The organism is Flavobacterium flavigenum (assembly GCF_027111255.2).
GTDB lineage: Bacteria > Bacteroidota > Bacteroidia > Flavobacteriales > Flavobacteriaceae > Flavobacterium > Flavobacterium flavigenum.
Window position 1 is genome coordinate 4,671,386 of record NZ_CP114285.2, and the last position, 461,373, is coordinate 5,132,758.

Annotated in this window: 387 protein-coding genes and 4 pseudogenes (2 of these 391 only partly in view); 179 read left to right on the forward strand and 212 right to left on the reverse strand. The window is 34.7% G+C overall.

Annotation, left to right across the window (positions count from 1 at the left end; genetic code table 11):
• The 6 genes from OZP09_RS19385 to OZP09_RS19410 form a co-directional block, all read right to left on the reverse strand.
• Positions 1-2,659, reverse strand: partial view of a T9SS type A sorting domain-containing protein gene (locus OZP09_RS19385; RefSeq protein WP_269235282.1) — the 5' portion only. It extends 92 nt beyond the left edge of the window; the window shows 2,659 of its 2,751 coding nt (coding positions 1-2,659); its start codon is at positions 2,657-2,659; its stop codon lies off the left edge, out of view.
• Positions 2,660-2,974: 315 nt separating this feature from the next.
• On the reverse strand, positions 2,975-3,277 hold the full coding sequence (locus OZP09_RS19390) for a DUF6787 family protein (RefSeq protein ID WP_269235283.1): 303 nt from the start codon (positions 3,275-3,277) through the stop codon (positions 2,975-2,977).
• Between the two features lie 34 nt (positions 3,278-3,311).
• Positions 3,312-3,749 carry a DUF6146 family protein gene (locus OZP09_RS19395; protein ID WP_269235284.1) on the reverse strand — a complete coding sequence of 146 codons (438 nt, stop codon included), beginning with the start codon at positions 3,747-3,749 and terminating at the stop codon, positions 3,312-3,314.
• 174 nt (positions 3,750-3,923) lie between these two features.
• Entirely contained in the window at positions 3,924-4,874 is a 951-nt protein-coding gene (locus tag OZP09_RS19400; protein ID WP_163399159.1) for a D-2-hydroxyacid dehydrogenase, read from the reverse strand.
• Positions 4,875-5,113: 239 nt separating this feature from the next.
• The gene (gene serC, locus OZP09_RS19405) at positions 5,114-6,184 is read right to left on the reverse strand and encodes a 3-phosphoserine/phosphohydroxythreonine transaminase (RefSeq protein WP_269235285.1); all 1,071 of its coding nucleotides are present in this window, start codon (positions 6,182-6,184) and stop codon (positions 5,114-5,116) included.
• Between the two features lie 79 nt (positions 6,185-6,263).
• Positions 6,264-7,349, reverse strand: coding sequence for an acyl-CoA reductase (locus OZP09_RS19410; protein WP_269235286.1), 1,086 nt, complete (start codon positions 7,347-7,349; stop codon positions 6,264-6,266).
• Between the two features lie 137 nt (positions 7,350-7,486).
• On the opposite strand from OZP09_RS19410, the gene OZP09_RS19415 reads away from it, so the two are divergent.
• Entirely contained in the window at positions 7,487-7,837 is a 351-nt protein-coding gene (locus tag OZP09_RS19415) for a 4Fe-4S dicluster domain-containing protein (RefSeq protein WP_223681550.1), read from the forward strand.
• A gap of 150 nt (positions 7,838-7,987) precedes the next feature.
• Entirely contained in the window at positions 7,988-9,151 is a 1,164-nt protein-coding gene (locus OZP09_RS19420) for a peptidase associated/transthyretin-like domain-containing protein (protein ID WP_281309850.1), read from the forward strand.
• A 57-nt stretch (positions 9,152-9,208) separates the two neighbouring features.
• Here the strand turns inward: OZP09_RS19420 and OZP09_RS19425 are convergent, their stop codons facing one another.
• Positions 9,209-11,953 carry a TonB-dependent receptor gene (locus OZP09_RS19425; protein WP_281309851.1) on the reverse strand — a complete coding sequence of 915 codons (2,745 nt, stop codon included), beginning with the start codon at positions 11,951-11,953 and terminating at the stop codon, positions 9,209-9,211.
• 292 nt (positions 11,954-12,245) lie between these two features.
• Here OZP09_RS19425 and ychF point away from each other — a divergent pair, with 292 nt between their 5' ends.
• The 4 genes from ychF to OZP09_RS19445 all read left to right on the forward strand — a co-directional run bounded on the left by ychF (position 12,246) and on the right by OZP09_RS19445 (position 16,131).
• A complete protein-coding gene (gene ychF, locus OZP09_RS19430; RefSeq protein WP_269235289.1) occupies positions 12,246-13,340 on the forward strand; it encodes a redox-regulated ATPase YchF in 1,095 nt (364 codons plus the stop codon).
• 424 nt (positions 13,341-13,764) lie between these two features.
• Positions 13,765-14,442, forward strand: coding sequence for a TIGR02117 family protein (locus OZP09_RS19435; protein ID WP_269235290.1), 678 nt, complete (start codon positions 13,765-13,767; stop codon positions 14,440-14,442).
• Between the two features lie 7 nt (positions 14,443-14,449).
• Positions 14,450-15,121 carry a hypothetical protein gene (locus tag OZP09_RS19440; RefSeq protein WP_269235291.1) on the forward strand — a complete coding sequence of 224 codons (672 nt, stop codon included), beginning with the start codon at positions 14,450-14,452 and terminating at the stop codon, positions 15,119-15,121.
• Between the two features lie 95 nt (positions 15,122-15,216).
• A complete protein-coding gene (locus tag OZP09_RS19445) occupies positions 15,217-16,131 on the forward strand; it encodes a YihY/virulence factor BrkB family protein (protein ID WP_269235292.1) in 915 nt (304 codons plus the stop codon).
• Positions 16,132-16,173: 42 nt separating this feature from the next.
• Here the strand turns inward: OZP09_RS19445 and OZP09_RS19450 are convergent, their stop codons facing one another.
• The 13 genes from OZP09_RS19450 to murQ form a co-directional block, all read right to left on the reverse strand.
• The gene (locus OZP09_RS19450) at positions 16,174-17,985 is read right to left on the reverse strand and encodes a cytochrome-c peroxidase (protein ID WP_281309852.1); all 1,812 of its coding nucleotides are present in this window, start codon (positions 17,983-17,985) and stop codon (positions 16,174-16,176) included.
• A 73-nt stretch (positions 17,986-18,058) separates the two neighbouring features.
• Entirely contained in the window at positions 18,059-19,561 is a 1,503-nt protein-coding gene (locus OZP09_RS19455) for a PhoX family protein (RefSeq protein WP_269235295.1), read from the reverse strand.
• Between the two features lie 103 nt (positions 19,562-19,664).
• On the reverse strand, positions 19,665-20,771 hold the full coding sequence (locus tag OZP09_RS19460; protein ID WP_269235296.1) for a M57 family metalloprotease: 1,107 nt from the start codon (positions 20,769-20,771) through the stop codon (positions 19,665-19,667).
• A 159-nt stretch (positions 20,772-20,930) separates the two neighbouring features.
• Positions 20,931-21,560 carry a 3'-5' exonuclease gene (locus tag OZP09_RS19465; protein WP_269235297.1) on the reverse strand — a complete coding sequence of 210 codons (630 nt, stop codon included), beginning with the start codon at positions 21,558-21,560 and terminating at the stop codon, positions 20,931-20,933.
• Position 21,561: 1 nt separating this feature from the next.
• Positions 21,562-23,475, reverse strand: a complete 1,914-nt coding sequence (locus OZP09_RS19470; RefSeq protein ID WP_269235298.1) for a DUF294 nucleotidyltransferase-like domain-containing protein — start codon at positions 23,473-23,475, stop codon at positions 21,562-21,564.
• A 144-nt stretch (positions 23,476-23,619) separates the two neighbouring features.
• Entirely contained in the window at positions 23,620-24,393 is a 774-nt protein-coding gene (locus OZP09_RS19475; protein WP_269235299.1) for a TerC family protein, read from the reverse strand.
• A 33-nt stretch (positions 24,394-24,426) separates the two neighbouring features.
• Positions 24,427-24,798 (reverse strand): DNA topoisomerase IV, encoded by a 372-nt coding sequence (locus OZP09_RS19480; RefSeq protein WP_269235300.1) that lies wholly within the window; start codon positions 24,796-24,798, stop codon positions 24,427-24,429.
• A 139-nt stretch (positions 24,799-24,937) separates the two neighbouring features.
• Complete coding sequence (locus tag OZP09_RS19485; protein WP_269235301.1) at positions 24,938-25,513, reverse strand: DUF1572 family protein; 576 nt, start codon at positions 25,511-25,513, stop codon at positions 24,938-24,940.
• A 2-nt stretch (positions 25,514-25,515) separates the two neighbouring features.
• A complete protein-coding gene (locus OZP09_RS19490; RefSeq protein WP_269235302.1) occupies positions 25,516-26,088 on the reverse strand; it encodes a pentapeptide repeat-containing protein in 573 nt (190 codons plus the stop codon).
• Positions 26,076-26,390 carry a type II toxin-antitoxin system RelE/ParE family toxin gene (locus OZP09_RS19495; RefSeq protein WP_269235303.1) on the reverse strand — a complete coding sequence of 105 codons (315 nt, stop codon included), beginning with the start codon at positions 26,388-26,390 and terminating at the stop codon, positions 26,076-26,078. The genes OZP09_RS19490 and OZP09_RS19495 overlap by 13 nt, the downstream gene beginning before the upstream one ends.
• Entirely contained in the window at positions 26,375-26,605 is a 231-nt protein-coding gene (locus OZP09_RS19500) for a hypothetical protein (RefSeq protein WP_269235304.1), read from the reverse strand. The genes OZP09_RS19495 and OZP09_RS19500 overlap by 16 nt, the downstream gene beginning before the upstream one ends.
• Before the next feature lie 28 nt (positions 26,606-26,633).
• On the reverse strand, positions 26,634-26,855 hold the full coding sequence (locus OZP09_RS19505; protein WP_269235305.1) for a DUF6095 family protein: 222 nt from the start codon (positions 26,853-26,855) through the stop codon (positions 26,634-26,636).
• A gap of 116 nt (positions 26,856-26,971) precedes the next feature.
• The gene (murQ, locus tag OZP09_RS19510; protein WP_269235306.1) at positions 26,972-27,784 is read right to left on the reverse strand and encodes an N-acetylmuramic acid 6-phosphate etherase; all 813 of its coding nucleotides are present in this window, start codon (positions 27,782-27,784) and stop codon (positions 26,972-26,974) included.
• Positions 27,785-27,962: 178 nt separating this feature from the next.
• Between murQ and OZP09_RS19515 the strand changes: the two genes are divergently transcribed.
• Together OZP09_RS19515 and OZP09_RS19520 are read left to right on the forward strand one after the other, a co-directional pair.
• Positions 27,963-29,099, forward strand: a complete 1,137-nt coding sequence (locus OZP09_RS19515) for a helix-turn-helix domain-containing protein (RefSeq protein ID WP_281309853.1) — start codon at positions 27,963-27,965, stop codon at positions 29,097-29,099.
• A gap of 151 nt (positions 29,100-29,250) precedes the next feature.
• A complete protein-coding gene (locus OZP09_RS19520) occupies positions 29,251-31,638 on the forward strand; it encodes a TonB-dependent receptor domain-containing protein (protein ID WP_269235309.1) in 2,388 nt (795 codons plus the stop codon).
• Positions 31,639-31,913: 275 nt separating this feature from the next.
• Here OZP09_RS19520 and OZP09_RS19525 read toward each other — a convergent pair whose 3' ends face one another.
• Both OZP09_RS19525 and OZP09_RS19530 read right to left on the reverse strand, forming a co-directional pair.
• The gene (locus tag OZP09_RS19525) at positions 31,914-32,582 is read right to left on the reverse strand and encodes a ZIP family metal transporter (RefSeq protein WP_269235310.1); all 669 of its coding nucleotides are present in this window, start codon (positions 32,580-32,582) and stop codon (positions 31,914-31,916) included.
• A gap of 16 nt (positions 32,583-32,598) precedes the next feature.
• Entirely contained in the window at positions 32,599-33,363 is a 765-nt protein-coding gene (locus tag OZP09_RS19530) for a class I SAM-dependent methyltransferase (RefSeq protein ID WP_269235311.1), read from the reverse strand.
• Positions 33,364-33,494: 131 nt separating this feature from the next.
• On the opposite strand from OZP09_RS19530, the gene OZP09_RS19535 reads away from it, so the two are divergent.
• On the forward strand, positions 33,495-34,658 hold the full coding sequence (locus OZP09_RS19535; RefSeq protein WP_269235312.1) for a THUMP domain-containing class I SAM-dependent RNA methyltransferase: 1,164 nt from the start codon (positions 33,495-33,497) through the stop codon (positions 34,656-34,658).
• Positions 34,659-34,745: 87 nt separating this feature from the next.
• Entirely contained in the window at positions 34,746-34,982 is a 237-nt protein-coding gene (locus tag OZP09_RS19540) for a hypothetical protein (RefSeq protein WP_269235313.1), read from the forward strand.
• Between the two features lie 91 nt (positions 34,983-35,073).
• On the opposite strand, the gene OZP09_RS19545 is transcribed toward OZP09_RS19540, so the two are convergent.
• The 3 genes from OZP09_RS19545 to rlmD are packed head-to-tail and all read right to left on the reverse strand — an operon-like array spanning position 35,074 to position 37,821.
• A complete protein-coding gene (locus OZP09_RS19545; protein ID WP_281309854.1) occupies positions 35,074-35,892 on the reverse strand; it encodes a DUF6048 family protein in 819 nt (272 codons plus the stop codon).
• The gene (locus OZP09_RS19550; protein WP_223681516.1) at positions 35,864-36,397 is read right to left on the reverse strand and encodes a DUF6452 family protein; all 534 of its coding nucleotides are present in this window, start codon (positions 36,395-36,397) and stop codon (positions 35,864-35,866) included. The genes OZP09_RS19545 and OZP09_RS19550 overlap by 29 nt, the downstream gene beginning before the upstream one ends.
• Before the next feature lie 11 nt (positions 36,398-36,408).
• Complete coding sequence (gene rlmD / locus OZP09_RS19555; protein ID WP_269235314.1) at positions 36,409-37,821, reverse strand: 23S rRNA (uracil(1939)-C(5))-methyltransferase RlmD; 1,413 nt, start codon at positions 37,819-37,821, stop codon at positions 36,409-36,411.
• 158 nt (positions 37,822-37,979) lie between these two features.
• On the opposite strand from rlmD, the gene OZP09_RS19560 reads away from it, so the two are divergent.
• On the forward strand, positions 37,980-39,032 hold the full coding sequence (locus OZP09_RS19560) for a sensor histidine kinase (protein ID WP_281309855.1): 1,053 nt from the start codon (positions 37,980-37,982) through the stop codon (positions 39,030-39,032).
• Position 39,033: 1 nt separating this feature from the next.
• Here OZP09_RS19560 and OZP09_RS19565 read toward each other — a convergent pair whose 3' ends face one another.
• The 5 genes from OZP09_RS19565 to epsC all read right to left on the reverse strand — a co-directional run bounded on the left by OZP09_RS19565 (position 39,034) and on the right by epsC (position 42,881).
• The gene (locus tag OZP09_RS19565) at positions 39,034-39,474 is read right to left on the reverse strand and encodes a hypothetical protein (RefSeq protein ID WP_269235316.1); all 441 of its coding nucleotides are present in this window, start codon (positions 39,472-39,474) and stop codon (positions 39,034-39,036) included.
• A 69-nt stretch (positions 39,475-39,543) separates the two neighbouring features.
• Positions 39,544-39,960, reverse strand: a complete 417-nt coding sequence (locus OZP09_RS19570) for a hypothetical protein (protein WP_269235317.1) — start codon at positions 39,958-39,960, stop codon at positions 39,544-39,546.
• A 143-nt stretch (positions 39,961-40,103) separates the two neighbouring features.
• Complete coding sequence (locus tag OZP09_RS19575; RefSeq protein ID WP_269235318.1) at positions 40,104-41,090, reverse strand: aldo/keto reductase; 987 nt, start codon at positions 41,088-41,090, stop codon at positions 40,104-40,106.
• A gap of 110 nt (positions 41,091-41,200) precedes the next feature.
• Entirely contained in the window at positions 41,201-42,088 is an 888-nt protein-coding gene (gene cysM / locus OZP09_RS19580; protein WP_269237919.1) for a cysteine synthase CysM, read from the reverse strand.
• Position 42,089: 1 nt separating this feature from the next.
• A complete protein-coding gene (gene epsC, locus OZP09_RS19585; protein WP_281309856.1) occupies positions 42,090-42,881 on the reverse strand; it encodes a serine O-acetyltransferase EpsC in 792 nt (263 codons plus the stop codon).
• A 191-nt stretch (positions 42,882-43,072) separates the two neighbouring features.
• Here epsC and OZP09_RS19590 point away from each other — a divergent pair, with 191 nt between their 5' ends.
• Positions 43,073-43,774 (forward strand): DUF1003 domain-containing protein, encoded by a 702-nt coding sequence (locus OZP09_RS19590; protein WP_269235319.1) that lies wholly within the window; start codon positions 43,073-43,075, stop codon positions 43,772-43,774.
• A gap of 9 nt (positions 43,775-43,783) precedes the next feature.
• Here the strand turns inward: OZP09_RS19590 and OZP09_RS19595 are convergent, their stop codons facing one another.
• On the reverse strand, positions 43,784-44,068 hold the full coding sequence (locus OZP09_RS19595; protein WP_269235320.1) for a DUF2752 domain-containing protein: 285 nt from the start codon (positions 44,066-44,068) through the stop codon (positions 43,784-43,786).
• Positions 44,069-44,168: 100 nt separating this feature from the next.
• Here OZP09_RS19595 and OZP09_RS19600 point away from each other — a divergent pair, with 100 nt between their 5' ends.
• The gene (locus OZP09_RS19600; RefSeq protein ID WP_269235321.1) at positions 44,169-44,354 is read left to right on the forward strand and encodes a hypothetical protein; all 186 of its coding nucleotides are present in this window, start codon (positions 44,169-44,171) and stop codon (positions 44,352-44,354) included.
• Positions 44,344-44,895, forward strand: a complete 552-nt coding sequence (locus tag OZP09_RS19605) for a DUF8465 domain-containing protein (RefSeq protein ID WP_269235322.1) — start codon at positions 44,344-44,346, stop codon at positions 44,893-44,895. Before OZP09_RS19600 ends, OZP09_RS19605 begins: the two co-directional genes overlap by 11 nt.
• A gap of 146 nt (positions 44,896-45,041) precedes the next feature.
• Here OZP09_RS19605 and OZP09_RS19610 read toward each other — a convergent pair whose 3' ends face one another.
• Positions 45,042-45,986 carry a hypothetical protein gene (locus OZP09_RS19610; protein WP_269235323.1) on the reverse strand — a complete coding sequence of 315 codons (945 nt, stop codon included), beginning with the start codon at positions 45,984-45,986 and terminating at the stop codon, positions 45,042-45,044.
• Between the two features lie 87 nt (positions 45,987-46,073).
• Here OZP09_RS19610 and OZP09_RS19615 point away from each other — a divergent pair, with 87 nt between their 5' ends.
• Positions 46,074-47,198: a cysteine desulfurase family protein gene (locus OZP09_RS19615; protein WP_269235324.1), complete on the forward strand. Its 1,125-nt coding sequence runs from the start codon at positions 46,074-46,076 to the stop codon at positions 47,196-47,198.
• 7 nt (positions 47,199-47,205) lie between these two features.
• Here the strand turns inward: OZP09_RS19615 and OZP09_RS19620 are convergent, their stop codons facing one another.
• Entirely contained in the window at positions 47,206-47,775 is a 570-nt protein-coding gene (locus OZP09_RS19620) for an L-threonylcarbamoyladenylate synthase (protein ID WP_269235325.1), read from the reverse strand.
• A 272-nt stretch (positions 47,776-48,047) separates the two neighbouring features.
• Between OZP09_RS19620 and OZP09_RS19625 the strand changes: the two genes are divergently transcribed.
• Positions 48,048-49,880, forward strand: a complete 1,833-nt coding sequence (locus OZP09_RS19625) for an ABC transporter ATP-binding protein (RefSeq protein WP_281309857.1) — start codon at positions 48,048-48,050, stop codon at positions 49,878-49,880.
• Positions 49,881-50,363: 483 nt separating this feature from the next.
• Here the strand turns inward: OZP09_RS19625 and OZP09_RS19630 are convergent, their stop codons facing one another.
• The 3 genes from OZP09_RS19630 to OZP09_RS19640 form a co-directional block, all read right to left on the reverse strand.
• Positions 50,364-52,226, reverse strand: a complete 1,863-nt coding sequence (locus OZP09_RS19630) for an acyltransferase family protein (RefSeq protein ID WP_281309858.1) — start codon at positions 52,224-52,226, stop codon at positions 50,364-50,366.
• Positions 52,227-52,245: 19 nt separating this feature from the next.
• Complete coding sequence (locus OZP09_RS19635; protein WP_281309859.1) at positions 52,246-54,267, reverse strand: glycosyltransferase; 2,022 nt, start codon at positions 54,265-54,267, stop codon at positions 52,246-52,248.
• A 115-nt stretch (positions 54,268-54,382) separates the two neighbouring features.
• Positions 54,383-55,570 carry a glycosyltransferase gene (locus OZP09_RS19640; RefSeq protein ID WP_269235329.1) on the reverse strand — a complete coding sequence of 396 codons (1,188 nt, stop codon included), beginning with the start codon at positions 55,568-55,570 and terminating at the stop codon, positions 54,383-54,385.
• A gap of 537 nt (positions 55,571-56,107) precedes the next feature.
• Here OZP09_RS19640 and OZP09_RS19645 point away from each other — a divergent pair.
• From OZP09_RS19645 to OZP09_RS19655, 3 genes are all read left to right on the forward strand, one after another.
• The gene (locus tag OZP09_RS19645; protein WP_269235330.1) at positions 56,108-56,962 is read left to right on the forward strand and encodes a glycosyltransferase family 17 protein; all 855 of its coding nucleotides are present in this window, start codon (positions 56,108-56,110) and stop codon (positions 56,960-56,962) included.
• A 145-nt stretch (positions 56,963-57,107) separates the two neighbouring features.
• Positions 57,108-57,878, forward strand: a complete 771-nt coding sequence (locus tag OZP09_RS19650) for a DUF5672 family protein (RefSeq protein WP_269235331.1) — start codon at positions 57,108-57,110, stop codon at positions 57,876-57,878.
• Positions 57,879-57,979: 101 nt separating this feature from the next.
• Positions 57,980-58,747, forward strand: a complete 768-nt coding sequence (locus OZP09_RS19655; RefSeq protein WP_269235332.1) for a Kdo domain containing protein — start codon at positions 57,980-57,982, stop codon at positions 58,745-58,747.
• A 2-nt stretch (positions 58,748-58,749) separates the two neighbouring features.
• Here OZP09_RS19655 and OZP09_RS19660 read toward each other — a convergent pair whose 3' ends face one another.
• Positions 58,750-59,814 (reverse strand): glycosyltransferase family 9 protein, encoded by a 1,065-nt coding sequence (locus OZP09_RS19660; protein WP_281309860.1) that lies wholly within the window; start codon positions 59,812-59,814, stop codon positions 58,750-58,752.
• A 92-nt stretch (positions 59,815-59,906) separates the two neighbouring features.
• Between OZP09_RS19660 and OZP09_RS19665 the strand changes: the two genes are divergently transcribed.
• Positions 59,907-60,659, forward strand: coding sequence for a glycosyltransferase family 2 protein (locus OZP09_RS19665; RefSeq protein WP_281309861.1), 753 nt, complete (start codon positions 59,907-59,909; stop codon positions 60,657-60,659).
• Here OZP09_RS19665 and OZP09_RS19670 read toward each other — a convergent pair.
• Positions 60,656-62,527 (reverse strand): LTA synthase family protein, encoded by a 1,872-nt coding sequence (locus OZP09_RS19670; RefSeq protein ID WP_269235334.1) that lies wholly within the window; start codon positions 62,525-62,527, stop codon positions 60,656-60,658. The two genes, OZP09_RS19665 and OZP09_RS19670, sit on opposite strands and share 4 nt — an antisense overlap.
• Positions 62,528-62,651: 124 nt before the next feature.
• Positions 62,652-63,467, reverse strand: a complete 816-nt coding sequence (locus OZP09_RS19675; RefSeq protein WP_223681478.1) for a 2,3,4,5-tetrahydropyridine-2,6-dicarboxylate N-succinyltransferase — start codon at positions 63,465-63,467, stop codon at positions 62,652-62,654.
• Between the two features lie 259 nt (positions 63,468-63,726).
• On the opposite strand from OZP09_RS19675, the gene OZP09_RS19680 reads away from it, so the two are divergent.
• The 5 genes from OZP09_RS19680 (at position 63,727) to OZP09_RS19700 (ending at position 67,806) form a co-directional block, all read left to right on the forward strand.
• Positions 63,727-64,356 carry a PAS domain-containing protein gene (locus OZP09_RS19680; RefSeq protein WP_281309862.1) on the forward strand — a complete coding sequence of 210 codons (630 nt, stop codon included), beginning with the start codon at positions 63,727-63,729 and terminating at the stop codon, positions 64,354-64,356.
• 148 nt (positions 64,357-64,504) lie between these two features.
• On the forward strand, positions 64,505-65,251 hold the full coding sequence (locus OZP09_RS19685) for a class I SAM-dependent methyltransferase (RefSeq protein ID WP_269235335.1): 747 nt from the start codon (positions 64,505-64,507) through the stop codon (positions 65,249-65,251).
• 71 nt (positions 65,252-65,322) lie between these two features.
• Positions 65,323-65,763: a hypothetical protein gene (locus tag OZP09_RS19690; protein WP_269235336.1), complete on the forward strand. Its 441-nt coding sequence runs from the start codon at positions 65,323-65,325 to the stop codon at positions 65,761-65,763.
• 1 nt (position 65,764) lies between these two features.
• Complete coding sequence (ruvX, locus tag OZP09_RS19695; RefSeq protein WP_269235337.1) at positions 65,765-66,181, forward strand: Holliday junction resolvase RuvX; 417 nt, start codon at positions 65,765-65,767, stop codon at positions 66,179-66,181.
• A gap of 125 nt (positions 66,182-66,306) precedes the next feature.
• Positions 66,307-67,806: a malate:quinone oxidoreductase gene (locus OZP09_RS19700; RefSeq protein WP_281309863.1), complete on the forward strand. Its 1,500-nt coding sequence runs from the start codon at positions 66,307-66,309 to the stop codon at positions 67,804-67,806.
• Positions 67,807-67,856: 50 nt separating this feature from the next.
• On the opposite strand, the gene OZP09_RS19705 is transcribed toward OZP09_RS19700, so the two are convergent.
• Entirely contained in the window at positions 67,857-70,076 is a 2,220-nt protein-coding gene (locus OZP09_RS19705) for an FUSC family protein (RefSeq protein WP_269235338.1), read from the reverse strand.
• Between the two features lie 188 nt (positions 70,077-70,264).
• Between OZP09_RS19705 and def the strand changes: the two genes are divergently transcribed.
• The 3 genes from def (at position 70,265) to mazG (ending at position 72,241) form a co-directional block, all read left to right on the forward strand.
• Positions 70,265-70,855, forward strand: coding sequence for a peptide deformylase (gene def / locus OZP09_RS19710; protein ID WP_269235339.1), 591 nt, complete (start codon positions 70,265-70,267; stop codon positions 70,853-70,855).
• A gap of 39 nt (positions 70,856-70,894) precedes the next feature.
• Complete coding sequence (locus OZP09_RS19715; protein WP_281309864.1) at positions 70,895-71,374, forward strand: DUF5606 family protein; 480 nt, start codon at positions 70,895-70,897, stop codon at positions 71,372-71,374.
• Positions 71,375-71,470: 96 nt separating this feature from the next.
• Positions 71,471-72,241: a nucleoside triphosphate pyrophosphohydrolase gene (mazG, locus tag OZP09_RS19720; protein WP_269235340.1), complete on the forward strand. Its 771-nt coding sequence runs from the start codon at positions 71,471-71,473 to the stop codon at positions 72,239-72,241.
• Here the strand turns inward: mazG and OZP09_RS19725 are convergent.
• On the reverse strand, positions 72,236-72,922 hold the full coding sequence (locus OZP09_RS19725; RefSeq protein WP_223681472.1) for a Crp/Fnr family transcriptional regulator: 687 nt from the start codon (positions 72,920-72,922) through the stop codon (positions 72,236-72,238). The two genes, mazG and OZP09_RS19725, sit on opposite strands and share 6 nt — an antisense overlap.
• A 202-nt stretch (positions 72,923-73,124) precedes the next feature.
• Between OZP09_RS19725 and OZP09_RS19730 the strand changes: the two genes are divergently transcribed.
• From OZP09_RS19730 to OZP09_RS19765, 8 genes are all read left to right on the forward strand, one after another.
• Positions 73,125-75,509 carry a heavy metal translocating P-type ATPase gene (locus tag OZP09_RS19730; RefSeq protein WP_281309865.1) on the forward strand — a complete coding sequence of 795 codons (2,385 nt, stop codon included), beginning with the start codon at positions 73,125-73,127 and terminating at the stop codon, positions 75,507-75,509.
• Between the two features lie 117 nt (positions 75,510-75,626).
• Complete coding sequence (gene ccoS, locus OZP09_RS19735) at positions 75,627-75,818, forward strand: cbb3-type cytochrome oxidase assembly protein CcoS (RefSeq protein ID WP_089052370.1); 192 nt, start codon at positions 75,627-75,629, stop codon at positions 75,816-75,818.
• Positions 75,819-75,820: 2 nt separating this feature from the next.
• Positions 75,821-78,007 (forward strand): cytochrome-c oxidase, cbb3-type subunit I, encoded by a 2,187-nt coding sequence (gene ccoN, locus OZP09_RS19740; protein ID WP_269235341.1) that lies wholly within the window; start codon positions 75,821-75,823, stop codon positions 78,005-78,007.
• A 7-nt stretch (positions 78,008-78,014) separates the two neighbouring features.
• The gene (locus tag OZP09_RS19745) at positions 78,015-78,209 is read left to right on the forward strand and encodes a CcoQ/FixQ family Cbb3-type cytochrome c oxidase assembly chaperone (RefSeq protein WP_269235342.1); all 195 of its coding nucleotides are present in this window, start codon (positions 78,015-78,017) and stop codon (positions 78,207-78,209) included.
• Position 78,210: 1 nt separating this feature from the next.
• Positions 78,211-79,122 (forward strand): cbb3-type cytochrome c oxidase N-terminal domain-containing protein, encoded by a 912-nt coding sequence (locus OZP09_RS19750; RefSeq protein WP_269235343.1) that lies wholly within the window; start codon positions 78,211-78,213, stop codon positions 79,120-79,122.
• Between the two features lie 36 nt (positions 79,123-79,158).
• On the forward strand, positions 79,159-80,577 hold the full coding sequence (gene ccoG / locus OZP09_RS19755; RefSeq protein WP_269235344.1) for a cytochrome c oxidase accessory protein CcoG: 1,419 nt from the start codon (positions 79,159-79,161) through the stop codon (positions 80,575-80,577).
• A 204-nt stretch (positions 80,578-80,781) separates the two neighbouring features.
• Complete coding sequence (locus OZP09_RS19760; RefSeq protein WP_281309866.1) at positions 80,782-81,231, forward strand: FixH family protein; 450 nt, start codon at positions 80,782-80,784, stop codon at positions 81,229-81,231.
• A 144-nt stretch (positions 81,232-81,375) separates the two neighbouring features.
• Positions 81,376-82,077 carry a sulfite exporter TauE/SafE family protein gene (locus OZP09_RS19765; RefSeq protein ID WP_269235345.1) on the forward strand — a complete coding sequence of 234 codons (702 nt, stop codon included), beginning with the start codon at positions 81,376-81,378 and terminating at the stop codon, positions 82,075-82,077.
• 84 nt (positions 82,078-82,161) lie between these two features.
• Here OZP09_RS19765 and OZP09_RS19770 read toward each other — a convergent pair whose 3' ends face one another.
• Entirely contained in the window at positions 82,162-82,854 is a 693-nt protein-coding gene (locus tag OZP09_RS19770; RefSeq protein WP_269235346.1) for a leucine-rich repeat domain-containing protein, read from the reverse strand.
• A gap of 1,091 nt (positions 82,855-83,945) precedes the next feature.
• Between OZP09_RS19770 and OZP09_RS19775 the strand changes: the two genes are divergently transcribed.
• Positions 83,946-84,233, forward strand: a complete 288-nt coding sequence (locus OZP09_RS19775; protein ID WP_269235347.1) for a hypothetical protein — start codon at positions 83,946-83,948, stop codon at positions 84,231-84,233.
• Positions 84,234-84,566: 333 nt separating this feature from the next.
• On the opposite strand, the gene hemN is transcribed toward OZP09_RS19775, so the two are convergent.
• The 8 genes from hemN to prfB form a co-directional block, all read right to left on the reverse strand.
• Complete coding sequence (gene hemN / locus OZP09_RS19780) at positions 84,567-85,931, reverse strand: oxygen-independent coproporphyrinogen III oxidase (RefSeq protein WP_281309867.1); 1,365 nt, start codon at positions 85,929-85,931, stop codon at positions 84,567-84,569.
• Between the two features lie 118 nt (positions 85,932-86,049).
• Positions 86,050-86,526 (reverse strand): hypothetical protein, encoded by a 477-nt coding sequence (locus OZP09_RS19785; protein ID WP_269235348.1) that lies wholly within the window; start codon positions 86,524-86,526, stop codon positions 86,050-86,052.
• Between the two features lie 104 nt (positions 86,527-86,630).
• Complete coding sequence (locus tag OZP09_RS19790) at positions 86,631-86,978, reverse strand: hypothetical protein (RefSeq protein WP_269235349.1); 348 nt, start codon at positions 86,976-86,978, stop codon at positions 86,631-86,633.
• 101 nt (positions 86,979-87,079) lie between these two features.
• The gene (locus tag OZP09_RS19795) at positions 87,080-87,502 is read right to left on the reverse strand and encodes a DoxX family protein (RefSeq protein ID WP_269235350.1); all 423 of its coding nucleotides are present in this window, start codon (positions 87,500-87,502) and stop codon (positions 87,080-87,082) included.
• 119 nt (positions 87,503-87,621) lie between these two features.
• Positions 87,622-89,250 carry an acyl-CoA carboxylase subunit beta gene (locus OZP09_RS19800; RefSeq protein WP_269235351.1) on the reverse strand — a complete coding sequence of 543 codons (1,629 nt, stop codon included), beginning with the start codon at positions 89,248-89,250 and terminating at the stop codon, positions 87,622-87,624.
• 135 nt (positions 89,251-89,385) lie between these two features.
• Complete coding sequence (gene lpxD / locus OZP09_RS19805; RefSeq protein WP_281309868.1) at positions 89,386-90,384, reverse strand: UDP-3-O-(3-hydroxymyristoyl)glucosamine N-acyltransferase; 999 nt, start codon at positions 90,382-90,384, stop codon at positions 89,386-89,388.
• 579 nt (positions 90,385-90,963) lie between these two features.
• Complete coding sequence (msrB, locus tag OZP09_RS19810) at positions 90,964-91,410, reverse strand: peptide-methionine (R)-S-oxide reductase MsrB (protein WP_269235352.1); 447 nt, start codon at positions 91,408-91,410, stop codon at positions 90,964-90,966.
• Between the two features lie 100 nt (positions 91,411-91,510).
• Positions 91,511-92,609, reverse strand: a protein-coding gene (gene prfB, locus OZP09_RS19815) for a peptide chain release factor 2 (RefSeq protein ID WP_269235353.1) whose coding sequence is annotated in 2 segments (ribosomal slippage) — positions 91,511-92,545 and positions 92,547-92,609 — 1,098 coding nt in all. Because the reading frame shifts where the segments join, the coding sequence is not laid out codon by codon here.
• A 151-nt stretch (positions 92,610-92,760) separates the two neighbouring features.
• On the opposite strand from prfB, the gene OZP09_RS19820 reads away from it, so the two are divergent.
• Complete coding sequence (locus tag OZP09_RS19820; protein WP_281309869.1) at positions 92,761-93,780, forward strand: threonine aldolase family protein; 1,020 nt, start codon at positions 92,761-92,763, stop codon at positions 93,778-93,780.
• Positions 93,781-93,852: 72 nt separating this feature from the next.
• Here the strand turns inward: OZP09_RS19820 and OZP09_RS19825 are convergent, their stop codons facing one another.
• Entirely contained in the window at positions 93,853-94,173 is a 321-nt protein-coding gene (locus OZP09_RS19825; protein WP_269235354.1) for a YbaB/EbfC family nucleoid-associated protein, read from the reverse strand.
• 146 nt (positions 94,174-94,319) lie between these two features.
• Between OZP09_RS19825 and OZP09_RS19830 the strand changes: the two genes are divergently transcribed.
• Both OZP09_RS19830 and capA read left to right on the forward strand, forming a co-directional pair.
• Positions 94,320-96,380, forward strand: coding sequence for a S9 family peptidase (locus OZP09_RS19830; RefSeq protein WP_281309870.1), 2,061 nt, complete (start codon positions 94,320-94,322; stop codon positions 96,378-96,380).
• Between the two features lie 72 nt (positions 96,381-96,452).
• Entirely contained in the window at positions 96,453-97,493 is a 1,041-nt protein-coding gene (capA, locus tag OZP09_RS19835; protein ID WP_281309871.1) for a cysteate synthase, read from the forward strand.
• Between the two features lie 85 nt (positions 97,494-97,578).
• On the opposite strand, the pseudogene OZP09_RS19840 reads toward capA, so the two are convergent.
• The 4 genes and pseudogenes from OZP09_RS19840 to OZP09_RS19855 all read right to left on the reverse strand — a co-directional run.
• Positions 97,579-97,965, reverse strand: a pseudogene (locus OZP09_RS19840) (peroxiredoxin family protein); the annotation flags it as partial.
• 18 nt (positions 97,966-97,983) lie between these two features.
• Positions 97,984-98,745, reverse strand: coding sequence for a DUF4369 domain-containing protein (locus tag OZP09_RS19845; RefSeq protein ID WP_281309872.1), 762 nt, complete (start codon positions 98,743-98,745; stop codon positions 97,984-97,986).
• A gap of 260 nt (positions 98,746-99,005) precedes the next feature.
• Positions 99,006-99,446 (reverse strand): KTSC domain-containing protein, encoded by a 441-nt coding sequence (locus OZP09_RS19850; RefSeq protein ID WP_025572025.1) that lies wholly within the window; start codon positions 99,444-99,446, stop codon positions 99,006-99,008.
• A gap of 330 nt (positions 99,447-99,776) precedes the next feature.
• On the reverse strand, positions 99,777-100,022 hold the full coding sequence (locus tag OZP09_RS19855) for a hypothetical protein (RefSeq protein ID WP_269235357.1): 246 nt from the start codon (positions 100,020-100,022) through the stop codon (positions 99,777-99,779).
• Between the two features lie 82 nt (positions 100,023-100,104).
• Between OZP09_RS19855 and OZP09_RS19860 the strand changes: the two genes are divergently transcribed.
• From OZP09_RS19860 to OZP09_RS19905, 11 genes are all read left to right on the forward strand, one after another.
• Complete coding sequence (locus OZP09_RS19860; protein ID WP_281309873.1) at positions 100,105-100,647, forward strand: hypothetical protein; 543 nt, start codon at positions 100,105-100,107, stop codon at positions 100,645-100,647.
• The gene (locus tag OZP09_RS19865; RefSeq protein WP_269235358.1) at positions 100,647-100,793 is read left to right on the forward strand and encodes a hypothetical protein; all 147 of its coding nucleotides are present in this window, start codon (positions 100,647-100,649) and stop codon (positions 100,791-100,793) included. Before OZP09_RS19860 ends, OZP09_RS19865 begins: the two co-directional genes overlap by 1 nt.
• A gap of 95 nt (positions 100,794-100,888) precedes the next feature.
• Entirely contained in the window at positions 100,889-101,122 is a 234-nt protein-coding gene (locus OZP09_RS19870) for a hypothetical protein (protein ID WP_269235359.1), read from the forward strand.
• The gene (locus OZP09_RS22625; protein ID WP_349293631.1) at positions 101,112-101,174 is read left to right on the forward strand and encodes an SEC-C metal-binding domain-containing protein; all 63 of its coding nucleotides are present in this window, start codon (positions 101,112-101,114) and stop codon (positions 101,172-101,174) included. The genes OZP09_RS19870 and OZP09_RS22625 overlap by 11 nt, the downstream gene beginning before the upstream one ends.
• A 36-nt stretch (positions 101,175-101,210) precedes the next feature.
• A complete protein-coding gene (locus tag OZP09_RS19875) occupies positions 101,211-101,486 on the forward strand; it encodes a YchJ family protein (RefSeq protein WP_349293610.1) in 276 nt (91 codons plus the stop codon).
• Between the two features lie 110 nt (positions 101,487-101,596).
• On the forward strand, positions 101,597-102,715 hold the full coding sequence (locus tag OZP09_RS19880) for a vWA domain-containing protein (protein ID WP_269235360.1): 1,119 nt from the start codon (positions 101,597-101,599) through the stop codon (positions 102,713-102,715).
• A gap of 96 nt (positions 102,716-102,811) precedes the next feature.
• Complete coding sequence (locus tag OZP09_RS19885; RefSeq protein WP_269235361.1) at positions 102,812-104,275, forward strand: AAA family ATPase; 1,464 nt, start codon at positions 102,812-102,814, stop codon at positions 104,273-104,275.
• 113 nt (positions 104,276-104,388) lie between these two features.
• On the forward strand, positions 104,389-105,063 hold the full coding sequence (locus OZP09_RS19890) for a response regulator transcription factor (protein ID WP_281309874.1): 675 nt from the start codon (positions 104,389-104,391) through the stop codon (positions 105,061-105,063).
• Positions 105,064-106,467 carry a sensor histidine kinase gene (locus OZP09_RS19895; RefSeq protein WP_269235363.1) on the forward strand — a complete coding sequence of 468 codons (1,404 nt, stop codon included), beginning with the start codon at positions 105,064-105,066 and terminating at the stop codon, positions 106,465-106,467.
• A gap of 77 nt (positions 106,468-106,544) precedes the next feature.
• Positions 106,545-107,258, forward strand: coding sequence for an adenine nucleotide alpha hydrolase family protein (locus OZP09_RS19900; RefSeq protein ID WP_269235364.1), 714 nt, complete (start codon positions 106,545-106,547; stop codon positions 107,256-107,258).
• A 204-nt stretch (positions 107,259-107,462) separates the two neighbouring features.
• A complete protein-coding gene (locus OZP09_RS19905) occupies positions 107,463-108,410 on the forward strand; it encodes a bestrophin family protein (protein ID WP_349293611.1) in 948 nt (315 codons plus the stop codon).
• Between the two features lie 77 nt (positions 108,411-108,487).
• Here OZP09_RS19905 and OZP09_RS19910 read toward each other — a convergent pair whose 3' ends face one another.
• Positions 108,488-109,912, reverse strand: coding sequence for an aminotransferase-like domain-containing protein (locus OZP09_RS19910; RefSeq protein WP_281309875.1), 1,425 nt, complete (start codon positions 109,910-109,912; stop codon positions 108,488-108,490).
• 98 nt (positions 109,913-110,010) lie between these two features.
• On the opposite strand from OZP09_RS19910, the gene OZP09_RS19915 reads away from it, so the two are divergent.
• From OZP09_RS19915 to OZP09_RS19930, 4 genes are all read left to right on the forward strand, one after another.
• A complete protein-coding gene (locus OZP09_RS19915; RefSeq protein WP_281309876.1) occupies positions 110,011-110,922 on the forward strand; it encodes an EamA family transporter in 912 nt (303 codons plus the stop codon).
• 98 nt (positions 110,923-111,020) lie between these two features.
• Entirely contained in the window at positions 111,021-111,875 is an 855-nt protein-coding gene (locus OZP09_RS19920) for a DMT family transporter (RefSeq protein ID WP_269235368.1), read from the forward strand.
• A 469-nt stretch (positions 111,876-112,344) separates the two neighbouring features.
• Positions 112,345-113,631, forward strand: coding sequence for a Glu/Leu/Phe/Val family dehydrogenase (locus tag OZP09_RS19925; RefSeq protein WP_269235369.1), 1,287 nt, complete (start codon positions 112,345-112,347; stop codon positions 113,629-113,631).
• A 133-nt stretch (positions 113,632-113,764) separates the two neighbouring features.
• Complete coding sequence (locus OZP09_RS19930) at positions 113,765-114,988, forward strand: sterol desaturase family protein (RefSeq protein ID WP_269235370.1); 1,224 nt, start codon at positions 113,765-113,767, stop codon at positions 114,986-114,988.
• 222 nt (positions 114,989-115,210) lie between these two features.
• On the opposite strand, the gene OZP09_RS19935 is transcribed toward OZP09_RS19930, so the two are convergent.
• The 3 genes from OZP09_RS19935 to OZP09_RS19945 all read right to left on the reverse strand — a co-directional run bounded on the left by OZP09_RS19935 (position 115,211) and on the right by OZP09_RS19945 (position 116,914).
• A complete protein-coding gene (locus OZP09_RS19935; protein ID WP_269235371.1) occupies positions 115,211-115,645 on the reverse strand; it encodes a DUF6526 family protein in 435 nt (144 codons plus the stop codon).
• A 101-nt stretch (positions 115,646-115,746) separates the two neighbouring features.
• Entirely contained in the window at positions 115,747-116,334 is a 588-nt protein-coding gene (locus tag OZP09_RS19940; RefSeq protein WP_269235372.1) for a DUF4142 domain-containing protein, read from the reverse strand.
• 88 nt (positions 116,335-116,422) lie between these two features.
• The gene (locus OZP09_RS19945; RefSeq protein WP_269235373.1) at positions 116,423-116,914 is read right to left on the reverse strand and encodes a DNA-deoxyinosine glycosylase; all 492 of its coding nucleotides are present in this window, start codon (positions 116,912-116,914) and stop codon (positions 116,423-116,425) included.
• A gap of 171 nt (positions 116,915-117,085) precedes the next feature.
• Between OZP09_RS19945 and OZP09_RS19950 the strand changes: the two genes are divergently transcribed.
• Positions 117,086-118,111 (forward strand): helix-turn-helix domain-containing protein, encoded by a 1,026-nt coding sequence (locus OZP09_RS19950; protein ID WP_281309877.1) that lies wholly within the window; start codon positions 117,086-117,088, stop codon positions 118,109-118,111.
• 207 nt (positions 118,112-118,318) lie between these two features.
• Here OZP09_RS19950 and OZP09_RS22705 read toward each other — a convergent pair.
• The 10 genes and pseudogenes from OZP09_RS22705 to OZP09_RS20000 all read right to left on the reverse strand — a co-directional run.
• A pseudogene (locus tag OZP09_RS22705) lies at positions 118,319-118,837 on the reverse strand (glycoside hydrolase family 15 protein); the annotation flags it as partial.
• 118 nt (positions 118,838-118,955) lie between these two features.
• Positions 118,956-119,609: a hypothetical protein gene (locus OZP09_RS19960; protein WP_281309878.1), complete on the reverse strand. Its 654-nt coding sequence runs from the start codon at positions 119,607-119,609 to the stop codon at positions 118,956-118,958.
• Positions 119,610-119,614: 5 nt separating this feature from the next.
• Positions 119,615-120,151: a hypothetical protein gene (locus OZP09_RS19965; RefSeq protein ID WP_281309879.1), complete on the reverse strand. Its 537-nt coding sequence runs from the start codon at positions 120,149-120,151 to the stop codon at positions 119,615-119,617.
• Between the two features lie 64 nt (positions 120,152-120,215).
• On the reverse strand, positions 120,216-121,808 hold the full coding sequence (locus OZP09_RS19970) for a hypothetical protein (RefSeq protein WP_269235379.1): 1,593 nt from the start codon (positions 121,806-121,808) through the stop codon (positions 120,216-120,218).
• Between the two features lie 474 nt (positions 121,809-122,282).
• Positions 122,283-123,482, reverse strand: coding sequence for an NAD(P)/FAD-dependent oxidoreductase (locus tag OZP09_RS19975; protein ID WP_269235380.1), 1,200 nt, complete (start codon positions 123,480-123,482; stop codon positions 122,283-122,285).
• A gap of 80 nt (positions 123,483-123,562) precedes the next feature.
• Entirely contained in the window at positions 123,563-126,361 is a 2,799-nt protein-coding gene (locus OZP09_RS19980) for an AsmA family protein (protein ID WP_281309880.1), read from the reverse strand.
• 11 nt (positions 126,362-126,372) lie between these two features.
• Positions 126,373-127,191 carry an MlaD family protein gene (locus OZP09_RS19985; RefSeq protein ID WP_281309881.1) on the reverse strand — a complete coding sequence of 273 codons (819 nt, stop codon included), beginning with the start codon at positions 127,189-127,191 and terminating at the stop codon, positions 126,373-126,375.
• Between the two features lie 25 nt (positions 127,192-127,216).
• Entirely contained in the window at positions 127,217-127,996 is a 780-nt protein-coding gene (locus OZP09_RS19990) for an ABC transporter ATP-binding protein (RefSeq protein WP_281309882.1), read from the reverse strand.
• A gap of 1 nt (position 127,997) precedes the next feature.
• Entirely contained in the window at positions 127,998-128,756 is a 759-nt protein-coding gene (locus tag OZP09_RS19995; protein WP_281309883.1) for an MlaE family ABC transporter permease, read from the reverse strand.
• A gap of 239 nt (positions 128,757-128,995) precedes the next feature.
• Positions 128,996-131,269: a glycosyltransferase gene (locus OZP09_RS20000; protein WP_269235384.1), complete on the reverse strand. Its 2,274-nt coding sequence runs from the start codon at positions 131,267-131,269 to the stop codon at positions 128,996-128,998.
• Between the two features lie 348 nt (positions 131,270-131,617).
• Here OZP09_RS20000 and OZP09_RS20005 point away from each other — a divergent pair, with 348 nt between their 5' ends.
• Positions 131,618-132,706, forward strand: coding sequence for a DNA topoisomerase IB (locus tag OZP09_RS20005; RefSeq protein WP_281309884.1), 1,089 nt, complete (start codon positions 131,618-131,620; stop codon positions 132,704-132,706).
• On the opposite strand, the gene OZP09_RS20010 is transcribed toward OZP09_RS20005, so the two are convergent.
• The 14 genes from OZP09_RS20010 to OZP09_RS20075 all read right to left on the reverse strand — a co-directional run bounded on the left by OZP09_RS20010 (position 132,703) and on the right by OZP09_RS20075 (position 146,097).
• Positions 132,703-133,215, reverse strand: a complete 513-nt coding sequence (locus tag OZP09_RS20010) for a DinB family protein (RefSeq protein ID WP_269235386.1) — start codon at positions 133,213-133,215, stop codon at positions 132,703-132,705. The two genes, OZP09_RS20005 and OZP09_RS20010, sit on opposite strands and share 4 nt — an antisense overlap.
• Before the next feature lie 11 nt (positions 133,216-133,226).
• Positions 133,227-133,619, reverse strand: coding sequence for a VOC family protein (locus tag OZP09_RS20015; protein ID WP_281309885.1), 393 nt, complete (start codon positions 133,617-133,619; stop codon positions 133,227-133,229).
• A gap of 72 nt (positions 133,620-133,691) precedes the next feature.
• Positions 133,692-133,901: a hypothetical protein gene (locus OZP09_RS20020; protein WP_269235388.1), complete on the reverse strand. Its 210-nt coding sequence runs from the start codon at positions 133,899-133,901 to the stop codon at positions 133,692-133,694.
• Between the two features lie 11 nt (positions 133,902-133,912).
• Positions 133,913-134,293 (reverse strand): DoxX family protein, encoded by a 381-nt coding sequence (locus tag OZP09_RS20025; protein WP_269235389.1) that lies wholly within the window; start codon positions 134,291-134,293, stop codon positions 133,913-133,915.
• Positions 134,294-134,651: 358 nt separating this feature from the next.
• The gene (locus OZP09_RS20030) at positions 134,652-135,389 is read right to left on the reverse strand and encodes a GNAT family N-acetyltransferase (RefSeq protein ID WP_281309886.1); all 738 of its coding nucleotides are present in this window, start codon (positions 135,387-135,389) and stop codon (positions 134,652-134,654) included.
• Between the two features lie 72 nt (positions 135,390-135,461).
• Positions 135,462-136,067, reverse strand: a complete 606-nt coding sequence (locus tag OZP09_RS20035; protein ID WP_269235391.1) for a Crp/Fnr family transcriptional regulator — start codon at positions 136,065-136,067, stop codon at positions 135,462-135,464.
• Positions 136,068-136,187: 120 nt separating this feature from the next.
• A complete protein-coding gene (locus tag OZP09_RS20040; RefSeq protein WP_269235392.1) occupies positions 136,188-136,595 on the reverse strand; it encodes a hypothetical protein in 408 nt (135 codons plus the stop codon).
• Between the two features lie 339 nt (positions 136,596-136,934).
• On the reverse strand, positions 136,935-138,293 hold the full coding sequence (locus tag OZP09_RS20045; protein ID WP_281309887.1) for a hypothetical protein: 1,359 nt from the start codon (positions 138,291-138,293) through the stop codon (positions 136,935-136,937).
• 175 nt (positions 138,294-138,468) lie between these two features.
• Positions 138,469-139,887, reverse strand: coding sequence for a TolC family protein (locus OZP09_RS20050; protein WP_269235394.1), 1,419 nt, complete (start codon positions 139,885-139,887; stop codon positions 138,469-138,471).
• Between the two features lie 129 nt (positions 139,888-140,016).
• On the reverse strand, positions 140,017-143,181 hold the full coding sequence (locus OZP09_RS20055) for an efflux RND transporter permease subunit (protein WP_269235395.1): 3,165 nt from the start codon (positions 143,179-143,181) through the stop codon (positions 140,017-140,019).
• 11 nt (positions 143,182-143,192) lie between these two features.
• Positions 143,193-144,338, reverse strand: a complete 1,146-nt coding sequence (locus OZP09_RS20060; RefSeq protein ID WP_269235396.1) for an efflux RND transporter periplasmic adaptor subunit — start codon at positions 144,336-144,338, stop codon at positions 143,193-143,195.
• A gap of 316 nt (positions 144,339-144,654) precedes the next feature.
• Positions 144,655-145,248 carry a TetR/AcrR family transcriptional regulator gene (locus OZP09_RS20065; RefSeq protein ID WP_269235397.1) on the reverse strand — a complete coding sequence of 198 codons (594 nt, stop codon included), beginning with the start codon at positions 145,246-145,248 and terminating at the stop codon, positions 144,655-144,657.
• Between the two features lie 332 nt (positions 145,249-145,580).
• Complete coding sequence (locus tag OZP09_RS20070) at positions 145,581-145,880, reverse strand: type II toxin-antitoxin system RelE/ParE family toxin (RefSeq protein WP_269235398.1); 300 nt, start codon at positions 145,878-145,880, stop codon at positions 145,581-145,583.
• On the reverse strand, positions 145,870-146,097 hold the full coding sequence (locus OZP09_RS20075; RefSeq protein ID WP_269235399.1) for a DUF2683 family protein: 228 nt from the start codon (positions 146,095-146,097) through the stop codon (positions 145,870-145,872). Before OZP09_RS20075 ends, OZP09_RS20070 begins: the two co-directional genes overlap by 11 nt.
• Before the next feature lie 118 nt (positions 146,098-146,215).
• Between OZP09_RS20075 and OZP09_RS20080 the strand changes: the two genes are divergently transcribed.
• Complete coding sequence (locus tag OZP09_RS20080) at positions 146,216-146,656, forward strand: cupin domain-containing protein (RefSeq protein WP_269235400.1); 441 nt, start codon at positions 146,216-146,218, stop codon at positions 146,654-146,656.
• On the opposite strand, the gene OZP09_RS20085 is transcribed toward OZP09_RS20080, so the two are convergent.
• From OZP09_RS20085 to OZP09_RS20110, 6 genes are all read right to left on the reverse strand, one after another.
• Entirely contained in the window at positions 146,637-147,221 is a 585-nt protein-coding gene (locus OZP09_RS20085; protein ID WP_269235401.1) for a hypothetical protein, read from the reverse strand. The genes OZP09_RS20080 and OZP09_RS20085 overlap by 20 nt on opposite strands.
• Before the next feature lie 15 nt (positions 147,222-147,236).
• A complete protein-coding gene (locus OZP09_RS20090; protein WP_269235402.1) occupies positions 147,237-147,389 on the reverse strand; it encodes a hypothetical protein in 153 nt (50 codons plus the stop codon).
• Between the two features lie 30 nt (positions 147,390-147,419).
• The gene (locus tag OZP09_RS20095; RefSeq protein WP_269235403.1) at positions 147,420-147,650 is read right to left on the reverse strand and encodes a hypothetical protein; all 231 of its coding nucleotides are present in this window, start codon (positions 147,648-147,650) and stop codon (positions 147,420-147,422) included.
• A 76-nt stretch (positions 147,651-147,726) separates the two neighbouring features.
• Positions 147,727-148,650: an SMP-30/gluconolactonase/LRE family protein gene (locus OZP09_RS20100; protein ID WP_281309888.1), complete on the reverse strand. Its 924-nt coding sequence runs from the start codon at positions 148,648-148,650 to the stop codon at positions 147,727-147,729.
• Between the two features lie 19 nt (positions 148,651-148,669).
• The gene (locus tag OZP09_RS20105) at positions 148,670-148,969 is read right to left on the reverse strand and encodes a hypothetical protein (RefSeq protein WP_269235405.1); all 300 of its coding nucleotides are present in this window, start codon (positions 148,967-148,969) and stop codon (positions 148,670-148,672) included.
• Positions 148,970-149,174: 205 nt separating this feature from the next.
• The gene (locus OZP09_RS20110; RefSeq protein WP_269235406.1) at positions 149,175-149,999 is read right to left on the reverse strand and encodes a DUF4261 domain-containing protein; all 825 of its coding nucleotides are present in this window, start codon (positions 149,997-149,999) and stop codon (positions 149,175-149,177) included.
• A 340-nt stretch (positions 150,000-150,339) separates the two neighbouring features.
• Here OZP09_RS20110 and gnd point away from each other — a divergent pair, with 340 nt between their 5' ends.
• The 4 genes from gnd to OZP09_RS20130 all read left to right on the forward strand — a co-directional run bounded on the left by gnd (position 150,340) and on the right by OZP09_RS20130 (position 154,848).
• Positions 150,340-151,239, forward strand: coding sequence for a phosphogluconate dehydrogenase (NAD(+)-dependent, decarboxylating) (gene gnd, locus OZP09_RS20115; RefSeq protein WP_269235407.1), 900 nt, complete (start codon positions 150,340-150,342; stop codon positions 151,237-151,239).
• Between the two features lie 293 nt (positions 151,240-151,532).
• On the forward strand, positions 151,533-152,852 hold the full coding sequence (locus OZP09_RS20120) for a gluconate:H+ symporter (RefSeq protein ID WP_269235408.1): 1,320 nt from the start codon (positions 151,533-151,535) through the stop codon (positions 152,850-152,852).
• Complete coding sequence (locus OZP09_RS20125; protein ID WP_269235409.1) at positions 152,852-154,270, forward strand: gluconokinase; 1,419 nt, start codon at positions 152,852-152,854, stop codon at positions 154,268-154,270. Before OZP09_RS20120 ends, OZP09_RS20125 begins: the two co-directional genes overlap by 1 nt.
• A 71-nt stretch (positions 154,271-154,341) precedes the next feature.
• A complete protein-coding gene (locus OZP09_RS20130) occupies positions 154,342-154,848 on the forward strand; it encodes a hypothetical protein (RefSeq protein ID WP_269235410.1) in 507 nt (168 codons plus the stop codon).
• A gap of 81 nt (positions 154,849-154,929) precedes the next feature.
• Here OZP09_RS20130 and OZP09_RS20135 read toward each other — a convergent pair whose 3' ends face one another.
• Positions 154,930-155,613: a YiiX family permuted papain-like enzyme gene (locus OZP09_RS20135; protein ID WP_269235411.1), complete on the reverse strand. Its 684-nt coding sequence runs from the start codon at positions 155,611-155,613 to the stop codon at positions 154,930-154,932.
• A gap of 199 nt (positions 155,614-155,812) precedes the next feature.
• On the opposite strand from OZP09_RS20135, the gene OZP09_RS20140 reads away from it, so the two are divergent.
• The 3 genes from OZP09_RS20140 to OZP09_RS20150 are packed head-to-tail and all read left to right on the forward strand — an operon-like array spanning position 155,813 to position 159,835.
• Complete coding sequence (locus OZP09_RS20140) at positions 155,813-157,231, forward strand: Gfo/Idh/MocA family protein (RefSeq protein ID WP_281309889.1); 1,419 nt, start codon at positions 155,813-155,815, stop codon at positions 157,229-157,231.
• A 9-nt stretch (positions 157,232-157,240) separates the two neighbouring features.
• Positions 157,241-158,449 carry a Gfo/Idh/MocA family protein gene (locus OZP09_RS20145; protein WP_269235414.1) on the forward strand — a complete coding sequence of 403 codons (1,209 nt, stop codon included), beginning with the start codon at positions 157,241-157,243 and terminating at the stop codon, positions 158,447-158,449.
• 18 nt (positions 158,450-158,467) lie between these two features.
• Positions 158,468-159,835 carry a 3-keto-disaccharide hydrolase gene (locus OZP09_RS20150; protein ID WP_269235415.1) on the forward strand — a complete coding sequence of 456 codons (1,368 nt, stop codon included), beginning with the start codon at positions 158,468-158,470 and terminating at the stop codon, positions 159,833-159,835.
• Between the two features lie 324 nt (positions 159,836-160,159).
• On the opposite strand, the gene OZP09_RS20155 is transcribed toward OZP09_RS20150, so the two are convergent.
• From OZP09_RS20155 to OZP09_RS20175, 5 genes are all read right to left on the reverse strand, one after another.
• The gene (locus OZP09_RS20155; RefSeq protein ID WP_269235416.1) at positions 160,160-160,519 is read right to left on the reverse strand and encodes a bleomycin resistance protein; all 360 of its coding nucleotides are present in this window, start codon (positions 160,517-160,519) and stop codon (positions 160,160-160,162) included.
• A gap of 119 nt (positions 160,520-160,638) precedes the next feature.
• The gene (locus OZP09_RS20160; RefSeq protein WP_269235417.1) at positions 160,639-161,688 is read right to left on the reverse strand and encodes an alpha/beta hydrolase; all 1,050 of its coding nucleotides are present in this window, start codon (positions 161,686-161,688) and stop codon (positions 160,639-160,641) included.
• Positions 161,689-162,202: 514 nt separating this feature from the next.
• Positions 162,203-162,763 carry a DinB family protein gene (locus OZP09_RS20165; RefSeq protein ID WP_269235419.1) on the reverse strand — a complete coding sequence of 187 codons (561 nt, stop codon included), beginning with the start codon at positions 162,761-162,763 and terminating at the stop codon, positions 162,203-162,205.
• Positions 162,764-162,821: 58 nt separating this feature from the next.
• The gene (locus OZP09_RS20170) at positions 162,822-163,328 is read right to left on the reverse strand and encodes a Crp/Fnr family transcriptional regulator (protein ID WP_281309890.1); all 507 of its coding nucleotides are present in this window, start codon (positions 163,326-163,328) and stop codon (positions 162,822-162,824) included.
• Between the two features lie 206 nt (positions 163,329-163,534).
• Positions 163,535-164,005 (reverse strand): group II truncated hemoglobin, encoded by a 471-nt coding sequence (locus OZP09_RS20175; RefSeq protein WP_269235421.1) that lies wholly within the window; start codon positions 164,003-164,005, stop codon positions 163,535-163,537.
• A 392-nt stretch (positions 164,006-164,397) separates the two neighbouring features.
• Here OZP09_RS20175 and OZP09_RS20180 point away from each other — a divergent pair, with 392 nt between their 5' ends.
• Complete coding sequence (locus OZP09_RS20180; protein WP_269235422.1) at positions 164,398-164,946, forward strand: type 1 glutamine amidotransferase domain-containing protein; 549 nt, start codon at positions 164,398-164,400, stop codon at positions 164,944-164,946.
• A gap of 90 nt (positions 164,947-165,036) precedes the next feature.
• Here OZP09_RS20180 and OZP09_RS20185 read toward each other — a convergent pair whose 3' ends face one another.
• From OZP09_RS20185 to OZP09_RS20195, 3 genes are all read right to left on the reverse strand, one after another.
• Entirely contained in the window at positions 165,037-165,909 is an 873-nt protein-coding gene (locus tag OZP09_RS20185; protein ID WP_269235423.1) for a class I SAM-dependent methyltransferase, read from the reverse strand.
• Between the two features lie 417 nt (positions 165,910-166,326).
• Entirely contained in the window at positions 166,327-167,067 is a 741-nt protein-coding gene (locus tag OZP09_RS20190; RefSeq protein WP_281309891.1) for a YoaK family protein, read from the reverse strand.
• Positions 167,068-167,632: 565 nt separating this feature from the next.
• Positions 167,633-169,723, reverse strand: a complete 2,091-nt coding sequence (locus OZP09_RS20195) for an LTA synthase family protein (RefSeq protein ID WP_269235424.1) — start codon at positions 169,721-169,723, stop codon at positions 167,633-167,635.
• A 208-nt stretch (positions 169,724-169,931) separates the two neighbouring features.
• On the opposite strand from OZP09_RS20195, the gene OZP09_RS20200 reads away from it, so the two are divergent.
• The 11 genes from OZP09_RS20200 to hisIE all read left to right on the forward strand — a co-directional run bounded on the left by OZP09_RS20200 (position 169,932) and on the right by hisIE (position 180,463).
• Positions 169,932-170,594: a response regulator transcription factor gene (locus tag OZP09_RS20200; protein WP_281309892.1), complete on the forward strand. Its 663-nt coding sequence runs from the start codon at positions 169,932-169,934 to the stop codon at positions 170,592-170,594.
• A gap of 3 nt (positions 170,595-170,597) precedes the next feature.
• Positions 170,598-171,995 (forward strand): sensor histidine kinase, encoded by a 1,398-nt coding sequence (locus tag OZP09_RS20205; protein WP_281309893.1) that lies wholly within the window; start codon positions 170,598-170,600, stop codon positions 171,993-171,995.
• A gap of 368 nt (positions 171,996-172,363) precedes the next feature.
• Positions 172,364-173,221 carry an ATP phosphoribosyltransferase gene (gene hisG / locus OZP09_RS20210; protein ID WP_269235426.1) on the forward strand — a complete coding sequence of 286 codons (858 nt, stop codon included), beginning with the start codon at positions 172,364-172,366 and terminating at the stop codon, positions 173,219-173,221.
• 113 nt (positions 173,222-173,334) lie between these two features.
• Entirely contained in the window at positions 173,335-174,633 is a 1,299-nt protein-coding gene (gene hisD / locus OZP09_RS20215; protein ID WP_269235427.1) for a histidinol dehydrogenase, read from the forward strand.
• A 79-nt stretch (positions 174,634-174,712) separates the two neighbouring features.
• Positions 174,713-175,762, forward strand: coding sequence for a histidinol-phosphate transaminase (gene hisC / locus OZP09_RS20220; protein ID WP_269235428.1), 1,050 nt, complete (start codon positions 174,713-174,715; stop codon positions 175,760-175,762).
• A gap of 131 nt (positions 175,763-175,893) precedes the next feature.
• Positions 175,894-177,030 carry a bifunctional histidinol-phosphatase/imidazoleglycerol-phosphate dehydratase HisB gene (gene hisB / locus OZP09_RS20225; protein WP_269235429.1) on the forward strand — a complete coding sequence of 379 codons (1,137 nt, stop codon included), beginning with the start codon at positions 175,894-175,896 and terminating at the stop codon, positions 177,028-177,030.
• An 81-nt stretch (positions 177,031-177,111) separates the two neighbouring features.
• Positions 177,112-177,462 carry a nuclear transport factor 2 family protein gene (locus OZP09_RS20230; RefSeq protein ID WP_269235430.1) on the forward strand — a complete coding sequence of 117 codons (351 nt, stop codon included), beginning with the start codon at positions 177,112-177,114 and terminating at the stop codon, positions 177,460-177,462.
• A gap of 82 nt (positions 177,463-177,544) precedes the next feature.
• Positions 177,545-178,138: an imidazole glycerol phosphate synthase subunit HisH gene (hisH, locus tag OZP09_RS20235; protein ID WP_269235431.1), complete on the forward strand. Its 594-nt coding sequence runs from the start codon at positions 177,545-177,547 to the stop codon at positions 178,136-178,138.
• 124 nt (positions 178,139-178,262) lie between these two features.
• Positions 178,263-178,985: a 1-(5-phosphoribosyl)-5-[(5-phosphoribosylamino)methylideneamino]imidazole-4-carboxamide isomerase gene (gene hisA, locus OZP09_RS20240; RefSeq protein ID WP_269235432.1), complete on the forward strand. Its 723-nt coding sequence runs from the start codon at positions 178,263-178,265 to the stop codon at positions 178,983-178,985.
• 86 nt (positions 178,986-179,071) lie between these two features.
• A complete protein-coding gene (gene hisF, locus OZP09_RS20245; RefSeq protein ID WP_269235433.1) occupies positions 179,072-179,827 on the forward strand; it encodes an imidazole glycerol phosphate synthase subunit HisF in 756 nt (251 codons plus the stop codon).
• 39 nt (positions 179,828-179,866) lie between these two features.
• Positions 179,867-180,463 carry a bifunctional phosphoribosyl-AMP cyclohydrolase/phosphoribosyl-ATP diphosphatase HisIE gene (hisIE, locus tag OZP09_RS20250; protein WP_269235434.1) on the forward strand — a complete coding sequence of 199 codons (597 nt, stop codon included), beginning with the start codon at positions 179,867-179,869 and terminating at the stop codon, positions 180,461-180,463.
• Positions 180,464-180,595: 132 nt separating this feature from the next.
• Here hisIE and OZP09_RS20255 read toward each other — a convergent pair whose 3' ends face one another.
• From OZP09_RS20255 to OZP09_RS20295, 9 genes are all read right to left on the reverse strand, one after another.
• Positions 180,596-181,414: a helix-turn-helix domain-containing protein gene (locus OZP09_RS20255; RefSeq protein WP_281309894.1), complete on the reverse strand. Its 819-nt coding sequence runs from the start codon at positions 181,412-181,414 to the stop codon at positions 180,596-180,598.
• A gap of 59 nt (positions 181,415-181,473) precedes the next feature.
• Positions 181,474-182,511 (reverse strand): SDR family NAD(P)-dependent oxidoreductase, encoded by a 1,038-nt coding sequence (locus tag OZP09_RS20260; protein WP_269235436.1) that lies wholly within the window; start codon positions 182,509-182,511, stop codon positions 181,474-181,476.
• 128 nt (positions 182,512-182,639) lie between these two features.
• Entirely contained in the window at positions 182,640-183,572 is a 933-nt protein-coding gene (locus OZP09_RS20265; RefSeq protein WP_281309895.1) for a transglutaminase-like domain-containing protein, read from the reverse strand.
• A gap of 21 nt (positions 183,573-183,593) precedes the next feature.
• The gene (locus tag OZP09_RS20270; protein WP_281309896.1) at positions 183,594-184,445 is read right to left on the reverse strand and encodes a substrate-binding domain-containing protein; all 852 of its coding nucleotides are present in this window, start codon (positions 184,443-184,445) and stop codon (positions 183,594-183,596) included.
• Between the two features lie 125 nt (positions 184,446-184,570).
• Complete coding sequence (locus OZP09_RS20275; RefSeq protein ID WP_269235438.1) at positions 184,571-185,047, reverse strand: DUF4265 domain-containing protein; 477 nt, start codon at positions 185,045-185,047, stop codon at positions 184,571-184,573.
• Positions 185,048-185,057: 10 nt separating this feature from the next.
• On the reverse strand, positions 185,058-185,438 hold the full coding sequence (locus tag OZP09_RS20280; RefSeq protein ID WP_269235439.1) for a VOC family protein: 381 nt from the start codon (positions 185,436-185,438) through the stop codon (positions 185,058-185,060).
• Between the two features lie 49 nt (positions 185,439-185,487).
• Complete coding sequence (locus OZP09_RS20285; RefSeq protein WP_269235440.1) at positions 185,488-186,357, reverse strand: nucleoside phosphorylase; 870 nt, start codon at positions 186,355-186,357, stop codon at positions 185,488-185,490.
• A 90-nt stretch (positions 186,358-186,447) separates the two neighbouring features.
• The gene (locus OZP09_RS20290; protein ID WP_223680674.1) at positions 186,448-186,780 is read right to left on the reverse strand and encodes a translation initiation factor; all 333 of its coding nucleotides are present in this window, start codon (positions 186,778-186,780) and stop codon (positions 186,448-186,450) included.
• Between the two features lie 112 nt (positions 186,781-186,892).
• Complete coding sequence (locus OZP09_RS20295) at positions 186,893-187,843, reverse strand: isopenicillin N synthase family dioxygenase (RefSeq protein WP_281309897.1); 951 nt, start codon at positions 187,841-187,843, stop codon at positions 186,893-186,895.
• Between the two features lie 247 nt (positions 187,844-188,090).
• Here OZP09_RS20295 and OZP09_RS20300 point away from each other — a divergent pair, with 247 nt between their 5' ends.
• The 3 genes from OZP09_RS20300 to OZP09_RS20310 all read left to right on the forward strand — a co-directional run bounded on the left by OZP09_RS20300 (position 188,091) and on the right by OZP09_RS20310 (position 192,751).
• Entirely contained in the window at positions 188,091-188,840 is a 750-nt protein-coding gene (locus OZP09_RS20300) for a 4-hydroxy-tetrahydrodipicolinate reductase (protein ID WP_269235442.1), read from the forward strand.
• 129 nt (positions 188,841-188,969) lie between these two features.
• Positions 188,970-190,946: an alpha-ketoacid dehydrogenase subunit alpha/beta gene (locus tag OZP09_RS20305; protein WP_269235443.1), complete on the forward strand. Its 1,977-nt coding sequence runs from the start codon at positions 188,970-188,972 to the stop codon at positions 190,944-190,946.
• 62 nt (positions 190,947-191,008) lie between these two features.
• Positions 191,009-192,751, forward strand: coding sequence for a DUF885 domain-containing protein (locus OZP09_RS20310; protein WP_281309898.1), 1,743 nt, complete (start codon positions 191,009-191,011; stop codon positions 192,749-192,751).
• Positions 192,752-192,851: 100 nt separating this feature from the next.
• On the opposite strand, the gene OZP09_RS20315 is transcribed toward OZP09_RS20310, so the two are convergent.
• Complete coding sequence (locus OZP09_RS20315; protein ID WP_269235445.1) at positions 192,852-193,259, reverse strand: glyoxalase; 408 nt, start codon at positions 193,257-193,259, stop codon at positions 192,852-192,854.
• A gap of 250 nt (positions 193,260-193,509) precedes the next feature.
• On the opposite strand from OZP09_RS20315, the gene OZP09_RS20320 reads away from it, so the two are divergent.
• The gene (locus OZP09_RS20320; protein WP_269235446.1) at positions 193,510-193,893 is read left to right on the forward strand and encodes an acyl-CoA thioesterase; all 384 of its coding nucleotides are present in this window, start codon (positions 193,510-193,512) and stop codon (positions 193,891-193,893) included.
• Between the two features lie 100 nt (positions 193,894-193,993).
• Positions 193,994-194,419 (forward strand): hypothetical protein, encoded by a 426-nt coding sequence (locus tag OZP09_RS20325; RefSeq protein ID WP_281309899.1) that lies wholly within the window; start codon positions 193,994-193,996, stop codon positions 194,417-194,419.
• A gap of 40 nt (positions 194,420-194,459) precedes the next feature.
• Here OZP09_RS20325 and OZP09_RS20330 read toward each other — a convergent pair whose 3' ends face one another.
• On the reverse strand, positions 194,460-195,719 hold the full coding sequence (locus tag OZP09_RS20330; RefSeq protein ID WP_269235448.1) for a mechanosensitive ion channel family protein: 1,260 nt from the start codon (positions 195,717-195,719) through the stop codon (positions 194,460-194,462).
• On the reverse strand, positions 195,712-195,999 hold the full coding sequence (locus OZP09_RS20335; RefSeq protein WP_269235449.1) for a DUF3817 domain-containing protein: 288 nt from the start codon (positions 195,997-195,999) through the stop codon (positions 195,712-195,714). Before OZP09_RS20335 ends, OZP09_RS20330 begins: the two co-directional genes overlap by 8 nt.
• A 102-nt stretch (positions 196,000-196,101) precedes the next feature.
• On the opposite strand from OZP09_RS20335, the gene OZP09_RS20340 reads away from it, so the two are divergent.
• From OZP09_RS20340 to OZP09_RS20365, 6 genes are all read left to right on the forward strand, one after another.
• The gene (locus OZP09_RS20340; protein WP_269235450.1) at positions 196,102-196,635 is read left to right on the forward strand and encodes a DUF6155 family protein; all 534 of its coding nucleotides are present in this window, start codon (positions 196,102-196,104) and stop codon (positions 196,633-196,635) included.
• Positions 196,636-196,743: 108 nt separating this feature from the next.
• Positions 196,744-198,282, forward strand: coding sequence for a DEAD/DEAH box helicase (locus tag OZP09_RS20345; RefSeq protein ID WP_281309900.1), 1,539 nt, complete (start codon positions 196,744-196,746; stop codon positions 198,280-198,282).
• 257 nt (positions 198,283-198,539) lie between these two features.
• On the forward strand, positions 198,540-199,742 hold the full coding sequence (locus OZP09_RS20350) for a tetratricopeptide repeat protein (RefSeq protein ID WP_269235451.1): 1,203 nt from the start codon (positions 198,540-198,542) through the stop codon (positions 199,740-199,742).
• A 103-nt stretch (positions 199,743-199,845) separates the two neighbouring features.
• Positions 199,846-200,892 (forward strand): o-succinylbenzoate synthase, encoded by a 1,047-nt coding sequence (locus OZP09_RS20355; protein ID WP_269235452.1) that lies wholly within the window; start codon positions 199,846-199,848, stop codon positions 200,890-200,892.
• Between the two features lie 93 nt (positions 200,893-200,985).
• Positions 200,986-201,459 (forward strand): CYTH domain-containing protein, encoded by a 474-nt coding sequence (locus OZP09_RS20360; protein WP_269235453.1) that lies wholly within the window; start codon positions 200,986-200,988, stop codon positions 201,457-201,459.
• 6 nt (positions 201,460-201,465) lie between these two features.
• Complete coding sequence (locus OZP09_RS20365) at positions 201,466-202,440, forward strand: YpdA family putative bacillithiol disulfide reductase (protein ID WP_281309901.1); 975 nt, start codon at positions 201,466-201,468, stop codon at positions 202,438-202,440.
• An 869-nt stretch (positions 202,441-203,309) separates the two neighbouring features.
• On the opposite strand, the gene OZP09_RS20370 is transcribed toward OZP09_RS20365, so the two are convergent.
• The gene (locus tag OZP09_RS20370) at positions 203,310-204,878 is read right to left on the reverse strand and encodes a protein adenylyltransferase SelO (protein WP_269235455.1); all 1,569 of its coding nucleotides are present in this window, start codon (positions 204,876-204,878) and stop codon (positions 203,310-203,312) included.
• Positions 204,879-204,887: 9 nt separating this feature from the next.
• Positions 204,888-205,421, reverse strand: a complete 534-nt coding sequence (gene msrA / locus OZP09_RS20375; RefSeq protein ID WP_269235456.1) for a peptide-methionine (S)-S-oxide reductase MsrA — start codon at positions 205,419-205,421, stop codon at positions 204,888-204,890.
• Positions 205,422-205,603: 182 nt separating this feature from the next.
• Between msrA and OZP09_RS20380 the strand changes: the two genes are divergently transcribed.
• The 4 genes from OZP09_RS20380 to OZP09_RS20395 all read left to right on the forward strand — a co-directional run bounded on the left by OZP09_RS20380 (position 205,604) and on the right by OZP09_RS20395 (position 213,517).
• Complete coding sequence (locus OZP09_RS20380; protein WP_281309902.1) at positions 205,604-207,097, forward strand: aminotransferase class V-fold PLP-dependent enzyme; 1,494 nt, start codon at positions 205,604-205,606, stop codon at positions 207,095-207,097.
• 154 nt (positions 207,098-207,251) lie between these two features.
• Positions 207,252-208,754, forward strand: a complete 1,503-nt coding sequence (locus OZP09_RS20385) for a P-loop NTPase fold protein (RefSeq protein ID WP_281309903.1) — start codon at positions 207,252-207,254, stop codon at positions 208,752-208,754.
• 366 nt (positions 208,755-209,120) lie between these two features.
• On the forward strand, positions 209,121-210,896 hold the full coding sequence (gene rpsA, locus OZP09_RS20390) for a 30S ribosomal protein S1 (protein ID WP_269235458.1): 1,776 nt from the start codon (positions 209,121-209,123) through the stop codon (positions 210,894-210,896).
• A gap of 128 nt (positions 210,897-211,024) precedes the next feature.
• Entirely contained in the window at positions 211,025-213,517 is a 2,493-nt protein-coding gene (locus OZP09_RS20395) for a DUF7619 domain-containing protein (RefSeq protein ID WP_269235459.1), read from the forward strand.
• A gap of 72 nt (positions 213,518-213,589) precedes the next feature.
• Here OZP09_RS20395 and OZP09_RS20400 read toward each other — a convergent pair whose 3' ends face one another.
• The 3 genes from OZP09_RS20400 to OZP09_RS20410 all read right to left on the reverse strand — a co-directional run bounded on the left by OZP09_RS20400 (position 213,590) and on the right by OZP09_RS20410 (position 218,673).
• The gene (locus tag OZP09_RS20400) at positions 213,590-214,114 is read right to left on the reverse strand and encodes an ExbD/TolR family protein (protein WP_269235460.1); all 525 of its coding nucleotides are present in this window, start codon (positions 214,112-214,114) and stop codon (positions 213,590-213,592) included.
• Between the two features lie 13 nt (positions 214,115-214,127).
• Positions 214,128-214,646, reverse strand: a complete 519-nt coding sequence (locus OZP09_RS20405; protein WP_281309904.1) for an ExbD/TolR family protein — start codon at positions 214,644-214,646, stop codon at positions 214,128-214,130.
• A gap of 79 nt (positions 214,647-214,725) precedes the next feature.
• A complete protein-coding gene (locus OZP09_RS20410; RefSeq protein WP_281309905.1) occupies positions 214,726-218,673 on the reverse strand; it encodes a hybrid sensor histidine kinase/response regulator transcription factor in 3,948 nt (1,315 codons plus the stop codon).
• Positions 218,674-219,044: 371 nt separating this feature from the next.
• Here OZP09_RS20410 and OZP09_RS20415 point away from each other — a divergent pair, with 371 nt between their 5' ends.
• From OZP09_RS20415 to OZP09_RS20485, 15 genes are all read left to right on the forward strand, one after another.
• Complete coding sequence (locus OZP09_RS20415; protein ID WP_269235463.1) at positions 219,045-220,217, forward strand: cellulase family glycosylhydrolase; 1,173 nt, start codon at positions 219,045-219,047, stop codon at positions 220,215-220,217.
• Positions 220,218-220,393: 176 nt separating this feature from the next.
• The gene (locus OZP09_RS20420) at positions 220,394-221,446 is read left to right on the forward strand and encodes a glycoside hydrolase family 43 protein (RefSeq protein ID WP_281309906.1); all 1,053 of its coding nucleotides are present in this window, start codon (positions 220,394-220,396) and stop codon (positions 221,444-221,446) included.
• A 12-nt stretch (positions 221,447-221,458) separates the two neighbouring features.
• Positions 221,459-222,646, forward strand: a complete 1,188-nt coding sequence (locus OZP09_RS20425) for an aldose epimerase family protein (protein WP_432419442.1) — start codon at positions 221,459-221,461, stop codon at positions 222,644-222,646.
• Positions 222,647-222,823: 177 nt separating this feature from the next.
• Positions 222,824-224,989 (forward strand): TIM-barrel domain-containing protein, encoded by a 2,166-nt coding sequence (locus tag OZP09_RS20430; RefSeq protein ID WP_269235466.1) that lies wholly within the window; start codon positions 222,824-222,826, stop codon positions 224,987-224,989.
• A gap of 43 nt (positions 224,990-225,032) precedes the next feature.
• A complete protein-coding gene (locus OZP09_RS20435) occupies positions 225,033-227,390 on the forward strand; it encodes a GH92 family glycosyl hydrolase (protein ID WP_281309907.1) in 2,358 nt (785 codons plus the stop codon).
• 13 nt (positions 227,391-227,403) lie between these two features.
• Positions 227,404-228,363, forward strand: a complete 960-nt coding sequence (locus OZP09_RS20440; protein ID WP_269235468.1) for a glycoside hydrolase family 43 protein — start codon at positions 227,404-227,406, stop codon at positions 228,361-228,363.
• Positions 228,364-229,244: 881 nt separating this feature from the next.
• On the forward strand, positions 229,245-232,388 hold the full coding sequence (locus OZP09_RS20445; RefSeq protein ID WP_281309908.1) for a SusC/RagA family TonB-linked outer membrane protein: 3,144 nt from the start codon (positions 229,245-229,247) through the stop codon (positions 232,386-232,388).
• 17 nt (positions 232,389-232,405) lie between these two features.
• A complete protein-coding gene (locus OZP09_RS20450; RefSeq protein ID WP_269235470.1) occupies positions 232,406-234,301 on the forward strand; it encodes a RagB/SusD family nutrient uptake outer membrane protein in 1,896 nt (631 codons plus the stop codon).
• A 16-nt stretch (positions 234,302-234,317) separates the two neighbouring features.
• Positions 234,318-235,484: a SusE domain-containing protein gene (locus OZP09_RS20455; protein ID WP_269235471.1), complete on the forward strand. Its 1,167-nt coding sequence runs from the start codon at positions 234,318-234,320 to the stop codon at positions 235,482-235,484.
• A gap of 236 nt (positions 235,485-235,720) precedes the next feature.
• The gene (locus OZP09_RS20460; RefSeq protein WP_281309909.1) at positions 235,721-239,830 is read left to right on the forward strand and encodes a TIM-barrel domain-containing protein; all 4,110 of its coding nucleotides are present in this window, start codon (positions 235,721-235,723) and stop codon (positions 239,828-239,830) included.
• 99 nt (positions 239,831-239,929) lie between these two features.
• A complete protein-coding gene (locus tag OZP09_RS20465; RefSeq protein ID WP_281309910.1) occupies positions 239,930-242,251 on the forward strand; it encodes an RICIN domain-containing protein in 2,322 nt (773 codons plus the stop codon).
• 18 nt (positions 242,252-242,269) lie between these two features.
• On the forward strand, positions 242,270-244,390 hold the full coding sequence (locus OZP09_RS20470) for an RICIN domain-containing protein (RefSeq protein ID WP_281309911.1): 2,121 nt from the start codon (positions 242,270-242,272) through the stop codon (positions 244,388-244,390).
• Positions 244,391-244,506: 116 nt separating this feature from the next.
• Positions 244,507-247,059: a family 43 glycosylhydrolase gene (locus OZP09_RS20475; RefSeq protein ID WP_269235476.1), complete on the forward strand. Its 2,553-nt coding sequence runs from the start codon at positions 244,507-244,509 to the stop codon at positions 247,057-247,059.
• A 107-nt stretch (positions 247,060-247,166) separates the two neighbouring features.
• A complete protein-coding gene (locus OZP09_RS20480) occupies positions 247,167-250,415 on the forward strand; it encodes a TIM-barrel domain-containing protein (protein WP_281309912.1) in 3,249 nt (1,082 codons plus the stop codon).
• Positions 250,416-250,606: 191 nt separating this feature from the next.
• Positions 250,607-251,161, forward strand: a complete 555-nt coding sequence (locus OZP09_RS20485) for a fasciclin domain-containing protein (protein WP_269235480.1) — start codon at positions 250,607-250,609, stop codon at positions 251,159-251,161.
• 82 nt (positions 251,162-251,243) lie between these two features.
• On the opposite strand, the gene OZP09_RS20490 is transcribed toward OZP09_RS20485, so the two are convergent.
• The 5 genes from OZP09_RS20490 to OZP09_RS20510 form a co-directional block, all read right to left on the reverse strand.
• Positions 251,244-251,822 (reverse strand): PhnA domain-containing protein, encoded by a 579-nt coding sequence (locus tag OZP09_RS20490; protein ID WP_269235481.1) that lies wholly within the window; start codon positions 251,820-251,822, stop codon positions 251,244-251,246.
• A gap of 248 nt (positions 251,823-252,070) precedes the next feature.
• Complete coding sequence (coaD, locus tag OZP09_RS20495; protein WP_281309913.1) at positions 252,071-252,535, reverse strand: pantetheine-phosphate adenylyltransferase; 465 nt, start codon at positions 252,533-252,535, stop codon at positions 252,071-252,073.
• A gap of 87 nt (positions 252,536-252,622) precedes the next feature.
• Complete coding sequence (locus OZP09_RS20500; protein WP_281309914.1) at positions 252,623-253,315, reverse strand: DUF421 domain-containing protein; 693 nt, start codon at positions 253,313-253,315, stop codon at positions 252,623-252,625.
• 64 nt (positions 253,316-253,379) lie between these two features.
• Entirely contained in the window at positions 253,380-253,982 is a 603-nt protein-coding gene (locus tag OZP09_RS20505; protein WP_269235483.1) for a zinc ribbon domain-containing protein, read from the reverse strand.
• A 76-nt stretch (positions 253,983-254,058) separates the two neighbouring features.
• The gene (locus OZP09_RS20510; protein WP_281309915.1) at positions 254,059-255,030 is read right to left on the reverse strand and encodes a D-alanine--D-alanine ligase; all 972 of its coding nucleotides are present in this window, start codon (positions 255,028-255,030) and stop codon (positions 254,059-254,061) included.
• Positions 255,031-255,485: 455 nt separating this feature from the next.
• On the opposite strand from OZP09_RS20510, the gene OZP09_RS20515 reads away from it, so the two are divergent.
• From OZP09_RS20515 to OZP09_RS20535, 5 genes are all read left to right on the forward strand, one after another.
• Positions 255,486-256,109 (forward strand): PASTA domain-containing protein, encoded by a 624-nt coding sequence (locus OZP09_RS20515; protein WP_281309916.1) that lies wholly within the window; start codon positions 255,486-255,488, stop codon positions 256,107-256,109.
• Entirely contained in the window at positions 256,099-257,142 is a 1,044-nt protein-coding gene (locus tag OZP09_RS20520; protein WP_269237927.1) for an RluA family pseudouridine synthase, read from the forward strand. The genes OZP09_RS20515 and OZP09_RS20520 overlap by 11 nt, the downstream gene beginning before the upstream one ends.
• A gap of 184 nt (positions 257,143-257,326) precedes the next feature.
• Positions 257,327-258,109, forward strand: a complete 783-nt coding sequence (locus OZP09_RS20525) for a HipA family kinase (protein ID WP_269235484.1) — start codon at positions 257,327-257,329, stop codon at positions 258,107-258,109.
• Complete coding sequence (locus tag OZP09_RS20530; protein WP_281309917.1) at positions 258,099-258,482, forward strand: DUF3037 domain-containing protein; 384 nt, start codon at positions 258,099-258,101, stop codon at positions 258,480-258,482. The genes OZP09_RS20525 and OZP09_RS20530 overlap by 11 nt, the downstream gene beginning before the upstream one ends.
• 392 nt (positions 258,483-258,874) lie before the next feature.
• The gene (locus OZP09_RS20535; RefSeq protein WP_281309918.1) at positions 258,875-259,744 is read left to right on the forward strand and encodes a phospholipase A; all 870 of its coding nucleotides are present in this window, start codon (positions 258,875-258,877) and stop codon (positions 259,742-259,744) included.
• 102 nt (positions 259,745-259,846) lie between these two features.
• On the opposite strand, the gene OZP09_RS20540 is transcribed toward OZP09_RS20535, so the two are convergent.
• A complete protein-coding gene (locus tag OZP09_RS20540) occupies positions 259,847-260,353 on the reverse strand; it encodes a GNAT family N-acetyltransferase (protein ID WP_269235486.1) in 507 nt (168 codons plus the stop codon).
• A gap of 298 nt (positions 260,354-260,651) precedes the next feature.
• Positions 260,652-261,269: a hypothetical protein gene (locus OZP09_RS20545; protein ID WP_281309919.1), complete on the reverse strand. Its 618-nt coding sequence runs from the start codon at positions 261,267-261,269 to the stop codon at positions 260,652-260,654.
• A gap of 474 nt (positions 261,270-261,743) precedes the next feature.
• Between OZP09_RS20545 and OZP09_RS20550 the strand changes: the two genes are divergently transcribed.
• Positions 261,744-263,126, forward strand: coding sequence for an MFS transporter (locus OZP09_RS20550; RefSeq protein WP_281309920.1), 1,383 nt, complete (start codon positions 261,744-261,746; stop codon positions 263,124-263,126).
• 508 nt (positions 263,127-263,634) lie between these two features.
• Positions 263,635-264,027, forward strand: coding sequence for a helix-turn-helix domain-containing protein (locus OZP09_RS20555; protein WP_269235488.1), 393 nt, complete (start codon positions 263,635-263,637; stop codon positions 264,025-264,027).
• A 152-nt stretch (positions 264,028-264,179) separates the two neighbouring features.
• Here the strand turns inward: OZP09_RS20555 and OZP09_RS20560 are convergent, their stop codons facing one another.
• From OZP09_RS20560 to thrA, 5 genes are all read right to left on the reverse strand, one after another.
• Positions 264,180-265,388 (reverse strand): AAA family ATPase, encoded by a 1,209-nt coding sequence (locus OZP09_RS20560; RefSeq protein WP_281309921.1) that lies wholly within the window; start codon positions 265,386-265,388, stop codon positions 264,180-264,182.
• Positions 265,388-266,242 carry a hypothetical protein gene (locus tag OZP09_RS20565; protein WP_281309922.1) on the reverse strand — a complete coding sequence of 285 codons (855 nt, stop codon included), beginning with the start codon at positions 266,240-266,242 and terminating at the stop codon, positions 265,388-265,390. Before OZP09_RS20565 ends, OZP09_RS20560 begins: the two co-directional genes overlap by 1 nt.
• Before the next feature lie 155 nt (positions 266,243-266,397).
• The gene (gene thrC, locus OZP09_RS20570) at positions 266,398-267,687 is read right to left on the reverse strand and encodes a threonine synthase (protein WP_269235492.1); all 1,290 of its coding nucleotides are present in this window, start codon (positions 267,685-267,687) and stop codon (positions 266,398-266,400) included.
• 365 nt (positions 267,688-268,052) lie between these two features.
• Complete coding sequence (locus OZP09_RS20575; RefSeq protein ID WP_269235493.1) at positions 268,053-268,976, reverse strand: homoserine kinase; 924 nt, start codon at positions 268,974-268,976, stop codon at positions 268,053-268,055.
• Between the two features lie 95 nt (positions 268,977-269,071).
• Entirely contained in the window at positions 269,072-271,519 is a 2,448-nt protein-coding gene (gene thrA, locus OZP09_RS20580; RefSeq protein WP_269235494.1) for a bifunctional aspartate kinase/homoserine dehydrogenase I, read from the reverse strand.
• Between the two features lie 549 nt (positions 271,520-272,068).
• Between thrA and hutH the strand changes: the two genes are divergently transcribed.
• Genes hutH through OZP09_RS20595 form a run of 3 tightly spaced genes read left to right on the forward strand, consistent with a single transcriptional unit; the run spans position 272,069 to position 275,641 of the window.
• Positions 272,069-273,583: a histidine ammonia-lyase gene (gene hutH / locus OZP09_RS20585; protein WP_281309923.1), complete on the forward strand. Its 1,515-nt coding sequence runs from the start codon at positions 272,069-272,071 to the stop codon at positions 273,581-273,583.
• A gap of 48 nt (positions 273,584-273,631) precedes the next feature.
• Positions 273,632-274,276 carry a DUF47 domain-containing protein gene (locus OZP09_RS20590; protein WP_095954688.1) on the forward strand — a complete coding sequence of 215 codons (645 nt, stop codon included), beginning with the start codon at positions 273,632-273,634 and terminating at the stop codon, positions 274,274-274,276.
• Positions 274,277-274,309: 33 nt separating this feature from the next.
• A complete protein-coding gene (locus tag OZP09_RS20595; RefSeq protein ID WP_269235495.1) occupies positions 274,310-275,641 on the forward strand; it encodes an inorganic phosphate transporter in 1,332 nt (443 codons plus the stop codon).
• Between the two features lie 97 nt (positions 275,642-275,738).
• On the opposite strand, the gene OZP09_RS20600 is transcribed toward OZP09_RS20595, so the two are convergent.
• From OZP09_RS20600 to OZP09_RS20635, 8 genes are all read right to left on the reverse strand, one after another.
• Complete coding sequence (locus OZP09_RS20600; protein WP_269235496.1) at positions 275,739-276,482, reverse strand: acyl-[acyl-carrier-protein] thioesterase; 744 nt, start codon at positions 276,480-276,482, stop codon at positions 275,739-275,741.
• An 83-nt stretch (positions 276,483-276,565) separates the two neighbouring features.
• A complete protein-coding gene (gene miaA, locus OZP09_RS20605; RefSeq protein WP_269235497.1) occupies positions 276,566-277,486 on the reverse strand; it encodes a tRNA (adenosine(37)-N6)-dimethylallyltransferase MiaA in 921 nt (306 codons plus the stop codon).
• A 155-nt stretch (positions 277,487-277,641) separates the two neighbouring features.
• The gene (locus OZP09_RS20610; protein WP_269235498.1) at positions 277,642-278,478 is read right to left on the reverse strand and encodes an ion transporter; all 837 of its coding nucleotides are present in this window, start codon (positions 278,476-278,478) and stop codon (positions 277,642-277,644) included.
• Between the two features lie 30 nt (positions 278,479-278,508).
• Entirely contained in the window at positions 278,509-279,870 is a 1,362-nt protein-coding gene (locus tag OZP09_RS20615; RefSeq protein WP_269235499.1) for an exonuclease domain-containing protein, read from the reverse strand.
• 125 nt (positions 279,871-279,995) lie between these two features.
• Positions 279,996-280,343 (reverse strand): four helix bundle protein, encoded by a 348-nt coding sequence (locus OZP09_RS20620; RefSeq protein WP_223680961.1) that lies wholly within the window; start codon positions 280,341-280,343, stop codon positions 279,996-279,998.
• Between the two features lie 108 nt (positions 280,344-280,451).
• Positions 280,452-281,141, reverse strand: a complete 690-nt coding sequence (locus OZP09_RS20625; protein WP_269235500.1) for a YggS family pyridoxal phosphate-dependent enzyme — start codon at positions 281,139-281,141, stop codon at positions 280,452-280,454.
• A gap of 11 nt (positions 281,142-281,152) precedes the next feature.
• Positions 281,153-282,046: a 3-hydroxyacyl-CoA dehydrogenase family protein gene (locus tag OZP09_RS20630; RefSeq protein ID WP_269235501.1), complete on the reverse strand. Its 894-nt coding sequence runs from the start codon at positions 282,044-282,046 to the stop codon at positions 281,153-281,155.
• A gap of 88 nt (positions 282,047-282,134) precedes the next feature.
• The gene (locus tag OZP09_RS20635) at positions 282,135-283,100 is read right to left on the reverse strand and encodes a Gfo/Idh/MocA family protein (protein ID WP_269235502.1); all 966 of its coding nucleotides are present in this window, start codon (positions 283,098-283,100) and stop codon (positions 282,135-282,137) included.
• A 204-nt stretch (positions 283,101-283,304) separates the two neighbouring features.
• Here OZP09_RS20635 and OZP09_RS20640 point away from each other — a divergent pair, with 204 nt between their 5' ends.
• A complete protein-coding gene (locus OZP09_RS20640) occupies positions 283,305-283,946 on the forward strand; it encodes a protein-L-isoaspartate(D-aspartate) O-methyltransferase (protein ID WP_278009546.1) in 642 nt (213 codons plus the stop codon).
• 121 nt (positions 283,947-284,067) lie between these two features.
• On the opposite strand, the gene OZP09_RS20645 is transcribed toward OZP09_RS20640, so the two are convergent.
• Positions 284,068-285,300 (reverse strand): ATP-binding cassette domain-containing protein, encoded by a 1,233-nt coding sequence (locus tag OZP09_RS20645; protein WP_269235503.1) that lies wholly within the window; start codon positions 285,298-285,300, stop codon positions 284,068-284,070.
• A gap of 385 nt (positions 285,301-285,685) precedes the next feature.
• Between OZP09_RS20645 and OZP09_RS20650 the strand changes: the two genes are divergently transcribed.
• Both OZP09_RS20650 and OZP09_RS20655 read left to right on the forward strand, forming a co-directional pair.
• Positions 285,686-286,420: a hypothetical protein gene (locus OZP09_RS20650; protein ID WP_269235504.1), complete on the forward strand. Its 735-nt coding sequence runs from the start codon at positions 285,686-285,688 to the stop codon at positions 286,418-286,420.
• A 34-nt stretch (positions 286,421-286,454) separates the two neighbouring features.
• Positions 286,455-287,906, forward strand: a complete 1,452-nt coding sequence (locus OZP09_RS20655; RefSeq protein ID WP_269235505.1) for a family 43 glycosylhydrolase — start codon at positions 286,455-286,457, stop codon at positions 287,904-287,906.
• A gap of 79 nt (positions 287,907-287,985) precedes the next feature.
• Here OZP09_RS20655 and OZP09_RS20660 read toward each other — a convergent pair whose 3' ends face one another.
• From OZP09_RS20660 to OZP09_RS20670, 3 genes are read right to left on the reverse strand one after another with little or no spacing between them, the layout of a single operon-like run.
• The gene (locus OZP09_RS20660; RefSeq protein WP_269235506.1) at positions 287,986-288,834 is read right to left on the reverse strand and encodes a sulfurtransferase; all 849 of its coding nucleotides are present in this window, start codon (positions 288,832-288,834) and stop codon (positions 287,986-287,988) included.
• A 19-nt stretch (positions 288,835-288,853) separates the two neighbouring features.
• Positions 288,854-289,243 carry a DUF1398 domain-containing protein gene (locus OZP09_RS20665; protein ID WP_269235507.1) on the reverse strand — a complete coding sequence of 130 codons (390 nt, stop codon included), beginning with the start codon at positions 289,241-289,243 and terminating at the stop codon, positions 288,854-288,856.
• Between the two features lie 23 nt (positions 289,244-289,266).
• Positions 289,267-290,259, reverse strand: a complete 993-nt coding sequence (locus tag OZP09_RS20670; RefSeq protein WP_269235508.1) for an alpha/beta fold hydrolase — start codon at positions 290,257-290,259, stop codon at positions 289,267-289,269.
• A gap of 224 nt (positions 290,260-290,483) precedes the next feature.
• On the opposite strand from OZP09_RS20670, the gene OZP09_RS20675 reads away from it, so the two are divergent.
• Complete coding sequence (locus OZP09_RS20675) at positions 290,484-293,492, forward strand: LamG-like jellyroll fold domain-containing protein (protein WP_281309924.1); 3,009 nt, start codon at positions 290,484-290,486, stop codon at positions 293,490-293,492.
• Between the two features lie 78 nt (positions 293,493-293,570).
• Here the strand turns inward: OZP09_RS20675 and OZP09_RS20680 are convergent, their stop codons facing one another.
• Together OZP09_RS20680 and OZP09_RS20685 are read right to left on the reverse strand one after the other, a co-directional pair.
• Positions 293,571-294,008, reverse strand: coding sequence for an acyl-CoA thioesterase (locus tag OZP09_RS20680; protein ID WP_269235510.1), 438 nt, complete (start codon positions 294,006-294,008; stop codon positions 293,571-293,573).
• A 167-nt stretch (positions 294,009-294,175) separates the two neighbouring features.
• Positions 294,176-294,856, reverse strand: coding sequence for a hypothetical protein (locus tag OZP09_RS20685; protein WP_269235511.1), 681 nt, complete (start codon positions 294,854-294,856; stop codon positions 294,176-294,178).
• 448 nt (positions 294,857-295,304) lie between these two features.
• On the opposite strand from OZP09_RS20685, the gene dnaK reads away from it, so the two are divergent.
• The 6 genes and pseudogenes from dnaK to OZP09_RS20715 form a co-directional block, all read left to right on the forward strand.
• On the forward strand, positions 295,305-297,188 hold the full coding sequence (gene dnaK, locus OZP09_RS20690) for a molecular chaperone DnaK (protein WP_269235512.1): 1,884 nt from the start codon (positions 295,305-295,307) through the stop codon (positions 297,186-297,188).
• Positions 297,189-297,392: 204 nt separating this feature from the next.
• Complete coding sequence (locus OZP09_RS20695; RefSeq protein WP_269235513.1) at positions 297,393-297,947, forward strand: helix-turn-helix domain-containing protein; 555 nt, start codon at positions 297,393-297,395, stop codon at positions 297,945-297,947.
• Positions 297,944-299,203 (forward strand): site-specific integrase, encoded by a 1,260-nt coding sequence (locus OZP09_RS20700; RefSeq protein WP_281309925.1) that lies wholly within the window; start codon positions 297,944-297,946, stop codon positions 299,201-299,203. Before OZP09_RS20695 ends, OZP09_RS20700 begins: the two co-directional genes overlap by 4 nt.
• Positions 299,200-299,949: a hypothetical protein gene (locus OZP09_RS20705; RefSeq protein ID WP_269235514.1), complete on the forward strand. Its 750-nt coding sequence runs from the start codon at positions 299,200-299,202 to the stop codon at positions 299,947-299,949. Before OZP09_RS20700 ends, OZP09_RS20705 begins: the two co-directional genes overlap by 4 nt.
• 107 nt (positions 299,950-300,056) lie before the next feature.
• Complete coding sequence (locus tag OZP09_RS20710) at positions 300,057-300,398, forward strand: helix-turn-helix domain-containing protein (protein WP_269235515.1); 342 nt, start codon at positions 300,057-300,059, stop codon at positions 300,396-300,398.
• A 62-nt stretch (positions 300,399-300,460) separates the two neighbouring features.
• A pseudogene (locus tag OZP09_RS20715) lies at positions 300,461-300,643 on the forward strand (DUF2867 domain-containing protein); the annotation flags it as partial.
• Positions 300,644-300,784: 141 nt separating this feature from the next.
• On the opposite strand, the gene OZP09_RS20720 reads toward OZP09_RS20715, so the two are convergent.
• Positions 300,785-300,976: a cold-shock protein gene (locus OZP09_RS20720; RefSeq protein WP_269237928.1), complete on the reverse strand. Its 192-nt coding sequence runs from the start codon at positions 300,974-300,976 to the stop codon at positions 300,785-300,787.
• A 671-nt stretch (positions 300,977-301,647) separates the two neighbouring features.
• Positions 301,648-303,153 (reverse strand): PAS domain-containing sensor histidine kinase, encoded by a 1,506-nt coding sequence (locus OZP09_RS20725; RefSeq protein ID WP_269235516.1) that lies wholly within the window; start codon positions 303,151-303,153, stop codon positions 301,648-301,650.
• 405 nt (positions 303,154-303,558) lie between these two features.
• Between OZP09_RS20725 and OZP09_RS20730 the strand changes: the two genes are divergently transcribed.
• The gene (locus OZP09_RS20730) at positions 303,559-303,903 is read left to right on the forward strand and encodes an aldo/keto reductase (protein ID WP_269235517.1); all 345 of its coding nucleotides are present in this window, start codon (positions 303,559-303,561) and stop codon (positions 303,901-303,903) included.
• 191 nt (positions 303,904-304,094) lie between these two features.
• Here OZP09_RS20730 and OZP09_RS20735 read toward each other — a convergent pair whose 3' ends face one another.
• A complete protein-coding gene (locus tag OZP09_RS20735; protein ID WP_269235518.1) occupies positions 304,095-304,553 on the reverse strand; it encodes a hypothetical protein in 459 nt (152 codons plus the stop codon).
• 414 nt (positions 304,554-304,967) lie between these two features.
• Between OZP09_RS20735 and OZP09_RS20740 the strand changes: the two genes are divergently transcribed.
• The 3 genes from OZP09_RS20740 to OZP09_RS20750 all read left to right on the forward strand — a co-directional run bounded on the left by OZP09_RS20740 (position 304,968) and on the right by OZP09_RS20750 (position 310,862).
• Positions 304,968-305,261: a hypothetical protein gene (locus OZP09_RS20740; RefSeq protein WP_269235519.1), complete on the forward strand. Its 294-nt coding sequence runs from the start codon at positions 304,968-304,970 to the stop codon at positions 305,259-305,261.
• An 86-nt stretch (positions 305,262-305,347) separates the two neighbouring features.
• Complete coding sequence (locus tag OZP09_RS20745) at positions 305,348-309,727, forward strand: CusA/CzcA family heavy metal efflux RND transporter (RefSeq protein ID WP_281309926.1); 4,380 nt, start codon at positions 305,348-305,350, stop codon at positions 309,725-309,727.
• A gap of 4 nt (positions 309,728-309,731) precedes the next feature.
• Positions 309,732-310,862, forward strand: a complete 1,131-nt coding sequence (locus OZP09_RS20750) for an efflux RND transporter periplasmic adaptor subunit (RefSeq protein WP_269235520.1) — start codon at positions 309,732-309,734, stop codon at positions 310,860-310,862.
• A 949-nt stretch (positions 310,863-311,811) separates the two neighbouring features.
• Here OZP09_RS20750 and OZP09_RS20755 read toward each other — a convergent pair.
• The 3 genes from OZP09_RS20755 to OZP09_RS20765 all read right to left on the reverse strand — a co-directional run bounded on the left by OZP09_RS20755 (position 311,812) and on the right by OZP09_RS20765 (position 314,580).
• Positions 311,812-312,426, reverse strand: a complete 615-nt coding sequence (locus tag OZP09_RS20755) for a hypothetical protein (RefSeq protein ID WP_269235521.1) — start codon at positions 312,424-312,426, stop codon at positions 311,812-311,814.
• Complete coding sequence (locus tag OZP09_RS20760; protein ID WP_269235522.1) at positions 312,417-313,646, reverse strand: ATP-binding protein; 1,230 nt, start codon at positions 313,644-313,646, stop codon at positions 312,417-312,419. The genes OZP09_RS20755 and OZP09_RS20760 overlap by 10 nt, the downstream gene beginning before the upstream one ends.
• A gap of 775 nt (positions 313,647-314,421) precedes the next feature.
• Positions 314,422-314,580 (reverse strand): hypothetical protein, encoded by a 159-nt coding sequence (locus OZP09_RS20765; RefSeq protein WP_269235523.1) that lies wholly within the window; start codon positions 314,578-314,580, stop codon positions 314,422-314,424.
• 66 nt (positions 314,581-314,646) lie between these two features.
• Here OZP09_RS20765 and OZP09_RS20770 point away from each other — a divergent pair, with 66 nt between their 5' ends.
• The 9 genes from OZP09_RS20770 to OZP09_RS20810 all read left to right on the forward strand — a co-directional run bounded on the left by OZP09_RS20770 (position 314,647) and on the right by OZP09_RS20810 (position 332,367).
• Positions 314,647-315,237 carry a TetR/AcrR family transcriptional regulator gene (locus OZP09_RS20770; protein WP_269235524.1) on the forward strand — a complete coding sequence of 197 codons (591 nt, stop codon included), beginning with the start codon at positions 314,647-314,649 and terminating at the stop codon, positions 315,235-315,237.
• A gap of 737 nt (positions 315,238-315,974) precedes the next feature.
• Positions 315,975-316,874 carry an AraC family transcriptional regulator gene (locus tag OZP09_RS20775; RefSeq protein ID WP_281310774.1) on the forward strand — a complete coding sequence of 300 codons (900 nt, stop codon included), beginning with the start codon at positions 315,975-315,977 and terminating at the stop codon, positions 316,872-316,874.
• 1,124 nt (positions 316,875-317,998) lie between these two features.
• On the forward strand, positions 317,999-318,541 hold the full coding sequence (locus tag OZP09_RS20780; protein ID WP_269235527.1) for an RNA polymerase sigma factor: 543 nt from the start codon (positions 317,999-318,001) through the stop codon (positions 318,539-318,541).
• A gap of 89 nt (positions 318,542-318,630) precedes the next feature.
• A complete protein-coding gene (locus OZP09_RS20785; protein ID WP_269235528.1) occupies positions 318,631-319,686 on the forward strand; it encodes a FecR family protein in 1,056 nt (351 codons plus the stop codon).
• A gap of 163 nt (positions 319,687-319,849) precedes the next feature.
• The gene (locus OZP09_RS20790; RefSeq protein WP_281309927.1) at positions 319,850-323,416 is read left to right on the forward strand and encodes a SusC/RagA family TonB-linked outer membrane protein; all 3,567 of its coding nucleotides are present in this window, start codon (positions 319,850-319,852) and stop codon (positions 323,414-323,416) included.
• 17 nt (positions 323,417-323,433) lie between these two features.
• Complete coding sequence (locus tag OZP09_RS20795; RefSeq protein WP_281309928.1) at positions 323,434-324,789, forward strand: RagB/SusD family nutrient uptake outer membrane protein; 1,356 nt, start codon at positions 323,434-323,436, stop codon at positions 324,787-324,789.
• Positions 324,790-324,800: 11 nt separating this feature from the next.
• Positions 324,801-326,780 carry a TlpA family protein disulfide reductase gene (locus tag OZP09_RS20800; protein WP_281309929.1) on the forward strand — a complete coding sequence of 660 codons (1,980 nt, stop codon included), beginning with the start codon at positions 324,801-324,803 and terminating at the stop codon, positions 326,778-326,780.
• Positions 326,781-326,804: 24 nt separating this feature from the next.
• Positions 326,805-329,402, forward strand: coding sequence for an alpha/beta hydrolase family protein (locus OZP09_RS20805; RefSeq protein WP_269235534.1), 2,598 nt, complete (start codon positions 326,805-326,807; stop codon positions 329,400-329,402).
• Positions 329,403-329,550: 148 nt separating this feature from the next.
• Positions 329,551-332,367: a M16 family metallopeptidase gene (locus OZP09_RS20810; RefSeq protein ID WP_281309930.1), complete on the forward strand. Its 2,817-nt coding sequence runs from the start codon at positions 329,551-329,553 to the stop codon at positions 332,365-332,367.
• Between the two features lie 444 nt (positions 332,368-332,811).
• Here the strand turns inward: OZP09_RS20810 and OZP09_RS20815 are convergent, their stop codons facing one another.
• Positions 332,812-333,222, reverse strand: a complete 411-nt coding sequence (locus tag OZP09_RS20815; protein WP_269235537.1) for a winged helix-turn-helix transcriptional regulator — start codon at positions 333,220-333,222, stop codon at positions 332,812-332,814.
• A gap of 111 nt (positions 333,223-333,333) precedes the next feature.
• Between OZP09_RS20815 and OZP09_RS20820 the strand changes: the two genes are divergently transcribed.
• From OZP09_RS20820 to OZP09_RS20840, 5 genes are read left to right on the forward strand one after another with little or no spacing between them, the layout of a single operon-like run.
• The gene (locus tag OZP09_RS20820) at positions 333,334-334,131 is read left to right on the forward strand and encodes an SDR family oxidoreductase (protein WP_269235538.1); all 798 of its coding nucleotides are present in this window, start codon (positions 333,334-333,336) and stop codon (positions 334,129-334,131) included.
• A gap of 32 nt (positions 334,132-334,163) precedes the next feature.
• The gene (locus tag OZP09_RS20825) at positions 334,164-335,012 is read left to right on the forward strand and encodes an alpha/beta fold hydrolase (RefSeq protein WP_269235539.1); all 849 of its coding nucleotides are present in this window, start codon (positions 334,164-334,166) and stop codon (positions 335,010-335,012) included.
• Positions 334,936-335,973, forward strand: a complete 1,038-nt coding sequence (locus OZP09_RS20830) for an alpha/beta fold hydrolase (RefSeq protein WP_281309931.1) — start codon at positions 334,936-334,938, stop codon at positions 335,971-335,973. Before OZP09_RS20825 ends, OZP09_RS20830 begins: the two co-directional genes overlap by 77 nt.
• 1 nt (position 335,974) lies before the next feature.
• Positions 335,975-336,832, forward strand: a complete 858-nt coding sequence (locus tag OZP09_RS20835; RefSeq protein ID WP_281309932.1) for a hypothetical protein — start codon at positions 335,975-335,977, stop codon at positions 336,830-336,832.
• 18 nt (positions 336,833-336,850) lie between these two features.
• Entirely contained in the window at positions 336,851-337,855 is a 1,005-nt protein-coding gene (locus OZP09_RS20840; protein ID WP_281309933.1) for an NADP-dependent oxidoreductase, read from the forward strand.
• A gap of 300 nt (positions 337,856-338,155) precedes the next feature.
• On the opposite strand, the gene OZP09_RS20845 is transcribed toward OZP09_RS20840, so the two are convergent.
• The 3 genes from OZP09_RS20845 to OZP09_RS20855 form a co-directional block, all read right to left on the reverse strand.
• Complete coding sequence (locus OZP09_RS20845) at positions 338,156-338,539, reverse strand: DUF4345 family protein (protein ID WP_269235544.1); 384 nt, start codon at positions 338,537-338,539, stop codon at positions 338,156-338,158.
• A 112-nt stretch (positions 338,540-338,651) separates the two neighbouring features.
• Positions 338,652-339,599: an NADP-dependent oxidoreductase gene (locus tag OZP09_RS20850; RefSeq protein ID WP_269235545.1), complete on the reverse strand. Its 948-nt coding sequence runs from the start codon at positions 339,597-339,599 to the stop codon at positions 338,652-338,654.
• A gap of 61 nt (positions 339,600-339,660) precedes the next feature.
• A complete protein-coding gene (locus tag OZP09_RS20855; protein WP_269235546.1) occupies positions 339,661-340,461 on the reverse strand; it encodes an SDR family NAD(P)-dependent oxidoreductase in 801 nt (266 codons plus the stop codon).
• 118 nt (positions 340,462-340,579) lie between these two features.
• Between OZP09_RS20855 and OZP09_RS20860 the strand changes: the two genes are divergently transcribed.
• Positions 340,580-341,164 (forward strand): TetR/AcrR family transcriptional regulator, encoded by a 585-nt coding sequence (locus tag OZP09_RS20860; RefSeq protein ID WP_281309934.1) that lies wholly within the window; start codon positions 340,580-340,582, stop codon positions 341,162-341,164.
• A 349-nt stretch (positions 341,165-341,513) separates the two neighbouring features.
• On the opposite strand, the gene OZP09_RS20865 is transcribed toward OZP09_RS20860, so the two are convergent.
• Positions 341,514-343,373, reverse strand: coding sequence for a sensor histidine kinase (locus OZP09_RS20865; protein ID WP_281309935.1), 1,860 nt, complete (start codon positions 343,371-343,373; stop codon positions 341,514-341,516).
• Positions 343,374-343,654: 281 nt separating this feature from the next.
• Positions 343,655-344,548, reverse strand: coding sequence for a helix-turn-helix domain-containing protein (locus OZP09_RS20870; protein WP_281309936.1), 894 nt, complete (start codon positions 344,546-344,548; stop codon positions 343,655-343,657).
• Positions 344,549-344,680: 132 nt separating this feature from the next.
• On the opposite strand from OZP09_RS20870, the gene OZP09_RS20875 reads away from it, so the two are divergent.
• From OZP09_RS20875 to OZP09_RS20910, 8 genes are all read left to right on the forward strand, one after another.
• Positions 344,681-345,724: an efflux RND transporter periplasmic adaptor subunit gene (locus tag OZP09_RS20875; protein ID WP_269235551.1), complete on the forward strand. Its 1,044-nt coding sequence runs from the start codon at positions 344,681-344,683 to the stop codon at positions 345,722-345,724.
• Between the two features lie 12 nt (positions 345,725-345,736).
• A complete protein-coding gene (locus tag OZP09_RS20880; RefSeq protein WP_281309937.1) occupies positions 345,737-348,814 on the forward strand; it encodes an efflux RND transporter permease subunit in 3,078 nt (1,025 codons plus the stop codon).
• Positions 348,815-348,844: 30 nt separating this feature from the next.
• Positions 348,845-350,191, forward strand: coding sequence for a TolC family protein (locus OZP09_RS20885; RefSeq protein WP_269235552.1), 1,347 nt, complete (start codon positions 348,845-348,847; stop codon positions 350,189-350,191).
• Between the two features lie 4 nt (positions 350,192-350,195).
• The gene (locus OZP09_RS20890) at positions 350,196-350,450 is read left to right on the forward strand and encodes a hypothetical protein (protein ID WP_269235553.1); all 255 of its coding nucleotides are present in this window, start codon (positions 350,196-350,198) and stop codon (positions 350,448-350,450) included.
• Positions 350,451-350,573: 123 nt separating this feature from the next.
• The gene (locus OZP09_RS20895; protein WP_281309938.1) at positions 350,574-351,656 is read left to right on the forward strand and encodes an adenylate/guanylate cyclase domain-containing protein; all 1,083 of its coding nucleotides are present in this window, start codon (positions 350,574-350,576) and stop codon (positions 351,654-351,656) included.
• Between the two features lie 122 nt (positions 351,657-351,778).
• On the forward strand, positions 351,779-352,411 hold the full coding sequence (locus OZP09_RS20900; protein WP_269235555.1) for a nitroreductase family protein: 633 nt from the start codon (positions 351,779-351,781) through the stop codon (positions 352,409-352,411).
• Positions 352,412-352,440: 29 nt separating this feature from the next.
• Entirely contained in the window at positions 352,441-352,875 is a 435-nt protein-coding gene (locus OZP09_RS20905; protein WP_281309939.1) for a MarR family winged helix-turn-helix transcriptional regulator, read from the forward strand.
• 1 nt (position 352,876) lies between these two features.
• Complete coding sequence (locus OZP09_RS20910) at positions 352,877-353,299, forward strand: organic hydroperoxide resistance protein (protein WP_269235556.1); 423 nt, start codon at positions 352,877-352,879, stop codon at positions 353,297-353,299.
• Positions 353,300-353,544: 245 nt separating this feature from the next.
• Here the strand turns inward: OZP09_RS20910 and OZP09_RS20915 are convergent, their stop codons facing one another.
• From OZP09_RS20915 to OZP09_RS20955, 9 genes are all read right to left on the reverse strand, one after another.
• A complete protein-coding gene (locus OZP09_RS20915) occupies positions 353,545-356,355 on the reverse strand; it encodes a M16 family metallopeptidase (RefSeq protein ID WP_269235557.1) in 2,811 nt (936 codons plus the stop codon).
• 109 nt (positions 356,356-356,464) lie between these two features.
• Positions 356,465-358,732 (reverse strand): Gldg family protein, encoded by a 2,268-nt coding sequence (locus OZP09_RS20920; RefSeq protein ID WP_281309940.1) that lies wholly within the window; start codon positions 358,730-358,732, stop codon positions 356,465-356,467.
• Positions 358,733-358,742: 10 nt separating this feature from the next.
• On the reverse strand, positions 358,743-359,744 hold the full coding sequence (locus tag OZP09_RS20925) for an ABC transporter ATP-binding protein (RefSeq protein ID WP_269235559.1): 1,002 nt from the start codon (positions 359,742-359,744) through the stop codon (positions 358,743-358,745).
• A gap of 8 nt (positions 359,745-359,752) precedes the next feature.
• On the reverse strand, positions 359,753-361,123 hold the full coding sequence (locus OZP09_RS20930; RefSeq protein WP_281309941.1) for a RagB/SusD family nutrient uptake outer membrane protein: 1,371 nt from the start codon (positions 361,121-361,123) through the stop codon (positions 359,753-359,755).
• An 11-nt stretch (positions 361,124-361,134) separates the two neighbouring features.
• Positions 361,135-364,398 (reverse strand): SusC/RagA family TonB-linked outer membrane protein, encoded by a 3,264-nt coding sequence (locus OZP09_RS20935; protein WP_281309942.1) that lies wholly within the window; start codon positions 364,396-364,398, stop codon positions 361,135-361,137.
• 155 nt (positions 364,399-364,553) lie between these two features.
• A complete protein-coding gene (locus OZP09_RS20940) occupies positions 364,554-365,717 on the reverse strand; it encodes a FecR family protein (RefSeq protein WP_269235561.1) in 1,164 nt (387 codons plus the stop codon).
• A 111-nt stretch (positions 365,718-365,828) separates the two neighbouring features.
• Complete coding sequence (locus OZP09_RS20945; RefSeq protein WP_269235562.1) at positions 365,829-366,371, reverse strand: RNA polymerase sigma-70 factor; 543 nt, start codon at positions 366,369-366,371, stop codon at positions 365,829-365,831.
• 917 nt (positions 366,372-367,288) lie between these two features.
• Positions 367,289-368,026 carry an SDR family oxidoreductase gene (locus tag OZP09_RS20950; protein ID WP_281309943.1) on the reverse strand — a complete coding sequence of 246 codons (738 nt, stop codon included), beginning with the start codon at positions 368,024-368,026 and terminating at the stop codon, positions 367,289-367,291.
• Between the two features lie 82 nt (positions 368,027-368,108).
• On the reverse strand, positions 368,109-368,675 hold the full coding sequence (locus OZP09_RS20955) for a Crp/Fnr family transcriptional regulator (protein ID WP_269235564.1): 567 nt from the start codon (positions 368,673-368,675) through the stop codon (positions 368,109-368,111).
• A 537-nt stretch (positions 368,676-369,212) separates the two neighbouring features.
• Between OZP09_RS20955 and OZP09_RS20960 the strand changes: the two genes are divergently transcribed.
• Positions 369,213-371,444 carry a DUF6055 domain-containing protein gene (locus OZP09_RS20960; protein ID WP_281309944.1) on the forward strand — a complete coding sequence of 744 codons (2,232 nt, stop codon included), beginning with the start codon at positions 369,213-369,215 and terminating at the stop codon, positions 371,442-371,444.
• 481 nt (positions 371,445-371,925) lie between these two features.
• On the opposite strand, the gene OZP09_RS20965 is transcribed toward OZP09_RS20960, so the two are convergent.
• The 3 genes from OZP09_RS20965 to OZP09_RS20975 all read right to left on the reverse strand — a co-directional run bounded on the left by OZP09_RS20965 (position 371,926) and on the right by OZP09_RS20975 (position 373,706).
• The gene (locus OZP09_RS20965; RefSeq protein WP_281309945.1) at positions 371,926-372,411 is read right to left on the reverse strand and encodes a cupin domain-containing protein; all 486 of its coding nucleotides are present in this window, start codon (positions 372,409-372,411) and stop codon (positions 371,926-371,928) included.
• Positions 372,377-372,871, reverse strand: coding sequence for a DUF1398 domain-containing protein (locus OZP09_RS20970; protein WP_269235567.1), 495 nt, complete (start codon positions 372,869-372,871; stop codon positions 372,377-372,379). Before OZP09_RS20970 ends, OZP09_RS20965 begins: the two co-directional genes overlap by 35 nt.
• Positions 372,872-372,941: 70 nt before the next feature.
• Positions 372,942-373,706 carry a helix-turn-helix domain-containing protein gene (locus OZP09_RS20975; RefSeq protein WP_269235568.1) on the reverse strand — a complete coding sequence of 255 codons (765 nt, stop codon included), beginning with the start codon at positions 373,704-373,706 and terminating at the stop codon, positions 372,942-372,944.
• A gap of 673 nt (positions 373,707-374,379) precedes the next feature.
• Here OZP09_RS20975 and OZP09_RS20980 point away from each other — a divergent pair.
• Positions 374,380-376,782, forward strand: a complete 2,403-nt coding sequence (locus OZP09_RS20980) for a glycoside hydrolase family 2 TIM barrel-domain containing protein (protein ID WP_269235569.1) — start codon at positions 374,380-374,382, stop codon at positions 376,780-376,782.
• Between the two features lie 1,014 nt (positions 376,783-377,796).
• Here the strand turns inward: OZP09_RS20980 and OZP09_RS20985 are convergent.
• Together OZP09_RS20985 and OZP09_RS20990 are read right to left on the reverse strand one after the other, a co-directional pair.
• Positions 377,797-380,961 (reverse strand): ABC transporter permease/M1 family aminopeptidase, encoded by a 3,165-nt coding sequence (locus tag OZP09_RS20985; RefSeq protein WP_269235570.1) that lies wholly within the window; start codon positions 380,959-380,961, stop codon positions 377,797-377,799.
• 190 nt (positions 380,962-381,151) lie between these two features.
• Entirely contained in the window at positions 381,152-382,039 is an 888-nt protein-coding gene (locus OZP09_RS20990) for an ABC transporter ATP-binding protein (protein WP_269235571.1), read from the reverse strand.
• 204 nt (positions 382,040-382,243) lie between these two features.
• Here OZP09_RS20990 and OZP09_RS20995 point away from each other — a divergent pair, with 204 nt between their 5' ends.
• Positions 382,244-383,074, forward strand: a complete 831-nt coding sequence (locus OZP09_RS20995; RefSeq protein WP_281309946.1) for a sensor histidine kinase — start codon at positions 382,244-382,246, stop codon at positions 383,072-383,074.
• Entirely contained in the window at positions 383,074-383,778 is a 705-nt protein-coding gene (locus tag OZP09_RS21000; protein ID WP_269235572.1) for a LytR/AlgR family response regulator transcription factor, read from the forward strand. Before OZP09_RS20995 ends, OZP09_RS21000 begins: the two co-directional genes overlap by 1 nt.
• On the opposite strand, the gene OZP09_RS22710 is transcribed toward OZP09_RS21000, so the two are convergent.
• Entirely contained in the window at positions 383,773-383,994 is a 222-nt protein-coding gene (locus OZP09_RS22710) for a LytTR family transcriptional regulator DNA-binding domain-containing protein (RefSeq protein WP_432419443.1), read from the reverse strand. The two genes, OZP09_RS21000 and OZP09_RS22710, sit on opposite strands and share 6 nt — an antisense overlap.
• Before the next feature lie 693 nt (positions 383,995-384,687).
• On the opposite strand from OZP09_RS22710, the gene OZP09_RS21005 reads away from it, so the two are divergent.
• Positions 384,688-385,128, forward strand: a complete 441-nt coding sequence (locus OZP09_RS21005; protein WP_269235573.1) for a DUF1810 domain-containing protein — start codon at positions 384,688-384,690, stop codon at positions 385,126-385,128.
• A gap of 53 nt (positions 385,129-385,181) precedes the next feature.
• On the opposite strand, the gene OZP09_RS21010 is transcribed toward OZP09_RS21005, so the two are convergent.
• The 5 genes from OZP09_RS21010 to OZP09_RS21030 all read right to left on the reverse strand — a co-directional run bounded on the left by OZP09_RS21010 (position 385,182) and on the right by OZP09_RS21030 (position 391,398).
• A complete protein-coding gene (locus OZP09_RS21010) occupies positions 385,182-385,619 on the reverse strand; it encodes a hypothetical protein (RefSeq protein ID WP_269235574.1) in 438 nt (145 codons plus the stop codon).
• An 11-nt stretch (positions 385,620-385,630) separates the two neighbouring features.
• Complete coding sequence (locus tag OZP09_RS21015; protein ID WP_269235575.1) at positions 385,631-386,254, reverse strand: SOS response-associated peptidase; 624 nt, start codon at positions 386,252-386,254, stop codon at positions 385,631-385,633.
• Positions 386,255-386,546: 292 nt separating this feature from the next.
• A complete protein-coding gene (locus tag OZP09_RS21020; RefSeq protein WP_269235576.1) occupies positions 386,547-389,600 on the reverse strand; it encodes a DNA polymerase III subunit alpha in 3,054 nt (1,017 codons plus the stop codon).
• Positions 389,601-389,603: 3 nt separating this feature from the next.
• Entirely contained in the window at positions 389,604-390,785 is a 1,182-nt protein-coding gene (gene dinB / locus OZP09_RS21025) for a DNA polymerase IV (RefSeq protein ID WP_269235577.1), read from the reverse strand.
• A 292-nt stretch (positions 390,786-391,077) separates the two neighbouring features.
• A complete protein-coding gene (locus tag OZP09_RS21030; protein ID WP_281309947.1) occupies positions 391,078-391,398 on the reverse strand; it encodes a DUF6965 family protein in 321 nt (106 codons plus the stop codon).
• Between the two features lie 373 nt (positions 391,399-391,771).
• Here OZP09_RS21030 and OZP09_RS21035 point away from each other — a divergent pair, with 373 nt between their 5' ends.
• On the forward strand, positions 391,772-392,239 hold the full coding sequence (locus tag OZP09_RS21035) for a JAB domain-containing protein (protein WP_269235580.1): 468 nt from the start codon (positions 391,772-391,774) through the stop codon (positions 392,237-392,239).
• A gap of 686 nt (positions 392,240-392,925) precedes the next feature.
• Here OZP09_RS21035 and OZP09_RS21040 read toward each other — a convergent pair.
• The 16 genes from OZP09_RS21040 to OZP09_RS21115 form a co-directional block, all read right to left on the reverse strand.
• Complete coding sequence (locus OZP09_RS21040; protein ID WP_281309948.1) at positions 392,926-393,210, reverse strand: hypothetical protein; 285 nt, start codon at positions 393,208-393,210, stop codon at positions 392,926-392,928.
• A 158-nt stretch (positions 393,211-393,368) separates the two neighbouring features.
• Complete coding sequence (locus tag OZP09_RS21045) at positions 393,369-394,199, reverse strand: hypothetical protein (protein WP_281309949.1); 831 nt, start codon at positions 394,197-394,199, stop codon at positions 393,369-393,371.
• Positions 394,200-394,260: 61 nt separating this feature from the next.
• Positions 394,261-395,424, reverse strand: coding sequence for a hypothetical protein (locus OZP09_RS21050; RefSeq protein ID WP_281309950.1), 1,164 nt, complete (start codon positions 395,422-395,424; stop codon positions 394,261-394,263).
• A gap of 36 nt (positions 395,425-395,460) precedes the next feature.
• Positions 395,461-396,303 carry a conjugative transposon protein TraN gene (gene traN / locus OZP09_RS21055; RefSeq protein ID WP_281309951.1) on the reverse strand — a complete coding sequence of 281 codons (843 nt, stop codon included), beginning with the start codon at positions 396,301-396,303 and terminating at the stop codon, positions 395,461-395,463.
• Positions 396,304-396,314: 11 nt separating this feature from the next.
• Positions 396,315-397,604 carry a conjugative transposon protein TraM gene (gene traM, locus OZP09_RS21060; RefSeq protein WP_281309952.1) on the reverse strand — a complete coding sequence of 430 codons (1,290 nt, stop codon included), beginning with the start codon at positions 397,602-397,604 and terminating at the stop codon, positions 396,315-396,317.
• Between the two features lie 11 nt (positions 397,605-397,615).
• Positions 397,616-397,873, reverse strand: a complete 258-nt coding sequence (locus OZP09_RS21065; RefSeq protein ID WP_269235586.1) for a hypothetical protein — start codon at positions 397,871-397,873, stop codon at positions 397,616-397,618.
• Positions 397,874-397,879: 6 nt separating this feature from the next.
• On the reverse strand, positions 397,880-398,488 hold the full coding sequence (traK, locus tag OZP09_RS21070) for a conjugative transposon protein TraK (RefSeq protein ID WP_281309953.1): 609 nt from the start codon (positions 398,486-398,488) through the stop codon (positions 397,880-397,882).
• A 29-nt stretch (positions 398,489-398,517) separates the two neighbouring features.
• The gene (traJ, locus tag OZP09_RS21075) at positions 398,518-399,723 is read right to left on the reverse strand and encodes a conjugative transposon protein TraJ (RefSeq protein WP_269235588.1); all 1,206 of its coding nucleotides are present in this window, start codon (positions 399,721-399,723) and stop codon (positions 398,518-398,520) included.
• Positions 399,724-399,727: 4 nt separating this feature from the next.
• On the reverse strand, positions 399,728-400,363 hold the full coding sequence (locus OZP09_RS21080) for a TerB family tellurite resistance protein (protein ID WP_269235589.1): 636 nt from the start codon (positions 400,361-400,363) through the stop codon (positions 399,728-399,730).
• Between the two features lie 10 nt (positions 400,364-400,373).
• Positions 400,374-400,988, reverse strand: coding sequence for a hypothetical protein (locus OZP09_RS21085; protein ID WP_269235590.1), 615 nt, complete (start codon positions 400,986-400,988; stop codon positions 400,374-400,376).
• Positions 400,989-401,004: 16 nt separating this feature from the next.
• Positions 401,005-401,688, reverse strand: a complete 684-nt coding sequence (locus OZP09_RS21090) for a conjugal transfer protein TraI (protein WP_269235591.1) — start codon at positions 401,686-401,688, stop codon at positions 401,005-401,007.
• A gap of 12 nt (positions 401,689-401,700) precedes the next feature.
• Entirely contained in the window at positions 401,701-404,169 is a 2,469-nt protein-coding gene (locus OZP09_RS21095; protein WP_281309954.1) for a TraG family conjugative transposon ATPase, read from the reverse strand.
• A gap of 16 nt (positions 404,170-404,185) precedes the next feature.
• The gene (locus OZP09_RS21100) at positions 404,186-404,818 is read right to left on the reverse strand and encodes a DNA cytosine methyltransferase (RefSeq protein WP_269235592.1); all 633 of its coding nucleotides are present in this window, start codon (positions 404,816-404,818) and stop codon (positions 404,186-404,188) included.
• A 30-nt stretch (positions 404,819-404,848) separates the two neighbouring features.
• Positions 404,849-405,163, reverse strand: coding sequence for a DUF4133 domain-containing protein (locus OZP09_RS21105; RefSeq protein ID WP_269235593.1), 315 nt, complete (start codon positions 405,161-405,163; stop codon positions 404,849-404,851).
• A 13-nt stretch (positions 405,164-405,176) separates the two neighbouring features.
• On the reverse strand, positions 405,177-405,515 hold the full coding sequence (locus OZP09_RS21110; protein WP_269237934.1) for a DUF4134 domain-containing protein: 339 nt from the start codon (positions 405,513-405,515) through the stop codon (positions 405,177-405,179).
• Positions 405,516-405,641: 126 nt separating this feature from the next.
• The gene (locus OZP09_RS21115; RefSeq protein WP_269235594.1) at positions 405,642-406,103 is read right to left on the reverse strand and encodes a hypothetical protein; all 462 of its coding nucleotides are present in this window, start codon (positions 406,101-406,103) and stop codon (positions 405,642-405,644) included.
• Between the two features lie 302 nt (positions 406,104-406,405).
• Between OZP09_RS21115 and OZP09_RS21120 the strand changes: the two genes are divergently transcribed.
• Positions 406,406-408,274 carry a P-loop NTPase fold protein gene (locus tag OZP09_RS21120; protein WP_281309955.1) on the forward strand — a complete coding sequence of 623 codons (1,869 nt, stop codon included), beginning with the start codon at positions 406,406-406,408 and terminating at the stop codon, positions 408,272-408,274.
• Between the two features lie 12 nt (positions 408,275-408,286).
• Here OZP09_RS21120 and OZP09_RS21125 read toward each other — a convergent pair whose 3' ends face one another.
• From OZP09_RS21125 to OZP09_RS21135, 3 genes are all read right to left on the reverse strand, one after another.
• On the reverse strand, positions 408,287-409,495 hold the full coding sequence (locus tag OZP09_RS21125) for a hypothetical protein (RefSeq protein ID WP_281309956.1): 1,209 nt from the start codon (positions 409,493-409,495) through the stop codon (positions 408,287-408,289).
• Positions 409,496-409,588: 93 nt separating this feature from the next.
• Positions 409,589-410,452 (reverse strand): helix-turn-helix domain-containing protein, encoded by an 864-nt coding sequence (locus OZP09_RS21130; RefSeq protein WP_269235599.1) that lies wholly within the window; start codon positions 410,450-410,452, stop codon positions 409,589-409,591.
• A gap of 283 nt (positions 410,453-410,735) precedes the next feature.
• On the reverse strand, positions 410,736-411,446 hold the full coding sequence (locus tag OZP09_RS21135) for a hypothetical protein (protein ID WP_281309957.1): 711 nt from the start codon (positions 411,444-411,446) through the stop codon (positions 410,736-410,738).
• Positions 411,447-411,800: 354 nt separating this feature from the next.
• On the opposite strand from OZP09_RS21135, the gene OZP09_RS21140 reads away from it, so the two are divergent.
• Together OZP09_RS21140 and OZP09_RS21145 are read left to right on the forward strand one after the other, a co-directional pair.
• Positions 411,801-413,477 carry an AraC family transcriptional regulator gene (locus OZP09_RS21140; protein ID WP_281309958.1) on the forward strand — a complete coding sequence of 559 codons (1,677 nt, stop codon included), beginning with the start codon at positions 411,801-411,803 and terminating at the stop codon, positions 413,475-413,477.
• 106 nt (positions 413,478-413,583) lie between these two features.
• A complete protein-coding gene (locus tag OZP09_RS21145) occupies positions 413,584-413,760 on the forward strand; it encodes a histone H1 (RefSeq protein WP_281309959.1) in 177 nt (58 codons plus the stop codon).
• A gap of 710 nt (positions 413,761-414,470) precedes the next feature.
• Here OZP09_RS21145 and OZP09_RS21150 read toward each other — a convergent pair.
• The 8 genes from OZP09_RS21150 to OZP09_RS21185 all read right to left on the reverse strand — a co-directional run bounded on the left by OZP09_RS21150 (position 414,471) and on the right by OZP09_RS21185 (position 421,371).
• Positions 414,471-414,938: a hypothetical protein gene (locus tag OZP09_RS21150; RefSeq protein ID WP_269235603.1), complete on the reverse strand. Its 468-nt coding sequence runs from the start codon at positions 414,936-414,938 to the stop codon at positions 414,471-414,473.
• A gap of 17 nt (positions 414,939-414,955) precedes the next feature.
• Positions 414,956-415,363, reverse strand: coding sequence for a hypothetical protein (locus OZP09_RS21155; protein WP_269235604.1), 408 nt, complete (start codon positions 415,361-415,363; stop codon positions 414,956-414,958).
• Between the two features lie 164 nt (positions 415,364-415,527).
• Positions 415,528-416,565: a DUF3800 domain-containing protein gene (locus OZP09_RS21160; protein WP_269235605.1), complete on the reverse strand. Its 1,038-nt coding sequence runs from the start codon at positions 416,563-416,565 to the stop codon at positions 415,528-415,530.
• A 150-nt stretch (positions 416,566-416,715) separates the two neighbouring features.
• On the reverse strand, positions 416,716-417,297 hold the full coding sequence (locus OZP09_RS21165) for a hypothetical protein (RefSeq protein WP_269235606.1): 582 nt from the start codon (positions 417,295-417,297) through the stop codon (positions 416,716-416,718).
• A 41-nt stretch (positions 417,298-417,338) separates the two neighbouring features.
• A complete protein-coding gene (locus OZP09_RS21170) occupies positions 417,339-418,778 on the reverse strand; it encodes a hypothetical protein (protein WP_281309960.1) in 1,440 nt (479 codons plus the stop codon).
• A 166-nt stretch (positions 418,779-418,944) separates the two neighbouring features.
• Positions 418,945-419,967, reverse strand: coding sequence for a lysozyme inhibitor LprI family protein (locus tag OZP09_RS21175; protein WP_281309961.1), 1,023 nt, complete (start codon positions 419,965-419,967; stop codon positions 418,945-418,947).
• A 94-nt stretch (positions 419,968-420,061) separates the two neighbouring features.
• Positions 420,062-420,742 carry a hypothetical protein gene (locus OZP09_RS21180; RefSeq protein WP_281309962.1) on the reverse strand — a complete coding sequence of 227 codons (681 nt, stop codon included), beginning with the start codon at positions 420,740-420,742 and terminating at the stop codon, positions 420,062-420,064.
• 377 nt (positions 420,743-421,119) lie between these two features.
• Positions 421,120-421,371 carry a helix-turn-helix domain-containing protein gene (locus OZP09_RS21185; protein WP_281309963.1) on the reverse strand — a complete coding sequence of 84 codons (252 nt, stop codon included), beginning with the start codon at positions 421,369-421,371 and terminating at the stop codon, positions 421,120-421,122.
• Between the two features lie 522 nt (positions 421,372-421,893).
• Here OZP09_RS21185 and OZP09_RS21190 point away from each other — a divergent pair.
• The 3 genes from OZP09_RS21190 to OZP09_RS21200 are packed head-to-tail and all read left to right on the forward strand — an operon-like array spanning position 421,894 to position 429,007.
• Positions 421,894-424,929, forward strand: coding sequence for a SusC/RagA family TonB-linked outer membrane protein (locus OZP09_RS21190; RefSeq protein WP_281309964.1), 3,036 nt, complete (start codon positions 421,894-421,896; stop codon positions 424,927-424,929).
• Between the two features lie 15 nt (positions 424,930-424,944).
• Entirely contained in the window at positions 424,945-426,354 is a 1,410-nt protein-coding gene (locus tag OZP09_RS21195; RefSeq protein ID WP_281309965.1) for a RagB/SusD family nutrient uptake outer membrane protein, read from the forward strand.
• 13 nt (positions 426,355-426,367) lie between these two features.
• Positions 426,368-429,007 (forward strand): S9 family peptidase, encoded by a 2,640-nt coding sequence (locus tag OZP09_RS21200; RefSeq protein WP_269235614.1) that lies wholly within the window; start codon positions 426,368-426,370, stop codon positions 429,005-429,007.
• A 96-nt stretch (positions 429,008-429,103) separates the two neighbouring features.
• Here OZP09_RS21200 and OZP09_RS21205 read toward each other — a convergent pair whose 3' ends face one another.
• The 4 genes and pseudogenes from OZP09_RS21205 to OZP09_RS21215 all read right to left on the reverse strand — a co-directional run bounded on the left by OZP09_RS21205 (position 429,104) and on the right by OZP09_RS21215 (position 431,569).
• Positions 429,104-429,373 (reverse strand): DUF6520 family protein, encoded by a 270-nt coding sequence (locus OZP09_RS21205; RefSeq protein WP_269235615.1) that lies wholly within the window; start codon positions 429,371-429,373, stop codon positions 429,104-429,106.
• Positions 429,374-429,463: 90 nt separating this feature from the next.
• Entirely contained in the window at positions 429,464-430,279 is an 816-nt protein-coding gene (locus tag OZP09_RS21210; protein ID WP_269235616.1) for a hypothetical protein, read from the reverse strand.
• A 336-nt stretch (positions 430,280-430,615) separates the two neighbouring features.
• Positions 430,616-431,008, reverse strand: a pseudogene (locus OZP09_RS22715) (MauE/DoxX family redox-associated membrane protein); the annotation flags it as partial.
• Between the two features lie 267 nt (positions 431,009-431,275).
• Positions 431,276-431,569 carry a hypothetical protein gene (locus tag OZP09_RS21215; protein WP_269235617.1) on the reverse strand — a complete coding sequence of 98 codons (294 nt, stop codon included), beginning with the start codon at positions 431,567-431,569 and terminating at the stop codon, positions 431,276-431,278.
• Between the two features lie 359 nt (positions 431,570-431,928).
• Here OZP09_RS21215 and OZP09_RS21220 point away from each other — a divergent pair, with 359 nt between their 5' ends.
• The 3 genes from OZP09_RS21220 to mobC are packed head-to-tail and all read left to right on the forward strand — an operon-like array spanning position 431,929 to position 435,626.
• On the forward strand, positions 431,929-432,318 hold the full coding sequence (locus OZP09_RS21220; RefSeq protein WP_269235618.1) for a plasmid mobilization protein: 390 nt from the start codon (positions 431,929-431,931) through the stop codon (positions 432,316-432,318).
• The gene (locus tag OZP09_RS21225; protein ID WP_281309966.1) at positions 432,306-433,622 is read left to right on the forward strand and encodes a relaxase/mobilization nuclease domain-containing protein; all 1,317 of its coding nucleotides are present in this window, start codon (positions 432,306-432,308) and stop codon (positions 433,620-433,622) included. The genes OZP09_RS21220 and OZP09_RS21225 overlap by 13 nt, the downstream gene beginning before the upstream one ends.
• Before the next feature lie 18 nt (positions 433,623-433,640).
• Complete coding sequence (mobC, locus tag OZP09_RS21230; protein ID WP_269237935.1) at positions 433,641-435,626, forward strand: conjugal transfer protein MobC; 1,986 nt, start codon at positions 433,641-433,643, stop codon at positions 435,624-435,626.
• Between the two features lie 87 nt (positions 435,627-435,713).
• Here the strand turns inward: mobC and OZP09_RS21235 are convergent, their stop codons facing one another.
• Both OZP09_RS21235 and OZP09_RS21240 read right to left on the reverse strand, forming a co-directional pair.
• Positions 435,714-437,225, reverse strand: a complete 1,512-nt coding sequence (locus OZP09_RS21235) for a hypothetical protein (protein ID WP_281309967.1) — start codon at positions 437,223-437,225, stop codon at positions 435,714-435,716.
• A 160-nt stretch (positions 437,226-437,385) separates the two neighbouring features.
• Entirely contained in the window at positions 437,386-438,675 is a 1,290-nt protein-coding gene (locus tag OZP09_RS21240; RefSeq protein ID WP_269235621.1) for a hypothetical protein, read from the reverse strand.
• Positions 438,676-438,940: 265 nt separating this feature from the next.
• Between OZP09_RS21240 and OZP09_RS21245 the strand changes: the two genes are divergently transcribed.
• The 5 genes from OZP09_RS21245 (at position 438,941) to OZP09_RS21265 (ending at position 442,143) form a co-directional block, all read left to right on the forward strand.
• The gene (locus tag OZP09_RS21245) at positions 438,941-439,330 is read left to right on the forward strand and encodes a single-stranded DNA-binding protein (protein ID WP_269235622.1); all 390 of its coding nucleotides are present in this window, start codon (positions 438,941-438,943) and stop codon (positions 439,328-439,330) included.
• 110 nt (positions 439,331-439,440) lie between these two features.
• Entirely contained in the window at positions 439,441-439,725 is a 285-nt protein-coding gene (locus tag OZP09_RS21250; protein WP_269237936.1) for a DUF7222 domain-containing protein, read from the forward strand.
• A 5-nt stretch (positions 439,726-439,730) separates the two neighbouring features.
• The gene (locus OZP09_RS21255; RefSeq protein ID WP_281309968.1) at positions 439,731-440,135 is read left to right on the forward strand and encodes a PcfK-like family protein; all 405 of its coding nucleotides are present in this window, start codon (positions 439,731-439,733) and stop codon (positions 440,133-440,135) included.
• The gene (locus OZP09_RS21260) at positions 440,132-441,448 is read left to right on the forward strand and encodes a PcfJ domain-containing protein (protein WP_269235624.1); all 1,317 of its coding nucleotides are present in this window, start codon (positions 440,132-440,134) and stop codon (positions 441,446-441,448) included. The genes OZP09_RS21255 and OZP09_RS21260 overlap by 4 nt, the downstream gene beginning before the upstream one ends.
• Positions 441,449-441,672: 224 nt before the next feature.
• Positions 441,673-442,143, forward strand: a complete 471-nt coding sequence (locus OZP09_RS21265; protein ID WP_269235625.1) for a JAB domain-containing protein — start codon at positions 441,673-441,675, stop codon at positions 442,141-442,143.
• 236 nt (positions 442,144-442,379) lie between these two features.
• Here the strand turns inward: OZP09_RS21265 and OZP09_RS21270 are convergent, their stop codons facing one another.
• On the reverse strand, positions 442,380-446,936 hold the full coding sequence (locus OZP09_RS21270; protein ID WP_269235626.1) for an AAA family ATPase: 4,557 nt from the start codon (positions 446,934-446,936) through the stop codon (positions 442,380-442,382).
• Positions 446,937-447,326: 390 nt separating this feature from the next.
• Here OZP09_RS21270 and OZP09_RS21275 point away from each other — a divergent pair, with 390 nt between their 5' ends.
• Entirely contained in the window at positions 447,327-447,464 is a 138-nt protein-coding gene (locus OZP09_RS21275) for a hypothetical protein (RefSeq protein WP_269235627.1), read from the forward strand.
• Positions 447,465-447,476: 12 nt separating this feature from the next.
• On the opposite strand, the gene OZP09_RS21280 is transcribed toward OZP09_RS21275, so the two are convergent.
• From OZP09_RS21280 to OZP09_RS21300, 5 genes are all read right to left on the reverse strand, one after another.
• Positions 447,477-449,810: an AAA family ATPase gene (locus OZP09_RS21280; protein ID WP_281309969.1), complete on the reverse strand. Its 2,334-nt coding sequence runs from the start codon at positions 449,808-449,810 to the stop codon at positions 447,477-447,479.
• A 3-nt stretch (positions 449,811-449,813) separates the two neighbouring features.
• Positions 449,814-450,506: a hypothetical protein gene (locus tag OZP09_RS21285; RefSeq protein WP_269235630.1), complete on the reverse strand. Its 693-nt coding sequence runs from the start codon at positions 450,504-450,506 to the stop codon at positions 449,814-449,816.
• Complete coding sequence (locus OZP09_RS21290) at positions 450,503-451,780, reverse strand: hypothetical protein (protein ID WP_269235631.1); 1,278 nt, start codon at positions 451,778-451,780, stop codon at positions 450,503-450,505. The genes OZP09_RS21285 and OZP09_RS21290 overlap by 4 nt, the downstream gene beginning before the upstream one ends.
• A 134-nt stretch (positions 451,781-451,914) precedes the next feature.
• Positions 451,915-454,419, reverse strand: a complete 2,505-nt coding sequence (locus tag OZP09_RS21295) for an HD domain-containing protein (RefSeq protein ID WP_269235632.1) — start codon at positions 454,417-454,419, stop codon at positions 451,915-451,917.
• A 715-nt stretch (positions 454,420-455,134) separates the two neighbouring features.
• Complete coding sequence (locus OZP09_RS21300; RefSeq protein ID WP_269235633.1) at positions 455,135-455,776, reverse strand: carbonic anhydrase family protein; 642 nt, start codon at positions 455,774-455,776, stop codon at positions 455,135-455,137.
• 338 nt (positions 455,777-456,114) lie between these two features.
• Here OZP09_RS21300 and OZP09_RS21305 point away from each other — a divergent pair, with 338 nt between their 5' ends.
• From OZP09_RS21305 to OZP09_RS21320, 4 genes are all read left to right on the forward strand, one after another.
• Positions 456,115-456,786, forward strand: a complete 672-nt coding sequence (locus OZP09_RS21305; RefSeq protein ID WP_269235634.1) for a TetR/AcrR family transcriptional regulator — start codon at positions 456,115-456,117, stop codon at positions 456,784-456,786.
• A gap of 227 nt (positions 456,787-457,013) precedes the next feature.
• Complete coding sequence (gene corA / locus OZP09_RS21310) at positions 457,014-458,087, forward strand: magnesium/cobalt transporter CorA (protein WP_281309970.1); 1,074 nt, start codon at positions 457,014-457,016, stop codon at positions 458,085-458,087.
• Between the two features lie 49 nt (positions 458,088-458,136).
• A complete protein-coding gene (gene pta / locus OZP09_RS21315) occupies positions 458,137-460,230 on the forward strand; it encodes a phosphate acetyltransferase (RefSeq protein ID WP_281309971.1) in 2,094 nt (697 codons plus the stop codon).
• A gap of 75 nt (positions 460,231-460,305) precedes the next feature.
• A protein-coding gene (locus tag OZP09_RS21320) for an acetate/propionate family kinase (RefSeq protein WP_269235637.1) crosses the window boundary here: on the forward strand, positions 460,306-461,373 show its 5' portion. It continues 117 nt past the right edge of the window; 1,068 of the gene's 1,185 nt are visible here — the first part of the coding sequence; its start codon is at positions 460,306-460,308; its stop codon lies off the right edge, out of view.

Genomic DNA, 461,373 nt, shown 5'->3' on the forward strand with positions numbered 1-461,373 from the left:
TGTTTTCCTGATTTTTTCCGTTAATGTTTTTTGTCATCACTTCTTTACCCAAAATATCGAAGATCTTAAGTTCTGCATTGCTGTCATTTTCCATTAAAATAGAAAACGAACCGTTATTTGGTACAGGCCAAACTTTAAAAGTGCTATTTTCTTTAATCGGTTTTTCTATTGATAAAGTAGAGCTGTATCCGCTGACAATATTGACTTTACGCGTCATACTTGCTCCTTCATTATCTGTAACAGTAAAATCAAAAGAACATAAGCCAGTTGCACTTGGTGTGAATGCTACAATATCTGCATTCAGTGAAGCATTTCCATTTACAACATTCGAAACAGAATAATTAACACCAGTTGTAAAACCTCTTGAAAGTTTCTGAATGTTAATATCGATTTTATTTCCAGTTGGAGAATCGTAATGAGGCATGGACATCCATTGTAAGTATTTGTCTAAATTGGTATATCCGTCTAGGTCTACGTCAGCATTAGAATCAGAGAAATCCCCTGTTCCTGAATTTATATTTGTTCCGTGAATGGTTTCCCACCAATTTGGTAAACCATCCTGATCGGTATCCCAGTTTGCATCCCTGATAATTTCAGGGTATATTTCGTAGCCTCCAACATCAGATTCATTGTCAGGAAAACCAGCTTTATTAGTAACGCTTCCTCTGTAAGTGTAATTCCCGCTTAACGTTTCTGTAATCATTCTTTGGTCATGTGTGTCCAATTCTGGCTGTACACAACCTACATCAGAAAGTACAATTTTATAAGCATTAGCTGCAGATTGTGTTGTTACAAAGGATGGAAAAAATGGGGTGTCAACAAATGTTTCATAATTTATTGTAACGCCGTTTGATAATCTGGATCTTCTGCCAAGTGATTGGTTTGCTTCATCAAAATATCCTGGCATAACATTTCCACTGAAATAAGCTCTTTGCATCCCTGCAAAATTATTTTCATGATCCATAGTTAATGCATATTGCTTCAATTCAGTGCCTGCACCTGGTTTATAGTAGTTATTAACGAAGTTGACTTCACTCGCCCCTCCATCTGTCGTTCTGGAACCCCAATTATAAACTACATTATTGGTAATATCTAATTTTCCACTAAAAACATTATTTGCATCTAATCCTCCGCCTAAACTCCAATTGCGGCCATAATTATGTGCTAACAAATTATGATGAAAACTTCCCACATCTCCACCAATAGTTGCAGCATAACCGTGCTGTGTTCCTGCAGGATAATTTGCATGTCCTGCTGCATTGAGGGCTTCTGATATTAAAGTTCTCTGTAGGGTAATATTTTTTCCTGAACGGGAACTAAAAGATTCATCAATTGTCCAGCTGATCGAACAATGATCAATTATACTATTATCAGCACCAGTTAATCCCATTCCGTCAAAAGTAGTACCTCCGCCCAATCGCACTCTTATATTCTGGACAACAGCATCATTTCCTGTAATTCCAAAAGGTGCAGTACGAATACAAATACCTTTTCCGGGAGCAGTTTGGCCTGCAACTGTAACATATGGCTGACTCAAAACCAGTCTGGAATTAAGTTGTATAATTCCAGAGGTATTGAAAACAATTGTTCTGGGACCAATATCATTTGTAACAGCTTCACGTAAACTTCCAGGCCCACTATCATTAAGATTAGTAACTGCTATTACTTTTCCGCCCCTTCCACCACGGGCAAAGCGGCCATAACCTTCAGCCCCTGGAAAAGCAAGCTGTGCTGGACGAAAGCGCCAGATGTTTCCTTTTACTATTTCATTATTAACTAGAACTTCATCCACTCTCCAATAGTAAGTTGCTCCTGTATATAAACCGCTTAACTGATAAGAAGTATTGGTTTTAACCTGATTTCCTTTGTATTCTGATGATGATGTTCCCGCAGCTTCCAAAGCAGCTAAGTCAGTGCCAAAATAAACATTATGAGATACTGCATTGATAGCTGAAGTCCAGCTCAATGTAGTATTTCCGGAATTTAATTCTACATGTTCGTTATTATTTTTAGGAACAGGATTTGTCGACTGATTAAAAATATTAGGTGTGTTTAATTCAAATCCATTGAACATTATGTTTTTAATGTTTTCTGTACCTGAGGTTTCGGCTTCAAATAAAATAACAACATCAGTATTTTCGGTTGCCTGAAATTTCAAATAAGCTGATTTTGCAGACGCTGGTGTTAATGCTCTGACACTTGGAATTAAATTGTCTACTACTTTATTGCCGTCAATCGAAATATCAATCGGACTAAAGTTATTCCCACTAGGACTGTCCACAGCGTTTAAAAAAGCCATTAAAGTATGTTCTCCTGTTGCTAACCCCTTTATTTTAAGTTCTATTTTTGCTCCCAGATTGGCATTTGTGCCTTTTACAGTAAGGCCATCACCAGTTAATTTTGCAAAATTAGGGGATTGTATTCCGGCTTTATACCAATTAGTACCTAATTCCGTACCATTATCTCCCATTCTTGTTACAGTAAAAGTTATTCCATTTGTTGTAAAAGTACTAGTGTTAAGTGACCCTACAAGCCATGGAATATAACCTGGTTCACTTACCTGAGCTGTTGGTTGATTAATAATATCAAAATCAATTTTTACTACCGGACTTTGGGCAAAAATCTTTGTAGTTAACATTGTAAGGCAAATAGTCGTCATTACAAACGATAGTTTTAAGGTGTTGTTGAACATGTAGTTTGGTTGGTTTTGTTAGTAAAGAAATTTTTATCTTAAACGTAAAGTTTTAAAATATCAAAAACAAAACTGTCCTGCCCCATCCTGTCCAATATTTTTTTAGTGATTATTGATGATAATTTTACCTAATAACACATGTTTTATAATAAATAGATGTTAAATTGTTAAGATTTCTCAAAATAGTAAAAATTACTGTTGTGATAAAACGACAATGTGTTATGTATTTAAGTAGTGCAGAAAGAAAATCTTGTTTGTAAAAATGTTTAAAAGAAGTAAGAATTAATCTCTAAATAAAAAACCCAATCCCATACTTTTAAGCATTTTTTTTTCAAAGTTCCAAAAAAAACGAAACTGACCAAATAGGGTTCCTATTCCAACGAGCAGAACCTGATAAATTGGAAAAATAACCAGTAGCCTGATTAAGGTAAACCAACCGCCAAAATCTTCTTTTGTTATGTTTAATAATTCGCAAAAGGGTCTGGATAGCCACGCAGATGCCGATCCAGTGATGGCAAATACGATAAATATAATGACAAGCTGAAAATTTGAGGTGATGCCCCAACGTTGTTTTAATCTGTTCATTATTTGTTTGTAGTGATTACAAATATACTAACAATTATCTGGAAGGAACATGCCTTGCCAGTTTTTGTTTGTAAGTATTTTGGAAGTAAATCATGTAATTGTATATCAGGTAGTTAACTTCGTATCCGTATCGGATATGTGGCTGATAATCAATGGTCATCTCATATAAATTTGGATTATAGCGCTGAGGCTGTAACACACGATTGTTCCATTCTGTTACATAAATTTGATTTTTATTTTCCAGATAGCTGAGTGAATAATAATTTCTTGGTAATGCCATTGAGGCGAGCCAAAAACTAAATCCATTATCTATAATTATAACTTCATATTCTAAGGAATCATTTGCAATTCGTACTGTATCATTTACAGCTGCTTTTACTGGAGTATTAGTTGTCGCAATTTTGTTCTTAGAAGATGTTGAACATGCAATGATTGTAAATAAAACCCCTATTATGTAAACGAAATTCTTCATGGCTTAAATTTTGAACATTAAATTTACAGAAAAAGTGATAAACGTTTTTATTATTTAACATTTGGAGTAAAACATACTGTTATCTAATAAAAAAAGAAAACTTTCTATCTAAAAAAGAAAGGGGATTTATTAATCAGTGTTAATAAATCCCCTCAAATTATTAGTTATAATGAATTAACTCAATAAAGTAATGATTTGTGAAGCTAATTCAGTACCAATTCTGTCCTGAGCTTCTCCTGTTGCAGCCCCAATGTGAGGAGTCAGTGAAATTTTAGAGTGCATTAAGATTGCCATTTCCGGTTTTGGTTCGTTTTCAAAAACGTCTAATCCTGCAAATGCTACTTTTCCTGAATCTAATGCTTTTACAAGTGCTACTTCATCAATAACACCTCCACGTGCACAGTTTACGATTCCAACACCATTTTTCATGATTTCAAATTCTTTCTCACCAATGATGTAGCCATCCTGAGCAGGAACGTGTAGGGTAATGAAATCTGATTCTTTTAATAATGATTCCAACGATTGAGGCACAATAGTAGTCGTAATAGACTGGCCATCGAAAAACTCCACTTTTACATCTACAGAGGGAATAAATCCATCTGCAGCAATAACTTTCATACCTAAACCAAGAGCCATTTTTGCAGTTGCCTGACCAATACGGCCAATACCAACAATACCTAATGTTTTTCCTCTTAACTCAGTTCCATTTGCGTAAGCTTTTTTCAGACCGTCAAAGTTTGAATCTCCTTCAAGAGGCATATTTCTGTTTGAATCATGTAAAAAACGAACACCGGATAGTAAGTGCCCAAATACTAACTCAGCAACTGATTCAGATGAAGAAGCAGGAGTGTTGATTACGTGGATTCCTTTACTTTTAGCATAATCAACATCAATATTGTCCATACCAACACCACCACGTCCGATGATTTTGATACCAGGACAAGCATCGATAATATCTTTACGAACTTTAGTTGCACTACGCACTAAAATCACGTCAACATTGTTTTCATTAATAAAGTTAGCAACTTGTTCCTGAGCTACTTTTGTAGTGATAACTTCAAATCCACCTTTTTCTAAAGCTAGAATTCCGCTTTTAGAAATTCCGTCATTGGCTAATACTTTCATTTTGGTCTATTTGTTTTGATTATTATTAATCGTTTAAAATAAATAATAATATGAATGATATAATTTTTTCTTTTTTTATTTAGAAGCTATTCCCGCTATTCGTTGCAAACGAAGTTCACTGAACTCCAATTTAATAAATATTTTAGTGAAGTAATCTTTTTTGTTTTAAAGAAAAACAAAAAAGGATTTTCACTGCTATCGGGGCTAAGGCTCTGGTATTCGATTGATAATTTTGGTAATTAAATTTTAGTTTCCAAAGCTTTCATTACATCCACTAAAACCTGTACGCTTTCGATAGGCATTGCGTTGTAAATAGAGGCTCTGTAACCACCAACAGAACGGTGTCCTGGCAATCCTGAGATTCCGGCTTCTTTCCACAATTTATCAAACGTTTCTGTATGATCAGCATTTGTAAGAAGGAAAGTAACGTTCATGTTAGAACGGTCTTCAACAGCTGCAGCACCTTTGAATAATGGATTTCTGTCGATTTCGTTATAAAGTAACTCAGCTTTAGCGTTGTTTAATTTTTCGACAGCAGCTATACCACCTTTTTCTTTAATCCATTGTAATGTTAATAATGAAACATAAACAGCAAATACAGAAGGTGTATTGTACATACTTTCTGCTTTGATATGTTTGGTGTAATCCAGCATACTCGGAATTGCTCTTCCGTTTTTCCCTAAGATTTCTTCCTTAACTACAACTAAAGTAGTTCCTGCAGGTCCCATGTTTTTTTGAGCTCCGGCATAGATTAAGTCAAATTTAGAGAAATCTAATTCGCGTGAAAAAATATCAGAACTCATGTCACATACAACCGGGATGTTGGTTGATGGGAATTCTTTCATCTGGGTTCCAAAAATGGTGTTGTTGCTTGTACAGTGAAAATAATCTGCATCGGCAGGTATTTCATAACCTTTTGGGACATAAGTATAATTGTCGTCTTTTGAAGAACCTACGATAACAGTGTCTCCAAAAAGTTTAGCTTCTTTGATGGCTGCTGTCGCCCATGTTCCAGAATCTAAATAAGCTGCTTTTCCATTTTCTTTCATTAGGTTGTAAGGAGCCATTACAAATGCTGTGCTTGCTCCACCCTGTAAAAATAAAGCCTGATACCCTTTGCCTGTAAGACCTAATAGGTCTAAAGCCAATGCACGTGCTTCGTCCATAACTGCAACGAAATCTTTGCTTCGGTGTGAAATTTCAAGAATTGATAATCCTGAATTATTAAAATCTAAAACTGCTTTTGATGCTTTTTCAAAAACTTCCTGAGGTAAAATACTTGGTCCTGCGCTGTAGTTGTGTTTTTTCATGGTATAGTTAAAAGTCCAAATTTTAAAAACGCAAATTTCGGGAATACAAGCCGAAAAACCGTTAAATTATTCGCAATAATTATAATTTTTTATCCGATGTTATTAACAAAAACGATATAGTATCTACATTGTCTGCATAATCCCATAATTGCGGAGTCTGAGTTTTTCCGAATGAAATGCTGTCCTTAATCAGATTATTGCTTACAACACACTGAATTTGCTCAGATTCAGCTTCGAGACGATTTTTAAGATCTTCGATATTTTCATAAAATTCATAAAAAACGCTGGAAATAGGAGAAGCATAACTGGAATCTTCTTTTATCGTCAAAAAGCCATTGTCCAGTAATTTGAAATTACTCATTAAAAAAACAGCCTTATTGTAGTCATAATTATTAGCATATTTTTCATAATGGATAACATCCTGATATTTGAAAATAGCTTCAAAAAAAGTATCGAATTTGTAATCTTTCGGAACAAAAAGTTTAGATACATTTCGGCATCCCAAACCAAAATAGCGAAAAATATCTTCTCCTAAAGCTTCTAAATCTTCTTTTGTTTCCTGACCGTTTAAAACAGCAACAGAATTTCTGTTCTTGCGGATTATTGAAGGTTTATCTTTAAAATAATATTCAAAATAACGGGCAGTATTATTACTTCCGGTTGCAATGACGGCATCAAAATTTTCTAATTTTCCTTCCACAAAAGTAATCTTGTCTTTTAGACTCTGATCAATAAAAATTAAATATTTGGCTAAAAACGGTAGTAAGTGCTGATCATTAGAAGACGTTTTTATTAAAGCTTTATTTCCGGTAATTAATACACATAAAAAATCATGAAACCCTACTAACGGAATATTACCGGCTAAAATTAAGGCTACTGTTTTTTCTTTTTTATTATCCTGAGAGAACTCAGTAGAATAGCCCGAAAGCCATTTGTCAATATTTTCTTCAGTCAAAGCATCTGCCCATGATTTTATGGCGAAATATACTTGCTCAGGTGTATACCACCCATTGTGTGATTGCGAAAGTTCAATGAGTTTTATAAAATCATCAAAAAACAAATCATTACCTAAAACAGATTCATTTCGAGTATTTTTTTCTTCTGAAAACTGACTCAAAAACTGACCAAGTGCTATAAAAGATTGTTTTTTTTCGTTTTGTAACATAAGTAATTTGTTTATGAAAGGTTTTGATTGTAATTTTGCACAAAAATAAGCTATATTAAGTTATAAGGCAAAGCAGAATAAAATGTTTGGCATTTTTAGTAAAGTCTTGTAATTTTTAACCCGTAACCAAGAATAAAATGGCAATAATTATAACCGACGAATGCATCAATTGTGGGGCTTGTGAACCAGAATGCCCTAATACAGCAATTTATGAAGGAGCTGATGACTGGAGATATAAAGACGGAACAAGTCTTTCCGGAAAAGTAATTTTACCTGACGGAACAGAAGTTGACGCAGATGATGCTCAAACACCAATTTCTGATGAAGTGTATTATATAGTACCCGGAAAATGTACAGAATGTAAAGGTTTCCATGATGAGCCTCAATGTGCAGCTGTATGTCCTGTTGATTGTTGCGTGCCAGACGAAAACCACGTTGAAGACGAGGAAACACTATTAAACAGACAAGCGTTTCTACACGCTGAATAATATTCAAAATTATACTATATCAAAATCCTGAGTGTTAAGCTTAGGATTTTTTTTATTTGTAATAAATATTCAATTATTTCGTATTTATCTGGTTTTTAATGTTTTATTTTTGTTAAATTTGGCAATAATTTTTGTATTTTTATAATAACCATGAGAAGACTAATACTTATATTTATTCTGTTACTTAGTGTTGATTTTTTTGCACAAAGCACTGAATATTCTATTGTTATAAAAGATATAGAAACGCTGATGCCTATTGAAAATGCTACGGTTTTTATTATGAAAACCAAACAGACTTTAATAAGTAATAAAGATGGAAAAGTAACTTTTGAATTGAATGGGGCTTCAAATGTTCAGGTTTCTGAAACAAATTATGAAAAACTAACGCTTCGCTGGGCAACTTTAAAGGAAGATCAGTTTGTGGTTTATCTTAAAAACAGCCATAATAAATTAGATGAGGTAGTTGTTTCAACTGAAAATCCTCAAAAAACACTTCAAAAAATCGTTTCTAATTCAAGGCACAAATTAGCTGATTCTTACCGTTTAAAGGTGTATGTGAGAGAGTTTTTTTTGTTAGATAACAAATATTCTTATTATAATGACGGACTTGTAAATTTTCAGTTTTCAGTTAGTCAGAAAAAAGCAACAACAACATTACTTGTTGAGCAAAACAGGTCTTATGGTTTATTGGAGGCCGATATAAGTGCAGATTTACGAGGTTATAATTTGAATAATATTATGGAAAATTATTGCAATTTAAATTATTTCGATCCTCTTTTAGATTCAAAAGCAAAAAAAGAATACAGTTTTACAACCAAAGGACATCCAAACAATAGCAGTTATTATATAATGTCTATAGCGCCTTTGGATAATTCAAAAACAGCTCTTGATACTTACGAAATAGTCTATGACCCCGAAAAAAAGTTGATTATAGAATTTAGTGTTATTATTGAGCCAAAAAATTTATCGGAAATAGTAGAAAATGAACAAATTGGTGCTAAAAATGTTACCAGGTCAATTGTAAAAGTGAGTTATAGAGCTGAAGGTCAGGATTATTATCTTTTGACTGCCAATGAAGAGATAGGATATGATTTAGTTTTAAAAGAGGAAATTAAAAATATTCAGGTCCGTAATAATTTTGTAACAACCAGCTTCAATAGACAGAATTTTACTTATAAGGAAAGCGATGTTTTTAAAGAAAAATCGCTTTTCAACAAAAAAAATAAAGTGCTGACTAAATATTGGGACATTTCCGGATTTACAGCAACAGATGAAGAAAAGGCAATTATAGATGCCTTAGAGTTTAAATTATAACTTTATAAAAAAATCCTGAGTTTATAGCTCAGGATTTTTTTGTTTAGATAATATGAATTAAAAATTAAATCCAAGCCTTGCATAGTAATATGCTCCACTGAATCCCATTTGCACAGCATCCCAGTAACCTCCCGCTTCCACCCAGTCATCTTGCTGGTCAGGATAAATATTTAGTAAGTTGTTGGCACCAATACTTAATTTAGTGGATTTGCAAAGTTTAAAACCTAAAGTCAGATCGGTTACTATTTTGGCACCGTAAGTATCTGTTGCTGCTTTTTTTCTGTTAGCAAATAATTGAGCAGGAGTTTCTGATGGATCCGTTCTGAAATCTTCATCGGTTAAACTAGAATCAGTCATTTGATAATCTAATAGTTTTACTTCGCTGAATCGGGTTAATGCCAGTCCTGCATCAAACCATTTTCTGCCGTAATTTAAGTTTAAACCAAATTTATTTGGCGGTGCTGAGGCTAATAAAAAGGCTTTGTCACGTTCCCCAAAAAATGTTTGTTCATCTAAATTGCCATTTTTAACCTTATCGATTTTCATGTCATTGATGTTTCCGACTAAAGTGGCTCCAAATCTGTTTTCGTTAATTGTTTTTTTCCAGCCTAAAACAATATCTACACCTTTAGTTTTGGTATCTACTCCATTTACGAAAAACTGTGCTGCATCGACACCAAGGTTATATTGAGTTGCATCAAAATAGCCTGTTAGTACAATTCGGTCTTTTACATTAATGAGGTAACCATCAACAGTCGCTGTAAAATCGCCAAAATTTGCTGTGAATCCTAATGAGGCATTAATAGCCTTTTCTTCATTTAAACTACCAATTCCAAATGCTTTAGTTACAGGACTATTGTTTGATGATAATAATACTTCTGTTGCACCCGCAGAACTAAAGTTGGTAAAACGTAAGTTGTAATAAATCTGTGCTAAAGATGGAGCACGGAACCCGGTACTTACTGAACCTCTTAAATTAATTTTATCTGTAATTTTAAGGCGTGATGCTAATTTACCATTAATAGTGCTTCCAAAATCACTGTAATTTTCAAAACGTACTGCACCACTAACCATGAAAGCCTTGGAAATATCTAATTCGGCATCACTATAAAGGGAGAAGTTATTGCGGCTTTTATCAACCTGATTAGCAGGACTATATCCAGGAAAGCCCTGGGAGCCTCCCGGTCTTGCAATAGTTGGGGATGAATCAGGATCTGTAGGATCGTAATCAGGATTTGGAACTGTTGGAGGACTTTGAGTTGTTGGATCAGTAATTGGATTTCCATTTGTATCGTAGGTTGCGTAGGAGCCTATTTCTCCAGCGAAAATTTCAAATTGCTCCACTCTGAATTCGGTTCCAAAAGCAATGTTCAGGCCTTCAAGTATGCTTCCATAGTTTTTCGAAACATCTAAATTGGTCGTGTTTTGAAGTAAACTGTGACCTCCGGCATCAAATTCTGTTGGCGAATTTTCTTCAAGTGAAGCATTTAATGTTCCTTTTATATCATAATGAAATTTGTTTTTTCCAAGAGTATTGCTGAAATCCCATTTCCAGCCTCCGGAAGTTTCGGTCCTGATTCCGGCAGCGATGGAGTTGTCGTTAATTTTTGAGGTAATTCTTGGTGTGTATCCTCCGGGATAAATTTCTTCTACAACTCTTTCACCATCATTTCGGGTAAAGGCATAAGCATCGGTATTTCTAAAGTTACTTCCTCCAAAAGCATAAAATTGAGTTTTATCAGAAATTGGAACAGCCAGATTTACAAATAAGTTCACTCCCTGAATTTCAGCTTCACCAAACCCTTTTCTGAAATCAAAGCCAGGGCGTAATGTTTTATTTTTATTTAGAAACTCTCCTGTTACATTTACATAACCGCCTTTGGTACCAATTGGAACTCCATAATTAGCAGATACTTTTACAGAACCACCGTCAAAATCCTGATCTTTTCCAAAAGAATTTCCATTTCCGTTTTGGTCTAATCTATATCCTTTTGTATTTGCAGTACCTTCTGGAAAATCTCCTTTTGCATGTGTATTAAATGCCCCGTAAGTTATGGCCCCGGTAAATTCTTTTACATTATCATTAGTGACAATATTGATAACCCCTGCAATGGCATCAGAACCATATTGCGCAGCGGCTCCATCTCTCAGGATTTCAATTCTTTTAATCGAAGCGGCCGGAATTGCATTTAAATCTGTTCCTGTATTTCCACGTCCCCGTGTTCCAAATAAATTGATTAAAGAAGATTGGTGTCTTCTTTTTCCGTTAATCAGAACCAAAGTCTGATCAGGTCCCATTCCTCTTAAAGAAGCCGGATCAACGTGGTCAGCTCCATCAGAACCAGATTGCTTATTCGCATTGAATGAAGGAGCGACATATTGCAGTAATTCGTTAATTTCAAGTTTTCCACTTTGTGTAGTAACCTCTTTCACATTGATTACATCAATAGGAACAGCCGAATCTACAACGGTTCTTTTGGTGCTTCTTGAACCAACTACTACAACATCGCTTAAGATCTGGCCACCGTTTTCGTCAAGGGTAACCTCTATTTTACTGCCAGATGCCGGTTTTTCTACGGAAGCATAGCCAACATAAGTAAAAATTAATACAGCGCCTTCCTTCACTTTAATAGTAAAGCCGCCTTCATAATCGGTAGAAACACCGTTTGTTGTTCCTTTTTCGACAACATTTACACCGGGAAGAGGTGCGCCTGACTTATCCTTAACGACACCCGAGACTTCTTTTTGTGCAAAAAGAAAAGCTGAATTTATCAGAAATAGAAATAATACAATCTTTTTCATGGTTGATTTAATTTTTTGGTTTGTTTTTGTTTGTTGTTTGTATAAAATTAATGTTTTTTAACAAAATAGTAACAAAAAGTTTAAAAATTTCAATGTAAGGTATAATAAATACATTAATACACATTTTTGATTCAATCAAGAGTTATTAAATCTTATATTTGCAAAATTTTTATGCTAAAAAATATCAGTTTGGCAAAAAGTACACAAACAGATAATTCATAAAGAATTAAATTACAAGCAGTAAAGAATACCCTGAATAAAAAGGGCTAATAAAATAAATAGAAACAAACAGATGAAAGCAGGAATTGTAGGATTGCCAAATGTTGGAAAATCAACATTATTTAATTGTTTATCTAATGCAAAAGCGCAAAGTGCCAATTTTCCGTTTTGTACAATCGAACCAAATATCGGAGTGGTAAACGTTCCGGATCCGAGAATTAATAAATTGGAAGAATTGGTAAAGCCAGAGCGTGTACAAATGGCAACTGTAGATATCGTAGATATTGCAGGTTTGGTAAAAGGTGCAAGTAAAGGAGAAGGTCTTGGAAACCAGTTTTTAGGAAACATTAGAGAGTGTAACGCTATCATTCATGTACTGCGTTGTTTCGACAATGATAATATCGTACACGTAGATGGAAACGTAAACCCAATTCGTGACAAAGAAACGATCGATATCGAATTACAGTTAAAAGATTTAGAAACAATCGAAAAACGTCTGGAAAAGGTAAAACGTGCGGCAAAAACAGGAAATAAAGAAGCGCAGACTGAAGAAGCTTTATTGAACAGAATCAGAGAAGCTTTATTACAGGCAAAATCGGCGAGAACTATTATTCCTCAAAGTAATGACGAAGAAGTTTTGATGGAAAGCTTTCAGTTAATTACAGCAAAACCGGTTTTATATGTTTGTAATGTTGACGAAAGTTCTGCAGTAAACGGAAACAAATATGTAGATCAGGTTCGTGAATTGGTAAAAGATGAAGATGCTGAGGTTATTATCCTTTCAGTAGGAGCAGAGGCTGATATTACAGAATTAGAAAGCTACGAAGAGCGTCAGGTTTTCCTTGAAGACATGGGATTGACGGAGCCAGGAGCCTCTGTTTTAATTCGTGCAGCTTACAAACTTTTAAAACAACAAACGTATTTTACAGCGGGTGTAAAAGAAGTTCGTGCTTGGACCATCAATATTGGAGCAACTGCACCTCAGGCAGCGGGAGTTATCCATACCGATTTCGAAAAAGGATTTATCCGTGCCGAAGTTATTTCTTATGACGATTACGTTCAATATGGTTCTGAGGCAAAAGCTAAAGAAGCAGGAAAGTTCAAAGTAGAAGGAAAAGAATATGTGGTAAAAGATGGAGATGTTATGCACTTCCGTTTTAACGTTTAATCTTTTTTAGAGAAAATTAGAACATAAAAAACGAAAATAGATTTAACCGCTGAAGAGATTCAGCGGTTTTTTTATGTTTTAGTTTGTCATCATTGAAAAAATGAGAAATCAGCTTAATCTGCACAATCTGCGAGAAAGAACTTTTAAAATAATAAGTACCGATTTCCAGCTTTCCATTTCAAGATTTTTTCCAAATTTATTTTTTTGACAGGCAATAAAAAGAGCTTCTTCCAGTCGCTTTTTTATCACCGCAAAAAATATAAATTCAAAAAAAATGCTTTCCATTTCAATCTGGGGTAGTCAGTAAAATGGACAAGTTTTTGTTTTAAAAGATAAAAAAGAAAACAAAAATTGAAACTAAAAAAATTTGGCTCAAAAATTGGTTACAGAAAATCAACCAATAACTAAATCTAAACCAGTCAAAATGCTAAAAAAAACTTTTAAATTTATCGGATGGACACTTTTCGGAATTTTCACTTTTCTTGCATTGTACGTTTCATCAGTTCTTCTAATTTCAAAAATTACAGTGAATTCTGATATCGCTCAGGCTGAAGAACAAAATGCTATTCCAATTTACATTCTCTCTAACGGTGTTCACACAGATATTGTAGTTCCGGTTAAGAACGAAATCAAAGACTGGCGAAACGAGATCCAGTTTAGTCAGACACAATCAAAGGATTCTTTGATGAATTATATCGCTTTCGGATGGGGGGACAAAGGTTTTTATCTCGATACTCCTGAATGGTCAGATTTAAAGGCAAGTACAGCTTTAAAAGCAGCATTTGGTGTGAGTTCATCCGCAATGCATACCACGTTTTTCAAACAGTTAAAAGAAGGAGATGACTGTAAACGCATTCTGATCTCAAAAGAAAATTATAAAAATCTGGTAACTTACATTTCAGAGAGCTTCAGCGATTCTGTCCATCCACAATGGATTGAAGGGCACAGTTACGGAAAAAAAGATGCTTTTTACGAAGCAAAAGGAAGTTACAGTCTTTTTTATACCTGCAATACTTGGGCAAATAATGCTTTAAAAGCTGCCAATCAAAAAGCGAGTTTGTGGACGGTTTATGATAAAGGGATTTTTTATCATTATAAATGATTAAGCGATGAAAAAGTTTGTTTTAATCATTGTTTTTATTTTGGTAGTAAGTGCTTGCAAAAAAGCAGATGCTGCATGTGCAGATTGTTTTAGTATTTATTTTGAAAATCTACAACCTGATAAAGATTTAGTATTAGATCGTTTTCCAAATAAATTTAGAGCATTATACATGAATAATGATTCGACTTTTATTAGAATTGACGAAAGCAGAATTTTAAAAGAATACTATTATAAATTCAAAGTTCATAAACTCACATTAGACTCGACAAAATCGGAGTATGATATTGTTAATGGAAAATTTATAACAAAGGATACGAAAGATAAATTTGATATGTTTTCAAAAGGTGATTCAATAGAATTAGTTCAAAAACATATTGATACTTTGTTTCGGTTTTCACTTTATCAAAAAGCAAAAAAAATCAATGGTCAAGTGATCTTAAGCAGAAAAGATTCTATATTTTGGGTAATTCAGTTTCTTTCAATTGAAAAAAACATATTGAAGATTAAAAATCTTTGTGAAAAACAAGATTTAGAAAAACTTGATTCCGTCACCAAGGTAAAAAGTAAAATGTTGGACTCTGTTTCTTATTTCATTAAACCAACAAGAAGTGAATTTAAAAGTATTTTAAAAATTAAGAATTTAGGATTCGATCAGAAGTATAAAAAGATTTCTAAATAAAAACACATGGCAAAAATGTAACATTCGATTAAAAATCAGAAATCGAATATTTTTGATTATTGTTTAAATTTGAGAGAATATCAAAAAATCAGCTAATGAAAAATCATAATATTCTCTCTAAAACATGGTATCTTTTAAAAAGAACTTTTTTAGAATTTATAGAGGATGATGCTATAAAATTGAGTGCTGCATTATCCTATTACACCATTTTCGCATTACCGCCATTATTGATTATTATTATTACAATTTGTGGTTTCTTTTTTGGTGAAGAAGCAGTAACGGGTCAGTTGTATGGTCAGATTAATGAACTGGTTGGAAACGATGCGGCTAAACAAATTCAGGAAGCAATCAAAAATGTGCAGCTTTCAGACAGTAATGTTTTTGTAACTGTTTTTGGCGTGATTATGCTGCTTATAGGGGCTTCAGGAGTTTTTGCTGAGATTCAGAGCTCTATTAATTATATCTGGGGACTGCGCGCAAAACCAAATAAAGGTTTACGAAAATTTATTCAAAACCGATTGATGTCGTTTTCGATGATAGTGTCAGTAGGTTTTTTAATGCTGGTTAGTTTAATACTTAATGCCACTTTGGATGTTTTGAATGCCAGGTTAAAGATTTATTTCCCTGAAAGTACGGTTTATATGTTTTATGTTATCAATATTTTAATTGTTTTAGGAAGTATCGCACTTCTTTTTGCTATTATTTTCAGAACATTGCCTGACGGAAATATAAAATGGAAAGATGCCTTTATTGGTGCCGGATTTACATCAATTCTATTTATGATTGGTAAATTTGCTATCGGGTTTTACTTAGGTAGTTCTACCATTGCAAACGTTTATGGCGCTGCTGGATCAGTAGTTATCATATTGGTCTGGGTATATTATTCGGCTATTATTTTATATTTTGGTGCAGAGTTTACCAAAGTTTATGCAAAAACTTTAGGCGGAAATATTTCTCCTAACGATTATTCGGTAGAAATTAAGAAAGAAATTTTAGAAGTATCTCAATAAAAAAACTGGGTGCATATTTGACACCCAGTGTATTCTTATAAGTTATTGATATTTTTTATCAGTCAGGGTTTTCATAAACGCCACCAAAGCAGATTCCTCTTTTTTGCTTAGTTTAAGCTGGTCAAAAGGAAGAGTTTGATTCTCGACTGGGTAACCTAAACCTTTTCCGCCTCCTTTATTATAAAAATCGACAACTTCTTCTAATGTGGTAAATACGCCGTTGTGCATATAAGGCGCAGTTTTGGCTACATTTCGAATAGAAGGCGTTTTAAAGGCATTCTTAAGCTGATCCATTTCAAACTGATTGTATTTCCCTAAATCCGGACTTATTTCTTTTGCAGTTTTATCTTTTGGTGTTCCAATTACTTCCTGTTCGGTTTTACTGTAATTTGGAGGGACTGTTCCGTTAAACAGAGGAATAAAATGACAGGTTGCACACTTTGCTTTACCTGTAAAAAGATTAAATCCGAGTTTTTCTTCTTCACTAAAATCATTTGATTCACCTCTCATATATAAATCAAATCTGGAATCAAAATCATTCAATGAACGGATATAAGAAGCTATAGCATTTTGCAATTGCCATTCTTCGATTTTATTGTTTTTAGGAAAAGCCTTTTCAAATAAGTCTTTGTACTTTTTATCTTTATTGATTAAAGGAATAATCTGACTAAACGAACCATGCATTTCCTTTTCGTTTTGCACAACGTCTACGCTTTGCTTTTCTAAATCGATCTGTCTTAAATCCCAAAACAATGCATTTTGTAAACCTGCATAAGTTAGGGTTGGGGTATTTCTCGGCAAATCGAATCCGTCTAAAGAAAGATTTGTTTTGCGTCCGTCTGTAAACGCTTTTTCAGGAACATGGCAGGTTGCACAGCTTCTTTTTTGATCTTTGGAAATGGTAGTATCATAAAATAACTGATTTCCTAAAGCAACTTTATCCTCTGAATAAGCATATTCTGAAGAAGGAATAAAAGCATTAACATTAAATGCACTTTTTTCAAAAAGAATAGCAACATTTTGGTTGACTGCGCTGTTTTTATTTACATTCCCAATATTATTTTGTTTTTGTAAATCGAAAATGATTTTTGATATTGTGTTTAAATATTCTTTAATAAATGCAGCTCTGTCAAAGTCGTTAAAAACTTTGTTTTTAGTACAATACAAAATGCTGTTTGAAATTGTTTTTTTAAGTTGTGACTTTAACTCTAAGGATTCCTTAGAGTTGTTTTTGCAGGTTTTTAAAACGATTGTTTGAATCGAAGCAAGGGCAGGGGCAACTTCATTTATTGATTCCTGTGCAACAGGCGAATCAAAACCTGTAATTCCTAATGCTAAAATTCGGTAGACCTCAAAGCGGGCAGCATCGATGATATGTTTTTCTTCAATGCTTATCGCATCTAAGTGTTGTTTTACCTGAGCAATATTTGCCCGCATAATTGCTATTTCACGAACCAGATCGGTTTTGTTTTTTATTTCATATACAGGAAAAATAAGTTCTTCAATGACCTGAAAACCATTTGGTGGCAGAAACTTGTTTTCTTCGACTTCAAGTTCATCCAAAGCGGGACCATTAATAAATCTGGCTGTTTCAGGTACAAAATACTCAACTACCCATTCTGTTTTTTTGTATAAAACTCTTGTTTCCTTAAAATAATCCTGAATTTTTTTGGAATCTTTTTCGTTTTCAGCAAGCTTTTTGAAAACCACTATTTTGTTTTCAAGTTTTTCCAGATCAATCAAAAGATCCTGTTTAACAGAAGTTTCAGTTTTTTCTTTTGTACAGCTTGTAAAAAAAGTCAGAAAAGAGAAAAGAATAGGAAAAAATATGTTTTTGATAAAATCAATTTTCATTGTAGGATACTTTAATAAATAGCAAAAACAACCCAATAAAAATTGGATTGCTTTTGTTGTATTTGTGGTAAAATTATCTTTGTACGTTACGAATAATTACGGTTTGGCCTCCTTCTAACTGGCTTTGTGCAGAACTAGTAGCTCCCATATTAATTCCGCTTCCATCAGCGTCTTTAAATGCATCTTTTCTCCATGTGTGAGGGTGTATATTCAATGTAAAAGTATTTGGAACACCAATAACATCAGATATATCTTCCATTGCGCCATATTCCCAGCTTCCAAATCTCATTTCACCAGATTGGTTGTATAATGAATTCCATGCAGCGTCTGTACGTTTATGGTTCATGGTTAACCACGGTTTATTTGTTTTGGAAGCAATATTATATTGCCAAATATATGAGTCATGTTTGGCAGCAGGATAAAAACTGTCACCATCTTCCTGGATGTAAACATAATTTTCAGTTACACAAAGGTTATCAGGATTGATAACGCCTGTACCTGGTGTAGAATCACCTTCAACTACTAATTCAAGTTTTCCTTTTAACGGATCTTTTTCATCCAAAACTAATTTATAAACTCTTCCCCACATGGTATATCCTTCAACAGGGTTTAGTTTATCTGTAGATTGCCCTGTAGCAGTAAAATAAACTTCTCTGTTGTTTTTTGCTGATCCTTTTCTGTAATCAATATCTTCTACTCTTGAAAAACGGATTGCTTTTAAATCGTTTACAGTAGTGTTGATTTCAGCTCCAGTTATATTTTTGGCATTCGGAATTTCAACAAATGATACATCGAAAGAGTTTCCAACAGTCATTGTTGTTTCTACCTGAATGTTATCATTTCTTTTTAAAGCGTATAATTTTCCGTTATTTAAATCACCAACTGTAGAAACATACATAATGACCTGACCGGCACTTGCATGCGAAGTTTCGTAAGATTGATCTTCACCCATAATAATGACACTTTTGCCTGGATAAGCTTGTTTTGTCAACGGAACAGCATTTTCCATACTTGCTTTTCCTAAAGCAGGTAAAACCCTGTCTTTTCTGTTTTTATCAGTTGTTGGTGCAAGTGGGTTGATACCATGTACCATACTTTCCTGGCCGCTTTCTCCAGCAGTTAAAAATATAGGGCCAAAACCATGAATTTCAGGTGTAGCCAAAGTTGCGGAACAAAGTCTCGTTTGTCCTCCTGCAGCATCCACAATATAGTCACCTTTTACAGGTTTTAAAGTTTTGTCAAGGTAAACTCTCGAAACAGATTGTATAATTTCGTGATTGGTAATCATGATATAACCATCACCGTTCGGATTTTTCATGAATCCTGCACCATCAGGCTGACCAGCATAAATAAAAGAAGGACTTTCTGGTAATACATCAGTGGTAGAGATTAAAGTTGAAATTTGCAGATTTTCGAAGCCAGGCTGAGCTACTACAAATGCAGGAACTTTTGATTTTGTTGTAAAATCAATGTTTTTGTTTGTTTTGTCACCTTCATCGTCATTTTGGCAGCTGATTACAGAAATGCCTGCGATTCCAAGCAATGTGATGGATTTTAAAAAATTAAATTTTTTCATGTTTTTGATTTTGTTTATTATTCCGGATAATGATTATAATTATCTTGATTAATTTCTTAATGATTTTAAAATGTCATTTTATATAATCTATTTTTGAAAGTGATTAGTCATTTACAAAATAAAAACTTGACTCATCATATAAATTTGAATTGGATTGTGAAGATATTTTTATCTTGTAATTTCCACTACCATAAGCACTGATAATAGTATGACCATCATTTTTTTCAATAGATGTTTTAACTAATAATCCTTCAACAAATATTTCTATTTTTACATTCGCTTCTGGAATAAATGAAGGTCTCCAAGTTGTTTCAAAACTTCCAGAGTTATAGATAGTGGTGTTTTCTAAAGGGAAAGAAATTAGTTCATTAATAAAATATGAATCAGGATACAAATACTTTGCAGAAAATATATCATAACTTGACAAAATAAATGAATAAGGCCAACCTGCATTCATGACAGAATTTGGATCTTGATTAGTGCCATAACCACTTGGAGTATATTGTATCCAGTTGAATGATGTGGTTTGTTCCCCTTTTGATGGACCATCAGTATGGTAAAAACCAATTGTATGACCAAGTTCGTGTTTAATAATGTGTTCTTTTTCTTTTTCTGAAAAGACTGTATTATTTGCAGCATCCAAATTTATAGCAATTTGAGAACCTGGCTTTCCATTTGAGGGAAGGAATGCAGCAGCAGGATTATTGTTTGGTAGTATATTGCCGTCAGATCCAATTAATATATCTGCAGTTGAATTTGTTGTAATTGTAAAGTTTATTCGACAATCTATTATATTATTCCAATCACTTATTGCTGTTGCAATTGCTGTTCTCCAATTATCGTTTCCAGAAGCAGGAATAGAACTGTCGATTCTTACAGTAATATTATTTACATTTTCCATGAAGACTAATGAATTAGCATGTACTTGGGCAGTTTTACTTACTGTTTCGGATTTTTTTTCATTTTTATTAAATAATATATCATTTTCAACTAGGAAAAAATCTTCATACTCTTCAATATTTTTTAAATTAAACCCTAAGTCTAGTAATTTGATGACAACTGGATCCTTATCATTTAAAATTAGACTATTATTTTTATCTGTAGAATTATTGTTAATTCCTTCTACATTTGAGTCATCATCCTGACAACCCATTACACATAAACTTGCCAAACTTAGAAAAAGTGACGATTTTAAAAATTTAAATTTCATAACTGTTTTTTTGTTTTTTGATTAGGCAAATCTATCTCCGAAAAACAAAATGTATGTTATGTTAATTTTTTCTTATTGCTAATAAATAACAAGGAATATATTACCAAATGGTAAAATTATCTTCGAAATGTAAATTTAAGCTTCATAATAAATTCTTAATTATTTGAAAAGCTGGTTTAAAGAAACCTCTTTTTTCTCACGCAGCTTTTTTATGATTTTCAAAAAAGCAATAGCGGTAATATAAGCATCGCCTAAAGCTGTATGACGGTCTTTTTTTGAAATATCAAATTTGTCGGCCAGATCATCAAGTGAGTAATGGTCTTTTCGTTCAAAGAGATGAGATTTTATCAAAGTTCTCTTGTACAAAACTCCGGTATCAAGTGCTTTATTTTTTAATTCAGGTAAGCCATTTCTTTCGAGGGCACGGTTAATCATGGTGATATCAAAATAAGCATGATGTGCAATAATAACGGCATCACCCAAATAGTCTAAAAACTGCTTTAAAGCTTCGGATTCAGAAGGACGCTTTACAACAAAATCTTTTAAAATGCCATGAATCTGGGCAGTTGATTCATCGTAATGATCCTGTTCGATATAAACTTCAAAACTGTCCTGAACCGAAATAGTTCCATTTTGCAAAACAAGTGCACCAATACATAAAATGCGGTCGTTTGTAAAATCAAAACCAGTTGTTTCTGTGTCCAGTACTACAAAACGCGTTTCTTCAATGGTAATGCTTTCATCGAAAAATTTTTCTTCTTCTTTTTGCCAAAAATTAAATAAACTCATTTTACACGATATTAGAAACATTAAAACGTACCGAAATCAATTCCTGAAGTTCTTTGATGGTTTTAAAAGTTCTTTTCAGTTTTATTTTTTCCATTTTCGAAAGGGATTCCAAAGCAATAAACTGACCCGAATCATGGTGCAAAAGACCTTGCTTGGTTCTGAATTTCAATAAGGCTTTAAATGAATAAGAACATGATAAGTAAAGTTCACTGTTTTGAGGTTCCAGTTCGGCTAACTTTTCAAAACGTTCGGCCGTATTACTGATTGACTTAACTGAATGTGACAATATTAAAACCCTTGCAGCATCTGTAAGTGGCATTAGAGCTCTGCGTTTAATGTCAAACTGGTCTTTATTAGCACCATCCTGTTCCACTAAAAACTGTCTGAAGAAACCTGTTGGAGAAGGACTTTGCAAAGCGCCGCTCACCAAATGAACATAAAAAATAGGATTGGCTTTCACATTTTCAAATATTGAATCTGATAACTGGTCTACAAGCTCACGATTACCATATTTTACACTGTAATCAAAAAAGATGAACGATAACAAAACTTCATTTTTACCCGGATTTTTAATCCAGTAAGCCACCTGATCCTTCCATTCATTGAGGCTCATGCACCATTTTGGGTTGGATGCCATCATTTCAGCAGGACAATATTCATAACCAATAGTAAAAAGTCCTTTGTTAATGTAGGTGGATAATTTTAGGAAATAAGCTTTGGTTTCATCCTTAAAAACTTCCGAAACATTCTCATATACAATCGCATTATCCTGATCAGTATGCAACATTTGTTCGTCGCGTCCCTGACTGCCCAATGCCAGCCATGTAAATTTTACAGGAGGCGGTATATTCATTTTTTCCAGTGAAATGTCAATAACACGGGTTACACAGGCATCATTTAACTCAGTAATGATTTTTGTAATCAGTGTCATCGGGATATTTTGGTCCAGATATCCCTGCAATAACTGCATGATTCGGGCTCTGATAGGTTTGATCTCCTTAACTTTTGTCGTCCTTTTTAAAGCTTTGATCAAAACTGCCGGATTGTTTCCCAGCGAAACCATAAGGTCGTGTTTGGATAAAATACCTACAGCTTTTGTATTGACTGTTCCGTCTTTCGTAAGACACAAATAACTGATATTACTTTTGATCATCGCCATCTGCGCTTCAGTAACTGTCAATTTTTTAGAATACGTAATAACCGGCGATGTCATAATCGTTTCAGCAGTCGTAGTAATTGGGTAATCACCTGAAACGATTTTGTTGCGTAAATCCTTATCGGTAATAATTCCAATTGGGAGCATTTCATCCACAATTAATATTGCCCCGACTTTTTTCTTGGTCAGTATTTTAGCGATTTCTTTTGCTGTGGTTGAAGGCCCGCACGTCACAATCTTTTTTGAAAATTTTATCGGTTGTAAATCAAATACTTCCTTTTCATTATTCTGTTCATGCTGCGCAATGACTTCGCCGTATAAATTGTTTTTATGGACTTCTGAATAGGGGTTTTTAGTATTCGAAGCATAACTTTCGATCAGGAAATTCCCAATGGCTTTGTTTTCTAATGCGTAGGGTTTGAAAACTGCAATCGGAATCGCATATAAAATACTCTCTTCATAAGTACTTGCCTCCATAACATAATTTTCCTGCGCCAGGAGCGGTCTTAATCCAAAAATGTCACCTTCATCACACATATCCAGTGTTTTCTGATTCTTTTTAAGGGCAACCGCTCCTTTGTGCACCACATAAAAAGAGTCATGTGTCTTTTCATTTTCAGAAAAAATAACCGAATCTTTTTCTTTATATATGATAGAAATCTGTCCAGATAATTTTTCAAGGTCTTTTTGATTCAAAAGATTAAAAGGAGGGAAGTGCTGCAAAAAATCGGCTACTCTATGTGAAATGGTATTTTTCATGTTGGATTACGTTCTGAATTTAGAATTAGAAAACAGTATTGTAAAAGAAACAAATTTCAGTATCTATTCAAACTATATTTTTTGAAAAATCAGGTTTATTTGTGAAACAAAAAAGTTCCGCAATGGGAACTTTTAAATTTAGGTTTATGATTTTTTCTTTCGGATTCGCATATTGATGAATTCTACAGCAAGAGAAAAGGTAATGGCAAAATACAAATAGCCTTTCGGGATGGCTCCAATATGTTCGCCAATCAGCTCGGCATTAGATAAATGCATACTTTCGGTGATCAGCATAAACCCAATCAGGATTAGAAACGAAAGTCCCAATATTTGAATAGAAGGATTTTTATTAACGAAATTTCCAACCGGAACGGCAAAAAGCATCATAACAATTACAGAAATAATAACTGCTGTAATCATGATAGTCAGCGCACCTTCAACACCATTAGTCATACCGACAGCCGTCAAAATAGAGTCAACAGAGAAAATTAAATCGATTAACAGGATTTGTAAAATAACATTCGAAAAAGATTTCTTTGCGGCGGTTTCAATACTTTTTTCCTCTTCTCCTTTATGATCCACTTTTTCACTGATTTCTTTGGTGCTTTTGTAAATCAGGAACAAGCCTCCTAAAAATAAAATAATCGCCTGTCCGGTAAAATCAGCTTCGAGCCAGCCCCAGTGGATACTGAAAACAGTTGCTTTCATGGCAATCAAATACGAAATCCCTAACAAAAGTGCAATTCGCATAAACATAGCCAAAAACAAACCAATCCGGGTGGCTTTTTTGCGGTCCTGTTCTGGTAGTTTGCCCGTAACGATCGAGATGAAAATAATGTTGTCAATTCCCAGAACAATTTCCAGAAATGTCAGGGTCAGTAATGCAATCCAGGCATCAGGGTTTAAAAATACTTCCATGTAAATCTTAATTTACATTCAAATTACTATTTTTTATTCGATTTTAAAAACTTTTCCGTGCTGTTTTTCCTCAGAACCGACCATGCCAAATTCAAAAGTATACGAATCTTTCGAAGTCGTTAATATTTTCATGTCAATAGCTTTTTCTTCCGCCATATTTTTCGGATGTTTTTTCTGCAGAATATACTCGCAGTCACTTACCCAGCGTATGGTTGAGGTATCGGTTTTTCCTTCAAAAGTTTCAATTTCAATACTGTCCTTACGCTCAAAAATCGTTGTTTTTTTTACACCGTTTACTTCAAACTCAAATTTGAATTTTCCGTTTTTGAAATCTTTGCAGTTGTGCTCTGCATTGTAACACGATACTAAAGCAAGTATTGGAAATAATAATATAATTTTTTTCATTTTAAATAAGTTTTTTTTAGGAGCTGATTCCTGCTTTCCACTGCAATCTTTTTATTTTTGAAGGAAAAATAAAAAGGATTTTCGTTGCAATCAGGGCTAGGGCAGTCGTTTTCATCAGAAAATTTAAACAGAGAATTAATTATTTAAGTCTGCTTAATTCATCATCTGTAAAATTCTTTATTTCTTTTTCTTTGGCAAACTTTTCGGCATTGTAATTCCCGGATTTATTTTTCGGAATCGATAAACTGTCCCAGGAACTATTTTTCAGTTGTTTCGCATAAAAAACAATCTGCCCGATATGATACGGATAATGTGCCAATTGCCTGTTAATCGCTTCAATAACCGTGTGACCTTCATTTCGAATATAAATGATATGCGATAGCTGTTCCGGTTTCAAATTGTTTAAAGCGTCAAAAAACACATCCCATCCTTTATTCCAGACGTTAATGACTTCTTCTTTTGAATCTAAATCATTTTCGAATTCTGAATCGCGGTTGCGCCATTCCTTTTCGCCATCAGAGGTTAGAAAATCTGTCCATCGTGAGAGCATATTTCCCGAAATATGTTTGATTATAGTCGCAATACTATTGGTATCTTCGTTGACGGCAATAAAAAGCTGTTCGGGCTCTAATTGATCGATTGACTTTTCGCCCAGCATTTTATAATACAAAAATTGCTTTTTAACACTTTCCAGATAAGATTCGTTTATTTCCATGCTTATACAATTTTAATGTCATATTTATCTAAAAGTCCCACGATTCCCTGAGTCGAAAATTGAGCTTTTTTCATCGGGTTAAATTCGGGATCGATTTTGTAATGGTAAGCTGTTCTAAAATCAACCGCGGCTAGTTGTGTTTCATTAAAGATAGCACCATCCAAATCACAATTATCAAAAACCGAACTCGTTAAATTGGTTCCTATAAAAGTAACTTCCCTTACAGAACAATTGATAAACTTTGTTTTCGGCATTTTTTTATTCGAAAAAATGGCATAATCCAAAGTGCTTTCTTCAAAATAAACCTGAAATAAAAAGTCATCACATTCGTTAAAGGCAATTCCTAAAAGCTTGCAGTTTTTAAAAGTCACGTTCTTTAAACTCGTTCCGGCAAGACTCGTCATTGACAAATTACAGTCAATAAACTCGCAATCTAAAAAAGTATTGTAGGCAAAATTGCTATTCGAAAAATCACAGTTTTTAAAGACACAATCTTCAAACTCACGGTTATTTATTTTTTTGTCAATATAAATGACTTTCTCGAATGTTTTTTGAATGTGGATTAGGTTTTCCATGAATGTTTTTTGGATTTTCGGGCATTGTGACGTACCCTTAAAATGTAGATGTTTTTTTCGGTTATTTGATAAGAAACTGCAAAATCATAAATTGCATAAACTCTAAAACTACCATCATTGTTAGTTTTTTGTTTGTCGAGTTTATAAATTTCAGGTTGCGTTTTTAATATCTCAGTGCTGTCAAAAATGGTGTTGACTACTTTATCAGCAATTGTAATCGATTTGCTTTCAAAGAAAATATAAAAATGAATGTCTTCTAATTGGTCTAGCGCATTGCTTGACCAAATTATTTTCTTCCCCATTTTTTTGCAATTTCTCTTGCCTGATCTTCTGTATAAAAGTTGCCTTTTTTGATGCTTTCTAAAGCATTATCGATATCAACATTATATGAACTATCTGAATCAATGTCAGAATTGTTGACTGATTGTAAAAGGTTTTTTAGTTTTTGTACAAAAGAAGGATCCTTAACTTTGTCAATTTCCTGATGAATCCAGTTTATTTCTGCCTTAATATCCATAAATATTTAATTTTAGTAAAGATATAAATTAGTCATTAAATAAACCTTTCATAATAGTTTTCAATCCGTAGAAGATTAAAAACATGGAGCTTAAACAAGCCACGATTCCAATTCCCAAAACCAGATAATGCCAGTTGGTATGCTGATTCATAAATGCATTATAAATCAACGATGGACCAATAAACATCAACGGAAGTGCGCCAGTTAAATATTTAATACCTTTTCCTAATAACTGTTTATTTGTTGCCATTTGTTTTTTTAGTTTACTTCGTTTGTTCGGCTTTCAGCCTCGTGTCAGGTTTAAGGTTTCAGGTTTCGCTCTTTGCGTTAACAAATCCCACGCATCTTGCATCTCACACAAAACTTTTACTTATTATAATTGTCAACAGCATTCCTCACGCTGCCATATTTTTTTAATAATTCAGAGGCTTCTTCATACGAAACGGGAATTTCTCCCATAATCATTTTTACTCCGCGGTCAACCAGTTTGCTATTGCTCAACTGCATATCGACCATTTTGTTGCCCTTTACTTTTCCAAGCTGAATCATCGATGCAGTCGAAATCATGTTTAAAACCAATTTTTGTGCAGTTCCGGCTTTCATTCTTGAACTTCCGGTTACAAATTCAGGTCCTACAACAACTACTACAGGAAATTTTGCTGTTAGTGCTAATGGACTTCCTTCATTACAGGTAATACAGCCTGTAGCAATATTATTTTCGTTACAGGTTTCCAACCCGCCAATAACATACGGGGTTGTTCCCGAAGCGGCAATTCCAATTACAATATCATTCTTATTGATATCGTGTGCCTGCAAATCAATCCAGGCTTGTGTGGCATTGTCTTCTGCATTTTCTACGGCACGACGAATGGCTGTGTCGCCGCCGGCAATGATCCCGTTTACCAAATCAAACGGAACACCAAAAGTAGGAGGACATTCGGAAGCATCTACAACTCCCAAACGTCCGGATGTTCCGGCTCCAATGTAAAAAATACGTCCTCCCAATTTTAAATTGGCGACAGTCTGCGCTACCAAAGCTTCGATTTGTGGTAAAGCCTTTTCAACAGCATTGGGTACAGTTTTGTCCTCGTTATTAATATTGGTCAACAGTTCGTGAACTGACATTTTTTCTAAATGTTCATATTTTGAAGATTGTTCGGTAGTTTTTGTAAACGTCATTTTTTGTAGAAATAGTTATCCTCCAAAATTAAACTTTTTTATCGCAAATAGGGAAAAATTAAAAGACAAAGTCATTAAGATTTTAATCTTTTTGGGAATGATTTTGTTTTTGGTTAAACCACTTATAAACCTTGATTAAAAAACTAAAATGGTATATTTGTTACATAATAGAAGATAAATGGATCAATTAGTTTTATTGGAAGGCATCGCCAAAATTTCAGTTTTTGTTTCTTTATTAATGGCATTTTTTCTGCTGACCGTTAAAACGGAAAACAAATTGGCTAACCGTTTATTTGCTTTCTTTTTTATTTTTTCTGCCATCGATCTCAGCGGATTTTTTACGTACATATACAATGAAAATCATAGGAACTTAGAGATTTTCAGGTCAACTTTCTGTTTGTTAGGGATGCCGTCGTTTTATCTTTATGTACTTGCTGCCTGTTATTCTGATTTTAAATTGCAGTGGAAACATTTAGTCCATTTGGTTCCTTTTGTAATTGTCAATTTACTTTTTATTCCCAGAATCTATATTAGTATTCAGGAAGGAACTTTTACCGGTATTCTAAATCAAATGTCAGAGATTTACTTTATTCAGATTTTGATTGAATTTCAGTATGTGTATTATATCGTGAGTGTATTTTTGATTTTGAAGAAATACAAAGAAATTTATTTAGAAAATTACACCAATCCAGGAACTTCGACTTATAAATGGCTTTTTCAGATGACCTGCGTTTTTCTAGCGGCACATTCGGTTGTACTATCAAAAAATATAATACGCTACAGCGGTGTAAGGGAAGTTTTTCTTTGGGCAAACGTGCTTGTCGGAACGATAGCATTATTTATAACCTGTTGGTTTATAATGAAAGCCTTAAAACATCCGGAACTTTTTAGAGGAATTAATTCTAAATTACAACTAACGAAAGATATTATTCCTGAAATAGAAGAAAAATCAGAATCTGTAAATACACAAAACGACGTAATTAGTGGTCAGATTTCAAGTTTAAGAAAATATATGACGGAAAAAGAACCTTTTCTTGATCCGTCGCTTACGATTCAGGAACTGAGTAATCAGATTAACATTCCGGTTCGGGATTTATCGATTTTGATTAATCACCATATGGATCAGCATTTTTTTGATTTTGTGAATGAATATCGCATTCAAAAAGCCATGCATATTTTAAAAGATCAATCGAAAAGTCAGCTTACTGTGTTGGAAATTTTATACGAAGTCGGTTTTAATTCAAAATCTTCGTTTAATACGTCTTTCAAAAAATATACAAATTTAACGCCGACAGCTTATAGAAATGCTTCATAATTAAGGTTTTGTAAAAAGTCGTACTTCATAACAAATAAAGTCGAACCAATTTCATGATTAGAAAATGGTTCGACTTTTTTTATCGGTCGTGTAAGGAAATTTTCTAAGGCAACTTTGCTTCAAATTAATCGAACAAGTAAAATTAGAAACCATGAAAAAATTACAAATCCTTATCTTTTTAGTATTGCCTTTATTTTGTTTCGCACAATCAACATTAAAATTAAAAGGAAAAATAGCAAGTGAAAAAACCCCGTTAGAATGGGCAGATGTTTTGATCTTGAACCAGGAAGGGAAAATTGTTGATGGAACGACAACCAGACAAGATGGTTCTTTTGAAATCAATCTTAAAAGCGGTTCATATAAAATCGGCATCACTCTTTTGGGTTTTGCCGATTATGAAAAAGAAATTTTATTAGAAAAAGACACTGATTTAGGCATCATTATCCTTAAAGCAAATGAGACAAAATTAAACGAAGTTGTCATTCAGTCTAAAAAGAAAACTATCGAACAAAAAACAGATCGTCTCGTTTACAATCTCGAGAATAATGTTACAACGGTCGGGGGTGATGCTTTGAGTGCTATTAATACTGCCCCCGGAGTTGTGGTAAAAAATGATTTGATTACTATATTAGGAAAAGGAACTTCCCGCATGATGATCGATGGACGTTTGATTGAATTAACAGGTGAAGAACTCAATAACTTTTTAAAATCAATTTCGGCAGCAGATATTAAAAATATTGAGATTATCAGCAATCCACCGGCAAAATATGAAGCAGACGGTTTTGGCGGACTGATTAATATTATCATGAAAAAAGGAGTTCGTGATTCATGGAAAAACACAACGACAGCTTCTTATGATCAGAATAAATACGGAATTTATACTTTAAGAAATAATTTCTTCTATAACAAAAATAAGTTTCGATTTTCTGCAAGTGTGAATGGAAAAACGGGTTATAAAAATGCTGATGAAAACTTGGAAATGTATTTTCCTGACGGACTTTCTAAAATGACAAGTGTCACTAAAGTGAAAAACGAAAACCTTTCCGGAAAAATGGCTTTAGATTATGATTTATCTGATCGCACAACAATTGGTTTTCAGTTTATGAATGACAGAAATAATCCTGATTTTGGTTCAGATATCAGAATTGAAAAGTATAATCTTCAGAATGAATTACAGAATGTAACGCTGAATAAAAGCGCTACGGATAAAGGATCAAAAAATCAAACTTATAATACGCATTTTATTACCAAATTAGATTCTTTGAACAGAAAACTATCTTTTGATACAGACTACTTTAATTACAGCTCAAAATTTGACAGAGATTTTATCGCCAATAATTATACTCCTGATATGCAATTTGTTGATGTAAATCAGGCAGGAAGAAATATCTCGAATCAGGATATTGATAACTGGAGTTTTAAAGCCGATATGGAACATCCTTTTCATACATTTAATTTGTATTATGGTGCAAAAGTGAGTTTTACAAATAGTGTGAGTGATGTGCTTTTTTATGACAATATTTCAGGAACACCGGAATTAGATCCGAATCAGTCAAACCGTTTTAAATACACGGAGAATAATCAGGCGATTTACATTAACGGAGATAAAAAGATAAATGAAAAATGGAATCTGCAAATGGGATTACGACTTGAAAACACGCAAACAACTGGATTTTCAGAAACGCTGAATCAGGAAAATGTAAATAATTATTTGAAGCTGTTTCCAACGTTTTATGCTTCATACAAGAAAAACGAAAACAATACTTTTAGTTTAAATTATGGAAAAAGAATCAACAGACCGCGTTTTGATTTACTGAATCCGTTTAAGGTTTATATCAACAGTAATAGTTATTCTGAAGGAAATCCGTTTTTAAAACCTTCATTTTCTGATAATTTTGAATTGTCATATTCCTATAAAGAAATATTGAGAACGAGTGTTTTTATGAATGTAATTACAAATGGTTACGGCGTTATTTTTACCTCGATTCCGGAAACAAATACACAGATTGTAACGCGTGAGAACTATTTTAAAGGTTTAAATTATGGTTTAGGTGAAACCTATTCGGCTAGTTTTACAGATTGGTGGGAAAGTGAAAATTCATTATACTTTTTAGGCTCAAAGACAGAATTTACAAAGGATTTTAATGCAATGCCATCAAATAGCCTGCAAATTGATTTTACTACAAACAACACGTTTGTTTTAGGTAAAACAACAAAGCTTCAAATTGATTTTAATTACAGTACACCTTTTAAAAATGGTTTGTATAAAGTCGGATATGTTTCTAGTTTTGATATTGGCTTCAAACAGGATTTGTTTCATAAAACGCTCCAGGTTGCATTTCTGGCAAATGATATTTTTAATACTTCTTATTTAAAAGATTTTACTTCGGTTGTAAATGGCGTAAAACAAGTTTACAGTCAAAATGAAAGTAATCGATTTGTTCGTTTGTCTGTGGTTTATAATTTTGGAAACAAAAAGATAAATGTGAAAGAACGCAATTTTGGAAATCAGGAAGAGAGAAAGAGAACGGGGAGTTAAATTAGATAATTTGTCAATTTGATACTTAGATAACTTTTGGGTGTGACCGCATTTACAAAAGGCGCTATTTAACAAACCGTTTATGTGCACCTTTTGTAAATGCGGTCGGGCTATCCGCACTACTTCGGTAGTTTGCTGCTATCCCTCACACAAACAATAAGATATGATTACATAATGAGTTAATTAGGTAATTATATAATGTTTTGGAGGCTTAAAAAAAATGAATTCAGATATTTAATCAATGTAAATAATCATCTAATTGACAAATTTTCTAATTATAAAAAGAATGCCAAAAGGATTCCGAGAACAATCATCGAAACTTTGGCAACATTGAATTTATGTCCTTCGCTGCTTTCGAAAATGATAGTTGATGAAATGTGGAATAAAATTCCGATTACAATGGCTGTGATTTCGGTGTAATATTCGTTTAATAAAGGTAAAAACTCAGAAGCTACAGTTCCCAGCGGAGTCATGACAGCAAAGGTTAGCATGAAAGCAAAAATGGCCTTTTTATTTAAATCGGCATTGATGAAAAAGGTCGTTAAAATAACTGCAATTGGCAAATGATGAATCGCAATTCCGATAGCTAAACCATGATGATGGCTTACAGGAAAACCTTCTAAAAAAGCATGAATACAAAGACTTATAAAAAGCAGCCAAGGAATCTGAGACATTTTTGCATGCCCGTGAACGTGTCCGTGTTCTGCGCCTTTTGAGAAAAACTCAAGAATGATCTGGAATAAAATTCCGACCATAATGAATAAACCAATATTATGATTATGTGCTTCGTAAACTTCAGGTAAAAGATGCATCACGGTTAGCGATAGTAGAAATGATCCGCTAAAAGCAAGTAATAATTTAAGATTGGTTTTGTTTTTTGGTTTTATAAACAAAGCCACTGCATAACCTAAAAGTACAGAAAATAAGGGTAATAAATAGTTCATTTGCTGATTTACCAAATTATTTAAAAATCATGATTAATCGTTCGCTTTCAGTTTTATGGAATTTTTTGAGTTTGTAATCGCCAAAAATATCTAAAAGATAAATACCGGCTTCCTCCATCAAATCCTGAAAATTCTGCAAGGTGAGTGCTTTTACTTTTTCTGTAAAATGGTATTTTTTGCCCTGATCTTCAAAATCAATTTCCTTAAAAATATGTCCGTCTTCTACATATCTTTTGATGTTGAAATCAATTCCGTCAACTGTTTTTACTTCTTCGGGAACCAAAGTTTCAATAACCTGATTTACGTTCATAAAATCAATTACGGCAAAACCATATTCGGATAAACTTTCTTTAATTGCTTTTAAAGTGGTTAGATTATCATCGTCATTTTCGAAATAACCAAAACTAGTGAACAGATTGAAAATGGCATCAAATTTTTCCTCAAATGGTTCACGCATATCGTGAACTTTAAAATGCAGGGTTTCATTACTGTTTTTACTGGCTTCGGCAATGCTGTTTTCAGATAAATCAGCGCCTAAAACAGTAAAACCTAGTTGGTTTAAATAAATAGAATGACGTCCTTTTCCACAGGCTAAATCCAATACTTTTGCTTTTTCGGGCAAGTTTAGATAATGGGTAAGGTTATCCATAAAAATCTGAGCTTCTCTATAATTTCTGTCTTTATACAAAATATGATAATACGGAGTATCAAACCATGATGTAAACCAATTTTCGGTGTTACGGTCCTGATTCGGTGTTGATGGGTTAGGTGCTTCAGACATTTATTCTATTTCAATTAATTCAAAGTCCGGCAAATTTAGTGTATTTTTGCCGAAAAATAACTATTTCGTGACTATACCTGAATAATCAGAGATGTGTATGCGATCGGAGTTTTTTTTAAACAAAAATAAAGATGGAAGAAAATTTTAGAATGATTGCCAAATGTTTTTTTGGTTTTGAAGAAATATTAGAAAAAGAATTGCGTGATCTTGGTGCCCAGGAAATTGAAAAAGGGGTAAGAATGGTAAGTTTTAAGGGCGATAAAGGCTTTATGTACAAAGCCAATTTGTCACTTAGAACAGCGCTTAAAGTTTTAAAGCCAATTTATTCATTCAGAGCCAATAATGAGCAGGCATTATACAAAGGAATTTCGGGTATAAACTGGTCGAAATTACTGAATGCCGATCAGACTTTTGTAATTGATGCTACGGTTCATTCTACTTATTTTAACCATTCTGAGTTTGTTTCTCAAAAGTGTAAAGACGCAATTGTAGATCAGTTTAGAGAGAGAACTGGGCAGCGCCCGAGTATTGACAAAGCTTTTCCGGATTTAAGAATCAATGTTCATATTGATAAAGATCAGGTTTCAGTAGCTTTGGATACTTCAGGAAATTCACTTCATCAGCGTGGCTACAGAACAGCTACTAATATTGCGCCTATTAATGAAGTTTTGGCTGCAGGAATTCTTTTGTTGTCAGGATGGGATGGGCAAACTCATTTTTTAGATCCAATGTGCGGTTCTGGAACCTTTTTGGCTGAAGCCGCTATGATTGCCTGCAATATTCCGGCTAACATCAACAGAAAAGAATTTGCTTTTGAAAAATGGAAAGACTGGGACAATGATTTATTTGATAAAATTGTCGATAGTCTGATGAAAAAAACAAGAGAGTTTCATTACACAATTAAAGGTTTTGATAAAGCACCAAGTGCAGTGAACAAGGCCAAAGACAATATTAGAAATGCAAATCTTGAAGATTATGTAACGATTTCTGAAGACAACTTTTTTGATACTGAAAAAGCAGTTGATGGAAAACTGCATATTGTATTCAATCCGCCTTATGATGAGCGTCTGGATATTCAAATGGAAAGATTTTATGCTAATATCGGCGATACTTTAAAGAAAAATTATCCGGGTACAAATGCCTGGTTTATTACAGCAAATCTTGAAGCCTTGAAATTTGTTGGACTAAAACCTTCCAGGAAAATCAAGCTCTTTAATGGAAGTCTCGAAGCCCGTCTGGTTAAATACGAAATGTACGAAGGAAGTAAAAGAACAAAGTTTCAGGTTAACGAATAGTAACAAAGAGACAAAGGTTCAACGATGTACAGGTAAAAAACTTTGTAACTTTGAGACTTTGTAACTCTGAACCTTAAAAAGAAAAAAATGACAAAATTACAAGTAAGAGCTTTTTTGTATCAATTAGGATGCTTCGCAATTTTATTTATTCTTGGAAGATTTATAATTTCAGAATACACAGCATTAACCGGAATATGGATTCCGATGACTGCTTTTATTGTTGCTACTTTGATAGCTCCTCAGTTTAAAGCATTAAAGACAAAAGATGGTGAAAAGCTTTTCATGAAATGGATTTTCATAAAAGGAATTAGAGAAATTGGATAGATAATTATCGAATTCTAAATAAATTAAGCCATTGATTCTGAATATTATTTGATTCAGAATCAATGGCTTTTTTAAAAAATGGCATAAAAAATTATTTCTTAGGCACTTTTTTTTCTGCTCCCGGAATTGTTACTTGCTTTTTATAAAGAGGAATAAAATAGGAAACGGTATAATTAAATCCAACTCCGAAACTTCCATCATAAGTTCTGTTAAATCCAGGAATATAAAGGTTTTCAAAATCCTCAGGTTCTTTGTTGGCTAAGAGCAATTTTAACTGGACCCCGAATCCCACAAAAACGTTATTAAAAACCTTAGCTTTCATTCCAACAGCAACTTCGGCCCATGCAGCTGTTAAACCAGTATATTTTTTAGCATCAGTAATCACTGGTGTTTCTCCCCAATATTTATCAGGACTATAAATTTTGTAGCTGTTGAGCTCCTGGCTAAATGTACTAAAACCACCTCGTAAACCTACTGATATAAGATTTTCCATATCCAGCCAGTTATTATACAAGTTGTAGTCAAAACCTCCTTTTATGTAAGTTCCTGTTGCTGTTGAATTTAATCGGTCATCATCAGTGGTTTTATCTTCTATACCGAGTTCGGCGGCTATGTAATATTTTTTAGTAAGGCGAAAATCACCCACAAACTCGACTCCTTTATAGTCTTTGTCGTAAAAACCTCTGGTAAGTTTATACAAATCAACACCAACACGTAAACCGTAGCGGTCTTTTTTTACAGGAACACTGTCTGTTGTGGTTTTAGCAGCAACCTGAACTTTATTAGGCTTTGGTTTTGTCCCGCTTATTTCTTTTTTAATCGTATCATTAGCTATTTCCTGAGCCTGACCAGGAAATACTACTGTAAAGAATAAGCAAATACTAAAAAAATATTTTGACATGTGTTTCATTTTCTAATTCGACATTAGGATTAAATAAACTAATGTTACTTATCCAGTAGTTACTTGCATCTTCATTTCCTGCACGCTGAATTGAAGTTAAAGTGTATATGGTTTTAAAACCGCAGGCTCTTGAGACATATACATTTTTTCGTGAATAGTTAAATGTCAGCATGTCTGTATTGCTTAAGCCAGGATTTGCGGTGCTGAAATTAGATATAAAACTATAAGTGACAGCATCTTTTGTAGGGTCTAATGGAATTAAAACCTGATTCGCACTAGTGGTGTATTTTATATCATCAGTTGTAGCGGTTTCGTTAAAAACAATTCCATTTTCTACATTTTCTCCCTGTACTTTCAGGCGGGTTACATTTTTTACAACTGCTGGTCGGTCGGCATAGAAAAAAGAAATCAACATTCTTGGTGTTGTGGGGGTATTTGCATCGCAAATATCATCTTTTTCACAACTGGATAATCCAAATGTTAAGACCAATAAAAAATACAGTATTTTTTTCATTTATAATTGTGTTATCGAAGTTCTAAAAGTACAACATTTTCGACATGATGTGTCTGCGGAAACATGTCTACCGGACGAACGCGTGTTACTTTGTATTTTTCATCCATTAAAGCCAGATCCCTTGCCTGAGTGGCTGAGTTACAGCTTACATAAACTACTTTCTTAGGAGCAATCTTTAAAATTTGTTCAATCACATCCTTGTGCATTCCGTCTCTAGGCGGATCGGTAATGATAACATCCGGCTTGCCATGCTGGGTGATAAAGACTTCATTAAATACAACTTTCATGTCTCCAACAAAAAACTCACAATTCGTAATATTATTGCGCTCAGCATTTGCCTTAGCATCTAAAATTGCTTCAGGAACACTTTCTACACCAATTACTTTTTTTGCTTTTCTGGATACAAATTGTGCAATAGTCCCAGTTCCGGTATACAAATCATAAACAGTTTCGTTACCTGAAAGTCCTGCAAAATCCCTGGTTATTTTGTACAGTTCGTACGCCTGATCTGAATTGGTCTGGTAAAATGATTTAGCATTAATACTAAACTTTAATCCTTCCATTTCTTCCAGAATATAATCTCTTCCTTTGTGAAGCTTTATGTCCTGATCGTAAATAGTATCATTTTGTTTTGAATTGACTACGTATTGCAAAGAAGTAATTTGTGGAAATTTTTCGTATAGGTGATCCAGAATTAATTCACGACCGGCTTCGTCATTTTCGAAAAACTGTATTAAAACCATGATTTCACCTGTCGAAGCAGTACGAATCATAAAAGTTCTTAATAAACCTGAATGTTCTCTTGGATTAAAGAATGTTAAATCATTTTCGTTTGCAAATGCCCTGATTTCGTTGCGGATTGCATTGGAAGGATCTTCCTGTAAATGACATTTTGTAATATCCAGAATTTTATCCCACATTTTCGGAATATGAAAACCTAAAGCATTTCTATTTCCTAAATCTTCAGTACTTCCTATCTCTTTTTCGGTTAGCCAGCGGCTGTTCGAAAAAGAAAATTCCATTTTGTTTCTGTAAAAAAACTGTTTCTCAGAACCTAAAATATCTTCAAATTCAGGTAAGTCAATTTTTCCTATCCTTTGGAGATGGTTTTTTACTTCATTTTGTTTATAATACAGCTGTTGGCTGTATTTCATATTTTGCCACTTACATCCACCGCAAACACCAAAATGTTCGCAAACCGGATCTACACGGTGTTCTGATAGTTCATGAAATTTAACAGCTTTTCCCTCGTAATAAGCTTTTCGTTTTTTAAAAGTCTGCACATCAACCACATCCTCCGGAACTACATTCGGTATGAAGATTACTTTTCCGTCTGGTGCTTTTGCAACTGATACGCCTTTTGCGCCTGCATCAAGAACTTGTATTTGATGAAAGACGACTTTATCTGTATTTTTTCTTCCCATAGCGCAAAAATAAGGGTTTGTAAACTTTTATAAATTTAATTTTTAAAATATTTTATCAAATTCTATAATTTGCATCTCTAAATCAGCTTTTAAAGCTAACTTTGTTGCATCAAATGCTTCGATAGCCCCAATTTAAATCTAAGTAATTGTTATTTCGTATGAAGTTGTACCATAGTCTTTCTAAAATTGGCTTTTTAAAAAAAAGTTATGCATTCAAATTCCTGTTTGTTGCTTTTATAGGTATTCACATTCCTCTAATTGGTATTTTGTTTTTTGTATTATATTTTGATGCTTCTGTTTCGCCTGCATCAGTTTTGATTTTTTCATTAATTATGACCTTGCTTGCAACGGTAATAACGTTATTGATTTTAAATCAGCTTATTAAACCAATTGCTGTAGCCTCGAAAGCATTAGATGACTACAGGAATGAACGAAAAATATCTGTTTTGCCAACTGCATATAATGATGAGGCAGGTTTGTTAATGAGTAATATTCAGGAATCTATTTTTGAAGCTGAGACTTTTATTAATGAAAAGCAGGATTTAATCTATATGCTTTCTCACGATTTAAAAAACTTTGCCGGAAATCCACAAGGTCTGGCAAAACTTATTATAGATGAAAAGCCATCCGATTCGATTAAGGATTTAGCTAATTTAATATGTGAATCAACAAATTTGCAATTTCGATACATTGAAAATTTTATTAAATTATTGAAAGAGCAGGATCAGGTTGTAAAAACCAATCACGAAACAAGAATAATTTTCTTTTCAAACATATTGCCTTTTATTAATGAACAGATTGAGCAGCGCCTTATTGATAAAAATATTACACTTAATGTAAGTATAGAAACAGAAGAGGCACGTCTTAAAATCGATGAGGGATTGTTGATTCAGGTGCTGGTAAATCTTATTACGAATGCAGTTAAGTTTTCTTATTTTGAGAGCACAATAAACCTTAGAATATTTACTGAAAGTAATGATTTGATTATAAAAGTCTCGGATAATGGAATTGGTTTTAATGAGCACCAGATTGGAGAACTGTTTAAGAAATTTACCAAAATGAGCCGACTAGGAACAGCTAATGAATCTTCAACCGGAATTGGTTTGTATCTGTGTAAAAAAATTATCGAAAGAAGTAATGGTAAATTAACTGCTTCAAGTGAAGGAAAGAATAAAGGTGCCGAGTTTAAAATTATATTTGAAAACGCCTAAATTATTTTCTTTTAATTAATTCATAATTGATAATTGTGAAACAATAGAAACACAAGTCAGCTGAAATTTTCCCAAAAATAATTCCGAAGAAATAGTTTCCGAAAAGTATTGGCATCCAGTACATACAAAAAGGACGAATTATCAAAAAATCCAAAAACGCAGGGTATCCAAATTCCAAAATAAGATTTTTCAAAAGCCTGAAAATTTCATGAGAAGAAGTCTTTTGGTTTAAAAGGCTGTTTTGTTTGTGTAGTTTTTTATAAGAAGAAAATAAAATTACACTATAAAAAGCCAGATATTCGGCAAATGTAATCAAATAAGCCGTTGTTAATCCGCTATAGATTTTGCTGAAAAGCGAAGTAGTTAGGGCGGCACTTGTACTGGCTAATTCAGCATACTTATACCGGTCAAACCATTCTTTAAAATTTGATTTCGTAATCATTTTAATTTTCGGATGTAAAAATCGAAGGTAGGAAAACTAAATTTGAACTTTTACTTTAATCTTGAAATATTAAAATGTGTTTTTTGCTGCTGAAGGAGTTTGATAACTTAATTTAGGTTTTCCATCCAGACATTCTACTCCGGTAGGTCTTATCGTAATGCCGCAATCAGATATAATTCCCCATTTTTTATTATAATTGCTTTGAGCTTCAGTGTATTCTTTTATTTTTGCTAAAAACGCATCAATATCAATTTTTTTAGAATATAAAATATAGCCAGCATCGCCGCCGCAAGCTTTAGAGCCAATTGGGGCAAAATCCCATTCTTGAGAATTTGTACAAGGCTGAGAGTTGGATAAAGAGAGAGAAACAATCTCATTATACATTGCTTCTAATTTTTGGGTATCTTCTTTTTGGATTTCTTCTTCACTACTGCAGGAAGCAGTTACAAAGCAAACAATAAATATAATAAAGCTTAATTTTTTCATGGTTAAGGGTTTTAGATTAGTTTATTGATAAGATGCTCCGATTATAAAAGGGTTGCGCATTCAAAAAAAAAGTTTCTAAGATTCTGCTTTCAAAATCTTAGAAACTTGTGTATTATGATGTCGTCAACGTTTTTTTAAAAGAATTACCACAACTGATGTACAGAAGGTTTTATATATTCTTCATAAATTTTATTCATTGCCTCAATTTTTTCCGGAGATAATTTGGGTAAATCATAAACTGATAAATTAGAAAGTACATGACTTTCTTTAGAAGCTCCCGGAATAATACAGCTTATGTCTTCAAAACTCAAAATCCACTGCAAAGCATAAGGAGCCAGATTTGTAGCTTCAGGAAATAATGCTTTTAATTCTTCAACAGCTTTTAGCCCTAATTCATAATCAATGCCGGAAAAAGTTTCTCCTTTGTCAAAAGCATCACCGTTTCTGTTAAAATTTCTGTGGTCTTGCGGTTCGAAAGTCGTTTTGGTATCAAATTTACCGGTTAAAAGTCCACTTGCCAAAGGAACCCTTGCAATGATCCCGATGTCTTTTTTTCTTGCTTCAGAAAAGAATAGCTGTGATGGCCGCTGACGAAATAAATTAAAAATAATCTGAACCGTAGTAACATTCGAATATTCGATTGCTTTCAAGGCTTCTTCTACTTTTTCAACGCTAACGCCAAGATTTAAAATTTTTCCCTGCTCTTTAAGACGATCAAACAGTTCAAATATTTCGGGACGATAAAAAACCTCAGTAGGAGGGCAGTGTAACTGAATTAAATCTATTGTTTCTAATCCTAGTCTTTGTAAGCTGTCTTCAACGTATTTTTGAAGCACTTTTGGCTGATATCCCTCGCTTACATGCGGATTAATATGACGCCCGCATTTTGTAGCCACATAAATACGCTCAGATCTCGAACGTATAACCCTTCCAACAGCAGTTTCACTTAAACCATTTTCATAAACATCTGCTGTATCAATAAAGTTAACGCCATTATCAATTGCTGTATTTAAAAGTTCGTCTGCAGTTTTGTTGTCAAAAGCTGATCCCCATTTTCCTCCAACCTGCCAGGTGCCAAGTGAGATTTCGGATATATTAAAATTGGTTTTACCTAATTTGCGATAGTTCATTTTGTGTATTTTAAGGTTCTAAGTTGCCAGGATGCTGAAGTGCTAAGATTTATAAGCTCAATAAAAAAACCTTAGATTCTTAGTCGCTCAGAACCTTAGAGACTTTGTTTTTAATCAAATAAATCAGAAGATAAATAGCGGTCTCCGCGATCACATATAATGGCTACTATAACACCTGATTCTAATTGTTCTGCAATTTTAAGGGCTACTGCTACAGATCCGCCACTGCTCATTCCGGCAAAAACACCTTCTTCAAGTGCTAATCTTTTTGTCATTTTTCTTGCTTCTTCTTCGCTTACATCCACAACAGTATCTACTTTCGAAGCGTCAAAAATCTTTGGCAAATACTCCTGTGGCCATTTACGGATTCCCGGAATTTGTGATCCGTCGCTCGGCTGGGCACCAATAATCTGTATATTTGGATTTTTTTCTTTCAGATAAGATGAAGTCCCAATGATAGTTCCTGTTGTTCCCATAGCCGATACAAAATGGGTTACACTTCCTTCAGTATCCTCCCATATTTCAGGACCGGTAGTTTTATAATGTGCTTTCCAGTTATCGTCATTTGCAAACTGATTTAGCATTACATAACCGCCCTCTGCTACTTTTTTGTCGGCATAGTCACGGGAACCGATTATTCCTTCACTTGCTGGTGTTAAAATAACGGTTGCACCATAAGCGCGCATGGTTTGGGTTCTTTCTTTTGTAGAATCTTCAGGCAGCACTAATTCTATTTCAACCTGAAATAACTGAGCAATCATTGCCAGTGCAATTCCTGTATTTCCGCTTGTTGCTTCAATTAATTTATCTCCTTTTTTGATATCACCTCTTTCCAAAGCTGATGCAATCATGTTGTATGCAGCTCTGTCTTTTACGCTTCCGCCAGGATTGTTTCCCTCGAGTTTTAATAGAAGTTTTACGTTTTTATTTTTGACCAGATTAACAGTTTCCATCAATGGGGTATTGCCAATCAGGTTGATCAATTTCTGTGGTTTCATTCTATTTTTTTTCTTTTATTTTAACTTCGGTTGTAGTCGTATTCAGGACTATAGAATCTGCCGGGATAGATTTGGTAACCCAGGCGTTTCCTCCCACAATACTATTTCTGCCAATAACGGTTTCGCCGCCTAAAATGGTAGCATTAGCATAAATACAAACATTTTTCTCGACAGTTGGATGACGTTTAGCATTTTTCATGTCCTTGCTTACACTTAATGCACCTAAAGTAACACCTTGATAAATTTTTACGTATTTTTCGATTACGGTTGTTTCTCCAATAACAATTCCGGTAGCGTGATCTATAAAAAACGGTGAAGCAATATTGGCTCCTGCATGTATGTCAGTTCCGGTTATGCGGTGAGCGTATTCGCTCATCAGTCTTGAGAATAATAATAAATCGAGTTTGTACAATTCATGGCTTAACCTGTAAATAGCAATCGCATAAAATCCCGGATAGCCTAAGTAAACTTCGTCGATACTATTTGAGGCAGGATCATTTTCCAGGATATATTCAGCATCCTGATTCAGTTTTTCTAAAACATTTGGTAGTTTTTCCAGAAAAAGATCCCACATCGAGCCGCATAATTTTTCGGGCTTTTTACAGGCTAAAACAGCGATTTCTTTGAAGCGAAATTCAAGTTCGTCAATACTTTCATCTAAAGCTGCATTTGAATCAAACAGGGTATAAAAAAGCTTTTCAGTAAACGCTTCGGTTTTAGTTTTAATGCCGTAATTTATGTTTGAATGGCTTTTTAAAGCTTTGATATTTTGTATGATAAGATCTTTTGACACAATTGTAAAATTGAATGGATAATTTTGAAACGTTAAAAGTAAGGTGTTTTTTGTAAATAAAGGCACGAATTCCCTAAAGAAATTTTCTATTGATGATTCTATTTGTGATAAATAAAAGAAATTTTGAAGGTAGAAATTTATAAGATTGTTAAGAAGTTAAATGCGTAAATTAGCCAGTAAAACATAGTAAAATGAAAAATGATTCAACTTTTAAAAGTGCTATTTCTAATCTTTCATTCCCTGTCTCAGAGAAAGTTTCAGGTAAATCGATACATGATCCTGTCTTAGGTCTTATTCTTAAAGATCATCCTTCGTTTTGCGATAGTGATTTTATCTCCTTTCAGGAATTAAACAAGTATAGGCAGAAATATATTACAGATTATATATCAAATGAAATCGGTGCACTTTCAGATCTTGAGAAAAGTGTTGTTGCCTCTTTGAACGAAGATAAATCAATTGTGAGCATTGTGGAAGATGAAGATGAAACGCGAAGTTTTGGTCAAAAAATAGCTGATAAGGTAGCAGACTTTGGCGGAAGCTGGACATTTATTATTTCGTTTGTTGTTTTTATAATTCTTTGGATAGGATCGAATGTTTTTGTTTTAATGAATAAAGGTTTTGATCCGTATCCTTTTATTTTACTGAATCTTATTTTGTCATGTATTGCAGCTTTGCAGGCGCCTGTCATTATGATGAGCCAGAATCGGCAGGAAGAAAAAGACCGTACCCGTGCCAAAAAAGATTATATGATTAACCTTAAATCAGAGCTTGAAATTAGAATGATTCATGATAAGATCGATCATTTAATAATGCATCAGCAACAGGAATTAATAGAAATTCAGAAAGTTCAAATTGAGATGATGGATGATATTTTGAATCAAATTAAAAAATGATTGCAAAAATTAAAGATAAAAATGTTTGTAGTAATATCCTGCAATCATAAACACGCCATTTATAATTCCGGAAATCCAAAGTAGCTTGTTGTAATTTTTGGCTTTGTTTAAAAATTGTAAAGCTACAAAACTTAAAAAAATAAGGGTTGTGTAGATTGCCGGATACATATTAAATGCAGCTAGAAAGTTACCCCGAAAAAGTAAGAATAGGGCACGCTGAAATCCACAGCCCAAACATTCAATTCCGAACAGGGTTTTGCTAAAACAAGGCAGCATATATTTTTCTAAATCCAAAGTTTTATTTTTTACAATTTTACAAAAATAACGATAAGATTTAAATAGGATAGAGGTACTATTTTAAAGTTTCTTATTTTTGAAGTCTTATATTAAAAATATGAAAACTTTTAAAATTTTAATAATGGTTTTTACTATTTCCGTGGCATTGTACGAGCAGGTTTCTGAAGATAAAAATATCTATGTAACAGTAATTGCAATTGTTGTTTTTATGTTTGGAATGATGCAGCTAAGCGCAAAAACACCAAGTAAGAATCAAGAAAAAGAAGAAGAGGATGCTGAATAAAGGAGATAAGGTTTCTGTTTTGGACGAAGCCATTAACGGAAAGGTAGTTTCTGTTAAAAATAATGAAGTTTTGATTGAAACAGAAGATGGATTTATGATGACTTTTTTTGTCAATGAGTTGATTAAAATTCAGGACTCCAGTAACTTAATGAACTCAATTAAAAGAATTGATTTGGATTCTGTTACAAAAGAAAAAGAAGAGCCAAAACCACGAAGTTTTGTGAAAGAAAAGAAAGACAAACGTGAGATTTCGGCTCCGGAATTTGACTTGCATATAGAAAAATTAGTACCAAATAAACGCGGGATGTCTAATTATGATATACTTACTTTGCAAACCGAAACAGCAAGAAGGCATATTGAATTTGCAATTAAAAACCGTATTCCCAAGATTGTTTTTATCCACGGCGTTGGTGAAGGAATACTGAAAGCCGAACTTGATTTTTTGTTAGGACGGTATGATGGAGTAGATTTTCAGGATGCTAATTATCAAAAATATGGTCTTGGTGCAACTGAGGTTTATTTTAGACAAAACAATAAATAGTTTTTTCGAGTACTAAAACAGCTTGCTAAGTGCATAAAAAAACATCCTTTTAATTCTAATTGTCTTTCGGAATTAGTTTAGAAAAGGATGTTTTTTGTAAGAATTAAATAAGAAAAAATATTCTTTGATTTGATTTCAAATAACCTTTATTGTGTGGTAATTTCGCCGAAAAGAAAAGTTTTCGGCAGTTTGAATTTTAAACCGCTACTGTTGCTTAGCTCTACGTCTTTTATTGTGACAACATGTATGTATTGTGCGCCATTTTTTGTGGTTACCACTTCTATAGTACCAGTAGGTAGAGCAGTCCATGTTTCATTTATTTCTGGTGTTGCAGGTCTTGGAGTTTCACAAAAATAGCCAGCAGGAATATTGGTAGTATTATAAGTGTTAAAAACAATTTTGTTTTGAGTCGCTGTTATGGTACTTCTTCTAGGTTCTAAAGTTTCGGAATTTTGGATTAATGAATCATCTAAAGCATCAATAATCATAGACCTATCAGCATTATAATTATATATTTTTGTTGGATTACACATTACGGCTTTAGCATTGAGGGTTACAGTAGGGGAGGTATAAGTTGTTGTCTTCAGACTGCCAAAAGGAAAAGACTTTGGATCAACTTGTACTCCTCCTACTATCTCGTAGCTAATATTGCTCATGTATATTACATGATTGAAACCCTTAATTGATGTACTTCCGTCAGGCTCTGGTTCAGATGTATCTGGAGTTGTTGTAATGGTAATTGTTCCACTTTTAGCTTTAGAATCACGTATGATGTTTGGTGAAGAGGGTCGTATGGCATCACAAATATTAGCACGACTAATTACGCCGTCAAAAGTTCTGTAAACAAGCTGGGTAAGTCCTTCGTCAGTGATATTAATTGTTTTTTCTCCTACTACGTCATCAAGGGTATTTTCCTCCAATTGTAATATCAAGGCTTCTTGTGGTTTTAACTTATAGATCAGTTCATTAGTTTTTATATCACAGCTTTCAGGATTTAATCCTTCAAAATCTATTATTTCAGGTGTTAAATCTCCGTCATCGCAACCGTTAAGCATAATAGCGAAAAGTAACAGGCAGGCATATTTTTTCATCTTAATTTTTATTTGGTTCAAAAATAGTGAAAAATTTCGCAAATGATATTTAAGAATTGACAATTGATATTTCATAACTTTGCAGCAATGAAAAAAGTATACCTTGATAACGCTTCTACTACTGCCATACGACCTGAAGTTATTCAGGAAATGACAAAAATTATGATGGATGATTTTGGAAATCCATCATCTACTCACAGTTTTGGTAGAAATGCAAAAACGATTGTTGAACTTTCCAGAAAAAATATAGCCAAATATCTTAATTGTTCGGCTCAGGAAATAATTTTTACGTCAGGCGGCACAGAGGGAAATAACTGGATACTTCGCTCTGCTGTAGAAGATTTAAAAGTACAGCGAATTGTCACGTCTAAAATTGAGCATCACGCAGTTTTATATACAGTTTTGGCTTTACAGTCAGATTATGACATTCAGGTCGATTATGTTAACATAAATTCTGATGGCAGCATCGATTTAACGCATTTGTCTAACTTATTATCACAAGAAAAAAAGACAATTGTAAGTTTAATGCATGTAAATAATGAAACAGGGGCTATTTTAGATATTGACCGAGTGAGTGTTATCTGTAAGCAGTATAATGCGCTTTTTCATTCTGATACGGTACAATCTGTTGGTAAAACCGAAATTGATTTACAAAAAAGCACTGTTGATTTTATTGTGGCCAGTGCTCATAAATTTCATGGGCCAAAAGGAGTTGGCTTTGCTTTTGTGCGAAAAAATTCAGGACTGCAGCCTTTACTTTTTGGCGGTGAACAGGAAAAAGGATTGCGTGCAGGAACCGAAGCTGTACACCAGATTGCAGGAATGGCAAAAGCTTTGGCTATTTCATATGAAAACCTTGAAACCGACAGGCAGTATATGTTGGATTTAAAAATGTATTTGATAAATCAGCTTCAAAATTATTTCCCGAATTTTAGAATCGTAGGTAAAAAAGAAGATTTTTATAATATTATCAATATTATTTTGCCTTTTTCTGAAGATAAAACTTCTATGTTATTGTTTAGTCTGGATATGAAAGGAATTGCAGTTTCAAGAGGAAGCGCATGTCAGTCCGGAAGTATAAAGCCTTCACATGTTTTAAAAGAAATACTTTCGGAGACCGATTTGAAATTACCTAATCTCCGAATTTCTTTCAGTCATTATAATACAAAAGAAGATATTGACTTGCTGATTGAGAGCCTCAAAACAATATAGTTGTCAATTACTTGCGTATTATTTTTACCTGAGAATCATTTGTTATTTTAATGATTGTTGAAGGTTTTCCGCCAACTTTATCACGATACAAATCCACGACATAATCAACTCCTTTTACAATTTCAGGATTAATATCTTTGAAAGTTAATGGTGTTGGTTGTCCTGAAATATTAGCAGATGTAGAAACTAATGGTTTCTTCATTCTCTCTAATAATTTAAAACAAAAAGGTTCTTTTACAAGTCGTATTGCTAAAGACTTATCTGAAGCGATAATATTAGAAGCTACATTTCGCGGTTCGTCTAAAATTAAAGTGGTTGGTTTTTCAGATAAATCAAGGATCTGCCAGGCTACTTCGGGAATGTTTTTAAAAACATTGTACATCATTTTTTCGCCATTCATTAATACAATCATGCTTTGCGTTTCTGCACGTTGTTTAAGTTTGTATATTTTAGCAACAGCTTCGGGATTTGTGGCATCGCAGCCAATTCCCCAAACGGTGTCGGTTGGATAAAGAATGATACCGCCCTCTTTTATTATTTCAAAAGCTTTATGTACTTCTTCGTTCAGATTTTCCATTTTATAAATACAAGTAACAAATTTATAGAAGCAAAGTAACGAAAAATATTTCTGGAAATCTCCATAAATTGGAAAGCTTGTTCATATAAGAATCATTACTAATGCAATTGATTTTGATTAAGAATCAGGAAATTTAGAAGTTGAAAATCATTCGGTTTTAGAGGTGATTAGGTACTACTTTTCTGGTTTTAAAACTATTTTAATTTTATCTTTGCAAAAAAATATTGGCCTTAAAAATTAAATTAGGTTAGCCTTCAATTCAAAATAATTAAATGAAAAATTTTAAACGCTTTTTAAAGTATTTAATACCCCACAAGAAGAATTTAATAATCAGTATCATCTTTAATGTTTTATATGCACTTTTTTCTGCTATTTCGATGCTTTCGCTTTTCCCATTAATGAAGGTATTGTTTTCAGATGGTGAAAAAATACATGTAAGACCTGTATATGAAGGGTTTAAAAGTATTGATAAAAGATATTTGGAAGACTCTTTAAATTATTTCATAACACACAATACTGAAGTAAACGGAGCTTTGGATACGTTGATATGGATGGTAATATTTGTTTTGACTACTTTTTTGTTGAAAAACCTTTTCAATTTCATTTCCATTGTATACATGACCTATTTGAATAATGGAATTTTGAAAGATTTGCGAAATGATGTTTATCAGAAAGTAATTAGTTTACCTGTTTCTTTTTTTTCAAATGAAAGAAAGGGTGATTTAATTTCAAGAATGACCTCAGATATCAATACAATAAAAAGTGCTTTTTTAAGTATTTTGATGATGGTTAGTGAACCATTGACTATTGTATTCACTCTGATATCGATGGTTTTTATAAGTTGGAAATTAACCATATTCGTTTTTCTTTTTCTTCCTCTTTCAGGGATTTTAATATCCAGAATGAGCAAATCTATTAAAAGTCAGTCGGGTGATATTTTCTCTCTGGAGGGACATCTTTTATCAGATATTGAAGAAACTCTAGGCGGTATAAAAGTGATTAAAAATTTCACATCTGAGAATTTTTTCATACGACGTTATTTGAATTCAACAGAATTTATTAATAATCTAAACAATAAAATAGGCGTTAGGATGAGCCTGGCAGGACCTATGAGTGAGTTTTTAGGGATTTTTGTAATTTCTATTCTATTGGTTTACGGAGGGTCTTTAGTGTTGATTGACGGATCTATGAGTGGTAGTGCTTTTATCGCATATATGGGTCTGGCTTATCAAATATTGACACCAGCTAAGGCTATAACCAAAGCCAATCAGGCTTTAATGGGAGGAAATGCAGCTTATGAAAGGGTTGCTTTTATTTTAGACGCAACCAATCCGCTAAAAGACAATCTTGATGCTATAGAGATTACCGAATTTAAGCATGAAATTAAATTTACGAATGTTTGGTTTAAATACGATTCGGAATATGTTTTAAAAGATTTTAATCTGACAGTGCCAAAAGGAAAAAGAGTGGCGCTGGTAGGGGAATCCGGAAGTGGAAAATCAACATTGGCAAACTTAGTGACAAGGTTGTATGATGTCTCAGAAGGAAGTATCACTTTTGATGGTATAAACATTAAAGATGTTACTGCAGATTCTTTAAGAAAACAAATGGGAATTGTTGCTCAGGATTCTATTTTATTTAATGATACTATTGCTAATAATATTTCGTTAAGTATAGATAATCCTGATATAGAGGCTGTTAAAAATGCTGCAAAAGTGGCAAATGCCCATAATTTTATTTCAGAATTTCCTGAGCAGTATAATAGCCCTGTCGGTGATGGAGGCGGAATGCTGTCAGGAGGTCAGCGACAGCGTGTAGCTATTGCCAGGGCGGTGATGAAAAATCCACCTATTATGATTCTGGATGAAGCCACATCGGCATTAGATACTGAATCAGAACAATTAGTTCAGATTGGCTTAGAGAATATGATGGAAAACAGAACATCAATTGTAATTGCACACCGTTTATCTACCATTCAAAATGCTGATTTAATTGTTGTAATGAGTAAAGGCAGGATTGTAGAGCAAGGTACTCATGAGCAACTGCTCAATATGAATGGAGTGTATGCCAATTTAGTGAGCTTGCAGTCTTTAGAGGTGAATTAAAGCTATTAAATACAGTTCCTATTTAACTGAAATGCTATTTTAAGGTATCTCTAGAAATAATTCTGGATTTTCATAATGCTAAAAGCAAGCAGTTTACAGATTTTAAATTCGAAAAAAGTGAGTTTTTAGAGGGTTCTCCTAAATTTATCTTTGGTATAATTATCCGGATTTTTACTTTGACTCACAAAAACAAAATTAATATTTGCATACTACATCTATTCTTGAGGAAACTGTTTGACTTTTTCTTGTAAAAATGAATCCTTAAAAAATTTGATTTTATAGTTTGTAAAAGGTTCTTTTTTTTAAATAGAAGAGATTTTTAAGCTCGCTAGTAGATTTTGTATCTAAATATCTGTTAATGCAAATGGCTATTTTACATCTTCTGCTATAAGACCCATACCTTAAGGATTGTGAATACTAAAAATAATCTTGTTGTATTTCAATTCGTTTTAAAATTTTAATAAATTATTTTTAATTTTAAACCTATTTTTTCTTAAAAATATTAATTTTTTTAATCCGTAAACTGTCCGAAATTGTTTTGGAAAATTCAAAACTTAAGTGATTACTATCGTAGGACATTGGGGCATTTTGAGCCGTAAATAGTACACAATCCTTGAGATTATTCCCATTAGACAGTAATTCTTTTTTGCTAATAAATTGGTAGAGGCCTTTTGATTTAATTTTCAATTCGTTATCATAAAGTCCAAAACTTTCGATGTCTTTATTTGTTATGGTTTCTCCTGAACCTGTGATTTCTGGCATATCTCGTTTCAAAACTATATAATTTCCAAAAACGATAATTTTAGCTTTTGTTTTCTTTTTTATTTCTTTTACAAAAGCTACTAAATTTTCGGGTTTATACCAGCCAAACATTACGTTGATTACAATGTATTCATACTTTGATAAAAAATTATTTCTATAAATTTTATCCATCATAACATAGCATTTGTCTTTCATTTCGGGGGGATGATTGTTAATTAATTTTAAATCATCCGAAACCATTGGTGGACAACCTCCTTCTGAAAGCATTCGGTAATCGTAATTAGGATAGGCTAATTTCAAAAAATTAAGTGCATCTGGAGCATGACTATCTCCAAGTATTAACACTTGTTCTGTGTGTTTTGTATTTTTTAAATTTAAGTCATTTATGGTATCGCTTAAAAGTTGAAACCTTAAATTTTTGCCTTCCTCAATCTGTTTTAAGCCATATGTTTTAGTAGTGGTATTCTTAAAAAAGAATGATTCAAAATGAAGCAAACAATAATTTGTTACTAAAATTAAGACCATTGTTGTAAAAATAAGAATAATTATTTTGGATTCTTTTCTTTTAGTTACTCTAAAAGGAGTTTCAATACATTTATAGATGATAAATCCAACCACGATAGCACTAAAAAAAAGTATAATTTGGTCTTTCGGATTTAAATTCGGACCGTATAGATGTTTATAAAAAACGACAAAGGGCCAATGAATCAAGTATAAAGAATAGGATATTCTGCCCAACCATCTTATTAATTGATTATTATAAATTCGACTAACATATTTTGTTTGACCTGTATTGTGAATTAAAATAGCTGAAAATAAGCAAGGCAATAAAGCATTTATTCCAGGAAACAGGACTTTATTATCATAAAAAGAAGCTAGAAAAATTAGACCTGTAATTCCTATTAGCGATAGCGATTCTTTTGCATACGATTTAAATTCAAATTTATTAGTCCAAAAAAGCAATGTGCCTATTAGAAATTCAAAAACTCGGAATGGAGTAAGAAAAAAAGCAGCCGAACTATTTATTGTTAAATAATATTCAGAAAAAAAAAAGCTAATTACTGCAAATGAAGATAAAACTAAAACTCTATGAACCGTTTTTTTTATTTTTAAAGTAAAAAACAATAAAAAAGGCCAAATAAGATAAAACTGTTCTTCAACAGATAAAGACCAAGTATGTAATAAAGGTTTAATATATGAACTACTATCAAAATAACCCGATTCTAAAAAAAAATAGACATTGGAGAAGGATAGAACTGTGGCGGTTGATGATTTTAATGTTTTCTCGAATAAAAAAAGAGGATAAACGAAATAAGCCATTAATAATGTGAGTATCACTACGAATAGCATAGATGGCATCAATCTTTTTATTCGCCTAAAATAAAACTCTTTAAAAGAAAAATCTTTTTGATCTATTTTAGGTATTAAAATAGAACTTATGAGATAGCCACTAATTACAAAGAAAACATCTACACCGATGAATCCTCCTTTTAATACAGTTATATCGAGATGAAAAAGCAAAACCAATAGAACCGCAATACCTCGCAATCCATCAATATGTGGGAAGTAATTTCTTTTATGCATGGGGTCAAAATAGAAATAATTAATTAAAATGCTCTAAAATCGTATGATTTAGTTTTTCAACCGAAAAAGGATGTAGACTTTTTTCTGAATTTGTAGAAAGTTTTTTCCAGACTAATTCATCACAGTATAATTTAATTATTTTTTCTGCAAATTCATTAGCTTCATTTGCAATTAAGGCATTTTCATTGTCAATTAAAAACATCCCTTCAGCACCTATTTCGGTAGTAACTACTGGAAGATGGTATTCAAGCGCCTGACCTATTTTACCTTTAACACCTGCACCTATCTGTAGTGGAGCAACCATTAATTTAACTGAATTAAAAATTGCATCAACATTTGATACATAACCATGAAAAACAAATCGATCGTCTTTTATATTTTTTACTAATTCATTAATATTGCCGACTACATTAACCTTTATTTCTGGCAATGTTTCCCAAACGATTGGCATTATTGAGTTATATAAAAATTCAATTGCATTTACATTTGGATGGTGGGTTGAGCCAATAAATAAAATGTCTTTTCTTTCAGAAAAATGTTTTATTGAATCGATATTTATTTTACTATAATGTATGTTTGAAATTTCGATAAGCTTTTCTTCATTAGAAAATAATTTCATGTATTCTTTTTCTGTCTCAGAAATAGGGATTATGTAATCTGCATTTTTCACAAATTCTGTTTCAATTTCTTTGTATTTTTTGTAGTTTAATTCGTGTGATTTGTCTTTATCAATTATTAATGCTTTTTGATATCTTAAATGGTGGATATCAACCATATCATAAATAAGTTTAGCGTTGTTGAAAACATTTTTGAATTTAAAAAAACATTCTTTAAAAGTGTCAGGACCATAGAACCAAATTAGACTTACATTTTTATTTGTTTTATTTAAATACTCTACGAATTTTTTTTCTTGGTATTGGTTGTAATATACATTAACTCCCATTTTTTGATAATATATTATATATGGGTCTTTAGGATTTATATTCGTGACTATCAGAGTAACATGGAATTTTAAATTGATAAAGCCCTTAATTATTTCATTTAATCTATTTGCACCAGAATCCTTATCATATTCAGGCATAAATTTAATTACAAAAGCAATCGATTTATTATTATATTTTTCAATAATTCTTTCTTCAATAGTGGTTGCTTTAATAGATTCTATTTCTTTTTTCCATTTATTTTCAAACTTCTGGCTGTTAATTTTATAAAGTAACTCTTTTTTTTGTAGTGACTTTTTATCTGATTTTTTTTTTCCATTATAAGAAATTCCGTTATAGTGAAGTACTTCAGAGAATGGTGTATAATATATGTATTTGTTTTGGTTGTATTTCAGATCAAAACAAAAGTCTGTTTCTTCAAAATAGGCTGGAACAAATATTTCATCTAAAAGATTTAATGTAATTCCATCATCTTTAAATTTTTTGAATAGTAAACTACATCCTGAGCAATAATCAACTTGGTATATATAATTTATTTCAGAATCTTTAGGGTGCTTTTTTCTAACTACTTGATGAATCTTAAAATTTTCAAGAAAAACACTTCCGGCTTCTTGTAATGTACCATTTGCATTTAATAATTTAGAACCTACTGCACCTACATCTTTATAGTTTTCGAAAACATAGAACAATTCTTCCATAAAGTTTTTTTCTACAGCTGTATCATTATTTAAGATGTAGATATATTCTCCTTTGGCTACTCTTATTCCTTTATTTATATTTTTTAAAAAGCCTAAATTCTTCTCATTTTTAATTAATTTAATTCCGGAGATGAGTGAAAAATCATAGTTTTCAGAACTATTATCGTCAACTAAAATGATTTCATATGGATATTTTTTTGTTAAATTATTATTCAGATGGATTAAACAATTCCAAGTATATTTTTCTTCATTATAAAATGGTATTATTATAGAAACAATAGGTTTTTCAGACTCGTCAAAAATTATATTTTTTCTAACAAGTTCTAATGGGATTATTTTTTTTAATTTTTGGGGTTTAAAAGTTTTTTTAAAGAAAGATTTTATTGGACGTGAAATCTGCATAGTGGTTGTTATAGAGAATATTAATGTTTAGGATTAAAATAGTAATACTTGTTGAAGAGTAAAGTTTAATTTACTTATTTTTCATTTTGGCTGATTGAATACATTTTTTCAAAGTTTAAATTTCTTTTAATACAGATTTTAATTTTTCTTTTGAAAAAGGATAAAGGCTTTCAGTAGAGTTAACAGATAATTTAGACCACATTTCTTTATCATTGTAAAGTGTAATTATCTGTTTTGAAAATTCATCTGCAGTTTCAGAAATAAAAGCATTTTTTTTGTTTTCTAAATACATTCCTTCAGCGCCTATAGAAGTCGTTACTACAGGTAAAAAGTATTCAAAAGACTGGCCTATTTTTCCTTTTACTCCTGCGCCATAACGTAAAGGAGCAACCATCAGTTTAGAGTTGATAAAATAGGACTCAATATTTTCTACAAATCCCAATAGTTTGAAATTAGGATGGGAGATAGAATGAATCTTATTTTTTACATTTCCAATTACATTTACTTTTAAGTTGGGTAATTTTAGCCAGACTTTTGGCATTATTTCATTATATAAGTAATGAATAGCATCTATATTTGGTTCATGTGAAGAACCAATAAATAAAATATCGCTTCTTTTTTCAAATGGGGCAATTTGACTTTCGTCTATTTTACAATAATGTATATTCGAAATTAACAATATCTGATTTTCTTTCAAATACTGTGACATGATTTCTTTTTCAACTTCAGATATTGCGATAACAACATCTGCTTTTTTTGCTAATTTCGTTTCTATTTTAAAATACTGATAATATTTTTTTCTTAACGAAATTCGATAAGGTTCAATTTCTATAGCTCTTTTATATCTTAAAAAATGAATGTCTACCATATCAAATATGGATTTCGATTCTGGAAAACATTCAGAAAGTCTGGAGAGATATTTACTAAAGTTTTTCGGCCCATTATACCAGATGTAGTCGATATGAGGTATGGATTTTAAAAAAAACAAATAATTTTTATACAGATAGGTTTCTAAAAATACAATAATACCCAAATCACTATAAAAACTGACATATTTGTCTCTTTCAAAAATATTTTCAACACAAATAATGCAGTTGAAACCTAAATCTTTATACAAGAGAATAATTTCCTTAAGTCGATTTGAGCCAGAATCTTCATCATATTTTGGCAGCGCATTACTCACAAAAACAATTGTTTTTTTCGCAGAGCTGTAGGTTTCAAAATTTGGTATAGAGGTTACAGACTGTCTTTTGATTTTATTTTCTCTTTCAATGTGTAATTTTATGGTTTTAAATATTCCCATGTTAAGTTTAATTTTTGTTTGGGTTTGGGTAATTTCAAAATGAAAGACTAACTAATTAAACCTTAAACAACCATTAATATTGTGGATGGATAAAGTTTTAGAAGTAGTCAATCTGAAAAGAAATAAAAATAGAAAGCTTAAATAGCCATGATGTTTTGTGTTATTATATGTTAAAGAAAATTTAATTTTGAAAAATCCTGTAAAAGCATTAGTCCAGGAAAAATCTTCTCATTTAAAAAAACAAGTAAGAATTTATATAATGAAGATGGGAGAAAAGTAAAATAGTTGCGTTAATAGGATATAAAAAAAATAAAAAGCATTCTTATTTAGTTTAAGAATTCGTTTGAAAAATTAAACTTTTTGATTGATCTTTTGAGAAAAAACAATCTTAATGTCTTTTTTTCTGATACTTATGATATATTTAAGCAGTAGTGAGATTTTAATGCATCTTTAATGCATCTTTAATGTGATTTTTTTTGGATTGTATGAAAATGAAGAAATTGAGATTATTTTTTATATTTGTGAAAAAAAGTTATTATGGTTTATGATTGTTTCATCTTTTTTAATGAATTAGATTTACTTGAAATTAGATTAAATGAATTAGATGATGTTGTTGATAAATTTGTGCTCGTAGAAGCAGATAAAACTTTTCAATTTAAACCAAAGCCTTTCATTTTTGAAGAAAATAAAGAACGTTTTTCTAAATTTCTGCATAAAATAATTCACATTAAGCTAACTGAATATCCTTTATTTATCCCAATAATTAATCCCTTTTCTCCATGGAAAGTTGAGTTTTTTCAAAGAAATTCTATAGTAAAAGGACTCGTAAATTGTAAACCGGATGATATAATTTTAATTTCAGATGTTGATGAAATTCCAAAAGCTGAAGTTATAAAGCAAAGGTTATCAAATGGTGTAAGCAAAATATATGGACTAAAAATGGACATGTTTATGTATTTTCTTAACAATAGGCTTGTTTTTGATATTGATAGCAAAATGAATAAAGAAGAATCTAAAGATGGGATATGGCATTGTACCGCTTTGCTACCACATAAACTTCTAAAGAAGAAACCTTTTAAAGTTCGTAAAACAATTATGCGTACAAAAAGAAGGGGTGAAGTTTATGAAATTATACCAAACGCAGGCTGGCATTTTACTTACATTGGAGGAGTGAAAAAAATTATACAAAAAATAGAAGCTTTTTCACATACAGAATACAATTTAGAACAATATAAAAGCGAAAAGAATATTCTCGAATTTATACAAACAGGAAAAGATTTATTTGGCAGGGATTTGGAGTTTGAAATTACAGATAATAATTACGAATTTCCTAAATTTATAAATACAGAAGATGCCCGTCATAAGTTTAAAGAATTATTTTTTACAAAATAATTTAATTTTTAAACTTATTATGTTTAAAGTTTTCTCGATTTGCTTATTTAATTTTACTCTCCTGCAATTCATTAATTCGGTTTGATCTACGTTTAAAATGAATTAAATCACTTTAATTAACTTCTATTAGATCAATACAATAAAAATGAAACATTTAGTAAAAGTTGTCATACCTATTTATAAAAATCATTTTGGGTTCCTTGAAGAGAAATCTTTGTTGCAATGTTTAAGTGTTCTCAAAGAGTATCCAATTGTTTTAGTACAGCCAGAAGGTCTGGATAATTCTTATATAACAGACAGGTTTCAGAATGTTTCTGCAGAAAGTTTTTCAAAAAAATATTTTGAAAGTATTTCAGGCTATAACGAATTGCTTTTGTCTTCATGTTTTTATGAGCGGTTTTTAGATTCAGAATTTATGCTGATTTATCAGTTGGATGCTTTTGTTTTTAAAGATAATTTAAAAGAATGGTGCGAAAAGGGGTACGATTATATTGGCGCTCCCTGGATTGCAACTCAACATACTAAAATTGTATCGAAAATCCTTGCTCTTTTTGATTCTAAAAAGAAAAAAGAACGCAAGCAGATTTTTTATAAAGTAGGTAATGGAGGATTTTCATTACGTAGGGTTAGTTCACATTATAAAATTTCAAAAGAACACCAGTCTTTCATTTCTGATTTTTTGCAAGCTGACAATAAAGCTATATATTCTATCGAAGATGTTTTTTGGTCAATAAAAGCACCAGAATTTAATGAAAATTTTAAAATCCCTCATTATACGGAAGCGCTGCATTTTGCAATAGACAGAAAACCGGAAATTGCTATGAAATTAACTAATGATGTCCTCCCATTTGGTTGTCACGGGATTAATAAACCTAAAGTTGTTGATTTTTGGAAACCAATACTGGATAATTATTAAACATAAAATTATCTCTATCTTATTTATTAAAAATTAATTTTAATTGTTTGAACTCTGAAAAATCAAATTGTTACATTTGTATGAAATAAAAAAAACATTAAATGCAGGAAGTTTATCATCAGGATTTTATTAAACAAAAAGAAGCTATAAAAAATAGTATACTAAATTTTGATAAAGATGGCAACGAATTCATAAACGGGAAACGGAATAAAATTAAGCTTTTTGTTCTTGATAAAATCACGGTAAACGTAAAGTCATTTAAAGTTCCAAATCTCATAAATCAGATTGTTTATGCTTATTTCAGACCTTCTAAAGCACGAAGATCGTATGAATTTGCAAATATTCTTTTAGAAAAAGGTATTTTAACTCCTCAGCCAATTGCTTATATTGAAAATTTCACAATATTTGGTTTAGAAAAAAGCTACTATATAAGTGAACACCTCAACTGTGATTTAACATACAGGGAACTAGTTGAAAACCCTGATTTTCCGGACCATGAAAATATTTTACGACAATTCACAAAATTTAGTTATGACTTGCATGAAAAAGGAGTTGAGTTTCTGGATCATTCTCCAGGAAACACTTTAATTGTTAAAAAGAGTGAAAGTAAATATGATTTCTATTTAGTTGACTTAAACCGAATGAAATTTCATAATCAGCTGGATTTTCATTCAAGAATGAAAAATTTATCTAAAATTACTCCAAAAAAAGAGATGGTCGCTGTTATGAGTAATGAATATGCACGACTTTCAGGATTAAATGAGCAAAAAGTATTTGCTACAATGTGGCAGTTAACACAAGAATTCCAATACCGTTTTTACCGTAAAAAAAAGATAAAAAGGGTATTGAAATTTTGGAAAAAACGATAAATTTAATTATTTATTTCGTTAAAAAAAGTATCTAATTTTTGTTTGATTAATTCAATTGGATATTCTTCAAAATATTTAAAAGTGTGTTCCTTGATGTGTTTTTCATCATGTTGGGCATAAATTTCTGGTTTCAAATCTTTAAGATGAATTGAGATGTTTTTATTGTCCTCAAAAATTTGCCACGTTTCTTTGTCAACACTTGGAGAGAACAATGAAAATGTCGGTACCATCAATGCTTTAGCCATATTTACAGCTCCACCTTCGTTTCCAATTAAAGCGGTGCACTGTGATAATAACCCTAAAAATTCGCGAAGACTTTTGCCGTAAATGTCAAAAAAGATAGCCTCTTGTGTTTTTTTATTACATAAGTTGTAAAGTTGTAAAGCTTCTTCTTTTTGATTAGGTATATAATTGAATAGCAGTGACGCATTTTTTTTTTGAACGGTATAATCTAATAATTCAGCCATTTTTTGAATTGGATATGTTTTGTACCATTCGCTTCCTAAAATTCCAATCATAAACAAAGGTTGGTTTGTTGGGATTTTAGCTTCTAAAACTGTTTTTTTAGCTTCCTTAATTTCTTCTTCAGAAAGAAAAATTTTTGGTTTAAAATCAATAATCTCTTTTTTTATTAAAGGATTTAATAGACGCAATCGATTTTCAATAGCTAAACCATAATTGCTTTTGGTACCGTTTGCTAGTCTTTTTATATTGTAATTGTAAAATGCTTTAGAGTAGCCTTTTTCGTAGGATATTTTATACTTTGCTCCAGAAAATAATGTAATCAGATTAGTTTCTAGTTTACTATATGCGTCAATAACAGCATGATATTTTTGACTTCTGATTTTAAAAATAAATTTAAATAGCGAGAAGTAATTTTTTCGAACTTTTTGTTCTAAAATAATGATATTAGAAATAGCAGGGTTGTCTTTTAATACTTCTGCACAGTTGGCGTAGCACATAAAGTCGATAGTAGCATTTGGATACTCTTTTTTTAAGCTATTGGCTAATATTGAACTAGTCAGAACATCACCAATTCGTTTTTGCTGAATGATTAAAATCTTCATTTTTCTAAATTAAGGTGCTAAAGTACGTAAGTAAAACTAAACTTAAAAACTTTAAATAAAAACTGTATTTTTGCCAAAATAAAAATAAAATTATGGCTATTAGCGGTTTGGTTATCACATTTAATGAAGAAAAAAACATTGGAAAATGTATTGATGCTTTGTTTAGAGTTTGTGATGAGGTCATAATTGTTGATTCAATGAGTAAAGATAAAACAGTTGCTATTGCTGAGGCTAAAGGTGCAAAAGTAGTTTCTCAGGCTTTCTTAGGTGATGGTCCACAACGAACTCATGGATTACAGTTTTGTAAAAATGAATGGGTTTTAAATTTAGATGCAGATGAATTTTTAGATAAAGATGCTGAGAAATTTATTTTAGAAAACCAATATTTGTCTGATAGCTATGATGCTTTTTCCTTTCGTGTTAAAAACTTTTTAGCAGATGAATTAATAGACTTTTCAGGCTGGTATCCAGATCATAAAGTTCGCTTTTTTAATCAAAAAACAGCCAGGCCCTCAGATGCAATGGTGCATCAAAAAATTATTTCTACTAATGAAAAAAAAGTTTCAGTTCATATCTTGCATTATGGATGGGATTCTTTGGAGCAAATTATAGCAAAAAAGAATCAATATTCTACATGGCATGCACAGCAACTCTTTGATCAGGGTAAAAGAATAGGAGCAGTTAAACCAGTTATTAATGGTTTAACTGCTTTTGTAAGGTGTTATTTCTTTAAAAAAGGAATCTTCAATGGAATTGACGGAATAACTATTGCCTTAATCCAGGGTTTCTTTTCCCATATGAAATATGCAAAACTGTTAAAATTACAAAGACAAGAAAAAAATTAATGAACGGTCAGTTTATTATTTATTATTCTTTCATTAAAAGATTGTATATAAGCCTTTATAAAACGTTCCATTTTGGCTGCCTTGTTTTTTTCAGTTAAAAGTAAATTGGTTTTCATTAATTCGTCTTTTTTGAAATTATACAGAGCCAAAGTTTTTTTTCCATCAAAAGCCAAATAATAATCGCCCTGAATACAATGATAGATGTTATCTAAATAATAAACTACAAAATCTTTATCAGACTGAAAACTTTTGCCAAAAGTTATGAATTTTGTTTTAATATTTAATAAATCTATTAAAGATGGCATAATGTCAATTTGTTGGAAGTTTTTATAACTTGTGCCTTTAAAATCAGGATTAGAGGGATTATAGATTAAAATAGGAATCCTGAATTTCCCCACATTTGTTTTGAATTTTTCTTCCGTTGGTTCTGATGATGTATGGTCGGCAGTAATAACAAAAATTGTGTTATCAAACCATTTTTGCTTTTTGGCTGTTGTGAAAAATTGTTTTAATGCAAAATCAGAATAGGCGATACTTTCCTGTATTTTTGTGGTTCCTTTAGGAAATTTACCTTTGTATTTTTCCGGAATTATATAGGGATTATGTGATGAAATACTAAAGATAGACGTGAAAAAAGGCTGTTTAAAAGTTGACATTTTTTTACAATAGAATTGGAAAAATTCTTCATCAAAAATCCCCCATCTTCCGTCAAATGCTTCTGGTCCAATGTATTCATTTTTTCCATAATAAGCATCAAAGCCAGCTATTTTACAATATTGGTCAAAATTTTGGCTACCGTTAAAAGCACCGTGAAAGAAAGCAGTATTATAACCGTTAGCTTTTAGTATTTTGGGTAATCCGTAGATTTCGTTAATAGAATAACTAGAAGTAATTAACGATGTGCTCATCAAACTAGGAATACTTGATAGTGTTGAAGGAACGGCATCAATGGAAAGCTTTCCGTTAGCGAAGCCATTTTCAAAAAACAATGATTTTGTAATCAATGAATCTAAAAAAGGCGTTTGTCCACGTTGTATATTTTCCCTTCCAAAACTTTCTAAAATGATTATAACTACATTTTGTTTAGTTTGCTTTTCTTTTGGATTATTAACGACTACAGGATTGAAAATAGAATTTAACTCTGCTTCTTTAAAATATTTTGGGGATTCTAAGGTTTCTTTTTTGCCTATTGTTTTTAGGATGCAAAAAGGAGTATTAAGAACTAATGCTGAATGGCTAATTGATCCATAACTTACAGCATCTACTACTTTTAAAGGTTTCTTTTGAAATCCACCACGGCCTAATAAAAAAACAAACCCAAGGATGAAAATGAAAAGGCCTGTTTGTTTTGCAAGTATAGCTTTTGTTGTCTTTTCTTCAGGAAATTTTAGTTTTATATTAGGAATGGTTTTCCAAAAAGAAAATGCTAATAATAAAGCTATTAAGGGCAGGTACCAGAATTCAGACAAAAATGAAAGGATCAGTCCCCCAATTTCATTTTCCATTCCGCGGGCAGTAATCATTCCGAAAGAACTTCTTCTGCCTGTGAATTTATAATATTCAAAATCTACAAAATTAGTAAGGATAAATACCAGATTAACAGCAAAAAATGCAATTTTCAAACCTTTTTGATAGTTTGCTTTATATTTAAAATTACCAGGGATTAGATGTAAAACAACAAATAATAAGTTGATGTAAGCAATAGCTGATAAGTCAAAATGTAATCCTCCTAAAAAGATTTTTAAATTTAAACCATTAAAAGCATTAATGTTGAAAAACAGAAATAACAATCTGCAGAATTGATAAATAAGTAGTAAAAGTAAGAAGCGTTTAAAAAATAAAAGTGCACTTTGTAGATGATTTTTCATTTATAAAATTTTTGGTAAATGTATAAAAATGTAAAAACATTTATTAAATAACTTATTTACATTAAAAAAAATCCAAATTCCAATCAATTTGGAATTTGGATTTTAAAAATATTGAAAATTTAAATTATACTGCTACGTCATATTCGCGTAAAGCATTATTTAATGACGTTTTCAAATCTGTAGATGGTTTACGTGTACCAATTATTAAAGCACAAGGAACCTGATATTCACCTGCAGCGAATTTTTTGGTATAGCTTCCAGGAATTACAACAGAACGAGCTGGTACGAAACCTTTCATTTCAACTGGCTCATCACCTGTAACGTCAATGATTTTTGTTGAAGCAGTCAAACATACATTTGCTCCTAATACAGCTTCTTTACCTACGTGCACTCCTTCTACAACGATACAACGAGAACCGATAAAAGCGCCGTCTTCGATGATAACAGGAGCAGCCTGCAATGGTTCTAAAACTCCTCCAATACCAACACCGCCGCTTAAGTGAACGTCTTTACCTATCTGAGCACAGCTACCAACAGTAGCCCAGGTGTCAACCATTGTTCCGGCATCAACATAAGCCCCGATATTTACGTAGCTAGGCATCATAATTACTCCGCTTGAAATAAACGAACCATAACGTGCAGAAGCTCCAGGCACTACACGAACTCCTTTGGCTGCATAGTCTTTTTTCAATTCCATTTTATCATGGTATTCAAAAACTCCTGCTTCCCATGTTTCCATTTTTTGAATAGGGAAATACATTACAACGGCTTTTTTTACCCATTCGTTTACCTGCCATCCGTCACCTTTTGGTTCGGCAACACGAAGTTTTCCAGCATCCAATAATTCGATAACTTCTCTAATAGCATCTGTAGTTGCTGTTTCCTGTAATAAAGCTCTGTTTTCCCAGGCTTGTTCAATTATAGTTTGTAAAGAACTCATATGTTTAAATTTTTGGCAAAGATAGCGCATTAAAGTAAAATCAAAAAGGCAAATCAGTTTGAAAATGTTATAAATACAACTTTTTGTTTTTAATTTTAAAAATCCCAATAAGCTGAAATGTCTCTGAAAATGAAATTTCTTTACTATTATTTCATGATAAAAATCAGATTTCTTGATTTTTATTCGAATTAATTTCGCACCATAATTCCTGAGGTAATTGAAGGAATTGAAAGTGCTAAATAAAATTAATCAAGCCAATATGAATCAGGAAAATCAACTTCAAAATCGGGTTACAGTTATTGATAAAGAGGTCACGTGGGACAAAACGCAGGTAATTATGAGTAAAACAAATGCTTTTGGTATTATTGAATATGCCAACGAAGTTTTTGTTGATGTTTGTGGTTATGAAGATTATGAACTAATGGGGCAGCCACACAATATTATTCGTCATCCGGATATGCCCAAAGTTATTTTTAAAGTGCTTTGGGAAAATCTGAAACAAGGGAAAAATTTTCATGCAATCGTAAAAAACCTGGCAAAATCGGGAAGATATTACTGGGTAATAACGGATTTTGATATTGCAAGGGATGAGAACGGTGTGATTGTAAATTATTTTGCAAGAAGACAAGCCGTTCCTCAGGAAGTGATTTCGCTGCACATTGAACCTCTTTACAAAAAGTTACTGCAAATTGAAGCTGCAAGTGGTGTTGAGTTTAGCGAAAAATATTTAATTGGTTTTTTGGAAGAAAAAAAGAGAAGTTACATCGAATATATTAAGGAGTTGATTTATGAACATGAAAAAGCCCAGTCGAAATTTGCTCAATATGAACTTAAAGAAGAGGATGAAGAAGAGGGAAAAGGCTTTTTTGGCAGATTATTCGGCAGATAATACTGCTTTATAATAATTTTTTAGTTGTTTTAAATTTGGTTAAAAATCCGTTTTGAATTTTCAGGACGGATTTTTGTAGTTTGAGTATTCAGTTAAAGGTGATTGAATTAAAAAAGGCATACCTTTATAATATCAAGTTATAACAGGTATGATGAAAGACAATTTTTCAAAACAGGCAATTGATTATTCTAAATTTCGTCCGCAATATCCGGAAGAAATGATTCAGTATGTAATTTCATTTGTGGCTGATAAATCGATGGCTTTGGATCTGGCGACAGGAAATGGTCAGGTTGCCCATAAACTTTCTGCTTATTTTGAAAATGTATTTGCTACAGATATAAGTCAGAAGCAGTTGGATAATGCTATTCAGGCAGAAAATATAGTTTACAGCAAAGAGTCGGCAGAAACAACCTCTTTTAAAAATCAGCAATTTGATCTGATTGTTGTGGCACAAGCTGTACACTGGTTTAATTTTGAGCCATTTTATAAAGAAATATACAGGATATTAAAGCCAAATGGTATTTTTGCGATAATAGGCTACGGCTTATTTTCGACCAATCCCGATTCAGATAGTATTCTGCGACATTTTTATTGTGATATTGTCGGACCTTACTGGGATGCGGAACGAAGGTATTTAGATGAAAATTATGAAACAATTTCCTTTCCGTTTGATGAAATTCCCGCAAAAAAGTTTCACAACGAATTTACATGGGATTTCGAAACACTTATCGGATATCTTAAGACCTGGTCATCTGTACAGCATTATATTACAAAAAACAATCAAAACCCGATTGATTTGATTTATGATGAATTAAAACTTTCCTGGCAAAATAATGACAAGAAAGTTGTGTTTCCATTGTTGCTAAGAATTGGGAAGCTAGTTAAAGAAGATTAAAGCCTGAAAAACTTATATTTGTAATTTAAAATGTTTAAAGAGTTAGATATTCATTTGAAAGACAATCTCTAATGAGTTTAGGAGAAATTTATTTTGATACTTTAACAGGCTTTGTTTCTGCACTTGCTTTTTTTATTTATTTATCATTTGAAGATATTAAGTTGTTTTCGATTTTTAAAAAGCTATTTTTAATTGTTTTTTTAATTTTAGTTATAGGTATCTTACTAGTGTTATTTGATTTAAGTTATCTGTCAAATTCTAAAACAATCTTTATATATTCTTTACCATTATTTGTTTTATTGACAAACAGAATATTGTTTTGGATTAATAATGCATTTTTTGGTGAACCATTTATTTATGCTAAAAGTGGATTTTTAATTGGTTTTTGGTATCATAAAGTAGTAGATGAAAAAAAGCTGAACATAATTAAAAAGTTTTATTATACATATCTTACATTTCTGTATTTGTCTCAGATATTTCTTTATTTAACGTTGTTTCATAAAATTAATTAAAATGCCAAGAATCCTCTCCATAGACTACGGACAAAAACGTACCGGAATTGCTGTAACTGATGAAATGCAAATTATAGCTTCAGGCTTAACCACTATTCCAACCAATACTTTAATTGATTTCCTAAAGGATTATTTTGCCAAAGAAAAGGTGGAGACGGTTTTAATTGGCGAGCCGAAACAAATGAATGGTCAGCCATCTGAAAGTGCATCTCTAATAAAAGGTTTTGCAACTCATTTTTCTAATATTTTTCCGGATATGAAGGTTGTTCGTGTAGATGAACGCTTTACTTCAAAAATGGCTTTTCAGACCATGATTGATAGCGGGCTAAGCAAAAAGCAGCGTCAGAACAAGGGACTGATTGATGAAATTTCCGCAACGATTATGCTTCAGGACTATCTTTCTTCTAATCGTTTTTAGGTTTTAGGCCTATAAATTTCACTTTATTTAGAAAAAAATGTAATTATCTAACTATTATCTTTGAAAAATTAGTTTTTTTTTGGCATTATAAAAAGTACCTTTGCATTTTAAAATAAAATACTGTTATGCCTGACAATACAATACGTTCCAATAGTGATGTAGTGCTTATTGGTGCTGGAATTATGAGTGCTACGCTCGGAGTAATTTTGAAAGAATTACAACCTGATATTAAGATTGAAATTTACGAAAGACTGGATGTTGCCGCAGCTGAAAGTTCAGATGCCTGGAATAATGCAGGAACAGGACATTCTGCTTTTTGTGAATTAAATTACACTCCTGAAAAAGCCGATGGCTCTGTAGATCCTAAAAAAGCCATTAGCATTGCCGAAGCTTTTGAGGTTTCGCGACAGTTTTGGTCTTATTTAGTACAGCAAAACAAGGTGCCTTCACCTGAAAATTTTATTAAAAGTGTGCCTCATATTAGTTTTGTATGGGGTGAAAAAAATGTAAAATACCTTCAAACCCGTTTTGAGGCTTTACAAAAAAATCCATTATTTTCTGAAATGCTTTTTAGTACTGACTTTGAGGAATTAAAACAATGGATGCCATTAGTTATGGAAGGAAGACAGCCTGACGAAAAACTCGCTGCTACTACAATGGCAATTGGTACAGATGTGAATTTTGGTGCTTTGACAAGAAGCATGTTTAATTATCTGGAAAAATTAGACGGTGTTTCTTTGTATTTTAATCATGAAGTTAAAAAACTAAAGCAACGTGACGACAAATCATGGAGAATTAAAATAACAGATTTAGGTTCTGGTGAAAAAAGAAAGGCTTATACGAAATTTGTATTTATTGGTGCCGGAGGAGGTTCATTGCCATTATTAGAAAAAGCAAATGTGCCGGAAGGAGACGGTTATGGAGGTTTCCCCGTAAGCGGTCAATGGTTAAAATGTACAAATCCTGAAGTTATTGCAAAACATCAGGCGAAAGTGTACGGAAAAGCAAGTGTTGGAGCTCCTCCAATGTCTGTTCCGCACATTGATACGCGTGTAATCGATGGCGAAAAAGCATTGCTTTTTGGACCTTTTGCAGGATTTTCAACCCGTTTCTTGAAAAATGGATCTTATTTAGATTTGCCATTATCTATTAAGGCAAACAACCTGATCCCAATGTTATCTGCAGGATATAACAATATTCCGTTAACAAAATATTTAATAGAACAGGTTCGGCAGTCTCCAAAAGACAGAATAAAAGCTTTACGCGAATATTTGCCAACTGCAAGATCTAAAGACTGGGTTTTGGAAAAAGCAGGTCAGCGTGTTCAGGTAATCAAAAAAGGTGAAAATGGTGGTGGCGTTTTAGAATTTGGAACCGAAGTAATCAATACCCAAGACGGAACACTGGCTGTTTTATTAGGAGCATCCCCGGGAGCTTCTACCGCAGTTTCTATTATGGTTGATTTAATTGGAAGATGTTTTAAAGAGCAGATAAATACACCGGAATGGGAAGCAAAACTGAAAAACATGATTCCTTCTTACAAACAGACTTTAAATGACAAGCCCGAGTTGTTAGAACAAATTAGAAAACACACAGCTGAAGTTTTAAAACTGAACAGAAATTAATTATAGAAGAAAATCTTAGCTTAATCATAAATAAAACAAATCCGGATGAATTAATCCGGATTTGTTGCTTTTAAATCTTTTGTAATCTTCAATATTTTTTCGGCTAAATTACTCATCCAGATCAGTTGTTCAATAACCATTTGAGCTTCCTGCATTTTAGCCTGTCTGGTTTCTTTATCCAATTCTTCATCTGTCGCCAGACGCGTAAAGTTTTTACGCTTCATTTCTTCAAATTGCAAAGTCACATCTTCTTTGTCAAAAAAAGTATCGGTTATGATGGTTTCATTTCTCAAAATTGAAATAGAATGATCTAAATTTAGTAAAATGGTTTTGATGATATAATTAAATGATTCCGATGCAGATGTAGTCTGGTGTGCCTGAATATAAGTTGATAATGAAGCTAAGGCAGAGAGCAAAGAATGATTTAGAACTACTAATTTATTTACAATTGGCAGCGTTTTCTGCTTTGATTTTGGCTCCTGCATCATGCGTTGAAAAGAAGTCATTAGATTCCCAATTTCTATAAAAACATTTTTTCTTGCCAGTCGGTACGAAGTTGGGACTTCACCTTTTTTATTATAAAAATCTGCAATTTCCCTGAGATAAGTTCTGTTGGCACGAATAGAGTTTTCAATATGGATAGGCGTATTTATAAATTCCCAGGCAGGCCATAAAAACTGATTGGCGAGGAAAGCGAGAATTGCCCCAACAAGCGAATCTAGAATCCTGAACTGAATTACTTCTACAACATTTGGAACCAGGATTCCATAAATGAAAACGACATACATAGTCACGAAAGTCGCACTGATTTTGTAATTAGCCTGAGCGAAAGAAATTCCAAGCAGCATACAAATAATGGAAAAGATACTTAAAATCACATGATTTTGTACAACAGAAACAATTCCGAATGCCAGTAAGCCCCCTAAAAGAGTTCCGAAAATACGATTGTAAGATCGTTCTTTTGTTAAGCCGTAACCCGGACGCATTATGACAACGATGGTTAATAAAATCCAGTAAACGTTTTGAAAAGGAAGAAATTTGCCAACAATAAATCCAATTAAAATGGTTATAGTCAACCGGAGAGAATGTCTGAAAATAGAAGAAGAAAAACTCAGGTTTTCAATCAGTGTGCGTAAAGGATAATATTGCGGGGTAAGGAATTTTTCAAGTTCTTTATCTTTGTCTTTAAGTTTGTAAGATTGCATTGCCAATGAGAAGGCTCTTTGTATGATCTTGATTTTTCCAACCTGATTTTTAGCATATTTCAGCATGTTGGTCAGCATCAGCACGCCTTCTGCTGCCGCTTCTTTTCCTAATGTCTTTTCATAATCAAAAATGGCAAATTCCAGAGCGTCAAGTTCATTTTTTAAATCATTTTTATCAACATAAATCGCAATATGATGTACGTTTTTAGAAAGTTTTTTTAAGGTAGAAGCAAGTTTGTATGCTACATTTTGATATGTTCTTAAAACATCCGGATGTTTGTCAAACTTTTCATGAATTTTACTGTGATCGAAAGATGTATATAAAGCCAATTCCTGAATTTCAAGCAGAGTAATAAAAACCAGCAACATTTTTCGGTTCTGACTCGTAGCAGAGCTGCTTTGGTTTCCAATAAGCACTTTTCGTAAATCCTCATGAATCTCATTTAACTCTACCTGAATGCTTAGTTGTTTTTCGATAATTGTTTTTCGGTTCGCTTCCGGACTCCACAAATCTCCTCTTAGTTTTAAATATTTTGCGGTTAATCTGATTCCACGGGCAATTTCAAGTTCGATATATTTATAAGGCTGTATGAAATGAAAAGCAAGAGAAACAATTAGATATAAAATTCCTCCGGTAAAAATATAGCCTGAGTAAGCAAAGGCTTCCCAGCCTTCATGTATATGTCCAAATGATAAAGAGATTGATATTAAAGCAGAAAAGGAAACCAAAGTCGCTCTTTGACCATAGACAGAAATCATAGAGCATAAAAAAAGTAAAAATCCTAAAAAGGGATAAAATAAATAAGGATAAGGATAGACAAGATTTACTAATAAGTTAACACCGGCTACAATAAACGAAGCTACAATCAATCCTTTTATTTTGTGACTCAATGTGCTAGGAATATCACTGGGATATGTATAAAAAGCACCCAACGCAATAGTAAAACCAATTTCAAAATGTCCTAAAAAATTAAAAATCAATACAGGAATAACAGAGGCTATTGTTACTTTTGAGGCATTTAAAAACGAAGTGCTGTTGGTGAATTTTACAATACGGTCAAACATATAAATTGGTTTAAAACAAAGGTAAGATAATTTGGCATAATTATGGCTGAGATTTCAAGCAACAGCCAAAAAGAGATTTAATATCTTATTTTCAAATGGTCATTGACTATTTTTTACTATTTTTGACTGCTAAATTTGAAAGACCAGATTAAATATTTTAGAAAATAAAAACAACCAATATAACATAGATGATTTTACCAATTGTAGGATATGGGGATCCTGTTTTAAGAAAAGTTGGTGAGGTAATTACACCGGATTATCCAAACTTAAAAGAAACAATAACGAATATGTACGAAACAATGTACAACGCTTACGGTGTAGGACTTGCTGCACCACAAGTAGGTATTGCAATTCGTTTATTTGTTATTGATACAACGCCTTTTAGTGATGATGATGAATTAAAAGAAGATGAGCAAAAGAACTTAAAAGGCTTTAAAAAGACTTTTATCAATGCTAAAATCCTTAAAGAAGAGGGCGAGGAATGGAGTTTTAACGAAGGATGTTTAAGTATTCCTGATGTAAGAGAGGATGTATACAGGAAACCAACAGTTACACTGGAATATTGTGAGGAAGATTTTGTAATGAAAACAGAAGTTTTTGACGGACTAATTGCGAGGGTTATTCAACACGAATATGACCATATAGAAGGCATTTTATTTACGGATAAAATATCATCTTTAAAGAAACGCCTGATTCAAAAGAAACTAAAAAATATTACCGAGGGTAAAACTTTTCAGGAATACAGAATGAAATTTGCATCCGCTAAAAAAGGCAGATAATATAATACACCAAAAATTCTTAATACTAATTTAATAAACATGAATTTAGACAAAATTTTAGCCATTTCAGGAAAGCCTGGTTTATATGTATTGAAAGTGCAAACGCGTACAGGTTTTGTGGCAGAATCATTATTAGACGGAAAAAAAATTACTGTAAACTTAAAAAGCAACGTAAGTTTATTATCTGAAATTTCAATTTATACTTACGAAGGAGAGAAGCCTTTAACAGAAGTAATGCAGCGTATTGCCGTTAAAGAAAATAAAGAACAGGCAATTTCACATAAAGAAGACAATGCAAAATTGACTGCTTATTTTAAAGAAATTTTGCCAGAGTACGATGAAGAGAGAGTGTATCCGTCTGATATTAAAAAAGTATTAAACTGGTATAACATGCTTCAGGCAAAAGGGCTGGTTACTGATGAAGCCCCTGCTGCAACTTCAACATCAGAAGAGATTGCTGTTGAAGAACCGGTAAAAAAAGCTCCTGCAAAAAAAACAAAAGCTAAAAAAGAAGAATAGTAGTTTACATTCAAATATAGTAATCCTGTTAAGATGTTTTCTTGGCAGGATTTTTTACTTTTACAGGATTCGGTTACCATAAAAACTTCAAAAAAAATGAGCAAAGAACTTCAGCTTAAAGCCTTCGAAAGATTATTAATTATCATGGATGAACTTCGTGAGCAATGCCCATGGGATAAAAAGCAAACTTTGCAAACCCTGAGACATCTTACTATCGAAGAAACTTACGAATTAGGAGACGCTATTCTGGATAATGATTTGAATGAAGTTAAAAAAGAACTGGGAGATCTATTGCTTCACATCGTTTTTTATGCCAAAATAGGTTCTGAAACCAATGATTTTGACATAGCCGATGTGTGTAATGAAATCTGCGATAAACTGATTCACCGTCATCCTCATATTTATAGTGATACTGTTGTAAAAGACGAAGAAGAAGTCAAACAAAACTGGGAAAAACTAAAGCTTAAAGAAGGAAAAAAATCTGTTTTGGAAGGGGTACCACGAAGTTTACCGGCATTAGTAAAAGCAAGCAGAATACAGGATAAAGTAAAAGGTGTGGGTTTTGACTGGGAAGAACCGCATCAGGTTTGGGATAAAGTACAGGAAGAACTACAGGAATTGCAAGTTGAAGTTAAATCCGGAAACCAGGATAAAATCGAAGCCGAATTTGGCGATGTTTTGTTCTCAATGATTAATTATGCCCGATTCTTAAATGTAAATCCTGAAGATGCCCTGGAACGAACCAATAAAAAATTTATCAAACGCTTTCAGTATTTAGAAAGTAAAGCAGAGGAATTAGGAAAACCGTTGATGGAAATGACTTTGGCAGAAATGGATGTATTTTGGAACGAAGCCAAAAAACTATAACTGTTCAGCCAGTTTTTTCAGGGCTTTTACGTTTTTAAGCACAATTTTTTTACCTACGAGTTCAATTAATTCCAGTTTGTTAAAATCAGATAGTAATCTTATACAGCTTTCTGTTGCTGTACCAATCATACCGGCAAGCTCTTCTCTGGTTAGCTGTACTTTCAGTGTTTTATCCTCGTCTTCGCCAAAAGCATCGTGCAGGTACAATAAGGTTTCTGCAAGCCTTTGTTTTACCGTTTTTTGAACAAGGGCAATTTTGTCATTTTCAGATTCTTTCAAATCTTCACAAACAGATTGCATCATATTCAATGAAAACTGATTGTTGTTATTAAAAAAGTTTATGATTTCAGATTTTGGGATAAAGCAAACTTCCATGTCGGCAATTGCTTTTGCAGATAAATTTGCAGGCTCATTACTAATCATAGAACGCTGTCCTAAAAGCTCACCGGATTTTACCAGTTTTATAATCTGATCTTTTCCGTTTGCACTTAATTTTGAGAGTTTTCCAACACCGTCTTTTACACAAAAAACACCGTTGGTGATTTCCCCTTCCTCAAAAATCGCTTCTCCTTTTTTTATTTTGTGAGTCGTTTTACTATTTGCTAATTTTATAACTTCCTCTTTATTAAGTGCTTTTAAAGAAGAAAGCTGGCGTACGATACATTGGTCACATTTATTCATAGCAAAAAGTATTTATTGCAAAATTAACTAATAATCGTTTACTAGGTTAAAATATTTTGAAAAAAGTCAGATAAAATATCTTATAAAAGTAAGGTCATTTTATTTTCTGAAATTTAAAAATCAATTTCATTTAAACATGATAAATGTCATATTTATAGAGTCTTATTATTTTGAATATTTGCTGCGATAAAAGAAACAAATTATGAGCAATCAGGGCTGTTTTCATTGTGGACTTACAATTCCTAAAAATGAGGTAATCAATTTTGATGAAAAAAAATTTTGTTGTACAGGCTGTAAAACAGTTTACGAAATTTTTAGTCTTAATGATCTAACCTGCTATTATGATTTTGAAAAATCGCCGGGTGCTACTCCGCAGGACATTCAGGGAAAATATGACTTTTTAGACAATGAAGTCATCATCTCTAAAGTTTTGGAATTTCAGGAAGGCTATACTTCAATTGTATCTTTGAATATTCCGCATATTCATTGCAGTTCATGTATCTGGCTCCTTGAAAACCTTAATCGTTTGCAGCCAGGAATCAGTATGTCGCAGGTTAATTTTCCTGAGAAGAAAGTTAGAATCACGTTCAACTCTGAAACAGTTTCTTTAAAATCAATTGTCTATTTGTTAAGTTCAATTGGGTACGAGCCTTATATTAGTTTAGAAAATTACGAAACCGGAAAAACTAAGGTTGACCGAAGCCTGACTTATAAATTAGGTGTTGCTTTTTTCTGTTTTGGAAATATAATGCTATTGTCATTTCCGGAATATTTTGAAATGAAGGAATTTTGGCTGGACAGCTATAAACCCTTCTTCAGGCTTTTGATTTTTCTTTTGGCATTGCCAAGTTTTCTCTATTCTGCGAGTGGTTATTATATTTCTGCGTATCATAGTATTAAAACGAAGATGCTAAATATTGATATCCCGATTGCACTTGGAATTATAGTGATGTTTATACGCAGTTCTTATGACATGTTGATGGATCATGGGCCTGGTTTTTTTGATAGTCTGGCGAGTCTGGTTTTCTTTATGCTGCTGGGTAAAATGTTTCAGACTAAAACGTATAGCTTTCTGAGTTTTGAAAGGGATTTTAAATCCTATTTTCCAATCGCTGTTACCCGAATCAATCCCAATACATCGGAAGAAAGTGTGCCGATTTATGATGTTTTAAAAGGAGACAGGTTATTAATCCGAAATCAGGAATTAATTCCGGTTGATGGAATCCTCATTAGCGAAAAAGCAGAAATAGATTATAGTTTTGTTACCGGAGAAGCAGTTCCAATTACTAAAAAATCAGGTGACAAAGTTTTTGCCGGCGGAAAACAAATTGGAAAAGTAATCGAAATGGAAGTACTGCATTCGGTTTCACAAAGTTATCTGACGCAGCTTTGGAGTAATGAAATTTTTCAGAAAAAAGTAGATCAAAAGCATAAAACCATAACAGATGCAATAAGCCGGTATTTCACCCCAATCTTACTGCTTATTGCATTTGCTGGTTTTGGTTACTGGATATTTATTGATACAAATACAGCTTTTAATGTTTTTACAGCCGTTTTAATTGTTGCCTGCCCTTGTGCATTGGCACTTACAGCTCCGTTTACTTTTGGGAACATTCTCAGAATTATGGGAAAACAAAAAATGTATCTTAAAAATGCTTTGGTAATTGAACAGCTGGCAAAAGTTGATACAATCGTTTTCGATAAGACCGGAACGATTACGACCAACAAAAAATCAAATATTGCATACGAAGGAAATGTACTCTCGGATGAGGATTATGTGTTGATCAAAAATGTACTTCGGGCCTCTAATCACCCTTTGAGCAGGATGTTGTATGATTTTCTGCCGGAAGTAAAAAGAATTAAAATTGATGCATTTGAGGAAATTACCGGAAAAGGTATTTTGGCTTCTTTTGAAAATAAAACAATCAAAATTGGTTCGGCTTCATTTGTTGAAAGTACGAATCATAGTGATGAAATAGAAAAAACAGCACTTCATATTAACCTTAACGGTATATATTATGGACGATTTAATTTTCAGAATCAGTATAGGGATGGTCTCGGAACGTTATTTAATACTCTGAATAAAAATTACGAAATAAAAGTTCTTTCCGGCGATAATGATGGAGAAAGAGCCAATCTGGAAGCTATTCTGCCAAAAGGCACCGAACTTATTTTTAATCAGAAACCGGAACAGAAGCTGGAATTTATTAGAAAACTACAAGAAAGCGGGCACAATGTAATGATGGTAGGGGATGGACTGAATGATGCTGGTGCTTTGGCTCAAAGTAATGTTGGGATTTCTATTTCAGAGAATGTCAATGTATTTTCTCCGGCTTGTGATGCAATTCTGGATGCCGGAGAGTTTTCACGACTGGATTACTTTTTAAAATTATCCCACAAATCGATTATGATTATCAAAATGAGTTTTGGCTTATCACTTATCTATAACGTAGTCGGGCTTTTATTTGCTGTTACAGGCAATCTGCTTCCGCTGGTTGCGGCTATTATTATGCCATTAAGTACAATCACCATTGTAAGTTTTGTGACTTTAATGTCTAACTATTTCAGTAAGAGTGATTTAAAATAAAAGAGAAGCTTTTTTTATGTTTTTTTTGATAAATTTAACATAATGTTTTCACTATGATAATTATCATATTTTATCAGCCATCAAGGCTATAATTTTGTTACTATAAATTTTAAGGATATGAGTGTTATTTATCTATTAATTTCAGTAAGTATTTTTGTTGCAATCTGTTTTTTTATTGCCTTTATAGCTGCTGTAAAATCCGGGCAGTACGATGATGATTACACGCCCTCGGTCAGAATCCTCTTTGATGATGAAACCAAAATTACCTCTCAAAATAATAATTCACCAATAGAAGAAAAACAAGTTTAATTATGGAAATGGAACAATTTTACTACGATAATAAAATCGTAAAAAAATTCATTTATGCCACCATCCTTTTTGGAGTAGTGGGTATGTTAGTGGGACTGACCTTGGCGGTTATGTACCTTTTTCCCAACATGACCGATGGGATTTCGTGGCTTAGTTATGGCCGTTTAAGACCTTTGCACACCAACGCTGTAATTTTTGCTTTTGTTGGGAATGCCTTTTTTGCGGGAATGTATTATTCGCTGCAAAGATTACTTAAAGCCAGGATGTTCAGTGACTTTTTAAGTAATCTGCATTTCTGGGGATGGCAGCTTATTATTGTTGCTGCAGCCATTACATTACCTTTAGGATATACTTCTTCGAAAGAATATGCCGAACTGGAATGGCCTATTGATATTGCCATTGCATTAATCTGGGTGGTGATGGGAATCAATATGATAGGTACAATGATTCGTCGTAGAGAACGTCATTTGTATGTAGCTATCTGGTTTTACATTGCGACATTCGTTACAGTTGCCGTTTTGCATATTTTCAATAATATAGAAATTCCGGTTTCAGGATTAAAAAGTTATTCTGTTTACGCCGGTGTTCAGGATGCTTTGGTACAATGGTGGTACGGGCATAATGCGGTGGCATTTTTCCTGACCACTCCATTCTTAGGATTGATGTATTACTTTATTCCAAAGGTAGCCAACCGACCAGTTTATTCTTATCGATTGTCGATTATTCACTTTTGGTCATTGATTTTCATTTATATCTGGGCAGGACCGCATCATTTATTGTATTCTGCTTTACCAAATTGGGCTCAGAATTTAGGGGTTGCATTTTCTGTAATGCTAATTGCTCCGTCCTGGGGAGGTATGATCAACGGATTATTGACTTTAAGAGGTGCGTGGGATAAAGTTCGTGTAGAACCGGTATTGAAATTTTTTGTAGTAGCGATTACAGGTTACGGAATGGCAACTTTTGAAGGCCCAATGCTTTCTTTTAAAAATGTAAATGCTATTGCACATTATACAGACTGGATAGTAGCACACGTACACGTAGGGGCTTTAGCCTGGAATGGATTTATGTCTTTCGGTATTATTTACTGGCTGATTCCACGAATGACAAAAAGCACATTGTTCTCTACTAAATTAGCCAATTTCCATTTCTGGATCGGAACTTTAGGAATCATCTTGTATGCTTTACCTATGTACGTAGCAGGTTTTCAGCAGGCATCTATGTGGAAACAGTTCAATCCGGATGGAACTTTGACCTACGGTAATTTCCTTGAAACTGTTACAGCTATTATGCCTCTGTATTGGATGAGAGCTATTGGTGGTAGTTTGTACCTTATCGGAATGCTGACCCTGATTTACAATATCATCATGACTGTCAGAGCCGGGCAGCCTGTAGAAGACGAATTGGCTCAGGCTCCTGCATTGCAGACCATTAAAAGCGGTAGAATTAGTGGAGAAAAATTCCATTCATGGCTGGAAAGAAAACCAATCCAGTTATCAATTTTAGCAACTATTGCGATTTTAATTGGAGGTATTATTCAGATTGTGCCAACGATTATGGTAAAATCGAATATTCCAACGATTTCAAGTGTAAAACCATACACGCCGTTAGAGCTGGAAGGACGTGATTTATACATCCGAGAAGGCTGTGTGGGCTGTCACTCTCAATCGGTTCGTCCATTTAGAAGCGAGGTAGAGCGTTACGGTCCTCAGGCGAAAGCAGGAGAATTTGTGTACGATCATCCATTCTTATGGGGATCAAAACGTACAGGTCCTGATTTGCAGCGAGTAGGTGGTAAGTACAATGACAACTGGCACTTTAACCACATGTGGAATCCGCAAAGTACATCTGCAGGATCAATTATGCCGGGTTATAAATGGCTGTTTGATAACAAACCATTGGATATTTCCTTAACCGAAAAGAAGATGAAAGTTATGGTTACGCTTGGGGTTCCTTATTCAGAAGCAGAAGTTGCCAATGCTCAGAAAACCTTGAGAACTCAGGCTCTTGCCATTGAAAAAAGCTTAGAAAATGATCCTGACTATGTGAAAAGTTATGAGGATAGCAGGAAAAAAGCCGCTGCAAAAGGAGAAAAATTTGTTCCTATGAACGAAAGAGAAATTGTAGCCCTGATTGCTTACATACAAAGGCTTGGAACTGATATTAAAGTAAAAGAAACTTCAAAATAACAGCATTATGTTTGAACAGATAAAACACAATATGGAAACGATATCGGGTATAGAAATTTACCCGATTCTTTCCCTACTGATTTTCTTCATCTTTTTTGTGGGATTAGGTTTTTGGGTGTTTTCATACACAAAAGATAAAATCAAAGAAATGAGTCAAATTCCTCTCGAAGAGGGAACTATTATAATTTCAAAAGATAATTAAAATGAAAAAGTTTTTTCCAGTATATGTTAGATTGCCATTGGTTTTCTTTACAGTATTTGCATTGATGGAATATTTTATAGACTCAGGTGACAGACCTGCCTTTATAAAATATCCAATGGTTTCAGTCTTTTTATTTGTCTTTTTGTTTATTCTGATTGCCATCGAAATTACACTTCATGCTGTAAATCGCGTCATGTACCAATTATTGTCTCCGGAAGAAAAAGAAAAGCTGGCGTACGAAGAAAGTCTGAGTTTCAAAGAAAGTACCTGGTTTAAAAACCTGATGCACAAGCTTACGAAAACAGAACCAATTGAAAAAGAAGGCGACCTGTTGATGGATCATGATTATGACGGAATCAAAGAATTAGATAATAATTTACCGCCATGGTGGGTGTATTTGTTCTATATCTGTATTGTTTTTGGAGTGGTTTATGTTTTTTACTTTGATGTTTATGGAGGTGACAATCAGGAAATGGAATTGAAAAAGGAAATGGCTCAGGCAAAAATTGAAGTAGAAGAATACCTGAAAACAGCTCCGGATTTAATGGACGAAAAAACAGTGGTTTTGCTTACCGATGATGCGAGTCTGGCTGCCGGAAAAGAAATTTTCACGACCAATTGCGCAGCCTGCCACAGAGCCGATGCCGGAGGACAGATTGGTCCGAATTTAACGGATGATCATTGGATTTTAGGTGGCGGAATCAAAAATGTTTTCCATACCATTACCAATGGAGGACGTGACGGAAAAGGAATGGTTTCCTGGAAAACGAACGGTATGAAACCAAAAGAGATTCAAAAAGTAGCAAGTTATATTTTGTCTTTACAGGGAAGTAATCCAAAAGACGCAAAAGAAGCTGAAGGTGAAGTTTGGGTAGACGAAAGTGCTCCAAAAAATGATGCCGCAGCAAAATAAACAAGAGTTAATACAGCAGTTTAAAAAATAAGTACCATGTCAAATTTACCAGACGAAACTTTTAGAGATACCATCGGAACCATTGATGAAGGCGGAAAACGAAAGTTTATTTTCCCTAAAAAACCGTCTGGTAAGTTTTACGAGTATCGCAAAATAGTCAGTTATGTTTTATTGGCGATTCTGATTGCGAATCCGTTTATAAAGGTTAACGGAAACCAGTTTATGATGTTCAACATCACAGAACGTCGTTTTAATATTTTTGGATTCCCTTTCTGGCCCCAGGATTTTTACCTTTTTGTGATTTCGATGCTCGTTGGTGTTGTGTTTGTCATTTTATTTACCGTTGTTTTTGGAAGGATATTTTGCGGATGGATTTGTCCTCAGACGATTTTCCTCGAAATGGTTTTCCGCCGAATTGAATATTGGATTGACGGTGACCGTGGTGCACAATCCCGTTTGGCAAGACAGGAATGGAATGCTGAGAAAATCCGAAAAAGACTTACTAAATGGTTTGTCTTCTTTTTGATTTCTTTCGGAATCGCCAATGTTTTTCTAGCCTATTTAGTGGGAAGCGATACCTTATTTTTAATGATGGAACAAGGGCCTATTGAACAAGCAGGGAATTTTACGGCATTGCTTATTTTTACAGGCGTTTTCTATTTTGTTTTTGTATGGTTTCGCGAACAGGTTTGTATTATTGCCTGTCCTTACGGCAGATTACAGGGTGTACTTTTAGACAATAAATCGATAAATGTGGCCTATGATTTTGTACGTGGCGAAAAGGAGCAGGGGCGTGCCAAATTCAATAAAAAAGAAGACAGGGCTTTAACCGGAAAAGGCGATTGTATCGATTGCCATCAATGTGTGCATGTCTGCCCAATGGGAATCGACATTCGAAACGGAACGCAGTTAGAATGTACCAATTGTACCGCCTGTATCGATGAATGCGACTCTATTATGGACTCAGTTGGTCTTCCAAAAGGATTGATTCGTTATGCATCTGAAGACGAAATAGAGAAAAAAGAGCCTTTCAAATTCACAACCCGAATGAAAGGCTACACCGCAGTCTTATTTATTCTGTTGAGTGTTTTTGTCGGAATGCTGTTTTTAAGAACCAATGTCGAAGCGATTATTTTACGTTTACCGGGACAGCTTTTCCAGCACAAAGGCGATAAAATCAGTAATGTTTACACCTATAAAATTGTCAACAAGACCATGAAAGATTACAACGATATCCACTTTGAATTAATCGATCAGAAAGGTGAAATCAGCAAAGTGGGAGAACAGCATTTTAAAGTAGCGAAAGAAGGCATTTCACAGGGAACTTTATTCATCGAAATCAATGAAGTGCTGCTGGAAAGCGATAAAACCAAAGTTAAAATTGGTGTTTATAACGGAAAAGAATTACTCGAAACCACAACAACAAATTTCTTAGGACCGAGAAGTTTTAATTAAAGTATAAACCTGTCTGAAGTATAATTTAAAAAAAATATTTAACACATAGAGACATAGATTAAAATTTCAATAAAAATAGGTTTTAGAAAAACTAGTTTTAACACATAGCTATGTGTTTTAAAGCAAGTGAAACGCCTTTTTTAGTCTATGAAAACTATGATTCTATGTGTTGTAATTATATTCAATATATTAAATAACAATAGTATGAAAATCAATTGGGGAACAGGAATTGTCATAGCATTCGGATTGTTTATGACCTTTATTTTATATTTTGTTTTTGAAGTACAATCCAACAGCAAATACGACAACGATTTGGTTGTTGAAGAATATTACAAGCACGATTCGCATTTTCAGGATGAAATGGCGCGTATTCAGAATGCACATGATTTACAGTACAAGCCTTCAATTAAGTATGTGGAAGACGGAGTAAAAATCACTTTTCCTGAAACTTTCGAAAGCAATAAACTAAAAGGAAACGTTTTGCTGTATCGCCCTTCAAACAAAAAGTTTGATTTCAATACTCAGATTGCCCTGACTAATTCATCTTTGCTTATTCCGCAAAAGAAACTGGTAAAAGGACGCTGGGATGTCAACATGGAATGGCAGTACGATGGCAAAAAATACTTAACCAAAGAGGTCATTTACGTCAATTAAATGCATTCAGCGAAAACCATGAGTAAAGTTTTAAAGACAATCTTGCCATTCCGTAGGAATCTCAATACACAGTAATTAAAAGTTTAGAGATTCCTATAGAATAATAACTGTATCAAATTAATCTGTGGATAAAAAAAATAAATCATGCTCTATTCCGCTTTCATATTAGGACTTATCAGCAGTTTGCATTGCGTTGGGATGTGCGGCCCAATTGCCATGATGCTTCCGGTGGATCATAAAAATGAAGCTAAAAAAGTAACGCAGATCATAACCTACCATTTAGGAAGATTAACAGCTTATGCCACAATCGGATTGATATTCGGATTATTAGGAAGAGGTTTTTTCCTTGCAGGATTACAACAGAAAATGTCCATTTTTATTGGTTTGGCGATGATTGCCGCAGTTTTGATTCCGGAAAGAATCTTTTCAAAATACAATTTCTCTAAACCCGTTTATAAAGTGATTTCAAACCTAAAATCTTCTTTAGGGAAACAATTTAAAAACAAAAGTTACAAATCTCTTTTCACAATTGGATTATTAAACGGTTTTCTGCCTTGCGGAATGGTATATGTGGCTTTATTTGGAGCTATCGCTATGCAAAGTGCAGGTTTAGGCGTTTTATACATGCTCTTGTTCGGATTAGGAACAGTACCACTAATGACGATTGTGGTTTACATTCATTCTTTACTGAAACTGCCCTTTCGAAATAAAATTCAAAAAGTAATTCCTTATGTCGCTGTTGTAATTGGCGTTTTATTTATTCTCAGAGGTTTGGGATTGGGAATTCCGTATGTTTCTCCCTCTAATATGAGTTTGTTTGTACAGTGGAATCCTGATTGTCATTGAAAATAGACACTCTGCTACCTAAAGTGAAGTTCGAAAAATGGACAAAAAAGTTACCCAAAACCAGCGATTTTTTTTAAGCGGCTATTAGTAGCCGGTTTTATGGAAGTATCCTGGTTTTTTCATTTTGTTTTTTAAATTTATTAAATCTTCTATATTATAAATTCCTGTTCCGCTAAAATTTATTTCCTTCAGATTACTGGGAAACAAATTCCAATCTAGGTTTGTAAGTTTTGTATCTGTAAGTCCCAAAATCTTTAAATTTTGTAATTGATAAAGTGTTGAGGGTAATTTGTATAGCGGACAATTTTCAATGCGGAGTGTTTTTAATTTAGTTAATTGAAATATTGAATCAGGAATTGAAGCTAAATCAGTTCCCCTAAGCATTAAAAATTCTAATGATTTTATATTTGTTATCCACTCTGGAAATACTTGGATTGGACAATTTAAGACTGATATTTTTTTAAGCTTTTTTAAGCTTGCGATTTCATTTGGAAGTTCAAAATCATTCAAATAATAAATACTTGTATCGGCTTGAATTTCTAAAACTTTAAGATTTACAAATTTTGAAAAGATTTCTCCTTGATATTTCAAATTTTGATCATAAGAAAGGAGTTTTAGTTCTAGACAATTTTCAGGATTTTTACAAGCCTCTATTAATGATGAGAATTTAGATTTCTTGAATAAAATCATTTTTCTATTAGATATATATTGTTTTCGGTATGTCAGTGGGTGTGGCTCTAATTTAGGCTCATTTTCCGGCTTTATCAAATCATTCAAATACAAAAACATTTTCCATTTAGTCTATTGCCCAAATCCGTTGTAGTAGCTGTTAACTGTCGTTATTGTATGCTTTTCTTCTCAATCTGGTGCTCGTTTGCAACGAGTACCTATTTATTTATAGAAACTAAATGAAGCGTTTGTAACGCGGCTGTTTACATGTATTTCTTACAAATTTATAGAGAACTTTTGTTTTAATAGCCGCATTACAAATGCTACAATTTATCTTTTAATTTATTTAGGTACTCGTTGCAAACGAGCACCAGAGGGAAATACCACAGTTTATATTTTAATTTATGTGCGCACTCGTTGCAAACGATCACCAGAGGGATATTCAGGCTTATATTCTATTTTTTATGCATTGCTAACGTTTTGCTATTAGGCGATGTAGCGGTTAAAATTCACTATTTTATCTGTTTTGCGCGAAATTTTACAGATACAAAATTATCAAATAACCATTGCGTTATATCGCTTAGTGCTGTTGTATGACGGCTATTTCTCTTCGGAATTGTATTTTTGAAAAGTTTTTAAGATTTTAGTAGGAAATATGGAAGTTATATTCTACTTTTGTACTCACAATTACCCAACTACATATTTAAGCGATGTTATATCGAATCGAGATGTAGTTGGGTTTTTTATTGTCTAATTTTTAAAAACTAAAACGCTTATGATATTATGAAGATTAACCAACTAAACCCATATCGATGGAGAAAGTTAGATTGCCGTGGTGGCGTAACCCTGAGTTTTTATTCAATCTTGCACTTGAGACCGCTTGGAAAGGATTAACTCTGTATTTTATGTTTAAAGGATAGGTTAGTCTATCAACTCTATGCGAAACACGTATAGTTTAATATTTTCAACCATTTAATTAAAGTCTGTCCGAGAGTGTTAGCGCACTTTCGGCTTTCTTTTAATATCAGTATCATCTATAAGAACATTAGAAGTTTTATCTTCAAAATCTCTCTTTTTAAATACTCCGCAAAGATACAAAAAATATTTTTCTACAACTATTGTATATTAACTAATTTATGCGTAAGAAACTTTTAACAAGCACAATTTCAAAGAACTGATTTAAATTAAATATAAATATAATGACGCAAACATATATTAAACAACAATTAACAAATTTATTTACCCAATTCTTAACCGAAACCGAAGTAGAAAAACTCAAACAATTAAGAGAACAAATTATAAAACTGTTCAGTTCTATTCCTTTTAACGACTCTAATTCAGTTAGTATAGAAATGGAGTTGAATTTATTAAAAGAAACTACTTCACTTTATATACAAAATGATTTAGACGGTTCTGTTAAATCTCTTCTTGTAGGCGATTTTGATAGACTTCTAATACAAGTTTCCTTGAGTCTTTTAGAAAAGTAAACTTTTCTATTCCTTGTCACAAAAACTCACCTGTTCTTTTAAAATACTTATTAAAGATTCAAGTGGGTTTTCTCCTGTATTTTCTTCTTTCATTTTTGTTTGGTTTTTCTCAATATTGTACTTTTTCAACGTAAGGTTCTTATTAGTTGTCGTACAACTTGTTTATATGCGAAATAAACATTCGTATATCTACCCAAATTTGGTTTATAGACGAAGTTTTGTTTTCTATTATATTTTCCTCAAATATTATATTTTTCGCTATAAATTAACTTTTCACCACAATTATCTATGACAAAGAATATCTATTGAAATAATAAAAAATCACTGTCCCTCTTAAACCGTCATCGAAAACAAATTCGTATCCGGAGATTTTCTTTTTAAATGTAAATCAAAAGCCATACAAATGTTACGGACAAAAGGTCTTCCGGCTTCCGTAATGCTGATTTTATTTTCTTTAATTATAAGTAACTGATCTTTTTCCATTTCTTTTAAATCCAATAAAACAAAAGGAAGTTCTTCAAAGTATAGGTCTTCATTGTTCCAGGAAGTTTCAAGTGTACAGGTTAAATTCAGGATGTGTTTTCTAATAATCAGATCTTCGTCATTTAAGATATGACCTTTTACAACCGGAAGCTGGTCTGCGTCTATCAATTGATAATATTCTTCAAGATTTTTATGGTTTTGGGCAAAACTGTACCAGCTGTCGCTAATAGAAGAAACACCCAAACCAATCATCAACTGCGTTTTGGAGGCGCTGTAACCCATAAAATTTCTATGCAGTGTTTTGTTCTGTGCCGCTTTGTACAAACTGTCAGAGGCTAAAGCAAAATGGTCCATGCCAATTTCATGATAGCCATATTTAGAAAGCATTTTTTTTCCAATTTCGTATAGTTTTCTTTTTTCGGCATCTTTGGGCAGGTCTTCGTCGTTAAATCCGCGCTGTCCGTTTCCTTTAATCCACGGCACATGAGCATAGCTGTAAAAAGCGAGTCGGTCCGGTTGTAAGGAATTTGTTTTTTCAATAGTGTCAATAACATCTTCAATTTTCTGAAAAGGCAATCCGAAAATAATATCATGCCCGATAGAAGTATAGCCAATTTCTTTTGCCCAAAAAGTGACTTTGGCCACATTATGAAACGGCTGAATACGGTGAATCGCTTTCTGCACTTTTTCGGAATAATCCTGAACTCCAAAACTTACCCGGCGAAAGCCTAAATCATATAGCTTTTTGAGCTGTTCGTAAGTCGTATTGTTAGGATGGCCTTCAAAACTGAATTCATAATTTTCTGCTTTATCGGCTAAATCGAAAATACCGTTTATAAGATTTTCTAAATTATTTACGGAGAAAAAAGTAGGGGTTCCACCACCCAGATGGATTTCTTTTACAATAGGTCTTTCAGAAAGTAAATTGCAGTATAGACTCCATTCTTTTAAAACAGCATCAATATATCTTTCTTCGACAGTATGGTTTTTTGTAATTCGTTTGTTGCAGCCGCAAAAAGTACACATGCTTTCGCAGAATGGCAGATGAATGTATAAGCTTATTCCGTTTTCTGAATTGCTTTCTGCAAACGATTTTTGAAGGGATTCAATCCATTTTTGCTGGGTAAAATCGGCTTCATTCCAGTAAGGAACTGTGGGATAGCTGGTATATCTGGGTCCGGGCACATTGTATTTTTGAATCAGTGAAGTTTCCATAACAAAGCATTTAGAAGACCAAAATTACTTCGTCACTGGAAAGATAAAAATGATAAATATCATATTAGGACCTAAATAAAAAGAGACTCATTACGAGCCTCTTTTCTGAATTAAATAACTAACGTGAAATGGAATCCTGGATGATTTTAAGCCATTTTTTTGCAAACATATGATCCTGGTACGCGCTTATCTGCTTGATGCGGTCATCATGAAAATCATAGAATGGTATCGTAATTTTTTTAGAAGTTTCTTTGTCCTGAAATTCAAAATCAATTTTAAGAATAGTATCCGAGTTTCCATCATGGGTTAAAACCAATTTACAGGAAGAAACACTTTTTAAATCTACATACGTTGATTCCTGTTGATTCGGATTGAAATTCATCAGAATGAATTTTCGGTATTTTTGATCTATAGTAAGTGTTTTATTGCTTTGAGATTCAGTCAAATCAAAATCCTGTGGATGCGTTGGATTGAATTTCTTTTTAATATTGAGGATTTTTGATTTGTTTGCAGCGCTCGATCGTGCTGAAAAATAGATTGGGATGGCTACTATGATGGCAATCACAATACCCATTATGATTATGCTTGTTTCCATTTTTTTTGAATTAGGTGAATAAATAAATGAATTATAAACAGCTTATAAATAGCTGTCTACTGTTTTAGAAGAATGAATCCTTCAGGTTAAAATTTATGTATTGACTACCAGAAAAAATGGAAGGGGTAGAGCATCAGCAAGACCTTTTTGCTCTGGGTAAAGAATTGATTTGAAAAGTTTGAAACGGAATTTACTGCCTGATAATGTGGTACAACGGCCAATAATGAATCAAACCATTTGATTACAGCAGAATAGCTTGTTTTGATGTTGGCAGCAAACTGATAATTTGACTGTGGCTGTATAAAAGCCAGGGAATCTGTATAATCTTTAGAAAAATTGGTGTCCGTTTTTTGACTTTCGATTTGTTGCACAGAAATTTCGTTTGCCTGAGCGGCAAAAAATCCCATGATCAAAAGAGATATGAAAATAACAGTTTTACGAATCCAATTCATGGTGGCGAATTTAATTCATAAAACACAATTAACGAAATTTAAATTGCTAATTACTTCTTAAAAGTTATCCCCAACTTTATGAGTTGAGGATAATATAACTTTTATTGCTGCATTTTGAAGTAATAATCGGCTGAATGTTTTCCTCCGCCATAGAACAGGAAGAATATGCAAAGTAACAATACTACTATTGCTAAAATCAGGCTTTCGGAGTGCATGCGTCCCATGAAATTTACCAGTACGGCACCAAATAATATAGGGAGCTGAGATGCAATTGCCCAACGGGTCAGTAATCCAAAAACAATCATTATTCCTCCAATCATATGAGCGGGTGCGATATAATGTAACAGAAACATTCCACCGCCATACTGATCAACAGGAGAAATTAAATCATGCAGGTACTGGGCATTTGTGACAAATGAGATTCCTTTCATAAATAAAAACATACCCAATACAATACGTACTAAATCCAATGGTAAATAAGTATGCGCATTGGCCCACTTATTCAAACTTTTTACATTTTCCATGATACTACATAATTAAAAGTTGTACACTAAGTTACAAAATTTTAACGATAGTTTTGTTTTAAGTATCTGAAAATAAGTATTTTGATTTTTTATGCTAGTTGTTTTATGAATTTTAAAACTTACACCTGAATAACACCTAAATTAAATGGTTTTTGAATAGGGGCGTGGTTTGCAGCTTCAATTCCCATAGAAATCCAGGTGCGCGTTTCTAATGGATCAATGATAGCATCTGTCCATAACCTTGAAGCGGCGTAATAGGGTGAAGTCTGCTCATCGTAACGTGCTTTTATTTTATTGAATAACTCGGTTTCTTTAGTTTCATCTACGATTTCACCTTTCGCTTTAAGCGAAGAAGCTTCAATCTGCGCTAATACCTTTGCAGCCTGAGTTCCACCCATTACGGCAAGTTCTGCACTTGGCCATGCAAAAATTAATCTCGGATCGTAGGCTTTGCCGCACATGGCATAATTTCCTGCTCCGTATGAATTACCTACAATTACAGTAAATTTTGGCACAACTGAATTGCTGACAGCATTGACCATTTTGGCACCGTCTTTTATGATGCCGCCATGCTCAGATTTCGATCCAACCATGAAACCTGTAACATCCTGCAAAAACACTAGTGGAATTTTCTTTTGATTGCAATTGGCAATAAAACGCGTGGCTTTGTCAGCACTATCCGAGTAAATAACGCCTCCAAACTGCATTTCGCCTTTTTTGGTTTTGACTACTTTTCGTTGATTCGCAATAATTCCAACAGCCCAGCCGTCAATTCGGGCATAACCTGTAATCAGGGATTGTCCGTAACCGTCTTTGTAAGCTTCAAATTCAGAATTATCGACCAATCGATTGATGATCTCCATCATGTCATATTGTTCATTTCTGGCTTTTGGCAGGATTCCGTAAATGTCTTTAGGGTCTAAAGTCGGTTTTTCAGCTTTGATTCTGCTGAAGCCAGCCTTATCATAATCACCAATTTTATCTACAATATTTTTGATTTTATCTAAAGCATCTTTGTCGTCTTTTGCTTTATAATCGGTCACGCCTGAAATTTCGCAGTGTGTAGTTGCCCCACCTAAAGATTCATTGTCGATGGTTTCTCCAATTGCCGCTTTTACGAGGTAGCTTCCCGCAAGGAAAATACTTCCCGTTTTATCGACAATTAAAGCTTCGTCGCTCATGATAGGAAGATAGGCTCCTCCGGCAACACAGCTTCCCATAACAGCAGCGATTTGGGTGATTCCCATACTGCTCATTTGGGCATTGTTTCTAAAAATGCGTCCGAAATGTTCCTTATCAGGGAAAATTTCATCCTGCATGGGCAGATAAACCCCTGCACTATCTACTAAATAAATAATCGGAAGTCTGTTTTCCATCGCAATTTCCTGTGCACGTAAATTTTTCTTTCCGGTAATAGGAAACCATGCACCGGCTTTCACTGTTGCATCATTAGCTACAACAATACACTGTTTTCCTCTGATGTATCCTATTTTAACGACAACACCTCCTGATGGGCATCCACCGTGTTCAGCATACATTCCTTCTCCTGCAAAGCCACCAATTTCAATACTTTTAGAATTTTCATCCAATAAATAAGCAATTCTTTCACGGGCTGTCATTTTGCCTTCAGAATGCAATTTTTCAATTCTTTTTTCGCCCCCGCCTAATTTTACTTTGGCAAATTTTTGTTTTAATTCAGAAAGTAACAGTTTATTGTGATCTTCGTTTTTATTGAAGTTTAAATCCATGATGTAGTATTGATTTTACGAGATAGTGTTGGCTAATTTACAAAATAGAAGTCAATTTTGAAGAATTATAAGCACTAGTAAACAAAAAAAACAGAAGTTTTAGCTTCTGTTTTTTATATAAAATATTTATTAAAATTATTTTTTAGAATCGCAAACTAATCTTTTTAAGATTGCCCATTGTTTCAAAGCATCACGAGCTTCAACGGCAGGATATCCCAGCATTGTTTTCCCTGCAGGAATATCTCCGGTAACGCCTGAACCGGCACCTACAATTGCACCGTCGCCAATAGTAGTATGATCTTTTATAGATGCGCTTCCGCCAATAATAACTCCATTACCTAAAGTTACAGAACCGGCTAAACCGCTGTTTCCAGCCATAATGCAAAACTTCCCTAAGGTACTGTTATGTCCAATTTGGACTAAATTATCAATTTTACAGCCATCACCAAGAACAGTAGAACTAAATTTTCCGCGGTCAACACATGAATTTGCGCCAATTTCTACTCCGTTTCCAATAATTACATTTCCAATTTGTGGAATTTTTACCAAACCTTTTTCTTTACATGGGCGGAATCCAAAACCATCGGCACCAATGGTGGCATTTGGATGAATTATACAATCATTACCAATATGGCAGCGTTCGCGAACTACAGCTCCGGACCAGATAACAGTGTTTTTTCCGATTGTGCATTCATCTAAAATAGTAACATTTGGATAAATTGTGACATTGGCACCTATTTCTACCTTAGGGCCAATATAACATCCCGCTCCAATTTTACTCCCTTCCCCAATAACCGCTGTTTCATCTATAACTGCAGTTCTGTGAATTTCATTATGAAATATCGGACTTGGCGGGGCAAAAATTGACAAAATTTGAGACATGGCCAGATCGGCATTTTTAACTTTAATGAAAGCACGATTGTCCCCGGGTTCAATAGAAATGTCTTCATTAACAACTGCTACAGGGGCTTTTGAAGCTTCCCATAATTTTTCATATTTTTTATTTCCTATAAATGAAATTTCAGAATTCGTTGCTTTTTCTAATTGTTCAGTTCCGGTTATAACCTGAGATGTGTTACCGTAAATTTCACCATTTATAACTTCGTTAATTTCTTGAATTGAATAGGATTTCATTTATTGGATTAAATTGATTAGGGATTAATTTTTGCCAAATAAAATGAATTAGATTTAAATTACCTAATCTTGTTTTGAAGTTTTTTAAATATATTTTTAATTAAAAGATTTAAAATTATTTTTTTAACATTTAAATAATTGAATTAATAATTGTTTGGTAAATTATTAATTATGTGTTAATGTTTGATTATTTAAATGCAGATAGTAAATGAAGGATTTTTATTTTAATATTTTATGGTGATATTGTGTTTAATTAATTGATATTCATTTGTTTAATTGTGTATTTTTTAGTTTAGGAAAATTTGTAAGTCAATATATGGATATTTTAAATAAGGCCACCTTACTTTTATTTAACTTAATTCTATAATTTTTCTTTAAAAGAATAAATAATATCACCTAAATTTTGTTTTTTTAAGATTAACATTCTGTAAATGAAACATTAACAGGGTAAGTTTTAAAAATAATATTTTTTACTAAAGAGATTTTCGATCTTATTTGCACTCATAGCAATAAATTCAAAACAAAAAAAGCGATTCATTTTTTTCGATGAATCGCTTTAATAATATTAATTTCTTAGTGTTACTCTTTAACTTTGGTAAGGGAAACAGCATTAATGCAATATCGTAAACCGCTTGGCTGAGGTCCATCAGGAAAAACATGTCCCAAATGCGCATCGCAGGTGTTACATACTACTTCAACCCGAATCATTCCGTATGATTTGTCGGCATGATAGGCAATTGCGTTTTCTTTGACCGGCTGAGTAAAAGACGGCCAGCCAGTTCCTGATTCAAATTTTTCAGAAGCATCAAAAAGCAAAGTGCCACAGCATTTACATTCGTAAATTCCAGGCTCAAATAAACTGCACATTTCAGAACTAAATGATCTTTCAGTTCCTTTTAGGCGTGTTACCTGAAATTCTTCCAGAGTCATTGATTGTTTCCATTCTTCCTCCGTTTTTTCCACTCTTTTATCCGGAGTTGGATTTCCTTTATTTGTAAAATGAATTACATCTGCCCATTTTATCATAACTTTTTATTTTTAGTTAAATGCTTCAAGTTTCAGGTTTCAGGTTATTGTGAATACAAACCTGCGCCCGAATACTTAATCTGAACACTGAAAATACTATTTATTCTTCCTCTTTTTGTCCCATCATCATTAAATATGCTTTAAGAAATGGGTCAAGATTTCCGTTCATAACGCCATCAACATCACTGGTTTCGTAGCCAGTACGGACATCCTTAACTAATTTGTAAGGCTGCATTACGTAATTACGAATTTGCGAACCCCATTCGATTTTCATTTTGCCGGCTTCGATATCAGCGCGTTGGGCCTGCTGTTTCTTTAATTCTATTTCGTACAATTGAGAACGAAGCATCTGCATAGCACGCTGTCTGTTGTCCTGCTGAGATCTCGTTTCAGAACACTGAATCTGGATTCCGGTTGGTTTGTGAACCAATTGAACTTTGGTTTCAACCTTATTAACGTTTTGTCCTCCCGCACCACTCGAGCGTGAGGTTGTAATTTCGATATCGGCAGGATTAATGTCAATTTCGATACTGTCATCAACAAGCGGATAAACATAAACGGATACAAATGATGTATGGCGTTTGGCATTACTGTCAAAAGGTGAAATTCTAACCAGACGATGTACGCCATTTTCTCCTTTCAGATAACCAAAAGAATAATCGCCTTCGAATTCTAAAGTTACGGTTTTTATTCCGGCAACATCACCTTCCTGAAAGTTAAGTTCTTTTATTTTGTAACCATAACTTTCGCCCCACATCATGTACATGCGCATCAGCATTCCGGCCCAGTCACAACTTTCGGTTCCACCGGCTCCCGCAGTGATCTGTACGACAGCACTTAAACTGTCGCCTTCGTCAGAAAGCATGTTTTTGAATTCGATGTTCTCAATGTGCAGCTGGGTTGCATTGTAATTTTCATCCAGTTCTTCAACAGAAAGTTCTCCTTCTTTATAAAAATCATAAGCAAGCTGGAGTTCATCTGCAAGTTCGACTGCTTTGTTGTAATCTTCAATCCATTTTTTCTTGTTTCGAAGATTTTTTACAATTATTTCTGCTTCTTTTGGTTTGTTCCAAAAATCAGGAGCAAAAGTTTTTTCTTCTTCGTTTGCAATTTCGATTAGCTTGGCATCAACGTCAAAGATACCTCCTCAACGCACCAAGGCGCTCCACAATACCTTTTACTTGTTCGGCTGTTGTCATAAATTAATAATAGTTTTATATGTTTTTTACAAATATTACGTTAATTTGGTTGAGTAATAAACTGCAAGTTAAAATTTATTAAAACTCGCTGTTAATAACTATCAGTTATACGTAATTTTGCACTACAAAAATAAGATATAGTTTTTAGAATATGGAAATAAATTTAATCAGCGATACTATTACCAAGCCTAGCTACGAAATGCTGCAGTATATGTTCAACGCTCATGTTGGCGACGATGTATACAGACAAGATCCGACGGTTATCGAATTAGAAACCAGGGTGGCTGAGTTTTTTGGAATGGAAGCTGGACTTTTTTTTCCTTCAGGAACTATGGCAAATCAAACCGCGATTAAACTCCATACCCAGCCCGGAGAACAATTAATTGCCGATAAATATGCGCATATTTATAATTATGAGGGCGGGGGCGTTTCTTTCAATAGTGGCGTTTCATGCTGCTTACTGGATGGTGACCGTGGTATGATAAATGCCGCACAGGTTGCTGGAGCCATAAATGACCCCGAGTTTTATCACAGTCCGTTAACGACTTTGGTTTGTGTAGAAAATACTACGAATAAAGGGGGCGGTGCCTGCTATGAATTAGACGATTTAAGAGAGATAAAAAAAGTTTGTGACGCCAATAATTTGAAGTTTCATTTGGATGGCGCCAGAATTTGGAATGCCTTGGTCGCTAAAAGACAAAATCCGAAAGAATTTGGAGCGATTTTCGATACTATTTCAGTTTGTTTGTCAAAAGGTTTAGGGGCTCCGATAGGTTCTATTTTACTGGGAACCAAAGCAGATATTCACAGGGCGTTAAGAATCAGGAAGATATTGGGAGGCGGGATGCGTCAGGTTGGTTATTTAGCCGCCGGAGGATTATATGCTTTAGCGCATAATATTGAACGAATGGCTGAAGATCATCGAAGAGCTAAGGAAATTGCATCAGTTTTAAAAACAAAACCATGGGTGGCTGCGATCGAGCCAGTTGAAACTAATATTTTGATTTTTTCATTGGCTGAAGGTTACAGTGATCAGCTTTTGATGGAAAAATTAAAACAGAAGAATATTTTAATAAGTTCAATGGGAAACAATAAACTTCGAATTGTTACTCATTTGGATTATAAAGAAGTTATGCACACTTATGTGATTGATACGCTTCAGAAGTTTTAAAGTTAGAAGTTATTGGTTAAAGTTAAATGATTCAAAACTTTTAACTAATAACTTCTAAACTCATATCTTTTATTATTTAAAAAGATTATCCATTCCCGGAATCATCGGCATATCCATTTTTGCAACTGCATCAAGTTCTTGCTCGTTTACGCTTGTTGCTTTTTCGATAGCTTTATTCAGCGTTACAATTAAATAATCTTCTAACTGTTCTTTATCTTCAAGTAATGCATCATCGATAGAAACTGTTTTTATTTTTCGGCTGGCTGTAATAGTAATTTTCAATAATCCGTCAGCGCTTTGTTCGTCTATTAAAACAGTATCCAGGCGTTTTTTTGTATCTTCAATTTTTTGCTGGGTTTCTTTAAGTTTGCCCATCATTCCCATTAAATCCATTTTTGCTTCTTTTAAATTATTTCATACAAAATTAGTATATTGCTATATGAAAACAATAGAATATTTTATGAAAAAATTAATTTCGTTCTGTTGCGATTGTGTTATTTTTGCTCTTTATATTTAAAAACTAATGCCTAATTAAATAAATGCTAAACGATATAGTAGCTCCAAAAGCAAAAGAAATTCCAAAATCATTAAAAAAACATAAAGAAACCCGCATCGATAATTATTTCTGGCTAAATGACAGAGAGAATCCTGAAGTTATTGATTACCTGAATAAGGAAAACGATTATTATCAAAAAATGACTGTACATACGAAAGGTTTACAGGAATCTTTGTATGAAGAAATGAAAGCAAGAATTAAAGAAGATGATTCGTCTGTTCCTTACTTTTATAATGGTTATTATTATATTACCCGTTTTGAAACAGGACAGGATTATCCCATTTTCTCAAGAAAAAAAGGAAGTCTTTCTGCTGAAGAAGAGATTCTGTTCAATTGTAACGAATTGGCAAAAGGTCATGCGTATTTTAAATTAGGAGGCTTAAGTGTTAGTCCGGATAACAAATTTGCTACTTTTAGTATTGATATTGTAGGAAGAAGAATTTACACCATTCAGATTAAAAATTTGGAAACCGGAGAAATCCTGCCCGAGAAAATCGAAAATGTAACCGGGGAATCGGTTTGGGCAAATGATAACAATACTATTTTCTATGTCAGACAAGACGAAGTAACCTTGCGGTCAGATAAAGTATTCAGGCATAAATTAAACTCAGATTCTGCAGCGGATGTTTTGGTTTTCAATGAAACTGATGATACATTTAATGTTTCGATAAGCAAAGAAAAATCCAGAAAATATATAGTGATTGGTTCAGGGAGTACTTTGACAACGGAATACAGAATTTTAAATTCTGATAATCCCGATGGTGAATTTGAAGTGTTCCAGAATCGTGTTCGTGGTTTGGAATATAGTATTTCTCATTACGAAGATTCATTTTATATTTTGACGAATAAAGACAAGGCGACGAATTTTAAGCTGATGAAAACGCCTGAAAACAGAACCGAAAAAAAATTCTGGAAAGATCTTATTCCACATCGTGAAGACGTTTTATTGGAAGATATTGAAATATTCAAAAATTACTTAGTAGTAGAAGAGCGTTCGAATGGATTAAATCACATCCGGATAATGCCATGGAATGGGGAGCCGGATTATTATTTGCCTTTTGGAAGTGAAACTTATAATGCCTATACTACAACCAACATTGATTTTGATACAGATGTATTGCGTTATAGCTACCAATCGCTAGCAACGCCGTCATCTGTAATTGATTTTAATATGAAAACCAAAACCAAGGAAGTATTAAAAGAACAAGAGGTTTTAGGAGGAAAATTTGATAAAAACAATTACATCGAAGAAAGAGTCTGGGCAATTGCCAGAGATGGTGTGAAAATCCCTATTTCGATGGTTTACCGTAAAGGATTGGAGAAAGATGGTAAAAATCCGTTGCTGCTTTATGCATATGGATCTTATGGGATTACGATGGAAACCTATTTTTCTTCAACAAGGCTTTCTTTACTTGACCGCGGATTTGTGTACGCAATCGCTCATATAAGGGGAGGTGAAGACTTAGGAAGGCAATGGTACGAAGATGGAAAACTGTTAAAAAAGAAAAATACCTTTACAGATTTCATTGATTGCTCTAAATTTGTAATAAACGAGAAATATACCTCTGCAAAACATTTGTATGCAGAGGGAGGCTCTGCAGGAGGACTTTTGATGGGAGTTATAGCGAATGAGGCACCGGAATTGTACAATGGGGTTATTGCTCAGGTTCCTTTTGTAGATGTTGTGACAACTATGCTTGATGATAGTATTCCATTGACAACGGGGGAATATGACGAATGGGGCAACCCAAACAATAAAAAATATTATGATTATATGTTATCCTATTCGCCGTATGATAATGTAAAAGAGCAAAAATATCCTAATATGTATGTCTCTACCGGATTACATGATTCTCAGGTTCAGTACTGGGAGCCTGCTAAATGGGTGGCAAAACTTAGAAATCTAAAAACAAACGATAATGTATTGTTTCTGGATACTAACATGGATGCTGGTCATGGAGGGGCTTCAGGACGTTTTCAGGCTTTAAAAGACTTGGCAAAGGAATTTAGTTTTTTATTAGATTTAGAGAAAATTCAAAGCTAATTAGAAATTTTTTGTTAAATTTGCAACCTATCGGGGTTATCAAAAAAATTACCCTTGATTAACTATTTTTTTATGAAAGAAGAAATAAATGCTTATAATAATGTTTTAGAGTTAATAGGTAACACCCCACTTATTAAGCTAAATAAAGTCACCGAAGGGCTAGAAGGCAATTTCTACGCAAAGGTAGAAGCTTTTAATCCGGGACATTCGTCAAAAGATAGAATAGCATTATATATCATTGAAGAAGCGGAGAGAAGAGGGATTTTGTCTCCAGGTGATACCATAATCGAAACAACATCCGGAAATACAGGTTTTAGTTTGGCTATGGTGAGCATTATAAAAGGCTACAACTGCATATTGGCAGTAAGTTCAAAATCATCCAAAGATAAAATTGATATGCTGAGGAGTTTAGGGGCAAAAGTATATGTTTGCCCGGCTCACGTTTCAGCAGATGACGAAAGATCTTATTATAATGTTGCAAAACGTTTGCATGAAGAGACAAAAGGTTCTGTCTATATTAATCAGTATTTTAATCAGTTAAATATTGATGCACATTACAATACTACCGGGCCGGAAATCTGGCAGCAAACCAAAGGTCAGATTACACACTTAATTGCTTGTAGCGGAACAGGAGGAACAATCTCAGGGACTGCAAAATACTTGAAAGAGCAAAATCCAAATGTTAAAATCTTAGGTGTTGATGCTTTTGGATCGGTTTTGAAAAAATACCACGAAACAAGAGAATTTGATACTAAAGAAATTTATCCGTACCGTATTGAAGGTTTAGGTAAAAATTTAATTCCTTCAGCAACTGATTTCGATATTATCGATAAGTTTATGAAAGTAACGGATGAAGAAAGTGCTCATACCGCAAGGGAAATTACACGTAAAGAAGGATTGTTTGTTGGGTATACTTCAGGTGCAGTAATGCAGGCTATTAAACAATACGCAGAAGAAGGTGAGTTTACTAAAGATAGTAATATTATCGCTATATTCCCTGATCATGGTTCTCGTTATATGAGCAAAGTATTTAGTGACGACTGGATGAATGAACAAGGATTCTTTGATAGCGTTAACGAAGAGGAAGCTCAAAAAATTGAATTTGTAAAGTAATAAAATAAATTACTTTTTAAGTATACAAACAAAAAAACTCCGGATGTAAATCTGGAGTTTTTTTTTTGTTTGTATTGTATTTTACTTATTTTCCTAAAAGTTCTAAAACTTTTGCTCTTAATTCAGGGCCTCTTAAGTCTTGTGCAACGATCTTACCTGATGAATCAAGTATAAAGGTCGCAGGGATAGATTCAACGCCATATTGCTTTGCAATTGGTTCGTCCCAGAATTTCAAGTTAGAAACGTGTGTCCATGTTAAATTGTCTTTTGCAATGGCTTCTTTCCAAGCTGATGCTTCCTTATCTAGTGAAACACCAATTATGTTTAACCCTTTTGAATGAAGTTCTTTGTAAATGGCTACCACATTAGGATTTTCTTTTCTGCATGGTCCGCACCATGAAGCCCAAAAATCTACAATTGTTACTTTTCCTAAACTTTCTTTGAGCGATACTGTTTTACCTTCTGGATTAGGAGCTGAAAAATCTGACCTTCATTTAGCGCTGCCAACAGGAGGAGCAGATGCACCTACTGCAGGCAATTTCATTTGGCCAATTTTTTCTTTAATTGCTTTTCCTGGTTTAGTGTTTTTTAAAGACTCGTCTAAAGAGTTATATAATCCTTCTGTTTTTTTGAAATCAGAGCTTGGGTCATTGATTAGACTTTGAACAATTAAAACTGAAATAAATGATTTTGGATGTGTTTCAGCGTAAGCTGTATATTTCTTTTTAGATTCAGCCTGAACATCAGTTTGAATAGCCATATATTCTTTCATTAAGCCATTGATAACTGCTGTATCTTGTTTTTGTTGAGCAGTCTGCATAGCCTGAGTATTTTTTTTCTGAAAGTCAATTAGTTTTTTTTGAACTTTTGTGACATCTTCGTTGAATTTTACATACTCATCATTACTATAAGTTCCTGAAATTTTTGATTTATGAATACTGTCTTTATCCACTTCAATTTTAATTTCACCTGTTTCTAAGATAAATGGAATCGGACCTTGTAAATCCTGAATTACTAAAGTGTGAAAAGCAGGTTCAGTAACTTTTCCTTTTATTTCAAATTTGCCATTTTCAACTTTTACAGTATCTAATGGTAAAACAGCCATTGTTGTTGGATCCTGCCCCTGAAGGATTATTGTTTTTCCGTTCTCAATTCCCTTTGCAGTTCCGGTAATAAGGAATTCTCCGTCTTTAACTTTGCTGCAAGAAATTATCGCTGCAGAAGCGGTAAGTAAAAAAAATATTTTTTTCATTATAAAAAATTAATTAGTTAATTGATTTGCGCAACAAAAGTATTTAAAAATATAGAACATCAATAATTTTACTACCTAAAATTTTGTTATAGTTTTTTTTATTTTAAAAGGCTTGTAGCTAAGTGTTTACTGGTTTCTGAAACGTGATAAAACAAATAATTCTTTCACTATTCAGAATCAAATTAAACAATTTGGTATTTTTGAGCATAAAAAAAGCATTCTGTCATCAGAATGCTTTTAAAATAATATATAATGGAATTTTATTCCTGATTTGTTTTCTTTCTCCATGTAAAAGAGTTCAAAATGTGTCTTTTTGCAAATCTGGCAGGAGAATCTGCATTTACCATTTTTACATAAGTAGCTTTGGGAACACTAATGTATTCGTAAACGCTTCCATTAGAAAAATCAATAATTAAACGCCCTTCCACAAATTTGAAATCTGTAATAGTACAAGTTGAAATTGTTTCTGTGTACTCAGGTAAGTTAATCTTAATGGTATCTGGATGTATGCTTACTAAAAAGTGGTAAGCTTCAATGATCGTTTTGCTTTTTTCTTCTGCAGCTTTTAAACCAGCATCATCTCCCTGGAATTTGTCAGGGTGAGCTTCTTTCATCGCATTACGATAAATGGTTTTTAAATCTTTTAGCTCTACAGTTTTCTCTACGTTTAGTAACTTACGGTATTCAACTATTTTTTTCATAAATAAAAGGTAACTACTTGTCTATTAGTTTGAAATCGATATTAGTTAGTTCAAATCGACAAATTTTTTGCAAAGGTACACTTTTTTTTAACTTTTTAGTTTTCATCTAAAAAATATTCGGGAAAGTTGGTTTATTAAAATGTTAACTGTTATTGCTAGGTTGTTTTAACTACAGGGAACGCTAAGGTTTTATAGTGTGACTTAATAAAAATGAAAAGTTCGCAAAGCTTTATCAATACAAAACTTTGCGAACATAATATTTAAATCCAATGTAATAGCCATTTAAAATGTCTTACCTGTAACATGAAACAACGAAAACCTGAAACAAAATTATTGCGGTTTATGGTTGGCTTTGTCGAAGTTTCTTGATTTTTTAGGATATTGTTTATAGCTCATATCGCTTGGGTTTTCAATAATAGATTTTATTGTAATCCAATCACCCTCTTTAAATTTTGCCTGAACCATTTTGTAGTCTAAGAGATAGATACCGCAGAAATAATTATTGTTTTCATCTTTTTCGATAATACCTGTAAAAACTCCTTTTTGAGGCATTTTTTGTTGCGAATCTTTAGACATGATTTTTTATTTTGAAAATTAAGAAGCAAAGGTAAGAAATTAATGTTTTAGGCAGTTCGCTGTAATGTGCGTATATTTGCATATGCAGAAAAATTATAAGCCACATCCTAATTCTTTTAAAAATACGTTCTGTGTTTTTAGGGAAGTGCTTCCAGATCAAATTGAAGGTTTGAAAAAGCAGTTCGAAAGTAAAGCAGGAAGTACTTACTATTACACTGAAGAAGGAATGTATCGTGTTTCGAACCACTGGGGAAGGCTCGCAAACAGCAAATGGCGTCTGATAGCCAGAAATCCTGAAACGGAATCTAAAACTAAAATTGGGTTTGCTAAATGGGAAGAATTTTATGCAGATAATCCACAGGAAAAATTGTATTATATTAAAGCTGATTTCGAAAACAATCTGGCGAATTATGAACACAAAAATAATCCGGAATATGATGGTAAAGCAGTTTTAAGGAACAGTTTTGAAACAACAAAAAGATTAAAGCAAATCAGGAATCTCCAGCAATTGACTTCGTGGGCAAAATATTTTGATTACGATGATATTGATGATTTGCGAAAAAAAATGATCAATGAATTAATTTTTACTGAGAAAACTTTAGAACAAATAAAAAGAGAAATATAATGGGACGCAATAACGAAAGAAACATTAAAAAACATAACGATAAATTGCATAAAACCCAGGCAAAAGCAAAACAAGCTGAAATTTTGCGTAAAGAAAAGCTGAAGGAAATCGTAAAGAAGTTTAACGAGAGTAAAAAAGAAGAATAATAAAAATAGTTTTAAGGTTTAGGTTTCACGTCGCAAGTTAACGTCATAATTTAAATCTGAAACTTTAGAATTTAAACCTGAAATAAAAAATTAAAATGACAAATAAATTCGAAACGTTAAAGGCAAGTGTACAGGAAATTATTGATCTGATTGCTGCAGAAAATAACAGAGAAGCTAATAACAAACTGCTTGAAGTAAGTGAAGTTCTGGATGAAATGATTGATTTTGCCGAGGAAGATGAAGAAGTGCGTGAAATAACCCGATATCAGGTTTTACTGAATCAGCTTCATGTAAAAATTAATGGAGAAGAACCAGTTGATGGAGAATAAAACGTGTTTCTGTGATACAGGATTGCCTTTTGAGAAATGTTGCGGATTATAACTTAAAAATAATCAAAAAGCGCCAACAGCCCTGGCTTTGATGCGCTCCAGATATTCGGCTTATGCCACTCATAATGCCGATTATCTTTTGGAAACCACTTATATTTCTGAAAGAAAACAGTACTCAAAAGCTGAAATTCTGAAATGGGCAACAAGTAATAAATGGCGCCAGCTTGAAATTTTATTTTATACGGAGAATAAAGTGGAGTTTAATGCCTATTTTTTGGATGAAAATCAAAAATCGCAAATTCATCATGAGTTTTCAACTTTTAAATTCAAAAATGGTGAGTGGTTTTATCTGGACGGAATTTGAATACTTGTCAGTATTATCGTTGATTTCTAGTGGTTTTTAATCAATACTTTAACTAAAAATTAATAACTGTTTCTTCTTTCATAGTTTCAAAAAAGATTAATTTTAGAATCATGAAAAATGAATTTAAAAAAGGTTTTTATTTTAAGACTTACGAAGCACCTTTTCAGTCTCCGTTCGAAAAGCTTTTTGGTATTTTCAAAGAGCTTATTACTCATACTTCGGGTGATTTTGATGAAGCTATAGACTGGCTTCGGGAGCTGGATAAGGAATATAAGCTAACCGACGAAAACTACACAATCGATGATTTTATCGAAGATTTAAAAAAGAAAGGTTATATAAAAGACGAAGCAAAACCTGACGGTACATCTGGTTTTGGAATCACGGCAAAAACAGAACGTGCAATTCGTCAGCAGGCTTTAGATCAGATTTTCGGGAATTTAAAACGTGCCGGAAACGGTAATCATAAAACCAAACATGCAGGAAACGGTGACGAACATACTGGAGAATTTCGTGAATTTAATTTTGGTGATGGTTTAGAGCGTATTTCATTGACAGAAAGTCTCAGAAACGCACAAATCAATAACGGCGTTGAAAGTTTCATGCTGACCGAAAATGATCTGGTTGTCGAAGAAACACAATTCAAAGCACAAATGAGTACGGTTTTGATGATTGACATCAGTCACAGTATGATTTTGTATGGCGAAGACCGGATTACACCTGCCAAAAAAGTAGCTATGGCTTTGGCAGAACTAATTACAACGCGTTATCCAAAAGATACATTAGACATTCTGGTTTTCGGAAACGATGCCTGGACAATTCCGATTAAAGATTTACCTTATCTTCAGGTTGGACCTTATCACACCAATACAGTTGCAGGATTACAGTTAGCGATGGATATTTTGCGTCGAAAGCGAAATACCAATAAACAGATTTTCATGATTACAGACGGGAAACCAAGCTGTGTGCGCGAGCGTGATGGCTCTTATTATATGAACAGCAATGGTCTGGATGAGTATATTGTGGATAAATGTTACACTCAGGCACAGCAGGCGAGAAAATTACACATCCCGATTACGACTTTTATGATTGCCAGGGATCCTTATTTGCAGCGATTTGTAAATCATTTTACCGAAGCCAATCAGGGAAAAGCATTTTACACCGGACTGAAAGGTCTTGGCGAAATGATTTTTGAAGATTATGAAACGAATAGGAAAAAGAGAGTTAAATAAGTTTCAAAGTTTTAAAGATTTTCCTGTAGAGATTGTACAGCAGTGCATCTAAAACAATCCATATAATTAAACAAACAATCGATATTTCAATAAAAAATGGAAATAAACAATATAAAAACATTAGGTCAATTAAAAGCTGCAGGATATAAAAGCACCAGTATTAAGGACGAATTACGAAACAATCTTCGTGAAAAAATCAAATCAGGTAAACCTGTTTTTGAAGGCGTGCACGGATTTGAAAATACCGTAATTCCTGAACTTGAACGTGCCATTCTGTCTCGTCACAACATCAATTTACTTGGCCTTCGCGGACAGGCAAAAACGCGTTTAGCACGTAAAATGGTTGAGTTATTAGATGAAAATATTCCGTTTGTTGCCGGTTCAGAAATTAATGATGATCCGCTAAATCCAATTTCCCGCTTTGCAAAAGATTTAATTGCAGAGAAAGGCGATGAAACTCCAATTTCATGGCTACACCGGAACGATCGTTTCTTCGAGAAATTGGCCACTCCGGATGTTACAGTAGCCGATTTGATCGGAGACGTTGACCCAATTAAAGCAGCTAATTTAAAATTATCATATGCAGATGATCGTGTTATTCATTTCGGAATGATTCCGAGAGCGAATCGCTGTATTTTTGTGATTAATGAATTACCGGATTTACAAGCCAGAATTCAGGTTGCACTATTTAATATTTTACAGGAAGGCGATATTCAGATTAGAGGTTTTAAATTGAGAATGCCGCTCGATATGCAGTTTATTTTTACGGCAAACCCTGAAGATTATACCAATCGTGGAAGTATTGTAACGCCTTTAAAGGACAGAATTGGATCTCAAATCCTGACACATTATCCGGAAAGTGTAGCGATTGCCAGAACCATTACCGAGCAGGAATCTAAATTAGACCAAAACCAGGCAGACACTATTTATGTTCCAGGCTTAGCAAGGGATATTTTAGAACAAATTAGTTTTGAAGCCCGTGAAAGTGAATATATTGACAATAAAAGTGGTGTAAGTGCCAGAATGAGTATTACAGCTTTTGAAAATTTAATAAGTACTGCAGAACGACGTGCTTTAATTTCGGGTGCTGAGAAAACTACACTTCGCTTATCAGACTTTATCGGAATTATTCCGGCGATTACCGGAAAAGTAGAATTGGTTTACGAAGGTGAGCAGGAGGGAGCTGCTGCGGTAGCACAGAATTTAATTGGTTCTGCAATTAAAACGTTGTTTGCAGATTACTTTCCGAAAATTGAAAAATTAGAAAAACCCGGAGAAAAGACACCTTATTCTGATTTAATAGAATGGTTTTTTGCAGAAAGCGGTTTTGAATTGTTAGATGAAGCTTCTGACGCTGAATATCAGGCTATATTAGATGAAGTAACTCCTTTGGATGTTCTGATCAAAAAATACCAGCCGCAACTAGATAAAAAGGATCTTTATTTCATGAAAGAATTTGTTTTATGGGCGTTGGTAGAATATAAAAAACTAAGCAAAGACCGTTTCGCAACCGGACATCAGTTTAAAGATATGTACGGAAGTTATATTAGTAAATTATAATTGCTAAAATTTTATAAAACCTGATAACAGCAATGTTGTCAGGTTTTTTATTTTAAGTTTAGTAACCTATTTTGCGATTCAATGCTTATTTTTGCTTCAATACACATATTCTGATGAAATTACTCATAGTCGAAGACGAACCAAATCTGCTTTCTATTTTACGCAAAGGATTCGCTGAAAATAATAACGAAGTCAGCGTGGCACTTGACGGTATAACTGCATTAGAAATGATTCATAATTATACTTTTGATGTAGTAGTTTTGGATGTAATGCTGCCGGATATTAACGGAATTGAAATTTGCAGAAGATTGCGTGCCGCCAAAAATTTCGTTCCAATTTTGCTTTTAACAGCGCTTGGGACTTCAGAAAATATTGTAACCGGACTCAATGCGGGTGCGGATGATTATCTTGTAAAGCCATTCAAATTTGGAGAACTTGATGCAAGGGTCAATGCTTTAAACCGAAGAGCCAATCAGGATACGGAAAAAGTCGATACGATAATAATTGGAGACCTCGAAATAAACGGTAAGGCCAAAACAGTAAAACGTGATGGCGAACCGATTGTTTTAACGGCCAAGGAATTTAAATTATTATATTATTTAGCAAAAAACACCGGCAGAATAGTCTCAAGGGATCAGATTTTAGATAATGTCTGGGACATTAATTTTGATATGAATACCAATGTTGTAGATGTTTATATCACGTATTTAAGAAAAAAAATAGACAAACCTTATAAAACCAAACTTATTCACACCATGAAAGGTTTAGGTTACGTTATACAATTATAAATGGATATCAGGAAAAGAATTACTTTTACTTACGTAGCACTTTCTACCTTTAGTACTTTGCTATTGAGTGTAATAGTATTCGTTTTATTCAGGGAAAATAATCGCTACCATTTCTTAAAAAGGCTCGAAGACCGATCGAAAATTGTGGCTTCTATTCATTTTCAGCATGATCCTGAAAAAATAAAATATTATAGTAATTTAAAGAAAAACGGACTCGAAGAACTTATCGAAGAAGAAGAATATGTTCTTAAAATAAACAGTGCAAATAGTTTTGATTATAATACAAAACTGAATCTGCCGAACGAGTTTTATTCCAATATTCTAAAAACCGGAAAAGATTATTTTGAAATTAACAGCAAATATTATCTCGGGCAGGTTTTTACAGAAAGGAATCAAAAATACATTGTAATTGTTGGTGCTCGTGACCGTAGAGGAAAAACCACAACCGTTTACATTGTGAAAATATTACTTTTTGGAGGCATTGGATTTATATTTCTGGCTTTCATATTAGGACGCTTTCTGGCAAAGCGTGTCATTAACCCGGTAGCCAGAATTACTAAAGAAGTAAACAGAATCAGTGCTTCAAACCTTCATAACAGATTACCGGATGTTAAAAACTCAGATGAAATTTCAGATCTGACACATACTTTTAATGATATGTTAGACCGGTTGGAAACCTCTTTTGAAATCCAGGCGAATTTTATCAATAACGCATCCCATGAACTAAAAACGCCTATTACCACTATAATTGCCGAAGCTGAAATCATGCTTTTAAAAGAGCGTGAAAAAGAAGAATATGTTCAGTCTTTAGAAAATATCTACAGTCAGGCATCTAAATTAGGCAACCTGACAGAAAGTCTCCTTAAACTCACTCAGACAGGCTATGATGGCAACAAACAGGTTTTGGATATTGCCAGAATCGATGAGTTATTATTGGAGGTAAAATCAGATCTGGACAAGATTTTTCCGGACAACCGTGTTAGTATTAAACTTAATTTTGCCCCAACAGACTCTAATTTGCTATTAATTGCGTGTAACAAGCCACTTTTAGAGCTGGCAATCAACAATATTATTACAAATGGTGTAAAATACTCTGATAATAATGAGGTTTTTGTAACGCTTTCTGCGAATAATGATGCGATTAAAATTTCTATAAATGATATTGGCATCGGTATTCCGCCAGAAGATATTCCGCACTTATACGAACCTTTCTTCCGCGGTAAAATTGCGGCAAAATATATCGGTTATGGTTTAGGACTTCCTTTGGCTTCCAAAATCATCCGCATGCATGATGGAGAAATACAAGTACAATCGGAACAGAATAAAGGCACGATTGTAACGATTATTTTTAAAAAATCAAAAGACAAAAAGAAGAACATTAAAAATTCTAATGTTGAATCTTAGGAAATTCTAATTTTAAATTAAGACCTCTCTAATTATCAGGTTGTTATTTTGTCTGTATAAACTAAAAGATTATGCATATGAAAAATTTCCTGATACCTACGACTTTAAAAGACGATACAATTTCTGCTGTAAAATCGGCAATCAGCCAGTCAAAAAAATCGGAATGTGAAATTATTTTGATGATGGTTGCTGAAACACCGGATTCATTTTCATCCTCTCATTTTTTACGTGAAATGAGAACCGGACTTACTAAAACCCAGGAAGAAGTTTTAGCAACATGCAGATATTTGATTGATCATACTAAAAACTGCAAACTTAAAATCCATAATCAATACGGACTTTCATTACCTGTTTTTAGAAGGGTGATTGAAAATTTCTCCATAAAATTAGTTATTCTTCCACATTCTTATAAACAGGAAACCAAACGTATCCACCAATATCTCGTACAATTAGCAGGAAATCAAAAATGCCCTATTCTGCATTTGGGTAACGAACAATTCAAAGATTTCAGTAAAGCACTTTATATAGAAACCAGCAACGCTAATGTGCATGTTAAGGATGTACAGCAGTTTTTAAACGAAAATTTCTCTTATGAAATTGTAAGCCAGACTTCAAAAACTGAAGATTACGAAAATATAGCTCCTTTATCTGAAGCAATTTCAAAATACGAGATTGATTTATTAGTTGAAACCCGCAAAGGAGAAAAAATCAAATTCAAAAAAGTAAAAAAACAGCATATTAATGAGAAACTGGGACTTCCGGTACTTTCATTATACGAAGAGCTGGTTTAGATTTTTTCTTAGTGTTTAGTCCTTAGTAAATTAGTCCTTAGCTGTTTACTTTGTAACGACTATTAGCTTTGAATTGTACTAAATTTTCGCTGGATCAAATTTTTTGAAGGTGAAAGATAAAAATATTGTATTAGTTATATAAAAAACTTATAACTGATTACTAGTTACTAAGGACTAGCTGAATAATAATTTAAAACCGAAAATATGTTATTAAAGAAAAGAATACCAATGAAGTACGTTCTCGGGAAAATTAAAGTAGAACTTGCACTTGTAGCCGCATACACTATAGTATTTGAGATTTTTCACCACTATTTTGTTACGCTTCCCGTAGATATTCCAATAGCTATTCCAACCATGATTGGAACCATTATATCGTTGTTATTAGCTTTTAAATCGAACCAGGCTTATGACAGATGGTGGGAAGCCAGAATTGTGTGGGGAGCTGTTGTAAATGATTCAAGAACGTTAATTCGTCAGGTCCTGACATTTTACAAAGACCCTGATTTTTCTGTTGAGGCCAGTGAATTTAAGGAGAATTTTGCTAAAAGGCAGATAGCATGGTGTTATAGCTTAGGACAATCACTTCGAAATAAGGATGCAATAAAGCCGCTCAAAGGCTTGTTAAGTGAAGAAGAAATAAAGTATATAAAAAATCACCAAAACGTACCAAATGCTATTTTAATGCTGCATGCAAGAGATCTTCGAAATGCAAAAAATGATAAGCGTATTAATATGTATCAACAAGTAGAAATTGATAACACACTTTCGAGATTATGTGATGAAATGGGTAAATGTGAACGAATTAAGAATACTATTTTCCCAACAACCTACAGTATGTATATTCGATTAACACTGTGCTTGTTTATTTTATTACTGCCTTTTGGCTTAACAAGTGTATTGAGCTGGTTTGCAATTCCGTTAATTACGGCTATTGCCGGAGCTTTCTTTTTAATCGAGAAAATGGCGATTCATTTGCAGGATCCTTTCGAAAACAGGCCAACAGATACGCCTGTTACGACTATTGCAAATACAATCGAAAAAAATATTAAACAAATGCTGAATGAATATCAAAGCGAATTCGATATCATTAAAGAATTTGATTTAAAAGAAGAATCAAAAAAAGCGGAGAGTAACGCTTATTACGTATTATAAATTAATTCTTGGTTTTAATTGTTGACCGGACAGTAAGTAGTTGTACTGTCCGGTTTTGTTATCTTTAAGCAAAGTACTTATAAAGTTTGCTGAGCCAGTTTGCCTAATGTTTGGATGGAATGTCTTAATTCATTTGTCCATGGCAAGCCAAAACTCAGTCGCATGCAATTTGAAAATTGATCCTGAAAAGAGAAAATTCGTCCTGGTGCAATGCTGATATTATGTTTCATGGCCAAATGATAAAATTCGGCAGTATCTATTTTTTTATCAAGTTCTGTCCAAAGGAAAAAACCGCCCTGAGGCTGGCTAACTTTTGTACCTTTTGGGAAAGATTCTAAAATCGTATTGATATAATTATTACAGTTATAATTGAGGATCTGGCGAATTTTACGAAGATGATTTTCATATCGCCCATTTTTTAGAAAATCGCCTACAACTTCATGCGTAATGGTAGGAGAGGAGATGGTGTGATATAATTTCGTCCTCAAAATTTCTTTTTTAAACTTCCCCGGAATAACCCAGCCTACGCGATATCCCGGTGCTAAAGTTTTAGAAACGGAACTACAGCACATTACAATTCCGCTCTTATCGTATGTTTTACAGTTAGTTGGCCTGGCTGAGCCAAAATACAAATCGCCATGAATATCATCTTCAATCAACGGAATATTGTGTAATTCCATCAAACGAACAACTTCTTCCTTATGTTCGTTTGGCATCATACTTCCTGATGGATTACTGAAATTACTCATCAATACACAGGCTTTTATTTTTTTTGTTGAGATTGCTTTTTTTAAGGCTTCCAGTTCAATTCCGGTGGTTATATTGGTTGGTAATTCCATTACGTGAAGGCCTAATGATTTGGCCAGCTGCAGTACACCAAAATAAACCGGACTTTCTGTAATAATTGTATCGCCCGGTTTTGTTACGGCCATCAAACAATGCGAAATAGCACTTACACAACCGGGAGTGGTAATAATGTCCTCTTCTGTTAAAGTACCGCCCCAGTTAAATGACCAGCGGGCAATTTCTTTTCTAAGATTAACATTGCCCTGCATTTCTTCATAACTGGTTCCGCTATTTGGCAGCTGTCGCATTGCCTGAATCATGCCTTTATTGAGTTTTGCTATGGGAAGAAGTTCATTCGAAGGAAAACCTAACGAAAACATCGTAACAGTAGTATTTGTCATATTTCCGTAAACCAGATCGATTAAATCTTCACGGTCAATATTTTGAGTGGTCAGAATAGGGGAGCTGGGAGTTGGCTCAGGGACACTTCTTGCCGAAATATTGCTTACATAATAACCTGATTGCGGTCTTGATTCGATTAGCGACCGGCTTTCAATTTCGTAATACGCTTTGCTTACGGTACTCATGCTGTAGCCTGTTTCTGCACATACTTCTCTAATCGAAGGCAATTTATCCCCAACGCTTAAAAGACCCGATTTTATTTGTTTTTCGATAACATCAGCAAACTGTAAATAGAGGTAATTTGAATTTTTCATAAAAAAAACTGTTCTGCTGCAATTTACAAAAACTGTATCTGTATTGCTGTTTTATTTTTAAGAAATTTGCTCTATCAAAATATCAAACAAAAAATCCCATGAAAACAACCAAATATTATTTAGCTGCGATTACAGCTTACACGACCTGGGGTTTTTTCAGCCTTGTGTTAAAACCAATACATGAATATGCTTCGCTGGATATTTTATTCTATCGTGTTTTTAGCTGCAGCATTTTAATGCTGTTGATTTCATTTGTCTTTAAGCGAAAAAAAATAAATCAGACAATTGAAGTTTTCAGGACTTTACCATCTTCCAAAAAGGTAAGTGCAATTTTACTGAATATTGGCGGGAGTTTTTTTCTGATGGCAAACTGGTTTACTTTTATTTATGTCATGAATCATGTTAGTGTAAAAGCAACCTCGCTGGCTTATTTGGTTTGTCCCATTTTAACAACTTTGCTGGCCTATTTTATTTTACATGAAAAACTGAAAAAAACACAATGGCTCGCAGTTGGATTAAGTATTTCAGGCTGTTTGTTGTTATCCTATACTGATATTATGGATATGTTTTTTAGCATCATTATAGGATTTACATATGCTTGTTACTTAGTAAGTCAGCGTGTGAATAAAGGTTTTGATACCTTTATTGTACTGACATTTCATATTACGCTGGCTGCTTTATTTTTATTACCGTTTTATCCGGTGTACAGTGGTCCTGTACCTACAGAGTTCACTTTTTATTTTTGTATTGAAACGATAGCCATATTTTTTACAATCATACCATTGTTCCTGAATTTATATGCACTATCGGGAATCAATTCTTCAACAGTCGGAATGTTGCTGAATATCAATCCAATGATTGCTTTTGGGTTGGCTTGTTTCGTTTATAAAGAGAAAATTACGCCATTGCATATCCTGGCATACAGTATTATTTTTATGGCTGTACTTGTTTTCAATTCACACCATATTTTTTCCAGGAAGCAAAAAAGTATAGTTGGAGCTAAAAATTAAAATATAGAAATTAAATATTTGTCCGGAGGATTTATCAGCTGTCCGGACTTTTTTTCAAGGATTTTAACCCTATTTTTGTATTTCAAAAAATAAGTAATATGTTGTTTCTGATTTTAAGTATTATTTGCAGTGTTACAGTTGGTATAATTTTTAAATTAACCCGTCATTATAATTGTAATCCGGTGCAGATTGTTGCTTTTAATTATGTATTTGCACTCTTATTTTGCTACTTAACTTATACTCCAAATCTGGATGAGGTTTCCAAAAATGATCCATGGAATATTTATGCCGCGGTAGGGATTTTGCTGCCCGTTATTTTTCTGTTCTTAGCAGCTTCTATCAAACACATGGGAATCGTAAAAACTGACGCTGCTCAGCGTTTATCTCTTTTTATTCCGATCCTTGCAGCCTGGTTTATTTTTAAAGAAGAATTTAATTCTTATAAAATAATTGGACTTGCGGTTGGCTTTTTAGCTCTTTTATTTATTTTGAGAAAACCTTCCGAAAACCAACAGAATAAGTGGTTTTATCCTGCGATTGTTTTATTAGGTTTTGGAGTAATCGATATTCTTTTCAAACAAATTGCACTTTACAGCACTCTGCCATATACCACTTCTTTGTTTTTAGTTTTTAATATTGCATTGGTTGTCACTTTGTTTATTGTGATCTATGATTTTGTTTCGAAAAAAGTAAAACCAGAACTTAAGAATATCCTTTTTGGAGGATTGGTCGGACTTTTTAATTTTGGAAACATATTGTTTTACCTTAAAGCGCACAAAGCATTTTCTGAAAATCCTTCTACTGTTTTTGCAGGAATGAATATGGGGGTTATAGTTTTAGGAAGTATCGTTGGAGTACTTTTTTTTAAAGAGAAATTATCCAAAATGAACTTTTTAGGTATTATTTTGGCCTTAATTGCAATTATTTTTATTGTTTTTTCTCAAATTAAGTAAATTTTTCTAACCTATAATGCCTTAATTTACAATGTCTTTGTAAGTTTTTTTGCTTTTTTTAAAAAATAACTATACTAATTCTATAGAATTTATAAAATATATTTATAAATTTGCCATAACAATGAAAAACTATAATCGAAATATGATGTCTTTCAAATGCAGCTTAGCGATGTGCTGCATGTTGAATCATGTCCTGAAATGGCGTTAATAGAGAAAGTACTTGTTAGTTATTTTTTTTTTTAAGCCTTTCATACCCATGAAAGGCTTTTTTTGAATTTATTTAAAAACATAGATATGAGATCAAATAAATACACTAATACGCATATGCGATGTATTCTTACGAAGATTCCATGTTGTATTTATAGCAATTAAGTGCAGAAAATGCATCCATCCTCTTTTGCCAATGAGGAGAAGAATTTAAAATATAAAATTTCAAAATCAATTGAATCAAATCTTAAACTAAAAAAATATGAGCCTGGAAATAATTAAACAGAATCCTTTTCAGTCAATGATTGACCGTTTTAATATTGCAGCCGATATCTTAAACCTTGATGAATCGATCAGACAGAAATTGCAGAAACCAGAAAAGCAAATTGTTGTAAATTTTTCGATCACACTTGATAACGGCACAACTAAAAACTTTGAAGGATACCGTGTTATTCACAATACAGCCTTAGGGCCGTCTAAAGGAGGCATTCGTTATGATACAGCTGTAAACCTTGATGAGGTAAAAGCACTGGCAGCCTGGATGACGTGGAAATCTGCCGTAACCGGAATTCCGTTTGGTGGAGCAAAAGGTGGAATTATTTGCGATCCGAGAGAACATTCTAAAACAGAATTAGAGAAAATTACCAGAGCATACACAAAAGCATTAGCAGATATTTTTGGTCCTGAAAAAGATGTTCCTGCACCGGACATGGGAACAGGTCCTGACGAAATGGGCTGGCTAATGGATGAATTTTCTTTGGTTCACGGGAAAACCATTCATGCTGTTGTGACAGGGAAACATTTGCATTCCGGAGGTTCTTTAGGAAGAGTAGAAGCTACAGGGAAGGGAGTAAGCATTATTACGCTTCTGGCGCTTCAAAAATTAAAACTGAGACCGGCAAGATCGACAGTTGCCATTCAGGGATTTGGAAATGTGGGCTTGCATTCGGCTTTGTTTTTATATGAAAAAGGATTAAAAGTTGTGGCTGTCAGCGATGTTTCAGAAGCTTTCTATAATCCGGATGGACTTAACATTCCGGAACTGATTTTATATTATAACCTGAATAATAAGAGTATTAAAGGATACCCCAATTCGGTAGCTATTAAGCATGAAGAATTATTGCTTTTGGAAGTTGATGTACTAATCCCGGCAGCAAAAGAGGATGTTATTACACAGCAAAACGCAAACGATATTAAAGCTAAAATTATTGTAGAAGGGGCAAATGGTCCGGTTGCCTCAGATGCAGATCAGATTTTACATCAAAATAATGTTTTGGTTGTACCGGATATTCTGGCAAATGCAGGAGGAGTAACGGTTTCTTATTTCGAATGGCTTCAGAATTCACTTTTGGAATCCTGGAGAATTCATCAGATTAATAAACGTTTGGAAGATATACTCGAAAAAGGTTTTGAAACTGTTTTTAGAATTGCTGACAAACATAATGTTACCCCTAGAATTGCAGCCTACATTATTGCTTTGCAAAAAGTGGCAGACACACAATCTGTAAAAGAAGTAGCATTTAAAGCACCAAAATTCAAACAGAATTAAACATTGAAACCATTAAGTAAAAAGAACGTTTTCATTAGTTGTTAGAAATAGTAATTAATGAAAATGTCTTTGACTTAAATATTGAATTGAATTATAAATAAGTTATTTATCAGTCAAAAAGTAATTTTTAAAAATGGAACATATTCATTTTCTGGCGTTTGCTATGCCTGCGTTTTTCATTTTTTCATTTTTAGAATATAAGCTCGCAAAGCGCAGAAAGCAACCTGAGATTTTTAATTATGAAAGCTCAGTTTCAAACATTAGCATTGGTATTGCAGAAAGACTAATTAATCTCTTTGTTGCAGGAAGTTTTTATCAGCTGTATTATTTTATATATAATCACTATCGGCTTTTTGATATTCCCAGCAATGTCTTTGTATGGTTTGCCTTGATTTTAGCGACTGATTTTGTTTGGTACTGGTATCACAGGCTAGGACATGAAGTTAATTTTTTCTGGGCAGCACACATCGTGCATCACCATAGCGAAGAGTTTAATTTTACCGCTGCAGCCAGAATCACCACTTTACAGGCAATTGTAAGAACAGGGTTTTGGTGTGTTCTTCCTCTCGTTGGATTTCATCCTGTTATGGTTATTACCATGCTGATTGTGCATGGAGCTTATTCTTTTTTTACACATACACAGCTTATCGGAAAAATAAGGTGGCTTGAATACGTTTTTGTAACACCATCAATCCACGGTGTCCATCATGCATCTGATGAAAAATACCTGGATAAAAATTACGGTGACATGTTTACTTTTTGGGACCGTATTTTTGGGACTTTTCAGGAGGAGGAAGAGAAACCAAAATACGGTTTAACCCATCCGTTAAAAAGTTATAGTTTTTTGTGGCAGCATTCGCATTATTACTTCGAGATTTATGAATTATGGAAACGATCCAAAGGATTTAAAGCCAGATGGAATGCTGTTTTTGGAAGTCCGGCCCATATGGATCAGGATATTCGGCCCATGTTAGAAAAACGTTTTTTGCAGGATAAAAGCAATCGGCATCAAAGGCTTAGATTTCGTAATTATCTCTATATACAATTAGGAGTCTGTACTTTATTCTTAACTGTTTTTACTTATTATTTTGAGTTTTTAAATCTTTTGGATAAAATTTTTGTTTTGTCTTTTATTCTAATTACACTGATAAATTGCGGTGCTTTATTGGAACAGCGAAAATGGATGTATTATCTCGAATATGGCCGGATATTTATCGTAACCACTTATTTTTTATACGAAGAAAATTTACTGACATTTTTATTTGTTCCGATTGCCATTATGATTTTTGCAGAACAATTGTTTTCGCTGAGTAAACATTATCAGAAAGTGGTGCTTCAGTTGGAAAGTTCAGAGTAAGGAAATGTAAGTTTTAGTAAACAGAAAATTAGCATTATAAAGGTTTCTCTCTCTATTTTTTTAAGTTCTAAATTTTATTTAATGTTCTGTATCGTGTGAGCGATAGGAGCAAATTACCGAAGTAATGCGGATAGCGCGACAGCATCGCGATAAGAGGGCGAATAACCACAATGTAGCTTTGCCCTCTTATCGGGATGCTGGCACACCCTGAATGTGATTTAATTATACCCGGTTATAATCGCCTTTCCAGTGCTTTATCGCCTTTTTTATATCGTCTCCAGAAAGGTTTTCTGTAATCGCGCGTTCCATTAGCGGTAAAAACTCAGCATCAGGTGCAAAGCGGAATGCAAATATCTGATCGTCTGTAAATTTGTGTTCAATGGTTTCAAATCGGGTTCCGGTAAGTACAAAATAACGGTATCGAAGCTCCAGTTTAACAATTCTGTTTTGTAAGATCAAGGCATAATGCTGGCGCAGCATAAACGCGAGGCAAAACAGGAATATAAAAACTACAGCAATGAAACCCCAGATTAAGTGTTGGGGAGTGGTAAACGCAAAATAAATGCTAAAAGCCAGAAAAACAATCAGAACAGGGTAATAGATGAAATGATGTGGTGTATAAAATCGAATATGATTTTGATAAGATTGCACTTTCATGATAGGTTTTGTTTTTGGTGAAACGTAAAAAAGCTATTTAAAAAAATAGCTTTTTTCCAAAGAAATGAACAACCAATACGGTAAAGTACTGTTTTTCGGTATTATTTTTTATCTAAAGCCTCTTTAAGCTGTTTAGCATGCTGTAGGTGCGCAGTTAATGCAACCACATTGTTTGAAGCCCATGCTTTAATTTCTGCATCGTTAGCAGTTTCAGATGCTTTAGTAAATTTATCTATTGCTTTTTCATGCCCGTCAACCATCATATCGGCAAACTTCTTGTCAAAATCAACTCCTGTTTTTTCGTTAAGTTTATCGTATTCATCTTTACCTTCTTCAGTAATTGAAGTTGGCAATGAAAAATTACGCTTATCAGCGATGGCTTTAACTTCTGCAGTTGATTTTGTATGCTCATCAACCAGCATTTTACCAAATTTTTTAACTTCAGGATTGGTACTTTTTGTTTGGGCAAGTTTTCCAATTTCAATTTCAGCCAGATTGATTTCTGCTGCATCCACTAAAAATTCAGAATCATCTTCTTTAGAATCTATAGAGTCAAATTTTGCTTCGTTTTGATCCTCTGCAACTTCTTTTGGATCTTCTTGTTTTGCTTCATTTTTACAAGAGTTTAAACTCAGTAAAACAATTCCTGCTCCTAAAACTACTTTGCTTGCTAAAAGTATCTTTTTCATGATTTTTTATGTTTAAAATTTATGATGGTAAAATTATTTAAACATAAAATAAGATGTTTTACACTTTGATTTGATAATGTTATATCATTCAAACTTTAAGGGAATGACTAATGATTTTCCATTCATTGAGTTTTGATTCAAAAGTTTTACTGGCGTTAGCGGGACTTGTAGAAGGCAATGTGATGAGGTCATACTTGTTTTCTACTGACACATATTTTCTAAAAAAGGCAGCTGCTTTCTGCCCATTGAAGAAGATGGTTGTAATGTTTGGATGCTCTTTTAGAAAAAGCTCAAAATCATTTGTTACTTCATTTTTAATAGCACTGTCAAGACTGCCTATTCTTTCACAAAATTGCAGAACGTCCCATAAGGCAATGTTGTTTTTGATTAAAAGATTTTTCCTTGTTTCATAATCTTTAGAAAAATCTTCATTTAAAATTTCAAACATAAAGCGCCAGAAGTTGTTTTGTGGATGACCGTAATATTGTTGTATCTCCAATGACTTTGTACCCGGCATTGTTCCTAAAATTAAGATCGTGGCATTAGTTGGAGCGATAGGAGCAAAAGAAAAACTTTCCATATTTCATTTATTTAAAAGCAAGTAGAAGTAATTATAAAACAAATCTGAAAAATTATATAACATTTTTGAAGGTGTTTTAAGCGAATTTTGAAATTCCATATTAGAAGAAAAATACTGCAAATCAGTTCTTGAGGTATAAAAATAGTTTTAGAATTTTAAATCCGAGCAAAAATGAAAATAGTAACTATACATAACGATAAAATTGAAAATATATTCGAAGAACTAACCGAAAGTTTAGGAGGTAAGATAATTTTTGATTCAGATGAATATGGTTTAGAAGTCAGCAATAATTTTGCCAAAGGTACTATTGTAGGATCTTCTTTCGGCGATGCTGTTTCCTGTTTACAATTTGATATGGTTTTTTCTGAAGATGTGAGAATCTGTATCGGAAATCCGGATATCTCCCCGGTATATTTCGCTTATTGTTCAAAGGGAAATTTAGCACATAGTTTTGGAATGTCGGGTGTTGAAAGAAAACTGAAAAAGTTTCAGACTGCTATAGTTTCATCCAGACAAAATGAAGATAATATTTTGTTTTTTGAAAAGAATACCAATACAAAAGTGACTTTAATCGTGGTTGGGACTCAAAATGCTGATGCTGCTGAAAATAATTTTTTGAATCGTAAAGTAAAAGAAACTTTTTTCGAAAAGAACCCTTCAGGTAATTTTTTCTATGTAGGTTCTTATAATTTAAAAATAGCCGAAAAAATTGAGGAATTAAATGCCGTTACCGAAACCGGAATTGTTCGTAATCTATTAAAAGAAGGCATTCTGAAAATTATTCTGGCAATGGAAATCCAGCAGCATTCGGATGATATGAATAACTGCTTAAAAGAATCTGGCTGCCTTACATTAAAAGAGATGGAAGAAATAAAAAAGCTTTCAGATCTTATAAAAGAAAGTCCGGAAGAACCATTTACTATAAAATCTCTTAGCAAACTTTCTGGCTTGTCACCTAATAAGTTACAGGAAGGTTTTAAGATGATTCATGACAGAACGGTAAATGATTTTATCACGCATATGCGAATCTTAAAAGCCGAATTTTTAATTAAAAACTCTGATCTGAATATTTCTGAAATAGTGTATTGTATCGGTTTTACCAGCAGAAGTTATTTCTCTAAAATCTTCAAACAAAAATTTAATTGTAGTCCAAAGGAATATAAATTCAGTCAAAATCAGCTGGCTATAACGGCTTAATATCTTTTTGAATATTGATCCTTCTGCAAGGACAAGTTTTTGAAGGAAATAAAAATACGGAACATAAGATTCTCTTTGAAAAAGTCAATTATAAATAAATGCTCTGGATTTTAGCTTAATAAGAGCTAAAATCCAGAGCATTTTACAATTAATCAAATTTTATATTCTACTTTATAAAACTTTGTTCCAAAATAAATAGTTAAATTATTAGCCAATAGCATCAACCACAACTTCTTCATTAGTAACATCAGAAAGGTTTATGACGGTTTCTATAAGGGGAAATGTGAATAAGCCTGGAGGAAATTCCCTAACTTTTTAGTTTAAAATAGATATCTTCACAAATAATCCTAAATGATTGCTATAGGAAAGCAGTTTTTTAAACAGTTTCTCCACTTTTTTTGTTTTACCAATTTTATATAGGATGTTTATAAACTAAAAAGTACAAATTGTAAACGAAGAAGAGGGAAGACCAAAATCATCTTTGTTTTTATAACGGTATAAAAGTCCATCATTACTTAAATCACTTTCAATAGATTTTACAGTAGTAATTTATTTCGGATACATGTCGTCAATAAAACCATAGTTTTCCATTAAAAGTATAGAAGTATCAAGCTCATCTGAACCATATGACTATGTAAAAGCCTGAACTTGCTCTCTCCAGGCATTTTTCATAATATCTTCTTTTATTGCAGCAGCTAAAGGTTCCCATTTCTCGGTCTCCTTTGTCTAAGCTGGTTGATTTGTATTAGTTACTTCTGTACCGAATACTTATATATAAAAGTGCAATTTTATATAATTCAGATATTTAGTCAATGTTAAATATAAATGTGTTCAAATAATGCCTTTAATTAATTGTTTTTTTTTTAAAACTAAAATAGTAGTTAACGCCAAATCCAATGACATATTGTGTACTTATAGTTGCATCTTTGTCGAGTTTGTTTAATGCTTTACCTAAATCGACGTTATTGAGATATAAATTTATAGCTAACGACTGGGAGTTGTCATCTGAAATATCTACGACATAACCAACACCAATTCCTAACGAATGTTCATTAGCAGAGGCTTTACTTTTTTTCTCAATAGGGGAAGACAAATTATTAGGGTTTCTTATAGCAGAATTCTCTGTGGCCTCAATAGTAGCAAAAGTGTATTTTGGAAGAATCTGAATATACCCATCACCACTATCTTTATTGCCAAGAATAAATTTAGGGCAAAAACTATAATTTACGGAAGATATTTTTGTAGAATATACTGAGGTAATTATTCCAGATTCATCTCTGTTGGTAACATCTTCAAGGGCTCCTAACATAAAACTGATTTCTATTTCCGGCTTAAAGTAATAGAAAATTTTATATTCTGCTCCAAGCTTAAGGTCACCAAAACCGCCATTATCAAAAGAAGTATCAATATAACCTGAAACTCCAACCAAAGGTCTAATTTTTTGAGCCAATAAGCTGCTAGAGGATACTAATAAAAAAAGGGCTAAAATATTCTTCATTGTTGCTATTTACCAATTACCCAACCTAATGTGAAATTTATCACAGGAACAAAATTGGCTGTTCGATCATTTGTTCCAAAGTTATAACCTGCACCTCCTATTATATTTATATTAAAACCACTACCATAGGTTCGCTGTAATCCCCAAATTGGTGCAATTGTTAATCCATCATAAATGCTCACATACTCTGAGTTACCAATAGGCTTAAAATAATAACTTCCACTTAGTGCAACGAAGTTTGCGGAATTATTTTGTGTGTTTTTACCTTTTGAATTTCTTTTTTCAAGGTTATAATAGTATCTAAATTCTTCTCGTATGTAAGGAGAAAGCAACAGTTTAGTTCTAGAGTCATTATTATGAGCAAAACCAGCGCTAAGGTTTAAGTCAGTTGATAATGATGTATTTCTACTTATTTTTTTTTCATATGTTATGCCTGGAGTAAGAATATTGATTTTAAACTGATTATTTTCTAAATTATTATCCTGAGCATTCAAATTCACAAAAAATAGCAATAATGCTGAAATTGGGATATATCTTTTCATTTTTTTTAATTTAAGAACCAAGTCAATTATATCGACTTGGTTCTTTTATTTATAAATTTGTTTATTACTTACCTAAAACTAATCTTCTGCCTTTCCATACATTGTTATGAAGAGCGGCTCCATAAATATCTGCTCTAACATTTGTATATTTTGTAGATCCTTGTAATCCATTTAAATAATCTTCAGTACCATCATAACTTGATTTGTAAGTCAGAAGAAAATTGAAATCAAAATAATGAGTAATGGCATTTTCATTATTGCTTGTCCATTTCAATCCTTGTGTTGATATTATAGCTTTATTTGAAAGTGGATTTACGGCAATTACTTTATATAATTGGTCACCCTTCTCAACTTTATCAGCAACATCTTTTAAAGCAGGATTATAGGATTTAATTTTACTAAAAGCTTCTTTTACTGCCAAGTCTACAATTTGATTATAAACTTTATTCGCATCATATTTCACAGTGAATAAATCTTGTCTAAGTATATGAACGGTTATTTCTTGAGGAGAAGTTCCAACATAAGGAAAATTTGCTGCCCCACTTGGAAATTCTATCATTTGTTTACCTGAACCAGCATATTTCACACCGTTTATTTCTATAAAAAAGTTTTCATAATTATATTTTGCTGCATTATAAACAGGAACATTAAAATTATACTCATAAGAAATATCATTAACCCCTAATTCGATTTGAGTTGCATAAGATTTTTGCCAACCTGAAACGCCTAAAATCTTAACTCTTTTTTGGAATCTTGCACTACAACCCAATGATGAAAAGATAAAATAATCTTGGTTCCAAAACTTAATTTTGATTCGACGACCATCACCATAATCTTCAGTGTCGACTTCAGTTTCTCCAAATATTTTTTCAAAAAAGCCATCTTTATCCACTCTGGAAATAGGTAAATTTGATTTGACTAACTTAGGAGTAGGAAATGGATTTGTGCTAGGTGGTATATTTGGAGTAGGTACTACTAAAAAGGGTCTGTCTCCAGGAAGGTAAAATGAAATACCTTCATCAACCTGGCTTAATTCAGCTATCCTTTTAGTTAGGTTATTTCTTTTTGAAGTAGAACTCAAACGGTTTAAATAGTTATACAATTTTTGCTTATCTTTTTCTAAACAGAAATATAATCCATGCTCAGTATATTTATATAAACTATCTCCAACTATCAATTCTCTATCCTCGTTTAATATTGCCGCGAAGCTAGGATCTTGTATTAAATCATCTTCAATGTCAAACTCTTCATCTTCAGAGATATCAGTAGTAAGTCCATACTCTGAATTTATTTTTTGTTTTTTTGTTTTCTTTGCTTTTACAAATTCCTCTATAGATTTAGTGTCATTTTCATCAAAGATAGGAGTTAATGATTTAAAGCCCCTCTCTTGAATTGTTCTGATTTCATTATTAAAATTATTTTGAACTTCTACATCATTTTGATATGAAGTTAGAATGTTTTTTAATTTATTTATATTTTCAATTTTAATAGTTCCATCTACAATTTCATAATTATCATGAAGACTTAAAATTTCTTCTTTTTTATCATTTTCAAAATCATTTTGACAGCTAGTCATTAAAATTAAAATAGTAAATGGAATAATTTTTAAAAATTGCATTTTTTTTAATTTATTTTCCAGAAGTATATTTTTATACATAAGATTTATAAGTTTTTATTAGTTTAAATTATTTGAGGATTCTGGGACTATATTAATCTTAATATAATCCCAGAATCCTCAAATAACAACAGAAGTTTTTTCATAATTATTAATGTAGTAAATTTCTATATTTAGTTAACGCAAATATATACTTTATCTTTCAATAATAACTGGTTATATGAATTATCTGATATATTTATTTAGCAGATTTTAAACACACAGGATACTTACCCAATAGCGAAGAATTACATTCTAAAGGATAACTATGTTTTGATTTTGTGGAGTGTATTTGGTTTTGCATTAATACTAACTTAATTTATATATGAATAAAATTGCTCCAGCATAACCTAATTCAGATATATTGGAGCAATTCTTTATTACAATATCTTTTCAAAGATATTTATTTTTTGTTATGAATAATCAAACTCTTTTTTTTATTTTTTTAAATTTAATAATTCTACACCAACAGACAAATCATCTTCCAAATCGGTAATATTCTAAATCCGGATGTGTTTTGTTTTTTATAGAATGCAAAACAGAATTCATGGCCATAACGCTAAAAGTGATTCCATTACCGCCAAATCCTAAAATGTAGTGTTCGTTTACATCAGGATCTGGTTTTCCAAAGTAGGGCAGGCCGTCTTTGGTTTCGCCAAAAGTACCAGCCCATGAATAATCTATTTTAAAATTAATTTTCGGGAATTTTTTTTGAAATTTATGTAAAAGAAACTGTTCTTTTCTGGGCAGAAACTTGTCACGTTTTACAGCATCCTTAAAATCTTCATCTCCACCGCCCATAATGATTCGATTGTCAGCAGTAGTCCTAAAGTAGAGATACGGTTTTGATGTATCCCAGAAGATACAATTTTTAAACGCAGTAGATAATCCGGGTATACTTTCCGATGCAATTACATAAGTGCTTTTTAAGTCCACCACTTTTTCTTTAAGTGTCTCGGTGCTTTCGTAACCGCTGCAGTGGATAATATGATTTGCTGTTATGGTATATTTATTTTGCGTGCGGGCAATCATTTTTTCTTTTTGATTTTCGGTCGAAACAATGTTTGTACGGTCAAAAATCTGCATTCCTTTTTCTTCGCAATAAACATATAAATCTTGCGCAAGTCTGTACGGATCCATCACGGCTGCTGTTTTGGATTCTATGGCTGCAATGGCATTTAATCCGTATTTTTCCAGCTCCCATCTTTCCAGCCAGTTTACATCAAAACCGTGCTCTTTTCGGGCATTAAATTCATTTTTTAAAAACGGAATATCTTTTTTTAAAGAGCAGAAATAAATGCTTTTTTTGAATTCAAAATGGCAGTCGCTTTTTACATCGTCTATAATTTTTCTAATGTCAAAGATGGCTTTTTTTCCGTTGTTATAACTGTCAACAGCGCATTCTGTACCTCTTAAATCTATCAGTTCATGCAGCGGAACATCAATTTCATATTGCAGCAGGGCAGTACTTGCTGCTGTACTTCCGTTGCCAATGTCACGGCGGTCCACAACAACTACTTTTTTTCCTTCATTAATAAGCTGATAGGCAATCAGGGCTCCGGTAATCCCGCCTCCAATGATTAAAATTTCCGTTTCAATATCAGAATCTAATGATGGATAACTAGTATTCATTGCATGTTTCAAGGGCCAGAAACTTTCTGTTGAGCGTAATTTCATGTTTTTAGGGGTTTGGCGTCGATTTTTATATTATTTCGTTTATGCTTATAAATAAGTGTCTTTTTAATATTGCATTTATTTTACTTCACTTTTTCTTTCTTTACTACTGTATTGCTTTTTTCGTTATAAACAGCACCTAGTATTTCTTTTCCTGTTTTGCTGAATATTTTTATTTTCGGCTCTTCATGAGTACCGGTAATGGTTATTGGAAAACCAATAATCCCAAATGGCGGAAGCCCCAATCGCATTCTTAAGTCCAGTAATCCGTTAAAGCTTGTCGTTCCTTTTACAGTTGGTCTAAAACTGGCTACACTGAAAGTAAATGGTTCAAGGTGAATGAGATTTTTATCAATTTTTGATTTGATTTCGATACCTTTCATATCAGGATTGTTTAGCCCATCCTGACCGGTTTTAGAACTTATTCCGTCAAATAATTTGAGGCCTTTGATTTTTACATCGCGCAGATTCAGCGTACCGCCTCCTTCAAGAGATTCGTAAATCGGACTCATATTTCCGTCCAGATCGCCTTTGACTTTGTAATCTACAGAGATAATTCCATGTGCTTTTTCGGCAGCAGTTACCATATCATGAAACATCGGAATTTCTTTATAAGCTCTTTGAACACTGAAATCTTTTGCACGAAAATGTGCATCAAAACGAGCTGAAGTAGGAGATTCATCTGTGTATGATGCATCAACTACCAATGCACAATCAATAATATTAAACACGGCATTTTGCAAATAGAAATTGCCTTTAGAGATACCTGTTTTTCCTTTAAGATCGTTAAAAACGAGACCGTTATATTCAACTTTATCTGCATTTGCGGTAAGGCTCACATCTAAATTTTCAGGTATAATAACAACTCCGCTCATTTTCGGATGATCTTCTTTTGCATATTCTACTTCTAATTTCCGGTCTGTGTTTTCGCCTTTTTCTAAAGCCATAAATTCATCCACATTGATCAGTTTCGATTTCATATTGAAATTACCGCTTAGTGTTCCGCGCGATTCGAGGAAATAATTGATTGTATTCAAAAGGTATCCATTAATATCGAAATCGGATTTTCCATAAGTAGCGTAGAACTTCTCGAACCACATTTTTTCATTCTGAAACCTGAAGTTGCCCTGTTTGATAAAAAATGCCTTCGGAAAAAGTTCTGATGTAGCCTTGATATTTTTTAGTATAATAGTTCCTTTATTATTCAGTTTATCGTACTGTCCGTTTGTGGCATAACTTTGTTTTCCCTGAAGTGAAAGGTCTGCTTTGGCATAGCCGGAAACATCGATTCCTTTTTTCGAGAATACTTTGTAAATATTCCCTACGTTGAGTTCTCCCTTGATTTTTGCATTATAAGCCAGATCACTAAAATCTGAAAGTGCTGCATTTACATAAACAGGATTGCCTTCAAATATAAAAGAGGCAGGCGCCACAGCTATTATCAAATCTTTGTAGGTGCCAGCTTTATTAAGTGCATTGGCCACAAAAGTGATATTGGTAATAGGGTTAGGATAAGAATCTGTTTTAAGCCAGCCATTGCGTAATGAAATTCCGCCGATGGTTTTTGGGAATAATTTTTTTGAAGTACTGAATTTACCCTTTGCCTGAATATTGGTTTTCAAAAGCCCTTTTAGTTCTAAAGTACTTAAACCTATAGCAGCATCTACAGTTGCCAGGTCCAATGCGCCTTTTACACTTGCATCTACATCCATTTCGGCAAAACCTTTGCTTCGTAAATAAGCAGTGAAATAATCTTTTTCGCCTACTTTAAACCTGAAAGTCTTTAGATTCACTAAAAGTTTTTCCATATCCAGTGAAGGCATAATAGCATTCACATTCATTTGAAAATCTGTCAATGGGGCAGGGGCATTCTGATAATCGATGGCGCCTTCATTAACTTTTAGATTAAAAGCCAAATCCGGCTTTTGCTTTTTGGATACATTGTAATTGCCTTTAAAAGTAAAAATCAAATCACTTTTGCCTGAAATTTTGGTTTCTTCAAGCCATGTTAAATATTCCGGAGGCATTACAGATAATAAATCTTTTACTGTAGTATCTTCAGACGCGGCTTTGATATTGATTTTGTATCCATCTCTTAAAATAGTAAATAAACCGGTGAACTTTAAAGGCAGTTTATTGATTTTTAATTCGTTTTTCTGAAGGATGAATGAAAGTGCATTTGTATTTATTCTTGTGATTAAATCGGCACGAAGTTCTTTTTTTCGAAGATAGGCGGTTCTGTCATAATAAAAATCGACTTTATCAATTTTTGCGTCAGTATTAAGGTCGAAAATATCTTCGCTTAAGTTCCCTTTTCCAACATAATTGAAACCTTTTGCATCAACCAGAATTTTAGCCGAGCGGTCGTTATATTTGATATGACAATCTTTAAAATCAATACGTTCCAGGCGAATTGCAGTTCCTTCTTCAGGAGCATTTTTATCCTTTTTTACATCTTTCGGAGCAATATAAATGTTATAATTTGCTTGTCCTTTTTGGTTGACCATTACATTTATATCTGCGTTCGAAACGTATAGTTCATTAATTTTGACTTCATTATCAAATAATAATCTTTTGATATTGATTCCAAAAGAAACCTGTTCAGCTTTCAGCAAAGTATCGTTTTTGAAAGGAGCAGAGCCTGTAAGGGATAAATCATCAAGTGAAACTGTGAGTGAAGGAAAGTGTGTAAAGAAGGAAAAATGGGATTTTGAAAACTCCATTTTACTGTCTAATCTTTCATTGGCAATTTTTTTTACTTCAGAAGCAACAGTTCCCGGGAAAAGCAACGGAATCAAAAAAAGTAACAGCAAAATACTTGCTATTACTATTCCTGAAATTTTTGCTGTTTTAAAGGCAATATGTTTGAAGTTGGAATTCATGCACGCTAACTTTATTTATTCTTTTTTTTGTCCTCTTCAGCTTTTTCGGCTGCTTCCTCTGCTTTTTTCTTTTCTTCTTTCAATTTTTCTTCCTTCTCTTTCTCCGCTTTTTCCTGCTGTTCTTCCTTTTTTTCTTTTGCTTCTTCCAGCTTTTCTTTCTTCTCTTTTTCTTTTTTCTTAAAGTAGCCTCTTAACAAAAAGTTACTTTTGGCAGCTTCCATATTTTCGCTGAACCCTTTCGTGCCTTTTTCAAGGTTATCAAGCGTCTTGTCCATTGCATTTGCCATGCCCGGATCGCTAATTAATTTTGACAGTGCTCCGTTACCATTATTCATGCTGTGACTGAAAATCGCCAGTTCTTCGGAAATTACGCTTACATTATCCATGCTTTTTTTGACGGTTTTCATAATATCGCTCATTTCTACACTGCTCACTGAAGCAATTTGACCATTATTTTCAATTACCATTTGTGACTTTACACCCGGAGTTATGGTAAGTACTTTATCACCCATCAGTCCGTCAGATCCAATACTTGCCCTTGCATCCGTTTTAATAAATTCGCGGACATCATCTTTAATGACCATTCCTACTACGACGGTGGAATCATTCACCAGCTGAATTTCGTCTATAGTCCCAATATTGATTCCGGAAAATCGTACATTATTACCAACCTCCAATCCGCTTACAGTTTTAAAACTAGATGTAATTCGGAATGTAGATCCAAAAAGATTTTTTTGTTTTCCGATAAAGTAAACTGCCAGTATAAAAAGCAGTAAACCTATTGTTACAAACATTCCTAATTTCCAGGTATATCCAGATTGCTTCTTCATGATCTTTGTTTTTGGTTTTATATTTTTATTCAAAGAATGAGCGTACCCATTCGTCTTCACTTTTTTCTAATTCTTCGTAAGTTCCTTCTGCCTGTATTGTACCTTCTTTTAAAACGATAATGCGGTCAGCGGTTAGTTTTGCACAAGGCATATCGTGTGTAATAATGATTGCAGTGGTTTTTTGCTTTTGTTTGATATCTAATATCAATTCGCTGATTTCTCTTGATGTAATTGTATCTAATCCCGTTGTGGGCTCATCATATAAAATAATTTCAGGCTTTAAAATGAGAGTACGTGCCAGGCCTATTCTTTTGCGCATTCCTCCTGATAATTCAGATGGCATTTTGTCAATTGCATCGGCCAGTCCTACACTATCCAGGGCTTCTATAACTTCCTTCTCAACTTCATCTGCACTCAGATCTCGATTGTGTTTTTTAAGGGTAAAAGCAAGATTTTCTCTTACTGACATTGAGTCATATAAAGCACCGCTTTGAAACAAAAATCCAATTCTGACCCTCATTTCATTGAGTTCCTTTTTTTTAAGTTCCAGCACATTTTCATCAAAGACTTTTATTTCGCCTTTATCAGGTGTGATAAGTCCGACAATGCATTTTATGGTTACCGATTTTCCAGAACCTGATCGTCCTAAAATGACTAAGTCTTCGCCTTTGTTCACGGTGAAATTTACTCCTTTTAAAACCTGGTTATCCTTACCAAAAGTTTTATGCAAATTTTTGATTTCGATTATGGGAGTTTTTTTAACCGCATTGGTTGTTTGTTCTGTATTTTCTTTTTCCTTAATCATCTTAAAAAAATAAATCGGTTATCTGAACGGCAAGCATATCAATAATAAAAATCGAAAGAGAAGCTGTCACAACTGCAGAGTTTGCAGCCTTTCCGACGCTTTCGGTCCCGTTGGAAGCATTGAATCCTTTATAACATCCAATCATTCCAATAAAAAATCCAAAGAAAAAAGTCTTTATAGTGGCCGGAATCAAATCCAGAAATTCAAGTGACTGAAATATCTTTGTAATGTATCTGTAAAAGCTCATGTCACCATGTATATTGACACCTATATAACCTCCGAAAACTCCAATAGCATCTGCAAAAAACACAAGAATGGGAACCATTAAAGTGGTAGCAAGGATTCGGGTAACGACTAAATAATTATAAGGGTTAATAGCCGAAACTTCCATAGCATCAATTTGTTCGGTCACTTTCATAGAACCTAATTCTGCCCCAATTCCGGAGGATACTTTTCCCGCACAAATCAAAGCGGTGATTACCGGAGCAATTTCACGGATTAAGGAAAGAGCCACCATACCCGGCAGCCATGATTCTGCGCCAAATTTTACTAAGGTAGGTCTTGATTGTAAAGTAAGTACCAGTCCCATGATAAACCCTGTTATGGCTACCAATGGCAATGACTTATAACCAATAACATAACATTGTTTAAGGAACTGTCTGGTTTCATAAGGCGGAACAAAAAGCTCTTTAAAAAACCGGACTGCAAACGTTGTTGCATTTCCTATATCTTCGAAAGTATTTTTTAAGGTTAGAATCAAAATCTTTAGTTTTAGAATTATGTATCTTGAAAATCAGTTTTTTAACAATTTTATATTGCTTTTTAATTATAGTTGAAAGTTACCTCGATACTTGTTAAAATTCTTTACACAACTTTTTTGCAACCTTATATAATTTTCATTCTGTTACAATAATTCTAAAAGAATGACGTTTGTGGCAATCCTAAATAAAAAATCCCTTTCGTTAAAAAGGGATTTTGGTTTGAAAATATATAAGCACTTTAAGAATTTATAATCAGGTCAGCCTTTGTTTTAACAAGATCAATTACCTTGCATTCGGCTTCTTTAAAGTTCTCCATGATTAATCTGGCTGTCAGATAACAAACGGTTGATTCTGCACCTTGGTTAAGATTTATATTGTCTTTTTCAAGGCCATCATAACCGCCTCCGCTAACCGGATTATACATAATCTGATTTAAATGATTTTTGCCTAAAAACCAGTTAAATGCGGTTTTCATATATTCTTTGTATAACGGATTTTTGAATTCATTGTAAAAGCCGTTTAGTGTCTGGATAATGTATGAAACATCAATTGGCTGTTCTCCATATTCCTGAGGTTCTGAACCTTTATGGTACCATCCGTTATTTGAAATAACTTTGAAACCATTTTTAGTAAACATTTTTGACAGAAGGAAATCCAGGGATTCCAGTGCTATCTTTTTGTAAATAGGCTTGTTGGTTACCAAATAGGCGTACAACATAGATTCAGGAAGAATTCCGTTTCCGTATGTTAAATAATTTTCGAACCATTTCCAGTCTTCGGTAGCATGGATTTCGTAGTTGGAAACCAGTTTTGCATTCAGTTTATTAACAATTGCCGAGACATACAAGTTTGGGATTGCAGCATTGTATAAATATAATCCTTTTGTGGCAAATCCGATAGAACGCGGTGACTGAATCGTTTCAGCCCAAGGAAGGCTTTTTAGAAAACATTCTGAAGCTTTTTGTACAATGTTTTCCGGTAAAATATCTTTTAAGGCAATCACGCTTCCTAATGCCCAGATTCCTCTTGCGTTTGAATCTTCAAGGTTTACCTCTGCATTTTGTTCGATATGTTCTCTGTTGTGTTCATCAACATAATTAATGAAGCTTCCGTCCGGTTTTTGACAACGGTGAATAAAATCTAGGTAAATCAGCATATAAGGCAAATCATCTTTGTCGCCCGTCAATTTATAGTGCATTCCAACAGCTACCAATGCTCTGGCGTTATCATCCAAAGTGTAACCAGAAGATAAATCCGGAATAGAAATGTTACTGAATTGAATCATTCCTAATTCGGTTGTCAGTTTTTTAACGTGTTTCAGTTGAATTTCAGGATAATCGAAGTCAATTACAGTATCGTTTTCAATTAGGTCTGTGTATCTGCTCATGTGTGTTATGGCAACATTTTCCCATGAAGATGCTCTCATTTTACGAAAAGCATTTTTACCCATTTCCTCTCTTAAGTTATCATCAGAAAGTAGTTGAAGTGTTGCTTCAGCAAACTGATCAACATTTCCGATATCAACCAAAACACCACAATCTGAACTTAGGACTTCTAAAGTATGAGGGATTTTTGATGCCACAAGCGGGCATGCGCAGCTCATTGCATAAGCAAAAGTACCACTTACAGCCTGATTTGGATCTTTTGAAGTAAACAAATAGACATCTGTTGCTTTCAGGTAATCCAATAGTTCATTTGTTTCTAAATATTGATTGATGAAACGAACATTGTTATGTAAGTTTAATTCGTCAACAAGGGCTTCTAATTTATTACGGTAATGATCAACACCATCTATAATTAAATTAGGATGTGTTCTTCCAATAATCAGGTAAAGCACATTTGGCTCTCTTTCTACAATTTTAGATAAAGCCTGTAACCCTGTCTCAATATTTTTTCCTTCACCCAAAAGTCCAAAAGTAGAAAGTACTTTTCTGTCTTCCATATTGATTTTTTGTTTGGCCTGTTCAGGTGTTTCATAAACCACAACGTGGGTTCCATGTGGTACGCATGTGATAATGTCTTCCTGAATGTTATAATCTCTCATTAAGATTTCCTGAGATTGATTAGTCATCACAAAAACAGAATTACTGTAACTTAAAAGTAATTTTACAAAAGTTTTTAATTCGTTATTTGGATTTTGAATAACACTGTGAAAAGTAAAGGTTACCGGTTTTTTTATAGCATTTAAAAACTCTAATAAATAATCTCCGTAGTTGCCGGCAAATAAACCAAATTCATGCTGAATGTGTACCAGTTTTACCAAATCATCATTATTGATTTCTTCGGCTACTCTTACATAGTCTTTCTTATCGTTTGTATTTAATGTAAAAGCCTGAGTTGGATTTTCTTTTGGAGATTTTACCAGTTCACAAATTTCACAGCTGATTGAATTTCCATATACGTCCATAATCCCTTTGATGGTATCTTGTGTATAAGTGGCAATACCACATTGAGTCGGCGGATACGTAGACATGAAAATAATTTTCGATTTAATAGTTTGTAGCGTTTTCATTGGGATCATTTTTATTTCTTTTAATAAATCATTCGGTTTATATAAGAAGCAAAGAATTTTAATTGTTTTGTAGTTAATTTCCTTACTTAATTTATTTTGATATAAAATTATTTTAGAAGCGAGCCTGTATTTAATCCAATCAGCTAAAAAATTAACTCAAAAGGTTTTAGATGGGAATTATGTAAAACTAAACGGCTTGTATAAAGTGTTTTAAAGTTAAAAAAAAAATCAATAGGATTAATACTATTTTTTTTATAGTGTGATATTTATGATTAGTTTAAAAAACTGCAAATCAGGTATTTGGTTTTTGGATATACCTAAAAAATAAGCCCTAATTATTACACTAATATGAATACAACTACAAAGTCCCACGATAAATTAATGACCCTTTTAATCACAAAACCTGAAAAGGCTATAGAAAAACTAGATTTAGTTTATGTAAGTGATAAATCAATGCCCATAGAGAGATGTAAAGAAGGAGATATTTTTGTTTACAAGAAAAATGGAAGAAACATTAAAAAGAAGAGCGAACTAAAACGTATTCACAGTCTGGTACTTCCGCCTGCATGGGAAAATGTGAGGATTTCGGATTTGTCCAATGGTCATCTTCAGGCGGTTGGACTAGATCAGAAAAACAGAAAGCAGTATCGCTACCATCCAAAATGGAATTTAATCCGCAATCAAACCAAATTCTATAAAATAGCCGATTTTGGGAGAATGCTTCCTGCTATTAGAAAACAGGTCGATTCTGATTTAGAGAAAAAAGAATGGTCAAAAGAGAAAGTCGTAGCACTGGTAATTCGTTTGATGGAAGAAACCCACATCAGGATAGGAAATGAAAAGTATGCTAAAGATAATAAATCTTATGGGCTTTCTACCCTGCGAAAAAGGCACATTAACATTGATAAGAATGCAATAAAATTTGAATTTACCGGCAAAAAGGGAATACAGCATACCATTACTATCCGAAATAAAAGACTCATTAAATTAGTCAGCAAATGTGAGGAAATTCCAGGCTGGGAGGTTTTTAAATATTATGATGAAAATGGCGAAAAGAGAATTCTGGACAGCCATATGGTCAATGTGTATCTGCATGAAATATCAGGAGAATATTTTAGTGCGAAAGATTTCCGGACCTGGTCAGCATCTGTCATTTTCTTTGAAGCATTAATGGAATTAGGGATTGCAGAAAATGAAAAGGAAATCAAGAAAAATATTTTGACTGCTTTTGATGTTACTGCTGAAGCTTTAGGAAACACCCGAAATGTTTGCAAAAACTATTATGTACATCCTTTATTGATTTCAACTTATGAAGACGGAACGATTAAAGAATATTTTGAGAAATTAAAAAAAAGCCGCAGCAACAGACAATATTTTTCCCGTACAGAAACCGTATTTTTAGAAATGATACAGCATTATCAGCCGTTATCTGTTTAAGCTTCCGGATTATTTTTTAATGAAGTATAGATATTTTTTAGTTGATATGTATGTCTTTGCGTATGAAAAACTCCAAAGCTAAGCAGTTCATAAATAGTTAAATTTCCTATTCCGGGTATTTCAAAATCCATGCAGGTAAGCGTTAAATCATAATTGGTGGCTATGTTTAGCATTTCATTTTTAATCTTTTGGAGTGTGGATAGCAGATCAATTTTATTGTATTCTTTACTTTCCGGATATATAAAATCGGGGGAATCATATTTTTTATTTAAATTAAGAAATATTTCTTTGAGGATAGCAATCTTAGCATCAGCTGGCTGATCTAACTTTTTGGTATTTGAATCGCAAACTTTAGTAAAGCCAGATGTTGCTTTTATAATATGCCGGATGACCTGACCAGCTGTCCAGCTTCCTTCAAACGGAATACGATTAATCTCTTCTTGTGTAAATAAAGAAATTGTTTCATTTAATTGTTCAAAAGTTGTGGTAATTTCTTGTTTTAATTCCATTTTCATAATTTTTAATTAAGATGCGCATTATTATTTACAGAGGTAATCCACCAGACATTTCCAAAAGGATCGGTTACGCCACAGGTTCTTCCGTAATCCTGATTGCTTAATTCCATTACAGAAACAGCACCATTATTTATTGCTTTTTGATAGGTTTCATCTGCATTATGGACATATACAAATAAGTTCGCAGTTTGTTTTGCCCAGTCAGCAGTTTCATCAGTTACCATTATGGTACTGCCGTTTAGGGTAATTTCGGCATGCATGACTGTTCCGTCCTCACGAAGTGATTTTGTAGTAGTTTCAGCAGCGCCGAAAACTTTTTTTGTGAAATCGATAAATTTTGTAGCGCCCTGTAAAATCAAATAAGGCATGATAGTCTGATGTGCTGCCGGTATATTCATTTGTACTATTTTAAAGTTGAAACTTAAAATTACGATTTTTATTTATTGTTTTGTTAATCAGTAAATTAGGTTTTATAAAAGTACTTCACACTGAAAGCCATGTGAATTTAGAAGTTCGATTATTTTATGATTTGAAATTTCGGAGGCATGAACTCGCAGAATTTTATCACAATCTTCCAAATCAAAATTGATGACGCTGTTAGGGAAATGTTCAAGAAGCCTCCCAACAATCATTTCTGACTGCTCTGCTTCCTGAACATTTGTTTTAAAAACCTCTATCATCACAATATTAATTATATGGAACTGTTTTTAGAACGTTCTATTTTATGGTGATAGATATAAGAAGTCATTAAAATAGCCAAAACGATTAAAGGAAAGAATCCCTGAAAATCCAATCCGTCAACTGCAAAATGACTTATTGATGCGAATATAAAGTCGAAAGCAAAACCGGCATAAGCCCACTCCTTAATACGATTTGGTACTTGCGGAATCACTAATGCCAATACGCCCAAAATTTTGAAAACGACTAATGCATTTCCGAAATATTCAGGATATCCCAAATGTCTGATTCCTTCTTTTGCCAGCTCTGTCTGTGATGTAAGGGCCGGCATAACACCTTCAAACAGAAAAATAAGAATGGTGGTAGTCCAGAAAATAATTTTTTCTTTTTTCATTGGTTTTTTTTAAAATAGTTATTAGTTAATTGTTTTATACAAATCTACCATTACTATTTTTTTAATGAAACAGGTATTTCTGACTATTTTAGGGGCATTTAGGACAAGTTATTGATTTTAGAATGTTGATTTAGATTTTAGATTGCAGAAGAAAGAGATCTGCTTAAATCTGTAGAAGCCGCATGAAATTTTTGACAACGCAATCGCAATCTTGTCATTTCGACCTTTTGGGAGAAATCACACTAGTAACTCGACAGCAGTGTGGTGCTCTCCCTCAGTGATTTCTCCTTTCGTCGAAATGACAAAAAACTTTTTATTCGCATTTTTGCTTATCGAATTCGTATTACGTGTTTCCCATTCATTCGATTTCCAAAACATAGTTCTTAATCAAAAATAAATCCTCAAAACCTAATCTGTTGTAGATAGCCTTTCCCATTGCTGAGGCTTGCAAATGTGCGGTTTCGGCATTTAAATCGATAGAGAGATTTATGGCAAATTTCATGATTTCCTCTGCGAAGCCTTTTCTGCGCATTTCGGGAATTACGCCAACACCATGAATCCCCATATCTTTTTCTTTCTGGTAAAGCATAAAAGTTCCGATTGGTTTTTTATCTGCAGAGACCAAATAGAAATGTGCGTTTTGATAATACTGAATCAGAATGTCTTTTCTGATGACGTAGCCAAAAGCATTCGGGTAAACCTCTGACCAGATTTTGGCATCTTCCTCAGTAATTACTTTTTTGAAGGTTAAATTATCCTGAAGTGTGAATTTTTTATTCAGCTTTAAAAACATTCCAATCTGTTCGGTTTTGATTTCAAAACTGTTTTGTTCCAGAAAATGACTGGAATTACTTCCAAAAATATCCCAATACGGAATTACCAAACCTGGATTGTTTTTTACAATTTCAATGATTTTTGAGACATCACTTTCTTTAATATCTTCTCTAAACCACAATTTATTAGGCCAGCCGGAATTTTCTATTTTGCAGTATTCGATTGCATCCTGTTTTTTGTAGGCTTGGAAAGGAACTCCAACTGTTTTCCAAAAACCGGTTAGATTGTCGATATTATCTTTTATGAGATTTATATTTTTCATTTTTTAATGACGAAATTAATAATACAGCAAAGATAAATTTAGCCTTCTTGAAAAACCTTTACATATGTTGATTTACAAATCTTTTTCAAGGCTCTTCCTGATTCGGCTTAACTGAGTAGGTGTGATTCCCAAATGCGATGCGATATGCAATAACGGAACCCTTTCCTCCATATCCGGATGTTTTTGCAGAAGATTTATATATCTTTCAGTTGCATTTTGCATGACTAAAGAGATTTCACGCTGTTCTTTCTCAATGATCCAGTTTTTTTCTAAATGAGCAATGTAGAAGTTTTTGAGGTCGTCATTTTCGTTAATCAGCTTTGTATATTTTTGGTAATCAATGTTAATTAGGATACAATCTTCAAGAGCTTCAATTGAAAAATGAGATGGGGTTTGAAGCATCAATGAAACTTTAGAACCTGCGAATGCATTTTCGAAAAAGAGATTTTTATTGTAGAAATTTCCCTGCTGGTCTGTAATATATGCTCTCAGGATACCTTTTGCTATAAAATGAAGGTTTTTAGCTATTTCTCCGTTTTGTAATAGTGTTTCTCCTTTTTTAAGGGTTTGGAATTCTGTGGTGTTTTCAATCAGCTTCCATGACCTTTCAGAAATAGGGGAGTAACTTTGAAAGGTTTGTTTTAGGTTAGTAAGGTATTTATCCTGATTGGTGATCATTTTATTTAATATAGAATCAAAAAAATAATTGCAGATGAAGTTTTCAATGGAGCCCTAAAAACTTTTATTTTAGGCTTTTAAAAGATACTTCAAGTTACATTATTCGTATTATTTTTGGAGTTAATCAGCATAATGATAAATACTTTTTTTAACAGTATTATTTATTTTTTCAAGTGTGACTTCTGTGATGCCGCCTTCATAATTCATTGAAATCGCAACTTTGTTTTTTGAAATTTCATAATCAATAGATATTAATCCATTTTTGTTTACTTCAACTGATTTGTTTTCACTTGGAATATTACTTAAAAAATAATCTGATTCTTCTACTTCTTTGTTTTTAATAATATTTTCATAGACTTTATTAAGATTTGTATTTTGTATTGTGCACTCTCTTCCTGATCCCATTTCCACTTTTACATCTTTACAATCTTCTGTTTTTTCTACATTCTTCTCTTCTGTTTTAGTAACTCCAGTATGTTTTGCTGATTCTAATTTATGATTTGAATTGTTTATTTCGACTTTTTTCATCTCAGCTTTTTTAGCTGCATCTTCAGAATTTTTCTGGCAGCTAATTATGGATATAAAAAGAATAAAAAATATAAAGCAGTATTTTTTCATAAGGACATTAAAGGTTATTATAATTTATGAGTAAATATATGAAATTATAAAAAGAATATGCTTTGGATAGTTTCCTGCAAACATCTTTCTTTTGTCAGGTTGTAAAAATCACAATAAAATTTAAGTAATTTAAAAATACAATGCCTTGTAATGAAAGCAGAAAGATCTTTTTATATTGAGAAGCAACCTAAAAAAAACGCCATGAAAACTAAAAGTCCCACAGCATTTTTTAAATTTTGTCGAAATGTGTTATTCGTAACAAGTATAATCTACTTTGATAGTTTTGGCTTCGTTATCTTTTGTAAAACTGTAGGTATCTACTAAATTAAAGTCATCTAGATGGATGGTTCCAAACAGTTTGTAATCATCATTTTGATCGGCGCGTTCTGCTGCGGAGAAATATTTCTCAAATGTTCTATCGTCTTTTTTCTCTATTTTGGATTTTCTGAACTGAAGTACTTCTTTGTCTTGATAGGAGGTATAAGTATGTATAAACGGAAACTTGTTCTCTGCACCGCCACAGTTATTGGACCACACCACATTATTGATATAATAAGAGATACAATTGTTTTCAAATTTTTCTTCTGCAAAAGTATTCATGTAAGAAAACTTGTCATCTGCCATAAGGGTATATGATTTTTGCAACAGTTTACCATTTTCAAGCCAATATACTGTTGTTTCATTTGCATCGCCAACGTTCCCGCTAAATATCACTTTGTTATCATCGTAGTTAACAGAACAGACCATAGTCTGATCCTCTTTCATGATTTTTGTAAGCATGCCATCTTTGTAAACAAATTCTTTTTTGTTGTTGCTTTTTCCTTCATCTTTATAATAGGTCACGGCTGTAGGAAGCCCTTGGTCGTTAAAAGAAACACTTTTTAAAGGAATCCGGACACCTTTCTTTTTAAGGAAGTAAGAATCCAGCGTTTTTAATTTTGCTGTTCCCTGTTTAAAAATGGCTTCATCATCTAATTTTATATCTGGAATAGGGAGGGAGTGATCACTCAACAACGCTTTCATAACTTCTTTGGATTTGGCAGTAATTTTGTTTTTGCCTTGCAATGAAGCAACTTCCTTTTTGTACTTTCTGGTATTGATAACGTATGAGGATTCTTTTTTCGATTTCAATTGTTCTGCTACAAATTCAGTTGCCATTCTTGTGCCTTCCTTTACTTGTACTTTATCATCCAGTTTTCCGCTCCAGTAAGCAAATGCCTGAAAAGACTGGCCGTCTCCGGTAATATCTAGTGTTTGTTTATTTTCGAAAAGCACATAGGTGTATTTATTGATGGTAATGATTTCTAGGTTTTCTTTTGGAAAATTACGATTCAGTTCCGCTTTTTCAGAATTGTCTTCATTGCCTGCATAGACAGTATTTCCTTGTGAAGAATATTCATTTACATCGACCAGGAAAACATACTTTTTACCTTTTTTAATCTGCAAAGTATCGGGTATTATTTTTTCTTCTTTAGTTGGTTCTGCCATTGCGACTTCCTGAACCGCTGTGGTTTTAGCTTTAGATATTGGCTTTTTTTTACCTTTTTTCTGTGAATGTCCCTGAAATGAGAGTGTTAGAAGAAGAAGTAATGCTAGTAAATGTTTCATTTTGTATTTGTAATTAAATTTTTACAAATATAAGTCTTTTAATAAATTATTAAATAATTATCTTACAAAATTTTAATAAATAGGTATAAATACCTGAATTTCAATACATATAAAAAACGCTGCAAAACGTAAAGTCTCACAGCGCTTTCAGAAATAAATAATTAAAAAACGGGTATTATCTCCAGCCTCCGCCCAATGCGCGATATAAATCGGTATTGGCAGATAACTGTTGTCTTTTTATGTCGGCAAGTTCCAATTCGCTTTGCAACAAATTCGATTGAGCCGTAATTACTTCAAGATATTCAGCCATACCATTTTTAAATAATAAATTGGCATTTTTAATAGCAGTCTGTAAAGTTTTTACACGTTCCTTAAGAAGCGTTTCCTGTTGTTGTAATTTTTCAACTTTAACCATAGCATCGGCAACTTCACTTACAGCAACCAAAACTTGTTGTCTGAAGTTTAAAACTGCTTTTTCTCTTTCCGCTACAGCGATATTATATTGCGTTCTTACTCTTTTATTATTGAATATTGGCTGAGTCAGACCACCGGCTACGGTTCCGAATAAAGAAGCCGGAATATTAAACCAGTTGCTGGTTTCAAAAGAATTCAATCCGCCTTGCGCTGTGATTCTTAAAGCTGGATATAAATCTGCTTTTGTGATTCCAACATTAGCATTGGTAGCTTTTAGCGCCAATTCAGCACTTTTTACATCCGGTCTTCTGCTTACTACAGAAGACGGAATTCCGATTTTAGTATTGTTTTCAATCGTAATACTAGTCAAAAGTGTATTTCTTTCTTTTGCACTTGGAAAAGAACCTGTTAAAACACTCAAAGCATTTTCCTGAATCGTAATATTTTGTTCTAATAAAGGAACCAATTGAGCAGCAGTTAATTTTTGTGCTTCAGATTGTTGAACTGCTAATGAAGTAACCTGTCCTGCATCATATTTTAATTTGATGATGCTGGTTGTACTGTCATTTAACTGAACATTTTTCTTAGCAATTTCCAATTGAGCATCCAGCATCAAAAGATTGTAATATCCTTTAGAAACATTCGCAACAATAGTAGTCTGCAAAGCTTTTTTTACTTCTGATGACTGAAGATAACTAGCGTAAGCCCCTTTTTTCTGATTTCTGATTTTTCCCCATATGTCTGCTTCCCAGGAAAGTGAAGCGCCTGCAGAATAATCGTCAATATGTTTGGCACCAATGGCCTGACTTAGGTTTAATCCTGTAAAACTGTTATCAGACGGATTGCTGGTACTTGCATTTACAAATAAATTAACCTGAGGCACATTTCCCCATTTAGATTGTGTAAATCTGTATTGCGCTATCTCGATGTTTTTTTGTGCAATCTGTAAATCGTTATTACGCGTTACAGCACTATCAATTAATTTGACAATATCCTGTTCTGTAAAGAATTTTTTCCACTCCACATCTCCAATACTTGTTGTATCGCCTGAAACCGATGCACTCCTGAAATTTTCAGGAAATGCATCTTTTGGAGTTTCAATATCCTTAGAAACTTTACAGGATATGAATGTGACGATCAAAATGGCAATCATCACGATTTTGGTTATATAATTTTTCATTTTACTTTGTCGTAATTAAATTTCTGGACATTTATCTTTTTTGGTTTCGAGGTCTTTCGAAATTTTATAAGAGATGTATGCTAGGCTTCCGATGATTGTCATCAGAATTGTCGTTATATAGTTTTCCATTTATTTTTCTTCGTTATGAATTACAGCTACCGGTTTTCCGGAAACTTTTTCTTGTAAATGTTGGAATACGATAAATAAAACCGGGATAATCATTAACCCAAGAATTACTCCCGAAACCATTCCTCCGGCGGCACCAATACTAATAGAGTGGTTACCCTGAGCCGATGGACCTTTGGCACTCATCATCGGAATCAATCCAACAACGAAAGCCAGTGACGTCATGATAATCGGACGCAAACGTAATTTTGCTGCTTCTATAGAAGCTTTTACCAACGCCTGACCAGATCGTCTTTTTTGTACTGCGAACTCTACAATCAGAATCGCGTTTTTGGCCAGTAATCCGATAAGCATTACTAAGGCAACCTGTACATAAATGTTGTTTTCGATACCAGTTAATCCAATTGCTACGAAAACTCCAAATATACCTGCAGGGATAGATAAGATTACAGCAAGAGGCAAGATGTAACTTTCATACTGTGCAGCAAGTAAGAAATAGATAAAGATCAGACACAATAAGAAAATAGTTGCCGATTGTCCTCCTGAAGAAATTTCTTCACGGGTTTGTCCTGAAAATTCATAACTATAACCTGCAGGTAATTGTTGAGCTGCAACTTCTTCGATTGCTTTAATGGCATCACCGGAACTAAATCCAGGTTTCGGAATCGCATTAATCGAAATCGAATTAAACAAGTTGTATCTTGATGCGGTTTCTGAACCATAAATACGGGTTAGTTTAACCAAAGTATTCAACGGAACCATTTCGCCATCTTTATTTTTTACAAACACACGGTCAATAGCGGTAGGATCTGCTCTGTCGGCAATATCTGCCTGAACAACGACTCTGTAATATTTACCAAATCGGTTAAAGTCAGATGCCTGTGCACTACCAAAATACGCCTGCATGGTTTGTAAAATGTCTTTTACTTTTACGCCTAACTGATCTGCTTTTGCATCATTGATATCCAATTGTAATTGTGGATAATCGGCTTTGAAACTTGTAAACGCTACAGCGATTTCCGGACGTTTCATCAATTCTCCAATGAACTGTTGCGAAATTCCACTAAACTTATCCAGTTTACCACCGGTTTTATCCTGTAATACTAAATCCAAAGCTTCAACATTACTAAATCCTGGTACAGTTGGGAAACTAAATACGAAGAAACTTCCTCCTGAAATCGCGCCTAGTTTTCCGCGGACTTCATTCATGATTTCATCAATATTTTTAATCTCTCCACGTTCTTCGTTTGGTTTAAGCAATACGAAAACAACTGCAGATGATGGACTTGTAGAATTCGTCAATAAGTTGAAACCTGAAATCGCAGTTACAAATCGTGATGAATTTAAACCTCTTAAAGTATTTTCTGCTTCAGTCATTACTTTTTGAGTTCCGTCAAGTGAAGTTCCGGAAGGTGTATTTACTGCAATTGCAATAAATCCCTGATCTTCAGTTGGGATAAATCCGGCAGGAGTAGTTTTTACCATTACAACCGTTGCGAAAGCAATTAAAGCCAAACCTCCTAAACTAACCCATTTGTTACGGATTAAGAATTTTAATCCGCCCACATAACGATTGGTCAAATTCTCAAAACTGTTATTAAATCCGTTAAAGAACTTTTGTTTAAAACCTTGTTTTACATATGGAGTTTCACCATCGTGTGCGCCGTGATTATCTTTTAAGAATAAAGCGGCTAGGGCAGGGCTTAAAGTCAAAGCATTTACAGCCGAAATAACAATTGCAATTGCCATTGTGAAAGCAAACTGTCGGTAGAAAACCCCAGTCGAACCTTCCATAAAACCAACCGGCAGGAATACAGCAGCCATTACCAGCGTAATCGAGATAATAGCACCCGTTATTTCGTGCATAGCTTCATGCGTGGCGATTTTTGGAGACAGATGTTTGTGCTCCATTTTCGCATGCACGGCCTCGACGACTACAATCGCGTCATCAACCACAATACCAATCGCCAGAATTAATGCGAAAAGCGTAAGCAGGTTGATCGAGAATCCGAATAACTGCATGAAGAAGAACGTTCCTAAAATTGCTACAGGTACAGCAATAGCCGGGATTAATGTTGATCTGAAATCCTGTAAAAAGATAAATACCACGATAAATACCAGGATAAAGGCTTCCAGTAATGTATGTTCAACTTGTTCAATAGATTGATCTAAAGAAACTTTTGTACTATAGAAAATATTATGTTTTATTCCTGCAGGGAAATCTTTAGAGGCTTTAACCATCAATTTGTTGATAGCAATCTGAATATCATTAGAATTTGAGCCTGCCAATTGAATAACTCCGATTACAATTCCTTTTTTACCATTTAAACGTGTTAAACTGTTATAAGAATAAGCACCCAATTCAACTCTTGCCACATCTTTTAAGCGAAGGACAGAACCATCGGCATTAGAACGAATCGCAATATTTTGGTAATCTTCTGGTTTGGTTAGTTTTCCTTTGTATTTAATTACGTATTCGAAAACCTCTTTACTTCTTTCACCAAATTTACCCGGAGCAGCCTCTAAACTTTTGTCCTGAATGGCTGCCATAACTTCATTTGGCGTAACATTATACGTTGACATTTGTGTTGGGTTTAACCAAACACGCATAGAGTAATCTTTTACACCACCAAAAATAGCAGCAGAACCTACACCAGGAATACGTTTAATCTCCGGAATGATATTGATTTGTGCATAATTGGCAACAAATGTCTGATCGTATTTCGATTCATCTTCGGTATACATACCGATCGCCATAATAAACGAGTTTTGTTGTTTTGCCGTAATGACACCTTGCTGTACCACCTCTGCAGGCAGCTGGCTCGTTGCCTGTGCCACACGGTTCTGAACGTTTACAGCAGCCTGATCGGCATCTGTACCTAATTTAAAGAAAACTGTAATCGCTAACGTACCATCATTACTGGCAGTTGAGCTCATATAAGTCATATTTTCAACACCATTTATAGATTCTTCCAGCGATGGTGCCACAGAACGTAAAACAGTTTCTGCGTTAGCTCCGGGATATACCGCCGTTACCAAAACCGATGGTGGCGCAATATCAGGAAACTGTTGTAAAGGCAATTTCGTAAGTCCAAGTACTCCCAGAATCACCAACAAGATGGAGATTACGGTTGCCAGTACAGGTCTTTGTATAAATATTTTGAACATTTTCGTAAAAATTATTTTTTGTTAGTTATTTGGGCAACCTTAGCTGCACCTTTCTCAGGCTGGATTACCTGACCTTCCTGAAGTTTGTCAATACCGCTTAATACAATTTGGTCACCGGCTTGTACACCATCTTTAATCAGATAGTTGGAACCGCTTTTACCAACAACAGTAATTGGCATTTTGGTAACCTTGTTGTCTTTGCTTACTGTAAAGACAAAAACTTTATCCTGCATTTCAATCGTAGCCGATTGTGGAACCAGGATAGCATCATCATGCTGTAATCCTAAACGGATTCTTCCTGTGTTTCCGGAACGTAAAGTTCCGTTTGCATTTGGGAAAGTCGCTCTCAACGTAATCGCACCTGTAGTTTTATCAAACTGACCGTCTACCATATCGATTTTTCCTGTTTGAGGATAAGCGTTGTTATCAGCTAAGATTAGAGAAACCGGAGGTAATTTTTTGATTTTGTCTCCAATGCTGTTTCCTGCATATTGTGATTTGAAGTTGATGAAATCTGTTTCGCCTAAAGAGAAATAAGCAAAAACTTCATGAACGTCTGAAAGTGTCGTTAAAGGTTCAATATCTGAAGCAGAAACTAAACTTCCTTGTTTTTTAGGCAATCTTCCGATGTATCCGCTAACAGGAGCAGTAACATTTGTGTATCCTAAATTGATTTTTGCAGAAGCAACCATTGCTTTTGCCTGCTCGATATTAGCAGCAGCAATTTTTTGAGAAGCTTTAGCCGTCTTTAGCTGATAATCAGAAACTACTTTGTTTTGTACTAAAGGAGTTAATTTATCAACTTCTAATTGTGAGTTAATTAAAGCAGCTTCTGCAGCGTGAAGACTTGCCAAAGCATTGTTTAACTGCTCACGGAAAGGACGTTCGTTTATTTTAAATAAAGACTGACCTTTAGAAACATAAGCACCTTCGTCTACCAGAACGCGGTCTAAGTTTCCGCTTACCTGCGGACGGATCTCTACATCTACAGTTCCTTGTATAGAAGCAGGGTATTCGTTTTCAGTAGTAGTGTTTGCGCTTGTTATAGCCATAACCGGCAATACAGGAGCGGGTGCAGCGGCTGGAGCCTGCGACTTGTCGGCGCAGCTGCTAAGAACTAGTGCCAGAATAAAGCTGGTTATAATTACATTTTTCATCTTAATATTGGTTTTAATTTGTTGGACATTCTCGTTTTTAAAAAATTTATTTATAGTAATATTTGAGTTTATATTTAAGCTTGTTTATTTTTCTAACACCGTTAAGTAAAAAAGTGTAAAATTCCATATAATGATGCGTTCCAAATCTATTTCATAATCGGTATTAAATTATTTATCGGTGTTAAGTAATGAGCTAAAAAAGACTTCTTTTATGTTAATTAAATTATTTATCACTGTTAAGTAAAAGAGTAAAAAAAAGGATTTGCTAAATTACCTATTAAATCATTTACCACTGTTAAGTTAAAATGAAATTTTTTTATTGAATTGATTTTATGATTCCACCAATCGCATCTTTTAGGATCTGACCGTTAATCGTATCAAGCGAAATACTTTTGTTGATAATGTTAATGGCAATCAATCCGTGAATGACAGAAAAGAACGTAAAATACTTTTGTTTGATAACCTCTTCAGTCGGATTGCTTTTTTTCATAATCTCTGCAATGACCGAAGTAAATAACTTATAAGGTGTTTTTGCAGCATCACATTGTTCAGAACAACAATTCATTTGCACCCCAAACATCACCTGATACATTTCGGTATCTGTAAAGGCAAAATCCCAATAGGCCATCCACATAGCTTCTATCTGCTCTTCCGGTTTGTCAAATTTAGCTTTGGCATCTTCCAGCTCTTTACCTAATTTAAGAAAACCTTTACCGGTTAACTCTCTTAGTATAGCATCCTTATTTGAAAAGTATTCATATATGATAGGAGCAGTATATTCGATTCTGTCCGCAATTTTACGCATACTCAAACCAGTCCAGCCTTCTTCTTTCACGATATCGTAAGCAGCGCCAAGAATATTATTTCTTGTCTCTTCTTTTTGTCTTAAAATACGATCTTTACTAGCCATTTTGAATAAGTATTAAATTGTTTAACACTGTTAGGCAAATGTATGGCGGTTTTTCGAATTACGCTATAATTTTATCATAATATTTTCTTATCGTACAATAAGCTTCTTTAAAAAAGTTTCGGAAGCATTGATTTAATTAAGGTTGTTTGATTTTAATATGTTTTCAGAAGCAGGAGATTTTTCGTTTTTCAAGACATTTTGTCCCGCTCTTTACTATATCTTTTATGGCGAACCCCGCCATAAAAGGATGCCGTTTCGATCGGGGCTAGATAGAAAGTATCATTTTTATAATTTTCTGAAATAAAACTTCATAAATCTAAAATAGATAGCGGTTATCTTATGGGATATTTTTCTGGATTTTGCGAAGTATGAAAAACAGCATTTAGAAAAACAGTTTTTGTTAATTCATCAACAATAAAAAAAGCGATATATGGAAATTTTTTAAAAGGAAGATAACGATAATTATTATCATGAAATTGATGAAGCGGATTTATCTGTAAAGCTTTGTAAACCTTTTTATAATCATTAAGAAAGTTTAATGCGACTTTCTTACCAGCTTTTAATACATAATATTCAATAGCTTTTTCAATATTTTTTATAGCAATTGGAGAAACAATAACCTTATAATTCATACTTTTTCTTTAAGTCAGTATAAATGGATTCGGCATCGGTATAAAGTTTTTTATCTGTAGTTACTTGTTCATTTAAAATATGCTGCTGCTCTTCGGACAATTCGTAAGGTTTCACATTTGCAATTTCAAATTTTATCTTTAATGCTTTCATAAAAGCTTTTACAGCTTCAATTTGAGAATCATCTTCTGTGTACGCTGTGATATTAATTGCTTGCATGATTTTTAAAGTTTACTAAAGTTGGTAAACAAAGTTAAGACAAAAGTCTAATTTTCATGTTAATCATTTAATTATTTTTACGAAGCTCAATTTTTCGTAACATTACATAAAAATAAAAATGAAACCAGCATCCATTCTAAAAATTGCGATTGTTACTTTAATTGTACAATCAGCAAAGGCTCAGGAAACTAAAAAAGAAACTGTTTCAACAGAGCCAAAATATACAATTGAAAATTGTGTCAATCATTTTGAACTGGATAAAGCCACAAAAACAAAAGCAGGTTACCAATATTGGTTTGGCGATAAAAACTTCACTCACGAAAACACTTTAAAAATGAGTATTGTCGAACCCGGAAAATCCACGCACGCTCCGCACCATCACCCGGAAGAAGAATTCTTTTATATTTTAGAAGGTTCCGCTTCTTTTTTCTTAGACGGAAAAACAGTTGTTGTAGGTCCAAATACAAGCTTATATTGCCCGCCAAATGCTGAACATGGAATCAGTAATGCAGGAAAAACCGATTTGAAGTATTTAGTGATTAAGAAGGATTTGAGGTAAATTTTCTAATTTGCTTTTTGATTAGATAATATATCCAGACAAATAACAAAAAGAAAATAATCTTCATTAATAAAGCCATAAAATAGTTTGGCGGATAAATCCCTATATCATTATGCATTGTCCAGGAACTTGGTAAATAATCACGATGAAAAGTAATAATTAATATCACAAATCGCTCAATTGAAATAATCAGCAAAAAGCTAAACACAATTCTTAAAAAGACATTTTTGTAGATTTTTCTAAATCGCAGAAGCTGTGTTATCGTAAACCATAAAATGGGCTGTAGCCAAAATCCAATTGCATATTTTCCAAAGATTCTTTGTAGCATATAGCTTTTTTCTTCAGGATTGCTTTCGGCATAAAAAACAATTGTGCCAATAATCCACACAAGAAAGTAAACGATTCCAATAAAGGAAATAAACTGAACAGCTTCTTCATCTGTTTTATATAATTGTGGTTTCTTCACAAAAACAGATAGCAATAAATAGAGTAGTGTATATAAGCCAAAAGCTGTAAAAAAGTCTATTGTTATGATTTGAAGAAGTAATAGGATGTTTTCTTTCATGTATTTTATAGACTGTTAATCGAAGTATGCAATTAATTCTTTATCCTCATCAACAATATGATCTGTGATATGAAATACTTCCTGAATCCATGGATGTTCTAATGCATCTTTTCTGTCTAAAATCTTTTCAAGTATTTCATGTTGCCATGGTGATTCCTCTTTGTCCATTAAGCCTATCTGAAAATATGTCTCGTCCAGCTATATTCTAAATGGAAACGAAAACCTGTTTTTAGGCTCTTCATCTGTCCCCCAATCGCCAATGCTAATTAATCCAAGTGCATATTTGTCTTCGTGTCCCTTTGTGAATTTTAAATAATAAATAGCAAATGCATCTTCATCTTTATAAACAAATCGGGTTAATTTAACTGTTTCATTTTCGCAACAGTCACAAAGTTCTATAATTGGTTCTTCAAATTCGATTCGGATCATTAGAATGTTTTACAATTTGTAGTTTCAAATGTATGGATTTTGGATTGAGGATTCATACATTTTATAATGTGAGTTATTATTTCATTCCTTTAACATTCATCTCTAACGTGTAAACACTTTTACCCGCAGTAATAAATAAGGTTTTGAATTTTTTTCCTCCAAAACATACATTCGCAGTCCACGGTTCATTTACATCAATATGAGCAATTTTTTCCCCTTTTGGATTAAAAATTGAAACACCTTTTCCGGTCATGTAGATATTTCCGGATTCGTCCATAGTCATTCCATCTGAACCCGATTCGGTAAAAAGTGTTTTTTCAACCAAAGAACCGTCATTATTGATTGTATAAGAGTAGGTTTTGTTTGCTTCAATATCCGCAACGTATAAAATTTTTCCATCCGAAGTTCCAATAATGCCATTGGGTTTTATCAGGTCGCTGGCAACGTTGGTAATTTTAGTTTTATCAGGAGATAAATAATAAACACATTCTTTTTCTATCTCTTTGGAAGTATGTTTCCAGTACTCTCTTTTGTAAAATGGATCGGTGAAATAAATCCCGCCTTTCGGGTCAACCCAAAGATCATTCGGGCCGTTCAGTCTTTTGCCTTCAAAATCATTTACCAATACCGTAACTTTTTTGTTGGGATCGATTTTCCAGATTTCATTTTTTTCATCGGCGCAGGCCAGAAGATTTCCTTCGCTATCAAAATACAAGCCGTTGGCTCTTCCTGCATTTTCCATATAAACAGAAAGCAAACCATCAACCGACCATTTCATGATTCGGTTATTAGGCTGATCGGTAAAATAAATATTGCCGTTTTTATCTGCAGCAGGCCCTTCCGTAAAACTGTATTGATCTGATAATTTTTTAAGGACAGCATCCTTTGCTATTAAGTTGTGACTTTGATTTTCTGACATCTGAGGATAGATAAAATTTGTAAAGGTGAAAGCGATAACAAAGAAGAGGAGTACTTTTATTTTAAGTTTGGACTGATTCATAATGGAATGTTTAATAATTTTAAGGATTGTATTTTTTTATAAACTCCTTTGCATCACTTAGATTCTTAGGATAATTTACTTTCAAATAGATACCTTTTTCTATTTGTTCATAAACTGCATGAAATTTAAAACCATTTTCAACTAATAGTTTTACCATTTCCCAACTTTTTATTTCAGATTTTTTAGGAGGTTTGAATTTATGATTTACCAGAGTCATTTTTTTACCACATTGCGGGCAATTAGATTCTACTTGATTTTTATAATCATTTCCTTTACTGTATGAAGTTCTGCATTCTAAACAGATATTTTTATATCCCATTTTTCAATTATAGAATTTGTAAATGATTTAGTGATTTTGATTGATAGATTATTGCTACGTCTCCGCGATATAGGCGGTTGGAGTTAATAAATTACTTGTTTCTGTTATTACATTTTTCTGTGGATAGGTACTATAATTCAATTAAGTCCATTGTCCAACTTACTTGTATCGTATGTTGGCGGATCGGCAAATAATTTATTGTTACTTAGAATTCCACTTTTATAGTTTTTCCATCTACAAACTTCCCGTTTGAAATTGTAATTTTTAGTTTTTGCTGTTCTGTAAATCCAATTGTTTCCCCATCCTTTAAAGTAACATCAGAAACTAAAATGTAATTTACTAAATTTAACATCATATCGTTTATTTCCTCAATAGAATGTTCTGTATCTAAAATTTCGATTTCTGTTTTACTGAAATCAGCAAGACCATAAGTATACATTGAATTTTTTCCATTCTCTGTTCTTATTCCAAAATATATCCAATTATATAAAGGTAAACCATCATCACTCATATCTTTAGTTTGTGATTGATAGAAATCTTTTTTTAATAAAAGAGATCTTCCTCCAATGTAAATACCAATTGATTTACTATTATTCAAAATAGATGATGCAATTTTATTGTAAAGAAAGTTTTCTTTAACTGGATTTTTGCCAGCATTCATAATTGACAAAATTATATGACCTTTATGTTTAGTTGCTTCTTCTTTTCCGTTTTTCCAGAAGTAATTGTATTCAGCAGTTGTACCAATTTCGTCTCCAGGAATTGCAACATCCATATTTGCTATTGCAATTTGATAACCATTAATCTCTAAAACGGAGGTTTCATTGTTTGAGTCTTTATCATTAACTTTTAATTTCCATTTTTCTCTTAATTCTGAAACTACTTTGTTAATATCCATAGAATTAGGTTCTTCTAAAAGTATCATTCCTAAAATATTTTTAGTTTCTTCAACTTTTTTCTCTTTCTTAAAAAAACTAAATAATCCCATAATTATGATTGCAATAAAAATTAATAATAATATTTTCTTCACTTTATTTTTGGTGTTTTTTTTATTTTTCGTTATCTGAATTCCTGTCTGCCAATTTATTTATAATGCCACAAAATGGCTAAAAGTAATTTGTAATAAGCTGGCTTTATGATATAAAGTATTCCAAATGTCTGCGCTAAAATAATTCTTTTTTGTTAATCGGCTAGGTGATTTTTTTATGAATGATTTCTATGTTAATCGAAATAGAATCGCATAATAAATTTATAGCAAATCACATTATTTAACACATTTCTCTCAAAACCTCAAAAATTAAAATCCCAAATAACAACCCATAATGAATTGAAAGTAATATTTTTACGAAACAAATACAAAAACCACACACATGCAAGTAGGAATAATAGGACTAGGAAAAATGGGATTCAATCTCGCCTTGAATTTAAAACGAAACAATTATGAGGTAGTAGCGCAGGATGTCAACACCGATTTTGTTTCAAAAATAGGCGAGGAGGGAATCGAAACAGCCTATACTGTTGAAGAACTTTGCCAAAAACTAACAGGCAGAAGAGTCATCTGGCTTATGGTTCCGGCGGGCGAAATCGTAGATGCTGTTCTTGTTTCATTATTGCCTTATTTGTCCAAAAATGATATTATTATCGATGGCGGAAATTCGAATTACAACGATTCAAAACGCCGTTATGCCCAGCTAAAAGAAAATGGAATTGATTTTCTGGATTGCGGGACTTCAGGCGGAACTTCGGGGGCTTTAAACGGCGCGTGTACGATGATTGGCGGTGATGCTGCCGTATTCGATTATGTCGCACAAGTTTTTAAAGATATTTCGGTTGAAAACGGATTTTTGTACACAGGAGCTGCCGGAAGCGGTCATTTTACCAAAATGGTCCATAACGGTATCGAATACGGGATGATGCAGTCGATAGCCGAAGGATTTGAGGTTTTTGAGCATTCCGAATTTGATATCGATTTTCAAAAAACGGCCAAACTCTTCAATCACGGTTCTGTAGTGCGCAGCTGGCTGATGGAACTCACCGAAAATGCTTTTTCAAAAGATGCCAGATTAGACGGAATAAAAGGAATCATGCATTCTTCGGGCGAAGGAAAATGGACACTCGAAACCGCTTTGGATTTAGGCGTTCCAACTCCGGTAATTGCCCTTTCGATTATGATGCGTTACCGATCTCAAATGTCAGATACGTTTTCAGGAAAAGTGGTGGCGGCACTTCGAAACGAGTTTGGAGGTCATGCTGTTGAGAAAAGCGAATAATTAGGTGCAATGTTTTTTTAAACACATAGAACAAACATAGGTTTTTCTTTTTCTTTAAGAATACAAAAGAGAAATTCATCTCTCAGAACATAGCTATTCGTTTTTTAAATGAGTGAAGCACTTTTGAAACACTTTGGAATTTATGTTTCATCTGTTAAAAAAAACTACACACAAGGTAGAATATGTGTTTTTAAATAAGTGAAACGCCTATAAATAAGCATAAAAGTCTATGTCTCTATGTGTTTAAATAATACCCAATGAGTAATAATTAGTCATTAATCATTTCGAAATCTATGTCATTACTGATTCTGATTGCCAGTATTCTTTTATTACTAATCCTGATTTCAGGGGTGAAACTCAATGCTTTTATTGCCTTAGTTATTTCCGCTTTTTTTGTGGGAATTGCAAAAGAAATGCCTTTTCAGGATTTGATTAATTCCATTCAGCAGGGCGTTGGAAGTACATTGGGTTCTTTGATTTTGATAATTGCTTTTGGTGTTGTATTAGGAAATCTGCTTTCAGACAGTGGGGCTGCTCAGCGAATCAGTTCGGTTATGATTCGTTCTTTTGGGGTCAGGCATATCAAATGGGCGATGGTGATTACGGGTTTTTCAGTAGGGATTTCAATGTTTTACAATGCCGGTTTCATCATTTTGATTCCGATGGTTTTTGCTGTTGCGAAAAGTACTAAACAGCCGATTATTTATCTTGGAATAGCGATGGCTTCGGCACTTTCGATCACGCACGGTTTTTTGCCGCCACATCCCGGACCGACAGCTATTGCTGTAATTTTTAAAGCAAATATTGGTAAAACTCTTTTATACGGACTTTTGGTTGCTATTCCTTCGCTTTTTGCCGCCGGAATAGTGTTTCCTGAGTTTATTAAAAAAATCAATGCTTTTCCGCCAAAAGGTTTATTCGAAAGCAAAACGTTTACAGAAGTTGAGATGCCTTCTTTCGGAATTAGTATTTTAACAGCATTGATACCGGTTTTTTTAATGGGAATGGCGACCTTTAGTGAATTGGCTTTGCCGGAAGAAAATGCATTGCGTTCTGTTTTGCTTTTTATAGGAAACCCAACTACTTCGATGCTGATTGCGGTGCTTTTTGCGGTATTTTCATTAGGTATTTTTCGCGGAAGAAAAATGCAGGATATCATGGATAAATCGGGCAGTGCTATGAGTTCTGCCACTATGATTATTCTGATTATTGGAGCAGGAGGCGCTTTTAAACAAGTATTGATCGATAGCGGAATGGGGACAGATTTAAGTCAGTTTTTCGAAAAATCATCGCTTTCTCCACTGGTTTTAGGCTGGCTGATTGCAACAATAATCAGGATTGCCTTAGGTTCTGCCACGGTTGCGGGATTAACAGCAGCAGGAATTGTACAGCCTTTGGTAGTTGCTTCTGGTGTAAGTCCGGAATTGATGGTGCTTTCCATTGGAGCCGGAAGTTTGATGTGTTCCCACGTCAACGATACCGGATTCTGGATGTTCAAAGAATATTTCGGAATCAGCGTTTCAGATACTTTTAAAACCTGGACGGTAATGGAAACCATTATTGGTGTAATGGGATTAATAGGAGTTTTATTGCTTAATTTATTGATCAAATAATGGAATCACTTTATATAGGAATCGATATTGGAACCACAGCTACAAAAGCAATTTGTTTTGACGTACACGGAAATGTAATAAGGCAGGTTTCGCATTCGTATGCTATGTACCATCCAAAACCCAATTGGAGTATTCAGAATCCGCAGGAAATTTTGGAGACCGTTTTAAATTGTATTAAAGAAATAACAAAAGACATTCGGCCGGAGTTTATCAGTTTCAGTTCGGCGATGCAGAGTATTATTGCTATTGATGAAACCGGAAAAACATTGATTGAAGCTATTTTATGGGCAGATAACAGAGCCATTGAAATTGCTGAGGAGTTGAAAAATTCAGAAAAGGGTAAACAATTTTATCAGAAAACGGGAATTCCGATTCATCCTTTTTCTCCCATGACTAAAATAGCCTGGTTGAAGGAATTTGACTCAGCTATTTTTTTGAAAACGTATAAGTTCATTAGTATTAAAGAATATGTCTGGCATCATCTGACAGGGGAATATTGCACAGATACTTCCATGGCTTCCGGAACCGGATTATTGAATATCCATACTTTACAATGGGATGATGAAGTGCTTGATTTTTTAAACATAAAAAAGGAACAATTATCTGCCGTTTGTAAAGTAACGCATCAACGCAAAGGCATTTCAGATGATTTTCTGTATATCATTGGAGGAGGAGACGGTGCTTTGGCCAATCTGGGAACCGGCGCAATGAATAAAAATTGTATGGCGCTGACTATTGGTACCAGTGGTGCAGTACGATTGCCAATTTCTGAACCGTATCTGGATGATCAGATGCGAACACAATGTTATCATTTGGTGGAAGACCAATATCTTACTTTGGGTGCAGTAAACAACGGCGCTGTTATTTTGCAATGGCTAAAAGAAACGTTGTTAAAAACTGACCAGTCTTTTGAAGTTCTTTTTGCAGCAGCAGAAAAAATTTCTGCCGGTTCTGAAGGCTTGCTTTTTGTACCTTATTTATTGGGTGAAAGAGCACCAATCTGGGATGCATCAGCGCAAGGCTCTCTTTTAGGAATGCAGATTACGCATACACAAGCACATTTGGTGAGAGCTACGCTGGAAGGTATTTTGTTTGGATTATTTCAAATTACAGAAATTTTACTTCCCAATCCCGAAAAAAGAAAACATATCAAAGTGATGGCCAGTGGCGGATTCGGTAAAAGTGAACTTTGGCTTCAAATGGTTGCTGATATTTTTAAGATGACTGTAGAAACCTCACAAACTATTGAAGGTTCTGCCTGGGGGGCTGTTTTGATTGGGATGAAGTCTTTGGGAATTGAGGTAAGTAACGAAAACAAAACCGGAAAAATATTTTTTCCTAATACTGCAAATAAAAAGGTGTATGAAGAGGCTTTTGGTAAGTTTAAGAAGGTGTATCCTGTGTTGAAGGATTTGTAGTGATTTTCAAATATATTAATTTGAATACATAGAAAAGTCGTTACTATTTAATTCAAAAAAAATACACATAAATGACGAGAGAAAAATTTATAGAAAACTTCAAACTTTTATTAGTTCATCTTCATGATCTAACTGAAGAGTTTTGTTTCAATGAAATTTCTAAAAACTACAAATTTGTTTTAGAACCAAGTGGAAGAAATTCAAGTGAACATTTAACGAAAGATGAAAATGAATATTTAAAAACATGGAATGAATTAGAAAATAGAGAAATCTCTTTTGATCAGGTTGCTGAATTGCTTTATAAAAATGGGAAAACTCCAAAATGGGCAGATTGCAACATCGAATTATCAAGTTTAGACAAAACGGTTGTAAAAATATTTTTTAGTCGTCAATTTAAAGACGAATCAGAAATTTATTATTTAGAAAAAGGAACAGGCCCATTTAAAGCTGTAGTAAATATTCCATATAAAAATATTGAAAATCCTGATGAAAAATTTGATGTGAATTGGAAAGCCAATCTTGAAAAAAGTAAAACAAAAAATATATTCTCTAAACTAAAATATTTATGGTTTAAATAGAAACTATCAATAAAACCATTAATCATTTTGAGTTTAAGTTAATTCTTTTTGTAGGATGTTCTTAGGAGATATTTGTACAGTTTAATAAGTATCAACCACAGTTACCAATAAATCAGAGTCTGCCAAATTAGAAGGAGAAATCACTTTTTCTTCCAGTGGTATGTCATTGCCATATCTTTCTTTCAGAATTTTTTGAACCCTTTCGTCTGTTAGATTGAAATCTTTCAGTTGCTGAAGTTTCGATAATTCAATATTAGCTCCGTTTTTGTAAATTTTCCAGATTAATTCTGAGCAATAAATTCGGGTGTTCGTCCATTCAAAAAAGGCATCGTACTCTTTACCCATAAATTGCTGGCTGTAGTCTTTCATTTTTTGCATCGTATCCGAAGTCAGTATTTTATCAGCATTTTTTACTCTTTTTACCACATAATTTTTATTCTTTCCATGCGCAATCCAATCATCCAAAGGAGTCAGTTTTACGGGCTGAACAGCTTCAAAAACAAATAAGCTTCCGTTAATTTTATAAATGATTCCGCAATGTGAAAACTTCGAATTGGTTGCAATTCGTACCGCCTCACACTGAGGAGATTCAGAAGTTTGAAAAATAATATCGCCATCCTGAATTTTGTCAGGTAAACTTGTTACTCCTTTTGTTTTGGATGCCAAAAACGGATTGACTGGAAAAACCTGCATCGTTACATACAGCGCGCAACAAAAGCTTAGTAAAAAGGTAATGGCGGGTAAGAGGTATTTTTTCTTTTTCATTTTAAATTTTAAAGCTTAAAAGTATTATTTATTTTGTACAGATCAGCAATTATTGAAATGAAACTTGATGGATAAATATTGAATAAAAGTAATGTAACGTTTTAGTTTGTTTTGTGAAATTATTCTAAGTATATCCTTTCAAAAGTATTAATTCCTTATATTTAGGCTGAACATTTTTTTAATTCAATAATTTGTATATATGTTTAATGATGATTATTCAAGAAGAAAGTTTTTAAGAGATGCATTATTAGCATCCGTCGCTGTGGCAACACCTGATTTGGTCATGGCTGCAGGAAGGGCTTTTTCCAGCGCTGATAAAGTAAACCTTGCCTGTGTTGGTATTGGTAATCGTGGTGCAGAAATTATTAAAGCATTATACGCTACAGGTTTAGCAAATATAGTAGCACTATGCGATGTAGATATGGAAGCACCGCATACATTGGATATATTAAAAATGTTTCCTGATGTTCCAAGATTTAAGGATTTTAGGCAGATGTTTGATAAAATGGGCAATAAAATTGAGGCTATCTCTATTGGAACACCTGACTTTTCCCATTTTCCCATTACAATGATGGCTATTGGTTTAGGAAAACATGTATATGTAGAAAAGCCAATGGCGCGTACTTTTAATGAAGTAGAACTGATGATAAAGGCTGCGGCAAAACACCCAAAAGTAGTGACACAAATGGGCAATCAGGGGCATTCAGAAGAAAATTATTTTCAGTTTAAAGGATGGAAAGAGGCTGGAATCATTAAAGATGTAACCGCTATTACAGCACATATGAATTCACCAAGACGCTGGCACAAATGGGATCCAAAAATTACTTCGTTCCCGCCAGCAGAACCTATCCCGGCAACTCTCGATTGGGACCTTTGGCAGGCGCAGACAAAGGGTCATGAGTTTAACAAAGATTTTATCAACGGACAATGGCGCTGCTGGTATGACTTTGGAATGGGGGCACTAGGTGACTGGGGGGCGCATATTCTGGATACAGCACATGAGTTTTTGGATCTCGGCCTTCCTTACGAAGTTGATCCTTTGAAATTAGAGGGGCACAATAAATTCTTTTATCCGATGTCCACCACGCTTTCTTTCAAATTTCCAAAACGAGGCGATATGCCGCCAGTAGAAATAAAATGGTACGATGGACTGGATAATTTTCCTCCAATACCGGAAGGATATGGTGTACAAGGCCTTGATCCTAATATTCCACCTCCGAGTACAGGAGCAATTGAACCGGCCAAACTTAACCCGGGAAAAATTATTTACAGCAAGGAACTCACCTTCAAAGGAGGTTCTCATGGCAGTAAATTGTCGATCATACCTGAAGAAAAAGCAAAGGGAATGGTGTCTAAATTGCCTAACGTCCCTTTAAGTCCGTCTAATCACTTCGCTAATTTCCTTAAAGCATGTAAAGGAGAAGAACAAACACGTTCACCTTTTGCAATAGCAGGTCCTTTAAGTCAGGTATTTTGCCTTGGGGTTCTTGCGCAATGGACTGGGGAGAAAATTGTTTTTGACAGAACAAAAAAAGTGATCACAAGCAGTAAAAAGGCCAATCAATTGTTGATAGGACCTCCGCCACGTAAAGGATGGGAAGAATATTATAAAGTGTAATTTTAATTTATGAAACGCAGGGATTTTATTCGCCAATCAGGATTGTTCACCGCTGGAATGTTATTGCATCAGCAAATGCTGCATGCCTATTCTTTTACTGAAATAGCAAAAATAATTTCAGTTGGAATAATTGGTTGTGGCGACAGAGGTAAAGGGCTGGGAAGTGTCATTAACAGTATGCCGGAAGAATTTCAGTTGAAGGCAGTTTGCGATGTATTGCCTTTTCGTCTGGATCAGGCAAAAAGATTAGATATACAGCATAATATTCGTTATGAAAAAGACTATCGCAAGCTGCTGGATGATAAAACCATTGATGCAGTAATTATTGCAACACCTTTATACAATCATTATGAAATTGCAGCAGCAGCCATTCAGGCAGGAAAGCATGTATATCTGGAAAAAACAATGACCTACAGTGCAGATCAGGCGCTTGCTTTGGTTAAATTGGCACACCAGCATCCGAATCAAATTTTGCAGGTAGGGCATCAATATCGGTACACTCCGCTTTATTTCAAAGTGAAACAGATGATTGATAACGGCTATCTGGGGAAAGTAACACAAATTGATTGCCGATGGGACCGGAATGCAAATTGGCGCAGGCCAGTTCCTCCCGGTTATACTGATAAGCAGGTAAACTGGCGTATGTACAAAGAATATTCAGGGGGGCTGCCGGCTGAGTTATTGTCACATCAGGTTGATTTCATTAATTGGGCTTTTGATACACATCCCGATGAAATTTATGGAACCGGAGGTATTGATTATTACAAAGACGGAAGAGAAACTTTTGATAACATACAAACTATTCTGCGTTATAAGAAAGAGGGAATGATAGGGAATTTTGGAGCCACTTGTGCTAACGAAAAAGACGGATATCTTTTTAAATTAAAGGGAACAAAAGGAACAATCGAATTGTTAATGGACGAAGGGCTGTTTTTTCCTGAGAAGCAAACCAGAAAAGAACTTGAAACAGTTGATGGTGTTACCGGTGCTTCAAAAATTGAATGGAACAAAGAAGGAGGTACTTCCATTCTTAAAGAAAAAACAAAAGATGGCAGTTGGTATGCGTTACAGGAGTTTTATAAAACAATCACGACCAATTCGAAACCGGTATCAAATGTCATAACCGGTGCAAGGACAGCGTGCTGTGTTCATTTGATGAATAAAGCAATTTACAAGGATGATATTGAAAAATGGAAACCTGAATATAATGTTACCTAAGAATAAACAAAAACGACTATGAAAAAAATCACAATAATTTTTTTGTTATGTATTGCAGCTAATGGTATTGCACAAAACAAAGAATGGAAATCCTTATTTGACGGAAAAACACTCAAAGGCTGGAAACAAGTAACCGGATCTGCTCCTTATACTGTAGAGAATGGAATGATTGTGGGCACAACGGTTAACAATTCACCCAATTCATTTTTAGTGAGCGATCAAAAATGTACCGGCGATTTTGTATTAGAAATGGAAACCATGTTATCTGATGCCAATACCAATTCAGGTGTACAGTTCAAAAGTAATTTTGACCCTAAGGCAAATAACGGGAAAGGGCGTGTTTATGGTTACCAATATGAATTGGATCCTTCAGCACGTAAATGGAGTGGGGGGATTTATGATGAAGGAAGAAGAGAATGGCTGTATCCGGGATCGTATAATCCGGCAGGACAGCAGCTTTTTACCCTGAATGTTTTCCATAAAATACGTATCGAATGTATAGATAATACAGTAAAGACCTGGTTAGATAATGTGCCGGTTTCTTATCTGGTTGATTCTTTAGCTGTTAATGAAGGACTTATTGCTTTGCAGGTTCATTCGATTGGAAAACCGGAACATGCTGGCATTAAAATATGCTGGAAAAATATCCGTATTCAGACTAAAAACATAAAACCGCTTCCTTTTCCAAAAGGAGTGTACGTTGTTAATTTAGTACCTAACAAGCTTATTCCGTATGAGCAGGAAAGCGGCTGGAAATTGTTATTTGACGGAAAAAGTACATCAGGCTGGTTGGGTGCCCACAAAACTATTTTTCCGGAAAAAGGCTGGGAAATAAAAGATGGTATTTTGAAAGTATTGCCATCATCCGGTGGCGAATCTACAAATGGAGGGGATATTGTGACCAAAGAAACGTTCAAAGCATTTGATCTGTCAGTCGATTTTAAATTAACGAAAGGGGCAAACAGTGGAATAAAGTACTTCGTAACACTTAATGAAAAAAGTAACGGATCGGCTATAGGTCTGGAATATCAATTGCTTGATGATACGTTACATCCGGATGCAAAATTAGGGCGCGAAGGAAACAGAACCCTTGCTTCATTGTACGATCTCATCAAATCGCAAAAATTATCACGATTCTTTAAGCAGCCAGGCAATTGGAATACTGCACGTATTGTCGTTTATCCTAATAACCATGTAGAGCATTATCTCAATGGTATTAAAGTATTAGAATATGACCGTGGTTCCCAGGCTTTCCGTGATTTGGTTGCTATCAGTAAATATAAAGTATGGCCAAACTTTGGAGAGGCTCCGGAAGGGCATATTTTAATTCAGGACCATGGAAATGAAGTAAGTTTTAGAAGTATTAAAATCAGGGAGCTGAAATAAATTAGTTACTTTTTTGATAAACATAAATGACAAAGCCAACTGTTTAGGTTGGCTTTGTCATTTGCCAAATTTCAATCTTGTTTTTTTAATATAACACTAATTAATTTTCGACAAGTTCAATATCCATTGTATTGATAAGACCGTCCTCAAACGTGTAAATGTGCTTTACGATCCCTTCAAATACTAAACCGACTTGTAAATACATTTTCCTGCGTCGTTGATAAAGCATTGTCTATATTTCTTTCATTAAAAGCAGTATAAGCTTTATAAATTATGTCTTTAGATTGATTTTGCATATTGCAATAATTTTATTTGGTTGTTGTTTTAAAGAGTACTCTGCCCAAAAGTAAGCAGATTATTATCAGGATCAAGCATCGAAAATTCCTTTTGTCCCCATTGCTTAATTTGCAAAGAACCGTTAGGGTGTATCTCTGCTTTATTATCTAAGAGTGATTGATAAAATGTATCGATATCGTCGGTTCTGATATAGACCTGTCCATAATTTTCATTTGGATTAAGTTCTTTAAATTCAAAGAAATGAATTTCAATACTATGTTTTTGCAGCATTAGATAATGCTCAAAATTAACGTTTCCAAATTCTTCGAAACCTAGCTTGTTGATGTAAAATTCCCTGGTGGCTTTTTTATCACGCATGGGTAATTTTGGGCTAATAGCTGTGAGCATACCTTTAATTGTTTTTTATATTAATTCATTTTATTTAGCTATTGCACTTACAGGAAATGCCTTATATATTTGAATTTACGAAAAATAAAATAATATTCAGATAATGAGTATAAAAACACCTAATTACAATGAGAAACCCTAGGATTATTAGTCGAATTACATTTGAATAAATATTTAGATTGAGGATATAATGGTACTGGATTATCCGTGACAACCAATGGAGATAATGTTTCTCCGTTATAACCAGGCATTGTAACTTGTACTGCCGACCCATTGCCTAAAGCTACATTTTTGGCATTTAAATTTCCGTTGAAACTATAATCAATCATAGCATCCAAAAGGCGATAAATACCATAATAATCGTAAGCATCATAAGATGATTGTGTATTGGGTAAATCATGTTCCGCTGTATAAGTAAAAGAAGATAATACACTTTTTTTGATTAGAATAAAATCCTTTTCTGAATTGGGAATATTTATATTTTTAAAAATATCTATAGCAAGGCGGTGATCATTTGTTATATCGTCATCATACACTTGTGTAATCAGTTTAGTATTGGCAGGAAAATCTAATAATTGATTGTCAGCTAACTGATAGGAATACCATTGCGCCATAGTAAAAATAAATCTGCCGTTTTCGCCCCAGCCTTCATCGATAAAAGCTCTGTGTGCTAATGAAAATGATGCGCCTCCACCAAAAGAATGTCCCATGAAGCCTACTTTTTTTGTATCAATGATATCGGGATAATCTGTTACAGCTTTTTTAAAACTCTCCCATAGAGTACTGTATCTCTCATCAATAGTCACTCCTGTAGTTGGATAAGGTGCAAATACTACTACATAGCCTTTCTTAGCGATAAATTCGTAAAGGCCAATATTATAACTACTTTCTTCGCCTCCATAAGGATGTGAATAAAAAATAACAGGTTTTGGTGAAGTAATGCCCTTTGGATAAAAAATTTCAACATTTTTGCCTGCGTAGGCCGGACTTACAAATGAAATTTTTGCAACAGAATAACTTCCGTCTGCTCCATATCCTGTGGTTGGTCGTGAAATTGGTCCCTGAAGATCATCATCAACAGATGACGGAGTTGATGTTTCTGTATTTGAATCTTTAGTACATGATGTTAGCAAAAGTGTAAATAAAATAATTTGTAATGTCTTCTTCATAACTAATATAATTAAATGTTAAAAATTAGACTCCATTTATTAGTAAAAGGTTTAATTGCAATTTAAATTTTTATTAGTTTTCTTCCAACATTAGGGGTAGAATTCAAAAAACTTAAAATGTATAATTTTTTATTTTGGTTTGTATATTTTCTAAAGTTTTGTCATTTCCAAAAACATTTCTTCATATTTTTCTTTAAACATGTCTGCTGCTTTTTTAGGAAATGGAAACCTGTACAAGTAGTTCGGTTGTCTTTTTTCTCCATTCAAAGTCGGTGTTGTGTATTGTGAAATTCTGTCAAATTCATGTTTTATCACAGCATTGCTTCTTTCAGTCTTTTATTAAAATAATAGACAATAGCAGTTGTTAAATTGTTGTTACTATTGAACTGACCAAAATTGTTTTAAATAAATCTTCCATTTGGTTTCCCTTAATTAGTTGCCATTTCTTTTTAACTTAATTGTTATTAAATACTATTTGTAAGGAAAACTAAGTTATATAAAAAAATAATTATCACTAATTCAGTTGTTTGTATGGGTTTAGTTTTTCAATTCTGTCAATCTGATTTAAATGTCTAATCATATGATTGACGTAAAACTGAAAAGTATCACCCAGTTTTAGTTTGATCAGGCTTGAAATTGAAATCTGAATTTTTACCTTGTTAAGACTTACTTTTCCGGATTGGTTCAGTAACTCTAATAATTTATTTTGCTGATTAATGAATCTGCTAATCACTGTTTTATTAAGATTAGTGTTGAAAGGATCTTTGTCTTTAAATGTTTTCATTTTATTCAGCTTTTCTTTTGGTAGTATGATTTTTGAGAAGTAATTTCCTAAAATTCCGCTTTTAAACTCAAAATCAGGTTTAGTATCTGAATTTTTTATTTTACGTTCTATTTGTGGAAGGTAAAAGTCACCATATAGATTCAAATGTTCCAGGCATTCCAAGATGTTCCAGGAAGTTTCATCTTCTCTCCGGATGAGTTTTTCTAAATCATAGGTTTGTAGCTTTTCAGCCTGATTTATAATTCGTTTTGTCTGTTCTAAAAGCGTCTGAATTAATATTTCTGATTGCATAATTTTTAAATTTTATTGCAAAATTCAGGAAAGCATTTTTTATAAATCTTGATTGAAATCAAGATTTTTTTAACCTTGATAAAGTTTCTGGAGTCATCCTTAAGTAATTGGCAATATGGCGGTTTGGAATATGCTGAAAAAGCTGCGGACTCCTTTTTAAAACCCTCTCGTATCTTTCTTTTGGAGAACTTGTCAGGATATCTATTTCGCGCTCCATTTGTTGAATCACAAGATTTTCCAAAATTTTTACCCACATATTTTTATTAACCTCAGTTTCCAGGAATTTTTCAATTTGTGATTTGGTAATTACTTTTAAAACAGTCTTTTTAATAGCCTGAATATAAAGTTCGGAAGGTTTTTGGGTTAAAAAAGAATCCAGTGAAACAATTATATTGTGTTTGTAGCCAAACCGAATAGTCTGCTCTTCATCATTGTCTAAAACAAAAATTCTCAAACTTCCACTTTCCACATAATATAAATTAGTGTCAATACTGCCTTTCACTTTCAGAAAATCATTTCTGTCGATAGTGAGGGTTTGACTCGAAAGTTCAATTATTTCTTTCATTAATAAAGTTAAGTTCCGAAGTTTTTAATTTTCATAATTGTTTAAGTATGCATTTATACATTCTTCTTCATATTTTGAAAGCTCATATGCAATGCAAAAAGCGAACTATCTAATTCTTTGGAAGCGTCTTACAAGCAATGATAAATTCCTGTCTGTATTCTTCTTCAACCTCGTATTGGATATATTCAATTGTCATACATAATAATTTAATTGATATAAGGTCCGCCAGTTGCGCCCCAGTCCCATTTTGGCATAGGTTCGTTTGAGTCTGTTGGATTTTCTGTCAGCTGAGAATTTATAACTGCGAGACGCGTGCCCCATTCAATATAGCCAACAAAAGCCGAACGGAATTCAGGGTCGCTTTTTAATCCAATTTCGTCTGAAGTTTGCAGAAGTAAATGAACCCAGCGCTGCCTCATTTCTTCTGTCAGCATTTTACCAATATGTTTTCCAATCATTTTTGCATGGCTGCCATTGTCATTGGAAGTATATAATTTTTCGCCTCCAAAAACTTCAGCAACAAAATGCGCTACGTTTTCAACGTGGTCAGGTGACATGTTTTTAAAGACTTCGCCCAATATTTCATCATTTAATACCTTTTCGTAAAATTTCGAAAATAAAGTTTCAAAAGTCTGCATATCGCCTGCCCATTCATATAAAGTTGGTATGTTTTTCATTCTTATATGTTTTGCAATAGTTGATTGATTAAATAAAATACTCGTTTGATTTTCAGTATATTATTTTAACTCAAAAATATGAAAATTTAATTACAAAAAGATATTTGCTTTTCATGAGCACTTTACAAATGGGAATGTTTGTAATTTTAAATACAAAACTTTCTTTTTTCTGCATTACCTAACTTATAGAATTATTTTCTGTCTTATTGACTTTTATAGTAAACTAATAAGAGATCAATCTTATATAATTTTAATTTAATTTTTAATAATTATTTGAATTACAATTAATTAACTTTTATTAAAGAAAGGTTTAACATGGTCTGTTTCTGCTTGCTATGCGAAATAAGTAATTTTAAATAAATCAAATTAATAACATATTAAATTTTAAAATTATGAAAAAGAATATCGCCATATTAGCCACAAACGGTTTTGAAGAATCCGAATTAGCATCGCCTAAAGCTTATCTGGAAGAGCAGGGATGGATCGCAGATATCATCAGTTTAAAATCAGGAACGATCAAAGCCTGGAAAGATGGTAACTGGAGCAATGAATACAATGTTGATGTAACATTAGATCAGGCAAATGAAGCTGATTACGATGCTCTCGTTCTTCCGGGAGGCGTTATAAACCCAGATCTATTGAGAAGAGAAGAGGCTGCAGTAAATTTTGTACGTTCCTTTTTCGAAAGTAAAAAACCAGTAGCAGCTATTTGTCATGGTCCTCAGATTCTGGTAGATGCTGATGTTTTGCAAGGCCGAAAAGTAACTTCGTTCTTCTCTGTCAAAAACGATTTGAAAAATGCAGGTGCACAATGGGAAGACTCAGAAGTAGTCGTAGATAATGGATTAGTGACCAGTCGAAATCCTAATGATCTGCCCGCTTTTAATAAAAAAATGGTAGAAGAAATTAAAGAAGGAAAACACGAGCGTCAGACAGTGTAAAAAAGAATTAGGTTATCAGGAAAAAATGCAGGATCAATTTTGGTCCTGCATTTTTTTTATTGCGATGTAATGTACGAGAGTCGAATTTGGTTATTGCTTTACGGCCATTGCTACTCTATAAAACTCATATCCTTTTTCATTCCTTTCTGGCAGATATTTTGAACGATATTCTATAGCGCCCATATCTTCAAGGAGTATCATGTCAAATGATTTTAAATAATCTGATAGTTCTTCCGGCTTAAAGCCAAAAGTCCATTTTTCTTCAAGTTTTTCGAGTTCAATAAAAAGTTGCTCACCTCCTAAAAATGAACCCGGATTTTCGAGAACATCGTTGTGAACATAAGTAAAAATGACATAGCTGTTTGTTGTGAATTTTTTAATAAACTCAAATGTATTTTTTATGGCATCTTCTGTGAGATAATTGGTAACGCCTTCCCAAATGACAGTAGTAGGTTTTGTAAAATCAAAATTATGTTGTTCAGCCAATTCTTCAAGGCTTTGTTTATTAAAGTCAATTTGATAAAATTCAATATTTTTTGGAAGCTCACCTATGCGGCTTTTATAAGTTGTAATTTTAAATTTTGAAGTATTTGGATGATCAATTTCTATGACAGGAATTGATTCCAGAAAAGCAAGCCGCAATGCTCTGGTGTCAAATCCTGCGCCTAAAATTATGACTTGTTTTACTCCGTTATTAATTGTTGATTTTAATAAATCATCAATATATTTTGTTCTGGCTATTCCGGATGAAAGGGCTCCCGGTATTTTCTTCTCAATGGTATTGTTAATATATTTTCTAATAATAGCATATTTAGACATACGTGATGCAAATCTCAATTTAGCTTCAAGAAAATGTATTGCATATTCATCAGAAAATAATTTATCATTTGAACTGCGTTTTGTTTCCAATGCTCTGAATAAAGCCATATATTGAGCTGTTCGGCTTGTTTTGTGTGTTTTCATTTTTTTATATTGATTGTACTAAACTATTACCGTTAATATTCTGGTTGTCTAAATGCAGTGTTGCTAAAATCGGGATAATTCTATTCCGTCACGGTTACAATAAACATTTCGTCAGCTTTTTTTTTGAAATACTTACCTGATTTACAGTGTGTTATTTTAATTCAAAAATATAAAAATTTAATTACAAAAACGTATTTACTTTTCAGGAGAACACTTCTTATAGTTTGGTGTCTACGACTGTATCAATCTGGGTCGTTTGCAACGAATATCTGTTACTTGTAAAACTAAACAGAATAATAAAATTATAATGACCTTTTGTTCTAATACCTGTGTTACAAACACTATAATTTATCTTTTAATTTAAGTACAAACTCGTTGGAGTGGTGATTGATTCTTACTGTGTTGAAAGTAAATGTGTTAGGTGTCTTTTTTGCCTTTCTCATTTTGGCTCCTGTTATATCTTATTAATTTTAATTTTAAGTCGTCATATATTATTCCAATAATTAAAACTGTCGCTGCAATTGCTAATACATAAAGTTGTAAGGCCGAATAAAAAATACCGCTTAAAAGTCCGCCTAAAAAGAAAAAAGCAATAATAGTCAGGCGTAATTTTATTGAAGAATACAGCTTGTCCTTTTGGTCCTTATTTTTATAAAAAAACAATTGGGACAATTCAATTCCTAAGTCTGTAAAGAGCCCTGTTAAGTGTGTTGTTCGAACAGTTGAATTAGAAATTGTCGTTACTAATGAATTTTGTAAGCCCATAGCAAAAAGCAAAGAACAAGCAAGTAAATTAGGGGTTTGTGAAATCAAAAATTGTCCGGATAGTGCTAAAAAGAACAAAATAGCGCTTTCTATAATTGTTGGAATTACATAAATTAATCTGTCACTTGTTTTTGATGTAATTTCAACTAATAAGTTTGATGAAAAGGATCCTAAAAAAAAGAAAAAAATGTATAAGAAATAAACAAAAGCCTGCCAAAAATTGAGTTTAAAAATTTCGTCTACAAAAAAAGCAAAGTGTCCCGTTACATTTGTTGTCAGTCTTTGAACAGCTAAAAATCCCCCTACATTAACAATTCCAGCAACAAATGACAGTAATGAAGCAATCCTTAAATTATGCTTTAATGTTCTCGCCTTTCCCTTGTGTTTAAACATAAATTAGTTATCATTTTGTTCATCAGTATATTTTTTCCTAAATGAATATAATGCGCTGCAAAGTGTTGTTCTCAACGCTGCGGAAATGTCTCTGGCTTTGCCCAAATTTTGTTATAAATAAAAACCTCTCAAAAGTCTCCGATTTTAAAGCTAAATTAATACAGATTATATTTTGTAAATGATTTCACGCTTAAAATATCTGCAACATAATTATATGCTTTTTCGATAGTTAATAATTCCAAATTACATATCCTTCTTTCATTTTAAGTTTTCTATAAATATAACATTTTTGCGATTATTACTGTTTAAAAACATTTCGTAAAAAGTCGGGAGACTTTAAGAGTTTTAGAGTTTATAAGTGAGTTAAAAAAATTACGCACGCTCCCGCACGAATCATTTCTTTTGGCTTTTGAAACCTAACTTTTATCATGAGCAGAAAATTACTTTTCATAATGACTTTTAGTCCCGTTGTCCTTCCAATCTTTTATTAAAAAAAAAAAAAAATAAAAGGATTTTCCCTCCCATCGTGGCTAGGACTTCAGGTTTAATAATACCAAAAGTTCTATCATTTTTGATATGCTTTTCTTTTCAGTAAATCTGCAGCGGTCTGATAAAACGAAATAGTTTCATTTACTAAATCGGTTCTTTCAGTTTTCAAAGCTTTTTCTTCATAATGAATCTGATATTCGGGTAAAATGCCTTTTTTTGGAATTAATGCTAACTGGTATTGTTTTACCTGCTGTTTTGGTGACAAAATGGTCAATACATTATCTTTTATCATTCCTAAATCCTGATATGTTGCGATAAAAGCTCTTGGTTTGTAATCTGGTTTAAAAACATCCTGTCCGTAAAACTTGCTTTCATAATCAAAATGCAGCAGTCCGAAAACCGTTGGCATTAAATCGATTTGAGACATGAGCTGATTGTATTTTTCAGCTTTGACAGACGGACTGTAAATAAAAGCCGGAATTCGGTATTTATCTAACGGCAGCTCTGTTTTTCCAGCACTTGAAGCACAATGATCGGCTACAATTACAAAAACAGTATTTTTAAACCAGGGTTGTTTACCTGCCATATCAAAGAATTTCCTTAAAGCATAATCCGTATATTTTACGCCACCATCCCTGGATTTAGCATCTCCGGAAATGTCAATTTTATTATTAGGATACGTAAAAGGCCTGTGATTGCTGACAGTCATAATATGATTAAAGAATGGTTTTCTTTCTTTTGCCTCCGCATTCATAATTTTTATGGCTTTATTGTACATGTCTTCATCACACACTCCCCAAACATTCGAAAACGTAATTTCCTCATCTGCAAAGTTTGATTTGTCAACGATTTCATATCCATTACCAGAATAAAAATCTCTCATATTATCAAAAAAGGCATCGCCTCCGTACATGAATTTTACATTATATCCTTTTTGTTTAAAAATGTTTCCGGTTGAGAATTTGTTTTTATTATCTTCACGTTTTACTATGCTTTCACCGGGAGAAGGCGGTAAGCATAAAGTTACAGCTTCGAGGCCGCGAACCGTACGGTTTCCTGTTGCATATAAATTGGTAAACTCTAGGCTCTTTTGCTTCAGACTATCTAAAAAAGGAGTAATATTATTAGTGTTTCCATAGGATTTAAAGAAATCAGCACTATAACTTTCTATTGTAATCAGCACTACATTTTTATGGTTCTCAGGATAATCGCTTTCTATATTACGACTAGTATTTTGTGCTGAAACGCTTGTGATTTGCTGTTGTAGAATTGCATATGCTTTTCTGTGTGGCAGGGTTTTGTAAAATTCAAAATAGTCCAGTTTATTATTTTGAAAGGCAAGAAAAAATTTATACAAGCCATTAGACTGTAGTTCGTTAACAAATACATTTTTTGAATTTTCTGTTTTGGCTAAAGCTGGAATTGCAATTAAGGAAACTAAAAAGAATGCAATATAAACCGCGGAAATCTTAATTTTAGTTTTAAAATCAGGAATTTCATCAATATAGATTCTTGATTTTTTTATAATAAAATAAGTAATGATTGCCGTTGCCAAAAATAAAGCACTAAATATTGGAATGACAGGATACGATTGCATAATATTCCCAATAACTTCATTGGTGTAAATGAGGTAGTTTACAGCTATGAAATTGTATTTAACTCCAAATTCATTCCAGAAAAAATATTCACTTATTCCATTTTGCAGGATCAATAAAACATATAGAAAAATAACAAAAGCAAATAACCAGAACCTGATTCTCTTTTTCAGTTTTTGCATAAACAAAAATACTGCAAACAATGAAGTTTTAATACCCACAAAAATGGTAACAATTTTAGGCAAAGCACCGCCATATTCATCAAAAATGCTTTTTCCAGATACAATATATAACAATAAGAGAATTAGAAAACCCAAAATTATATAACCTGCAGGCTTGTTGTATTTGGAATCAGAAATAAATATTAAATACAGCCATAAAAAAGCACTTAGAATCATAAAGACAAACAAATCATTCAATAAGCCAAGACTGAAGATTTTAATGATTTCTAAAAAGTTAAAAGAGCTTTGAGTTATTGGATGTAAAATCAGTACAATACGCAACACAAAACTGATGGTAAAATAAAATACACCAAGATTATAAAACGGTGAAAGTTTCTTGTAGAAAGTCATAGGCTTATTTTTTTTACAAAATTATATCCAGTTGATTAATTCGGAATTAAGAAACAACTTTACCTTGCTTAGGATGAACTTAATATTTGCTTAAGATAAATTGCATATTTTTTATTGTCATAATTTTGAGCATTTACACCATACAAAATTTTATCTTTGATAAAAGGTGATTATAAATGTATAAATAAAATCCTAATAAAATAAAAAAATGCATATTTTAATAGTTGAGGATGAGTTAGGTATTGTTCAGTTTTTGAAACAAGGCCTGGAGGAAGAGGGATATGAGATAACTACAGCCAGTGATGGTTTAATAGGTTTTGAACTAGCCCAAAGCCAGCAATTTGATTTGATTTTACTGGACTGGATGCTGCCAAAGATTAGTGGTATAGACCTTTGTAAAGCTATTAGGATTAAAAATCAGACAACCCCAATTATTTTTTTAACGGCAAAAGATACTGTAAAAGAAACCATCGAAGGGTTGAGGGCTGGAGCAAACGATTATATCAAAAAACCATTTAGTTTTGAGGAGCTTACTGAAAGGATCAAAGTTCATTTAAGGCATAAAAAAGGTTCGGAAACACTATTGTTAGGAAATATTAAAGTTGATGTATCAAAATACCTTGTTTTAAAAAATGATGAGGAGATTGGGCTTACCCAAAGGGAGTTTGAATTACTTCGTTACCTGATTGAAAACAAAGGAAAAGTATGCACCCGGAACCAGATTTTAAAAGATGTCTGGAATATTAATTTTGAATATGATACCGGGGTTATAGATGTTTTCATGAATGCTATCAGAAAAAAACTGAATTTAAAAATTGAAGAAGACTATATAAAAACCATCCGTGGTGTAGGTTATATTGCTAATGACTAGGTAATGACACAGCTTTCCTTTAAAAACAGAATCGCCTTAAATTATATCATTACAACAGGATTGTTGATTCTGGTAGTTTTTTCGGCTATTTATTCCACAGTAAAATTTACGGTTTATAAGCATCTTGATGAGAATTTAAAGATCGAAATTGAGAATCATTTAAAAGAGATCAAAATAGAAAACGATATGGTTTTCCTGATGGATGAAGAGGAGTGGGAGGAACGCGAACATAACTCAGTGGATGTAAATCCGGTTTTTGTCCAGTTTTTGGATTTGCATAAAAAAGTGATCGAAAAATCACCAAATTTAAAAAATGAAGTCCTTGTATTTCATGATAATATAGGATTTTACAAAACCTTTGATACAACCTTATTAAAAAGCACTGTCAGACAGATTCAGGTTCCGCTTCATATAAAATCAAAAAAAATTGGTTATCTGATTATTGCGATGCCACTTACAGATTCGACCAAAGTTTTAAATAACCTTTTTGAGACTTTGTTAATTGCTTTTCCTTTCATTTTAATACTATTATTTTTAATTGCGCGCTTTTTTGCCGGAAGGAGCATCAGGCCTATTAATGCCATTACAGATATTTCAGGTATGATTACAAGGGATAATCTTAAAACCAGAATTCCCCTGCCTAAAAAACGTGATGAATTATATACGCTTTCTGAAACAATCAATAATTTGCTGAATCGTATTGAGGATGCCGTAGAGCGTGAAAAGCAATTTGCATCAGATGCATCACACGAATTGAGAACGCCTTTAACCGTTATCAAGGGGACTCTGGAAGTGCTGATCAGAAAACCACGTAATAACAATGAATACGAAGAAAAAATAAATTACTGTATCAACGAAGTAGATAATCTCAATATATTGGTGGATCAGCTTCTTATGCTGGCGCGTTTTGAGAATCAAAGACATAATGTTTTATCTGAATCTGTTTATCTGAACGCTGTTGTTTTAGATGTAATTACTTTAAATTCAGAGAAAATCAGCAGCAAAGCAATCCATATGAAATTTGATGCCGAAGGAGAATTTTACATTAATTCAGATAATTACCTTGTGGTAACTATTTTTAGGAATATTATTTCTAATGCCCTTAAGTATACCAATAATCGTGGTCACGTTTCTGTTTCACTTTTTAAAGAAAACAGTAAAATTATCTGCAGGATTTCAGACAACGGAATCGGAATTAAGAAAACAGATTTAGAGGCTATCTTTAATCCTTTTTTCAGGTCGAATTCGTCAGTACATCCAGAAATTAAAGGAACAGGATTAGGATTGTCTATCGTTAAACGTTTTACAGAACTGCTTGATATTAAGTTTCAGATAGAAAGCAGGATTAATGAAGGTACAACAGTAGTTTTAGAATTTAACGAAGAGGAAATTAGGCTATAAAAAACAACGTTCGTGCATCTTTGATCTTTATAATATATTCGAAACCTTTTTAGTTCAATATCCTGGAGTAAAAATAGGCTGCAAATGGTGAAGAATCTTTTTTTAACAATAAACTGCTGTTAAGTTAAAATAAAAATTGCTTTTTTATGAAATTAACCTGTATATTTGCAACCGAATCAAAGAATAAAAAACAACATAAAAATGTTTATCAACCAATTACATCATCATCATTTTCATAATTGCTCTCAGGCGATGTGTTAATGTATGGATGTAAATCATCATATTTTAAAACCCGTTTGAGTACATCAAACGGGTTTTTTATTCCCTATTCTTTGTACTCAAACTATTAATTAAACAAAAAAAGAAAAATGAGTACTTTAAAAATTGCAATTCAGAAATCAGGTCGTTTAAACGAAGACAGCATCCAGATCCTAAAAGACTGCGGTATTTCAATCAACAATGGAATCGATCAGCTAAAAGCAGAAGCTTCAAATTTTCCTCTTGAAGTTTTATATTTAAGAAATTCTGATATCCCTCAATACTTAATTGACGGAGTAGTAGATTTAGCAATTGTAGGGGATAATCTTTTGGTAGAAAAAGGAAAAGGTATCGAAGTGGTTCAGAAATTAGGATTCTCAAAATGTAAAGTTTCTGTAGCAGTTCCAAAAACTTTTGAATACAATTCGGTTCAGGATTTGGCTGGTTTGCGTATTGCAACTTCATATCCAAATACAGTTAATGAATATTTTGGTTCATTCGGATTGACAGTTGATATTCACCAGATTTCAGGTTCGGTAGAAATTGCACCTAATATTGGTCTTGCCGATGCCATTGTTGATATCGTTTCAAGCGGAAGTACTTTGTTTAAAAACAATTTGAAAGAAGTTGAGGTAATTTTGAAAAGTGAAGCGGTTTTAGCGGTTTCTCCAAAAGTTTCCCCTGAAATTCAAAAGCACATCGATACTTTAAAATTTAGGATCCAGTCGGTATTGAGAGCCAGAAATTCAAAATATATTTTGATGAATGTGCCAAATGACAAGATTGATGAAATTGGCAGAATTTTACCGGTTTTGAGAAGCCCTACCGTTCTCCCGTTGGCAGAAGAAGGCTGGAGCAGCGTTCACTCTGTAATCGATAAAGATACTTTTTGGGACGTAATCGATCAGTTGAAAGAAGCCGGAGCAGAAGGGATTCTGGTTTGCCCAATTGAGAAAATGGTACTATAAATAAAATTTCAATTATAAAATTCCAAATTCCAAACTTAGCTTGAAAATTTTAGCTTTTGACGAAAGCATTGGAATTTGGAACTTCTAAAATTTGGAATTTAATATAAAATATTATGAATAAAATAAATAACCCAAAACCGGATACCTGGTCAGAAATATTAAAAAGACCTACGAAAACAATCGATGATATCGAAGTTACGGTTAAAGAAATATTTAAAGAAGTACAGAAAAAAGGAGATGAAGCGGTTGCAAAATACACTTCTATTTTCGACGGAATTGCTTTAGACAATTATGAAGTTACTTCGGAAGAAATTCAGGAAGCAATTATTTTAGTTTCAGCCGAACTGAAAGAAGCAATCCAGCTGGCTAAAAATAATATTTATAAATTTCACTCCGCACAAAAAACAGAAAGAATCTCAATTGAAACGATTGATGGCGTTAACTGCTGGCAGGAAAAAAGACCTATTCAAAAAATTGGTTTGTATATTCCCGGTGGAACCGCTCCTTTGTTTTCAACCGTTTTGATGCTCGCTGTTCCTGCTGAAATTGCAGGTTCGAAAGAAATTGTTTTGTGCTCGCCTCCGGATAAAAACGGAAAAATCAATCCTGCGATCTTGTATGCTGCCAATTTATGTGGCGTAACCAAAATATTAAAAGTAGGCGGAATCCAGGCCATTGCCGGAATGACGTTTGGAACACAGTCAATTCCTAAAGTGTATAAAATTTTCGGTCCCGGAAATCAGTTTGTAACGGTGGCTAAACAATTGGCAACACAATTTGGCGTTGCTATTGATATGCCTGCAGGACCATCAGAATTATTGGTGGTAGCAGATGATACTGCTGTTCCTGCTTTTGTAGCTTCGGATTTATTGTCTCAGGCAGAACATGGTGCTGACAGTCAGGTGATTTTGGTTTCTACTTCGAAAAAACTGATTGATGCTGTGGAAGAGGAAATTCAGGTCCAGCTTGAAGTACTTCCAAGAAAAGAAATTGCTAAAAAAGCCATTGCCAATTCTAAATTGATTTTTGTTGAAAACGATAAAATTGCTTTAGAACTTATAAATGAATACGGACCGGAACACTTTATCATCTGCTCAGAATATGATGATTTTTACTGTAACGGAATTGTAAATGCGGGTTCTGTTTTTATCGGAAATTATACGCCTGAAAGTGCCGGTGATTATGCTTCAGGAACGAATCATACTTTGCCGACAAATGGCTACGCCAAAAATTACAGCGGTGTAAATCTGGACAGTTTTATGAAATCCATGACGTTTCAGAAAATTTCAGAGAAAGGAATTCAGAATATTGGACGCGCCATTGAAGTAATGGCGGAAGCCGAAGGATTACAGGCACATAAAAATGCAGTAACATTACGTTTGAAGTCCTGCGAGGTTTCCAAAACCTCGTAGGTTTGAATTAATTATTGATTTCTGATTAAAAAAATACCTACAAGGTTTTAAAAACCTTGCAGGAATAAAAAATAAAACAATGAGTACCTTCGATATAAATAGAATCACACGTGAAAACGTAAAAATATTAAAACCCTATTCTTCAGCACGTGATGAGTTTGAAGATTTTGATACTGCTGAAATGATTTTTCTGGATGCAAATGAAAATCCGTTTCAGAATGGTGTAAACCGTTATCCGGATCCACAGCAGAATTCGGTTAAAGCCATTTTAGCTAAAAATAAAAATGTAAAACAAAACCAGATTTTATTAGGAAACGGAAGTGATGAGGTTTTGGATTTGCTTTTCAGGGCTTTTTGCGAACCAAAAACAGACAATATTATTTCGTTGCCGCCAACTTACGGAATGTACAGTGTTCTCGCGAATATTAATGCGGTAGAAAACAGGGAAGTTTTGCTTTCAACCGATTTTCAGCCACAGGTTGATAAAATTTTAGAAGCGGTTGATGACAATACCAAAATTATCTTTTTGTGCTCACCAAACAATCCCACCGGAAATTCATTTTCGGATGAAAGTGTGGTGAAACTGCTTCAGAATTTTAAAGGTTTGGTCGTAATCGATGAAGCCTATATTGACTTTTCGGAAAAAGAAAGCTGGCTGGTAGAAATGGATCAATATCCGAATCTGGTGATTACACAAACACTTTCAAAAGCGTATGGGCTGGCCGGAATTCGTTTAGGAGTTTGTTATGCTTCACAAGCTGTAATTTCAATTCTAAACAAAATTAAACCTCCGTATAATGTAAACGAACTGACACAGCAAAGAGCGATTGAGCGTTTGAAGGACGGAGAAAAAATAAAACAGGAAATTGATGCTATCATCGAGCAAAGAGAAGAACTGCTTAAAGTTTTGGCAGATGTTGCTTTTGTTGAAAAAGTTTATCCTACAGAAGCTAATTTTGTGTTAGTAAAAGTGGATGATGCCAATAAAAGATACGATCAGCTAATTGAAAAAGGAATTGTTATCCGTAACAGAACAACACAGCCCTTATGCGAAAACTGTCTTCGTTTTACGATTGGAATTCCTGAAGAAAATGCTGTTTTGATTAAAGAATTGAAGTTGTTGAAATAGATTTTGAAATTATAAATATCTCGAAACCGTTTTGCGTGAGGGATAGAGGCGTTATCCTTTTGTGAAGAGAAACGGAACAAAAGATATAGCCGAAAGCCCGACCCGGAGGGACACGCCCAAAATAATATAATATGAAAAAAGTACTTTTTATCGATCGTGACGGAACGATTGTTTTAGAACCTGAAGGATATCAATTGGATAGTTTAGATAAATTAGAGTTTTATCCGAAAGCGTTTCAATATCTGGCTAAAATTGCCAATGAACTGGATTATGAGCTCGCAATGGTAACCAATCAGGACGGTTTGGGAACGGACAGTTTTCCGGAAGATACGTTTTGGCCAACACAGAATTTTATTCTGAGAGCGTTTGAAAACGAAGGTGTTTTGTTTGATGATATTTTTGTAGACCGTTCATTCCCGGAAGATAATGCACCAACACGCAAACCAAGAACCGGAATGTTGACGAAATATATTGACAATCCAAACTATGATTTGGCAAATTCTTTTGTTTTGGGAGATCGTTTAACTGATGTTGAACTGGCTAAAAATCTGGGAGCAAAAGCCATTTTTATGAACCTGGCTGATGGCGCCGGAAGTACTGAAATTTCATCGAAACGTGAAGAGTTAGATGAAACGATTGTTTTGCAGACAACCGACTGGAAAACGATTTATGAGTTTTTGAAATTAGAGGCTCGTTCGGCTTCGATTACCCGTAAAACGCATGAAACCGATATTTACATTAATCTGAACCTTGACGGAACGGGAAAAAGTAAAATCGATACAGGAATTGCTTTTTTTGATCACATGTTAGACCAGATCTCCCGTCACGGTCAAATGGATTTGGAAATTCTGGTAAAAGGGGATTTAGAGGTTGATGAACATCATACTATTGAAGATACGGCTATTGCTTTGGGTGAAGTTTTCGCAAAAGCACTAGGAAATAAATTAGGAATCGAGCGTTATGGTTTCTGTTTGCCAATGGACGATTGTTTAGCACAGGTTGCCATTGACTTTGGAGGAAGAAACTGGCTGATCTGGGAAACCGAATTTAAACGCGAAATGGTAGGTAAAATGCCAACAGAAATGTTTTTTCACTTCTTTAAATCATTTTCTGACGGTGCAAAAGCCAATATCAACATCAAAGCTGAAGGAGATAACGAGCATCATAAAATTGAGGCGATTTTCAAAGCTTTCGCTAAAGCCATAAAAGTTGCCGTAAAAAGAGATACTGAAAAAATGATTTTACCTTCGACAAAGGGAATGCTGTAAAAAAATTTGTTTCAGGTTTAAAGTTTCAGGTTCTGTTGAATAACGTGTAACTTTAAACCTGAAACCTGAAACAAAAAAGGAATGGAACCGAAAAAGTTTGCCAAACAATGGATTGAATCCTGGAATTCGCATGATTTAGAAGATATCATGAAGCATTATGCGGATGATATTCAGATTACAACGCCAATGTTAAAACTGGCTGCAGGAATAGAAAGTGGCTCAATCCAAGGAAAAGAAGAAGTGAGGGCATACTGGGAAAAAGCATTAATCAAAATTCCTGATTTGCATTTTGAATTGATAGAAGTTACATCTGGTATTGATTCGGTGGCACTTTATTATAAATCGGTTATGAATAAAATGGCAGTTGAAGTTATGTTTTTTAATGAAAACGGATTGGTAAATAAAATGATCGCTCATTATACTGATTTATAATAAGGTTAAAATTGTTTCAAGTTTCAAGTTTCAAGTTCTGTAAAGCAACCTGAAAACTAAAACAAAACAAACAAAAAATTAAATGAAAATAGTTATCATAAATTACGGAGCAGGAAATATTCAGAGTATTATGTTTGCTATTGAAAGACTCGGTTTTAAAGCGGTTTTGAGCAATAATCCTGAAGAAATTCAGTCGGCAGATAAAGTGATTTTCCCTGGTGTAGGCGAGGCGAGTTACGCGATGAAAAAACTGAAAGAAAGCGGTTTGGATAGTTTGATTCCGACATTAAAACAGCCTGTTTTCGGAATCTGTCTTGGAATGCAGCTGATGTGTAATTCAACTGAAGAAGGAAATACAAAAGGTTTGGGAATTTTTGATGTGGATGTAATTAAATTTACTTCAAAAGTAAAAGTGCCGCAGATGGGCTGGAACCAAATCTATAATTTAAAATCGGATTTGTTTAAGGATATTGCAGAAAATGAATTCATGTATCTGGTACATAGTTTTTATGCTCCAAGCTGCCCTGAAGCTATTGCAACAACAAATTACGAATTGGAATACGCTTCGGCTTTACATAAAAATAATTTTTACGGAACGCAGTTTCATCCTGAAAAGAGTGGGGATGTGGGGGAGAAGATATTGGGTAACTTTTTGAAGTTAAATTCCAATTTTTAAAATTGCTTCGCCTGTTCGCTATCGCTTGAGTCCAAATTCTAATTCAATAACAAAAATCAATCAAAATATCAATTTCAATTTTGGATAATCTAAAATCTAAAATCTAAAATCTAAAATTACAAAAATGAGAATAATACCAGCCATAGATATCATTGAAGGAAAATGCGTTCGTTTGTCCAAAGGGGATTATGATACCAAAATAATTTACAATGAAAATCCGCTTGAAGTGGCCAAATCATTTGAAGCGCACGGAATTGAATACCTGCATTTAGTAGATCTTGACGGTGCAAAATCAAGCAAAATTGTCAATTATAAAATTCTGGAACAAATTGCGACACAAACCAGTTTAAAAATTGATTTTGGTGGTGGATTAAAAGCAGATTCTGATTTAAAAATTGCTTTTGAAAGCGGTGCAAACCAAATTACAGGTGGAAGTATTGCGGTAAAAAACAGGGAAATTTTCCAGAAATGGATTTCAGAATACGGTTCGGATAAAATCATATTAGGAGCTGATGCAAAAGATGAAAAAGTAGCCGTTTCAGGATGGCTGGAAGATTCAGATGAGGATTTGGTTCCGTTTATTCAGGATTATCAAACAAAAGGAATTCAGTATGTAATTTGTACTGATATTGCAAAAGACGGCATGCTGGAAGGGCCAAGCTTCGATTTGTATGCGAAGATTTTAGCTGAAGCTAATGGAATAAAATTAATCGCTTCCGGTGGGATTTCTACATTCGACGAACTCCCAAAATTAGCCGAATTAGGTTGTGAAGGAACGATAATCGGAAAAGCGATTTATGAAGGAAGAATTACGTTGAAGCAATTAGAAAACTTTATAATTAGATAATTTGTCAATTAGAAAATTAGAAAATTATTTAGCAAACGCAGAAAATTATCTAATTATCTAATTATCTCAATTAACACATTAGATAAATGTTAGCAAAAAGAATCATACCCTGTTTGGATATAAAAAACGGAAGAACCGTAAAAGGCGTAAATTTTGTAGATTTGCGTGATGCTGGTGATCCGGTTGAACTAGCTGAAATTTATTCGGCTGAAGGTGCGGATGAATTGGTTTTTCTGGATATTTCGGCAACGGAAGAGCGTAGAAAAACTTTAGTCAATATGGTACGAAGTGTGGCGGAGAAAATCAATATTCCGTTTACCGTTGGCGGCGGAATTTCGTCTGTTGAAGATGTTGAAATCCTTTTGAATAATGGTGCTGATAAAGTTTCAATCAATTCATCGGCAGTAAAAAATCCGCAATTGATTAATGATCTGGCTCAGAAATTCGGAAGCCAGTGCGTTGTAGTCGCAATCGATGCCAAACAAATTGACGGACAATGGATTGTACATTTGGTGGGTGGAAAGGTACCAACCGAATTAAATTTATTCGATTGGGCTGTAGAAGTTGCAGAACGCGGTGCAGGAGAAATATTATTTACTTCAATGGACAATGACGGAACCAAAAATGGTTTTGCAAACGAGGCTTTGGCTAAATTGTCAGGATTAATTAATATTCCGATTATTGCTTCGGGAGGTGCCGGAAATATTCAGCATTTTGTTGATTCATTTAAAGAAGGAAAAGCAGATGCGGCTTTGGCAGCAAGTGTTTTTCACTTTAAGGAAATCGAAATTAAAGCTTTGAAACAAGAGTTAAAAAACAATAATATTGAAGTACGAATATAGTCTTTAAGACTTTCGACTTTCCACTTTAGACTAAAAAAGATGAACATAGATATCAAAAGTTCCCACGGATTAATTCCGGCGATTATTCAGGATTCAGAAACGAAAAATGTCCTAATGATGGGGTATATGAATGAAGAATCCATTCAAAAAACAATTGAAACCCAAAAAGTGACTTTTTTCAGCCGTTCCAAACAAAGACTTTGGACAAAAGGTGAGGAAAGCGGTAATTTTTTGAATTTGGTAAGCATTAAAAACGACTGTGATGGTGATACGCTTTTGATTCAGGCAAAACCAGTGGGACCAACTTGTCACACCGGAGCTGATACCTGTTGGCAGGAAGAAAATAAGGAAAATTATGGTTTTATTTCCCAGTTAGAAAATACAATCAAAACCCGCAGGGAAAATGCTGATTCGGAGAAAAGTTATGTAGCATCCTTATTCGAAAAAGGAATTAATAAAATTGCTCAAAAAGTAGGAGAAGAAGCGGTAGAAGTAGTTATTGAAGCCAAAGACGATAACGATGATTTATTCCTGAGCGAAAGTGCCGATTTGCTTTTTCATTATTTGATTTTACTGCAGGCAAAAGGATATCAGTTAAACGATGTGGTTGATGTTTTAAAGAAACGTCAGAAGTAGTTTTAAATACGAGCTTAATCTTTAAAAATCAGGTGAATAAATGAATGATGAATCTTTAATAAATTTTTAACAGGCTTTTATATTTTTCAGATAAATAAATTGTTTTAGCAGAAGTTTTGTTAATGACTGGTATTACTTTTTTGTTGCTGTAAGTTCTGTTGGCGATTGTCCAAATTGTTTTTTGAAAGCAAAAGAAAAATGTGACAGGTTTTCAAAGCCAACTTCGTAAAAAACGTCAATAGGTTTTCTACTCTTTTTTGTTAGTTGATAATAGGCAAGTTCTAAGCGTTTTTCGGTTAGCCATTTTTGTGGCGTGGTATTAAATGCCTTTTTGAAGTCACGTTTAAAAGTAGTTAAACTACGCCCTGTTAAATAGCTGAATTTTTCTATTGGCATGTTGAACATATAATTACGTTCCATAAACTCGACAAGGTTGATTTTATGCGGTTCCGAAAAGTCAGATAAAATATTGTCTATGTCTTTGTTTATAGACTGTAAAACGGTAATAGCTTCCTGAATTTTCAATTGGGAAAGTTCCTCTGGCAATTTATACTCAAGGTCAAAATAGGGCAGCATCGAACTGAAAAAGCTATCCAATAATGGACTTTTAGGCAATGGAATGATATAATCGGTTTTAGGAACAAAAGTGATCTGCATTTTTTTTTGTTCATAAAAAGCCCTCAAAACACCTTGTGTCAGTTTTACGACTATGGCTTTATAAGGCAATCCGTCTTTTTCGGATTTTATTAATGTAGCCAGCCGATTTCTCGGAAACAGATGCGTTTCGCCTGCTCCAAAAATATAGGTTTTATTAGATTGAATTACTTTTAATTCGCCCGACAATACACGAACAACAGAGTGTTCCTCTGCAATTATTTCGGTATTATAGAATACGGCTTCACTACAAGTGAAAACAATTTCAGCGTTATTATTTGTTTCTCTTATTGGCATAGTACAAAGGTAAAAATAAATGAGGCTCACAATTTAATGAGCCTCATTAGTTTCAATTATTAGATATCAAATTTTGTCTGAGTCAGTTTTTCACTTAGTGCCCAAAGTTTTTGAGCTGCTTCAGCATTCAGTGCAAATGGTGCTACACCAACAAATCCACCTGGGTTTTTATAAGCAGCCGCAATGCTATCATAATTTGCTTCATCATATTGAGCAATTTCGACATCCTCCAAATATACACCTCCTAGATTTTGAAGCTGCGGACTTGTTGCTGCCCAAACTGCTGTTGCAGCGCCTTGTTCCTTGGTTTTTTGTATACTTTTCATTGCAGCTTCTGCTTCGGTATTTGTTGTTCCATCAGGATGCAAAATACCTAATGTGACAAAATCTTCAAAGGTTAAATGCCTTCCCAAATTAGTTTCTAAACTCAAACCAGGATTCAAAGAATAAGAACGAACCCCAAATTGTTGTCCTCTATTATCTAATTCTAAAGCAAAAAGTATATTGGCTGTTTTAGATTGTCCATACGCTTCGAATTTATCGTACTCTCTTTTGTTAAAGTTTACGTCATCAAAACCAATCGGTGAATAATGGTGTGATGAAGAAGAAACATTCACAACTCTTGCTCCATTGGCTTTTTTTAATGCTTCCCAAAGTCTCGCAGTTAATTTAAAATGACCTAAATGATTAGTAGCAAATTGTCCTTCATTTCCTTTTTCGTCACGAAGTAAAGATGTCCACATGATACCAGCATTGTTAATAAGCAAGTGCAATGCTCTGCCAGATTTTAGAAACTTATCCGCAAATGTTTCAATAGATTCAGGTTTAAATAAATCTAAATATTCTACCTCTACGGAAGTAATTCCTTTTAAGTTTTCCTTTGTTTTTTCTATATCTCTAGCAGGAACAATTACTGTAGCTCCAGCCGAAGTTAATGCTTTGGTGATTTCAAAACCATAACCACCATCACCACCTGTAACGATTGCAATTTTACCTGTAAGATCAATTCCCTTGATTACATCTGTAGTTGTTGATGATGCGTTGAAGCCTGAACCTGTTGTTTTTTGTAATGCTCCATTGTAATTTGTTTGTTCCATTTTTTTAAAAGTTTGTTATTTTTTAAATTTTGATGGGACAAAGTTAGAAAGCGTTTTGCCAAGAGGTTTTGTTTTAAAGTCCGAATTACTTTGTTTACAGGGTCGGTCGTTTTACTGCTGTTAAACTTCTAATTAAGCGTTAAAGCCCCTAAAATTTCTTCATACATAAATGGGCCGCCAGGATATTTGGCAGTGTAATCAAGATTCATCCATACCTGGCCGCGTTCGTCGATATGGTAATGAATTATTTTTCCTTTACTCTCTTTCACAAAAAGGACATTCTTAATCAGATAATTGACTTTTTCCAGATCAATTAAAGAACCAATCAGAATTTCGGGATAAATATGGCCTTTGGTATGAATTAATCTCGGTGTTCCGCCAATCGAACGAACTGCTGCAGCCATTAAAATGGAATGATCATCGCAGTCTCCCGAAAAATATTCTAAAGATTCAGTAGCTGTAGCAATGTAATCGCCTTCTTTTGGATCATTAACATAATTCCACCGATGATTGATTTCCTTAAAAACAGCAAAACACTGAATGATGGTTCTGTAATCTGAATAACCCTTTATGCCTTTAAAATGCTTTGTAGTTGCCATAATCGCAAAATTCCGAACTTTAGGATTCTGATATTCTATGGCATTTATAATTTTTGTTTTATTAGGAAACGGAAGTAATTTCGCCACAATGATATCCTGAGGAAAAGGATTATCAGACATGGTATAAATCATCGAATTATAATCTTCTGATATTTCGGTAAAGCCATAATTCCCTATAACTGTTCCATAAAATAAAACTAGTAAGTATAAGGCAATGCAAATTAAGATGATGGTACGTAACAACATCAGCAAGAAGTAAATTGCTGCAAAAACAACTAAAAAAATCAAAACACGGTCTAAATTAAAAGACCATTTTAAGTCAATCAGGTTTTGGTGCAATATGATAAAAACCGGGATGGTAATCAAAAGACTCAATAGCATAATAATAATCCTATCCCAGGGAGATTTTACCTGTAATTTGGATTTTAATTGCGGAAAGTCAATTTTTGGAAATTTTATCATAGCATTAAAAAGCAGTGTTTTTTACATCGCTTTTACGGTTTCAACAAAAGTACTTTTTTTATCAATAATTCCCAGATCAAATAACTGATTTTGAATCTTTACAAATGCTTTCTCGGTTAAATTTTTCTGAGACCATTGTGTCAGTTTAAGCCATTCCTGAATATCTTCCAGTCTTTGGTCAAAAATATCGGCCAGTGTTTTGTCAATATCCGGAATCTGGGTAAAATCCCGTGTAGCATTATTAATGATTTCCAGTATTTTCTCCATTACTTTTGGATTTTTTTTCAAAAATTCATCACGGGCAGCAATTACAAAAGAAGGCCATGGAGTAGGGCAATCACCTAAGCGTCTGAAAATACCTTTATCAACAAGAGGTTTGGTCATGAAACGCTCCCACATGAAATAATCTGCAGTTTCATTAGTAAGAGCTTCTACAGCACCGTCTATGGTGTTGACGATTTCAAATTCTAAATTATCAGTTCCCCAGCCCTGTTCATTTGCATTAACATACGCCATTAATTGAGATCCTGAACCCAAACGTGAAATAGCCACTTTTTTATTTTTAAGATCTTTTATAATATGAAAATCGGAGTTAGCTGCAACATGAATCCCCCAAATTAAAGGTGACTGCACATAAATCTGAACAATTTTACTGGGATTTCCGGCAGCGATATCTTTTATAATGCCCTCTGTCAAAATAACAGCAATATCAGTATCGCCATCACGCAGCATCTGACACATTTTACCAGTTCCTTCAGGAATATTTTTCCATTGCAAATCTATATTTTCTGTTTGAAATTCGCTATTTTCAATACATAGCCGCCATGGCAAATTGAAGTGTTCAGGAACACCAACAATTTTTACTGTTTTCATTAAGTTTAAGTTTTAAGTTAAGTTGTTTGGGCATATTATTTTTAGACTTCTTAGATTTTAGCATGTTAGAATATTTAAGTATTTAGATTTTAAAAAATGATCTAATTACCAAATTAACACACTCTCTAATTTTTCAATAAATCTGTTCTGTGTTTTTCAGAAAGGCATGGTTCTGCAAATTCTATAATTTCCTGTAATTCGTATTGGCTCAAAAGGTTCTTTACAATGGCGTAATCTACATTTTTTGGAACTTCAACAGCAAATAAGGTTTCATTTAAGCCTTCTGAAACGCAATGAACTGATTTTAGTTCTTCACGGATTATTTCTTTATCGAATCCTTTTTCTAAAATTACAACCTGGAGAATTGAATTTCCAAAACTTTCTATAGTTTTTCTGTAAACAAGAGCATCTTCATTTTCATCGAATTCAGCGAAGAAAATATCATCTGTTGCAATTAAAGGTCCAAAAAAGGGAATGTTATCTAGTTTGAAAATTCCTTTTTCCAAATCAATAATTTCAGCCCACATGGTTTCAACCACTGTATCTTCAAGCAAATCACTGTAATATCTGAATACTATTTTTTTGTGCGTTTCTACTTCCATTATTTAGACATTAATTTAAGGCTTTTAAAGGAGATATTACAATACGATATCCGTCTGGATCCAGAAACATTTTGCCATTTTCATTCCAATATGGATTTATAGCCGGTATGATTGAAATATTGTTATTTACCACCTTTTTTATTAAGGTATTATATTTCAAAATTGTTTTGGGATAAAGTACAATGATATCATCTTCATCAAACTTATGATCAGTTTTGGTTTTAGATTGTGTGAATTCAAAATACCAGTCTAAATCAGGTTTTCCAATAAAAAGGCCATCATAATTATTATGGTTTTGGAAGCCGCCAAGTCTTTCAAAACCTAAAATATTGACGTAAAAATTTTCAATAGTCTCTAAATTATTTGTATGCCTTGCCACTCTTAGCATCATAGTTTTGTAATTTTTAAATAATAAATTATCTAATTTTCAGATTGACTAATTATTTTACTGCTAATTTGTCTAAAGTATATGCAATCAACTCATCTACTGCTTTATAAGGGTCCTGGCTAAAGGTTCCCGAAGCACGATTCGCAATAATCGCATTTAATGACAAAGCATTGTGTCCCAGTAATGCTGAAAGCCCGTAAATAGCAGCAGTTTCCATTTCCAGGTTTGTGATTCGGTTATCATTAAAATTAAAATTATCCATTTTGTTATTTAATTCCTCATCCTGAATGTTTAAACGCAGAATACGCCCCTGGGGGCCATAAAAACCTCCGGCAGTAGCTGTAATTCCTTTGAAAATCCTGTCGCTTTCAATGATTTTTTCTAATGTTTCTGAGCAGGCAATTGCATACGGTCTTCCTTTTCTAATATCCCAGTTGGTATGCAGGATAAAAGCATCTTCAATGGCATTATGGGAAACATTATCAATTAGATAGGAGCGAAGCATATTATCCAGTCCTAATCCAAATTTAGACATTACAAAGCTGTCAACAGGTATATCTGCATGTAATGAACCCGAAGTCCCGATTCGGATTATATTTAGAGAGGTCAGTTCTTTTTTTGGTACACGTGTTTCTAAATCGATGTTAACCAATGCGTCTAATTCATTTAGTACAATGTCAATATTGTCAGGTCCAATTCCTGTTGACATGACTGTAATTCTCTTGCCTTTGTAAACTCCAGTTTGGGTTTTAAATTCTCTTTTTTGAGTTGAATATTCAATCGAATCAAAAAACTGGGTAATTTTTTCAACCCTGTTCTGATCTCCCACAAAAATTATATCGTGGGCTATATGTTCAGGTCGAAGGTTTAAGTGATAAACACTTCCATCCGGGTTGAGTATTAATTCTGATGCCTGTATCATTTTTTTAAGTTGCTAAGTTCTAAGTTGCTGAAATTCTACTAATTTCAGTTTTTGGAATTTGGAATTTTTAAATTTGGAATTTAAAACATTTTATCCACCAACCCGTTTTGTTTTAAAGCCTTTTTCTTTTAAAATTGCCATAATTTTATCACGGTAATCTCCCTGAATGATAATAGAATCATCTTTAAAAGTTCCGCCAACGCTCAGTTTTGTCTTGATTTCTTTGGCCAGAATTTTAAAATCTTCATCAGATCCTTCGTAACCTTCGATAATGGTTGTTGCTTTTCCTTTTCGTTTTTCGAATTTGCAGATCATAGGCTCCTTTTGTACATAAAGCACATGTTCTTGTTCCTGAACCTCTTCTGGTTCATTGGATTCTATATGATCCGGAAATAAATTTTTTAACTGATCTTTAAAGTCCATAAGTTTGTTTTAAAAGATAAATTCCAATGCTTAAATTTAAAAAATCAAATTCCAAATCCCAATTTAATAATTTTGGAATTTGGAATTTTATAAAATTTGGAATTTAATAACTTTATTTTTTTATTAAACCTAAATCTACTAAGCGTTCGTATAGATAATCCCCAGCTTTAATATCTTCATATTTCTTAGGATTTTCAGAATCAATACAGTTTTCTAAACAATCCAGACGCATATCGCTCACAGGATGCATAAAAAACGGAATAGAATAACGTGAAGTTCCCCATAATTCCCTTGGCGGATTTACAACCTGATGTATAGTCGATTTTAATTTGTTGTTTGTATGTCTTGAGAGCATGTCTCCAACGTTGATTACCAATTCATCATCTTGGGCAATAGCATCAATCCATTCGCCATCGTGATTTTGAACCTGAAGACCTTTACCCTGGGCACCCATCAATAAGGTTATTAAGTTTATGTCTCCATGAGCAGCTGCACGAATCGCATTCTCCGGTTCAGAAGTAATCGGAGGATAATGTATTGGTCTTAAAATAGAGTTTCCTTCTTTGGCATATTCATCAAAATAAAACTCATCCAGACCAAGATGTAATGCCAAGGCTCTTAAAACATAAACGCCTGTTTTTTCAAGCATTTGATACGCTTCTTTTCCAACTTCGTTAAAACGCGGTAATTCTTTAACCTCAACGTTGTCAGGATATTCAGAAGCCCATTTCGAATCCTTGTCAACATACTGGCCAAAATGCCAGAACTCTTTTAAATCTCCCTCTTTTCGTCCTTTAGCATGTTCTTTTCCAAATGAAACATAACCTCTTTGTCCGCCTATTCCGGGAATTTCATAATTGTGTTTGGTTTCTAATGGCAAGGCGAAAAATTTTCGAATTTCACCATAAAGTTCGTTTACCAGCTGGTCATCAAGAAAATGACCTTTTAAGGCAACGAAGCCAATGTTTTCAAATGCACTGCCGATTTCATTTACAAATTTTTGTTTACGTTCCGGGTCGCCCGAAAGGAAATCACGTAAGTCTACACTAGGAATGTTTTGCATACTTTACATTTTATTTTAAGAAAAAAAGGTTTTAGGCCTCATAACAAAGGTAGATAATATTTTAGATTTGAATTTTAAAAAATACTATAAAGTTAGATTTTTCCTTTAATAATTTAACATAAAGATGAAGAAGGTAATTTTGATTAAACTTTAATTTCGAACTTGTTTTGCTTTAAAAACATGTTAATAATTCTAAAAAACATGGGTTTTAAAATAGAAAATTCTATTTTTATAAAAAAAGAACATTATGAAAATAGGACTAATCGGATTTGGGAAAACCGGAAAAGCGGTAGCTTCGGTTTTGCTGCAAGACAAAAAATTTTCACTTAAATGGGTTTTGAAAAGAAGTCATATTTTAGAGAATCGAACTACAGCGGAATATCTCGGAATTGATTCTGAAGAAACAGGGAAAATATATTCAATTGAAAATACTTCGATAACAGAACTACTGGATAAGGAACCTGTTGATATGATAATTGATTTTTCTTCAGCTATGGGAATTTATAGTTACGGAGAAGAAGCCAGTATCAGAAAGGTAAAAATTATATCTGCTATTTCTCATTATTCTAAACAAGAAAAAGATTTTTTAAAGACGCTTTCAAAAATTACTACTGTATTTTGGAGTCCTAATATCACGCTTGGGGTAAATTATTTATTATTTGCTTCTAAATTTTTGAAGAAAATTGCGCCCTGGGTTGATATCGAAATTATTGAAGAACATTTTAAAGGTAAAGACGGCATTTCAGGGACTGCCCTTAAAATTGCAGAAACACTTGATTTGGAAGAAAATGATATAAATTCGGTAAGAGCCGGCGGCATTGTAGGCAAACACGAAGTCGTTTTTGGATTTCCTTTCCAGACAGTCAGGCTGATTCATGAAAGTATTTCCCGTGAAGCTTTTGGCAGCGGGGTTGTATTTGTTGCTGAAAATTTAAAAGATAAGGAAGAAGGACTATATAACTTTGAAGATATTTTATCTCCTTATTTTGTTGCTTAAATAATTTTATGCTAAAAATTACTTATTATAAATATAATTCAGGCACAGCTTATTTTTTACTATTTATTTCACTATTAGTATTTCAGTTGTTATATTTTAATATATTTGAAATGCTAAAACCGAAACAAAATGATCTTTTACAGACAAGACCTTACTGACACTCAATTACTGGATTTATATAAAAAAATACTCAAGCCACGTTTAATCGAAGAAAAAATGCTCATCCTGATCCGACAGGGCAAAGTATCAAAATGGTTTTCAGGAATTGGGCAGGAAGCAATTGCAGTAGGTGTTACAGCTGTTTTGGATGATTCAGAATATATATTGCCTATGCATAGAAATCTGGGGGTTTTTACTTCGAGAAATATTCCTTTGTACCGATTGTTTTCGCAATGGCAGGGAAAAGCAAATGGTTTTACAAAAGGCAGAGACCGTAGTTTCCATTTTGGAACCCAGGAATATAAAATTATTGGAATGATTTCGCATCTGGGACCACAGTTAGGCATTGCAGATGGGATAGCTTTGGCAAATAAACTTCAAAACAATAAAAAAATAACAGCTGTTTTTACCGGTGAAGGCGCAACTAGCGAAGGTGATTTTCATGAAGCCTTAAATATTGCTGCAGTCTGGAAATTGCCCGTAATGTTTATCATTGAAAACAATGGTTACGGACTTTCTACACCTACAAATGAGCAGTATATGTGCGAAAACCTGGCAGATAAGGGCATTGGTTATGGTATGGAAAGCCATATTATTGACGGAAATAATATTTTGGAAGTTTATAACAAACTTTCAAAACTTAAGGAGCAGATGCAGGAAAATCCCCGTCCGGTTTTATTGGAATTTAAAACCTTTAGAATGCGTGGGCATGAAGAGGCGAGCGGTACAAAATATGTTCCTCAGGAATTGAGGGATGAGTGGAGTGAAAAAGACCCGGTTACCAATTATAGAAGATTTTTAACAGAAAGTGGTGTCCTGACAGCAGAATTCGACGAACAGCTTCATAATGAAATCAAACAGGAAATCGACGAAAATTTAGCTATAGCAAATGCAGAACCGGAAATTGTCCCGACTTATGAAGGTGAATTAGCGGATGTTTATAAACCTTATGAGTATGAAGAAGTGATTCATTCATCAGAATCTAAGAATATTCGTTTTATAGATGCTATCAGAACGAGTCTGGAACAGTCTATGAAAAAGCATGAAAATCTTGTTATGATGGGGCAGGATATAGCAGAATATGGAGGAGCTTTTAAAATAACTGATGGTTTTGTTGAGTTTTTTGGAAAAGCACGCGTTCGAAATACCCCAATTTGTGAAAGTGCCGTGGTTTCAACTGGAATGGGATTATCAATTAACGGCTATAAAGCAATTGTTGAAATGCAATTTGCAGATTTCGTTTCAACAGGTTTTAATCCGATTGTTAATTTGCTGGCAAAATCGCATTATCGCTGGGGTGAAAAAGCCGATGTTGTAGTACGTATGCCTTGTGGGGGTGGAACTCAGGCAGGACCTTTTCATTCACAGACAAATGAAGCCTGGTTTACCAAAACGCCTGGTTTAAAAATTGTATATCCTGCTTTTCCGTATGATGCCAAGGGCTTATTAAATACTGCAATAAATGATCCGAATCCTGTTTTGTTTTTTGAGCATAAACTTTTATACAGAAGTATTTATCAGGATGTTCCAAATGATTATTATACGATTCCATTAGGAAAAGCAGCACTTATAAAAGAAGGAGAGAAGATAACCATTATTGCCTTTGGTGCAACGGTTCACTGGGCATTGGAAACATTAGAAAAACATCCGGATATTGAGGCTGATTTGATTGATTTAAGAACATTGCAGCCTTTGGATACCGAAACTATTTTTGCATCTGTCAAAAAAACGGGCAAAGTGATTATTTATCAGGAAGATACTTTGTTTGGCGGAATTGCCAGCGATATATCCGCTTTGATCATGGAACAGTGTTTTGAATATCTCGACGGACCGGTAAAAAGAGTTGCCAGTTTAGATTCTCCAATTCCGTTTACTAAGGCTCTGGAAGATCAGTTTTTGCCAAAAGAGCGCTTTGAAAAAGAACTTATGGACTTGCTGGCTTATTAGAACCAAAAAATAAGGACTGATTTAAATTATCTAAATAAAATATTACTTCAATACATTAAAATATGAAAAAACTGTTTGTTTCAATTTTTACGCTTACATTGTTTATTTCCTGTAATAAAAGCACGAAGTCTGGTGATGACAATGCTTTAGACAAAAAATTTGACAAATATAAAGATGGTTTTGTTACCTCTTTGTGGAAAATGAATCCGGGATGGGCTTCTGCTGTCGGCTATCATAAATTAGACAGCGTTTTGGTGGTTCCTGATGCTGCGGCAGACCAAGCACAGCTTGATTTTGCAAATGTGCAATTAGACTCTTTAAAGAAATATGATATTGAAGACTTATCCGATAAAAATAAAACAGATTATCACATGATAAAAAATCATTTGGAATCTGTAATTTTCGGTATCAAAGAATTAAAATCATCACAATGGAATCCATCTGAATATAATGTCTGTGGTGCATTTGCAGAAATTCTAAATGGTAAATATGATTCCCTTGAAGTGCGCCTGCGTTCTTTTAATGCTAAAATGAATGGAATTCCGGCTTATTATGAAGCAGCCAAAAAGAATATCAAAAACCCAACAGTTGAACATACAGAACTTGCAATCGCACAAAACATAGGAGGTTCTTCTGTTTTTGAAGCAGATTTAAATGATGCGCTTTCGAAAAGTAAACTGACGCCTGCAGAGAAAAAAGAAATTCAGGACAAAGCAAAAGTTTCGGTAAAAGCAATTAAAGAATATGCTGAATGGCTTAAAAATCTGCCAAATAAAACACCTCGTTCTTTTCGATTAGGAGCTTATTTGTATGCTAAAAAGTTTAGTTTTGATATTCAGTCCGGTTATTCTACAGATGAAATTTATAAAATTGCCGTTGATCACAAAAAAGACCTGCATGATAAAATGTTTGCTTTGGCTGATAAACTTTGGTCAAAATACAAAGGAAGCCAGACAAAACCTGCCAATAAGCTGGATTTAATTAAACAGGTTATTGATCAGATATCATTGAAACATACGACACCTGAAAAATTCCAGTCTGAAATTGAAAAACAGATTCCTGAACTTACGGCTTATGTAAAAGAAAAAGATTTATTGTATATTGATCCTTCAAAACCATTGGTTGTTCGTAAAGAGCCTGCTTATATGGCCGGAGTTGCAGGTGCTTCAATCTCTGCGCCGGGTCCTTATGACAAAAACGGAAATACCTATTATAACGTAGGCAGTATGTCTGGCTGGACGGCCGAAAATGCTGAAAGTTATTTAAGGGAATACAACGATTATATTTTACAGATTTTAAATATTCACGAAGCAATTCCTGGACATTATACACAGCTGGTTTACAGCAATCAGTCGCCAAGTATTATCAAATCTATTCTTGGTAATGGCGCAATGATTGAAGGGTGGGCTGTTTATGCAGAAAAGATGATGCTGGAAAGCGGTTATAAAAATTCTGACGAAATGTGGCTGATGTATTACAAATGGAATTTAAGAGCAACGTGTAATACCATTTTGGATATTAGTGTTCACACCAAAAATATGTCTAAAGAGGATGCCCTGGATTTACTTATCAAAGAAGCTTTTCAGCAGCAGGCAGAAGCAGAAGGAAAATGGAAACGTGTTACATTGTCCCAGGTGCAATTATGTTCTTATTTTACAGGATATACCGAAATTTACAATTTAAGGGAAGAGCTTAAAAAGAAAAAAGGGGAGAATTTTAACCTTAAAAAATTCCATGAGAAATTTTTAAGTTTTGGAAGTGCTCCGGTTAAATATATCAGAGAGTTAATGTTGTCTGAAGAATAAAAATTTTAAGATTACTGATTATCTAAAAAAGGGCCTGATAAATTATCAAGCCCTTTTTTAGATATTTTAATCAAAGGAAATCTAGAGAAAGGAAATTTAATTATTTCAGATCAGATTCCTTTTCAAATAGCTGTACCTGACTTTTTAACCTTTCAATCAATAAATTCATCATTCTTTTGTTTAAACTTGATGAATTTTGGATATAAGTGTCGTATTCCTGAATTGTAAAAAGTGCCATAACAATTCCTTTTAAAGAATTTCTGAATTTGATATCTTTTTGGATAGAATTTTCTATAGTCTGGATTTTCTTTTCGACAGTATAAGAATAAAAATCAGCTTTGTTTTTATTTACATAGTTGATGAAGACAGCAATGAATAAATCATTCTGAAATTTTAAAATCGGTCTAATGGTTTGGTTTTGAAAAATTTCATCAGGTGATGACTGAGCGCTTATAGTTCCTAAAGTTTCGCCTCTGAATTCTTTTAAAAAAGTGTCTCTGTCTGCCATGGTTTTTATTTAAAATTATAAAAATATCTTCTATAAAGATAGGTTCCCCGGATTTAGTTACTGACAATTCTAAAAAAAATAAGTTCATAAATTAAAATATTTCGTTGACTTTAATTTTTCGACTTTTAAAAGTGATTTTTAAAATAATTCAGCAGCAAATTTTCGAATTATTGAAATCGTAAGGATTAATAAAAAAACATAATCTGATTATGGGAGTAAAAAACTATTTTTACCCATAATAAAATAAAATATGAGATTTCACACCAGAAAATGGGTTAAACCCCAAGATTTAAATCCGAACGGAACTTTGTTCGGCGGACAGTTATTAGCCTGGATCGATGAAGAGCTTGCTTTGTATTCGATTGTACAATTAGAAAACCCAAGAGTTGTGACCAAACACATGTCTGAAATCAACTTTAAAAGTTCAGCAAGACAGGGAGATATTGTAGAAATTGGAATCGATGTGGTAAAATTTGGAACCACTTCTTTAGTGCTTAAATGTGCTGTAAGAAACATGATGACCCGTGAAATCATCATCACAATTGATCAGACTACAATGGTTAATTTAGGTGAGGATGGAAAGCCAAAACCACATGGAAAAACGAAAATAGAATTTGTGAAAGACCGTTTATAAATTATTACACATACAACCATATAAGTAAAATAAGTTCGTGTAACTTTTCGTTAAGCTTCTATTTACTTAACATTCTTAAATGGTAAAAAAAACTATTGAAATGTTTAAAAAAATTATAACGGCTTCGGTATTATTTGCTTTTTTAATTTCCTGTAATTCTAAAGAAGAAAAGGATAGATACAATCATTTTGTCTACAGGGCTGTAAACAATAAGGACACAGCAATTTTAGCAATTCATATGAGTGATAAACGTTTTTATGGCCGCTATGAAATAGCGTACTATGAAATTGGTAAAGATTCAGGAGATGTAAAGGGAGATATAAAAGGTGATACTTTAAGAGGCGATTTTCATTATATATCCAACGGCGGAGGATGGAAAAGGGTCCCAATTGCTTTATTAAAGAAAGAAAACAAACTGCTTTTAGGAAATGGCGTAATAGGAACTTACATGAACCTCCCGTGTTTTTTGCCCGGAACTCTTAATTATGATGAAACAAAGTTTATTTTTAAAGAGATTAAAAAATAGTTCAGATTCTCAGGTTTACTCCTGAAAGTCTGAACTAAATTTACTTGTCTAAATATCCAATAGCAGAAGGCAGTTCGAATAGTTCCAGATCAAAATATACAACAGAAGCCATAACGTGGTCAAAAATGTCAGCCATGATATACTCGTAATTGGCCCAGCGCTTGTCACTCGAAAACACATAAATTTCCAAAGGAACACCATGTGCGGTTGATTGCAGCTGACGGCATACAATGTGCATATTTTTATTTAATCCGGGATGATCTAAAAGATATTGTATAATATATTTTCTGAACAAACCTAAATTGGTCATATTTCGCCCATTTAGACTCAGGGTTTTGTCTATACCCCGCAAGTCATTGTATTTGTCAATTTCAGCTTGTCTTGATTCAATGTAAGAGGTGATCAATTGTATTTTTTTCATATGATGCAAATCTTCATCATTCAAAAAACGAATGCTGCTGCTCTTAATCAGGATATGCCTCTTGATGCGTCTTCCGTCAGAGTTTTGCATCCCGCGCCAGTTCTGAAATGAATCTGAACTTAAGGCATAGGTTGGGATAGTAGTGATTGTATTGTCAAAATTGCGGACTTTTACCGTTGTCAGGTTAATTTCGATCACATCGCCATCGGCACCAAATTTATCCATTGTAATCCAGTCACCAATACGAACCATATCGTTAATGGATACCTGAACACTGGAAACAAATCCCAGGATTGTATCTCTGAATATAAGAATAATAATTGCAGAAAGTGTTCCCAGAATAGTCAGTAATTCGCCTCTTTTCATTCCGAATAAAGTCGAAACAATAAGGGCAATTCCAAAAATCCAAAGCACGATCATAATTACCTGAACGAAACTATCAATCGGTTTGTCGCTGTATTCGGGTTTGTTTTTTAAATAATCACGTAAAGCATTAAAAATAGTTCTGACAATCCATAAGGTGATCAGTACGATATAAACGCCTACTATTTTTCCGAACATCAGTTCCCAATACTCATACCGGTCCAAAATGATGGGAACGGCTTTGTAAATAAAGAAAAACGGAATTAAGTAAGCGGTGTATTTTGTGGTTTTGTTATTAATTAAATAGTCGTCAAACTTGGTTTTGGTTCGCTGGGCAAAAATCGCAGTAAGTGTCACCAATACAAATTTGGCCAAATAATAAATAGCATAAGCCAGCGCCAGCATAATGGCAATATTAAAGATTAGGCTAATGTAAGACGCAAAGTTGCGGCTCATTCCCCAATCCCTGAAAAGGGGATATAAAAAGTTGAATATTTTATCCAAAAACTTATGCATTATTTTCTAAATACTTTTTCTCAACATAGAACGTTCCAAAGGGAATAAGCGAAGCAATCAGGATAATTCCGAATGTTTTCAAGTCCCACTTTTGAGATTTTCTTAGTAAAAAAGCCAATAAGATGTAACCTATAAATAAGATTCCGTGACTCATTCCCAACGGCTGTAATAAGGTGTGATAGAGTTCCGGATTATTTGTTTTAATAAAAAGCATATTTGCGAATAAAACTAAATAAGAGATTCCTTCTAAAATGGCAGTAACTTTAAAAATCTTAAGCATGATCTGTTTTTTGAATTAATAACCGCAAAATTAAGTATTATCCATCATTATTGGAGTATGTGTACTAAAAGTAATTTACTTTTGTAATCTTAAACTTTGAGTATGAGCAAACGTGATTTAAAAAAATATTTGACGGGACTAAATAAGGAACAGCTGGAGGAGCAAATTATTGAACTCTATGAGAAATTTAGTCCTGTAAAAGTCTTTTATGATTTTGTTTTTAATCCGAAAGAAGACAAGCTTTTGCAGGAAAGCAAAACTAAAATCTCTCATGAATATTTTCCAGTCAAAAAGCCCGGTGCAAGATGGCGTCCTAAAGCCAAGATGCGTCGCTCTGTAGCTCAAAAAATCATTAAGCATTTTATTTCATTGGGAGTTGACTCATTTGTGATTGCAGATGTGATGCTTTATAATATCGAAATTGCCCAAACCTATTCATCAGGAAACTTTATCAAACAGGAATTATTCTATAAAAGCATGCTGAATTCTTTTGAACAGGCAGTAAATTTTGTGATTTCTAATGGGGTTTTAAGTGAATTTAAGCCAAGAATTATTGCAATCCAACAAGAAACTATGCAACAAAAGTGGAAAAACAAATACGAATTTGAAGCTATTTTAGAGAAAATAGACTTATAAATGCGTTTCTCATAAAAAATCTTATTTAAAAAAAACATTTATTTTAGGTTAAAATACAATGAATAACTGTTTTTTAGATGTACTTTTGCAAAAATCGAAAAAAATACAATGTCTCAAAACACTTTAGAAATAGAAAGAGAAGATAAAAAAGAACTTTACGCTTACCAAAAGGGCGATATTGATGCCATTTTTGATCGTTTAGACAATGCTCCGCCCCAACATCATTTATTATATCAATTGCCTACTGGTGGTGGAAAAACAGTAATCTTTTCCGAAATAGTTCGTCGTTATTTGGCACATAATAACAAAAAGGTAGTCGTTCTGACACACCGTATCGAGCTTTGCAAGCAGACTTCAAAAATGCTGAAAGGCTTTGGAGTTTCTAATAAAATCATCAATAGTAAGGTAAAAGAATTGCCGGATCAAAACGATTACTCGTGTTTTGTTGCAATGGTTGAGACTTTGAAAAACCGTATCAATGACGAAAAACTACACTTAGATAATATTGGTTTGGTGATTATTGATGAGGCACATTACAATTCATTCAGAAAATTATTAAACTCGTTCAAAAATGCCTTTATTCTTGGAGTAACCGCTACACCATTGAGTTCAAATATAAAGTTACCAATGCATCAGAGTTATGATGAACTTATTGTGGGTGATACCATTAGTTCATTAATAGATAAAGGATTCCTTGCCAGGGCTACAACATACAGTTATGATGTAGGTCTGACTTCGTTAAAGGTAGGTATCAACGGTGATTATACGGTAAAATCTTCTGATGATTTGTATACCAATACCATGATGCAGGAAAAATTGCTGCATGCCTATACTGAACGCTCTTTAGGTAAAAAGACTTTAATTTTCAATAATGGTATTCATACTTCATTATACGTGTATGATACTTTTAGGGAAGCAGGTTACGATATCAGACATCTCGACAATACAAGCAGTTCAGAAGAACGAAAAGAAATATTGGCATGGTTCAAAAAAACTCCGGATGCTATCCTGACTTCTGTCGGAATCTTAACGACTGGGTTTGATGAGCCTACGGTTGAAACAATTATTTTGAACAGAGCTACAAAATCATTGACATTATATTACCAGATGATTGGACGCGGATCCCGAAAATTGCCTGGTAAAGATGAATTTACAGTAATTGATCTGGGTAATAATGCAGCCCGTTTTGGTTTATGGAGTGAGCCGGTAAACTGGCAGCATATTTTTAAATCACCGGAATTTTATTTGGAGAACTTGCGTGATGATACCGAAATCGAAATGTTTTTCAAATACAGCATGCCGCCTGAATTACGTGCAAAATTCAGTAAAACAGCTGATGTTACATTTGATGTTGATGAAGAACACAAATTAGCGATTAAGCAAAATTTACGTTCAAAGATTGTATTAGATAAATCACTGGAACAGCATGCAGCAATGTGTGTCGATAATACCGAAACACTTCAGGAAGCAAAAGCTTTGGCTAAAGAACTTGATGATGATATCGAATGCCGCATTAAGCGTTATGCGAAATGTCTGAGCCAATGCAGTAAAAATTACCGCGAATGGCTGGTTGATGACTACAAGAAAAACTTGACGTTATTAATTGGTAAAAAATATCGTGAAAAAATCATGAACGAACCGGATTGATAATTTTTTGTTTCAGGTTTGATGTTTCAGGTTTAAAAATATCAAGACGTGCTAGTTGAACGCATTAAAGTTTGGCATTGAAATTGAAATTGATTTTACCATTAAGTTTGATTTTTGAACTTGATATTGAATTTTGCCATTGTCATTGAAATTGATTTTTAGAAGCTATTTCCTGCTGTCCACTGTATCTTTTGTGGCTAACCCCGCCACAAAAGGATGCCGTTCCCATCAGGGCTATAACGTGTAATCCATAAAAGATGAATTTGAAGAAAATTGTTGTTTTGTTTTTAATTGGTTCTTTTCATAATCTTTTTGCGCAAAAAGACGGCTATTGGGACAAGGAACGCGCCACTACAAAAGAAATAATTGTCTCTGCAGGTGACAGGATAACTATCAAAACAGAGGATTTACCTGTTGGCACTACTGAAGTTGTTTACAGGGTCACACTTCTTGATGAAAATCAGCAAATGGCAAACAGTCTGGTAAATGTGTTAAAAGCAATTCCGGATCCATATGGCATAGGGCAGGGTTCTGCTGGTGCTGTATTTCTAATGTCGAAAATATCAGGTGATGATAAATGCACTTATGCACTTTTTACGTCTGATTCAAATGCAAAAAAATACATTGATAACGGAAAAGTCAACGATGCCTGTTATGCCCAGACAGAACCGTTAAGTAAAGATGCCAAACGTTTATCAATTGATAAATCTTCCTGCCTCAATGCAAACACTACTACAATTTGGTTTGGTTTCGAGAGCAAAAATTGGCTGCTAAAACAAAAAATAGTTTTAGAGGTTGTGCCATGGGTCGATACAAAACTAAACCGTGGCTGGAATGTTGATAATAAAAACGAAATAGTCAGTCTCTGTAAAACTTCTACAATGGCTCAGAAAATGGCCAATTCAGACGATTTTTGTGTTTGCATCCTCGATAAAATCATGAAGCAATACCGTTATATTGAATATCAAAAATTGCTTGCCATAGAAAAAACCAAAATTTATAAAGATTTTGGAAACGCTTGTTATAATGACGCTTCTATTTCTAAAAATGTTTATAATGATTTGAGGACTCAGGCAAATACGCTCATTAAACTTCAGAAATACAACGAAGCAATTTCGAAGCTGAACACAATCATTGCAGCAGGAAAAGCAACAGCTTTGGATTACAGTTCAATTGGTTACAGTTATATTCTGACCAAACAATATGCAAAAGCCATAAAGTTTTTGAAAGAAGGCGAAAAATTAGATGATACTGAGTTGTTGGTAAAACTTAATTTGGCCCATGCATATCTGGTTAGTGATAATTACAGCGATGCAAAGCAGATTTATAAAAAATACCAGTCACAAAACGTTACTGATAGTGTAAGCTGGATAGACAAAACCAAACAGGACTTTATACTTTTTCAAAAAGCAGGATTGCCTTCATCCGACTTTGAGAGGGTCTTGAAATTATATAATTAAAAATATTTTCACCGTATAAGTGATTATAAGTTCATTTAAATTTGCCGACAAAGCTGATTTAAATTTTCTTATAATCACTTTTATGTTTAAAAAAGCACCACATATGAAAGCTATTTACCAAAAATACATGCTCGAATTCAAACGTCCTTCGGGAACGTCGAGAGGCATTATGACCGAAAAAGAAACCTGGTTTATTGTACTCGAAGAAAACGGTAAAAAAGGAATAGGAGAGTGTGGTATTCTAAGAGGATTAAGTGCAGATGACCGAGAAGATTATGAAGAGAAATTAAACTGGGTTTGTCAAAATATTCATTTAGGCGAAGATGTTCTTTGGGAAAATTTACTTGAATTTCCATCCATTCAATTCGGAATAGAGATGGCTTTTTTATCTCTAAAAAGTGAAAATCCGTATGTGTTATTTCCTTCAGATTTCACCAATAATTCGAAATCAATTGTGATAAATGGTCTGGTCTGGATGGGAGAAGAAGCGTTTATGAAAGAGCAAATTGAAGAAAAAATTGCTCAGGGATTTACCTGTATAAAACTCAAAATTGGAGCGATTGATTTTGAAAAAGAACTGGATTTATTGCGCTATATTCGTACTCATTTTAGTGCTGAACAAATAGAAATCAGGGTTGATGCGAATGGAGCTTTTTATTTAAATGAAGCTTTAGATAAATTAAATCAATTATCTGGTTTCGAATTACATAGTATAGAGCAGCCTATTCAAAAAAACAACACTGACAGTATGGCAGAGTTGTGTAAAAGCACTCCTTTTCCTATTGCTTTGGATGAAGAACTGATTGGTGTGTTTTCATTGGAAGAAAAAGAAGCACTTTTGCAAAAAATCAAACCGCAATACATCATTTTGAAACCAAGTTTTGTCGGAGGATTTCGCGGAACTCAGGAGTGGATTACATTAGCAGAAAAATACAATATTGGCTGGTGGATTACCTCAGCATTGGAAAGCAATATTGGTTTGAATGCAATTGCGCAATGGACATTTCTGCAAAATTCTGATATGCCTCAGGGATTAGGAACCGGAGCACTTTATACCAATAATATTGATTGCCCGTTGGAAGTTTTAAACGGACAATTGTGGTACAGTAAAACTAAAAATTGGAATACTTCATTTTTAGAAAAAGCCTGATAAAATCATTTTTTGTGTTTTTAAATCCCAAATAAACGAATTCAGTTTAGCGCTAAATTAAGTAACTTGCATAAAATTTAATTAGCAGAACTAATGATAGAAATTGAAAGAAAATTTCTTGTGAAATCTGACGAATTCAAAGCACAGGCTTTCGCCCAAAATAAAATTGCGCAGGGCTATTTGAGCTCACTCCCTGAAAGAACAGTCCGCATTCGAATCAAAGGTCAAAAAGGATTTATCACGATAAAAGGAATTGGCCATCATGGCGGAATGACCCGTTTTGAGTGGGAAAATGAAATTCCGCTGGACGAAGCTCAGGAATTGCTTAAATTATGTGAAAAAGGTAAGATTGAAAAAACACGTTTCGAAATACAATCAGGTAAACATGTTTTTGAAGTTGATGAATTTTATGGCGAAAACGAAGGTTTGGTAATGGCAGAAATCGAACTGGAATCTGAAACGGAATCTTTTGAAAAACCAGACTGGCTAGGTGATGAGGTTACAAATGATGAGCGCTACTACAATGCTTATTTAAGCAAAAATCCATTTAAAGACTGGGAAAAATAACAATTTATGACAAATCTATACGATCTGATTATTGTAGGAGGTGGTCCAATTGGGCTTGCCTGTGCAATTGAAGCTCAAAAGAAAAACCTGAATTATCTGATTATTGAGAAAGGGGCAATTGTAAACAGTATTTTCAATTATCCTTTGTATATGACCTTTTTTTCAACGGCAGAAAGGCTTGAAATAGGTAATATTCCGTTTAATTGTCTGGCACCAAAACCAGGGCGCCAGGAAGCTTTGGAATATTATCGAAACATTCATCGTTATTTTAATTTTAATCTCAATCTATTTGAAAAAGTTACTGAAGTTCAGAAACTCGAACATCAGCTTTTTAAAATCACAACTGATAAAAACTTTTACGAAGCTAAAAACGTAATTATAGCAACAGGTTTCTATGATATTCCGATTGAAATGAATGTAAAAGGTGAAGAGTTGCCTAAAGTTCGGCATTACTACAAAGAAGCTCACGAATATGCTTTTAGGGATGTTTTGGTTGTTGGCGCTAATAATTCGTCTGTGGATGCTGCTTTGGAATGCTGGCGAAAAGGTGCAAATGTAACCATGGTGATTCGTAAAAACGAAATCAATAACCGCGTAAAATACTGGGTAAAACCGGATATTGAAAATCGAATAGCTGAAGGAAGCATTAAAGCGTATTTCGAATCGAATATTACTGAAATCACGGAGAGTGAAGTAGAAATTAAAACTCAGGAAGGCAATATCGTTATTAAAAATGATTTTGTTCTGGCACTAACTGGTTACAAACCTGACTTATCTTTCCTTGAAAAAATGGGTATTGAATTATCTGATGATGAATTAAAAATTCCGCAATACAATCCTGAAACTATGGAAACAAATGTGAAAGGATTATTTCTGGCGGGTGTAGTTTGCGGAGGCATGCAGACGCACAAATGGTTTATTGAAAACTCCCGCATTCATGCTAATATGATTATAGACTATATTACTCGAAATAAATGTTAATCGGTCAATCTAAGCAGCTTTTTAGTCGTCACTTCGAGTGATTTTAAATGAGGCTGTCCGAAAAGTAAGGACAGCCTCTTTTTATGTGTTAAATATTCGGATACCTATCGGAAACAATTTTCATATAAACGATTCTCAGAAAGGTAGCTCGACTTTTCGGACACTCTCGTTTAAAATTGTATCGAGAAGTCTTATTGATACTAAGGTTCTCGATACTTCATTATGATTTTCTATCGCAAATTATAACTCAACTCGAACTGACGAATCCTTAACTTAATAATATTGTGTTCGATGTGATATTTATGATTAAAAATAGCTTTTTGAGCTGTATTTATCCATCTATTTTTCTATTTCGAATATTTCAATAAATTTTTGTTCTAAGTTTTTCTTTTTTCTTTTTATGTCCCATCTCGAAAAGAAAATTATAAATACAATGAATGAATTAAAAATTATATTTATTTCATTTGGTATGTTTTTTAAATTAAGAAAGAAAAAGCAATTAAAACCAATTAGAGCAACAAAGGGAAAGTATTTTATCCAAATAAAGCTAGTTTTACTTATAGGTTCAATAATATAATTTAGTTTTAGTTTGTGGTCAATGTTTTGATATTCGCCTTTGAGAATATAAAATCCTGAAGTGAAATTATAATTTATTGTGAGTAGAAAAGTTGAATCGTCAAAATTCCCATAAAATTTTTTTGAACTTAGAAAAAAAATCGAAAATATTCCGAGGGATATTTGTGTGTCAGGCCTGCCAATTTTTGTATTATCTTTTAATCTGTTTCTAAATTCAGTGATATTAAGTTTTGACTTCATTAAAATTGCTTTAGATTCTTTTAATTCCCTATTTCTGTTATGATATTGACTCATTATGAACTACAAGAAAGCATAGAACACCCAACTTTTGAACGTGCCCAGTCTGGCCTTTTGGCAAACCATTTTTCATATTCAGGCTGTTCATCGTATGGTTTTTTTAACAATTTATACAATTCTGAAATTAGAGAATAATCCTCTTGATCAGCCGCATCAATGGCTAATTGCGCCATGTAATTTCGTAATACATATTTTGGATTAACCGAATTCATATTTTTAATTCGTTCTTCATTAGAAGTATTTTCCTGATTCAGACGCTCTAAATAATCGGTAAACCACAATAGCCAGTTGTCTTTAATCGTGTCTTTGATTTCTTCTGGTTTATAAAAAGCATCTTTAATAGCTTCTAAAGCTTTTTCTGCCGAATCGTTTTTTCTGATTTTGTTCAGATTGCGATAGAAAATAGTCATATCGGTTTCTGATAATTGCAGATTTGATTCTAAATAGGCTATAAATTCAGCATCATTTTCTGATGGAGAAAACAATCCTAGTTTGGATAAAATCATTTTTGTGTAATCTGAATTGAAATCAGTAATGAATGATTCTAATATTTTTTCCAAAGGCTCCGCTTCATTGATTAACGGATAAAGCGAATTTGCCAGTTGAAATAAATTCCATTGTGCCACCTGAGGCTGGTTTCCAAAACGATATCTTCGATTTTGGCTGTCGGTTGTATTCGGTGTCCAGTTTGGATCAAAATTTTCCAGCCAGCCATAAGGGCCGTAATCAATCGTGATTCCGTGTACCGACATATTATCGGTATTCATTACGCCATGAACAAACCCTACGCGCTGCCAGTGCAGAATCATTTCTCTGGTTTTGTCTGCTACATTTTTGAAAAACTGTAAATATTGTTCTTTTGGTTCGCCTTTGATTTCAGGAAAATAATATTTGATATTATATTCAACAAACTGTTTCAGGTTTTTAAGTTCGTTTCGGGCAGTCAGCATTTCAAAACTTCCAAAACGAATAAAAGAAGGAGCGACACGGCATACAATGGCGCCTTTTTCATAAGCAGGGTTTCCATTGTATAAAACGTCCCTTAAAACTTCGCCTCCGGATAGTATCAGCGAAAGTGACCGGGTAGTGGGAACCCCCAGATAATGCATCGCTTCAGCACATAAATATTCCCGGATGGAAGAGCGCAAAACCGCTAATCCGTCTGCAGTTCGGGAATAAGGGGTTTTTCCTGCGCCTTTTAGTTGTAAAGTAAAATATTGATTATTATGTTCAACTTCGGTTAAATTAATCGCACGGCCATCGCCTAATTGTCCTGCCCAGTTGCCAAATTGATGTCCGGCGTAGCACATGGCGTACGGCTTTGTTTCGGGCAGAATTTCTTTTCCGGAAAAAATAGTTACAAATTCTTCAGATTGAATTTCATCTGCTGAAATTCCAACCAATTTAGCGACTTCTTCTGAAGCATGAATTAATTTAGGTTCAGATGGTGTAGTTGGTTTTACGTAAGAGAAAAGTGCTTTCGAAATCTGACGAATTTCGTTGGTTTCATCAGGGTCAGCTGGCAATTCACTTGTAAAACGATTATGTATTTTTAAGTTTTTCATTTTAAATTTTCAATCTTTTAATTTATCAGCATACATTTTTTTCAATTTATATACTTTCGGATCAATCACCATTCGGCAATAACCGGCTTCTGAATTGTCATTGTAATAATTCTGATGTTCTTCTTCAGCCTCATAAAACACTTGAAAAGGTTTTAGCTGTGTTACGATTGGATCCGGAAAAACAGATTTGAGTTCGCTGAAAACCCCTTCCGCAATTGTTTTTTGTGTTTCATCATGATACAAAATTATTGAGCGGTATTGTGTTCCGCTGTCTGCTCCCTGACGGTTTAGAGTTGTAGGGTCGTGGCTTGTCATGAAAATGGTAATTAAGTCATGATATGAAATTATGTCAGGATTAAAAACAACCTGAATCACTTCTGCATGTCCGGTTCTTCCGGTGCAGACTTCTCTGTAGGCCGGATTTTTAATTTGTCCGTCAGAATAGCCGGATTTTACGGTTTCGATTCCGTTTAAACGCTGAATTACAGCTTCTATACACCAAAAACAGCCACCGCCAAAGGTTGCTACTGATAAATTTTTCATTTGATATTATTTTAGTTTACCGATTTCTCCTATTAGTTATGTAGGATATTGTGATAAATTGTTTGTAAAAAGACTATTTGATTAAAGATAATAAAAAGTAATTTTAAATTTTAAGTTTCTAATTGATAATTCTGCAATTTTATTTAAAAACAATATATTTGCCGTCAAACAGAAGTACATCCATGAATAGCAAAAATAATACCACGGGTTTAGAAGCTTATTTTAACGATTTTAGGCAAAATATTGTTGGAATTGATCAGGAGTTTGATTCTCCTTATGGTAAAAAGAAAATCATTTATACCGACTGGACTGCCAGCGGAAGACTCTATCGCCCAATCGAAGAAAAGCTTTTAAATGAATTTGGTCCTTTTGTTGCGAATACTCATACCGAAACCACTGTTTCAGGAACGGCTATGACAAAGGCCTATCATCGTGCGCGTCACATTATCAAGCGTCATACAAATGCTAATTCCGATGATGTTTTAATTACAGATGGCACCGGAATGACAGGTGTAATTAATAAGTTTCAGCGTATTTTAGGTTTAAAAGTTCCTGAAAACCTGAAGGCTTTTACGAATATTCCAGCTGAGAAAAAGCCGATTGTTTTTATTTCGCATATGGAACATCATTCGAATCAGACTTCGTGGCTGGAAACGATTGCTGATGTTGAAATTATTCCGTGTTCTGAAACGGAAAAAGGACTTTTTAGTCTGGAGAATTTAAAAGAGTTATTAGAAAAATATAAAGACAGAACGATAAAAATTGCTTCCATAACAGCTTGTTCAAACGTAACAGGGTTGAAAACACCTTATCATGAAATTGCAAAAGTAATGCATCAGCATAATGGCGTTTGTTTTGTCGATTTTGCATGTTCAGGACCTTATGTGCAAATTGACATGCATCCGGAAGATCCGGAAGCGTATCTGGATGCGATTTTTTTTTCTCCGCATAAATTTTTAGGAGGTCCCGGAACGTCTGGCGTTTTGATTTTTAATAAAAAGCTATACAACAACATGATTCCGGATTGTCCTGGCGGAGGAACTGTCAGCTGGACAAATCCATGGGGTGAACATAAATACATTGATAATATTGAAGACCGCGAAGATGGCGGAACTCCGGGCTTTTTACAGGTTATTAAAACGGCTCTTGCCATTGAGCTTAAAGAAGAAATGGGTATTGAAAACATCCTGCAGCGTGAGCATGAAATTGTAGAGCATGTTTTTAGCGAACTGAATCCGGTTTCGAATATCAAAATTCTGGCGGGACATCATCAGGAAAGGTTAGGAGTGATTTCGTTTTTTATAGAAGATCTGCATTTTAACTTAGGAGTAAAACTGCTGAATGACAGATTCGGAATCCAAACCCGTGGCGGATGCAGCTGTGCGGGAACCTACGGGCATTTTTTGCTGCATGTGGATCAGGAGACTTCAAATAAATTGGTAGATGAAATTACGATTGGTGATTTGATCAAAAAACCGGGCTGGATCAGAATGTCAATTCATCCGACGACTACAAATGAAGAAATTGCTTTTGTTTGTGAAAGTATTAAAGATCTGGCTCAAAACCATGAAAGCTGGAAACTGGATTATGAGTATGATAAAAATACGAATGAGTTTATTCATAAAAAGGCTAATTCGTTTGAGGATGAATTGGTAGCTGGGTGGTTTAGGTCATAAAGTGAAATCATAATTTAATATATACCCGACAGGTTTTAAAATTTGGTCGGGTTTGTTATTTAAACAAAAGTCTAATATTTAAATAATTATGCCGAAGGATTGGATGTCAATTTATGTTTGTTATTTTTATAAAAATTATTAAAAATATACTTAGATGGCATTTACTAACTTATCAATTGATTCAGAAATAATTCGTTTTAAAGAACATTTAAAACAAGAAAATAATAATAGAATTTTGTTTTCAGGAATTTTTGGAATTGGAAAAACATACTTTATTGAAAACTTTTTCGACAATAATGAAGACTATATATCAATTAAATTAAATCCTGTTAACTATTCAGTAAGTCCAAATCAAGATATTTTTGAATTAATAAAATTTGATATTGCTTTTCAATTATTAGCAAAAAATCCAGATTTTCAGAAAACTAATTTTAGTAAAATCTTTGCGGGTCAGTTTTATGTTTTAGAAAATTATAAAAATATTATTGGTGAATTATTTTTGAATTTATCAAAATTAGATCATCATGTTAATGCTATTATTGAGCCCGCTGTTAAACTTGGGAAAAAGATTGAAGAATATGCCAAGAAGGTAAATGTTGATGAAGAAAAAGAATTAAATGAATTTTTAATTTTTTTTAAAGAACAAAAAGGAACAATAAGGGAAGAGAATAATATTTCTGAATTATTAACAACATTAATTTCAACGTTAAAACAGAATGATTTAAATAAGGAAATTGTTTTAGTTATTGATGATTTGGATAGAATTGATCCGGAACATATATTTAGACTTTTAAATGTTTTTTCAGCACACTTTGATTTTCATGGATTAGTTGGAGTTAATAAGTTTGGTTTTGATAAGGTTATATTGATTTGTGATATTGAAAATATTAGAGGTATTTTTCATAATAAATATGGAGCAGAAATTGATTTTTCCGGTTATATTGATAAATTTTATTCTAAAGAAGTTTATTATTATAAAATAGAAGAGATTATTAAAAATAGTTTAAAAACTATTTTGATTAAACTAAAATGCAATCAGACTTCTTTTAATGAACAGATTTCTTCACAAAATAGTTATCTTCAAACTGAATTACAGTTTTTGTTTTCTTTTTTTATAGATAGTGGTTCAGTAAGTTTAAGAAGTTTAATATCATTCTTAGATAAAGAGATTTCTTTGAAAACATATTCACTGCAATCTACTAAGTTAGGAATTGGGCGTGTTCATTCTTCTTCTACTCCCATTTTATTTATTATTGGTATTTTAGAAAACTTTTTTGGTAGTCGAAGTAATTTCATAAAGGCAATAGATAGGGCAATTGAAAAGTTTCCATTAATTTATTTGGAAAAATATGGAAATTATACGGGATACACAATCGGGAATTTAGCTATGTTAGCTTCATATAATCAAACGCAACTTTTAGTAAATGATAAAGAATCAGAAAGCTATAAATATGAAATTCTTGATTGGACTATTGAATACAAAACAGAATGGTATAATCATTCATATGGAATTATTGGTTATATGCAAAAAGTTTATCAGTCGATAGCTGCGTTAGATGAAGAAAGTAAAAGTGATCATAATATTATTTTGCCATATTTTCAACTATTTAAAAAGGCTTATTTCGCATATAATGAAATAGTTAAAAAAATAGATTAATATTCAGCTTCAGAACTAAAGACAAATTTGTTGGCAGAATAGAATTACTTATAAATTCTTAAAACCACCAAATTTCTAATCTAGCCCCGATAGAGCGGTTATCCTTTTATGGCAGGGTTTGCCATAAAAGATAATAGCGAAAGCGGGACTTTTGGTCTTGAAAACACAAAAAACGTCTGCTTCTAAGCAAATAACTGATAATCATATGTGTTTTTGTTGGCTATTACAAATAAATGTATTAATTTTGCAGTCCTTTTGGCAAAGAAGAGTTTCCATTAGGTATCAACCATTTATGTAAAACAACTTCTGTTTTTTCTACTGCTTTATGAAACTCGAGGAAAACAGAATACAAATTTTTTTATCAGCATGTCTGAACAATTAAAATCACAAGAAGAGTTTTTAGCAAATTTTAACTGGCATAACTTCCAAGAAGGAATCGACGCAGTAGATGAGAAAAACTTACAAGAGTTTGAAGAACTAGTATCAAAAACTTTCATCGCTACAGATCAGGAAGAAGTAGTTGAAGGTGTTGTTGTTAGAATTACAGATAGAGACGTTATCGTTGATATCAATGCTAAATCTGAAGGTGTTATTTCTTTAAACGAATTCCGTTACAACCCAAACTTAAAAGTAGGTGACAAAGTAGAAGTATTAATCGACATTCGTGAGGACAAAACAGGTCAGTTAGTATTATCTCACAGAAAAGCACGTACTATCAAATCTTGGGATAGAGTTATTGCAGCTAATGAAACTGGAGAAATCGTTAACGGTTTTGTTAAATGCAGAACTAAAGGAGGTATGATCGTTGACGTATTCGGTATCGAGGCGTTCTTACCAGGATCTCAAATTGACGTTAAGCCAATTAGAGACTACGATGTATATGTAAACAAAATGATGGAATTCAAAGTGGTAAAAATTAACCACGAATTCAAAAATGTTGTTGTATCTCACAAAGCGCTTATCGAGGCTGATATTGAAGTACAGAAAAAAGAAATCATCGGTCAATTACAAAAAGGACAAGTATTAGAAGGTGTTGTTAAAAACATTACTTCTTATGGTGTGTTCATTGACTTAGGTGGTGTTGACGGATTAATTCACATTACTGACCTTTCTTGGAGCAGAATCAACCACCCAAGTGAAGTTCTTGAATTAGACCAAAAATTAAACGTTGTAATCCTTGATTTCGATGATGAGAAAACAAGAATTCAATTAGGATTGAAACAATTAAACGCTCACCCATGGGATGCTTTAGATGCTAACTTAACTGTTGGTGACAAAGTAAAAGGTAAAGTAGTTGTAATCGCTGATTACGGTGCTTTCATCGAAGTTGCTGAAGGTGTTGAAGGTTTAATCCACGTTTCTGAAATGTCATGGTCAACTCATTTACGTTCTGCTCAGGATTTCGTAAAAGTTGGAGATGTTGTTGAAGCAGTTATCTTAACTTTAGATAGAGATGACCGTAAAATGTCATTAGGTATCAAACAATTGACTCAGGATCCATGGACTGACATTACTTCTAAATACCCAGTAGGTTCTAAACATACAGGTATCGTTAGAAACTTTACAAACTTTGGTATTTTCGTAGAATTAGAAGAAGGAATTGATGGATTAATCTACATTTCTGACCTTTCTTGGACTAAGAAAATCAAACACCCATCTGAGTTTGTAAACGTTGGTGAAAAACTTGATGTTGTGGTATTAGAATTAGATGTTGACGGACGTAAATTATCTTTAGGTCACAAACAAACTACTGCTAATCCTTGGGATCAATACGAAGATTCTTTCGCTGTAGGAACTATTCACAACGGTGAGATTTCTGAAATCGTTGACAAAGGAGCTACTGTAGAATTCGGAGATGATATCGTTGCTTTCATTCCTACTCGTCACCTTGAAAAAGAAGACGGAAAGAAATTGAAAAAAGGTGATACTGCTGATTTCAAAGTAATTGAATTCAATAAAGAGTTCAAAAGAGTAGTTGCTTCTCACACTGCTATCTTCAGAGAAGAAGAAGAGAAAAACGTGAAAGCTGCAACTGAAACTACTGCATCTGCATCTACAAACGCACCAGCTGCGACTTTAGGTGACAACAATGATGTATTAGCTGCTTTAAAAGCTAAAATGGAAAAAACTGAGAAAAAATAGTTCTTAGCTTTTTTATAAATAGAAAGTCCCACAGTGATGTGGGACTTTTTTTGTTTGTATTGAATAATTTAACAGAAAAAGTTGTGTTATAGTTTTGAAAAGTTACTTTTGCGTGAAAATTTATTTATATGAAGAAAATTTACTTTTTGGTTCTGGCTTTAGGCTTTTTTAATGGATTGAGTGCTCAAATTGTTAATATTCCTGATGCTAATTTTAAGGCAAAGTTGTTGGATGCAAGTTCAAGTAATAACATTGCTAAAAATTTGAATGGTGATTGGTTTAAAATTGATTCAAATTTTGATAGAGAATTACAGTTGTATGAATTAAAGCAAGTTAGTTATTTGAACATTCATAAGGCCGTAAATATTGGTTCTTTAGAAGGGATAAGAAGTTTTGAAAACTTAAAATACTTAGATTGTTCCAGTCTTTTAGGAAATACTCGTCTTAATTCATTAGATGTTAGTGGTTTAAGTAATTTAGAAGGACTAGAATGTGCAAACAATTATATTACCACGATGAATGTTGATGGTTTAATAAATCTTAAATCTTTAAGTTGTAACAATAATTTATTAACTTCTTTGACAGTCATAAATCTCCCAGTTCTTGAGGCCCTGAGTTGCAAGAATAACCAATTGTTAACTTTGAATGTAAGTAGTTTACCAAAATTAGTGGGATTGGATTGTGAAAATAATTTTATTTCAACTCTTGATTTAAATGGTTTTTCAAGGTTGCAATCGTTACTCTGTAGAAATAATAAATTAACTAATTTAAGTTTAAATGGAGCAATGTCTATGTTTTCTGCTAGTATTTTTTGTAGTAACAATCTATTAACATCGCTAAATATTGCGGGAATGCCATATTTAACCTCTTTGTATTTTGAAAATAACCAAATTTCTACTATTAGTATAAGCGGATTAAATGAATTACAAACTATAAAATGTGATCATAATCAATTGACGTCTTTAAACTTGTCTAATTTGCCAAAATTAGAAAATTTATACTGTTATAATAATCAATTAACTAGTTTAGATTTAAATGAATTTCCGATGTTAAAAGATATCAGATGTAACGATAATAATCTAAGAGAGATTTTTTATAAAAATGGGATTGCATCATATTCAAATTTTGATTTCAGTTTAAATCCAAATTTAGAATTCATTTGTGTTGACGAATGGAAAATTCCTCGTGTAAGTAGTGATATTAAATATTATGGTTATTCTGCAACTTGTAATACCAATTCTTATTGTTCTTTTGAGCCTGGCGGCATTTTTTATATAGTAAAGGGAGATAATAGATTTGATAGTAACAATGACGGTTGCGATGCCACAGATATGATAATACCCAATCTGAAATTTTCATTATCAAATGGTACTACGACAGGAGTTCAGATTTGTGATAATACAGGTGCTTTTACATTTCCGGTAGGAGCAGGAATACATATATTAAAACCAGTTTTGGAAAACCCCAATTACTTCAAATTCTCACCATCCAATATAAGTATCAATTTTCCGTCGCAAGTTAGTCCGTATACTCAAAACTTTTGTCTGATCCCAAATAGTAATCATCCAGATTTAGAAATGGTTTTATTGCCTTTGAATATCGCAAGACCTGGATTTATATCGGAGTATAAAATTATTTATAAAAATAAAGGGACTAATGTCCAGTCAGGGACTATAGATTTACAATATAATGGTCTTATTTCAAATCTTAGTTATTCAATTCCGAAAGTGTTAGATCAGACAGCAAGTAAATTTGTTTGGGAATTTAATAATTTGCTACCATTTGAAACGAGAGAAATACAATTACACTTAAATATAAACAAACCAACAGATTCAAGCCCTGTAAATGCAGGAGATAATTTGAATTATATTGTTAACATTAGCTCTTCGAGCCTAGACGAGACGCCAAAAGACAATACTTTTGTCCTTAATCAGACAGTGGTTAATTCTTACGATCCAAATGATAAAACCTGTTTGGAAGGTTCCATTATCACACCAAGTTTGATAGGAGAGTATGTGCACTACATGATTCGTTTTGAAAATACTGGAACTTATCAGGCGCAAAATATTGTAGTAAAAGATATGATCGATTTATCAAAATTTGATATTTCGACTTTAATCCCAACCAGTTCAAGTCATTCATTTGTAACTAAAATTTCAGAAGGTAATAAAGTTGAATTTATATTCGAAAATATCAATCTTCCTTTTGATGATGCTACCAATGATGGCTATATTGCTTTTAAAATCAAAACGAAACCAACATTGGTAGTTGGAGATACATTTGCTAACGAGGCTAATATTTATTTTGATTATAATTTTCCTATCCTTACCAATAAAGCGACTTCAAAATTTCAAAATACTTTAGCGAATCCCGATTTTGAGTTTTCGAATTATTTTGCACTGTATCCAAATCCTGCTAACAATGTTTTAAATATTAATACTAAGCAGGCTATTGAAATAGAAGCATTGGTAATTTATGATATTTTAGGGCAATTGGTTATTGCTGTTCCAAATGCAAAATCAGTTTCATCTATTGATGTTTCACAACTAAGGGCTGGTACTTACTTTTTAAAAGTTAAATCAGATAAAGGAAGCTCAGGTATAAAGTTTATTAAAAACTAAATTGCATTAAAAATAAAAAGTCCCGCATTGCTGTGGGACTTTTTATTTAATATTCGTTTATAATTAAGTTTATTACTTAGAAGCCAATAATTTAGTTTCTTCAGGAGTGAAATCATTTACAATTGCATATGAATTGATTCCTGTGATGTTCATCTCATCGAGAATATCCACCAGATTACCGTAATTAGATTTTTTACTTGGTTTAATGATAACGGTAACACCTATTTCTGGTTTTCCCATTCTAGCAGAATATTCATGAATTTTTCTGTCAATATTAAATAGCTCTTTACGTATTCCGTCTTTTCCATATTTGACTTCCTTGGGATTTTGGACGGGAGCGTATAACAATCCCCTGTAACTAATCATTTTATTATTATCGTCCAGTAATAAAGTCAAAACTCTGAGCTCGTCTACACGATAGCAACCTCCCTGCCATTCATCAATGCAATCTGGTACTCCTAAATCCATCATTTTTGGCTTCCTTAATTCACCTGCAACCATAAAAAATATAATCAGTAGAAAAGAAATACTGACCATTGCGGTTAAATCGACTCTTGTGTTTAATTTTCTGCTTCTGACTTTTCTATTAATTACCATGGTTTGAGAATTTTTAGTTAGCTGCTAATAATTTTGTTTCTTCAGGAGTATAATCATCTACAATAGTATAAGTATCAATTTTAGTAATTGCCATTTCGTCTAAGATATCAATCAAATTTTTAAAGTTGCATTTTTTACTTGGTTTTATGATTACAATTGCTCCTTTGTCGGGATTTCCTGTATACTCCTGAATATTCTTTTTGCTAATTAATAGTTCTTTTCGAATACCATCTTTTCCATATTTAATTTCTTTAGGATTCTGACGGGGATATGATAATAACCCGTGATAAGTTATTATTTTGTCATTGTCATCTAATAAAATGGTATAAATACGATTTGCATCAATACAGCCATAAGATCCACCGCATCCCGGATATTTATCTGGTAAACCCAAATCTATACCTTTTGGTTTTGCCAATTCAATAGTTACCATAAAAAATATAATCAGTAAAAAAGAAATACTGACCATAGCGGTTAAATCAACTCTTGTGTTTAGTTTTCTGCTTCTGACTTTTTTAGCAAGGTTTTGCATAATGAATGATTTTTTAATAAAGCTAATAATAAAATTTAACCAATATTGAATATGCGTTAAAAATAATTCAAATTATTTCTTAATTGCCATTGTTGATAAACTCCGAAGGTGACATTCCAAAGCTTTTTTGAAAATTTCTGCTGAAACTGGACTGCGAATTGTATCCTACTATTTCTGCAATTTCATACACTTTGTATTTACCGGAAAGTAATAATTCGGCTGCTTTTTTTAAACGGGCATTATTAATCAGTTCGTTTGGACTCAGGTTGGATATGTCTTTTATTTTGCGATATAAAGTAGAGCGGCTCATATGCAGGATATCGGCTAATGATTCGACACTTAGATTTGTATCTGCCATATTCTGGTCTATAATTTCATCCAGTTTTTTAATAAAATCCTCGTCGGTCTTATTATGGGCAATTGTTTTTAAATGCGACAGGGGAGAACTTGCATAATATTCCATGACATGTCGCCTGTTGGATATTAAATTGTCAATTTGAGCCAATATAAAATCAATAGAAAATGGCTTGGAAATATATGCATCAGCGCCTGATTCTAAACCTTTAATCCTGGATTGTACAGCGCTCAGGGCTGTAAGTAAAATTACAGGAATATGACTTGTTTCAATATTAGATTTAATACGGTCGCATAACTCAATTCCGTCCATTACAGGCATTGTTATATCACTGATAACGATATGTATCGTTTCATTGTGAATTACTTTTAATGCTTCTTCTCCATTAGCTGCTTTAAAAATTTTGTATTCCTTGCCAAGCTCTTTGCTCATAAAATTAAGCAGTTCTAAATTGTCTTCTACAACCAGTATTTGAGTTTTGATATTTTTAGCTATAATCTCATTTTCAAATTCTTCATTACTTTCTTTTCCTGCAGTTTCAGGGGAATCTTTATAGAGATGAAATTCGCTCTCCTGACGAAGTGGCAATTGCAAAACAAAAGTGTTCATGGAAGCGTCTGAAAATTGCAATTTTAGCGTTCCGTTATGCAGTTCAGTCAATGAATGGGCTAGTGATAATCCAATTCCTGTACCTGTCTGCATTTCAGATCCTAATATCCTGAAGAACGGTTCGAAAATTTTGTTTTTAAGGCTTTTTGGAATCAAATTCCCGTCATTTTTGATGATAAATTCCAAAGAGTCTTCATCCCTGAATAAAGTAATGAAAACTTTGCTTTTGGCATATTTAATAGCATTACTGATTAAGTTGCTTAGAATTTTCCGAATTGCCTCTTCATCTACGAAAGCATAAATGTTTTTTTCTCCCAGTTCCAGTTCGAAATGGATGCTTTTTTCTTCAATTAAAGGTGTGAATTCAGACTGCAGATGTTTTACAAGCATTGATATATTCGTTTCAACAAAAGTCAATCCCAGTCCTTCCATTTCTGTTTTTCTAAAATCAAGCAGTTCATTGACCAGATTCAATAAACGGGAAGTATTTTTCTCCATTATTGATAAATTTGGCAGAATTTCAGGAGATTCATACGTTCTTTTCAGCAAACTTTCTAAAGGACTCTTAATTAAGGTTAAAGGAGTCCGGATTTCGTGTGCAACATTGGTGAAGAATTCAATTTTTGCATGATAGATTTCCTTTTCTTTCTCGTTATTAAGAGTTGCTATTTTTTGGTTATTCTCTTTGATTGTTTTTCGGTGATATCGGCGTAAAAGCCAGTAAAAACAACCTGATAGTAGTAAGAAATAGAGAAATAATGCATAACTGCTAGCCCAAAATGGTGGCAATATTGTAATGGCAACGACAGCTTCCTTACTCCATATTCCGCTTGCACTTAATGATTTTACCCTGAATTTATAATCACCCGACGGAAGTTCTGTAAAAAACACTTTATTATTTTTATTCAGGTAAACCCAATCATCACTGATACCGTCCAGTTTATACCAATATTCTGTAAGTTCAGGCGCTGTGTAGCTTAATGAAGCAAAATCAATATTGAAATTAGACTGATGATTTTTTAAAGTAATTTTTTTGATGTAAGAAACAGATTCGTCCAGCGGTGAATCTTCATCATTCACCCCAACATCCTGATTGTTTATCTGAAGTCCTGTAATAAATATAGGTGGATTGTATTTGTAAGCCCTGAAATTTTTAGGATTAAAGCTAATCATGCCGTTCAGGTTTCCAAAATACATATCTCCGTTAGAATCCTTAAAGGCAGAGCTGTAATTAAACTGGTCGCTCAGTAATCCGTTTGCTGTGGTGAAGATTTTAACAGCCTTCGTTTTATAATTAAATGTGACTAATCCTTTTGAAGTTGTGATCCATAAATTCTCTTTTTCATCCTGAAGAATAGAATAAATTACATTGCTTGGAAATCCTTCTTTAGTGGTGAATTTTCTGAATTCTTTTGTTCGCGTATCAAATAAATTCAGGCCATTTTCAGTTGCAATCCAAAGGTTGTTCTGTTCATCCTGAAAAATGGATGTGATAAAATCATTACTGATGCTTTTATCATTTTTTAAATCATACCTGTAAACTGCTTTTTCCTTAGTTTTAGCATTGTAATAAAATAATCCGTCCCTGTAGGATCCTGCCCAGAAATTTCCGTCTTTGTCTTTAAACATACAGGTATAATGTGTGTTTTGGGAAAAATCATCGCAAATTTTAAAATTATCATTTTGATCATCATATATATAAATCCCCAGAGAGGTTACTACATATAATTTCTTTTCCGGGGTTTCATAAAATGTAATAATAAAATTACTTCTTAAATTACTTGAATTATGGTCATAATGTTTGATGACTTTTCCGCTATTAGCATCCATTACATCCAGTCCATGCTCAAAAGTTCCAATCCAGACTTTATTTCCTCTAGGTAAAACGGCATGTATATTATAAAAGGAGAGCCCTAATTTTGTTCCGTTAGGCTGAAAATTGACAAATTTCCGGGTCTGCAGGTTAAATTTATTAATCCCGGCATCTTCAGTCCCAATCCAGAGATTTTCCTGATTGTCTTTGTGAATTTCACGAACGGCGCTTCCTACAATCGCATTTTCACTCCTGCGCGGAAAGTATTTTTTAAACTGATCGTATTGTTTTTGATGGTAATTTACCCCTCCAAAATAAGTTCCGATCCAAACCCCGTTTTCTTTATCAATAGTAATGCAATATGCTGCATTGTCTGAGATAGCATAAGGGTCGCTCGGACTTTTGCGTAAATTTCGTATTGTTTTATTTTTTAAATTATAAATATAAGCACCTGATTCACTGGTGATCCATAATTCATTTTTGTTCTTTTTAAATTGTCTGACAAAAATAGGCTTTGCGGAACCGTTAATAAAAGGAGATGTTTTTCCTGTTGATACATCATATTTATAAACACCGTGATCCCTTGTGCCAATTAAAATTGAATTCGCATCTAATGCATAAATAACCGAAATTGAAAAATTGATGCCGGGAAGCTGTACATTAATTTTATCGAAACTTTGAGTCGCTTCAGAATAACGATATAAATCATCGTATGATGATGCCCATATTACTCCATTTTTATCACACGTAATAGAAGTCGCATAAAATGAATTTCTGTCAAACAGTTTGGTTTCTTTTGTGTCAACATTATATTTTACGAGTGTTCCAATAGAAATAAACCACAAATTATTTTTCAGGTCATTATCAATATCATTAATGCGATTGTTTATTGCCTCGTTCAGAAAAGTAAATTTTTCTAACTTTTTATCATAAGAATACAATCCCTTATCGGTTCCAACCCAGATATAATTTTTGAATTCATGCAGCGATTGGATATAGTTTATTCCTAATGATGTTTTAGGGTTTGATCCGCTGCGGAATGTTTTAAAGTGATATCCGTCAAAACGGTTCAGACCATCTTTAGTGCCAAACCATAAAAATCCGTCCTTGTCCTGAATGGAGGCCAGAACAGAATTATTAGACATCCCATTTTCTACCTTATAATGTTTAAAATAATATTCCTGACTGAAAATTGTAGCTGACAAAAACAAAAAACAAATGACTGTACCAATTTTGAAAAATCTTTGCATGTGGATTTTTTTATTAATTTTTTATAAAAATAGCTTCTCTTATTGTGTCATAAGCATGCATTCTGTTTTGTATGCAGCTTTACAAGGTTTTTTATAGATGATTTGAATGATTTAAACACAATTGTGAGACAAAATGGGGTTACAATTGTGTTGTCAATATCCTATTTTGGTCAAAAAAAATAAAATGATATTTTTTTAGTACTTAAATTATGATATTGATAAATAAACCCTAAAATATCTAATGATAAATAAAAATATACGTCTTAACATTGGCTGCAATATTACTTAATTTTTGGTAATACAAAATGAAAAGTAATTTTTTAATCTCAATTATTGAAACAATAAAAAAAACATTCCAATACCTTTTTATAATGAAAAATAAAAATACATTAATAGCTATTGCTTTATTTTCGGTATTAACCATTAGCTGCAACAAAAGCAAAAATGAAGTCAAAACCGGACAAAGCCCAATCGAAACTTCTGTAGCCGAAAGAACAATCTGGACTAAAGAGAAAGCCAATACATGGTATGCAAAACAACCATGGCTTGTAGGGGCCAATTTCACACCCGGTAATGCCATTAACCAGTTAGAAATGTGGCAGGCAGATACATTTGATCCTAAAAAAATCGATCAGGAATTAGGTTGGGCAGAAAGCATAGGAATGAATGTAATGCGTGTTTATCTTCATGATTTGCTTCATAAAGATGATACTGAAGGATTTTACAAGAGAATGGATGAATATTTGACTATTGCAGACAAACATCATATCAAAACATTATTCGTTTTGTTCGATTCTTGCTGGGATCCTTTTCCGGTGTCTGGAAAACAAAGAGCTCCTAAACCATTTTTACACAATTCTGGATGGGTGCAGTCGCCGGGGCGAAAAGCGCTTCTGGATGAAAAACAAACTCCACGTTTAGAAAAATATATAAAAGAAACGGTAGCGCATTTTAAAGATGATAATCGAATTTTAGGCTGGGATGTCTGGAATGAGCCGGACAACATGAACAGTCCAGCTTATGTAAATGCGGAAGCTGCTAATAAAGAAGAACTGGTTTATAAGCTCTTAGAAAAAGCTTTTAAATGGGCCAGATCAAGTAATCCTTCGCAACCTTTGACTTCAGGAGTCTGGGCTGGCGACTGGTCTGAAAAAGGCATGAAGCCAATTTTTAAATTACAACTGGAACAATCAGATGTTATTTCTTTTCATTGTTATGATAAACCGGCAGATTTTAAAAACAGAATAAATGAATTAAAACGCTACGGCAGACCATTATTATGTACAGAATATATGGCAAGACCAAACGGCAGCACTTTTGAAGGATTTTTACCAATCGCCAAAGAAAACAAAATTGCGATGATGAACTGGGGATTAGTGGACGGAAAGACGCAAACTAAATTTCCGTGGGACAGCTGGACAAAAACATATACTTCTGCGCCACCTGTATGGTTTCATGAAGTTTTTAATTCGGATGGTATGCCTTATAAAAAAGCAGAAACCGATTTTATAAAAAAAATAATATCTGAAGTAAATTCTAAATAATAACGATATAAAAGTTGCTTATTTTTTTAAATAACTGTGGTTAGTTGTTTGATGTAATCGAAATTATCGGGATATTTTGTCCCGGTAATTTGATTTTTAATACAATGCACTTGAAATAATAATCAAAAGCGACCAATACTTACATGCCTCAAACTGCTCATAAAATAATTATCATAATGAAAATAAATAATTCAATAATCAAACAAATACTAATGCTGATACTCTTTTGTTTAGTGAGCAAAACGGTTTCCGCACAGCAAACATTTACTAATCCTCTTTTAGATTACGGAGCAGATCCTTACAGCACTTATCATAATGGTTATTATTACTATACTCATACGATGCAAAATCATCTGGTTCTTTTAAAAACCAAAAGTTTAGCAGACCTTAAAAATGCTGAAAAGAAAGTCATTTGGACAGCACCGTCAAACACCGAGTATTCTGCTGAGATCTGGGCACCTGAGTTTCATTTTATCAAAGGTAAATGGTACGCCTATTTTGCTGCAGATAATGGCTCTAACAATACACACAGAATGTATGTTTTAGAAAATGATTCGAAAGACCCAATGCAGGGTGAGTGGGTTTTTAAAGGAAAGATTGCGGCTCAGACGGATAAATGGGCTATTGATGGAAATATTTTTACATACAAAAAACAATTGTACATGATTTGGTCCGGTTGGGAAGGAGATACTAATGGACAGCAAAACATTTATATCGCAAAAATGAAAACTCCTATACAGATTGATGGCGACAGAGTTCGTATTGCTAGTCCGACAAATCCTTGGGAATTGCACGGTGCACTGCATGATGATGTAAATCCACCGCAAGTGAATGTAAATGAAGGCCCTCAGTTTTTGACACATAAAAACAAAGCATTCATTGTTTTTTCGGCAAGCGGATGCTGGACCGATAATTATAGTTTAGGACTGCTCACTTTTACAGGAAAAGATAATTTACTGGATTCTTTGGCCTGGGTAAAATCAGATAAGCCTATTTTGGAACAATCAAATAAAACAAAAGTATATGCTCCGGGGCATAATTCATTCTTTAAGTCACCAAACGGAAAAGAAGACTGGATTTTATATCATGCCAATTCCAACCCGGGTGAAGGATGTGGTGTGCAAAGATCTCCAAGAATGCAGCAGATTAAATGGGACGAAAATGGAAATCCGGTTATTGGTGAACCGGTATCAGAAGGAGTTTCTGTAGCTATTCCTGCAATGAAATAATTAAAATATAAAATGATGAACAAAAATCAATTAGTCGGTATTCTTCTTTTTGGGATGCTTTTTCAATTTTCTTGTCAGAAGAAACAAAGTGATAATTCCAATGACTCAAATAAATCGGTAACCGAAAATGTAAATCCGAAACCGACAGCTCTTGATTCGGTTGATTTCAAAGAAGAAATCGACGGAAAAGAAGTAAATCTTTACTGGATAAAAAATAAAAATATCCAGGCGGCTTTTACCAATTACGGAGGGCGTCTGGTTAGTTTACTCGTTAAAAACAAGAATAATGAATTTATAGATGTGGTAGTTGGTTTTAAAAGTATCAAAGATTATCAAAACTCAACCGAGAAATATTTTGGCGCCACTATCGGACGCGTTGGCAACCGAATCGCAAAAGGAAAATTCACATTAAATGGCAAAAATTATAGTGTTCCTGTTAACAATGGTGAAAATGCTTTGCATGGCGGGACAAAAGGGTATGAGAGTGTAGTTTGGAATGCAGAAAAAATTAATGACCAGACTTTGGTTTTTACTTATGACTCTCCTGATATGGAAATGGGTTTTCCCGGAAATTTGAAAGTAAAAGTTACTTACAGCGTAACCACTGATAATGAAATTAAGATGGAATACGAAGCAAAAACCGATAAAACGACGATTGTGAATTTGACCAATCATGCTTTTTTTAATCTAAACGGAGAAGGAAGCGGAACCATTTTAAATCATATCTTACAATTTAATGCAAAAGAATATACTCCTGTTAATAAAGGCTTAATTCCGACAGGTAAGATTGAAACAGTTAGTGGAACGCCATTTGACTTTACAACACCTCATACAATTGGAGAACGTATAAATGCGAAAAATGTTCAATTGGAAAACGGAGGCGGATACGATCATAATTTTGTATTGAATAACAAAAAACAAAACGGAATGGCGCATTTAGGCTCGATAACAGGAGATGTATCAGGTGTTGTGATGGATATTTACACCGAGGAACCAGGTTTTCAGTTTTATAGCGGTAATTTCATGCAAGGCAAAAATACATTCAAATCAGGCGCAAAAGATGATTATAGAACTGCTTTTGCTTTAGAGACACAACATTTTCCTGATGCACCCAATCATCCGAATTTTCCATCCATAACATTAGAGCCTAACGCAGTTTACCATACTGTGTCTGTTTATAAATTTTCAGAAAAACCTTAATTTTTCTGTTCTTTAATGTTTTTTAAATAGTTGATAATCTGATACTACAGCAAAATTTATAGTTATTTTTTACAAAAAAATTTTGTAGAATGAAATTGTTTCTATTTATTTGCTAAAACGTTTTAGTATCATTATTTTTTAAACTTATCATAATATAATAATATTTAAATTTCTAATATGAATTTTAAAACCATAATATTTTCAATATTTATTATTTCAGCAGGTTTGAAAATAGATGCACAACAAGTTTCTTTGCAAAAAAAATCAGCAGTAGGAAATCGTATAGTAGAATTTATACCCAAAGGATATGATAAAAACAAAACCCCATCATTAATTCTTGCATCTGAACCAAATTCAAAGGGTAAAATACCAACCGACTGGTCTTTGATCCCTGAATTTTCATTCGCAAACAATAAGGCAAGTGCTGTTTTGAATTTAAAAGGTGATATAAGTTTATATGGTGGAGGAGAGGTTACAGGGCCATTATTGCGTAACGGTCAGTCTATAAAGTTATGGAATACAGATACAGGTGCTTATAGTGTTGAAGGCGGTAAAAGATTATATCAGACACATCCATGGGTGATGGGCGTACGTCCTGACGGATCTGCTTTCGGAATTATTTTTGACAGTACTTGGAAAGCAGAATTAATTACAAATTCCAACCAAATTATTTATAATTCTGAGGGCGCTTTGTTCAGAGTCTATATAATCGACAGAAAATCGCCTCAGCAGGTTATGAAAGGACTTTCTGAATTAACAGGCACAATTAAATTGCCTCCTCGCTGGGCACTAGGATATCACCAATGCCGATTCTCTTATGACAGTGAAAAACGTGTTATGGAAATTGCTGATAACTTTAGGGAAAAGAAAATTCCATGTGACGTGATCTGGATGGATATTGATTATATGCAGGGATACAGGGTTTTTACATTTGACAGTATCAGGTTCAAAAATCCAAAACGATTAAATGACAATCTGCATGCAAAAGGCTTTAAGGCAATTTACATGATAGATCCGGGAGTTAAAGTAGATAAAGAGTATACAGTTTATAAATCCGGTTCAAAAAATGACCTGTGGGTGAAGCAAACTAACGGAGAGGAATATCACGGTAAAGTGTGGCCTGGAGATTGTGTATTTCCCGATTTTACAAGTCCCAAAACCAGAAAATGGTGGGCAGAACTTTACAAAGATTTTTTAAATACAGGAATTGACGGAGTCTGGAACGACATGAATGAACCTGCCGTAAATGATAATGATTTCCCTGAAGATAAACGTATCGGGACAATGCCTTATGATACTCCGCACAAAGGAGGCGGAAATTTACCGCAGGGTTCTCACTTGCTGTATCACAATGCTTATGGGCGATTGATGGTGGAAGCTTCTTATGACGGAATTCTAAAAACAAATCCTGAAAAACGTCCGTTTCTTTTAACGAGATCTAATTTATTGGGAGGACAGCGTTATGCGGCTACATGGACAGGTGATAATTATGCTGGTGAGGAGCATATGAAACTATCTGTCCCGATGTCGCTTACACTCGGATTATCAGGACAGCCATTCAGCGGTCCGGATATAGGTGGTTTTCTTGGAAATACACATGGCGATTTATGGGCAAACTGGCTTGGATTTGGAGCATTCATGCCCTTTGCAAGAGGTCACGCCTGTGCAGGAACAAATGATAAAGAGCCTTGGGCGTACGGTGCTGAAATAGAAAAAACATCACGAATTGCTTTAGAAAGACGCTATCGTTTGTTACCGTACTTATACACCCTTTTTTATGAATCTTCTAAAACCGGAATGCCGGTTATGGCGCCGGTATTTTTTGCTGATGTTAAAGATTCACGCTTAAGAGCAGAGGATCAGGCGTTTTTATTAGGAGAAAATCTTTTGGTGGTTCCGGCATTTGCAAAAAATCCGGTACTTCCATCAGGAATATGGGAAGAATTAAATCTTATTGAAGGAGAAAAGACAGATAAATACCAGGCAAAACTGAGTATCAGAGGCGGAAGTATTATCCCTGCCGGTAAAGTGATCCAGAATGCGGGAGAAAATTCATTCGATCCGTTAAGTCTTTTTGTTTGTCTTGATAAAGAAGGCAAAGCAAAGGGGGAATTGTATATAGATTCAGGAGACGGATTTGGGTTTCAGAAAGAAGATTATGCCTTACTAACTTTTACCGCTGAGAAACACAATGATACTGTTATTGTTAAAGCTGCTAATGTTGAAGGCAAGAGAAATAGCAATGAGGATATAAAAGCCGTTAATGTAAGTTTGGTACTTGACGGTAAAACATATAGTGGTTCTGGTACTCTTAAAGAAGGTATTACAATTAGTTTGAAATAAAATCATTAGTGATGTACGAAGCAAATTGCATAATAGTTTAAATATGAAAAAAAATGTGGTGAGATTCTGGATTATAAGTGCTATCTGTTTAATGAGCAATATAGTTACAAGCCAAAAATCAGATAAAAAGTTATCCGATTATGTAAAGCCTAATATTGGAACGGCACACAGCCGTTGGTTTTTTTATACTCCTGCTGCAATGCCTTTCGGACTGGCAAAACTTGGTCCGTCAACTAATGCGCATTTGGGAAACAAGGACGGATGGGAAGCTACAGGTTATGATGACAGGGATACTTCTATTGAAGGTTTTGCGTGTTTGCATGAATTTCAGATTGGCGGTATTGTTCTGGCACCTTCAGTTGGAAAATTGCAGACAATACCAGGTAGCCTTGAAAACCCTGATGAAGGTTACAGGTCCAGATTCGACAGAAAGGATGAATATGCAACAGCAGGATATTATTCAGTATTGCTTAAGGATTATAAAATTAAGGCAGAACTTACGGCTACAAAAAGAGTAGGTTTTCAGCGTTATACTTTTCCAAAATCATCTCAGTCCAATATCATTTTTGATATTGGAAACAGACAAGGTGAAAGCGGAGCTGTTAAGGAATCAAAAGTAGTCATCACTAAAGAGGGAAGGATAGAAGGTTATGTGATTACAATGCCTGAATATGTAAAAAAATACCAGAAAGGTGCTGATGTAGCCATCTATTTTTCGGCTATTTTAGATAAAAAGCCAAAGAGTTTTGGTGTGTTTACTAAAAAAGAGATTCTAGGAGGCAACAAAGAAATTTCAGGTAAAGGAGCCGGAGTTTACCTGACTTTTAATACAAAAGAAAATGAAACAATCACCGTTAAAATTGGTTTATCATACACCTCTGTAGCTAATGCCAGAATTAACCTGGATGCAGAAGCAAAAAAGTTAAATTTTGATACAGCAAAAAAACAGAGCCTTGAAGTATGGAATGATTATTTAGGCAGAATAACTGTAGAAGGTAAAAACCAAAATGATAAAATTAAATTTTATACAGGGCTTTATCATGCTTTGTTAGGTCGCGGCTTAGGAAGTGATGTAAACGGAGCGTATCCAATGAATAACGGACAAGTAGGGCAAATTCCACTTGACGCGAAAGGAAAACCTCAGCACAATTATTACAATACAGATGCTATTTGGGGAGGGTTTTGGAATTTAACCCAATTGTGGGCACTTGCCTATCCGGAGTATTATGCTGACTGGGTTCAGGGACAAATATTGGTTTATAAAGATGCAGGCTGGCTCGGAGATGGTATTGCAAACAGTAAATATGTATCGGGCGTAGGAACAAACTTTACAGGGCTTGCGATAGCATCAGCATATAATTCAGGTATTCGGAATTTTGATGTAGAAAAAGGTTACGAAGCTGCATTAAAAAACGAATTAGAATGGAGAGACAGGATAGAAGGTGCAGGAAAGATGGATGTAAAACAGTTTGTAGAACTGGGCTATTCGCCATATTTAGATAATATGGATTATAATACGAATGCAGAAGGTTCAGGATTTTCAGCTTCACATACGCTAGAATATTCGTATAGCGCTTATGCTGTTGCACAATTTGCTAAAGTATTAGGAAAAACAAAAGATTACGAAAAACTTATAAAATTAGCTGACGGATGGAAATTGCTTTATGATAAAGAAACGACTTTTATAAGACCTAAATATGCAAATGGGGAATTTATAAATGATTTTGATCCATCGCAGCCGTGGAGGGGATTTCAGGAAGGAAATGCCTGGCAGTATACGTTTTATGTCCCTCATAATGTTCCTGAATTAGTGGCGACTTTAGGAAAAGATACTTTCAACAATCGTCTGGATGATATCTTTACAAGATCTCAAAAAAATGTATTTGGAGGAGGAACTAAAATAGATGCATTTGCTGGACTATCAGGTTTTTATAATCATGGAAATCAGCCAAATCTTCATATATCTTGGCTTTTTAATTTTTCTGGAAAACCTTATTTAACTCAAAAATGGGTACACGCTATCTGTGATGAATTTTATGGAACCGAAGGAATTCATGGTTACGGCTACGGTCAGGATGAAGATCAGGGACAATTAGGCGCCTGGTATGTAATGTCATCAATTGGATTATTTGATGTTAAAGGCCTTACTGATATCAATCCGTCATTTGAAATCGGAAGCCCGTTATTTGATAAAATCACAATTAAACAATTGGGAGAAAAACGTGATAAAACTTTTGTTATTGATGTAAAAAACAATTCGAAAACGAATATTTATTTGCAGGAAGTAAAACTAAATGATGCTAATTTAGAAAAACTTTCTGTCGACTTAAAATCCATTAAAAAAGGAGGTTCTTTAAAAATAAAAGTAGATTCGAAACCAGTTGATACGTGGTCAGACTAAAAATCAGGATTTTATGAAACAAGTTTTATTTTTTCTTTTTGTAATTTTTTGTTCAAAAACAATTGCACAAAATAATAATCCCATATTCAAAGGCTGGTATGCAGATCCTGAGGGAATTATTTTTGATAAAACCTATTGGGTGTATCCTACTTTTTCTGCCCGTTATGAAGATCAGGTTTTTTTGGATGCTTTTTCTTCAAAAGATCTCGTACATTGGATAAAACATCCCAGAATTTTAGATACCACAGCAGTCAAATGGGCTAAAAAAGCAATATGGGCGCCTTCAGTCATTAAAAATAAAAATAAATACTTCCTGTTTTTTGGAGCAAATGATATTCAGAGCGATAAGGAACGAGGCGGAATTGGTATTGCAGTAGCTTCGAAACCTCAGGGACCTTATAAAGATTATTTAGGAAAACCATTAGTTGATAAATTTTATAATGGAGCACAGCCCATTGATCAGTTTGTGTTTAAGGATAAAGATGGTCAGTATTATTTAATTTATGGCGGATGGAAACATTGTAATATTGCGAAATTGAAACCTGACTTTACCGGATTTGTACCTTTTGAAGATAAAACAGTTTTTAAAGAGATTACACCAGAAAACTATGTTGAAGGTCCGTTTATGTTTATCAGGAACAATAAATATTACTTTATGTGGTCTGAGGGAGGCTGGACCGGCCCTGATTATTGTGTAGCATACGCTGTCGCAGATTCTCCACTGGGACCTTTTAAAAGAATTGGAAAAATATTAGAACAGGATTCTAAAATTGCCAACGGAGCAGGGCATCATTCAGTTATAAAACATCCTGATTCAGATGTTTATTATATTGTTTACCACAGAAGACCTTTAACAGAAACAAATGGAAATTCAAGGGAAACTTGTGTTGAAGAAATGCATTTTGATGAAAATGATTTCATAAAACCTGTTGTAATCACAAATGAAGGTGTAAAAGCCCATTCTATTAAGTGATAATATAGCCGTAGAACGTAAGGTTGCTTTATGCTGTAAAAAATCAGGTTTTCTATTTTACTTTGCAGTTAGGTATTCCTGTTAGACGAATAAAACACTTTATTACTACGATTTCTTACAGGGTATTTACTTTGAAATTCACAATCCATTCAGTGGATTAAAATGATGATTTTTTGTCTCGTTTCAAAGTATTATACTTCTAACTTTCTTAAATTCAGTTATCTGTACAGCTTTCAAAAATATCTTTTCTACTTTGCATTGTTTGTTAGCAATATTCTTAAAATGTAATTTTTAAAGCTCGAAAGTATTTACTTTTCTACAAGTCTATTTAAAAAACTATTTTCAATGTTTTATGATAGAACCCTTGTATTTTACAAGATGAGTCATGGCGGCATTTTATCCTGACGATTTTCGATCATAATAAATATTAAATATATTTTGAATAAAAATGAGGGCCTAAAAATAAAATAGAAAACCAGGATTCTATGCTTGAAAATATCTCACTTTTATTGTAATTGTTAAAATAGATTTTCCGTTTGTAGCATATTACCTATTTATTTTAATGATAATGTATTTTTTCAGTGTTTTCGGGGCTCTGTGAACCATTTGAACATAATTTTGAAACAAAATGGGATTAAAATTACCTGATCAATACTCTAATTTGGTCAAAAATTAAAATGATGTTTTTTGTGTAATAAATTATTTTATTGATAAAAAAAAGATATTAGAATTTAGTATGCTTTAAAAAATAATATAATTTGATGATTTATCAATATTTGAGATTTCTTTTACAAAATCAAGAAAGTACTAAAATCAAATTATAAGAGCACATCTTAATTTAAAAAAAAAAACTAACTAATTAAACCAAAAAATTAACTCAGATGAAAATCAAAACGACTTGGAAAATGCCATCCACGCCACTGAACTTATTTGCCTTGAGTAAAAAGTTCAGTACAAATGGATTGATTTGCTTATTGTTTCTAATGCTCTGCGCAGGAAGTGCTTATGCACAAACCAAAAAATCACAGGATCCCATAAAAATAACGGGAAAAGTAACAGATTCTAAAGGATTGTCGATGCCTAATGCTACCGTACTCGAAAAAGGTACAAAAAATGCAGCTTCAACAGACTTTGATGGAACTTTTACTATCACGGTATCTTCTCCTCAGGCAATACTTGTATTTAAGTACATTGGAATGAAAGAGGTTGAAAAGCCTTTAAATAATACTAAAAAAATAGACGTAGTACTGGAAGATGAGACAAACGATCTTCAAACAGTTGTAGTTGTGGGTTACGGAACGCAGAAAAAAGCTTCGGTTGTAGGAGCCATAAGTACCATAAAGCCTTCACTGTTGCAGGTAGGAACTGCCCGTACATTAAGTAACAACCTGGCAGGACAAATTACCGGAGTAATGGCTGTTCAAAGATCTGGTGAACCGGGTTATGATCAGTCTGATATTAGAATTCGTGGAATTTCTACTTTTGCAGGATCAACAAATCCGCTTGTATTGGTAGACGGAATTGAAAGAAACTTAAATGATCTTGATCCTTCAGAAATTGAATCTTTCTCTGTTTTGAAAGATGCTGCTGCCAGTGCTGTTTATGGTGTAAGAGGTGCAAACGGTGTTATTTTGATTAATACAAAAAGAGGGTTTGTAGGTACTCCAAGAATACAACTGAGAACTGAATATTCAGTCCAGGAGCCTACTAAATTGCCAAGTTTCATTGGTGCTGCTCCTTATATGAGTTTACTAAATGAATTATCCGGTACAGAATTATATTCTCAGGATCGTATTGCAAAAACCGCGAGTAAATATGATCCTGATTTATATCCTGATGTAAATTGGGTTGATGATATAACAAAAGATTATGCTTTTACATCAAGGACCAATTTTAATGTTGCCGGAGGATCAGAAATTTTGCGATACGCATTAACTGTTTCTCATTATAACGAAAAAGGGATTCTTGCAGGAGACCCTAAACAAACGTATGATTCAGAAACTAAACTTAACAGAACGAATGTTCGTTCAAATGTTGATGTTAACTTATCAAAAACAACTTTATTGAGAGTAAATATTGGAGGTTTTTTACAAAATCTTAATAAAGGAAACAGCAGTACTGATGAATTATTTGGTTTTGCTTTTGAAACAACTCCTTTTGCGCATCCAGCTGTTTATTCAGACGGAACCCTTCCTAAAATTCCGCAACGTCCAAATCCGTGGGCTGTAAGTACGCAGCAAGGGTATTACAAACAGGGAGCAAGTAAAATCGAAAGTTTAGTTTCATTAGAACAGGATTTTAAAGCTGTTACTCCTGGTTTAAAAGCGAAATTTACTTATTCATTTGACTCTTTTTCTCAAAACAGAGTAACGCGTGGTAAAACTCCTTTTTACTATAATGTTGCTACTGAAAGAGATCTGGACGGGAGTTTAATTAAAAGCAGGCTCGATAACAGTGGTCAGGAATATTTAGGATATACTACTTCACAGGATTTTGGAAACAAACGTGTTTATCTGGAAGCAAGCACAACGTATAGCCATACTTTTAATGGTAAACATGATGTAAACGGTTTATTGTTATATAATCAGGATGAATATCAGGATGACAGAGGACCTCAGGCTTTCAGGCATCAGGGACTGGCAGGAAGAGCTTCTTATACTTTTGATCGTAAATATATTGCTGAATTTAATTTTGGATACAATGGATCAGAAAATTTCGAAAAGAAAGATCGTTATGGATTTTTCCCATCTGTAGCTCTGGGATGGATTGCAAGTGAAGAAAAATTTATGGAGCCATATAAAGACGTTTTTAATAAAATTAAATTCCGTGGTGCTTATGGACTTGTAGGAAATGATCAGATTGGAGCCAATAGAAGATTTGCTTATTTAACTACAATCAGTGATAATAATAATTCAGACTATACTTTTGGTACAGGAACTGGTGTGAAATTCGAAGGAATTGAGGAAGGTGAAATTGGAGTAGGAGGTTTGACCTGGGAAAATGTAGCAAAAGCAGATTTAGGTGTAGAATTAGGAATACTGAATATGATTGACTTGACAGTTGATGTATTCCAGGAAAAAAGAAAGGACATCTTTATTTCTAGAAATACTGTTCCAAGTCAGGCAGGTTTTATTAATGCACCGTGGGCCAATTTTGGAAAAATGGAAAATAAAGGAATTGAAGTTTCATTGAATATAAACAAACAGATAACACCTGATTTTTTCATGAGCTGGCGTGGTAATTTTACTTATGTTGAAAATAAGGTAACTGAAAGAGATGAAGCTGCTTCTTTAAAAGGTACTTACCGCTCAGCGACAGGTATTCAGAATAATACTTTGTGGGGTTTAACTGCAACAGGCTTATATACAAATGAAGATTTTGCTACTATCAGTGATAATCCTCAGCAAAATGTTTTAGCTCCTGGGGTTGCTATACCACAATTTGGTGCGGTACGTCCGGGAGATATTAAATATAAGGATAGAAATGCTGACGGAATTATCAGTGGATTAGATGAAGGCTATATAGGAGGAACAACCGATCCTCAAATTGTGTATGGTTTTGGAAATACTACAAAATACAAACAATTCGACTTTAGTTTCTTTTTTCAGGGTGTAGCAAAATCAGAAAGAATTATTGGTGGAGCTAATTTTATACCAGGAAGCGGTCAGGGTACTTTAGGGAACATTTACAGTAACTACAATGACCGCTGGACAGAAGAAAATCCAAGTCAGGATGTGTTTTGGCCTAGATTAAGTTACGGTACTAACGCAAACAATTCTGTTGCTTCTACCTGGTGGAAAAAAGATATGAGTTTTGGCAGACTTAAAACTTTGGAGTTAGGATATACATTGAAAAAAGCGGTAGCTGAAAAAATCAAATTACAAGGAGTAAGAGTGTATTGCAGTGGTAATAATCTATTCTATATCTCAGATTTTAAACTTTGGGATCCGGAGTTAGGTACATCAAATGGTTTAAAATATCCAACAACAAAATCTATCCTTTTTGGATTAGACGTAACCTTATAATTTTAAAAAAAATGAAAATGAAACATATATATATCAGATCAATATTCCTTTTTTTAGGATTATTTTTATCGTCATCGTGTTCAGATTACTTAGATAAAGAAAGCGATACCGAACTTACTCTTGATGCTGTTTTTCAGAGCAAGACAAAAGTAGAGAACTGGCTGGCTTCCTGCTATTCAAGGATACCTGATCCTATTTGGGGAGGAACTGTTCGTCAGACTGGATGGGAAATCTTAGCAGATGATATTACTCCGTCTGAGAGATGGCGTCAATATGGCTGGGATGTAATACCATTTATATTGGGCGACTGGTCGGTAGGTTCGCAATGGGCACCAGGATACTGGAATGGACTCCCTCAAAGAATTAGAGAATGTAATATATTTATTCAGAATATCAAGCCATTACCTGAAGATGGTTTGACACAAGATGAGGTTAAATTAATGATCGCGGAGTGTCGTTTTTTAAAAGCCTATTATTATACACTTTTATTAGATACTTATGGGCCGATTCCTTTTAATCCGGACGCAATTACACCTGTTGATTATAATCTTTCAGATTTACAGGTAGGCCAGACTCCTTATGATGAAATCGTAACCTGGGCTGATAAAGAATTGAGAGAGGCTGCCCTGATTTTGCCAACTTCTTATTCAGATGGTAGAAAATTTGGACGCGCAACATCCATTATGTGTGAAGCTGTTAGGGCGAGAATGTTACTTTTTGCCGCAAGTCCGCTTGTAAATGGTAATCCTGAGTATGTTGGCCATAATACTAAAGACGGAAAGCCATTATTTAATCCAACCTATGATGCTAATAAATGGAGAATTGCTGCAGATGCCAGTAAAAAATTAATTATGGATGCAGAAGCTGCCGGTCATAAATTATATACAGAACTGAATACTGCCGGAAAAATTGACCCTTTTATGTCTTGTCAAAACCTGCATCTTGTAGAGGCAAACAATGGAAATAAAGAAGTATTGTTTGCACGTCCGAGTGGTGATTACAGAGAGTATGACAGACATTCGGCACCAAGTGGAAATGGAGGAGCAGGCGGATTAGGAGTTACACAATCTCTGGTAGATGCTTTTTTTATGGATAACGGTCTGCCAATTACAGATCCGTCTTCCGGATATGTTGAAACAGGTTTCTCTTCAGAAGATGGATACTGGACTGGCGGATCAACAAAATTTAATGCAGTTAAAAGCCCAGGTCTGGTTACAGTAGCAGGGACATATAATATGTATTGCAATCGTGAACCAAGATTTTATTTAGCAGTTAATTTTGATAAAGCCTGGTATACTGAAGGCGATAATGCCGGAAAAGATAATGGCAGAAAACTGGAATTTTTTAACGGTGGAAAAGATAATAATCATACGCATGATGCCCCACAAAATGGTTATTTAGTAAGAAAAAGAACTGATCCGACAAGAAATCCGCGTTCAGGCTATTTTGCGGCACGCCACGGAATTCTATTTAGATTAGGAGAGGTGTACCTGAACTATGCTGAAGCACTTAATGAATCAGATCCGGGTAATGCTGATATTCTGATTTATCTTAATAAAATCAGGGAAAGAGCTGGTGTAAGAACTTATACTACAGGACCATCTGATGCTTCAAATATACATGTTGACAGTGATCAGGAAAGCATTAGAAAGGTAATCAGAATGGAACGAAGAGTTGAGCTTTGCACTGAAGGAATACGTTATAGTGATTTAAGAAGATGGAAATTAGCGGAAACAGTGCTAAATGGTCCTTTCTACGGAATGAATTACAATGGTACTAATGCAAATGACTTTTATAAAAGAACCGTTTATCAAAACAGGGTGTACAAAAAATCTTTCTACTGGTTTCCTGTATACTTAGCAGAAATTGAGAAGAATCCAAATTTAGTACAGGCACCTTTCTGGGACAAATAATTTAAACGAAACTAAAATGAAAAATATAAAAAATATTATCTCATTTATCATAATGAGTATCGTTCTTGTCTCTTGTGAAGATAAAGGACTTGAGAATGCTGATTGGCTTAAAGAACCCAATTTTGCTAATCCGATGACTTTAAGTCTTTCCGTTAACGAAGTTGTATTGGTAAAAGAAAATGAGGGACAAAATGCCATAACTTTTACCTGGACAAAAGGAAATGACAGGGGAGCCGGAACTAATTTGACTTACTTTTTACGTATGGATATTGAAGGTAAAAATTTTGGAGAAGGAATGGACAAGGATAATGACAATTATACGACCATTACAGAAGAACTGCCACAAGGTGTTTTTACTAAAACTTATACGGTAAAGCAATTAAACGATTTATTGTTGAAAAACTTTAAACGTCCGGGTGGTGTTGTCACGAACCTTCAGTTGCAGATAATAGCAAGGGTAGATAATAGCAAGCAGTTTCAGCTTCCGGAAGTATCTACATCCACTTTTTCTGCTACGAGCTATAGTCCTGGACCGTTGCCATTGTTTATGGTTGGAGATGCTATAAGCGGAAACTGGGATTACAGCACAGGTAAAAGCTTACCAGAAATTACTGAAAGAACAATTTATAATTATATTGGAAATTTTTCTGTTGGCTCATTTAAGGTTATTGAAAAACCAGGCAATGAACTGCCATCTTATGATCCTGCAGCCGGAAATACGCTTGTTTATAATGAAACAGAGCCAAGAACAGCCGATAATGTTTTCAAAGTAGCTGAGTCAGGTCGTCATTCGTTATATATGGATATTGATCAGAAAACCTATGTTTTTGGATATGTGCCTTACGAGAATATTTATATGGTTGGAAATGCAATAACCGGTATAGGCTGGGATATTGGAAAGGCCAAACAAATGACATGGGATCCTAAGAATCCTGAAGTTTTTTCATACAAAGGACAATTTGATGCGGGCGAATTTAAACTTTATACGCAGCAAGGCAACTGGGGAGGCAGAGCTTTAATGCCTGCAATAAATCTTACGAAACTTGTACCTGATGCAGCCCCAACACCAATGTCGTTGATGCCAAACGCTAATCCAGATAATAAATGGCTTATTGAAGCGACAGGGAATTACGAACTTATTGTTAATCCTGCGAAAATGACTATTGCGCTAAAAAAACTGTAGATATAGTAATAAATATTTTCAGGTAATAAAATTGTCCCAACAAAATGAAGACAAAACTTTCCAATCTGATGTATTGGAAGGTTTTGGATTCTTTTTTTAGTATTTATAAGATTATTCATTTCTAAATAAAAGAAAACGAAATCTTACAGGTTTTGTAGGTCTTTCTTAGTCTAAATATTTATTGCTAAATATTTAAAAAAGAATCACAAAAAATCCCTTAAAATAACGAAACAATTATGAAAAAAGGATTACAATTACTCCTATTGATTCCTTTATTGGTATTCAATGGACTTATAACCCGGAGCCAGACTTCAAATATGGCTGGGGATAATATTGCTGTTTTTTACCCAAATAATTTTAATCCTTCAGGGACATTGCCGTCTCTGATTTTTACAAATGATTTTACCAATCAGGGCACTGTTCCTCCAACATGGGCCATAAAACCTGTTTTTAGTACTGCAAATGGTAAAAGTATAGTAAAAATTTCCTATACAGGGAGTGTAGATTTTTATGGCAACGGAGAAGTAACAGGACCGTTGAGGCGTAATGATACTCAGGTAACGTTATGGAATAGCGAAGCACCGAATTACTGGATTGATAATGGTACCCGTCTTTACCAGTCACATCCATGGATTATGGGTGTACGTCCTGACGGTACTGCTTTTGGAATTATTGCAGATCATACCTGGAAACAATCTTTTGTAATAACAAATCCGGTAACCATAACTTCGGATGGTCCTGAATTCAGGGTGATTGTTATTGAAAGAAGCAGTCCGCAGGAACTATTGAAGACACTCGCCGAGTTAACCGGAAAAATAGAACTTCCTGCTTTATGGACATTAGGGTATCAGCAAAGCAGATTTACTTATACTCCGGACTCAAAAGTTAAGAGTATTGCAGATGAATTTAGAAATCGAAAAATTCCGTGTGACGTTCTCTGGATGGATATTGACTATATGGATGAATATAAGGTGTTTACTTTTAATCAGAGTACATTTGGCAATCCCAAAGGGCTGAATGATTATTTGCACAGTAAAAATTTTAAGGCGGTATATATGATTGATCCTGGTGTAAAAAAGCAGCCTGGTTATTTTGTATACGATCAGGGAAAAGCGGGTAATCATTGGGTACAAAAGGCAGATGGTACAGAATTTAATGGTCAGGTCTGGCCCGGGGATGTTGCCTTTCCGGATTATACAAGACCTGAAACCCGTACATGGTGGGCTGGATTGTATAAAGATTTCATGAACAGAGGAATAGACGGGATTTGGAATGACATGAATGAACCTTCTGTATTTGACACTCAGAACAAAACAATGCCTGAAGATAATTTGCATCGTGGAGGAAATGGACTGCCAGCAGGTACACATGCAAGATACCATAACGTATTTGGCTATTTGATGGTCAAAGCTAGCCGAGAAGGTATCGCTGCAGCTAATCCGGATAAACGCCCATTTGTTTTATCACGTTCCAATTTTTTGGGTGGACAAAGATATGCAGCTACTTGGACAGGAGATAATTCTTCTACCTGGGCACATTTAAAGCTGTCTATTCCGATGTCTATAACATTAGGGCTTTCCGGTCAGCCTATTTCCGGTCCTGATATTGGCGGTTTCAACAACGATTGTACGCCTGATTTATTGGGGCACTGGATGGCACTTGGCGCTTATTATCCTTTCTCAAGAAATCATGCTGCGAACAATGCTGTCAATCAGGAACCATGGGTTTTTGGTTCTAAAATTGAAAATGTTTCCCGTACAGCTGTCAATAGAAGATATCGTCTTCTTCCTTATATGTACACACTGTTAAGAGAAGCCTCGGAAACCGGAATGCCTTTAATGAGACCTGTGTTTTTTGCAGATAATACTGATCTGAGTCTGCGAAATGAACAGCAGGCTTTTATGGTGGGGAAAGATTTACTGGTTGTTCCGAGATGGGCTGTAAATCCGAATCTGCCAAAAGGAAACTGGAATAAAGTAAAACTAGAAAGTACTGAAGACGATAAATATCAGGCCACTTTATATGTAAGGCCAGGCTCAGTAGTTCCAATTACTGATGTTATTCAAAGCACGTCAGATTACAAAAGTGACAATATTACTTATCTGATCAATCCGTTACAAGACGGAACTGCCACGGGGCAACTTTACCATGATGATGGGGATGGATTCGGATACAAATCAAATGATTATGCCCTCCACGGAATTACTGTAACCAAACACAATGCTGATTCATTAAAGGTTTTAATTAATCAAATAGGAGGAAGTAAAAACATTAATCGTGTCAGCAGAATAGGATATGTTACAGATAATGGAATCGAATATTCGGGCTGGTCAACTAATACTGTACGTTATGTACCTATAATAAGAGACGAAAATCAGAATCCGGATTTAGGCATGATAAACACTATGTTTCTTAAAGGAAGCTTTAACGCAAATGTAGCTCCAATGATAAATGTTGGGGAAAAGAAATGGAAGTTTGATTCCCTTAATTTAAAAGCCGGTCAGACATATACTCTCAAATTTATTCAGAGCAAAAATGCAAACGGATTAGAATGGGGGGGGGCAACTGGTTTAATCGGAAAAGCGATACAAACAAATGATAGCAGTAATACAATTTCATTTACTATAAATGCTGATGGTAATTACAGTATAACATTTGATGAATCTACACTAAATTATACAGTTCAGAAAACTCCGGCAATCAATTCACTATCCATTGTAGGGGATGCTACAGATCTTATGAATTTCGATATGCTGGGATTGCCAATGAATCAGTCTCTTGAAGATTTGAATGTTTTTACATGGACAGGTCATTTATTTACCAGTAATGGGAAAACGGAGGGAAAATTTAAGTTCCATTACGGAACTGGAGGTCAATGCGATGATGTATGGATTTATGCAAATTCAGCAGATCAGCCCTTGTCTTCAACATCAATGGTAATTGCAAATGGCTGTACGTACCCGGATAATAAATGGAAAGTAAAAGCGGGCGAAAATGGTACATATAATATAACTGTTAATACTGCGACAAAAGTAGTCAAGATAGAAAAGATTCATGAATTTGCCACTTTGGCTATAGTCGGAGATGCTACTTCAATAGGCTGGGATCCTAAGGGACTGCTAATGGATCATTCTCCGGATCAGCCCGATATTTTCAGATGGACAGGAAAATTAACGGCAAGCAATGGCACAACAGAAGGGACATTCAAGTTTCATTCCGGACCGAATAATTTTTGCGATGATATTTGGCTGATGTCCACAGATGCAGATCAGGCTTTGTCTGCCACTACCTATAAAGTAGAGAATGGCTGTAATAATGATAAAAAATGGAAAGTTAGTGATGGTCAGACGGGTACTTATACTATTACTATTGATGTTGTTGCCAAGACAATTAATATAAAGAAAACAGTTACTACAATGGCGATTGTTGGAGACGCTACCTCAATAGGTTGGGATCCAAAAGGACTTGCAATGCAGCAATCCAATGATAATTTGAATGTTTTTACATGGACAGGAAAATTATCAGCTGGAAATTTTAAGTTTCATTCGGGCTTAAATAATTTTTGCGATGATCTCTGGTTGAATTCAGTTACAGATAACCAGTCGATATCTGATAATAATTTTACAATAGTAGATGGATGCACTACAGATAATAAATGGCTGGTAAAATCTGGAGAAACAGGGATTTATAAAGTAACTGTGAATCTTGAAATTCAAAGAGTAAGTTTCCAAAAAACAGAAGTCCAGTCGCTTTCAATTTTTGGTGACGCCACTTCTGCCGGCAATGATACGAAAGGTTTGTTAATGGAGCAATCTGCAACGGATCTAAATGTTTTCAGCTGGACAGGAACATTATCAGCTTCAAATGGCAGTACCGACGGGAAATTTAAATTTCATTCAGGCACGGGCAGCTGCGATGATATATGGTTATATGCACCTATTGCAGACCAAACGCTGTCTGGAACTGCATTTACAAAAGCAGCCGGATGTGCAGCACGTGATAATATGTGGAAAGTGCCTGCAGGAGGAACAGGGACGTATAAAGTCACGGTTAATTTAGTAACTAATAAAGTAAGTATTCAAAACATTTCTGCAAATCTTGGTAAGAATGATTTTACGAAAGAGAAAAGTTTCATTTATCCAAATCCCGTTGGGAACACAATTTTCTTCAGTACAGATATGTCCGGAATAAATGTGAGTATTCTTTCTGCAAATAGCAGTCTGGTTTTAAAACAAAAAGTAGATAGTAACAACAGCATCGATGTTTCTAAACTAAGTGCAGGTTTGTATTTTGTTATTACAAATAAAAATGGGACTAAGGTTTCCAGAAAATTCATAAAGAAATAAGCATAAAAAAGGCCTGACTGAATCTGATGGAATTGATTTGGTTAAGGCTTTTTATTTACATCATTTATTGTTTAGCTATTAATCTTAAAGAAGTAAATTATGAAGAATCTATTTAAAACCGAAGGTGTTTGCGTGCTGTTCTTTTTGTTATGTGTTTCTAATTTATTTTCACAAACAGCTGATCAGCGTGCAGAAAATCTACAGAACGGAACTAATGCTATTTTTATGTCTGCAGATAAAAGTTACTACAAACATAACAGCGCTTCAGACAATGATCCTTATGGTTATGGATACTGGATACAGGCACACACGCTGGAAACATTAGCAGATGCGTACCAAAGAACCCGCAATAATGTCTATAAAGACCGAATGAAAAGTATTATTGCCGGGATCCGAAAATACAATCTGTATGGGGACGGAACGTATCATAATGATTTTTATGATGATTTGGAATGGCTTTGTCTGGCGAGTTTCAATTGCTACAATGCAACTAAAGATCCTGAGTTTTTAGACGCAGTTCATCAAATCTGGACAGAAATTAAAACCGGATATGCAAATGGCGCCATGTCATGGAAAAAAGGCTGTACAACGCCCTGTAAAAACTCAATTGCGAATGGCCCGGCTATTGTTATTGCGGCGAAATTGTATCAATTAGAAGGAGATAACAGCAACCTTCAAATGGCAAAAGATATTCATGCCTGGATGAAAGCAAATGTTTTTAACGCACAGGGCGGAATTTGGGATTCACCAACCAATACAGACCCTGACTGGCAGTTCTCCTATAATTCCGGAATGTTCATCGCCGCTTCTTTGCAGCTTAATCTTGTTACAGGTACACAATCGTACATAGACGATGGCATCAAAGCATGTGAGTTTATGATGAATTACAGAAATTATAACGGAGGCGTATTTTTCCTGAATGAAAATGGCCAGGGAGACGGCGGTTTATTCAAAGGAATTTTCGCCAAGTGGTTTATAGAATTTGTCCGTATGGGGAATTTAACGCAGGGTCAAAAGGATAGGTATTTAGGTGTTATCAATTATACAAGCAATTATGTTTGGGCTAAAGCCGTCAATAAATCTAATTATTTAATCAATTCCTATTGGGATTCATTACCAACCGGAACAATTGATTTATCTACTCAGTCAGCTGGTCTTCATTTATTTGAATCTGCTGCCAGTTTAAACAAGGTTCATACTTATCAAAATATTAATTACGGAGGTTTTTATTCCCAACTTTCTCCCGGGAATTATACTTTGGCACAACTTCAGGCAAGAGGTATTGCTGATAACGATATCACATCCTTAACAGTTCCTGACGGTTATGTGGTTACGGTTTATGAAAATGATAATTTTGGCGGGGCTTCCAAAGTATTCACTGCAAATTCAGCCTGGATTTCCGATTGGAACGACAGGATTTCATCCTTGAAAATAGTAGATACTAACACTTCATTAGTGAATGTTTATCAGGATATAACTTTTACAGGTTACACTGCCGGCCTTAATGTTGGCGATTATACTCTGGCACAACTTCGCGCAAAAGGGATTTTGGACAACGATATTACGTCTTTAAAAATCACTGAAGGATACAAAGTAACCGTTTATGACGGTGATAATTTTACCGGAGCTTCAAAAGATTTCACCGCTACTACGGATTGGACTGGAGACTGGAATGACAGAACTACCTCTTTGCGTATTCGTCCTAACGGAACTCCTAATTTAGGAAACATAACCTACTTTTTGCAAAATCGCCATAGTGGTTTGTACATGGATGTTTGGGGATTAAGTACAGCAGATGGAGGCAATATTGCACAAGGGAATTACACCGGAGCCAATAACCAAAAATTTAAATTAATCGATGCCGGAGAGGGAGCTTATCAGATTCAAGGAATCAATAGCGGAAAAGCTGTAGATATTGCAGGAGTAAGTACAAAAAACGGAACGAATGTGCATCAATGGACTTACGTTGGTGCAGCAAACCAGCAATTTATAGCGGTTTCAACAGGTGATGGTTATTATAAATTGGTAGCCAAACATAGCGGAAAATTGGTCGAGGTAGCCGGTTTTAGCACTGTAAGCGGAGGAAATGTACAGCAATGGGAAAATGCAAATCAGGCCAGTGGACATTGGAAACTGATTCCTGTCGGTACAGCTAAATTAGCGAAAACCTCATCGGACACAGAAACCAAAGTTGAGGCAACGACTATAAATATATACCCGAATCCGGTTGAAAGCACATTATTTTTTACCGGCGAAGTAACAGGAGCGAAGGTGCATATTTTTTCATCAGCAGGAAACACAGTTTCAGAACAAAAAATAAAGACTGATAATGTAAATGTTTCAGGTTTGGCAGCGGGAACTTATTTTATAGTTTTTGAAAAAGACGGAACAAAAATTACAAAGCGATTTATTAAAAAATAAGGTCTAAAACTACAAATTATGATGCAAATTAAAATAAATGGTTACAATCTGATTGATAAATTTAGATTGCGTTTTACAGTATTTTTAATGTTTATCGGTCTTGCAATTCCGGCGCAGGCACAACTTAGCGGTAATCCTCTGTTTACAGGAGCCGATCCGGAGATTCATTACTTTAACAACAAATATTATATTTATACGACTGCTATTTACGGTACACAATTTCATGCGTATTCCTCAAATGATTTAACCAATTGGGTTGACGAAGGCCTTATTTTCGATCTTTATCCGGATAGTCCGTGGTCACAAAATAATGGCTGGGCACCGGCAGTCGTTTTCCGAAACAATAAATATTATTTCTATTACACTGCCGAAACCAAAATTGGCTGTGCTGTTGGTAATACACCTATAGGTCCTTTTACAGACATTGGAGCACCGCTTATCGGAACCGATCCTTATACCGATGATATTATTGATGCGAATGTTTTCATTGATGATGACGGACAAGCGTACATTTATTATGGAGGGTCAGGGAAAAGCAAAATGGTGGTTCGTAAGTTAAATCCTGATATGATTAGTTTGTCGACAGGACCTACAAACATCACCCCTCAAAATTACACTGAGGCGCCTTATATGATAAAAAGAAAAGGAATTTATTATATGACGTATTCCAATGGATCCTGGTTTAATGATACTTACAATGTACAATACTCTACTTCTAATTCGCCTATGGGGCCCTGGACATACAGAGGTAAAATATTAAGTTCTAATGTAGAAGACAAAGGTCCGGGACATCATGGCGTATTAAAAATGGGAAATTGTGATGAATACTACATCATTTATCACAGGTATGAAAACGGTACTTCGGGAGAAAGGAAAATTGCAATTGACAGAATGTATTTTAACTCAGCCGATTTGATTGAAACGGTAAATATGACCAATTATGGAGTTGCTCCCAGAATACCGGATTTGTCCTGTCCTACGCAAAATATTGTTTCGGGGGGTATTTACAAGTTAACGCACAAAGGAACAAATCAATGCCTGGATGTTTTAAATAACGGAAGCCAGTCGGGAGCAAATATTCAGCAAAGTACAGACAATGGAAACGATGCACAGCGTTGGATTGTGACACTTGAGGCAGATGGTTATTATAAATTAACACATAAAGGAACCACTCAGGTTTTGGATGTAGATAACAATAGCAGTGTGGCTGGAGCCAATGTGCAGCAATGGACAGATCTTGGTACTGATGCACAACGCTGGAAAATTGAAATGATGTCGGACGGCTATTGCAAACTGACTCACAAAGGAACCACCCAGGTTTTGGATGTAAGTAATAATAGTAATCAGTCGGGAGCTAATGTACAGCAATGGACAGATCTTGGTACTGATGCGCAAAGATGGAGATTCGATCTTATTGAAGTACCCATTGTTTCCGGAGGAGTGTATAATTTGACTCATAAAGGAACTAACCAAAGACTGGATGTGAGTGGGGGCAGTACACAGCAAGGTGCAAATGTACAGCAGCATAATCCGAATCAAACTGATGCACAGCGGTGGGTAATTACAAAGGAAGCTGATGGGTTTTACAAATTAACGCACAGAGGAACAAATCAGGTTTTAGATGTAGATAACAATAGCAGTGTGGCTGGAGCCAATGTGCAGCAATGGACAGATCTTGGTACCAATGCACAGCGATGGAAAATTGAATTAATGTCTGATGGCTATTTTAAACTTACTCACAAAAACACCAGTTTATGTCTTGATGTTGTAAATAATCTTGCTGAACCGGGAACAAATGTGCACCAGTACACAGATAATAATAACGATGCACAGCGCTGGAAACTGGATTTAATAAAACCGACCAATACTTCCAGAATAGCGAAATCACCATTAGAATCTCAGGATGAAACTGAAACTGGAGCTATTAATGTGTATCCAAATCCGGTCAAAAACACACTTTTCTTTACTGTCGAAATGAATGGAATTCAGATTCGTGTTTTTTCTCAAACAGGAAGCCTGGTTATGGATCAAAAAGGAAGAGATAATAGTTTAGATGTTTCGGGTTTAGCAAAGGGAATTTATTTTGCTGTTTTTGAAAAAGAGGGCATAAAAATTACAAAACAATTTATTAAAAAATAAAGTTAAGCTTCTTTTAAAAATTACAATTAAGTTAATGAAAACATCTCTAAAAATGTGCTTTAAAGGTTAAAATTATAAAGAGATTGCTTTTTAGGGATGTTTTAAAATTAAAATTTATGATACGAATTCTACAAAAAATATATAATCTGGTTTACCAGTCAAAATGGCGAATGGCTGTCTTTTTCATTCCAATGATTCTGGCTATTCCGTCATATGCACAGTTGAGCGGTAATCCATTATTTTCAGGTGCAGACCCCGAAATCCATTATTTCAATAACAAATACTACATCTATCCGACAGCATCGGCAGGGAAACAATTTCACGCTTACTCATCCGTAGATTTGACAAACTGGGTAGACGAAGGGGTAATTTTTGATATTGGGCCACAATGCAGCTGGGCCGAAAATAATGGCTGGGCTCCCGGAGTTGCTTTCAGAAATAATAAATACTATTTCTATTATACTGCCGAGGTTAAAATTGGGGTAGCAGTGGGAGATTCTCCAACTGGCCCTTTTACAGATTTAGGTGCTCCACTTATCGCAACGGATCCATTTACAGATGATATTATTGATGCTATGGTATTTACAGATGAAGATGGTCAGGCATACATTTATTACGGAGGATCGGGCAAAAGCAAACTGGCAGTACGTAAATTAAATCCGGATATGATTAGTCTTTCCTCTGCATCCGTTAATATAACGCCTCAAAATTATACCGAAGCTCCTTACATGGTAAAGCGCAAGGGAATTTATTATATGATGTATTCTAATGGGTATTGGGGTAATGATTCCTATAATGTACAATATTCAACGTCCAATTCTCCTATGGGACCATGGACATATCGTGGAACAGTACTCAGTTCTAATGTACAGGATAAGGGACCGGGACATCATTCGGTTATAAAAATGGGCGATTGCGACGAGTATTATATCGTATACCATCGTTATGAAAATGCATCAAGCGGAGACAGAAAAGTGGCGATTGATCATATGTATTTTAATGCAAATGATTTAATTGAACCGGTAAATATTACCAATTATGGGGTAAAACCAAGAGTACCGGACAACACATGTTCATCATTGCCTGTAACACCAATTGTTTCGGGAGGGATTTACAAATTGACACACAAAGGGACGACGCAGGTTTTAGAAGTAGCAAATAACAGTACTCAGCCAGGTGCTAATGTGCAGCAGAATACAGACAAAGGTACCGATTCGCAGCGTTGGGTAATCACGCTGGAATCGAATGGGTTTTATAAACTGATGCATAAAGGAACGAATCAGTCTTTAGAGGTGGATAGCAACAGTAATCTGCCTGAAGCAAACGTGCAGCAAGGAACTACAACAACCGGAAATGATTCTCAGTATTGGAGTTTTGAAAAGATGACAGACGGTTATTTTAAATTAACACATAAAGGAACTAATCAATGTCTGGACATAGATCAAAATAGTAGTGCGCCTCTTGCCAATGTGAAACAAAATACAGATAATCGAAGCGATGGACAGCGCTGGAAATTAGAATTAATCGATGCACCAATAATTTCCGGAGGATTATACAAATTAACCCATAAAGGAACGAATCAGGTTATAAGTGTTGACAGGGATCTTACAACTTCAGGAGCAAATGTGCATCAATGGACAGACAGTGGTAATGTGGATGCGCAGCGTTGGTATATTACACTAGAAAGTGATGGATTTTATCAGTTGAAACATAAGGGAACAAACCAGGTTTTGGATGTAGATAATAATAGCAGTAATGATGGTGCCAATGTACACCAATGGGATGATACCGATAATGATGCGCAACGCTGGAAAATCGATTTAATGCCTGATGGTTATTTTAAGTTAATCCACAAAGGCACTAATAAATGTCTTGATGTTGCCGATGACCTTGCTGAGCCGGGAACCAATATTCAGCAATGGTCAGATTTTAATAACAATGCCCAGCGCTGGAAACTGGATTTAATGCCGGATGTAAATCCGGTAATTGGTACCGGAACTGGTTTATCTGCGAATTATTTCAACGGAATGAATTTTGAAACATCTGTACTGAACAGGGTAGATGCGACGATTAACTTTGACTGGGCTTTTGGTTCTCCTGCTTCAGGTGTAGTAAACGCAGATCGTTTTACAGTACGCTGGACAGGTCAGTTACAGCCAAAATATAGTGGTGAATATACATTTTACGTAACCAGTAACAACGGCAGAAGACTTTGGGTCAACAATCAGTTAATTATTGATAAATGGCTCGATGATACAGGAGAAAACAGAGGCAAAATTTATCTGGATGCCGGTCAGAAATACAATATCAAATTAGAATATTTTGAAAATACCAGTGCTGCCACCTGTAAACTGGAATGGTCAAGTTTTCTTCAGGGCAGGGAAGTGATAACGAAGTCACAGTTTTATGAAACTAGTTTAGGTGTTAATGAACTTCAGTTAAGCCATCAGATTAGCATAATAAATCCTGTTGATCAGCTATTACATATTACCTCAGATATTGATTTATCAGCCGCAGATATAAAAATATATGATATTCAGGGCAGACTTGTGAGTAATCCTTTAAAGTTTTACAACGATTTGTATGTAGGGAATCTGACATCAGGTCTTTACATACTGCAGATTCAGCTAAACGGAGCCAGGTATGTGAAGAAATTTATCAAAAAATAAACCCGGAATAAAAGCACATACTTCAAATAATGTTATTAATTATAAATGGCTGTTATTTTTAATGAAATTATTTGGAGTATCATCAAAGATTAATTTTAAATGAGAATATGAAAACAAAACAATTTTTAGTTACCATTTTTTGCCTTGCTTCTGCAGCTTTATCGGCACAGGAATACAAACCTGAAGCCAATCCACAAGCAGTAGTTGTTTCAGGCAATGCCAGATTTACAGTCCTTTCACCCCGTGTAATCCGTATGGAATGGAGTGCCGACGGTAAGTTTACAGATAATGCTTCATTAACGTTTGTAAACAGAAACCTTCCGGTACCCACTTTTAGTAAAAAAGAATCTAAGGGTGAATTGCAAATTGCTACCGATATGCTAAAACTCAAATATAAAACGGGATCAGGTAAGTTTAACGAAAAAAATTTAAGTGTAGATTTTATTGTAAATGGGAAACCTGTTTCTTGGAAGCCTGGTTTGGCCAATACTAAAAACTTATTAGGAACAACCCGTACTTTGGATGGAGTAGATGGTCCGGCCAAAGAACTGGAAAAAGGGATAATTTCGCGTGACGGATGGTATCTGATAGACGACAGCGAGCGCCCTCTTTTCGATAATTCAGAGTGGCCGTGGGTAATGGCGCGTCCGGGAGATAAACCACAGGATTTATATCTTTTCGCTTATGATTCAAATTATAAAGCGGCTTTAAAAGACTATACTGATATTGCAGGTAAAATTGCGATGCCTCCACGATTTGCCTTTGGTGCCTGGTGGTCAAGATACAGGGAGTATTCGGATACTGAATTCCGTGACCTTGTGGGTGAGTTTAAAATGCATGATGTGCCGCTTGATGTTTTTGTAATTGATATGGACTGGCACATTAAATCATTACCAGAATTTTTCAAAAACGGACAAAGACAAAGGGATCAGGCAGGAGAAGATTCGGGCTGGACCGGATTTACATGGAACAAAAATTTATTTCCTTCTCCTGAAAAGTTTTTAAAATGGACCAATGAACAGCATCTTAAAACGTGTCTGAATCTTCACCCGGCTTCAGGAATACAGCCTTATGAAGAAGCATATCCTGAAATGGCGAAAGCAATGGGAATCGATCCGGCTACCAAAAAATATGTGCCTTTTGATATTACCGATAAAAAGTTTGCAACCAATTATATGGATATTGTTTTACGTCCTATAGAAAAAGCGGGAGTAGATTTTTGGTGGTTAGACTGGCAGCAATGGGGAAGTACCAAGATTCCGGGAGTTAATCCTACGATTTACTTAAATTATGTCCATTATAGTGACATGGAACGCCAGAATAAAGTGCGTCCGCTTATTTTTCACCGTTGGGGAGGTCTGGGAAATCACAGATACCAAATCGGGTTTTCAGGGGATACACACGTCACTTGGGAATCATTGAATTATCAGCCCTATTTTACGGCTACTGCTGCCAACGTAGGATTCGGTTATTGGAGTCATGATATTGGAGGCCACCAGGGTGATGCAGGAACTGCTGAACTTTACACCAGATGGATTCAATGGGGTGTTTTTAGTCCGATATTCAGAACCCACGCTACAGCTGCACCTCAGCACGAAAGACGTATTTGGGCTTATCCGATCAATAATTTCCTGATCATGAGAGAAGCGTATCAAACCCGATATGCTCTGGTTCCTTATTTGTATAACGAAGCACATAATACCTATGAAACGGGTGTTTCTACGGTTCACCCAATGTATTATGATTATCCAAAAGAAGAGAATGCCTATTCTATTCCAAACCAGTATATGTTTGGCCGTGATATGATTGTTCATCCTATTACGAAGCCTATCGAAAAAGGAAATGTTTTTCTACAGCATGAAACCTGGCTTCCGGAAGGTAAATGGTATGAAACCAGTACAGGAAGCATCATAAAAGGCGGTAAAAAAGTTACAATGCCTTTCACTATAGGTGATATTCCGGTTTTTGTAAAAGAAGGAGCCATTATTCCGATGCAGTCAAAAGTAGAAAGAACGGATGAAAAACCATTGAATCCACTGATTCTTTCTTTTTATCCGGGTAGAAAAGGATCGTTGAAATTGTATGAAGACGAAGGTAACAATAACAATTTCAAGAAAAATGCTTTTAGTTTTACACCTGTGACTTCAGAGCAAACCGGAAACAAAATGAAGATTGAGATAGCTCCTGTAGAAGGATCTTTTCCCGGAATGCTGACTTCAAGAGGTTATGAACTTCGTTTTCCTTGCTCATTTCCTCCAACAGCGGTAACTGTCAACGGACAAAATATTCAGTACAGCGAAGAAGCAAAAGTGGGTAGCTGGTCTTATGCCGGAAATGATTTTGAAACACATATTTATGTACCAGAATCTCCAACGAATACAAAAGTTACTGTTGAGGTACAATTCCCGGATTACGATCAACAGCTTCTTTCAGGTAAAAAAGGACAAATCAAATACATGAAAAATTTCGAAGCATTCCGTTTATTACACAATTGGAATGACGGATTGCACAGTCCTTTTGAAATCATGTCTCTTTCACAGTTTGGCCAGAATCTGGAATACAACATTCAAGATATCAAGAAAGAAATTGATGGATTTTCAGATCGTTGGAACAGTGCACTTTTGACTATTCAGTCTGTCAGTGAAGCGGATAATGTATACAAACCATATTATAATTTGCTTAAAATCTACGGTAAAATTGCCGAAAGACCTGAATTTGCCAGTAATGCTGCCGAATTAGACTCCGATACAAAAACAAAAGTAGCGTTTGTACAAAATGGTACTGATAAAATATATTATACAACAGACGGTTCTGTTCCAACACGCGCTTCACAATTGTATACAAAAGCGTTTGAAGTTGCAGTTCCGGCACGTGTAAATGCGATTGCAGTTCCGGCAGGTTATGGATCTAATAGCTCTGTTGTTTCAAAAATATTTTATAATAAAAAGACAGGTTTAAACTATAGTTTATATAAAGGAAGATGGAATAAAATTCCCGATTTCAGTAAACTTACACCGGTTGACAAAGGATTTGCCCCTGATTTTGATCTTAAAAAAATTAAGCATGACTCCAATGATTATGGTTTAGTGTACAATGGATTCATCAACATTCCGGAAGACGGAAAATATACGTTTTATATGGCTTCTGATGATGGAAGTAAATTATATATCAATAATCAATTGATTATCGATAATGATGGTTTACACGGTTTTGACGAAAAGAAATCCGAAGTAACACTAAAGAAAGGTCTTCAGCCAATTCGTTTAGAATACTTTCAGGAAAGTTACGGCGATGGACTTTCTGTTGATTTTTCATCAGATAAAATTACCAGAACAAGTCTTTTTCCTTCTATTTGATAGTGTTATAGAACTTGTAGATTTAAATATTCAAAGTAAAAGTCACATTTAAAAAATGTGGCTTTTTTAATTTTATACTGAATTTCAGTGTGTTGCATGATAAAACTTCGGCGCTATTATTTTTTTTAAATAAAATGAAAACCAAATCCTCAATTACAGCGTAAATCATCTTATAACTTAAAACATTCATTATGAAAACTAGAAAATTTTTAGCAGCTGCAGTTTTAGCTTTGGGATTTGCATTTACATCAAACGCACAAAAAACAGTAATGGTTGGCGGAGCTGCCATGTATCCGAGTAAAAATATTATTGAAAATGCTGTAAACTCAAAAGATCATACTACATTGGTTGCAGCGGTAAAAGCGGCGGGATTAGTAGAAACACTACAAAGTAAAGGACCATTCACCGTTTTTGCTCCAACAAATGCAGCGTTTGATAAATTACCAAAAGGAACGGTAGAAACTTTATTAAAACCTGAAAACAAAAAGAAACTTCAAACCATCCTGACTTATCACGTTGTTGCAGGAAAAATGAACGCTTCTGACATTGCAAAAGCAATAAAAATGGGTAAAGGAAAAGCAACGCTTAAAACTGTGAGCGACGGAACTTTGACTGCCTGGATGGACGGAAAAGATTTATATATTTCTGACGAAAGTGGAAACAAATCTAAAGTTACAATTGCTGATGTCAATCAGTCAAACGGTGTAATACATGTAGTGGATACTGTATTGTTACCAAAAATGTAAAATCAAAAATAAGGTTAATTGATTTTTTATAAGTGTTTTAAAGTCCCGGTTTTATTGTATTAATAAACCGGGACTTTTAAAATTATATCTTCTTCACGTATTGCGTAATAATGACAATTTGCTGACCATCGACTTTCCCTTCAATATATTCAGCGTTTTCATGGTCCAGACGGATGTTACGAACAGCAGTTCCTTGTTTGGCTACCATGCTTGAACCTTTTACTTTCAAATCTTTAATCAATACTACCGAATCCCCATGTTGTAAAATAACACCATTACTATCACGATGAACCAGTTTATTTTCGTCATCTTCGCCTTCGCCCGTAGCTTGTGCCCATGCCAGAGTATCTTCGTCTAAATACATCATGTCAAGTAGTTCCTGAGGCCAGCCGGCAGCACGCATACGGCTTAACATTCTCCAGGCAACAACCTGTACGGCAACATTTTCATTCCACATACTGTCATTCAGGCATCTCCAGTGATTTAAATCTACATTGTCCGGATTTTCAATTTGGTCAATACAGGTAGTACATGCTAATATACTTTCGTCGATTCCTCCTTTTTGAGTGGGTAAAACCTGATATGCTTTTAGGTTTTCTTCAGCGCCGCAAAGTTCACATTTAGATCCGCTGCGTTTATTTAATTCTCTTTCGATGCTCATGGTTTGATTTTTATTTGAGGTGGCGAAATTAGTTTTAATTTGATTCGCCTACAAATTTATATTTTGGGTTTGTAAATCCTGAAATTGAAAATACTTTTATTTGTTTTTTGAAGCAGAAATTCCATTATTTCAAGACCATTTGTCCCGCTATCCGCTTGTATCTTTTTCTGTTTAAAGAAACCAGAAAAAGGATACCGCTTCTATCGCGGCTAAATTAGAAATTTTGATTTTCATATGATATTTAGTTGTTATAAATCTTTCTTCACCCTCACCGCATCCGGAACCAGCATTTCATATTCACCTCCGTGGCGTAATACATCACGAACAATACTCGAACTGATGAACGAAGTACCTGCAGCAGTTAATAAAAACACCGTTTCAATTTTAGAAAGCTTTCTGTTGGTGTGAGCAATCGCTTTTTCGAATTCGAAATCAGCCGGGTTACGCAGGCCTCGTAAAATAAAGTTGGCTTTTAGTTTTTTTGCCAGATCAATAGTCAGGCCTTCGTAAGTAATAACCGAAACTTTAGGTTCATCTTTGAAAGTTTCTTCGATAAAGCGCTTTCTTTCTTCAAGAGAAAACATATATTTTTTTTCGGCATTAACTCCAATAGCGATTATGATCTCATCAAACAAAGGAATTCCTCTTTTGATAATATCTTCATGTCCAAGAGTAATAGGATCAAAAGATCCCGGAAATATAGCTTTTTTCATTTTTTAAGTTCAGGTTTAATTCAAATGCGGATCTAGGAGATTGATATTAATATTGACATTGAATTTGATTTTTGAATTTGATTTTTGTCAGCTAACTCTTTTTGTATTTATAGCTTCAACCCATTCTTCTTTTTGACAGACCTTGCATTTTGCAGTTCCTGCTTTTTGCTCTTGCGTATGCCCACAAAAAGTGCAGGAATAAGTACCGTCAGCGGGAATAATTTTGTTTTTTTTATTAAACAAGGCTGGTAAAATCGGTAATCCATATCCAACTTTTTCATCTTCGTAATAAAAGATACTTACTTCACCGCTTGGTTCTATAAATGCATGTTTTACCTGTCCTAAATGTTCAACAGAATTTACACGGAGCTCAGAGAAAAATTCATCCTGTGCCAAAGTCTCTTTTTTGAAACTGGTTACAGAAAATTTTCCGTCATTAATAAGGCATTCCGTTTTGCCTTCAATAAATTCTTCAAATTTTTTGCTTTTTCCGGTCAGCCAGGTTACAGCCCGGTATAAAATCATAATAACAGCAAAAACGATAATAGCCGGTACAATCCCGACATCTTCATAGAACATTGGATCTCCGGCTGCAGAACCTAAAGCAATAATGATTACGGTTTCGAATATTGAAAGTTGTTTTACGCCACGTTTTCCGGCAAGTTTCATCGTTAACAGTAAAATGATGAACATCACGCTGGAACGAAATATTACTTCCAGAAGGAATACTACGGGTAATTCGTTAAATAACAATCTGTCCCATTCAAATATTTCTTTCATTTCTTTTGAAGTTGCTAAGGTTCTGAGATTCTAAGTTACTAAGTTTGCTCCAGATTAAAATTATTTATTTTCTTCTTATTTTTATTATTTCATCATCTCTATAAAGCTTTAAAAGCTCTTTTCTAGAGTAACTGGATTTTCGGCTTGTAAAATTTTCAGGTTTGTCTAAATCGTCAATTTCATATGACATATAAGCATCAAAATTATTATGGGTTGTATAAATGCTGTCTTTGGTTACTTTGTCAATTCTCATATTCGAATAATAACCGTTAGAAAACTTTAAATTATAAATATCGCCCTCAATTGGATTTTGTATTAGAATACTGGTTTCTTCTTTTTCTTTAAAATAATTACTGACTGAAAAAATAATAAATCCAGCTAAAATAATTGAACCCAAGTACATCCAAGGTGTAGCACCTAATTTTTCATTTCTGAGTTTTAGCTGAATTTTTTCAGGCAGATCTTCATAATCAAATTTTTCTTTACAATGATCACAATCAATAAATACAAGTCTTCCAACAGGAAATAAAGGAATTAAAGTAAGATGTGTATATCTTCGATAAATACTAAAATGTAATGTGCTTTCTTCGTTACATTTTGGACATTTTTCATTTGAAATTATTCCGTTTTTTATGTTTGAATCCCTTGTTCCAACTAAAACTATCATAAATTAATGTGTAACATTTCACTAAAAAACAAGGTGCTGAAATCTAAAATCTCAGCACCTCAGTATTCTGACAAGTTTATGGTAAAGCCAGCTCAATAGCATTTGTAAATAAATCTTCCAGCGAAATTCCGGCTGCTTTGGCTTGTTGCGGAATCAGACTTTCGGTTGTTAATCCCGGAATGGTGTTCATTTCCAGCATGTGCGGTTCGTTGTTTACGATAATGAATTCGCTTCTTGAGAACCCTTTCATTTTTAATACTTCGTAAGCACGTTTGGCGATTTCGCCTATTTTTTGTGTCAGTTCATCAGAAATTCTGGCTGGGGTAATTTCCTGTGATTTTCCTTCGTATTTGGCTTCGTAATCAAAGAAATCATTGTCTGATACAATTTCAGTGATAGGTAAAACGATAATTTCGCCTTTGTAATTGATTACCCCAACTGAAACTTCAGTTCCATCGAGGAAACTTTCGATGATAATTTCGTTGTCTTCTTTATAAGCTACTTCAATGGCGATTGGCAATTCGGCTTCGGTTTTTACTTTTGAGATTCCGAAACTTGAACCGGCTTTGTTTGGTTTTACGAAGCAAGGCAAACCTACTTTTTTAACGATTTCGGCTGTATTGATTTTGTCTCCTTTGTTCAGGTAATAAGAAATCGCTGTTTTGATTCCGTATGGTTTTAAAACTGATAATAAATCACGTTTATTGAACGTCACGGCAGCCTGATAATAATCGCAGGAAGTCTGCGGGATTCCAAGCAATTCGAAATATGCCTGCATTAATCCGTCTTCTCCCGGGGAACCGTGAATGGCATTGAAAACACAGTCAAATTTGATTTTCTCGCCGTTTACGGTTACAGAGAAATCGTTTCTGTCAATCGGGAATTCAGCATCATTTTCGTCAACATAAACCCATTTTTCTTTGAAAATGTGAATTCGGAATCCGTTGTATTTTCTTTGGTCAAGGTATTGTTTTACAACGTTTCCGCTGATTAGAGAGATTTTGTATTCGCTTGAATATCCGCCCATGATAATGGCTATGTTTTTCATTTTGTGTATGGTTTGTTTAAAGTTTTTTTGTTTCAGGTTTCATGTTTTTTGCCACGAATTTCACGAATTTCACTATTTTTTTCTCAATCTTGTCATCTCGACGTAAGGAGAAATCACTGAGGGAGAGCAACGTACTGAATGATTCAGCAAATGTTAGCTGCTAGTGTGATTTCTCCTCCGTCGAAATGACAAAAAAAGAACGTTCTTTTGAAAATGACTGCCCTAGCCCCGATAGAGCCGGTATCCTTTTTGACCGCTTTTTTGCGGACAAAAAGATATAGGCGAAAGCGGGAAAAAGCTCCTTAAAATTGAAATTCCAAATTTTAAAATTCCAAATTCCAATAATCTTTGTCTTCAGCATTTATAACATGACGTTACTTTCTTGCTTAAAACAAAATTATCATTTTTTTTGAAACGAAATAGCTTTATCTTTGCGTTCATCTAAAAATAAATTTATGAGTTTACGTAAGTATTTAACGAGCCGTGTGTTTTTTTTACAAATGTTGGGTGCGGCTGCTATTATTGCCGTTTTAGGTTATTTGTTTATGCATTGGCTGACGTTTACAACGGACCACGGACATGAAATTGCGGTTCCGAATTTAGCTAAACTGACGGAAGAACAGGTAGAAGAAAAACTGGATGAGCTGGATCTGGATTATGTGCTTTTGGATAGTGTTGATTACAGAAGTGAATATCCTAAGTTTAGTGTCGTGGAGCAGGATCCGCTGCCGGGAACGATGGTAAAAGTAGGACGAAAAATATATATTAAAATTAATGCATCAGGATTTTCGTCTGTTAAAATCCCCGATTTAATTGATAAAACATATCGTGAAGCCGTTCCAACGTTGAAAGCGTTAGGGCTTCAGGAAGGAACGATTACTTATATTCCGAACCTTGGAAAAGATATGGTTTTGGAGCTCCGATATAAAGGCAGAAACCTGAAACCGGGTGACCGCGTATTGAAAGCATCTAAAATTGATTTGGTTTTAGGTGACGGAAAAGCAAGTTATGTAGATGAAAGTGAGGCTGTAGACAGTACTGCTGCGCCAATTGAAGAAACCCCGGCTGATGAACAATAATAATGAAGAAAATTTAGATCTGGAAGACGAGTTATTCGAACATTACAGATTTGAAGTCCCAAAAGGTCAGGCGTTTTTGCGTATTGACAAATATTTGATGTATTTGATTCCGAATGCCACGCGAAATAAAATTCAGAATGCGGCCACTAACGGAAACATTTTTGTGAATGATATTCCGGTAAAATCAAATTATAAAGTAAAACCTTTTGATGTGATAACGGTAATGTTGTCGCATCCGCCGTTTGAGAATAGGGTAGATCCGGAGGATATTCCGCTGGATATCGTTTATGAAGACAATGCGCTTTTGCTTATCAATAAACCACCCGGACTGGTAGTGCATCCGGGACATGGTAATTATACCGGAACTTTGGTGAATGCTTTGGCTTTTCATTTTGAAAATTTACCAATGAACAGCAGTGAACGTCCTGGTCTGGTTCACCGAATTGATAAAGATACATCCGGACTTTTGATTATTGCCAAAACGGAAACGGCTATGACGCATCTGGCCAAACAATTTGAAGCTAAAACTACAGAGCGTGAGTATGTTGCGCTGGTTTGGGGAAATGTTGCAGCAGATAGTGGAACAATCGAAGGAAACTTGGCGAGACACTTAAAAGACCGCATGCAAATGGCCGTTTTTGCTGATCCTGAAATCGGGAAACCTGCCATCACTCATTATAAAGTTTTGGAGCGTTTTGGTTATGTTACTTTAATTTCCTGTAAACTGGAAACAGGAAGGACGCACCAGATTCGCGCGCATATGAAGCACATTGGACATCCGTTGTTTAATGATGAACGTTACGGAGGTCATTTGATTTTAAAAGGGACTACATTCACAAAATACAAGCAGTTTATAGAAAATTGTTTTAAAGCTTTGCCACGTCAGGCACTGCATGCTAAAACACTTGGATTTGTTCATCCGAATACAGGTGAAATGATGCGTTTTGATACTGAATTACCTCAGGATTTCCAGGATTGTATTGAAAAATGGCGTAATTATGTGAAATCGCATAATACTGAAGATGAGGAATAATAATTTGATAATGAGATAATTTGTCAATTAGATAATTTTTGAACATACTTAAAGCTCCTGATGGAGCTTTTTATTTTTAATACTTTTTAATTCTCTTTGTGGGAATTTTGAAATCGAAAAATCGATCAAGTATAAAAATCCAATTGCCTAAAAGACTAAGTTTGTAGAATAGTAAATACTGCATATGAAAAACAATTTCGATCTAAGAACGGTAAATGTTACCCGTTACATCACGCCTTTGCGCGAGGGAGGTTCTTTGCCTGCTTTGGCAGAAGCTGACGACGATTTTAAATATGTACTGAAATTTAAAGGTGCCGGACATGGTGTAAAAGCTTTGATTGCCGAACTGGTTGGCGGACAAATTGCCAAAGCCTTAAAACTACAGCTACCGGAATTGGTTTTCGCTAATCTCGATGAAGCTTTTGGGCGCACTGAAGCCGATGAAGAAATTCAGGATTTACTGCAGGGAAGCCAGGGATTAAACCTGGCACTTCATTTTTTATCAGGCTCCATAACTTTTGATCCGGTGGTGACAACCGTTGACGATAAACAGGCCTCGCAGATTGTATGGCTGGACGCTTATATAACCAATGTTGACCGGACTTTTAAAAACACCAATATGCTGATCTGGCATAAAGAATTATGGCTCATTGATCACGGTGCGTGCTTATACTTTCATCATTCCTGGAACAACTGGGAACAGCATGCCAAAAGCCCGTTTGCGTTAATAAAAGATCATGTATTACTCCCGCAGGCATCCCTTTTAAAAGAAGTCGATGCCGAATTTAAAGCGATTTTGACACCCGAAATTTTAGAAGAAATTGTCAATACAATTCCGCTCGAATGGCTGCAATGGGAGGACACAGATGAAACTCCTGAAGCCTTGCGAAACGTGTATTTACAGTTTTTGCAGACCCGATTAAACCATTCTGAAATTTTTGTAAATCAGGCTCAAAATGCAAGATAGTCACTTATACGAATATGCTGTAATTCGGGTTGTACCAAGGGTAGAACGCGAAGAATTCCTGAATATCGGAATCATTTTGTTTTGCAAAAAAGCGAAATTTATAAAAGTATTATCGCATATCGACGATGTGAAAATACAGGCTCTTTCGAACGATTTTGATCTGGACCAGCTGCACTGCAATGTAGCAGCCATTAAGAAAATTGCCAGTGGTGACAAAGATGGCGGCCCAATTGGTGAAATGGATATTCCGTCACGCTTTCGATGGCTGACCGCTATTCGAAGCTCTGCTATTCAGACTTCCAGACCGCACCCGGGTTTGTGTGATGATTTGGAGAAAACAATTCAGCGGTTGTTTGAAGAGTTGGTGCTTTGAAAAGAGGTGCTAAGCTTCTAAGTTACTAAGATATTAAGGTTTTTTAGCTTTAAAAGACTCTCGCAAAGTCGCAGAGTTGCACAGATTTTATTTTTCATTCAGTCTTTTTCAGCCTTTTGTTATTTCGACGTAAGGAGAAACCACTGAGGGTGAGCAACGCACTGTTGTCGAATTTCTAGTGTGATTCCTCGTTCCTCGGAATGACAAACTATGTGGTTACTTTGTCTTAAGTTTAAAAAAAGCTTAGCGAACCTTTTCGATAAAAAAATCAATGTTTTCTCCGAAAAAGTCTGGGCGATTTTGGCTATTCAAAGCTATCTTTTAATTAATTTATTCATTTGGGTCAACTGTTGCTTTATTTGAGTTAATATTTGATATCGAAATAATATAACTTGTCAAAAATAAATAATCCAAATTTAGATTACAGAATGCACTCAAAACACCTATTCATTTTTATTATTTTATTTTCAATCAAAGTAAATTCCCAAATTTTAGAGCCTATTTTAGACCCTAGTAAAAATTTTCGCGCAGCAGATTCGCTGTTGAAAGAACCTAGCTTCTCGGTTCACAGAGACAATTATTTTTTGACAGGAATACCAGTCAATACACATGTTACCAGTGATAATGCAGATGTAAAATACCAGGTAAGTTTTAAGCTTAGATTGAATTCAAAACCTCTGTGGGGTGGTTTTTTTCCTTATTTGATGTACACACAAAAAGCTTTTTGGGATATTTATGCCAATTCAAAACCATTTTCAGAAATTAATTTTAATCCGGGTGTAGCTCTTGTCCGTCCTTTTTATTTGAAAGGCGGAAGGCTCACGTATGGGGCAATCTCAATGGAACATGAATCAAATGGCAGGGATTCTATTTATTCAAGAACCTGGAACATGCTTGCTTTCTCTTTAAAATCACAGATTTCACCACGTTGGGTAGTGGGTTTGAGAGGATGGATTCCTCTTGTGGATAAGGAAGATAATCCCGGACTTACAAAATATGTGGGATATGGCGAAGCGAGTGCCACTTATCAGATACTACCCGGACGATGGAGCGCCGACATTCTTTTCAGAAAAGGAAGCGGTCTTATCAATTATGGGTCTTTACAGACACAGCTAAACTGGCGACCATACAGAAACGAAAATTATTATCTCACCCTGCAATGGTTTGTAGGTTATACAGAAAATTTAATCTACTATCAGGAGCATAGAAGCATGTTGCGTCTTGGATTTACGATAAAGCCGGAGAATATGGGGATTTTTTAAGGTAAAGCAGTATTGTGTTTTATAATATGAACTTTGCTACTTGGAATATTTTCAGAGCAATTTTTTTAAATGAACTTAGATCACTTATATGGTGAAAAAATTCTAAAGTTTTTTCTCCAAATAAATAAACTCCAAAGGCTCATCAGAAACCGTAACATGAATACCACTCTCAGGAAAAGCCTCACGTTCGCCCGTATCTACATATCCATGACGCTTGTACCAGGCAATGAGCTCTTCCCGAACCGAAATAACTGTCATAATAATAGAAGATAGTCTTAATGTCTTTGCATGGTTTTCGGCTTCTGCCAAAAGCTTTTTCCCGATGCCGCTGTTTTGAAGTTCAGGTGAAACCGTCAGCATTCCTAAATACAATTGATGCTCTTTTTCCACCAATAAAACCGAACCTATAATGGCATTGTTCTCAGTGTATTTCAGAATCGTGTTTTTGGGATCCTGAAAGATTTCAGTCATTTCTTCTTTGTCGGTTCTTTTTCCTTCCAGTAGATGCGCTTCGGTTGTCCAGCCTTTTTTGGAAGATTCACCTCTGTAAGCTGAGTTGATCAGGGTTACTAATGCGGAAATATCTTCTAGTGATGCTTTTGTAATCATTTTTGTGAAATGTTAGATGTGAAATGTAAAGTTGAATTCAATAAAAAAGCAAAATTACAATTTGATGAAGAATCAAAGAGAATGTATTTTAAATTTATGTAAGCGGATATGTAAAGAAAATTCTTAAAATTTACATCTAAAGAATGTTTTGAAAGCATATTTGCTCAAAAAAACGACTGAAGTTTATTTCAGTCGTTTTTATGTGGTGATAATTAAAATTTGTTACACAAAAAAGCTTTCAACTCCTTATGAGTTCCAATATCTTCACAGCGAGTTTCTTGAACTAACAAGGCTAAATTTAATTTCGAGACTTCATTGCGATGTCTTTCATAATTACTTGATAACAACCAATTACAATTCCTTTGATCGGTTTTGAAGTAGTAATTCCGCCATTATCCCTCAAAGCCCCACGCACTCTTTGAGAATAAACAATCTGACCGAGATTTAAATCATAAACTTCTAATTGAATAATATAATAATTCGAATTTTTTCCATAATAATACTGATCAACTGTAAAATTGTCAATATATTTTCCAGCAATAGAATTCAGAGAACGGCTATTCTCATTATGATATTTAATATTTATAAAATAATCATAATTTGTTCCTTTTTTTAAATCTAAAATTACAGATTTACTTGGATTTAAAGGAATTTTATTTGCAATTAAAAGCGAATTATCATTTAATGAATTTACCAATCTATTATTCAAATACTTTGAAAAGTCTTTAACAACTATTTGTGTCAGTTTCTCCTTAATACTATAATCTGCATCTATATTTCCTAAAAGCCATTTTCCATTTGAAAAATCAATTCCAGTTGTTTGAGTTGGGATCTCTTTTTGATAAACTCCACGGCTGCACGATGAAAAATAAATATTAAGGGATAACAACAGAGGAAATAGAATGTTTTTTTTCATTATACATGTTTTATTTTTTTATAAAACTACGAAAACAATAAAATAATCTTGTAAAAAATAAACTAATAATTTTCTTAGCTCATTTGATCATTTTATTCGCCCTAATTGCTAATAATAAATACTTGCGTGACCAGGTTTAATTTCAGGAAACATTTATTTTAAGCATAATCTTGACTGATTTTGCTAATGAATGGACGAAATGGTTAATGTTAAGATTTAAACATAAATCATCATGTCAATCTTTGCGTTCACTAACCTGACGCTCGCGCTAGCTGGAAGAACTTATATGGTGAGTTGTTGAAAATTTGAAACAATACTTAAGTATTAATACTTATTTTTTTTTTAAAAACCTGCGTTTTGGCAGTTTTTATTCCAATTTTAGCTTTTATTTTTGCTTTATAAATAAGTAAAATACTTAGATTTAAGTTTGATACTTAGAAAATAAACAGTACTAAACGATTAATTTTTTTTGATATGAGTTCAATTTCAACAAATCAACCGCTTTCAAGTTTAAACATTTTTAGTGGCAAAGGAGTTCAGATGCGTACCTTCCATATTACATGGTTAGCATTTTTCTTTTGCTTTTTTGCATGGTTTGGTATGGCATCACTTATGCCGATCGCCAAAGAGCAATTGCATCTGACAAAAGACCAATTGGGTAATATTCAGATTGCATCTGTATCGGCAACTATTATCGCCAGATTATTAATAGGCCGATTGGTTGATAAATTTGGACCAAGAATAATTTATACATGGTTATTACTGATTTGCTCCGTACCAGTATTACTGATTGGTATTTCACAATCATATGAGAGTTTCCTGTTTTTTAGATTGGCTATCGGAGTTATTGGAGCTTCTTTTGTGATCACACAGTTTCATACTTCAGTAATGTTTGCCCCATCCATTAAAGGAACTGCCAATGCTACAGCAGGAGGATTCGGTAATGCAGGTGCCGGTTTAGCTAATATTACGATGCCTCTTATTGCAGCCGGATTTGTAGGATTAGGAGTGTGTACTAAAGAAGACAGCTGGAGATATGCCATGATTGTTCCCGGAGTACTATTATTGGTTTTTGCTTTTTTATATTTCAGATTTACCAAAGATTTGCCAAATGGTAATTATAAAGAACTTGGAATAGAAACAGCCAATAAAGAAAACACTTTTATGCTGGCTGTAAAAGACTACCGTACCTGGGTTTTGACCATTGCTTATGCAGCTTGTTTTGGCGTTGAAATCACGATTGATAATTTTGCCCCGATTTATTTTACCGATACTTTTGGTGCTAGTTTGAAAACAGCAGGAATCTGCGCAGGTATTTTTGGATTAATCAATCTTTTTGCAAGACCATTAGGCGGAATCGTTGCTGACAAAGTAGGTAAGAGATATGGTTTTTCGGGAAAAAATTTATTGCTTGCATTACTGCTTCTTATAGAAGGTGTAGGTGTTATTTTCTTTGGAATGACAAATCAATTAGGACTTGCAATCTTTTTAATGTTCTTGTTTGGAATGAGTTTAAAAATGGCAAATGGAGCAACTTATAGTCTTGTACCCTTCGTAAATCCAAAAGCGGTAGGCAGTGTTGCCGGAATTGTAGGAGCAGGCGGAAATATAGGCGCGATGTTGATTGCTTTCCTGTTCAAAGCTAAAGCAGTTAAATTTACTAAAGATGTGATTGACGAAAGCGGAGTATCACAAACCAAAGATTTGATTGATTATACAAGTGCATTTTATGTATTGGGAATCATTATTCTGGCAACAGGATTTGTAGTTTTGGCTATAAAACTTTTAGTTAAAGATAAAGAAGAAGAGAAATTATCTGCAGCTGTAAATTTAGCGTACCAAACAGTAAAATCTTAAATCTGCAAAAACAAAATAGTATCTGTTTTTGTTTAAAAAGAAAGTTTGTCGATGAAGACAGCCTTTCTTTTTTGCAATTTTTATAGTAAGATTAATCAGATCGCTTGTCTTTGCGAGAACGGATTGCACCCGAGCGAATAGCTAACTGACGGAGTAAATTCTCGTTATCGGCTGCGTTCCTGTCAATGACGCTTTTTAAACATTCCAATAATCCTCAAACTTGTCATTCCGACGTAGGAGGAATCTCCGCAAGTAATTCCGCAATCAAAGTCTCCAATCTTTGTAGAGTTTCTAACGAAGATTCTTCGTTCCTCAGAATGACAAACTGTACGTAAAACATAATGAATTCAATCCAATTCGTTGCGTTCACGAGCGGGACGCTTGCGCCAGCCTGCGAGACTTGGTAAATAACAACTTATATGAATTATGAAAATTGTATCTTACAAAAGCAGCTTTGTTTTTTTACAAAAACCTGTTTTCGTTTAAGAATTTTAAATATCTTTGAAATATGAGCACACTAACAAAACCAAAACATATCGGCAGAAATATAAGCCGTATCAGAGAGCTTAAAGATATGAAACAGGAAGCACTGGCGCAGGCTTTAGGAATGAGCCAGCAGGCAGTTTCTGTTATTGAAAACAGCGAAACGGTAGACGAACAAAAACTAATTGAGGTTGCAAAAGCTCTTGAAGTTTCAGTCGAAGCAATTGAAAACTTTTCAGATGAAGGTTTTATCAATTACTTTAATAGTTTTCATGATAATGTTGTTACTACAGGAAGTATTTTTGCAACGAATTGTACTTTTAATGCTTTAGATAAAGTAGTTGAACTTTACGAACGTTTGGTGCAGGCTGAAAAAGATAAAGTTGAATATTTAGAGAAATTATTAAACGGGAAATGAACTTTTTTTGAAAGATATATTGAAATGAGAAGAGATCTGTAAGGTCTCTTTTTTTGTTTAAGAGCGAGACTCTCAGTGGCTGATGCGAGTGTCCCAATGGTGTATATTCAAACTGTAACCTGCATTTTTTTGATATCAAAAAGTAAAAAAAGTTAATTTCCAGATTCGGAGTCTTCGATAAGAATTATATTGTTATTATTAATTTCTGTAATTTGTTCAACGAATATGCTCTTTATTTTTTTATTCAAATCTCTCATATTATTAAATTCATTAACATTAATTTTTTTGACAAGTAAATTATGAAGATTTGTATTTAATTTAAGTTTAAAGTTTTCTTCATATTTTTTAATGATTTCATTAAATCTAAAATTGATGAATTGAAGCTTATCTGAATTATTTAATAAATTGAATTGACCTTTATAATCGAATCTGGATCGTAATTCAGGAGATATTCTTTCTTTAAAATTATCCTTTGAGATATTAGAAGTAAATACAATTATATATCCATTTACATCAATTTCTTCGCCTAATGAATTTGTTAACTTACCACTTTCTAAAACATCTAAAAAATAATTAAACACTGCAGAATTAGATTTCTCAAATTCATCAATTAAGATTAGGCCAATATCTGATTTTTCAACTCTAGCAAAAAGCTCTCCCCCTTCACTTCCTATATATCCTCTAGGACTTCCTATTAGTGAGTTTAGAGCGTCATTACTACTGTAATTTCCAAAATTAATTTTAGCAAGTTTTTTTTGACTATTAAGAGATTTGTGTATTACTCTTGCAACTTCAGTTTTCCCTACACCAGAGTCACCCATCAAAAACAATGACAAAACTTTATTTTCTCCTAATTTATTGAATACTCTGAAATTTTTAATTAGTTCTTCAAATTCATCTTTAAATTTATCATGTCCGTATAGTTTATTCCGAAAAAGATCTGTAAACTTATCAATTTCAAAATCAGATAAATCAATAATGCGTTTGATTTTTAAAGTTTTTTCATCTGTTTTTTCGTCTATTTCGATTTCTTCATTAATAATTTCTAAATCTTCAAAACTATCAAAACAATATCTTAACTCGTGAGACAAAATATCTTTATATTTTTTGTCTGAAATAAATATTGTATCATCTTCAAAATATGGAAAGAGTTGCTCAAAGGTTATTTGTAAACTGTCAGAATTATTAAAAGAATTAGCAATTGACGAAATATCAATTATATGTTTATCCGTGTCCAATAGTGATATTTTTTCTTCAGATAAATAATATGTAATACTTTTAATTTCAAGACCTTCATTTTCAATTGAATTTTTATATGTCCTAAAATTCTTTTTTTCAATAAACAACAATATTTTCACCATTAGATTGTTTTTTTAATAGGATTATTTATATTCTGAATTATAGCTAAAAGATCAATATAATGGTAATCTTTTACATCAACATTACTAGAATCTCTCACAAATAAATTGTTCGCTATATTATTTTCTTGATACTGGCTATCATTAATTTCTGCTGATGTTGAATTTTGATTTTGACTGTTACCAAGTTCTGTAAAGAACTCAAAAGAATTTTTTAAGGCTTCTATTTTTATTTTTCCCTTATATAGTCCAACTAAAGATACTTTTCCTATTGACAAATCATCAACACTGTAAGAACTTTCAAATTCGCTTTCAAATGTTAATGGAATTTTTATTAAAATATTATCATTTAGGTCTTCAATAGATCCTTTCATTCTATATGAATAATCCTTAAACATAGAATTAAAAAGGTTGTTGATATCTATGCCGTCAGCACCTGGAATAGCCATTCCTTTTAAAGAACCATTAGTAAATAGCTTGACAGTTCTAAGTTCTTTTTCATTGTCTAATGAAAGATTGACATTGTTAATTTTTATAAGTTCTCCTTCTTCAATATTTGTGAAATCAGAAATAGATTTACTTTTTTCAATAATTTCATTTAAAATGATTGATTTTGTAGTTTTTATTTCAAAAGTTTCTAAAACTTTTTGAGAATCTGATTTCGAGTTTTTTTTACCGATTTCTCCTTCAGTATTGAAAATATTTAGAAATTTCATTCCTAGTTTGCCTCTATAATCAATATCGTTTTCAGTATTATTCTCTAAATGATATTCACCTCCTATTTTAATGATATTACTAAGCATCATTTTTATTTCATATACTTTAGGAAAATTTATGTAATAGATATTAAAAATCATTTTTCACTTTTTTAAATTATAATTTATTTTTGAATTGCATTCGTTTTATAAAATACAATAATCAAACATAAGGAAGTTATTTGAAATATAAAAGCCACAAAATTACAAGAAAAACCTAGTAATATGTGGCTGTAAATTTTATAGTTAGAATTTTACTATCCCAAGAAAGCTTTCAACTCCTCATAAGTCCCAATCTTCACACTAACTTTCTCCTCATTGATAACACTCTCAATCTGTGTTGGAATCGGAAGTGTAATCCCTAAAGCAGGTTCAACCACATCTAAGAATTTAATTGGGTGAGCCGTTTCTAAGAAAATACCAATGGCGTTAGGAAATTTTTTAAGTTCTTTTTTTAAACCTAAATACCCAACCGCACCGTGAGGTTCTGCGATGTAACCGTTGGTGTTATAAATTTTCTTTAGAGCTTCAAGGGTTTGTTCATCGGTATAGCTATAAGAAGAGAAGTCTTTTTCGAAAGCCTTTAAATCATTATTATATAATTCCTGAATTCTAATAAAGTTACTTGGGTTTCCAACATCCATGGCGTTAGAAATGGTTGCTTTAGAAGGTTTCGGGTCGTACTTTCCGTTTTCTAAGAACCTTGGTACGGTGTCGTTTACATTTGTAGACGCTACAAAATGTTCAATTGGTAAACCTAATTTCTTTGCCATAATTCCGGCACAGATATTCCCGAAGTTCCCGCTTGGGCAGGAGAAAACTAAAGGTTTGTTTTGGCTCTTCAATGCTTTGTAAGCAAAGAAGAAATAAAACATTTGTGGCAGCCAGCGTGCAATATTAATAGAATTCGCAGAAGTCAGGTTTTTGTGCGCTAAAGTTTCATCCAAAAATGCTTTTTTCACCATATCCTGGCAATCGTCAAAAACACCGTCAACTTCCAAAGCTTTAATGTTTTGCCCTAAAGTAGTCAATTGTTTTTCCTGAATATCACTCACTTTTCCGGATGGATATAAAATGACAACATCAACACCGTCAACGCCTAAAAATCCGCTTGCAACCGCTCCGCCGGTGTCTCCCGAAGTCGCTACTAAAACAGTATTTTTAGCATCTTTTTTGTCTTTATTGAAATAGCCCAGACAACGTGACATAAATCGTGCTCCAACGTCTTTAAAAGCCATTGTCGGCCCATGGAATAATTCTAATGAATAAATTCCGTCTTCAACTTTCACTACCGGAAAATCAAAAACCAGAGTATCGGCAATGATTTCTTTTAGTTTTGCTTCAGGGATTTCATCGCCCACAAATTGTTTGATCGCTTCAAAAGCAATTTCTTCGTGGCTTAAACTTTCGATTTTATCAAAAAAAGATGGGTCTAAAGGCGTAATGTTCTCCGGGAAATATAATCCTTTATCACTCGCTAATCCTTGTATTACTGCTTCCTGAAACGAAACTTTTGGGGCATTATGGTTTAAACTGTAGTATTTCATTTTATTTTAGATTTTAGATTTTAGACTTTAGATTTTTGAAATGCAAATTCCAAATTTTCTAAATTTCCAAATTCCAATAATTTATATTTTTTATTTCATGTTAGTTTTGTCAGGCTGAGCGGAGTCGAAGCCCCACACAGTAAATCCGCTAAGTTTGTCATTCCGACAGAGGAGGAATCTCCGCAAGTAACTCCGCAACGAGAATCAAATCTTTGTCGAGTTTCTAGCGGAGATTTCTCGTTCCTCGAAATGACAAATCGGATGTGCCATACTTTGCGGGGCTTCGACTCCGCTCAGCCTGACAAACTGTATCTTAATACTTAATTCTTCGTACTTAATACATTTTACAATTCACATTTTACATTTTACAAAACGCGAACTCCATCCGGATTAATTTTCGAAACATGAATCTCATACGGTAAATTCATTTTCTCGTAAACCTCGCTCATGGCTTTTGCGATTTGGTCTGCGGTGTTTTTTCCTCTGCTTAAAGCGAAAATAGACGGACCAGAACCTGAAATTCCGGAACCTAAAGCGCCGTTTTCATAAGCCGTTTGTTTGATTAGATCAAATCCCGGAATCAAAACACTTCTTAATGGTTCTACGATTTCGTCATGAAGCGAACGTCCGATCAATTCGTAATCTTTGGTATAAAGACCGGCAACTAATCCGCCTACATTTCCCCATTGCATAATGGCGCTTTTTAGGGAAACGGTTTGTTTTAGTACCGAACGTGCATCAGAAGTTTTCAATTCGATTTGAGGATGAACAACCGTTGCAAACAATTCTTCCGGACTGTCAATTCTGATAATATCAAGCGGAGCGTAACTTCTTACTAAAGTAAATCCGCCTAAAAGGGCAGGAGCAACGTTGTCGGCGTGAGCGTTTCCGCTTGCCAGTTTTTCACCCTGCATGGCAAACTGCACCAAATCTTTTCTGGAATACGGTCTTCCAAGTAATTCGTTGATTCCGAAAACCGCTCCGGCAGAACTGGCAGCACTGCTTCCGATTCCGCTTCCGGCTTTGATGTTTTTGTAAATTTCAATTTCGAAACCAAAATCCAGTTCGTCCAAAGTGGCTAACATCGCCAAAGCTGCTACACCCGAAACATTTTTCTCTGTTTCCAAAGGCAAATCAGCCCCCACGATTTTAGTAATTCGAACACCTTTCTGATCTGATTTTCGAACGATCATTTCGTCACCCGCATTGTCTAAGCAAAGTCCAAGCACGTCAAATCCGCACGAAAGATTTGCAATTGTAGCTGGGCAAAAAAGTTTAATCTGAGTCATAAAGTTTTAAAGTCTTAAAGTCAAAAGTCTTGTAAAATGTCATAAATCAAAAGTGAGTACTTTACGACTTTATGACATTCGACTTTCAGACTAAATTATATATTTCCAATTCTAATCACATCCGCAAAAATCCCTGAAGCCGTAACAGCTGCACCGGCTCCGGCACCTTTGATCAATAAAGGCTGATCTACGTAACGATCGGTGTAGAACAATACGATATTGTCTTTTCCTTCCAGATTGTAAAAAGGATGATCTTTTGGAATAAATTGCAAACCTACGCTTGCTTTTCCGTTTTCGAATTGCGCTACATATTTCAATCTTGAATCTTTCGCTAAAGCTTCTTCGTAAATTCCGTTAAAATGATTCGCGTGTTTGATTAACGAAGCAAAAAAGTCTTCGTTATTGGTTGTTGCTAAACATTCAGCAGGTAAAAACGATTCGTTGGCGATGGCGTCAATATCCATTTCGTAACCGCTTTCACGAATTAAAATCAGGATTTTACGGGCAACATCGATTCCGCTTAAGTCAATTTTCGGATCCGGTTCTGTGAATCCCTGAACTCCGGCTTCTTTAACCACATCGTGAAAAGAATTATTTTTATCGAAATTGTTGAAGATAAAGTTCAGACTTCCCGATAAAACCGCCTGAATTTTATGCACTTTATCACCCGAAGCAATTAAGTTTTTAACGGTATCGATAATTGGCAATCCCGCGCCCACATTCGTTTCAAACAAAAACGGAGCGTTGTATTGACGTGATAAGCTTTTTAGTTTTTTATAATTGTCGTAAGCAGATGAACAGGCAATTTTGTTGCAGGTTACAACCGCAATACTTTCTTTTAAGAATTTCTCATACATTTCAGAAACGCTGGCATTTGCTGTAATGTCTACGAAAATACTGTTACGTAAGTTCAATTCTCTTGCGCGTGCGATGAATTCTGTTGCAATAGCAGGTTCTCCTTTCTCTAAATTTGACTGCCAGTCTTTTAATGAAATTCCGTCTTCATCAAATACCATTTTTCTGGAGTTCGATAAAGCAATCACACGAACATTGATTTTTAAAACATCTTTTAAGAATTTCTTCTGGCTGTGAATCTGCTCGATGAATTTCTCGCCCACATTTCCAACACCCATTACGAATAAATTCAGCTGTTTGGTGTTTTCCTCAAAGAAGTTTTCGTGTAAAGTATTCAGTGCTTTTTTAACGTCTCTTTCGTTGATTACGGCAGAGATATTTCTTTCAGAAGCTCCTTGTGCAATAGCACGGATATTCACATTGTTTTTTCCTAAAGTACTGAACATTCTTCCGCTCAAACCCTGGTGGTTTTTCATGTTTTCACCCACCAAAGCAATAATGCAAAGGTCTTTTTCTACAATACAAGGATCGATTTTGTTTTGTAAAATTTCAACGTCAAACGCTTTATTGATTGCTTCTTCGGCATTATCAGCATCCGAATTCAGGATTCCGATACAAATAGAGTGCTCAGAAGAGGCCTGAGTGATAAAAATAACATTGATTTTTTCGTGAGACAATACTTCGAACAAACGCTTAGATGAACCTGAAACCCCAATCATCCCGGGACCTTCAAGAGTCAGTAATGAAATATGTTCGATATGGCTGATTCCTTTTACAGGAGTAGTCTGTTCTGAAACTTTGTTAGAAATCAAAGTACCTTCCGCTTCCGGTTCAAAAGTATTTTTGATCAGGATTGGAATATTTTTTCTTAAAACCGGCTGAATAGTTGGCGGATACAACACTTTCGCACCAAAATGCGATAATTCCATCGCTTCCTGATACGATATAGTTGCAATTGGCTGAGCCTGTTTTACGATTTTTGGATTGGCAGTAAACATTCCGTTTACGTCAGTCCAGATTTCCAGTTGTTCTGCGTCAGTTGCTCCTGCGATAATAGCAGCAGTATAATCAGAACCGCCACGGCCTAAAGTAGAAGTGATTCCGTCAAGGGTCTGGGCAATGAATCCAGGCAAAATAGTGATTTTTGAATCATTTTCTGCAAAATATTCCTGAATTAAAACATTTGAAATTTCAAAATTCACAACCGCTTTACCAAAATCAGCATTTGTTTTAATTAACTCACGGCTGTCTTTATAAGCTGCATTTTTATCGATTTGCTGGTACGCCTGTGCAATGATAAAAGAAGAAAGCAATTCGCCGAAACTCAAAACAGTGTCAGCCGTTCTTGGCGATAATTCCCCCAATAAAAAGCATCCGTCCAATAAGGTTTCAAGATGGTTGATGATCCTTTTGATATGGCTTAACAAACTGCTTTGTTCGCTAACCGGAATAAGTTCTTTTAAAGTGTCAAGATGTTTTTTCTCGATTTCGGCTACGATTTCGCGGAAACTTTCATCGTTTTCAGCTGCTTTTGCTGCGGCTGATTGCAGCATATCGGTTACTTTGCTTAAAGCAGATACCACAACTACCAATTTGTCGTCTTTGGAATTCTGGTTGATAATATCGAGAACGAGTTTTATATTTTGTGCATTGGCAACCGAAGTTCCGCCAAATTTTAATACTTTCATTTTGATGATTTTTTCTTTTATGCAAATATTTTTATGTATCCAAAGTCTTTCTTCTTTCGGGAAAAAAGTATAGATAATCAGGATTATATGTAAAAATGATACCCCTAAGGGGTAGTAGTTGTTGTAGTAGAAATAATGGTAGCAGCAATTGCAACTTCTGATAGAGTTGTCATTGTAGATTGATATTTTACGCTGTTACTTTTCATTTTTTGATTTTTCAAAAGTACAGTTTTTTGTAAAAGTTAAAAAGTTAAAATGCCTTTTTGCGAATATTTTAATAATTATGATGATATAAAATCAATATTGAGTATTTGTTAAAATTAGATGTATTAAGTTGTGGTTTTGATATATTTCGGATTAAAACTTACTCTATAGAAAGATTCTGTATTCAAAGGAATCTAATTTAATAGCAGGTGTCTTTTGCTTCATTTAAGATTATGAAATAAATAATTTTGAAAAATGGTATTCTTATAAATTTTAATTATTGTGATAAAAAATTGCTTTTTAATGTTGATTTGTTGAATTTTGATGTCTTAATTTGAAATCACCATGAGGGAAATCCATTATATTAGTACTGAAACCATAAATTTAGAGACTTTACAGGAAATTTTAAGTTACGATAAGGCATTAGAATTATCTGAAGAAGCAAAAGTAAATGTTCAGAAATGCCGGGATTATCTGGATAAAAAAATGGCCTCACATCCAGAACCTATTTATGGAATCAATACTGGTTTTGGATCACTTTACAGTGTGAAAATTTCGAATGAAAACTTATCTAAACTTCAGGAAAACCTGGTGAAGTCACATGCCTGCGGAACCGGTGAAGAAGTTCCTGCTGAAATTGTAAAATTGATGCTGTTGCTGAAAATTCAGTCGTTGAGCTATGGTCATTCGGGTATTCAGCTGCAGACCTTAAACCGTCTGGTTGATTTTTACAATCATGGTATTTTACCCGTGATTTTTACGCAGGGTTCATTAGGGGCTTCCGGTGATTTGGCTCCATTAGCACATTTATCTTTACCATTATTAGGAGAGGGCGAAGTTTATTTTGAAGGTAAAAAAATGGCTTCCGCCGAAGTTTTAAAACATTTTAACTGGGAGCCGATTGTTTTACAATCCAAAGAAGGTTTGGCTTTATTAAACGGGACACAGTTTATGGGGGCTTACGGAGTTCATATTTTGATGAAAGCGTATAAATATTCGTATCTGGCTGATTTAATCGGAACCATTTCGCTTGAAGCTTTTGATGGAAGAATTGAACCTTTTAACGAACTGATACATTTTATACGCCCTCACAAAGGTCAGATTATAACGGCACAAAGAGTTAATGAATTTTTGGAAGGAAGCGAAATTATCGAACAGCAAAAAAAACATGTTCAGGATCCGTATTCTTTCCGTTGTATGCCCCAGGTTCATGGCGCTTCAAAAGATGCAATAGATTATGTTCGAAAAGTATTCAAAACCGAAATCAATTCGGTTACGGACAATCCTAATATATTTATAGAGTCCGATCAGATTATTTCGGGAGGGAATTTCCATGGACAGCCGTTAGCTTTGGCATTAGACTTTATGGCAATTGCTTTGGCTGAATTAGGAAGTATTTCTGAAAGAAGAACCTATCAGTTAATTTCCGGGTTGCGAAATCTTCCGGCATTTTTGGTAGATAATCCGGGACTGAATTCAGGATTTATGATTCCGCAATACACTGCGGCAAGCATTGCCAGTCAGAATAAACAACTGGCAACACCGTCAAGTGTAGATAGCATTGTTTCGAGTAATGGGCAGGAAGATCACGTGAGTATGGGGGCAAACGGAGCAACAAAGGCATTAAAGGTTATGGATAACTTAGAGCGTATTCTGGCCATCGAATTATTAAATGCTTCACAGGCGATTGCCTACAGAGAACCTTTAAAATCAAGTGATTTCATCGAAATGTTTTTGAGTAGTTACAGAGAAATTGTGCCTTTGGTCAAAGAAGACAGGATTTTGCATTATGATATTGAGAAGACCATTTTGTTTTTGAATAGTTTCCAAATTGAAAACGATTTGTTAACAATGGCTTAACATTGTAAAATATTATTGAAGTAATTTTGCACTATCAAAAATATAAAAATGTCAATAAACAGTATTTTCCAATTTTTAGTGCCGAAAGACAAAAAATTCTTTCCACTTTTTGAAGAGGCTTCAAGCAATTTAATTGAATTAGCTTCTAACTTACACGAAGCTGTAAACCTTCCATTGAAAGAAAGAGAAGTCCTTTTTCAGAAAATTGATGAATTAGAGCAAAAAGGAGAAGACATTACACGTCAGACCAATCTGGAGCTGAGCAGAAACTTTATTACTCCGTTTGACAGAGAGGATATTCATACCCTGATCACTTCGATTGATAACGTTGCAGATTACCTTCACGGTGCTGCAAGCAGAATGAGGCTGTATCAGGTTGACAAGATTACAAAGTCAATCAGAAAAATGACAGAGATCAACCTTGAGGCTTGTCAGAACATTGACAGTGCAGTAAAGGAATTAAGAAATTTAAAGAATTTCAAAGTTATTAAGGATGCCTGTTCCAGAATCAACAAACTGGAAAACAAATCTGATAACGTTTATAACAAAGCAGTTTTTGAAATTTTTGAAAACGAAACAGACGCTAAAAATATCATTAAATATAAAGAAGTATTATCTGTTTTGGAATCAGCAACAGACAAGTGTAAGAGTGTGGCAAACATACTGGAATCTATTTCTGTAAAACATTCTTAATTCAATTTATTTCAATTCTGAAGTTATAATTTTATGACTATACTTATAATTATTATAGTATTAGCTTTAATTTTTGATTACATCAATGGTTTTCATGATGCGGCAAATGCTATAGCTACTGTTGTTGCTACAAAGGTACTTACGCCTTTTCAGGCCGTACTTTGGGCAGCATTTTTTAACTTTCTGGCTTATTGGGTTTTCGGATTTGGTGTTGCGGATACTGTTGCTAAAACAGCGCACACCATGGAAATTAACCTTGTCGTAATTTTAGCCGGTGTTATTGCAGCAATTTGCTGGAATTTATTGACATGGTGGTTAGGAATTCCTTCAAGTTCATCCCACACCCTAATTGGAGGTTTTGCAGGTGCAGCTGTGGCACACGCCATTGCAGTTCATGGTTTTTCAGGTTATATTGGCGAAGACGGAACTACTCATTACTGGTACGAAATCGTAAGCTGGTATAAAGCAGGAAAAGATGGCGGAATGCCTTCAGGAGTTATCATTATTATTGCATTTATTGTACTGGCACCATTAGTTGGAGCTTTAGCTTCGTATCTAATTTCTATCTGGTTATTGAATGCTTCCCGTAAAAATATTGCACCAAAAATATTTACTGTAGCATTAATGATTGCAACAGTTTGGCTTGTTAGTAATCTGATGGTGCCTTATGCAGAAATTGAAAAACCTCGTTTTGATTCCCATTTTTGGAGTGTAGCTTTTGATGCGCACAATATTAAATGGTTTTTAGTTGCTTTTATAATCTTAACTGTAAGTGCTTTTTGCTTAATATTTAGCAGTTTAAATCTTCATCAGGCTGATGCTGCTTTGAAAAAAATGCAATTATTGTCTTCTGCAGCTTTCAGTTTAGGTCATGGAGGTAATGACTCTCAAAAAGTTATGGGTATTATTGCAGCTGCTGTGGCAGTTTATATCAATACAAATCCAGGAGTTCATATGGATTCTTGGTTGGATGTTGTATTGCCAAATGATGACAAGGGGATAAAAGGAGTAATGCCGGGCTGGATTCCGTTAGCATGTTATTCTGCTATCGCTGCGGGAACTTTGAGTGGAGGATGGAAAATTGTAAAAACAATGGGTTCTAAAATCACAAAAGTAAGTTCGTTTGAAGGTGTTGCAGCAGAAACTGCTGGTGCTTTGACACTTTACTTTACAGAACATTTAAAAATTCCGGTAAGTACAACACATACCATTACAGGATCTATCATCGGGGTTGGATTAACAAAACGTGTATCTGCTGTTAGATGGGGAGTTACTGTAAGTCTAATCTGGGCATGGGTTTTAACAATTCCTATTTCAGCTTTATTAGCAGGATTGGTTTACTTTATATTGAGTGTATTTATCTAATAGTAAAATGATTTTTGTGAAATGTGAGAAGTAATATCGCATTTTGTGACATATAAAAAAAGCTGGTTTCTTAATTGGAAACCAGCTTTTTGTTTTTCTATTTTTTCCAGTTTAACTGCAATGCAAAACAGGTTTTTTCTCCTTTTGTAATGCTGAATCTGGAACTTTCTTCCTCATCATTTTCGTGAATTTCAACAGTATCTTTTAAGGACAGCTCTTTCATGAAATTCATTTCGAAACTTTCTACCTGTTGTTTTAGGATTTTTTTAGGCTCAACATGATCCAGACACCATTCCAGATATTTTACATTATTGACGTGATTGACAATATCCAAGTCAGATAAATAAACAGTTTTTTCAAACACAAATTCTTTTTCGTGGTTGATGTTTATTTTTGAAAAGCCTTCTGTTGTGGCTCTTTTATCCGGAAATAGCTCAAAATGCTCATAAGGCAATGCCAAAGCTTCGGGACGGCGTAATTGGGTGTTAAAAACGGCCCAATACGTTTCTGAACCCACTATCTTTTTTCCGTTGACATGCATTTCCAAAGCACGGACAGAACGTGAATTTTCCAGACTGTTGATCCAGGTTGTTACAGTAACGATATCTCCTGATTTTGGTAAAGCATTTACTTCTACACGCATTCGGCTTAAGACCCACGCCTGATGAAACTCCTGCATATCATAAAAACTGATACCTCCAACTTCAGAATGTGCTGCAGCTGTCAATTGTAAAATATTGCAGAGATCTGTATATTTCAAGTAACCGCTGGGAGTACATTGTGTGAAATTGATTTCCCAGTCTTTGCTTAGAATGGATGTGAAGTTTGGTGCTATTGGCATTTTAATTTAGACTTCTTAGATTGTTGGACTTCTTAAATTTTAGATTTTTTCGAAAACAGAATAAAGAGTATAAAAGAAAGATTTTATTTTACAATTTCCTCAATATAATTTATAATTACTTTTCTATCTTCAGCATAATCAAACCATTTGGTGTTTTCGTTTCGTTTGAACCACGTTAATTGTCTTTTAGAAAATCGTCTTGTGTTTTTTTTGATTTCGTCTATAGCGAAAGGCAAAGTGAATTCTCCGTCAAAATAACTGAATAATTCCCTATAACCCACAGTTTGAAGCGCATTTAACGCTTTATTAGGATATAAGGCTTTGGCTTCATCTAATAAACCTTCGTTCATCATAATATCGACACGCTGGTTGATCCGGCTGTAAATTATTTCCCTGTCTGCTTCTAAGCCAATAAGAACAGGAGTGAAGTTTCGGTTGTTTTTCTTTTGGTTTAAAAAAGAGGAATATGGCTTTTTAGTTCCGATACAAACTTCAACAAAACGCATCATTCTTTGAGGGTTTTGAAGTGTCTGCGGATTTTCTAAAGTGATTTTTTGAAAATAATCAGGATCCAGGTCTTTTAATTGTTCCTGAAGATATTCGATTCCGATTTTTTCGTAATTTGAATTTACTTCTGAGCGTACTTTTGGATCGATTTCAGGAAACTCATCGAAACCTTTTAAAACGGCATCGACATACAATCCGGAACCGCCAATCAGAATTGCAAAATCATTATTTTGGTACAATTCTTCGATTTTTGCCAAAGCTTCTTTTTCGTAATCCCCAACGGTATAATTTTCGAATATCGATTTATTCTGAATGAAATGATGTTTAGCAGATGCTAATTCGTCTTTATTTGGAACTGCTGTGCCAATGGTCATTTCTTTAAAAAACTGACGGCTGTCGCAGGATATTATTTCACATTTGAAATGCTGTGCTAATGCAATACTTAAGGCTGTTTTGCCTATGGCTGTTGGTCCGACGATGGTAATTAGGTATTTCATATGTTTTTTAGCCCGGATGGAAATGAAAACCCCGGACTTATATTTGTTAGTTTTTGTGGCGTAAAAGAAGCGACTTTAGAAGCTGCTTTTATGACTTAAAAAAACAACAAAGATAAGGAGGAGTTGCAATGTACAGCCGGAATAGCTTCTAAAAATTATGCATGTAATTCACTTCCGCACTCGTGACAAAATTTAGCGTTATCAAAATGAAGTTGTGAACCGCAGATCTGACAGGAGTTTTTTGTACTGACAGTATTGTCCCGAAGGCTTTTCTTGGCAAATTCGGCTGTAACTATTCCGGTAGGAACAGCTATGATTCCGTAACCTAAAATCATGACCAGTGCGGCTATAAACTGGCCTAAAGGGGTTTGTGGAGAAATATCTCCATAACCCACGGTTGTGAGGGTTACGATTGTCCAGTAGATTGCCATTGGAATACTTGTAAATCCGGACTCTTTGCCTTCGACCAGATACATTACTGAGCCAATTATTACGGTACTGATGAGTACAAAATAGATAAAAACCAGGATTTTTTCTTTACTGGCATCAATAGCTTCTTTTAACTGAAATGACTGATGTGAAATCTGCGGAAGCTGAAGTATCTTGAATAATCGAAGGAAACGCAGTGCCCTTACAATGGATAAAATGCTGGCTCCCGGAAAAAATATGGACAAATACATGGGTAAAACGGCGAGTAAATCAATGATTCCGTAGAAGCTGAAAATATATTTGACCGGTTTTTGAATGGAAATAATCCTTAAGATATATTCAATGGTGAAAAACATGGTGATTACCCATTCGCAAATCCATAATTGGTAATGATATTTGGAACTAATACCCTGAACGGTGTCAAGCATAATCAATAAAACGCTCAATAAAATCAAACCTAGCAGTACTAAATCGAACATTCGTCCTAAAATGGTATTGGTACCATAGAGAATGATTTTGACTTTTTCCCTGAAGATTTCGTATTGTGATTTTTTGTTTTTCATATCCTTAAAGATAATGAAAGTTTTGTTTTACTAAAAATGATGTATTTTCAACGATTTGCTTTTTCGGATATACTGCTGAATGATATTCTTTACATCACGATTGTGCTGCATTGGGATTAGAATTTTTTTCAGTATCTCAATATTTGTAATCTGATAATTTAAATCATAATAGGCATATCCTTTATAAATTCCGTTTTCGATTAAAATTGCACTTCTTTCGTTTATGTTTCGGCCTCTGTCGAGCAAAATCATGTTTTTATTTTCAAAACTGTTTTCAGAAATAAACTGCTGTACCCTTAAATTGTAGATTTCAGGAGTGATTTCGCCGATGCAGGCACCATCACATTCTTTAATTTTATATTGAAAACATTCTTTTTTAGTTTGATATAAACCTGTTAGTTTTTGGCATAGATGGTACTTTGCAGTAAATTTGAAAAGCGCATTTTTGCCTTCTTGTAAAGAAGCGAATGAGGTGATTTCTTTTTTGCGTCCATCGGCTTTTCCGATGCTTACATTCAGATAACCGTTTGCATCTTTTTCTACATAAATGGCGTAAGGGAAAACACTCTTTTTTTGTGAGCGATTGTATCTCGGGCGGTTTATTTTTACTTCCTGGCTTTCTTTTAATAAAGCAATTAATTCACTTCCTGTTTCTTCATAGGTAATGGTAAAAACTTCTGCCTGAATTCTTTTGCTCTTGGTTGTAATTCCGGTAAAATGCTGATTGACTCTTTTTCGGATATTTTGGCTCTTGCCAATGTAAATTAAATTTCCGCCTTCGTTATGAATGTAATATACACCGGTTTTAGCAGGCATCTGATTTACAAGATCCTGAAGTTTGGGCGAAATCCCTTTTTCAATTTCAAATTTTACAAAATCTTTGACAATGGTTTTTTCCAGGTCTTTTTCCAGTAATATTTTGAATAGTTTAGTTGTCGCAATGGCGTCTCCACTTGCGCGATGTCTGTCGGCTATCGGAATTCCGAGTGAACGGACTAATTTCCCTAAACTGTAAGAAGGCTGTTCGGGAATTAATTTTTGAGCCAGTTCAACAGTACAAAGTGTTTTAGATTCGAAATTATAGCCTAAGCGTCTGAATTCGGTACGCAGGATTCTATAGTCAAAAGAAGCGTTATGCGCTACAATAATACAATCAGAAGTGATTTCGATAATTCGTTTGGCAACTTCATAAAACTTAGGCGCAGAACTCAGCATAGCATTGTTGATTCCGGTTAATTTAGCCACAAAAGGCTGAATCGGAATCTCAGGATTGACAAGGCTAATGAACTGATCAACTACTTCATGACCATCAAATTTATAGATGGCGATTTCGGTAATTCCTTCTTCATTGAATTGCCCTCCGGTTGTTTCTATGTCTAATATTGCGTACATTTTCAAATGTCAAAAATCAATGACAATATCAAAAATCAATATCAATTAAAATGTCAAAAATCAATGTTTTAAAATTGAAATTCTTTATTGAAATTGTCATTGTATTGGTATTGTTATTGAAAAAATTACTTTTTATTTATTATCATTTTTGATGAAATTGCAATAAGTTGTTCTACTTCAGTAAGAAGCTTGTTTCTTTTATCGTTATCACCTTCTTTTATATAATCTAATATTTTTAAAGAATTTCTGGATTCCTTTAATTCTTTTACAACTAATGAAACTTTAAATATAAAATCTTTATCGGTTACTGTACCCTGTGCTTCACCGAAATTTAAAGAAGCGCTTCCAGACGATCTGATTAATTGGTTTTTATAATATTCATTTTCAAAAATTCTTTCTAATTGTCGTGTAAAAAATATACATTCTCCAGCAAAACGAATCAGACGATCATCAAAATTGAATATTTTTTCCATTTAATGTTTTTATTTTTTATTTAAAATTGACATTGCAATTGCAATTGATTTTTGATATTGCCATTGCCATTGACTTTTGATATTGCCATTGATTTTTGATATTGACTTTTATCGTCCTCCAAAAATACTGCTTCCAATCCGAACCATAGTACTGCCACATTCTATCGCAAGTTGGTAATCTCCTGACATTCCCATTGAAATCGTAGAAAAATGTGCTGCTGTAGAAATACATTGTTGGGTATCTCTGCATTGTGCGTCTTTGTTTTGCAATGAATCAAAAATGGATTTTAAATGCAGGAATTCTTTTTTGATCTGGTTTTGGTTTTCTGTAAAAGTTGCCATTCCCATTAATCCTAAGATACGAATATTTTTCATCTCTTTAAATTCGGATGAAGACAATAATTCTGAAAGTTCTTTTTCGTCAAGACCAAATTTAGTTTCTTCTTCAGCAATATATATCTGAAGCAGGCAATCAATAACGCGATTGTTTTTTTGCGCCTGTTTGTTGATTTCCTGTAATAATTTTAAGCTGTCAACCCCATGAATCAAATTTACAAAAGGTGCCATAAATTTAACTTTATTCGTTTGAACATGACCAATCATATGCCATTCAATATCTTTTGGCATTTGCTCATATTTATCGGCCATTTCCTGGATTTTATTCTCCCCAAAAATGCGCTGACCGGCTTCGTAAGCCTGCATTAAATCTGAAACTGGTTTTGTTTTTGAAACCGCAACGAGAGTTACGTGCTCAGGTAAACTTTCTTTGATTGTATTTAGGTTTGATGCTATTGACATTATTAAATTTTTTATGCAGAAAGAAATTGTTTAGAAATTTTCTCTGCCTTTTTACTTTCGCTGTAATCATAAAAACCTTCACCGGATTTTACTCCTAATTTACCTGCTCTAACCATATTTACCAATAATGGGCAAGGAGCATATTTCGGGTTTTTAAATCCGTCGTACATTACATTCAAAATCGCAAGACAAACGTCAATACCAATAAAATCAGCTAATTGGAGCGGTCCCATTGGATGTCCCATTCCTAATTTCATAACCGTATCGATTTCGTAAACTCCCGCAACTTTGTTATATAACGTTTCAATTGCTTCGTTTAGCATAGGCATCAAAATTCTATTGGCAACAAAACCCGGATAATCGTTTACTTCAACAGGTATTTTACCCAATTTCTCAGATAAATTCATGATGATTTTGGTGACTTCATCGCTGGTATTATAGCCGCGAATGATTTCTACCAGCTTCATAATCGGAACCGGATTCATAAAATGCATTCCGATAACGCGTTCAGGATGTGCGACTACAGCTCCAATTTGTGTAATTGAAATAGAAGATGTATTCGTTGCCAAGATTGTATTGTGTGAGCAGGATTCGTTTAATTGTTTGAAGATATTCAGTTTTAGTTCAACGTTTTCAGTTGCTGCTTCTACTACTAAATCAACCCCGACAACTCCATCCTTAATATCAGTATAGGTAATGATATTGGTGATTGTTCTGGCAACTTCTTCCTGCGTTATTGTTCCTTTAGCCAGCATTCTGTCGAGATTAGCAGCAATAGTTGCCATTCCTTTGTCTAGTGCTTTTTCAGAAACATCAATCAGTTTTACAGTAAAACCGCTTTGCGCAAAAGTATGTGCAATTCCGTTACCCATTGTTCCGGCACCAATTACAGCTATAGTTCTCATTTAATTTTGTATTTATATTTTAAAATTTAAGGTTTAAAGTTACTTTTCAGCAAGCTTTAAACCTTAAATTTACAATTTATATTTTGTCTTATTTTTTAAAACAGTCAATTATTTGGTATGCCACACGTAAAGCATCAGTTGCCTGTTCCAATGTTACAACCGGAGTTGTATTAGTATTGATGGCATCAGCAAATGCATTTAATTCGTCTAAAATGGCGTTGTTCTGTTCTACATCAGGATTGGTAAAATAGATTTGTTTTTTCACACCTTCAGCATTTTGAAGGATCATGTCAAAATCTCCCGGAACTTCTGGGGCGTCTTTCATACGGACTACTTCACATTTTTTCTCTAAAAAATCGACTGAAATATAGGCGTCTTTTTGAAAAAAACGTGTTTTGCGCATGTTTTTCATCGAAATTCGGCTTGCAGTTAAATTGGCAACACAACCATTTTCGAATTCAATTCGGGCATTGGCTATATCCGGCGTTTCACTAATTACCGAAACACCACTGGCATTAATGTGTTTTACTTTTGAATTTACAACACTCAAAATCGCATCAATATCATGAATCATTAAATCCAGAACTACAGGGACATCTGTACCGCGAGGATTAAATTCGGCTAAACGATGTGTCTCTATGAACATCGGATTTTCGATCATGTTTTTGGTAGCGATAAAAGCAGGGTTAAAACGTTCTACATGACCGACCTGGCCTTTTACATTGTACTCGTTTGCCAAAGCAATTATTTCTTCGGCCTCTTCAACAGTGTTGGCAATTGGTTTTTCTATGAAGATATGTTTTCCTGATTTGATGGCTACTTTAGCGCATTTATAGTGCGAAAGGGTGGGGGTTACAATATCGATTACATCCACGGCGTGGATTAATTTTGCTATTGTGTTGAAGTTTTTATAGCCGAACTCTTTTGAGATTCTTTCGGCATTTTCCTGATTTTCATCGTAAAATCCAACTAATTCGTATTTGTCAGACTGTTGTAATAAGCGTAAATGTATTTTACCTAAGTGGCCGGCACCTAAAACTCCTACTTTTAACATTTGAATGTATTTTAAACAAAAATAGAATTTATTTGTCGAAAGTGAAAAAGAATTTAGCTAATTGTGAATTGTAAATTTTGAATTAGGAGTAAGGGCTTTCGACTTTTCACTTTTAATCTTCAACTTTATTAATTTAATAATTAAAAATCAATATTTGATTTCCTGTTTTGTTTCTTATTTTTGCGAAAATAAAACCTACCTATTTTGAAAGATACTGCCAAACATCAAGGACTTCGCAATCAATTAGTAAGCACTTTAGAGCAAAAAGGGATTACTGATAAAGCGGTTTTGGATGCGATAAAAAAAATCCCGAGACACCTTTTTTTAAATTCGAGTTTTGAAGATTACGCTTATCAGGATAAGGCTTTTCCTATAGGAGCAGGGCAGACTATTTCTCAGCCTTATACTGTTGCCTTTCAGTCACAGCTGCTGGAAGTAAAAAAAGACCATAAAATTCTCGAAATTGGTACAGGATCTGGCTATCAGACTGCAGTTTTGTTTATGCTGGGTGCCAAAGTGTATAGTGTTGAAAGACAAAAAGAACTGTTTAAAACCACATCAAATCTATTTCCGAAATTAAACATCAGACCTAAACATCTTTCGTTTGGTGATGGGTATAAAGGATTACCAAATCATGCCCCATTTGACAGTATTATTGTTACTGCCGGTGCTCCCTTTATTCCGAAACCGTTGATGGCACAGTTAAAAATAGGAGGGAGACTGGTTATTCCGCTTGGCGAAGATGTTCAGATTATGACGTTGTTAATCCGAAAAAACGAAACACAATTTGAAAAACATGAGTTTGGAGAGTTTAGATTCGTGCCTTTATTAGAAGATAAAAATTAAAAAAAGTCACCAGTAAAAGATTAAACACAATTTTGTCATTCCGTAGGAATCTCTCTATACAAAGCAAAAGGATTCCTACGGAATGACAAGTTTGTGGATACTTATCATTTAATTTGGAGTATTATTTTATTCTCCCAACCGATCCTGTTTCAGAAGGAATAAGCTCAAGAATCGATGTAGGCGCAAGTCCATTTTCGATTCTGTGTGAAACATATAAAATAGCTACATTGGTTTCCTGTCTGATTGTATTGATTAACTGAATTACCAAATCTACATTTTCATCATCCAGGCCTTCAACAGGTTCATCCAAAATCAATAAAGGCGGATGTTTTAAAACCGCACGAACAATCAGTGCTACTCTTTGCTGGCCGATTGAAAGGTCTATAAAACGTTTCTTTTTCAGGTGAGTCATTTCAATTGCTTCGAGCCATTGTGTCACAATTTGTTTTTGCAAAGTAGTAGGTTCTGTATACAATCCAATAGAATCAAAGAAACCTGATAGGATCATTTGTTCCAGCGTATGGCTTTTTTGGAACAAATCCATCATAGAAGTCGTATATATTCCGATTTGTTTTTTGATTTCCCATACGCTTTCACCGCTTCCTTTTTTTCTTCCAAATAAAAATAAATCCTGACCATATCCTTTCGGATTATCACCTGTAATTAAGGATAGGATAGTGCTTTTTCCTGAACCGTTAGGGCCAATTAACTGCCAGAATTCACCTTGTTTTATAGTCCAGGAAATATTGTTGAGAATTTTTCGGTCTTCATAACTTACCGAAACGTTTTGCATCCTTATTAATTCACTTTCGTGGAATGTGTTCACTTCCATAGCTTTTGGAATGGAAGTCTTATTTAAAGTTTTAAAATGTCTTACCTCTTTTGAAATAGGGTATAAAGTAAACGAATTGTCTTTGATCCAAACTTTATTCTGTATAAAGTCCATCAAATCAATGGTACGATTTACTAATTGAATGATAGAAACAGTATCGGTAAGTTTTTCGAGAGAAATTGCCAAAGCCAGACGGGAAACCTGATCTAAATGATCAAAAGGATTATCGAAAATGATAAAATCCGGATTTTGGCTGATACAGTATTTCAAAAACTCTTTTTTGCGTTCGCCGGAAGAAAAAGTCCGCAATTGCCTGTGTGACTCAGGGGAAGCTTCAACAGATTCGTATTGGTATTCCCTTTCGATGAATTTTTCGATCGAAATATCGGAGAATAAAATTCCTTTTTGGTTATTAAAAACCGCTAATTCTTCTTTAGCTTCGCCGGAAAGCAGTGTGTCTATGAACTTCTTTTTATTGACCTGATTGGTTAAAAGGATGTCCCAATGTTGTTTTTGATGCATTATTTATTTATTAAAAAGTATTCCTTTTCTTTAATTATTCAGATTATCGGATTACTTCATTTATTAATCGAATATTACGACAAGTATATAATTGCCTGAAAATATAGGACTTAAAACTAAATAAAGAAGTTTTAAGTTTACAAATATACTTTATTGACCATCTGAAAATGGCAACTAATTTCATAAAAAGATCATTTTCAACATAGAATCTTTTCATATGTATGCTAATGTATGCTAATTTTTACTTTTGATTGCTTTAAATGTAAAATGACACATAAAATTACAACCGGTTGTTTTTATTTGTATTTTAGTAAAAAATTGTACTAATTTTTTGAGTGAACCCATAATTAAAAACGGAAAAAACTGTAAAAAACTATTAACTATTATGAACATTAAACACAAAACATTCTTGAAAGTAATGTGCTTTGTATTTTTGGCAACATTAGGTTTACAAGGATTTACTGTCAAATCAGGAGGCAAAGTTGATCCTAATGCTAAAAACGATACAGTAAGAAGCATCGAGTCTTACTTTAGTCCTGCAACAAAATCAAAAAAAACACCAGATTCTGAAGGATTTATTCAACGGTGGTTGTTATTAGAACCAATTAACAAACCCAATCGCAGTAATACTGTCTTTACAGATAGCTACCTCAGAACCGCATTTTCAACCGAGTATTTTCCAAATCAGTTTACCGTTCTTCCTAAGAATGGAGATAAGGTAAAAGTTGGTGATCAGGAGTTAACATGGCATGCACTGGACAGTAAAAAATTCAATGTAAAATTATTTCGTTTTGCTTATGGATTAAAAAAAGAAATATACGGCGTTTTATTTTGGTCCGTAACAGTAGTAAACAGTCCAAAGGAAATGAAAAATGTAAGAATGGCAGTAGGTTCAAATTCAGCATCAATGTGGTGGGTAAATGAAAAAGAAGCTGTATTGCTTTCAGGAGACAGACGTATGGTAATGGATGATTGTGTTTCGCCACGGTTAACACTTAACAAAGGGAAAAATGTAATTCGGGGTGCAGTAATCAACGGGCCCGGAATGACCGATTTTTGTGTTCGTTTCCTGGATGAAAAAGGGCAGCCAGTTAAGGATTTAACGATTACTCTGGAATAAAATTAATCTCATTTGTATAAATTTTGGAATTATTATGAAAATAAGAAATAAATTAATGGGTACAACTGCCCTTTTATCAATAGGGTTAATGGGAACAGCAAATGCCCAAATAGGTAAACCGTTTATACATGATCCGTCTACCATCATGGAATGTGAAGGAAAGTATTACACATTTGGCACTCGTGGAGGGGGATTAATATCTGAGGATGGCTGGACCTGGAATGAAGGAGGCGTTAGGCCAGGGGGAGGAGCTGCTCCTGATGTAGTAAAAATTGGTGATCGCTATCTTATTGCCTACGGCTCAACTGGTGGTGGACTTGGAGGTGGTCATGATGGACAAATAAATACGATGTGGAATAAGACTCTTGATCCAAATTCTCCAAACTTTAAATATTCGGAACCTATAGTGGTTGCTTCTTCCAGTAATATGGAAGATAACGATGCAATTGATCCGGGACTTCTTTTAGATCCTACTGATGGCAGATTATGGTGTTCTTACGGAACGTATTTCGGTTTTATTCGTCTTGTGGAACTTGATCCTAAAACCGGAGCACGCGTAAAAGGTAACAAAGCGATAGATATCGCAATTGATTGTGAAGCAACTGATTTGATATATCGTGATGGATGGTATTATCTTCTTGGAACACACGGAACTTGTTGTGATGGTGCCAACTCTACTTATAATATTGTAGTTGGACGTTCTAAAAAAGTTACAGGTCCATACCTTGATAACATGGGTAGGGATATGTTAAAAGGAGGCGGAAAAATGGTAATTGCAGCAGGTGGAAGAGTTAACGGACCAGGACACTTTGGACTTGTTGACCTTGGTGACGGAGTTCATAAAATGTCCTGCCATTATGAAGCAGATCTGGATCAAAACGGACGCAGCGTATTGGGTATTCGTCCTTTATTATGGAAAAATGGATGGCCGGTTGCAGGAGATAATTTCAAAGAAGGAACCTATGAAATTGAATCGGAGAGAAGAGGATATGCTTTAGAATTAGCAGTAGATTTCGTTCGCATGCCAGACAGAATGCGTCCGTGGGAACATGATCCTAATGAGCCGGTAAAAGCAGTTCCGTCTCAGCAATTATCAGATGTAATAGATACCTGGCCGAAAGGAAATACCAATATTCGTATAGGAGATTATATGTTTCGGCCTCATCAAAAATGGACCATTACAGCAGCTCCAAATGCAGGAGGATATCTTGGAGCACCCTATTATAAAATAGTAATAGCAGGAACAGAGCGTGCATTAGCAGCCACAGAAGAGGGTGAATTAATAAGTGTTCCTAAATTTACAGGCGCGCCAGAACAATTATGGCGTATTGATCAATTAATTGACGGAACCTATAGGATAATGCCAAAAGTGGTTCCGAATTCTAATGAAAAATTAGCATTAGTTTCTTCTGGAGACAGTACACCAACACTTGCAAAATTTGATATGAATAGTGATAATTCTAAATGGAATTTTAGAGCACACTAAATATCTGTTCAATATAAAATGAAAGGCGTACTTAAAATAGGTACGCCTTTCATTTTTTTGCTGATTAAGTAATTTAATTTTACTTTGTTACCATAGGTTTATTACTTCTAGACCATTCACTCCATGATCCTGTGTAAAGCTGCGGAATTGGAATTCCAGCATAATCCATTGCTAATAGAGTGTGACAAGCCGTAACACCGGAACCGCAATGAACGATTACATTCTCCGGTTTCACGAAACCTAAAATTTCAGTATATTTTTTTGCCAGTTTTTCAGCAGAAAGATAAAAGCCGTTTTCGTCCAGGTTTTCGCTGAAAGGAACATTGATAGCACCTGGAATGTGGCCAGCAATCAAATCAAGCGGTTCCGTAAGACCCTCAAAACGATTTTTATCCCTTACGTCAATTACGATATTTTCAGGGTTGTTGCGGGCTTTATCTACTTCACTGATATTGCTTAAAGGAAGCTGCCAGTCTAAAACCGGATATTTTTCAGCTGTATCAAAACTTTCAATTCCGGTATTTAATGGAAAACCTTTATGGATTGCCGCCTGATAACCTCCGTTTAAAACCTGTATTTTTTGGTGACCAACAGCTTTTAGCATCCACCAAAATCTTGATGCTGCGTTCGAACCGTTTTTATCGTCATAAACAATAACGTGACTTTGCGGTGTAATACCAAGTTTAGACAGGACTTCTGAAAATTTTTCCAACGAAGGCAATGGATGTCTTCCGCCATTTGCAGGATTGCAGTCCACAGAAGCCAAATCACGGTTTAGATCTACATAACGTGCACCTTTCAAATGTTCTTTTTTATAATTTTCCTCCATATTAAGTCCGGCTCTGGCATCAACCAATATAATTTCGGATGAATTTTCTAGCTGAAGTAATGCTTCGGGTTCGATTATAGGAGACCAATTTTGTGACATCTGAATTTGTTATAGATAATTAATCAGGTATTTTTTCGATCAGGATTTCATTACCTGATTTATCAAAATAGGTACAGGTCATTTCCATAATATCAACACGCCATTTTGCGATTCCGCATTGTCCTGAGTGATTGCAAAAAGTAATATAATCTGTCTGACCATCCTGATGCGCTACCAGAAATTCTATAAAACGTTCTTTATTGGCTGTATCTTCAACTTTTATTTCAGGGTATTTTTCTTCTGAAATCACAGAATAATTATTTACACCATAATATTCAACATGCCCATCGTTAACAAACGTATCATACCCTTTTACGCCCAAAATAATTAGGTCCTGTATATAATTTGGAAAATCGGCACCGTTTTTTACTTTGGCATGTGCCTCTTTTATTTGTTCGATTGTAAACATAAAATTTGATTTAAGGTTTTACTTTATTGTTTCAAAAATACGATTAATGGTTTTATAAACTGATCAAAAGATTCAATATGTGGTAAATGTCCGGTGTTGGCGATTTCTACAAGTTGGGCATTCGGAATTGCTTTTTGAGTTTTTTTGCCCAGTTCGGCATAATTGCCCATTGTCTTCCTGACTTCTTCAGAAACTATCGGTTTCCCTAAAGCAGTTTTATCCCTTGTTCCGATAATTAATAAAGTTGGGCTTTTGATGTTTTTAAATTCGTATAAAACCGGCTGCGTAAAAATCATATCATACATCAATGCGGAGTTCCATGCCACAACATTATAATTCGGAGCTGTTGTCCATCCCGCGCCAAGTTCAGCCCACTTTTGGAAATCAGCATTCCATTTACCGTCATAATAATTCGTCATTTGGTATTTTTTGATGGCTTCATAGTTTTGTTTTAATTCACTTTCGTACCACCAATCAACAGGTTTGTACGGGACGACTAATTTCCAGTCTTCTAAGCCAATCGGATTTTCCAAAACTAATTTCTCAGCAGTTTCCGGATACATTAGTGTAAATCTTGCAGCTAACATTCCGCCCATGGAATGTCCTAAAACAGCTGTTTTTTTAATTCCCAAATGGTCTAAAAGTTTTTTGGTATTCTCGGCAAACTGCTGAAATGTATATTGGAAATTATCCGGTTTTGATGATTTTCCAAAACCAATCTGATCCGGGACAATAACACTGAAGCCTTCTTTTGCTAATGCTTTGATGGTAGTTTCCCAATAAGCCCCATTGAAATTTTTTCCGTGAAATAAGACAATGTTTTTATTATTGTAATTATTGGGTTTGATATCCATGTAAGCCATCTTTAAAAGCTGCCGCTGATTGCTTATTTCTAAAAAACTGACCGGAAATGGATATTCATAATTCGTTAAATTAATATCCAATGCTTTTATTTTTTCCTGCTGCGAAAAGCAAAGAAAAGGAAGTATGAGGAGTAAAAGTTTTAATTTTTTCATTTCAGCATGTTTTAACGGCGGTATTTATAAAATTAAAGCTTACCATTTTAAAAGCAAAACATAAAATCTTAAAGTTATCAGAAAATTAATGCTGTAAGAAAGATTTTTTTTAAAGAAAATGTGATAAATAGTAAGCAGTTAAGCAGCATACAGGATGCAACAGGACAGACTCTCAACGGCTTATAACTATATTAGGTATAACTATTTAACCAATTTAACCAATTATGAAAAAAATTACCTTAACGTTTAAGCATGCGCTTAAAGTTTTTATGGTCTGTGTATTAATCACCACCTTCAGTGATTTAAAAGCCCAGACACTGGCATTTCCGGAAGCTACAGGTTTTGGAAAATTTACCACAGGAGCAAGAGGAGCTGCAAATCCTCAAATTTATTTAGTAACCAATTTAAATGACAGCGGACATGGGTCTTTTCGCGACGCCGTTAGTCAGGAAGGAAGGTTTGTTATTTTTAAAGTAGGGGGGATTATAAACGTAGCTTCTCCAATTTCTATTGCAAAAAATACGACTATTGCCGGGCAAACAGCTACAGGAGAGGGAATTGTACTGTTAGGAGCAAAGGTTTCATTTACAGGAGCTAGCAATACGATTGCACGCTATGTTCGTATTCGTTTCGGGGCAACAACTCAAAATCAGGATGCGTCAGGTATTTCAAATGGAGCCAATATAATTTTAGACCATATGAGTTTTACCTGGGGCACAGATGAAGTCTTCTCGGTAAATTGGGACGGTAAAGGTACAAGTCCAGATAATATTACAATCCAGAATTCAATTATTGGGCAGGGAATGCACCGTCACAACCATTCAGCCGGAGGATTAATGCAGCCTTCTGCTGGTGGTAAGATAAGTTTGATTGGAAATTTATATATATGCAATAAAACCCGTAACAATAAAGTAAAAGGAATCAATGAATTTGTAAACAACGTTGTATATAATTGGGGAAATTATGGAAATACATACGGACATACCGAATCTGGAGATGCCTATATTATGGGTGGAGATTCCGCCGGCGGATCAGATGTCAACATTATCAATAATTATTTTATAGGTGGACCAAATACAAGTTCTACAGTTTCATCACCTTTTAACCGTGGAAATGATAACTTCTCATTATATGGTTCAGGAAATTATTTTGATAATAATAAAGATGGTGTTTTAAATGGTGCACTAGTTCCTTACGATTTAACAGGATATCCTACCGGAGATTTATCAACTCTTTTGTCAATACCGTATGATTATCCAATGAAAAATCCAACATTGTCTGCTGTTGATGCTTATGATAAGATTGTATCAAGCGTTGGAGCTTCTTATCCAAGGCGAGATCAGGTAGAAAATTTAATGATTTCAGATTTGATGTCTAAAGGCACAACAGCTACTTATGTATATGTTCAAAGTGATTTAACCAGTAAATTTGGTTTCATCAACGGAGGTGCCGGACATGTTTATGGTGCTCCGGCTTCTTTGGATACAGACAATGACGGTATGCCTGATGTATGGGAAGGTGCCAATGGTTTAGACAAAAACACTCCGGATGCATTGGCTGTTAGTACAACAAACGCTCCTTATCTGAATATCGAGGTGTATATTAACGGATTAACCAGTACAACACCTTCAGATTTTATTATTCCGCCATCTAATGTGAATTTTACGAATGTGGTTTCAACAGAAGTTCCACCAGCAAGTTCTTTAAAAATCAACTGGATTGACGGCGCGATTAACGAGGACAATTATATCGTAGAGCGTTCAGAGAATGGTACAGATTTTAATGTAATTGCTACTCTTGGAGCAAATACTACAAGTTACAATGACTCAGGTTTGCTTCCAAATACGCAATATTATTATCGTGTTAAAGCAAAAAACAGCGCAGAATCATCAGTATATGAAACGGCTTCGGTAATTACACCGCCAATTCCGTCAGCTCCAGTTAAAGCGTCCGCACCTAATCCGGCTACAGGACTTACTAACATTCAGCTGACAAGCGGGAATTTATCATTAAAATGGAGTGGAAGCACAAATACAACAACTTATGCTGTTTATTTTGGTACTGATCCTTTAAATTTAGCTAAGCTGGCTGATGTAGCTTATGTTGCAGCTCCAACTTATCAACTTACAGGATTAAGTCCGGCAGTAACTTATTATTGGAGAATTGATGCTTCTAATGCTAAAGGAACAATAACCGGTGATGTATGGAATTTTCGCGCGCTGACACCAGAACTTGTTGGTCATTGGCCGTTTAAAGAAGCAGCAGGAGAAGGTCAGCAAATTGAAGATATTTCAGGCTATGGAAACAACGGACAATTAGATGCGGCTTTCGATAATAGTAATGTGAGAGTAGCCGGAAAAGAGAACAATGCCATAGATTTTGCAACATTAACGCCTAATAAACTTATGGTAAGTGTTCCTAATCAGGATAATATTTTATTTGATAAAAATTCTTTTACTGTTTCATTTTGGATGAAAGCTGATGCCAGTTTAATACCGGCAGGTTCAACATTAAGTTCCTATATTTTATGCAAAGGGTCGATAACAAAAAATACGACTACAGGAGCAACAGGAAGAAGGTTTAATGTAGAAATTAAAAGCAATCAATTACGTTTTGCGATAGATGATGATAAAACAAAAACGGAACTTGCATCATCATTAGCAGCGACCAGTTATTTTACAGGAAATTGGGTGAATGTAATTATTATGAGAGATGTTACCGCATCTAAATTAAGAATATATACGAATGGTGTTTTTACTAATGAGAAAACTGATGCAACAGGAACAGCTGTAGGGATTGGAGAAGCAACAGATTTAGTAATTGGGAATATCGGGGCACTTGAACTGTTTGCCAATACTACTCCGGCACCTTACAAAGGTTTATTTGATGAACTTAAAATATTTAATTATGCACTAACTGCAACAGAGATAACGCAGTTGTATAATCAAACGTTATTGAGCAATGATAAGTTTACACAAAATAAAGTTAGTGGTACTGTATATCCTAATCCTGCAAAAGAAAAGATTTTTATCAGTATTCCAGGTTATAAACAATCATATGTTACAGCGACTTTAAGCGATGTGACAGGAAAAATTATTCTTAAGGAAAAAATTTCATCTGACGGAAATGGCGTTTTTAAGTTAAACATTGCAAATAAAAAAGTATCAGGACTTTATATTTTAAATGTTTCAGGAGAAAATTTAAACAGCAATTACAAAATTATGGCAGAATAAGAGCAGAATATTTGTCATAAAAAAACCGTTACATTCATTTGTAACGGTTTTTATAATTTATAAAAAATTGGATATTTTTTAAACTCCTACGAAATCGTCACTTTTTGGAAAAATGCTCAATGCCTCGACAGCAATTTCAGGTGTTGGAGAAGCCAGTTTTCTAAGTTTGGTATCCATCCAGGCACCATCGACTGTAATAGTGGCACAAAGTGTATCGTCTTCTCGGCGGAATTCGTGAATGATAGACCAACGTGAAGCATCGGCCTTCATTTTGGATGTTTTGGTATGAATAAATATTTTATCCGAAAGTTTTAATTCTTTTCTGAAAACACATTCTTCCCTAAATAAAACAGGTCCAAAACTTTGTTCCTGCATTACTCTTAAGGTTAAACCTAATTCGTTTAGGATTTCAATACGATGCTGGGCGCCAAAATCGTAATAAGCACTGTGACGTACATGAAAATTAGGATCAAGATCCGACCAGCGAAAGGATATTTCTTTTATAAATGAAGCCATTTTTTTGTATTTTGTAGATAAATTTAGGATACGAAATTACTAATATAATGAAACGGTTTTGTTGAAAGTTTAGTACTTTTACTTAAGGATTGTTATTTCTTAGAAATCTCTATATCGCAGATAAACTTCTGTCGGGATTAATTCGGGAAACTTTTTTTGATAGCTTCCTATGGGATGATTATTTTTCGTTTAATTTTTCTTTCGATTTCGGGTAATAGTTTATCATTTAAAAGGGTATTCATGCTTTTTTCAATATTTGGAAAATTTGGAGGACTAAGTATATTTTTCTTTTTAATATTGGTAATATTCCCAGCATTAAAATTTGAAATTACTTCATTGGTATTTAAATTTATAAAAGTATTATTTAAAAAAATATTTGTCATTTTATCTCCAGCAATAATTACTGTTTGTTCAAATTGTAATCCAAAATAACCATTCACAATAAGTAAATATTCCAAATTGTATTTCATTTTTATATTTTTTAAATTTTCGCTTAAATATTCATGTTTTTCGGAGTAATAATCGGGGTAGTTTTCGCTATTAATTGTTTCATTTATTTGAGTAACTTTAAGATTTAAAGAGTCTAAATTTTTCAAATATGCATTAATTATTCTTTCAGTTGGATTTCCTGTTCCTGTTTCTAAAAATTTATAGGCACCATAAAAGAGGTCCTTTTTTTCTAAAACTGTTGAATCAACAATTGGATTACCGATCGCTTGTCTAATTATTTTACATGGACCATCTATATTAAAAATCACCCCTATTTTCTTCTGTTCAAAATTTTGTGAATAGCCAAAATTAAAAAGTGTAATTATACTTATTAGAAGAAAGTTTTTTTTTAGTTTCATTTTTTATTTGACTTAGTATTGAATATAATTTTTTCTAAATAGGATATTTTTCACGAAGATAATTCTTTTGATCAATTTGTATTACTAAATTATTAATAGAAATATTAACTAATAGTCATTTTTAATATTCAGTTTCTTCACAATCCATTACAAAGGAACTTACTGATCAGGTGCTTAACAAAATTTTTTATAAACTTAAAATAGGTATCCTTATTATGGCTGGGTTCGCCATAAAAGATATAGCGGAATAGCAGGAACTTAGCTCCTAAAATGACAGCTAAACTATTAATATGCCATGATTGTCAGATATTAAAAATGCCATGTTGGCAGATTTTTTTTGACATGCCAATAGCAAACTGACAAATTATATTGGTTTTTTATCTTGGCACAAAGATTGACTTATGCCACATGAGTTTAAAAATTAAATCAAAAATTAAATATATAAAAAATGGGTAAAATAATCGGAATTGACTTAGGTACGACGAACTCTTGTGTTTCTGTAATGGAAGGTAACGAAGCAGTTGTTATCCCTAACGCAGAAGGAAAAAGAACTACTCCTTCTATCATCGCTTTTGTTGAAGGTGGAGAAATTAAAGTAGGTGATCCTGCAAAAAGACAAGCAGTAACGAATCCTACAAAAACGATTGCTTCTATTAAACGTTTTATGGGACACACTTTTGCTGAAACAGCTGAAGAGGCAAAAAGAGTTCCTTACAGTGTTGTAAAAGGTGACAACAATACACCACGTGTTGATATTGATGGTCGTTTATACACTGCTCAGGAGTTGTCTGCAATGACACTTCAAAAAATGAAAAAAACTGCTGAAGACTATTTAGGTCAAACAGTTACTGAGGCAGTTATTACAGTTCCTGCTTACTTTAACGATGCCCAACGTCAGGCTACTAAAGAAGCTGGAGAGATTGCTGGTCTTAAAGTGATGCGTATCATCAACGAGCCAACTGCTGCTGCACTTGCTTACGGATTAGATAAAAAAGGTAAAGATCAAAAAATTGCTGTTTACGATTTAGGTGGAGGTACTTTTGATATTTCTGTTCTTGAATTAGGAGACGGTGTATTCGAAGTATTATCTACAAATGGTGATACTCACTTAGGTGGAGATGATTTTGATCAGGTAATCATTGACTGGTTAGCTGACGAATTCAAATCTGAAGAAGGTATTGATTTACGTTTAGACCCAATGTCATTACAACGTTTGAAAGAAGCTGCTGAGAAAGCAAAAATTGAATTGTCTTCTTCTGCTGAAACTGAGGTAAACTTGCCATACGTTACAGCTACTGCTTCAGGACCAAAACACTTAGTGAAAAAATTATCTAGAGCTAAATTTGAGCAATTATCTGATTCTTTAGTAAAACGTTCTATGGAGCCAGTTGCTAAAGCATTAAAAGATGCAGGTTTATCTACATCTGATATCGACGAAGTAATCCTTGTAGGAGGTTCTACGCGTATGCCAAGAATCGCTGACGAAGTGGAGAAATTCTTCGGTAAAAAAGCATCTAAAGGTGTTAACCCTGATGAGGTTGTGGCTATTGGAGCTGCTATTCAGGGTGGGGTTTTATCTGGAGATGTAAAAGATGTATTGTTACTTGACGTAACTCCATTAGCTTTAGGTATCGAAACTATGGGGGGTGTAATGACAACTCTTATCGATGCTAACACGACTATCCCAACTAAAAAATCTCAGGTATTCTCTACAGCTGCTGATTCTCAGCCATCTGTTGAAATCCACGTTTTACAAGGGGCAAGAGCAATGGCTGCTGATAACAAAACTATCGGTCGTTTCCACTTAGATGGTATTCCACCAGCACCAAGAGGAGTTCCTCAAATCGAAGTTTCTTTCGATATTGATGCTAACGGTATCATCAAAGTTTCTGCAACTGACAAAGGAACTGGAAAATCTCACGATATCCGTATCGAAGCTTCATCTGGTTTAACAGCGGAAGAAATCGAAAAAATGAAAAAAGATGCTGAAGCTAACGCTGATGCTGACAGAATTGCAAAAGAAAGAGCTGAAAAATTAAACGAAGCTGACAGTACTATCTTCCAGACTGAATCTCAATTGAAAGAGTTAGGAGATAAAATCTCAGCTGACCACAAAACAGCTATTGAATATGCTTTAACTGAATTGAGAATGGCTCACCAATCTCAGGATCTTGACGCAATCCAAAAAGGATTAGATAATGTAAATGCAGCTTGGAAAACAGCTACAGAAGCAATGTACGCTCAGGGTGGTGAAGGTCAACAAGCAGCTCCGCAACAAGAGCAGTCTTCTGGAGATAACGTTGAAGACGTTGAATTCGAAGAAGTCAAATAAGTACTGATTAACATCAGTTAATAATAAGTGTTAAACCGCTGTAAACGTAAAGTTTACAGCGGTTTTTCTTTTTTGTTCTTTTTCGTTTATATTGTTTTTTAGTCGTTTTTTATTATATATTTGTATCATATTTGTACCGGCACTTAAAAGGCGATAATGTGGCACTTATGTATACTTATGGCACTTAAATTGGGGATAAAGGCGATGAAAAGAATAAACAAACAATGTCTTGTATGCGGGGAAGTGTTTCTGCCCAAGACCGTAACTTCTGTCTACTGCTCGTCAAAATGCAGTAAAAAAGCATACAAGCAGAAGATGAAGCAGCTTAAAAATGAAGCAGACATCAAAGCGATGATAGAGAAAATACCGCAGGATAGGGCATTTCTTTCCGTCTCTGAGGCTGGCATGCTTTTTGGAATTGCCAAAAGAACCCTCTACAGACTTGTGGAGCAGGGAAAAATTCCGTCAGTTAATCTTGGAACCCGCCTTGTAAGGATCGACCGCAGAGTCATGGAAGGGATGTTCGGCCCTGCCCTAAGCCTGCCGCAGGCTGAGAGCGCACCGAAGAAAAAATTATACAGCCTTGAAAGAGAAGACTGCTATTCGATTGGTGAAATTGCTCAGAGATTTCAGATATCTGAGGGGTCTGTCTACAGCCATATCAGGAAATATTCAATACCTACCAGGCAGATCGGAAAGCATGTATATGCTCCAAAAAGCGAAATTGATAACTTGTATAACGGAAATGATTTTATATGAAACAATTAGCAAAAACCAAGGTAACTGTGCGTCTTCGAAAAGCAGAAGACCGAGAGGAATGGTATGTCTACATAGAAAGCTATCCTGTTGAGGTTTCCGGAAAGAAAACGCCACAGAGAATCCGTGAATACTTAAACAGAACCGTAAAAACCGTGGAGTGGGACAAACAGAGAACCGCCCGTACAGATGCGCAGGGCATAAAATCCTATAAGCCCAGACGCAGCGATAACGGAATAATAATAACCAGAAGCGAAACCGACCGTGAAATAATGCTCTATGCTGACGGGGTGCGTAAAATCCGTCAGAAAGAATACGATAATATAGATCTGTACAGTGATGCTGAGAACCTATTGGCTGAACAGAAAGAAAGAGGAAAAGAGGATTTTATCAGATACATTGCTTCTGTAGCAGCTAAAAGACACGCCCGAAGTTCAAAATCCATTCAGATCAATTGGGAGCGGACCAAAGAATTTTTAAAAAGCTACTCTGCAGGCAGTCTGATGTTTTCTCAGATTAACATCAGAATGGCGGAAGATTTTAAACTCTTTCTGCTGGGTGCGCCGCTCGGAGGAGGCAAAAAAGGAATACTTTCCCTCAACACTGCAGCAAGGTATTTTTCCATTTTTAAAGCAGCTTTGAAACAGGCCTTTATCGACGGATATCTGACTGTTGATCTGTCTTCAAAAATAAAGGGCATCCCGGAGCAGGAATCAAGACGCGAATATCTTACCATTAAAGAATTGAACGTGCTGGCTGAAACGCCCTGTGAGAAAGATGTCCTTAAAAGAGCCGCGCTTTTCTCAGCGCTTACCGGCCTGCGGCATTCCGACATTCAGAAACTCCGCTGGAAAGAGATAAGCCTGGAAGAGGGCATGGCCAAACTGCATTTCACCCAGAAAAAAACAAGGGGTGTCGAATATATGCCTATTTCTGAGCAGGCTTTGCATCTCTGCGGAGAACCAAGGCTTCCCGGGCAGCTTGTTTTTGAGGATCTGCCGGACCCGTCGTGGATTTCACGCCCTCTGAAAAAATGGGTTGAATCTGCAGGAATTAAAAAAAACATTACCTTCCACTGCTTCCGCCATACATTTGCAACACTGCAGCTGTCCAGCGGGACAGACATCTATACGGTCAGCAAAATGCTTGGGCATACCAACGTAAAAACTACTCAAATCTACGCCAAGGTAATAGATGAGAAGAAAAACAGAGCTTCGCAGGCAATACAATTGGAATCTTTAAAGAAAAGAGCGCAATGAAAATAAAGTACTTCGAATATATTACAGTTTACCTGTCTGTTTTTTTAGTCTGTGTCTTTGTCGGTGTAATCGGAAGACTGGTGCTGCTGGAAAAAGGTGCGGATGAATATACGGCCGGCGTTTTCTTTTGGATCAGCACTGGATTTGGAGTTTTAATGTTTGCAATTCTAAGCCTGTTTCTAAACGATTTGGCTGAGAGATTGGTGAATCGTTTTTTGAAGGCTGAAAAAAAGCAATCGCTTGAAAGCCGCATTACAAGTGAGGACCTGGTAAAAATAGAAGAGGAGCGGCAAGATGCTTTAATTAAGCCCGAAATGCCTGAAAATAAAAATTCAGCCCTTGATATTGAGAAGATAAGGGAGGAGCGTCAAAATACAGCCAGAAATCAAAAACAGGAAAGGATTGATACAGCCATCCGTTATGCGCTGCAGGAGTTTGCGCTGTACGTTTCGGATGATGATCTGGAACAATTGGGCAGGAATATAATGATATATGCTGAAGGCATAAATTTCGAAAATATTAAGCCGGTAAAAGTAAAAGATCTGTCCAATCTGGATCTGTATCATTTTGGCTGGAATATCTGGAATTGCTTTAAAGCCAGCAGGCAGGACAGAGCCGCACAATTTTTAAAACTGACTTTTACCGACGCTTTAAAAGATGTTGAGCAGAAAAGCATTAAAACGCATCTGAAAGATGATGAACAGAAAGGGCTTATAAAGATTATGGAAGATCTTACAGATTTTTAAATGCCGATACTTGTAAATCAGTGTGTTTTTCAGGTGTTTCTGCTGTGAAGAAGGACACAGCAGAAACACTTTTTTCATTTGCACCATAACTATTAAAAACGATAGCTGTGGATACAAACGAAATCTCTTTTGAGAACCTGCCCAAAGCAGTAGCGCACTTAGTGAAAGAAATTGCCGAGATCAAACTTCTGATTCATAATGTGCAGGTATATGAATCTAAAGAAAAAAGTATTCCTATCGGTATTGAAGAAGCAAGCCGGCTCATAGGAAAAGCAAAGCCTACAATTTACGCTCTTGTAAGGCAGAGAAAAATTCCTTGCTATAAATACGGTAAAAAGCTGTATTTTTTTGAAGAAGAACTTTTAGAATGGATTTCTAAAGGAAAAAAGAAAACAATACAGGAAATCGAATCAGAAGCATTGAAATTTAGTCATAATCGACATAAATAGCCAGCATGAATATTTTTCCGCTTCATTAGATCATCAAAACCATTTAATTCAAAGTGATACGCGGGAATGCGCTGGATTTGTGGCGTGTGGCCTATGCGGACAAAGCGGAGAGAAAACTTATTATATATGACGAAATGAAACTGCCAGGTGAGGCCTGGCTGGAATTTAAGATCATTAATAATGATTTATATCAGGCCGAAACCTTTACACCCAGAGGACTTATGGGCAGGCTGTACTGTTACTGAGTGCTTCCCTTTCATGGTTTTATATTTGGGGAATGCCTAAAAAAATAATCTAGTAGGATAGAAAATGGCTGCTGTATTGGTTTGTAATAAAAAAAGCACCTGCCTGAGACAGATGCTTTATCAAAGTGGTCTTATAGTATGTTAAGCTATTATTACATTTACTGCGTTTGGCCCTTTTTGGCCTTCTTTTATGTCGTATCGAACCGAGTCGTTTTCACGGATATTTTCCGATAGACCAGAAACATGGACAAAAATTTCGTTTCCTCCGTTGTTTGGGGTTATAAATCCGAAACCTTTTTCTTCATTGAAGAATTTTACTTTACCTTCTTGCATCTTAAATATTAATTTGTTCAAAAATAGTGTATTAAAATGCGGTAAAGGGTAAAAAAAAATTAAATTGTGTTTTTATTAACTTTTAGTACGGTTCTTAAATTCATAACTGTTGCTATGAATGCTTTTTTTTATTTCTTTTTACTACAATTTAAAAAGATTATAATGCAAGTATCTGAAGTATTTTATTAAAGAGAAGATAAGATTTTTTCACACTAGATCTTTTATTAAAAAATGCGACAATTGATTCAAAAAAGAGGAAGATGTTAAATGTTCCTCTTTTTTATATATAACTGTATTTTATTATTTGCTTATCTGTATTTTTCCAGCGACACTGGCACTTACGTCGGATTGTGCATGCACTGTAAGTGTGTTTCCAGATGCTCCGTTAAATATTACCGTCATATTTAAAACAGAAGTGTCCATATGCGTGTAATATCCATTGCCATAACTTATTAAAGGTGCGACAGTAAAGCAAGTCGATTCAGCACATTAACGTAAGATTTTTATCTTTAATATAAGGCAGCGCTTTTCTAAGTCTGGCAATTTCTGCATGCTGGGCTGTGCATTAAGATATTGAAATAAGCCAGAGATTGATATAAAGAAAAAACTTTTTCATTTTACTGTTTTTTGAAATATCTCCTAAATTTACAAATCGGCAGGATCTGGTAGAATTAAATTGCAGATTTGGTCTGTTTTAATGGAAGTGTCACTGTAAATTCTGCACCATTATCTTTTTTTCCTGAAGCGCTGATTGTTCCATTATGTCTTTTTGCTATTTTTCTGCAGAGCGACAGACCCAGACCGTTTCCTTCATACTCATCTTTGGAGTGCAGCCGTTCAAAGTCCTTAAAAATTCTATCAGCGTAAATTGGATCCAGTCCAATTCCATTGTCTGTAATTACTATCTTTAGAAAATCCAAATCGTTATCTTTGATAACTGATGATTTTATGGTAACACGAGGAGGCTGATCCGGTTTTGAAAACTTTAGAGCATTTTGAATAAGATTGTAAAAGAGCTGGTGTATGAGAATTGGCGCTCCTTCTATATCGGGAAGCTGACCGGTGATAAGAATTGCTCCTTTTTCTTTTATTATAAGCTCAAGATCTGTCTTTACATTCTTAATAATCGCATTGAGATTTATTTTTTCAACAGTCTGTATTGATTTGTTAATAGTAGAATAGGCTAAAATCCCTTCAATAATATTCTGCATCCTTTGCGTGGTCTGATCTAGTTTTTCAAAATACCTTTTAGATTTTTCCTTTAAAAAATCCTGCGTCTCAATTTTTAAGAGATTATTAAAAAATTTAATTTTCCGAACAGGCTCTTTAAGATCATGGCTGACAATACGGGCAAAATGAAGAAGATCATTATTGGAGCGGCGAAGCTCTTCTGTGTTTTCTGCGACCTGTTTTTTTAATTCTTCCTGAAACTTCTTCTGCTCATTAATATCCAGAATAGTTCCTATAATTGTCTGGGGTACGCCATTTGGATCATGAACAATCTTTCCGGTAATTTTTACCCACTTCTCCGATTGATTCCTGATTATTCTTGCTTCATAAGAAATAAGCCCTGTAATTTCGGCTTCTCTATGTGCATTCTCGCGGACAGCCAGATCTTCTGGATGTATTTTTGAAATCAATTCATCAATATCTTTCAGTTCATCAACTGCTAGAATCTGCTTAAAGTTTCCGCATGCAGTAACTTCTCTGGTTGTTAGATTTATCTCGTATGTTCCTATGCCGGATGCATCAATTGCCATTTTAAGCCTTTCATCTGCCTCACGGTTCTTCTGTCTGGATTCATGAAGTTCGGTTACATCGGCAGCAGTATTTAAGACACCGTATATATTTCCATCTGAATCGTAAAGAGGAATAAAACTATAGTTAAAGTAATAGGATAAAATTACTCCATTTCTGTTTACTTCTACTTTTTCATCACTGGCTTGAATTGGTATGCCCGTTTTTAAAACGCTCATAGCCTGATTAGAAAAATACTCTTTTTTTGAATCTGGAAGCACTTCAATAAATTTTCTTCCCATCACCTGCTTTCCTCTTCCCCATGTTTCAGTCATAGACTGATTGGCAAATATAATCTTCAGGCTGTCACCGGCATAGACAGCAGTGGGCAGCAGGGTATTGTCCGCTATGTCTTGCAGAAGAATCGTGTTTGTATGCATGGATTATGATTTTTTGGTGCTGTAAAGTTATTTTAATGTTGATTGATTCAATTATCCCAGCTCAACGAGATGTTTCATAATTCCCATGTTTGTTGTGGGAATTATGTAAATTCAAATTATATTTAAAATTGGGGTAAAAATTGATTTTAAAACAGTGGAGAATGTCGGTAATTTAGATGGCAGCTTAATTTTTTTTGAAATGTTAGTTTGCTCTACTCTAAGACTGATTTATAATCTCTTTCAAAAGCAAATATTTTTGCCATTACTTTATTTTTCAAATTATCATAGATGCCGAAAAAAAAAGATAACTGATAACTAAATGATTATTTCTAACCTTTTGTATATCAGTAATATAAAGTGATACCTAAGCAAATACCTTTGTATTTCAATTTAAAAAATAAAAAGATGAATTACAAACTTTTAGGAAAGAGAACAGGTTTACCGGTTAGTGAATTTACAATAGGTGCCGGAAATTTTGGGCAGGCATGGGGATATGGCATGGACTCAAAAGAAGCGGATAGAATAGTTTCATTTTATACTGAGCATGGAGTAAATCTTATAGATACATCGGATACATATCAATGCGGCGAATCAGAAATTCTTGTAAAAGCAATAGCCTCCAAACGAAATGATCTGGTAATCACTACCAAATATACCAGAGGAATAGTCCCGGAGCAGGCTTTAGGAAAGCTTGGCAACCATCGTAAAAATATGGTTCAGCAGTATATTTTAATGTTAGGTTTACTTTAAGTTATCGAGATGTTGAAGAAATAAGGAAGATAATGGGAGTGACTGTGGATCATGCTGAGATCCAACGCCGGATTTATAAATTTACAACTTATATTGAAGCTATTTTTAGCAGCTCTTCCCGCTATTCGTCCCAATCGTTTTCGCCGAACACCAGCAAAAAGGTAATTTCAATTCTATCGCAGCCTGCTGATTTAAAGGGAGCTTTTACTGCCTGGTATCATTTGATTATCGTAATTATTCTTTAGAATTTTTGCCGCTACGTTAAGTTCTACATAAACAAGTATGCAGATAATAGCTGTTTCAGTTGAAAAATAAATCAAACCAAGAGCTGTAATCTGTTCATAATGAATAAATAAAAAGATTAAAATTAACACGCAGTAAAGTAAATTGGCAAAACTTATTATTCTTATGTAAATCCTCCATTTTTCTTTCAGCAGTAAGAAGCATAATGCTGAATAAAGACAGAAAAAAGCCGCTATTGACCAAAGTATGGTTAGTGTAGTTTTAGGCATGCCAAAATACTTGGTAAGATTTTGCAATACGGCAAAAAGTAATAGAGCAGTAAGAAAAGCTCCTATGCTGTCAATTAAAAAAAGTGTCTTAGGTTTTTTGACTAAGTGATTTGTCAATTTTTCAATAATCCTATTCATTTTCAATGGTAATTAAGAACTAATTTAAGTTTTTTTTACTTAAGAGTTTTTCCTGTTTGATCAATAATAAATATTTATTTAATATTCACCACAAAAAAATAGCAGTTAGTTTGAATTTAGGATTACTGTGTAAAAAGTTTAAATAATTCGTTTATTTTCTAACTGATATAATGCCGTTAAAGTATTTTAAAATTGATAAACCTTTAAAATTTTTAAATTTTAAATTATATAAATTAAATTTACGCTGCTTTATTATTATAAAATCATAATAGTATCTTAGATCTTGCTTAAGAATATTGATTATTTTAAAACATGGCTTAAATTTGCCTGGTGCGAAAACTCATTATATATATCTTCGTTTTTCTAATTGTATCCAATATTGGGTTCTTTCAGCAGTTTTATAAACTGCCCGTATTGATTGAACATTATAATGAACATAAACAAAGACAAAACGTAAGTTTTATTGATTTTCTTGAGATGCACTATTGGGGAGAAGATTTAAACGATAATGATACAGATCGTGACATGCAGCTGCCTTTTAAGCATATTTCAAGTTCTTCTTTCCAGCTTGTATTTGTTCCTGCAGATAAGGCTGTATTTAATATCTCTATTAATATTGGATTTTCAAAGTCTGACAGTATTCCTTACAAATCTAATTTGTATTCTAATCCCGCTTTATTCTCGGTTTTCAGACCTCCTATAGCATAATTTAATTTTCGAAGATTTTTATTGTGGTTGGAACATTTTTATGTTTTGGCCATGACATTATTATTTCAAAAAAATTAAATCAAATTATGCTCAATAAGATCATTCAATTTTCAGTTAAAAATAAACTGGTAATTGGTGTCTTCACTTTGCTGTGGATCGTCTACGGTGTTTTTGAAGTTACCCGTTTACCAATTGATGCCGTTCCTGACATCACCAACAATCAGGTTCAGATTATTACAACCGCGCCGTCTTTGGGTGCCGAAGATGTAGAACGTTTAATCACTTTTCCGATAGAACAAGCGATAAGCAATATTCCACAGCTTAAAGAAAGCCGCAGTATTTCCCGTTTCGGACTTTCGCTTGTAACCATTGTTTTCGCCGATGATACTGATGTGTATTGGGCACGTCAACAGGTGGCAGAACGTTTGCAAAAAGTAGAGATTGCTGAGAATGCCAGTATACCGGAAATGGCTCCCGCAACAACAGGTTTAGGCGAAATTTATCAATATGTTTTAAAACCCCAGCCCGGTTATGAAACCAAATATTCGCTTGAAGATTTGCGTACCATTCAGGACTGGACGATTCGCAGACAGCTTCTTGGAACTCCTGGAATTGCTGATGTGGCAACTTTTGGGGGAAAGCTAAAACAATATGAAATTGCCGTAAATCCGTCGCGATTGAAAGCGCAAAATCTGACTATAAAAGAAGTTTTTACGGCTTTAAGCAGTAATAACGAAAATACGGGAGGCGCTTATATTGAAAAAGGACCAACTGTTTTGTATATCCGAAGCGTTGGACTGACCCGAAATATTAAAGATATTCAGAATATTATTGTCAAAAATACGCAGGCAGGAACTCCCATTTTAATTAAAGATATTGCCGAAGTAAAAATGTCTTCTGCAATACGTTACGGCGCTTTAACGACAGATGATATTGGCGAATCTGTTGGTGGAATTGTAATGATGCTGAAAGGCGAAAATGCCAATAACGTTATTGTTAATGTAAAAAAACGTGTTGCCGAAATTGAAAAGATTCTGCCAAAAGGTTTGAAAATTGAACCTTTTTTAGATCGTACCAAAATGGTTGACAATGCAATTGGTACAGTAGAAAAAAACCTGATTGAAGGTGCTTTGATTGTGGTTTTGGTTTTAGTTCTTTTTCTTGGCAATTTACGAGCCGGATTCATTGTGGCTTCTGTTATTCCGCTAGCGATGCTGTTTGCCATTATTATGATGAACACTTTTGGCGTAAGCGGAAATTTGATGAGTCTTGGAGCGCTCGATTTTGGTCTAATTGTCGATGGTGCGGTCATTATTGTCGAATCGATTCTGCATCATATTCATAGCGCCAAAAAATACAAAGGAATCGATACTATTTCACAGCAAGAAATGGACAAAGAAGTTACAGGTTCTGCCGGAAGAATGATGAATGCCGCGGTTTTTGGACAAATCATTATTCTGATTGTTTACCTGCCAATATTATCACTGGAAGGAATCGAAGGCAAAATGTTCAAACCAATGGCACAAACTGTTGCTTTTGCGATTTTAGGAGCATTTATTCTTTCGCTGACTTATGTACCAATGGTCAGCGCTTTATTTATCAGTAAAAAAATCAGCCATAAGCCTAATTTTTCTGACCGAATCATGATAAAATTAGAAGGTTACTATGAAAATTGGCTGTCTAAAGCTTTAAAAGTTAGAAAAGGAATCGTGGTTTCGGCTTTCGTTTTATTCGGGATCGCTTTGCTGCTTTTCAGCCGAATGGGAGGAGAATTTATTCCGCAATTAGAAGAAGGCGATTTTGCAGTAGAAACCAGATTGCTTTTAGGAACCAATCTTTCGACCACAACAGAAACCATTCAGAAAATTTCAAATACACTTAAAAAGGAATATCCAGAAGTAGAAAAAGTAGTTTCGAGAATTGGTAGTGCCGAGATTCCAACTGATCCAATGCCTATCGAAGGCGGGGATATGATTATTGTATTAAAGGATAAATCAGAATGGACAAGCGCTTCTTCGTTTCCGGAACTCGCAGATAAAATGACTAAAACGGTAAAACAAGTAGCTCCGGGAGTTACAACCGGTTTTCAGTTTCCGGTGCAAATGCGTTTTAATGAATTAATGACGGGCGCCAAACAGGATTTGGTCTGTAAAATTTACGGAGAAGATCTGGATAAACTGGCTGAATATGCAGAAAAATTGGGCTCAATCAGTAAAACGGTCAAAGGTGCAGCAGATTTATATGTCGAAAAAGTAACCGGAATGCCTCAAATCGTAATTGATTATGATTGGGCCGAAATGGCGAAATACGGCATTTATGTTTCAGATATCAACCAAACGGTAAATGCTGCTTTTGCAGGAGCTGTAGCAGGAAGTATTTACGAAGGCGAAAAGCGTTTTGATATGGTGGTAAGAGTTGAGGCAAGCGGTCGAAAAGATATAGATGACGTTCGAAACCTGTTGATCTCAACTCGTTCAGGAATACAGATTCCGCTTTATCAGGTCGCTTCTGTAAAAGAAGTGGAAGGACCTAACCAAATTCAGCGAGAAGATGCTAAAAGAAGAATTATCGTTGGGTTTAACGTAAGAGGTCGCGACGTAGAATCGATTGTGGAAGAGTTGCAGAAAAAAGTCAACAGTCAGATCAAATTTGATCCCGGTTATTATATCACTTACGGTGGTACTTTCGAAAATTTACAACAGGCAAAATCACGTTTGGGAGTTGCTGTTCCGGCAGCTTTGTTTATGATTTTGGCTTTATTATATTTTGCTTTCAGATCGTTTAAAGAAGGAATTATCATTTTTACTGCCATTCCGTTATCGGCAATTGGTGGTGTTTTTGGTTTGGCTTTGCGTGATATGCCTTTTAGTATTTCAGCAGGAGTTGGTTTTATTGCATTGTTTGGAGTGGCAGTTTTGAACGGAATTGTACTAATATCCGAATTCAATCGAATACAAAAACAGGGCGAAATTACAGATCCATTTCAAATTATCATTACAGGAACCAAAAACAGATTGCGTCCCGTATTAATGACGGCTGCGGTAGCTTCTTTAGGATTTTTGCCAATGGCTTTGAGTAATGGAGCAGGAGCAGAGGTACAGCGTCCGTTAGCGACAGTTGTTATTGGCGGATTGATAACGGCAACTTTGCTGACTCTTTTTGTGCTTCCGGCCATTTATTTAATGACGTATCATACTAAAGTATTTTCGAAAAAAAACAAAAAAAATAAAATGGATAAACTGACTTTATTGCTTGTTGCTTTATTGGTTACAGCTTCAGTACAATCACAGCAAAAGCCTGTTTCTTTAGATGAATCCTTATCAATTGCACTTCAGAATAACAGAAGAATTAAATCGGCTCAGTTGAACGAAAAATCTAAAGAGCAATTGCAAAAATCGGCTTATGATATTCCAAAACTAGCTTTAGATGCTGATTATGGCCAGTTTAATAGCAGTGTTAATGATTCTCGCTTTGGCGTAAGCCAGACTTTTGCTTTTCCAACACTTTATACCCATCAGAAAAAAGCATTGCAGGAAAATTATAATGTTGCCAAAGCTACATCACAACTGACTTCGCAACAGATTAAATCGAATGTAAGAAGTTTGTTTTATTATTATATCTGGTTGAATAGCAAAAAAGAATTATTGGCTTACGCCGATTCTATCTACAGGTTAATGGAACAGAAATCTGATTTACGTTATAAAACAGGAGAAACCAATGTATTGGAGAAAAGCGCTTCTCAATCGGCTAGACAGTTTTATACCAATCAGCTTACGATGGTCAATAAAGATATTGCCATTACCTTAAAATCTTTTAATACCATATTGCAGGATAGTCTAGTGCATGTTCCGGCTTCGGCAAACATTAAACATGATTTTGCTATTTCGTTAAACGAAAAAATAAATACGGCTGAACTTCCGCAAATCAAGCTATCAAATCATGAAGCAGAAGCGGCAAAATGGAAATGGAAAACAGAGCAGGCTAAACTAATGCCGGATATTACGGTAGGATATAATAATCTAAGCATTATTGGTACACAAACCAGTGCTGCAGGACAGGAAGTGTATTATGACAACAGTCACAGGTTTAGTTATGTGAATTTAGGATTGTCATTTCCGTTATTTTTTTCGAGTCAGTCATCACGCAATAAAGCAGCTAAAATTGAATATGAGAATTACAAAATGATGGCCGAATCGGTAAAAGTCGAAATGACAACTGAAATCGCCAATGCGGTTAGTGAAGCCGAAAAATATAAAGAAAGCCTTTTTTATTACGAAAATGAAGGACTTAAAAATGCGACTGTTATTATTGATGCAGCAAACAGCCAACTTGAAAATGGAGACATTGATTACCTGCAATGGGTTTTGGTCGTAAATCAGGCCATTACCATTAAAAATGAATACCTCGACAGGATTAACGATTATAATAAAGCGATCATTAACCTGCAAACACTCACTAATTTATAATATAATGAAAACATATAGCATCACAATTTTTAGTCTTTTATTTCTGGTTTCATGCCACAGCGATAAAAAGAATCAGGAGAAAGCAGTAACACAAAAACAGGAAAATACCATTCAGTTAAACAACGAACAAATTAAAAACGCCGGACTTGTTGTGGGAAATCCGGAAGAAAGAACGGTTAAAGGAATATTACAGCTACAGGGAACTGTAACGGTTCCGCCAAAAAGTGTTGTTTCGGTTAGTATTCCGCTTGGCGGCTATATTAAAAAAACAGATTTGATGGCAGGAATGCACGTTCGAAAAGGACAATTATTAGCCGTTGTTGAAGATATGCAATACATACAACTGCAACAGGATTACCTTACGGCGAAAGAAAAATTTCAATTGGCTAAAAGCGAATACGACCGACAAAAAGAACTAAATGCCAAGAAAGCAAGCAGTGATAAATTGTACGAGCAAACGGCTACAGAAATGCAGACACAGCGTATTTATATGTCTTCACTGGCACAAAAATTATCGTTATTAGGGATTAATGTAAAAACACTGTCGGCTTCAAATATCAGTAAAACGGTTTCAATTGTTTCGCCTATAAATGGCGTTGTATCTAAAATTAATGTAAATGTTGGGAAATATATTGCCGCCACAGATATGCTTTTTGAATTGATGCAAATGAGCGATATTGTTTTGGTTATGAACGCTTTTGAGAAAGATGTTCATTTGCTTTCAACAGGACAAACATTAAGTGCTTTTACAAATGCTAATCCTTCGAAGAAATTCCCTGCAAAGATTGCTTATATCAACCGCAGTCTTAACGACGATCGTGCAGCCGAAGTTATTTGTAAAGTAAACCAATACGATCATGCCTTAATTCCAGGGCTTTTTATTAATGCTGAAGCCGAATTTGAAAATGAAAAAGCCATTACAGTTCCGGAAGACGCGGTAGTAAGATGGCAGGGCAAGTTTTTTGTTTTCGCTTTAAGCGGAAATAATCAATACAAAATGGTGGCAGTAGAACCGGGAACTACAACGGATGGTTTCCGTCAGATTAAATCTTCGGTTGTTGATAAAACGTCAAAAATTGTGATTAAGAATGCTTATACACTTTTGATGACTTTTATGAATGGCGGAGATCAATAAGAGTTTTTTATACTAGCAGCAATAAAGGGGATAGTCTAAGCAGCTATTCCCTTTTTTTATTCAAAAGGGCTGATAGATATCTTTGATTGATATCTGCTTTTAAGTACTGAAAATCCTATATAGAAATTAGGGAATAACCAGTTTTTTGCCTCGAGCGAACAGTAGAAAATAATCGAAAATTGGACCTTTATAAAATCTGTTGGTAAAATGGGTTTGGATTAGCAAGGATGCACTTAAATCATATTAGGGATCTCTCCATGCTATAGAATCCCCGGACGACATCCAAATCAAATTAAAACAACAACTACTGCCACATTTTAGCTGAACTATGCAAAACTCTTTAAATCTTCCATAAATTTTATGGTAATTTTTTATTTCGCGGCCACAAAGCCAATTGACGCCCGATGAAGATAATTGGCGTCATTTTTTATATATAGTATAATCAAATAAACTCTGTTTTATTTTTACTTTTATTTTCTTTTTTAGCCTCCTTTCTCCATCTGCCTACTCAATTTTTCAGCATCGATTGCTTTGCCAGTCCGCTTGATGGTTTTTTTATTGCCATAAGCTCGATAAAAGTAAAAGAAAATGAAGAAGATTACAAATTCAAAACATTATGATATGTTTGCCCTTTCTCAAGCAGTGCTGGTAAGTGTCAAAACAAATTCTGTATAGAAGAGAATATTTCTGCATGCTCTTAAAGCCGAAAAAATTATCTTTAAAGAAGGTATCTTTAAATCATGAAATACATCAACAAACATTCTAAATCAAAGGATTCATACACTGATGCCTATTATTAAGATTCAATGCAAAATCCTTTTTTTAAAGCCGCATATTTATCCGGATATGGAGGATAAGATAGCATCATTAGGCGCGCAAATCTTGTGATTTTTATGCAACAAAAAAACTTCATTGTTTTTGATGCAATGAATTTTTCTTCAACTTGATTTTAATCTATAGTAAAACTGGTTTGGACCTTTAACTCAACACCAATTTTATCTTTTAAAATTTTCTTTTGTATCATCTCTGACTGATGGGTACGAAAGAATGACTTATTTGAAACAATTGGCTCAATAATTATGTTGGAAAGATTTGGATGATGCTCTTTAAAACTTAAGATCGTTTCTTCAAATTTTCTTCTTGCATCAATCAGCCAGTCACCTTTTGGACGATTTTTAATTTCAAAAAATAATATCCATTGATCATCTTTATATAAAAAACCTTCACACCTTTTTATTATTCCTCGGTCAATTGTATTTACGTTATCGGAAGAAAACCCATTAATACTGCTGTTATCATCACTAACATCATATGTTCCGGTCCTAAATATATCCAGACAATAGTCAATTGCTTTATATTTTACTTCTATTTTTTTTGGGTTTTCTATCGTAAAATCCCATTGATTTTCTTTGTCTAATAAAACAATTGCAGGTATGCGTGTATTTGCATTTGCATCACTTATACCAAAACGATCATTGGAAAAAGGAAAATGACATTCAATAGATTGGGTTTGACAATTACCGACCAAATTATTACAAGGCACTGAAAAAAAGTTTATTGGCATAATTCGTCTTCAAGGTCTAACAGGTTAGAAAAAAGTTCATTTGATTCTGCAAGAACATCGTTCAGATAGTTTTTGTCTGAAGGAAGTCCTTTATAAGTTTCCAGTTTACTAATGCTGCCACTTGTTTCTTCCAATTGATATACAACTAAATTATTTCCATTAAGCGTAGAATTTAATGGAACGATTTCATCTAATCTATTTTTTAATTCAGCAGATGATTTTTTCACTTTATCTTTTAATTTGTCTGCTTCAACAGCTAATGTTAGATAATTTATCAAATATGGGCTATGTGTTGTCATTATCAGTAGATTACTTCCGTTGTTGTATGCTAATAGACTATTCAATAACAATCTTTGTGAACTTGGAAATAAATTCTGTTCGGGCTCTTCAACGATATTGACAAAGTACCTGCTGACATACTTTTCATTTATTCTTTTTTCTTTTGTTCGTATTGTTTTTTCATCAAGCGCTAACTTATTCAACTCTTTTAATTCATTATTTCTGCGAATGGTTTGATCAGTGCTTAATAATTCCAATAATTTCTTTTCTCCCTGCTTTACAAATTCAATTAAATATTTTGTTACCCAGTATAATGGTACTATGGAGTGGAAGCCGCTTGACGCATCAGAAAGTTTTAATCTTTTACCCCCATCAAATTCGAGATAGTTTTCATCTTCTTTTGGATCATAAACAACTTTAGTATCGTTTATAGGCAGTTCAATTGGTTTTCCTTTGTGAGAAAGCTGAGCGTTACGAAATTCAACAGAATAATTTTTTAAGCTTCCCACAATCAGGTCAGAAACCTTGTTGATGTTAGTAATTGAACTTAGAAAATTCCGCTCTGCGGGAACATACATAATTTTTGGCTGCTTGACCGATTTATTGTTTAGTTTTATTGCACTAACAGAATTTTCAGCAAAAACAATATGATACGAAACTCCTTTATATTCGAGCTTTGTATCAGTAAATAAATAATTTTCTATTCTATGAAATTCTATAAGTTCAATAAAATAGTCAAAGGAAATATTACTAGCCTTTACATCGCCTCTTACCAATGCTTTTTCTAACCATATAAATGAAGAAATTAACTTTGCTAGTGTACTTTTTCCTGAGCCCTGATTCCCAATAAATACGGTGACTTTGTTTACCTCAAACCAGCCATCATTATCCTGATAGCCATCTTTAATCGGTCCAAAATTCTTAATTCTTAATTTAATCATTGTTCAATAGGTAAGTTAAGCAAATTTACATAATTTATAAATCAAAAACTAAGAACAATCATCAATGTTATTTATAAAGAACTCTTTGGTCTGCTTAGAATTTTTACGAAATGTTATTTGCGTAAACTCATTTCTTTAGTCTATAATAACGCAGTATATGTGATATATTCGCTGTGCAGATGGAAGCCATTTTTAATCATTGGGCAAAAATCCGATTAACGGATAATGAAATAGAAAAGCTCATACAGTTCTGCTCTTGTTCCAAATAAGGAAATACTGAAATCCATTGAAGGGGACAGAGTAGAGGAACTCTCAACTTGTTTTGCCAATATGGCCGATAATGCTTTCCATTATGATATGAGCAACCTGGCATAATTGATGGACACCATCAAAGGAACTTTATTCTGATGGGAGGTAAAGCACAAATCTGCACACAGTTGCGTTTTAACCTTTCTTTGGATTTTACCACTAAAGGCTCGGACCTCTTGATTCTTAATTAGATAATTAAGACAAAAGTATGATAAGTCAGAAGATAAAAATGAAGAAATCATTGAGGCTGCCAATTTAGCCCAGACGATAAAGCAGGCTGGCTATTTCAGGAATTTTTCCATACCGATAAACTCTGTTAGCAGTTTGATAAAAAACGGCAGCTATTACATTAACTTATTCCTGATTCAGACCTGAGGCGGAAAATGGCTTGGCAGCAAACTTTTTTTAAATCTGCGTCCCGTACGACATGCCAGTTAAAATGAATTAAGCATTTTTTATTTGGACTTTATTTTAAGTAATGAAACATTTTAAAGAGGTATTGCATATCCATGCTGCAGGGAATATTATGCTGCTGAGCCGTTAAACCGCAATGATGCAGGTAATTACTTTGCCTTCCTTTCCAGTTCCAATGCGGCAGAATATTAGGTTTTTTTTCTTTTGTCATAAATATAAATTAATCTATAAAGATAAATATACTTTTTAGTATATTTGTTTTTTAATTTAAAAGATAATGCTTACAAAGGCCGAAAGAACAAAACAATTTATACTGGAAACTGCGGTGCCTATTTATAATGAAAAAGGTATATCTGGAGTCAATATTGATGATATTCTGGAAGCTACAAAACTTACAAAAGGCTGTCTTTACGGTCATTTTGAAAATAAAGAAGATTTATCAGAGCAGGTTATTGACTTATCGCTTAAAATGGTTTCTGATAAAATAAGGACTGCAGTTCACAATGGGAAAACCATAAAAGGTAAAGTGTTTGCCTTTTTAGATTTTTATAAAAATCCAATTAATACTTACATATCCGGCGGATGCCCAATATTTAATTCCGCCGTAGAAGCGGATGATAATTATCCTTTGATAAAAGAGAAAGTTTCAAAAATATTTAGGAATGGCCAGAATGAATTATCTTCTCTTCTTCAGGAAGGAATAAATAATGGTGAGTTTTCCAATACACTTGATCCTGTTGTTTTTGCTTTTAAATTAACAGCATCGGTTGAAGGGGGACTAGTAATGTGCAGAGTCATGAACACAGCCAAGCCAATGTTAGGACTTATAAAAAGTCTCAAGTCTGAATTAGAACTATATGTAAAATAATTTTTTTTACTCAAAACGGACTAAAAAGTATATTTTTAAGCATGGCAAAAAATTGGAAGGCACATTTTTTTATAAAATACACAAGAAGAATTAATTTAATACAAAAGGAAAAACAGTCCTAATTACCGGAGCAGTTACTGAATCGGTCTAGAGTAGGCAAAACAGTTTTTAGCCGAAGGGGCATTTGTTATTATGACAGCAAGAAATCAGGTAAAATTAGATACGGCTAAAAAAATGCTTCCATCATTGAAGATTATTAGAAGTGATGTTGAATGTTCAGAAAACGCAAGATTACTTTTTTAAAAAGCACTTTCTTTGGGAGGAATAGATGTTTTATGTAACAGCGCAGGTGTAGGAAGTCCAGCAACTAATGTATAGGTGTTTGAAATGCTGGCTCCTGTTCCAGCTACAGAAATGACTGCAGATAGAAGTGACAAGAAAATAACTCCAGAAAAACTGGTAAAGGCCCTTGTCTCAGCAATTAAAAAGGATCAGTTTACGATCAGGCTGGGAGATGATAGGTTATTATATATTGGCAATAGACTGTTTCCACAGCCGGCTTTTAATTTAGTAAATCCTTAAAAGATGTATAAAGTGCTTAAAAGTAATTAAAATATTAAGGAAAAAATATGATGCAATTCTACAATATAAAAACAAACACATTTCATAAGAAAAACAATCGTTTTTTGATTCATAATCGTTTTCTTCTTTAATTTTTAAACTTTTATAGGTTGAATATGCAAGATGCTATTGAGAGTCTAAGTAAAATAAATGAGTATCATTTTAATCATTATCAAGCCAATATGCCAAGGTTTTCTCTTTACGAGCTGGATTATTATCTGAAAAAGTATGATAAAAAAAGAAGGAAGTTTCATAGTGAAAACTATTACCAGATAATTTGGTTTAAAAAAGGAAAAGGCACTTATTTTTGTGATTATAAAAGACATGATATAAACGGAAATACACTTTTTTTTGTAAGTAAGGAGCGTGTTCATTATTTTGATAAAGAAATAAATTATAATGGGATTTTGATCCAATTTAACGATCAGTTTTTAATTCATGATAATGATGGTGGTGATTTTTTTTTAAGATATAATTTGTTTAGCAGTTTTTACCCTCCCTATGTATTACCTTCTGATGAAGACAGTTTTATTTTAGATGAATATTTGGATCTGTTTAAAAACGAATTGACAAAAAGACCGTACGGTCAGATAGATTTTATCAGAAATTATCTTAAGGTTTTTTTAATTCAGTTAAAGCACCAATGGAATAAAATTAATACAAATCAGGGACAGCAGATTTTACCAGATGATAAAAAACAATTAAAGCTAGTAAGATTTCTTAATCTGATAGAAGATAATTTTAAAAATGGAATCAATGTCTCACAATACGCTGCGTTGATGGATATATCATCAAGAACTTTATCGGAATTAACCCGTCAGATGCTAGACAAAAGCCCTTCAGAATTAATACATCAAAGAATCATTGCTGAGGCAAAAAAAATGCTCCTGGATACAAATTACAGTATAAATAAAATCGGATGCAGTCTTGGTTTTAAAGATGACTCCTACTTTGTGAAATATTTTAAAAAGCATACAGATATTTCTCCTCTGGATTTTAGAAGGCAGCATTTTTAAGAAAAAAACATTGTGTAAGATTCATAAAAAGAGCAATTTTAACAATTTTATCAATTTACGTTAAGAGCATGAATTTGGAATTCCATCTTATTTTATGTAATCGGTGTTGAGATATGCACTTTATTTTATTTTTACTCCATAAATCTAAAACGAATAATTTGTTTTAGGATCCTGCTGAAAACAGCTTTTTGTAAATCTTTTCATTTGTAAGGTTATTTTTATAATGATATCACTTTTATTTTGCTCTGACATTAGGCTGATTTGCCATTAAGTTTAAAGCGAAATTGAGCTGTGTTAAACTGCCGTTGATAGAACTTTTTTCATTTCTAAAGTCTAATTGATTTAATTGGAATATTTACTAAGATTAGTTTAATAACCATTACTGCCAACGTATTTTTTGAAATAGTTTTAAGATGATATTATAAATTTTAAGCAGCAGTTAAATAAGTATTAAATCTGTTATGTGCAGTTTCCAGTATAAATTGTTTTTTTCTTTCAGCTTTGTCTGCTTTATTTTTGCAATCAGAAACTAAAATATGCTAAAAAGTTTATTTTATATACTTTTTGGTATATTTTTTTTAACTTTACTAAGTGTAAAAAGTCAATTTATAATTTGGCGGGTCTGTAAGATCATAAATGCTGTATAAGATCTTTTGATTATTTTCTTATAAGTAATGTAGTGATAATATCTGCGGCTGATTATAATTTTAAAGTTAGATGTTATTTTTTTAATAGTTATAAGCAAAAGTTTTGTTTTCAGTAACTGCAGAGCCTCAATTAAATTTAATTCTGTTGGGTTAACTCATTTAGATCAAAACAAATGTTATAACAGTGCATTTGAAAATAAAAGCAGAATAAAAACTTTTTTGGATGCGATTATATTAAAAACGGAAATTGTGATGTTTTGTTTACGGTTTAATTTTTTTGAAAATTAATAATAGGAAGAATTAATGAAATTTATAATCAAAAGATATATAGCTGTTAAATCGTTAAAATTAAGCTGTTTTATTTTGTTATTTTTTAAATTTTAAGAAATATTGAAATAATTTTCAAAAATAAATTGATAGATGTGGAAAATATTTAGTTTTGCATAAATGTAAATCTTAAAGGATTTTATTTTTTTAATGGACAATAAAAAAGGCGATAGTAATCTGTGGAATCAAATCAAAAAAGGGGATTCCTATGCATATCATAAATTATATGATAGCTATATAGATGCCCTTTTTACTTTTGGAATTCAGTATACAAATGATGATGCCCTGGTTGAGGATTCCATACATGATGTTTTTATAGAACTTCATCAATATCGCAATAAAATTGCTGAAGAGGTAGCTGTTAAATCTTATTTATTTAAGTCTCTTCGACGTAATATACACCGAAAACTTAAGGCTAAAACTAAATTGGTTTATCATCAGAGTATGGAAGAGGGCATATATGTAACAGATTCAGCTGAAGATGAATTTATTTTTAATGAAACCATTTTAAATAGAAATACTGCACTGGCTTTACTTTTAAGTTCTCTGACTGAAAAACAAAGGTATGCCCTTCATCTTCGATTTAGTGAAGATTATTCTTATGAGGAAATTTCCTCTGTTTTAGGTATAACTCTTGAATCTTGCAGGACTCTGATTTACAGGTCTTTAAAGGATATAAGAGCTAAACTTTAAAAAAACTTTAAAAAAAGATTAAATTTCATGTCTATGTTTTTGCTTTTTTGTCCTCTTAGTAAATAGAGAACAATAAAAAGTAGAATATTTTGCACCCAAACTTCAAAATTTTATCAGATGAATCAAAAGCCGATCTAAAAGCTAGAATTGGAAACAGTATAGCTTTGGAAAAAAGAAAGGCCAGAAGAAGAAAAGTTCGTTTTATTTCATTTAGTATAGCTGCCGGTTTATTTATCTGTATAGGCATCACTGCTGTTTTTAAACTGCAGCATCAAAGACAAACCAGCACCATAGAGCAGTTTGCAAAAGGCACTGCTCAGGTAAACGCTTTTGAAAAAAGCAGTGCTGTTCAACTCGTGTTATCAAATAAGGAATCAGTTAGAGTTAGTGACAGTACAACAATTGCTTATGATGCATCAGGACATAGCATTAATGTCAACAATCAAGAGATAAATCAGAAAGGAGCGGCAGAGCAGCAATATAACACTGTTTTGGTTCCATATGGAAAAAGAGCGAAGCTAAGTCTTTCCGACGGTACGTTAGTATGGCTGAATTCTGGCTCAAAATTCATTTATCCAACTGTATTTAATACCCAAAGCAGAGAGGTGTTTTTAGAAGGTGAAGGTGTTTTTGAAGTTGCTCACAATGCAGCAAAACCATTTTATGTAAGAGCTGCAAATAATTACAGCGTACGTGTTTTGGGTACGCTATTTAATGTGAGCTGTTATGCCAATGATAATAAAGTTTCTACCTCATTACTGCGAGGTAAGGTAAGAGTGGTCTATGCTAAAAAAGGATTTTTTACAAATGATACCATTCAGACTGATCTGAATCCCGGAATGATTGCGGCTCTGGATTTAAAAAAACAAACCATAAAAACTTTAAAGCAGGATGTTACAGCACTTTTTTCTTGGAGAAAAGGCTATTATGAATTTACTGAACAGGGGCTTGAGTCAGTTTTAGATAAATTAACAAGATATTATAACGTCAATTTTGTTGTAAAGGGAAAGATAAATGAAAAAGAAACTTATTCAGGTGCATTCAAGCTTAATGATGATTTGGATAAGGTAATTAAAACACTGGAGGCGACAACCGGTTTTATGCTGTCATACGATCCGCAGGCCAGAAAAATAACTATTAACTAAATATAAATCGACCAAAATTACAATTTGCCTATGAGTAGATAAAAACATGACAAAATAAACTAGTAAAGATCAACCAAAAAAAAACCAAAAGATGCTCCAACATCTCTTGGCTTATGTAAAATTTTAATTGCAGATGCAATTAATGATATAACAAAACAAAATTATGAATAAAAATCATGATACAGGCTTTTTATTGCCTAAAAAAATCGTCAACCTTACTTTTATTTTATTTATGAGAGTATTCATTTTAGTTCTGTATTTAGGATTAACCAGTATCTACGCAAATGTAGCTAAAGCGCAAAATGAAATATCTGTAAAAGTTCAGGGTGCCTCGCTGCAGACACTTTTTGCAGACATCCAGCAAAAGAGTGATTATGTGTTTTTTTACAATGATGATCTGATAGCTTCTGTGAAAAAAGTAAGTGTTAATCAATATGGAACTGTTGAACAGATTCTAAATACTGCTTTATATAATACCGGCTTAACCTATAGTGTTATTGATAAACAGATAGTGATTAAAAAAAATAAAACTAAAACTTCGTCAGGTGAACTTGAACCTTTTGAGGTCAAGGGAACAGTTAGCGATAAAAAAGGGAATCGTCTGGTAGGTGTTAATGTCTTATTGGTAGGTACACAAATCTGGGATATTACCCGAGAAAAAGGAGAGTATCGTATTGAGGTAGTTGCTACAGATTCACTTAGGTTTTCTTATCTGGGTTTTAAAACTAAAACAATCGCTGTAAATAATAAAAAAGTGATAAACGTAGTTTTAGAGCCTCAGGTTGAATTGTTGAAAGATTTAGTTGTTGTTGCTTCAAATGGATATACTGATATTCCCAAAGAAAGAGTAACCGGATCTTTTGAAGTTATTGGAGCTAAAGAACTTTCCCAGGTTCCTACTGTCGACATCGCCTCTAGACTGGAAGGAAAAATTGCAGGAGTAAATGTTGATCCGAGAACAGGAAATATTACTATCAGAGGAACAAATAGTTACAGCGGTACTTCTCCGCTTATAGTTATTGATGGTTTTCCGCAGTCAGATAATGATTTTAAATTCAGCAGAAGAGGGGTTCCGGGTTCATCGATTTTAAGTTATCTTAATCCGGATGATGTGGAGAGCATCACTGTTTTGAAAGATGCGGCGGCAGCTTCTATCTGGGGGTCACGTGCTGCAAACGGAGTAATTGTCGTGACTACCAAAAAAGGCAAAAAAGCAGAACAAACAATTAATTTCAGCACCACTACTACAATTGGCGAGAAAATGGATTTAGGAAAACTGCGCGTCATGAATACCGCTCAGTATATTGATTACGAAAAAGACTTGGTTTCAGGAGGATTTGCATCAGATGACATCAGTAACTGGCAGGCAAAAAATCCAAGTGCTGCACAGGAAATCATGTTCAGACAGCAGAGAGGGGAAATTTCACTTACTGAGAGAGACCAATTATTAAATCAGCTGTCGCAGAACGATAATCTGGGGCAGATCAACAGATATTTACTAAGAAACTCAGCTACTACCCAATATGATTTGTCTGTAAGCGGAGGAAGCGATAAAAGCACTTATTACCTCTCTTTAGGCTATAATAAAGATGAGGCTGCTATGATTGGTAATCAATCTAAGTCTTATAATGTTACTCTGAATAATTCTTTTCAGCTCAAAAGTTTCTTAAAATTAAATACTGGTATAAACTACGTTTCGTCAAATTACCAAACCAACACAGTAGCAAATGAGGCTTTGTCAAATGTTTCAACAACGGCATTGCGCCCGTACGATATGCTTGCCGACCAAAATGGAAATGGCATAGACCGTTATATTATTTTCAGACCAGAAGTGGCAAAAGGATTTGAAGCCAAAGGATATCTGCCATGGACATATAACTATCTGGATGAACTAAACTATTCTAATGTAATCACAAAAGGAGCCAACATTCGATTGAATGCCAGTTTAACAGCAACAGTTACTAATTGGCTGAATTTTGAGGCTTCGGGAATGTATGCCAAAATTTCTAATAAAACCAAATCATTGAGCGAATTGGATAGTTATTACAGCAGAAATGCAATCAATGAAGCAACTTCTGTTAATGCTGCGGGCAAATTAGTATATGGTATTCCAGTCGGGGCATATTTATACAATTCAAATTCTGAAAATGAATCTCAGAGCATGCGTCTGCAGATGAATATCAATAAGAATTTCAACGAGAATAACAGCCTACACTTTTTAGCGGGATCAGAAGTAAGGGAAGAAAGAAGAGAAGGATCAGGCCAAAGGTTCTATGGCTATGATACTGACACCAACTCAGGACAATCTGTAAATCCTACTGTATATTATACTACAATTTACGGATGGCAGACCTACATAGGTACTTCTGATAACAGCATCAGTAAATTCAGAGACCGCTATTTATCCTATTATGGATTAGGCTCTTACGATTTTATGAACCGATATCACCTATCTGGAAGCGTGCGTTTTGATGACTATAATCTACTTGGTGCTTCCAGAAAAAACAGAGCGCTTCCATTATGGTCAGCTGGAGGTAAATGGGATATTAATAAGGAGTTTTTCTTAAGAGAGGTAAGCTGGCTTGACAATTTAGCAGCAAGGGTAACCTACGGTAAAGCAGGAAGTGCTCCCGGCGGAGGTTTTGGAAGTAACAGTGCTGTTATTGGTGTTGGGTCAATTGATTACAATACGCAGCTGCCTACCGCTTATATTTCACTTCCTGAGAATGCTGAGATTAAATGGGAAACAACAACAACGCTTAACTTTGGTTTGGATTACAGCGTTTTTAAAAACCGCCTTCGTGGAAGTGTTGATTTGTACTATAAAAAATCTAAAGATATTTTGACAAATGTCCCTTACAATCCAACTTATGGATGGAGTTATTTAAATTATAATACTGCGACACTGGATGGACATGGAGTAGATGTGAATATTGGCGCAGTAATAGTAGATAAAGCTTTTAAATGGGACAGTAATTTCAATTTTGCTTATAATACAAATGAGGTGTCAGATTCACGTTTTAAGGCCACTACTACCAATCAGTATCTTTTTTCCGGGCAGATAGAAGGGAAAGCCTTAACATCATTATATGCTTACAGATGGGCCGGGCTTGATGCTTCGGGACAGTCTACTATTTCTAAAAATGATGGTACTGTTATAAATTCATCTCAGGGTATTTCTTCGGTTGCTCCAGAGGATTTAAAATATATGGGCACCACTGTAGCTCCTTATTTTGGAGGCTTTATGAATAATTTCTCTTACAGCAATTTTACCCTTGGTGTTCAGGTAACTTATTACATGGGGCACGTATTTAGAAATTCGGTATTGCAAAATTATCCTTCTTATTCAGGAGTGCAATATGGAGCTGTTGGGAAAGATGAGCTGATTGCTGACCGCTGGAGACAGGCCGGAGATGAAGCCAGCACTAATGTTCCGGGATTGGCAAATATAAGCTACAACAGTCTAAACCGCTATCAAATGGCCGACATCAATGTGCTTCCTGCCGATAATATCCGTTTACAGCAGATTTCATTGGGTTACAGTGTTCCTTCAAAATTTTTAGACAAAACTTTTTTAAAGTCTTTGAGTTTCAATTTTGCAGCAAGAAATTTAGGTTTATTGTGGGTTAAGAATGATGAGGGTATTGATCCTCAGTACTTATCAAACAATAACTATAATACACTTGCACCGCAGCGTAATTATACTTTACAGTTTAATTGTAGTTTTTAATAAAAAAAAATAGACTTATGAAATTTCTAAAATTCACACTATATATTTTCCTGCCTCTGCTTTTATTAAACTCTTGTAGAGATTATGTTGAGGTGGAGCCGGTTGGAAACAACAGAATCTTAAAATACACTTCTGATTACAGAGGTCTGGCCAATAATTACAACGACATGACAGTTGCGGGAGGAATTTATCTGCCTGCAAACGCAGATGCGGAATTTTCTACAGCGTATCAAAATGGTGTTTCAACTATTTGGGCAAACAGTTATACCTGGCAGGATAAGATTTATGATCCGTCCCAGGGCGATTCAGACTGGATTGGTTTGTACAAAGCAGTTTACTACAGCAACGTAATCATTAACGGAGTTATGGGAAGTGAGAAAGGAACAGATTCAGAAAAAAAGGAAATCTATGCTGAGGCTTTTGTGCACAGAGCTTTTGCGTATTTACAATTAGTAAACACCTACGGTCCGCAGTTCGATCCAAAATCTGCCAATTCAGAAAAGGCTGTTCCTTTATTGTTAAATGCGGAACTATTTTCTTCTTTAGAAAGAAGTACGGTAGGACAAGTGTATGACCAGATTATTTCTGATTTGAAAAGTGCTTTAGCCAATGATATTCAGGATTCGCCGCAATTCAATGTTCTTCCTTCTAAAATAGCGGTCTATGCACTGCTTGCCAGAACATACCTGTATATGGGGCAATACGATTTGAGTCTGGACAATGCCAAAAAAGCCCTTGCTATGCAGGATCAATTAATAGATTTAAAAACATTTGCTTCCGGATACAGCTATCCTGTTTTGATTCAAAATCCAGAAATTATATTTTCTAAAACCTTATTGATGACTTACAGTGGAGTTCCTTTGTCAAACGATTTATTAAATAGTTTTGATAGTAATGATCTGCGCTACGATTATTATACAATTCAGGGAAACAATTTTTATCCTTCTTACAGCGGAAGGGGATTTGGAATTGCTGCGTACAGTTACACAAACGGTATAAACGTTGGAGTTTCTGTTCCTGAAATGTATTTAACTGCTGCTGAATGCGCCGCCAGATTAGGAAAGACTCAAGATGCTGTAGACTACATCAATATTTTAAGAGCCAAGAGATACAAAGCGGGCGCTTCTTATCAAGTGAGCGCAGCAACCAATACTGAAGCCTTGAGTCTGGCAATAACCGAAAGGCAGAAAGAACTCATCGGAAGGGGATTCCGCTGGTTTGACCAGAGAAGGTTAAATCTAGATCCAGTTTACAGAAAAACCTATACGCGCACTTTTAAAGGCCAAACCTATACTTTGGAACCAAACAGTGGCGGATATGTATTTCCAATCAATCAAAATTATATTGACTTAAACCCGGAACTGGGTAAATAAAAAACACCGTAATGTTAAAAAAAATATTAAATATCAAGCTATTGGTATTGGTGTTCTGCGCCTTTACTCTTCAGATCTCCGCTCAGGAAGTTAAAACCAGATTACAGGGAATGATAGACATTCCGATTCCAGGAGCCTCTTTCAGCATGACTTACGATCCAAAAGACGGGCCACTTGAAAACGTTAAAAATATCAGCGGTTATGCTTATGTTTTCAATGATTACAGATGGGAAATCCAAGACCTTAAAATGAAAAAAAATGGCGCTGTTTACAGCGCCGATTTTACAGTTCCCAAAAACTGTGCTTTTATGGCTTTCAAATTCTACGGCAATACCGAAAATGGATTAGTTGCCGATACTAATCAGGACACGGGATATATGCTGGTTGCTTTTAAAGAGCCTAAAATAAAAATGCCGGGAGCAGATTTGGCTTGGGCAACGTTTAGAAACAAAGATTTCAATGGCCAGTTTGGCGGTTACTTCAAAGATTTTTCAATTGATGGGGATGCTACAGAATATTGGTTAAAAAAGGAAGTTGAAGCTAACGGAAACAGGTTTCCTGAGTTTTTTGACACTTACTTCGATGTATTGAAAAAACAAAAACCTGAAAAGTTTCAGGAATTGGGAAGCAAATTTTTAGCCGACTTTACAAAGAACATGAAAGGACTTCCTGAAGAAGTTTACATAAAAGTACACCATATTTATTTATTTGATCTAAACAATAAAACAAAGGCAGATTCTCTTGAAGCAGTAATCAAAAAACAATTTCCAAGAGGAAGCCATGTAAGATTCAAAGCGTATCAGAAAATTATGCCAATTGCAGATGCTGCAGAAAGAAACAAAGCAATCACACAGTTCTTAGCCGATTTCCCATACAGCTCTGAAGTACCTCCGTCTCAGCAGTATTTCTATGATAATATTGTAAAAATGCAGTTTGGATATTATTTCGACACTAAAGATTATAAAAGCATTTTAGCTATGATTCCCACAATGAATTTTGCTAATTTAAATGATGCCTACCACCAGAATATTTCCAAAGCATTATACTTAAAAGCAGTTGATCCTGCCGTAATCGAAACTATGGCAGTGCCAATGATTCTGCAGATGCAGCAAAAAGTAAACGATATGTCATACATGCAGGGACTTTACTGGTCGCCAAACCAGGCGACTGAGAATGCAAAGGTACAATTAAACGATGAATTGGTAATTCAGATTCGTATGTACGATATGCTGAAAAAATACAAAGAAGTTTTAGAGACTTTTGCTTTGCTTCCATTTGAAAAACGTTATGAAAAAGCCAGTATAAATGATATTCATATTAAAGCTTTAGAAGCATTTAATAAACCAATTTTAGAGGTTTTGAAAAATGCGGCAAGAGCCAATACTTTATCAGAAGGTGCCGAAGCTAAGCTGAAAGAAATTTATTTGAAAGAAGGTAAAAAAGAAGCTGATTTTCCTGCTTATTTAGAGCAACTGAAAAAAGAAAACAGACCGGAAGAAAAAATCGCTTTAATGGATCCAATTCCTGCGCCAGCAATTAAAGTTCAGACTGCCGACGGAAAAGCGAAACAATTGGCTTTAGATAGCGGAAAAATTATCGTAATTGATTTCTGGGCTACCTGGTGCGGACCTTGTAAAAAAGCTTTTCCAGCGATGCAGCAATTGGTAAACAACTTTAAAGAAGACAAACAAGTTGAAGTTTATTTTATCAGCACGCAGGAAACAAAAGAAGGGTACAAAAAAGAGGCTTTGGCTTACTTGAAAGAAAAAGGTTTAAAACTGGATACTTATTTTGATTTAGTTAAAAAAGGCGGCGGAACGAATAACGAATCGTTTTCTAAATACGCAGCAATTTTTAAGTCAAGCGGAATTCCAAGAAAAGTGGTGATTAAAAACGGACAGATTCGTTTTACATCTGAAGGTTATTCTGGAAATCCAGGACAATTAGTAGATGAACTTACAGACGTTATTAATGCTTTAAAGAAAGAGTAATTTCTTTTTTAAAATCAAAAAAATATGAAAAAAATAGTTTTACTATGTGCACTCGCTTTGGGTGTACATAGTTTATCTGCACAGAAAAAAGCAGTTGATGAATCGGCTTACCAATCCTGGCAGAGAATCAACAGCAAAGCTTTGTCGTACAACGGAAAATGGATGTCCTACAGCACCGTTTTTCAGGATGAAGAAAAAGAAAACAAAAAACAAATAATTATTCAGGAAGCTCCAAAGGGAAAACGTTTGGTTTTAGAAAATGTCAGTGATCTAAAATTCATCGGTAAAAAAGACTGGATTCAGTACAGTAAAAACGATAGTACGCTTTTGCAAAATTTAAAAACAGGCGTAAAAAAACTGTGGAAAAGCAAACATTACACCAATGCACTTGAAGGAACCGATTTTCTGTATTACACACGCCCGGAATCTCAAAAAGGAGAATTCTTTTTGCAGCGTCTGGTTTGCTATAATTTAGAAAGCAGCGACAGTATTTCTGTAAATAATATTAAATCTTCCCGTTTTTTAAAAAACAAATCGATTGTGTATTTACAGACCGAAAAAGATCAAGTGTTTTTAAAACACGGGATTCCAGGGGGTAAACAAGAAATAGTTTACAGCGGAAAAGCTTCTGATTTTGGCGATTTTCAATTAAATGATAAAGAAAACGGCGGCAGTTTCACTTTAAAAGGAAACAACAGCGCTGATTTTAATATGGTGTATTATTTTAATCTGAATACTAATACAGCACATCTTGTATTTAATTACGATGAAATTAATTTAAATGACTCTTCTTTATCTATTTCAAAAGTCGCTTACGGATTAAATGAAAATAGCAATTTCATTACGTTATTAGTAAACTCCAATAAACGACCTGAAAATACTCAGGTTGCAAAATCGAATGTTGAAATCTGGAGATCGAATCAGGGAGCTATGGAACGCAGACAGGAACTATTGAGAAGTTCTAAAACGCTTCCAAGCGAACAGAAATTCATTTATGACATTGCAAACAAAAAAGTGATTAAAGTTGCTTCAGCAGGCGAATTTGATCAGGTTTCAATTCCGGAATCCGGCAGTTTTAAAGGTATTTTTGCTCTTGACAAAAAGCCTTATGCGGTAGAAGTTGACTGGACATTTAACGAGCGCAGCGATTTGTATTGGATTGATGCTTCGACTGGGAAATCGACTAAAGTGCTTACAGGCGTTTTTGGAAATCCAACCTGGAACCCGCAGGGAAGCTTTGCTGTTTACTATGACGAAAAAGCAAAAATATGGACTGTTTTTGACCCTGCTTCCATGCAGTTTAAAAATATCAGCTCGCAGATTCCTTTTCCGGTTTCTGATGATAATGTTGATATGAAAGCATCCAATACAGCTTTTGGAATTGCAGGCTGGCTGAACAACGGAAATACAGTTGTAATTTACGATCAGTTTGATCTCTGGGCTGTTGACCTTACCAATCAAAATAAAGCCTATTCCATAACTCAGGGTTACGGAAGAAAAAATAAAATAGAACTGCGTTACAGCGAAACAGGTTTTATTGGTGATTTAGATCAAAGAAAATCAATTGATTTTACAGGTTTTGACCTGGTGCATAAATCAAAAGGAGTTTATAGATTAACCAATAAAAGATCGATTGCCAAAGTATTTGCAGATCCGGATTATAATGTTAGAGTTGAAGCCGTTTCTGAGGATAATTCAAGCGTATTATTTTCAAAAGAAAGTTATAGGATATTCCCAGATTTATGGTGGGGAACTTCTAGTTTTGAATCGCTGCAAAAAATTACTGACATCAACCCGCAGCAGAAAGACTATGCTTGGGGAACTGCAAAATTAGTGACCTGGAAAAGTTTCAGCGGAAAAGAAAATCAGGGAAACCTATATCTGCCGGATAATTACGACAGCAAAAAAACATATCCTGTAATTGTTCATTTTTACGAAAAACATACTGAAGAATTTAATGCCTATCAATTACCGGAGGTAAGCACTTCAAACATCAATATTCCAACTTTTGTAAGCAGAGGTTATATCGTTTTTCAGCCAGACGTGCATTATGTCTACGGCGATGTCGGCAGCAGCGTTTACAATGATGTAATGAGCGGTGTCGAATATTTAATCGCAAACGGTATTACTGAAAAAGGTAAGATTGGAATTCAGGGACACAGTTTTGGAGGTTATGAAACTTCCTTCTTAATGACTAAAACAGACCTTTTCACTTGTGCAATTGTAGGTTCTGGAGTAAGTAATTTTACATCTAATTATCCGGTAATGAGATCAAATGGCATTTCGACTATGTTTAAATACGAAGCTGATCAATACCGCATGGGAAGTTCAATGCATGATAACTTGGACGGATACATTAAAAACTCGCCTCTTTTTGCTGCAAAAAACATCAAAACGCCAATTTTGATTTTCCACAATGATAATGACCGCGCGGTTCCTTATCAGGAAGGACAGTCTTTATTCTTTGCGCTTCGCCGTTTAGCAAAACCTGCTTTATTGGTCAACTATAAAAAAGAAGATCATACCTTAGACGATGCTGCCAACAAAAAAGACTGGACACTCAAAATGCAGCAGTATTTTGATTACTACTTAAAAGGCGCAGCGCGCCCGGACTGGATGTAATATAAGCCGATACATTTATACAACCCGACGACTGTTGTTTGAAGGTTTCTTAGGAAGCCTTCAAACTAACAGCAGGAATTTCTTATAGTATTTTCAAAACAACCAATCAGAAAAAATCAATCAAAAAAGAACATTAAATATCAATTAAATGAAAGCAAAGATATTTTTAGCGCACTTTTTAATACTGGGTTTATCTCAGGTTTCAGCGCAGTTTAAAACTACAATTGCGCTGCGGAAAGATGTGGTGCACGGAACTTTAAATAACGGAATGCAGTATTTTATTCTGCATAATGAATGGCCGAAAGAAAGAGCCGACTTTTATTTTGTGCAGAATGTTGGTGCTATTCTAGAAGATGACAATCAAAACGGACTGGCGCATTTTCTGGAACACATGGCCTTTAACGGAACAGAACACTTTAAAGGAAAAGGAATCATCAATATGCTGTCAAAGCACGGCGTCACTTTCGGGCGTGATATTAATGCCTACACAGCACACGACGAAACGGTTTACAACATTAGCAATGTGCCTGTTAAAAATTCCGTTTTATTAGATTCCTGTTTGTATGTTTTACACGACTGGTCGGGATTTTTGTCTTTAAAGGATGCAGAAATTGATGCCGAAAGAGGCGTAATTCATGAAGAATGGCGTACCAGAAGAAACGCTGATCTGCGAATAGGATCGCAGCTGGAACCTGTTTTATACAATGGTTCAAAATATGGAAAAAGAGACGTTTTAGGCGATATGGATCTTATCGATAATTTCAAATACAAACAACTTAGGGATTATTATAAAAAGTGGTATCTGCCTAACCATCAGGCGGTAGTTATTGTCGGGGATATCGATCCTGCAAAGATAGAGCAGCAGGTTAAGAAAATAATGGGTTCAATTCCAATGCCTTCAAATCCGGCAGAACGTACTTATGAATCGATTCCGGATAATGATAAACTGCTCTACAAACTGGCCCTTGATAAAGAAGCACAGAAAACCTCAATTACATTCAATTTTAAAAAGAAAAAACCGCTTGTTCAAGATTTTACAGAATTTGAAAACAGCATTGCAGAGCAATTAGCGCTGCAAATGATGAACAATCGTTTTAGAGAATATATTGTAAACAATGAAACTGCTTTATTATCAGCAGGTGTAAGCCATTCGAGTTTAACACGTTTGTCTTCATTATTTACCTTAACTGTAAATCCTAAAAACGGCAGATTGTTAGAAGCCTTTACACAAGCTTATACAGAATATGAAAGAGCAATTCAAAATGGTTTTACAAAAGAAGAACTCGATCGTGTAAAAGAAAATATGCGTACTGGTTATCAAAATCAGTTAAAAAACAAAGATAAAATCAGTAATGAAAGCTGGGCTTCGCAATTGCAGAATTACTTTTTAGAAGCCTCGCCTGTAATGAGTCTGGAAGAAGAAGTTGAATTTGTAAAATCGACTTTAGATAAATTGGATATCAATCAGGTTAATAAACTGTTCCGTGCGCTCCCAACAGAGAAAAATCAGATTTTAACCGTTTCAGGTCCGGAAAAAGAAAATGTGACTTATCCAGCTGAAAGTGATTATACAGCCGCAATAAAAAAAATAAAAGAGCAAAAATTAGAACCTTACACTGAAACAATTGCAAATGCAGATTTAGTAACTGATAAACTGACTGCAAAACCAGTTTCCAAGAAATTTGAAATTAAAGGAATTGCAGCAGCAAAAGGATATGTTTTGGCAAACGGAGCAAAAGTCATTATTTACCCAACAACTCTAGCTCAGGATCAAATTTTGTTTTCAGCTTTCAGTCCGGGCGGAGTTTCTGTACTGCCGGAAAAAGATTTGGCATCTTCGCAGATTGCCACTGTTTTAGCCAAAAACTCAGGATTGGGAGATTTTAAAGTGACCGATCTGCAAAAACAGCTTTCAGGAAAAACTGTAAAAGTAAGCCCGTTTATTGGCGAACATTACGAAGGTTTCAGCGGAAGTTCAGTTAAAAAAGACATGGAAACGCTTTTAGAACTCACTTATTTATACTTTAAAAATCCAAGATTTGAAACCCAGGCATACAAACATATTATTGATTATTACAACAATGCACTGGAAAATGTAAACGAAAACAACAGTAAAATATTTGGCGATACAATTGCTTTATTAGATACCAATCATAATAAAAGAACTTTTTTGTTAAGCAAAGAAAACCTGAATCAGCTGAAGTTTGATGATGCTTCGAGAATCTATAAAGAGCGCATTTCTAATGCTTCAGATTTTACGTTTGTTTTTGTTGGAAACATTGCCGAAAGTGATCTTGAAACCATTAATAAATATTTAGGGAATATTTCAGGAAATCAAACTCAGGAAAAATTTACCGATCATAAAATAGGAATGGCAAAAGGATCTGCCATAGAAAAACTGGCAAGAGAAATGAGTGTTCCTAAAACCAGCATTTATGTACATCTTGAAAACAGAAACGTCATTTTTTCTGAGAAAAACCAAATCATGGCGTATATGCTTTCACGGTTGTTAGACAAACGTTATTTAGATAAAATCAGAGAAGACGAGGGCGGAAGCTACGGTGTACAAACAGAAAGCGCATTATCTAAAAATCCATCTCCGGTTTTTTCTCTACGTGTGAGTTTTGACTGCAATCCCGAAAAAGATGCTAAACTGCTTCAAATTGTTTATGATGAATTAGATACCATTGTGAAAAATGATGTTTCAGAAAAAGATTTATCAGATATAAAAGAAGATTTAATAAAAAGCAATCAGCAGAATATCAAAGCAAATTCATACTGGATGAACATTATTGTCGATCAGTTAAAAACAGGAGACAAGTTTGTAAGCAGTGCCGAATATGAAAAACTAATTAAAAGCATTTCTGTAAAAGACATTAAAAAATATGCAGGCGAAGTATTGCCAAAAGCAGATAAAGTAGAAGTTGTAATGCAGCCCAAAACAAACGTAAGTGCTTTAAAATAGCCTTTCATTATTCTAAGGACGGCAATTCTTTACTTTAATTTTAATAGTCTCCGGAAAGAAAAAAAACGTTTCTTTTAAATTTGAATTAGTTATAAAATTTGTAGACTAGAAAGAGCTGTTTTGCCGGACAGCTCTTTTATTTTTTTAGTAGTTTTCAAATCAGGTGTTTGAAAGAATGGAATATTATTTTTAACCTATTTTTTAAGCCTTTATTTACAGAAGCTAAACTTACTTAAATAAGTTATCGTCGAGTTTGCATACTCAGGCTTATATTCGGCATTGGTTTGGTCTTCTTACTTTCTGATTCTTCAAAAATCTATCTGCTGCGATTCTGCTGTAAATCTTAAAATAGCTGCAATGGATTTAATAAAAACTTCAAGGCTTTAAATTTTTTGCGGCAAATTAATTAGAAGTCCAGTGTATCCGCTGCTGCTTTTCTTCCCGTTATTGATCTGTCAATTCTTTTACGATTTGTTTTACAAAATTATCTTTGTCTTTTTTTGCTTCTATAATTATCTGCTTTACCTCTAGCGGCATTGTGAAATATTTGTCAGACCAAATGTAAATTTCCATAATCATAGGTAATAAATCTATTCCTTTATTACTCAATCTGTACAAGTTTTTTGCCTTGCTCTCGGGGTGTGCTGATTTCTCAATAATGCCATTTTCTTCCAATGCCTTTAGTCTTGATGCTAAAATATTGGTGGCAATACCTTCTTCCGATTTTAAAAAGTCGTTATAGGTTCCTTTCTTATAAAATAGTAAATCTCTTATAATCAGTAAAGACCATTTGTCGCCAAAGATATCCAATGAGCGGCTTAGTGGGCATTCAGACCTTTTTTTGTTTGTTTCCATGATAATAAAATAAAAATATTTCAAAATTTAACTTGCATTTTGAAAGTTGTTTGTATATTTGCACTTGCAATTTGCAAGCAAAATTACAACATAAATTTTAAAACAAATAAAATGAGCAAGAATATTTTAATAACAGGAGCTTCTTCGGGCTTTGGTTTACTTATCGCAAACGAGCTTCACAGAAACGGGTACAATGTAATTGGCACAAGCCGAAATCCAGAAAAAATGCAGTCCACGGTACCATTCAAAATAATAGCGTTAGACCTTGATTCAGACCAGTCAATAAAGACTCTGCCGGAAAGAATTTTCAATGAAATAGGCCATTTGGATATTCTTATCAATAATGCCGGTTTTTTAGTTTCGGGTATTGCAGAAGAAACCCCTATTGATTTAGGTAGACAGCAATTAGAGACTAACTTTTGGGGAACCATTAAGGTAACGAATGCTGTATTGCCTTATTTTAGAAAACAAAAAATGGGTAAAATAATTACTGTAGGGTCAATTGTAGGTCTTGTATCTTTTCCTAATGCCGCTTACTATGCCGCTTCTAAACACGCATTGGAGGGGTATTTTAAATCATTGCGTTATGAATTGAATGAATTTAACATTAGTGTTGCCATGATTGAACCTGCTGCTTTCAAAACAAGTATTCTTGATAATTCTTCATCACCGGCCAACAAAATTGAAGACTACAATTCATTGAGAAATAAAATTGAAAAGTTTACAATTGATTTGGTAGATAAAGCCCAAGACCCTGCAATGGTTGCAGAAAAAGTGCTGAAAGTAGTTCAAACGGCGAAGCCAAAATTTAGGAATATTGTGGGTAAAGGTACTTCTGTCTTAATTAACCTGCAGCATTTTGCTTATGGTGTTCTGGAAAAAAATGTTCTTAAGCAATTACACAAATAAATCAAAAGTTAAGATTAAAATAATAAAAAAAAATGGAAAATAATGCATTAACAACAGAAACACAATATGCAGATATTGACAGCAAGAAGATTGCTTATCGTAAAATTGGTCATGGTACACCGGTAATTTTGGCAAATCGTTTTAGAGGGACTTTAGACACTTGGGATCCTCTCTTTCTTGATTTACTAGCAAAAAATAACACAGTAGTTACTTTTGACTATTCAGGTATTGGGTACTCTGAAGGGGAGCTGCCAATTAATCTGCATGAAGTTGCATCAGAGGTAACAAAAATAGCAGACTACCTGAAATTAGATAAATATTTTGTCGCAGGCTGGTCTTATGGTGGTTTGATAGCTCAATATGCAACTTTTCTTTATCCAGCAAGAGTATTGGGCACCATTGTAATTGGCAGCAATCCACTGGGGAAAAATGATGCTCCTCTTTCGCCATTATTTTTAGAAAAAGCGTTACAGCCAACTTATACTCCGGAAGATATCATTACATTGTTTTTCGAGCCGGCATCAGAAAAAAGCAGTGCAGCCGGAATCGCATCTCTGCAGCGTATTGCCCAAAGATATGACCAATCAAAGGTACCCGTTAAGCCTGAAATACTCCAACGCTATTTTGCCGCTACACCACAATTGACAGAAGACAAAGATAATTTTAGGGAGAGTTACAAAACACTGCAAACTCCTATACTGGCAATTTCAGGGGATAATGACATTTCATTTGCGGTAGAAAACTGGTTTCCTTTACTGAAAAAAGCGCCAACTTTACAGCATATTATTTTTAATGCTGCAGGTCATGCACCTCATTATCAATATCCAGAATTGGCTGCAGCTTACATTACTGGATTCATTACTAATACTATTAATTACTAAAATGAAAAAGTATTGTATTGCAATTTTGCTATTAATAGGTTATATTAGTAATGTGTTTTCACAATCAAATGTTTCACAATCAGATAATTATATAATTATGACTGCATCAGATTCACCAAGTGTAAATTACACTTATGCTACTGTTCCCACTCAGTTTGTTGAAGCTAATGGAATAAAATTTGCTTACCGATCTTATGGAAAACAGGGAGATATACCGGTTATATATTTCAATCACCTAACAGCAAACCTTGACAATTGCGATCCAAGAATTATGGATTCCATTGCCCAGCAGCGTCATATCATTTCTTTTGATTATCGCGGAGTTGGTGCCAGCACGGGCGAGCAGGGAACAAGTATTGCTGATATGGCAAAAGATGCTATTGGCTTTATTCATGCTTTAGGATACAAGCAGGTAGATATTGTGGCATTTTCTATGGGTGGTTTCATTACCCAGGAATTACTTTTGCAAGAGCCGGAATTGGCCCGTAAAATTATTCTTGCCGGAACCGGACCAAGAGGCGGACAGGGAATTAGCAATGTGGTAGGTTTGACCTATAAGGATATTTTCAAAGGTCTGCTCACATTTAGAGATCCTAAATTTTATCTTTTTTTCACTCAAAACAAAACAGGTAAACAAGCCGCTCGTGATTTTCTAAAACGTCTTAAAGAAAGAACAGAAAACCGTGATGATAAGGTAAAATTAAGTGTGTTGAAAAATCAGCTTAAAGCTATTGAAACATGGGGGCATGATAAGCCTGCCGATTTAAGTGTTTTCAAACAGCCTGTATTAGTAGTGAACGGAGATAATGACAGAATGGTGCCAACGCCTAATTCCTATGATTTAGCAAAGCGTTTTCCCAATGCTGAAAAAGTAATAATTTACCCAAATTCAGGACATGGCGGTATTTTTCAATATCAAGGAGAATTTCTGGACAAAGCAATAGCATTTTTAATTAAATAAAATGAAAAATATATCATTAGCAATTTTCTTGAGCATAATTGCATTATTGGATGTTAATGCTCAAGCGGCAAAACCTTTAAAGGTTCAAACAAACGTAAAATCAGAAAAGCATATATCTTCATCGATATTATTATGGATGCGAACCGATAAATTGCGCCAAGATGGAATGAACCGTTGGAAAGGGCCGCATTCAAAGATAATTTCTGCAAATAAAGGACTCCTAGAATACCGCCAGATACATTTTGCAGAAAACAATAAAGGTTTATGGCCGGCAATTAGCGGCGTTGAAACCAATATTGCTCAAAATCGTAAAATTGATGGTGTAGCTGATGTTACATTAAAAAATTTATTCTCAATATTTAGAGGTAAAAAACAAAATAAACTGGCTTATGCCGATGAAGTAAATTTGTTTAAACGAACCATTCTTTATGCTGCTTTTCCTCATTCTTATTGGTACAAAGTAGCCGACAGTAATGCTGAAATTGGAGCAAATGCTATGGTTTTTTTTAGAAAAAAGGAGAGTGTAAGTGATGCTGATTTTAGAAAATTTATCAATGATGAACTTACCCCTGCACTTGCCAATACAGGAATGCTTAAAGAATTGAGAAATAAGGTATATAATCCTTGGAAAGAAAAGCAATGGAATACTCCAAATGTAGCTCATGACAATAATGAGGCAGATCAGTTTCAGGCTTCTATTATGCTTGGTTTTACAAATAAAAGTGAAATGGAAAAATTCTTTACAAGTGAAGAGATTGAAAAACTATCTGAAAGAATTTCTATTTACTGTTCGGCGGCACATGCTTATGAGGTTTATGAAACCATAACATTTGTAAAAGACGGTAAACAAATTCAATAATCAAAAAAAACATAACTGATGAAAGCATTTATAGTAGAAAAATACAGTAAAAAAGAAAAATTACGATTTACCCAAGTGGCAGAACCAATTGCAAAAGAAAATGAAGTTCTGGTTCAAATTCATGCGGCAGGGGTCAATCTCTTGGATTCGATGATAAAACAAGGTGAGTTCAAAATCTTTTTGCCTTATAAAACCCCAATCATAAATGGACACGATATGGCTGGAACTGTCGTTAAGGTAGGCTCGGGTGTAAAGAAATTTAAAATTGGCGATGAAGTTTATTCCAGAGTAGGCGATTACAGAATAGGTACTTTTGCGCAGTATATTGCTGTCAATGTAAACGATTTAGCTTTGAAACCAAAAAATCTATCAATGGAAGAGGCTGGTTCTATTCCGTTAGTTGGTTTGACGGCCTGGCAGGCATTAGTTGAAATAGCAAATGTGAAAAAGGGGCAAAAGGTTTTTATACAAGCTGGTTCGGGAGGTGTTGGTACTTTTGCAATTCAATTGGCCAAACACTTGGGGGCTTATGTGGCAACAACGACAAGTACAAAAAATATTGATTTGGTAAAAAGTCTTGGTGCGGATTTGGTAATTGATTATAAAACGCAAGAGTTTTCTAATCTGCTCAATGGCTATGATCTGGTTTTGCACAGCAACCGGGAAAAGATAGTATTAGAACAATCGTTAGGTGTCTTAAAAAAAGGAGGCCAGTTAATTTCGTTGGTAGGACCGCCGACACCAGAATTTGCACAAGAAATTGGTTTGCCTTGGTATTTAAAATTAGTGACAAAATTGTTAAGTTCCAGTGCCAAGAAAAAAGCAAGCAAATTAAATGTGTCTTTTAAATTCTTATTTATGAGGGCGCAAGGTAATCAATTAGGAGAAATTACAAAGCTCATCGAAGCAGGAATTATTAAACCTGTTATTGATAAAGTGTTTCCATTTGAGCAGACCAATGAAGCGTTGTCTTACGTTGAAACCGGAAGGTCAAAAGGAAAAGTTGTTGTTAAGATAAAGTAGTTTTATAAGTGCTAAGCTGCGGTAAACTTTAATAGTTTAGTTTGCCGCATGCAGCATTCAAATATTGTTTTTTTAACTGGATTTTGACAGAGTAAAATACATAGTTTTAAAATTAAAGAGCGTGCAATATTTTTTTGCATGCTCTTTTTCTTTGCGCACCATTGAAATTATTACCTCTTCATTCTTATATAATTCTATATTCCTCATTAATTATGATGCCATTTTTGTAATAACGATATAAATTTGAGGCAAATATCTGTTTTTGGCAGCTTTTACTATAACAGATCAATGTAATTGAGCTTAATTTTTAGAATGACCTAGTTGTTTTGATGCAAAATACATTACTATGATAATGTAAAGTTCGGTTATGCCTGCCGGCAATAAATCATTTGTGTAACCGTCAAATACTACGCTGATAATTCTGCAGATCAATATTACGCTTATTAGTAAAAAGGATGCTTGATACCAGGTTTTATTTTTGGTGATTAGCCCCATAAGCATTATTAAACCTCCTCCGATGAGCATGCCGCCAATGGCACCTCTAAAGGTGCTGTAAGTCATTATCCCTAATGGCTTAATGCCGTACAATTCAAAAGTATTTAAGGGAGCAAATACATTTACTAACCCTAAAACCAATAAAGGAAGAATTGCCAGTACTACTAAAATATTGATTAGCTGTTTCATTTTTTCATTTTAAAATTTCGCATATATCTGGATTTTGGCTTCATATATTTGTTTTAAACCATTGTAAAGATACATGCGAAAAAGTATAATAATCATTTATTTTTATCTTCTCTTAAAGATTAACCACAATTTTACCAACGGTTCTGCCTTTTTCTAAATACAAATGTGCCTCTCTCATCTGCTCAAAAGCAAATATTTTAGAAACGTGCGATTTAATGATGCCTTTTTCCAATAGCTCAGCAAGCTGCAGCATATTTTTACCGGATGACGCTACAAGCAAAAATGATAAATTGACCTCTTTTGCTTTTGCTTTTTCAAGTTCTTGGGCAGAAAAACTGCTGGATGCAATTGAAATAATTGTTCCGCCCTGTTTTACAACATCCAAGGATTTTAAAATAGTATCGCCTCCAAGAGTATCCAGTACAAAATCAGCATCTGAAACTATTTGCTGAAAATTTTCTGCTGTATAATCGATATGTTGATCTGCTCCATTCTGTAAAATAAAATCTTTGTTTTTCGCCGATGATGTTCCTATTACATAAGCTCCAAAATGTTTAGCAATTTGTGTAGCGTAATGACCTACACCGCCCGAGGCTGCATGAATTAAGACTTTGTCTCCTTTTTTTATATTCCCTTTTTCTGCCAAGGCCTGCCAGGCGGTAAGGGCGGCAAGTGTCGCCGATGCAGCTTCCTGATGGGAAACAGCTTTAGGTTTTAAGGTTAAATGTGCAGATGGGACTGCAACAAATTCAGCATAAGCATTTCCTTTTCCTGGAAAATTCGCCATTCCAAAAACTTCATCGCCTATTTTGAAATCGCTCACGTCATTACCAACTTCAACTACGGTTCCTGACAAATCCCAGCCAATAACTGCAGGTCTGTCCGCACCGAGAATCCAATTCAATGCGCCTTCATTTGATCTTACTTTATAATCAATTACGTTCACACTCAATGAGATTGTTTTTACTAAAACTTCATTGGTATTGATACTTGGTTTTGCGCTTTCTGCATATAACAGATTATCAACACTGCCCGGTTCGTTTAAAATTATTGTTTTCATTTATATTTTTTATTTTTTAAGAATATTTTTTCTAAAATCCCATAAGTAAGGGGCTAAATTTCTAATTTATATTATATCGCTCTGCAGGCTGGCCAGTTTGTGAACCCTGCAATAATTTTATACGGACTTCTTCATAAAGATCAATTAGATTTTGATCGTTTACAGACGGATGGGTCACTAATTCACCATTATCCAGTCCAGAAAGAATGGCATCAACACAATTTTCAGATGTCATTATTGTCGACTGTTCTAATGCAGAGAGCGGAACCCCGCCAACTTCCCATAATTCTGTTGCAGTAGTTGCAGGATTTACCAATTGAATATGGATCTTTGTTCCTTTTACTTCTTCCTGGAGCCCTTTGGTATACTGAATTACAAATCCTTTTGTGCCGCTGTAGACAGCACTTATAGGTAAGGAATAAAATCCAAGCACCGAAGCTATATTAATTAAAGTGCCTTCGTTTTTCTCTAAAAACTGAGGGAGAACGGCATTAGATAATTGCATAAGCGCAGTAATATTTACATTAACCATTTCCTTTTGCTTTATCACGCTGGTTTTAGTAACTGAACTAAGTGTAGAGGTGCCTGCATTATTGATAAGCAATGTTATGCTCTTATCATTTCTTACCTCTTCGGCCACTTTTTCTAAATCTGCATCAAGGCCTAAATCTGCTGCTAAAGGGGTTACCTTAATGCCGTATTTGCTTTCCAGTTTTTCTGCAATTACATCCAGCTTATGCTTACGACGTGCTACCAATTTTAAATCATAGCCGCGTTGTGCCAATCTCTCTGCAAATACCTCACCTAAACCAGAAGATGCACCAGTTACTACCGCAGTGCCCATTTTACTTTTTTCTTTCATTTTGAAAATTTTTTAATTATTGTATATTTTTAGATTTATAATTAATATGTAAACAGATCGGTTTACATATTGCAAATGTAAACCGTTTAGTTTACATTTGCAATAAATTTTTTTATTCATGGAAAAAAAAACAAATCAAGTATCAAAATCCCAAAAAAGGGACAAAATGATTAAAAGTGCTTATGATATTTTTTACAAAAACGGCTTTCATGCCACTGGCGTAGATGCCATTGTTGAGAGTACTGGAATATCCAAGCGGACACTTTACAAACACTTCGAATCAAAAGAGGGTCTGATTATTGCTGCCGTTAATTATTACCACAAGATCACATATGGAGCAATAACTGATTATATAGAAAAATCTGCAGTAGACAAATCAGTTGATAAGGCTTTAATGATTTTTGATTTTCTTAAAGAATTAGTAGATGCCGGCAATCTTGACGGCTGCTTTGCAATGAATGCAAAAACGGAATATGCCCATAAGGCTGCAGAAATAGAATCAGCCTGTGATGACCATACTAATTCATTAATAGTGCTAATTGAAAAGTATCTTTCAGAGGCAAAAATTAAAGAAAGTAAACTGCTGTCTATTCAGATTATCATGTTATTTGAAGGCGCAATTCTGCGAAGCAAAGGGACTGAAAGTTCGTTGCCAATTAAATTAGCTAAATCTGCCGCCAAGGTGCTCTGCAGTCAAAATTAATGTGATTTATAAAATCTTTTAAAAATTTTAAGAAAATGCACTAACTAATATGAGCCTTGCCTTATGGTATTTATTGCTGGTTTCACTCTTTCTTTTAGTTTTTGATATATCTTTATGGTGCAGCGTTATCCAGACGTTCCATATACCGAGGCACAGCAGCTTCTGCTGGATTTCTTAGCCTGTGGGGTATTATGCGAATCAACGGTCGATTTTACCTCTTATTTTACAGAGCAGATAGACCTCCATCATTATGGTAATGCGTATCAGCAAAGATAATTTTGTTTACTATTTTAGATTAAATACATGCTGTTTAAATTGTCTGTATCAAATTTTTTGCCAGCCTCCAATTTTATTTATTTGGACAATCGATAAAAAAAGTTGTCCCTTTTCCAATTTCACTCTCTACCCGAATAGCACAATTTGTTTGTGCCAGCATCTCATAGCACATGGCTAGTGCAACACCTGCTCCTTTTCCAAAAGGATTATCTTGATTCATTTTCGGGTGAAAAAGATTGGAGAGATTTTCTTTTGTTATTCCTCTGCCATGATCTTTTATGGAAATGGTAGTTATATTATTCTCATTTATGGCATTAACTAAGATTACCGTCCCGGGAGCAGAGAATTTTAATGCATTGTGGAGCAGATTTCTTATAGTAAATAATAATACCATTTTATTGGCATACAGTTTTGCTGTTTGGCCAATAGTGTAGTGCAGCTGAATTTTTTTACTTTTTTGTACAGAAGTAAAAAAACTATTGGCGTCTTCTATTAATGAAGCAATATCTAATTCTTCTTTTTTAAAAGCATATCCGTCTTTTTTTGCTTTCACCCATTCAAGGATACCGTCCATAAAAAAAATGCTTTCTTTAGCATTGCTTTCCAATTCTTTTAAGAGCTCTTTTTTTTCAAGGTCTGAAAAAAAATCGCTTTGCTCGCTCAGCAGATTAGCTGTCATTATAGTGTTTGCAAAAGGCTGGCGAACATCATGAGCCAAGACAGCTATAAGCATGGCTTTGAATTTATTGCGGTCTTCAAGCTGTTTGTTTTGTGCAGTCAGAGCTTTGCGCAGTTCATCTTGTACTGCTGTAATGCGCTTCTTATCCTTGTACCGTTTCCAAAGCAAAAATGCTATAAACGAAAGTGCTGTCAGTCCGATAGACAAAAAAATAATAAGATAATAATGAAACCGTTGTTCACGTTCCATTTGACCAAGAATAGATTGCTGTTTTACATAGGATACGTAATTGTAGCCGGATTTACTGGTTGCATGTTTTAAATGATCTTTTCTTTCTATGACAATCCCTGCATATTCAAGTGCTTCTGCTGTATTGTTTTTTAAAATGAAATATTGATAAAGGCGTTCGGCAAAAACAAGCGAGCGTTCAGGATATCCGTACTGATCACTGATTTTTAAGCCTTTTTTATAATAAGAAATCCCTTCCTTGTCACGTCCAAGGTCGAGAAACATTTCGCCAATAGTCATCAAGGCTGAAACTTTAACATATTCACATCCCACGCTGTCGGCCATTTTCTCAGACTGCAAAAGAATTTTCAAACCATCCAAACGCCTGCCTTGGTTATAGAGCATGGTGCCCCTATTATTTTCATAAGAAATAATCATACGGTAGTCCTTATACTTATGTGCTATATCTAATCCCTTCCTGAAGATGGAATCCCTCTGATAAGCAGTTAGTTTTGGGTCGAGTGTGAGTATGTCGCTAAGGATAATGCTTCGTATGGAATCTTTATCAAGATTTCTGCTGAGGTCTTCCGCTTTGTAAATATATTTCAAGGCTTCTTTCTCATGCTTATCCGTAAAAAGCAAGATGCTGATGTTCATAAGCATTTGGCTTTCATTTTCTTTATCTCCGAGTCTTCTGTAAATTTCAAGGGCGTCATTAAAATAATGGGCCGACTGATAATTATTAACTGAAATAAAAAATATACCCTGGCAGTTCAGTGCATCGGCAATACCTTTTTGATAAGATGCTTTTCTTGCAAGAGATAAGGATTGTTCCGAGTATATGAGACAGGAGTCTCTGTAGCGCAGGTGGGATAGTAAAGCAAGCCGGTTGATCGCATCAATATAAGATTCTTTATTCTCAATATGAGGCAGCACTTTTTTAAGTTTGGCAATTTCTGCCTGCTGGGCTATGCAGTAATATGATGAAATAAACCAAAGAATGCTGCATAGTAAAAACTTTTTCATTGTGCTGTTTTATTGAATATAATATCACTCGAATGTGAAAATCGGGAACGTTTGGTTATAGAATCTACAGTAATATTAAATTTAAATGAAATTTAATATTATTACAGCTAATAAATCTTCATTTTAACATTTTTTGACAATTGCTTTTTTTGATTTTAATAATATTTCTGCAAAAGTAGCATTCAATATAATACAAACAAATTATTATACAGCAATCGATCTTTACTTCTGAATTCCCATAAAAATTTAGTTTCTGTCTGGTTTTTTAGGATAAAAATCTTCTAATGTTCCCTATATAGTAAGGGAGTAAATCCTGTTCTTTTTTTAAAGTAGGTTCCAAAAAAAGACGGATTGGCAAAATTTAACTCATCGGCAATCTGTGATACAGTTAAATTAGAACTTTTTAAAAGCGCCTTAGCAGCCATGATTACCATTTCGTCGATCAATTCCAGTACTGATTTTCCATTTACTTCCATTATTATTTTAGAAAAATATTTAGGTGTTAAGTGCAGTTTTTCAGCATAAAACTGAACACTTCTTTGAGTTTTATAATGTTCATAAAGCAGCCTTGCGAACTTCATCTGAATTTCTTCTTTACGGTTTTTATATTCTAAAACAGTATTGCTGTTTTTCGAAGAGTACAGCTGTAATATTTGATGCAGCAGTGCAGACAAAAAACTTCTAATAATAGGTTCCCGGTACAAAACTTGTTTTTGATACTGATTAACAATCAGTTGGTGAACTAAAAGAAATTCTTTAAACTGTTTGGGCGCTAATTGCCAGCACGTTTTTTCTTCTATTATTTTTACAATATTTCCCACTGGTATGGGAAGTTTAATAGTTGAAATAAAGTCGAATGTGAATAAGAGGAACTCTATCCTAAGGTTTTTGCTTTGTTCATTTATCTGTATAATGCTCTGAGGCATTATCAGAAGCAGTGTATTTTCAGCTACATCATATTCAATTAGGTTTATACCAATTTTACCGCTCCCTTTTTTACAAAAAACCAAAGCTATCCCTTCCACTATGTGAGGATGATTGAAATCAATGGCATGTTCTTGGACCTTGGTAGAATTTCTTGAAATAATGAACCCTTCGGTTTGGGTCAGCACATCTACATGAAGCTGTTTTGCAAAATGGTCAATTGAGATTTTACTATAGGGTTCTCTATTCATGACGTATTGATCTTTTTATGGGTAAAGATAGTAAAAAGCGACATTTTGAACAGTATTGAAGAAAATTTGATTTCTGGTAAAGTCTGCTAATCTAAGATCTTTGCGACATACTTAAACCTAATTAAAGAGAAAATGAACAAGTTGAAATTTATACCATTCCCGCTTTTAGGAGTATCAGTAATGCTCTTGATGCTATTTTCCTGTACTTCTAAAGAAAGCCAGAAACTCTCGGATGCTGTTCCTGTGAGGATTCAGAGCATCAGTTCAGATACTGATTCATATCCCCAGGAATATATTGGAACTGTTGAAAGTGATAAGACAGTAGATGTCAGTTTTATTCTGCCGGGAACAATTGAACAGATGTATGCCGCTGAGGGACAGAAAGTAGAAAAGGGGCAGCTGCTTGCCAGGCTTAATATCACGACCCAAAAAAATGTTCATGATCTATCTGTAGCAGCATTGAAGCAGGCTCAGGATGCTTATAAGCGGCTTTCTTCTATGCACGAGGATAAAAGTCTTCCCGAAATTCAATTTGTAGATGCCAAGACGAAATTAGAACAGGCAAGGGCAAGTGAAGAAATTGCAAGGAAAAACCTGCAGCAATGCACAATTTATGCCCCTCAGAGTGGTGTTGTCGGTAAAAAACTCGTTGAAACAGGTGCCAATGTTATGCCAGGCAGTCCCGTTTTTACTATTATCAATATTGATAATGTAAAAATAAAGGCCGCAATACCTGAGGGGGAAATTTCCGAAATGCGTGAAGGAAATAAAGCCAAAGTGATTATTTCTGCTCTCTCTAATGCAGTTTTTCAAGGAATACTAGTTGAAAAAGGTGTTACTGCCAATCCGGTTTCCCACACTTATGATATAAAACTGCTTGTAAAGAATCCTTCAGGGAGAATTGTTCCGGGAATGGTGTGCCGTGCCTATTTGGGGAGCACCGCTTCAAAGAACAGCATTATTGTACCTATCACTGCCGTGCAGGTAGACTATTCAGGTAACAGATTTGTGTGGCTTATGGATAAAGAGAATAAGGCCGTGTATAAGGAAGTAAAGCTGGGAAGCCTTTCCCAAAATGGGGTTAAGATAATAGAAGGTCTTAAGGAAGGGGATAATTTAATCATAGCCGGATATCAGAATATTAGTGAGGGAACCATCGTAAAAGCGGCTAATTAATTAAAAGTTCAAATGGATAAAAATAATGGAATTATAGCAGCGGCAATCAAATACAATAAAATTGTATTGCTGCTTATCATCACCCTGGTAGTATTTGGCATGTTCGCCTTATATAAAATGCCTAAGCAGGAGTTTCCTGTATTTACAATACGTCAGGGAGTTGTAGTTGGGGTTTATCCCGGCGCAGCATCAGCTGAAGTGGAACAGCAGCTTGCCAAACCCCTTGAAAACTTTCTTTTCACTTACAAGGAAGTAAAAAAGTCAAAAACCTATTCCCAGTCAAGAGACGGAATGGTATACATTTTTGTCGAATTAAACGACGAGGTAGCCAATAAGGATGAAGTATGGTCTAAAATAAAGCATGGCCTTTCCAATTTTAAAATGCAGCTTCCCTCTGGGGTGCTTGCTGTGATTGCAAATGATGATTTTGGTGATACCTCGGCGCTTTTAATTGCTTTGGAATCCGATACCAAAACCTACCGACAGCTTAAAGAATATCTTGAGGCTTTAGAAAATAAATTAAGAGCGGTGGAGTCTGTATCGAATTTAAGACGTTATGGGGTTCAGAACGAGCAGTTGAGCATTTATGTTGACAAGGAAAAAGTGGCCAGTTACAGCATCAATCTCTACAGCCTTTACCAGACACTTTTAACAAAGGGAATGATTGGGCCCTCAGGAGTGATTGATAATGATCAGATGGTAGTGCCCATTCATATCGCAAGGCCGTTTTCGTCAGAGCGTGATTTGGAAGAGCAAATTATCTATTCTGATCCCCAGGGGAACCATATACGGCTAAAAGATGTAGCAGAAGTAGTGCGGGAATATCCTAAAGCTTCAAGCTATACCGTAAGTAATGGAAAAAAGAGCCTAGTTCTTTCAACAGAAATGCGCCCTGGCTATAACATTGTCCAATATGGTAAAGATGTAGATAATGTATTGAAGGATTTTGAGAAAACACTCCCTTCTGATGTAAAAATTTACCGAATTGCAGATCAGCCGCAAGTTGTTGATGCTTCTATTAGTTCTTTTTTAGAGGAATTGGTTATTGCAATTATCGCCGTTATACTCGTTACAGTTGTTTTTCTTCCCATACGTGTTGCAGGGGTGGCGGCTTCTACCATTCCAATTACGATATTTATCTCGCTGGGAATCATGTTTGCCGTTGGAATTGAGCTCAATACGGTAACCCTTGCGGCACTTATTGTCGTTCTGGGAATGATTGTAGATAATTCGATAGTTATTGTGGACAGCTATCTGGAAAAACTTGATGAAGGGATCGATAGAAAAAAAGCAGCCATTGAAAGCGCCCGAGAATATTTCAAAGCAATATTTTCGGCTACGCTGGCCATCGGAATTACATTTTTTCCTTTTCTGATCACCTTTACTGGGATGATGTATGATTTCCTAAGTGCTTTTCCATGGACTATATTGATTACCTTATCCATTTCTCTTGCTATTGCAGTTTTGTTTGTTCCCTTTCTGCAGTACTTTTTTATTAAGAAAGGAATCCATTCAGCGCCGGCAGGCAAAAAGCGTCATAAATCCTTTATGGATTATGTCCAGTCTTTTTATGATGCAGTGCTTAAAAAAGTATTTCTTTTTCCAAAAATCACTTTTGTCATCGGTCTTGTTTTCGTTGCAGCAGGGCTTGCAATGTTTGTTAATCTGCCTTTGAAGATACTTCCGACAGCAGACCGGAATCAGTTTGCAGTAGAAATATTCCTGCCTCAGGCAAGTGCGCTTGCTCAGACAGAAACCGTTGCAAAAGATCTGGCCAAGGTGCTATCAAAAGACAAGCGTATCCGGTCTATAACCACTTTTATGGGTACAGGATCTCCAAGGTTTCATACCACTTATGCACCTAAAATCGGGGGGCCTAATTTTGCACAGTTTATTGTAAACACCGTATCAAGTAAAGCTACAATTGAGCTGTTGGACGAATATTCTGAAAAATATGCCAGAGCTTATCCCAATGCTTATATAAAATTCAAACAGCTGGATTATCAGGCTGGTGTGGATGCCGATATAGAGGTTCGCCTGAGCGGTGACAGCATTTCAGATTTAAAAGCGGTTGCAGCAAAACTTCAGGCTGAGATCAAAAAACTAAAAGCGCCCCAAAGAATTTATACTAATTATGAAGAGATACTTCCTGATATTTCCATTAGTTTGGATCCTGTAGAATCAAACCGATTAGGCATCAATGAAGGACTTTTGGGAATTGGCCTTACCTCAAGATTTGGAGGGCTTCCGATCACAACAGTATGGGAAGGGGATTATAAAGTTCCTGTAGTGCTTAAATCAAAGTGGCAGGGAAAAGACCCTGAAGGGTCAGATGTTGAGAATGAATATGTTTCAGGACTCTTTACACCGGCTGTTCCCCTTAGGCAGGTAGCCAGGGTTACAAACGGCTGGAATGAAGGACAGATTGTTCGCAGAAACGGAGTGCGCACACTCTCGGTTTACATCGACCTTAAGAGGGGAAATAAAGCCAACAGGACGCAATCTGAAGTAGAGGATATTGTGGAGAAAATGTCAAAAGAAATAGACAGCAGCAATATTGCTGTTTCCTATGGCGGGATAAAGGAGGATACCAATGACCAGCTTCCAAAAATTGCAGCAGGCCTTCTGATCTCGATAACCATTATTTTCTTTATACTGGTTTTTCATTTTAGAAAGGTAAGCCTTGCTTCTCTGGTATTTGCCTCAACATCGTTTAGTTTCTTCGGAGCCGCATTTGGTCTCTGGCTTATGGACATGGAATTCAGCATGACAGCAGTTCTGGGGCTGGTGAGTCTGATAGGAATCATTGTAAGAAACGGAATTATCATGTATGATTATATTGAAGAGCTCCGCAGTCACGCTAAGATGACGGTCCTTGAAGCCTGCATGGAAGCAGGAAAGAGAAGGATGAGGCCCATACTGCTTACATCACTTGCAGCGTCAATGGGGGTTATACCTATGATTATCAGCAAGAGTCCTCTTTGGGGACCAATGGGAACGGTAATATTTTTCGGGACTTTAATATCTATGGTATTTATCCTTACCATGCTCCCGCTGCTGTATTGGATGACTTATAAAAATAAGATTTGAGCGTAAGTGCTTAAAAATAAACAGGAAAAAATGAAAAACTTACAAATACTAGCACTGATCCTCACGACAATCTGTTCTGGATATGGTCAGACACAGCTTACAGTGGAGCAGATCAAAAGCATGGCTGTAAAAAACAATAGTAAGGTAAAGAACAGTATCCTTGAGCTTGAAGCCGCAAAGCAATCCAAGCAGGAGATGTTTACCAATTATTTTCCAAAAGTTACTGCTTCGGCTATTGGAATGAAAGCTTTGGATCCTCTTTTGGAAATCAAAATGAAAGGCGGGAACCTGCCTGTATACGATGGCAGCGCAGCCAATTTAGCCGGCGCATCCCAATTTGCTTACATGCCCGATGTTAATATGGGACTCTTTAATCAGGCTGGATTAGGTTATATAAATGTTCTGCAGCCCCTTTACGCGGGAGGAAAGATTAAAACAGCCAACAATCTTACAAGTCTTAATGTTGAGGTAAAGGAGCAACAGCAGCATTTAACAGCAGATGAAATCGTTCTTAAAGCCGAGCAGCAGTACTGGCAGGTTGTAATTGTGAAGGAAAAGCAAAAAACACTCGAAGGGTATATTCAGTTTTTGGATACACTTTACAGACAGGTCAATACCGCTTTTAAAAGCGGTATGATAATTAAGAATGATCTTCTTAAAGTAACAATCAAGCAGCAGGAACTTCAGGTAAATAAAATACAGCTTGCCAATGAAAGGAAACTTGCTCTGATGCGTCTTTGCCAGACCATAGGAGCAGAGTACAATCCTGAAATTATTCTGAGCAGCAGTCTGGCCGATTTATCTGAACCTGGAAATTATTTTGTTGCGCATAACACAGTACTGGCACACCGTGCGGAATACCAGCTTTTTGAGAAAGCTGTAGAGGCTTCAAAACTGGAAACGAAGCTAAAAAGAGCGGATTATATGCCCAGTCTGGGAGTCGGGGTTACAGCTTATTATCTGGATCAGTTTGAAAGCAATGTAAGCGGAGCTGGCAACGGGATGGCTTATGCTTCGCTAACTGTTCCTATTTCTGACTGGTGGGGTGCAAAGCATAAATTAAATGAGCTTAAATTACGCGAATCCATTACTAAAAACTCATTGGAAGACAGTAAAGGATTATTGCTGCTGCAAATGGAAAAGTCATGGACAGACGTAGTGGAATTAAATGAGAAAATACATTTGATTCAGGCAGCGCTTCTTCAGACTGAGGAAAATTTAGCTGTAAGCCAGAAAAGCTATAACAATGGCATGATTCAGCTCTCGGATCTGCTGGAAGCGCAGGTGTTAAAGATAGAAACAAACGATAAGCTAATTGAAGCTAAAAGCCAGTATAAAATTGCATTGACAAAATATCTGCAGGTAACAGCTCGATAGAACCATGAAAAGAACTCACTACACCTGTTTTTTCAAAGTTAACTTTAAAGACAGATATGATGAATTCTGGCTCAGGGAAGATCTTGAAGCAATAAGTTCGAGCCTGAAATATGAATTTATCGAGGATTTGGAAATAATAAGAATTTCGAATTGTATGCTTTATAGCTGTGAAATAAATACCATACTCGATTATTATAATTTGGAGTATGTTGTTTATTACGATTTGGAAGATCAAAAGGCAGAGCACTCTCTGCAATGAGAATAATTGAGGTTCTGCATCATAACTCTTAAGCAATAGCTCATATTAAAGACAGCATCTTTTGCCGTTATGCAAAAGATGCTGATATAAGAGAGAACTGGTACTGGTTTTAGAAGATCAAATATGAAAAAAAAAAATGTTTCGGAAGAGAGAAGAAAGAGTAATAAAAGGGATTTTGAATTAAAAGAGCTTTTGCTTATAGCGGTTTTATGGATCGCGGCGGCGCTGCTTTTTGTATTTATAAAAATTAATGATATTCCGCATCGTTTTATTTATCAGAGTTATAGTCTGCAGTCCTGGGTAAGCAGCGGACGTATTTATCTGACCGTCTTTTTTTTATCGGGATTAATTAGTATTCCGATGGGGCTGACGCATCTGTATGTTTATCCCAGAATGAGAAAAAGCAAATTTGAACATACTCTTGCGCTGCGGCTTATCAGCGTAATGCTGGTTATACTGTTTTTATCGATAGTGTTCTACTTATTTTTCTATGAAGGTAATCTGAATTCTTTTAATTTTAGTTTATTGCTGACCATTGCTGTTTATGCAATAGTAGTTGAAAGTTTTATCACAGCGGCAGTTCTGCTTAAACGCAGTGTAGGAAAAAATTACTTTACGGACTTTTTTAAAGGGACCTATATGACACCTAGGGAGGAAGAGCGGGTATTTTTATTTTTAGACATGACAGATTCAACCCCTTTGGTGCAGCAGTTAGGTCCATGCCTTTTCAGCAGGCTCATGCAGGATTGCTTTGCAGATCTTTCCGATGTCGTTTTGCAGTTCGATGGGTCAATCTATCAGTTTATTGGTGATGAGGCTGTTATTACCTGGAAAGTAAAAAAAGGTTTTGCGCCATCTGATTGTATCGGCTTGTATCTTAGCTATAAGCAATTGCTGGAGAAACGTAGTGAACACTATATGTTACTCTATAATGTAAAGCCAAAATTCAGGGCGTCAATTAACAGCGGAATGGTGTCTATTGCCTTGGTAGGAGATGTAAAGAGGGAGGCTGCGTATTTTGGTGACACCTTGAATATTTGTTCCCGGCTTCAGAAAATAGGTAAGGAAAGGAACGCTGAAATGGTTATTTCAGAAAGTTTTTTTTCCAAAGTAAAACATTATGAAAATTATGATTTTCATGCTGTGGATGGTTTGCTGCTAAAGGGAATTCCAAATATCAGCCGGGCTTATATTCTGAAGAAGTAAAACTATATCTTCTCAAAAAAAAATATATTTTACAAAATTAAATTGCGCGCAATTTTAATCTTTGTATATTTGCATTATCAAAAAATTAATATTTGAATTTTTAATTTATAAAATAAGAAATAATGCCGTTACTAGAAGATTTAAACTGGAGACATGCCGTAAAAGCGTATGATCCCGCAAAGAAAGTATCAGAAGAAGATTTAAGTAAAATTTTAGAAGCTGCCAGACTGGCTCCGACTTCCTCTGGTCTGCAGCCTTTCCGTGTAATTGTGGTAGAAAATCAGCAGTTGAAAGAGAATATGGTTAAAGGTGCCTTAAATCCAGAAGTTATGAGGGATTGTTCCCATGTGCTTGTTTTTGCTGCATGGGATAGTTACTCTGATGAGAAAATCGACAAGGTTTATGATCATCACACTGATGTTAGAGAATTGCCAAGAGGCCGTTTCAGCAGTTATACTGATCAGATCAAGCAAATTTACGGAGCTCAAACTCCTGAACAGCATTTTGCGCACACGGCAAGACAAACCTATATTGCACTGGGTCTTGCACTGGCCCAGGCAGCTGAACTCAAGGTCGATTCTACTCCGGCTGAAGGTTTCAGTAATAAAGTGGTAGATGAGATTTTGAATCTAGGGGAATTAGGTTTAAAAAGCGTTACGCTTTTATATCTGGGTTACAGAGACACCGAAAACGACTGGCTCTCTCATATGAAGAAAGTTAGAATTCCTATGGAGGAATTTATTATCAGAAAATAGTTTTTTACTTTACTTTTTGCCATTAGATTATGCAAGATAACCACCCGCCCCAATTGGAAAACCAGCTTTGTTTTCCGCTTTACGTTATTTCAAAAGAAATTATAGGTTTGTACCGGCCGTTTCTTGAAAAGCTCGATATTACCTACCCGCAGTATCTTGTAATGATGGTGCTTTGGGAGAAGGATGGATTGACTGTAAATCAGGTCGGCGAAAAACTGTTTCTGGACAGCGGTACTCTAACACCGCTTTTGAAAAGACTTGAAGTAAAGGGTTTTATTATTAGGAAAAGAAAAAAAGAAGATGAAAGAGTGGTTGAAGTTTTTCTAGCTGATAAGGGAAGGAATTTACAGGGAAAAGCATGTGAAATTCCGGTAAAAATGCAGGAAAAACTAAATCTGACAACAGAAGATCTATCCGAACTCAAAGAAACTGTTCAGAAAATTTTAAATAAAATTCAAAAATAACATGAAAACATTATATACAACAAGCGTTACGGCAAAAGGTGGAAGAAACGGACAGGTAAAAAGCGAAAACGGAATTTTAGAGCTTGAGGTAAGGATGCCCAAAGCTCTGGGCGGAATTAGTGATGATTTTACCAATCCGGAAATGCTTTTCGCAGCAGGATATGCGGCTTGTTTTGACAGCGCCTTGAATCTGGTTATCAGTAAATCCAAAATCCAGACCGGTGAAACTTCAGTTGCTGCCCAGGTAAGCATCGGGCAGAATGAAGACGGCGGTTTTGGTCTTGCAGCAGAGCTCGATGTGAATATTCCGGGAGTTAGTATTGAACAGGCTCAGGAATTGACACAAAAAGCGCATCAGATCTGTCCTTATTCCAATGCGACAAGATCCAATGTTGAAGTTAAGCTCTCGGTGACCAATAATTAAGGTTGTTTTTGTAAATTATATAAAAAAATCTGCTTCTTTTGATGCAGATTTTTTATTTTGTAAAGATTTAAGAATTTAAATAATTCACGGTAATGTCCAAGGGAATATTAAAGTTATTTGATGCCGAAAGTGGAATCATTTCTCAAGAGTCTATAATAGAAATGAGGAGATAACTTAACAAAAAAGGCTGTCCGAGAGGACAACCTTTAATGACTAATTAAAAATAAAAATGTACCTTAAAGTTATTACTTTCCTGATTGGCTTTCAGGGTTCATAATAACTTCGACGCTACTAGAACTATCCAAAACGTGCTTACTAAACTGCTGAATAGTTTTTGGGTTAATTTTAGAAATTAAACTCTTGTATTCTTCATCTGTTGAAAACGGAATCTGATTTAATGTGCTGTTATAGATTGCTGTATTCCAGAAAGAATTGGATTTAAGTGATTCTTCTCTGTTTTTTAACAAAGCTTTTTTAATGTCTTCTAAATCATTTGCATTTACTGGATCTGTTTTTAAACCGTTTATTTCTTTCCAGACAATCTGCATTAATTTCTCTTGCTTATCAGGATTACAGTCAAAAGTCAGCGCTAGGCTGAAAGTTGGCTTTGGAATTAATTCCAGGTTTCCGCCCACATTTACGCCGTAACTTCCGCCTTCTTCTTCTCTGATTGTTTGAAGGAAACGTTTTGAAAGTAGTTCTCCAATAATATACATCGTCATGGCATTTTCTTTACTGTACTCTGTTTTATCTGTGATATTTAAGTATACAGTACTTTTTGCCACTTCCATTGGGCGTTTAAAATGCACTATGGTTTTGCCTTTTTTCGGTTCAATATTATGATCGATAAAAGTTTCTTTTAAAGCTGGATTTGATTTTAAGTTTCCAATATATTTCTGAATTAGATCTAAAGCTTTTTCAGGAATGTTTCCGACGAATACAAAAGTAAAATCAGATGCATTTTTGAATCGATCGCGGTAAATGTTTTCTGCTTTTTTAAGATCAATCGTTTCGAGGAATTTTTCATTGAAAATAAAAGTACGTGGGCTGTGATTTGAATTTGCAAGATCGATTGAATCTTTAAAAGCGCTTCCATTATCTTTTTTAATGGTTTCTAAACGATTTTTATATTGTTCTTTTAGAATATTAAAGATATTGGGTTCAAAACGAGGCGCTTCAAAAGAAAGATAAAGCAATTGCAGCAGGGTCTCGAAATCGGCTTTATTAGAACTTCCTTGGAATCCTTGTGTGTTCTCGCCAATAAATGGGGCAGACTGTGCCACTTTACCGGTAAGTTTTTCTTTTAAACCAATATTATCAAAATTTCCCAAACCTGACGATCTTGCAATTGTTGTAGCGATTTCAGCAGAAGCTAAATCTTCTGTTTTAATTAATGATTTACCGCCCTTTGCAAATGCAGAAAACACAATCTGATCCTGTGAATGCGTGGTTGGTAAAACAATTACATTGGCTCCATTCTCCAAAGTATATCCTTTTGCATCAGCGATTCCTGTAACTTCAAATGTCTTTTTGACCGGAGCAGGTTTTAATTCTTTGTCTATTAAAGGGGCATTGTTTTCTTTTTTAGTATAAGGTTCTAAAGTCATACTTTCAACCTTTTTCATTACCTTGACAACAGCATCCTTATTTGGAAAATCATTTTTATCCTGATCAGAACCTGTCACTAAAACCACCTGATTTGTTGGTTTTTGAATAGTTTTAGCATATGCATTCAATTCCTCCAAAGAGATACTTTTTATAATACCAACAATTAATTTGTAATCATCTTCAGGGGAAAGGAATGGTTTTGCTTTTAAGAAATAATTGGTCAAATTATCTGCCCAGCTGTCGTTGTCGACTTTATCTTTATTACTTAGAAAATCATCATAAGAGCTTATAAAAATCTTTTTTGTTCGGTCTAATTCGGCTTGTGCGGCACCAAAACGTTTTAGGCGTTCAGCTTCCGTATAGGCTTCTTCAAATGCCTGGATTGTTTTTCCTTTTTTGGCTAAAGCCGAAATGTTAAACGAAGTATTTAATCTCGAAATCGGTTCAAAATAAGTTTTGAAATTTAATGCCGAACCTTGATTTTTTAAAATTAATTCTCGAAAACGATTATTTAAAATACTCGTGTAAAAAGAGTTCAGTACATTTTTGCGCGTTACAATACTGTCTTTTACCAAAGGTTCATCTAAAACATATTGAAGTGTAATTGATGTTGAGGACGCTTCTTTGTCAGATGCCGTTCCAAAATACAAATCATCATGTTTCGGAATTTCGGAATACGTTCTCGCAGCCACTTTTTTAGCTAAAGGAATACCAGAAAATATTGCTTTTAGTTTTTGCTCCATTACCTTCACATCAATATCTCCCACAATAATTACAGCTTGTAAATCCGGACGATACCATTTTTTGTAGTAATTGCGAAGTTCTGCATATTTGAAATTATTGATGATGTTTAAATCACCAATAACATCTCTTTTACTGTATTTCGAACCTTTGTATAAAACAGGATCAGTCTGCATTTTTAAACGAAAATCACTTGTTCTTCTCGTTCTCCATTCTTCTCTGATAACGCCTCTTTCAGCATCAATTTCTTCATTGGTTAAAGAAAGAGAACCAGACCAGTCGTGTAAAACCCAAAGAGTAGAGTCAATTAGTTTTTCGTTGGCAACAGGAACCGTGCTGATATTGTAAACCGTTTCATCGTGAGCGGTGTAGGCATTGATGTCTTTACCAAAAGTAACGCCATTTTTTTCCAGCATTTTAATGATTCCTTTTCCTTTAAAATGCCCTGTTCCGTTAAAGGCCATGTGTTCCAGAAAATGCGCCAATCCGTTTTGATTGTCATCTTCTAGAATAGCACCAACATTTTGAACAAAATAGAAACTTGCTCTGTCTTTTGGCTCTTCGTTATGCAGAATATAATACGTCAATCCGTTTTTTAATTTTCCGGTCGTTACGTTTTTATCCAGCGGAATATTGGTTTTGAACTGAGAAAATGCGCCTTGAAACGACAAGGCGAGAATCCCAATAATGATATTTTTTGTTGTCATTTTCTATTTTTTTACCCAATGGTGGTCATTAAAAAGTCAATTCGTTTTTTTTGATTGGGGGGCAAAAAGTAGAGCAAATATGATTTCCAGTGAACCAATGGCAGGATTTTTATCTTCTGTTTCTTCTTATTAATAAAAAAGCAGCACTTAAAATTATTAAAAGAGGAAATAATCCGATGAAGATAATTTGATTGATAAAAACTTGATTTGAATTTAAAGTGATTTTATTGTCTATACTTTTTGGGCGTGTGGTATCTATTGGGAATTCGTAATTGCTCAGCCAGCTGAAAATATCAGTAAATAATTGAAAGGTCCCTGACTCGCCTCGGTTCAGCTCGGCATTACCCATAAAATCAGCATCACCTGCAACAATTATTTTTTGTTCTTTACCATTGATAATTCTTGTTAAGGCAACAAGAAGAGGAATCTCTGTTAATGAAGGCTGTTTTTTTAATTCCGCAGAAACAGTAGTGATACCGGATTGAGATTCCCAGGCAGGCTGACTGCTGGTTTTTAAAATAGGAATTGCTTTAAAACCTGCATCGGGTTTAATTTTAATGCCGCTGCTTCCTAAAAATGGAATTGGTCTGCTGTTTTTATCAGTGCTTAGTTTGAAATTTTTTGGATCAATATCTTTGGAAAAATGAGTTACTAAATAATCCGGAGCGTTTGCTTCACTTTCCTGAACCAATGCTTTGGGGGTAAAACTTAGACCTAATTTGTCTGTTATTTCAGTTAAAGCAGCATGGGTTTCAGGCTCGGCCAGCAAAATTAAATTTTTTCCCTGATCGATGTATTTTAAGATGCGGTCAATCGCTCCCTTGCTTAATTGTGTTTTTGGATCGGCAATAATTAAAATACTGGTCTGCTCTGGAATATTATGGGCATTAATATCTATCGAGGCAACATCAAATCCCTGATTGATTAGAGAATATCTGAAGCTAATCTCATTGAATCCTGTTTTGTAATTTTTATCTCCATTTTTCTCAATGCTGCGCTGCATATTTCCTGCGGCAAAAATAATTTTAGGAGCAGGAACAATCAAACGCTTTAAGGCTGCTGAAATTTCTTTTTCGCTTGGTGTTTTAAACAAATCGTCATACATTCTTAAATAGGTTTTCTTTCCGTTGTATTCTATTGTTCGGACCACGCGGTTTTGCTCGGGTTTTAAATCGATTATTTTCCTGATCTCTTCAGGGCTATTTAATTTATTCAATTTTAGGTCTTGGGATTCGATCATTTTCTGGGCAAGCTCTTTGTCGTTGAGTCCCGGATTTTGTGCATACAAAGCATCATTGTTTGATGTATCGTAATAATACACATAATCCATCTCAATTTGAGGCAGAAAGCGCGTATACTGCTCAAAACTGGCAATGTCATAATTTTGATAAGCGGGCATGAATGTAAAATAGTTGATATCCAGTAAGTTTACATAAGTGGTAATCTTAATAGGGCCACCCATTTTAGTAACAATATCTAAACTGTTTTGTGTAAGGGTTCGGCTTTTGGTTCGGCTCATATCATAATATAATGTAAGGGCTGCACGTGAACTAATATATCCAAATGCCAAAACAATACTTACTAAAGCAGTATATTTTAAAATTCGCTTGGACAGGCTCTGTGCATCTCTGCCGGTCTGTAGCTTGTAAATGCTCAGTCCAATAAACAGGCTGCTTACCAATATAAAATACAATACATCTTTGCTGATTATAAGACCTTCAAGCATTTCATTGGCACGGCCTGCGATTGAAAGGAAATAGGTAATGTCTTTTACGTATTCAATATCCTGCCATAGTTTACCAACGAAATTTAAGCCCGCCAGAATAACAAGAGTGCTGATTGCGGCCACGACCTGATAAGAAGTTAAACAAGACATAAAAAGACCAATTGCAGCATAGGTGCAGATTAGTAAATACAAACCGATCAGGCCTGAGATTGTATATTTTAAATCCAGATGGTCGATAGAAAAATAGGCAATAATGACCTGCAGGGCTAATATTGCAATAAATAAAGAACAATAAGATGCAATGGCCAGATATTTTCCAAGTACAATATCTTTAATCTTTATTGGAGATGAAAGTAAAAGTTTGATAGAGCCGCTGTTAATTTCACGGCTTACCAATCCCATTGTCAAAAGCGGGACATACAAATACAAATAATTTTGCAGTTCAGTGTACAATCCGTTGAAACCTGAAAATATAGACTGTGTCAGATTACCAAAATCTTCTCCAATTTTTTGTGCTTTTTCAAAACGTTCAATAGAGTTTAAAAATTTCCAGCTGGACTGAATTGAAAATATCACTAAAACCACCCATGCAACCGGGGAATAGAACATGGTATTGAGTTCTGTTTTAGCAATTCGGAATATTGTTCTCATTTGTTTACTTTTAAGATAGACTAGAATTTTTAGAAGGTGCTTTTTTAGATAACTGAGCGAAAATTTCGTCCAGGGAAACTTTCTCGAATTGAATTTCTCTGAGTTTCCAATTGTTATAGACGCTTAGTGCAATAATTTTTTCGGCAATTACCTGTGTTCCAGTAAAGGTGAGCTGTACTTTTTTAGGCGAAAGAAAAACAGCAGCTGTAATTTCAGGGATATTGGTAAGTAATTCAAGAGCCGGCGGATTTTCAAAACTTGCAGTTAATTTATCCGCTTCGATATAATTGTTGAAAGCATCCAGCGTATCGGAGAAAACCATATGTCCGTTCTCAATCATTCTGATGTCCTGGCAGGTTGCCTGAACTTCAGAAAGAATGTGTGATGAGAAAATCACGGCTTTATCTTTAGCTATTTTCTTGATTAAATTTCTCACTTCTAAAATTTGGTTTGGATCCAGCCCGTTTGTAGGCTCATCTAAAACCACCAGTTTTGGCTCATGTATAATGGCTTGCGCAATTCCCACACGCTGGCGGTATCCGCCTGAAAGGTTTCTGATTAAACGGTTGCTGAAATGTGCAATACCACATTTTTCTTTTGCTTTTTCAACAGCATTATGCAAATCTTCTTTTTTGACATGGCGCAATTCTGCACAGTGAATTAAATATTCGTTTACTGTTAAATCCAAATGCAGAGGCGGCGTCTGCGGTAAAAATCCTATTAGTCTCTTGGCTTCAACAGGATTTTCTTTGAGGTTGATTCCGTCAATAAATATATTTCCATGAGTCTGGTTTAAAACCCCGCAGAGAATATTCATGGTAGTTGATTTTCCAGCGCCATTGGACCCCAAAAGACCTAAAATTCTGTTTTCTTTAATTTCAAAACTTATATTTTGTATTGCCCAGTCCTTACTGTATTGATGCGACAAGTCCTCAACTCTTACAATTGTTGTTTCCATAGTGTTGTATAAAATTGCAGGAATGTATTCTATAAAAGTACATTCCTGCGTCATTTTTATTGTTAATATCCTTCGGTTGGATTTAAAAAGGGATTAGAGCGAAGAGCAGGTTCTGGGATTGGATATAAACGGTCGGTAGATTTCCAGATTTTATCCGATAAGACAGAAAGCGTTTCATCCAGTTTTCCTGTTCTTTTAAGATCCAGCCATCGGTGTCCGTTTTCTGCAAAAAGTTCACGCTGTCTTTCCAAAGCAATTAAATCAAGCAATTGCTTAGGATCTGTTAAAGTAGTATTTGCCAGTAAAGCTCTGTTTCTAATTACATTTATATCTTCCTGAGCTCCAGTAATATCATTTGATCGAACTCTGGCTTCGGCTCTTATAAGATACAATTCAGCTAGTCTCAATATGGTTGAGCGCTCTAAAGGAGAATTAGTATAGCTGTTTTTATATTTCCTAGGTGCAATTCCCAGAAACACATTACTGGTATTTTTAATATCAATTGTCCAGTTCGTTTTTCTGGCATCACCTATTTCAAAAAGTGCATTACCTTTTCTAAGTAAGTATGTGCCTCTGGTTGTAAATATGGCAGATCCTTCATAAGTGTAGTTCACATTATAATATGGTATCTGCAGAATCGCTTCCTTATTATCAGCAATAAAGGGACTGTTTGTAGCAGTTAGGCCTTTAACCATACTGTAAGTACCGGTCTGGTTTATAACTTCGGATGCATGTACTGCTGCTTCATTCCATCTGGCCATATAAAGGTTTACTCTGGCCAATAAAGCTTCTGCTGCCCATTTTGTGGCTCTGATTTTTTCATTATCATAATTGCTGTAATCGGCAGGAAGATCTTTTGAAGCATCTGTGAGATCCTTTATAATTTGTTCATATACCTCATTTTGCGCAGTTTGGGGAGCCAGCGCACTAACATCTATGTTCGTTGTTAAAATTAAAGGAACACTGCCCCAAAGATTAGTCAGGTAAAAATGGGAATAGGCTCTTAAGAATTTTGCTTCTGCAGTCCACTGCCTGCTTTTTGCAGCAGTAAGGGTAGTGCTTTTACCAATTCCTTCTATTGCATTATTGGCGTTATAAATTGTTTTATACAATTGCGTCCACATCGTGTTTATTGATCCGTCAGTATCAGGGATTTCATTTGAACTGTACGGATTAGCAATTCCTGTTCTTGGTGTCAGTTCATCTGAGGTTTGTCCAAGGATCGTATGCAGGTAATCATTGTAGGTAGACTCAACCATACTTTGGTAAATACCATTAATGGCAGCTTCTGCTGTTATATCTGAAGCATAGACGGTTTGTGATGATAATTGATTTCTGGGAAGGTCAACATCGAGCGCATCATCACAGCTTGTCAGTGCAATAAAAAGAAAAAAAGAAAATATATAGGTATATTTAGTATAATAATTTTTCATGTTTTTTAGATTTAAAATGTAAACTGTGTTCCAAGAGTGATCGTACGCAAGGGTGGCAATGCGAGCCCCTGCGTTTCCGGATCAAGTCCTTTGTATTTGGTAAAGGTCACCAGGTTTTGTCCCTGAAGTGAAATTCGGATACTCTGCAGTACTTTTTGGGTAGCTGCATCTAAAGGAACTGTATAGGAGGCACTAACATTTTTAAGTTTTATATACGAAGCATCTACCAGTGAAGCATTAGAACTTATATAATCGTAAAAGCTGTTTTGAAAATCTGAACTTATAACATGACCTTGCGCTATATAATCATTGTACTCATCGACCTGAAAATTAGCCGTACTGTATGGATAACCCGGCTGGGCTCCTGTATCTGACATCAAAGTGCTGCCTTTCTGTTTTACAAATTGGAACAAAAAGTCAAGTGTTAGGGATTTATAGCTGATTGTATTTGAGATTCCTCCATAATATTTAGGGTATGTAGGCCCGTAATATTTTCTGTCGCCTTTGCCGGTCTGTGCTAATCCGTCTGATATTTCACCATCTCCGTTTACATCTTCAAATTGAGCTTCTCCATCAGCACCTACACCTGTAAAGGTTTTTAAGTATCTGCTGCTTATAGGGTTTCCAACGATGTATTGAGAATAATAACTGCTAAATTCGATACCGTCAAATCTGGCTAATTTATTAGAATTGGTAGAAAAGTTAAAGTCTGTGGACCAATTTAAGTTTTTGTTTTTGACATTGGTTGTACCCAGGGTAAACTCCCATCCTTTATTTTCTACTTCAGCCGGTAGATTGGCAGTGTAGGATGTAAATCCTGCCTGGGCGCTAAGGGTATAATCGACCAATTGATTATTGGAAGTATTTTTGTAATAGGCTGCACTGAAAGAAATACGGTCTTTAAGGAAATTCAAATCGATTGCGGCTTCAAATTTCTTGGTAAGTCCCCATTTAATGTTCGGGTTTTGAATTCTGGCAGCAGACATTGAAGCATGCCCGTCACCATAATTACGGGTTTCAAAAGTGTCTGCATATTTATAATCCCCAATCTCATCGCTTCCAATCTCTCCATAACTGGCGCGTATTTTACCAAAACTTAGTACAGGGATATCTTTCATGAAATCTTCCTGCGTAAAGACCCATGCCGCTCCTGCAGAGCCAAAATTTCCAAAACGGTTATTTGCACCGAACCTTGATGAGCCGTCCCTTCTGAAGTTGACATTCAAAATGTATTTATTTGAAATATTATAATTTAATCTGCTGAAAAGAGAGATGTATTTATATTCTGAACTGCCGTTATAGGCTTTTATAACCTTTGCAATTGCTGTATTCCCAATCAAATTATCCGCACTGTAATTACTGGAGTTTATATATGAGGGCATTTCAGATTTTCTGTTCTGCCAGGAACCTCCAACAAGTGCAGTCAGGTTTCCTTTCCATAATCCAGTGGTGTAATTCAGCTGTGGTTCTATAGTAAAATTATTGGTTGTATTGGTTGAAACCGAGTATGCTCTTGCATAGTTAGAGTCATCGCCGTTGGCCTGGTCATATACATAATTAGTAGCTGATGCCGGCATCGTTTGTTCGGTCTGCATTTGAGTCCTTCCGAATCCTAAGTCTGTTTTAAAAGAGAATCCTTTTGCAATTTCATATTGCAGATTAAAACTTGTAAGGATGTTGTTTCCCTTATCTTCCACATTTTTGCCTAAGGCTCCAATGGGGCTGATATCATCAGAATTATCAGCAGACCAGTATAAGCTTCCGTCTGGATTGTACAAAGGACGGTTTGGGGCAGTACTCAGAGCATATGTTGTAATATCAAAGAAAGGAAGTTTGTTTTTATCTATGGTATAAATTATCGAAGCCCCTAATTTTAATTTTTTGTCCAGGGTAGTATGGTTGACATTAAAATTGGTTGAGAATTTGTTATAACCGAAATCTCCAGGTAAAACAGTAGTTTCTTTGTGATAAGATGCGCTCAGAAGAAAATTGGTGGTATCGTTGCCGCCTCTTAATGAACCGGAAAAATTAGTAAAATTTGCCGTGCCGCCGATTAACTTCTTCTGCCAGTTGGTTTGGGCATTCGGATCCCAGTCGGTAAGGGCAATACCATTGCTGTCAACATCGGCTGTACCGCCGCTATTGTCAAGGGCAGTCTGCAGCATGTTGAGGTAAGCAGGAGTGCCTAATGTTTTTACCATATGGGCTACCTGAGAAACTCCCGAGTTGGTCGTTACGGTAAACTCTGTTTTTCCGGCTTTTCCTTTTTTTGTCGTAATAAGCACAACGCCATTGGCACCTCTTGAACCATAAATTGCCGTTGCATCGGCATCTTTAAGGATTTCAATGCTTTCGATGTCATTAGGATTTATAATATTAAGCGGGCTTGTTGATTTTTGGGCTCCTCTAATAACATTTTGATTTTGTACCTGCTCTTTAATATCATCTCCAATATAAGGAACACCGTCCAGAATGTAAAGCGGCAGGTTTTTTCCCTCAATAAAGTTTCGCCCGCGAATGCTGATGTTCATGTCACTTCCTGCATAGCCGGAAGTCTGGGTTACAAAAACACCAGGGGTTCTTCCCTGCAGGGTTTGTAAAATATTAGTTACAGGCTGTTTTTCAATATCTTCGGAAGTAATTTTAACTACGGATCCAGTTGAAGACCTTTTGGTTGTTGTACCGTAACCAATAATTACAATTTCATCAAGTTTGGCTAAATCAGGCTGCATCTTAACTGTTAGAGATGTCTGGTTTTCAACGATAATCTCCTGTGTTTTATATCCTAGATAAGATACCTTAAGGGTATGCTTTCCTGGCGGCAGCTCTATGTAAAATTGACCGTCAAAATCAGATAACCCGCTTTTGTTTCCTCCTACAAGTGAGATTGTTACACCGGGAAGCGGCAGCCCGTTTTCATCCAGTACCTTTCCATTGATCATGTAGCTTGCATATAGAGATTTTACTTCTTTTTCTCTTATCAGAATGGTTTTGTTTGCCGTAACTGTTACTTCAAAATTGCCTTTTTTTAGAGTTTCTTCCAGAAGTTTACCAGCGTCTATAGTTCCTTTTTTAAGGCGGACTTTAGGAACCTTTTCAAATAAATCTTCATGGTAAATAAAAGCATATTTTGTTTGTCTTCGAATCAGATCGAAAACCTCGTCAACGGTTGCTGTTTTATCTGCATCAATTATGATTTTATCATTCTGTGAGAATATTTTCCCCGGAGTAAAACTGAAAACTGTTGTGCAGAATAAAAATATAAAAGTTTTCATAATAAACAGTGTAAACGATTTCCTGCAAAGGAAAACATTGTTAGTAAATTTAATTTTCATAAATTTGATTGTTGGTTAGTTGAATTTTTAATTAGGCGACATTATAGGAGGGATAAAGTACATTACTGTGAGAGGTCGTGACTTTATTCCCTTTCTTATTTTATAATAATTCTTCTGTTTTTTATTTCATAGGCATTGATAAATTTGGTTGTTTGTATGGTTGTTAATATTTCTTTTAAATCCTGGTCTTTTCGCAGAACACCATTAAATTTTACGTTTTCTAGTTTAGTGTTTTCAAATGTTACATCGACATTGTACCAGCGCGATAATACTTTCATAATATCTTTTAAAGACATATTATTAAAACTGAAAAGCCCTTCTTTCCATGCAACAGAACTGTAAACATCGGCTGTATATATTTTTATCTGGTTATCAGTAAGATCAAAATCAGACTGCTGTTTAGGAATCAGCAGGTGTTTGCGGCCTGCAATATTTACTGATACTTTTCCCTCTACCAGTGTTGTGTAGATATTATTTTCTCCATTATAAGCTTTAATATTAAACTGCGTGCCCATAACTTCTACGGTTTGTTTTTTTGTAAAAACTTCAAATTTTGAACCCTTGTGCTCGCTGCTTGGGGAAACTTCGAAGTAGGCTTCTCCGTAAACCAATTCTACCTTTCTGACTTCTCCGTCAATAAAGGCAACGGGATATTTTAATTGGGATTCTGAATTAAGCCAGACTTTGGTCTGGTCAGCCAGCTCTATAAAAAACTGCCCGCCTCTTGGAATTGTTAAAAAATTTGATCCGATTTCCTGTGATGCTTCTTTACCCTGAGACTTATATATAATATGCTCCCCGTTACTGCTTAGGTTATTTCTGTTGTAATTGGTTCCTTTTCCTAAAGCTATTCTGGATCCGTCCTCTAAGGTTAATGTTGCTTTGCTGCTTCCAATTTCAATTGGGGTATTAGCCAAAACATTATTTTTAGCCTGATCTGCTTTATTTAAAAACCAATACGAAAGTGAGAGCAGCAGCACAAGTGAACCGGCCGCAGCGTATTTAAGCCAAGATCTGTTTATAGAAATAACAGGGGCAATGACTTTTTTGTTATTGGATTTCTCTACAATAGATTTCCAGGCAGCTTCTTTGTCAATGAGAGAATAGTTTGAAATTTTAGAAACTATTTTCACAAAATCAATATCTTTTGAAAATGGATAATCCTGCTTGAAATATTTTAAACGTGACTTTTCATCATCGCTTAAAATCTTTAATTTCTTTTTAATGATAAGTATCGATAAATTGAAAATATCTTTCATTCTAATGGTGCTTTTCTATAGAACAACCAAGAAGTAAAAAAGTACTACTGAAATTTGATATTTTTTTAATAAAAATTAAATTAATTTTTAAAAGCCCTGTGTTTACTGGTGCTATTGGGTAATTAAAAAGTATAAAAAAGATTCCAAGTCTTTAAACTGATTTCTTAAAATGATATAAGCCTGAGATTTTAAGGTTTTTACAGTCTGTATTTTGATGCCTAAAGTTTCGGCAATTTCAGGGTTTTTCTGGCCAATAAGAATGAGCTTTATAACTTCTTTTTTTCTATCTGGAAGCAATTCGATAGCCTGATGAAGCTGTCTGACTATCTCTTCTTCTAAAACTTGTTCTAAAAATAAACTGTCATCTTGCAAAAATTGTGTATTATTGGCGGCGTACCTATCTTTTACTTTAGTATGTTTAATAAAATTAAAGCATTTATTTCGGGTGGCTTTGTATAAATAAACTTTTAAAGATGTTTCATCTGGAAAGGCCAGGTCTTTTTCCCAGATATCTACAAAAATATCCTGAACCATATCTTCACACTCATCACTAGAGGCTATAAATCTGCAGCTATACGAAACAAGCGCCTCATAATAGGTTTCAAATATTTTTTTTATATCACTTTTAAGAAGTGCCGGTTGAGTGAATTCCAATAGAGAGAGATAACTTGTTTTTGCAAAAATATACAGTTCTGATTACTAATAGCAAAATTACATAATTAATTCATGCAAAATTTAGCTATTAGCTCATTGGAATACGGAATCGGAATTATTTTGACCTAGTCTTGGCTGTTTGTATGCTTTATTGTAAATCTTATCTTGGTTTGTAAGACATCTAATTTATGTTTTAAGCAGATTCAGGTAATCTGCTGCCAACAGCTTTTTTTATGTTACAAATTTCACATTTTCATATCCCATTTTTTGCCCTTTTTAATAATGCAGGCACCTTTGATAACATCTACTTTGTATGCTGATGCAAAATAGTATTCTAAAAAGATTGGCACTTATGTAAAAAATAATCCTCTTAAAGTAAAATATAATCTGTTAATTCCATTTGAAATCGGATTTTAGAATTTAGTGGCGTTTACTTTAAAATTTACAAATCATTTTACCGGTGATTTAATGAAGTCAGTTTATTTATTCTCAAGTAAATTTGTAAGATATTTTTTTGTTAGTAATTTGATTCTATCTACTGTAAGGGCTAAATGTAAAAATCATAAAGAGCATGTCCTTTCTTATAAAAAAAGATTTCTGGTTATTATTTTAGATGTAAAATTTTTAGTATAAAGTAAATTTTTTACAAGTAAATTTTAATTCTGAAGTTCTTATATTAAAATTCATCGATGGGTGATAAATCATAAAGCAGAAATTCAACTGTGTAAAAGAATATAAATTTAAAAGTTTGCAGCAATACATTTATCAAATGATATTCTTTATATAGTTATGAGTAAAATGTCTAAAGATTATATACTTATAAATTTTCACTGAAATAGACTGAAATTAAAAACTGTTTTAGTTTGCTTTTTATACTTAACTTCTTGTACATTTTGTTGTTAAATGGATAATTCTATTTACCATGGAATTTCACCTTTTAAAGGATTGCTTTCTTCGCTGAAGAATTTACCTGTTGGTCCGTTTTTATCAATTAATGCATACTTGATAATGCGTTTTGCTGCGATTTCTAATTCGCCGCCATTATGATTGGTAAAATCGGTTTTTGTGTAGCCGGGGCAGACTGCATTTATTTTAAAAGCGGTATCACGTAATTCGTAAGCTAAATGGACAGTATACATATTCATAGCGGCTTTTGAAGAGCCGTAAACAGCATATTTTGCGTAATCATAAGCAGGCCAGTTAGGGTCGCTTTGCAATGTGAGGGAGCCTACACTTGTACTGACATTTACGATTCTTGGCTCAGTCGATTTTTGCAATAAGTCAATAAAAGCTTTAGTCACTCTCGCTACTCCAAATACATTGGTATCAAAAGCAGCTAAAAATTGATCTGTTCTTGCTTCAAGTGCAGTGAAGGGCATTCCTCCGTTAATACCAGCGTTATTAATGAGGATATCTATGGCTGTTATTTTTTTGCCGATCTCTTTACGTGCAGTTTTTATAGAATTTTCATCTGTAACGTCTAATTGCACAGCTTCTAAATTGCTGAATCCTTGTGCTTTTAATTTATCAACTGCTTGGAGCCCTTTTTTCAAATCACGGCTTGCTATATAAACGTATAAGCCGTTTTCTAATAATTGTTTTGCTGTTTCAAAGCCTATCCCTTTATTTGCCCCTGTAATTAATGCTGATTTCATTTATTGTTTCTTTTAAATTAATAATGCAAAGTTGCATCGTGTAAAAAAGAAATCTTTTACCATTTGGTAAAAAAAAATGCAGTTAACGAATGTTTTTTCTAATTCTGCTTAATGATTGCTGTGTAATACCAAGATATGAGGCTGTAAAACTCAGAGAAACACGATTTAAGACTGACGGATAGTTCTTCATAAATTCCAGATAGCGAGTGGTGGCATCTTGGGAAATTACGGGGCCTTTTCTGGACTTTTGAAAAAGACAATTTTGAAACATCTTATTTTTAATGTTTTCCCAACCCGCTATGGTCTGAGAAATTTCTTCCCAATCCTGTTTTGAAAAAACAATGAGTTTACATTTTGTAGCGGCTTGCAAATATTCAGAAGAAATAGTGTTTGCTTCAAAATTGACATAATCAACTATTATACTATTTTCGCTGATAAAACATCTGGTGATTTCTTCTCCTTTATCATTGTAATAGCAGCCACGAATAACACCTTCTAAAATAAAACCAATCTGCATTGGAATTTTTCCTGCTTCGGAAAAGTAGTCGTCTTTTTCAAGTTGTGTTACAATTGTTTTTTTTTCAATACACTCCAGCTGCTGTTTGCTTAAATTTCCAAACTGTAAAATATATTCAATTAATTCTTTCATAACGGCAAGTTTATAAAAAAATGATTTAATTTCCATTTAAAATTTCGATTGATTTATATCTATGCTTCTTGCAATAGTATTTATTATAAAATTAAACCGAAGAATTAATTCCGCTATCCTTAAATTAGGTTTGAAAATTTAACATGATATTTATTAAGCACTAATCTTCTATTATGTTTAATCTGGAATTTCTGGAAGATGAATGAACGAAAATGTAAGACAATAACAAATCGTTAATCACTTTTTAAAACAGCCAACCAGAATATAATACCTAATTTCCCGAGCATCTTTGGTTTTAAAATACTATTTAGTTATCCAATATTAAATTTAAAGCCAGCTTTTTTTCGATTTTTTTTAATCTTTAGTTGCAGCTCTTTCTTTTGTCTGTATTTTTTTACAGATTGTTAAATATTTTATTGTGTTATATATATAGGTAAAATAGTATTAAATATAGATAATATTGTCTCACAAAGGCAGTAGTGTGTTTTTTACATTTACAAAAGAATGCTATTTCTTAACCTAATAATTAAACAAACTATGAAAAAACTTTTACTGCTAGTTGTCGTTTTTCTATCCAGCTATTCTGCAATTGCACAGAAAACGCTTTTTACTCCCACAGAATGGAGTGATCCCAACAATGAATTTTACAATAAAGTATCCAGCACCAGAAAATATGAGTCTACGAATTTCGTACTTTACTGGGGAGATAAAGTGGGCACAAATCCTGCAGCATATGCTGATGCTACCTTAAGATTCACTCCAAAATCGGTGGCAGATACGCTTGAGACTAGCTTTAAGCGCTACATTACCGATTTGCATTTTATAAATAATGCCCCAACAACAAATTTTGGAAAATACAAGATCATTATTATGATGATGAATACCTGGAACTCTACAGATCCGAGATTAGAGGCCTTTGCTCAGGCTAGTTCATTTAGTAACACTATAGGTGCTATGTTTGTACATCCGGAAGCCACAAGAGATGGTGGCGCATTATCGCATGAATTTGCCCATACGCTGCAGATGATGATGGGTATTCAGGAAAATCCGGGTGCAGGAAAAGCATTTTCCGGATACGATTGGGCAGGTCCTTTTTTTGAGGGACATGCGAACTTTATGCGCGCCCAAGCCTACCCTCAATGGGCAGAAATTGACGGAACTCTTACCCGCTGGATTCAGACGAAGCATTTTATGTGGTCGTCTACCAGACATCACTACACGAATTTTCATTTAATGTATTATGTGCAGGAAAAAGAAGGTTTTGATTTCACTAGAAGAATGTGGGCGGAATCTATGAATGAAGAGCATCCGCTTGAAACCATTAAGCGATTAAAAGGTTTTACGCAAGACCAACTTGATGATTATCTTTGGGGATATGCGCAAAGACAACCTGCATTTGATTATCCTATCCAATGGAACTCTCAAATCAATGCGACGAGTAATTTTGGAAAAACCATCAGAACGGTGTATAACAGCATAAAAACAAATATGCCTCGCTATACCAGCAGAGAATACACACTTTTAACTAAAGTTACAGGAACAACAGATCAATATTATACAAATAACGATTGGGCTCCACAAGATTACGGAATGAACGTAATTCCTTTATATCCAACCTGTACGGGAACCCAAAAGAAAGTTACCATTAAATTTAAAGGACATACTGAGGTTAATACAACTCAAGCAGGATGGAGATATGGTTTTGTTACGACAAAGACCGATGGTACTATTTCGCGTTACAGTCCAATGTATAAAGTGGATGGCGAAGCTTCCTTTACGCTTAATACCGCTACAGAAGCCAATATTTATCTTGTAGTTTTTGCTGCGCCAAAAGTCCATGTAAATTACAATATGGATGTTGGTTACCCAAAACAAAGAAGATATCCTTATGAACTGAAAATTGCAAATGCTACTCCTGAAGGATATCAGCCTGCAGCAAATTTCAGAAGTTATCTTAAAACAAACGGACATCTGCACACTAACGGAGGCGGATGGGTTTCTAATAATGCGACTGTTGCATCTACAGTATATGTAGGTCCTTATGCAATTGTAAGAGCCGGAAATGTTTCAGGAAATGCCCGAATAGAAGATTATGCTATGGTAGATGGCGGAACTATAAATGGCAGTGCGATTGTTAGAGGAAATGCATGTGTGTACAACGCAACGATATCAAACACTGCAATTGTTGAAGGTAATGCGTGGATGGAAGGCGGATCTGTAAAAAACACAGCAAATATAAAAGGAAACGCAATGCTGTTTGCAGGAGATTTTGGAAGCTCAGTTGTAGTGGGTGGTGATGCAGAAATTGGAAGCTGTTCTACACCGGGTGTTTATTTGCAGTTTCCATATTGGAGAAACGGAAGAGATAATTGCGATGGCAAAGGCGCAGCTGATACTTCTAATATCGACATCAATGCAGCATTTACCAACTTTACAGCTGCACAGATGGCTTTTAGCTCCACACCTAACTGCACAGCATCTGCACTTAGTTCCAATAAGTCAGTCCTAGAGTCAGAAGTTGATTTGAGCATCTATCCTAATCCAGCAACTGGAAATATAAATATAACTTTTTTGCAGACTGAACAGCAAAAAGTTACAATTTCAGTATTTGATACCAGCGGGCGCAGTTTAAATGTTATTAAGAGCCAAATTTATGATACTGGCAGAATTGAAATTCCTTACAATTGCAGTAATCTAGCTCCTGGGGTTTATTTACTGCAGATTCAGAGAGGAAATGAAGTAGTCAGTAAAACATTTATTAAGCAGTAATGATTCATTAGCAATTACTTGGCACTATTGTAAAAAGGGGTAAGATTGAAAATTGCAGGGTCTGGCTTTTTAATTAAAGTTGGACCCTTCTTCTTGATTATTTGCTCCGATTCAGAAATTAACGCTTAGAAATGAGGCTGAGCCGAAAAAGCGAATTTCAGCAGGTGCAAGATAATATTTTTTAAATGGAGGATTACTTTTTTATTAATTCATTACAGTTTCGGACGTAAACTTGTTAGAGCCTCATTTTGCTGTTTTTTCATTTTAATAAATAATAATCTATCACAATTTTCCTGTAAATATTAGAAGAGTGAAATATCTTTAAAAACCGCCTTAACTTTTTGTAGAAAAAAACGGAAGTGACTCCTTTTTGTATCTATAAAAAACGTTTTTTTTATTTTATAAAGCATTGATAAGACAGTTTTATTTTCCCTCTCGCATTGGTACGATGTCATTTTCGTGAACCGAATAGCTGTCATTTTCAAGAGATAATTTTTGAAATGCAGCTAAATCTGCTGGTGTTTGGTAAGCATTTGATACATTTTTCTAAAAAAAGCTTCCCTACCCAATCCAGATTGAAAATCATTGTCATTTTTAACATACCGTCCCAATTATTATTATAGCCGTGAACAGATAGTCTTGGTATGTGAATTACAGTTCCTGGTGCGGCCTTTATTTCACCTTTAGCTGTCAGGGGTGTCAAGATTCCTTCATTACTTATAAATATTTCATCCAGTTCTTTATGATAATGCAGCTTTGGCCCTCTGACATTGGCCAGCATTTCTATTTGATAAAATCCGTATTTATTGTTAGTTAAAGCGGCATGAACAATTGCTTTTAATTTATTTCCGTGGCTTTCATATTGTTCATTTTTAAACAATGGAACGATGAGAGTATCATCGTTCCATTGTTTGAGAATATCTCCTTCATAATTAATTTTGTGGAATTTCTTCAACCAGAATTTCATTTCCTGATTTGTCAAAGTAAATGCAGGACATTTTGTCCATACAAATTTCCCATTTTTCAATTCCTGTTTCGGCACACATTTTTATGAAAGCCAGATAGTCTGTTCTGCCTTGCTGATGAGCAAGTAATTCTGCTTTAAATTTTTCTGTTTTTGGCTTCTCAGCAATTTCTAATGCTTCATACTTTGCCGGAACGGTTGCGGTATAATGGCTTCCGCTGTGATAGTCAATATGGCCATCGCTTACATAAGCTTCATAGTGGGTAACTCCCAATAACTTAATTTCCTTAATATAAGAAGGGAAATCTGCACCTGATTTTACTTTGCTGTGGGCTTCTTTGATTTGTTCTGCTGTAAACATTTTTTCTTGTTTTTTAATTATTAAACGATTTACTGAATCACACGCAGCCATAATGCTTAAACTGGAGAATACGACTGCCGGTTTTAGAATTGATTTTATCATTGTCTTTACATTAGATTGCAATGCAAAGATGCAGTGATGAAAACCCGTTTAATTGTAAAAAATCGTTTTTCTACAAGAAGCGTTTAAAATTTTCAGGAGTTTCTCCCGTAAATTGTCTGAAGTCTTTTACAAAGTGGGCCTGGTCGAAGAAATTGTTTTCATAACAGATTTCTGTCAGCGTTTTGTTTTGATTCAGGCTGTCAAGAACAGCATTAAAGCGGACAATTGAAGCAAATTTTTTAGCCGTGGTGCCAACGGCTTTTCTAAAACGCTTTTCAAATGGACTTTGGCTGATAAATAACTTTTCATTAAGTTCCTTTATACGGATAGTTCCTTTGCTTTGATAAATGAGTTTCACGGCTTGAACAATTAATTTGTCTGTTTGAACGTTTTTGAGCTGAGAGACTAAATACTGCTCAACTATTTTTATTCGAAGTTTGTCCGTATCGGCTGCCACTAATTTCTCTTCTACTTCAGTTATGCTGTTTTTATCAAAAATATAGCCAAGTGAAAGGCTTAAATTAAAGAGTTCGTTGGCAGGATGCAAAGCAAAATGAGTAAAGCCGATTTCAGTGAAGAAAACTAATATTGTTCCTATATCTGCCGAATTTTTAAAGATTTTACAGCAGTCAGTAATTCCTGTTATTCCTGCCGCTGCCAGTTTGCTTTCACTATTGTCTTTTATGCTGGCAAGTTCTCCTTTGTATTGAAATCCGATAACAAGTCCCGAGGATGGGAAAACTTTATACTCATTTTCAAATTCATTCTCCGACACTGCAAAATATTTGATGTAGGGCCTTAATTGTTCAGTAGGAAAATGTTTTTCAAATTTCATCGATTTTAATATGTTTTCTTAACCCCTTAAAATTCTCTAAAACTTAATTTATACAATCCAATGCATTATGTCAAGGCGGTTATTTTAGGTTAATTTTGAGCAATACCCAGAATTATTTTTAAGCTAATTTAAGAATTTTTACCCTATCTAGTAACCTTTCAAGATAAATACGAATAACTCTTCGCAAGATGTCATTGAAATACTCTTTAAATCTTAGCGGTGATTATATGAAAAAGTCTTTTAATATGGAATAACTGACTCTTCAGATACAAAAACAATAAGTCGAAAACCATGCATTCACACGAAGAAAACTGCTTCATAGTACTTTCGTTCATATTGCCATATGCACTAATATTGATAAAGTTTGGTTTAGTCATGTTGTTTATAGTCAATGCAATAGCTGATGAAGGCTTGAGATTTGCTTTATCCAAAATTATATTTAGTGAAGGCAGATTAAGATTTTATTCAAAATCTTTTTTAAAATTACTGAAGGATAAATGAAAGAGCTGCTTGTCTGATACTAAAATTAAGAAAAGATTTTTTTTAATATATAATTAATTAAAAAGAATAATAATTGTATATTGTACACTTATTTTTAATTCTAAAATGTAATATAGCTGATTTTCCCAATAAAGTGAATCTGGTTATTGCATTAGACTATCTGCCCTGCTAAATGAGAAAACTACAATATTTTTGGTTTGCAATATTTACACTTCTAACCACTACTGCAATAGCGCAAAACACTGCAGCAGAGAAAAAAATAAAAATTGATTTTGGATGGAAGTTTAAACTTGGAGATTATCCCCATGCCTCAGAAGAGAATTTTGACGACAGTGCGTGGCGTGAATTAGATTTACCGCATGACTGGAGCGTAGAAGGTAATTTTGATTCCAAACATGCTATGGGAAATGATGGAGGTTATCTTCCCGCGGGAATTGGCTGGTACAGAAAAGTATTGCAAATCACATCATCACAAATGAAGGAGAAACTCAGTCTTTATTTTGAAGGAGTTTATATGAACGCTGAGGTATTTATTAACGGAACTTCGTTAGGATTACGTCCTTATGGTTTTTCTTCTTTCTTTCATGATATAAGCCCGTATGTAAAAGAAGGCAAAAATGTAGTAGCTGTAAGGGTTGATAATTCGCAGCAAAAAAATTGCCGATGGTATACTGGTTCAGGGATTTATCGTCATGTTTGGCTTATCACTGAAAATCCTATCCATGCAGCCCAGTGGGGCACGGTTATTACAACACCGGAAGTCGACTCCAAAAAGGCCTTGGTTAATGTACAGGTAAATGTTCAAAATGAAACGAATTCACCTCAACAGATAAAATTAGAGATTAATATTTTAGACAAGAAGAATAAAAATACTGCTGCATCCTCAATTATAGTAGAGGTTCAGGCAAATGGCAATAAGGATGTTGCTCAGAATATTTTCCTAAAAGCGCCGTATTTATGGGCAGTTGAAAGTCCAGATTTATATCGTGCAGTCATAAAAATATATCAGAAAAACAATGTAATAGATCAATCTCAAATTTCATTCGGAATTAGAAAAATAGAGTACAATGCTCAGAAAGGTTTTGTTTTAAACGGAGTGCAGCTAAAACTAAATGGAGGCTGTGTCCATCATGATAACGGACCTTTAGGTGCAGCCGCTTATGATCAGGCAGAAATTAAAAAAGCGGTACTCTTGAAAAAAGCAGGTTTCAATGCCGTAAGAACAAGCCATAATGCCCCTTCTGAAGCTTTTCTGCAGGCGTGTGATTCTATAGGTTTGATGGTGATTGATGAAAGTTTTGATGGATGGCGTGAGGAAAAAAACACTTATGATTATTCCATCTATTTTGATAAATGGTGGAAAAAAGATATTGAAGCGCTTGTACTGAGAGACCGAAATCATCCTTGTATAATTATGTGGAGTATAGGTAATGAAATAATCGAAAGAAAAACACTTGAAGCTGTGCAGACGGCTCATAAACTGGCAAATCATGTACGAAAACTAGATCCTGGCAGACCGGTCACATCGGCTATGACAACATGGGATAATGACTGGGAAGTTTTTGATCCTCTCTTTGCAATGCATGATATAGGCGGATACAATTATCAGATGCATCGGGCAGCATCAGATCATGAAAGAGTGCCCTCACGCATCATTTTACAGACAGAGTCTTATCCAAGAGATGCTTTCAATAACTGGAAAGCCGTAAATGATAACCCCTATATAATTGGTGATTTTGTCTGGACAGCTATGGATTATCTTGGTGAATCGGGTATTGGCAGGTATTATTATAAAGGAGATGTAAAAGGTGAACATTATGAGCGTGATTTATTCCCTTGGCATGGCGCTTACTGTGGCGATATAGATCTAATCGGAATGCGAAAACCAATATCTTATTACAGAGAGATGCTTTATAGCAGTAAAAAAATGCTATATCTGGCAGTTAAAGAACCTAATAATTATTATGGTGAAATTCAGGAAACACTATGGTCTGTATGGCCAACCTGGGAAAGCTGGAAATGGCCGGGATATGAAGGTAAGATGATTGATGTTGAAATTTATTCTACTTATCCTTCGGTGCGGCTTTATCATGATGGTAAATTGGTGGGAGAAAAAGCAACGACGAGAAAAGAGGAATTTAAAGCTGTATTTCAGATTCCATACAATGCAGGTGAATTAAAGGCAGCAGCAATAGTGAATGGCAGCGAAGTTCAATCTCAAATTCTTAAAACCGCAGGTAAAACGGCTTTAATTACATTAACACCAGATAGAACAGTTCTAAAAGCTGACGGACACGACCTAGCATATGTCAATATAGAGCTTACTGACTTAGAGGGAGTCCGTGAACCAAATGCGGAAAATTTATTAAGCTTTGAAATTGAAGGAGCAGGCACTATTGTAGGTTTGGCAAATGCAAACCTTAAAGATACAGAGCCGTATGTTTCCAATAAACGAAAAGCGTGGAAGGGTCAGGCATTGGTTATTATAAAGAGTAAGAAAGAAAAAGGAAGTATTATTTTAAAAGTCAAATCGCCAGATTTAAAAGATTCTTCTCTAAACCTTAGAGTTGAGTAATTTAATAGTTTCGAACCTAAGCTTGGCAGACCTTCATTTTGCTAAGGGTCTACTTTTCAAAAACACCATGTGCCGCGATTCTGCCGCAAAATTTAAATTGCTAAACACTTATAAAAAACTGCTCTAATTTTTTTTCCCAAAAAATAGCGGTTCTGCTTTTTTAAACAAGAAAATAAATGACGCTTTTCTGGTTTCTATTTCTTTTTGGGATATAGTTTATATAACCGTATTCATTTAAATCCTTTATGCACCTGTGATACGTGACAGGACCGGCTGTATTATTTTAGGTTTAATGTTGTTTTTCAGGAGCTTTTTCCCGCTATCCGCTCTAATCTTCTGTGCCGAACCCCGGCGCAGAAGGATTTCCGCTGCTATCGGGGCTAAAAAGTTAAATAGACAATTTTTAATCGTAAAATTTGCCATTAAAAACTAATTGAAACAAATTAGGGGGTTGCAGATTCAGTTTCTGCTCTATGATTGGTGGTCGAACCCTGCTAAGTTATCAAATGAGAAATCAATAATTTATAATGTTTTTATTGTAAATGCTTGATTTTGTGTGGTTTGTTCTTTGTTCTAGATTTGTTTAAAAGAGAAAAATAAAAGCAAAAATGATCCAAGTTACCGTATTTAACGGCGTAATAAAAAAATGGCGCCAATTGTCTTCAATAGGCGCCATTTGGATGTAGTGACCTCTAATGGACAGATTACAAACCATTTCATGGAGGATTTAAAGAGATTGGCATACTGGAAGTAGAAGCTGTCTTTATATGGCTTCAACTTTTTGGTTTAGATGTCCTGTTGGGGATTGATGAAAAAATATCTAGTTTTTTTGCAATGAGCTATAAATGTTCTATTCATGTTCTTAACCCTTTATCAATGTGGTTTTTTAATTGTTACAATACTTGCCTGAAAATGTACAGTTAAGTATTGTAATGAAAATAATTCCAGTAGAAATTTTAGCCATTTTATTTAATCTTTTACTATAAAGATTATATAAATTACATTCATTTATCGTTAAATATAATCGAATTTCGTTTTTTCAAACAAACTATACACTTTATGACGCAAAGAAACGGGGGTGACTTCAATAAAATAAGTCAGCAGTTCTTTTGTTGTTGGGTAATTAGAAGTTTTTGATTTCAATATTCCGTTAGAATTGTTCCAATCCCGGATAAAACTTTTTAAAGCAAGATTTACCTTTTCTTCCCCAATATAATTTTGAAGAGTGTACATAACTAAAATTCCTTTTGCATTGAATATATAATCTTGTTTTTCAACTAATTCTAAAGGAACTTCTTGTTTGTCGTATCTTTTCTTTGCCTGCAGATAGACTTCTTGTTCTTTTTGCAAAAGCTGCTCTATTTTTTCTTTGGAATATTTCTTTTTCATCACCATTAGAGCGGAATATTGGGCCAGTGTTTCCAAAATCATATTTTTTCCTTGAACATTTGCCGCCTGCAGCTGCATTCCCCACCATTGGTGTGCTAATTCATGGGCTGTTCTGTAGAGAATAATATCGACATCTGATTGGTCATCAATATTGAGCATAAACTCATTGGATTCAGAAAATGGTATTGTTGCGGGGAAAGACTCTGCTTGCTGGGCGTAATTAGGAGTTTCTATTATACGCATATCGCTGTGCTGATAGGGGCCATAATTTGTAGAAAAATAATCAAAAGATAATTTGACAGCCTGGGTCATTTTCTCCACGTTATATTGATGTCCTTTTTGATAATAGATTTCTAAATCTACCGGAGCTGTCAAACGATCATTTTTAGCAGACCATCTGCTCTTGGAAACTTCATAATCTGCCGATATTATCGCATACTGATTTACTATTGGTTTATCGGTTTTATAATGAAAATAGGAGCGATTACCTGATGTCCAGTTCTTTTGTAAAGTGCCGCAAGAAATGGCTTTTTGACTTTTGTCTGTCCCGATAGTAACTTCAAAATTGATTAAATCAGCATTACCTTCAGTACTTGAATATGTTAATTGCGTTTTATCATTTCTTTTGGCCATTCCTTTTGCAGGCAGTAGTTCAAATTTTGTCCTAATTCTAGTATCATCAAGCTCATATTCTTTCCTGTAGCCCAGAGTTGGTAACGCTTTATTTGTCAAGTACGTACCATTTTGAAGGACAATGTTATTAGAATCATTTTCTTTGAAACCTTTAGTTGTATACCTCTGTTTAAATTTCATTTTAAGAGCTTCACCTGCCTGTAATGCTTTTTTTAATGTATAGATGTAAAAGCCGTATTGGTTATATTGTTTATCTGCAAAAGCTTCTTGCTCAAAACTTACTTCTTCTAAATTTATTTCTGATCCCATCGGTTTCTGTAAATAGATTTTATAAATAGGTTCTTTTAAGGTATTGGTAAGTAGGTAATAACCTTGAACGGTATAATCTCTGGTTTCTGGATACAGATCAACTTGCAGCTTGACATCTGTAATTTTAGGCTGCGGCAGATATTCAAACCTTTTGAGCGTTTTTTCATAATCTGCCTTAAATTTTATTCCTTCAGCCGTGTTTTGATATTGGTTGAGGATATTGGTATTATAGAAAATATAACTTCCTAACAAAGTAAATGCCGTCAATACTGACAATACAAATTGGAGCATGGGTTTTGTTAATCGATGCATACCCAGCTCGATGCGTTTTTTTAAGCTGGTCTCAGTGCCCCTGACAGAGAGAATCGAGGCGAGGATTAAGAGTAGAATGGCAAATGCAATCCAATATGTCTTCATCCACAAATATGGTGCTAGAGAGTGACCATAACCATTCATGTCAGAATAGGAATCCAAACCGCTCCCGCCAAATTTGTAAAGATCGTGCTCGAAGCCAAAGAATTCTGAAACAGTATTTAGGATGACAAAAATCATTACTAAAATAAAGCCTGTGAATTTATTATTTGTCAGCGCCTGAAAGAAAAAAGATATGAAGGTGTACAAAACCAGAAAAGGAAAAAACTCAATAAAAAAGCCATAGAAATAAACATCCAGTTCATAGTGATACCAGCCGTTTGCCGTTTGAAAGGTAATCCCAAATATAATCAGTGAGAGTATCAATACGATATAAATCAGTAAAAGGGCCAGGAATTTGCCCAGCAGGCTTATAATACCAGATATGGATGTTGCGTCATAGATTAAATCCAGCTTAATTTCTCTTTCTTTCCAGATGAGCTCGCCGGAATAGAAGATCAGTATTATTACAAAAAAATATAGCGATAATTCTTTTAATTCTTTTATAACAAGATAGGTTGTAGGATAACTGGCAGCATCATATGCAATATTCAGATTAATAGAGTTTATTAAAATGATAATTAATGCACAGATGATAATAGCCCAAAATGATGCCTGTTTACAAATGGATATAAAATAAAACCATGTAAGCTGTAATAGCTGAATACATTGTGATTTAAAATTATACTGTATTAATACTAATGGGATTTTGAGATTCTCGTTAGCGGCAGTATTTAAGTCATGGATAGTATTTATTTTTTTCTCTTTAGGTTTTTTGTTTTTTGCTGTACTAAAATTAAACTTGAAGTACCCTGCTATTAAAATAAGCATCCCTAGAAAAACCCAGAATAATTTATTGTATAGAAGCACACCGCTAAAAGGAACAAGCATTGAATTGCGTTCTGCCGCTGTAAACAAGGCATTCATATCAGTGAGCGTTGTCAGGGAAAAAGGATCTAAAAGGGCTTGCAGGAAATCGTTTTTTATAGATTTTGTCAATAGAAAGGGAACAAAAATAAGTACTCCCTGTGTATAGACTACTATTAAGTTTCTGCTTAAAGCGCCACTAACAAAAAACAATGCCGATCCAAAAAACAGCATGGGCAGCACTACAGTTATAAAAGGCTGCAGATAAGCTAAAAAGTTGAAAGGCATCAAATTTTCTGGATAACGCCAAGGCATAAATTCGCCCAGGGTAAATCCTAATAAAAGCCCTGAAAATACAAACAATAATACTGCTAAAGATCCTAGAAAGCGGCCTAATAAATAATCCCGCTTTTGGATTGGATTAACAAACAATAGAGATTCTATATTGTATTGATAGTCCCGCAATACTGAAACACCCATAATCAAAGAAGTGACCATCATTAAAATTGCGGTAACAGCAGCCATTGCTTTAGCTATTACTATAGGCGCATTTGTTTTTACGGAACCCATATCAATGCCTTGAAAGACAAAGTCCACACCCGCAAGGGAAAAGAAGAATATAAAAATAAAAAAGATATAGCTGTCGGGGCGTTTTATTCTGTATTGGATTTCGAATTTAAATATGTCGTACCACATTGGTTAATCGTTAATTTTAATAGATTAGAATAGAAAATTTTACTTGATTAAGTATTCAGGAGAATTAAAGTTTCTCTTTAGAACTGGCAAGAATCTGCGAAAAATACACATCTTCTAAACCAGCATTTACTGAGATAAAACCATTTTCCGGATTGTTTTCACTTATGACATGAATTATAGGTTTTCCAAGAAATAATTTTTCTGCGATTACTTTATACTCTTTCTTATACTCTTGCAATTCATTTTTATGAATTGTCTTTTGATATATTTTGCCTTCTGTCTGGTTTATTAATTCCAGAGGATTTCCTTTAAGAAGCACTTCTCCTTTATTAATGATGGCCATGTCGGTGCACAATTCCTTTACATCATCCACGATATGTGTGGATAGTATTACCACTGTGTTTTCACTAAGCTCGCTTAAGATGTTATAAAACCGGTTTCTTTCAACAGGATCGAGTCCGGCAGTGGGCTCATCAACAATAAGCAGTTTTGGGTTATTGAGTAATGCCTGCGCGATGCCAAAACGCTGTTTCATTCCGCCTGAAAATCCGCTGAGGTTTTGGTTTTTTACTTCATATAAATTAGTCTTATGTAAAAGGGCATTCACTATTTCGCGGCGTTCTTTTTGCTTAGTAATTCCTTTTAACACCGCTAAGTGGTGCAGGAGAACTTCAGCGGAAATTTTAGGGTACAAACCAAATTGCTGGGGCAGGTATCCCAATACTTTTCTCAGTTCATGTTTCTGCGTAAGGGCATCTATATCTCCGAGTTTCACGCTGCCGGAGTCTGCCTCTTGTAATGTGGCGATTGTTCTCATTAAAGTTGATTTTCCCGCGCCATTGGGGCCTAAAAGGCCAAACATGCCTACTGGAATATCCAACGTTATGTTTTGCAGTGCTTTTACACCATTAGAATAGGTTTTGGAGAGATTGGAAATACTAAGACTGTTCATTTGTTTGAATTTAAATTTTAAACAAACATATTTTCTTAGCTGATATCAATAAAGTAAATGTGATGAACCAGTGTGTTTTGTGATACAAATATACAGGGTGCTCATAAAGTGTTTTCATCACTTATTTCTGGCCGTTGAAAGGGCTGTATGGATTGTTTGTCAACTTATTTTATCAATAATTTTTATTAATTTACATTTGTGATTATGATTTTAGCAACTAACAATAACAAGAGGAATATCATCGGGGCAATTGCTTTAGTTTTAGCAGCAGTCCCAATAGTGGTAATATTTTTTATAGTAATTACCTCGAATAAGAATTCTGTAGTACTTTTCGAAAACTATAGTCCAAAAGTCAGCATTCCGATTATCAGTTTTTATTTCCTGCTCTATCTGGCATTATTTTGCTTTGGTATTTATTGGCTGGTAAAACAAATTTTGTTTATTATTAAATTAAAAAACGAAAACGGGAAAATGGAACTCCTGCATCTGCAGAATCAGGTAAATCCCCATTTCTTTTTTAATATGCTCAATAATTTGTACGGCTGGGTGGCAAAGGATCAAAAAAAAGCACAGGAATTAATTTTGAAACTTTCCGATATGATGCGTTATAGTATTTATGAAGGCCAAAAGAATTTTGTTACAATAGGAGAGGAAGTTGCCTATTTAAAAAACTACATCGACTTGCATACTTTACGTTATCACAAAAAGATAAACGTAAATTTTGAAACTACTGTGGAGGATGATCAGCTTAAAATAATTCCTTTACTTTATATAATGCTTTTGGAGAATGCATTTAAACATGGTGTCGAAAATTTAAGAGAAAATGCATTTGTTACTATTAAACTTAGTTCAAATAATAATACTATATCTTTTAAAGTAGAGAATAATTATGATACGGATTTAGTAAATCAGTCATCTGGTATCGGTATTAAGAATTTGAAAAGAAGATTAGAATTGGCTTATCCAAAAAAGCATGAGTTTTTAGTTTCAAAAAATAATACCACATACAAAGCACTTTTAATTTTAAAATTATAATGATCAGGTATTTAATTATAGATGATGAACATATAGCGCATACTATTATTGAGGAGTATTGTAATATGCTTCCCAATATGCAGTTAAAAAAGAATTGTTATGATGCCTTAGAGGCTCTGGATTATTTAAGAGATCATACTGTAGATTTAATTTTCTTAGATCTAAATATGCCCAAATTAAAAGGTTTTGATTTTTTAAAAACACTGGCATCTGCACCCAAAATTATTGTTACGACAGCTTACCAGGAGTACGCAATTGAAGGTTATGAACTAAATATTATTGACTACCTCTTAAAACCATTTGGTTTTGAACGTTTTTTAAAAGCGATAAACAAAATTTCCAGTTTGACTTCTAAAGTAAATATTAATCCTGTAGAAGATGAACATTCAAGAAGCATTTTTTTACGTGCAGATAAAAAACATATACAGATTTTTATTGGTATGATCTTATATGTCGAAGCATCAGGAAACTACGTTAAAGTCATTTCCAAAAATGACAATGCAATACTTGTTAGAGAAAAACTCTCTGATTTGATGGAACTGCTGCCTAAAAATGATTTTATGCAGGTACATAAATCCTTTGCTGTTGCCATTAAACATATTAAAAGCGTGGAAGGAAACAGGATCAAAATCAATGATTTTACAATTCCTATTGGGAAACTGTATAAGATCAATGTAAATGGGTTATTAAATTCAAAATTATAAAAGCATCATAATGTTTTCTTTATAAGTTTGTCCAATAGGTACTTTGTATTTATCAATTAATATCCTGTTGCCTTCTATCTGTTTAATTTTATCTTTTGCAACAATAAAAGATTTATGGCTTCTTGGAATAAGCCAATTTCTGACCTCAATGGAACAACAGACAATAGTAAAAGTTATTTTTGCAACCCAAAAAATAGCAGTTCTACTTTTAAACAAGAAAATAAATGACGCTTTTCTGGTTTCTGTTTTTTTTGGGGATATAGTTTATATAACCGTATTGATTTAAATCCTTTATGCACCTGTGATACGTGACAGGACCTGTTATTTCGCTGTTTTCATAGGATAAAGATACGCTATAGTCCTGCGAAAGACAAGGGCAGAAATAATCGGGTATTAAGTTAATCGGGTGTTAAGAGCTGCCGCTGGAAATTAATTTGGAGCGGTCGGCATTGTCAATTGTATTTAATATTTTTTTTAGGTTTAATTTTATTTTTTAGGAGCTTTTTCCCGCTATCCGTTTCAATCTTCTGCTCCGAACACCGGCGCAGAAGGATTTCCACTGCCATCGGGGCTAAAGGTGCAGGGAAGCATGGTCTGTTTTTGGAGAACTGGATATTTGAAATCGAAAGATAAAATTATTATGCTGATACTGCTGATAAATGGTTATGGGAGGCAGTCAGACCTGGATCCTTGAGGCTATTTAGTGCGATGGTTCTATTTTCATTTCACCGAGGTAGCGGCATCGGCTTTATTGGAGAATAGCAGGCCGCTGTCAAGAAATTGCACTGACCATCATATTTTTGCTGCTGGAACTAAAAAATTAACTAATTTAAGAGCAGATTATTTCAGTAGCTATCATCAGCTGAAATGAACGGCAATTGTAGATTTAATTGGGAAAAGCGGTTAGTTATGGATCTGAACGAGGGGATTGAAAGATTTTTGCGGGCACAGGGGAATGTGTACCATCAGGCACTGGATGAAATAACGAAAGGAAAGAAGCAGAGCCATTGGATGTGGTTTGTATTTCCCCAGATCAGAGGCCTGGGATTCACCGAGTACAATGTGTATTTTGGATTAAAGGACCTTAATGAAGCCTCTCTTTACCTTAATCATCCCATACTGGGTAAACGCCTGATCGAAATTTCAGAAGCGGTTCTGAGCCATGATGGCTTGACGGCACTGGAAATCTTTGGAAAGCCTGACCAGCGGAAGCTCAGATCCTGCATGACGCTCTTCAGCAGGATTTCGAACGCAGATCCTGTTTTCCTGAAAGTATTGGAAAAACATTATCACGGCCAGATGGATGATAAAACCCTAGCAGTCTTAGAGTCGCAAAGTCAGCAGCGGTAAATTTAATGCGTGTGCTGAAGTCTGAGCTGAATACAGCCTGGTAAGGCCGTATCTTACAGATCAACGTATATTATTTTTACGTTCTCCCGATGCTCATCAATCAGCCTGCCTATTTCATCCCTAAGCTCCAGGTACTTAAGGGCGGATTGCTCATTTTCTTTTTTCCTTTCGACTTCAAGCCTTTCGCTTCTCTGTGCGGGATTTTCCTGAACCTTTTCGGTATGTCTGGAATCTGTCTGCTGACCGTCTGTGCCCGTACTTTCCAGCGCATCTTTTTGCTGCCCAGCGGCCTTTGCATTGCGGAAGCACAAGAGAATATAGTCTTTAAGCAGAGCCGTACACCTGTGGACATGCTCGCCAAATCCTGCATCTTCATCCAATAATTCATGCGGATAGGTGTAATTGATGATTTCCATTCTGGAGTGCAGGTCAATTTTAAAGTAATCTATAAATTCTGCGTTTGTCACTCCGTTAAACTTATCCATTTCCATAACATTGTTTTTTAGATTTGAAAACCGATCAGGTTTCCCTGATAGGGAAAAGCGAAATTCTCAATTTTAACCGACTGGTCCAGCCATGCGGATTCGTCCTGGCGTTTGAGCATAATGGGCATCCTGAGCTTATGGTTATGGATGTACTGCATCAGATCATTGGCTTTTGTAGTTACCATGGTATAGGTATTTTTAATCTGATCTGTCAGAGGATCTGTCCACGAAGAATACAGCCCCGCAAAAGTGAAGATTTCATCATCCTGCGAGTTGATCTGGTATTTTTCCTTGCTTTTTCCCTTCTGGTCATTCCAGTGCCATTCGTAGTATGCTGAAGCAATTATAAGGCATCGGTTATGGGTTATATTCTTGAATGATGCTTTCTCGTCAATGGTTTCAATGCGGGCATTGAGCGTGTTTTTCCTGAACTCGATGTCTTTTGCCCAGGAAGGCAGAAGCCCCCAAGTATAATCCGTTGTGATGAGATGCGGAGAGGAATTCAGTATAATAGGGATGTTGGGATGGGAGAACCCATTTATGAAATCAGACTGCAGAAAGGTCTCCTCGTTGTCGAGTTCGGCATTAAAGCGTCTTTTTAGATTTTCTATCGAAGCATTCTGCTGGGTGTAATAACACATAAATTTTCCGTTTTAAAGGCTGTTTTAATAATGTCTTATCCTCTTACAAATATGCCCTTCGCAGGGCTTTAGTCTTTTTAATTGCGCTTAAGTTTGACAAAGCGATCTTATGGAATCTTACCCAATAGACATCAAGCGCATTGAAAGGCTCATAAAAGAAAATGAGCAGCGAAAGCAAAAGCTTAGAAAAAGAAACAGCAGAAAACTTATATACGGCATGCTTGTTTTCCTCTTTCTGTTTTTGCTTCTCTATCAAAATTAATTCATTATTAGGACATTGCAAACTAAATAGTCAAAATTTCATTCTGTGGCGCGGCAGATTAATTTCATGATCCTGCGGATAAGGCTGGCGGTGGGTGCTGCTGACATCCTGTTTGATATTGTGCTGCGTGGTATACCTTTTTTCCGAGTCAGAATATCTTGGGTCAGGAATGAAAGGCATTTTCGCCATCCTTGAAATGGTGATCGTCGGGAAATGATAATCAATTTCCACGGTCCCCAAAAGCAGATAGCAGCCTCCTCCCTGAAATGGATTCTGGACCAGACTATCTGGAAAATGCGTCGTATCAAAATACGCTCCCTCATTATCGATCCACGTCCCGAAATACATATTTCCCCTTTTTGTCGGCACCTGTTTGGTTGAGATCAGGTAAGCCAGCATGCGGACCTGCTTTTTATGATATTTTAATAAATCCCTGACCATCACGTCCCCTCGGTGTCTGGTCTGAAGCAGATCAAAAACGGTGCAGGAAACCGGAAAATTCAGCAGCTCGATTTCATCAAAAGCATCCTCAAATACCGAGCGCTCCAGAACAGGCAGCTTGAACTCTTTTGCTGGCTGCTCAATGAGCATTAGCCCGCGGTTTTCAGGCTTGAAGTTATTCATTAAAAGGCTTACCTGTACCAGAAGCTGGTTTTTGGTTTTTCCCGTAAAGCGGAATGCGCCTATGAAAATGAGCACCTTTACATTCTCGATGCCCATGGGCACCCTGTTTATGAAATCTTCGAGTGATTTATAAATGCCGTTTCTACCGCGCTCAAAAGCAATGAACTGCGAGAGTTTGGAATCCAGACCCTGCAGGTGCATAAAGCCCAGATAGATATCACTTCCATAAAGAGCGGTTTCGTACTGGCTTTTGTTCACGCAAGGGGTATGGATAACAGCGCCGGCCATTCTGGCTTCGTGCACGTAGATTTCAGTGCGGTAAAACCCTCCCTGATTATTGATCACGGCAACCATAAATTCGACATGGTAGTGCACTTTCAGATAAAGGCTCTGATAGCTCTCAACGGCGTATGATGCGGAGTGCGCCTTGCAGAAAGAGTAGCCCGCAAAAGATTCGATCTGGCGGTAGATTTCCTGGCTCAGCTGTTCGGGATGACCCTTTGCGGCGGCTGAAATAAAGAAATCGTCCTTTACTTTCTGAAGCGCGGCTTTTGAGCGTCCTTTCCCTGACATGGCACGCCTTAGGATATCTCCGTCTGCAGCCGAGAGCCCGCCGTAATGCAGGGCAATTTTGATAACGTCTTCCTGATACACCATAATGCCGTAGGTTTCCCCGAGCTGCTGCTCGAAAACCGGATGAAAATATTCAAATCTTGACGGGTTGTTATGTCGGAAGATATACTCTTTCATCATCCCTGACTGTGCCACTCCAGGACGTATAATGGAAGAGGCAGCCACAAGTGTTTTATAGTTATCGCATTTCAGACGTCGCAAAAGCCCCCGCATAGCAGGGCTCTCGATATAAAAGCATCCGATCGTCCTGCCCTCGGCAAGATAGACGTTTGCGGAGGGTTCGTTTTTTGATATTCTCGTGTCGCGGATATTAATGCGGATGCCTCTGTTCTGCTCAATTATTTTTACGGTATCATCAATATGTCCGATGCCTCTCTGGCTGAGGATGTCAAACTTGTCAAAGCCGATATCTTCAGCCGTATGCATGTCAAACAGCACAATCGGAAATCCTTTTGGAGGCATTTCTAGCGGCGTGTAATTGGTAAGCGGTTCTTCCGAGATCAGGATTCCGCAGGAATGCATGCTTCTCATATTGGGATATTTTTCGAGCATCATACCGTATTCCTGCACCAGCTTGACAATGGAATTGGTCTGGTGGAGTTTCATGGGATTCTTGGCCAGCATATCGAGCTCGTCTTTCGGAAGTCCGAATACCTTGCCGACTTCGCGGAAAATTGAGCGGTATTTGAATTCCACATTAGTGCCGCAAAACGCCACATTCTCATAGCCGTAGCGGTCGAAGATATATTTCAGGATTACATCACGCTCCTTCCATGACCAGTCGATATCGAAATCGGGAGGGCTCTTGCGGTTTTCGTTCAGGAACCGCTCGAAATACAGGTCAAGCTCCAAAGGGCAGATGTCTGTTATTCCCAGACAGTAGGCAATAATGCTGTTGGCTCCCGAGCCCCTTCCGATATGAAGGAAACCGCGGCTGCTGCTGTAGCGTATGATATCCCAGGTAATGAGAAAATACCCGCTGAATTCCAAATCATTGATCACTTTGAGCTCTTTCTCCACACGTGCTTTTGCCTCTGCATTATGTTTTCCGTAACGCCATACCAGACCTTCTTCGGCAAGGGTAGTCAGAAGTGCAATATCTCCCGCTTTATTTTTAGTGTAATGCTTTTTGTTTTTCGGACTTTCAAAATCATAATGAAAATTGCAGTTTTCAATGATGCGCAGTGTATTCTGGATGATCTGGGGATAATCTTTATATAAATCTATAAGTTCCGTTTCGGGAATCATCATATCGGATTTCTTGCAGCAGTCCTCAGGGCTGAGTTTGGACAGAAGCTGATTGAGGTCAACAGCGCGCAGGATCCGGTGCAGGTTGTATTCCCTTTTGGTGCGGAATACCACAGGCTGAAGGATCACCATTCTGGAGATCCTCTTTTTAAGCTCAGGCATAAAAAGCCTGCCGAGCTGGTCGGGCTGTATGCCTATAAATTCATTCTCGCCAAGCTGTTCAGGAGCATTTTCCAACGTATAGATAAAGTAAACCGAGTCAAAATCCGGAGCCTTTTCCGGCAGGGTATTTCCGCTGAAATTATGGTCGGTCAGAAAGCGGTTCATCCGGGCAAGCCCTGCAGCATTTTTGGCAAGCCCTATATAGCGGAATATGTGCCTGCAGCGGAATTCTATTCCAACTAATGGTTTTATGCCCGAGACCTCGCAGCCTTTTATAAAATCATAAATCCCAGTAACGGTATTGATGTCGGTTAAGGCTGCTGCCGAGACACCGCAATCCGCTGCCTGTCTGATCAGATCATCCAGCGGAATGGTGCCGTAGCGCAGGGAATGAAAAGAGTGGCAGTTGAGAAACATGATCTATTTTTTGCGTTTTAAAATTTCGTCTTTAGTATTGGGTTTGAAAGAGGCGCCGGCGCATCTCATCACGGCATCAAAGCCGTAACGGGTCTTCATTCTGTCCATGGCCTGATAGAGCGCCAGCATTTCTTCGGTGTCATTGAATAGGTCAATCTGGTAGGTTCCCCTGACCAGACCGCTGAAGCGCACGCCGATGAGGCGCAGGCGCATACGGCGCTGGTAGAGCTTGGTAAAGAGATCAGTGACGGTCTGGGTCAGAAGATGATCTGCTGAGGTGTACGGCACCCTGCACTGTTTGGTTTCGGTATCAAAATTGGCGTACCTTATTTTAACGGTCACCGTTGAGGTGAGCCACTGCTCGGCGCGCAGCTGATAGGCGAGTTTCTCCACCATGCCCTGCAGGATTCTGTTTAGTTTCAATACATCAATAGTGTCCTGTGAAAAGGTATGTTCGGTTGAGATTGACTTTCTTTCCGTGTAGGGTTCAACAGGCGTGTTGTCAATTCCATTGGCTTTTTTCCAGAGCTCGGTTCCGTTTTTGCCGATCATCTGCTGCAGGGATTCGGCTGGCATTTCAGAGAGTGTCTGAATGGTACGGATGCCGATTCGCGAAAGCAGCTCAAAGGTTTTCTGTCCGACCATCGGGATTTTTCTAATGGAGAGCGGATTCAAAAAAGACTGCACCAGGTGCTCGGGAATTTCAAGGTTCTGCTTCTGCTTGCCCTCGCCGGTTCCGATTTTCGAAACGGTTTTGTTGACCGAAAGCGCAAAGGTGAGGGGAAGCCCCGTTTCTTTTGTGATTCGCTGGGCGAGCTCGTCTGTCCATCTGTAGCTGCCGTAGAATCTATCCATGCCGGTAATGTCCAGATAAAATTCATCAATGCTGGCTTTTTCCACTACGGGCGCTTTTTCCAGAATGATCTCGGTAATGTCGTGGGAAAGCCTGGAATAGAGTTCCATGTCTCCTTTCATAATTTTTGCCTGCGGGCAGAGCTTCATAGCCATATGGATCGGCATGGCGGAACGCACGCCGAATTTTCGGGCTTCATAAGAGCACGAAGCCACAACGCCTCTGTCCCCTCCGCCGATGATAAGAGGTATGCCGTTAAGTTCAGAATTTGTCAGCCTTTCGCAGGAGACGAAAAACGTGTTCATGTCGATGTGTACAATAGCCCTGCTCATAATCTTAATCATTTTATACTTGTCAAAATTAGTACAGTCAATAACAATTTTTAAAAATAAAATGTTCTAAATAATAACAAAACATAAAAAGCCTTATTTTTCAGCAGGTTTGGAAACAGGAAAAAAGGGGGGTAAAAGGCTTTATTCAGAATTTTCAGCCGTCTGGATTTTTGATGGATGAGTTTTCCATGAATCCAATAAATTCTTCTTCTGGCTTCAAAAAAAATAGCCCTGCAGATGAAAGGCAGGGCTGTTCTGTTATAATAAAGCAGGTGAATTTTTCGTGTATCTTTTAGATGGCGGCTTCGGAAATTTCTTCATTGATGGCCGCGTCCGAATTGTTCTGAGAAGTGGTCTGCTCTGCAGCGTTTTCCTCCGATAGATTTCCTTCTGCAGCGGCCGTCTGCTGGGAGTTTTTTTTCATCAGGATATAAAAATCCCTCAGATGCCACCATGCTGGACAGCGGTCCACAGGCCCGTTGAAGTTTCTGATTCCAATGTAGCAGCTCTTTAAAAACTGATGGGTATCGGAGATGTATGCCCATTCGGTCCATTTGACTTCCCTGGGAGGGGGATTGTTTTCAAAATGGCGTTTGATGTCTTCGTAATTCATAGGGCAAAATTAGATAAAAACAGCACATAAGGCAAGGCAGTATGGGATGTTATGCCTTGATAAGACTGGATTTCTGCTTTCTTTTAGTCCATTGTTTTGAAGGCCAGCCCATTGTCCTTTCACGTTTTTTTTAGTCCTGCTTTTTTGAGCTCTTTGATGATTCGGCCAGCGCTGTTTTCCGCAGATTTTTTCCGTACAAGCCCCTTTTTTCGAGGAAGACTATTGAGTTTAATCCCATCACAAAGTTCGGGCACAGGAGGGCGGTTCGCTGCAAAAAATTCCCCCATAAATGCAGGACATCCGTCCTGCTTTATTGCGCTCGCTTTCCTCTGCCCGGTGCAGGTGCTGTTATTAATCTTAAATAGTAAAAGCCATGAAAGCAACAGAAAACAGCAGCTGGAAAACCGTATCGGAAATAGACCTGATCTATAGAACCAAAGTGAAGAGCTCGGACAGGCCCAAAATCACTTCTTCCAAATCCGCCTATGCGATCCTGATGGACTGCTGGGATCCCGACAAGATAGAATTCATCGAGCAGTTCAAAGTCCTGCTGCTCAACCAGTCCAATAGGGTGCTTGGCGTCTATCAGGCATCCTCTGGAGGCATCGCAGGCACCGTCGTGGATATCAGGCTGCTGTTTGCCTCTGCGCTTAAAGCTAGTGCAGTCGGGATCATTATCTCCCATAACCATCCCTCGGGTAAGACCGTTCCTTCAGAGGCAGACAAAGCCATCACCAGAAAGATCAAGACGGCAGGAGAGCTGTTGGACATCAAGCTCCTGGACCATCTGATCTTGACTGGGGAGAGGTACTACTCCTTTGTGGATGAAGGCGCCTTATAGGCGCCTTTTTTCCTTTTATAATTCTTTTTAGATATTGTTTCCGCCATACAGGCTTGAAATACTGTAAAATTAGCAGAAGATCCTGTAAGGCATAACTATTTATATTGCGGTAAATTTGCTTTATACTGGTAATGGCACTATAAAATCAGTCAGAAAAAACAGGGGACCGGCGGGGTTCGTCTGGAGGTTCTGTCCCAAATGATTTAGTTAATTACCTTATACTTTTCAGGCAACCGCCGGCCGCCTAAGGACTCCCTTTTTTAAGGGAGTTTTTTTTTTGATAAACTTAAAATCTAGTAAATCCTGAAAACAGGCATAAGCATCCTGATTTAGCAATTCGGAGGACTGCTTTCAAAATGGCGTTTGATGTCTTCGTAATTCATGGGGCAAAATTATGAATAAAAGACAGATATTTAAAGTATTCCATAGCTTAAAAAAGCCTCTGAAATGGAATGATCTCAGAGGCTTTTATTTTTTAGGAGCTATTCCCGCTATCCGTTCCAATCTTTTGTGCCGAACTCCGGCACAAAAGGATTTCCGCTGCACACGAGCGAAGCGAACTGGCGAAGCAATCGGGGCTAAAAGTTGAATCCGTTTTCCTTGATTTTGCCACAAAATTTAAATTACTAAATATTTATATAAAACTGATCTAATTTTTGCAAGCCAAAAAAATAGTAGTTCCGCTTTTAAACAATAAAATAAATGACGCTTTTCTGGTTTCTGTTTTTTTTAGGGACGTAGTTTATATAGCCGTATTCATTTAAATCCTTTATGCACCTGTGATACGTGGCAGGGCCGGTTATCTTTGCTATTTTCATAATTTCATGCCTGTAGGCTTTGATAGGGTTGATGTTGCCTTCATTTGCTCTGAATTGAAGCAGTGCCGCAAAAATTCCAATATGGGTAATGCTGATGCGCTGGTCTTTTTCTATTGATCTAAAGAATTCAGTTAAAGGGTTTAATTGTTCCATCACTGCTTTATTTTAGATTTTATTCCTTTTTGGACAGATTGTTTCGGCAATGCTGCTGCCTGGTTTTTTGATGTAGCTTTCTGGATTTTACGAAAATGCTGGTCATAGATATTAAATGATCTAAACTGAGGATTGGCCTCTATATAAATCTGATTTTCTCATCCATTTTTAATCAGCACAGCAGATACTCTGTCACCCTGCCTTAAAGCATTTTTCAGTTTCTCCATTTCATACTGGCTGGATATCTCTTTTAAAGGAATGGCCTTTAAAGTCTTTTCTAAATCATAAGCATATTCATTTCGAAATTCTTTTAAGTGATAACTGCCCGAAGCGTCTCTATCATTAAAGTCGAGCTGAAACCATGATTGGTTATGCTCTACAGAACGGCCTGACAATAAATTATAAGCTTCATTCACCTTAAAATTGTTTTCCAGCGCATTTTTAAAATAATATTCCCTGCTGTCTTCTGGTCTAGAATTATTCTGCAGGCTGCTTTTAAATCCATCAAGTTCAAAATGCCCTTCAGCATTTTTTGAAAAGGAAAGGGTATGAGTGATCTTTTCTTTTTCATTAAGGTAGTAGGATAGAGGAATGCTGAAATTTTCCTGTTCCTTGTCAATAAGATTTTTTAATTTTTCGGATAAATCAGGAAAGCCGATACGCTGCACTTCTTCGTTAAGCGAATTGAAGTTTCTTTCGTCTTTTTTTGCCTCACTGCGGAGTGAAAGCTGATTTTGCGTGCTGGTGATTATTTTCCTCAGAATGCGTGAAATGAGATTTGGGTACAATTGTTTTGACATCCTTTGGATCTCCATTTTAAGGATTCGAAGCGTATGCTGCTCCTCAATATTTTTTGAAGATCTGTATTTTGTTCTGATTCTCTCGAACTGGCGCAGTTTCTCAGCCAATAAAGATCTGTTTTCTGCCGGAGTAATTGAAAACAGCGTATTGAAACGCTCCTCTCTTGCTTTCCATTGGCTGAATTCCATTTCTACTCTATTTGTGGGAAACTGCGGGTTCATCATCTAAACTTTAATAATTTTAAAATCTCTAAACCGAATTAGACTGCTGTCTTCTTTTTTTTGGTTTGTTCGCCGAAGGGGTTTCACTGCTCTGTTCAGTGCTCTCAGACTGTTTTTTGCCAGATTGTTTTTCAGATGTTTTTTCTCCTTCTGATTTTTTCTCTTCCTTGCTTTCTCGATGATTGATGCGCTGGAGGTTTGCGTCATATACATTAAGAGTCTTAAACTGGGGATTTGCTTCCACGAACATTTTGCTTTCAACGCCGCTGACAACAAAAGTCACAGACTGAAGATTTCCTTTTTTAAGGGAGTTCATAAGGTCTTCCTTATACTGCGGCGTACTGAGTTCTTTTATGGAATGTTTCTCAAGACTGGCTTCCAGATCATAGCCGTAATTCTGATGGTAATGGTTAATCTTAAAATTTCCGGAATTGTCTGTTTGTTTAAAATCGAATTTTAACCAAGAATTGTAACTTTCTCCTTCTTTAGTTTTAAGATCTTTATTTACCGAACGGCCTTCCATTAAATTATAGGCTTCTTTGAGTGTAATGCTGGTTGCATCATTATTGATGTAAAAGGTCTGCTGCAGTCCCGGCTTGTTTTCTTCTTTCTGAAGATTCACATGATAGGAATTAAAAAAGTACATATCAGTCTGATCTGACTTCTTGAAGTTCAGCTCAACCGTTACGGTGTCTCTGTTTGGAACGCCATTGTTCATAATGCCGGTGTGCATGATTTTAAAATCCTTATCTCCTTTCAGGATGTTTTCTCTCAATTCAGCATCGAAAGTTTCTCCAAATCCAGTATATTTCAGCTGGTCTTTCAGGTAATTTAAATTATTCTCATTCATAATATTTGTATTTAAGTTGTTTTCTGGTAATTGCTTGTTTTCTCCTGACAGACGGACAAACTCCGTAAGATCAAGTTTCTGATTGCTGTACAGATCAATTCCGCTCTGCATGACTGTCTTTAAATCATTTATAAGCGAATCGATCGGCACGCTCTTAAAATAGTCGATATCATTAACCCCCACCAGACAATGGTCCTCTGCGCCCATTGATGTCCTGAAAAAAGCAATGTTATCGCAGTCAGCCGGCAGATTAACAGGGTGTGCCGCATAGCGATAGCCTAGTGAAGCCATTTCCTCTGCAAAGCTTAACAGCATTTCGGTTTCATTGATATTTATATTCATAAGCTGCTTTTTTAGTTTTTTAGGATGGTGCCAGGATTATGGCAGCGGGATTACTTTATCGGCCAGATTTTTTTTAACGTTGACTTCCAAATGCCTTCCGCCATTTTTTTCCAGCAGCTGGAGCGTTAAAAGCTTATTGTCTGGAATGGTAAATTTCTCCAGTGCAAAAACTTTTACTGCTTCAGACTTATCAGGAATCACCAAAGATGATGAAGTTGGATACAGCGGCTGAATCTCAATTTCCTGCGAAGCAGTTCGTTTTGATTTTCGCTGGTCTCTTATGAAAAAACGCAGCTGGTCAATATCGTAGCTGATTTTGGATTTATTCTCAATTACTACGCGCAGATACAGCACATCCTCATGTATAAAAATGCCATTGACCTGCAGTTTTATCTGAAACTTAGTTTTTTTTAACCCGCTGGTCTTTATTTTTTTTGATAATGCCAGTGAAGCAGACTGTTCTATTTTTTTCTGATTTTCGTTTACCAGGGTAAATAGCACTTCCTTACTTGCAGCTAAAGCATTTTCTGCATTTATATTTAGATCAGGGCAGTCTTCATTGTAGTTCAGTACAAATACATACAATTTTGCATCAGAGGTGACCACTGTCAGGTTAGTCTGGAAAAAATATTGTCTCGCCGCTTTTACAAGCAGAATATTCTCGACCCCTTTGGCTTTCTGCACCAGAACATCTGCACTGCCTTTATCGATGCTTTTAATCGGGTAGGGAAAAACGATGCTGGTAGTCTTCGAATAGCCGATCTGAAGATTTTTATAGTGGTCTTCATAAAAAACAGTTTCCCTGCTCTTTAGCTGGGGATGAGCCCAAACAGAAACCAGAAGCAGACTCATTAAAAACAAATAATTAATTCTTTTCATCTTATTCTATTTTATGGTTTTAAATCCTTTTGTTTTTCATCATATAACAGCACCTTGTATCCTGCTTTTACCACAACTTTTATAAGTTTTACCTTTTTGCTTATAAGACTTTTGGCCGCCTCAATGCCCATTCCCGCAGCCTGCGCTCCCCATGAATCGGTAACACCGGTAAGTCCGAGTGTCTGAATCGATCGGTCGGCAGATGCTTTGGCCACATCCCTGTTAATGGCACCCGGAATATATATGCCCTCAATACCGTCCATATCAAAGACCGAGAGCTGCACCGGGAAAATGGAACCATGATGCTGGAGGTTTTCTATCTTTATTTCAAGCCTTTCACCTTTCAATGCCGCCATGCCGTATAAAAAAGTGTTTTTCGGTATTGTTCTTCCCTGAAGCGTAATATCGGCAGTGAGCCTTAGTTTAATTACTGATCCATTTACAATGGTCTGTGTTTCGTGCACGGCAGCTTCAAGTGCATTCTGCTGATGATCGGGATTTAAATCCTCATCTGCCGTGAAAAAAGCGTTCAATTTAAAGGGCTCGGCAGGTATTTCATTTTCTTGGAGAGAAGTAATATTGTCCGCCGTTTTTTTAGGGACTGCGGAATAAACTTTTCCTTTTTTTTGTTCGGAATTCTGCTTTAAACGTTCCTGCACTCTTGAAGGATGCTGGATATCCAGAATATTTTCGAGCATGCCTCCGAGCTGCTGCAGTTCCGGGTCCGGCTGAGTTTCGCCCATTGCGGACATCATCTGTTCCAAGTTCTTAATCTGGGCGGATACTTCATTTGATGAGCCATAGTTTTCAAACTCCCTCATATCCTGGCCGTAATTTTTAACCGGTGCAGGCTGGCTGATGGTTTTCTGGAGCAGCTGCAGCTTTTCGTAGATTTTCTGCTCGTTTCTGTCCTGCGGGGCCACTGCATTCAAGCCGCTTCCTTTTTTTGAAAAACTCTGGGAGGCAAAATCCAGTTCCGGGAACTCCTTTAAAGATTCTTCAAGAACTTTTTGATTGGAATAGTTCGGATCTTTTTTAATCTGCTCCTGCAGTTTGATGGAATCTACAGCTGCCTGGTCATAGTAGCTCATTTTATCCAAAGAAGAATCTTCTTTGAAATTTGGAATCGGCAGTTTAAAATTAAATCCTTTCTTTATTTCATTTCCAGCCGCTGCGGCTTCCATTTTTCCTCCTCCAAGGGTGTAAAAAAGAATGGTGATAAAAGGAAGTGTTATGACTGGCAGAGCCAGAAGCATTTTTCGTTTTTTTGCTTCTTTAATTGATATCGTCTTTTGTTCCATGTCTTTATTTTTTAATCGATTATTTTAATTTTTACAGTCTGCCCTGAAATTTTTACCTGCTGGGCTTCCTTTCCTGAAAAGGCATTATAGAGGTTATAAAGTAGGTAGCCTGCTGACAGGAGAACAAATAAGCCGAGAAGAAAAATGAGCTTTTTCTTTGAACACCCTTCCGCCAGACTGCTCATTTTTTCAGCCCATTTCTTCTGTGCTGAGAGATAGTGCTTATTGTACTCAAAGGGAATTTCCCGTTTTTTGAACAGTGATTTCATGACCTGTCATTTTCGGTTTTCAACAGTTAAATCCCGGTTTTCAATCGTATTGAAACGTTCGATTAAAAAACCGTGCGGATTGTTGTCGCTTCTTGATACATTGCGCAGGCTTCCTTCGGTAATCAGGCTTCTTTTTAAAATGCTGGTGGTTCTGATAATGTTCTGCCGAGAGAAACATTTAAAGCGGTAGGGATAGTCCCTTGTATCAACAGTTACACTGTCAATCTGGATTGTCTGGCTTATATTTCCCGAAATAATCCCGGAATAAAAGCCGTTTTCTTTCAGGTCATCATAAATTCTTTTAGCGCTTTCGTCCGCCAGATATAGCGCTTTAGTGACATTGGTTTTAATGACCTTATCATCCGGGTCAAGGGTAAAGAAAAACTGGTGAAAAGTTTTAATATGATCCTTCGCTTCAACAGGCACATTATCCTTCCTGTCCGACGCATAGGCTTCCAGAGCTTTTCCTGCCGCCAGGATGTATATCTTATCCTGCATGCGGCTTACAGTCTGAAAACTTCTGCTTACAGTGTAGCAGCAGATTACAGCGCAGCATATAATAACAAGCATCGTAAATCCTCTGACATATTTAAATGCAGTGTCTATATTTTTCATTTTGGTGAACATGGGCTAATCATTTTAGTTTATTTTGAATTTCCTTTGAGTCTGTCGCTCATATAATTTCCTTTCTCCTCAAAATAAGGAGCAGAGGAGGAGGAGGCAGACATGCTCTGCGACATCCTTCCAGCGGCATTTCCCATTGAATCCAGAACCATTGCGGTTCCCTGTGATGTCTTGGAAACCGCTGAACTTGCTGAGGTGCTGAATAGGGTTGTGGTTTTCTGGGCCAGAGCCCCACCGCCTCCCGCATGGACTATGTAATTGGCAACCGAGGGCACAGTGAAATATCCTATAATGCCGATAATCATAAAAATCAGGTAAGACATATCGGTCCTGCTGAAAAAGGTATCTCCGGTAGCCTGCACTTGGGAAAGATCCAGTTTGAGCATAAGTTCCTGAATCTTGCCTATAATGCTGCCGAATATATTGGCAACCGGCAGCCACAGATAAATATTGATATATCTGGCCAGCCACACCGTAAGGGTATGCTGGAATCCGTCAAAGACCGCTATTCCGAAAACCAGCGGTCCCAGTATGGAGAGGACTACCAGCTGAAATGTTCTAAGAGTATCAATGCATAAGGCCGCGGCCTCGAAGAAAACTCTCAGTACCTCGCTCATCCATTCCTTGACTGAGTTTCTAAAACTGTAGGAAGCCTTTTCCATTGCAAATTTAATGTCATTACCAATTCCAGCCAGCATGCTCTCATCTGATGGGTCGGCTCCGTCATGGGTGTATTTATACCATTTATCTCTGTCTCCGGCGCCCGCCGCACCAACATACATTTTCCAGGGATCTGTTTCTTTAACTGCCTTTTCTTTTTCTTTTAATAATACTGCAACTGCATTGTTGGAGCCTGTGACCATAGCGGCAGTGGCCGTAACTGTAGGCTTCATAACCCCGTTGATAAGAGCAAGAACAGACGGGAAAATCATGATGCAGAATCCGATTACAAAGGGACGGAACAGCGGATAGAAATCAATCGGTTCGGCGCTTGCTATGTGCCTCCACACCCTGGAGGCGATATACCAGATTGTGCCGAATCCTGCGATTCCCTGCCCGACCGCTAGAAGATTGCTGCACAAAGGCATCATTTCATCGTAAAGCTGATCTAAAACGGAATGAAGGCTCTGCATATCATCGCCTAATCCCTGAGCTTTTGTCAAAAGAGGCAGCAGGAACAGAACTATAAAAGGAATGCTGCTTTTGTTTTTTAATGAAAGTTTCATATCCTTAATTTTTTAATTGCTGAAGGCTTTTAGAAGCAAGCACATCATTTTTTTCTTTTGCCCGCTGCAGCAGCAGTATGTTAGAAGTAGCATTAAAATCCCGCAGAAACACGAGTTTATCCTGCATCTCAAGAAAAATAGTATCAACCGCTTCAAGTCTTTCATCATCTGACATTCTCAGCTTGTCTGCTGTAACCACCATAGTAAGCTCATCAAGATTGCGAAGGCTCAGGTTCAGAAGATTGCCGTAAACGGATTCAAAGTACTTCAGCTCCTTTTCATTGAAGTTCCCGCTTTTTGAGAATCTGCTCAGTCCGTTCCTGCTTTCTTTTACCAGCAGGATCTGATAATTGATAATGTCTGTGACTTTTTTGTAATTTTTGACCATCGGGCTGACCTGCATCAGGGCGTCTAAAAAAGTTTTGTGAAGACTGAAGTTTCCCTGCGACATATCCTTAACGGTCTGGTATCCTCCAGAGAGCAGTTCATAGCCCTTTTTCATATCACTGAGGATCTTTTTGAACTGCGATAGTTTTTCAATGTTGAGGATCAGCTGCTGTATTTCTGCTGACTGGGCTCGGACTTTCCCTGGCATCATAGGCAGGCAGATAAGCAGTCCTAAAATCAATATCTTTTTCATTATTTTTAATTTATAATCCGTAAACAGCGCTTGTATTTTTAGAGTCCTTTTTTTCTGCTGCCTTGGATACAGACAGCATTCTTGCATCACTGCTGAAAGAAATGCAGAAATTGTAATCCTCCAGCATTGTTTCATGCAGCGCGTCAATACGTTCAATTCTCTGGTCGTCTTTAAGCTCTAGGCTGGCATCGGTAGTGACTGCCAGAAGCTGTTCCAGTGTGTCGCCGCAGTTCTGCAGCAGTCTTTCAAACGAACGCTCAATATAATCCAGCTCGCTGCCATGAAATAAGTCTGCTGTTTTTAAATCAGCTAAAGTCCTTTTACAGATTTTCATTATTTTAAACTGCAATGAAATAATTTCAGCGGTCTTATAATAGTTTCTGACTTTTGGATTTATTTTCAAAAGCGATGTAAAATAATCGCCATGCAGATTTACTTCGCCTTTTTTGGCATCACCGATAAAATTGAGTCCCTTCGAAACAGCGGAATATCCTTTTTTAGCATAGTCTATATACACCTGAAGCGCGGCAATCTGAAGCAGGAGTTCTTTTCTCTGCTTTGCCTGAGCCTGCATTCCCAGAGGGAAAATGATAAGCATCGAGAGTATAAAAAACAGTTTTTTCATGATGATTGTTTTTAAATTATGGAATTCCGTAAAATTGTTTTACTCTATTTACATCTGCTTCTGTTTTGGCTCGCTGCAGGCTCAGCAGTATGTTCTGCTGGTTAAACAGGGTAAGGTCATCGTAGTTGGAATCAATCTGGTCAGCGGCTTTATTGATAATTTCAAGTCTTTTCAGATCGCTCATCTGGGTTGTGAAGGATTCCAAGATCAAAAAGATCTGGTCAATATTCTTTACGCTTTCCTCCAGTATTCCGGTGTAGACACGCTCCATGTAAGTAATCTCACTTTCTTTAAAATGAGTGTCTCTTTTAAAAAGATTCCACGCTCTTTCATATTCTTCGACGAGCCTTGTCTGTTTTTTTGTAATTTCCTTTATCCTCTGGTAATAGGTGATAATGGATTTTACCTTCGCCAGCTCTTCATAATATCCTTTATAGAGATCTTCCTGTTTCTGCGTCCAGTCTGAGATTTCGTCCAGTTTTAATTTAGAGAGGACATTTTCGACCTGCTTCTGCGCGTTCTGAAGCCATATCGTTTTATTCTGCAGTTTCTGGATCCGCAGATCGATTGCCTTAATTACTTTTTTGGTTACCGCTTTTACTATTTCAAGAATGGGCAGTGCCGCAGTTTTTTCAGCAGGTCTGGCCGGAGTGCCGATAAGCAGCAGGCAGATCAGACAGGCCGTGATTTTTGTTTTCATATTTCCTTTTCATTAATTTCCATTTCGCATTTCCTGAGCCATAGCGGCAATTCCCTTTTTGATGTCGCCGCCGAACTTTTGAGCGAAGGCATTCATTTTCACTTTCTCGCTTTCCTCGGTTGTGTAGGCAAGATATTCCTCCAGCGACACCTCTGTCCTGTAAACCTTTGAAAGCATTCCTCCCAGAGAGATAAAAACCTCCTTGTATTTCTTTGCGGGATCATTGGCTTTATTTACCGACAGCACCAGTGCTTTTTCTTTGTCGGTAAGGCCGAGAAGTTCTTGTATCTGGTCAAATTTATTCTGGTACTTGCTCTGGTCCAGAAGGATCTTGCAGTCACTGTTGTTGATAATGGCATGTTTCACCACAGGTGAGGAAATAATATCTTCAACCTCCTGGGTGACTACTATGGCTTCTCCAAAGAATTTACGAACGGTCTTAAATAAATACCGTAAATATTCCGCCATCCCTTCCTTGGCAATAGCTTTCCAGGCCTCTTCAATTAAAATCATTTTTCGGATGCCTTTCAGCTTGCGCATCTTGTTGATAAAGACTTCCATGATGATTATGGTTACCACTGGAAAAAGAATCGGATGGTCCTTGATATTGTCAAGTTCAAATACTATAAATCTCTCCTTTAGAAAGTTTAGATTTTCGGTTGCATTCAACAGATAGTCAAACTCGCCTCCTTTATAGTAAGGACGAAGCACGTACAGAAAATTGTTTACATCAAAGTCTTTTTCTTTTACTTTGTCGCTTTCCAGAATGGAAACAAAATCATCTTTTAGAAACTCATAAAAGCTGTTAAAACATGGAAAGATGGCAGCATTAGATTCCATCTTTTCGTAATACAGCTGAAGTGCATTGGAAAGCGCCACATATTCGCTTCGGTTAAAAGTTTCATCATCTTTTTTCCAGAGTGCCAGCAGCAGGGTTTTAATGCTTTCTTTTTTCTCAGTATCCAGACTGTCACCCTCTGATATATAAAAAGGATTAAAACGGATAGGATTCTTTTCATCATAAGTAAAGTAGTATCCGTTGACCATATCGCAGAGCCCCTTGTAGCTGTGTCCGACATCCACCAGTACAATATGTGTTCCCTGTTCATAATAGCTTCTCACCATGTGATTGGTAAAAAATGACTTGCCGCTTCCCGAAGGCCCCAGAATGAATTTGTTTCTGTTGGTGCATATTCCCATTTTTACGGGCTCATCGCTGATATCCACGTGAACCGGTTTTCCCGTCAGACGGTCGCCGAGTCTTATGCCGCAGGGACTGAGCGATGATCTATAGCCGGTTTCCATATTCAGAAAGCAGATTGCCTGTTCAGTGAAGGTATCAAAAGTGTCATTCATGGGAAAGTCAGCTTCATTTCCCGGGATTCCCGCCCAGTAAATCTGCGGCGCACCGACAGTTTCCTGCTTAGCCGCCGCATCCATCTGGGCAAGGGCAGAGGATACTTTGTTTTTAATATCCTTAAGCTCTTCTTTATTGGTGCTCCAGCATAAGACATTAAAATGGGCCTTAACGGGTAGTCTCTGCTGGGAAACAGCTTCATTTAAAAAGTCATTCGCTGCATCCCTTGCGATCATATTTTCCCTGCTGTAGGCTGATAAAGACTGAAGCCTTAATCTTTTGCTTTCCAGCTTTTGGATTGTTTTCTGGGCATCTTCAATAAACAGGTACTGATTATAAATGTGGCTGCAGGATAAGAGCTGGCCGAGCGTGGAGGCAAAGCCGACACTGAACTTGGTTTTATCCGTCGAATAACGGTCAAAGTTAATTCTGGATCCGCATAACGCCGGCAGATCAGCCGCATCTCCCAGAGTGAAAAGCTGGCAGTGCTTGTCGCCGACTGATAAACCTTCATCAAATTTGATATCATTAAAAACAAATGAATCCTCCCTTTCAGATAAGAAACAGTATTTTTCGATCAGGCCAATTTTTCTGCTTTCGCTTTTAAGCGCCTCATTTTTCAGACGGGCAAGCTTAACAAACCCGCCGTCTTCCATAATTCTCTTAAACTGTCCGCAGTTATCTATGAAGTCCTCAAGAATCTGCTGATTTAGAACATCTTCGGGAACAATGGAGCTTCTGAGCAGATTAGAGAAAAGGGAGCTTGAATTCTTTCTTCCCTGCGGTTTCTTGGTCAGCATGATATAGCAGGAATGCTCTAAGAAAGGTCTCTCGTTGAAAAAACGCTCGCTGCTTCTGGTCAAAAAACTGCTGTCATCTCCCGAGAAATCAGCTTTATAGGCACTTTCTAAAAACCAGTCCTGTTTATGAAATACACAGAACTTTGGAAGAACTTTAATGGCCTTAATCCATGATTGGTGAAAAGCTTCATAATCCTGATCGGATAATGTAAAAATCTCCGGAAGCTCTGCTTTAAAAACTATTGTTGCATCTCCCTGTTTTGATAAAATGCAATTATGTTCCACTGCCATTATCGGCAGTATTTCCTCCATCTCCTTTTTCATCTTTAACGTATTTTACTTATTGTTTAACCCCTTGGCAATACTGCTGCGGGCATATGCTTCCTTTCGCCGTTTCCAGAATATGCAGTCCAAGCTTTGGATTCACGCAGTTGCGGAGAATCTGCCTTTTATTCTTGATTTTGAATTCCTTCAGGCTGAATCCTAGAGCTTTTTCAAGATCAGGAATCTGTGCATGCCTGATCTTTATCTCTGATAGCGTCTCAAGTGCAGGTATTTTAAAATTTGACCAGAACAAATGGCGATGTAGTACCGCATCGGGTTCAATCAGAGGTTTATAATACGGCTTGACATTTTCAACAGCCCAGCAGCATGAGGCATTATGTTTTAGAAACAGTATTTCCTGATAAAGCCTCATATCAGGGTAGACTGGGGCAGTGCCTCTGAATCTCACGCAGATATTCTGCCTGAAAGAGGAGTGCGACTGGCAGGGCGGAGAAGACCAGATAAAATCAAATTCGCGAAAATGATCTAAAAGATACTGATGCGCATCGGCAGCTATTACATTGTCATCTGGAAATCGCTGTGCATATATGGAAGCCAGCAAAGGATCCAGCTCAACAGCCGTCACTGATACATCTGTCCAGTTTTTCCTGTTGCCTCCAATTCCGGCATATAAGTTTAAGACTTTCATACATCATCATTCTGATTTAACGTTCCATGGCTATAACTTTGTAAATACAGCCCTGCTGTATGCCTTAATGCATTTTGGAATCTGTTTTGCAGCCAGTGCTTTCATCATGCCGTGCTCACCATACTTATTGCTCATCCTGTAAATCTTGAAGACAAGAAAACCGCCTGATGCGCCTATAAGACCAACGCATAACAGTGAAGGCACGCCGATTATATACAGGACGGCAAAGACAATCATAAGTGCAACTGCGCCTCCACCCAGATACCAGATATACTGCGCCTTCAGTCCTTTGAATTCTATGCTTTTGTTGATTCCCTTGTTGATCGGGTAAATACTATTGGCCATGGCTTATCATCGGCTAAACGCCGAAAAAAGATTTAATTACCGTAGCCACCACAACTAAAAAGACACAGCTTCCAAACCAGGCAGCAGCAACCTTTCCTGTATCAGGATCCCCAGCATTCCACTTTTGATATACCTTGACAGCGCCGATAAGGCCGAGTATGGCACCTACCGCATACATAAGCTCGGTGCCTGCATCAAAATAACTTCTCACTTTTTGGTTGGCTTCATTGATTCCCGCCACACCGTCTTGTGCGTATCCCGTGCCATTAATCAGCAGCAATAAAAGAATTGAAGTGGCCTGCACTTTATTCTTTTTCCAAAAACACTTTAATTTCCAGCTACATTTTTCCATCATACATCATTTTTAAAGTTATTTCGTTATTTAAAAGCAGAGGAATACCGCCGTTACAGCTCTATTTCCTTGTCACATAAAGCCATACCGCACCAGAGAGAACGGGGGTAATTCCTCTGCTGGATTTTAGAATACTGTCCCTTCCCAGAGACTGTCTGCCTCGCTTAAAGTCAAATGCAGAGCAGGGTATTTTTCAGATTCGGAAACAATCAGTTTATTGATGCTTTCTCTAAGTGAAGAAATCTTTACATAGGGATATTCTTCGAGAAGCATTCTTAGGTAGTTTTGAAACTGTTCTTTTGATAGGTTCTTTTCAGCACTTTCAGCTGCAGCCTGCTGTATGCGGGATGAAAGCTGTTCTGCATCATCTAAAGTGTCAAATGATTCTGAGAAGGAATCCGAAATGGATTTTGCTTCCCTTGTATTTTGAATATTGTTTTTGAAAGAGGGGAGTTTTAGTTTCTTTTCCCCTGAGAAGATTTTTTGTAAATCTCCGCTGTAAAATTTAAGTGCTATAAATATATACCAGATTATTATCAGTATACCTATGAAAGCTAGATAGCTGCTCCATGAAACATTTGTAAACATAGTTTTCCATTTTATCGTTCAACATTTTATTCCCTATGTAAATCAGTATCAAATTTGATATGATTTATTCTACGGGTCAAAGGAACAATAGCGATGAAGATCTTACAAGTCCAGCTTTTTGCTGGACCCGTGCTGTACCTCATTGTACCCCCAGTAAAAGCAGGAGAAAAAAAATGAAAAAAAAATAAAGTTTTCCAATTCAGTAAAGACTCGTACTTATAAAGGCTTTTCCATAACTTCGCTTTCATTAAAGAATTTAGATAGTAATCATAATTTCATAATAATTAATTTTTAAAAAGGATATGAAACAGCTAAATGATATAATTGACTTTTATTTGACCCATGATTCAAATTATGCCGTAATGATTACAGGGGACTGGGGAATTGGAAAGACTTATTATTTTAGAAATACACTTGCACAAAAAATTGAGCAGATACCAACATTTGCAAATGCAGCAAAAAAATACAAACCAGTAATTATTTCATTATTTGGATTGTCTACAATAGAAGAAATTCAGACAGAAATATTTTTGTCAATTTATCCCCTTTTAAAAAACAAATCCGTAAAGCTGGGAGCCAGTATAGGTAAGGCCCTGATAAAGGGAGTTCTGAAACTTCATGGTTTAGATGAGTATGGTAAGATTTTTTCAGATGTTGAAACCAATAAAAATGACTGGATTAATTTTAATGAAATTGTAGTCTGTTTTGATGATTTTGAAAGATTAAGCGGAAAACTAAGTATTGATGAATTGATAGGCTTCATAAATTCTCTGGTTGAGACTGAGAGTATAAAGGTTATAATATTAGCAAATGAAGATAAAATAGTGCCTAAGAATTATTTTACGCTGAAAGAAAAAATAGTTGGAAACAGTATTGAGTTTATTCAGGATATCAGTTCAGCTTTTGACAGCTTGATTAAGGATAAATTTTCTGGATTCCCGAAATACTTAAAATTTCTGGAAGAGCACAAAAAATTTATCATAGAAACATTTTGTAAACAGTCAAATAATCTGCGGGTTTTAATTTTTATACTAACCTATTTTCAAACAATTTTTTCCAGTTATGAAAACCAGCTTTCTTCGGCTGATATTCTTAGGAAACACGAAAAAGAGATTATGCCTCGGCTGATCAAGTTTGCAATATTTACCGGATTATTGTACAAGATGGGCGAAATAAGTTTTAAAAAAAGAGATAAGATCGAAGAAGTATTTTTTATTAAACGCAGCGATCAGTATTGGAATAATGCGGATTCAGACGGTAATAAAGGAAAAGACAGGAGAGATAAGGTTGAGAAAGTTATGGATAAAATTTATAAAAATGATTTGTATGTTTTTTTTCCTTCGATTTACGATTTTTTAACTGGTGGCACTGTATTTAATCCCGACGGTCTGATTTTTGAACTTAAAACGTATCTTCATGTCCACGATAATGATATTTCGCCTGCCTATGATGTGTTAAGTAAATTAAATTATCCTAAAGTTTTTGTTCTTAACGACAGTGATTACAAATTCTACACTAAACAAATGCTGGATTATGCCAAAAAAGGGGACTACAGTCTTGAAGAATGCCTTGTGATTTTTTCTTTTTCGGTACGTTTTAATAATCCTTTAAACCTGGATTTTGATAGTCTGGAATCTGGAATAATAAAAGGTTTAAAAAAAGGTGCGCACAGTTTTTCTTATGCGCCGTCCCTTTCTTATAATCTGGCAGTTGATAGTTCCTCTCCTCATAAAACACATTTAATTAATATAAGGAATGCTGCAGTAGTAATTAACGAAAAATTAGGTATAGCTTTAGATAATAGGAAGTTTAAAGAAGTAGAAAACTTGTATAAGAAAGATTTTGAGAAGTTTTATTCACAGATGTCGGACAAAAATGTTCCAATATCTCGGGAAGCAGTTCTCAAAACATTTAATGTGCGCGAATTTTACAATTTCTTCCTAAAATCAAACGGTGATGTAAAATGGAAAATTATCAATATGCTTAAAGAGAGATATCCGGTATATCCTTCTTCTGTTTTGAAGCCTGAAATAAGTTTTTTAGAAGAATTATTATCAAAAGCGGATAAAAAAGCCAGGTCTTTATCCGCAAAAGGAATCTCTCTATTTTTGTATAATGAATTTTCTGATGTGCTTAAGGAGGCCGTAACGAGAATAAGGGAAGAAAATTGATGAGATTTATAGTTAGTACTCTTTAATCTTTTTAATGATTTTCTGCAGAGTTTCTATGGCGATTTCTTTGTCGCGCTCTTCTATCGAATAAGCTTTACTTCTCATGGAATCATAAGAAAGCGTGCTTTTGTTTGCAGTAGAGAGAAAAGGAACTATCATTTTGAACATATGATTCATCGATTTAGAAACCAAAACTTTTAATTCTTGCGAAGCCCTAAGAATTAGGGCAGTCTGGTCAGCGGACAGCTGGCATAAGATTTTGTCGCCAGTCTTTTCGGGTGCTGGTAATGCCTTGTTTTGATCTTTTGGAATAGCGGCAGTGGAATCAGAAAGCAGCTCCTGTTTTTTTTCCAGAAAAATTAATTCCTGTTCGAACCATTGATGCATTACTATTTTCAGGTCTGGATAATTTTTGTATAAAATAACATTATTATTAGTGTAGATCTGATTTAATTCTTTGAAAAAGAGCAGCAGATTTTCTCTTTTTTCAGTTAAATTATAAAACTCATTTATTTTCTCTGATATTAGTTTTGTAAAATAGTTAATGTAGAGCGGACTGTTAAAATTCATTTGTATTAAAACTTCGCTTAAATCACTGTAAATGGTGTTTTCATTATGTTTTAACTTTAAATTTTCCAGTTCTTTGATTAGATCTTTTTTATACAAGATCTCACGGAATGTGATTTTTTTATTTTTCGGCGAATTAACAAACCGGTACAGTTCGGCGAAAACAATTTCTGAAGCTGTTTTATTAAAGGAATGAAATACGGGTCTGCTGGATAAAACGTCGATCTTTTTCTTTAATTTTTTCTTTAAGGATGCTGCATACAGTTCAGGCATTCTTGCATCCAGGCTTAAAAAATGAGCAAAGCGGGATTCCATAAAATTCAAAAGTTCATCTAAACAAGAAAATAAGGTGCTGATCACTTTTTGATAGCTGCTCTGCTGAAATTCTGCTGTATTTTCTATAAGCATCAGATTGTCCCAGAGATTAATCAGTGAGCTGTGATAGTTTCCTATAAGGACTTTTATCTGCTTTTCTTTAGTTAGTGCGAAGACCTGAATGGTCATCTGTGCCTGAATAATTTGGGTTTGCTCTGCCGCAGTGGCAATAATTACTCTGGACTGTTGCGCAGTAAGTTCCTTGAAATTATTTTTTCTGGGATTTAGATTAAGAGTTACCGTAGCATCGAGCCATTCTAAAAGATAGGTCTGGGTCATGTCTTCATTTTTTAGTAAATACATCTCTCAATTCGAGATCAAGAGTATTTAATTTCAATTCATGCAGAACATTTCAATCCTAGTCCAGCCAGGTCAGTTTGTTGAATGTAATTTTAAACGATATTCCGAAGGGGACATTGAAGTATGTCTTTTAAAAAAATTACTAAAGAAAGAAGTGTTTGCAAATAGTAGTGCTTCAGAGATACTAAGGATTGTTAAATCATTATTTTGAAGTAAAATTTTAGCTTCGAGGATTAGTGCATTTTCAATGCACTGCTTAGCGGTTATTTCTGTAATCTGTTTGATTGTTTTAGTAAGATGCCCAGAGGATATATTCAGGGCATCCGCGTAGAACTTAACACTGTGCTGTTTTCTGCAGTGTATTTCTAATAATCTGAAAAATTGGAGTGCAATTTTTTCTGCACTGGAATATTTTACCTTTTCATTCCAGGAACTTCTGTAATAATGGCCGGCAAGTTCATAAAGAAAAAGATTAAAGCTCAGTAGAATTAATTCTTTTTTAAAAACACGGGAATTTGAGATTTTTAGATTGTAATTCACTAAGGCTAATAAATACATCAGGTTTTTAAGATCTTTTTTCTTCAGGAATATTTTAGACGCATATTGGGCGGTGAAAAAATTGAAATACCCAATATGCGGCCATCTGATACTGTTGTCAAATGCAAATTCTGAGGTGAAAGATAAAGTTGATATGCATAAACCTCTGCTCATAAGTAGAATTTCGCAGTCTGATCTTTTTGGTATCACTATCAGTTCATTGATGAATAAATGCACTTTTCTGCTGTTAATGCTTATTACAGCAGCACCTGTATTTATAATCAGCACAGTGGAATATTCCTGCGGTATTAGATGCGCTGCAATGTGTTTGGAAAGTAAATTTTCAAAAACGCATAATTGGATTCCCGCAGTTTTATATTTTGATTTTCTAAACGTCAAAGCAATTTTTTTAAAATTAACATCCTAATATTCCTAGCTGTATAGTTTTGCTATAAGCGAAACACAGATAAACAGCATATTTGACATACCATTAATAAACAGCAGATAGACTAATTTCCTGGCTGCATCAATTTTAACCATTTCTCCAAGTGAGAGATATGCTGGATGATAATTAAAAAGGATTGATAAGATAAAGTATATAGCTGTTAAATTGAATAGGATCAGAAAAACATAATAACTGTAAACGATCTGTTTTTCAAAAAGTAAAATCCACTCCATATTTTTATTCGTTATTTTTTTTTGAAATTATGCCCGCTTTTAATGAGCAGCTGACTGCAGTGGCTGCATTGCATAATGCGCCCTGGACAGCGCCTGCTCTGTTTCCCACAGATGTTTCCCAGTCTTTATCTTTGCGTTCTTTTGCATAATAGAGCGAATGCCTGGTAATAGCTGACGATGTAAGTATTATTCGTTTTTCTTCAGAGGTAAACTGCTGATTACTTGTAACGGAAGCTTCGAAAGAAATGATGGACTGATGAATATCCTGATAGTCACTGTTCTGCAGCGTTGGAACTGAAGCCATAAATGCTGATAAACAATTTTTTGAGATGTTTGACATCGGAGAATTTGCAATAATCTGCTCAAGCTGCAGCTGAGGCGAATCTGCGATTTGCTGGATTTCCTGCAGATTAGCTGGTATATGAGGCGGCAGGTTCTCAAGTTCGCCGTTCAGAAATGAAATGGAATCAATTTTAGTGCTTACAGAATTAATTGTACTGTCCGAAAAATTAAAGGAAAGATAGGCATCCAGTATCTCATTGTGAATTTTTCCTGCAATGTCATAAGCATTAGCTGTATTTTCAGGATGCAGCTCTGCAGTTTTTTTTGAAGACGCATCAGTCGTTTTCAGCGTGGCAGCGGAATTTTCATTAAGGGAGTCATTGGTGCATGAAACAGCTGTTACTGCCAGCATGCTGATTAAAATTTTTTTCATGATTTGTTTGTGTTAAATGTAAAGACTGTTTTTATCCAGCCAGTTCATTTTACCCGGGTCAGCAGAACTTTAATCCGGTGCGGTACCAGATGTTTTTTGCTTTTGAATTCAGGACAAATCTATAGGTCGAAAATTACTCCTGCAAAACATCGTGTATGGATTTTCCGTATTTAGGGTATGGATTTTCCGAAAATCCATACCCCTTTTTATCGGTTAAAAGTGTTAATTATCAAGTAATTGCTTTATATTTGAAGGTGTTTTTTGAAAAAAGTTGAATTATATTTTTTTAAATGTGTTTTTTGCTGATAAAAATGCATTTTAAGTCGTGATGGTGCTTACTATTTAATTTTACCTATGAGCAAGAAGTATATAATATTCGCAGTTCTCTGCATGGCGGACCAATTTTACGGGCAGGAAAAAGATTCTAAAATTTCAGATTCTCTTCAGAAAAAAAATTATGACTACCTCTTCGAGCGTATTGAAGCATCGGAAGATGACCAGCAGATGCAGGCCTATTACCTGCAGTATTTTTTAAAAAAAGCTAAAGCGGAAAATAATCCGGAAGAAATGCTGAATGGGTATAAAAATTTTCTGCACTATTCGACAGATAATTTAAAGCTGGCCTATGCTGACAGCATGATTTATACAGCGAAAAAAGCACGCGATAATGCCCTTATAGGCTCGGCTTATCTTTCCAAGGGTATTGTGTATTACGCTCGGAAAAAGCATAAATATGCTCTTGATAATTATCTCATTGCCGATAAGTATATTTCCAAAACTGATGACAAGTACCTTTTACATAAGGTTAAATACAATATTGCGCTTATAAAATACTATCTGGGATATTATGATGAGGCCGTTTCTCTCTTAAATGAATGCATTGATTATTTTAAAGATAAAAATTCAAGGGCATACCTGAATTCGCTGCATTCGCTTGGTTTGTGTTATAATAAAATCGGCAATTACGGTCTGTGTTCTGAAATAAACCAGAAAGGCATGGAAGAGGGCCGCAGACTCTCCAATGAGGATATGAAAGTGTACTTTATGCATTCCGAAGGGATCAATCAGTATTTCAAAAACAACTATTCAGACGCGCTCAAAAATATCAATGCAGCAATACCTGAGATCATTCAAAACAAAGATTTTGCAAATGAATCTGTTGGATATTTCTACATGGGAAAAAGTTACTGGGATCTGCATAAGACAGAAAAAGCTATTCCATATTTTATGAAAGTGGACAGGATTTTTGAAAGCAGAAACTACATTCGCCCTGATCTCAGGCAGAATTATGAACTGCTTATCAAATACTACAAAGGGAAACAGAATCTGAGCCGAGAACTTTTTTACATTAAAAAACTGCTGAAAGCAGACAGTGTGCTCAGTGGCAGATATGTTTATCTCTCCAGCAGAATACGAAAGGTCTATGATACAAAAGAGCTAATAGAGGATAAAAAGAAGATTGAGGATCTTTTCAGTCAAAGAAAATACAGTGACTTTATTTCCGGCACCATTATAGTAACTCTTTTTTCAGGGCTTCTTTTCTTTGCCGCAAAACACTTCAAAAATAAGAAATTGTACAAATTGAAGGTGCAGGAAATAATGAATGAAAAGAGTTCTCCTGAGCCAGGAATCCAGCACAGAAATACGGCAAAAGGCATTGATGATATCAGTAAGGAAACCGTGGAAGAGATACTCAGGAAGCTGGATAAATTTGAAAGCGATAAAAAGTTTCTCCTAAAGGATCTCAATGCGGCAAAGCTGGCAGCTATTTTAAATTCCAACCCAAAATATCTGTCCAGTATTATCCGGCACTATAGAGGCAAAAAGTTTGTAAACTATATCAGCGACCTGAAAATAGACCACATTCTGGCTTTGCTGAAAGAAAATAAAAAGATAAGAAAGTATTCCAATAAAGCATTAGCAGATGAGGCAGGTTTTAGCAGCACACAGAAATTCGCTCAGGCTTTTCATGCCAAAACCGGATGCCCCACCTCATTTTTTATTAAGGAAATCAATAAGACTTCAATATAGATGCTATTTTGAACAGTCAGTTAGGATGCGTGCATTTTTTATTTTGTGATTTGATAATCTGAAGTAAAAGGCTATTTTTGCGCTCTTAATAAAAAAAAATTGTAACATGAAAGATTTAGTAGCAAAAATAAACGCTGAAATCGAAACATTTAAAGCAGAATCTGAATCTTTAATTGAAAAAGGCGTTAAAGCAGCAGGGGCAAGAGCCCGCAAATCAACATTGGAAATTGAAAAATTGTTAAAAGAGTTTAGAAAAGTTTCTATTGAGGAGTCAAAGAAATAATTTTCAGCAGTCTTACTTACTTTTAAAAGAAGAGAATGGGGTTTTTAAGCCCCATTTTTTTATGTTTTTTTTATAGTGTTTCTGCTGGTTAAGCATTCATAACCTAAAATATTTTAATTTTGTAGTAGCATCAGTTGTTTTTCATCTGGCAGCCCATCCCGTTTTGCGCTACAATCTTTTATGCCGGACCCCGGTACAAAAGGATTTTTGCTTCAATCAGGGCTGGGAAAAAATCTGCTTTTTAAAAAGTATTTTCGGCATCAAAATTTAACTTCTTTTAGATTAATCCATTAGATTTCATAGTCACTATAATTAATAAATGTTGGTTTTTTTGGTAAATTTTCAAAATCAATATATTCTTTGGTTAAAAGCCAATTTGAAGGAGTAGAATCAGGATCATTTTTCAGAATGATTTCAAATTCTTTTTTCTTTTCAGTTATATATTTATTCGTATTATTTCTTTTTTAATACTGTAATCTTCAATTTTCATAGTATCCTAATTTATAATTACTCTTAACTTATTTAGCAAACCACTAAAATTACTATTATCAAAACAGTAAAGCGATTTGAATTACTAATAAGTAAAAGGTGTACAAAAAAAATATTTAAATTTTCTAAAAATATTCTTGATAAAAAAGCAATTATTCGTTAGGACAGCTGCACCACACGTCAAAAAGGATTATAAGAAGTTGTCAATAAGGAATTTTTACTTATGCCTCATTGATAATCCTTTTTTGAATATTTTCAATGATTTTTTGTAATTTACCAGCTTCTTCATATTCTTCATTTCTAACATACATTTGGATAGAAGTCTGAAGTGTTTCAATCCTAGTCCTTAATTCTGTCACAGTTCCATTTAGGTCAATAGTGTCATCAATAATGCATTCGATGTCATATTCAGATGTTCGATCCTGTCCAAAAACGCCTTCTTCTTCATGTTCTTTCCATAAAGTTTCCATTTCCAAAACACAATTTTTAAGGATATCAAAAAATTCTATTGGTAGATTAACAAATGGCTCAAGTTTTTTTACAGATTGACTTGTACGTTCATATAAAACGCTATATTTTCCAATTTTAAAATCGATATCTATATTATTGTTATAGATATCTTTTTCCATGAGAATCTTTTTAATTTCTTTCCCAATATATTTCGCAAGTTCGTCAAGTTGGTTTTCCATATTTTTAAGTTTAATTTTTAAATTAGTGTGAATATAGTTTGCGCGTCTGTAGAGTTTACAGCTGGAAACTGCGTCAAAATTGAACTGATAGTTTTATTCAATCTAGTGGAATTATGTGCATTTATTGCGTTATTAGCTCTAACTTTTGCAGTGCCAGTGCTTAGAGCGCAAACCATCAAATCGCAGTTTGCCGAGCTATACTTCCAAATAGCTTTAGATAGTGCTGTCGAATCGTCTCCAGCAGAATAAAATGCGATTGTTTTGTTTTTGTAATTTGTTAAAATATCTTCGAAATCTCTTGGGTCGTTTCCAACCTGAGTTCTATTGCTAGAAATTCCGCCATTATTTAAAACGATATCGTAGGCTAAGCCGATCGTCTCGGTTTTCCCACTATTTGGCAAACCTTGTAAAACTATTATATCCATAAATTTAATTTAGTTGCAAAGATAGAGAAATTTAAAGCTCCTGTTTTTCAGCTCTGACAAAGGTTTTTACCTTTTTATTTTTAGTCTGATAAGATTAATTTATCAGTTGTTCAAATTATTATAAAAACGGATTTCTATAAAAATGAATTGCATAATTTTTGTCTTTATTTACTTTTTACATCATTATATATCAATTGCATAAGGGAATAATAATAATCTTTTTTCTTTTCAAATTCTTTTTTATGTGATTTTATTTTAGGCATTACACAAAAAGAATGTGGAGTACAAATACTGTTTTTGAAGACAATTTTCATTATTTCTTTGCTGAATTGGGTGTCCTGATTCTTTAAACAGTAAAAGACGGTTGAGGAGAAGAGGTCTGCAATTTGCAATTCTACATTTTCTTTTGAGTCAGCATTAATTATATCTCCTTCAAGATTGAATCCGAGCTTTATTCCTAAAAAATCTGTCCTTGAACCCACTAATCCCATTTCATTAAATGTTTCGAAGACAGGATTATCAATAAAAACTTTTGAATTGTCGCAAATTACATTTAATTTATCTCCTTTCTTGGACCAATCTGTTAGTATCCCAAGGAGTGAAGTCACGGTTAGATCCAAAATCCATCTTTCTGCTTCGCCTGTAGAAGTCTGAATTTCCTCAAAAAAGATTGTTGGGTTATGCGTTACAATTTCGATAATCCATTGTAGTAATGGATTATCTTTCGAAATTGAATGAAAACTAGTTTCTACAAGTGTTTTCTTTCCTCGCATCAAAAGTAAAAAATCTTCGAAGAAAGTTTCTGCTGACTCGTCTTTTGTAATAAAAGAAGCGTATAATCCTGTTGCTAAGAAATCATTTAGTTTTGAATTATAAAAAATGTAGTTGGACGACAAATATGGTTCAATACCATATTCAACAATTTTTCCTGCAAGTGCATATTTTTTGTCGTGGAAAACTATTCTGGCAATTCTACTATACTTTCGAAAAATATGTTTTATCACTTCTTGTCCTTTTTTATTACTGACAATTAGTTTACCTTTTATTTCTCCATTTTGAATGTTGTAATTATTATAAATATAGTTCTTAATTTCTTTTGTGGTTTCATCATCAAGTTTTACACCTGAATATACAAAGTATGGTTGAAACTCCTCAAGTAAGTCTGCTCCTGTATATCCGGATTCGTCACAGTATATTTTCATTATTGGATTTTTAAATTTGAGATGTAATTTGCAGTTATTACTGGTAATTTTGAAAATTTTTGGTAGCTTTTCCGGATTTGCCAAATAAGACACTATTGACTTCTAAAATAATTCTTCAAATCCATTTTAGTAATATTAAGTACCAGAGCTTTACTTATTTATTTCAATTATGCCTTTAACTATCAGCTTTATGAATTCTGTGTAAAGTATCTTGGGAGTTTCTTTAATTAATGATCCAAACACTGATGTCTTTTCTTCTGATTTGTTATTTATCGTACTTAATTCAGCCGAAATTGCTTTTACTAAGTCGTTTAAAATAAATTTATCGTTATCTCTAACTGAATAACAAACAAAGTTTTCAATGTCACCATCTATAAAATCAAAGAAAACTATGAATGGAATTCTTTGAATATTTTGATCTGTTAATGAAAGAAAAATTTCATTCATATTTTCATATAATTTATTTTGCGTATTAACTTCTTTGTTACGCTGGCCATCAAGATAGAATATGGTAATGTTTTTACCGGATAATCGATCTAACTCAACAAATGCGCCAATATCTTGTAAGATCTGATGTGTTTCAGAGTGGAAATCGTAAACAATAAATGCAAACTTTTTTGCTCTGTCAGTATCTATATGTTCTTCACATATTTTTTCAAATTGACTTGTAAATTCATCATACCAATAACCATTAATATTATTTGTATTTGATACAGTAAAAATTGGATTCATAATTTATTATTTTATTTATTATGCTCTATTATCATTATTAGTTATACTTTGCGAAAGAGGGGTTCGTCGATTACTTTATTATCATTTGCAAATACGGAAAAAAATTTCGGATTGTTTTTTAATAAACCACTAAATTTAGAATATTTCATAATCAATGAAGTTACCAAAAAGTGTAATTTATAGGTTATGAATTTTAATTCTTGATTCTGTTTCGCTTCTTCTTCATTTTCGAAAGGAATTCTACCATGTAAGAAATCATTTCTTTTAAGAAGTGCCATTTCATCAATATCAGTTAATATAAAACCGCATAAATCAAATGCAATTTTGAAACTATCTTTGTTTGTAACTTGATTTATCTGTTCAAGCTTATTTATAACAGTTGCTTTATTATTGAAAAGAGAATCTTCTAGAGGTATGACAATTTCCTTTAAGCTTTTAATAACTTTTCCAGCAATTTTTTTGTCTTTAAATGGGTTAATTTTTTCACTATTTTCTTCTACCACAATGTTTTTTACCGTTTCTAAAGCAACAGAGTAAGCAGAGGCTCTAATTTCTAACGGATATTCATTAGCTTCAGAGATAATTTTTAATGCTCTCAAAAATCGTTTATCCTGTCTAGCCTTATTAACTATATTTGAAAAAACTTCTAGATTAACGTGGCCTCCTTGACTATTGGATCTTGTAATTTCCCACGGCAAATGAGGAGAAACAATTTCCATTCCTGAGGATATACTGTCTTCTAATCTTCTATATTGAAATCCAGAAATAGATTTGAAATCATTATCAGGAGACTGCAGAATGAACATTTCATTTCTCAGCACTTCACCTGTTATCATTCCTAAACTGTAAGAAATAGCACCGATAGATTTTTCAAATTCATGATATTCCATAGAATTCATGGAGTCAATAAATAAGAAATAATCATCATCATTTTGATCGTTATTATAATCGAACAAATGGAATAAGGTTTGGTTGCACTCGAATTCTGATAGACCAGCAAATTTTAATGCGTCCTCCACATTAAAACTTTCACTTTCGATGAATTCATGATGGTCTTTAAGTGGGTTATTTTTTTTTGGGATTACTAAACGAAAATGTTTTTTTTCAGAAACGTTGAAGGAACTTTCAATATGCCATATTTCACCTTCACTTTCTAGATCTTCATTCATCAACATTGATAAAGTTGCAACTCCATTTGGATTTGTCCAATTAAACTTGTCATTTTGAACTGAAAATGATTTTCCAAATCCATAGCTGTCACGTTGATATTCAGAAATGTTGTCTACTAAATTTAGAGAAGGAGCTTTGAATTTAAAACATCTTTCTCCTTTTTCTATTATTAAATCAATTTTATCAATAGGAGGGAAGCTAGATGAACTTTTAAATGTTTTAGGTGTTCCAAGATTAGTTAAATAGTCGAAAGTCTCTTTAAGAAATTTTTTTTTAAGATTAAGGCGAGCTTCTGCTAAATAGTCATTCATAAAATTTGAAATCTTTATAATTATTTGTTTTTATAAGTTTTGACACAAAAATGAACGCTTCATTAGATTGGTAAAAACAGAAACATTGTTCTCTGTTTTACATGTATGTAGTTAGTAATACCATACTAATCCAATCAAGTCGAATAAAATAGTTTAAACATTCTATTTAGTCGATTAGTCGATTTAATATTTCTTCAAGCTCTAGACTTCTTTCTCTAATTTTATTCATAAAGTTTGTCGCTGTTACAAACATTCCTTCTCTTCCAATCTTAAATTGTAAATCTTCAAAAGAATAAAGAAAGTCCTTTTCTATTTCTAACTGCTTTTCCCAGTTCTGTTGAGTTGCAATAAGTTTCTCTTTCTGTTGTTCTGGTAACTTCTTTAATAAAGATTGGTAAAGATTATTCATTTCTTTATTCCAAAGTTCAGAATGACTTTTTATGCATTCTCCCCATTCATAATTAGTTTCCCATTCACAGTTATTAAAAGATTTATCAATCCAATGTTCCTTTTCGTTGCTATGTCCTACTGAAAATCTACCGCTTCTATTTTCGAGTTTTTCATCTAAACTTTCTAATATTTTTGGACCATTTTCTATCACCCAATTTGCATTTCGTATATCATAATCCATTCCATGCGCTGCATAATTTAAGGTATGTATAATATCTTTTAAAGATTTGGCTTCTGCTTTTGTTATTATTTCTTTATTATTTAAAGCTTCGATAAGCTTTGTTATTGAAAATTTATTACTTTCAATGCTGTATTTATCGGCTAAGTTTCTTAACCTTTTTTCAACTTCAATCCTAAAACCAACCAACGCTAATTCCTGATTCTTTTCAGCAATTTCAATGAACGAATATGTATCTACATTTGCGTTAGTGTCAGTATCTAATTCGGCATGCTTATTTTCAGGCTTAATTAAACCAGCTTTTTTAGCTTCATCTTCGATTTTTTTTAGGTCTTGAAATTCAACTTTGAGTCCCCCTGGAAGCTCAACTGATTTTAGTAAAGGCTCCAACCAAGGAACAATTGCAACAATTATTAATGTTATAAAAATGGCATCGATTTTCAGTGAAGGAAAAAATAAGTGTATTAATCCAACAAGAATTGCTGAGCAGGTAATAAATAATTGCGTTTTCCTTTTTGCGGTCATTCTTTTGATGTTTTGAAAATTTGCCCTTAATTCCATTTGTAACATTTGGCGATTTAATTAAGTCTAATAAATTAGCTCAGTATAAATAGTTTACGTTAAACCAAGATGCCAATTAGTTTTACTCAATCCTTTAAAATCCTAGATTTGTCAATTTAGTGTCTTTTAAATTCACAGAATTAATTCTAATTTCATAATAATCTACTTCACTTGTTCTTATATTTTTTTTGCTTGAATTGCTATATATAGTTTTATAATTTATAATGTAAGAAATACTAATTTCTTCGATCTTTATTTTGCTTCTTTTTTCTAAAGGAACTTTGAAAAAACTGATTCCTTCACCAATTTTCTCATTTGTTTCTGAAATGGATGTTGTAAAAGGTTTACTATATTTATACTCTTTCAAAGTAATATCTGTATACTTATTATAATCCCGTAACATTTCTTTGTATCTATCTTTTGAGTATTCTTGAATAACAGATATTTCATATAACCTATCATCTACTAAACTCAAATTGATTTTATTTTCATTACCATTGAAACAACTATCCTGAATATGGTTCAGCTTTATATAAGAATTATAAATACTATCATTTTTTAAATAGTCATATTTTTTCCATCCGTTGCTATATTTTTCATAATAATAGGGATCACTTGGATCTCCAACTTTAGATATGGTACTTGATGAGTTCGTGATTTTTGTTATGTCAAACTTATTTTGCCCAATTTTGAACAGAAATATATCGGAAAGTGTACATTGTGAAAACATTTTTATAGTCATTAATAAAAAAAAAGCCAATATTGTTTTATTCATACTTAAAGTTTTGAAAATATTCAAGGTTCAGTTTTCTATTATTGTATAATTACCTGCGTGCTGGTGTATAACAGGTTGTAATAAGTAATAAGGAGACTTTTTAAATTGTGGCACTTTTGTGATGTAATGGATTATAAGTGTAAAATTTTCTCATTTATCATTTTTTTATATACATTTTTCAAACATACAAAACCATTATAATTATTTTGTACGGATTTCCGTAATGTCTTTTAATCAACGGCAAATTACTCTTTAAGTTGCTCAATACATACAGTAAAAACACCTATTTTTTTCTTTGAATTATAAAATAAAAAAAGATGCCGAGGGGCATCATTTTATTACATTTTATTTGAGTTATAAATATTTGGCGATGTTAATTAGTAATCTAGAAGTTCTTTTAATGAAACTTTTAATACATGAGCTAAAGCTACTAATGTTTCAAATTGAAAATTTACTTCACCTCGCTCGATTTGTCCAAGAGTCTTTTTGGTTATATATTCACTATTATCCGCAAGCTCTTGTTGCGAAATCGATCTGTTTTTGTATTCGACGCTTTTAATTTTTCGTCTTAGTTTCAAAACATGTTTCCCAAATTTTATTCTTTCCTCGTTAAAGTCAATTTCATTCATTTGTTAAAATTCATAGGAAAAAACAAAACAATTGGTACCTTATAGGGTATCGTAATATTTTTTTTATTATATTTGTTTTAATACTTCTAGATAGAAGTGTATTTTTGCGATTCTTCATATAAAATATTTGAAGCATTTCGCTTTGAATCCTGTTTCAAAAAACTTGGCAGTTTAAACCCACAGGATGATAAGTAAATTGCTCACGCTTACGGGCGTGGGCTCACTTATCTGTGGGTGGGTATGCCAAGTACCTTTGAAACAATAAGCTGAGTTCCATGCCCTTTTTTATGTCATAAACTTTTCTTGAATTCATAGTGACTTATTTCTTTTTTTATTTAAAGTTTCGTTTTAAAATAAACGTAGAACTGTTAAATCCTTCCTGCCTGTGTCCTAAAAAAAACTTCATTTATTTCATTAAGCCGTTTACTTAATGCATAAAAAATGGCCCTCTACTGCAGCGACCAAACTAGAGCAGAGGACCTTAGCTAATCAAATACCATTTAACTAACCAATTCCAATATTATGAATTATTTTTCATTTTACAAGGGTGGGAAAGTGCTTTATTGCCTATTTTTTATGGGACTTGTATTGTCTTTCTCATCTTCTTTAGCACGAAATTACAGTCGGAGTTTCAGTTTATTTTTTCAGCATCATAAAGTCCAGGGTGTTATCACTGACGGCATTACTCCGCTGCCTGGTGTTACTATTTCAGTCAAAGGCAGGACAGATACCGCGGCTATAACAGATTATTCCGGAAATTATGTAATTTCTGCTAGTGCTAATGATACTCTTACAGTCTCTTTTATAGGCTTTAAAACTAAACATATTCCTGTTTCGGGACGATCCAGGATAGACATTGTGCTTCAGTTCGATATAACAACATTGCAGGAAGTCCGGGTTAATGCTGGTTATTATTCCGTAAAGGAAAGTGAGCGGACTGGGAGTATTGCCAGGATAACCTCGAAAGACATAGAAAACCAGCCGGTTACAAATGTGCTTGCCACCATGCAGGGCAGGATGGCAGGAGTCAGTATCTCACAGGATTCAGGTCTCCCGGGAGGTAATTTTAATATTCAGATTAGAGGCCAGAATAGTTTGAGGAGCGATGGAAATGCCCCTTTGTATGTTATAAATGGTACCCCTTTTTCATCTGAGCCCATTGGCTCATCGCAGACTTCCACTTTTTCGCCGGGACTTACCAGTCCGCTAAACAGCATAAACCCTGATGACATTGAGAGCATTGAAGTTTTAAAAGATGCTGATGCAACTGCAATTTACGGTTCGCGGGGAGCAAATGGAGTCGTGCTTATTACCACTAAAAAAGGCAAAGAAGGTAAAACGAGATTCAGCATAAACTACTCTGGCGGAATAGGTAAAGTAACAAAGAGACTTGATTTAATGAAAACTCCGCAATATTTACAAATGCGTCGAGAAGCATATAATAATGACGGTTTTTCAATGCCTCCTGCGTCTGCTTATGATGTGAATGGTGTATGGAATCAGAATAGAAATACAGATTGGCAGGAAGTACTAATAGGAGGTGCGGCCGACATTACGAACTTACAGACGACTCTGTCTGGTGGATCATCTCAGACACAATTTTTATTGAGTGGAAATTATCATAAGGAAGGAACTGTCTTTCCTGGTGACTTTGTGTACAATAAAGGCAATTTTAATTTCAACATAAACCACAGCTCGAACGATAAAAAATTTAAAATTAATTTTAACACAGCATATACCTCTCAAAAAAATGATCAGCCTTGGAGTGATTTGACAAGGGAAGCCATGACTTTGGCTCCGAATGCTCCGCCCTTATATGATTCAGATGGGAATCTAAACTGGTCGAATGGAACCTTTGAAAATCCGCTGAGGAATTTTGAAGCCAAATTTATTACTAAGACGGGTTCCTTGCTCGCCAATGCATTTCTTTCGTACGAAATTATGGAGGGCTTCGAGTTAAAATCAAATTTTGGATTTAATGATCTGAACCATGCTGAAACTAGAACTTTTCCATCTACCATTTACAATCCGTCGTTCAATATTGGACCAGCCAGTTCAGCATTATTTCTAAATAATACCCAGAGGCAGTCATGGATAATTGAACCTCAGATTAATTGGAAAAGCAGATTAAATAATTTTAGTCTCGAAGTTATTCTAGGAGGAACTTTCCAAAATCAGACAACAGATAAACTGGTTCAGAGAGGACTCGGTTTTACAAGCAATAATCTCATATATGACCTTGCTTCGGCAACATCAAAAATTATTTACAGCAACGAAGAGATTCTGTATAAATATCAGGCATTTTTTGGAAGAGTGAACCTGAACTGGAAAGAACGGTACATTTTAAATTTAACCGCTAGAAGGGACGGTTCCAGCAGATTTTCACCTGAAAACCAATACGCAAATTTTGGAGCAGTAGGTTTTGCATGGCTTTTTCATAAAGAACCTGCCTTTAGTAATCTATTTTCTTTTATAAGTTTTGGAAAACTGCGATCAAGTTACGGAACAACAGGAAGTGACCAGATTGGAGATTATCAGTTTCTTAATACTTACAGCTCAGTTTCAACTAATTATCAGGGATTGACTGGCCTGCAGCCGAGCCGATTATATAATCCAAACTTCGGATGGGAAATAAATAAAAAATTTGAAACCGCTCTGGAATTAGGCACACTGCAGGACAGAATATTTCTTACTGCGGCATATTACCAAAACCGGTCATCAAACCAGCTCGTCGGAATCCCGCTTCCCGGTACAACGGGATTCGTCTCTATCCAGTCAAATCTTGATGCAGTGGTCCAGAACTCAGGATTTGAATTAACCTTGCGCACTGAAAATATAAAAAAAGATAAGCTGGGCTGGATTACAAATTTTAATATTACTGTGCCCCGCAACAAACTAATAAGTTTTCCCGGACTTGCAGGTTCTACATATGCAAATCAATATGTAATCGGACAGCCTTTGAATATCCAGAAAGTTTATAAGTATAAGAACGTTAACCCGCAGAGCGGTATATATGATTTTGAAGATTTCAATAATGATGGAATAATTTCAGCACCAGCCGATAGAAGCATTGTGAAAAATTTAAGTCCAAAATTTTTCGCCGGATTACAAAATCAGCTTAACTATAAAAATTTTCAGCTTGATTTTCTTTTTCAGCTTGTAGAACAGGATAACTGGAACTGGTCAAACAGTCAGGGGGTTCCAGGAGCGGGACCTAATCAGGCTGCGGCTCTGGGAAATCAGTGGCAGAAAATTGGAGACATTTCCACGTATCAGAAATTTACTACCGGAACTAATGCTCAGGCATTGGATGCTTATTATAAATATTCATTAAGCGATGCGGCCATTAGTGATGCGTCTTACATTCGTCTGAAAAATGTTTCAATCTCTTATAATCTGCCAAATCGATTTGCAGGCAGTATGCAGTTAAAGATATTTATGGAAGCACAAAACCTGCTCACCTTTACGAAATATCAGGGTGCTGATCCAGAATTTAAATTTACGGGTTATCTGCCTCCCTTAAAAGTTATTACCACCGGAATTCAGCTTAATTTCTAATTTAATCTTCGCAAAATGAAAAATACATATAAAACTTTAAAAACGAATATTCTAAAAAAAAGTATTGTTTTACTTTTTTTAAGCGGCTTTAGTTTTACTGGCTGCGAGAGCTTTTTAGAAACAGATCTTCCCAATTCCCAGCTGATAACAGCTACTGTTTTTGATAATAGAACCACTGCCGAAGCGGCCTTGACAGACATTTATAGTAAAATGAGGGATAGTGGCCTTATGACCGGAAAAACAACAGGTATTTCCAATCAGTTGGGAAACTACACTGATGAACTTGTCTTCTACGGAAATAGTACGACCTCAACTTTTGCATTTTATAATAATAATCTAATAGGCTCCAATGCGCAGGTTGCCGAAATATGGAACAGTTCATTCAAACAGATATATGCTGCTAATGCACTTTTGGAAGCAGTTCAGGGATCAGGAAGCCTGACTATTGCAGATAAAGCGCAGCTGAAAGGGGAAGCCCTATTTATAAGGGCACTTATTCATTTTTATTTAAGCAATATTTTTGGAGACATTCCATACTGTGATACCTCTGATTATTTAAAAAACAGCAGAATTTCCAGATTATCTCCGGAGATAATCAGCGAAAAAATTACAAATGATTTATTAGCAGCACTAGAATTGCTTCCATACAGCGATATCAGTAAAGAACGGGTGCGTCCAAATAAATTTGCAGCACATGCTCTGCTGTCCAGAATATATCTTTATGATAAAAAATGGACTCAAGCTGCAGAACATGCAGATGCAGTAATTAAAAACAGCAGTGTATATTATCTCACTCCAAATTCTGAAACAGTGTTTCTAAAGCAGAGCAGTGCCACAATCTGGCAGTTTATGCCTTCGGTAAATGGAAAAAATACAGATGAAGGAACTACTTTTTATTTTTCAAAAGTGCCTCCTCCGCAGTCCGCTCTGAATCCTGAACTGGTAAATGAATTTACCGCTGGTGATCTTAGAAAAAAACACTGGATATTGTCTCTGAGCGGTGGCGGTGTAACTTACTACCGTGCCAATAAATATAAGCAGTTCAGCAACACATCATCAAGTTTGGAATATAGCATTGTTTTCAGATTGGCTGAACAGTATTTGATCCGCGCAGAAGCAAATGCTAATTTAGGGCACTTAGATTCTGCTTTGGAAGATCTTAACCGAATACGTTTAAATGCAGGGCTGCAGGTTTCCAGTGCAGTATCAAAAGAAGAAATATTATCGGCGATACTTCATGAAAGAAAGTTAGAGCTCTTTACGGAATTTGGTCATCGTTTCTTTGATTTAAAACGCAGTGGATCTATCAGCCAGGTGCTGGCAGAAAAAAAAATTGGATGGAGCAAAAATGATGTAATCTGGCCCATTCCTGAAACAGAGCTGCTATTAAATCCGAATCTGCTCCCGCAGAATGAAGGATACTAACACTAATCAGAAAATGAATTTTTTAATAAAAAAAACAGCAGAAAGACCAAGGGGCTTTAATCTCTTAATTTTTCCTTTTTATTTTGTTTTGATAACCTGTCCCTTAATGGGGCAGGTAAAACAAACTTTATCACCTCTTGCAGATTATATACTTTGGGGGAGCCTGAATTTAGATAAAATATCTGGAGACGGACGATGGGTATCCTTTGATATGGCATACAGCCAGACTGATACATTATTTTTACAAGACACCAAACACTCCAAATTATATGCATTTCCAAAATCTGCAGACAGCAGTTTAAATTCTATGTTTTTTGCGTGCAGAGATACAAGTAGCACACTGCTTGTTGTAAGGTTAAAAGACATGCAGAAAAGAAACTTTCCTAACACAATGCAGTATGTGTTGTCTAGAAGTCTGCAAAACCTGGTGCTTTTACGAGAACATAATAATATAAAGCAGTTAGATATTATTAATAAAGCGGGCAAAGTTATTAAAACCGTCAAGAACGTTGAATCATTTACCAGCGATAATCTTAATACTAAGATTATCTGCAGATTAAAAATTAACAATATAAATCATGTAGTGCTTTTAAATATTGATGCGGAGAAACTAGAGCAAAGCAATATTCTGATGACAGGTAATGACGTTTCAGACATTATCTGGGATAAACAAGGGCTGAGTTTCTGTTTTTTAGAAAATTTTGAAAGAGGATGTAAAAAGGACTGCAGACAGAAAATTAATTATTATAGCAGCAAAACACAAGACTTAAGCACTTTTGATTTATCTGAACGTTTAAAGGATGGTAAAGATTATAAAATTCAGCTGTCGACTTACAAACTTAAAATTTCAGATGATGCAGAACGTGTCTTTTTCTGCGTGTCAAAGATTGATCGAGCTGAGGGTAAAGAAAAAAATGCTGAAACCGAAATTTGGAACGGTAATGATTACTGGCTCTATCCACGACGAAAAAGTTTCGAAAAGGCATTTGCATCATCATTTTTTCTGGTATGGCATCCACTAAAAAATGTATGGCAGAAGGTTACTTCTGATACAATACCGATCTGTTATTTAAATGGAAATCAAAAGCAGGCAATAGGATTTAATCCCATAAATGAGACTGCAGAGTTTAATTCAGAAGCCGACCGTGATCTTTACAGTATTGCCCTTGATCAAAGTCATATAACAAAAATCACTGAAAACATTTCGGGAGACATAAATAATTCAATTGTTTCTCCTGATGGAAAGTATCTTGCTTATTTTAAAGAAAGCAACTGGCAGCTGTATAATTTCCAGACTCAGATATCAATAAACATAACTGGTAAGATCAGCGCTAAATTTTACAGTGAAGACAGTCAAAAAAAGATGGCTCCGTACGGCATAGCAGGATGGTCTGATAATGATTCGGAAATATTTATATACGATCAATTTGATATCTGGAAAATAACCATTGATAGTTCTAAAGCGGAACGTCTCACTAAGGGACGTGAACAAAAAATTTGTTTCCGCAGTGCGATAGGTCTTCCGAAAATGTCTTATATCCCAAATTATTTCGGACAGACAGGTTTTAAAATTGACGGCAATAATTTGGTTTTAAGAGCTGAAAGCGGCAATCATAATGAATCAGGATTCTTTTTGCTTAACGGTAATAAGATTTCAAAAATAGTATTTGAGGAAGGTAAAATTTCAGATATAATTCGTCTTGGAACTACTAATAAATATTTGTATTTAAAACAAAAATACAATCATCCTCCTGCACTTATTAATGTGGATGCTGAGCAAAAAAGACAAACTGTACTCTATCAAAGCAACAGGCATTATAAAAATTATGGTCATGGAAAATCTGAGCTTATTACTTATAAAAACTCAAAAGGCAAGGAGCTAAAGGCAGCACTTTTTTATCCAGCCGATTACAGCAGTAAAAAGAATTATCCAATGATAGTGTATATTTATCAGAATAAGTCACATCAGCTGCACGAATATAATAATCCAAACTTGTTAGATCCCTTAGGATTCTGTAATAGCAACTATACTTCACAAGGCTATTTCGTCCTATATCCTGATATAAGTTACGAGGAGGGAAAACCGGGGGATTCTGCAACGGACTGTGTTGCTTCTGCTGTTGAGGAAATTGTTTCCAAAAACCTTGTTGACCCCAAAAGGATCGGTATCATTGGACATTCTTTCGGGGCATATGAAGTCAATATAATTATAGCAAAGAGCGGTCTTTTTGCCGCAGCTGTATCGGGAGCAGGAATTTCAGACTTAACCAGTTTTTACTTTTCAGTTGGTGCGTTTAAAAAAGCAGAAATCTGGCGGCTTGAAAATGATCAATGGAGGATGGGGAAATCACTTTATGAAAGTATGGATAACTATAACGCTAATTCACCAGTGTTTTCTGCCCAAAATATTAATACTCCGCTTCTTATATGGACGGGAAAAGACGACAAGGTAGTTAGCTGGAATCAAAGCATTGAAATGTATCTCGCTTTAAAAAGACTTCATAAAAAAACAATAATGCTTGTATATCCAAATGAGCAGCATTTTTTACTGATGAAGGAAAAGCAGGCTGATTTAAATATTAAAATTCAAAATTGGTTTGATTATTTTCTGAAGGATAAAAATACTGCTGAATGGATAAGCAGTGGAATTTAAATTATAATGGAGACCCTGATGAATTTCAAATTATCAAAAAGAAATTCGCTTCGGGTCTCCAATTAAAAAAATATAATCCATTTTAAAAGCATGCTATTATTGTGCTCTGGACAATGGAATTATACATTCATTTTCAACAGAATCATAATCGAATGCCTGTTGATTAGATGGTGAGGTACAGTTAGGTCCTGGCTGGTCACTACAAAGTGCCACTACCTCACACACATTTCCGTTTCGTACATACCCTGGTATATTTGTTGTATTTGTTTTTTTGTTTGAACTTTCAATATTAGTTGCAAAAGCTCCCATAACAGCAAAAACAAAAACTGCTGCGGATACATACAGTTTTAAAAATTTAGTTTTCATAATGTAAAAATTAAAATAATAAATATGATCTACTCTTTTTTACAGGTTTTCGATCTGCCTCCTGCTACCGGCCGGTATATCATAACGCTTTTATTTGAAAAGCGCATTTAACTTGTAAGCCACAATTTTTTTATCGATCAAAGCATACAGATAATTATCTGTAACGACAAACTGATTAACTTTAAAGCCATTTTCAGAATAAATGTAAAAACTGAAGCGGTACGATCTATCTGAAAAATTATAGACGTCAATTATGCTGGCCTTTTCCCATACGTCAGTTGATTCAAATCTGCCAAGTATATCTGATTTAACAAAAAGTAAATTTTTAAAAGAAGTACAGTATGAATTAACGAAAAGCGGAGGCTTCGCCAACTTGCTAATTTTATGGTTATTTAAGTATACAACGTCTATTTTCGCATGCTTATTTGTATCAATCGTATTTCCTCTGAGCTCAAGATTAAGATCTTTATCTGCAACGATATACTGATTGCGATAGTAGTAAACATATACCAGCTTTTTCGATTTTTCATCATATAATAACATGCCGTCAGTATCAAAAAAACCATCTATCTGTTTCTGAAGTAGCTTCGAGGAATATTGATATTGGTAAGTGTCCTTAAATGTTATTTTTCCTAATTCGTTTTCCATTGTCCGATAATTTAGGCTGCGTACAGCAACCGTATTAGAATCTATAACTGCTGGCATAGAAAAGTAACGTTTGTCTTTTACGGCTAAATCTGCCTTCCAATCTGAAATTTTGCCTTTAAAAATACAGGAAACCGTGCCGTCAAAAACGTAGAAATTATTATCTGCAACTCTTACCAGAATAGATTTGAATGGAAGTCCGTACTCGCTGAGCTTTATCGTGTAATCTTCCTGTTTTTTTAAAGTTTCATCTAAAACCATGACTAGAAGCGGGGCCGTTTTATTTGCTAAAAAAATTTTATTCGAACCAGATCCAGCAAAATAGTATGAATTGAATTCGAGGTTTCTTTCATATGCCTTTGTTAATGGATGAGGAGGAAAACGTCTGATAAAACTATTTCTTTTATGTATTATGTGTTCCGATAATTTAAACAGTATAAAAATAACAGTAATGCTTGACAGCACTATAGCACAGAGAACAGTAATGATCTTCTTTTTTTCTGGAAAAAAAAAGAAATCGAAAGATTTTTTCTTGTTTGAAATTGTGTTATAATTTTCGTTAGATCTATACTTTTCTTTTAATAAAATTATAGCTCCAATTGCTAATAAAACAAAAAACAGATTAAAAATAAAATGGCTCTTCCATCCCATGTTTTCCAAGATGCCTCCGCACGAGCAGGGGACATAAGATGCAAAATTCAATATAAAAAAAATGTAATTTGTAAATAACATCATTAATATAAAACTGCCGAACAATGCGATTATTCGTGTCCTATTAAAAACAAGCAGAACGGCGAGAATCAACTCAATTAAAGGAACTGAATATGATAAATATTCTGCAAAGGAGCTTAATAAAGGCGACTGACCGAGTTGTACCTGAAAGCTTTTGAAATCTAAAAGCTTACTGACAGCAGCATAAACAAAAAGCATTATGTACAGAAGACAGATGATTTCAATTATAATATTTTTTAATTCAGGTTTGATTCTCATAACTTTAATTATTAAGTTTCAGCTCTCCAGTACGATTAATGCGTTCAAAACTTATTTGAATCTTTAAAGCAATTTTGCAGATTATTAATGCAAAATTATAGGTGTTTGATTAATTGATTGTTATCAAAAACAGGCTAGTTTTTTTTAATATCATTCAATTGTAGTTAAATATTTAGTTCTTAGTTTAAAATGTTATTGCAGGTAATAAAAAAGACACCAGTAAAAATAAATTTGCTTGGTGTCTTTTAATTTTAATTAGGCAGTATTCTACTTTCCTGAATCGTTAAAAATTTTTAATTTTTCATACAGTTCATTAAGACCGGCTTTTTGAAGGCATTCATCTCCTAAAAGCTTCAATTCATCAAGATTCTCTGGAGAAATAATTTTTAATAATGCGGATGATTTGGAATCACCTTGAGATGCTGATCCGCGATCGATCACATGGTTTAAAAGCAGTACGTTTTTTCGTGAAATCTTAAGGTCAATTTTCACTGTTTCATTCATGCCTGGGATACTTAAAATAGTATCAAAGACATTGGCTACATCATTTTCTGTCAGCATAATTTTCACGTATTAAATTAATAATTAACTTGGGTAAAGATATAAAGGAGCTTCCAGAGTGCCATGGACAAAATATGTCCATCATAGGTAAAATTCAGATGTCTTGATTACTTTCGTTATGCTAAAAAAGATTACGCCTTAATTAAAAAAAAGAGTTCTGTATTTTATTTTGTTAAGCATGATTTAAAGGGTGTGAAGCTGTTGCTGATTTTTAAAAAGCTTTAAGATTGCCTCGTTCCTGCAATCGGCCAGATGTCCGGTTGTCATACAACCGAATCTGTCTGCTCTTTACTCGGAACTCGTGAGCAGCGATGCTTTTAGACATTTTTATGTTTTGAAAATGATGAAAAGGAAAAATAATGGAAAAGGAAAATTCAAACAGAACACGCAGGGTAAGCCTTCGTTTTACCACCCAGGAGTATACCCTGATCGAGAAAAGATGGAAGGCAGGCACATGCAGAAAGCTCAGTGATTACATCAGGAAGCATCTCTTTAATAAACCCATTACCACCAACTACCGTAATGTATCTCTTGATGATTTTATGCATGAAATGATCAGGCTCCGCACAGAGCTCAACTCGCTTGGAAATAACTTCAATCAGTCAGTAAAAAAACTCCACACGCTCAATCAGATTCCTGAATTTAAGGCATGGATTTTAACTGCTGGAATTGAACAGAAAGTATTGCTGGACAAAGTGGAAGAGATAAAGAAAAACCTGCTGAAAATCTCAGAGAAATGGTTGCAGTGATAAAAACAGGAAGCTCGATTCATAATATTTTCAATTATAATGAAAACAAAGTGAAACAGAAAAAAGCAGAGTGTATAGGGGAGGGAAATTATCCTGCTGATGTTGAAAAAATGAGCGTTTCAATGCGCCTTAACAGGTTTTTAAAACAGAATGCCCTGAATGAAAATGTAAAGAGGAACAGCGTTCATATTTCATTGAATTTTGACACTTCCGAAACGGATCTTACCAATGAGAAATTAGTGGAGATTGCGAAAACGTATATGCAGAAAATCGGATTCGGAGAACAGCCTTACTTGGTTTACAGACATTATGATGCAGGACATCCCCACATCCATCTGGTATCAGTAAAAGTAAGGCAGGACGGAAGCAGGATTGACATGCATAACATCGGAAGAAACCAGTCGGAAACTGCCAGAAAAGATATCGAAGAAAGTTTTAGACTTGTAAAGGCTGAGGGTAGGAAAAAGGGTCAGCATTTAGATTTGAAGCCTATCGATTCAGCTGCAGTGCAGTATGGAAAAATGCAGTCAAAAAAGGCAATTTCAAATGTGCTTCACAATGTGCTTTCTGTTTATAGATATGCAAGTCTTTCAGAGCTGAATGCTGTCTTGCAGCAGTACAATGTTCTGGCTGACAGAGGAGGGGAGGACTCACGGATATTTAAGGCGGGAGGGCTAGTTTACCGGATACTGGATGAAAATAGAAAACCGGTTGGAGTGCCTGTCAAAGCGAGTGATTTTTACAGCAGACCTACACTGAAATTTTTGGAAGACAGATTTAAAATTGGCAGAACTTCCGCATCTGTATATGAGAAGAAAAGGATAAAGAATAAAATTGATATGGCCTTTTTGGAGAAAAAGATTTCGCTTTCAAAGATGGCTGAAATTTTAAAAAAAGACGGAATTGATGCCATCTTTAGAAAAAGCGCGGATGGGAATATATATGGAATTACATATGTGGATCATGTAACAAAATTTGTTTTCAACGGCAGCAGTCTGGGAAAACTTTACAGCGCTAAAGCGGTTCAGATAAGATGCAGTCAGGAAAGATATAGCATTGTAAATGAGGGAGCGGCTATTGGTAAGATAACTTATAAATCTGATGATGTAAAACAGACTGCAGTCAGCAGTGCTGGCTGGCTGGACGATGTTGTCACACAGAGCGCAGGATTGGATTTTAATGCTTTAATCGAGCGAGTGGTGGAAAGACTCACAGCGCTTGAAAATCCGTCAGATTATATTCCTGAACAGCTTAAAAGCAAACGTAGGACCAGAAGAAAAAAAGGACATTCCAATAATCAGTAAAAATTTAAAATTATGGCAATGCAGACAGGAGAAAATGAACAGGCGCTTAGAAAGATTTTAGATATGACAAGGCTGATAAGCATCGTTATTTTAGGAATACATTTTTATTATTATTGTTATGACGCCTTCAGTAAATGGAACCTTGTCAGCGGGTTTAGCGATAAGATATTAAGCAATATAAAGCAGACAGGATTATTCAGCAGTTTTCATAAATCAAAATTTCTGGTCCTGTTGTTTTTATTGATTTCACTTCTGGGTTCAAAAGGCAGGAAAGATGAAAAACTTGGCTATAAAACCGCTTGGGCATACCTAATTATGGGACTGCTGATTTATTTTGTCAGTTGCCTTAGTTTACTTTTTAATGTGGGAGTAACGGCTAGGGCAGGAGTTTACATTATTGTTGCATCAGCAGGTTTTCTATTGATCCTTTCTGGAGGTACGTTGATGTCCCGAATCATAAAAAACAGGCTGAACCAGAAGGATATTTTCAATAAAGAAAATGAAACCTTTCCACAGGAAGAGAGGCTCTTGGAAAATGAATATTCCATAAACCTTCCCGCCCGTTATTTTCTGAAAGATAAAATCCGAAACAGCTGGATAAATATTATTAACCCGTTTAGGGCTTTAATGGTTTTAGGAACTCCAGGTTCCGGGAAATCTTATTTTGTAATCCGCCATGTAATTACCCAGCATATAAAGAAAGGTTTTAGCATGTTTGTCTATGATTTCAAGTACGATGACCTCTCCAAAATTGTCTATAATACTTTTGAAAAAAACAAGCATGTTTATAAGGTTATGCCGAAATGCTACTTTATAAATTTTGATAAAATTATGCATCGATGCAATCCTCTTGATCCTGATGGGATGGAGGATATAACGGATGCTTCTGAATCCGCCCGCACCATTTTAATGGGACTCAACAGGGAGTGGATTAAAAGGCAGGGAGATTTTTTTGTCGAATCGCCGATTAATTTTCTTTCCGCTGTAATCTGGTATCTGAGAAAGTATCGCAGCGGGGAATTCTGTACGCTTCCCCACGTGATTGAACTCATGCAGGCTGACTATGACAGCCTCTTTACGCTGCTTCGCACAGAAAAGGAAATAGAGGTACTGATCAATCCTTTTATCAGCGCATACCAGAATGAGGCAATGGACCAGCTGGAGGGGCAAATTGCCACCGCAAAAATTGCTATGGCAAGACTTTCATCCCCCCAGCTGTACTATGTTTTGACAGGAAATGATTTTACTTTGGATATCAACAATCCTGATGAGCCTAAAATAGTATGCATGGGAAACAATCCGCAGAAAATACAGATTTACGGAGCCGTAATTTCGCTCTATGTAAACAGGCTGGTGAAGCTTGTCAATAAAAAAGATAGGATGAAATCCAGTCTGGTTTTTGATGAATTTCCAACCATTTATCTAAATAATATGGACAGCCTTATTGCCACAGCCAGAAGCAATAAAGTAGCAACTTGTTTAGGGATTCAGGACTTCAGCCAGCTTCGTAAAGATTACGGACGCGAGCAGGCTGATGTCATAATGAATATCACCGGAAATATAATCTCCGGGCAGGTTACAGGAGATACGTCCAAACAATTATCAGAACGTTTCGGGAAAATTATGCAGGATAGGGAAAGTATTTCCATTAACAGTGGCGACACTTCAATAAGCCGTTCAAAACAGCTTGAGTCGGCCGTTCCTCCATCTAAGATTGCAGCACTGAGCGCAGGGGAATTTGTGGGTATGGTTGCAGACAATCCGGACTGTAAAATTGAGCTTAAAACTTTTCACTGCGAAATTATCAATGATCATGAAGCGCTCAAAAAAGAAGAAAATAATTTTAAGGAAATACCGCCTGTGCGAAAGCTTGATAACGCTATGATTCAGCGAAATTATCTTCAGATTAAGCAGGATATTCATGATATAATAAATTCTGAAATGGAACGTCTTTTAAACGATCCCGCGTTGGCATATTTAGTATTGAAAAAAATAATTAATTAATTCTAAAATCAAATACATTTCTTTGCTCAGGCAATTCAAATCAGGCTTTGTTTATCAATATCCTATTATAAAGAAATTATGAAATCGCTAGCGCACATGTTTTCTAAAAGAACGGACAATTTCGAAAGCCCCAATACTTACAAATATCCTAGCCAGAAAATCGTACAAAGATGTCCAGTTTCCCAGCTTACTTATTTCAGACATAAATTCTATTCTATGCAATGGATTGATAAACTGTGGAAAGTAGGTAAGAAGAGAGTCAAAGAAGAAAAAGATTCCTTTTGTGCTTAGATCAACTTTTATCTGCTTGAGGCTGCTTATATAAAGACAGAAAAAAATGAAAGCAATCGAAATTGTAACCAGGCATGCCCTGATCCAGTCGGTTCCATGTGAGCTGAATAATCTTGAAACATAAATTGCAATCCTTGACCCGACATTATTGCCAGTTGAGTCATACTTTAGATATTTGTTTAAGTAAGACTGTGATATCTTATAATAGTCGGCTTTGTCTTTTGAATTGTTCTGCTTTGCCGCTGTAGTATATAAATCATTGTAAACATTATAATAATTGAGAAAATTATCAGCGGAATTTACATCGTGTATTTTTGCATGCACGAGCTTTACTGCCGTAAGATCTGAATTTTTTATTGCAATGATATATCTTTCAAAATTAATTGACCGTAACTCCAAAATTCCAACGGATGAGTCATGGATCTGAAATTTGATTTCCGGATCCTCCTCATATGAAACAAAATCATCGTAGTGATTTTTTTCGATAAAATCCCTGAATACGAATACAAGAAAGTTTCCCGTTAACAGGTCGTTTGCTGTTATCCTCTTATCGAGCTTTGAAATAATCCTCAGCTCACTCTCGTTTGCTTCTTCTGAATCATGATAAGCCTTAACATATTCCTGACGATCTTTAACAATAAAAGATTTGACTCCGGACGTTACGAGATTTGAAAGGTAGATCTTTCCATCGTTATTGAGTCCGTTAATGTCAATGGATTTATTTATGATGGCATTGAAATCGAGACGGGAGGCAATGTTAAAATAGCCTGTTAGGCATATATTGTTGATTATTGACTTCCTCGCAGTAATTGTTATACCCGACTGTGAAGTTATATAAAGTTCCTTAATAAGCAGAAATGCGCCGCTGATTGAAAAAAAAGTCTTCTCATTGACAGGTTTGATTTCCATAATCTGCATTTTTCCCGCTTCTAATATTATTCCATTAGCTGCCTCAGTTCTGTCAAAGGATAGATAGAGGAGATCGCAGCTCGTAATTCTAAAGCTTTTTTCAAGCCGGCAGTTTTCCAGCAAGATACTATGGGCATAAATAGAAAATATAAGGAAGTCATTGGAAAATGTGCAGTTTCGAAATTCAATTGATCCAGGACATTCAGCATTTTCAATGTAAACATCTTCAAAACTGCAGTTTGAAAACGTGACGGTTTCTTTGATGTTTTTATCACGGATAATTAATTTGCCCGTAATATTTCTGTCTGCGATTAATTTAGTTCTAAATACAGATAGAGTGGTAATTCTTTCTGGGTTTTCAAGCAGTTGTAAAATATCTTCTGGACTTATATTTTCCATGGTATCTTTAATTGGTCATATAAATATATTAAATCAAATGATTATTTATGTTGAACTGCAGCTTAAAAAGATTTTTGTACTTTCTTTCTGCAATTATTTTCAATTATAACCGCATTAGTAGCTATTAAGCGGGGCATCTAATATTGGTAAGTTCTAATTGTTAAACATTTAGTGAGCTGATTTCTGTGGGCAGTTCCAAATCCAAATTCTCTGCTATCTGTTTAAATTCATTCATTTTTGTCTGATTGCGAATAAAAAGGCGGTCAATACTGTCTCGTAGGAAATAGGACTTGTACTGCTCTTTATTAAATTCTTCACATAAAATTCTGACTGCCTCTTCCTTTAGTGGATATAATTCCAGATATTTAGTATAAAGTACATAATGTTTATTCATGAATTTCCAATACTCCCGCTGATTTGGGTTTTTTACGATAAACAATTCTTCATACAATACCTCGCCAAATCCGTTGGACGATAAAACGTAGTGATCATCTTGGCTCTGGGGGTATTTATATAAACTGACAATTTTTTTGTTGGCTTCCTGAATCTGGTTTTTGGGGATTAAGTTATTACGCAACATTGAAGCGTATACTCCCATAACATTGGACATTTTTTTGATTTTAGTACTCCAGAAGTTTCTGATCTCCTGATTGTTGTATCCCAGCATTGAAATAATGGCTGGGTATTCATTTATGTATGCATTAAGATAATTCTCCTCAGACTTTAAAAATGTAACAAGTGATTGCGAAATATCCGAATCGTTCAGTTGTATTACTTTCTGCATTAATGTAATTTCGTTACTGTAGTCCCACAGATCAGTTACTCTAAAAAATAGGTCGTTCCAGAAATCATGCATTTCAACTTTGGTCACAGCACCCTTGATCTCTTTAATTAGAGGCATGACATCTTCATCAGCTGCAGTATATGATCTGTTATAATGTCTGCTGAATTTATTTAGCAGCGTTACTCTGCCTCCCTCTATGGTAATTTTTTGAAGATTTGATTGAAGGAATGTCCAGAAATTTTCAACATGAAAATTAGTGATAATGTTATCTTTATTATGGACGCAGTCATTTCTTCTGTCTTTCCAGTATCTGATTTGGGTTCTTAAATTGTCATTTATTACAAATACCGGATCTTGGGTTCTGACGGGCGGTTTTTCACCATTCATCTTTTCTTTCTGCATTGAAGCATCGAAAATGCTTTCTTCCCATTTATCCTCATTTTTTAAGTTAGAGATAAGGTTTTTCCACAAGTGGTCAGGAAAAAGAGCTGGTTTTTCTGCGCTCATAACCCTTTCTTTCAATGTTACCAGAAATCCCAGGTATGCCATCAGTAAAGATGCATTGTATGCCTGCGCCTTATAGCAGTTGACAGAAGTGATGAACAGATTTTTTGTGTTTTCCGGCAGGAGACTTTCTTCAGTCCAGATTTCGAATTTCAGTTTCATAGGAAATTTTTGAAATCAAATATAATCAAGTTTTTAGAGAATGCAGTTTTCATTCGAAACGGATAAAAAGGCAGCCAAGTTAGCGTGCACCGGATCCTGCAGGCACATAACGGCTCTGCCGCCCTTCGGGACTTATTGCCCTCCGTATCCTTGATGCCCGCTTTATTGCCGCTTTCTTTTTTTCCGTTTTTTCTTTTGAAAACAATTTGTGGGAATGGCAGGGGAAAAGAATTTTAAAACAGTAATCATTTAAAATTTAGAAATCATGGAAATCACAGGAAGATTAACAAGGGATGCAGTTGTTGCCAAAACGGCAAAAGACAGGGAGGTGGTAAACTTCTCCATAGCAGTTAACGATACTTACAAAGCCAAAGGAAGTACGGAAACAACAAAAATAGTGACCTATATCGATTGTTCGTACTGGCTCAGTGCGGGTGTTGCCCAGTGGCTCAAAAAAGGCGCAATGGTGGAGCTTTTTGGACGAGTGGGAGTAAACGCCTATCTCAATTCGGAGGGAAAAGCCGTGGCAAGCCTCACTTTTCACACAAGCAACATCAAAATACTGGTGTTTGTCTCAGATGCGCAAGCCTTGCAGGAGCAGTCAGCTCCTGCAGAAAATAACAAAAAGGAACAGCCTGACGACCTGCCTTTCTAATCTAAATCAAATGTACAAGCCTAAAGAAATGAGTTATGAAAGCCTTGAAAAAATCAGTATATGCCGAGTATGACGTGCACGATGCATTCCAAAAGATAGTTCTTTTGGAAATGCAGTCTTATGACGGAACAAAGAAACAGCAGCTCAAAGCATTCCTTGAAGATATGCAGAGAAGCGGTTGCATCAGCGGTATGATATCCCAGTTTATTTATCATGCCGACTGTAAAAAGTTCTACATCGAACATTTGGATGATTTGGAAGACATCAGAAAAGAAATGGAAGATTCCATTGGGGAAGCGGTAAAAGACCGTTACGGTCTGCCTCACTACACTTTTATGTGCTGGCTCTGCTTTGAAGAGTACTGTTACGACATCTACAGAAACTCTTTTGAATAATCTTTTTGTTTCATCTTAAATCTTCCCTTATGAAAGCTTCAGAAAACTTTAAGACCGCTATAGAAAATTACCTCAATCAGACCGCCCTTGCTGACGCTGTCTTTGCAAAGGAGTTCGCCAAGGAATCTAAAAACTTGGAAGGCTGCTGCAATTACATATTCGGCGAGGTGAAAAAAACGGGACTGTGCGCCTTTGACAATCAGGAAATATTTGACATGGCGGTCAGATACTACACCGATGACAGCATCGGACAGCCTCAGCCTGTAAACTGCAAAGTTTTGGCAGGTCAGCCTCCCGCGGCTGATTTGTTTACTTCAGTTGTAGAAGTTCCGCAAAATACTGCCGCTGTAAAAACGGCACCCACTGCTCCAAAACTCGAATCAAAAACCTTAACGCTTTTTGATTTATGATACCCAAAACCAACATCGAAAAACAGATTGTGTCCCTTAGTGAGACCCTTTCGCCTGTATCGCAGAAGATGCAGGTTTGGGCAGAAAAAAACATTTTCATCAAATGGGGCGTGCTTTCAAGGGGGAAATTCCACTGCCTGGAATGCGCCCACTCCTGGAAGCCCGATGCGCAGAAAGCATCGTGCCAAAAGTTTATCAATTGCAATTCATGCAGGGGAAAGCTTAAAATGCACCAGTACAATCAGGTGCATTTCAAAGAAATAGAATATTTCGCTGTGTTGGATGTATGCGGTGGATTTCAGGTCGTGCGCATCATCTGTTCGCACAAGAATATGAAAAAGAACTGCATGCCGACTTATTTCCATAAGGAAGTGATGCAGCATTGGATAAACGTGAAAGGGGAGGTGCGAACGCTTTCTCTCGGCACCAATGTTTTCTCGCAAGCCTATGATTCTTGGAAATATTATACTTCCCTTGAAATCCGCCCGAAAAGTTTTGAGGATTCTCCCAAGTACCGCATCAATCCATATAAGGTTTATTCATCGACAAAGACCATTTCCGTTTTGAAAAGAAACGGCTTCAAAGGCAGCTGCTGCGGTATCGCTCCACAGATTCTCTTCACTGCTCTTTTGAAAGATTCCCATGCAGAGACGCTTCTCAAGACTGGGCAGACCGATTTTCTTTCCCATTATCTGACCTCGCACTCACAGCACATCAGGGAGAACTGGCAGGCAGTGAAAACCTGCGCTAAGAACCATTACAAGGTAAAGGATTTTATAATGTGGGAAGATTACATCTCCCTGCTCAGATGGTTCAAAAAGGATTTGAATAATGCCGATTTGGTATGCCCTGAGAATTTGGAAGAGGTGCACGACAGGCTAGTGGAGAGAAAACGCATAATCCAAAGACGTCAGCATATAAAAGAGCTACGCCAAGAAATACAGCAGGCGCAGATTGGCTATGAAGAGCAGAAAAAACAGTTTTTCGGATTGGAGTTCACTCGTGAGAATCTTTCCATCTGCGTGATGGAAAGCGTGCATGATTTTCTGGAACAGGGCGATATGCTCCGCCACTGCGTGTTTACCAACGAATACTACAAGAAGAAAAACTCCCTTATCCTTTCGGCTAGATTTGAGAACAAGCCTGTGGAGACCATAGAGGTGGCGCTTCCCTCGCTTGAAGTCCTGCAGTGCAGGGGAGACAAAAACAAGATTTCCCCGCATCACAAGAAGATTTTAAAGCTTCTGCATCAGAACCTCTATCAGATTAAAAAGCGAATGAAAAACAAAAAAGAAGAAAGAGCCGAAATTTAGTTTTCGGCTTTTTTGTGGTATTTCGCGGCGCAGACACTTGAAGGGGCTATTGTTTCAGGGTTCAGGCTTAATTCCGAAACAAAGCTCGGGAAGGAAAGGCGGTTCGCAGAAAAAAATTCCCCCATAAATGCAGGTGGAAAAACCTGCTTTATTGCGTTGCTTTTTTCGCTCGCTTTCTCATTCCCGGTGCAGGTTCCATTATTAATCTTTAAACTTTAGAAATCATGGAAACTTCAAAAACACTTCAGAACTGGAATCAGGTAGCAGAAATTGAATTGGTCTATAAAACAAAAGTAAAAGCATCCGAAAGACCTTTTATCAATTCTTCCAAAACGGCTTACCAGCTGGCACTCCAGTCCTGGAATCCTGATACAATAGAATTTTTCGAGCAGTTTAAAATCATGCTTTTAAATCAGTCCAATAAAGTGCTCGGAATTTATGAAGTATCTTCTGGAGGTATTTCCGGCACTGTGGTTGACCTCAGACTGATTTTTGCATCAGCACTTAAAGCAAATGCCGTAGCGCTGATTATGATTCATAACCATCCATCAGGTCAGTTTAAGCCTTCCGAGGCTGACAAACAGATAACCAATAAAGTGAAAGAAGCAGGGAGAATTATGGATATTACACTTATGGATCACCTGATCATTACTCCTGAAACCTATTATTCCTTTGTTGATGAAGGCGCTTTATAGCTCCTTCATCATAATTTTTATTTGAAATAGGTAAAAGCAATTTAAAAAGAAGTTATCTGAAATCTGCGTATAAAACTATTATAGTTCGCACATGCCATTTATCCATGAAAATATTTCGAAGAAGCCAAATAGGTTAATTAATAATAGAGTGGTACTTATGTATTCTTGCGGTACCTTGAGGAGGAGAGCAAAAAAGGTATCTATCAAAACGGTCATTTTAAATTACGAGAGATTTTCTAAAGTAATTCTTCCAATACTTTTTCAGATGTTTTTCTTGAGCGGTAGTCTCTGAGAAGTTTATCAAAGGACTGCAGCAGCTGTTTTCTCAGCTTTCTGCTTGCTTTGCCTGAGTCTTTTAAAGAATTAAAGGCACCAATAATAAATCGTGTTGTTTCATGATCTCTTTGATATCCCCTGTCGCGATGCAGATTATTGTTGTCAGATTCTACAGCCATATTAAAAAGTTTAATGCAAAGAACTGGATTGCTGATGCATTGTTGGGTCAGGTATCGAACAAGAGAGCCCGAAAACTGAAATTTTGGTGATTTGATATACTTAGTCAAAAACTCAGAAATGTCATCTAGTTTAAGTGTTTCAAATTCTGAATAGAAGATGTGAAGTCTTTCATCTGATTCTGCATTATTGGACTCTAAGATCTGTAACAACACTTTGTTTGATTTGTCAGGAGATGCATCATTGAAATAGAAATGCTCAAAGACTAAATTAAAAGATGAATTTCCAGATGAAGAATTAACTTTAATTAACTTGAATAGCAGTTCTTCCGCTCCTTCTTTTTGCAGAAGATAAGAAAGATACAGGATTGAAAAAAGCCACTGTGAGTCTTCCTTTCCAAGTGAACTGCATGAAATAAGTTTTAGATATATCGGAACTAATTTTTTAAAATCATGATTTCCCATATACTGCATAGACCAGATTGCTGATGCCAGGACATAAACATTATCTTCTTGCCGGAGGTGGTCACTGAAAATATTGAAAGATTTTTCCCTGTTGATTTTGTTTAAATATGCAAAATAACGGACTACAACGGCTTTTTGTTCATCAGGGCCGTTTTGAAGCATATCCTGAACCGCAGGGAAGATAAAATCTTCGTACTTATTAATTTGAAGACAAATAAGGTTTTTTGCTGCGCGTCCATAAATTGTATTTATGCCAGCTGTTAAAAGCCCTCTGGTAGAAGTGTCAACATATTTTGAATAGTCTATCTTTTTTCCTTCAACTGTTTTTCCTGTTATAATTAGATAATCCAATATATCAGCATCTTGAATATTGGATTTTAAAAGGTAATTAGCAATATTCAAAAATGAATATTTATCCAGAAATTTTTCTCTGGACGGCATAATTTTTTTGAACAATTGATGGATTTTTTCTGCGTCAAATTCAGCTTCACATAGACCTTCAAGTCCATAAAGAGCATATTCCAGATTGATTTCACCATTCTGGATTACTTTTTCAATAATCTGTGCTTTTTCCTGGGTTGGATACTTTTTAGTAAAATCTTTAAAAGCCCTGGCGTGCTCGTAAAGCCCGCCTTTTCTTGAATCTTCTTGAAAAGGCTCTCTTTCGGCATTATATTTTTTAAAGGATTTCAGCCATTGGCTCACCGACATTCTCTCGTATGCATTATCTGACAATGGTCTATGTACAACTCCGGCTAATAGATCATGGGAATGATATGTTTCTTTGTATGGCTTAAATTTACGGTTTAATTCCTGTTTTAGTTTTCTAAGTTCTTTATTCTGTTCAATTATATCATCTGGAAAACGCTGTAGCAGGACATGCTGGGTATGACCAACATTCAAATATTTAATGCCATCTCTATACACGGCTGTCTCTCCTGGAATTCTAAGACTCAGCATCATTGCTATAATTTCCTGCACATGGATTTGGCTGAAAAATGGCAGGCTCTTCTGTAATATATCACGATATTCTACACCCAGATCACGCGAGGTCATAAATCTTTTTTTATCGTAAAAATGTTTAAAAAGTTTAAAAATCTCGTCTAAGTAGATTCTTTCAGAACCGTTTATGGCATATACCAAAAGACGCTGAACTGAATCAAATTCTGAATTTCGGTGTTCTTCGGCAAATCGTAAAAATTTCGGATCACAATTCTGTGCCAATTGGCGTATACAACGCGCCAAAAGCCAATAATAGTATCCTTTGTCATGTGACTCATTATCATTTCTAAGGTTTACATCTGAATAAAAATAATCATCGTACAATTCTGAGTATGAATGTTTGTTTGTTTCTAATTCTTCTATAAGTATAGGAAGTAGCAAATCAATGATTTTTTCTGGAATGTGTTTGGCTAAAATCTTAAATACCTTTTTTTCCTGATGATCGGTATGTCTAGCTTCTTCCATCCATTCTTTTGTAAGGAATCTTTTTTGGAGAGTTTCCAGGCAGTATTCAGGATTAATTTCCGCGATATGTTCCATGGCAAGAAAATAGCCAAAGGGATCATTATTAAAAAAATCACTGCACTGCTCCAAAAGTGTAAAGGCTTTTGAATTTTTCCAGTTTTTTAGTCTTGAAAGGATAGTCTCTTTAATGTAAGTATTGTTTAGTTTTAAGATAAACGACCAAGCGTCAGCATTATTTTTTTCAAGATAGGACTGCAGAAAATCAGAAACATAATACTGGTAAATTTTATTTTGTTCTTTATTAATCTTTACTGAATCGTTGTGTTTTAAAGCATTTAAAAAACTTTCTATTATGTTTTTTTCCAAGGCAAGTTCAAGCCACTTTTCGGATCTGCCGAGTTCGAAAAATAACAGCTCAAAATCCGAACTTTCCACCATTATCTGTGAAACCATTTTTCTTTCTTCGGAGGTGGGATCTTCCAGGAAAAGCAGAAGAGAGAAACATAATTGCTTGATGTGGAAAAGAATCTTCTTATCGGTAAAAATTTTTCCAAGTTCGTCTAAAAATATCTTGGGAGCATACTGTCTTAGGTAAGTAAATATCATCTTTACGGCAGAGCGGATAAAAATTGACTGATCTTCTTTATGAATATATTTATAGAGGCTAAATGACTTTTCGACAAATCGTTTAGCGAAAATAAAATCATAAAAAGTCTGGTGGAAAAACTGTATCTGTACATCCTCAATTTTGATCAGCCTTTCGCTTTCAAGATAATTTAATTCATTTTTGAAGTCCTCAAACTGTAGTTCACTGACGGTTATGCTCTGACAGTCGAACATTTTTGAGGCGATTTTAAAAAGCACTTTTTTTAATTTGGCGGGTTGTGCCGGTGCAGCAGGATCAACAAATAGCACTTTAAGTTTGTAAAGTTCTGCATACAGATCCTGAAGGTTTTTGATTGAGTTTCCTGATTTTACTGCTGAAGGCAGTCGGGTAAATATATTGATGTGGTTTGGTGTTCTTAAAAGCTGTAATAGTTTAGGGGATAGATCATTGTCTATAATCCCGGCTTTGTCTAAAAGGCTTTTTACCTCCTCTTCGGTAAAAAGTTCAGTATTGACTGTTTTTAAATGTTTATAAATTCTCAGCGAAGGGTCATAATTCAGATCAAAATGCCTAACAGAAACCACTATCCTTATGTTGGCATCATAGGTGTAGGAATCAATTATGCTTTTAAAAACACGAAGATAATTACGGTCAGCGGACATTGCCTGAGAAAGTGCATCAATCTGATCTATTAGAATTACAGTTTTCGGATATTTTTCTTTGCACATTTCGATAAAATCCAACACAGGGACTGTCAGACCAATTTTATGCTGGAGTTCAACAATGCTGGAACTTACAAGTCTGTCAGCTTTAAGACCCATAACTGGAATTCCCTTTTCAATAAGCTGGTCATATAAATCTTTTAAAATTACTGTTTTACCCATTCCAGCATTTCCTGCCAGAAGGCATATATTTAAATGTCTTCCTATATCGTCCCTGATACTGTCTCCAGTTATCCAGTTCAAAAGGACTTGGGTTTCATTTCTTGGAATGTGAGAATCAGCAACCTCTTCAAGGTGGTTTTTTTCCAAAGATAACGCTGCAGAACTTTTTTTCAGAGTAGCTTTTATTTTGGACTCATCTAGAGTTTTGTCAAGGTAATTGATAATCTTTTCGGAGGCTTGCTGGTTTATAACAGTGCGCACTTCAAAGAAAGAATTTATTAAATGTGAACATGTAGGAAGTGTTAGCATCGCATCCAGATCTGAAGGTCCTATTTTCTTAACTTTTATTCTCGAAAAAATATCTAGTAGCGTACAGACGAGAGAATTCTGCTGAGGTTTCAGATCCTGCAGAGTCGGCTTTTTTAAATTCGTTGTAATCCAGTTTTGAAGCTCCTTCTGTTGTTGGAGAATCTTTTGGTGAAAATTTTCAATGAAATCACTGCATTCAGATACAAAACCGGTTGACACTGCAATGTAATAAATAAAATTATCAGGATCAGCAATAAGGCTGGGTTCCAATAAGCTGTAAAGAACAAATTTTGTAATCTCCTCACCGAATGAGGTAATAGAAAGATTGGAGCTATGCTTTTTACATTGAATTACTCCGGTGCTTTTTCCAGATGTAAACAAAGCGCAGTCACGTCCTTTCTCCCTCACTCCCGACATTAAGCTAATAGAGTCAAACTGTTCAAAACTGTTTTCTGCTATGCGAATACTGTAAATAGAGTACAGGAGCTGTTCAAAGCGGCGCGGATCTGCAATCTGGTTATACGGAAAAGATTTATTAGCAGGAGCCATCGGTTTGTCCTCATCTGGTAAAATAGCAACAAATGGCTGTTCATAGGTAACTAAAGACATAAAGATTTCTTTTTAAAACTGGACTTTGTGCAATAGAATACTATCCCTGCTTTTCTTAATGATTTGAAAGTAAATATATCAATATTTTTGAATATTAATATATTTAAGTTTTGATATTTTACAAACTGGAAAGACCGTTGAAAACATCGTAACTTCTATTTTTAAGAATGAATCAAAATCTTTTTTAAGTTGATTTTAAAGATCTAGTTAAGTTTGCGACTAGGTCAGTTTTTGATATTCTTCTTACAATAGATGATAGGCCGATTATTTTACTGGAACTTAAACGACAAGGGCATACTTTAATAGATAAGGATAGAGAACAGGGGTTATATTACGGTCGCCTGGTACATCCAATGCCGCCTCTGACTGTGATTTCAAATGGAAAAACAAATGAGTTTAATATCTCTGTTAAAGGTAGCAATTAAATATATCGGAATCAGAAGCCGTAACAGCAGCACAATAACTGCACTGCTGTATGGGAAAAAATGGACCGGATTCAATATTTCGTGCAGGCATTGCACTGGATAAATCTATTTTCTGTTAGGTAAGATCTTTCAGCCGTAGGCTTTTATTGGATAAATTGAACTTATTGAATTTATATTGTAAAAACTGAGAATACCTGTCCTCATGGGTTGATAATATAATCTGCTGATCGCTGAAATTGTATTTGAGCAACTCGACCAGTGAATGCGAATTTATCTCATCTAAAGTCTGCAGCGGGTCATCGATAAAAATCGTACCCAGTTTAGAATTATTGAAGACTTTGTTAAGCACCAGCATCAAGGAAATTACCGTTGCAGCCAGCTGTCCTGACGATAAGGTGTAAGTCACTTCCTGATCCCGCTGCTTAGGCCTTATGTATATTTGCGAGTTTTCCTTGTCTATATCCAAAATCAGCAGCAATCCAGAACCCAGTGTGTGGTTCTGCAGTATTTTACCTGTAAAGATGTAAAACGGGATGCTGATTTTTTCCACAATACTCTTGGTATACTGCCTTATTTTTTGATCTATTTTTAACCCTATACCATTGATTTCATCATAGATATGTTCCAGTTTTTCTTTGCGCTGCACAAGACCTTGCAATGTCTGGTTGATTGCATTGTAGTACTGATGCTGCACATAGAGTCGTTTGTTTTTTAAATCTTCGCTTTCTAAAACATTCAGCTCTTCAATTTTTCCTGAAAAATAGAAATTAAAGTCATTGATGACCTGATCAATATTGATGCTGCTGTCAATTTCAGGTCTTTTTCTGCTGATGAGCTCCACCAGCTTTAAAACAGCGTTTTCTAGATTTTCAATAGTACGCATATTGATGTATGACATGATCTCCTTCAGCTCTTCTGCAGAAAATAATGATGCCAGCTCGGCTGACTGGGAATTTAGTGCGGAAAAGCTGTTTTTAAGGTTTTGAAATCGGTATGGACTGATAAGCAGTCCATTTTCTTTTGTTAACTTTTCAGCCTGATTTTCAATAAATGATTTTATTACTTTTAAAAAGTCGTTTTCCAACGCGAGCTTCATGCTTTCCAGCCTGTCATTTTCTCTGGTGTAAGAGCTGAAAATCTTTACTTCAGTTTCCTCGATCTGCTGCTTAAGCTGCTCGGTAGTCTGCCAGTTGTAACCGCAGGTGTAGCATTCGCCGTCTTTAAGCTCAAGTACACTTTTATGTGCTTCGATCACTTTATTAAGTCCCTCCCTTTTATCCTTAAGATCAGAGAGTATCTGATTCTGTACACTAAGGCTTTCAATTAATGATATCGTAAGGGTAAGTTGCGTACGCAGCAGGTTAAAATCCAGCGCAGGTTTTTCGGTTTTGTCTTCCAGATCAAAAAGTTGCTTATCCGATAAAATTTCCGAGTAGCGTTTATTATCAATCAAAGTTATCAGGGATATATAGCCTGAGATCTGATTATCATTTTCTTTTCGTTTTTTGTCTTCTTCTTCCAGAACTGCAAAATTCTGGATGTTCCAAAAGTTCTCCACGAAAGACTGCAGCACGGCATTATTGTTTATTATATCGTTTAGCTTTTTTATCGCTAAAACATTTTGGATCGCAGTTTTCATCTCAAAGAGATTTTCCACCTTTTTAATCTCTACAAGGTAGGAATTGTGTAGATCCAGATTAGTATTGGTAATGAGCTGTGAATCCCAGGGCAGGAGAGGGGAAAGTCCCGGCAGCAGCGCTTTGTAGTGCACCTGCTGTCCATCGTCCTTCAATGTCTCTGTATTCGGCGTATTTATAGCGTTAATTGCCAAGTTTAGCTGATGTACTTTTTCACTTGTTTTCCTGCAGAACTCAATGGTTTTGTCATACAATATCCTTTCTTCACTGCCTCCAAGCAGTGAAATAAGCGCTTTATACCTTTCTTTAGGATCTTCTTTTAAAAAATAGGTATTTTCGTCCTGTTCTACGTAGTTTAGGACGTTAAAGAGATTGTCAAGATTTTTAAATTCCAACGCTTCTTCCAGCGCCTGCTCACTTGACTGCACATTATCAATGTACAATACGGAATCATTGAATATCAAGCCAATATTGTTTTTTTTTGACTGGCGCAAATCGGCGGCGGGAATTATCCTTTTTATATTTAGAATCTGTTCTGCTTCAGACTCAAAGACGGCAGCAATTTCAATAGGCAGATTTTCAGCCTTATGGATAGGGCTGTTTTTGTATTTGTAACGCTTATCAAGTTTGACTTTGGCCAGTTTTCGCGGCGTTTTTGTAAGCAGTACTTCCAATGCCTCAAAAGCGGTGGTTTTACCGTAACCGTTGGGTCCGTCAAACACCACAAGGCTGTTGCTGCTAAAATCAAAAACAATATGGTCAAAACATTTAAAATTTTTAATTGTAAGACTGGAAATTTTATAGGCTGCCATAATTTATTGTGTCATATTTTTTGCATTAACAAAGTTTTCGATGTCTGTGATAGCGTGAATATTGCTGTCATTAATTATTGAAAGCAGAAAAGATTCTCTGTCTGTCATCGCCTCATTTAGCGAATCTGACAGTGTGGTTAAGGTTAAACTATGATCGGCGGGCTGATAATTAAGATAGGGAATTTTTATAAAAAGGTTCAGCAGCAGATCATACCACTTGTCCTGGTTCTCCTGGATGGAATCACTGTGCGCAATTGCAAGGTCATTTAAATCACTGACCAGCGCGGCTGTATTGGATATTTTCTCCTTTAGCACTTCAAGAGCATCATTATTATAGGGTAAAATATATTTCTTGGAATTGATGTAATTCTCTTCCACTTTACTTAGCTCCTGTATCAGATTAGGATAATCACCATCCAGGGCTGCAAATAAAATAAGGGAAAGATTGTAATTTATGTTCCGGTCAATAAACTGGGTTAGAGTTTCACTTTTTTTGGTATTGACCACAATATTATTAAGTGCATATTCTAGTATTTTTATGTTTTCTCCTGTAATGCGCATCAGATCCGAATGGTCATAAAAACACAGCAGATAAAAATCATCCTTGTCCTCGTAGTAGGCAAAATCCAGATTTTCATCCACATTGATGTACTTAAGCCCGCTCTGCATGCTGATTTCTTTTATAATATTTCTCATTTGTTGATGTCATTTATGGTTTTTTCAATGGAGGAGAATCCAAAAAGTCGCTTGTTAATTTCTTCTTCAGTGGCGTGCGGATCCAGTATATTGGTGATTTTATCTCTAATTTCCTGCTGGCTGTGCGAGAGATGACGGGTTACAAACAGATCCACATCAATGGTATTGGGATGTTTGTAGAATTCCTCGCAATGCTGCTGGAATCTGATCTGCTCCAGCATAGAATCATCAAATTCACTATTGTGATTCAGTAGCTGATATCGGACTGCCTGACCCTCTGGCGTCATTTTGGTATACTGCAGGTTTTTAAAATAAGGCAGCTGTATTATTTCTTTGATTGCTTTCAGTACGACAGATCTTACAGCACTCCCCTCTAAAAAACCTGCAAAACTCTGCCGCAGATTATTTTTGTCGAGTTTTTTATGCGGAGTCGTATGGAACTGTATCAAGGAAATCAGATCATTGTAGGGAAGCTTCTCAAGTTCATCTACTGCAGCCTGAAGTTTGATAAACTCTGCCAATTGACCGGCATCATTCAAATCATACAAAACTAGATCCTCCGATAAGAATTTTAAAAACAGCTTTGAGATTTCAAACCAGCACAAATCCTCTGAAAAAGCCAGTGCCGAATCCATCCATTGTTTAATATCCTTAAAGAAAATTTTTGTTTTCTTTTTACTGGCATGTCTTTCCTTTACGATTCTGGTAATATTATAACAGCATTGGGCAGTTTTTATAGCAGCATCTTCTTCGGCAATTCCTGTTGCTGCATAATGCTGTGTCACGGCATCCATGAGCTTTTGGTGGATGTTGGCGATAGTATACTCGCTCTGCAAGCACTCAAAATTTGTTGCTTTACTGTATTTATTATCAAAATTGGACAGATCTGGTTGGAAATCCGTAATCACACTGTCGGTAATCAGATTGCATTTGACCGGTTTTTTCCGCACCCTGTCAAAATATATATGGTTTCTTTTGCGACCGTCATTTGGATCCTTTTCAACCCGTTTATGATAGTAATATTTATCAATAAGTTCTTCAATTACCTCTTTGTATTTACTGATCTTATCTGCATCCTTACTGAGATAAGCTTTGACCTGAAAGACTTCAATTTCTGTGGTTTGCAGGGAAAAATCTTCATCTTCTTCCAGTTTAAGACAATAGCCGTCAGGGATTGGATGGGGCAGACTGTTCATGGTTTCGATAGCACGGCACAAGGCTACCTCTCCCTGAAAAATATATCCCGACCAGCTAGGTGTTGCGTCAGTATTCATATGCTGTTTTTCTCTTTTATTTGAGTAATAGGTTTACAATGTGCTGCTTCAAAAGTGAACATTCATTTAGATGCACTTTTTTTATTGGTATAAACAATAGATGAACAATATGTTATTTCGGTTAACTTCAGCTGTTAAATTTCGAATTCGCTCTTTTCACAGTAATAAGATTGAATGAACTTTTTCAAAGTGAACTTTTTATCATCTTCTAAACCGAGATTATGAAAGGCGCCAAGGTGTATTGCTTTCCCTATTATGTAGTTTATATCTAAACTCGTAGGATAGTCAAAATTATTTCTTGATATATCAGGAACAAATTTTCTGGAATTTAAGTTCACCATAATCATTTCAATATCGAATATTTTAGCTTGTGTTGGCGCTTCATATCTAAAGTTGTTAATTAGTACATTTCGAACGTACAATTCTTTTCGTTTTTCCTCATATCTCCTGTAATAAAAGGTATTTTTGGATAATATCACGGACTGAAAAGGCAAATAGAGTTCATTAGTTTTTCCCTCAAATAAATTGACTTTTTCATATGTTGCATAAGTTTTGCAATTATTGGAGTGACCTAACTCAATTAAATTTTCGTATCCTAAATTATCATACAAATAATCGCCTATATTGGCAAATTCAAAATCTTTAAAATCTAAATCTAAGTTATTGGGTACAATTACCGAAATCCATTCCAAATCCCTTTCCAGCTTATCAATAGTGTCTTCCAAATCATTATATTTTAAAATACTTAGGAAGTCATTTTCCATAGCAGTTCTGACAATTGGAATGTTGTAATATTTCAGCTCACTATTAATTATAAAATTATCGATATCTATTGCTGATGTATCTTGCACGATTTTGATTCCGTCACAGGAATATTGAAATAAAGTTCCTTTAAAATCAATATGATTGATACTAGAAACATAATCGCTTTTCTTTTTAATAAGTGCATATCCCTCAATATCTTTTAAATAATTGCTTAAATCAATTTTGATCAAGCCATCAGGTACTGTTACTGTCTTTAAATTATTTGAAATTAAAATGGGAACATTTGAATTGTCATAGAGTTCTACCTGAATATCGTCAGTAAGGAAATATTTATTCATAAAAGCAACAACCTTAGCAGAATTATTTTCAAAAACATTAATAAAATTTTTGTAATTTAGAATAATTTCGGTTCCGTCAAGTGAATGATCTTCTGCTTTCGTTAAAGATGTATACTCGTTATTCTTTTCGAGATTTATTAAGTATCTGTCAGAAGATTTGTAATATCTTGTTATTACTTTTACCTCGTCCGAAAGCATGAAACAGGAAAGAAAACCAATTCCGAAATTTCCGATGGGCTTATAGGCCAGATCCCTTAACTTGAAATCTTTCGAAGTATAATAGGACACGCCTATGTTTAGGAAATGCTTTTTGATGATTTCCAGAGACATTCCCGTACCATTATCCTTAATAGTAACTTCATTTTGTGCTTCGTTGATGATAATCTTGATTTTTGGCACATACTTTTCTGCACCGATCTGCAGATTTTCATTTACGATTTCCTGTCTTATTTTGCAGGAATCTATAGAGTTCTGTATGAGTTCGCGCAAGCCTAAAGATTTGTCTCCATATATTTTTTCTCCCATCAAAAGCGCACTGATGGCCTTATAATCAAGTTTCATTTTGTAATCTGAAAAGGTGTAGCCTATGGTCTGTATTTGGACCTCTGGGGTGGTGTCATAGAGCAGATTATATTGGGAAGACATCGTATTGGCTAACTGCGTACAGTTTGTGATCTCATAGGCGACCCAGTCAATATAGGTCAATATTTTTCGATGGGTATGTGGACTTTCGCACTGACCCGTAAAGTAAATTGTTTTAAGACCGGTTTTTGAGTCTTTTTTTATTTTTTGATTATTTGAAATAATGAAATGCTGGTCCCATTCCTCTTTGCTGATCCCGGTTGGAGAAATCAATTGGTAAAGATTAAAAGGAGTTCTATTTGAATCGATATCCAAAATGTCGGCCAGCCGAAGCACGCAGGCTAGAAACTGCGAATTAAATCTGTAGTCTCCTTTCAACTCATTTACTGTCAAATTACTTGTTATCCAGTCAAATCCTTTAGTATGGCTTTCGCAGATTAACGCGAGTTCTTTTGTGAAATTAAGCGATAATCTGGGAATGTCAAATTTACCCTTTAACTCTTCCTGTATATATTTGGCAGAAAGTGAGGAATGAAACATTCTCACATATTCTTGCAATGCCAACTCTTCATCTTCAATAGTTTTAACTACCGCGGAATATTTTATTTCAAAATAGGGAAAATCATCATTTTTGATCAATTTTATATCCTCTTCACTTACCGCCATTCCGACATCATGAAGTAGGGCCGACAATATTAATATGGCAATTTCTAATTCATCCAGTTGGTCGATGTCTTCAACAATACTGGCCATGTTTTTTATGATCCTGAGCGAATGACCTATATTGTGCAGTGTATAATTGGGAAAAACATGCGGGATTCTTTGCTCCAGTACATTTTTTACTTTTTCGTAGACTTCTTTTATGTGGGGAAGAAATTCACTTTTTCTACTCTGAAGTAGCTTTACAAGTTCTAAATCGTCGATACCGATTTCTCTGTCTATTGTTACGCTCATTTTTTAATAATTTGCCTAGTTTATTATTTCTGTTTAACGGCGGTTAAATATCGCACTTATTTTATCTTGATTTTTACGGATTTCCGTAATGGATCAAGATAATTTCAAAAATATATAATAAATAATTTAGTCAGCCCCGTATTTATACTTGTTCGCCATCAGCGATTTTTAACCTTCAGGAATTTTGCAGTAGTACAATTAGGAACTTAGGCTGCGGCGAGGCTCGCCGCTCAATTTTTTTTTATTTTTATATTTTAACTGAGATTAGTTTTATCCGCAAAAAAGTCATATTTGAGAATAGCCGTTTTGAAAGTATTCGGATCACTAGAAAAATGTGCTGCTTAAAAGATAAGCGACTGTTTAGGAAAGTCTTTCCTTAAAGAATATCAAGGATTATAATTAGATTTTTTTGTACCTTATTTGTACCATTGGTTTGTAAAGTATTGATTTATATAGGTTGTTAATTTTGAAGAAGTAAAATAAGTACTGATTAAAATCAGTCAATAATAAGTGCTAAGCCGCTGTAAACTAATGTTTATAGCGGTTTTTCTTTTTTTATTATTTTTTATTCTTCTATTGAGGAATCTAAGAAATAAATTCATCCTGACTCAAAAGGAGCAGTCTAAAGCCGAGACTGCCCCTTTTTTGTAAATATTTCTTAACTGCATAAAATGCATTACAAAATTATTTTATATGCATTTTAGAAAAACAAATATTATTTAAAAATCATTGTGTCAGCTAAAAAGGCGACTTCCCCTGTTGTAATATCATGAGTTCCGCCTACGATTCCTATCTCTCCCTTTTCAATCATTTCTTTTAAGATAGGACTTCTTTCCATAATGGATTTCACGGTGCGTTTCACATTGATTACCGATACGTTTTCTACAAAATCAGGATTTCCAGAATTGCGATTTTCTTTTGTCTGGGTTTCATCATCAACCGCTGGTCTTATTTTTGTAAGCAGTGCGGTTAAATTCCCCATTTCAACGTGGTCGCAGGCACCTTTTACTGCCCCGCATTTTGTGTGGCCCAATACAACAATGATTTTTGACCCAGCGACTTTGCAGCCAAATTCCATGCTGCCTAAAATGTCTTCATTGATGATATTTCCGGCAATACGCACACTGAAAATATCCCCAAGACCCTGGTCAAAAATTAGTTCCGCCGAAGTTCTGCTGTCAATACAGCTCAGGATTACGGCAAAAGGATGCTGGCCGTCTGAAGTTTCATTAGCCTGCTGCAGAAGATTACGGTTTATTTTCAGGTTGCTTACAAACCTTTGGTTTCCTTCTTTTAGTAACTCTAAGGCTTTTGAAGGAGTAATTGCGGCCTGCATTTCTTTAGTTAACGTTTTCATTTTTGGTTGATTTAAGTTATGATAAATAAAATTTTTCCGGTTAGGGGCTGAGGAATATCTTTTTCTTTCAACAGGTCCTTGATATTTATTTCAATAGTTCTTGCGATAGCAGTTACCGCAGTATCCGTTGGGCGGTTTCTAAATGGATCCTGAAGGTGTAAGAGACTGGTATTTTAGTATTTATCAGCATAAAATTGTTTATAATGATTTGGTTTAAAAATAACAAAACTATTTCAAATGATAGTAATACTATCTCAAATAATTGTTAAATAATTTCATGAAATATAGATACTATCAAGTAATAAATCTTTATTACATTTGCTAAAACAGTTATTAATATGGAATTTCAGGTAAAATTTGATATAAACGAAAAGATTTTCTTAAGAAATCCCGAAAACAGTGAGGTTGGGAGATTAATGGTAAAAAAGGCTATTGACCTTATTTACGAGCTGGGTTTTGAACAGTTTACTTTCAAAAAGCTGGCTATGGAAATCAATAGCACAGAGGCAACTATTTACAGGTACTTTGAAAACAAACACAGACTTCTGCTTTACATCCTTAATTGGTATTGGTCATATATGGAATTTTTAGTGACATTTAAACTGGAAAACGTCACAGATAAAAAGGAAAGATTAAAAATAATTGTAAATCTTTTGACTCAGGAACCCACAGAAAGTACCAATCAATTTGACTACAACAAAAAGTTGCTTAATCAAATCGTAATTGCAGAAAGTAGTAAAGTATATTTGGTAAAAGAAGTTGCAGAAATCAATAAGAATGAGGTGTTTAAACCTTATAAAGATCTCTGTGGAAAAATAGCTGAGGTAATTTCTGAATATAACCCAAAATATAAATACCCACGCTCTTTAAGTACAACGCTGATTGAAACTTCGCATCATCAGCAATATTTTAGTATTAATTTACCTAAACTTACCGATGTGTCATCAAAAAAAGAATTGGATTTTACCAGCCATTTTATTCAAGATTTTTTGTTTAAAATTTTAGATTAGGGATTTTAAAGCATTTTATATAACACAAAACCGGATTTGACAAAACAGATCCGGTTTTTTTATCACTAAATTTTATGAAAGAACGTGAATTATTGTTTTACTAAAAAGTATTGATTTTATAAAGTGTTTTTTTTTTGAATTGCTAACAATATCTTCATATCAAACTGACAATTGTCATTTCTTATCCCGATTCTTTTTCGTAATATTACTATTGTAAAATTTCATGAATGAGAAAGATAAAATACAAACAGGGACGAAAGCTGCAACATATCACTTTAGAGTATACTGGGACTCACAAAGATCATGAAACAGAGATGCAACTTTTTGTATATGACGATTCAGATATTATTGAATATGAAAAGTTTACCGTTTTAGCCCTAAATTCCTGCTTTGATTATACTAAAAATAACTGGCTCAATATTCATGGATTAAACGATATTGATCTTATTAAAACAATCGGCGATCATTTTCAATTTGATGATTTTTTAATCGCCGATATTTTAAACACTACCAAAAGAACCAAACTCGAGGAACAGCAGGACATTTTATTTTTTAACATTAAATCACTTTTACCTTCAGAATATTCAGACGGACTTAAAGTAGAACAGCTCAGTTTTATTTTAAAGGACGGAATACTCATTTCGTTTCAGGAAAAACGAAGCGACTTCTTTACACATATCCGGGAACGTATTCGCACGCATGCTGGAATTGTAAGAACCAAAAAGGTAGATTATCTGCTTTATTTGTTGTTGGATGCCGTAATGGAAAATTTTTATATTACGATAGAAGATGAAGAGAATAATATCGAGGAATTAATAAATTTAACTAAAAAAGGGGCAGATCCGGTTATTTTAGAGAAAATCGAAAACCATCGTGATAATTTTAATTTTTTGAAACGCTCTATTTTACCGCTTCGGGATTCTTTGTATTATCTGAAAACAATTAAAGATGATGATGAAACGAATGGTCTTATTCAAAAAGAGACTTTTAATTTCTTTGTCAGACTGCATCAAAAAAGCCTTGAACTTTTGGAACAGATAGAATCAGATATGAGCTCTTTGGAAAGCGCCTCAAATTTTTATTTTTCGGAACAAAGCCGTAAAATGAATGAAATCATGAAAACCCTCACCATCATTTCGGCAGTTTTTATTCCGCTTACTTTTATTGTTGGAGTATATGGGATGAACTTTGATAATATGCCCGAATTACATGCCCAAAACGGTTACTTTATTGTCATGGGAATTATGTTTTTACTAGTTATCGCCCTGATTATCTATTTTAAGAAAAGACATTGGTTTTAAAGATTCACTATTAAAATAATTCGAATACATTAGATTCAAAATATAAATTATGAGTAAAGCGATATACATTGCCACAAGCGACCAGAACAGCGGAAAATCAATCATAACACTCGGTCTGATGAGTATTTTAATTGGAAAAACCGCTAAAGTGGGTTATTTCAGACCAATTATTGAAGATTTTGTTGATGGAGAGCAGGACAATCACATTGAAACCGTCCTTTCACATTTTAATCTTGATATCAAATTTGATGATGCATATGCCATTACCAAAAGCAAACTGATCAAGAAAAAGAATAAAGGTAAAATTGGAGAAGTCCTGGATCTGATCATTGAAAAATATAAAAAACTCGAAGAACGTTTTGACTTTGTTTTGGTCGAGGGAACCAGTTTTACTGGTGAAGGAACTTCAATAGAATTAGATCTGAATGTTTTAATTGCTAAGAACCTTGGAATTCCTACGATTATAATTGGCTCGGGAGTTGGTAAAACATTAGAGGAATTACTAGATAGTTTATATCTGGTTTATGATTCTTTTAAAGTAAAAGAAGTTGAGGTTTTATCAGTTTTTGCTAATAAAGTTCAGCCTGAAAATATTGAACTGGTTACCAAGAGTCTCCAGAAAACACTCCCATCGAACGTGCTGATCAATACGATTCCGTTGATTTCAAGTTTGAACAATCCAACAATGCAGGAAATTGTCAATGAGCTGGATGCGAAGGTTTTATTTGGAGAAAATTATCTTAATAACGAGATTGGTCATTTTAGCGTTGGTGCTATGCAATTGCATAATTATCTTGTTCATCTGCATGACAATGCCCTTGTTATTACGCCAGGAGATCGTTCTGATATTATTTTGGGTGCGCTGCAGGCCAATGAATCAGCAAATTACCCTACTATTTCGGGGATTATCCTTACCGGAAACATCCTTCCGGAAGAAAGTATTTTAAAATTAATTGAAGGACTTTCTGCAATCGTTCCTATTATTGCGGTTGATGGCGGAACGTATCATATTACAAATAAAATCGGTGCGATTCGTTCTGAAATTTATGCCAACAACACACATAAAATTGAGACCTCAATTACAACATTCGAAAAATATGTTGACAATGATGCTTTATCCGAAAGATTAATCACTTTTGTGCCTGAAGGAATGACGCCAAAAATGTTTCAGTACAATATGGTTAAAAGAGCGAAACAGCATCGTAAACACATTGTACTTCCGGAAGGGAATGATGACAGGATTATTATTGCCGCTTCAAGATTATTGGATATGGATGTTGTTGATATTTCAATCATCGGAGATAAAAAACAAATTGAAAACAAAGTAACAGAACTAGGTTTAACGTTTGATTTTTCGAAAGTAGAGATCATAAATCCAATAGAATCTGAGTTTTATGAAGAGTATGCCAATACGTATTATGAGCTTAGAAAAGCCAAAAATGTGAGTATCACAATGGCAAGGGACTTAATGGAAGATGTTTCGTATTTTGGAACGATGATGGTGTACAAAGGTCACGCTGACGGAATGGTTTCAGGAGCGGCACATACAACACAGCATACTATTTTACCGGCATTGCAATTCATTAAAACGAAACCAAATTCATCTGTAGTTTCATCAGTATTTTTTATGTGTCTGGAAGACAGGGTTTCAGTTTTTGGAGATTGTGCCATCAATCCTAATCCAACCGCTGAACAATTGGCAGAAATAGCAATTTCATCAGCAGATTCAAGTTCAGCTTTCGGAATTGAACCCAAAATTGCGATGCTTTCCTATTCTTCCGGTTCATCAGGAAAAGGCGATGAGGTAGAAAAAGTCCGTACTGCAACAGAAATTGTAAAACAAAAACGTCCTGATTTAAAAATTGAAGGACCAATTCAGTATGACGCTGCTGTGGATCGTGCAGTAGGAAAAAGCAAAATGCCGGACTCTGAGGTAGCAGGACAGGCGAGTGTACTTATTTTTCCTGATTTAAATACTGGGAATAATACGTATAAAGCGGTTCAGAGAGAAACCGGGGCTTTGGCTATTGGTCCAATGCTTCAGGGATTAAATAAACCTGTAAACGATTTGAGCCGTGGCTGTACTGTTGATGATATTATAAATACAGTGGTTATTACGGCAATTCAGGCGCAGGGATTGTAATTTTAAGTTAAAAGGTAGAAGTAAAATGTTATACGTTTTTTACGTTTTGCAATAATAGATATAGAATCAAAAAAAATGAAAATATTAATAATAAACTCAGGAAGTTCATCAATTAAATATCAGTTAATGGTTATGCCGGAAAACGAAGTAATTTGTTCAGGGATGATTGACAGGATTGGACTTGAAACTTCAAATATCACTTTTAAAACTGCTGAAAATTCAATAGAAGAAATAGTATCGATTCCAACACACAAAGTCGGTCTTCAGAAAGTAGCTGAAATGCTGTTGGATACTGAAAAAGGAGTGATTAAATCGACTTCAGAAATTGCTGCCGTTGGACATCGTGTTGTACATGGAGGAAGTTATTTTTCGGATACAACTATTATAACTGATGAGGTGAAAGAAAAAATAAAAGAACTTTCTGAATTGGCACCTCTGCACAATCCAGCACATTTGGTTGGAATAAATGTTGCTGAAGAAATCTTTTCAGAAGCCAGTCAGGTAGCTGTTTTTGATACAGCTTTTCATCAGACGATTCCGGTTGAGGCTTATAAATATGCAATTCCGAATTATCTTTTGACAGAGAATAAAGTACGTGTTTATGGTTTTCACGGCACAAGCCACAAGTATGTTTCTGAAAAAGCTATCGACTATTTAGAGAGCAATTCCAAAATAATTACCATTCATTTAGGCAATGGCTGTAGTATGGCTGCGATAAAAGATGGAAAAAGTATCGATACTACAATGGGTTTTTCACCAGCCAATGGTTTGATAATGGGAACCCGTGCCGGAGATATTGATCAGTCGGTTATTTTTTATCTGATAAAAAACCTAGGCTACACAGCTGATGAAGTGAATGCCATTTTATTAAAACAAAGCGGAATGCTTGGACTGACGGGTTACAGTGATTTGCGTGATATTGAATCAGAAGCTGAAAAAGCAAATAAAGACTGCCAATTGGCTTTATTAATGAATGCATATCGAATTAAAAAAACAATCGGGGCTTACACAGCAGCATTAAATGGTTTAGATGCCATTGCTTTTACAGCCGGAATTGGCGAGAATTCTTCGTATATGCGAAAACTGGTTTGTGCTGATATGGATTATTTCGGAATTGAAATCGACGACGAAAAAAATCAAATC

Bases quoted from the DNA above. Each gene is read 5' to 3' on its own strand.
- OZP09_RS19390 (WP_269235283.1), bottom strand. From the start codon at position 3,277: ATGAACAGATTAAAACAACGTTGGGGCATCACCTCAAATTTTCAGCTT.
- OZP09_RS19395 (WP_269235284.1), bottom strand. From the start codon at position 3,749: ATGAAGAATTTCGTTTACATAATAGGGGTTTTATTTACAATCATTGCA.
- OZP09_RS19400 (WP_163399159.1), bottom strand. From the start codon at position 4,874: ATGAAAGTATTAGCCAATGACGGAATTTCTAAAAGCGGAATTCTAGCT.
- serC (WP_269235285.1), bottom strand. From the start codon at position 6,184: ATGAAAAAACACAACTACAGCGCAGGACCAAGTATTTTACCTCAGGAA.
- OZP09_RS19410 (WP_269235286.1), bottom strand. From the start codon at position 7,349: ATGTTACAAAACGAAAAAAAACAATCTTTTATAGCACTTGGTCAGTTT.
- OZP09_RS19415 (WP_223681550.1), top strand. From the start codon at position 7,487: ATGGCAATAATTATAACCGACGAATGCATCAATTGTGGGGCTTGTGAA.
- OZP09_RS19420 (WP_281309850.1), top strand. From the start codon at position 7,988: ATGAGAAGACTAATACTTATATTTATTCTGTTACTTAGTGTTGATTTT.
- OZP09_RS19425 (WP_281309851.1), bottom strand. From the start codon at position 11,953: ATGAAAAAGATTGTATTATTTCTATTTCTGATAAATTCAGCTTTTCTT.
- ychF (WP_269235289.1), top strand. From the start codon at position 12,246: ATGAAAGCAGGAATTGTAGGATTGCCAAATGTTGGAAAATCAACATTA.
- OZP09_RS19435 (WP_269235290.1), top strand. From the start codon at position 13,765: ATGCTAAAAAAAACTTTTAAATTTATCGGATGGACACTTTTCGGAATT.
- OZP09_RS19440 (WP_269235291.1), top strand. From the start codon at position 14,450: ATGAAAAAGTTTGTTTTAATCATTGTTTTTATTTTGGTAGTAAGTGCT.
- OZP09_RS19445 (WP_269235292.1), top strand. From the start codon at position 15,217: ATGAAAAATCATAATATTCTCTCTAAAACATGGTATCTTTTAAAAAGA.
- OZP09_RS19450 (WP_281309852.1), bottom strand. From the start codon at position 17,985: ATGAAAATTGATTTTATCAAAAACATATTTTTTCCTATTCTTTTCTCT.
- OZP09_RS19455 (WP_269235295.1), bottom strand. From the start codon at position 19,561: ATGAAAAAATTTAATTTTTTAAAATCCATCACATTGCTTGGAATCGCA.
- OZP09_RS19460 (WP_269235296.1), bottom strand. From the start codon at position 20,771: ATGAAATTTAAATTTTTAAAATCGTCACTTTTTCTAAGTTTGGCAAGT.
- OZP09_RS19465 (WP_269235297.1), bottom strand. From the start codon at position 21,560: ATGAGTTTATTTAATTTTTGGCAAAAAGAAGAAGAAAAATTTTTCGAT.
- OZP09_RS19470 (WP_269235298.1), bottom strand. From the start codon at position 23,475: ATGAAAAATACCATTTCACATAGAGTAGCCGATTTTTTGCAGCACTTC.
- OZP09_RS19475 (WP_269235299.1), bottom strand. From the start codon at position 24,393: ATGGAAGTATTTTTAAACCCTGATGCCTGGATTGCATTACTGACCCTG.
- OZP09_RS19480 (WP_269235300.1), bottom strand. From the start codon at position 24,798: ATGAAAAAAATTATATTATTATTTCCAATACTTGCTTTAGTATCGTGT.
- OZP09_RS19485 (WP_269235301.1), bottom strand. From the start codon at position 25,513: ATGGAAATAAACGAATCTTATCTGGAAAGTGTTAAAAAGCAATTTTTG.
- OZP09_RS19490 (WP_269235302.1), bottom strand. From the start codon at position 26,088: ATGGAAAACCTAATCCACATTCAAAAAACATTCGAGAAAGTCATTTAT.
- OZP09_RS19495 (WP_269235303.1), bottom strand. From the start codon at position 26,390: ATGGGGAAGAAAATAATTTGGTCAAGCAATGCGCTAGACCAATTAGAA.
- OZP09_RS19500 (WP_269235304.1), bottom strand. From the start codon at position 26,605: ATGGATATTAAGGCAGAAATAAACTGGATTCATCAGGAAATTGACAAA.
- OZP09_RS19505 (WP_269235305.1), bottom strand. From the start codon at position 26,855: ATGGCAACAAATAAACAGTTATTAGGAAAAGGTATTAAATATTTAACT.
- murQ (WP_269235306.1), bottom strand. From the start codon at position 27,784: ATGACGTTTACAAAAACTACCGAACAATCTTCAAAATATGAACATTTA.
- OZP09_RS19515 (WP_281309853.1), top strand. From the start codon at position 27,963: ATGGATCAATTAGTTTTATTGGAAGGCATCGCCAAAATTTCAGTTTTT.
- OZP09_RS19520 (WP_269235309.1), top strand. From the start codon at position 29,251: ATGAAAAAATTACAAATCCTTATCTTTTTAGTATTGCCTTTATTTTGT.
- OZP09_RS19525 (WP_269235310.1), bottom strand. From the start codon at position 32,582: ATGAACTATTTATTACCCTTATTTTCTGTACTTTTAGGTTATGCAGTG.
- OZP09_RS19530 (WP_269235311.1), bottom strand. From the start codon at position 33,363: ATGTCTGAAGCACCTAACCCATCAACACCGAATCAGGACCGTAACACC.
- OZP09_RS19535 (WP_269235312.1), top strand. From the start codon at position 33,495: ATGGAAGAAAATTTTAGAATGATTGCCAAATGTTTTTTTGGTTTTGAA.
- OZP09_RS19540 (WP_269235313.1), top strand. From the start codon at position 34,746: ATGACAAAATTACAAGTAAGAGCTTTTTTGTATCAATTAGGATGCTTC.
- OZP09_RS19545 (WP_281309854.1), bottom strand. From the start codon at position 35,892: ATGAAACACATGTCAAAATATTTTTTTAGTATTTGCTTATTCTTTACA.
- OZP09_RS19550 (WP_223681516.1), bottom strand. From the start codon at position 36,397: ATGAAAAAAATACTGTATTTTTTATTGGTCTTAACATTTGGATTATCC.
- rlmD (WP_269235314.1), bottom strand. From the start codon at position 37,821: ATGGGAAGAAAAAATACAGATAAAGTCGTCTTTCATCAAATACAAGTT.
- OZP09_RS19560 (WP_281309855.1), top strand. From the start codon at position 37,980: ATGAAGTTGTACCATAGTCTTTCTAAAATTGGCTTTTTAAAAAAAAGT.
- OZP09_RS19565 (WP_269235316.1), bottom strand. From the start codon at position 39,474: ATGATTACGAAATCAAATTTTAAAGAATGGTTTGACCGGTATAAGTAT.
- OZP09_RS19570 (WP_269235317.1), bottom strand. From the start codon at position 39,960: ATGAAAAAATTAAGCTTTATTATATTTATTGTTTGCTTTGTAACTGCT.
- OZP09_RS19575 (WP_269235318.1), bottom strand. From the start codon at position 41,090: ATGAACTATCGCAAATTAGGTAAAACCAATTTTAATATATCCGAAATC.
- cysM (WP_269237919.1), bottom strand. From the start codon at position 42,088: ATGAAACCACAGAAATTGATCAACCTGATTGGCAATACCCCATTGATG.
- OZP09_RS19590 (WP_269235319.1), top strand. From the start codon at position 43,073: ATGAAAAATGATTCAACTTTTAAAAGTGCTATTTCTAATCTTTCATTC.
- OZP09_RS19600 (WP_269235321.1), top strand. From the start codon at position 44,169: ATGAAAACTTTTAAAATTTTAATAATGGTTTTTACTATTTCCGTGGCA.
- OZP09_RS19605 (WP_269235322.1), top strand. From the start codon at position 44,344: ATGCTGAATAAAGGAGATAAGGTTTCTGTTTTGGACGAAGCCATTAAC.
- OZP09_RS19610 (WP_269235323.1), bottom strand. From the start codon at position 45,986: ATGAAAAAATATGCCTGCCTGTTACTTTTCGCTATTATGCTTAACGGT.
- OZP09_RS19615 (WP_269235324.1), top strand. From the start codon at position 46,074: ATGAAAAAAGTATACCTTGATAACGCTTCTACTACTGCCATACGACCT.
- OZP09_RS19620 (WP_269235325.1), bottom strand. From the start codon at position 47,775: ATGGAAAATCTGAACGAAGAAGTACATAAAGCTTTTGAAATAATAAAA.
- OZP09_RS19625 (WP_281309857.1), top strand. From the start codon at position 48,048: ATGAAAAATTTTAAACGCTTTTTAAAGTATTTAATACCCCACAAGAAG.
- OZP09_RS19630 (WP_281309858.1), bottom strand. From the start codon at position 52,226: ATGCATAAAAGAAATTACTTCCCACATATTGATGGATTGCGAGGTATT.
- OZP09_RS19635 (WP_281309859.1), bottom strand. From the start codon at position 54,267: ATGCAGATTTCACGTCCAATAAAATCTTTCTTTAAAAAAACTTTTAAA.
- OZP09_RS19640 (WP_269235329.1), bottom strand. From the start codon at position 55,570: ATGGGAATATTTAAAACCATAAAATTACACATTGAAAGAGAAAATAAA.
- OZP09_RS19645 (WP_269235330.1), top strand. From the start codon at position 56,108: ATGGTTTATGATTGTTTCATCTTTTTTAATGAATTAGATTTACTTGAA.
- OZP09_RS19650 (WP_269235331.1), top strand. From the start codon at position 57,108: ATGAAACATTTAGTAAAAGTTGTCATACCTATTTATAAAAATCATTTT.
- OZP09_RS19655 (WP_269235332.1), top strand. From the start codon at position 57,980: ATGCAGGAAGTTTATCATCAGGATTTTATTAAACAAAAAGAAGCTATA.
- OZP09_RS19660 (WP_281309860.1), bottom strand. From the start codon at position 59,814: ATGAAGATTTTAATCATTCAGCAAAAACGAATTGGTGATGTTCTGACT.
- OZP09_RS19665 (WP_281309861.1), top strand. From the start codon at position 59,907: ATGGCTATTAGCGGTTTGGTTATCACATTTAATGAAGAAAAAAACATT.
- OZP09_RS19670 (WP_269235334.1), bottom strand. From the start codon at position 62,527: ATGAAAAATCATCTACAAAGTGCACTTTTATTTTTTAAACGCTTCTTA.
- OZP09_RS19675 (WP_223681478.1), bottom strand. From the start codon at position 63,467: ATGAGTTCTTTACAAACTATAATTGAACAAGCCTGGGAAAACAGAGCT.
- OZP09_RS19680 (WP_281309862.1), top strand. From the start codon at position 63,727: ATGAATCAGGAAAATCAACTTCAAAATCGGGTTACAGTTATTGATAAA.
- OZP09_RS19685 (WP_269235335.1), top strand. From the start codon at position 64,505: ATGATGAAAGACAATTTTTCAAAACAGGCAATTGATTATTCTAAATTT.
- OZP09_RS19690 (WP_269235336.1), top strand. From the start codon at position 65,323: ATGAGTTTAGGAGAAATTTATTTTGATACTTTAACAGGCTTTGTTTCT.
- ruvX (WP_269235337.1), top strand. From the start codon at position 65,765: ATGCCAAGAATCCTCTCCATAGACTACGGACAAAAACGTACCGGAATT.
- OZP09_RS19700 (WP_281309863.1), top strand. From the start codon at position 66,307: ATGCCTGACAATACAATACGTTCCAATAGTGATGTAGTGCTTATTGGT.
- OZP09_RS19705 (WP_269235338.1), bottom strand. From the start codon at position 70,076: ATGTTTGACCGTATTGTAAAATTCACCAACAGCACTTCGTTTTTAAAT.
- def (WP_269235339.1), top strand. From the start codon at position 70,265: ATGATTTTACCAATTGTAGGATATGGGGATCCTGTTTTAAGAAAAGTT.
- OZP09_RS19715 (WP_281309864.1), top strand. From the start codon at position 70,895: ATGAATTTAGACAAAATTTTAGCCATTTCAGGAAAGCCTGGTTTATAT.
- mazG (WP_269235340.1), top strand. From the start codon at position 71,471: ATGAGCAAAGAACTTCAGCTTAAAGCCTTCGAAAGATTATTAATTATC.
- OZP09_RS19725 (WP_223681472.1), bottom strand. From the start codon at position 72,922: ATGAATAAATGTGACCAATGTATCGTACGCCAGCTTTCTTCTTTAAAA.
- OZP09_RS19730 (WP_281309865.1), top strand. From the start codon at position 73,125: ATGAGCAATCAGGGCTGTTTTCATTGTGGACTTACAATTCCTAAAAAT.
- ccoS (WP_089052370.1), top strand. From the start codon at position 75,627: ATGAGTGTTATTTATCTATTAATTTCAGTAAGTATTTTTGTTGCAATC.
- ccoN (WP_269235341.1), top strand. From the start codon at position 75,821: ATGGAAATGGAACAATTTTACTACGATAATAAAATCGTAAAAAAATTC.
- OZP09_RS19745 (WP_269235342.1), top strand. From the start codon at position 78,015: ATGTTTGAACAGATAAAACACAATATGGAAACGATATCGGGTATAGAA.
- OZP09_RS19750 (WP_269235343.1), top strand. From the start codon at position 78,211: ATGAAAAAGTTTTTTCCAGTATATGTTAGATTGCCATTGGTTTTCTTT.
- ccoG (WP_269235344.1), top strand. From the start codon at position 79,159: ATGTCAAATTTACCAGACGAAACTTTTAGAGATACCATCGGAACCATT.
- OZP09_RS19760 (WP_281309866.1), top strand. From the start codon at position 80,782: ATGAAAATCAATTGGGGAACAGGAATTGTCATAGCATTCGGATTGTTT.
- OZP09_RS19765 (WP_269235345.1), top strand. From the start codon at position 81,376: ATGCTCTATTCCGCTTTCATATTAGGACTTATCAGCAGTTTGCATTGC.
- OZP09_RS19775 (WP_269235347.1), top strand. From the start codon at position 83,946: ATGACGCAAACATATATTAAACAACAATTAACAAATTTATTTACCCAA.
- hemN (WP_281309867.1), bottom strand. From the start codon at position 85,931: ATGGAAACTTCACTGATTCAAAAATACAATGTGCCCGGACCCAGATAT.
- OZP09_RS19785 (WP_269235348.1), bottom strand. From the start codon at position 86,526: ATGGAAACAAGCATAATCATAATGGGTATTGTGATTGCCATCATAGTA.
- OZP09_RS19790 (WP_269235349.1), bottom strand. From the start codon at position 86,978: ATGAATTGGATTCGTAAAACTGTTATTTTCATATCTCTTTTGATCATG.
- OZP09_RS19795 (WP_269235350.1), bottom strand. From the start codon at position 87,502: ATGGAAAATGTAAAAAGTTTGAATAAGTGGGCCAATGCGCATACTTAT.
- OZP09_RS19800 (WP_269235351.1), bottom strand. From the start codon at position 89,250: ATGGATTTAAACTTCAATAAAAACGAAGATCACAATAAACTGTTACTT.
- lpxD (WP_281309868.1), bottom strand. From the start codon at position 90,384: ATGAAATCCTATTCAATTCAAGAAATTAACGAAGTTATAAATGGTGAA.
- msrB (WP_269235352.1), bottom strand. From the start codon at position 91,410: ATGATAAAATGGGCAGATGTAATTCATTTTACAAATAAAGGAAATCCA.
- OZP09_RS19820 (WP_281309869.1), top strand. From the start codon at position 92,761: ATGGAAATAAATTTAATCAGCGATACTATTACCAAGCCTAGCTACGAA.
- OZP09_RS19825 (WP_269235354.1), bottom strand. From the start codon at position 94,173: ATGGATTTAATGGGAATGATGGGCAAACTTAAAGAAACCCAGCAAAAA.
- OZP09_RS19830 (WP_281309870.1), top strand. From the start codon at position 94,320: ATGCTAAACGATATAGTAGCTCCAAAAGCAAAAGAAATTCCAAAATCA.
- capA (WP_281309871.1), top strand. From the start codon at position 96,453: ATGAAAGAAGAAATAAATGCTTATAATAATGTTTTAGAGTTAATAGGT.
- OZP09_RS19845 (WP_281309872.1), bottom strand. From the start codon at position 98,745: ATGAAAAAAATATTTTTTTTACTTACCGCTTCTGCAGCGATAATTTCT.
- OZP09_RS19850 (WP_025572025.1), bottom strand. From the start codon at position 99,446: ATGAAAAAAATAGTTGAATACCGTAAGTTACTAAACGTAGAGAAAACT.
- OZP09_RS19855 (WP_269235357.1), bottom strand. From the start codon at position 100,022: ATGTCTAAAGATTCGCAACAAAAAATGCCTCAAAAAGGAGTTTTTACA.
- OZP09_RS19860 (WP_281309873.1), top strand. From the start codon at position 100,105: ATGCAGAAAAATTATAAGCCACATCCTAATTCTTTTAAAAATACGTTC.
- OZP09_RS19865 (WP_269235358.1), top strand. From the start codon at position 100,647: ATGGGACGCAATAACGAAAGAAACATTAAAAAACATAACGATAAATTG.
- OZP09_RS19870 (WP_269235359.1), top strand. From the start codon at position 100,889: ATGACAAATAAATTCGAAACGTTAAAGGCAAGTGTACAGGAAATTATT.
- OZP09_RS19880 (WP_269235360.1), top strand. From the start codon at position 101,597: ATGAAAAATGAATTTAAAAAAGGTTTTTATTTTAAGACTTACGAAGCA.
- OZP09_RS19885 (WP_269235361.1), top strand. From the start codon at position 102,812: ATGGAAATAAACAATATAAAAACATTAGGTCAATTAAAAGCTGCAGGA.
- OZP09_RS19890 (WP_281309874.1), top strand. From the start codon at position 104,389: ATGAAATTACTCATAGTCGAAGACGAACCAAATCTGCTTTCTATTTTA.
- OZP09_RS19895 (WP_269235363.1), top strand. From the start codon at position 105,064: ATGGATATCAGGAAAAGAATTACTTTTACTTACGTAGCACTTTCTACC.
- OZP09_RS19900 (WP_269235364.1), top strand. From the start codon at position 106,545: ATGAAAAATTTCCTGATACCTACGACTTTAAAAGACGATACAATTTCT.
- OZP09_RS19905 (WP_349293611.1), top strand. From the start codon at position 107,463: ATGTTATTAAAGAAAAGAATACCAATGAAGTACGTTCTCGGGAAAATT.
- OZP09_RS19910 (WP_281309875.1), bottom strand. From the start codon at position 109,912: ATGAAAAATTCAAATTACCTCTATTTACAGTTTGCTGATGTTATCGAA.
- OZP09_RS19915 (WP_281309876.1), top strand. From the start codon at position 110,011: ATGAAAACAACCAAATATTATTTAGCTGCGATTACAGCTTACACGACC.
- OZP09_RS19920 (WP_269235368.1), top strand. From the start codon at position 111,021: ATGTTGTTTCTGATTTTAAGTATTATTTGCAGTGTTACAGTTGGTATA.
- OZP09_RS19925 (WP_269235369.1), top strand. From the start codon at position 112,345: ATGAGCCTGGAAATAATTAAACAGAATCCTTTTCAGTCAATGATTGAC.
- OZP09_RS19930 (WP_269235370.1), top strand. From the start codon at position 113,765: ATGGAACATATTCATTTTCTGGCGTTTGCTATGCCTGCGTTTTTCATT.
- OZP09_RS19935 (WP_269235371.1), bottom strand. From the start codon at position 115,645: ATGAAAGTGCAATCTTATCAAAATCATATTCGATTTTATACACCACAT.
- OZP09_RS19940 (WP_269235372.1), bottom strand. From the start codon at position 116,334: ATGAAAAAGATACTTTTAGCAAGCAAAGTAGTTTTAGGAGCAGGAATT.
- OZP09_RS19945 (WP_269235373.1), bottom strand. From the start codon at position 116,914: ATGGAAAGTTTTTCTTTTGCTCCTATCGCTCCAACTAATGCCACGATC.
- OZP09_RS19950 (WP_281309877.1), top strand. From the start codon at position 117,086: ATGAAAATAGTAACTATACATAACGATAAAATTGAAAATATATTCGAA.
- OZP09_RS19960 (WP_281309878.1), bottom strand. From the start codon at position 119,609: ATGAAGAATATTTTAGCCCTTTTTTTATTAGTATCCTCTAGCAGCTTA.
- OZP09_RS19965 (WP_281309879.1), bottom strand. From the start codon at position 120,151: ATGAAAAGATATATCCCAATTTCAGCATTATTGCTATTTTTTGTGAAT.
- OZP09_RS19970 (WP_269235379.1), bottom strand. From the start codon at position 121,808: ATGTATAAAAATATACTTCTGGAAAATAAATTAAAAAAAATGCAATTT.
- OZP09_RS19975 (WP_269235380.1), bottom strand. From the start codon at position 123,482: ATGAAATTACGCTCAACAGAAAGTTTCTGGCCCTTGAAACATGCAATG.
- OZP09_RS19980 (WP_281309880.1), bottom strand. From the start codon at position 126,361: ATGAATTCCAACTTCAAACATATTGCCTTTAAAACAGCAAAAATTTCA.
- OZP09_RS19985 (WP_281309881.1), bottom strand. From the start codon at position 127,191: ATGAAGAAGCAATCTGGATATACCTGGAAATTAGGAATGTTTGTAACA.
- OZP09_RS19990 (WP_281309882.1), bottom strand. From the start codon at position 127,996: ATGATTAAGGAAAAAGAAAATACAGAACAAACAACCAATGCGGTTAAA.
- OZP09_RS20000 (WP_269235384.1), bottom strand. From the start codon at position 131,269: ATGAAAACGCTACAAACTATTAAATCGAAAATTATTTTCATGTCTACG.
- OZP09_RS20005 (WP_281309884.1), top strand. From the start codon at position 131,618: ATGAATACAACTACAAAGTCCCACGATAAATTAATGACCCTTTTAATC.
- OZP09_RS20010 (WP_269235386.1), bottom strand. From the start codon at position 133,215: ATGGAATTAAAACAAGAAATTACCACAACTTTTGAACAATTAAATGAA.
- OZP09_RS20015 (WP_281309885.1), bottom strand. From the start codon at position 133,619: ATGAATATACCGGCAGCACATCAGACTATCATGCCTTATTTGATTTTA.
- OZP09_RS20020 (WP_269235388.1), bottom strand. From the start codon at position 133,901: ATGATAGAGGTTTTTAAAACAAATGTTCAGGAAGCAGAGCAGTCAGAA.
- OZP09_RS20025 (WP_269235389.1), bottom strand. From the start codon at position 134,293: ATGAAAAAAGAAAAAATTATTTTCTGGACTACCACCATTCTTATTTTT.
- OZP09_RS20030 (WP_281309886.1), bottom strand. From the start codon at position 135,389: ATGAAAAATATAAATCTCATAAAAGATAATATCGACAATCTAACCGGT.
- OZP09_RS20035 (WP_269235391.1), bottom strand. From the start codon at position 136,067: ATGATCACCAATCAGGATAAATACCTTACTAACCTAAAACAAACCTTT.
- OZP09_RS20040 (WP_269235392.1), bottom strand. From the start codon at position 136,595: ATGAAAAAAGTCGAAATAAACAATTCAAATCATAAATTAGAATCAGCA.
- OZP09_RS20045 (WP_281309887.1), bottom strand. From the start codon at position 138,293: ATGAAACATTTACTAGCATTACTTCTTCTTCTAACACTCTCATTTCAG.
- OZP09_RS20050 (WP_269235394.1), bottom strand. From the start codon at position 139,887: ATGAAAAATTATATAACCAAAATCGTGATGATTGCCATTTTGATCGTC.
- OZP09_RS20055 (WP_269235395.1), bottom strand. From the start codon at position 143,181: ATGTTCAAAATATTTATACAAAGACCTGTACTGGCAACCGTAATCTCC.
- OZP09_RS20060 (WP_269235396.1), bottom strand. From the start codon at position 144,338: ATGAAAAATGTAATTATAACCAGCTTTATTCTGGCACTAGTTCTTAGC.
- OZP09_RS20065 (WP_269235397.1), bottom strand. From the start codon at position 145,248: ATGGCTAGTAAAGATCGTATTTTAAGACAAAAAGAAGAGACAAGAAAT.
- OZP09_RS20070 (WP_269235398.1), bottom strand. From the start codon at position 145,880: ATGAATTATAAGGTTATTGTTTCTCCAATTGCTATAAAAAATATTGAA.
- OZP09_RS20075 (WP_269235399.1), bottom strand. From the start codon at position 146,097: ATGCAAGCAATTAATATCACAGCGTACACAGAAGATGATTCTCAAATT.
- OZP09_RS20080 (WP_269235400.1), top strand. From the start codon at position 146,216: ATGAAACCAGCATCCATTCTAAAAATTGCGATTGTTACTTTAATTGTA.
- OZP09_RS20085 (WP_269235401.1), bottom strand. From the start codon at position 147,221: ATGAAAGAAAACATCCTATTACTTCTTCAAATCATAACAATAGACTTT.
- OZP09_RS20090 (WP_269235402.1), bottom strand. From the start codon at position 147,389: ATGGACAAAGAGGAATCACCATGGCAACATGAAATACTTGAAAAGATT.
- OZP09_RS20095 (WP_269235403.1), bottom strand. From the start codon at position 147,650: ATGATCCGAATCGAATTTGAAGAACCAATTATAGAACTTTGTGACTGT.
- OZP09_RS20100 (WP_281309888.1), bottom strand. From the start codon at position 148,650: ATGAATCAGTCCAAACTTAAAATAAAAGTACTCCTCTTCTTTGTTATC.
- OZP09_RS20105 (WP_269235405.1), bottom strand. From the start codon at position 148,969: ATGGGATATAAAAATATCTGTTTAGAATGCAGAACTTCATACAGTAAA.
- gnd (WP_269235407.1), top strand. From the start codon at position 150,340: ATGCAAGTAGGAATAATAGGACTAGGAAAAATGGGATTCAATCTCGCC.
- OZP09_RS20120 (WP_269235408.1), top strand. From the start codon at position 151,533: ATGTCATTACTGATTCTGATTGCCAGTATTCTTTTATTACTAATCCTG.
- OZP09_RS20125 (WP_269235409.1), top strand. From the start codon at position 152,852: ATGGAATCACTTTATATAGGAATCGATATTGGAACCACAGCTACAAAA.
- OZP09_RS20130 (WP_269235410.1), top strand. From the start codon at position 154,342: ATGACGAGAGAAAAATTTATAGAAAACTTCAAACTTTTATTAGTTCAT.
- OZP09_RS20135 (WP_269235411.1), bottom strand. From the start codon at position 155,613: ATGAAAAAGAAAAAATACCTCTTACCCGCCATTACCTTTTTACTAAGC.
- OZP09_RS20140 (WP_281309889.1), top strand. From the start codon at position 155,813: ATGTTTAATGATGATTATTCAAGAAGAAAGTTTTTAAGAGATGCATTA.
- OZP09_RS20145 (WP_269235414.1), top strand. From the start codon at position 157,241: ATGAAACGCAGGGATTTTATTCGCCAATCAGGATTGTTCACCGCTGGA.
- OZP09_RS20150 (WP_269235415.1), top strand. From the start codon at position 158,468: ATGAAAAAAATCACAATAATTTTTTTGTTATGTATTGCAGCTAATGGT.
- OZP09_RS20155 (WP_269235416.1), bottom strand. From the start codon at position 160,519: ATGCTCACAGCTATTAGCCCAAAATTACCCATGCGTGATAAAAAAGCC.
- OZP09_RS20160 (WP_269235417.1), bottom strand. From the start codon at position 161,688: ATGAAGAAGACATTACAAATTATTTTATTTACACTTTTGCTAACATCA.
- OZP09_RS20165 (WP_269235419.1), bottom strand. From the start codon at position 162,763: ATGCAATCAGAAATATTAATTCAGACGCTTTTAGAACAGACAAAACGA.
- OZP09_RS20170 (WP_281309890.1), bottom strand. From the start codon at position 163,328: ATGAAAGAAATAATTGAACTTTCGAGTCAAACCCTCACTATCGACAGA.
- OZP09_RS20175 (WP_269235421.1), bottom strand. From the start codon at position 164,005: ATGAAAAACATACCAACTTTATATGAATGGGCAGGCGATATGCAGACT.
- OZP09_RS20180 (WP_269235422.1), top strand. From the start codon at position 164,398: ATGAAAAAGAATATCGCCATATTAGCCACAAACGGTTTTGAAGAATCC.
- OZP09_RS20185 (WP_269235423.1), bottom strand. From the start codon at position 165,909: ATGAAAACACACAAAACAAGCCGAACAGCTCAATATATGGCTTTATTC.
- OZP09_RS20190 (WP_281309891.1), bottom strand. From the start codon at position 167,067: ATGTTTAAACACAAGGGAAAGGCGAGAACATTAAAGCATAATTTAAGG.
- OZP09_RS20195 (WP_269235424.1), bottom strand. From the start codon at position 169,723: ATGACTTTCTACAAGAAACTTTCACCGTTTTATAATCTTGGTGTATTT.
- OZP09_RS20200 (WP_281309892.1), top strand. From the start codon at position 169,932: ATGCATATTTTAATAGTTGAGGATGAGTTAGGTATTGTTCAGTTTTTG.
- OZP09_RS20205 (WP_281309893.1), top strand. From the start codon at position 170,598: ATGACACAGCTTTCCTTTAAAAACAGAATCGCCTTAAATTATATCATT.
- hisG (WP_269235426.1), top strand. From the start codon at position 172,364: ATGAGTACTTTAAAAATTGCAATTCAGAAATCAGGTCGTTTAAACGAA.
- hisD (WP_269235427.1), top strand. From the start codon at position 173,335: ATGAATAAAATAAATAACCCAAAACCGGATACCTGGTCAGAAATATTA.
- hisC (WP_269235428.1), top strand. From the start codon at position 174,713: ATGAGTACCTTCGATATAAATAGAATCACACGTGAAAACGTAAAAATA.
- hisB (WP_269235429.1), top strand. From the start codon at position 175,894: ATGAAAAAAGTACTTTTTATCGATCGTGACGGAACGATTGTTTTAGAA.
- OZP09_RS20230 (WP_269235430.1), top strand. From the start codon at position 177,112: ATGGAACCGAAAAAGTTTGCCAAACAATGGATTGAATCCTGGAATTCG.
- hisH (WP_269235431.1), top strand. From the start codon at position 177,545: ATGAAAATAGTTATCATAAATTACGGAGCAGGAAATATTCAGAGTATT.
- hisA (WP_269235432.1), top strand. From the start codon at position 178,263: ATGAGAATAATACCAGCCATAGATATCATTGAAGGAAAATGCGTTCGT.
- hisF (WP_269235433.1), top strand. From the start codon at position 179,072: ATGTTAGCAAAAAGAATCATACCCTGTTTGGATATAAAAAACGGAAGA.
- hisIE (WP_269235434.1), top strand. From the start codon at position 179,867: ATGAACATAGATATCAAAAGTTCCCACGGATTAATTCCGGCGATTATT.
- OZP09_RS20255 (WP_281309894.1), bottom strand. From the start codon at position 181,414: ATGCCAATAAGAGAAACAAATAATAACGCTGAAATTGTTTTCACTTGT.
- OZP09_RS20260 (WP_269235436.1), bottom strand. From the start codon at position 182,511: ATGGAACAAACAAATTACAATGGAGCATTACAAAAAACAACAGGTTCA.
- OZP09_RS20265 (WP_281309895.1), bottom strand. From the start codon at position 183,572: ATGATAAAATTTCCAAAAATTGACTTTCCGCAATTAAAATCCAAATTA.
- OZP09_RS20270 (WP_281309896.1), bottom strand. From the start codon at position 184,445: ATGAAAACAGTAAAAATTGTTGGTGTTCCTGAACACTTCAATTTGCCA.
- OZP09_RS20275 (WP_269235438.1), bottom strand. From the start codon at position 185,047: ATGGAAGTAGAAACGCACAAAAAAATAGTATTCAGATATTACAGTGAT.
- OZP09_RS20280 (WP_269235439.1), bottom strand. From the start codon at position 185,438: ATGATGCTAAGAGTGGCAAGGCATACAAATAATTTAGAGACTATTGAA.
- OZP09_RS20285 (WP_269235440.1), bottom strand. From the start codon at position 186,357: ATGATACAGGCATCAGAATTAATACTCAACCCGGATGGAAGTGTTTAT.
- OZP09_RS20290 (WP_223680674.1), bottom strand. From the start codon at position 186,780: ATGGACTTTAAAGATCAGTTAAAAAATTTATTTCCGGATCATATAGAA.
- OZP09_RS20295 (WP_281309897.1), bottom strand. From the start codon at position 187,843: ATGCAAAACATTCCTAGTGTAGACTTACGTGATTTCCTTTCGGGCGAC.
- OZP09_RS20300 (WP_269235442.1), top strand. From the start codon at position 188,091: ATGAAAATAGGACTAATCGGATTTGGGAAAACCGGAAAAGCGGTAGCT.
- OZP09_RS20305 (WP_269235443.1), top strand. From the start codon at position 188,970: ATGATCTTTTACAGACAAGACCTTACTGACACTCAATTACTGGATTTA.
- OZP09_RS20310 (WP_281309898.1), top strand. From the start codon at position 191,009: ATGAAAAAACTGTTTGTTTCAATTTTTACGCTTACATTGTTTATTTCC.
- OZP09_RS20315 (WP_269235445.1), bottom strand. From the start codon at position 193,259: ATGGCAGACAGAGACACTTTTTTAAAAGAATTCAGAGGCGAAACTTTA.
- OZP09_RS20320 (WP_269235446.1), top strand. From the start codon at position 193,510: ATGAGATTTCACACCAGAAAATGGGTTAAACCCCAAGATTTAAATCCG.
- OZP09_RS20325 (WP_281309899.1), top strand. From the start codon at position 193,994: ATGTTTAAAAAAATTATAACGGCTTCGGTATTATTTGCTTTTTTAATT.
- OZP09_RS20330 (WP_269235448.1), bottom strand. From the start codon at position 195,719: ATGCATAAGTTTTTGGATAAAATATTCAACTTTTTATATCCCCTTTTC.
- OZP09_RS20335 (WP_269235449.1), bottom strand. From the start codon at position 195,999: ATGCTTAAGATTTTTAAAGTTACTGCCATTTTAGAAGGAATCTCTTAT.
- OZP09_RS20340 (WP_269235450.1), top strand. From the start codon at position 196,102: ATGAGCAAACGTGATTTAAAAAAATATTTGACGGGACTAAATAAGGAA.
- OZP09_RS20345 (WP_281309900.1), top strand. From the start codon at position 196,744: ATGTCTCAAAACACTTTAGAAATAGAAAGAGAAGATAAAAAAGAACTT.
- OZP09_RS20350 (WP_269235451.1), top strand. From the start codon at position 198,540: ATGAATTTGAAGAAAATTGTTGTTTTGTTTTTAATTGGTTCTTTTCAT.
- OZP09_RS20355 (WP_269235452.1), top strand. From the start codon at position 199,846: ATGAAAGCTATTTACCAAAAATACATGCTCGAATTCAAACGTCCTTCG.
- OZP09_RS20360 (WP_269235453.1), top strand. From the start codon at position 200,986: ATGATAGAAATTGAAAGAAAATTTCTTGTGAAATCTGACGAATTCAAA.
- OZP09_RS20365 (WP_281309901.1), top strand. From the start codon at position 201,466: ATGACAAATCTATACGATCTGATTATTGTAGGAGGTGGTCCAATTGGG.
- OZP09_RS20370 (WP_269235455.1), bottom strand. From the start codon at position 204,878: ATGAAAAACTTAAAAATACATAATCGTTTTACAAGTGAATTGCCAGCT.
- msrA (WP_269235456.1), bottom strand. From the start codon at position 205,421: ATGAAAAATTTATCAGTAGCAACCTTTGGCGGTGGCTGTTTTTGGTGT.
- OZP09_RS20380 (WP_281309902.1), top strand. From the start codon at position 205,604: ATGAATAGCAAAAATAATACCACGGGTTTAGAAGCTTATTTTAACGAT.
- OZP09_RS20385 (WP_281309903.1), top strand. From the start codon at position 207,252: ATGGCATTTACTAACTTATCAATTGATTCAGAAATAATTCGTTTTAAA.
- rpsA (WP_269235458.1), top strand. From the start codon at position 209,121: ATGTCTGAACAATTAAAATCACAAGAAGAGTTTTTAGCAAATTTTAAC.
- OZP09_RS20395 (WP_269235459.1), top strand. From the start codon at position 211,025: ATGAAGAAAATTTACTTTTTGGTTCTGGCTTTAGGCTTTTTTAATGGA.
- OZP09_RS20400 (WP_269235460.1), bottom strand. From the start codon at position 214,114: ATGGTAATTAATAGAAAAGTCAGAAGCAGAAAATTAAACACAAGAGTC.
- OZP09_RS20405 (WP_281309904.1), bottom strand. From the start codon at position 214,646: ATGCAAAACCTTGCTAAAAAAGTCAGAAGCAGAAAACTAAACACAAGA.
- OZP09_RS20410 (WP_281309905.1), bottom strand. From the start codon at position 218,673: ATGCAAAGATTTTTCAAAATTGGTACAGTCATTTGTTTTTTGTTTTTG.
- OZP09_RS20415 (WP_269235463.1), top strand. From the start codon at position 219,045: ATGAAAAATAAAAATACATTAATAGCTATTGCTTTATTTTCGGTATTA.
- OZP09_RS20420 (WP_281309906.1), top strand. From the start codon at position 220,394: ATGAAAATAAATAATTCAATAATCAAACAAATACTAATGCTGATACTC.
- OZP09_RS20425 (WP_432419442.1), top strand. From the start codon at position 221,459: ATGATGAACAAAAATCAATTAGTCGGTATTCTTCTTTTTGGGATGCTT.
- OZP09_RS20430 (WP_269235466.1), top strand. From the start codon at position 222,824: ATGAATTTTAAAACCATAATATTTTCAATATTTATTATTTCAGCAGGT.
- OZP09_RS20435 (WP_281309907.1), top strand. From the start codon at position 225,033: ATGAAAAAAAATGTGGTGAGATTCTGGATTATAAGTGCTATCTGTTTA.
- OZP09_RS20440 (WP_269235468.1), top strand. From the start codon at position 227,404: ATGAAACAAGTTTTATTTTTTCTTTTTGTAATTTTTTGTTCAAAAACA.
- OZP09_RS20445 (WP_281309908.1), top strand. From the start codon at position 229,245: ATGAAAATCAAAACGACTTGGAAAATGCCATCCACGCCACTGAACTTA.
- OZP09_RS20450 (WP_269235470.1), top strand. From the start codon at position 232,406: ATGAAACATATATATATCAGATCAATATTCCTTTTTTTAGGATTATTT.
- OZP09_RS20455 (WP_269235471.1), top strand. From the start codon at position 234,318: ATGAAAAATATAAAAAATATTATCTCATTTATCATAATGAGTATCGTT.
- OZP09_RS20460 (WP_281309909.1), top strand. From the start codon at position 235,721: ATGAAAAAAGGATTACAATTACTCCTATTGATTCCTTTATTGGTATTC.
- OZP09_RS20465 (WP_281309910.1), top strand. From the start codon at position 239,930: ATGAAGAATCTATTTAAAACCGAAGGTGTTTGCGTGCTGTTCTTTTTG.
- OZP09_RS20470 (WP_281309911.1), top strand. From the start codon at position 242,270: ATGATGCAAATTAAAATAAATGGTTACAATCTGATTGATAAATTTAGA.
- OZP09_RS20475 (WP_269235476.1), top strand. From the start codon at position 244,507: ATGATACGAATTCTACAAAAAATATATAATCTGGTTTACCAGTCAAAA.
- OZP09_RS20480 (WP_281309912.1), top strand. From the start codon at position 247,167: ATGAAAACAAAACAATTTTTAGTTACCATTTTTTGCCTTGCTTCTGCA.
- OZP09_RS20485 (WP_269235480.1), top strand. From the start codon at position 250,607: ATGAAAACTAGAAAATTTTTAGCAGCTGCAGTTTTAGCTTTGGGATTT.
- OZP09_RS20490 (WP_269235481.1), bottom strand. From the start codon at position 251,822: ATGAGCATCGAAAGAGAATTAAATAAACGCAGCGGATCTAAATGTGAA.
- coaD (WP_281309913.1), bottom strand. From the start codon at position 252,535: ATGAAAAAAGCTATATTTCCGGGATCTTTTGATCCTATTACTCTTGGA.
- OZP09_RS20500 (WP_281309914.1), bottom strand. From the start codon at position 253,315: ATGAAAGAAATATTTGAATGGGACAGATTGTTATTTAACGAATTACCC.
- OZP09_RS20505 (WP_269235483.1), bottom strand. From the start codon at position 253,982: ATGATAGTTTTAGTTGGAACAAGGGATTCAAACATAAAAAACGGAATA.
- OZP09_RS20510 (WP_281309915.1), bottom strand. From the start codon at position 255,030: ATGAAAAACATAGCCATTATCATGGGCGGATATTCAAGCGAATACAAA.
- OZP09_RS20515 (WP_281309916.1), top strand. From the start codon at position 255,486: ATGAGTTTACGTAAGTATTTAACGAGCCGTGTGTTTTTTTTACAAATG.
- OZP09_RS20520 (WP_269237927.1), top strand. From the start codon at position 256,099: ATGAACAATAATAATGAAGAAAATTTAGATCTGGAAGACGAGTTATTC.
- OZP09_RS20525 (WP_269235484.1), top strand. From the start codon at position 257,327: ATGAAAAACAATTTCGATCTAAGAACGGTAAATGTTACCCGTTACATC.
- OZP09_RS20530 (WP_281309917.1), top strand. From the start codon at position 258,099: ATGCAAGATAGTCACTTATACGAATATGCTGTAATTCGGGTTGTACCA.
- OZP09_RS20540 (WP_269235486.1), bottom strand. From the start codon at position 260,353: ATGATTACAAAAGCATCACTAGAAGATATTTCCGCATTAGTAACCCTG.
- OZP09_RS20545 (WP_281309919.1), bottom strand. From the start codon at position 261,269: ATGAAAAAAAACATTCTATTTCCTCTGTTGTTATCCCTTAATATTTAT.
- OZP09_RS20550 (WP_281309920.1), top strand. From the start codon at position 261,744: ATGAGTTCAATTTCAACAAATCAACCGCTTTCAAGTTTAAACATTTTT.
- OZP09_RS20555 (WP_269235488.1), top strand. From the start codon at position 263,635: ATGAGCACACTAACAAAACCAAAACATATCGGCAGAAATATAAGCCGT.
- OZP09_RS20560 (WP_281309921.1), bottom strand. From the start codon at position 265,388: ATGGTGAAAATATTGTTGTTTATTGAAAAAAAGAATTTTAGGACATAT.
- OZP09_RS20565 (WP_281309922.1), bottom strand. From the start codon at position 266,242: ATGATTTTTAATATCTATTACATAAATTTTCCTAAAGTATATGAAATA.
- thrC (WP_269235492.1), bottom strand. From the start codon at position 267,687: ATGAAATACTACAGTTTAAACCATAATGCCCCAAAAGTTTCGTTTCAG.
- OZP09_RS20575 (WP_269235493.1), bottom strand. From the start codon at position 268,976: ATGACTCAGATTAAACTTTTTTGCCCAGCTACAATTGCAAATCTTTCG.
- thrA (WP_269235494.1), bottom strand. From the start codon at position 271,519: ATGAAAGTATTAAAATTTGGCGGAACTTCGGTTGCCAATGCACAAAAT.
- hutH (WP_281309923.1), top strand. From the start codon at position 272,069: ATGAGGGAAATCCATTATATTAGTACTGAAACCATAAATTTAGAGACT.
- OZP09_RS20590 (WP_095954688.1), top strand. From the start codon at position 273,632: ATGTCAATAAACAGTATTTTCCAATTTTTAGTGCCGAAAGACAAAAAA.
- OZP09_RS20595 (WP_269235495.1), top strand. From the start codon at position 274,310: ATGACTATACTTATAATTATTATAGTATTAGCTTTAATTTTTGATTAC.
- OZP09_RS20600 (WP_269235496.1), bottom strand. From the start codon at position 276,482: ATGCCAATAGCACCAAACTTCACATCCATTCTAAGCAAAGACTGGGAA.
- miaA (WP_269235497.1), bottom strand. From the start codon at position 277,486: ATGAAATACCTAATTACCATCGTCGGACCAACAGCCATAGGCAAAACA.
- OZP09_RS20610 (WP_269235498.1), bottom strand. From the start codon at position 278,478: ATGAAAAACAAAAAATCACAATACGAAATCTTCAGGGAAAAAGTCAAA.
- OZP09_RS20615 (WP_269235499.1), bottom strand. From the start codon at position 279,870: ATGTACGCAATATTAGACATAGAAACAACCGGAGGGCAATTCAATGAA.
- OZP09_RS20620 (WP_223680961.1), bottom strand. From the start codon at position 280,343: ATGGAAAAAATATTCAATTTTGATGATCGTCTGATTCGTTTTGCTGGA.
- OZP09_RS20625 (WP_269235500.1), bottom strand. From the start codon at position 281,141: ATGTCAATAGCATCAAACCTAAATACAATCAAAGAAAGTTTACCTGAG.
- OZP09_RS20630 (WP_269235501.1), bottom strand. From the start codon at position 282,046: ATGAGAACTATAGCTGTAATTGGTGCCGGAACAATGGGTAACGGAATT.
- OZP09_RS20635 (WP_269235502.1), bottom strand. From the start codon at position 283,100: ATGTTAAAAGTAGGAGTTTTAGGTGCCGGCCACTTAGGTAAAATACAT.
- OZP09_RS20645 (WP_269235503.1), bottom strand. From the start codon at position 285,300: ATGCATCAAAAACAACATTGGGACATCCTTTTAACCAATCAGGTCAAT.
- OZP09_RS20650 (WP_269235504.1), top strand. From the start codon at position 285,686: ATGAACATTAAACACAAAACATTCTTGAAAGTAATGTGCTTTGTATTT.
- OZP09_RS20655 (WP_269235505.1), top strand. From the start codon at position 286,455: ATGAAAATAAGAAATAAATTAATGGGTACAACTGCCCTTTTATCAATA.
- OZP09_RS20660 (WP_269235506.1), bottom strand. From the start codon at position 288,834: ATGTCACAAAATTGGTCTCCTATAATCGAACCCGAAGCATTACTTCAG.
- OZP09_RS20665 (WP_269235507.1), bottom strand. From the start codon at position 289,243: ATGTTTACAATCGAACAAATAAAAGAGGCACATGCCAAAGTAAAAAAC.
- OZP09_RS20670 (WP_269235508.1), bottom strand. From the start codon at position 290,259: ATGAAAAAATTAAAACTTTTACTCCTCATACTTCCTTTTCTTTGCTTT.
- OZP09_RS20675 (WP_281309924.1), top strand. From the start codon at position 290,484: ATGAAAAAAATTACCTTAACGTTTAAGCATGCGCTTAAAGTTTTTATG.
- OZP09_RS20680 (WP_269235510.1), bottom strand. From the start codon at position 294,008: ATGGCTTCATTTATAAAAGAAATATCCTTTCGCTGGTCGGATCTTGAT.
- OZP09_RS20685 (WP_269235511.1), bottom strand. From the start codon at position 294,856: ATGAAACTAAAAAAAAACTTTCTTCTAATAAGTATAATTACACTTTTT.
- dnaK (WP_269235512.1), top strand. From the start codon at position 295,305: ATGGGTAAAATAATCGGAATTGACTTAGGTACGACGAACTCTTGTGTT.
- OZP09_RS20695 (WP_269235513.1), top strand. From the start codon at position 297,393: ATGAAAAGAATAAACAAACAATGTCTTGTATGCGGGGAAGTGTTTCTG.
- OZP09_RS20700 (WP_281309925.1), top strand. From the start codon at position 297,944: ATGAAACAATTAGCAAAAACCAAGGTAACTGTGCGTCTTCGAAAAGCA.
- OZP09_RS20705 (WP_269235514.1), top strand. From the start codon at position 299,200: ATGAAAATAAAGTACTTCGAATATATTACAGTTTACCTGTCTGTTTTT.
- OZP09_RS20720 (WP_269237928.1), bottom strand. From the start codon at position 300,976: ATGCAAGAAGGTAAAGTAAAATTCTTCAATGAAGAAAAAGGTTTCGGA.
- OZP09_RS20725 (WP_269235516.1), bottom strand. From the start codon at position 303,153: ATGCATACAAACACGATTCTTCTGCAAGACATAGCGGACAATACCCTG.
- OZP09_RS20730 (WP_269235517.1), top strand. From the start codon at position 303,559: ATGAATTACAAACTTTTAGGAAAGAGAACAGGTTTACCGGTTAGTGAA.
- OZP09_RS20735 (WP_269235518.1), bottom strand. From the start codon at position 304,553: ATGAATAGGATTATTGAAAAATTGACAAATCACTTAGTCAAAAAACCT.
- OZP09_RS20745 (WP_281309926.1), top strand. From the start codon at position 305,348: ATGCTCAATAAGATCATTCAATTTTCAGTTAAAAATAAACTGGTAATT.
- OZP09_RS20750 (WP_269235520.1), top strand. From the start codon at position 309,732: ATGAAAACATATAGCATCACAATTTTTAGTCTTTTATTTCTGGTTTCA.
- OZP09_RS20755 (WP_269235521.1), bottom strand. From the start codon at position 312,426: ATGCCAATAAACTTTTTTTCAGTGCCTTGTAATAATTTGGTCGGTAAT.
- OZP09_RS20760 (WP_269235522.1), bottom strand. From the start codon at position 313,646: ATGATTAAATTAAGAATTAAGAATTTTGGACCGATTAAAGATGGCTAT.
- OZP09_RS20765 (WP_269235523.1), bottom strand. From the start codon at position 314,580: ATGACAAAAGAAAAAAAACCTAATATTCTGCCGCATTGGAACTGGAAA.
- OZP09_RS20770 (WP_269235524.1), top strand. From the start codon at position 314,647: ATGCTTACAAAGGCCGAAAGAACAAAACAATTTATACTGGAAACTGCG.
- OZP09_RS20775 (WP_281310774.1), top strand. From the start codon at position 315,975: ATGCAAGATGCTATTGAGAGTCTAAGTAAAATAAATGAGTATCATTTT.
- OZP09_RS20780 (WP_269235527.1), top strand. From the start codon at position 317,999: ATGGACAATAAAAAAGGCGATAGTAATCTGTGGAATCAAATCAAAAAA.
- OZP09_RS20790 (WP_281309927.1), top strand. From the start codon at position 319,850: ATGAATAAAAATCATGATACAGGCTTTTTATTGCCTAAAAAAATCGTC.
- OZP09_RS20795 (WP_281309928.1), top strand. From the start codon at position 323,434: ATGAAATTTCTAAAATTCACACTATATATTTTCCTGCCTCTGCTTTTA.
- OZP09_RS20800 (WP_281309929.1), top strand. From the start codon at position 324,801: ATGTTAAAAAAAATATTAAATATCAAGCTATTGGTATTGGTGTTCTGC.
- OZP09_RS20805 (WP_269235534.1), top strand. From the start codon at position 326,805: ATGAAAAAAATAGTTTTACTATGTGCACTCGCTTTGGGTGTACATAGT.
- OZP09_RS20810 (WP_281309930.1), top strand. From the start codon at position 329,551: ATGAAAGCAAAGATATTTTTAGCGCACTTTTTAATACTGGGTTTATCT.
- OZP09_RS20815 (WP_269235537.1), bottom strand. From the start codon at position 333,222: ATGGAAACAAACAAAAAAAGGTCTGAATGCCCACTAAGCCGCTCATTG.
- OZP09_RS20820 (WP_269235538.1), top strand. From the start codon at position 333,334: ATGAGCAAGAATATTTTAATAACAGGAGCTTCTTCGGGCTTTGGTTTA.
- OZP09_RS20825 (WP_269235539.1), top strand. From the start codon at position 334,164: ATGGAAAATAATGCATTAACAACAGAAACACAATATGCAGATATTGAC.
- OZP09_RS20830 (WP_281309931.1), top strand. From the start codon at position 334,936: ATGCACCTCATTATCAATATCCAGAATTGGCTGCAGCTTACATTACTG.
- OZP09_RS20835 (WP_281309932.1), top strand. From the start codon at position 335,975: ATGAAAAATATATCATTAGCAATTTTCTTGAGCATAATTGCATTATTG.
- OZP09_RS20840 (WP_281309933.1), top strand. From the start codon at position 336,851: ATGAAAGCATTTATAGTAGAAAAATACAGTAAAAAAGAAAAATTACGA.
- OZP09_RS20845 (WP_269235544.1), bottom strand. From the start codon at position 338,539: ATGAAACAGCTAATCAATATTTTAGTAGTACTGGCAATTCTTCCTTTA.
- OZP09_RS20850 (WP_269235545.1), bottom strand. From the start codon at position 339,599: ATGAAAACAATAATTTTAAACGAACCGGGCAGTGTTGATAATCTGTTA.
- OZP09_RS20855 (WP_269235546.1), bottom strand. From the start codon at position 340,461: ATGAAAGAAAAAAGTAAAATGGGCACTGCGGTAGTAACTGGTGCATCT.
- OZP09_RS20860 (WP_281309934.1), top strand. From the start codon at position 340,580: ATGGAAAAAAAAACAAATCAAGTATCAAAATCCCAAAAAAGGGACAAA.
- OZP09_RS20865 (WP_281309935.1), bottom strand. From the start codon at position 343,373: ATGAAAAAGTTTTTACTATGCAGCATTCTTTGGTTTATTTCATCATAT.
- OZP09_RS20870 (WP_281309936.1), bottom strand. From the start codon at position 344,548: ATGAATAGAGAACCCTATAGTAAAATCTCAATTGACCATTTTGCAAAA.
- OZP09_RS20875 (WP_269235551.1), top strand. From the start codon at position 344,681: ATGAACAAGTTGAAATTTATACCATTCCCGCTTTTAGGAGTATCAGTA.
- OZP09_RS20880 (WP_281309937.1), top strand. From the start codon at position 345,737: ATGGATAAAAATAATGGAATTATAGCAGCGGCAATCAAATACAATAAA.
- OZP09_RS20885 (WP_269235552.1), top strand. From the start codon at position 348,845: ATGAAAAACTTACAAATACTAGCACTGATCCTCACGACAATCTGTTCT.
- OZP09_RS20890 (WP_269235553.1), top strand. From the start codon at position 350,196: ATGAAAAGAACTCACTACACCTGTTTTTTCAAAGTTAACTTTAAAGAC.
- OZP09_RS20895 (WP_281309938.1), top strand. From the start codon at position 350,574: ATGAAAAAAAAAAATGTTTCGGAAGAGAGAAGAAAGAGTAATAAAAGG.
- OZP09_RS20900 (WP_269235555.1), top strand. From the start codon at position 351,779: ATGCCGTTACTAGAAGATTTAAACTGGAGACATGCCGTAAAAGCGTAT.
- OZP09_RS20905 (WP_281309939.1), top strand. From the start codon at position 352,441: ATGCAAGATAACCACCCGCCCCAATTGGAAAACCAGCTTTGTTTTCCG.
- OZP09_RS20910 (WP_269235556.1), top strand. From the start codon at position 352,877: ATGAAAACATTATATACAACAAGCGTTACGGCAAAAGGTGGAAGAAAC.
- OZP09_RS20915 (WP_269235557.1), bottom strand. From the start codon at position 356,355: ATGACAACAAAAAATATCATTATTGGGATTCTCGCCTTGTCGTTTCAA.
- OZP09_RS20920 (WP_281309940.1), bottom strand. From the start codon at position 358,732: ATGAGAACAATATTCCGAATTGCTAAAACAGAACTCAATACCATGTTC.
- OZP09_RS20925 (WP_269235559.1), bottom strand. From the start codon at position 359,744: ATGACGCAGGAATGTACTTTTATAGAATACATTCCTGCAATTTTATAC.
- OZP09_RS20930 (WP_281309941.1), bottom strand. From the start codon at position 361,123: ATGAAAAATTATTATACTAAATATACCTATATATTTTCTTTTTTTCTT.
- OZP09_RS20935 (WP_281309942.1), bottom strand. From the start codon at position 364,398: ATGAAAACTTTTATATTTTTATTCTGCACAACAGTTTTCAGTTTTACT.
- OZP09_RS20940 (WP_269235561.1), bottom strand. From the start codon at position 365,717: ATGAAAGATATTTTCAATTTATCGATACTTATCATTAAAAAGAAATTA.
- OZP09_RS20950 (WP_281309943.1), bottom strand. From the start codon at position 368,026: ATGAAATCAGCATTAATTACAGGGGCAAATAAAGGGATAGGCTTTGAA.
- OZP09_RS20955 (WP_269235564.1), bottom strand. From the start codon at position 368,675: ATGAAAGAATTAATTGAATATATTTTACAGTTTGGAAATTTAAGCAAA.
- OZP09_RS20960 (WP_281309944.1), top strand. From the start codon at position 369,213: ATGAAAAAACTTTTACTGCTAGTTGTCGTTTTTCTATCCAGCTATTCT.
- OZP09_RS20965 (WP_281309945.1), bottom strand. From the start codon at position 372,411: ATGAAATTCTGGTTGAAGAAATTCCACAAAATTAATTATGAAGGAGAT.
- OZP09_RS20970 (WP_269235567.1), bottom strand. From the start codon at position 372,871: ATGATAAAATCAATTCTAAAACCGGCAGTCGTATTCTCCAGTTTAAGC.
- OZP09_RS20975 (WP_269235568.1), bottom strand. From the start codon at position 373,706: ATGAAATTTGAAAAACATTTTCCTACTGAACAATTAAGGCCCTACATC.
- OZP09_RS20980 (WP_269235569.1), top strand. From the start codon at position 374,380: ATGAGAAAACTACAATATTTTTGGTTTGCAATATTTACACTTCTAACC.
- OZP09_RS20985 (WP_269235570.1), bottom strand. From the start codon at position 380,961: ATGGGTTCCGTAAAAACAAATGCGCCTATAGTAATAGCTAAAGCAATG.
- OZP09_RS20990 (WP_269235571.1), bottom strand. From the start codon at position 382,039: ATGAACAGTCTTAGTATTTCCAATCTCTCCAAAACCTATTCTAATGGT.
- OZP09_RS20995 (WP_281309946.1), top strand. From the start codon at position 382,244: ATGATTTTAGCAACTAACAATAACAAGAGGAATATCATCGGGGCAATT.
- OZP09_RS21000 (WP_269235572.1), top strand. From the start codon at position 383,074: ATGATCAGGTATTTAATTATAGATGATGAACATATAGCGCATACTATT.
- OZP09_RS21005 (WP_269235573.1), top strand. From the start codon at position 384,688: ATGGATCTGAACGAGGGGATTGAAAGATTTTTGCGGGCACAGGGGAAT.
- OZP09_RS21010 (WP_269235574.1), bottom strand. From the start codon at position 385,619: ATGGAAATGGATAAGTTTAACGGAGTGACAAACGCAGAATTTATAGAT.
- OZP09_RS21015 (WP_269235575.1), bottom strand. From the start codon at position 386,254: ATGTGTTATTACACCCAGCAGAATGCTTCGATAGAAAATCTAAAAAGA.
- OZP09_RS21020 (WP_269235576.1), bottom strand. From the start codon at position 389,600: ATGTTTCTCAACTGCCACTCTTTTCATTCCCTGCGCTACGGCACCATT.
- dinB (WP_269235577.1), bottom strand. From the start codon at position 390,785: ATGAGCAGGGCTATTGTACACATCGACATGAACACGTTTTTCGTCTCC.
- OZP09_RS21030 (WP_281309947.1), bottom strand. From the start codon at position 391,398: ATGAATTACGAAGACATCAAACGCCATTTTGAAAACAATCCCCCTCCC.
- OZP09_RS21035 (WP_269235580.1), top strand. From the start codon at position 391,772: ATGAAAGCAACAGAAAACAGCAGCTGGAAAACCGTATCGGAAATAGAC.
- OZP09_RS21040 (WP_281309948.1), bottom strand. From the start codon at position 393,210: ATGGAACAATTAAACCCTTTAACTGAATTCTTTAGATCAATAGAAAAA.
- OZP09_RS21045 (WP_281309949.1), bottom strand. From the start codon at position 394,199: ATGGAATTCAGCCAATGGAAAGCAAGAGAGGAGCGTTTCAATACGCTG.
- OZP09_RS21050 (WP_281309950.1), bottom strand. From the start codon at position 395,424: ATGAATATAAATATCAATGAAACCGAAATGCTGTTAAGCTTTGCAGAG.
- traN (WP_281309951.1), bottom strand. From the start codon at position 396,303: ATGAAAAGAATTAATTATTTGTTTTTAATGAGTCTGCTTCTGGTTTCT.
- traM (WP_281309952.1), bottom strand. From the start codon at position 397,604: ATGGAACAAAAGACGATATCAATTAAAGAAGCAAAAAAACGAAAAATG.
- OZP09_RS21065 (WP_269235586.1), bottom strand. From the start codon at position 397,873: ATGAAATCACTGTTCAAAAAACGGGAAATTCCCTTTGAGTACAATAAG.
- traK (WP_281309953.1), bottom strand. From the start codon at position 398,488: ATGAAAAATATAGACACTGCATTTAAATATGTCAGAGGATTTACGATG.
- traJ (WP_269235588.1), bottom strand. From the start codon at position 399,723: ATGAAACTTTCATTAAAAAACAAAAGCAGCATTCCTTTTATAGTTCTG.
- OZP09_RS21080 (WP_269235589.1), bottom strand. From the start codon at position 400,363: ATGAAAAAGATATTGATTTTAGGACTGCTTATCTGCCTGCCTATGATG.
- OZP09_RS21085 (WP_269235590.1), bottom strand. From the start codon at position 400,988: ATGAAAAAACTGTTTTTTATACTCTCGATGCTTATCATTTTCCCTCTG.
- OZP09_RS21090 (WP_269235591.1), bottom strand. From the start codon at position 401,688: ATGAAAACAAAAATCACGGCCTGTCTGATCTGCCTGCTGCTTATCGGC.
- OZP09_RS21095 (WP_281309954.1), bottom strand. From the start codon at position 404,169: ATGAAAAAGGAGATGGAGGAAATACTGCCGATAATGGCAGTGGAACAT.
- OZP09_RS21100 (WP_269235592.1), bottom strand. From the start codon at position 404,818: ATGAAAGTCTTAAACTTATATGCCGGAATTGGAGGCAACAGGAAAAAC.
- OZP09_RS21105 (WP_269235593.1), bottom strand. From the start codon at position 405,163: ATGGCCAATAGTATTTACCCGATCAACAAGGGAATCAACAAAAGCATA.
- OZP09_RS21110 (WP_269237934.1), bottom strand. From the start codon at position 405,515: ATGGAAAAATGTAGCTGGAAATTAAAGTGTTTTTGGAAAAAGAATAAA.
- OZP09_RS21115 (WP_269235594.1), bottom strand. From the start codon at position 406,103: ATGTTTACAAATGTTTCATGGAGCAGCTATCTAGCTTTCATAGGTATA.
- OZP09_RS21120 (WP_281309955.1), top strand. From the start codon at position 406,406: ATGAAACAGCTAAATGATATAATTGACTTTTATTTGACCCATGATTCA.
- OZP09_RS21125 (WP_281309956.1), bottom strand. From the start codon at position 409,495: ATGACCCAGACCTATCTTTTAGAATGGCTCGATGCTACGGTAACTCTT.
- OZP09_RS21135 (WP_281309957.1), bottom strand. From the start codon at position 411,446: ATGAAAAAAATTTTAATCAGCATGCTGGCAGTAACAGCTGTTTCATGC.
- OZP09_RS21140 (WP_281309958.1), top strand. From the start codon at position 411,801: ATGAGCAAGAAGTATATAATATTCGCAGTTCTCTGCATGGCGGACCAA.
- OZP09_RS21145 (WP_281309959.1), top strand. From the start codon at position 413,584: ATGAAAGATTTAGTAGCAAAAATAAACGCTGAAATCGAAACATTTAAA.
- OZP09_RS21150 (WP_269235603.1), bottom strand. From the start codon at position 414,938: ATGGAAAACCAACTTGACGAACTTGCGAAATATATTGGGAAAGAAATT.
- OZP09_RS21155 (WP_269235604.1), bottom strand. From the start codon at position 415,363: ATGGATATAATAGTTTTACAAGGTTTGCCAAATAGTGGGAAAACCGAG.
- OZP09_RS21160 (WP_269235605.1), bottom strand. From the start codon at position 416,565: ATGAAAATATACTGTGACGAATCCGGATATACAGGAGCAGACTTACTT.
- OZP09_RS21165 (WP_269235606.1), bottom strand. From the start codon at position 417,297: ATGAATCCAATTTTTACTGTATCAAATACAAATAATATTAATGGTTAT.
- OZP09_RS21170 (WP_281309960.1), bottom strand. From the start codon at position 418,778: ATGAATGACTATTTAGCAGAAGCTCGCCTTAATCTTAAAAAAAAATTT.
- OZP09_RS21175 (WP_281309961.1), bottom strand. From the start codon at position 419,967: ATGGAATTAAGGGCAAATTTTCAAAACATCAAAAGAATGACCGCAAAA.
- OZP09_RS21180 (WP_281309962.1), bottom strand. From the start codon at position 420,742: ATGAATAAAACAATATTGGCTTTTTTTTTATTAATGACTATAAAAATG.
- OZP09_RS21185 (WP_281309963.1), bottom strand. From the start codon at position 421,371: ATGAATGAAATTGACTTTAACGAGGAAAGAATAAAATTTGGGAAACAT.
- OZP09_RS21190 (WP_281309964.1), top strand. From the start codon at position 421,894: ATGAATTATTTTTCATTTTACAAGGGTGGGAAAGTGCTTTATTGCCTA.
- OZP09_RS21195 (WP_281309965.1), top strand. From the start codon at position 424,945: ATGAAAAATACATATAAAACTTTAAAAACGAATATTCTAAAAAAAAGT.
- OZP09_RS21200 (WP_269235614.1), top strand. From the start codon at position 426,368: ATGAATTTTTTAATAAAAAAAACAGCAGAAAGACCAAGGGGCTTTAAT.
- OZP09_RS21205 (WP_269235615.1), bottom strand. From the start codon at position 429,373: ATGAAAACTAAATTTTTAAAACTGTATGTATCCGCAGCAGTTTTTGTT.
- OZP09_RS21210 (WP_269235616.1), bottom strand. From the start codon at position 430,279: ATGGTTTTAGATGAAACTTTAAAAAAACAGGAAGATTACACGATAAAG.
- OZP09_RS21215 (WP_269235617.1), bottom strand. From the start codon at position 431,569: ATGCTGACAGAAAATGATGTAGCCAATGTCTTTGATACTATTTTAAGT.
- OZP09_RS21220 (WP_269235618.1), top strand. From the start codon at position 431,929: ATGGAAAAGGAAAATTCAAACAGAACACGCAGGGTAAGCCTTCGTTTT.
- OZP09_RS21225 (WP_281309966.1), top strand. From the start codon at position 432,306: ATGGTTGCAGTGATAAAAACAGGAAGCTCGATTCATAATATTTTCAAT.
- mobC (WP_269237935.1), top strand. From the start codon at position 433,641: ATGCAGACAGGAGAAAATGAACAGGCGCTTAGAAAGATTTTAGATATG.
- OZP09_RS21235 (WP_281309967.1), bottom strand. From the start codon at position 437,225: ATGGAAAATATAAGTCCAGAAGATATTTTACAACTGCTTGAAAACCCA.
- OZP09_RS21240 (WP_269235621.1), bottom strand. From the start codon at position 438,675: ATGAAACTGAAATTCGAAATCTGGACTGAAGAAAGTCTCCTGCCGGAA.
- OZP09_RS21245 (WP_269235622.1), top strand. From the start codon at position 438,941: ATGGAAATCACAGGAAGATTAACAAGGGATGCAGTTGTTGCCAAAACG.
- OZP09_RS21250 (WP_269237936.1), top strand. From the start codon at position 439,441: ATGCAGTCTTATGACGGAACAAAGAAACAGCAGCTCAAAGCATTCCTT.
- OZP09_RS21260 (WP_269235624.1), top strand. From the start codon at position 440,132: ATGATACCCAAAACCAACATCGAAAAACAGATTGTGTCCCTTAGTGAG.
- OZP09_RS21265 (WP_269235625.1), top strand. From the start codon at position 441,673: ATGGAAACTTCAAAAACACTTCAGAACTGGAATCAGGTAGCAGAAATT.
- OZP09_RS21270 (WP_269235626.1), bottom strand. From the start codon at position 446,936: ATGTCTTTAGTTACCTATGAACAGCCATTTGTTGCTATTTTACCAGAT.
- OZP09_RS21275 (WP_269235627.1), top strand. From the start codon at position 447,327: ATGAGTTTAATATCTCTGTTAAAGGTAGCAATTAAATATATCGGAATC.
- OZP09_RS21280 (WP_281309969.1), bottom strand. From the start codon at position 449,810: ATGGCAGCCTATAAAATTTCCAGTCTTACAATTAAAAATTTTAAATGT.
- OZP09_RS21285 (WP_269235630.1), bottom strand. From the start codon at position 450,506: ATGAGAAATATTATAAAAGAAATCAGCATGCAGAGCGGGCTTAAGTAC.
- OZP09_RS21290 (WP_269235631.1), bottom strand. From the start codon at position 451,780: ATGAATACTGACGCAACACCTAGCTGGTCGGGATATATTTTTCAGGGA.
- OZP09_RS21295 (WP_269235632.1), bottom strand. From the start codon at position 454,419: ATGAGCGTAACAATAGACAGAGAAATCGGTATCGACGATTTAGAACTT.
- OZP09_RS21300 (WP_269235633.1), bottom strand. From the start codon at position 455,776: ATGAAAACGTTAACTAAAGAAATGCAGGCCGCAATTACTCCTTCAAAA.
- OZP09_RS21305 (WP_269235634.1), top strand. From the start codon at position 456,115: ATGGAATTTCAGGTAAAATTTGATATAAACGAAAAGATTTTCTTAAGA.
- corA (WP_281309970.1), top strand. From the start codon at position 457,014: ATGAGAAAGATAAAATACAAACAGGGACGAAAGCTGCAACATATCACT.
- pta (WP_281309971.1), top strand. From the start codon at position 458,137: ATGAGTAAAGCGATATACATTGCCACAAGCGACCAGAACAGCGGAAAA.